Source organism: Komagataeibacter swingsii, from assembly GCF_003207895.1.
GTDB classification, from domain to species: Bacteria; Pseudomonadota; Alphaproteobacteria; order Acetobacterales; family Acetobacteraceae; genus Komagataeibacter; species Komagataeibacter swingsii.
This window is the reverse complement of sequence record NZ_NKUB01000002.1, coordinates 1-386,420: the sequence shown is the minus strand read 5'-3', so window position 1 is coordinate 386,420 and position 386,420 is coordinate 1. Positions and strand designations below refer to the sequence as shown.

The 386,420-nt window shown below is 62.1% G+C and carries 314 protein-coding genes and 4 pseudogenes; 157 read left to right on the top strand and 161 right to left on the bottom strand.

The window, feature by feature from the left end; all coding sequences use genetic code 11:
* A pseudogene (locus tag CFR76_RS03395) lies at window positions 1-210 on the bottom strand (B12-binding domain-containing radical SAM protein); the annotation flags it as partial.
* Between the two features lie 667 nt (window positions 211-877).
* Window positions 878-1,795: a LysR substrate-binding domain-containing protein gene (locus CFR76_RS03390; protein WP_110555804.1), complete on the bottom strand. Its 918-nt coding sequence runs from the start codon at window positions 1,793-1,795 to the stop codon at window positions 878-880.
* Between the two features lie 95 nt (window positions 1,796-1,890).
* Here CFR76_RS03390 and CFR76_RS03385 point away from each other — a divergent pair, with 95 nt between their 5' ends.
* The 3 genes from CFR76_RS03385 to CFR76_RS03375 all read left to right on the top strand — a co-directional run bounded on the left by CFR76_RS03385 (window position 1,891) and on the right by CFR76_RS03375 (window position 4,093).
* The gene (locus CFR76_RS03385; protein ID WP_110555803.1) at window positions 1,891-2,763 is read left to right on the top strand and encodes a pirin family protein; all 873 of its coding nucleotides are present in this window, start codon (window positions 1,891-1,893) and stop codon (window positions 2,761-2,763) included.
* A 69-nt stretch (window positions 2,764-2,832) separates the two neighbouring features.
* A complete protein-coding gene (gene ycaC / locus CFR76_RS03380) occupies window positions 2,833-3,453 on the top strand; it encodes an isochorismate family cysteine hydrolase YcaC (protein ID WP_110555802.1) in 621 nt (206 codons plus the stop codon).
* Window positions 3,454-3,532: 79 nt separating this feature from the next.
* The gene (locus CFR76_RS03375) at window positions 3,533-4,093 is read left to right on the top strand and encodes an NADPH-dependent FMN reductase (protein WP_110555858.1); all 561 of its coding nucleotides are present in this window, start codon (window positions 3,533-3,535) and stop codon (window positions 4,091-4,093) included.
* 113 nt (window positions 4,094-4,206) lie between these two features.
* Here CFR76_RS03375 and CFR76_RS03370 read toward each other — a convergent pair whose 3' ends face one another.
* A complete protein-coding gene (locus CFR76_RS03370) occupies window positions 4,207-4,761 on the bottom strand; it encodes a cytochrome b (protein ID WP_110555801.1) in 555 nt (184 codons plus the stop codon).
* Window positions 4,758-5,480, bottom strand: coding sequence for a catalase (locus CFR76_RS03365; RefSeq protein ID WP_244191764.1), 723 nt, complete (start codon window positions 5,478-5,480; stop codon window positions 4,758-4,760). The genes CFR76_RS03370 and CFR76_RS03365 overlap by 4 nt, the downstream gene beginning before the upstream one ends.
* 934 nt (window positions 5,481-6,414) lie before the next feature.
* Between CFR76_RS03365 and CFR76_RS03360 the strand changes: the two genes are divergently transcribed.
* The 8 genes from CFR76_RS03360 (at window position 6,415) to CFR76_RS03325 (ending at window position 18,257) form a co-directional block, all read left to right on the top strand.
* Entirely contained in the window at window positions 6,415-6,666 is a 252-nt protein-coding gene (locus CFR76_RS03360; RefSeq protein ID WP_110555800.1) for a hypothetical protein, read from the top strand.
* Between the two features lie 794 nt (window positions 6,667-7,460).
* Window positions 7,461-10,004 (top strand): amino acid adenylation domain-containing protein, encoded by a 2,544-nt coding sequence (locus CFR76_RS03355; protein ID WP_110555799.1) that lies wholly within the window; start codon window positions 7,461-7,463, stop codon window positions 10,002-10,004.
* 80 nt (window positions 10,005-10,084) lie between these two features.
* Window positions 10,085-11,146 (top strand): hypothetical protein, encoded by a 1,062-nt coding sequence (locus CFR76_RS03350; protein ID WP_146222631.1) that lies wholly within the window; start codon window positions 10,085-10,087, stop codon window positions 11,144-11,146.
* Between the two features lie 346 nt (window positions 11,147-11,492).
* Window positions 11,493-13,013 (top strand): CYTH and CHAD domain-containing protein, encoded by a 1,521-nt coding sequence (locus tag CFR76_RS03345; RefSeq protein ID WP_110555797.1) that lies wholly within the window; start codon window positions 11,493-11,495, stop codon window positions 13,011-13,013.
* Window positions 13,014-13,246: 233 nt separating this feature from the next.
* Window positions 13,247-14,458, top strand: coding sequence for an MFS transporter (locus CFR76_RS03340; RefSeq protein ID WP_110555796.1), 1,212 nt, complete (start codon window positions 13,247-13,249; stop codon window positions 14,456-14,458).
* Window positions 14,459-14,745: 287 nt separating this feature from the next.
* Window positions 14,746-15,774 (top strand): LacI family DNA-binding transcriptional regulator, encoded by a 1,029-nt coding sequence (locus CFR76_RS03335; RefSeq protein WP_110555857.1) that lies wholly within the window; start codon window positions 14,746-14,748, stop codon window positions 15,772-15,774.
* A gap of 84 nt (window positions 15,775-15,858) precedes the next feature.
* On the top strand, window positions 15,859-16,722 hold the full coding sequence (gene aroE, locus CFR76_RS03330) for a shikimate dehydrogenase (protein WP_110555795.1): 864 nt from the start codon (window positions 15,859-15,861) through the stop codon (window positions 16,720-16,722).
* A 41-nt stretch (window positions 16,723-16,763) separates the two neighbouring features.
* A complete protein-coding gene (locus CFR76_RS03325) occupies window positions 16,764-18,257 on the top strand; it encodes a sugar porter family MFS transporter (RefSeq protein WP_110555794.1) in 1,494 nt (497 codons plus the stop codon).
* Window positions 18,258-18,307: 50 nt separating this feature from the next.
* Here CFR76_RS03325 and CFR76_RS03320 read toward each other — a convergent pair whose 3' ends face one another.
* Window positions 18,308-19,600 carry a DEAD/DEAH box helicase gene (locus CFR76_RS03320; RefSeq protein ID WP_110555856.1) on the bottom strand — a complete coding sequence of 431 codons (1,293 nt, stop codon included), beginning with the start codon at window positions 19,598-19,600 and terminating at the stop codon, window positions 18,308-18,310.
* Window positions 19,601-19,915: 315 nt separating this feature from the next.
* On the opposite strand from CFR76_RS03320, the gene CFR76_RS03315 reads away from it, so the two are divergent.
* Both CFR76_RS03315 and CFR76_RS03310 read left to right on the top strand, forming a co-directional pair.
* Window positions 19,916-20,419, top strand: coding sequence for a flavin reductase family protein (locus CFR76_RS03315; RefSeq protein ID WP_110555793.1), 504 nt, complete (start codon window positions 19,916-19,918; stop codon window positions 20,417-20,419).
* A gap of 196 nt (window positions 20,420-20,615) precedes the next feature.
* On the top strand, window positions 20,616-21,797 hold the full coding sequence (locus CFR76_RS03310; RefSeq protein ID WP_110555792.1) for a lipase family protein: 1,182 nt from the start codon (window positions 20,616-20,618) through the stop codon (window positions 21,795-21,797).
* 44 nt (window positions 21,798-21,841) lie between these two features.
* Here the strand turns inward: CFR76_RS03310 and CFR76_RS03305 are convergent, their stop codons facing one another.
* Both CFR76_RS03305 and CFR76_RS03300 read right to left on the bottom strand, forming a co-directional pair.
* Complete coding sequence (locus tag CFR76_RS03305) at window positions 21,842-22,783, bottom strand: nucleoside hydrolase (protein ID WP_110555791.1); 942 nt, start codon at window positions 22,781-22,783, stop codon at window positions 21,842-21,844.
* Between the two features lie 30 nt (window positions 22,784-22,813).
* On the bottom strand, window positions 22,814-24,049 hold the full coding sequence (locus CFR76_RS03300) for a NupC/NupG family nucleoside CNT transporter (protein ID WP_110555790.1): 1,236 nt from the start codon (window positions 24,047-24,049) through the stop codon (window positions 22,814-22,816).
* Window positions 24,050-24,187: 138 nt separating this feature from the next.
* On the opposite strand from CFR76_RS03300, the gene CFR76_RS03295 reads away from it, so the two are divergent.
* On the top strand, window positions 24,188-25,435 hold the full coding sequence (locus tag CFR76_RS03295) for a cytochrome-c peroxidase (protein WP_244191762.1): 1,248 nt from the start codon (window positions 24,188-24,190) through the stop codon (window positions 25,433-25,435).
* A 45-nt stretch (window positions 25,436-25,480) separates the two neighbouring features.
* On the opposite strand, the gene CFR76_RS03290 is transcribed toward CFR76_RS03295, so the two are convergent.
* On the bottom strand, window positions 25,481-27,064 hold the full coding sequence (locus tag CFR76_RS03290; protein ID WP_110555788.1) for an acid phosphatase: 1,584 nt from the start codon (window positions 27,062-27,064) through the stop codon (window positions 25,481-25,483).
* A gap of 127 nt (window positions 27,065-27,191) precedes the next feature.
* On the bottom strand, window positions 27,192-29,036 hold the full coding sequence (locus CFR76_RS03285) for a PD40 domain-containing protein (RefSeq protein WP_110555855.1): 1,845 nt from the start codon (window positions 29,034-29,036) through the stop codon (window positions 27,192-27,194).
* A gap of 636 nt (window positions 29,037-29,672) precedes the next feature.
* Between CFR76_RS03285 and CFR76_RS03275 the strand changes: the two genes are divergently transcribed.
* Window positions 29,673-30,269 carry a PadR family transcriptional regulator gene (locus CFR76_RS03275; protein WP_208623918.1) on the top strand — a complete coding sequence of 199 codons (597 nt, stop codon included), beginning with the start codon at window positions 29,673-29,675 and terminating at the stop codon, window positions 30,267-30,269.
* Between the two features lie 120 nt (window positions 30,270-30,389).
* Here the strand turns inward: CFR76_RS03275 and CFR76_RS18340 are convergent, their stop codons facing one another.
* Window positions 30,390-30,956 carry a hypothetical protein gene (locus tag CFR76_RS18340; RefSeq protein ID WP_244191761.1) on the bottom strand — a complete coding sequence of 189 codons (567 nt, stop codon included), beginning with the start codon at window positions 30,954-30,956 and terminating at the stop codon, window positions 30,390-30,392.
* Window positions 30,957-31,359: 403 nt separating this feature from the next.
* Here CFR76_RS18340 and cydD point away from each other — a divergent pair, with 403 nt between their 5' ends.
* The 6 genes from cydD to CFR76_RS03240 all read left to right on the top strand — a co-directional run bounded on the left by cydD (window position 31,360) and on the right by CFR76_RS03240 (window position 38,800).
* The gene (gene cydD / locus CFR76_RS03265) at window positions 31,360-33,051 is read left to right on the top strand and encodes a thiol reductant ABC exporter subunit CydD (protein ID WP_208623917.1); all 1,692 of its coding nucleotides are present in this window, start codon (window positions 31,360-31,362) and stop codon (window positions 33,049-33,051) included.
* Window positions 33,048-34,739 carry a thiol reductant ABC exporter subunit CydC gene (gene cydC, locus CFR76_RS03260; protein ID WP_110555853.1) on the top strand — a complete coding sequence of 564 codons (1,692 nt, stop codon included), beginning with the start codon at window positions 33,048-33,050 and terminating at the stop codon, window positions 34,737-34,739. The genes cydD and cydC overlap by 4 nt, the downstream gene beginning before the upstream one ends.
* Window positions 34,740-34,803: 64 nt before the next feature.
* Window positions 34,804-36,414 carry a cytochrome ubiquinol oxidase subunit I gene (locus CFR76_RS03255; protein ID WP_110555785.1) on the top strand — a complete coding sequence of 537 codons (1,611 nt, stop codon included), beginning with the start codon at window positions 34,804-34,806 and terminating at the stop codon, window positions 36,412-36,414.
* A 14-nt stretch (window positions 36,415-36,428) separates the two neighbouring features.
* Window positions 36,429-37,568 carry a cytochrome d ubiquinol oxidase subunit II gene (gene cydB, locus CFR76_RS03250; RefSeq protein WP_110555784.1) on the top strand — a complete coding sequence of 380 codons (1,140 nt, stop codon included), beginning with the start codon at window positions 36,429-36,431 and terminating at the stop codon, window positions 37,566-37,568.
* 13 nt (window positions 37,569-37,581) lie between these two features.
* Window positions 37,582-37,776, top strand: coding sequence for a hypothetical protein (locus CFR76_RS03245; RefSeq protein WP_110555783.1), 195 nt, complete (start codon window positions 37,582-37,584; stop codon window positions 37,774-37,776).
* Window positions 37,777-38,101: 325 nt separating this feature from the next.
* Window positions 38,102-38,800, top strand: a complete 699-nt coding sequence (locus CFR76_RS03240) for a hypothetical protein (protein ID WP_110555852.1) — start codon at window positions 38,102-38,104, stop codon at window positions 38,798-38,800.
* A 23-nt stretch (window positions 38,801-38,823) separates the two neighbouring features.
* On the opposite strand, the gene nhaA is transcribed toward CFR76_RS03240, so the two are convergent.
* Window positions 38,824-40,047: a Na+/H+ antiporter NhaA gene (gene nhaA / locus CFR76_RS03235; RefSeq protein WP_244191760.1), complete on the bottom strand. Its 1,224-nt coding sequence runs from the start codon at window positions 40,045-40,047 to the stop codon at window positions 38,824-38,826.
* A gap of 211 nt (window positions 40,048-40,258) precedes the next feature.
* Here nhaA and CFR76_RS17655 point away from each other — a divergent pair, with 211 nt between their 5' ends.
* Window positions 40,259-40,450, top strand: coding sequence for a hypothetical protein (locus tag CFR76_RS17655; protein WP_146222630.1), 192 nt, complete (start codon window positions 40,259-40,261; stop codon window positions 40,448-40,450).
* On the opposite strand, the gene CFR76_RS03230 is transcribed toward CFR76_RS17655, so the two are convergent.
* Complete coding sequence (locus CFR76_RS03230) at window positions 40,440-40,640, bottom strand: DUF2905 domain-containing protein (protein ID WP_110555781.1); 201 nt, start codon at window positions 40,638-40,640, stop codon at window positions 40,440-40,442. The two genes, CFR76_RS17655 and CFR76_RS03230, sit on opposite strands and share 11 nt — an antisense overlap.
* Before the next feature lie 517 nt (window positions 40,641-41,157).
* On the opposite strand from CFR76_RS03230, the gene CFR76_RS03225 reads away from it, so the two are divergent.
* Window positions 41,158-42,609, top strand: a complete 1,452-nt coding sequence (locus tag CFR76_RS03225) for an amino acid permease (RefSeq protein WP_244191759.1) — start codon at window positions 41,158-41,160, stop codon at window positions 42,607-42,609.
* Between the two features lie 48 nt (window positions 42,610-42,657).
* Window positions 42,658-43,947 (top strand): NAD(P)/FAD-dependent oxidoreductase, encoded by a 1,290-nt coding sequence (locus CFR76_RS03220; protein WP_244191758.1) that lies wholly within the window; start codon window positions 42,658-42,660, stop codon window positions 43,945-43,947.
* Between the two features lie 117 nt (window positions 43,948-44,064).
* Here CFR76_RS03220 and CFR76_RS03215 read toward each other — a convergent pair whose 3' ends face one another.
* From CFR76_RS03215 to CFR76_RS03150, 14 genes and pseudogenes are all read right to left on the bottom strand, one after another.
* Window positions 44,065-44,565, bottom strand: a complete 501-nt coding sequence (locus tag CFR76_RS03215; RefSeq protein WP_110555779.1) for a CBS domain-containing protein — start codon at window positions 44,563-44,565, stop codon at window positions 44,065-44,067.
* 44 nt (window positions 44,566-44,609) lie between these two features.
* Complete coding sequence (locus tag CFR76_RS03210) at window positions 44,610-46,064, bottom strand: NADH-quinone oxidoreductase subunit N (RefSeq protein WP_110555778.1); 1,455 nt, start codon at window positions 46,062-46,064, stop codon at window positions 44,610-44,612.
* Window positions 46,061-47,569: a complex I subunit 4 family protein gene (locus tag CFR76_RS03205; protein WP_110555850.1), complete on the bottom strand. Its 1,509-nt coding sequence runs from the start codon at window positions 47,567-47,569 to the stop codon at window positions 46,061-46,063. Before CFR76_RS03205 ends, CFR76_RS03210 begins: the two co-directional genes overlap by 4 nt.
* Window positions 47,566-49,533 carry an NADH-quinone oxidoreductase subunit L gene (gene nuoL / locus CFR76_RS03200; protein WP_110555777.1) on the bottom strand — a complete coding sequence of 656 codons (1,968 nt, stop codon included), beginning with the start codon at window positions 49,531-49,533 and terminating at the stop codon, window positions 47,566-47,568. The genes CFR76_RS03205 and nuoL overlap by 4 nt, the downstream gene beginning before the upstream one ends.
* Window positions 49,526-49,849, bottom strand: coding sequence for an NADH-quinone oxidoreductase subunit NuoK (gene nuoK, locus CFR76_RS03195; protein ID WP_110555776.1), 324 nt, complete (start codon window positions 49,847-49,849; stop codon window positions 49,526-49,528). The genes nuoL and nuoK overlap by 8 nt, the downstream gene beginning before the upstream one ends.
* A gap of 1 nt (window position 49,850) precedes the next feature.
* Entirely contained in the window at window positions 49,851-50,345 is a 495-nt protein-coding gene (nuoJ, locus tag CFR76_RS03190) for an NADH-quinone oxidoreductase subunit J (protein WP_110555775.1), read from the bottom strand.
* A gap of 5 nt (window positions 50,346-50,350) precedes the next feature.
* Window positions 50,351-50,863: an NADH-quinone oxidoreductase subunit NuoI gene (nuoI, locus tag CFR76_RS03185; protein ID WP_110555849.1), complete on the bottom strand. Its 513-nt coding sequence runs from the start codon at window positions 50,861-50,863 to the stop codon at window positions 50,351-50,353.
* Window positions 50,864-50,892: 29 nt separating this feature from the next.
* A complete protein-coding gene (nuoH, locus tag CFR76_RS03180; protein WP_110555774.1) occupies window positions 50,893-51,846 on the bottom strand; it encodes an NADH-quinone oxidoreductase subunit NuoH in 954 nt (317 codons plus the stop codon).
* Window positions 51,843-54,569: an NADH-quinone oxidoreductase subunit NuoG gene (gene nuoG, locus CFR76_RS03175; protein ID WP_110555848.1), complete on the bottom strand. Its 2,727-nt coding sequence runs from the start codon at window positions 54,567-54,569 to the stop codon at window positions 51,843-51,845. The genes nuoH and nuoG overlap by 4 nt, the downstream gene beginning before the upstream one ends.
* 2 nt (window positions 54,570-54,571) lie before the next feature.
* On the bottom strand, window positions 54,572-55,870 hold the full coding sequence (nuoF, locus tag CFR76_RS03170; protein ID WP_110555773.1) for an NADH-quinone oxidoreductase subunit NuoF: 1,299 nt from the start codon (window positions 55,868-55,870) through the stop codon (window positions 54,572-54,574).
* On the bottom strand, window positions 55,867-56,358 hold the full coding sequence (gene nuoE, locus CFR76_RS03165) for an NADH-quinone oxidoreductase subunit NuoE (protein WP_110555772.1): 492 nt from the start codon (window positions 56,356-56,358) through the stop codon (window positions 55,867-55,869). The genes nuoF and nuoE overlap by 4 nt, the downstream gene beginning before the upstream one ends.
* Window positions 56,345-58,111 (bottom strand): annotated as a pseudogene (gene nuoC, locus CFR76_RS03160) (NADH-quinone oxidoreductase subunit C/D). The gene nuoE and the pseudogene nuoC overlap by 14 nt, the downstream one beginning before the upstream one ends.
* A 4-nt stretch (window positions 58,112-58,115) precedes the next feature.
* Window positions 58,116-58,751 carry a NuoB/complex I 20 kDa subunit family protein gene (locus CFR76_RS03155; protein WP_110555771.1) on the bottom strand — a complete coding sequence of 212 codons (636 nt, stop codon included), beginning with the start codon at window positions 58,749-58,751 and terminating at the stop codon, window positions 58,116-58,118.
* Window positions 58,748-59,173 (bottom strand): NADH-quinone oxidoreductase subunit A, encoded by a 426-nt coding sequence (locus CFR76_RS03150; protein WP_110555770.1) that lies wholly within the window; start codon window positions 59,171-59,173, stop codon window positions 58,748-58,750. The genes CFR76_RS03155 and CFR76_RS03150 overlap by 4 nt, the downstream gene beginning before the upstream one ends.
* Window positions 59,174-59,607: 434 nt before the next feature.
* Between CFR76_RS03150 and CFR76_RS03145 the strand changes: the two genes are divergently transcribed.
* On the top strand, window positions 59,608-60,234 hold the full coding sequence (locus CFR76_RS03145; RefSeq protein WP_110555769.1) for a glutathione S-transferase: 627 nt from the start codon (window positions 59,608-59,610) through the stop codon (window positions 60,232-60,234).
* Window positions 60,235-60,344: 110 nt separating this feature from the next.
* Here the strand turns inward: CFR76_RS03145 and CFR76_RS17650 are convergent, their stop codons facing one another.
* On the bottom strand, window positions 60,345-60,716 hold the full coding sequence (locus CFR76_RS17650; RefSeq protein WP_146222629.1) for a hypothetical protein: 372 nt from the start codon (window positions 60,714-60,716) through the stop codon (window positions 60,345-60,347).
* A 271-nt stretch (window positions 60,717-60,987) separates the two neighbouring features.
* On the opposite strand from CFR76_RS17650, the gene CFR76_RS03140 reads away from it, so the two are divergent.
* Together CFR76_RS03140 and CFR76_RS03135 are read left to right on the top strand one after the other, a co-directional pair.
* Window positions 60,988-62,541, top strand: coding sequence for a carbohydrate porin (locus CFR76_RS03140; RefSeq protein WP_244191757.1), 1,554 nt, complete (start codon window positions 60,988-60,990; stop codon window positions 62,539-62,541).
* Window positions 62,542-62,668: 127 nt separating this feature from the next.
* A complete protein-coding gene (locus CFR76_RS03135) occupies window positions 62,669-63,448 on the top strand; it encodes an acetoin reductase (protein WP_110555768.1) in 780 nt (259 codons plus the stop codon).
* A gap of 471 nt (window positions 63,449-63,919) precedes the next feature.
* Here CFR76_RS03135 and CFR76_RS03130 read toward each other — a convergent pair whose 3' ends face one another.
* Entirely contained in the window at window positions 63,920-65,026 is a 1,107-nt protein-coding gene (locus tag CFR76_RS03130; RefSeq protein ID WP_110555767.1) for a PepSY-associated TM helix domain-containing protein, read from the bottom strand.
* A gap of 624 nt (window positions 65,027-65,650) precedes the next feature.
* Between CFR76_RS03130 and CFR76_RS03120 the strand changes: the two genes are divergently transcribed.
* Window positions 65,651-66,916 carry an MFS transporter gene (locus CFR76_RS03120; RefSeq protein ID WP_110555765.1) on the top strand — a complete coding sequence of 422 codons (1,266 nt, stop codon included), beginning with the start codon at window positions 65,651-65,653 and terminating at the stop codon, window positions 66,914-66,916.
* A gap of 71 nt (window positions 66,917-66,987) precedes the next feature.
* Here CFR76_RS03120 and CFR76_RS03115 read toward each other — a convergent pair whose 3' ends face one another.
* Genes CFR76_RS03115 through CFR76_RS03105 form a run of 3 tightly spaced genes read right to left on the bottom strand, consistent with a single transcriptional unit; the run spans window position 66,988 to window position 72,634 of the window.
* A complete protein-coding gene (locus CFR76_RS03115; RefSeq protein WP_110555764.1) occupies window positions 66,988-68,235 on the bottom strand; it encodes a haloacid dehalogenase-like hydrolase in 1,248 nt (415 codons plus the stop codon).
* A complete protein-coding gene (locus CFR76_RS03110) occupies window positions 68,232-70,256 on the bottom strand; it encodes a phosphocholine-specific phospholipase C (protein ID WP_110555846.1) in 2,025 nt (674 codons plus the stop codon). Before CFR76_RS03110 ends, CFR76_RS03115 begins: the two co-directional genes overlap by 4 nt.
* 50 nt (window positions 70,257-70,306) lie before the next feature.
* A complete protein-coding gene (locus CFR76_RS03105; protein WP_110555763.1) occupies window positions 70,307-72,634 on the bottom strand; it encodes a TonB-dependent receptor in 2,328 nt (775 codons plus the stop codon).
* A gap of 1,478 nt (window positions 72,635-74,112) precedes the next feature.
* Between CFR76_RS03105 and CFR76_RS03100 the strand changes: the two genes are divergently transcribed.
* Window positions 74,113-76,341, top strand: a complete 2,229-nt coding sequence (locus CFR76_RS03100) for a TonB-dependent receptor (protein WP_244191755.1) — start codon at window positions 74,113-74,115, stop codon at window positions 76,339-76,341.
* A gap of 323 nt (window positions 76,342-76,664) precedes the next feature.
* A complete protein-coding gene (locus tag CFR76_RS03095; protein WP_244191767.1) occupies window positions 76,665-78,755 on the top strand; it encodes a PQQ-dependent dehydrogenase, methanol/ethanol family in 2,091 nt (696 codons plus the stop codon).
* Between the two features lie 161 nt (window positions 78,756-78,916).
* Here CFR76_RS03095 and CFR76_RS03090 read toward each other — a convergent pair whose 3' ends face one another.
* Together CFR76_RS03090 and hutI are read right to left on the bottom strand one after the other, a co-directional pair.
* Window positions 78,917-80,425, bottom strand: a complete 1,509-nt coding sequence (locus CFR76_RS03090) for an amino acid permease (protein WP_110555760.1) — start codon at window positions 80,423-80,425, stop codon at window positions 78,917-78,919.
* 152 nt (window positions 80,426-80,577) lie between these two features.
* A complete protein-coding gene (gene hutI / locus CFR76_RS03085; protein ID WP_110555759.1) occupies window positions 80,578-81,813 on the bottom strand; it encodes an imidazolonepropionase in 1,236 nt (411 codons plus the stop codon).
* A gap of 116 nt (window positions 81,814-81,929) precedes the next feature.
* Between hutI and CFR76_RS03080 the strand changes: the two genes are divergently transcribed.
* From CFR76_RS03080 to CFR76_RS03050, 7 genes are all read left to right on the top strand, one after another.
* Window positions 81,930-83,300, top strand: a complete 1,371-nt coding sequence (locus CFR76_RS03080; RefSeq protein WP_110555758.1) for a formimidoylglutamate deiminase — start codon at window positions 81,930-81,932, stop codon at window positions 83,298-83,300.
* 17 nt (window positions 83,301-83,317) lie between these two features.
* Window positions 83,318-84,139 carry an N-formylglutamate deformylase gene (gene hutG / locus CFR76_RS03075; RefSeq protein ID WP_110555757.1) on the top strand — a complete coding sequence of 274 codons (822 nt, stop codon included), beginning with the start codon at window positions 83,318-83,320 and terminating at the stop codon, window positions 84,137-84,139.
* A 34-nt stretch (window positions 84,140-84,173) separates the two neighbouring features.
* The gene (locus CFR76_RS03070; RefSeq protein ID WP_110555756.1) at window positions 84,174-85,196 is read left to right on the top strand and encodes a zinc-dependent alcohol dehydrogenase; all 1,023 of its coding nucleotides are present in this window, start codon (window positions 84,174-84,176) and stop codon (window positions 85,194-85,196) included.
* Window positions 85,193-85,954 (top strand): SDR family NAD(P)-dependent oxidoreductase, encoded by a 762-nt coding sequence (locus CFR76_RS03065; protein ID WP_110555755.1) that lies wholly within the window; start codon window positions 85,193-85,195, stop codon window positions 85,952-85,954. The genes CFR76_RS03070 and CFR76_RS03065 overlap by 4 nt, the downstream gene beginning before the upstream one ends.
* Before the next feature lie 175 nt (window positions 85,955-86,129).
* The gene (gene hisD, locus CFR76_RS03060) at window positions 86,130-87,452 is read left to right on the top strand and encodes a histidinol dehydrogenase (protein WP_110555754.1); all 1,323 of its coding nucleotides are present in this window, start codon (window positions 86,130-86,132) and stop codon (window positions 87,450-87,452) included.
* Between the two features lie 195 nt (window positions 87,453-87,647).
* Entirely contained in the window at window positions 87,648-88,931 is a 1,284-nt protein-coding gene (locus CFR76_RS03055) for a hypothetical protein (protein WP_110555753.1), read from the top strand.
* Window positions 88,932-88,993: 62 nt separating this feature from the next.
* The gene (locus tag CFR76_RS03050) at window positions 88,994-90,394 is read left to right on the top strand and encodes a purine-cytosine permease family protein (protein WP_110555752.1); all 1,401 of its coding nucleotides are present in this window, start codon (window positions 88,994-88,996) and stop codon (window positions 90,392-90,394) included.
* On the opposite strand, the gene CFR76_RS03045 is transcribed toward CFR76_RS03050, so the two are convergent.
* Window positions 90,387-92,006 carry an amidohydrolase gene (locus CFR76_RS03045; RefSeq protein ID WP_110555751.1) on the bottom strand — a complete coding sequence of 540 codons (1,620 nt, stop codon included), beginning with the start codon at window positions 92,004-92,006 and terminating at the stop codon, window positions 90,387-90,389. The genes CFR76_RS03050 and CFR76_RS03045 overlap by 8 nt on opposite strands.
* Before the next feature lie 350 nt (window positions 92,007-92,356).
* On the opposite strand from CFR76_RS03045, the gene argE reads away from it, so the two are divergent.
* A complete protein-coding gene (argE, locus tag CFR76_RS03040) occupies window positions 92,357-93,520 on the top strand; it encodes an acetylornithine deacetylase (RefSeq protein WP_110555750.1) in 1,164 nt (387 codons plus the stop codon).
* A gap of 11 nt (window positions 93,521-93,531) precedes the next feature.
* Here the strand turns inward: argE and CFR76_RS03035 are convergent, their stop codons facing one another.
* Window positions 93,532-94,449 (bottom strand): LysR substrate-binding domain-containing protein, encoded by a 918-nt coding sequence (locus CFR76_RS03035; protein WP_110555749.1) that lies wholly within the window; start codon window positions 94,447-94,449, stop codon window positions 93,532-93,534.
* 104 nt (window positions 94,450-94,553) lie between these two features.
* Here CFR76_RS03035 and CFR76_RS03030 point away from each other — a divergent pair, with 104 nt between their 5' ends.
* The 6 genes from CFR76_RS03030 (at window position 94,554) to CFR76_RS03005 (ending at window position 102,323) form a co-directional block, all read left to right on the top strand.
* Complete coding sequence (locus tag CFR76_RS03030) at window positions 94,554-95,231, top strand: DUF1028 domain-containing protein (protein WP_110555748.1); 678 nt, start codon at window positions 94,554-94,556, stop codon at window positions 95,229-95,231.
* Window positions 95,232-95,368: 137 nt separating this feature from the next.
* A complete protein-coding gene (locus tag CFR76_RS03025; RefSeq protein WP_110555747.1) occupies window positions 95,369-95,905 on the top strand; it encodes a flavin reductase family protein in 537 nt (178 codons plus the stop codon).
* 15 nt (window positions 95,906-95,920) lie between these two features.
* A complete protein-coding gene (locus CFR76_RS03020) occupies window positions 95,921-97,390 on the top strand; it encodes a 4-hydroxyphenylacetate 3-hydroxylase family protein (protein WP_110555746.1) in 1,470 nt (489 codons plus the stop codon).
* A gap of 11 nt (window positions 97,391-97,401) precedes the next feature.
* The gene (locus CFR76_RS03015) at window positions 97,402-97,809 is read left to right on the top strand and encodes a RidA family protein (RefSeq protein WP_208623916.1); all 408 of its coding nucleotides are present in this window, start codon (window positions 97,402-97,404) and stop codon (window positions 97,807-97,809) included.
* 429 nt (window positions 97,810-98,238) lie between these two features.
* The gene (locus tag CFR76_RS03010) at window positions 98,239-100,524 is read left to right on the top strand and encodes a TonB-dependent receptor (protein WP_110555744.1); all 2,286 of its coding nucleotides are present in this window, start codon (window positions 98,239-98,241) and stop codon (window positions 100,522-100,524) included.
* 182 nt (window positions 100,525-100,706) lie between these two features.
* On the top strand, window positions 100,707-102,323 hold the full coding sequence (locus CFR76_RS03005; RefSeq protein WP_110555743.1) for a GMC family oxidoreductase: 1,617 nt from the start codon (window positions 100,707-100,709) through the stop codon (window positions 102,321-102,323).
* A gap of 35 nt (window positions 102,324-102,358) precedes the next feature.
* Here CFR76_RS03005 and CFR76_RS03000 read toward each other — a convergent pair whose 3' ends face one another.
* Entirely contained in the window at window positions 102,359-103,759 is a 1,401-nt protein-coding gene (locus CFR76_RS03000) for a purine-cytosine permease family protein (RefSeq protein WP_110555742.1), read from the bottom strand.
* 286 nt (window positions 103,760-104,045) lie between these two features.
* On the opposite strand from CFR76_RS03000, the gene hutU reads away from it, so the two are divergent.
* The 3 genes from hutU (at window position 104,046) to CFR76_RS02985 (ending at window position 108,534) form a co-directional block, all read left to right on the top strand.
* Window positions 104,046-105,743, top strand: coding sequence for a urocanate hydratase (gene hutU, locus CFR76_RS02995; RefSeq protein ID WP_208623915.1), 1,698 nt, complete (start codon window positions 104,046-104,048; stop codon window positions 105,741-105,743).
* Between the two features lie 4 nt (window positions 105,744-105,747).
* Window positions 105,748-107,295 (top strand): histidine ammonia-lyase, encoded by a 1,548-nt coding sequence (hutH, locus tag CFR76_RS02990; RefSeq protein ID WP_110555844.1) that lies wholly within the window; start codon window positions 105,748-105,750, stop codon window positions 107,293-107,295.
* Between the two features lie 96 nt (window positions 107,296-107,391).
* Complete coding sequence (locus CFR76_RS02985; RefSeq protein WP_110555741.1) at window positions 107,392-108,534, top strand: alpha-hydroxy acid oxidase; 1,143 nt, start codon at window positions 107,392-107,394, stop codon at window positions 108,532-108,534.
* A gap of 7 nt (window positions 108,535-108,541) precedes the next feature.
* Here the strand turns inward: CFR76_RS02985 and hutC are convergent, their stop codons facing one another.
* From hutC to hisC, 4 genes are all read right to left on the bottom strand, one after another.
* Window positions 108,542-109,267 carry a histidine utilization repressor gene (hutC, locus tag CFR76_RS02980; protein WP_110555740.1) on the bottom strand — a complete coding sequence of 242 codons (726 nt, stop codon included), beginning with the start codon at window positions 109,265-109,267 and terminating at the stop codon, window positions 108,542-108,544.
* An 85-nt stretch (window positions 109,268-109,352) separates the two neighbouring features.
* On the bottom strand, window positions 109,353-109,910 hold the full coding sequence (locus CFR76_RS02975) for a HutD/Ves family protein (protein ID WP_110555739.1): 558 nt from the start codon (window positions 109,908-109,910) through the stop codon (window positions 109,353-109,355).
* Window positions 109,907-111,304 carry an FAD-binding oxidoreductase gene (locus CFR76_RS02970; protein WP_110555738.1) on the bottom strand — a complete coding sequence of 466 codons (1,398 nt, stop codon included), beginning with the start codon at window positions 111,302-111,304 and terminating at the stop codon, window positions 109,907-109,909. The genes CFR76_RS02975 and CFR76_RS02970 overlap by 4 nt, the downstream gene beginning before the upstream one ends.
* On the bottom strand, window positions 111,291-112,442 hold the full coding sequence (gene hisC / locus CFR76_RS02965; RefSeq protein ID WP_244191753.1) for a histidinol-phosphate transaminase: 1,152 nt from the start codon (window positions 112,440-112,442) through the stop codon (window positions 111,291-111,293). The genes CFR76_RS02970 and hisC overlap by 14 nt, the downstream gene beginning before the upstream one ends.
* Window positions 112,443-112,776: 334 nt before the next feature.
* On the opposite strand from hisC, the gene CFR76_RS02960 reads away from it, so the two are divergent.
* Window positions 112,777-113,934 (top strand): amine dehydrogenase large subunit, encoded by a 1,158-nt coding sequence (locus CFR76_RS02960; RefSeq protein WP_244191752.1) that lies wholly within the window; start codon window positions 112,777-112,779, stop codon window positions 113,932-113,934.
* Between the two features lie 52 nt (window positions 113,935-113,986).
* Window positions 113,987-114,535, top strand: coding sequence for a methylamine dehydrogenase light chain (locus CFR76_RS02955; protein ID WP_110555735.1), 549 nt, complete (start codon window positions 113,987-113,989; stop codon window positions 114,533-114,535).
* A 138-nt stretch (window positions 114,536-114,673) separates the two neighbouring features.
* On the opposite strand, the gene CFR76_RS17930 is transcribed toward CFR76_RS02955, so the two are convergent.
* Window positions 114,674-114,817 (bottom strand): hypothetical protein, encoded by a 144-nt coding sequence (locus tag CFR76_RS17930; RefSeq protein ID WP_167402041.1) that lies wholly within the window; start codon window positions 114,815-114,817, stop codon window positions 114,674-114,676.
* Window positions 114,818-115,088: 271 nt separating this feature from the next.
* Entirely contained in the window at window positions 115,089-116,981 is a 1,893-nt protein-coding gene (locus tag CFR76_RS02950; RefSeq protein WP_244191751.1) for an NAD(P)-binding protein, read from the bottom strand.
* Between the two features lie 204 nt (window positions 116,982-117,185).
* Here CFR76_RS02950 and CFR76_RS02945 point away from each other — a divergent pair, with 204 nt between their 5' ends.
* Both CFR76_RS02945 and CFR76_RS02940 read left to right on the top strand, forming a co-directional pair.
* On the top strand, window positions 117,186-119,177 hold the full coding sequence (locus CFR76_RS02945; RefSeq protein ID WP_110555733.1) for an NAD(P)/FAD-dependent oxidoreductase: 1,992 nt from the start codon (window positions 117,186-117,188) through the stop codon (window positions 119,175-119,177).
* Between the two features lie 3 nt (window positions 119,178-119,180).
* Window positions 119,181-120,635, top strand: a complete 1,455-nt coding sequence (locus tag CFR76_RS02940) for an aldehyde dehydrogenase family protein (protein WP_244191750.1) — start codon at window positions 119,181-119,183, stop codon at window positions 120,633-120,635.
* A 56-nt stretch (window positions 120,636-120,691) separates the two neighbouring features.
* Here the strand turns inward: CFR76_RS02940 and CFR76_RS17645 are convergent, their stop codons facing one another.
* Together CFR76_RS17645 and CFR76_RS02935 are read right to left on the bottom strand one after the other, a co-directional pair.
* Window positions 120,692-120,943 (bottom strand): hypothetical protein, encoded by a 252-nt coding sequence (locus CFR76_RS17645; RefSeq protein WP_146222628.1) that lies wholly within the window; start codon window positions 120,941-120,943, stop codon window positions 120,692-120,694.
* Window positions 120,940-122,346: an aminotransferase-like domain-containing protein gene (locus tag CFR76_RS02935; protein WP_110555842.1), complete on the bottom strand. Its 1,407-nt coding sequence runs from the start codon at window positions 122,344-122,346 to the stop codon at window positions 120,940-120,942. The genes CFR76_RS17645 and CFR76_RS02935 overlap by 4 nt, the downstream gene beginning before the upstream one ends.
* A gap of 143 nt (window positions 122,347-122,489) precedes the next feature.
* Between CFR76_RS02935 and CFR76_RS02930 the strand changes: the two genes are divergently transcribed.
* The 10 genes from CFR76_RS02930 (at window position 122,490) to CFR76_RS02885 (ending at window position 135,638) form a co-directional block, all read left to right on the top strand.
* Entirely contained in the window at window positions 122,490-123,839 is a 1,350-nt protein-coding gene (locus tag CFR76_RS02930) for an aspartate aminotransferase family protein (protein WP_110555732.1), read from the top strand.
* A 32-nt stretch (window positions 123,840-123,871) separates the two neighbouring features.
* Window positions 123,872-124,285, top strand: a complete 414-nt coding sequence (locus CFR76_RS02925; protein WP_025438131.1) for a tautomerase family protein — start codon at window positions 123,872-123,874, stop codon at window positions 124,283-124,285.
* A gap of 733 nt (window positions 124,286-125,018) precedes the next feature.
* Window positions 125,019-127,457, top strand: coding sequence for a TonB-dependent receptor (locus CFR76_RS02920; RefSeq protein WP_244191749.1), 2,439 nt, complete (start codon window positions 125,019-125,021; stop codon window positions 127,455-127,457).
* A gap of 105 nt (window positions 127,458-127,562) precedes the next feature.
* Window positions 127,563-128,726, top strand: coding sequence for an amine dehydrogenase large subunit (locus CFR76_RS02915; protein ID WP_110555730.1), 1,164 nt, complete (start codon window positions 127,563-127,565; stop codon window positions 128,724-128,726).
* A 65-nt stretch (window positions 128,727-128,791) separates the two neighbouring features.
* Window positions 128,792-129,361 carry a methylamine dehydrogenase (amicyanin) small subunit gene (gene mauA, locus CFR76_RS02910; protein ID WP_025438134.1) on the top strand — a complete coding sequence of 190 codons (570 nt, stop codon included), beginning with the start codon at window positions 128,792-128,794 and terminating at the stop codon, window positions 129,359-129,361.
* A 14-nt stretch (window positions 129,362-129,375) separates the two neighbouring features.
* On the top strand, window positions 129,376-129,948 hold the full coding sequence (locus tag CFR76_RS02905; protein ID WP_110555729.1) for a hypothetical protein: 573 nt from the start codon (window positions 129,376-129,378) through the stop codon (window positions 129,946-129,948).
* A 227-nt stretch (window positions 129,949-130,175) separates the two neighbouring features.
* Window positions 130,176-131,465 (top strand): NAD(P)/FAD-dependent oxidoreductase, encoded by a 1,290-nt coding sequence (locus CFR76_RS02900; RefSeq protein ID WP_244191748.1) that lies wholly within the window; start codon window positions 130,176-130,178, stop codon window positions 131,463-131,465.
* A gap of 287 nt (window positions 131,466-131,752) precedes the next feature.
* Window positions 131,753-132,223, top strand: a complete 471-nt coding sequence (locus CFR76_RS02895; protein ID WP_110555728.1) for a (2Fe-2S)-binding protein — start codon at window positions 131,753-131,755, stop codon at window positions 132,221-132,223.
* Window positions 132,220-134,391 carry a molybdopterin cofactor-binding domain-containing protein gene (locus tag CFR76_RS02890; RefSeq protein WP_110555727.1) on the top strand — a complete coding sequence of 724 codons (2,172 nt, stop codon included), beginning with the start codon at window positions 132,220-132,222 and terminating at the stop codon, window positions 134,389-134,391. The genes CFR76_RS02895 and CFR76_RS02890 overlap by 4 nt, the downstream gene beginning before the upstream one ends.
* Window positions 134,388-135,638, top strand: coding sequence for a c-type cytochrome (locus CFR76_RS02885; protein ID WP_110555726.1), 1,251 nt, complete (start codon window positions 134,388-134,390; stop codon window positions 135,636-135,638). Before CFR76_RS02890 ends, CFR76_RS02885 begins: the two co-directional genes overlap by 4 nt.
* Before the next feature lie 127 nt (window positions 135,639-135,765).
* Here the strand turns inward: CFR76_RS02885 and CFR76_RS02880 are convergent, their stop codons facing one another.
* The 6 genes from CFR76_RS02880 to CFR76_RS02855 are packed head-to-tail and all read right to left on the bottom strand — an operon-like array spanning window position 135,766 to window position 139,611.
* Window positions 135,766-136,257, bottom strand: coding sequence for a c-type cytochrome (locus tag CFR76_RS02880; protein WP_110555725.1), 492 nt, complete (start codon window positions 136,255-136,257; stop codon window positions 135,766-135,768).
* Window positions 136,235-136,705 carry a c-type cytochrome gene (locus CFR76_RS02875; protein ID WP_110555724.1) on the bottom strand — a complete coding sequence of 157 codons (471 nt, stop codon included), beginning with the start codon at window positions 136,703-136,705 and terminating at the stop codon, window positions 136,235-136,237. The genes CFR76_RS02880 and CFR76_RS02875 overlap by 23 nt, the downstream gene beginning before the upstream one ends.
* Window positions 136,702-137,286: a methylamine dehydrogenase (amicyanin) small subunit gene (mauA, locus tag CFR76_RS02870; protein WP_025438142.1), complete on the bottom strand. Its 585-nt coding sequence runs from the start codon at window positions 137,284-137,286 to the stop codon at window positions 136,702-136,704. Before mauA (CFR76_RS02870) ends, CFR76_RS02875 begins: the two co-directional genes overlap by 4 nt.
* The gene (locus CFR76_RS02865; protein ID WP_110555723.1) at window positions 137,273-137,875 is read right to left on the bottom strand and encodes a thioredoxin domain-containing protein; all 603 of its coding nucleotides are present in this window, start codon (window positions 137,873-137,875) and stop codon (window positions 137,273-137,275) included. Before CFR76_RS02865 ends, mauA (CFR76_RS02870) begins: the two co-directional genes overlap by 14 nt.
* Window positions 137,872-138,402 (bottom strand): MauE/DoxX family redox-associated membrane protein, encoded by a 531-nt coding sequence (locus tag CFR76_RS02860; protein ID WP_244191747.1) that lies wholly within the window; start codon window positions 138,400-138,402, stop codon window positions 137,872-137,874. Before CFR76_RS02860 ends, CFR76_RS02865 begins: the two co-directional genes overlap by 4 nt.
* A 3-nt stretch (window positions 138,403-138,405) precedes the next feature.
* Window positions 138,406-139,611 (bottom strand): amine dehydrogenase large subunit, encoded by a 1,206-nt coding sequence (locus tag CFR76_RS02855; protein ID WP_244191746.1) that lies wholly within the window; start codon window positions 139,609-139,611, stop codon window positions 138,406-138,408.
* A gap of 246 nt (window positions 139,612-139,857) precedes the next feature.
* On the opposite strand from CFR76_RS02855, the gene CFR76_RS02850 reads away from it, so the two are divergent.
* From CFR76_RS02850 to CFR76_RS02840, 3 genes are all read left to right on the top strand, one after another.
* Window positions 139,858-140,451: a thioredoxin domain-containing protein gene (locus CFR76_RS02850; protein WP_110555720.1), complete on the top strand. Its 594-nt coding sequence runs from the start codon at window positions 139,858-139,860 to the stop codon at window positions 140,449-140,451.
* A 280-nt stretch (window positions 140,452-140,731) separates the two neighbouring features.
* Window positions 140,732-141,751, top strand: coding sequence for an FAD binding domain-containing protein (locus CFR76_RS02845; RefSeq protein ID WP_110555719.1), 1,020 nt, complete (start codon window positions 140,732-140,734; stop codon window positions 141,749-141,751).
* 477 nt (window positions 141,752-142,228) lie between these two features.
* On the top strand, window positions 142,229-142,606 hold the full coding sequence (locus tag CFR76_RS02840; RefSeq protein WP_208623914.1) for a hypothetical protein: 378 nt from the start codon (window positions 142,229-142,231) through the stop codon (window positions 142,604-142,606).
* A 31-nt stretch (window positions 142,607-142,637) separates the two neighbouring features.
* On the opposite strand, the gene CFR76_RS02835 is transcribed toward CFR76_RS02840, so the two are convergent.
* From CFR76_RS02835 to CFR76_RS02815, 5 genes are all read right to left on the bottom strand, one after another.
* On the bottom strand, window positions 142,638-142,895 hold the full coding sequence (locus CFR76_RS02835; protein ID WP_110555718.1) for a hypothetical protein: 258 nt from the start codon (window positions 142,893-142,895) through the stop codon (window positions 142,638-142,640).
* Window positions 142,892-144,364 carry a PepSY-associated TM helix domain-containing protein gene (locus tag CFR76_RS02830; protein ID WP_110555717.1) on the bottom strand — a complete coding sequence of 491 codons (1,473 nt, stop codon included), beginning with the start codon at window positions 144,362-144,364 and terminating at the stop codon, window positions 142,892-142,894. Before CFR76_RS02830 ends, CFR76_RS02835 begins: the two co-directional genes overlap by 4 nt.
* The gene (locus CFR76_RS02825; protein ID WP_244191744.1) at window positions 144,364-144,639 is read right to left on the bottom strand and encodes a hypothetical protein; all 276 of its coding nucleotides are present in this window, start codon (window positions 144,637-144,639) and stop codon (window positions 144,364-144,366) included. The genes CFR76_RS02830 and CFR76_RS02825 overlap by 1 nt, the downstream gene beginning before the upstream one ends.
* A gap of 349 nt (window positions 144,640-144,988) precedes the next feature.
* Complete coding sequence (locus tag CFR76_RS02820; RefSeq protein WP_110555839.1) at window positions 144,989-145,702, bottom strand: RBBP9/YdeN family alpha/beta hydrolase; 714 nt, start codon at window positions 145,700-145,702, stop codon at window positions 144,989-144,991.
* A 111-nt stretch (window positions 145,703-145,813) separates the two neighbouring features.
* Window positions 145,814-146,329, bottom strand: a complete 516-nt coding sequence (locus CFR76_RS02815; RefSeq protein WP_110555716.1) for a thioredoxin domain-containing protein — start codon at window positions 146,327-146,329, stop codon at window positions 145,814-145,816.
* 610 nt (window positions 146,330-146,939) lie between these two features.
* On the opposite strand from CFR76_RS02815, the pseudogene CFR76_RS02810 reads away from it, so the two are divergent.
* Window positions 146,940-147,146, top strand: a pseudogene (locus CFR76_RS02810) (hypothetical protein); the annotation flags it as partial.
* Window positions 147,147-147,414: 268 nt separating this feature from the next.
* On the opposite strand, the gene CFR76_RS02805 reads toward CFR76_RS02810, so the two are convergent.
* The 4 genes from CFR76_RS02805 to CFR76_RS02790 form a co-directional block, all read right to left on the bottom strand.
* Window positions 147,415-147,753: a hypothetical protein gene (locus CFR76_RS02805; RefSeq protein ID WP_146222627.1), complete on the bottom strand. Its 339-nt coding sequence runs from the start codon at window positions 147,751-147,753 to the stop codon at window positions 147,415-147,417.
* Between the two features lie 87 nt (window positions 147,754-147,840).
* On the bottom strand, window positions 147,841-148,194 hold the full coding sequence (locus CFR76_RS02800) for a hypothetical protein (RefSeq protein WP_244191743.1): 354 nt from the start codon (window positions 148,192-148,194) through the stop codon (window positions 147,841-147,843).
* Window positions 148,195-148,418: 224 nt separating this feature from the next.
* The gene (locus CFR76_RS02795; RefSeq protein WP_110555713.1) at window positions 148,419-148,673 is read right to left on the bottom strand and encodes a hypothetical protein; all 255 of its coding nucleotides are present in this window, start codon (window positions 148,671-148,673) and stop codon (window positions 148,419-148,421) included.
* A 190-nt stretch (window positions 148,674-148,863) separates the two neighbouring features.
* Window positions 148,864-157,449: a GH36-type glycosyl hydrolase domain-containing protein gene (locus CFR76_RS02790; protein WP_244191742.1), complete on the bottom strand. Its 8,586-nt coding sequence runs from the start codon at window positions 157,447-157,449 to the stop codon at window positions 148,864-148,866.
* A 779-nt stretch (window positions 157,450-158,228) separates the two neighbouring features.
* Here CFR76_RS02790 and CFR76_RS02785 point away from each other — a divergent pair.
* Window positions 158,229-159,818, top strand: coding sequence for a cation:proton antiporter (locus CFR76_RS02785; RefSeq protein WP_110555838.1), 1,590 nt, complete (start codon window positions 158,229-158,231; stop codon window positions 159,816-159,818).
* Window positions 159,819-159,820: 2 nt separating this feature from the next.
* On the opposite strand, the gene CFR76_RS02780 is transcribed toward CFR76_RS02785, so the two are convergent.
* On the bottom strand, window positions 159,821-160,720 hold the full coding sequence (locus CFR76_RS02780) for a LysR family transcriptional regulator (RefSeq protein WP_167402039.1): 900 nt from the start codon (window positions 160,718-160,720) through the stop codon (window positions 159,821-159,823).
* Window positions 160,721-160,864: 144 nt separating this feature from the next.
* On the opposite strand from CFR76_RS02780, the gene CFR76_RS02775 reads away from it, so the two are divergent.
* On the top strand, window positions 160,865-161,638 hold the full coding sequence (locus tag CFR76_RS02775) for an SDR family oxidoreductase (RefSeq protein WP_110555711.1): 774 nt from the start codon (window positions 160,865-160,867) through the stop codon (window positions 161,636-161,638).
* A gap of 334 nt (window positions 161,639-161,972) precedes the next feature.
* Here CFR76_RS02775 and CFR76_RS02770 read toward each other — a convergent pair whose 3' ends face one another.
* Window positions 161,973-163,859 (bottom strand): ABC transporter ATP-binding protein, encoded by a 1,887-nt coding sequence (locus tag CFR76_RS02770; RefSeq protein ID WP_110555710.1) that lies wholly within the window; start codon window positions 163,857-163,859, stop codon window positions 161,973-161,975.
* Window positions 163,860-164,047: 188 nt separating this feature from the next.
* Entirely contained in the window at window positions 164,048-165,076 is a 1,029-nt protein-coding gene (gene trhO, locus CFR76_RS02765; protein ID WP_208623913.1) for an oxygen-dependent tRNA uridine(34) hydroxylase TrhO, read from the bottom strand.
* 203 nt (window positions 165,077-165,279) lie between these two features.
* Between trhO and arsC the strand changes: the two genes are divergently transcribed.
* Entirely contained in the window at window positions 165,280-165,645 is a 366-nt protein-coding gene (gene arsC, locus CFR76_RS02760; RefSeq protein ID WP_110555708.1) for an arsenate reductase (glutaredoxin), read from the top strand.
* A 101-nt stretch (window positions 165,646-165,746) separates the two neighbouring features.
* Here the strand turns inward: arsC and CFR76_RS02755 are convergent, their stop codons facing one another.
* Window positions 165,747-167,120, bottom strand: a complete 1,374-nt coding sequence (locus CFR76_RS02755; RefSeq protein WP_110555707.1) for an amino acid permease — start codon at window positions 167,118-167,120, stop codon at window positions 165,747-165,749.
* A 470-nt stretch (window positions 167,121-167,590) separates the two neighbouring features.
* Here CFR76_RS02755 and CFR76_RS02750 point away from each other — a divergent pair, with 470 nt between their 5' ends.
* Window positions 167,591-168,481: a diacylglycerol/lipid kinase family protein gene (locus CFR76_RS02750; protein ID WP_110555836.1), complete on the top strand. Its 891-nt coding sequence runs from the start codon at window positions 167,591-167,593 to the stop codon at window positions 168,479-168,481.
* An 828-nt stretch (window positions 168,482-169,309) separates the two neighbouring features.
* Here CFR76_RS02750 and CFR76_RS02745 read toward each other — a convergent pair.
* The 8 genes from CFR76_RS02745 to CFR76_RS02715 all read right to left on the bottom strand — a co-directional run bounded on the left by CFR76_RS02745 (window position 169,310) and on the right by CFR76_RS02715 (window position 179,860).
* Window positions 169,310-170,173, bottom strand: coding sequence for an acid phosphatase (locus CFR76_RS02745; protein WP_167402038.1), 864 nt, complete (start codon window positions 170,171-170,173; stop codon window positions 169,310-169,312).
* Between the two features lie 79 nt (window positions 170,174-170,252).
* Entirely contained in the window at window positions 170,253-171,824 is a 1,572-nt protein-coding gene (locus CFR76_RS02740; protein WP_167402037.1) for an alkaline phosphatase D family protein, read from the bottom strand.
* Window positions 171,825-171,850: 26 nt separating this feature from the next.
* Entirely contained in the window at window positions 171,851-174,130 is a 2,280-nt protein-coding gene (locus tag CFR76_RS02735; RefSeq protein ID WP_244191740.1) for a TonB-dependent receptor, read from the bottom strand.
* A 719-nt stretch (window positions 174,131-174,849) separates the two neighbouring features.
* On the bottom strand, window positions 174,850-175,971 hold the full coding sequence (locus tag CFR76_RS02730; protein WP_110555703.1) for a P1 family peptidase: 1,122 nt from the start codon (window positions 175,969-175,971) through the stop codon (window positions 174,850-174,852).
* A 32-nt stretch (window positions 175,972-176,003) separates the two neighbouring features.
* Window positions 176,004-177,398, bottom strand: a complete 1,395-nt coding sequence (locus CFR76_RS02725; protein WP_110555702.1) for a sodium:solute symporter family protein — start codon at window positions 177,396-177,398, stop codon at window positions 176,004-176,006.
* A 3-nt stretch (window positions 177,399-177,401) separates the two neighbouring features.
* Complete coding sequence (locus tag CFR76_RS02720) at window positions 177,402-177,638, bottom strand: hypothetical protein (RefSeq protein WP_244191738.1); 237 nt, start codon at window positions 177,636-177,638, stop codon at window positions 177,402-177,404.
* A 74-nt stretch (window positions 177,639-177,712) separates the two neighbouring features.
* Complete coding sequence (locus tag CFR76_RS17640) at window positions 177,713-178,402, bottom strand: hypothetical protein (RefSeq protein ID WP_146222626.1); 690 nt, start codon at window positions 178,400-178,402, stop codon at window positions 177,713-177,715.
* A gap of 69 nt (window positions 178,403-178,471) precedes the next feature.
* The gene (locus CFR76_RS02715; protein WP_110555700.1) at window positions 178,472-179,860 is read right to left on the bottom strand and encodes an amidase; all 1,389 of its coding nucleotides are present in this window, start codon (window positions 179,858-179,860) and stop codon (window positions 178,472-178,474) included.
* 298 nt (window positions 179,861-180,158) lie between these two features.
* Here CFR76_RS02715 and CFR76_RS02710 point away from each other — a divergent pair, with 298 nt between their 5' ends.
* From CFR76_RS02710 to CFR76_RS02685, 6 genes are all read left to right on the top strand, one after another.
* A complete protein-coding gene (locus CFR76_RS02710; RefSeq protein ID WP_110555699.1) occupies window positions 180,159-181,088 on the top strand; it encodes a LysR family transcriptional regulator in 930 nt (309 codons plus the stop codon).
* 191 nt (window positions 181,089-181,279) lie between these two features.
* Complete coding sequence (locus tag CFR76_RS02705) at window positions 181,280-182,170, top strand: NUDIX hydrolase (RefSeq protein WP_110555698.1); 891 nt, start codon at window positions 181,280-181,282, stop codon at window positions 182,168-182,170.
* Between the two features lie 145 nt (window positions 182,171-182,315).
* Window positions 182,316-183,296, top strand: coding sequence for a quinolinate synthase NadA (gene nadA, locus CFR76_RS02700; protein ID WP_110555697.1), 981 nt, complete (start codon window positions 182,316-182,318; stop codon window positions 183,294-183,296).
* Window positions 183,293-184,852, top strand: a complete 1,560-nt coding sequence (locus CFR76_RS02695; protein ID WP_110555696.1) for an L-aspartate oxidase — start codon at window positions 183,293-183,295, stop codon at window positions 184,850-184,852. Before nadA ends, CFR76_RS02695 begins: the two co-directional genes overlap by 4 nt.
* Window positions 184,849-185,703 (top strand): carboxylating nicotinate-nucleotide diphosphorylase, encoded by an 855-nt coding sequence (nadC, locus tag CFR76_RS02690; protein ID WP_110555695.1) that lies wholly within the window; start codon window positions 184,849-184,851, stop codon window positions 185,701-185,703. The genes CFR76_RS02695 and nadC overlap by 4 nt, the downstream gene beginning before the upstream one ends.
* A 41-nt stretch (window positions 185,704-185,744) precedes the next feature.
* Window positions 185,745-186,239: a hypothetical protein gene (locus CFR76_RS02685; RefSeq protein ID WP_110555694.1), complete on the top strand. Its 495-nt coding sequence runs from the start codon at window positions 185,745-185,747 to the stop codon at window positions 186,237-186,239.
* 158 nt (window positions 186,240-186,397) lie between these two features.
* On the opposite strand, the gene CFR76_RS02680 is transcribed toward CFR76_RS02685, so the two are convergent.
* From CFR76_RS02680 to CFR76_RS02660, 5 genes are all read right to left on the bottom strand, one after another.
* Window positions 186,398-189,922, bottom strand: coding sequence for a YhaN family protein (locus tag CFR76_RS02680; protein WP_110555693.1), 3,525 nt, complete (start codon window positions 189,920-189,922; stop codon window positions 186,398-186,400).
* Entirely contained in the window at window positions 189,909-191,168 is a 1,260-nt protein-coding gene (locus tag CFR76_RS02675) for a metallophosphoesterase family protein (protein ID WP_244191737.1), read from the bottom strand. Before CFR76_RS02675 ends, CFR76_RS02680 begins: the two co-directional genes overlap by 14 nt.
* An 82-nt stretch (window positions 191,169-191,250) precedes the next feature.
* Entirely contained in the window at window positions 191,251-192,720 is a 1,470-nt protein-coding gene (locus CFR76_RS02670) for an NAD-dependent succinate-semialdehyde dehydrogenase (RefSeq protein ID WP_110555691.1), read from the bottom strand.
* 40 nt (window positions 192,721-192,760) lie between these two features.
* Entirely contained in the window at window positions 192,761-194,047 is a 1,287-nt protein-coding gene (gabT, locus tag CFR76_RS02665) for a 4-aminobutyrate--2-oxoglutarate transaminase (RefSeq protein ID WP_110555690.1), read from the bottom strand.
* A gap of 109 nt (window positions 194,048-194,156) precedes the next feature.
* The gene (locus CFR76_RS02660; RefSeq protein ID WP_110555689.1) at window positions 194,157-195,110 is read right to left on the bottom strand and encodes a LysR substrate-binding domain-containing protein; all 954 of its coding nucleotides are present in this window, start codon (window positions 195,108-195,110) and stop codon (window positions 194,157-194,159) included.
* A 208-nt stretch (window positions 195,111-195,318) separates the two neighbouring features.
* Between CFR76_RS02660 and CFR76_RS02655 the strand changes: the two genes are divergently transcribed.
* Window positions 195,319-196,221: a LysR family transcriptional regulator gene (locus CFR76_RS02655; protein WP_167402036.1), complete on the top strand. Its 903-nt coding sequence runs from the start codon at window positions 195,319-195,321 to the stop codon at window positions 196,219-196,221.
* A gap of 12 nt (window positions 196,222-196,233) precedes the next feature.
* Here the strand turns inward: CFR76_RS02655 and CFR76_RS02650 are convergent, their stop codons facing one another.
* The 5 genes from CFR76_RS02650 to CFR76_RS02630 all read right to left on the bottom strand — a co-directional run bounded on the left by CFR76_RS02650 (window position 196,234) and on the right by CFR76_RS02630 (window position 202,174).
* Window positions 196,234-196,605, bottom strand: coding sequence for a hypothetical protein (locus tag CFR76_RS02650; RefSeq protein ID WP_244191736.1), 372 nt, complete (start codon window positions 196,603-196,605; stop codon window positions 196,234-196,236).
* A gap of 64 nt (window positions 196,606-196,669) precedes the next feature.
* Window positions 196,670-196,876: a cold-shock protein gene (locus CFR76_RS02645; RefSeq protein WP_007398099.1), complete on the bottom strand. Its 207-nt coding sequence runs from the start codon at window positions 196,874-196,876 to the stop codon at window positions 196,670-196,672.
* Window positions 196,877-197,100: 224 nt separating this feature from the next.
* Window positions 197,101-197,790, bottom strand: coding sequence for a Fe2+-dependent dioxygenase (locus CFR76_RS02640; RefSeq protein WP_110555687.1), 690 nt, complete (start codon window positions 197,788-197,790; stop codon window positions 197,101-197,103).
* 30 nt (window positions 197,791-197,820) lie between these two features.
* Entirely contained in the window at window positions 197,821-200,235 is a 2,415-nt protein-coding gene (locus CFR76_RS02635) for a TonB-dependent receptor (protein WP_110555686.1), read from the bottom strand.
* 211 nt (window positions 200,236-200,446) lie between these two features.
* Window positions 200,447-202,174 (bottom strand): carbohydrate porin, encoded by a 1,728-nt coding sequence (locus tag CFR76_RS02630; protein WP_110555685.1) that lies wholly within the window; start codon window positions 202,172-202,174, stop codon window positions 200,447-200,449.
* Between the two features lie 322 nt (window positions 202,175-202,496).
* Between CFR76_RS02630 and CFR76_RS02625 the strand changes: the two genes are divergently transcribed.
* Both CFR76_RS02625 and CFR76_RS02620 read left to right on the top strand, forming a co-directional pair.
* The gene (locus CFR76_RS02625; RefSeq protein ID WP_110555684.1) at window positions 202,497-203,687 is read left to right on the top strand and encodes a sensor histidine kinase; all 1,191 of its coding nucleotides are present in this window, start codon (window positions 202,497-202,499) and stop codon (window positions 203,685-203,687) included.
* 21 nt (window positions 203,688-203,708) lie between these two features.
* Window positions 203,709-204,178: pseudogene (locus tag CFR76_RS02620) on the top strand (isopenicillin N synthase family oxygenase); the annotation flags it as partial.
* A gap of 163 nt (window positions 204,179-204,341) precedes the next feature.
* On the opposite strand, the gene CFR76_RS02615 reads toward CFR76_RS02620, so the two are convergent.
* Window positions 204,342-205,247 (bottom strand): LysR family transcriptional regulator, encoded by a 906-nt coding sequence (locus CFR76_RS02615; protein ID WP_110555683.1) that lies wholly within the window; start codon window positions 205,245-205,247, stop codon window positions 204,342-204,344.
* A 117-nt stretch (window positions 205,248-205,364) separates the two neighbouring features.
* Between CFR76_RS02615 and CFR76_RS02610 the strand changes: the two genes are divergently transcribed.
* Both CFR76_RS02610 and CFR76_RS02605 read left to right on the top strand, forming a co-directional pair.
* Window positions 205,365-207,086, top strand: a complete 1,722-nt coding sequence (locus CFR76_RS02610) for an NAD-dependent malic enzyme (protein WP_110555834.1) — start codon at window positions 205,365-205,367, stop codon at window positions 207,084-207,086.
* Between the two features lie 85 nt (window positions 207,087-207,171).
* Window positions 207,172-209,241 carry an FUSC family protein gene (locus tag CFR76_RS02605; RefSeq protein WP_110555682.1) on the top strand — a complete coding sequence of 690 codons (2,070 nt, stop codon included), beginning with the start codon at window positions 207,172-207,174 and terminating at the stop codon, window positions 209,239-209,241.
* Window positions 209,242-209,295: 54 nt separating this feature from the next.
* Here CFR76_RS02605 and CFR76_RS02600 read toward each other — a convergent pair whose 3' ends face one another.
* From CFR76_RS02600 to CFR76_RS02590, 3 genes are read right to left on the bottom strand one after another with little or no spacing between them, the layout of a single operon-like run.
* Window positions 209,296-210,855, bottom strand: a complete 1,560-nt coding sequence (locus tag CFR76_RS02600; RefSeq protein ID WP_408884347.1) for an efflux transporter outer membrane subunit — start codon at window positions 210,853-210,855, stop codon at window positions 209,296-209,298.
* Window positions 210,842-211,918 (bottom strand): HlyD family secretion protein, encoded by a 1,077-nt coding sequence (locus CFR76_RS02595; protein WP_110555832.1) that lies wholly within the window; start codon window positions 211,916-211,918, stop codon window positions 210,842-210,844. Before CFR76_RS02595 ends, CFR76_RS02600 begins: the two co-directional genes overlap by 14 nt.
* A gap of 18 nt (window positions 211,919-211,936) precedes the next feature.
* Window positions 211,937-213,523, bottom strand: coding sequence for an MFS transporter (locus CFR76_RS02590; protein ID WP_110555831.1), 1,587 nt, complete (start codon window positions 213,521-213,523; stop codon window positions 211,937-211,939).
* 171 nt (window positions 213,524-213,694) lie between these two features.
* Here CFR76_RS02590 and CFR76_RS02585 point away from each other — a divergent pair, with 171 nt between their 5' ends.
* Window positions 213,695-214,669 (top strand): LysR family transcriptional regulator, encoded by a 975-nt coding sequence (locus CFR76_RS02585; protein WP_110555681.1) that lies wholly within the window; start codon window positions 213,695-213,697, stop codon window positions 214,667-214,669.
* Window positions 214,670-214,784: 115 nt separating this feature from the next.
* Here the strand turns inward: CFR76_RS02585 and CFR76_RS02580 are convergent, their stop codons facing one another.
* Complete coding sequence (locus CFR76_RS02580; protein WP_110555680.1) at window positions 214,785-216,041, bottom strand: D-amino acid dehydrogenase; 1,257 nt, start codon at window positions 216,039-216,041, stop codon at window positions 214,785-214,787.
* Window positions 216,042-216,075: 34 nt separating this feature from the next.
* Window positions 216,076-217,221, bottom strand: coding sequence for an alanine racemase (gene alr, locus CFR76_RS02575; protein WP_110555679.1), 1,146 nt, complete (start codon window positions 217,219-217,221; stop codon window positions 216,076-216,078).
* Between the two features lie 140 nt (window positions 217,222-217,361).
* On the opposite strand from alr, the gene CFR76_RS02570 reads away from it, so the two are divergent.
* Window positions 217,362-217,805, top strand: a complete 444-nt coding sequence (locus tag CFR76_RS02570) for an Lrp/AsnC family transcriptional regulator (protein ID WP_025438195.1) — start codon at window positions 217,362-217,364, stop codon at window positions 217,803-217,805.
* A 181-nt stretch (window positions 217,806-217,986) separates the two neighbouring features.
* Here the strand turns inward: CFR76_RS02570 and CFR76_RS02565 are convergent, their stop codons facing one another.
* Window positions 217,987-218,799, bottom strand: coding sequence for an MIP/aquaporin family protein (locus CFR76_RS02565; RefSeq protein WP_110555678.1), 813 nt, complete (start codon window positions 218,797-218,799; stop codon window positions 217,987-217,989).
* Window positions 218,800-219,244: 445 nt separating this feature from the next.
* Between CFR76_RS02565 and glpD the strand changes: the two genes are divergently transcribed.
* The 5 genes from glpD to CFR76_RS02540 all read left to right on the top strand — a co-directional run bounded on the left by glpD (window position 219,245) and on the right by CFR76_RS02540 (window position 225,348).
* Window positions 219,245-220,807, top strand: a complete 1,563-nt coding sequence (gene glpD, locus CFR76_RS02560; RefSeq protein ID WP_110555677.1) for a glycerol-3-phosphate dehydrogenase — start codon at window positions 219,245-219,247, stop codon at window positions 220,805-220,807.
* 69 nt (window positions 220,808-220,876) lie between these two features.
* Window positions 220,877-222,376, top strand: a complete 1,500-nt coding sequence (gene glpK / locus CFR76_RS02555; protein WP_110555676.1) for a glycerol kinase GlpK — start codon at window positions 220,877-220,879, stop codon at window positions 222,374-222,376.
* Window positions 222,377-222,415: 39 nt separating this feature from the next.
* Window positions 222,416-223,402, top strand: a complete 987-nt coding sequence (glpX, locus tag CFR76_RS02550) for a class II fructose-bisphosphatase (RefSeq protein ID WP_110555675.1) — start codon at window positions 222,416-222,418, stop codon at window positions 223,400-223,402.
* Between the two features lie 48 nt (window positions 223,403-223,450).
* Window positions 223,451-224,557 carry a class II fructose-bisphosphate aldolase gene (gene fbaA, locus CFR76_RS02545; protein ID WP_110555674.1) on the top strand — a complete coding sequence of 369 codons (1,107 nt, stop codon included), beginning with the start codon at window positions 223,451-223,453 and terminating at the stop codon, window positions 224,555-224,557.
* A 32-nt stretch (window positions 224,558-224,589) separates the two neighbouring features.
* Window positions 224,590-225,348 (top strand): DeoR/GlpR family DNA-binding transcription regulator, encoded by a 759-nt coding sequence (locus CFR76_RS02540; protein ID WP_110555673.1) that lies wholly within the window; start codon window positions 224,590-224,592, stop codon window positions 225,346-225,348.
* A gap of 41 nt (window positions 225,349-225,389) precedes the next feature.
* Here CFR76_RS02540 and CFR76_RS02535 read toward each other — a convergent pair whose 3' ends face one another.
* Window positions 225,390-226,151, bottom strand: a complete 762-nt coding sequence (locus CFR76_RS02535; protein ID WP_110555672.1) for an SDR family NAD(P)-dependent oxidoreductase — start codon at window positions 226,149-226,151, stop codon at window positions 225,390-225,392.
* Window positions 226,152-226,554: 403 nt separating this feature from the next.
* Here CFR76_RS02535 and CFR76_RS02525 point away from each other — a divergent pair, with 403 nt between their 5' ends.
* Window positions 226,555-227,841, top strand: a complete 1,287-nt coding sequence (locus tag CFR76_RS02525) for an NAD(P)/FAD-dependent oxidoreductase (protein ID WP_110555830.1) — start codon at window positions 226,555-226,557, stop codon at window positions 227,839-227,841.
* Between the two features lie 111 nt (window positions 227,842-227,952).
* Here the strand turns inward: CFR76_RS02525 and CFR76_RS02520 are convergent, their stop codons facing one another.
* Genes CFR76_RS02520 through CFR76_RS02505 form a run of 4 tightly spaced genes read right to left on the bottom strand, consistent with a single transcriptional unit; the run spans window position 227,953 to window position 230,895 of the window.
* On the bottom strand, window positions 227,953-228,399 hold the full coding sequence (locus CFR76_RS02520; protein ID WP_208623912.1) for an RrF2 family transcriptional regulator: 447 nt from the start codon (window positions 228,397-228,399) through the stop codon (window positions 227,953-227,955).
* Between the two features lie 15 nt (window positions 228,400-228,414).
* Window positions 228,415-229,068, bottom strand: a complete 654-nt coding sequence (locus CFR76_RS02515) for a methionine ABC transporter permease (RefSeq protein ID WP_110555828.1) — start codon at window positions 229,066-229,068, stop codon at window positions 228,415-228,417.
* Window positions 229,049-230,083 (bottom strand): methionine ABC transporter ATP-binding protein, encoded by a 1,035-nt coding sequence (locus CFR76_RS02510; RefSeq protein ID WP_110555669.1) that lies wholly within the window; start codon window positions 230,081-230,083, stop codon window positions 229,049-229,051. The genes CFR76_RS02515 and CFR76_RS02510 overlap by 20 nt, the downstream gene beginning before the upstream one ends.
* Entirely contained in the window at window positions 230,074-230,895 is an 822-nt protein-coding gene (locus CFR76_RS02505) for a MetQ/NlpA family ABC transporter substrate-binding protein (RefSeq protein WP_208623911.1), read from the bottom strand. Before CFR76_RS02505 ends, CFR76_RS02510 begins: the two co-directional genes overlap by 10 nt.
* A gap of 973 nt (window positions 230,896-231,868) precedes the next feature.
* Here CFR76_RS02505 and CFR76_RS02500 point away from each other — a divergent pair.
* From CFR76_RS02500 to CFR76_RS02490, 3 genes are all read left to right on the top strand, one after another.
* Window positions 231,869-233,659 carry an alginate export family protein gene (locus CFR76_RS02500; RefSeq protein ID WP_110555668.1) on the top strand — a complete coding sequence of 597 codons (1,791 nt, stop codon included), beginning with the start codon at window positions 231,869-231,871 and terminating at the stop codon, window positions 233,657-233,659.
* A 980-nt stretch (window positions 233,660-234,639) separates the two neighbouring features.
* Window positions 234,640-236,151 carry an aldehyde dehydrogenase family protein gene (locus tag CFR76_RS02495; protein WP_110555667.1) on the top strand — a complete coding sequence of 504 codons (1,512 nt, stop codon included), beginning with the start codon at window positions 234,640-234,642 and terminating at the stop codon, window positions 236,149-236,151.
* 204 nt (window positions 236,152-236,355) lie between these two features.
* Complete coding sequence (locus CFR76_RS02490) at window positions 236,356-237,636, top strand: NAD(P)/FAD-dependent oxidoreductase (RefSeq protein WP_110555666.1); 1,281 nt, start codon at window positions 236,356-236,358, stop codon at window positions 237,634-237,636.
* Window positions 237,637-237,670: 34 nt separating this feature from the next.
* Here the strand turns inward: CFR76_RS02490 and CFR76_RS02485 are convergent, their stop codons facing one another.
* From CFR76_RS02485 to CFR76_RS02465, 5 genes are all read right to left on the bottom strand, one after another.
* A complete protein-coding gene (locus tag CFR76_RS02485; RefSeq protein ID WP_110555665.1) occupies window positions 237,671-238,318 on the bottom strand; it encodes a TetR/AcrR family transcriptional regulator in 648 nt (215 codons plus the stop codon).
* A gap of 451 nt (window positions 238,319-238,769) precedes the next feature.
* Window positions 238,770-240,206, bottom strand: a complete 1,437-nt coding sequence (locus tag CFR76_RS02480; RefSeq protein ID WP_167402035.1) for a TolC family protein — start codon at window positions 240,204-240,206, stop codon at window positions 238,770-238,772.
* On the bottom strand, window positions 240,206-241,333 hold the full coding sequence (locus CFR76_RS02475) for an ABC transporter permease (protein ID WP_110555664.1): 1,128 nt from the start codon (window positions 241,331-241,333) through the stop codon (window positions 240,206-240,208). Before CFR76_RS02475 ends, CFR76_RS02480 begins: the two co-directional genes overlap by 1 nt.
* A gap of 4 nt (window positions 241,334-241,337) precedes the next feature.
* On the bottom strand, window positions 241,338-244,106 hold the full coding sequence (gene rbbA, locus CFR76_RS02470) for a ribosome-associated ATPase/putative transporter RbbA (RefSeq protein WP_110555663.1): 2,769 nt from the start codon (window positions 244,104-244,106) through the stop codon (window positions 241,338-241,340).
* Window positions 244,103-245,089, bottom strand: coding sequence for an HlyD family secretion protein (locus tag CFR76_RS02465; protein ID WP_110555662.1), 987 nt, complete (start codon window positions 245,087-245,089; stop codon window positions 244,103-244,105). Before CFR76_RS02465 ends, rbbA begins: the two co-directional genes overlap by 4 nt.
* Window positions 245,090-245,490: 401 nt before the next feature.
* Here CFR76_RS02465 and CFR76_RS02460 point away from each other — a divergent pair, with 401 nt between their 5' ends.
* The gene (locus tag CFR76_RS02460; protein WP_244191734.1) at window positions 245,491-246,153 is read left to right on the top strand and encodes a TetR/AcrR family transcriptional regulator; all 663 of its coding nucleotides are present in this window, start codon (window positions 245,491-245,493) and stop codon (window positions 246,151-246,153) included.
* 67 nt (window positions 246,154-246,220) lie between these two features.
* Here CFR76_RS02460 and bfr read toward each other — a convergent pair whose 3' ends face one another.
* A complete protein-coding gene (bfr, locus tag CFR76_RS02455; protein ID WP_110555661.1) occupies window positions 246,221-246,709 on the bottom strand; it encodes a bacterioferritin in 489 nt (162 codons plus the stop codon).
* 281 nt (window positions 246,710-246,990) lie between these two features.
* On the opposite strand from bfr, the gene CFR76_RS02450 reads away from it, so the two are divergent.
* The 3 genes from CFR76_RS02450 (at window position 246,991) to ppk2 (ending at window position 249,443) form a co-directional block, all read left to right on the top strand.
* Window positions 246,991-247,926: an AEC family transporter gene (locus tag CFR76_RS02450; RefSeq protein ID WP_110555660.1), complete on the top strand. Its 936-nt coding sequence runs from the start codon at window positions 246,991-246,993 to the stop codon at window positions 247,924-247,926.
* A gap of 390 nt (window positions 247,927-248,316) precedes the next feature.
* On the top strand, window positions 248,317-248,481 hold the full coding sequence (locus CFR76_RS17925; RefSeq protein ID WP_167402027.1) for a hypothetical protein: 165 nt from the start codon (window positions 248,317-248,319) through the stop codon (window positions 248,479-248,481).
* A 50-nt stretch (window positions 248,482-248,531) separates the two neighbouring features.
* Window positions 248,532-249,443, top strand: coding sequence for a polyphosphate kinase 2 (gene ppk2, locus CFR76_RS02445; RefSeq protein ID WP_110555659.1), 912 nt, complete (start codon window positions 248,532-248,534; stop codon window positions 249,441-249,443).
* A gap of 195 nt (window positions 249,444-249,638) precedes the next feature.
* Here ppk2 and CFR76_RS02440 read toward each other — a convergent pair whose 3' ends face one another.
* Together CFR76_RS02440 and CFR76_RS02435 are read right to left on the bottom strand one after the other, a co-directional pair.
* Window positions 249,639-250,994: an inorganic phosphate transporter gene (locus CFR76_RS02440; RefSeq protein ID WP_110555658.1), complete on the bottom strand. Its 1,356-nt coding sequence runs from the start codon at window positions 250,992-250,994 to the stop codon at window positions 249,639-249,641.
* 148 nt (window positions 250,995-251,142) lie between these two features.
* Window positions 251,143-251,370: a hypothetical protein gene (locus CFR76_RS02435; RefSeq protein WP_110555657.1), complete on the bottom strand. Its 228-nt coding sequence runs from the start codon at window positions 251,368-251,370 to the stop codon at window positions 251,143-251,145.
* Between the two features lie 255 nt (window positions 251,371-251,625).
* Here CFR76_RS02435 and pstC point away from each other — a divergent pair, with 255 nt between their 5' ends.
* The 8 genes from pstC (at window position 251,626) to CFR76_RS02395 (ending at window position 259,167) form a co-directional block, all read left to right on the top strand.
* The gene (gene pstC / locus CFR76_RS02430) at window positions 251,626-252,603 is read left to right on the top strand and encodes a phosphate ABC transporter permease subunit PstC (RefSeq protein ID WP_110555656.1); all 978 of its coding nucleotides are present in this window, start codon (window positions 251,626-251,628) and stop codon (window positions 252,601-252,603) included.
* An 8-nt stretch (window positions 252,604-252,611) separates the two neighbouring features.
* On the top strand, window positions 252,612-253,511 hold the full coding sequence (gene pstA / locus CFR76_RS02425; protein WP_110555825.1) for a phosphate ABC transporter permease PstA: 900 nt from the start codon (window positions 252,612-252,614) through the stop codon (window positions 253,509-253,511).
* The gene (gene pstB, locus CFR76_RS02420; RefSeq protein ID WP_110555655.1) at window positions 253,508-254,305 is read left to right on the top strand and encodes a phosphate ABC transporter ATP-binding protein PstB; all 798 of its coding nucleotides are present in this window, start codon (window positions 253,508-253,510) and stop codon (window positions 254,303-254,305) included. The genes pstA and pstB overlap by 4 nt, the downstream gene beginning before the upstream one ends.
* A gap of 17 nt (window positions 254,306-254,322) precedes the next feature.
* Complete coding sequence (gene phoU, locus CFR76_RS02415) at window positions 254,323-255,018, top strand: phosphate signaling complex protein PhoU (RefSeq protein WP_208623910.1); 696 nt, start codon at window positions 254,323-254,325, stop codon at window positions 255,016-255,018.
* Between the two features lie 305 nt (window positions 255,019-255,323).
* On the top strand, window positions 255,324-256,745 hold the full coding sequence (locus CFR76_RS02410) for an FAD-binding oxidoreductase (RefSeq protein ID WP_110555824.1): 1,422 nt from the start codon (window positions 255,324-255,326) through the stop codon (window positions 256,743-256,745).
* Between the two features lie 189 nt (window positions 256,746-256,934).
* Entirely contained in the window at window positions 256,935-257,768 is an 834-nt protein-coding gene (locus CFR76_RS02405; protein ID WP_110555653.1) for an ABC transporter permease, read from the top strand.
* Window positions 257,765-258,514, top strand: a complete 750-nt coding sequence (locus CFR76_RS02400) for an ABC transporter ATP-binding protein (protein WP_110555652.1) — start codon at window positions 257,765-257,767, stop codon at window positions 258,512-258,514. The genes CFR76_RS02405 and CFR76_RS02400 overlap by 4 nt, the downstream gene beginning before the upstream one ends.
* A gap of 50 nt (window positions 258,515-258,564) precedes the next feature.
* Window positions 258,565-259,167, top strand: a complete 603-nt coding sequence (locus CFR76_RS02395) for a nitroreductase family protein (protein ID WP_110555651.1) — start codon at window positions 258,565-258,567, stop codon at window positions 259,165-259,167.
* A gap of 389 nt (window positions 259,168-259,556) precedes the next feature.
* Here the strand turns inward: CFR76_RS02395 and CFR76_RS02390 are convergent, their stop codons facing one another.
* The 4 genes from CFR76_RS02390 to CFR76_RS02375 all read right to left on the bottom strand — a co-directional run bounded on the left by CFR76_RS02390 (window position 259,557) and on the right by CFR76_RS02375 (window position 264,212).
* Window positions 259,557-261,167: a tetratricopeptide repeat protein gene (locus CFR76_RS02390; protein ID WP_110555650.1), complete on the bottom strand. Its 1,611-nt coding sequence runs from the start codon at window positions 261,165-261,167 to the stop codon at window positions 259,557-259,559.
* A 93-nt stretch (window positions 261,168-261,260) separates the two neighbouring features.
* The gene (locus CFR76_RS02385) at window positions 261,261-261,659 is read right to left on the bottom strand and encodes a DUF4112 domain-containing protein (RefSeq protein ID WP_110555649.1); all 399 of its coding nucleotides are present in this window, start codon (window positions 261,657-261,659) and stop codon (window positions 261,261-261,263) included.
* Window positions 261,660-261,689: 30 nt separating this feature from the next.
* Window positions 261,690-262,019 (bottom strand): SelT/SelW/SelH family protein, encoded by a 330-nt coding sequence (locus CFR76_RS02380; protein ID WP_110555648.1) that lies wholly within the window; start codon window positions 262,017-262,019, stop codon window positions 261,690-261,692.
* A gap of 90 nt (window positions 262,020-262,109) precedes the next feature.
* Window positions 262,110-264,212 carry a catalase gene (locus CFR76_RS02375; protein WP_110555647.1) on the bottom strand — a complete coding sequence of 701 codons (2,103 nt, stop codon included), beginning with the start codon at window positions 264,210-264,212 and terminating at the stop codon, window positions 262,110-262,112.
* 182 nt (window positions 264,213-264,394) lie between these two features.
* Between CFR76_RS02375 and CFR76_RS02370 the strand changes: the two genes are divergently transcribed.
* The 3 genes from CFR76_RS02370 to CFR76_RS02360 all read left to right on the top strand — a co-directional run bounded on the left by CFR76_RS02370 (window position 264,395) and on the right by CFR76_RS02360 (window position 267,174).
* Window positions 264,395-265,216, top strand: coding sequence for a creatininase family protein (locus tag CFR76_RS02370; protein ID WP_110555823.1), 822 nt, complete (start codon window positions 264,395-264,397; stop codon window positions 265,214-265,216).
* A gap of 52 nt (window positions 265,217-265,268) precedes the next feature.
* On the top strand, window positions 265,269-266,423 hold the full coding sequence (locus tag CFR76_RS02365; RefSeq protein ID WP_110555646.1) for a YncE family protein: 1,155 nt from the start codon (window positions 265,269-265,271) through the stop codon (window positions 266,421-266,423).
* A 190-nt stretch (window positions 266,424-266,613) separates the two neighbouring features.
* Window positions 266,614-267,174 (top strand): methylated-DNA--[protein]-cysteine S-methyltransferase, encoded by a 561-nt coding sequence (locus CFR76_RS02360; protein WP_110555645.1) that lies wholly within the window; start codon window positions 266,614-266,616, stop codon window positions 267,172-267,174.
* On the opposite strand, the gene CFR76_RS02355 is transcribed toward CFR76_RS02360, so the two are convergent.
* A complete protein-coding gene (locus tag CFR76_RS02355) occupies window positions 267,162-267,779 on the bottom strand; it encodes an acetate uptake transporter (RefSeq protein WP_110555644.1) in 618 nt (205 codons plus the stop codon). The genes CFR76_RS02360 and CFR76_RS02355 overlap by 13 nt on opposite strands.
* 430 nt (window positions 267,780-268,209) lie before the next feature.
* Here CFR76_RS02355 and CFR76_RS02350 point away from each other — a divergent pair, with 430 nt between their 5' ends.
* The 3 genes from CFR76_RS02350 to CFR76_RS02340 are packed head-to-tail and all read left to right on the top strand — an operon-like array spanning window position 268,210 to window position 270,751.
* On the top strand, window positions 268,210-269,814 hold the full coding sequence (locus CFR76_RS02350; RefSeq protein ID WP_110555643.1) for a flavin monoamine oxidase family protein: 1,605 nt from the start codon (window positions 268,210-268,212) through the stop codon (window positions 269,812-269,814).
* Complete coding sequence (locus CFR76_RS02345) at window positions 269,814-270,239, top strand: c-type cytochrome (protein WP_110555642.1); 426 nt, start codon at window positions 269,814-269,816, stop codon at window positions 270,237-270,239. The genes CFR76_RS02350 and CFR76_RS02345 overlap by 1 nt, the downstream gene beginning before the upstream one ends.
* Complete coding sequence (locus tag CFR76_RS02340) at window positions 270,239-270,751, top strand: RidA family protein (protein WP_110555641.1); 513 nt, start codon at window positions 270,239-270,241, stop codon at window positions 270,749-270,751. Before CFR76_RS02345 ends, CFR76_RS02340 begins: the two co-directional genes overlap by 1 nt.
* Before the next feature lie 245 nt (window positions 270,752-270,996).
* Here CFR76_RS02340 and CFR76_RS02335 read toward each other — a convergent pair whose 3' ends face one another.
* The 5 genes from CFR76_RS02335 to CFR76_RS02315 all read right to left on the bottom strand — a co-directional run bounded on the left by CFR76_RS02335 (window position 270,997) and on the right by CFR76_RS02315 (window position 276,373).
* Window positions 270,997-271,272: a hypothetical protein gene (locus tag CFR76_RS02335; RefSeq protein ID WP_110555640.1), complete on the bottom strand. Its 276-nt coding sequence runs from the start codon at window positions 271,270-271,272 to the stop codon at window positions 270,997-270,999.
* A 131-nt stretch (window positions 271,273-271,403) separates the two neighbouring features.
* Window positions 271,404-271,766, bottom strand: a complete 363-nt coding sequence (locus tag CFR76_RS02330; protein WP_110555639.1) for a hypothetical protein — start codon at window positions 271,764-271,766, stop codon at window positions 271,404-271,406.
* Between the two features lie 74 nt (window positions 271,767-271,840).
* On the bottom strand, window positions 271,841-273,781 hold the full coding sequence (locus CFR76_RS02325; RefSeq protein WP_244191733.1) for an FUSC family protein: 1,941 nt from the start codon (window positions 273,779-273,781) through the stop codon (window positions 271,841-271,843).
* A gap of 299 nt (window positions 273,782-274,080) precedes the next feature.
* Window positions 274,081-275,658, bottom strand: coding sequence for a carbohydrate porin (locus tag CFR76_RS02320; RefSeq protein WP_244191765.1), 1,578 nt, complete (start codon window positions 275,656-275,658; stop codon window positions 274,081-274,083).
* Between the two features lie 196 nt (window positions 275,659-275,854).
* A complete protein-coding gene (locus tag CFR76_RS02315; protein ID WP_110555637.1) occupies window positions 275,855-276,373 on the bottom strand; it encodes a hypothetical protein in 519 nt (172 codons plus the stop codon).
* 165 nt (window positions 276,374-276,538) lie between these two features.
* On the opposite strand from CFR76_RS02315, the gene CFR76_RS02310 reads away from it, so the two are divergent.
* Both CFR76_RS02310 and CFR76_RS02300 read left to right on the top strand, forming a co-directional pair.
* On the top strand, window positions 276,539-277,081 hold the full coding sequence (locus CFR76_RS02310; protein WP_110555636.1) for an iron transporter: 543 nt from the start codon (window positions 276,539-276,541) through the stop codon (window positions 277,079-277,081).
* Window positions 277,082-278,444: 1,363 nt separating this feature from the next.
* Window positions 278,445-278,939, top strand: coding sequence for a MucR family transcriptional regulator (locus CFR76_RS02300; RefSeq protein ID WP_110555634.1), 495 nt, complete (start codon window positions 278,445-278,447; stop codon window positions 278,937-278,939).
* Window positions 278,940-279,632: 693 nt separating this feature from the next.
* On the opposite strand, the gene CFR76_RS02290 is transcribed toward CFR76_RS02300, so the two are convergent.
* Both CFR76_RS02290 and CFR76_RS02285 read right to left on the bottom strand, forming a co-directional pair.
* Complete coding sequence (locus tag CFR76_RS02290) at window positions 279,633-281,633, bottom strand: M1 family metallopeptidase (protein ID WP_110555632.1); 2,001 nt, start codon at window positions 281,631-281,633, stop codon at window positions 279,633-279,635.
* Window positions 281,634-281,724: 91 nt separating this feature from the next.
* The gene (locus CFR76_RS02285) at window positions 281,725-282,510 is read right to left on the bottom strand and encodes a sulfite exporter TauE/SafE family protein (RefSeq protein WP_110555631.1); all 786 of its coding nucleotides are present in this window, start codon (window positions 282,508-282,510) and stop codon (window positions 281,725-281,727) included.
* A 499-nt stretch (window positions 282,511-283,009) separates the two neighbouring features.
* On the opposite strand from CFR76_RS02285, the gene CFR76_RS02280 reads away from it, so the two are divergent.
* Window positions 283,010-283,255, top strand: a complete 246-nt coding sequence (locus tag CFR76_RS02280; RefSeq protein ID WP_110555630.1) for a hypothetical protein — start codon at window positions 283,010-283,012, stop codon at window positions 283,253-283,255.
* Between the two features lie 239 nt (window positions 283,256-283,494).
* Here the strand turns inward: CFR76_RS02280 and CFR76_RS02275 are convergent, their stop codons facing one another.
* Window positions 283,495-283,953 (bottom strand): hypothetical protein, encoded by a 459-nt coding sequence (locus tag CFR76_RS02275; RefSeq protein WP_146222624.1) that lies wholly within the window; start codon window positions 283,951-283,953, stop codon window positions 283,495-283,497.
* Window positions 283,896-284,156 carry a hypothetical protein gene (locus CFR76_RS02270; protein WP_146222623.1) on the bottom strand — a complete coding sequence of 87 codons (261 nt, stop codon included), beginning with the start codon at window positions 284,154-284,156 and terminating at the stop codon, window positions 283,896-283,898. Before CFR76_RS02270 ends, CFR76_RS02275 begins: the two co-directional genes overlap by 58 nt.
* A 94-nt stretch (window positions 284,157-284,250) precedes the next feature.
* Here CFR76_RS02270 and CFR76_RS02265 point away from each other — a divergent pair, with 94 nt between their 5' ends.
* From CFR76_RS02265 to CFR76_RS02240, 6 genes are all read left to right on the top strand, one after another.
* Entirely contained in the window at window positions 284,251-284,481 is a 231-nt protein-coding gene (locus CFR76_RS02265; protein ID WP_110555627.1) for a hypothetical protein, read from the top strand.
* Between the two features lie 68 nt (window positions 284,482-284,549).
* Entirely contained in the window at window positions 284,550-285,836 is a 1,287-nt protein-coding gene (locus CFR76_RS02260; protein WP_110555626.1) for an Hsp70 family protein, read from the top strand.
* A 121-nt stretch (window positions 285,837-285,957) separates the two neighbouring features.
* On the top strand, window positions 285,958-287,946 hold the full coding sequence (locus CFR76_RS02255) for a CocE/NonD family hydrolase (protein WP_110555625.1): 1,989 nt from the start codon (window positions 285,958-285,960) through the stop codon (window positions 287,944-287,946).
* Between the two features lie 11 nt (window positions 287,947-287,957).
* Window positions 287,958-289,445 carry a peptide MFS transporter gene (locus CFR76_RS02250; RefSeq protein ID WP_110555624.1) on the top strand — a complete coding sequence of 496 codons (1,488 nt, stop codon included), beginning with the start codon at window positions 287,958-287,960 and terminating at the stop codon, window positions 289,443-289,445.
* A gap of 18 nt (window positions 289,446-289,463) precedes the next feature.
* Entirely contained in the window at window positions 289,464-290,207 is a 744-nt protein-coding gene (locus tag CFR76_RS02245; protein WP_244191732.1) for a CDP-diacylglycerol diphosphatase, read from the top strand.
* A 168-nt stretch (window positions 290,208-290,375) separates the two neighbouring features.
* Window positions 290,376-291,176 carry an SDR family NAD(P)-dependent oxidoreductase gene (locus CFR76_RS02240; RefSeq protein WP_167402034.1) on the top strand — a complete coding sequence of 267 codons (801 nt, stop codon included), beginning with the start codon at window positions 290,376-290,378 and terminating at the stop codon, window positions 291,174-291,176.
* A gap of 21 nt (window positions 291,177-291,197) precedes the next feature.
* On the opposite strand, the gene CFR76_RS02235 is transcribed toward CFR76_RS02240, so the two are convergent.
* Both CFR76_RS02235 and CFR76_RS02225 read right to left on the bottom strand, forming a co-directional pair.
* Entirely contained in the window at window positions 291,198-291,665 is a 468-nt protein-coding gene (locus tag CFR76_RS02235) for a DUF3574 domain-containing protein (RefSeq protein ID WP_110555622.1), read from the bottom strand.
* A 214-nt stretch (window positions 291,666-291,879) separates the two neighbouring features.
* On the bottom strand, window positions 291,880-292,266 hold the full coding sequence (locus tag CFR76_RS02225; protein ID WP_110555620.1) for a VOC family protein: 387 nt from the start codon (window positions 292,264-292,266) through the stop codon (window positions 291,880-291,882).
* Window positions 292,267-292,440: 174 nt separating this feature from the next.
* On the opposite strand from CFR76_RS02225, the gene CFR76_RS02220 reads away from it, so the two are divergent.
* Window positions 292,441-293,130, top strand: a complete 690-nt coding sequence (locus CFR76_RS02220; RefSeq protein ID WP_110555820.1) for a YfdX family protein — start codon at window positions 292,441-292,443, stop codon at window positions 293,128-293,130.
* Window positions 293,131-293,190: 60 nt separating this feature from the next.
* Here the strand turns inward: CFR76_RS02220 and CFR76_RS02215 are convergent, their stop codons facing one another.
* Entirely contained in the window at window positions 293,191-293,658 is a 468-nt protein-coding gene (locus CFR76_RS02215) for a hypothetical protein (RefSeq protein ID WP_025438261.1), read from the bottom strand.
* Window positions 293,659-294,188: 530 nt separating this feature from the next.
* On the opposite strand from CFR76_RS02215, the gene CFR76_RS17920 reads away from it, so the two are divergent.
* From CFR76_RS17920 to CFR76_RS02150, 13 genes are all read left to right on the top strand, one after another.
* Entirely contained in the window at window positions 294,189-294,356 is a 168-nt protein-coding gene (locus tag CFR76_RS17920; RefSeq protein ID WP_167402033.1) for a hypothetical protein, read from the top strand.
* A 5-nt stretch (window positions 294,357-294,361) separates the two neighbouring features.
* Window positions 294,362-294,895, top strand: a complete 534-nt coding sequence (locus CFR76_RS02205; protein ID WP_110555618.1) for a DUF4142 domain-containing protein — start codon at window positions 294,362-294,364, stop codon at window positions 294,893-294,895.
* 125 nt (window positions 294,896-295,020) lie between these two features.
* Window positions 295,021-295,209, top strand: a complete 189-nt coding sequence (locus tag CFR76_RS18210; RefSeq protein WP_176643747.1) for a hypothetical protein — start codon at window positions 295,021-295,023, stop codon at window positions 295,207-295,209.
* Between the two features lie 243 nt (window positions 295,210-295,452).
* A complete protein-coding gene (gene glgP / locus CFR76_RS02195) occupies window positions 295,453-297,960 on the top strand; it encodes an alpha-glucan family phosphorylase (RefSeq protein ID WP_110555617.1) in 2,508 nt (835 codons plus the stop codon).
* 228 nt (window positions 297,961-298,188) lie between these two features.
* The gene (gene glgA / locus CFR76_RS02190) at window positions 298,189-299,811 is read left to right on the top strand and encodes a glycogen synthase GlgA (RefSeq protein WP_110555616.1); all 1,623 of its coding nucleotides are present in this window, start codon (window positions 298,189-298,191) and stop codon (window positions 299,809-299,811) included.
* A gap of 62 nt (window positions 299,812-299,873) precedes the next feature.
* A complete protein-coding gene (gene glgB, locus CFR76_RS02185; protein ID WP_110555615.1) occupies window positions 299,874-302,093 on the top strand; it encodes a 1,4-alpha-glucan branching protein GlgB in 2,220 nt (739 codons plus the stop codon).
* Entirely contained in the window at window positions 302,090-304,204 is a 2,115-nt protein-coding gene (glgX, locus tag CFR76_RS02180; RefSeq protein ID WP_110555614.1) for a glycogen debranching protein GlgX, read from the top strand. The genes glgB and glgX overlap by 4 nt, the downstream gene beginning before the upstream one ends.
* On the top strand, window positions 304,201-305,982 hold the full coding sequence (treZ, locus tag CFR76_RS02175) for a malto-oligosyltrehalose trehalohydrolase (protein WP_110555613.1): 1,782 nt from the start codon (window positions 304,201-304,203) through the stop codon (window positions 305,980-305,982). Before glgX ends, treZ begins: the two co-directional genes overlap by 4 nt.
* Window positions 305,975-308,059: a 4-alpha-glucanotransferase gene (gene malQ / locus CFR76_RS02170; RefSeq protein WP_110555612.1), complete on the top strand. Its 2,085-nt coding sequence runs from the start codon at window positions 305,975-305,977 to the stop codon at window positions 308,057-308,059. Before treZ ends, malQ begins: the two co-directional genes overlap by 8 nt.
* Window positions 308,056-310,800, top strand: coding sequence for a malto-oligosyltrehalose synthase (treY, locus tag CFR76_RS02165; RefSeq protein WP_110555611.1), 2,745 nt, complete (start codon window positions 308,056-308,058; stop codon window positions 310,798-310,800). Before malQ ends, treY begins: the two co-directional genes overlap by 4 nt.
* Window positions 310,801-310,959: 159 nt before the next feature.
* Window positions 310,960-312,201 (top strand): FAD-dependent oxidoreductase, encoded by a 1,242-nt coding sequence (locus CFR76_RS02160; protein WP_208623920.1) that lies wholly within the window; start codon window positions 310,960-310,962, stop codon window positions 312,199-312,201.
* On the top strand, window positions 312,201-312,653 hold the full coding sequence (locus CFR76_RS02155; protein WP_110555609.1) for a c-type cytochrome: 453 nt from the start codon (window positions 312,201-312,203) through the stop codon (window positions 312,651-312,653). Before CFR76_RS02160 ends, CFR76_RS02155 begins: the two co-directional genes overlap by 1 nt.
* Before the next feature lie 225 nt (window positions 312,654-312,878).
* Complete coding sequence (locus CFR76_RS02150; protein ID WP_244191731.1) at window positions 312,879-313,109, top strand: hypothetical protein; 231 nt, start codon at window positions 312,879-312,881, stop codon at window positions 313,107-313,109.
* 124 nt (window positions 313,110-313,233) lie between these two features.
* Here CFR76_RS02150 and CFR76_RS02145 read toward each other — a convergent pair whose 3' ends face one another.
* Window positions 313,234-313,536 (bottom strand): hypothetical protein, encoded by a 303-nt coding sequence (locus CFR76_RS02145; RefSeq protein ID WP_244191730.1) that lies wholly within the window; start codon window positions 313,534-313,536, stop codon window positions 313,234-313,236.
* Window positions 313,537-313,889: 353 nt separating this feature from the next.
* On the opposite strand from CFR76_RS02145, the gene CFR76_RS02140 reads away from it, so the two are divergent.
* The 4 genes from CFR76_RS02140 (at window position 313,890) to CFR76_RS02125 (ending at window position 318,502) form a co-directional block, all read left to right on the top strand.
* Entirely contained in the window at window positions 313,890-314,744 is an 855-nt protein-coding gene (locus tag CFR76_RS02140) for a hypothetical protein (protein WP_110555606.1), read from the top strand.
* A gap of 93 nt (window positions 314,745-314,837) precedes the next feature.
* Window positions 314,838-315,146, top strand: coding sequence for a hypothetical protein (locus CFR76_RS02135; protein WP_110555605.1), 309 nt, complete (start codon window positions 314,838-314,840; stop codon window positions 315,144-315,146).
* 94 nt (window positions 315,147-315,240) lie between these two features.
* Window positions 315,241-315,708: a hypothetical protein gene (locus tag CFR76_RS02130; RefSeq protein WP_110555604.1), complete on the top strand. Its 468-nt coding sequence runs from the start codon at window positions 315,241-315,243 to the stop codon at window positions 315,706-315,708.
* A gap of 355 nt (window positions 315,709-316,063) precedes the next feature.
* On the top strand, window positions 316,064-318,502 hold the full coding sequence (locus CFR76_RS02125; protein WP_110555603.1) for a mechanosensitive ion channel family protein: 2,439 nt from the start codon (window positions 316,064-316,066) through the stop codon (window positions 318,500-318,502).
* Window positions 318,503-318,595: 93 nt separating this feature from the next.
* On the opposite strand, the gene CFR76_RS02120 is transcribed toward CFR76_RS02125, so the two are convergent.
* Together CFR76_RS02120 and CFR76_RS02115 are read right to left on the bottom strand one after the other, a co-directional pair.
* Window positions 318,596-319,972 (bottom strand): Nramp family divalent metal transporter, encoded by a 1,377-nt coding sequence (locus tag CFR76_RS02120; protein WP_110555602.1) that lies wholly within the window; start codon window positions 319,970-319,972, stop codon window positions 318,596-318,598.
* 376 nt (window positions 319,973-320,348) lie between these two features.
* Window positions 320,349-321,509 (bottom strand): acyl-CoA dehydrogenase family protein, encoded by a 1,161-nt coding sequence (locus CFR76_RS02115; protein WP_110555819.1) that lies wholly within the window; start codon window positions 321,507-321,509, stop codon window positions 320,349-320,351.
* 360 nt (window positions 321,510-321,869) lie between these two features.
* Here CFR76_RS02115 and CFR76_RS02110 point away from each other — a divergent pair, with 360 nt between their 5' ends.
* Window positions 321,870-322,916 carry an aldo/keto reductase gene (locus tag CFR76_RS02110; protein ID WP_110555601.1) on the top strand — a complete coding sequence of 349 codons (1,047 nt, stop codon included), beginning with the start codon at window positions 321,870-321,872 and terminating at the stop codon, window positions 322,914-322,916.
* 172 nt (window positions 322,917-323,088) lie between these two features.
* Complete coding sequence (locus tag CFR76_RS02105) at window positions 323,089-324,441, top strand: hemolysin family protein (RefSeq protein ID WP_110555600.1); 1,353 nt, start codon at window positions 323,089-323,091, stop codon at window positions 324,439-324,441.
* 12 nt (window positions 324,442-324,453) lie between these two features.
* Here the strand turns inward: CFR76_RS02105 and CFR76_RS17915 are convergent, their stop codons facing one another.
* Window positions 324,454-325,116, bottom strand: a complete 663-nt coding sequence (locus tag CFR76_RS17915; protein WP_167402032.1) for a hypothetical protein — start codon at window positions 325,114-325,116, stop codon at window positions 324,454-324,456.
* A gap of 114 nt (window positions 325,117-325,230) precedes the next feature.
* A complete protein-coding gene (locus CFR76_RS02100) occupies window positions 325,231-326,187 on the bottom strand; it encodes a hydrogen peroxide-inducible genes activator (protein WP_110555599.1) in 957 nt (318 codons plus the stop codon).
* A gap of 144 nt (window positions 326,188-326,331) precedes the next feature.
* Here CFR76_RS02100 and ahpC point away from each other — a divergent pair, with 144 nt between their 5' ends.
* The 3 genes from ahpC (at window position 326,332) to CFR76_RS02085 (ending at window position 330,114) form a co-directional block, all read left to right on the top strand.
* A complete protein-coding gene (gene ahpC / locus CFR76_RS02095; RefSeq protein WP_025438288.1) occupies window positions 326,332-326,895 on the top strand; it encodes an alkyl hydroperoxide reductase subunit C in 564 nt (187 codons plus the stop codon).
* Between the two features lie 76 nt (window positions 326,896-326,971).
* Window positions 326,972-328,555, top strand: a complete 1,584-nt coding sequence (ahpF, locus tag CFR76_RS02090; RefSeq protein ID WP_110555598.1) for an alkyl hydroperoxide reductase subunit F — start codon at window positions 326,972-326,974, stop codon at window positions 328,553-328,555.
* Between the two features lie 167 nt (window positions 328,556-328,722).
* Window positions 328,723-330,114, top strand: a complete 1,392-nt coding sequence (locus CFR76_RS02085; protein WP_110555597.1) for an NAD-dependent succinate-semialdehyde dehydrogenase — start codon at window positions 328,723-328,725, stop codon at window positions 330,112-330,114.
* A 140-nt stretch (window positions 330,115-330,254) separates the two neighbouring features.
* On the opposite strand, the gene CFR76_RS02080 is transcribed toward CFR76_RS02085, so the two are convergent.
* The 5 genes from CFR76_RS02080 to CFR76_RS02060 all read right to left on the bottom strand — a co-directional run bounded on the left by CFR76_RS02080 (window position 330,255) and on the right by CFR76_RS02060 (window position 337,077).
* The gene (locus CFR76_RS02080) at window positions 330,255-331,829 is read right to left on the bottom strand and encodes a glucoamylase family protein (protein ID WP_208623909.1); all 1,575 of its coding nucleotides are present in this window, start codon (window positions 331,827-331,829) and stop codon (window positions 330,255-330,257) included.
* Between the two features lie 150 nt (window positions 331,830-331,979).
* Window positions 331,980-332,564, bottom strand: coding sequence for a YceI family protein (locus CFR76_RS02075; protein ID WP_110555817.1), 585 nt, complete (start codon window positions 332,562-332,564; stop codon window positions 331,980-331,982).
* 92 nt (window positions 332,565-332,656) lie between these two features.
* Window positions 332,657-333,481, bottom strand: coding sequence for a DODA-type extradiol aromatic ring-opening family dioxygenase (locus CFR76_RS02070; protein ID WP_110555816.1), 825 nt, complete (start codon window positions 333,479-333,481; stop codon window positions 332,657-332,659).
* Between the two features lie 318 nt (window positions 333,482-333,799).
* Window positions 333,800-334,993, bottom strand: coding sequence for an OprO/OprP family phosphate-selective porin (locus tag CFR76_RS02065; RefSeq protein ID WP_408884346.1), 1,194 nt, complete (start codon window positions 334,991-334,993; stop codon window positions 333,800-333,802).
* A gap of 191 nt (window positions 334,994-335,184) precedes the next feature.
* Window positions 335,185-337,077 carry an N-acyl-D-amino-acid deacylase family protein gene (locus tag CFR76_RS02060; RefSeq protein WP_110555596.1) on the bottom strand — a complete coding sequence of 631 codons (1,893 nt, stop codon included), beginning with the start codon at window positions 337,075-337,077 and terminating at the stop codon, window positions 335,185-335,187.
* 254 nt (window positions 337,078-337,331) lie between these two features.
* Here CFR76_RS02060 and panS point away from each other — a divergent pair, with 254 nt between their 5' ends.
* Window positions 337,332-338,252, top strand: a complete 921-nt coding sequence (gene panS, locus CFR76_RS02055) for a ketopantoate/pantoate/pantothenate transporter PanS (protein ID WP_110555814.1) — start codon at window positions 337,332-337,334, stop codon at window positions 338,250-338,252.
* Window positions 338,253-338,270: 18 nt separating this feature from the next.
* Here the strand turns inward: panS and CFR76_RS02050 are convergent, their stop codons facing one another.
* The 10 genes from CFR76_RS02050 to CFR76_RS02005 form a co-directional block, all read right to left on the bottom strand.
* The gene (locus CFR76_RS02050; RefSeq protein ID WP_110555595.1) at window positions 338,271-338,459 is read right to left on the bottom strand and encodes a hypothetical protein; all 189 of its coding nucleotides are present in this window, start codon (window positions 338,457-338,459) and stop codon (window positions 338,271-338,273) included.
* A 331-nt stretch (window positions 338,460-338,790) separates the two neighbouring features.
* Window positions 338,791-339,720 carry a 2-hydroxyacid dehydrogenase gene (locus tag CFR76_RS02045; RefSeq protein WP_110555594.1) on the bottom strand — a complete coding sequence of 310 codons (930 nt, stop codon included), beginning with the start codon at window positions 339,718-339,720 and terminating at the stop codon, window positions 338,791-338,793.
* A gap of 30 nt (window positions 339,721-339,750) precedes the next feature.
* Entirely contained in the window at window positions 339,751-340,554 is an 804-nt protein-coding gene (locus tag CFR76_RS02040; protein ID WP_110555593.1) for a 2-keto-4-pentenoate hydratase, read from the bottom strand.
* Window positions 340,555-340,725: 171 nt separating this feature from the next.
* Complete coding sequence (locus tag CFR76_RS02035) at window positions 340,726-341,718, bottom strand: ABC transporter ATP-binding protein (protein ID WP_208623908.1); 993 nt, start codon at window positions 341,716-341,718, stop codon at window positions 340,726-340,728.
* Entirely contained in the window at window positions 341,709-342,740 is a 1,032-nt protein-coding gene (locus tag CFR76_RS02030; RefSeq protein WP_110555592.1) for an ABC transporter ATP-binding protein, read from the bottom strand. Before CFR76_RS02030 ends, CFR76_RS02035 begins: the two co-directional genes overlap by 10 nt.
* Window positions 342,730-343,701 (bottom strand): ABC transporter permease, encoded by a 972-nt coding sequence (locus tag CFR76_RS02025; RefSeq protein ID WP_110555591.1) that lies wholly within the window; start codon window positions 343,699-343,701, stop codon window positions 342,730-342,732. Before CFR76_RS02025 ends, CFR76_RS02030 begins: the two co-directional genes overlap by 11 nt.
* A complete protein-coding gene (locus CFR76_RS02020; RefSeq protein WP_110555590.1) occupies window positions 343,698-344,699 on the bottom strand; it encodes an ABC transporter permease in 1,002 nt (333 codons plus the stop codon). The genes CFR76_RS02025 and CFR76_RS02020 overlap by 4 nt, the downstream gene beginning before the upstream one ends.
* Before the next feature lie 322 nt (window positions 344,700-345,021).
* Window positions 345,022-346,317 carry an AGE family epimerase/isomerase gene (locus tag CFR76_RS02015; protein WP_110555589.1) on the bottom strand — a complete coding sequence of 432 codons (1,296 nt, stop codon included), beginning with the start codon at window positions 346,315-346,317 and terminating at the stop codon, window positions 345,022-345,024.
* The gene (locus CFR76_RS02010; RefSeq protein ID WP_110555588.1) at window positions 346,310-347,170 is read right to left on the bottom strand and encodes an SDR family oxidoreductase; all 861 of its coding nucleotides are present in this window, start codon (window positions 347,168-347,170) and stop codon (window positions 346,310-346,312) included. The genes CFR76_RS02015 and CFR76_RS02010 overlap by 8 nt, the downstream gene beginning before the upstream one ends.
* 78 nt (window positions 347,171-347,248) lie before the next feature.
* Window positions 347,249-347,650, bottom strand: coding sequence for a hypothetical protein (locus CFR76_RS02005; RefSeq protein ID WP_110555587.1), 402 nt, complete (start codon window positions 347,648-347,650; stop codon window positions 347,249-347,251).
* A gap of 255 nt (window positions 347,651-347,905) precedes the next feature.
* Here CFR76_RS02005 and CFR76_RS02000 point away from each other — a divergent pair, with 255 nt between their 5' ends.
* On the top strand, window positions 347,906-348,406 hold the full coding sequence (locus CFR76_RS02000) for a GAF domain-containing protein (protein ID WP_110555586.1): 501 nt from the start codon (window positions 347,906-347,908) through the stop codon (window positions 348,404-348,406).
* A 42-nt stretch (window positions 348,407-348,448) separates the two neighbouring features.
* Here the strand turns inward: CFR76_RS02000 and CFR76_RS01995 are convergent, their stop codons facing one another.
* From CFR76_RS01995 to CFR76_RS01970, 8 genes are all read right to left on the bottom strand, one after another.
* Window positions 348,449-348,781, bottom strand: coding sequence for a hypothetical protein (locus CFR76_RS01995; RefSeq protein ID WP_110555585.1), 333 nt, complete (start codon window positions 348,779-348,781; stop codon window positions 348,449-348,451).
* A gap of 173 nt (window positions 348,782-348,954) precedes the next feature.
* Window positions 348,955-349,089, bottom strand: coding sequence for a hypothetical protein (locus CFR76_RS18645; RefSeq protein WP_264986362.1), 135 nt, complete (start codon window positions 349,087-349,089; stop codon window positions 348,955-348,957).
* Window positions 349,090-349,455: 366 nt separating this feature from the next.
* The gene (locus CFR76_RS01990) at window positions 349,456-350,484 is read right to left on the bottom strand and encodes an MYG1 family protein (protein ID WP_110555584.1); all 1,029 of its coding nucleotides are present in this window, start codon (window positions 350,482-350,484) and stop codon (window positions 349,456-349,458) included.
* A 297-nt stretch (window positions 350,485-350,781) separates the two neighbouring features.
* Window positions 350,782-350,931, bottom strand: coding sequence for a hypothetical protein (locus CFR76_RS17910; protein WP_167402030.1), 150 nt, complete (start codon window positions 350,929-350,931; stop codon window positions 350,782-350,784).
* A 111-nt stretch (window positions 350,932-351,042) separates the two neighbouring features.
* The gene (locus CFR76_RS01985) at window positions 351,043-352,500 is read right to left on the bottom strand and encodes a phosphomannomutase (RefSeq protein ID WP_110555812.1); all 1,458 of its coding nucleotides are present in this window, start codon (window positions 352,498-352,500) and stop codon (window positions 351,043-351,045) included.
* A 27-nt stretch (window positions 352,501-352,527) separates the two neighbouring features.
* Window positions 352,528-352,653 carry a hypothetical protein gene (locus CFR76_RS18640; RefSeq protein ID WP_264986361.1) on the bottom strand — a complete coding sequence of 42 codons (126 nt, stop codon included), beginning with the start codon at window positions 352,651-352,653 and terminating at the stop codon, window positions 352,528-352,530.
* Window positions 352,654-352,816: 163 nt separating this feature from the next.
* Complete coding sequence (locus CFR76_RS01975; protein WP_025438309.1) at window positions 352,817-353,182, bottom strand: hypothetical protein; 366 nt, start codon at window positions 353,180-353,182, stop codon at window positions 352,817-352,819.
* A gap of 291 nt (window positions 353,183-353,473) precedes the next feature.
* On the bottom strand, window positions 353,474-354,175 hold the full coding sequence (locus CFR76_RS01970; protein WP_110555582.1) for a pirin family protein: 702 nt from the start codon (window positions 354,173-354,175) through the stop codon (window positions 353,474-353,476).
* 186 nt (window positions 354,176-354,361) lie between these two features.
* Between CFR76_RS01970 and CFR76_RS01965 the strand changes: the two genes are divergently transcribed.
* Complete coding sequence (locus CFR76_RS01965) at window positions 354,362-355,279, top strand: LysR family transcriptional regulator (protein ID WP_110555581.1); 918 nt, start codon at window positions 354,362-354,364, stop codon at window positions 355,277-355,279.
* Between the two features lie 48 nt (window positions 355,280-355,327).
* On the opposite strand, the gene wrbA is transcribed toward CFR76_RS01965, so the two are convergent.
* From wrbA to CFR76_RS01945, 4 genes are all read right to left on the bottom strand, one after another.
* Window positions 355,328-355,927, bottom strand: a complete 600-nt coding sequence (gene wrbA / locus CFR76_RS01960; protein ID WP_110555811.1) for an NAD(P)H:quinone oxidoreductase — start codon at window positions 355,925-355,927, stop codon at window positions 355,328-355,330.
* Window positions 355,928-356,104: 177 nt separating this feature from the next.
* Window positions 356,105-356,791, bottom strand: a complete 687-nt coding sequence (locus CFR76_RS01955) for a phosphoribosyltransferase (protein WP_110555580.1) — start codon at window positions 356,789-356,791, stop codon at window positions 356,105-356,107.
* Window positions 356,792-356,879: 88 nt separating this feature from the next.
* The gene (locus CFR76_RS01950) at window positions 356,880-357,200 is read right to left on the bottom strand and encodes a hypothetical protein (protein WP_110555579.1); all 321 of its coding nucleotides are present in this window, start codon (window positions 357,198-357,200) and stop codon (window positions 356,880-356,882) included.
* A 175-nt stretch (window positions 357,201-357,375) separates the two neighbouring features.
* The gene (locus CFR76_RS01945) at window positions 357,376-357,579 is read right to left on the bottom strand and encodes a TOBE domain-containing protein (RefSeq protein WP_110555810.1); all 204 of its coding nucleotides are present in this window, start codon (window positions 357,577-357,579) and stop codon (window positions 357,376-357,378) included.
* Between the two features lie 364 nt (window positions 357,580-357,943).
* Here CFR76_RS01945 and CFR76_RS01940 point away from each other — a divergent pair, with 364 nt between their 5' ends.
* Window positions 357,944-358,942 carry an SGNH/GDSL hydrolase family protein gene (locus CFR76_RS01940; protein WP_110555578.1) on the top strand — a complete coding sequence of 333 codons (999 nt, stop codon included), beginning with the start codon at window positions 357,944-357,946 and terminating at the stop codon, window positions 358,940-358,942.
* 65 nt (window positions 358,943-359,007) lie between these two features.
* Here the strand turns inward: CFR76_RS01940 and CFR76_RS01935 are convergent, their stop codons facing one another.
* Window positions 359,008-359,814, bottom strand: coding sequence for a family 1 encapsulin nanocompartment shell protein (locus tag CFR76_RS01935; protein ID WP_110555577.1), 807 nt, complete (start codon window positions 359,812-359,814; stop codon window positions 359,008-359,010).
* A gap of 1 nt (window position 359,815) precedes the next feature.
* Window positions 359,816-360,853 (bottom strand): Dyp-type peroxidase, encoded by a 1,038-nt coding sequence (locus CFR76_RS01930; RefSeq protein ID WP_110555576.1) that lies wholly within the window; start codon window positions 360,851-360,853, stop codon window positions 359,816-359,818.
* A 318-nt stretch (window positions 360,854-361,171) separates the two neighbouring features.
* Here CFR76_RS01930 and CFR76_RS01925 point away from each other — a divergent pair, with 318 nt between their 5' ends.
* Both CFR76_RS01925 and CFR76_RS01915 read left to right on the top strand, forming a co-directional pair.
* Window positions 361,172-361,894, top strand: coding sequence for an aspartyl/asparaginyl beta-hydroxylase domain-containing protein (locus tag CFR76_RS01925; protein ID WP_110555575.1), 723 nt, complete (start codon window positions 361,172-361,174; stop codon window positions 361,892-361,894).
* A 348-nt stretch (window positions 361,895-362,242) separates the two neighbouring features.
* Window positions 362,243-363,439 (top strand): MFS transporter, encoded by a 1,197-nt coding sequence (locus CFR76_RS01915; RefSeq protein ID WP_110555809.1) that lies wholly within the window; start codon window positions 362,243-362,245, stop codon window positions 363,437-363,439.
* Between the two features lie 103 nt (window positions 363,440-363,542).
* On the opposite strand, the gene CFR76_RS01910 is transcribed toward CFR76_RS01915, so the two are convergent.
* A complete protein-coding gene (locus tag CFR76_RS01910) occupies window positions 363,543-365,639 on the bottom strand; it encodes an acyltransferase family protein (RefSeq protein ID WP_110555573.1) in 2,097 nt (698 codons plus the stop codon).
* A gap of 286 nt (window positions 365,640-365,925) precedes the next feature.
* Between CFR76_RS01910 and CFR76_RS01905 the strand changes: the two genes are divergently transcribed.
* A complete protein-coding gene (locus CFR76_RS01905; RefSeq protein WP_110555572.1) occupies window positions 365,926-366,711 on the top strand; it encodes an alpha/beta fold hydrolase in 786 nt (261 codons plus the stop codon).
* Window positions 366,712-366,725: 14 nt separating this feature from the next.
* On the opposite strand, the gene CFR76_RS01900 is transcribed toward CFR76_RS01905, so the two are convergent.
* Both CFR76_RS01900 and tmpT read right to left on the bottom strand, forming a co-directional pair.
* Window positions 366,726-366,884: a hypothetical protein gene (locus tag CFR76_RS01900; RefSeq protein WP_244191728.1), complete on the bottom strand. Its 159-nt coding sequence runs from the start codon at window positions 366,882-366,884 to the stop codon at window positions 366,726-366,728.
* A 97-nt stretch (window positions 366,885-366,981) separates the two neighbouring features.
* Complete coding sequence (gene tmpT / locus CFR76_RS01895; protein ID WP_110555571.1) at window positions 366,982-367,620, bottom strand: thiopurine S-methyltransferase; 639 nt, start codon at window positions 367,618-367,620, stop codon at window positions 366,982-366,984.
* 204 nt (window positions 367,621-367,824) lie between these two features.
* Between tmpT and CFR76_RS18335 the strand changes: the two genes are divergently transcribed.
* The 6 genes from CFR76_RS18335 to CFR76_RS01865 all read left to right on the top strand — a co-directional run bounded on the left by CFR76_RS18335 (window position 367,825) and on the right by CFR76_RS01865 (window position 374,379).
* Complete coding sequence (locus CFR76_RS18335; RefSeq protein WP_244191727.1) at window positions 367,825-368,820, top strand: hypothetical protein; 996 nt, start codon at window positions 367,825-367,827, stop codon at window positions 368,818-368,820.
* 189 nt (window positions 368,821-369,009) lie between these two features.
* Window positions 369,010-370,065 carry an NAD(P)-dependent alcohol dehydrogenase gene (locus CFR76_RS01885; RefSeq protein ID WP_110555570.1) on the top strand — a complete coding sequence of 352 codons (1,056 nt, stop codon included), beginning with the start codon at window positions 369,010-369,012 and terminating at the stop codon, window positions 370,063-370,065.
* An 88-nt stretch (window positions 370,066-370,153) separates the two neighbouring features.
* Window positions 370,154-371,524: an MFS transporter gene (locus CFR76_RS01880; protein WP_244191726.1), complete on the top strand. Its 1,371-nt coding sequence runs from the start codon at window positions 370,154-370,156 to the stop codon at window positions 371,522-371,524.
* Window positions 371,524-372,495 (top strand): AraC family transcriptional regulator, encoded by a 972-nt coding sequence (locus tag CFR76_RS01875; protein WP_244191725.1) that lies wholly within the window; start codon window positions 371,524-371,526, stop codon window positions 372,493-372,495. Before CFR76_RS01880 ends, CFR76_RS01875 begins: the two co-directional genes overlap by 1 nt.
* A 204-nt stretch (window positions 372,496-372,699) precedes the next feature.
* A complete protein-coding gene (locus CFR76_RS01870; protein WP_110555807.1) occupies window positions 372,700-373,650 on the top strand; it encodes a DMT family transporter in 951 nt (316 codons plus the stop codon).
* Window positions 373,651-373,758: 108 nt separating this feature from the next.
* Window positions 373,759-374,379 (top strand): glutathione S-transferase family protein, encoded by a 621-nt coding sequence (locus CFR76_RS01865; RefSeq protein WP_244191724.1) that lies wholly within the window; start codon window positions 373,759-373,761, stop codon window positions 374,377-374,379.
* A gap of 51 nt (window positions 374,380-374,430) precedes the next feature.
* Here CFR76_RS01865 and CFR76_RS01860 read toward each other — a convergent pair whose 3' ends face one another.
* From CFR76_RS01860 to CFR76_RS01845, 4 genes are all read right to left on the bottom strand, one after another.
* Window positions 374,431-375,072: a Crp/Fnr family transcriptional regulator gene (locus tag CFR76_RS01860; protein WP_110555566.1), complete on the bottom strand. Its 642-nt coding sequence runs from the start codon at window positions 375,070-375,072 to the stop codon at window positions 374,431-374,433.
* A 230-nt stretch (window positions 375,073-375,302) separates the two neighbouring features.
* Window positions 375,303-375,953, bottom strand: a complete 651-nt coding sequence (locus CFR76_RS01855) for a TetR/AcrR family transcriptional regulator (protein WP_244191723.1) — start codon at window positions 375,951-375,953, stop codon at window positions 375,303-375,305.
* 291 nt (window positions 375,954-376,244) lie between these two features.
* A complete protein-coding gene (locus CFR76_RS01850; protein ID WP_244191722.1) occupies window positions 376,245-377,537 on the bottom strand; it encodes an amino acid permease in 1,293 nt (430 codons plus the stop codon).
* A gap of 395 nt (window positions 377,538-377,932) precedes the next feature.
* Entirely contained in the window at window positions 377,933-378,529 is a 597-nt protein-coding gene (locus tag CFR76_RS01845; RefSeq protein ID WP_264986359.1) for a helix-turn-helix domain-containing protein, read from the bottom strand.
* 385 nt (window positions 378,530-378,914) lie between these two features.
* Between CFR76_RS01845 and CFR76_RS01840 the strand changes: the two genes are divergently transcribed.
* The 3 genes from CFR76_RS01840 to CFR76_RS01830 all read left to right on the top strand — a co-directional run bounded on the left by CFR76_RS01840 (window position 378,915) and on the right by CFR76_RS01830 (window position 384,131).
* Window positions 378,915-380,147: a lipase family protein gene (locus tag CFR76_RS01840; protein WP_110555805.1), complete on the top strand. Its 1,233-nt coding sequence runs from the start codon at window positions 378,915-378,917 to the stop codon at window positions 380,145-380,147.
* 178 nt (window positions 380,148-380,325) lie between these two features.
* Window positions 380,326-382,650 (top strand): TonB-dependent receptor, encoded by a 2,325-nt coding sequence (locus CFR76_RS01835; RefSeq protein ID WP_110555563.1) that lies wholly within the window; start codon window positions 380,326-380,328, stop codon window positions 382,648-382,650.
* Window positions 382,651-383,318: 668 nt separating this feature from the next.
* A complete protein-coding gene (locus CFR76_RS01830; protein WP_110555562.1) occupies window positions 383,319-384,131 on the top strand; it encodes an HpcH/HpaI aldolase family protein in 813 nt (270 codons plus the stop codon).
* Between the two features lie 160 nt (window positions 384,132-384,291).
* On the opposite strand, the gene CFR76_RS01825 is transcribed toward CFR76_RS01830, so the two are convergent.
* Complete coding sequence (locus CFR76_RS01825) at window positions 384,292-385,560, bottom strand: c-type cytochrome (protein ID WP_244191721.1); 1,269 nt, start codon at window positions 385,558-385,560, stop codon at window positions 384,292-384,294.
* Between the two features lie 2 nt (window positions 385,561-385,562).
* On the bottom strand, window positions 385,563-386,336 hold the full coding sequence (locus tag CFR76_RS01820; RefSeq protein WP_244191720.1) for a GMC oxidoreductase: 774 nt from the start codon (window positions 386,334-386,336) through the stop codon (window positions 385,563-385,565).
* Window positions 386,337-386,420 lie beyond the last annotated feature (84 nt).

Here is a 386,420-nt window from a genome sequence, read left to right as displayed (position 1 = left end):
CCAGGCCAGATCCGCGTCCGCCAGCTCTTCGGTATTGCGGTTGACCAGCCGCACGTCCCATTCCGCGGGCAGCAGGGCCGCAACGGTAATCAGGCCAAGTGGCGCCGCCGGATAGCGCGCCCCGGCCAGGTCGCATGCCGCCTGATAGTTCCAGAATGAATTGGCGTTGAAGCGCGGGAAGATCATCAGGACCTTGCAAGATTCAGTCATCACGCAAGGGTCCATTGTGTCAGGGATCGGCTACGATCAGGACAGATGCCTTCCGCTCCATTCCGGGAGATGGCGGCATTACGCATGGTGCAGTTCGACAGGCAGGGCGGCATGGGGTGAACCCCTTTCGTAGTGGGATCAATTTCGTGACCGGGAACGGTTTCCATGGCCGTTGCAGGCCCTTGTGTATTGTTGCCTGCCCATGCCGGATAACAGGTCCGCCACGAATGCCCGGATGCGGCGCGACCCGCCTGGAAGGCCCGCGTCATTAACCTTGCGGCGGGCCGGGTGGCAGCCGTCCTGTCCGTGGCGACCGCGCCGACAGCCTTTATCCCGGTTATCCGGGGAATTGCCGCAAACCGGCGGCCAGCACGGGAAGGCCGCCCCTGTATTGCGGACCTTGGCGAATTTTACTGTTTATGGAGGTTTTCAATCGGGAATAATCCATAATGCTGCGTTTGCGACAAAGTATTTATTTATTTTTTTACAAGGATATGGAGCGGGCGACAAGGCGATGGCCTGAAGATTGGGATTTATTAATCCGCATCACGGATGCAGGAAGGATGGCGGTCCGGAAACCTTGTGGGTCCGGGAAGTTGGGGAATGCAGGCCGACTGTTCGGCGGTCTGGCCGTTCAGGGCGTTGCGGGCGGGTGATGCGCCATAAATTACCGGATTGCCCTGCTGACCCATTGCCGCTGGACGGCGCATTCATGTGCCAGAAAATCAAGCAGTGCCCTGAGGGCCGGGACAATGCCCCGCCTTGATGGAAAAACCGCATGGATGATGCCAGCCTGGGGATGCCAGTTGGGCAGGAGAGGGACCAGGCGCCCTGCCTTGATATCCTTCCACACCATCATGGTGGGTAGCTGCACGATACCGTTGCCGATAAGGGCGGCCTCGCGGAGGACCGCCATGTCATCCGTGACAAACCTGGGTTCGTGAAAGACGGTCGCGGTCTGTCCGTCCCGATTTTCCAGGGTCCAGGAATGGGTGCCGGGTGCTGTGTGGAAATCCATGCTGGCGAACGCGGCAAGGTCGGCGGGCGCGGTCGGCGGCGTGCTGACAAGTTCCGGGGCCGCAACGAGGCATTGGGTGCTTGTATCGAAAACGCGCATGACAAGGTCGGATGTCTCAAGGGGCGGAAATCGCACGCGAATGGCGAGATCAAATCCTTCCTTCAGCACGTCAACGCGTCGATTGGTACTTTCAAGATGCAAGGTTACCGCCGGGTGCCGTTGCATGAAGCGGGCCAGCAGCGCACCGAACTGGAAATTGAGCAGGGCTACGGGACAGCTCAGGCGGATCACGCCACAGGGTTCGCTTTGCAGTTCCGCAATGGAGCGTTCGGCCAGATCGGCTTCTTCAAGCAGGGCTGTGCAATGCTCGTAAAATCTGTTCCCGGTTTCCGTGATCTTGAAATGGCGTGAGGACCGCTGGATCAGCCGCGTGTGAAGGCGGTCTTCCAGCGCCTGGATCCGGCGGCTCAGGAGGGATTTCTGCAACCCCGTCGCCCTGGCGGCGGCGGAAAAGCCGCCGTGACGGACGACCTGCACGAAATAGTAGAAATCATTGAGATCCCGCATTGTTCCATCAGTAGAACGCATCGTTCGATCTGGCAATCTTCATGAGACGATCAGGCGGTCGCATATTCAGGGTCGAGGTAGCAAGGAGCATCACCATGCAGAAGCAAATTCTCGGCCGCTACGGAAACGATCGCGGCCACTGGGTGGGGGACGGTTTCCCCGTCCGGTCCCTGTTTTCGTATAGTGACTTCGGCAGGCATCTCAGCCCGTTTCTGCTTCTGGATTATGCAGGGCCGCATCAGTTCCAGCCGACACAGTCCCGCCGCGGGGTTGGTGAACACCCCCACAAGGGCTTTGAAACGGTCACGATCGTCTATGATGGCGAGGTCGAGCACCGTGACTCTTCGGGCGGTGGCGGCGTGATCGGACCGGGCGATGTGCAGTGGATGACCGCCGGACGCGGCATACAGCATGAGGAATATCATTCTCCCGCATATGCCAGATCGGGCGGCGCGTTCCGCATGGTCCAGCTATGGGTCAACCTTCCGGCAAAGGACAAGGGCGTGCCTGCTGGCTACCAGACCCTGCTTGCGGCGGACATCCCGAACGTGGCCCTGCCGGACGGCGCGGGACACCTGCGTATCATCGCCGGGGATTATGACGGTGCGCATGGCCCGGCCCGGATATTTTCACCGCTGAACGTGTGGGATGCGGTCCTGCATCAGGGGCGGCACATTACGCTTGACCTTCCCGAAGGGCATAACAGCGCCATCGTCTCGCTGGAAGGAAAACTGATCGTGAACGGTGCGGAGGAACTGGGCAGCGCGCAGTTCGTCCTGCTGGGGACGGCGGGAACGCAGGTGAGCGTGCAGGCGGCGGTTGAGTCGAGTTTCCTGGTCCTGACCGGCGCGCCGCTGAACGAACCGATCGCCGGGTACGGGCCGTTTGTCATGAATACGCAGGAAGAAATCCAGCAGGCGATCAATGACATGCGGACCGGCCGTTTCGGTGTCATTGCCAAGAACTGACATGCCGCGATGTGCCCCGTACCGGAACCGGCGGGGCACTTTCCTACGCGCAAGAAAGGAGTATCCGGGATGAACAGACCTTACGTACGCCTCGACAGGGACGATGTTGCCGTCCTGCTGGTCGATCACCAGGCAGGGCTGCTGTCGCTGGTGCGCGACATCGACCCGGACAAATTCCGCAACAACGTTCTGGCCCTGGCGGACATGGCGCGGTATTTCAGGCTGCCGACCATTCTTACGACAAGTTTCGAAAGCGGGCCAAACGGGCCGATTGTACCGGAACTCAGGGAACAGTTCCCTGATGCGCCTTTCATAGCCCGGCCTGGCCAGATCAATGCCTGGGACAACCCCGATTTCGTCGCGGCGGTCAAGGCCACGGGGAAGGGGCAGTTTCTCATCGCTGGCGTGGTGACCGAGGTATGCGTGGCGTTTCCGGTCCTGTCCGCCCTTGCCGAAGGCTATGAGGTTTTTGTCGTGGCAGATGCATCGGGCACCTTCAACGCCATGACGCGCGATGCGGCATGGGCGCGCATGGAGGCCGCCGGCGCACAGTTGATGACATGGTTCGGTGCGGCATGCGAACTGCACCGCGACTGGCGGAACGATGTCGACGGGCTTGGCGCGCTGCTGTCGAACCATATTCCCGATTATCGCAATCTCATCACGTCCCATACGGCCAGCAGGCCGTGACAGGCGTTCCCCGGACATCCGGTTTCCGGGACCATATGGAGGATGCATTGTGGACCAGGATTTGCAGGAACCATTTTTCATGTCGCAGAAACTACATTTCGTTGTCCTCCTTGGCAGCCTTCGCCAGGCATCCCTGAATCGCATGGTGGCTGAAACCCTGCCCCGGATCGCGCCAGAGGGTATCCGTATCTCCCCGCTCGGCTCCGTGGGCGCGTTCCCGCTCTATGATCAGGACCTGCAGGATCGGGGGATGCCGGCCCCCGTTCTTGAAATGGCTGACCAGATCAGATCGGCAGATGGCGTCATTATCGTCACGCCGGAATATAACTATTCGGTGCCCGGCGTCCTGAAAAACGCCCTGGACTGGCTCTCACGCGTGGCGCCGCAGCCACTGGCGCGAAAGCCCCTCGCCATCCAGACGGTTTCACCCGGAATGATTGGCGGCGCGCGGGCGCAATACCACCTGCGGCAGATACTGGTATTTCTGGATGCCTATGTGCTGAATAAGCCGGAAGTCATGATCGGGCAGGCGGCGACCAAATTCGATACCGGACGCCGTGAACTGACGGATCAGGACACGCGCGATTTTCTGGTTCGCCAGATCAATGCGCTCGCGGAACTTGCGCGCGCCATGACATAGGCCTGCCGGTAACGACCATGATAACCGCACAGGGGCGGGGCAACCCCCGCGTCGCCCCCGTCTGGCCTTTCCTGTCCGTGGCGGGGCAGGGCGGGCTGGATATGGAAACAGGGTCAGTCCCTGCCGCACCGCCCCGGTCGCAGGGATGCCATGGCACGAAACACCCCGTCACGCAGAACCAGCGCATGAAGCAGTGCTGCGCCAAGGTGAACCACGATGACGCCGAACAGCGTCAGGCCCAGCCATGTATGCATATGCCGCAACAGGGCGAACAGGGCCGGGCTGTGTGGCAGGATCGGTGGTAGATGTACGCTGCCCCAGAATACAACCGGGTAGGCCCCGGCGGACAGCATGGCCCACCCGGTCAGCGGCATGGCGACCATCAGGGCATAGAGCAGGATATGGGACCCCTTTGCCGCCATACGCTGTATGGCGGGCAGGGTGCCGGGAAGTGGGGGCGGCGCGACAAGGAAGCGATTGCCAAGCCGAATAACGGCCAGCGCCAGGATGGTGATGCCTGTTGGCCGATGTAGCGAAAGCAGGGTGTCATAAGCCGCCCCTTCCGTCGCGGCCATGAACACGCCGACGAACAGCATCGCAAGGATCATGGCGGCCATCAGCCAGTGCAGGAGCCGTGCCAGGGCCGAAAAGCGGATGACGGCGTTCATGACGGGCCTCCCGTGGCAACCATGGCCGGGGTGATGGCGCTGGCGGGTTTCCTTTCGCCCGATCGCAGTGTGAAGGACCGCATGTAGGCGGCGGATCGCGCGGGAAGGATCGGGTCGTCGGATGCGGTTATTCCGGCCGGCAGTACCGTCGGGTCATAGGTGATGCCGGTGCATGGGCCGTTATCCTCGCTCTCGGCCCTGTCCAGCGTCAGTGTCCCGGCATCGATCCTGCGGCGGCTGGCGGGCCAGGCGCGTGTCGGGTCGGATGTGGGATCGGATGGCTCACCCGTCGTGATGACAAGGCGCCACTGTAACGGCGCCTGATGCAGTGCCGCGATCAGGTCTTCGAACAGGTAGTCTGGTCCCGTGCCCGAAGGTGCGGCGCGGGGCGGCGTAACCGGAACCATGGCCCAGCGCACCGGCGCCGATACGCCGTTCATGCCAAGGAGCCGGAATGTATCGAGGCTGAGATAGGTATCGTCAGCAAAGCCGGACGTAATGGTCCTGCCGCTTACAAGGGCCACGGCCCCTGCGACTTCCGGATGCGTTGACATGAACGGGCCAACGCGCGCCGGGTCCGGCCTGCCCGTTGCCGGGTCCGGGCGTGTGGCCAGCAGCAGGTCATGAAATTCCTGCGGTGTGCGCGCGATAAAAACCGGGATGTCGTTGAGGCCCATGCGCCATTCCTGGCCATCGGGCGGCAGGATGCGTAGCGCCATGCTACGGACTTTGGCAGGCGCATCCGCCTGAAATGGCATGCCCCCGCCAGCGCGAAACGACCGACCACGGGAATGTGCCCCGCGTGGAAGACGGAAGCGGTTGAAAGTGCTGCCATCCGGCCATTGCCCTCAAACCAGCCGGTTACGCATATCCCCTTGGCATGGTTGCGGCGAAAGCCCGGATGGCGGCCGTCGACTGCCCCCAGGGCGTCCATCATCGTGGCCTGCGTCAGCCTGTGGGGTGACAGCCACCCGGCACTCCAGGCAAAGGCCCCGCAGAAAAGCGCAAGAATGATGGCTATGAACCCGAGATGCTTTATTGCGGCCTTATCCGTAAGCATAAAACGTTTCATCATTTCGGCTCTGTCGGGCTGGCGTGCCATGGTGACCTCGGGTTTCAGGACCGGTTATCTGCGGGGTAGCCAGATGGGCATGATCAAAAGGCGTGCACTTTATTGGAGAACGCCTGAAGACAACCTGTTGTCCAGAAATAATAAAAATTTACAGGGGCGGGATTTTTAAAAGGACGGCGTTTTATGAAGCGTTTTAAAAAAGATTCACCAAAACTTTTTTATTTTAAGGTGACGCCTGCCCGATGAAACGGCGGATGATCAGGGAACCTGTTTTTTTGGGCGTAGGAATCCGCCGGTCATTACATTTCCATTACCCCACCCGGAGAGGCGTAATGTCTGTCATACCGGGTTTATGAAAATACCGGATTTATCAAAGGTTACACGCGTCAAGAAATATCATGTCGGGATAAGCCTGTTCATCCATTTACGTTTCGTGCCCTGATAAATAAAGGTTGCGTACGGCCCTCATCTGCAAATGGTGGCCTGTTTTCGGGTGTGCCCGGCCTGCTTTACGACCAGCGAAACCGGGTATCAGGGCATTCCATGCGCGAATAAGATATTATGGTACGGGTAGGAACGGCATGAGCGGGCAGGTATTGCCAGTCATCAGCCGTGTTTCCGCCAATAGGGCGCATGATCGCCGGATCAGGATATTCGACCGGCTTGGTCAGGGAGAGACGGGACATGGCGCAGATGAAGCGTTCATCGTCCGGCATCCCCTGACTGCCTTCCGCGCCGGGATGTTTCTGGAAGTGCTGGCGCTCCCCATGGATATGATTGAAAGTAAAGAGAACCCGATAGTGCAGAAAAAGGGTTGGGAATCGTCCGATTAAATAATCGGAATTGTGTCTGAGGTATGACGTGTAACCACTTCGTGTATTACTGTTGATTATGGTTATATTTGTTATTATGTTCAGAAATTTTATAGAATAATGTATATATTTTTATAATAATATAAGGTCAATACATTATAAACTACATGCGATGCACATCATCTGTTTTTATGGACGGAATGATAAACCACGCAAGTTGTGGATGCTTTGCATCAACATCGGCCTTCATGATGATAATAATACTCAATAGCGATTTTAAATTATAAAAAAGCGCTTTTATGGATTTTTTGGAAATATTTTGTATTTCTCCGGAAACCGGGTGAACATGTCGGCGTTTTTTTTGAAGGGCTTTTCATTTTCCATGATTATACAATGAAAACTCTTATTCTCTTTTGAATGGGAAATCGTACCATGCCATTCTTTTTTATAAGATGGGATGCCGCGCATAGGCGAATGCGCCTTCCCTTGGCGCATGATGTAAACGTTTTCTGTACAGGAATGATTTATTCAACACTCCATCCGGTATGTGTTGCATCATTATTTATTTTTTATTTAAAAAAATATGCATTTATATTTTTCATGCGGCATTCCGGAAAACATAATATAAATCCTTCCATTCCGGAAGGCGTGATGTATTTTTATAAAAGGAATGCATACCTGTCCATGGCTCCGTAATACATATCATAATAAAAATAAAATAATGGATAATGGCCTGAAGCCTGTCGCGTGCTTCAGGATCGCAAGATCACAAAGGAAATTCGGGCCGCGAATTCTCCCATGGAGTCTTATGTACCATGCCATCCCAGATCAAAGCATCCCGCCTGGCTTTCAGTGATGAAGATTTCCAGCACCAGGTGCCACAGCGAATTCATCATCTATTTGTCCGTCAGGCCAGTATTCGGCCCGAGAGCATCGCGCTTGTACATAATGGACAGGCATGGTGTTACCGGGACCTGGAAGAACGTTCCAATCAACTGGCCCGACATTTACGGGGTCGCGGCGTACGTGCCGGGACATTGGTGGCGATATGCCTGGATCGCACGCCTGAACTGATCATAACCATTCTGGCCGTTATGAAGGCCGGCGGGGCCTATGTACCCCTTGATCCTGCCTATCCTGCCGAACGCATCGCAATGATGCTTGCCGACTGCCAGCCACCGCTTCTGGTCACGCACTCCAGCCTTTGCATTACGCCAGATTTTTCTGGCTGGCGTCTGGCGCTGGATGTCGAGGCGGGCATGATCAGCGCATGGAGCGCCACGCCCCTTGATGAAGGCGCCAACAATATCGACCTGGCCTGTATTTTCTATACATCAGGGTCAACAGGGCGCCCGAAGGGGGTCGTCCTGCGCCATACCGCAAGCGCGGTTATTGAAGGCCTGGCGGAAACATTCCGGCCTGAAGACCTGGCCTGTAGCGCGGCGACGACCTCGATCTGTTTTGATCCTTCAATACTGGAAATCTTCCTGCCCCTGAGTGTCGGCGGCACCGTGGTGCTGAAACGTGACCTTCTTGAACCTTTCGCACCTACTGAAACGCCCACATGGCTGAATGGCGTGCCTGCGGCGTTTGCTTTACTGGCCCAGGCGCGTCGTATCCCGGATTCCGTTCGGGTCATCAGTGTCGGCGGTGAAAAACTGACGGCGACGCTGGCGCAGGAGATTTATGCAAGATCATCCGTTCAGGCGGTCAGGAATCATTATGGCCCGACCGAGGCAAGCATATGCGCTACCATTGCCCATGTACCGCGCGATGTGCGGGTCGATCCCCCCATTGGCAAGGCCATAGCCGGCGCGCGATTATACGTACTGGATCAGGACGGGAAACCGGCCACGCCCGGCGAAATGGGAGAGCTGTTCATAGGCGGCCCGTTACTTGCCATTGAATACCTGAACCAGCCCGTGCTGACGGCTGAACGTTTCGTGCCTGACCCGTTCATGCCGGAGGGAAGGATGTACCGTACCGGCGATCTTGTGCGGGAAATGGAAGATGGCAACCTGCAGTTCGTGGGCCGATGCGGACGGCTGATCAAATTCCGTGGGTATCGTATCGAACTGGATGAAGTGGAATCCGCCCTGGCGCGCCTTCCGGCTGTCCGTGCGGCGGCGGCCATTGCGGTGGAGGGGGAGGGAAAAACCGAACATCTCGCAGCCTTTGTCGTATCGGACCAGTGCATGACGCTGGCGCAAATACGACGCATGCTGCGCACGATGCTGCCAGATTACATGCTGCCCACACGTCTGACGGTTCTGGATCATCTGCCATTGAGTCCGGTGGGGAAAATTGACCGCGCGGCGCTTGGTGCAATGAAAGTCGATGAAATGCAGGATATCGTAGGTTGTGATACCGCCCTGCGCCCGGTGGAGGAAGTGGTTGTCGGCGTGTTCCGCGATATCCTTCGGCAGCCTCTCCTGACCCAGCATGATGACTTTTTCGATCATGGCGGGGATTCCCTTCTGGCAGAGCAGGCTGCCACACGGCTGGAGGAACTGCTGGGTCATGTCATTCCAGCTTCATTGCTGTATCACGGGCGCAACGCCCAGGCGCTTGCCCCCATCGTGCAGCAACAGGAGAAAATTCCGGGCCACATTACGGTGCTGCAGGCTGATGGGGACAGAACGCCCATATTCTGCCTTCCCGATATTTTCGGCCGTCCCCTCAGCTTTCTTACCTTTGCCCGGCATTTCCGGGATGACCGTCCGGTTTATGGGCTGTCGGCTGTACCGCTGGAGGCCGAACTGATAAAGCGACCTGTTCTGGCGAAACTGACCGCCGCTTATGTAACCGAAATGCGGAAACTGCAGCCGGTTGGCCCCTACGTACTGGCGGCATATTCCGCCGGGGCAATTCCCGCCATAGATATTGCCTGCACGCTGGAACAGGATGGCTGCAAGGTAACATTGATACTGATTGATCCACGGGCGCAGCATATCGCGGTGGATATCCGGGACTGGTTGCGTCGTTACAGGCGGGCGGCCCATACATTCATGACATCAGGGTACCGGCAAGCCCTTGGCTGCATCCGGCAGCGCGACCTGCCGGAATGGATACCTGTGGCCTATCGTGAAATGGCCGTGGCCCTTGTCCGGGCAGAGGTCGACTGGGCGCCACGTATCTATAATGGCCGTACGATCATTGCGATCTGTCGCCCCCGATCACGGTTGACCAATGCGTTATTGCATTTGCGCACGACCATCCTGCGGCGCGCCCCATATGGCTGGGCACGGGTCCTGAAAGGGAAGACCGTTACGGAAGTATTCGATGCCGGTCATTATGACATCATGCGTGACCCGTTCAGCCATAGCCTGCTCCGTTTTGTCAGGTTGCATCTTATATAATGAAGTAAAATGATAATATTTTTATTTCATTACGTAATGGAAAAATAAAGCGTGAAATAATAAAGTAAAGGGCGGAAACCATGAAGCATGAGCATATCTTCCTCCCCATGCCCAAGCATATCCTGCATGGAAACATATGGGTCGAGCGTGAATTTGGTCCTTATCTTGTACAATACGCAGACAGCCTGTACAGATGCCCCGGCGAGGCAGGGATGAACACCTGCCCGCACCATGATGCTGGCATGGCGCGCGGTCCCTACGCGCTGGACCTGAACAATTACAGGGTGCCCGATGCCCAGCGCAAGGCGGACCATGGTATGTTTGACAGGTATTTTGGTATTGCGCGCGTCAACATGGATGTCAGTCCCATTGATGTGCTGGGTGCGTCGTGCATTATTGTAATGTCAGCCTTCATCGGGATCAAGCAGGCTGAATGGTTATACAATACGGACCAGTCACGTGGTATTGTCGATGGAATGTCCACTGTTCTGAAATGGGTGCTGTCATACCATGATCGGGATATGGAACGATCGGGTTCCGACATATTCCAGCGCAGTAATACTGCATTGTCCCGGCCGTCTCCCGGCTCGGACAGGAATAACATGTCTGCGCCCCTTATCCTTAACCGATGGAAGGTCGGGCATCAGATTTTTTTTATCCTCATTCAGGGTATCCTCCTATGTTGCCGGAATATAGCCAATGAACCTGACCAGGAAAAAGTAGATACCCTTGCACGCGATCTGGCGTGCGTTCTGGCGGCATCCCGCTGTGCCATGGAGTTCGCGGGTGACATGCTGCCTGCGGATTATATTTCCGTTGTCCGTCCCCATATGTCGCAAACGTCACCATCCTTTAGCGGGCTTTTCCTTGAAGACCATGCCGTGATGCTGATTGAGTTCAAAAAAATAAACCAGCGCATTGGCGCGGATGGCAGAAGCAGTCTGGTCAGTATCATATCGGAACTGTACGAAGCGCATGCGAGTGTGTGCGAGCATGTAATGGGTAAGAACAAGCAGAGCCTGATGTCGGCCCGGCATAAGGGCGAGACTTTGTCCGCTGCCCATGATTTGCGTAACAAATGGCTGAATCGTGCGACATCAAGATTTGATCCGCCTGGTAAACCTGCCTCCTGTCCCTTTTAACGGAAAATGTGATATCTGGTTTAGGCTGCTATATTAATAAATATACATGGTCGGGAGTCCCGTATCCGGCCCCCGGTTCTGTCCCTGTTTTCCGGTGTCCGGTAATGCCTGCCTGGCGGAAGATGGTTAAGATGCAGCATTTTAAATGACTTAATGGTGGAACACGGGTGGAACTGTCCTGTTTGCCCGAAGGGCCATATGGGCATGGTTGCGGGGAATTCCCCGTGCGTCGCCTTTATTAAAAAATTGCCACCATGATGCGGCCTGACTGTGGGGCAGCCCTTTCATCTTGCGAAAAGAACCTGACCTTGGGGAGCGATCTCGTGATGGATCGTAAGAAAGAAAAATGTCTGGAGAGGATACGATCCCGCCGCGGGAAATCGAACTGAAGCTGCTTTTCGCGCATCAGGCCCGCGCCCTGCTTGACCGGCATCTTGCCGCGACAAGCGGGGACGGGGGGCACAGGACGCATCTTGTCACAACCTATTATGACAGTCCTGATCTGTCACTGTGGCATTCCGGGCTGTCGCTACGCATCAGGCGCGCGGGCAGGCAGCGCATCCAGACCCTGAAAGCCGTCGACGAAGGCAATCAGCTGGCGCTGGATCGCAGGGAGTGGGAATGGGTGGTCAAATCGGACCAGCCCGACCTGTCCGTGCTGGCAGGGACACCTTTCGGGCCACAGGTCACCGCCATGCAGGAAAAACTGGCGCCCGTGTGGGTATCGGATGTGCATCGCACCACGTATATGGTCCACCATGACGGCGCCATGGTGGCGGTCGCCATTGATGAAGGCTGCGTCCGGGCGGGTGATGCATGCGCCATGGTGCGGGAACTGGAACTGGAGATCAGGGATGGCCCGGCAAGAAGTCTTTATGGGCTGGCGCTGGCGTTGCAGGCCGTCGTTCCCCTGCGGCTTGGCGTTCTTGCAAAAGCTGAACGTGGGTATCATCTTCTGACCGGTGCGCCAGCCGCCGCCGTGCGGGGCGGCACGCCCGTGCTGGATGGAAACATGACGCTGGCTGATGGTTTCAGCACCCTGATCCGGTCTGGCCTGGGTACATTGATCCGTAACCAGCCCGCAGCCGGGGCTGGCGATCCGGAAGGCATCCATCAGATGCGGGTGGCCATCCGCCAGTTACGCACCATGCTTCAGATGATCGCGTCCGGGGAGAGCGATCATTCCGTAATCAACCTGTTCCAGTCTGAACTGCGGCGCATCGGGCGCGGACTGGGCGAAGCCCGTGACTGGGACGTCCTGTGCCTGGAGACACTGCCCGCAGCCTTCTCGACGCATGGTGACAATGATCTGATCCGCATGCTGGTGGACGCGGCGCAGGCACAAAGAAGGGTCGCCCACCAGCAGCTTTTCCAGGAACTGGAAACCCCGGCCCTGACAACGCTTGTACTTTCCCTTGCCATCTGGATTGAGGAGGCCGCTTTTCCCCAAGGGGCGGGGCAGGCGGTTTCCCTTTCCCATGCCGCGCCAGAATTGCTTGATCGCCTGGCGCGCAAGGCAGGGAGGAAAGGAAGGCATATTGGCGAACTGTCCCCCGATGAACGGCATGACCTGCGCAAGGCGCTCAAGAAACTGCGATATGGTGTCACTTATTTTTCCGCCCTTTATCCTTCCCGTGTCGTGGAAACCTACGTGCGGCGATGCAGGGCGCTGTTGCGGCATCTGGGGGAGAACAATGACGCGACTGTTGCCGCGACATTGATTCATACACTTGGCGCGGCGCATCTGAAACTGGCCCCGGTTGCGGGCATATTCGCACGCTGGAATGATAAACGTCAGCGTCATGCGCTCCACGCCCTTGTATCAGCGTGGAAAGTCTTTCGCGATACCAGGCCTTTCTGGCGCTGAAAGACGGGGCCGCAGTCCATCCGGTCCGTCTGCAGGCCCCAAGCCGCAACAGGGCAGCGGTAACGCCAGCCGGTTTCCACGGCACTGCGTCAATGACGGGCAGGTTGACGCCACGCGGAAGGGCGCGTATGGGCAATTCCAGACGGGAAGCCATCTGCCGTGTTTCCCGCGTAAGCGTTAACGTCAACCAACGCATTCCTGTCGTGACCTGCCACAACCGGCGGGTACGGCACATGCAGGATGTTAACGTGCAGAACCCGGCTTCATCGACCAGTGTGCCCGCCACGGGCCGTTCGGGACTTTATTTCGGCATTGTCCTTATCGGCGCCAATCTTCGTGCGCCGATTACGGGGCTGGGGCCAGTATTACCCGCCATACAGCATGATCTTGGTTTCAGTGATACAACGGCGGGACTGCTGAATTCCCTGCCGTTGCTGATCTTTGCCCTGCTTTCACTCGTAGCCCCGATCGTGGGGCGGCGGCATGGCCTTGAACGGATCCTTGGCATTTCCCTGCTGGCCATTGTGCTCGGCACGGTCGCCCGGTCCATGGCCATGCCCGGGGCGCTGTGGTTCGGGACCATACTGCTCAGCTCCGGCATCGCCTTTGGCAATGTCCTGCTGCCCGGACTGGTGAAGCGTGATTTCCCAACGCGCGCTGCCGGCCTGATCGGTCTTTATGCCGCTGCCATGGCGGCCATGGCCGGCCTTTCGACCGGGCTGGCCGAACCTGTCGCGCATATGTCCGGCCTGGGCTGGCAGGGGGCGATCGGGCTATGGGCGCTGCCTGCGCTTGCTGCGCTTCTTGTATGGATGCCGCAGTTCCGCGCCCGGCAGCACTACATGTCTTCAGCCACGTCTGGTGGCAGCGCCTTTGTCTCGCCATGGCGTCATCCGGTTGGCTGGCAGGTATCGCTTTTCTTCGCGTTTCATTCACTCGTGTTCTATTCGCTGGTGGACTGGTTTGCATCCTATGCGGCCAGCCGGGGCATATCCCTCTCTTCCGCCGGTTTCATGCTGCTTGTCTTCCAGGTGGTGGCTGTCGCGACAAACCTGGGTAGCGCCCCTGTCATCCGGCGCTTGGGCGACCAGAAATTACTGGGGTTCAGTTGCGGGATTCTGCTGCTGGTCGGTACGGGCGGGCTGGCGTTCATGCCCGGCCTTTCGCTGTTATGGCTGATCTGCGCCGGGTTCGGGGCGGGCATTGCCATGGTTACGAGCCTCTCCCTGTTTGGCCTTCGCACGCGTGACCATCATCAGGCGGCCGCCCTGTCGGGAATGGCGCAGTTCATCGGGTATGCGGGTGCCGCGGCCGGGCCATTGCTGGTCGGCCTGCTTCATGATGCAACAGGTGGCTGGGGCGCGCCGTTCTGGCTGCTGATGGGATCGGGCATGCTGGCTGCGGTTTTTGCCACATTGGCCGGTCGCAACCGTATGATCGGATAGACGCCACCTGCGTCGTGAGGCATGATTGACCATGGGGTTCCGTACCCGCACGGATGGTCGGCGGGGGTACGGGCAAGGCATGGCCTGCTGATGACCGGCTGGCCGGCTTGCGGTCCGGCATGTATGACCGGACCCGGCGGGCGCGGCGCCCATGCGGCGCGATTGCGATGCGCGCCCTGGCCCATCGCACGACGGACATCATACGGTACAGGGCGCTGGCGGGCATGGACCTGCCGCCGGCATGGTGTCAGGGGGCCGTATGGGATAGACCTGTCATGAACCATGATATGCGGGAGCAAGCTACCATTCGTGCCGTTACGTCCATTGATGTCGCCCGGCTGGCTGGCGTGTCCCAATCGGCCGTATCGCGTGCATTTTCCCCCGATGCCAGCATTTCATCGCGTACCAGGCAGAAGGTGCTGGCCGCGGCCGCCAGCCTTGGCTACCGGCCCAACCGCATCCCGGCCATCATGCTGTCGGGCCGGTCATATATGGTGGGCGTGGTCATTGGCGGGCTGGAGAACCCGTTCTATGCCACGGCGCTTGAACGCCTGGCGACCGCCCTGCGTGAAAACGGCCTGCAGGTGCTGCTCATGCATGTGCATGACGCACTGACCCTTGACAGCGCGCTTGACCAGTTGCTGAGCTACCGGATCGACGCCGTCGTCACCTCGCTTGCAATCGGGTCAAAAACGGTGGCGCGGGCATTGTCCCAGCTTCATATCCCGGTTGTCTGCTTCAATTCGTCGCTGGTGGGGCCGTGGATCTCAACGGTCAATTCCAATAATCACGGGGCGGGGGCCGTGGCCGCGCGCCGCATGGCGGCGCATGGCGTGGCGCGTCCGGTCTGGCTGGCCGGTCCCGCCAAGAACGCAGCCTCCCGCGCGCGGGGCGAAGGGTTCCGCCAGGGGCTGCGTGAAGCGGGCCTTCCCGCGACTGCCCTGACCCGCCTGCAGGGTGATGATACATACGATAGCGGGTACGAGGCCATCACCACCCTGCACAGGCAGGGCATCCGGCCGCATGGCATTTTTTCCAGTAACGACATGATGGCCTGCGGCGCGATTGACGCCTTGCGCGAACGCATGGGCCTGCGCTGCCCGCATGATGTCATCATCATGGGATATGATAACATCCCGCAGGCCGCGTGGCGCAGCTATGACCTGACATCCTTCGATCAGCACACGGACCTGATGGTCACGCGCGCCATGGAACTGCTGGATGAAGCCCTTTTGGCGAAAGGCACGCCCCTTTCACGCACCCATGTTGTTGACGCGCAGTTGATCGAACGCGGTAGCACGGCCATCACCGACTGATGGATTAGGGCTTGCGCCCGGGGGGAAAAGCGTCTTGTTTTGCATAGCTATGCAATCCGATCCTTCACCCAACAGGAACGCCGTATGAGCAACCAGAATTTCCGCAGCATCCTTACCGGTTCGTTTTCCACGCCCTGCGCCGATAATCCGACCGTCGCCATGATCGAGGCGGCGTACCGCCATGCCGGCATCGATGCGCGCTATATCAATTGCGACGTCAAGGTCGCGCATCTGGCCGCCGCGGTAAAGGGCGCCGTCGCCATGGAATGGGCAGGCTTCAACTGCTCCCTGCCGCATAAGGTGGCGGTTATCGAATATCTGGATGAACTGGCTGAAGCCGCGCGGATTATTGGTGCCGTGAACTGTGTCACCATCCGTGATGGCAGGCTGGTCGGCGACAATACCGATGGCAAGGGCTTTCTCGCCTCCCTCAGGGATGTGGTTGATCCGGCGGGCAGGACGGTCTTCATGCTTGGGGCTGGTGGCGCGGCGCGGGCCATCGCGGTGGAACTGGGCCTGGCGGGGGCCGCCCACATAACGGTGGTCAACCGTGACGCGGCAAAGGCCGAAACCATCGCGGCCCTGGTGCGCGACAATACCGGCAGTGACGCAACCGGCTGTCCATGGTCGGGAAAGGCCCGCGTGCCCGAAGGGACCGATATTGTCATCAACGCCACGTCGGTCGGCCTTGGTGACGCGCAGGCCATGCCTGAAATCGACCTCGACACGCTGGCGAAGGGCCAGGTCGTGGCGGATGTCATTCCCAATCCCCCCATGACATGCCTCCTGCGCGAAGCCCGCGCACGTGGCTGCACGCCGCTTGATGGCCTGGGCATGCTGGTCAACCAGGGCGTGATCGGCGTGGCGCTGTGGCTTGGAAAAACGCTTGACGCAGGCGTGATGACGCAGGCCCTGCGCGATATTTTTGGCGCGTCCGACGCGGGCTGACCAGCGGTTCTTCTTGGCCACAAGGGAAAGGATATGCCGGGATGCCCACCACCCCGAACATTCAGGACACAGCCCGCTACCATACCCATGCACGCGCCCTGTCCGCCCTGGCGGCCATGGTGCATCGGGGGGACCAGACCCTTTCCGCACGCCGGTATGTGTCCATTGCCGCGGCTGTCGCCGCCGTGGGCGGGCTGCTGTTCGGGTATGATACCGGGATCATCGCCTCCGCCCTGATCTTTGTGACACAGACATTTTCACTGTCCACGGCGGGGCAGGAATGGGTGGCGGCGGCCCTGAATATCGGGGCGATTTTTGGCGCCCTGCTGAGTGGCCCGGTCTCGGATCGATGGGGGCGCCGGCCTGCCATCATGGTGGCGGCTGGCATATTCATCGTGGCATCGCTGGGGTGCGGGCTTGCCCCCGATGTCGGCACCCTGATTTTCGCGCGCCTGTGGCTGGGGGTGGCGATCGGCGCCACCACGCAGATCGTGCCGGTCTATGTGGCCGAACTGGCCCCTGCCTCCCGGCGCGGGGGGCTGGTGTCGCTGTTCCAGCTTGTCTTTTCACTGGGCCTGCTTGTGGCGTTTTTCGTGGGGTATGAACTGTCCGGTGGGGCCGGGGCATGGCGCGCGATGTTCATGCTGGGCGCCATCCCGGCTATTCTGCTTGCCCTTGGCATGTTCTTCCTGCCCGAAAGCCCGCGCTGGCTGCTGCATCACGAACATGAACACCGCGCCGTCTCGATCCTGTACAGACTGCGGGGACACAAGGATATCGTGCGGCAGGAACTGGATGATGTCCTGACGGTCGATACGGGGGCGGCCGCAGGTGTCGGCCGGTCCAGCCTGAAACAGCGCTGGATCCGGCCTGCCCTTGTGGCGGCGCTGGGGGTTGCGGCTTTCTCGCAGCTATCCGGCCCCAATGTCATTGTCTATTATGCGCCCATCATCCTGTCGCAGGCCGGGCTTGGCCATTCGGCAGCATTGCTGACATCGGTTTCGGTTGGCGTTACGTCCACAATCACGACGGCAATGGGTATCGCGCTGATAGACCGCATCGGCCGCCGGCGCATGATGCTGTACATGCTGCCGGTGGCGGCCCTGTCGCTGTTTGTTCTGGGGGCGGTATTCCTCAGTTCCGCGCCGCTGGCCGGGATGCGGCTGGTCCTTATGGTCGCAGCGCTTCTGGGTTATATCTTCTTTAATTTCGGCTCGCTGTCCGTGGCCGTATGGCTGATCGCCGCCGAAGTCTTTCCCCTGTTCGTCCGGAGCAAGGCCATGGGAATGGCCAGTGCGACGGTATGGGTGTCCGACACGATCGTCTCCCTCGTCACGTTGTCGCTGGTCGCGGCGCTGGGCACGACGGGCACCTTCTGGCTGTTCGGTTTCATAAACGTCGCGGCCTTTGTGTTCGTGTGGAAATATGTGCCTGAAACGGCAGGGACCACACTGGAACAGATTGAAGGCGCGCTGCGAGCCGGGACGTTCTACACCAATATCGGCCATCAGGCCGGTACCCGTCGGGATTCCTGACGGGGCAGGCAGGGGGCGGTCCACCCTGCATGACCCATCCGCTGGTGGGATCAGGCGGTCTGCGCAGCGGCCCTGGCGGCCGCCCGGGCCGCGTTCTTTTCTTCCTCGGTCCAGATTTTCCGCTCGCGCTTTTTCTGCGGTTTGACCTGCTTGGCCGGGCCGCCGCCCAGCACGGGGGCGCGCATGGTCGAATTCCGTGCCGCTTCCGAATGCCATGGGTGATCGGCCCGCACGGTCAGGGTACGACCGATTTCGCGCTCCACGTCATGCAGCCAGGCACGCTGTTCGGCATCGCACAGGGTTATGGCGAAACCGTTGCGGCCGGCACGGCCGGTGCGGCCTATGCGGTGGACGTAGCTTTCGGGCAGGCTGGGCAGGTCGTGGTTGAAAACATGCGTCACCGTATCGACGTCAATGCCCCGCGCCGCGATATCCGTCGCCACCAGAACCTGTGCCGCGCCAGAGCGGAAGGCGTCCAGCGCCCGTTCGCGCTGGCCCTGTGACCTGTTGCCGTGCAGGGCTTCCGCCGTAATGCCCGCTTCGGTGATGAAAGCGCAGACTTCGTTGGCAATATTCTTCTGCAGGGTAAAGACCACGGCCTGGCCCATCCCCGGCGTCCGGAGCAGCGCCAGCAGGGCAGCCTTCTTGTCGGCGGCATCGACAAACATGACCGACTGTTCGATCCGTTCAGCAGTGGTCGAGGGCGGGGTAATCTCGACCTTTGCCGGGTCGCGCAGCAGGCGCTCGGCAAGCGTGGTGACGGATTTCGGCATTGTCGCCGAAAACAGCACCGTGTGCCGGTCTTGCGGCAGTGCCGCGACAATACGTTCGATCGGCTTGGCAAAACCCATGTCGAGCATCTGGTCGGCTTCATCCAGCACCAGTGCCTCAAGCCGTGACAGGTCGCACAGGCCCTGGCCGATCAGGTCCAGCAACCGTCCCGGCGTGGCCACGATGATGTCCACGCCGGCCCTGAGCGCATTAATCTGGTGGAACTGGCTGACGCCGCCAAAAATCGTTGTCACGCTTGGCCGCAGGTGGCGACCGAAGCTTTCGAAGCCATCGGCGATCTGGGAGACCAGTTCGCGCGTGGGGGCCAGCACCAGCACGCGGGCGCCCCCTTCGGGCGCCGGGCGTGGTGTCGCGGCAAGGCGATGCAGCAGGGGCAGCGCGAAAGCGGCGGTCTTGCCCGTGCCGGTCTGGGCCATGCCCAGCAGGTCGCGACCTTCCAGCAGCAACGGGATTGACCGGGCCTGGATGGGGGTCGGGGTGGCATACCCTTCCTCGGCCAATGCGCTGAGCAGGGGCGGTGTCAGGGAAAGGTCGGCGAACGTCATGGACATGGTCAGGCGGCGCCTCCGGCGCTCGGTCAAAGGCTACGCCGGTTTGGGCTTCGCGGATTGTGGAACGCGGAGTTTTACGGGCGATGCCCCACCGCGTCAACGCGGGGAAAGGGGGCCAATTCCAGATCCGTGCCGTGCGTGCGGCCATGGGGGTGCGTTGTCTCGTGCGTCAACCACAGACAGGGTCACGGCGGGCATGGCCTGCAGCGGTGGCGGCGCACCACAACGGGGGGCAGCCATTCCCGACCGCCTGCTGGACATGCCCCGTCCCGCCACGCCATTGTGGGACGCCAATACTGCGAAGGAACAGACATCATGGACGAACAGGCCAGGAAAACCGCGCTGCGGATGATCCCTTACGGTCTCTATGTGCTGACGGCTGGGACGAAAGAGACCGGCATCGCGTCGGCCACGATCAACTGGGTCACCCAGACCAGCTTTGTCCCGCCGCTCCTGGCCCTTGGCATCAAGACGGATTCCGCCGTTTATGCCGCCGCGCGGGAAAGCCGTGACCTGGTGCTCAACATTCTGGGCAAGGGGCAGGGTGGCCTGGCCTTTGCGTTCTTCAAGCCTGCCGAATACGCCGATGGCAAGCTGGGTGGGCAGGATATCCGCTGGGCCGCGAATGGCGCCCCCATCCTGACCGGCGTTCCGGCGGCAGTCGAACTGAAGGTGCGCCATGTCGTGGAACTGGGCGACCATCATACCTTCGTCGCCGAAGTCACGAACGCGCACATGAACCACGAAATCGCGGGGCGTCCCGATGAGGCAGTCCTGCATATGAAGGATCTGGGCGAGAAAGTCTTCTACGGCGGCTGACCGTCCTTACCCCCATTGCCCCTGCCTGCCATGCGGGCCGGAACGCGGCGCGGGGACGACCCGCGCCGTAACCCGCCATGGCCAGAATCGCCGGATGCGTGCCAGTCCCGCCCTTTATCGCAGGGCATCCTCAGGGAGGGTTTCAAGCACCAGCTCTGCCCGGTCAGGCAAAGACTGCGCCATATAAGGATACATCATGCTTTTCCATCGTTCCGGCCTTGCGGTTGCGGGCCTGCTTGCGGGTCTGTGTTGCGCCGCCCTGACGACCGGCGCCCATGCCGCCGCCGCCAAGGCCAGACCTGGCACGCTGAGTGCCTCCGCACCACTGCCGCCGGCCTTCAGCCTGCCTGATGCCGGGCAGTCCGCGCGGATCACCTATCTGTCCACCAATGGCGTGACGGATAGCGGCCTTGTCCCCGTAACGGCGGAAGTCATCCTGCCCGCGGGCAGGCCACCGGCAGGGGGCTGGCCGATCGTCGCCTGGGCGCATGGCACGGCGGGCGTGGCCGACCATTGCGCGCCGTCCGGCAATCCGTGGACCGAACGCAACCGTCGCTACCTGTCTGAATGGATGAAACGCGGCTTTGCCGTGGTCGGTACCGACTACCAGGGGCTGGGCACGCCTGGCGCGCATGCCTATCTCGATACCCGTGTGGAGGCTTACAGCCTTCTGGATGGCGTGCGCGCGGCGCTTGCCGGCTTTCCGGAACTGCGGAACCGGGTCATGATCGTCGGGCAGTCGCAAGGTGGCGGCGCAGCCTTTGCCGCGGCCGCCTTCGCGCTCGGGTACGCGCCTGAACTGAACATCCGGGGCACGGTGGCCACGGGCGCGCCTTATATTACGCCGGAGCTGCTGCAGCAGATGACCGCACGCGACCAGGCGAAGGGTGGCTACAATCCTGTCATGGTCTATGCCCTGTATCTTGCGCAGGGCCTTGCAGGCCATGATTCCGCCTTCCGGCCCGAAGACACCTTTACCCCGAAAGCGATGCCCGCCTATCAGGCCGCTGCGGGGCTGTGCGTGCATGAACTGACGGAAAAGGTGCGGCAGGACGGGCTGAATTTCAGCAATTCCCTGAAGCCGGATTTTTTAAGGACGCTGGCCCCGGCACTGGTTGCAATGAAATACCCGACCATGAAGCTGCCCCAGCCGCTGTTCATGGCAACGGGCGAACTGGACCGCGACGTGCCGCCGCCGCTGCAACTGGGTCTTGTCAAGGCGGCCTGCGCTGCGGGGACGGTTGTGCAGGCCCATGTCTACAGGGGTTTGAATCATGACCAGACCGTCAATGCTTCCCTGCCGGATTCAGCCGCCTTCACGGCGGCGGTCATGGCGGGCCAGCCTGTAGCGCCGCAGTGTGATCCGACCCCGCAGTAAATATCCTGCATGCGGGTTTGCATGGTCCTGCGTTTGTTGCCGTGTCAGGGCAGGCGGCCTAACCGTGCCAGCACCACCTCCCATAATGCCGCGCTGTCCACTTCGCGCAGGAAAAGGGCATTGGGCGGGCGGTCAGTCACCCGCCACCAGTCCACGGCGGTGGCCCCCTGCATGAAGGGGCTGTCCACCTCGACCGAAACATTGACCATGCGGCCTGCAAACAGGTCCGGCGCCAGCAGCCAGCCGATCGTGCAGGGATCATGCAGTGGGGCGCCATCCCATCTGTATTTTTCAAGGTCGAACCGTTCGGAAAACCCCAGCATGCTGGCCGCCGCCTGCGCGCAGCGCCCGGGCAGGGCGCGCAGGCGGGCCAGACGCGACGCGCTGACCAGGAACTGATGCGTGATATCCAGCGGCACCAGCGTCAGTGGCAACGGCCTGCGCAGTACAATGTCCGCCGCATCGGGATCGGCGAATATATTGAACTCGGCATTGGGGGTTATGTTGCCGCATTCGGAACAGGCCCCGCCCATGGACACAACCTGCCCGATGCGTGGCGCGATGTCGGGCGCCTTGACCAGGGCCAGGGCAAGGTTGGTCATGGGGCCAAGGGTCACCACGGTTATGCTGCCCGGGGGATTGGCCCGGATCGTATCAATCAGGAAATCCACCGCGTGCCCGGCCTGCGGGCGCAGCGCGGGTTGTGGCAGGTCCGGGCCATCCATGCCGGTCCGGCCATGCACGTGTTCGGCCGTGATGGGCGTGCGGCGTAGCGGGGCGGCGCATCCGGCATGGACCGGGATCTCGGGTCGCCCCGCCAGTTCCAGGATCTTGCAGGCATTCGTGGCGGTCTGGCTGACCGGCACGTTGCCCGCCACGGTGGACAGCCCAAGGATTTCCAGTTCCGGGGATGCCAGCGCCATCATGATGGCAATGGCGTCGTCCTGGCCGGGGTCGGTATCGATTATGATCTTTTGCGCATCCACCTGGGACCATTCCTTATCTGCGGTTGGGCGTTACTGTATGATGATGCCTGCGATCGCGGCACTCAGCAGGTTGGATAGCATGCCTGCCAGTACGGCGCGGGCGCTCCTGCGGGCGACTTCCTCGCGCCGGTCGGGGCACTGGCTGCCGAATGCCGCCACCAGCAGGCCGATGGAACTCAGGTTGGCAAAGCCACACAGCGCGAATGACGCAATCGCGGCTGCGCGTGGCGACAGCGCGCCGCCGCGTATGGCGGGACCGAGATGCAGGTAGGCCACGAATTCGTTGACCACCATCTTCAGCCCCAGCACCGACCCCACGGCGCCACATTCCGCCAGCGGCACGCCAAGCAGCCATGCGACCGGGGCGAACAGCAGCCCCATGAGGTATTCCAGTGACAGGGCCGGCCACCCCAGCGTCCCGCCGATTCCGTGCAATATCCCGTTGACCAGCGCAATAAGCCCGATACAGGCGACCAGCATGGCGGCGACCGATATGGCGGTACGCGTGCCGTTCAGCGCCCCTTCCATGACGGCTTCAAAAAAAGCGCGGTGATAGGCGGTACTGCCGGTGGAAAGTGGTGTGGCGGCCGCGCAGGAAGGGCGCGGTTCAAGCAGCTTGGCGAAAAGCAGGCCGCCGGGTATGGCCATGAAGGATGCCGCGACAAGGTAATGCGCCGGAATGCCCAGTCCGACATAGCCGACCAGCGTGGCGCCTGATACGGATGCCGTGCCGCTGCACAGCACGCTGAACAGTTCCGTCCCGCCCATGGTGGCAAGGTAGGGGCCAAGGGCGACCGGCAGTTCGCTTTGCCCGACAAAGATGGTGATGATGGCGCCAAACGATTCCACGGGGGATGTCCCGGCGAGCCATTGCACCCCGCGCCCGGATATGCGGGCGAAGCGCTGCATGACGCCGCAATGGTACAGGATGGCGATCAGGGCGCTGACATAGACCAGTGATGGCAGCACCTGAAGGGCAAAGACATAGCCTTCACCGGGAAAGACCGTATTCATCCGCTGCCCCACCAGCGCGCCAAACAGGAACCGCCCGCCTTCGTCCCCGTATGCCAGCAGGCGCGTCACCATGTCCGATACCGCGCGCAGCAGCGCCTGCCCGGCGGGTATGCGCAGGACGGTAAAGCCGATGGCGGCCTGAAGCCCGAGGCATGCCAGGATGATACGTGGCCTGATCCGCCTGCGGTCAGCCGAGAAGAGGATGCCCGTGCACACCAGAAGTATGATACCGATACACCCACGGATATGCATGAAGCCGCCTTCAGGAAGCAGGGAGACAGGTTTTGGTAATGGTTTTCCGGGCTATGTTGTTAATTTAACGTAACATTGTATGGGGTCGCGTCAAGCCGTACGCTCGTTTCACATCGACTTGCATGAAAAATGGATAGCATGGTTTCCCTGTCGCCCGGGACTGCCCTGCGTGGCATGTATGTCATTTTCGCCCTGATGATGGTGGCTCCGGCTCTGGCTCATGCGCCGCGGGGGGAGCCGCTGTCACGTGCCCAGGCCCGCAGCCATGCGCAGGCATTGAGCATGCTTGGCCGAGACCTGTTCCATGACGCCCGGTTATCGGCATCGGGACATATGGCCTGTTCTTCCTGCCATGATGATGCCCATGCCTTCGCCCCGGCCAACAACCTGCCGGTGCAGTACGGTGGCCCGGACATGCACCGGCAGGGGCACCGGGCCGTGCCGTCGCTTATGTACCTGCAGGACGTGCCCCAGTTTGCCGAACATTTCTTTGATTCGGAAGATGAAGCCAATGAAAGCCCCGATAATGGCCCCACCGGCGGCCTGACATGGGATGGCAGGGTGGATACGGCGCGGGGGCAGGGGGAAATCCCGCTGCTTTCGCCTTATGAAATGGCGAATGCCAGCCGGGGGGACGTGCTGCGGCGGGTGCTGGCCGCGGGGTATGGCCCGCGTCTGGATGGGCTGGCCCTGACGCCTGCGGATGACCGGTTCGGCCTGATTGTGGAGGCCCTTGCCACCTACCAGCAGGAGCCGGGGCTTTTTTATCCCTATACCAGCAAATATGACGCCGTGCTGGCGGGCCGGGCGCGGCTTTCCCCGCAGGAAGCGCTGGGGCGGGACCTGTTTGAACGGGTGGACAAGGGCAACTGCGCGTCATGCCATGTCAGCCAGCCCGGGCATGACGGCACGCCGCCCCGGTTTACGGATTACGGGCTGATCGCCCTTGGGGTGCCGCGTAATCATGCAATCGGGCTGAACACCAATCCGGCCTATTTCGACCTGGGGCTATGTGGGCCGGACCGGACCGACCTGTCCGACCACCCGGAATATTGCGGACTGTTCCGCACGCCATCATTGCGCAACGTGGCGACGCGGCATGTCTTTTTCCATAACGGCGTGATCCGTTCCCTGCGGCAGGCCGTCGCCTTTTATGTGCTGCGCGATGTGCGGCCATGGATGTGGTACCCGACCGGGCCGGATGGCAGGGTACTGGTCTATGACGACCTGCCCGTGCGTTTTCATGCCAACATCAACATGGATCCACCCTTTGGCCCCCGGCCCGGTAACCGGCCTGCCCTGTCCGATGACGAGATCAATGCCGTTGTCGCCTTTCTCGGGACGCTGACGGATGGTTATTTCCAGCCCATGGGCAAGGCGCGATGATTATGGGGAGGCTGGTTGAAAAAGGGGGGACGACCGGCAGGTAGCCTATCGCGGCCCCCGTGTCAGATTCAGGGCGCTGGTCAGGTCACCCAGTGGCCGGCCCGTGCTGGCCTGCATGGCCCGGTCGCGGGCGGCAAGGCCGTCGAGTGCGCGCAGGCGGAAGCGTTCGGTCAGGAATTTCAGGATGGACGTCGTGTCCTGCACCGTGTGGTCCACATGGCCGCGTCGCGCGTAAGGCGAGATGATAATGGCGGGAATGCGTGATCCCGGCCCCCAGCGGTCACCCCTGGGCGGCGCGACATGGTCCCACAGCCCGCCATTTTCATCATATGTCACGACGACCAGCATATGCGGCCACTGGGGGCTTTTTTCCAGATGGGCGACCAGGTCGGCGATGTGATGATCGCCGGACTGGATATCGGCATAGCCGGAATGTTCGTTCAGGTTGCCCTGCGGTTTGTAGAAACTGACCTGCGGCAGTATCCCGTGGTCGATGTCGGCAATGAACCGTATGCCCGCCAGCCCCCCGTCACGCAGGTGCGCCTGCCGTGCCGACGTGCCGGGGGCGTAATTGCGGAAATAGTTGTATGGCTGGTGGTGATACTGGAAATCGGGCGTGGGATAGTGGTTGCCATGGTCCAGCACATCCTGCCATGCGCCAGCGTACCATGCCCATGTTATCCCTTTTTCGCTCAGGCGGTCGCCAATGGTGGGGATTGTCTGGGGCGGCAGGGTGGTGGGCTGCATGGGGTCGGCAAAACGTGCGTCCTGTCCCGCCGCCGGGGCGTTTTCACTGGGCTGGTAAGGGGGCTGCATCGTGTTGACGGCGTAAAAATCGGGCGTCAGGTTGCCATCGCGCACGAATTTCGGAATGCCATCCAGTGCGGAACGGGGGGAATTGGGGGCGACGGGCAGTGACGTGCCGGAAGGATCGGTTACGGAAATGACCGGATGGGCGGGGCTTGCATCCGCACCGGGATAGAACGGGGCGCAGGCGCAGGCCAGCCACTGGTGATTGAGGAACGAGCCGCCAAACGCCCCCATGAAGAAGTGGTCGGCAAGGGTGTATCGACGCGCGACCTGCCACATCTCCATCTGCGTGCCGTCCCAGTAACTCATGGGCATGGCCCCGGAATTGCCCCATGCCACAAACATGTCGTTACGACCGCCATTGATCTGCATCTGGTTCTGGTAATACCGGTGCCACAGGTCATGTGTACGTGTGCTGAGGGGCCGGTTGAACCCCTGCGGGTCATCCACGCGGAATGGCTGGTTGGGCAGGTGGGCGCTCATTGCCTGCGTGATCGGGTCCGGCACGCCCCGACCCGTCAGGCCGCCCCATACGGGGGGAAGTTCACGCAGGATCGATCCATCCCGGTCGCGCTGGGCAAACCGGGTCAGGGCCTTGCCCGCAAACGTGTCGGCACCCGGAAAACCATTGTATAGGTTATCAAGGGAACGGTTTTCGGCAAAGATCACAACAACTGTCTGGATCGGGTCCAGCGAAGGGCGCGCGGACCTTGCATGGCTGCCGGTGAGACCGCAGGCCATCGCGATGGCCAGGAAAAGCAGCCCGGTCGTGAACCGGGCCACGGTCTGTCGGCCATTGATATGCGTCGGGTCCACCATGCTTTTTTCATTATCCTGAATTCACCGATGGTCAAGCCGGATGTCCCGTTATCCGCGATTTCAGGCGATTGGAAAACCGGGCAGGAAAGACATGGCGGCGCTGGATGGCGTTCGGAGGCATGTCAGGTCATGCCGGGACATAAAGAGGCATGGAATCTTCCCACAGGCTGTCCGTCAGGATCCTCTTGTGGCCGCCATCCGCATTCATGATGAAGATCTGCCCGTAAGGCTGGAACGTATTGTCATACAGGGCGGCTTCATCACGGAAGCCATACAGGCCACTTGACCACATGATCCGTCCGTCGCCCGTCCATACGGCATGGCCGTCATTGGCGCCATTGGTGGTCAGTCGTTTCAGTCCGCTTCCATCGGGGCAGATAGTGAAAATATCATAATTTTCGTCATCCACCCGGCGTGTGAATACGATCCGGCTGCCATCGGGCGACCAGCCGGGCAGGTTGTCGTATGTGGTGGTCAGTACGCGTGTCTGCCGGGTGTGCAGGTCCAGTATGCGTAGGCCCATGTTGTTTTCGCCCCATACCCGATACACGAGCTGCGTGCCATCGGCGGAATAGCTGGGGAAACCGGAATGTATGGTGCCATCGGTCAGCGGTTCGACCGCGCTGCCGTCGCGGCGCATGCGCATGACCGTTGCCTTGCCCGTGCGGCGCGCCTGGAACCACTGGCCTAGCCCGAAGGCGATCCACTGGCCGTCGGGCGACCATGCAGGGGCAAACGCCCCGGCCATGCCATGGCCCACCTGTGTCGGGTTGAGGGCCGTACGGGAGACATCGAATATCCGTTTCCGGTCAGATCCATCCGGGTTCATGGTGGCGATGGAGGAATTGAGCGCCTTTTCCGTCAGCACCAGCCTGCCATCACGTGACAGGCCGGGAAAGACATCCGTGTGCCGGTAATCCCACTGCGGGTCCCAGCTATAGAGCTGCCGGTTCTGGGCAAAGGGGCGGAAACTGACCTTTTCATAGATGACTGTCCGGCCATCAGGAGACCATGCGGGGGAACGCAGCGTCCGGGACACGCTGGCAATGCCGGTGGTATAGGCCAGCCCCTCATCCGGGCCGCCCTTGCGGTGATACCCGATGATTTCCGCCGTCACGAACTGGGGAAAGACCTTCAGCCCCGGGCCTGACGTATGCTGGATCCGTTCCCCGCCGGCGATATCGACGGACACGATCTGGGAGACCACGGATGCGACCCCTTCGGGCCTCCTTGCGCCCCATGTGCTTTCAGTCGGCATTTCATAAAACACCACCCGTCGGCCATCCGGTGACCATCTGGGGGAGCCAAGGCAGTAGTCGGGGCGGGTGGCGATACGGCGGAACCCCCGGCCATCCGCACCGATTATGTAGATGCTGAGTTCCTGCGTATGTTCCCAGCCCCGGCCATTGTCATGGCCGCGCCATTTGGTGTTGCGGTCGGAGGAAAATGCCAGCCACCTGCCATCGGGCGACCATGCGGGGCGGAAGAAACAGTCTGGCCCCTGCGGGTCGCCCTGCACGCGGGCCGCTCCGGTCAGGTTGTGGAGCCTGCCCGTGCGAAGGTCCATGACCCAGATATTCGCACGGTATCCATCGCGCGTGGAAACAAATGCCAGGCGCGTGCCATCGGGTGACAGGGCGGCGGCATCGTCCACTGACGGATGGCGGATCAGGGGCGTAACGTCGGTTCCGTCCAGACGGGCGCGGAATATGTCTGCCTGTCCCAGCCCGTTACGTTCGGATGTGAAAAGGATGGACTGTCCGTCCGGGGCAAAAGACGCATGGTAATCAAGTCCATTTCCCGGCAGGAATGGGCGTTCATCACTCCCGTCCGTGTTGGCAAGGTAAAGCTGTGACGCTGACGGCCCGATGCGGTTCATCAGCATCACGCCCTTCGTGCGGGGAGCCGCAGCAGCCCCAGCGGGCAGGATGAGCGCCGCCCCCAGCATCTTCAATACATTCCGACGGTTCATGAACGTTTCCCCTGTCTTTGGGATATCAAGGATCCGGTACATTCTTCGGGCATCCATCCTGGCTGGGGGGCATTTAATGGATGGCATGGGCGTTCAGGGTGCCTGTGTTGTGCCCCATGCGGGTCGAGGGCAGGGCGATGCGCGCGCAGGCCGGATGGCTGGTTGTGGTGAAAGGTCAGCGCGCCCTGATGACGTTACGGAATGATATCCCATTTGCCCCGCTACCAATCCTGCAATCCGTGCCAATCCATACGGACCTATTTTATTGCAGGAAGTATATCCATTCCCGCCGCATCGCATAGCAAAGAGAACGGGCGACAGGCATTTATGTCAGGATCGACAGGAAACATGCCGATGGGCGGCTGTCATTTTGCCATGGGCCGCCTGTGAACACGCCGCGTTGCATGCCAGGCCACGGTTTTGTGGCATGACGTGCCGCGTATATATGCAGGCCGACAGATATTATGTCAGGCATCATGCATTGAAAAACAGCCTGCAGGGGCCTGTGTGACGATCTGGTTCCGGAATGGCTTTTTCGCCTGCGTCCGGCCGGGGCTGGCCATATGCGGCAGATAACAACAAAATATATTCCGATATATCTTGACGTAAGATATATCGGGACGTATATCAGTCAGCATGAAACACAGAAACAGACACGCAGGCGGTCGTAACCGCCAGACTTTCTCCCCCGAAGGCATGGCAGGTTCCGGGGAACCCCGCCGCCATCACGGTCGCGGTGGACATCACGGCGGTGGCCGCCGGGGCGGGCGTCACCGGCTGTTCGATTATGGTGAGATGCGGCTCCTTGTCCTCTCGCTGATCGCGCAAAAGCCGACCTACGGCTACGAACTGATCCGCATGATCGAGGAAAAGTTCGGCGGCAGCTACGCCCCCAGCCCCGGCGTGATCTACCCCACGCTGACCTGGCTGGATGAAGCGGGCTATGCCCGGATTGTCGAGGCCGATGGCCGCAAGAACTACCACATCACGCCGGAAGGCGAGGCGTTCCTGGCCGCCAGCCGTGCGGCCCTTGATGAAATCCTGGCCCGCGTGGCAGGCAGCGGCGCGGACGGGCGGGGCGGCAGGAATGTCCCGATGCCGGTCATGCGCGGCATGGAAAACCTGCGCTCGGCGCTGCGCCTGCGGTTGCGCAACGGCGGCCTTGATGCCGACGCCGAGGAAAGGATCGCCACCCTGCTGGATGACGCCGCCCGGGCGATCGGGCAGGTCTGAAACAGGCGGTTCCCTGACCGGCATGCCGGCGGGGCGGGGCAGGTCTCCATAATCCTGCCATAATGCCGCCCTGCCGTTTGCAGGAAATAATGGTATGCTTTGTGAACGGCTGGGCGCAGGTCAGGCATTTCCGGGAATATCCATAAAGATATCTGGAATATTTACCGGTAACATTCCGGTCATGGAATAGCCATTATTTCCAACACTGGTGGTTCTGATACCGTTTATTACATCATTTTCCCTTACATTCGTGGCCATGCGGCATAATGTATTAAGGGTTGAATTAAAGGATAAAAGATTATGAAGCGTTCCATTCTTTTTGCACTGGCACTTGGTGCTGCCCTTCCGCTGGCGGCCCATGCCCAGTCCCCTGACCAGAATCAGGGCGGTGAGCAGGGCGAGCACCGGGGTCATGGCGGTCATGGCCATCACGGTGGCGGGCATGGTGGCCATGGCAGCCAACGTGGTGATCAGCAGGGTGGCGACCAGAATGGCGGCCCGGGTGGCGAACATGGGGATCACGGCGGTGAAGGCCGTGGCGGCGACCAGAACGGTGGCCCGGGTGACCGTGGCGGCCGTGGTGGCGACCACCAGAATGGAAACTGGGGTGACCACGGCGGCGGTCGGGGCGGTGACCATAATGGTAACGGCGGGAACCAGAACAACAGCTCCAACTGATCCTGTCATTCCCCCCATTTACAATGGAAGGCCCGGCATGTTGCCGGGCCTTTTTTATTATGGGCCGCCAGTTCATGCACGATCACCACACCGGCGCCGGCATGTCATGCACGGAGCAGGGGATGGAGCTGCATGCCGATTGTACGCCGGTGGTCGCTGGATAGGACCAATCTGTCCGGATCGGGCGGCTGGCATGCTTTATACTTAATTAAAATATGAAACCAATAAAACGCGCCATTATCTGCATGGTGCGTTTTTTTTCGTTTGAATGGCTGGGAATGTTTCTAACAGGACCCGCCAGGTACCTCTTGACACCGTATAATTACATAATTAATTTAATCATACATACATAAAGTATGTAACTATTTATGCTGCCTGCTGCGATCGCTACCTGCGCGCATGGGGCAATGGTGTGGAAGTGGACATGGAATATTCCGGCGACAGGAGCCTTGCGGGGCTTACGCGGCGCATGGGTCTGTGGCTCGGTGTGGCCGTGCTGCTTGGTGGCGGTGCAGCGGTGCTGCTGGTGCTGCAACTGGCCGTGCTGGCGCGCATTGTTGCCGACCTTGCCTTCCGTGGCCATGCCTTTGGTGATGAATGGCATGCGGTGGGGCTGCTGCTGGCGTTGCTGGCCGGACGCGCCGTGTTGCAATGGGCTGCGGACATGGTGGCGACGGAGGGCAGCCTGCGGCTGACGTCCGCCCTGCGTGCTGAACTGCTGCGGCACCTGTTCGCTGTTGGCCCGGTCGGCATTGCCGGGCAGGCGACCGGGCAGATGGTCACGGCACTGGGCGACGGGATCGCGGCGCTGGAACCCTATTTCGCGCAATATGTGCCGCGTGCCGCCATGATGGTGGTGGTGCCGCTGCTGGTGCTGGCCATGGTGCTGCATCTTGATGGCTGGAGCTTTCTCATCCTGGCCTGCACGGGGCCGCTTGTTCCCGTTTTCATGGCGCTGGTGGGCTATCGCGCGCAGGCGATCATGGACCGGCAATGGACGCAGCTCCTGCTGCTGGGATCGGCGTTTCTGGATATATTGCAGGGCATGACCACGTTGCGGCTGTTTGGCCGTGCGCGTGACGCCGTGACGGCCATGGCCGGAATGGCGGATGAATACCGCCGCACCACCATGTCCGTCATGAAGGTGGCGTTCCTGACCTCCGCCGTGCTGGAATTCTTTTCCAGCCTGTCCATCGCCCTTGTGGCGGTCGTGTTCGGCTCCCGCCTGCTGGAAGGGAAGGCGGATTTCCAGTCGGCCTTTCTGGTCCTGCTGCTGGCGCCGGAATATTTCATGCCGCTGCGCGCGTTTTCCGCCAGCTATCATGCCCGGCAGAATGCGCGTGCGGCCATGACGGGTATCAGCAGGCTGTTTGCCCTGCCAGCCGCGTCCGCGCGGCCTGACACGCATGATGCCAGCACGGCGTCGCTGGTATCCGTAACGTGTGAAAACGTGACGGCCGGATACGGAAACGGCATTCCGGTCCTGTCCGATGCAAGCTGCACGTTCACGCGCGATGTCCTGACCGTCGTGACGGGTGCGAGCGGGGCAGGGAAAACCACGTTGATCCGCCTGCTGCTGGGGCTGCTGGCACCGGCACACGGGCGCATCATCGCCACGGATGAGCAGGACGTCATGCCCGCCCACTGGCGCGATCGGATTGGCTGGCTGCCCCAGCAGCCGCGCCTGATCCATGGCACGGTGGCCGAAAACCTGCGCCTGGCGGCGCCAACAGCCGATATGGACACCCTGCGCCGTGTCACGGCGCAGGCGGATGCCCTGTCCTTTATCGAGGCCCTGCCACAGGGATTTGATACGCCGATCGGGGAGCGTGGCGCGCGCCTGTCCGGCGGGCAGGTGCAGCGTCTAGCGCTGGCGCGCGTGCTGCTGCGCAACCCGCAGGTGCTGGTTCTGGATGAACCGACAGCCAATCTCGACCCGCAGGGCGCGCGGCGCGTGGCGGCGGCTATTGCGCGCGCGGCTGCCGGCCGGATCGCCATCGTGATTGCCCATCGCCCCGCCATGATCGCGCAGGCCGGACAGGTGCTGCGCATACGCGACGGACAGGTACGCGCTGTCCCGCACGGGCTGGAGTGCGCGGCATGAACACGCTTTGTCGCATCGCCGTCCTCATGCGGCCCATGTGGCGGGAAATGGCGCTGGGGCTTGCGCTGTCCGTCATGGCGTCGCTGGCCGGTTTCGGCCTGCTGTTCCTGTCGGGCTGGTTGCTGGCCGCGACCGCCGTGGCAGGACTGGGGGGCATTGCCGCGCGCAATGCGTTCAACCTGTTCCTGCCCGCCGTCGGGGTCCGGTTTTTCGCCACCGTGCGTATCCTGGCCCGTTACCTGGAACGGCTGGTCACCCATGATGCGACCCTGCGCCTGATCGGGCGCGTGCGGGCATGGAGCATCAGCCGCCTTGTCCCGCAGGCTCCCGCCGTGCTGGCGCGACAGCGCAGCGGGGACATGCTGTTCCGCTTCGTGGCCGATACGGACCGGCTGGGGCAGTTCTATCTGGAGGTGCTGCTTCCCTTCGCCAGCGCGGCAATCTGCTGCGTGGTGTTCGTGGTGGTGACGGGGGTGTTTTCCCGGCCCGCCGGCATGGTGCTGGCGGCGGGGCTGCTGGTGTGCGGGGGTGTGCTGCCGGTCGTGGCGGAGGGGCTGTCCCGCCGTGCCACGCACCGGGTCAGCCACCAGCAGGACGCCATGCATGCGGACCTGACCGAAGTGCTGCAGGGCATGGGGGAATTCCTGTTCCTCGGCGCGGCTGAAACCGTGCAGGAACGTATTGCCGACCGGCAGGCCGATATCCGTCATGCGCGTCGGCATGTAGCCCTGATTGAAGGGGGCGCGCGCTGCGCCACGACGATCATCGCCATGCTGGGTGCAGTGGGTATCCTGGCGGTGGCAGGTTATGCCTGTCGCGCCGGTTCGCTGCCGCCTGCCTGCCTGCCCATGCTGGCGCTGGGGGGGCTGGCCGCGTTTGACGTGGTCAGTCCGCTGCCCGCCGCATGGCAGTTGATGGGACAGGTGCGGCTTGCGGCGGCGCGGGTATTCGCCATGTGCGATACCCCGCCCTGCGTGGTGTCCCCTGCCGTAACCCGGTGCCCGAATGATCCGTCCGGCCTGTCGCTGTCGGGTATCGGCCTGCGTTATCCCGGGGCTGAACGCTGGGCGCTGCGGCATGCGGACCTGCTGGTGGGACAGGGGGAGCGCGTGGCGCTGGTCGGGCCGTCCGGCGCGGGCAAGAGCACGCTGGTCAACCTGCTGTTCCGTTTCTACGACTATCAGGAAGGTACGGCCCGTTTTGGCGGCGTGGACCTGAAGGATGTCGATGCGGATGTCATGGCGCGCCATATCGGCGTGGTGGCGCAGGACTTCCACCTGTTTCAGGGCAGCATCCGCCGTAATCTCGCCATCGCCTGTCCCACCGCCACGGAGGCGGCGATGTGGCAGGCCCTGCGGGTCGCCCGGCTTGATGCCTTCGTGCAGGAAGAACCCGCCGGTCTGGACACCCTGATCGGGGAAGGGGGCGTACGCCTGTCCGGCGGGCAGGCGCGGCGGCTGGCCGTGGCCCGGGTTGTGCTGCGTGCGCCGTCATGGGTCATCCTTGACGAGCCGACCGAGGGGCTGGACGCCGCGACCGAGCGCGACCTGATGGCCGCGCTGCTGCAGGCCCTGCCATCACGGACAACCATCCTGTGCATTACCCATAATCCTGCCGTGGCGGCGCGGATGGACCGGGTGGTGCGTGTCGAGGGGGGCCGGTTTCATGCGGCCGGGAGGGCGCCATGACCCGACGATGACCTGAAACCCGGAAAATCCCTTCGCGCCCATACCGAAATCAGGAGACCTGACGGTGGAATTCATTAACCCCGATGTCGTCGACCTGTCGCGCTTCCAGTTCGCGCTGACGGCATTGTACCATTTCATGTTTGTGCCATTGACACTCGGCCTGACATTCATGCTGGCGGCCATGGAGACGGTGTACGTCGTCACCGGCCGGCAGATCTACAAGGACATGGCCCAGTTCTGGGGCAAGCTGTTCGGCATCAACTTCGCCATTGGCGTGGCGACCGGCATTACCATGGAGTTCGAGTTCGGCACCAACTGGTCCATGTATTCCCATTTCTTCGGGGACATGTTCGGCACGCCGCTGGCGATTGAAGGGCTGATGGCCTTCTTCATGGAGTCCACCTTCGTTGGCCTCATGTTCTTTGGCTGGGACCGGTTGAGCCGGCAGGCGCACTTGGCCATTACCTATCTGGTGGCCCTTGGCTCCAACCTGTCGGCGCTGTGGATCCTGATCGCCAATGCCGGCATGAACATGCCCGAAGGCGCGCATTTTGATCCCGAGACCATGCGCATGCAGTTCGAAAGCTTTGTCGACCTGGTCTTCAACCCCGACGCGCAGGCGAAATTCGTGCATACGTCGGTGGCGGGCTATGTGTCGGCCGCCATGTTTGTCATGGGCATCAGCGCCTTTTACCTGCTGCGTGGCCAGCACCGGCAGTTTGCCGCGCGGTCGTTCCGCATGGCCGCGCTGTTCGGCATCATATCCACCGTGGCGGTCATCACGCTGGGCGATGTGCTGGGGCGGCTGGATTATGAAAAGCAGCCGACCAAGATCGCCGCGATCGAAGGGCTGTGGCATACCAGCAACCCGCCGTTCGAACCGTGGATCGTCGCCGCCCTGCCCGATGACGCCAGGCAGGAAAACCACTACGAGATCGGCGTGCCGCTGGTCCTGACCCCGCTGATCACCCACACGTTTGACCAGCCCATTACCGGCATGCACGAACTGGAGGACGAAGCAGGCCCCCGCATCCGTTCCGGTATCGACGCGGTTGCGGCGCTGCGCCGCTATGGCGTGACCCACAGCAGCACGGACCTTGCGCAGTTCACCGCGCATGAGCAGGACATGGGCTACGGCCTGCTGGCCACCCGCCATGCCCCCGGTCAGGATGTCACGGCCATCCCAGCTGACCGGATTGATGATGTGGTCAAAGCGACCCAGCCCGATATCCTGCCCAACGTGTTCGTCACGTTCTGGTCGTTCCGGCTTATGGTGTTCCTGTCGCTGTGGTTCTTCGCGCTGTTTGCCATTTCGGCCTATCTCAGCCTGAAGCGCCGGCTTGAGCGCAGCCGCCTGCTGCTGAAGCTGTGCATGTGGTCGATCCCGCTGCCGATCCTGGCGACCGAGTTCGGCTGGATCACGGCGGAGGCAGGCCGCCAGCCCTGGACGGTGTTTGGCTGGCTGCCCACCTTCCTTTCGGCCTCCAGCCACGGGGTGTCCTACATGGTGTTTTCGCTGGTTGGCTTCGTGCTGCTCTACAGCGTGTTCATCGCGGCTGAACTGTATCTCATGTTCAAGTTCGCCCGCCTTGGTCCCGACCATGACAGCATGGAACCGCACGCGCCTGCTACGCCCAGGGCCTCCGCCTTTGACATGCGTCCCATGGCGTCCTGACAGGAAACGGTGAAATGGAACTTTACGCGATACTGAAAATAGTCTGGGCCGCCGTACTGGGTGTGCTGTTCATCGGCCTGGGCACCATGGTCGGCATGGATATGGGGGTGGGCACGCTGCTGCGCTTTGTCGGGCGCAATGATGGGGAACGGCGCACCGCGCTGAACATCATCGGCCCCCACTGGGATGGCAACCAGGTCTGGTTCATCCTTGGGGGCGGCGCGATCTTTGCGGCCTTCCCCACGCTGTACGGCACGTCGTTCTCGGCCTTCTATGTGGTCATGATCACGCTGCTGTTCAGCATGATCCTGCGGCCGGTGGCGTTTGAATACCGCTCCAAGGCGGACAGCACGCTGTGGCGGGCTGGCTGGGACTGGGTGTTCCTGGTGTCGGGCTTCGTGCCGATGTTCATCTACGGGGCCGCGTTCGGCAACGTGCTGGAAGGGGTGGGCTACCACTTTGGCTGGACGGGGCAGTATTATCAGGATGAATCCTTCCTGTCCTACCTGCTCAACCCGTTTGCCATCCTGTGTGGATTGATGTCCGTGGGGCTGAGTGTCTATCAGGGCGGGGCGATGCTCATGCTGCGGGCGGATGACCCGATCTGGTCGCGCGCCCGGCGTTATGCCATGGGCGGCGGCCTGGTTGCGGCCACCCTGTTCGTAATCGGCGGCATATGGGTGCGGTTCATGCCCGGTTTTGTCATGACCGCGCCCGTCAATCCCGCCATGCCCGCCAACCCGCTGCATGGGCAGTCGGTGGCGATGGTCGCCGGGGGCTGGATGCATAACTTCCACGCCCATCCCGCCCTGTGGCTGCTGCCGCTTGCGGGGGTGGGCTGCATGCTGGCGGGTGTGGCCATGCTGGCGGCTGGCCGCGCGGTTGCGGGATGGTGGCTGGGGCTGGGGGCATGGGCTGGCACCATCACCACGGTTGGCTGCGCCATGTTCCCGTTCCTGATGCCGTCCTCCACCGCGCCGGACCAGAGCCTGACGGTATGGAACAGCACCGCCAGTGAATATGGCCTTGGCTGCATGCTGGTGGTGGCGGGGATCTTCGTGCCGATCATCCTGTCCTATACGTCGTGGTGTTATTACGTCATGCGCGGCAAGGTCCATACCGCCGATGTCGTGAACGACACCCATAGTTACTGATTGCGAGGTCGTGATGACAAAGATTCTGCGCCTGGCCGGTCTGGCCGTTGTCCTGGTCGTGTCCCTGCTGTTCGCCGTATTCGTGGGGGATCAGGGGCCGTGGTATTTCGCATGGGTGATCGGCACGGTCATGATCATCCTGATTTCCGGGGCTGGCGCGATCATGCTTGATGCCCAGTCCAGCCTTTCACCCGATGGGGAGATCTGACCATGATGGGAGATCTTGAACGGATCATTTTCTTCATCCCGATGATTTACATGGGGCTTTACCTGATTGCCTACCGCTGCGGACGGCGCTGGTTCCCATGACAGGAATGGCGGTGGGTCTTGCTTCATCTCACGCCCGCCGCTATGTCACGGCATCACCCTGCCGATGATGCGAAGCACGCCACCCGGGCATCCACGGGTGGCGTGTTTTGTTTTGTACGGGTTGTGCCCGCTGGCGGTGGATACATCATGCCAGATCGCCGGCATTATCCGTTATGATGACCGGCCATGCTATGCCCATGCAGCACATGCATAAGGAGCCAGCCGTGCATAATCTTGATTTCAGTTCATGGCACAGCCTTCTGGCCACGGCGATCGGGCTGTCCCTGATTACGTTGATGGGCGTGGGTATCCGGCTGCTTGTCATGGTTGCGGTCCAGCAGCGGCGCGAGCGTATGAACCGCCAGATCAACGAACGCCTGCGCACCCTGATCGCGGCCTATCGCACGCTGGGCGGGTCCTTTACCGGCGATCTGGCCGTGGACCCGCGGCATCGGCGGGAACTGCGGGTTATGGGGGATGCGGACGCGCTGACCCCCGCCCGCGCGGATGAAGGAACGGATACGGTCAATGCGGCCGGGTCCGACCGTGCCCGGCGTATCCGTGACGCCGTGGAAGCCGCCTTGTCGGATATCATTTTGCTGGGAACGGAGGAGCACGTCCGCCTGGCGGACCATGCCGCCCGCGAACTTGTGACAGGGCAACGCGTGCATACGCATGACCTGGTTGTCTCCCTGCGCGATTTCATCCGCAGGGCGCTTGACCTTGAACCCATTCCTGCCGACCTTGCCCTCCCGATGCAGGGGCCGGCCCGTGCGCAGGCATCAGGAAACCGGGGAAAGGAAGAGGGCAGGAAGGACGGTACAGGGGGTAATGCTGGCGGCGCGGGCATGCAGGCGGGTGGCGATACGACCATAGCGGGTGACAGTCACCTGGATGACCCCGGAAACACGTCGCGGCATTGATGATATGGCAAGGTCGCCAGTCATCACTGTCCGTCCCGCGCAGGCGCAAGGCCAGACGGGCGGACGCGATGGTCTGGAACCGGCATGAAACGCAACCACAGCCAGCCGCTGATGGCAGCGATGACCGATCCTGCGAATATTCCCATCTTGGCCAGGATAACAAATTGCGATGCGGGAAAGGCAAGGCCCGAAATAAATATACTTATCGTAAATCCAATGCCACAGAGCAATGAAAGCCCGAATAGCGTTTTCGTGGATGTCCCGGAGGGGAGCGTCGCGATTTTCAATCGTACCGCCAGCATTGTTGTCCCGAAAACCCCGACAGGCTTGCCGATGAGCAGCCCGAGCATGATGCCAAGCGGCAGGGGGGCAAGCAGCATGGCCGCATGCATCCCCGCAAGGGAAAACCCCGCATTCATGAAACCGAACAGTGGTAGAACACCCCATGTCACGACAGGGCCGAGAATTCTGGCTGTTATGTCCAGGGGCGTGGATTGCCGGATTGGCCCGCCAGAGGGTTTTGCGGGCAGGAAAAGCCCGGTAATGACCCCGGCCAGTGTCGGGTGCAGGCCAGAATGCAGCAATGCGACCCACAGGAATACGCCACCGGCAGCATAGGGCCAGACTGTCGCGATACCTGATCTGTTCATGCAGGCCAGTACTGCGGCAATGATGAAAACCGCGATCAGGGCGCCCCAGTACAGGGATGTTCCGTAAAACAGGGCTATGACGATAATCCCCAGGACATCATCAAAAATGGCCAGGGCCATCAGCCATATCCTGGCGGCGGTCGAAACACGCGGGCCAAGCGCCAGGATGATCGGCAGGGTAAAGGCGGCATCCGTCGCCACGGGAATGGCCCAGCCGTCTGAAATATCGGCATGGCCATGGGTGACCAGACTATACGTCAGTGCAGGCGCCATCATCCCGCCGACCGCCCCGATCAGGGGGAGTGCGATCTGGCGGGAAGAGGACAGGTGCCCTGAGATGATTTCCGTCTTGATTTCAAGGATCACCGTCAGGAAAAACAGGGTCATCAGGCCGTCCGAGACCCATCCGGCACTGGTGTCCGGCCCCTGTGGCCCCAGCAGGGAAACCGCCATGGGCCATGTTGTCAATGTCTCGTAATCCGCAGCCCATGACGAGTTCGCCAGGACAAACCCCAGAATCGATGCCAGCAGCAGAATGCCTGCGCCACCGGCAGGGGACGTGAAAAAGCGGCGGATATGATCGGGGAAACTGCGCATTCCCATGTATTGAAGGAATTGGAACCCAAGGACAAGGACAGCGACGGTTGCCAGCCACTGGCATCCCCTGTTTCCCACACGTCACATGGCGTGTATTTGGCGGCCTTGGATTATTGTTTTTTAAATATCATAAAAATCATGTAAAAAATTAACATATATTTATATAAATTTTAAAATTACAATAAAGTATTAGTAAAATTGATTTCTGAACATGCCTTGTAGACTGTTTGAGACGCCATCTCATGATAGCGCTTTAAAATTAAAAGAAGTTTTTGGTGAAGCTTTTTTCCAGAAAGCTTCGGAAAACGCCGCCATGCTTGCCCGGGATGCATGGTACCCTTCGGCAAACCGGGCATTTTTCCTGTTTTTGGGAAAAGGGGCTGCAAGTAACATTATCGCCTGATGAGCCACATGACGAATGATAATATGACACTTGCAAGCACGCAGGTTGTCACGGGAAGATAAACGGTAAAATTCTGCCTCTGTATCAGGATGTCCCCCGGTAGCCGACCAAGCGGCAGGCGCGAAAGCAGTGGCCAGCACAGGCCTGCCAGGAGAAGGAGCAGGCCGATGGCAATCAGAATGCGGGACATGGAAGGGTATCCGTAACGGGTCAGTCAGTCTGTCTATGTGCTACAAGATGGATACATCCCGGTCGCGATACAACCCGCCGGGCTGCCTCTACACGTCAGGTCAGGCCTGTTACGGCCGGAAACCGCCCATAGACCGCCATTTTTATCCTGCGACCCATGCGGGTCGGCAGGTGGCGGATACATCATATGTTCGTCCTGTCGTCCTGTCGGCATATGTACACGATCGGGCATGTGGGGCTAAACTGTCTATATACGATATGGTGCCAGTTCGGAATGATCTGGATTCGCAATATCCGTGTGGCCTGCTCCCGGCCGCCTGAAAGACCCGCCACCTGATTCCAACGCGCATAACCTTACGAATTCGAAATATATCTCTATGATGGGTGCAAACGGCAACCCGATGTCTGGCGATCCCTATCCCGTCGCACGCGGCGCCCCACGACGGTATTTCGGAACGATCAGCGCATGTTTCCAGGTGCCGGACCGGGATCACCTGCTGAGAATGAGGTAAGAACGTATGAACAGCCTTTCACCGCCTGCGCCCAGGGTAAAGACGGTTCCGGAGAATGCGGTGCTCAAGGACCGGCATGTTTCCATGATTTCGATCGGGGGGGTGATCGGGGCCAGCCTGTTCGTGGGGTCGGCCACGGCCCTCTCCACGGCCGGGGCCGGGGCGCTGTTTTCATATTTTCTGTGCGGCCTGCTGGTCATGTGCGTGACGCGGATGCTGGGGGAAATGACCGTCGCGTCCCCCGGCAAGGGTTCGTTTGTCGGGCAGATCCGCCGTGGGCTGGGGCTGCGGGTCGGTTTCATCGCGGGATGGATCTACTGGATCATGTGGGCCACCCTGCTGGGGCTGGAGGCAATCGCCGCCGCCAGCTTCCTCAGTCCCTATCTGCCGCTTCCCTATCTGGTCATCGAATTGCTGGTGATCGGGATCATGACGGGGGTCAACCTGTTTTCCGTAAGGGGATATGGGGAGTTCGAGTACTGGTTCTCGGTCCTCAAGATCACCACGATCGTGGTTTTCATCCTGATTGGCCTCTCCGTCCTGTTCGGCATGAAAGGGGCCGCCAGCCCGGGTGGGGCGCTGTTTTCCGCCGCCGGGCTGATACCGCATGGCCTGTTTACCCTGCTGGCGGTCATTCCCGGTATCATGCTTTCCATGGCGGGGTCGGAAATAACGACCATCGCCGCATGCGACAGCTCCGACCCCGCCGGTAACGTGGCCCGGTCCACCCGGACGGTGGTGCTGCGGATCATGATCTTCTATCTTATCTCCATCGGGCTTATTATCTTCCTGCTGCCACTGTCGCGCGTCGTGCCGGGATATTCGCCTTTTCTGTCGACGCTGGAATATATCGGCGTGCCGTTTGCCTCGGCCATGATGACGGCCGTCATGCTGATCGCGACATTGTCGGCCCTTAATTCGGGCATATACATAACATCACGTATCCTGTGCGAACTGGCGGAAAATGGCGATGCGCCCGTAACCTTCCTTCAGCGCAACGCAAAAGGCACCCCCGTGCGAGCCATCCTGTGCGGCTGTGGGGTCGCGGTTGTCGTGGCGCTGGTGGGCATGGTGGCGCCGGGGCGGGTATTCGGTTTTCTGGTCAGCGCGAGCGGCACCTTCATCCTGTTCGACTATGTGCTGATTGTCGTGGCGCATATCCGCCTGCGTCGCGCCTGCATGGCCAGGGGGGAGACGCCCGCGCTTCCCATGTGGGGGTTTCCGTTCCTGTCATATGCAACGTTGGGTGCGCTGCTGGCCACGCTGGTCACCATGTTCTTCGCGACCGAGCATACGCGTCAGGAAATCGTGCTGAGCACGATCAGCCTTGGCGTCATTATCGTGATCGAAAACATCTCGTTCGGGCGCTGGCGTCGTAACGGATACGCGCAGGCGGCCCGGGCAGGGCGCCAGGCAGCCGTTCCGGTGGGGGCGTCCGATACATCGCGTTTTTCGTGACGGTCTGAACCTGATCCTTTCAGCGATTGTGGTGGAGTACACATGGTCATGGCTTCCATTTCCTATAAATCCCTTCCCCCCAGCCTGTATGCCGCCGTCAGCCCGCCCGGGCCGGTCACGACCGCATTGCAGGGGGAACACATATGTGAAACCGCGCTGATCGGTGCGGGATTTACCGGCCTGTCGGCGGCGCTGCATCTGGCCCGGGCAGGGTCGGGGGTCATGGTGCTGGAAGCCAACGAGATCGGCTGGGGCGCATCGGGCCGTAATGGCGGGCAGGTCAATCCCGGCCTCAAGACCATGCCGTCCGAGGTCGAGCGTGACTTTGGGTCCCATGGGGCGGCACTGGCCGATGCGGCGTGGAACGCTCCTGACCTTGTGTTTGACCTGATCGCGAAATACGGCATCAAATGCGATGCGGCGCGTGGTGGTACGATCCGTGCGTCCACGGCGGAGGGGCATCTTGCGCATGAACGGGAACTGTTCAGTGAATGCCGTGACCGGGGCGGCCCGGTCACCTGGCTGGATCGCGCGGACATCGCCACCCGCACGGGCAGCAGCCGTTACCGTGGCGGCTTTATCGACGCGCGCGGGGGCCAGGTCAATCCACTGGCCTATACGCGCGGGCTTGCGCAGGCCGCGATCGATAACGGTGCGGTTATCCACACCAGGTCGCCCGTCATGTCCCTGCGCCGGGCAAACGGAAAATGGCAGGTCAGGACACCACAGGGCAGCGTAAACGCCACGCATGTCGTCTTCGCCACCAATGGGTATTCAGGGCGGTTGTGGAACCGGCTGCGTCGCACCCTCGTCCCGGCCTACAGCGCCATTATCGCGACGGATCCGCTGCCTGCCCCCTTTGTAAAGCGCATCCTGGCCGATCGTGAAGTCGTGTATGAGATGGGCGAACTGGTGACATATTACCGGATTGATGGCGCAGGGCGCCTGCTTATCGGCGGGCGGTCCGCTTCCCGCGACCTGTCAGGCCCCGCGGCATTTCCGTTCCTGCAGGAATATGCCTGCAAGCTGTGGCCATTTCTGGGGGGGACGGCATGGCGGTATGGATGGAATGGCCAGCTTGCCATGACCCTTGACCATTATCCCCACTGGCATGAACCGATCGAGGGGATCATGGCCTGCGTAGGGTATAATGGCCGCGGGGTGGCGATGGGGACCTTGATGGGACGGGAGATCGCACGCCGGATCAGCGGGGTTCCCACTGGGGAAATCCTGCTGCCGGTTTCACCCCTGCGTCCTATCCCTGCGCATTTTGGCTGGCGCCTGGGTGTTGCGGGGGCGGTACTGCGGGGCAGGATCATGGACGCCCTGGCGAAGTGATGTGTTGGCACGGCGTTGGTGGCAATTGACGGCGGCCATGGCCGGATGACGGTAGGGGGACACGCATGCCCCTGATACCGCTGTCACCACGTTCCCCCAGCCACCCGAGCGGGGGGATCAGTCCTGCTTTCTTCCGCATTGCATGGGCGGCACGTCATTGGGGGGCTGGACTGCGGCATGGTCGCTGCCTGTCACGTAGTCCTGCAGTTCCTGTGCCTCCTGTTCCGCATTTTCGGCACGGAGCTTGACGATATCCCCGATACTGACCAGCCCCGCCAGTTTCCCGTTTTCCAGAACGGGTACATGCCGGTTGCGGGAATACGTCATGCGGCAGGCAATATCATAAATACTGTCATCGGGTGTTGCGGTCGGTATGTCCCTTGCCATGATGTCCCCTGCGGTCAGGGTCGTTATGTCCGCGCCATGCCGGGACAGGGCATGGACAATCATTTTTTCCGATACAAGGCCAACCAGTTGCCCATCCGGGCCAAGAACGGGTGCGCCGCCAATATTATGCCGCGCCAGCGTGGCGGCGACGCTCAGGATGGGATCGTCCGCCCTGACGGTAATGACCGTACGGCCTTTCTGCGCCAGAATATGAAAGACACGAGAGGACATGGGACAATCCTTTCCATGTTTTGGATAACCAAAAACCGGTCCCGTCAATGCGTCATCCCGTCCGGCAGTCCAGGCGGGGCAGGGGGCGCGGGAAGCAGCGGGTGGATGGCGCGGGCGGGAAAAAGCCCCCCGATCACCACGATTATGGTCAGAACGATGACAAGCGCCGCCAGTTCCGGGCGGGCATGCCGCTTCAGGGGATGGGCAGGTAACAATGGCGCCGTCATCATGATACGGATAATGTTCAGGTAATAATACAGCCCGATAATGCTGCCGATTATGAGGGTGCACAGCAGCACGTCACGCTGGTGTTCGACGCCGGTTGCAGCGACCTCGAATTTCGCAAGAAAACCGATGCCCGGTGGGATGCCCGCAAGCGAAAACAGCATGAGCGCCATGGCTGACGCCAGGAACGGGCGGCTGAAAAACAGTCCCCGCCACTGTGCGATGCGTGTGCCATCCGGTCCGTCCGGGCTGGCAAAGGCGGTCATGGTCGCGAATACACCCAGCGTACTGGCGGCATAGGCCGCAAGATAGACGGTTATGGCCCCCGATTGCACATGGCCGGGACAAAGGAACGCGATCAGGAGGTATCCTACATGCGCAATGGATGAACAGGCCATAAGGCGCGTGAGGCTGGTCTGGCGCAGGGCGAGCAGGTTGCCCGCCATAATGGTCAGGATAATGACAACAGATACGATATCATTGAGGAACGGAGGCTGCGCCCCTGTTCCGAAATAGCGGACAAGTGCTGAAAATATCGCGATTTTCGAAACCACGGCCACAAATGCCGCCACCGGAACGGGTGCGCCTTCCATCACGTCCGGCAGCCACATATGGAAGGGGGCAGCGGACAGCTTGAAGAACATGCCGGCAAGAACCATGACCGTGGCGGCAACCGGCAATGCGGCGGGCATCCCGCCTGCCGCGACGGGTGGCGTGAACCGCAGGGACCCCGTAACGCCATAGGCCAGGCCAGTGCCGAACAGAAAAATGGCGGACGATACCCCTGACAGGATCAGGTACTTCATCGCGGCCTCACACCCTGCCATGACAGGACGGTAGCGAAAGGTCGCAAGCCCGGTGATGGAGACGCCAAGTATTTCCAGTCCCAGGAAAAACGGCATGTAATTGGCGCTGAATACCATGGCCAGCGCACCAAGCGTGCCCAGCATGAACAGCAGGGAATATTCATCGACCCGCGTGGTCCCGTCATGCCCCCTGTCCCGCCATGACATGAGCAGGATGCACAGGGTGGAAAATATGATCAGGGCGGCGGTATAGCTCGTCCAGCGATCCTGGATGAACAGGCTGTCGCCATTATCGGGCCGTCCGCCCGTATGGCGCCCCACGACGGCAAGGGCCAGCAGCAGCGTCACCATCGCGCATGCAAGGCTGCGTCCCGCCGACCGGCGCCACACCGTGGCGGCCAGCATGACCATGATCCCCGAAGGGACGGCCAGCAGCGGGGCTGGCAGGAAGACATCATGCCCGATCATGGTGTGGCTGCCGTCTGGCCGGTTACATCCGTAACCGGCAGGGGGGATGGCGTCGAAAACGTCATGAAAGGCTGCGGGTACAGGCCCAGCACGACCAGGAAGGCCATGACGCAGGCGAAAACCGCCATCTGCCGGGCCGGGATGTCCCGTACGGGTCGCAGGTCAGCCCGGGCGGCCGCCAGGAATATGCGGTTGACCATCCGCAGCGCGTAGATCGCGGACAGGACCAGCCCCGCCGTCGTCAATGTCGCGATGGTGGGGCTGACATGCCATGTCGCCAGCAGGACAAGGAATTCGCCCGTGAAATTACCCAGTCCCGGCATGCCCAGCGCGGCCACGGCAAAGAACAGCCCCGTGCTGGACAGGCGTGGCATGGCCGCCCACAGCCCGCCAATGCGGTGCATGTCGCGTGTATGCAGCCGCTCCTGAATGGCGCCCGCGACCAGGAACAGCGCCGCCGTGCCCAGCCCATGGGCCAGCATCTGTATGATCGCCCCCTGCATCCCGATGCGCGAGCCAGTAAAGATGCCAAGCAGTACGAAACCCATGTGGCTTATGCTGCTATAGGCAATCAGGCGCTTGACATCATCCTGCGCGCACGACAGCCACGCCCCGTACAGGATCCCCGCAACGCCAAGCCCCATGGCGATGGGGGCAAAACGGCTGGCCGCATCGGGAAACAGCATGACATTGAACCGGATCATGCCATACCCCCCGGTCTTGAGCAGGATGCCCGCCAGCAGCACGCTGGCCGCCGTCGGCGCCTGTGTATGGGCATCGGGCAGCCAGACATGGACCGGCACGACAGGCAGCTTGACGGCAAAGGCGGTGAAGAACCCCAGCATGAGCAGCATGGACAGGGCAGGGGACAATGGCGTGCGGGCCAGCGTAAAGTAATCAAACGTCAGCACGCCGCTTTCGCGATAATGCGCAATGACCAGGCCAAGGATGGACAGCAGCATGAGCAGGCCGCTGCCCTGCGTGAACATGAAAAACTTCATGGCGGCGCGCTGCCTGTCCTCATGCCCCCATGCGGCAATCAGCACGAACATCGGCACCAGCATCAGTTCCCAGAAAAAGAAGAACAGGAACAGGTCAGTAGCCAGGAACGTACCGATAATGCCCGTAAGGGTCGCAAGGAAAAGGAAATGGAACGCGCCGGCATTGACCGTGACCTGACGGGTGGCCAGAAACAGGCACAGGAAGCACAGGATGAGCGAAAGCCAGATCAGCGACAGCGAAAGGCCATCCATGTCCAGCCTGACCGCGATGCCCATGGCCGGGATCCATGGCGTGGAAAAATGCCCCAGCCACGGTCCCGCATGGTCGGGATGGCGGACCGTGACCAGCACAAGCAGCAGTGTTTCGACAATCAGGATGCCAAGCGCCACCCACCATGATGCATCGCGCGCGGGGCTGGCGGTATGGGGCTGGATGCGCTCGGCCAGCCATGCCAGCCCACCACCCACGATGGGCAGCAGCACAAGGGCGGGCAGGGGGGTCATGACAGCACCGCCATGGCCAGCCCCGCGCACAGCCCGCCTGCAATCCATGCCGCGTACCACCGCACACGGCCATTATCCAACCGGCCCAGCAGGTGTCCCGCCCATCCGCGCGCCCGCGTTCCCCATACGGCCAGCTTGTCCAGAAAACCGGCCCTAGCCCGGAAAACCCGGCCACTGATGGCCCGCGTCATCCGCCCCGTCCCGGTTATGGCCTGGTCTAGGATGTCATGGTGCGCAAGCCACGTCAGCAGGCGGAAGGGCTGGACGAACACAAGGTCATACAGCGCATCCATGCCCCAGCCGGCGCGGGCAAGGCGGGTGATGGCCGCCTGTCCGGGTATTTCACGCATGACAGGCGCTGCACGCCCCCACAGCACCCGGGCGACCCCAAGCCCGGCAAGGGGGGCGAGCGCCCCCGCCAGCACAAGCCAGACCGGTTCATCCGCATGTGATAACGGCGTTTTCGGGTCAAGGAGGGCAGTGAACAGGTGAAGGGGGGGAAGCGTATCGGGCATTTCAATCACTCCGCCACACAGGGAGAGGAAGCACAGGCAACCCAGCGGAATGCCCATCAGGCGTGACGTCCGGCCCGTGGCCACGGTTCCCGGTTTTCCGCAAAAGACAATGAAAACACAGCGGAAAATATACAGTGCGGTGAGGAAGGCCCCCAGCAGCGCCATCCCCCATAACGGATGCCCGCTCAGGGTCCATTCCCGCGTCAGGCCGAAATGGACATGCCATACACCCGACAGGATCATTTCCTTGCTGTAGAACCCCGCCGTCACCAGCGGCAGGCCGGCCAGCGCGGATGCGCCCACAACAAAGGCGGCGGTCAGTCCCGGCATGGCGTGGCGCAGGCCACCAAGGCGGAAAATATCCTGTTCGTGTCCCGCGCGCATGATGACGGCGCCAGCCGTAAGGAAAAGCAGCGCCTTGAAAAAGGCATGGGTCATCAGGTGAAACAGCGCCGCCTGCCACACCCCGCACCCAAGGGCGAGGAACATGTAACCAAGCTGGCTGATCGTGGACCATGCAAGGATGCGCTTGAGGTCGGACTGCACCATCGCCGTGCAGGCCGCCATAAGCAGCGTCAGCGTTCCAAGCACGGCCGTAAGCGCCATGACGGGGGCGGCCATGGCGAACAGGTCATGCAGCCGTGCGATCAGGTAGACGCCCGCGGTCACCATGGTGGCCGCGTGGATAAGGGCGGAAGTCGGCGTCGGCCCGGCCATGGCGTCCGGCAACCATGTCTGGAACGGGACCTGCGCCGATTTGGCCAGTGCGCCCACCAGTATGAAAAGTGCCGCCACATTGACGCCGGACGGGGCGACCTGCCCATCCGCCACCGCGGCCAGCACGGCCCCGATATGCAGGGAACCGGCGGCCGTCGCCAGCAGCAGCAGCCCGCACAGCAATGCCGCATCCCCCATGCGGGTCATGTAGAAGGCCTTGCGGGCCGCAGCGGTATTGGCCGGGTCGTCATACCAGAACCCGATCAGCAGGTAGGAGCACAGGCCCACGCCTTCCCACCCGATGAACAGGCACAGCAGGTCGGACGCCAGCACCAGCACCAGCATGGCCGCCACGAACAGCGTCATGCAGCTGAAAAAGCGCGCGATCCCCGGATCCTCGCGCATGTAGCCCACGGCATAGACATGGATCAGCAGCCCCACCACCGTGACGACGAGGACCATGACCATGGAAACCCGGTCCAGCGTAAGGGCGATATCCGCCGAAAATCCCGCGACATGAATCCAGCGCCACAACACCACCGGCAATACGCCCGCCGCAGGCCCGGACAGGAGCATGACAGACAGGATGATGCCCAGAATGGCGGAAAGCCCTACCCCGACGCAGGCGATCGCCCCGATGGCACATGTCCCCACGCGGCCTGCGGAAACAGATATGATCATGGACGCCACAAGCGGGCAGAGGATAAGAAGGGGAAGCAGGATCTCACCCACGGCCCTGTCCCCCCAGAAGGTTGCCGGTGTCGGCGTCCAGCGTGGGGCGTCCGTGGGCATGCAGGCACATGATGATGCCAAGCCCCACGGCCGTTTCCACGGCGGCGAGGGCCAGGACCAGTACGAACATCACCTGCCCCGTCGCATCATGCCAGCGCGCGCCCGCCGCCACGAACACAAGGGCCGTGGCGTTGAGCATGATGTCCAGCGCCATCAGCATGAACACCATGTTGCGCCGGACCAGAATGCCCGCCAGCCCGACCGAAAACACGATTGTGGCCAGCAGCAGGGTATCGTTGAAGGAAAAGGCCGGCATGTCAGCGTCCTCCCACCCGGTTGCGCCCGATATGAAAGGCCGAGACCAGGCCGGCCAGCAGCAGGAACGACACCAGTTCGACCATAAGCACGTAGCGGCCGAACAGGCTTAGCCCCACGTCATGCGCCGTAATGGGGGCCGGTGCAGGCCCGGATGGCGGGTTGAGGCAATAGAGCAGTTCGGCACACATAATGGTGGCCAGAACGCCCGGCCCGCACCATGCGCGCGGGCGCAGCCATTCCTTTTCACGCGCGCTGTCCGGCTGGCCCAGATTGATCATCATGATGACAAAGACGAACAGCACCATGATCGCACCGGCATAGATGATGATTTCCAGCATCGCGGCAAATGACGCGCCCAGCATGACAAGGACTGTCGCCAGCGCCAGCAGCGTCACCACCAGGTAAAGCACCGCATGCACCGCAACCCGCCGGGTCATGGCCATGACGGCCCCCATAACGGTCACACTGGCAGCAAGGAGGGCCAGGGCATGCATGATGGCTACGGCAGCAGGGAATGAAGGTCGACCGGCGGGCGTTCGCGCTCGGACGCGCCACGCGCCTTGCCGGGAACGGGAATGCCCGCGACATGGTAGAAACTGTAATCGGGATATTTCCCGGTCCCGCTTATCAGCAGGTCCTCCTTTTCATAAACAAGGTTGGGCCGCGTGTATTCGCCCATTTCAAAATCAGGGGTAAGCTGTATGGCGTAGGTGGGGCAGGCTTCCTCGCAGAAACCGCAGAAAATGCAGCGCGAGAAGTTGATGCGGAAATATTCCGGGTACCACCGCCCGTCGGCTTCGGTTTTCTGCAGGCTTATGCAGTCCACCGGGCAGGCGACGGCGCACAGGTTGCACGCAACGCACCGCTCCGCCCCGTCGGGATCGCGCGACAGGATGATCCGCCCGCGATAGCGTGGCGGCAGGTATGGTTTCTGTTCGGGATACTGCACGGTCGCGCGCCGGTGGAAGGCATGCAGCGCCGTCAGGAACAGGGTGCGCAGGGTACCAAGCATGGGGGAATGCCTTTGCAACAGGCGTGTCATCAGGACGCGCGCAGCATGAGGATGGTTCCGGTCGCCATGACATTGAACAGCGAAAGCGGCAGCAGGATCTTCCAGCCCAGCGCCATCAACTGGTCATAACGCGGGCGGGGCAGGCTGGCGCGCAGCAGGATGAAAAATACCACCATGGCCCCGGCCTTGAGCGCGAACCACAGGGCGGGGGGCAGGAACGGCCCGCGCCAGCCACCAAGGTAGAGCGTGGTCACAAGGCTTGAGACCAGAACGATCCCGGCATATTCGGCAATGAAGAACATACCGAGTTTCATGCCCGAATATTCGGTATGGAACCCCGCCCCCAGTTCGTTCTCGCCTTCGGGCAGGTCGAAGGGCAGACGGTGCGTCTGTGCAATGCCGGCCAGCATGAACACGCCAAAGCCGAGGCATTGCGGGATGATGAACCACAGCCCCGCCTGCGCCGCCACGATATCGTGCAGGCTGAATGACCCCGCCATCATGACCACGCCCAGCAGGGAAAGCCCCATGAAGACTTCGTAGCTGATCATCTGTGCCGCCGCCCGCATGCCGCCCAGCAGCGCGTATTTGCTGTTCGACGCCCACCCGGCCAGCACCACCGCATAGACCCCAAGCCCCATCATGCCGAGGATGAACAGCAGCCCGACATTCATGTCACCCGCAATGCCCATGCCCATCGTGACGGGAATGACGGCAAAGGGCAGCAGCCCTGTCATCATGCCGATGACAGGCGCAAGGATGAATACGCCCCGGTCGGCAAAGGGCGGGATCCAGTCCTGCTTGAACAGGATCTTGGTTCCATCCGCCACGGCCTGGAACATGCCGCCCGGCCCCACGCGGTTGGGGCCATGCCGGTCCTGCCACAACCCCAGCAGCCGCCGTTCAACCCATGTCAGCATGGTGGCAAGGCCAAGGATGACCAGTGGCGTGAGAATGATGGTGAAGAACGCTGAATATGTCATGACCTTTCCTCTTCATCTGGTACGGTTTCCAGCCGGGCCATTTGGGGAAAACGGAACGCGCGCGCGACCATGTGCGCCGGGCACAGGGCAATGCCCACAGGCAGCCCAGGCACAGGTTCCACGGGCAGCACATGCGGCCCGTCGTCCAGATGCAGCACCATGCGGCCCGATGTCACCATGCTGGCAGGCAGGCCCAGCGTTGGCGCGGTTGCGCGCGCCATGACGGGTGGGGAGAGCGTGCTCAGTTCATCACTGCCGAACAGGCGCGTATCGGGCAGTACCAGAACGGTATCAGCCTGCACAGCATGGGGGCGGGGAATATCCGTGGCATAAGCCGCTTTCGCATCAGGATGCCCGGCGCGGGATAACAGCCGGATGCCGCAGTCCCCGCCACGCAGGGGGCCACCGATTTCGTGCTGAAAACGGTTGAGCGCCTGAACCGAATTCCATGGCGATGCCTGATAACCCGAAACCAGTGCTGCGGGCATGTCCGGCCCATAGGCGCCTTCCATGGAACTGCTGAACGGGGTATCCGGGCTGCTTGGTGGCGGCTGGTCGCGCACGCTTATATACGAACGGATGACGGTCCGCCCGCTGGCGCGGTAGGTCTGGCTGCGCAGTTTCTGGCCATTCATGCGGTAATCCGCCCCCGGCGCCGCCTGTGTCGCCGGGGCAAGATGGGGAAACACTGGCGCCAGCGCGGCTAGTACGTCATCCAGGTCCTGCCAGCCGGTCAGGCCCGTCATATGCGGCGCGGGTGGGTCAAGGCTGCGGGCCAGCGCCTGAATCCAGCGCCAGCCGGCCTGTATGGGGGCGGGGGGAAAGACCACCTGGAAAAAACGTTGCGCCCGGCCTTCCTGGCTGACCAGCGTGCCGCTGCATTCGCTGAAGGCCGCAACGGGCAGGACAAGGCCGGCCTGCTGGCAAAGCGGTGTCGCCGTATGGTCGATCACGACGATATCGGGAACCGCCGCCACCAGTTCGGCCACATCCGCCTGGGACAGGTGGCGGGTCAGGTCATTTTCCACGATGACCAGAGTGGAAATTTCGCCCGCCCGTGCCTGTTCCATCACCGTTTCCAGCGACAGCCCCCCCATCATGGCCAGCCCCATGCTGTTGCACTCCGGCAGCACCAGCGACAGGCCGGCTTCAGGCGTGGCGCGCGCAAGGGCCGCGGCAATACTGCTGGCTGCCTGTATAAGTGCGGGCGCGCCGTACTGCATGCCCGATACGACCAGCGGCTTTCTGGCTGCCACAAGCGTATGTGCAATACGTGCGGCAAGCTGCATGTCGTCTGGCATCAGGTCAATGACAGGCGGGGCGGCGGGGTCAATTTCGTGGGCGATGGCAAAGCCCAGCCGGGCGATGTCATCAGGGGCGGCGCGCCGGGTTTGTGCCGCCACGCCGTCCAGATCGGTCGGCGCGGGTGTCAGCACATACAGGCCGGATGGGCATTGTGCCCCCAGCGTGCGTACCGCCGCATCCATCCAGCGTGGCACTTTGGCGTCATCCGCCGTATGGAAGGATGCCTGACGCACCGACTGCCGCAGCGACAGGCCAAGCCGGGGGGCGGTTGCGCATACGTCCTCGCCCAGAACCAGCACGGCATCCGCGCTTTCCATTTCATGCAGGGTGGGCAGGGCGCCGGGATGGCGGGCAAGCAGGGCATGGGCCAGTTCCGTGCATTCCTGTTCGTGCCGCGTCTGGCCGGTACAGAAATTCTGCGGCCCCACCAGCGCATGCAGGCTAAAGCAGGTTTCCAGCGCCGCGCGGGTGGAGGCTATGCCCACGATCCGGCCCTGTGCTGCCATGCGGGCGAAGGTTGTCAGGGCGTCGGCCATGGAAATGGGCACCTGCTGCCCGCCAATGCCGCGCAGCGGCGTGCGGATACGCGTTGGTGCGTTGACAAAACCATGCCCGAACCGGCCCCGGTCGCACAACAGGTAGCGGTTGACATCGGCATTGTAGCGGTTGAGGACACGGCGGAGGGTCTCCTCACGCGCATTGGCTATGGTGTTGCAGCCCACCGCGCAGTGTACGCATACCGATGGCGCGCCACGCAGGTCCCATTTACGGGTATAGATGGCGGAAAAGGGTTTGTCGGTAAACACGCCGGTGGGGCAGATTTCCGCCAGGTTGCCGCTGAAGGCATTCTGCAGCGTGCCATCTTCGGCGCGGCCGAAATATACGTTGTCATGTGATGCAAAGACCGCCAGATCGTCCCCGCCCGCGTAATCACGATAGAAGCGCACGCAGCGGTAGCAGGCGATGCAACGGTTCATCTCATGCTTCACGAACGGCCCGAGATCCTGATTGCGGTGCGTCCGTTTGGTGAAGCGGTAGCGGCGGGTATTGTGCCCGGTCATGACTGTCATGTCCCGCAGGTGGCATTCGCCGCCTTCCTCGCACACGGGGCAGTCATGGGGGTGGTTGACCATCATCCATTCAATGATACTGGCGCGGAAATCCCGCGCTTCCGGGTCGTCAATGGATATGATGGTATTTTCACTGACCGGCGTCATGCAGGCCATCACGATGCGGCCCTTTGTGTCATCCGGCCCGCTGAACTGTTTGATGGCGCACTGGCGGCACGCGCCCACGGAACCGAGTTCGGGATGCCAGCAGAAATAAGGCAGGCTGGCTCCCGCTTCCAGACAGGCCTGCAGCAGGTTGATGCCGGCGCGGGTCGGGCAGTCCCGGCCATCGATGCGGATGCTGGTCATGGTCACGCCCCCGATTGCTGCGGGCAGCGGCGCTGCCGGATGTGGGCGGCAAAATCGGCGGCGAACAGTTTCAGACCGCTGGCAAGCGGCGCCATCGCCCCCGGCGCATGGGCGCAGAAGGTGCGGCCGGGCGCCCCCAGCATGCGGGCATGGCGGGCAAGCTGGTCCATGTCCTCATCCTGCCCCGTTCCATCCTCGATCGCGTCCAGCAGGCGTTCCACCCATGGCAGCCCGTCACGACATGGGGTGCACCACCCGCAGGATTCCTGGGCAAAGAAATGTTCGAGGTTGCGGATCATGCCGATGGGGCAGGTCCGGTCATCCAGAATGATGGCCATGCCGGTCCCAAGCCTGCTGCCCGCCTTTTCCACCGATCCGTAGTCCATGGCGACATCGAGCGCTGCGGCGTCGAGAAAGGCGGTGGACGCCCCGCCGGGCAGCAGGGCGCGCAACTGGTAGCCCGGACGCATGCCGCCTGCACGCTCCTCGATGATCTGGCGCAGCGGCGTGCCGATGGGCAGTTCCCATGCGCCCGGTCTTGCCACCCGGCCACTGACCCCATAGATCTTGGTGCCCCCATCCTCCCCCAGCCCAAGGCCCGCGAACCATTCCGGCCCGTTGGTGATGATGTGGGGCAGGTTGCACAGGGTCTCGACATTGTTCACCACGCTGGGCGCGCCCCACAGGCCGCCGGTCTGGGGAAAGGGCGGCTTGCTGCGCGGTGTCGGCCGGCGGCCTTCCAGCGCGGTCAGCAGGGCGGTTTCCTCGCCGCATATGTAGCGCCCGGCGCTGGAATGCACATGGATGTCAAGACCGAAGCCGGAGCCAAGGATGTTTTCGCCCAGCCAGCCCAGTTGCCGGGCCTCCCCGATCGCGCGGTGCAGGCGGGTGCAGGCAAGGTGGTATTCCCCACGCAGGAAAATGATGCCATGTCCCGCCTGCACCGCATAGGCCGCAAGGATCATTCCCTCAATCAACTGGAGGGGATTGCCCTCAAGCAGCCAGCGGTCCTTGAAGGTGCCCGGCTCCATTTCATCGGCATTGGCGATCAGGTATTTTTGGCGCTCGGTTGCGGACTCCTTCGGCACGAAGCTCCATTTCTGCCCGGTCCCGAAACCCGCGCCCCCACGTCCGCGCAGTTTCGAGCGTGTCACCATGTCAATGATCTCGGCCGGGGCCAGGCGGCCCAGTGCCCTGCGCGTGGCCTGCCAGCCGCCATGACGTTCATATGCCGCACAGTCCGGTGGGCCTGCGGCAGGGTCGATCATGGCGGTCAGGGGCCGTTCGGAAGCGGGCGTCATGGCGTGTGCCCCAGCGTGTCGATCAGGTGGTCGAGCGTTGCGGTCGTCACATTCCCATGCAGGGCGTTGTCCACCAGCATGGCCGGGGCGTGGTCACAGTGGCCGATACAGACCGTGGGCAGCAGCGTGATGGCGTTGTCGGCCGTGGTCTCTCCCGGCCTTATGCCCAGTGTCAGCCACAGATGGGCGCATAGTGGCTCGCGCCCCATGATCCAGCACGTAACGCTGTCGCACAGCATGATGACATGCCGCCCGACCGGCCGGCGGAACAGCAGGTTGAAACAGGTGGCGATGCCATCCAGATCATCGGCCGACATGCCCAGCAGGGCGGCCACTTCGCGCAGATGCGCGGTGCTGACCCAGCCAAAATGGGCCTGCACCAGCCGCAGGGCCGCGACACCCGCGCCACGCGGGTGCGGCTCCTGCGCCGCAAGGGCAAGGATTTCCGCCCGCACGGGCGCGGGCAGGGGGGCTTCAGCGGTCAACATCGGCCATGACGAAGTCGATGCTGCCCAGAATCGCGATCAGGTCCGCGATCATGATGCCGCGGCTGAGCAGCGGGATCATCTGCAGGTGGGCAAAGGACGGGGTGCGGATGCGGGTGCGGTAGGATGTGGTCCCGCCATCGCTGATAAGGGTATAGGTATTGACGCCTTTCGTGGCTTCGATGCTGGCTCGTGCCTCCCCCGGTGGAATGACCGGCCCTCAGCTTACGCCCAGGAAATGGTGGATCAGGGTTTCGATGTCATGCATCGTCCGCGCCTTTGGCGGCGGGGTGGTCAGCGGGTGGTCGGCCTTGACCGGGCCTGCGGGCATGTTGTCCACGCACTGGCGGATGATGCGCAGGCTCTGGCGTATTTCCGCCACATGCACGGCAACCCGGTCGTAACAGTCGCCATTGGTGCCGGTGGGAATGTCGAATTCAAGCTGGCCATAACAGGCATAGGGCGCATGCCTGCGGTAATCCCACGCCAGACCCGTGGCGCGCAGCCCCGGCCCGGTGATACCCCATTCAACGGCTTCCGCCGTGGTATAGGCGCCGACTCCCTTCGTCCGCGCGCGGAAGATCGGGTTGCGCATGACCATGGAATCGTATTCGTCCAGCCGCCCCGGCATGTCATCAAGAAAGGCGCGGACCAGTCCTTCCCACCCTGCGGGCAGGTCCATGGCCACGCCGCCAATGCGGAACCATGCCGGGTGCATGCGAAAGCCGCATATCGCCTCGATGATCCCGAACACGCGTTCGCGGTCGGTAAACATGTAAAAGACTGGCGAAAGCTGCCCCACATCCTGCGCCATGGTGCCGTAGAACACGAGGTGGCTGGCGATGCGGAACAGTTCCGCCAGCATGACGCGGATCATCTGCGCGCGTGGCGGCACGGTAATCCCCGCCAGTGTCTCGACCGCCATCACATAGGGGAAATTGTTCATGACCCCGCCAAGATAGTCCACCCGGTCGGTATAGGGGATGTAGCCATGCCAGGACTGGCGTTCGCCCATCTTTTCCGCGCCGCGATGGTGAAAGCCGATATCGGGCACGGCTTCGACAATCCGCTCGCCTTCGAGTTGCAGCATGATGCGGAACATCCCATGCACGCTGGGATGGTTGGGGCCGAGGTTGAGGAACATGAAGTCGCTGTGTTCACTATGCCGCCGCATGCCCCATGCGGACGGGTCAAGGCGCATGGCGTCCTGTTCGCGTGCTTCATCTGCCTCGGTCAGGCTGTAGGGCGGCATTTCGGTGGCGCGGGCATGGTGGTCCTTGCGCAGCGGGTGCCCGGTCCATGTGGGCGGGGTCAGGATGCGGCGCAGGTCGGGATGGTTGTCGAAGTAAATGCCAAACAGGTCCCACACCTCACGTTCATACCAGTTGGCGTTCGGCCACAGGTCACAGATGCTGGGAAGGGTGGGGGCGGTGGCGCCAAGGGGGACCTTGATGCGCACCTCATCCGCGCGGGTGGTCAGCGAGATCAGGTGATAGACCAGCGTGAACGCGGCCTGTGGCTGTCCGTCGCGGTGGGTGCGTTCGCGTTCGTCTATGGCCGTAAGATCCAGCAGCATGAGGGATGTGGCAGCCCAGATTTTCAGTGCAGCAAGGGTGGGGCGCAGGTGATCCGCCGCAATCCAGATGGCGCATACCCCGTCGCGCGCAGGCTGGGTGGCCAGCGCCCCGTTGGGAAGATGGCCTGAAATTCTCTCCGCAAGGCCCGGTTCGCGGGTGGCGGCCAGGGTGGAGGGCATGGCGTCAGATTCCATCGGGCGTGCGCAGGTCGCGCATGCCCTGGCGGTGGGCGCGCTTTTCATCGCGCAGGCTGGGCGGTGTCACGGGCTGGGCGCCCTGCGGCCCCACCAGCCAACTAAGGGGCCTGCGCTGCGTGCCGATGGATTTCTGCAGCAGCAGCAGCCCCTCCAGCAGCGCCTCGGGACGTGGCGGGCAGCCAGGTACATACACATCCACCGGCAGGAAACTGTCCACCCCCTGCACGACGCTGTAGATGTCGTACATGCCACCGGAATTGGCGCATGACCCCATGGAGATGACCCATCGCGGCTCCAGCATCTGGTTGTACAGATGCTGGATGACCGGGGCCATCTTGACGAACACGGTGCCGGAAATGACGATCAGGTCGGCTTCGCGTGGTGTTGCGCGCAGCACTTCGGAGCCGAAGCGGGCAATGTCGAAGCGGCTGGTGAACGCTGTCGCCATTTCCACATAACAGCATGACAGGCCGAAATTCAGCGGCCAGATGGCGTTTTTCTGCCCCCATGCCACGAAATCCTGCAACCGGCCCATGACCAGGTTACGGCGCAGGGTTTCGCTGAAGCCGGGTGAAGGCGGCATATGCCGGGCGGCATCGGGGGAAGACAGCGACCAGTTCATGCCGCCCGGTCCTTTCGTGCATCCGGCCCCTGGCGTGGGCGGACCCGTGGCCCCCAGTCCAGCGCCCCGGCACGCCACAGATAGGCAAGGGACATGGCCAGAAAGACAGTAAAGACAAGGGCCGCGCCATAACCGATCCATCCCGTTTCGGTCACGACTGTCGCCCATGTCACGAGGATGGCTGTTTCAACATCAAAAATGACAAAGAACATGGCCACCAGGTAATATTGTACAGGCAATCGCAGGCGCGCCGAACCCGTGGGGACAATGCCGGATTCAAAAGGCATGGACAGGGAACGGCCCATGGCCCTGCCATCCCGCCGGGTGCCGGTTATGGCGGACAGCCCCAGCATGCAGGCCAGAAGCAGCCCTATGGCGACAGCATAGAGGGGTAATGACCATATATTGGAAATATTTTCCATGACTGGTATTCCCGTTCCTGTTCGTTTTATTTTGCACGGAGGCGATCTGTGTCATTACAGCCCGCATTGACAGGCAATAACCGATCAATGCTTCATGAAGGGCCGCATGCAACCGTAAGGAAGTTTCTGGTGATGTTTTTTCAAAAGGCTTCATGAAACGCCGCCTTTTTTCGCAAAAGGCACTATTCGGAAACTTTTGTTTTTCATCAGCAGGTTGTTATCAGGCAACCGTTTACGTATTCCGGCATGAATGCATCGAATGACGCGCGATACCGCCAGTTGCCTATACGCGGCAGGGAAGGGGAAGTTGCGGCCTGATCATGCAGGTTTTTCCCATGGGGCGCTATCCGTTACGGGATGGATGTATTCTTGCCTGGTTATGGCGTGTTTCCGTATCATGCCGGCATGGACAGAAGGTTGCCAACAGGAACGAGATGATCGAAAGACCCGTGCTGTACAGTTTTCGCCGCTGTCCCTACGCCATGCGGGCGCGTCTGGCCCTGCTTGCCAGCGGTGTGGAATGTGAAATCCGGGAGGTCAGGCTTGCAGCCAAGCCCGCCAGCATGCTGCGTGCCTCGACCAAGGCGACGGTGCCTGTCCTGATCCAGCCAGATCATACGGTTATTGATGAAAGTCTGGATATCATGCGTTGGGCGCTGGGGCGGCATGACCCGCGGCACTGGCTGGCCAACACCCGCCATGACCTGATCGCGCGCAATGATGGTCCCTTCAAATACCATCTGGACCGTTACAAATACGCCAGCCGCTACCAGTCCGATCCCGATTGCCACAGGGCTGAGGCGCTGGGGATTCTGGCAGGCATTGAGGCGGCGCTTAAGGCAGGATGTTTCCTGCATGGGGAGCAGCCCGGCCTGACCGATGCCGCCATCGCGCCGTTTGTACGCCAGTTCGCCGCAACCGATCCGGACTGGTTTGCCAGCGTTCCCCTGCCGCGATTGCAGGAATGGTTGCGGGCTTTCCTGACATTGCCGCTATTTGGCCGCGCCATGTGTCGCCTTGCCCCGTGGCAGGAAGGCGATGCGCCGGTTTTACTGTATTAGACACCCGCAAATATCCCTGCGCAGACAGGCAACCTGAAGCGGGAGATATCCGTTAGCGGGCACGGGCCACGTCGCGCCTTGCAGGAAAGGGAAATGCGCTACACCGGATGTTAGGGTAACAGAAAATGGTCCATGCCATGCGGTTGTGAACGATCCATGTGTTGATCGGGGGCAAATATAGGCTTTTGGGCAGGCTGGAATGAATTTTGTAATCCTTGCTGCCCAATTTGTAACATATGATACGACATGCCTGAAAATAAATAATAAATAAAGGCAACAAAAATGAATAAAAAATAAAAATCATTTATAAACAGAAATAATAAATCCAAACCCCGACAAAACAGGATTGCTGGTGGCTGTTGCCCGGATTGCCGGGTAATGGACCCGGCGGCATGCCGCAACCATCTGTCCTGACTGTTTGCGGGTATGACCTGCTTTTGTGCTGTTTTCCGGAACGGTTGTGTTTCCGGGCGGCATGACATGCATTTCCGTGAGGTCTAGGGCATGCGCGTTCCTCATGAATTTTTATTATCGGTCCTCTGTCGTTGTTTTGATAAGAGACTGTCGGGAAAGTCAGATCCTGGGCAATCAGGCGATCATCAGGACGTTTCCGGCGACGCTTTTTTTGAAAAGATTCAGGATGTACCACTTTCCCGGAAAAATAAGGTATTCCAGAACTTCCATTGTTTTTTATCAGCAATCCGGTTTCAGATAGTATTCAGGATCACGGCGGCCTGTCGCCAGGTCGGGCCGGTGTATCTGGCCCTGATGGTCATATGTCTGGTTCCGGGCCTGTCGCGCCCATCGCCAGCCTGTGCCGCGGATCAGGATGCAGGCACGGCATCCACGGCAGACGATACGCAGCAGGCTGGACAGCCTGCATGGTTGCGCAGGATCCTTGGCGCCAGGTCGGTAACAAAAAAGCTGCCGGAGGTGTCCAACCCCACGCCTTATGGCGAAACGCAGCCGACAACGCCCTTTTATGAAACGATTCCCGGCTTCCTGCAGGCTCCCTATGGGCCGCCTTCATTCGGTCCGCCCTATGGCACCACGCATATGCTGGGCGACTGGGGCGGCGTCCAGCCCTGGCTGCAGAAACGCGGGCTGTATGTCGCGCTGGATGTATATGAAGATCTCGCCGGCAATGTCATGGGCGGGAAAAAGCGCGATTATACTGTCGCAGGGCAGGTGGGAATGACGCTGGATGTTGACTGGGACAGGCTGCTGCATTCACGCGCATGGACGAAGGATCTGTGGCTGCATATGCTCGTGGTCAACGGGCATGGCCGTAACCTGAGCCGCCTGTTTGGTGATAACAGCAACCAAGTACAGCAGATTTACGGCAGCCGTGGCAATGTGCTGGCCCATCTTGTCTGGGCGTATTTTGAAAAGGCATGGTTCGCGCGCAAGGTGGACCTGTCCGTGGGCTGGATACCGACCGGTGTGTTTTTCCAGAACTCGCCATGGGTTTGCAACTTCATGAACGTGTGGCTGTGCGGGGGCGAGGCGCCAACCAAATTCCTGCGTGGTGGCCGTGGCTGGCCTTCGGGTAATATCGGCGGCATCCTGCGTGTCATGCCGATGAAGGAACTCTATGTCATGGGGGGGCTGTTTGCTGTCTCGCCCCATAATTACAATGGGGGGATTTCCGGCTGGTCATGGGCGCAGGATGGACTGGGCAGGCTGTCGACACAGGCGGAAATTGGCTGGCTTCCCGCTTTCGGGCGCAACCATCTGGCCGGGCATTACAAGCTGGGCGCGATGTACGACAATTCGCGTTATGATGACCTGTATGAAGATATCCATGGCAATCCATGGGTGGTGACCGGCCTGCCCGCACGCAGGCAGAGCGGGCAGACATCCGTATGGGTCATAGCCGACCAGATGCTGGTCCGCCGTGGTCCGGGTGAAATGAACGGGCTGATACTTGGTGGATATTACGCCTATGCATCCGGCCAGACTTCGCAGATCAAGCATAGCTTCATGGCTGTCCTCATGGATACGGGCGCATTGTGGCATCGGCCGCTTGACAGCGTGGGCATTGCCTTCCTGTGGGCCAGTTTCAGCCGTTCCGCCATCCTGTCGCAGGAAGCGGCCGCAACCCATGGCCTTGCCCTGCCGGGAGCGAATTTTGGCGTACCGTATGGCATTCAGGGACACGAGACGATTTATGAGGCGTATTACGGTTTCCATATAGTCGACGGACTGTCGATCAAACCGGATTTCCAGTACGTCAACCATGTGGGTGGCACCACGGTATTCAGGGATGCCGTAGTATTCAGCACCGCCATGAATGTCGCGTTCTGAAACGGGTGTGTTCCGTCTGGTTCCGGTAAAGAATATGTTTGCCTAAATCTTTTTGCCGGACCTGACGTTTTTTTTGGTATCCCGCCGTATTCCATGGCGTGGAAATGAAAAAGAAAGATCACTATTCATGTCTCTTGTTGGCAAGGTGGCTGTTGTCACGGGCGCCGCACAGGGCATCGGGCGCGGTATTGCACTGCGTCTGGCGCGTGACGGGGCGGATCTGGCGCTGGTGGATATCAATCAGGACCGGCTGGCTGCCGTGCGTGCGGAAATACTGGCGCTTGACCGCAGGGTCATTACGCTGGCAGCCGATATCAGCGTGCGCGAGCAGGTCTTTTCCATGATTGGCCAGACGGTGGACCAGTTGGGCGGCATTGACATCATGGTCAATAATGCCGGTGTGGCGCAGGTCAGGCCATTACTGGACGTAAGCGTGGAGGATATGGGGCGTATCTTCCAGATCAACGTCAATGGTACGTTATGGGGCATCCAGGCCGCGGCGCAGGCATTCAGGAAGCTGGCCCGCAAGGGAAAGGTCATCAATGCCTGTTCCATCGCCGGGCATGAGGGGTATGCCTATCTCGGGGTCTATTCCGCCACAAAATTCGCGGTCAGGGGCCTGACGCAGGCAGCGGCAAAGGAACTTGCCCCCTTTGGCATTACCGTGAATGCCTATTGCCCGGGTGTGGTCGGGACCGATATGTGGGTGGAGATAGACAGGCACATGGCCGAAGCAACCGGCGCGGAAATAGGGGCAACCTATCGGAAATATGTCAGTGGCATCGCCCTTGGCCGGGCGGAAACGCCAGATGATGTCGCAGCCTTTGTCGCATGGCTTGCCAGTGCGGATTCAGATTACATGACGGGACAGTCAGTGTTGATCGACGGGGGAATGCTCTTTCGCTGAACCCTTCGATGCGCCCTGTCTGCTGCCCCGTTGCCTGCAGGCGCAAGGACTGGCTTGCATGCCGGCCCTCCGGCGCTGTCAGGTATGGTATTATGGCACGTAACATGATTGACAGGGCATTCATCCGGTCGTAGCCGTGGGAATGGCAGCATATCCTGGCCTGTTGGAAGCGGTCGGCCTTCCGGCAAAAGGCCGTATGGTGGCGCGGCATGACAGCGGACGTACCGGGTGCGGGCGATCCATGTCGATCGTTTCTCGGCCCCGTCATCCGGTTGATGCCGTCCTTATCCCTTCCGGTCAGGCCGTACGCCGGGGCGATTGCGGGAAATGCCGCACCATGTCCCTCTTGTGGCGGTGGCGCCCTGGGGTTGTTTCAAGCAGTCTCTTGCGGTCTGTGTGGGTGCCTGTGGCATGGCAGGTAAATGCGACCGTTGGCAGGCGGCATGATCGGTCATGCGTGGGGCACCACCGTTACGACCCGCTTTCGCGCCGTGCCGTGTTGCGTCGGCGTATGGTCCACATGCCCAGGCCCGAAAACGCCAGCACGATGAGCACCAGCCCGCTGGCCGCCACGGCTGTCTTCCATATGAATGCGACGGGGGCCGGAGCGGCCAGCCTTACTTCATGAAGCGTATGCAGCCACTGGAAGCTCCATTCCCCCCGGCGTTGCTGTCCCGGGTCGTGGCTTACGCGCATGCGGCCCGCAGGCGCGTCAAATTGAACGGTAGCCGGGTGGTTGGGGCCATAGGCAGGCAGGATCACTTCAAGCGACTGTTGCGCCGGGCGTTCCCCCAACTGGACAGACAGCAGGGTTGCTTCCGGCATCTGGCTTTTCAGCGCGGCCAGTGCCTTGTCCAGTCCCAGCTCGCCTGCGGCGGGGGCTGGGGGGGCATGGTCATGATGGCTGTGTTCGTGGGGGGCGGGGCGACTGATGCCAAACAGGGGCCGCGTGAAGGGAAACGCCAGCACGGACCCGCTAAGGGCCAGGAAAAGCAGCAGGAACGAAAACCAGAATCCGGAACTGACATGTACCTCCCGCCACAGGCGCAGGCCACGCGCGCGGGGTGCGATCATGACGGTCCTGCGCCATTTTCCCGTTTTCCACAATGCGGGATGGGGCCACCATATGGCCAGGCCAGTAAGGACCATGGCGCCCAGTATGATCCCCATTATGCCTGTGGCCGTCTGGCCGTAGGGTAGCAGGAACAGGTCCGCATGAAGATTGTGCAGGAAACGGATATAGGACGGCACAACGTATGTGCTGATCACCGATGGGTGGTAAGGATTGACGAAGACCTCAAAGGTCGGATGCCGTTCCCCTGCCGGCCCGTATGTGACCATGGCGCTATCGCCGGTCCAGCGTGCGGGATTGAGGCGTAGCGGGATCATGCCGGCCGGGGCATGCGGGCGCGATGCGGCGATGATGGCTTCGGCCCCGGCCTGCTCGCCGGTAGCCGCGACAGGGGGACGTTGTGGCAGCAGCAGCGGAATGACGATCAGCAACGTTCCGGTCAACCCCTGCAGGACCAGGGGAAGCATAAGGGCCAGTCCCATCCAGCGATGGATTTTACGAAACACGCTGCTTGTTTTCCTGCATGCCTATGACGGAGTGCAATTCTATCATGGCGTGGTCATGATGACCAACCGCCCAGCCCCTGAATTGAAGTAAAAAAAGGTATCATTTTCCTGTTTTATGTAATGTCCATTCATTGAACCGCCTTGTGCGATGCATATCATGCGCTTCCGGTCGTGGCATGATGTAAAGGTATGTATATGCATGATATTTGTATAATGCGATCGGAATATCACCGGGCATGCCCAGGTCATTATGCCGGGAATGATGACATGAAGCATCTGGGTGCGGACATGATGAATTATTGTTCGCATTTTATGGAAATATGGTAAAAACAGATTAATTTATTCGTTTTTATATAATTTTATTTCGAAAATAATTTATTTATTAGAAGAAATGAAATTTTTCTGATGCCTCATTATCCTGTGAAGGCGGCGTTTCATGGCGCATTTTGAAAATTTTCGCCAGAATATTTGTTTTATTTCAATGAAATACCACGATCTGCCTGTTTCAGTCAGCCTCTGGAAAGAGGATATGCCGATAAATACGGAAAATATATTCGCCGGAATGAATTGATTTCGTTATGAATGGAGTGCTGTGGATAAGGTTGCAGGTCAACAGGAGGGTTTGTGAACAACGGTCCAGGTCATGCGCGCCGCGCGGCACTTTCGGCTTTTGTCGGCACTTCGCTCGAATTTTATGATTATTATGTCTATGCGCTGGCATCCGCGCTGGTTCTGGGTCATGTATTCTTTCCCGGGGAAAAAACCACTGTTTCCGACATCGCGTCTTTCGGCACGCTGGCGGCGGGGTTCATCGCCCGTCCCCTTGCCGGCACCGTATTCGGCATTCTGGGGGACCGCTGGGGGCGCAAGCGGATACTGACCCTGACGGTGGCGGCAATGGGGCTGGCCACCATGGGGGTGGGGCTGCTGCCGGGTTATGCCTCCATCGGGGTATGGGCGCCCATCCTGCTGGTGGCGCTGCGTATCGTGCAGGGCATATCAGTGGGGGGAGAATGGGGCGGTGCCGTGCTGATGGCCAGTGAACATGCGACGGCGGGCAGCAAGACATTCGCCGCCTCCTTTGCCCAGCTTGGCAGTCCGGCCGGCATGCTGCTGGCATTGCTGACCTTTCGCATGGCCAATGCCTTCGGGCTGGACACGTTTCTGGCCTGGACATGGCGTATCCCGTTCCTGCTAGGCGGTGGTATTGCACTGGGCTGCTACCTGTTGCGGCGGCAACTGCATGAAACCCCTGAATTCCTGGCCCAGGCCGCCAATGTACAGACGCCGCCTTCATCCCTGCGCGCCCTGTCGGGGGAATGGACAAGGATCGTTTATGCTGGTGCCGCGGCCGTTATCGGGACGGCTGGATTTTTCTTCATGAATACGTTCCTGCTCAGCTACGCGACGCGGTATGAACATATAGACCGCGACACCATCCTGAATGCCCTGTTCATTGCCACTTTCCTGCAACTCGTCACCCAGCCGCTGGCGGCATGGACTGGCGAACGGGTAGGGGAGACACGCTTCCTGCTGGCCACGGCAACGGCCTGTGTTTTTCTGCCCTATCCCATGTTCCTGCTGTTGCACACCCATGATATCTGGCTGATTTCTGCGGGTATTTCGGTCACCATTGTGACCCTGTCCGCCTTTTATGCCGTGGTGGCCGGATATATGGCGGCAGCCTTTCGGCCTGCGATCCGTTATACCGCCATTTCCATTGCCTATCAGACCAGTTCGTCGCTGATTTCCGGCTTCACGCCGTTGATTGGCACGCTCATCGCCGCCCACTATGCCGGGCAATGGCTGCCACTGGCTGTTTTTTTCTCCATCCTTGCGGTGATATCCATTGTGGGTGTTCTTGGTCTGGCGCGTGCAGGGAACACTTGATTGCCCGATGCCTGCCAGGCAGATTCTCCGCGTCATGGCTGGCCTGTCCATCCCGTGTCATGGGTATGTTGTCAGGAATGGGCAACCAGTGCGGGCAGTCGGGAACCCATGGGAATACTCTGTTCCGATGGCCGCCATTCGCCGGTGTTTTCATCGCGTCCCTGCAGGACAAAGCGGGGCTGTGGGACAGATAGCTGTGCTGCGGCCCGGCTTGCTATGGCACCAATCGGGCCGGAAGACAGCCGGTTGACTAACAGCCCAAGACGGGTGTCGGGAAATTCGCTCAGCATGGCGTAATCCCCGTCACTATCCCCACACACCAGTAACGGCCCATAGCCGCGTGGTCCTGACAGCGTCTGGCGTATGGCGCGTACCTTGCCCGCGCGATAGGTTACAGGCCAGTGCGGCGCGGCATCCAGTCCCAGCCTGCCACCGGGCCAGTCCATGCGCACGCCCATGATATTCTGGCGTGGCAGGCCATAGCCATAATCAGGATCGGTGGCGAATACGGCCACGACATCTTCCAGTGATGCGGAACAGACATAAACGTCAATACCCGCCTGGCGCAGGGCCGATTGCAGGTCCGCGATTTCCGGGGTCAGGCGCAGCCCGGTCTGGACGGGGCGTGCGACGATGCCCGCCCGACCGGCCCGGGTGGCCGGGGTGATCCATGTTTCCTGCCCCATGCCCCGCGCCAGATGCCACGTGTTGGACGCCCTGGCCAGCGCCGCCAGCCCGCCTGCGTCGTGGCCGGCCAGCAGGCGGATGATCCAGCGGCAGGCAATATCCCCATGGCATGTGGCATTGATGGCATCATAGGCAAAAACAAGCTTGGAGCGCAGGCTCAGCAGGACCGGGTCGGTTGGCGCCGGGGGCATGGACCGGGCGGACAGAAGGGCATAATCCGCGCACAGATCGGCATGAAGGTCCCTGAAGCGGATATTTTGCCCATCTACCGTGCGAAAGGGGCCGGAAAACGTGTGCGCAGGCACGTCGCGCGCCGTTGCCCGGGCAAAGGTTTCGGCTGGCATCGCGAATGCAAAATGGTTGGCCGTGTAATGCAGCAGGCTTTCCTCGCAATCGCCCGCGATACAGGTGTTGTCCCAGTCGAATACGGCATAAGGGCGCCGGGCCGGATCATAGCCGGGAGCCGTGTCGCCATGGGTGGCGATCAGGCGTTCGATCACGCGGCGGGTGCGCGGCGCCCATTTCAGTGGCGCCAGCACCGGGGCGCATCCATCAGCCCGTGCGGGCAGGGACGGGCTGATGCCAGCCGCGATACCGGCAGCCAGCATGATGCGGCGGCTCAGGACTGTCATGCGTCGGCCTGACCCATATGGGGGTCCGTACGGCTTGGCCTGCCATTTTCGATATGCCCGGCCATCTGGATCAGGTGGTGCGCGTGGCGGGGGTCGGAGATGCTCAGGTCATACCAGTGGTCGGATGCGGCGATTGGCCATGTGGTGTCGGTCGTCGCATTGGGGGGCAGTTCGGCTTCGTGGACGGTACGGGTATAGGCATCTTCGATCCGGACCGTGCGGGATGCATGGCCATGGTTATGCAGCGACAGCACGACCGCGTCGCGGGCCGGGTCGTAACGCAGGGTCGCGCCCGGCAGGCCCTCGCCCTGAAACTGGCGGAAAAAACCGTTGGGTCCGTGGATCGTCACGGGCTGGCTGCCACGGGCTGTGACCGGTATGGCCATGTCGGTTCCGGTGCCCAGCGTATAATGGCGTGTTACCTTGCCGTCACGGATACGCAGTACCGCGCCCTGGCTGCCTTCATTCGCGATATGGAGATGACCTGGCGCAATCAGGTCCGCATGCAGCCTGTAGGGCAGGGCGCGGGCCGGGCGCTGGCCGGTTTCCTGCCGCGGCAGGACCTGCCGGGCGGGAATGGCGGGCTTGGGCAGCATGCATGAATGGCGTGTTTCCGCCAGATAGGCATCCGTCCGGGGCAGGTGCGCTTCCCACCGGCGGTCGGTTTGCGCGAAATCGAAAATGGAGGTCATGTCCCCGCATACAGCGCGCCGCCATGGGGTGATGTTGGGGGCTTCCACACCAAAGCGCGCCTCAAGGAAACGCAGGACGGATGTATGGTCGAATACCTGTGAATTGACCCATCCGCCCTTGGTCCATGGCGAGATCACGATTGCGGGCACGCGCGGCCCCAGTCCCACCGGGATGGTATGATAGGCTTCCCCGTCGGTTGCGACCGTGCTGCCGCCATGGTCGGGGTCAAGTGCGGGGACCGGCGGGGCAACGTGGTCAAAGAAGCCATCATTTTCGTCGTAGTTCAGGATAAAGACCGTCTTGGCCCAGACATCGGGATGGCGCACAAAGACATCCATCAACCGGGAAATCAGGTGTTCGCCGTAACCGGGCGGGGCATTGGGATGTTCCGACAGCGCGGCGGGCGGCACGATCCATGAAACCTGTGGCAGCCTGCCATGTGCCACGTCGTCCTCAAGGGCGGCGACAAGGTAGCGGCCTTCGGTGTCATGCATGTCGGTGGCGGTTGATCCCGGCACGACCATGCGGGCGCGCTGGTATTGCCATGAACGGGGATCGAGGTTGCGAAACTGCGCAAAGGATGCCAGCGGGTTATCGCCAAAATTGTCATATTCCTGATAAACGCGCCACGATACGCCGGCTGCCTGCAGTTTTTCAGGGTATGTGGTCCAGTGGAAAGGCGTGAAGTCGGCCCGGTCATGTGCCATGTCCGCGGACCAGTTGCCATCATCGACATTCTGTATGGCCTGCAATCCGTCATTGCCGACTGCCAGCCCGTTCGTACCTGTGAACAGGAACAGGCGATTGGGATTGGTCGGCCCGAAGATGGAGGCATGATAGGCATCGCATACCGTAAAGGCATCGGCCAGCGCATAATAATAGGGAATTTCAGCGCGGGTGAAATGGCCCATGGTCATGGCCGTCTTGTGCGGCACCCATGTATCCCAGTCATTCCATGCGGTCTGCGTGCCTTTCCAGCTATGGTCAAGGCTGGCAAGGCAGGCGCTGGAAGTATGTGCGGTATTGAACACGAAGGGCATGACATGGCCGCCCTTCCCATCCGGTTGGGCAAGGATACTGCCGCCATCGGGCCGTTTTTCGGCGCGGGGGTCGCCATATCCCCGCACGCCCTGCAGGCAGCCGAAGTAATGATCGAATGACCGGTTTTCCTGCATCAGGATGACCACATGCGCCACGTCCCGTATCGTGCCGGTTACCCTGTTGGGGGCGACCGCCAGTGCCCGTTTCAGGTTTTCAGGCAATGCCGCGCCGAAGGCGGTGGCCGCGCTGAATTTCAGGAACTGGCGGCGGTTGGGGATATCGGACATGGTGTGGTCATCCATAGGCTGATGGAGGGGCGAAATCCGGCGTGGCGATGTCAGAAAAAGTGCTTGCGCAGGGTGAAGAACACCATGCGTGGCGCACCGGCCTGTAGTGTCTGCAGGCTGCCCGTGGGGTCGCTGACCGCAAAGCCCGTGCTGCCGACCGTTGCGACGTAGCGCTTGTCGAACAGGTTGGTCACGTTGATCTGCGCATCCAGGCCACGCAATGCCCAGTTATGGCTGTGGAAACGGTAGCCGAGGTTCAGGTTGAAGATGTCGTTCGGCTTGATCCACTGGTCGTTGGTGTAGGTATAGGTCCGGCGGCCCTGGTACTGCATGCCGATATTGCCCCAGATCGTGCCGTCATCATAACTGATCTGGACATTGGCCAGGTTACGCGGCATGCCGACCACGCTCTTGCCGCGGGTGGCATAGGTCATGCCGCCCGTGGTCAGGTTATCGTCATAGACGGACTGGTTGTAGGCGTAGGACACATACAGCGACCAGTTATCGGCAAAGCGGTAGTTGAAAGCGGTATCAATGCCACGTGCGGTCACGCCACCGACATTGGTCAGGATACTGGCGTAGCCCTGAACGTTCGTGCCGCTGGATACAGGTGAAATGGATGCCAGCCGGTCCTCGAACTCGATATAGTAACCGGTGATGGATGCCTGGATGCGGCGGTTATGGAAGCGGTAGCCGATTTCCTCGCTATAGGACATTTCCGGATGCAGCGTTTGCTTGGACGCGGCGTAGGCGGCGGATGTCATGGCAAACGGGCTGGTGGCGCCCGTGGTCGAATTGTCAAAGGCGGCCATGTTGCGGGCGAAGTCGGCAAAGATTTCGTTATGGCGGTTGATGCGGTAGTTGGCGCCAATCTGGGGCAGGAAGCCGTTGGCCGAGGTAATGGAACCCGATGCATATGTATTGGCCATCGGCGTGCCCATGTAGTTGCCTTCCAGCTGGCGGCCCCGGTTGTCAACGACCAGCGACTTGAAACCGTAGTTCAGTTTCAGCGCAGGGGTGATCTGCCATGTATCCTGGATATGGAACTGGTATGTCTTGGTGTTGAAGGCGCTCTGCCACTGGGTTTCGAACGGGTTGTTGCGGAACCAGTGGACGGAACTGCCGGTATATTTGTCCGCGCTGAGTGGATAGAAACGGCGCGCCTGTTCAAAATCGTTGTTTTCAAACCAGAAGCCGCCTTCGATCGTATGGTGTGCGACCTCATAGGACAGGCTGCCGATAAAGCCTTCGCGGTGAATGTCATATTCCGTGGTGCGGACGGAAATGGGGGATCCGCCGAGGGAGGCGGGGGTTGCCGTATACGGGGTGGCGTAAATGCCTTCACCCGTATTGGTATGACCGTAAACGGTGGCGAAACCCTTCAGGTGGTCGGTCAGGTGGAAATCGAACTTGCCATAGCCCAGCACGTCCTGACGCAGGCCGGCCGAGTTGTAATAGGACTGGTCCTGGTTGGCGATGCCCGCCGGGAAGGGCTTGCCGGTCTGGTAAGCCGTGGCGATCTGCTTGGCCAGGCCATAGTTGTTGGTAATGTTATCGACGTTATAGCCCTTGGTCTGGATCATCTGCAGCGAGAGATCCTGATAATCATTTTCAGCACGCTGGCTGTAATCACCAAACAGGGTCAGCTTGACCTTGTCACCCAGCGGCTGGATGAACTTGGCGTTGGCCTGCTGCTGCTGCTGGATGCCGTCGCCTTTCCACTTGTTGGCGTCCTGATAGTCATAGGAGACATAAAGCCGCCCGCCGCCGGGCAGGGTGCCGGAGTTGATGCGCCCGAAAGTACGCCACGTACCGTATGATCCGACCGTACCTGCGACATCGACGCCGAATTTCTTGCTCGGATCGATGGACGTGAATTCCAGCGCGCCACCAAGGTCGTTTGATGCCGCGACCCCGACCGCGCCCGCGCCCTGGGCCAGTGTTGCCGGGCCGTTATTTTCCGTCTGCAACGCGCGGCCGATTGAAAGGCCGTTATCATTGCCGTACGCAAGGTTGCCCAGCGGGATGCCATCCATGGTGAAGCCAAGGCGGCTCTGGTCAAACCCGCGGATGATGATCTGCTGCGACCATTCATATGATCCCAGCGGATCGGAGGAGGTGAACATGACGCCCGGCAGTTTGGACAGGGTCTTGAGCGGGCTGGTGCCGGGGGCGACTTCCTGCAGGGCGAGGTGAGACAGCGACTGTGTTTCACGCGCGGCGCCCGCGCCCATGACGATGATTGATTCCGCCTTGGTGGCGGTTACGGAATCCGCTGCCCTGGCTTTGCCAGCGGGGGCTTTGCCACGCTGGTCCGTCTGCTTGGTTACAGGCGGTTTCTGTGCCGTGCCGGCGGCGTGGGCATTATGGAAAAACAAAGAACTCATGCATGTTGTGAGAAGAAGAATCTTGTTCTTTTTCATGCAGCGTGATCCCTCATGACAAGGCCCCGATAGGTGGTGGGTGGATGACGCGGCACACCCTATGTTTCGGGTTTCATGGTGTCTCGTGATGATTTTATGACACTATAATTACAGTATTATTAAATCTTTAGGTTTCATGTTTCTGTAAATAAATACGACAATTTTTTATTATATGTGCATGATTTTTATTTATTTTTTATGTAATTTTTATAAAAATATCATCGATAATATTTTATTATATTTTTATGTTATATAATAAATGATAAAATTTTTTGTTATTATGCTTGTGATTATATTTAATAAATCATTCGGTATGCGGGAGATTTATTTACTGGAACCCGCCGTCTCGTGAAGCCTATGGATTGCTCATATATACTGAATCCGGCATGTCATATGGTCCGGATACTGGGGTCGTTTTCCATAACTCTGTTAATATAAATAGGAAATATTGGAACGATATGGATATGAATTGAGGAAGGCCATCCCGATCGCAGGCGCTGGCGCATGATGCGGGACTGCATGGTTGCTTTTATGTCACAGGGACGCACGTTATCGCACGGGTGGCCCATACGGACCATGAAACGACGTCGATATCCATCATGTCGCAATGGCCGATACCATGTGCGTATGGCCAGTCGCCTGTGCAGTTATCTGATGTCTGGGCATGGGAACCTTTCCCGGCCATCCATAAGGCTCGGGTTCAGGGAACCTGGACAAATTAACGCATATGAATAGTTTAATTTATGGATAAATTTATATTTAAACTCATTTATTGTGCATTATTTTGTAATATCAAATAAAATCACGAGGTTTATTGCGGAAAATCCAGTTGCAGGGATACAGGGAAAGGCGGGGCAGTATCGTAATCCCGGGAATGTATAATATCAGGCGGTTTATGCCTTATCGTAATAGTCAAGCAAATGATGGATTATATTTGGCATGAATGCCGACAGTCAGGCAATCAGACAGGCCGCATTCCGCCAGGTATGGGCGTGTCGGTTCCAGTCATCGTCCATGACCGGAGAAAGGCGATTGACATGATTTCATTATTTCAATCAAACGTTTAAATATATTATAACATTGAATCCCAAAAGCATGAATAAAGAAATGTTTTGGAATAATTGAATCTGGCATATAATTAAAATGTAACATGCTGTTGCAAATCTGCCATAATTCTTTAGGACCGTAATAAAAAATGTAGACAGCGCAAAAACGTTTCGAATTAATATCGAAAAAATATTAATTCCTATCGGGGCGCATATATGAAAAAAACGTTTTCATTCTGGACGTTATGTCTTGGGGCAACAGCCCTGACATGGGACGCGCATGCCGCCAGTCCTGATATGCAGCAGAATAAAGTGCTGCATGCGCAATCTGATTCCATTCCGGGTAAGGGCAAGGTCACCCGGAGCGCCGTACATCACACGGCACAGATGCCGCAGCCAAGGAATGAACAGATTTCGGTCACTAGGTCACATTCGATCTCTCACGGATCGGAACAGACGGTCGGGCAGAAGGTCATGCAGCAGTTCGTGCCTGGCACGAACCCGCTAAAGGTCCTTGCCGCCCGTACGCCGGGTCTCAGCTTTAGTTCAGGCGACGCCCTGGGGCTGGATGCATGGTCCAGCAGCCTTTATATGCGTGGCTTCTTCTGGAATGAGCTGGGCATGACGCTGGACGGGATCCCGCTGAATGACCAGTCGTATAATACTGTCAGTGGCCTTGGTCTCAGCCAGGCGATCATTACCAACAATATCGGCTTCATGTCTGTCTCCCAGGGCGGTGGCGCCGTAAACGTGGCGTCCAACACCAATCTTGGTGGCGCGATCCAGGTCCATAGCAGTGATCCATCCGACAGGATGGAAGGGCAGGTTTCGCAGATGTTCGGAAGTAATGCTTCCTTCCGCACATACGGGCGTTTTGACAGCGGCAAGCTGAATTCGACGGGAACCAAGTTCTATATTTCATATGCGCGGTCCGATACGCATAAATGGAAAGGCGGCGGTGACCAGTTGCAGCAGCAGGCGGAAGCCAAGCTGGTGCAGCCCGTCGGACAGGACAGCCATATTTCCGCGTTCATGAACTGGTCCAACAATTCGCAGTGGGGTTATGCGGATATGTCGCTGGCCAGTATCCGTAAATATGGCTGGCGGACGGATGACTATTACCCTGATTTCAGCAAGGCATATGCCGCGGCGGCCGCCGGGAATTATGACACCATCTATGATGGTGGCCAGCATCAGGTGTCCTATCTCGGGGGGCTGACACTTGATTTCGCACTGACAAACAACCTGCGCTGGAAAACCATTTTTTATGGGAACAGCGAAGTATTGTATACGACTTATGGCAACCCCTACCAGCCATCGGTCAATACGATGGGGGGCACTTCCGCCGCACCGTTCTCGGAACAGGTATGGCAGTCCCATGAAGTCCGCTATGGCATGACGTCATCCGTCCAGTATAATATTGCGCATAATACGATTGAATCCGGCATCTGGCTGGAAAACAACAATCAGGAACAGTCCAACTATTTTTATAATGAACCGACCCTGGCGTCCGGTGCGCCGCCCCTGCTGACAATCGGGCCATATAATACCTATGGCAAGGCTTTCATGTCGCCCTACGGGTTCAAGTGGACGACAGATACATTCCAGTATTTCCTGTCCGATGTTTATCACCCCGTGCATAATCTTGATATCCATGCGGGCTTACGCTCCATGATTACGACCACATCCGGTGGCGCGCAGTGGCAGGACCCCGCCTTTACCGGCAGCACGGACCCGCTGGCCAACGGGTCACTGACCGCGGCCGCGGCGTTCCTGCCGCATGTCGCCGTGAATTACCGCTTCCTGCCCGGTCACGAAGTCTATTTCGATGTGGCCGAAAATATGCGTGGCTATCAGGTTCAGGCTTATGAAGGTGGCGGCGCCTCGCCATGGTCCGTGCAGAACCAGGCGACATTCAAGGGATTGCAGAAAACGCTGCGCCCGGAACGTGACTGGGTTTACCTGGTGGGGTATCGCTATACGTCCCAGCCCGTCATTGCCTCGATCGATGCCTATCATGCCGATGCCTACCATCGCCTGCAATATGGCGAAGTGCCCGGCAGCCAGGGGCTGGGGAACATTGTCGGCACGGTTGTGGATACGGGGCATGTCTCGATTTACGGGGTGGATGCCGCGCTTACCATTCAGCCGTTCAAGCGCGGCGTGATGAAGGGCCTGTCCGCATTCAGCAGCATCAGCTACAACCACTCGACCTATGGCAGTGATTTTCCCAACGGTTCCGGAGGGTATGCGGATACACGCGGCAAGAAATTCGTGAACTTCCCGCAGATCATGTACAAGGCGAATATTACCTACGGCTACAAGGGCGCCGAAGTCCACCTTGATGCCAACTATTATTCAAAGCGTTATTTCAGCTATACAAACGATACATGGGTTGCGCCTTACTGGCTGGTCAATCTGGGCGCACGTTACCGCTTTGGGGATTATGGTCCGCTGAAAGGGCTGACATTCGATTTCAGTGTCTATAACCTGAACAACACCAAGTATATTTCCATGATGGGTGAAAATGGGAACCCCACCTCAGGCGACGCCTATTCCATGGAGCGCGGCGCGGTGCGGCAGTATTTCGGGACGATCAGTGCGCATTTCTACTGAATAAAACGCATTTATTCCATATCCTGAACAAGGGGGCGGGCACGGACCTGCCCCCTTGTTTTATTTGGAATGCATCCAGGTACGATTATCCGCGCTGTGCGGGTTATTCTATTTCCCTTTCCGGCATGCTGCCCGGTAATGGGCGGGAGCTGGTTGGTGAGGGGGAAACCACGTGTAATTTCTGGCCTTGTTAGATACGATATGGAAATATTCAAGTCGAACGGACTTTAGTGAAAAAGGAAATATGCTCTATGGGAAGGCGTTCCAATCCGATCCGGGGTCATCATCTTTTCAATCTGCGGTTGCGCGATGTCCTGCTGGGTATGGGGATGCTCCTGTGCGCCGGTGTGCCGGTGAACGCGGAGTCAACAGGGGACGCCATTATTCATGCTGATGATCATCCCGGTGACTGGCTGACCCATGGCCGTACCTATTCAGAACAGCGATACAGCCCGTTAAACCAGATCAACGCCCGGACCATCGGTCGCCTGCATCTGGCGTGGCATTACGACCTGGATACCAACCGGGGACAGGAAGCAACGCCCCTGGTCGTCAATGGAGTCATGTACACCACCACCGCATGGAGCAAGGTCAAGGCGCTGGATGCCGCGACCGGACGCCTGCTATGGGCCTATGACCCGCAGGTGGATGGGAAAGTGGGGGTCCGGGGGTGCTGCGATATCGTGAACCGTGGCCTGGGCTACTGGAATGGCAAGCTGTATCTGGCAACGTTTGACAACAGGCTGATCGCCCTGGATTCCCGGGATGGCAAGGTCATCTGGAGTGTCGATACAATCCCGACAGATGCCGATTTGGGGCAGCAGCGGGCCTATACCATTACCGGCGCCCCGCGCATTGCAAGGGGCAGGGTGCTGATTGGCAATGGTGGTGCGGAATTCGGCGCCCGTGGCTTCATTTCCGCCTTTGACGCCGAAACGGGCAAGCTGGACTGGCGGTTCTTTACGGTGCCCAATCCGCATAACAGGCCCGACCATGCGCCATCCGATACGGTGCTCATGACCCGTGCCTATCCGACATGGAGTCCCACTGGCGCATGGGTGCGTCAGGGTGGCGGCGGCACGGTATGGGATTCGATCGTCTATGATCCCGTGACGGATCTGGTCTATTTCGGGGTGGGGAACGGGTCGCCATGGAGTTATGGCATCCGTTCCAACGGCAGGGGGGATAACCTCTTTCTTGACAGCATTGTCGCCGTAAAGCCGGAAACGGGGGAATATGTCTGGCATTTTCAGGAAACGCCTGAAGACCAGTGGGATTATACATCAACCCAGCAGATCATGACGCTGGACCTGCCGCTTGGGGGGCAGATGCGGCATGTGATCGTGCATGCGCCCAAAAACGGCTTTTTCTATGTTCTGGATGCCGCCACGGGGGCGTTCATTTCAGGCAGGAACTTCGTCTTCGTAAACTGGGCAAAGGGACTGGACCCGAAGACCGGGCGGCCGATCTTCAATCCGGATGCGCAGTATTCCGTTACCGGCAAGCCATTCTATGTCTTTCCTGGGGATATGGGGGGCCATGGCATCGCCGCCATGAGCTACAGCCCCCGCACGGGACTGGTGTACCTGCCGACCCAGCAGGTGCCTGACCACCTGAAGGGCGCACGCAAATTCCGGCCCCTGCCGGATGGGTGGAATCTGGGGCTGGATATTCAGCCAGATGACAAAATGCCATCCATCAAGGAACAGAAAGCCGCGGTAAGGGACCTGCGGGGATCGCTGGTGGCGTGGGACCCCGTGGCGCAGAAAGCGCGCTGGGAAGTGGTGCAGAAAGGTCCCGCGAATGGTGGGGCGCTTGCCACCGCGGGTGACCTGGTGTTCCAGGGGCTGACGGATGGCACGTTCCATGCCTATGACGCGCATGACGGGAAGGATCTGTTCAGCTTTGATGCGCAAAGTGGCATCATCGCCTCTCCCGTCAGCTATCGTATCGGCCGGCGGCAGTATGTCGCCATTGAAGTGGGCTGGGGCGGGTCGTATGGCCTGTTCGCCACCGGGCTGGCCCGTCAGGAAACCGGGTCGGTCAATCATTCCCGTATGCTTGTCTTTGCCCTTGATGGCAGGGACCATCTGCCGGCGGTCAGTGACGACCCTGTTCCTTCATCCCCGCCGCCAGCGTCATTCATGCCCCGGCAGGCGCTGGCGGGCAGCCAGCAGTACCTGAATTACTGCCAGTACTGCCACGGCGCCAATGTGGAATGGAATGGCGTCCTGCCGGATTTAAGGAAGTCCCCGGCCATTCAGGACAAAAACAGTTTCTATGCCATTGTTGGCAAGGGCGCCCTGAGCCGCTTCGGCATGGACAGGTTCGAGCAATCCATGAAACCGGATGAAATTGAAAGCATCCGGCAGTTCATCATCGAACGCGCCCACCAGACCCTGCCACAACCATGATGGCGTCAAGGGCAGCCTTGCTTTTGCGGGCTGCCTGAAAAGCCTGCCCGCGCGATGTCCTGCAAGATACGAGGACGTGTCTGGCTGCATTTTTTTACAGAAAGCGTCCGGATGCCGCCTTTTCGGGAAAAGCGGCATCCGGACGCTTTTCTTTTCATTGATCAGTTGGGTTCCAGGCTGTCGGATGTTTCAATCCCACGCCCCACATAACTGCGTGACCGGCCATATCCATAATATATGAGCAGCCCGATCGCCCCCCATACCGGCAGCACCAGGATCGCGATCAGGTCCAGCGACAGGTAAAGATAGATACAGCCAATGATGGCAAGCGGTGCGAACAGCCATATGGCAGGCGCCCGGAACGGGCGCGCGCGCGTGGGATCGGTCCGGCGCAGGATCAGCACGGATACCGCCACCATGGCGAATGCAAACAGTGTGCCGGAATTGGAATAGTCGGCCAGCGTGCCCACCGGCAGGAAGGCGGCCCCAATGGCCGTGCCGATGCCGGTTACAGTCGTCACGATATGTGGCGTGCGATAGCGGGCGTGGACACGGGCAAAGCTGTCGGGCAGCAGGCCATCGCGCGCCATGGTGAAAAATATGCGCGTCTGTCCGAAAATCATCATCAGCACGACAGAGGGCAGGGCGATGGTGGCCGCAAGGCCGATCAGGTTGCCAATCCTGCTCCATCCGATGGATCGCAGCACATGCGCCAGCGCTTCATGGGAACACGGCAGCGGCTCCTGCGCGCCCGTTGCGACAATCGTGTGGCATCTCTGCTCCAGTGCAAGCGTGCCGGGCGCAAGGATGCCGCCATCGGCCCCTGTAACCGGCTGTGCGCCAAGGGGCGAGCCAATGGCCCCAAGCGAGACCAGCAGGTAGAAGATCGTACAGAAGGCAAGGGAGGCGATCAGGGCGACAGGCACATTACGTTGCGGGTTGCGTGTCTCCTCGGCCGCGGTCGAGACGGCGTCAAAGCCGACATAGGCAAAAAAGATCGAGGCGGCCGCCCCCGCCACGCCTGTGATCCCGGTGGGCATGAACGGTTCGAAATGGCTGGCGTTCATGACCGGGATGGCAAGGATGGCGAACAGGGACAGGGCAGCGACCTTGATGCCGACCAGAATGGCATTGGCCCGCGCGCTTTCGGTCGTGCCGAGGATCAGGAGCCAGGTAATCAGCAGCGTAATGACCACCGCCGGCAGGTTGATATAGCCGCCAGCGGATGGGCTGTTGACCCATAAGGGGGAGATTTTGATATGGAACAGGTTCTGGACCAGACCGATCATGTATCCCGACCAGCTTGACGCCACGGCGGAGGCCCCGATGGCATATTCCAGGATCAGCGCCCAGCCCACCATCCACGCCAGCCGCTCCCCCATCACGGCATAGGTATAGGTATAGGCCGATCCCGCGGTGGGAACCATGGACGCCAGTTCCGAATAGCAGATCGCCGCGCACATGCAGATGAAACCGGCAAGGACGAAACTGAGCATCATGCCCGGCCCCGCCTTCTGCGCGGCTTCGGAGGTCAGCACGAAAATCCCGGTGCCGATGATCCCGCCGATCCCCAGCATCGTCAGTTGGAAAGCGCCAAGCGAACGGTTCAGTGATTTCTTTTTGGCTGTCGCCAGGATTGCGTCCAACGACTTTACGCGATCAAACTTCATCCACCCGGTTTCCCCCGTTTGCCCCTGACCCGGCATTATACGCTTTCATGCGAAGCAGAACCTACGGATAAAATCGCCAAGCGCAAGCGCTGGAGGGAAATGCGGCCTTTCCCGCTGCGCGGCCGCCGGGAACTGTCATGCCCCCGGCATTGCTATGTCGCGTCCGGCACGCCGTGGAAAATCCGCGTGACGGGGGCAAGTCCCCCGATCCAGTACGACAGTTCGTGCGGGCCGCTGACGTTCCAGATCGCCATGTCCGCCATCATGCCAGCCGCCAGCCTGCCCCTTGTGTCCTGCAGGTTCAGGCACTGCGCGCCGATGCGGGTGACGGCCGCCAGCGCTTCCGCCGGTGTCATGCGGAACAGGGTACAGGCCATGTTCATCACGGCTGTCAGGCTGGTCATGGGAGATGTGCCAGGATTGCAGTCGGTCGCAAGCCCCATGGCCACCCCATGCTTGCGGAACAGGGCGACGGGGGGCGCATGCTGTTCACGAATGAAATAGAACGCCCCGGGCAGCAGCATGGCGAGCGTCCCGGCCCGCGCCATATCGATGATGCCCGCTTCATTGACATATTCCACATGGTCGGCGGACAGGGCGCAGTACTGCGCGGCCAGGCTGCCGCCGCCGGTATCCGATAGCTGGTCGGCATGGATGCGCACCGGCAGATGCAGCTCCATGGCCCTGTCAAACAGCCTGCGGACCTGCGCGGGGCTGAAGGCGATGCTTTCACAGAAGGCATCGACACTGTCCACCAGCCCTTCGCCTGCCGCGCGTGGCAGCACGACATCAATCAGGAAGGAGACGTAATCGTCATGCCTGTCCGCATATTCGGGGGGAAAGGCATGGGCGCCAAGAAATGTTGTATGTACATCTACGGGTAGGACATTCCCCAACCGCCGGGCAACGCGTAACTGCTTGAGTTCATCTTCAAGCGTCAGGCCGTAACCTGACTTGACCTCAATGGTGGTGGTGCCGGCGCGGATCATGCGCTGCGCGCGTTCCATGGCAAGGGACAGGAGGGTATCCTCACTCGCCGCGCGTGTATGGGTGACCGTGGACAGGATGCCGCCACCCTGCCGGGCGATTACCGCATAGGAAACGCCATTGAGCCGTTTTTCGAACTCGGTGCTGCGATCACCCGCGTAAATGATGTGGGTATGGGCATCAATCAGTCCCGGCGTCATCCAGTGCTCATGGGCATTGATGACGGTGCGGGCCAGCGTATCGGGGGCGGCGGGCAGGTCCGCGCGGGCGCCGACCCAGACGATGCGGCTGCCGCTGGTGGCGATGGCGGCATCACGCACGCACCCGTATGGATCATCCGATGCATCATTGGCGGGCGCCATCGTTGCGATATTCAGGTTGATCCAGAGTCTGTCCCACATCGTGCGTTTTCCTTCGCTCTCCGTCTTTTGTAGATAAGTATATACAAATAAGTCAAATCTGTTATCAATCCATAACAAAATACAGGATCACCTGCCTGTCAGACACGGAAGTGGAAATGATCACGATTTTTGCAAGGCAGGCCATGCTGCCTGCCGGGTGGCGCGGCAACGTGCGTATCGAAGTGGGGGAAGATGGCTGCTTTTCCGCCATCACGCCGGATTCCGATCCCGACCCTCTGGTGCCATGCACGGATATTGTCATTCCCCCGCAATACAGCCTGCATTCCCATGCATTCCAGCGCGCCATGGCCGGCCTTGCGGAAGGGCGCAGCAACCCGTCCGATACATTCTGGACATGGCGCAGGGCCATGTACCGTCTGGCTGACAATATAACGCCGGAACAGATGCAGGATATTGCTACATTCCTGTACATGGAAATGCTGGAACGGGGCTATACGCAGGTGGCCGAATTCCATTACCTGCACCACGGCAGGGGCGGCACGCCGTATGCCGACCGCGCGGAAATGTCGCTGCGTATCGTGCATGCGGCGCGAAACGTGGGCATGGGCCTGACCCTGTTGCCGACATTATATGCCCGGTCGGGTTTCGGGGCGCGGACAACGCTGCCCCAGCAGCAGCGTTTCGCCAATACGTTGCAGGCCCTGGCGGATATCATAAGCCGGCTGCGCCGCGAAGGTGGCCATCCGATGCCCCCCATTGTCGGGGTCGGGCTGCATTCCGTCCGCGCTGTCGATATTCGCGAGGTAGGGGCGGCGGTCGACCAGGTGGCGGCGGGCGCACCGATCCATATTCACGTAGCCGAACAGCAGGCCGAAGTGGAGGCATGCCTGCAGGCGACCGGCGCGCGGCCTGTCGAATACCTGTTTGACCATGCGGCGGTCGATGCGCGCTGGTGCCTTGTGCATGCCACGCACCTGTCACCGGCCGAGACGGCACGGATTGCCGGTAGTGGCGCCGTGGCCGGTCTGTGCCCGATTACGGAAGCCAATCTGGGGGACGGGCTTTTTCCCTTTCAGGATTACGTGGCCCGGGGCGGGCGTTTCGGCATTGGCAGCGACAGCAACATACTGATCAGCCCGGGCGAGGAACTGCGCATGCTGGAATATGGCGCGCGCCTTGACCGCCAGCAGCGCTGCGTCTGCCTGCCGGAAGGGGAGATGGGTGCGGTTGGCGGCTACCTGTACCGCGCGGCCCACGAAGGCGGCCGCCAGGCCTGCGGCCTGCCGCCATCGGGGCTGATGGTGGGGGCGCGGGCCGACCTGTGCGTGCTGGACCCGGAAAAACTGTCCCTGCCGGGGCTGCAGGGCGACAGGATACTCGATTCAGCCATTTTTGCCTGTCCCACGCTGCCTGTGCGTGATGTGATGTGCGCGGGGCAGTGGGTGGTGCGGGATGGCCGTCATCCCGATCATGATGGCATTGTCCGTAATTTCCACCGCGCCCTTGCGGCGCTGGCGGATGAATGAAAGGTTGCGATCGAACAATGACCAATATCCCTTCAGCTTCCCCGGTGTTCGATTTCCAGCCCGGTCATGCGCCCGTACTGCTGACACTTCCCCATTCGGGCACGGACCTGCCCCCCGGCATGGCGGGGCGCATGACCGCGCATGGCGCGCAACTGCCTGATACGGACTGGTATATCGACCAACTCTATACCCCCCATGCGCGCGAACGCGGCATCGGGGTCATCCGCGCGCGGTATTCGCGTTACGTGGTGGACCTTAATCGTGGGGCGGATGATGCCGTCCTTTATCCGGGGCGTCCCAGCACCGGGCTTGTGCCCGCCCTGGCATTTGACGGCACGCCGATTTATCAGGATGGGCAGGAGCCGGACCAGACCGAGGTCCGGGACAGGACCGCCGCATTCTGGCAGCCTTATCACGATGCGGTGGGCCAGGAACTGGAACGGCTGAAACGGCAGCACGGATGGGCGGTGTTATGGGACGGGCATTCCATCCGGACCCACATTCCCCGCCTGTTTGAAGGGCGCCTGCCCGACCTGAACATCGGCACGAATAGTGGCGCATCCTGTGACGGGCGGCTTCTGGCGGGCATCGAGGCCCATGCGGAAAGCCTGCCCGGCTATACCCATGTCGTGAACGGGCGTTTTCGCGGGGGGTACACCACCCGGCATTACGGACAGCCGGACAGGGGTTTTCATGCCGTGCAGATGGAAATTGCCCAGAGCACCTATCTCCAGCACGAAGACGCCCCATGGCCGCTGGACGAAACGGCTTTCCGCAGGCTTTCCGCAGCCATGGCGGGATTCCTTGATACCGTTCTGGACTGGAAGCCACAGGCCTGATGGCCACCCGGACATGACGCGGAAGGGATGACGGATGCAGGCAGCACGTTTATACGGAATGGGGGACATACGCATCGAAACGGTTCCGGCGCCGGTTGCGCCGGGTCCGGATCAGGTGCGGATACGGGTCATGGCGGCCGGAATCTGCGGTTCGGACCTGCACAATTTCCGGACAGGCCAGTGGATTACGCGCGCGCCCGTCACACCGGGGCATGAGTTTTCCGGTGAAGTCATGGCAGTCGGGCCTGGCGTTACCGGATTCCGGACCGGGGACCGCGTGGTGGCGGATTCCCGCGTGGGATGCGGGCAGTGCCCATCGTGCCGGCAGGGGCGGCGTAACCTGTGCGCCACGCTGGGATTTGTGGGCGAGGTCTGCGATGGCGGGTTCGCGGGGGAAGTGACACTTCCGGCCCGCCAGTTGCACCGCGTTCCCCCCGATACGCCGTTCTGGCTGGCCGCACTGGCTGAACCCCTGTCCGTGGCGGTGCATGCCGTAAACCGGCTGGCCCCCGATCCGGGCCAACCTGTCGTGGTCTGTGGCGGCGGGGCGATCGGCGGCCTTGCGGCGCTGGTGTTGTCCGAACGGCATGATGGCGCGGTCTACCTTGTCGAACGCGACCCGCAGCGCCAGCATCTGTTGCAGGAAACCTGCGGGGTTGCGCCCGTGGCGCTGGATGCGCTCGGCACCCTTGTCACTGGCCGGTCGCCCCGTTTCATGCTGGACACCACGGGATCGGTTGCGGTGGCGGGACACCTGCTGGGCTGCGCCGCGCCGGGAACGCGGCTGGTTCTGGCCGGGCTGGGCGCGACAAGGCTCGACCTTGACCTGAATGTTATTGTCGAACGTGAGCTGGAGGTGCGTGGCGTCAGCGCCTTCGCCGATGAAATGCCGCAGGCCATCGCCCTGCTGCCTGCCTTGCGCGAACGGCTGAAAGCCTTCGTATCCATCGTGCAGGGGGTGGGGCGGATACCGGAGGTCTATGGGGAACTGCTGGCACAACGGCGTGCAGGGCTGAAAACACTGGTCCTGCCCCATTGTGTTACGGAGGAAACATGATGCAGAACCCGTTCTGTGTGCGCGGTCGCGCCATTGTCGTGACGGGGGGCGGTCGTGGCATTGGCCGGGCGGTGGCATTGCATCTGGCGGGGCAGGGGGCACGGGTATTTATCGGTGGCCGTTCTGTCGCCCCCTTGCGCGAGACCTGCGACATGGCGCGCGACGATGGTCTCGCCATGGACCATTTTACCGTGGATGTCGCCGATACCGACGATATCGGGCGGGCGTTTCAGGCCCTGCGCGCAAAGGGCATCCAGATCGATGCGCTGGTGAACAATGCTGGCACGGAAGACCTGCGTCCCGCCATGGATGCGGATGAGGCGTTGTGGGACAGGATTGTCGATACAAACCTGCGTGGGGCATTTTTCTGTGCGTTGCATGCGGCGGGCGGCATGCGGGCAGGGGGGGCGATCGTCAACATGTGCTCGCTGGCGTCCGCGGTTGGTATTCCCGGGGCGGTACCGTACGGGGCATCGAAATCCGGCCTGCTGGGTGTTACGCGCGGACTGGCCACGGAATGGGGGCCGAAGGGTATCCGGGTCAATGCGGTGGGGCCGGGATATTTCCGTACGGAAATGACGGAACCCTTTTTCTGTGATGAAAAATGGCGCGAAGCAATGATGCCGCGCATTCCGCTGGGGCGGTTTGGTGACCCTGCGGAACTGGGGGGTATTGTCCAGTTCCTGTGTTCGGATGCGGCGGCATACGTAAACGGGCAGATCCTGTATGTGGATGGTGGTTTCCTGGCTGCCATCTGAAGGTTGTATATATATGTATGATATTATCGTTGCCCATCCGTTTTGAAATTGATATGAATCGTGTGAACAGGGGCCGGACTGGCCTGTAGCGCGTGGCGGGGCCGGATATGGTTTTCTGCCCGGCCATGCCTGCTGCCTGCCGCCCATAATGCGTTGCCTGAGTGGAAGCGACCAGATGAACAAGACTGTCAATTTTGTCGATCTGCGGGATGCAGAGACCATTCCCGCCCACCTTCTGGAGCGTACGGAGGCCGACCTTGGCCCGTATCTGGACCGGGTCAGGCCGATTATCGAGGCCGTCCGCACCGAAGGCGATGCCGCCCTGCGCCGCTTCGCGCAGGCTTATGACGGCGTGAGCGTGCCCGACATGGGCATCCGGGCGACGGAGGAGGAGTTTGAAACCGCCTTTCGTGAAATGGATCCCGAACTGATCCGTTCAATCGAATATGCAATCGGCAATATCCGCAAATTCCATGAGGCCCAGAAGCCCGAGGACAGCTGGATGATCGAGGTCCAGCCCGGCGTATGGGCAGGGGACCGGAATGTCGCCATTGAATCGGTGGCCTGCTACGTGCCGCGTGGCAAGGGCGCGTTTCCCAGTGTTGTGAACATGACCGCCATTCCGGGCATGGTGGCCGGGGTTCCGCGCCTTGTCATCATCACGCCGCCCGCGCCGGATGGGCGCGTGGATGCGGGCACGCTCGTGGCCGCGCGCCTGATTGGCGTGACCGAGGTCTACAAATGTGGTGGCGCGCAGGGCGTGGCCGCCGTGGCCTATGGCACGCAAACCGTCCCGGCCTGCATGAAGGTGGTGGGGCCGGGCAGCCCGTATGTCGTCGCGGCAAAAAAATTGCTTTCGCACATCATCGACCCTGGCGTGCCCGCTGGCCCCAGTGAGGCGATCATCCTGGCCGATGACAGCGTTGATCCCGCCCTGGCGGCGCTGGACCTGATTATCGAATCCGAACATGGGCCGGATTCCTCCGCTTGGCTGGTGACGGACAGCCCGCGCGTGGCGCAGGGCGTGCGGGAGGCGCTGCCCGGGCACTGGCGGCAGATGGATGCAAAACGCGCCGAATTTTCATCCACCGTCCTGTGCGGCGCCTATGGTGGCATCGTGCTGACGCGCGACTTTGATACGGCGGTGGAATTCACCAATGCCTATGCCCCTGAACACCTTGAGATCCTGACACGCGACCCGATGGCTGACCTTGGGCGCATCCGTAACGCGGGCGAGGTGCTGCTGGGCAATCACACGCCCGTCAGCCTTGGCAATTACGTCATTGGCCCCAATGCCGTGCTGCCCACAAACCGGGCCGCGCGCACGCATTCGCCGCTTTCGGTGCATGATTACATGAAACGGATGTCCTTTGCCCGCGTGTCCGCGCGCGGATACAGGGAAATGGCGGCCCACACGCACCGTTTTGCGTCATATGAAGGGTTTTCGGGCCATGCGCGCGCGGTGTCCCCGGCCCGGCCCCTGCCCGAAGGCCAGTAAGGGACGGCTTTACAGGCCGCCCGTGATGCTGCCCGGACATTACAGGGAGATGTCTGATAATGCCATTTCCGGGAAGTTCCGGGAAGACCGCCTTTTCGGGGAAAGGGCGGCTCCGGAAATGTTCAGGGCCGTTTCATCAATGGTTTGTTTTGAAACCATCCCTCAACCGATAGTTGCAAAATAAAGGCTGTATTCATGAATGGCTCAGCATCCGCGCAGGCGCTTCAGGCCTTTCGTGCGAAAGACATGGCGCGGACATGCACGATCCTTTCCGATCTGATACGGGAAGAATTCGGGTTGCAGGCCAGCAATATCACGCTGGGCAATGATGGATACAGCCTGAATTCCGTAAATGGCTTCCTGACCACCCCGACGGGGGAGGAATATTTCTTCAAATTCCATCATGAGGAAAATGAGGAAAGCACCCTGCAGGAATTCTACCGTGACGAGGTCCTGCGCGATGCGGGCTACCCGATCGACATGCCGGTTTATGTGTCGCGGGCTGTCGGCCGGCAGATACTGCTTTATGCAAAACGGTCAACGCCACGACTGGCGGATCTGTGCCGCGCCCATGACGGGACGCAGGCCGATATCGGGCCGGTCGTGGCGGCGCAGCGCGCACTTGATGCGCTGACGGCGCGCATCTACCGTGACACCTTCCACCCGATATCCGGGGCCGCATGCGCTGCTGAACCCTTTCACCAGTTGTTCCACCACCGCCTGACAACCGACGGCACGCAGCCCGGGGCGCGGGCGGCGCGTTTTTTCGCATCGGGCCGCACATTCGCGTTTCCGGGCGTGGCTGTTGCCGATCAGGCGTTGCTTGACATGAAGTGGCGCATCAACGGGACCATGTATGCCGATACGCTGCGTTGCATGCTGGAACGCAGCATGCGGCTGCTTTCCCCGCGCATGCTGGCCCGTTCCGGCGGGGTTACGGCGCATGGGGATGCGCATAACGCCAATGTATGGTGGGAAGGGGCGGGCAGGAGCCTGACCTTCTTTGACCCGGCCTTTGCCGGGCTGCATATCCCGGCCATCATGGCGGAGGTCAAGGCGACCTTCCATAACATCTTCGCCCATGCGGACTGGCTGTATCACCCCCATGACCTGCCCGTGGATACCCCCACCCATGCCAGTGTGACGCCGGACGGGATACTGGATGTCACGCTGGCATGGGAAATGAATGACCTGCGGCGCGCCTTTCTGGATTCCAAGGCGGAACTGCTGTGGCGTCCGCTGCTGGCCCACATGCGCGCCACGGGGCACCTGCCCGCCGACTGGCGCGCGACGATCCGGTGCGGGCTGTTCTGCTGCCCCACGCTGGTGATGGACCTGTGCGCCGGGGGCGCTGGCGGCCATACCCCGCTTTCATCCCTGACCGGGTTGGCGATCGCCGTCATGTGCGGCAGTGAACCCGTGCCGCCGGGACGCGATGTGGTCAGCCGTTTCCTTGATGCGATCGATCCGGGGAATTAGAAATATCATTCCGGAGCCAATCTGATAACAGTGATCCCCTGTTGTTGAAGGAGTTGCCGCATATGGACCTTGACGCACCATTGCGTAATTCGGTTCTGGCCGTTGAGGAAGATACGATTTTCCCCATACCGGCTGACCGGCGCCGGGGGAATACGCGCGGGCTGTGCCTGGTCTGGCTGGGGGCGAACCAGAACATACTCGCGATCCTGACCGGCATGATCTATTGCCAGGTCTGTCACCTGTCGCTGTTCTGGGCGGCGCTTGCCATTCTGGCCGGCAACGGGGTGGGGGGCATGTTCATGGCCCTGCACGCCGCCCAGGGGCCGCATCTGGGCATTCCGCAGATGCAGCAGACACGTGGGCAGTTCGGGGCCTATGGGGCGCTACTGGTCATTGTTGTCGTCATTGTCATGTACGTGGGCTTTACGGCCACGCTGCTGGCCATCGGGCGCGAACAGGTGCAGCAGGCCCTGGGCGGGCCGCCGCTCCAGTTACCTGTCTATGCCCTGGCTGTGGCCATCCTGGCGCTGTGCATTGTCGGGCATGGGTGGATTGAACGGTTCGTGGTCGGGTTTACCTATGTGGCGGCCACGGCTTTCTTCGCCCTTGCGTTCTTCTTCCTGTTTTACCTGCATGCCCTGCCGGTCCAGCCGCTGTTGGCGATCCCCCGCATGCATGACTTCGTAGCCGCCATCTCGATCGGGGTGCTGTGGCAGGTGGCCTATGCACCCTATGTATCGGATTATTCGCGTTACCTGCCTGCCGATACGCCCGAACGCGATGCGTTCTGGTCGTGCATGACGGGCAGCATTGTCGGAACCGCAGTCCCGACCTTCCTTGGGGCCTATCTGGGAAGCACCGCGTGGGCGGATAATTTTTATGCCGCGATCCAGGCGCATTATGCGCCGGCGGCCTGTCTTCTGCTTGGTATTGTCCTGGTTTCGATCACGGTTTCATGCACGATGCAGATCTATTGCGCGGCCCTGTCCTGCATGACCCTGTTCTATACCATGTGGCCGACATGGCGCCCCACGGCGCGCAGTCGCGGGCTGCTGTCGGGCGGGCTGCTGCTGCTGTCCGTGCTGCTGACCATTCTGCTTAGTGGCGACATACTGCATATCCTCAACAGCTTCATTGAATTCCTGCTGGCCGTCCTGTCGCCATGGACGGCGATCAACCTGGTTGACTATTACCTGATCCGGCACGGTGATTATGATATTCAGTCCTTTTTCCGTCATGACGGCGGCATATACGGACGCTTCAACCGGCCGGCCATTTTCTGTTACATCATGGGTATTGTCGTGCAGGTGCCCTTTATTTCCAACGAACTGTATTCCGGCCTGTTGGCCCGGCAGATGGATGGGGTTGACCTGTCATGGGTAGTGGGCATCCTGCTGCCGGGCCTTGTTTACTGGCTGGTATGCCGCAAGCCGGATGCCCCCATGCGCCCTGTCGTCAGGTAAGGTCGTGGACGATACGGCCAGCCGTGACCGTCAGCATGCATTTCAGGTCCGGCAGGCTGTCCGGGTCCATCATGAAGGGATTGCCTGACAGGGCCGCGATATCCGCGCGGTAGCCCAGGGCAATGCGGCCTTCGTGGCGTTCGCGCCCGGCCGCTACCGCGGCTTTTCCGGTATAGCTGTCGAATGCTTCGGGAAAGCTGATCGCCTGGGTCGGTATCCACGCCTCTGATGCCGGTGCCCCGATGGGACGGCGCAGGACGGCCTTGCGCAGCCCGCGCAGGGGATCGAGGGATACGATCGGCCAGTCCGTACCGAACGCCAGCATGCTGCCCGCATCCAGCAGCGCGCGCATTGGAAAGGCCAGTTGCGCGCGGTTATCCCCCACGCGCTTTTTCCATACCCCTTCCATGCCCATCCATTCATCCGCCGGCGCGATCATGACGGGCTGCATGCTGGCGATGGTGGATGTGCTGGCAAAACGCGCGATGTCATCGGGATAGGGCAGTTCGGCATGTTCCACGCGAATGCGCGCGCGGCCCGGGCTGTTGCCCGCGTTTTCCGCTGCGTCAAGCGCCAGGTGGACAGCCCCCGGCCCGATGGCGTGGGTCCATATGTCCAGCCCGTGCGCCACGCCGGTACGGACCGCATCGATATAGGCCGTGCGGTCCCATAACAGGGTGCCGCGCGCATCCGGCTGGTCCGCGTAGCCTTCGGGCATGTAGCCGGTATGGGATTCCAGCACGCCGTCAAGGAAGAACTTGATGCCGTCCAGCCGCACCATGGCATTGTCATAGCGCGCACGCAGTTCCAGTGCCTCGCGCAGGCGTTGTGGCGTCAGGCCGGGATCGGGTTCTATTTCCGTCATCATCCCGATGCGGACCGGCAGCGTGCCCGCCGCGTCTCGTGCCGACAGCAGCGGCAGGTAGGCTTCGTCATACGCTGCGCTCTGCATGCGGGTGATGCCCAGCCGTGACGCCGTATCCAGCACCAGACCCAGCGCATGGTCCATCTCCGGCCCGGTCATGGGGGGGATATGGCTGGTGACAAGGTGGACGGCGTCTTCCTTCAGCCAGCCCGATGGCGTGCCGTCGGCGCGACGGACGATCTCGCCATTTTCCGGGTCGGGCGTGTCGCGGGTGATTCCGGCGATTTCCATGGCGCGGGAATTCGCCCATGCCGCATGCGCCATGCCGGATGTCAGGATGACCGGGCGGTCTGGCAGGATGCTGTCAATCATGCGCGCATCAAATTCACCGTTGGGCAGGTCGGGGTAGCCGTAGCTCCATTCCAGCCCGCGGATCCATGGCGCATCAGGGTGTGCCGCCGCCCATGCCGCGACCCGTTCCAGCAGGGCCTTCATGCTCCGTACATCCCGCAGCCCGATGGCGGAAAGATAGTCGGCCGCCATGGCGATATGCATGTGGACATCAATAAAGCCCGGCATCAGGAACATGCCGCCCAGGTCACGGATGACAGTGTCCGGGTCACATTGCGCCATGATGTCGGATGATGGGCCGATTGCCACGATATGTCCGTCCATGATGCCGACCGCATTGACGGGCGCGGCATGGCCGTGAATGTCAGCGTTGATGATGGCGAGGTCGAGGGGCATGTATTGCGTCCTGCAATGGAATATGGCGCGATTAGAGCATATTGATTCCTGAATGTAAGGGTATGCGACGGACGGTATGGTACGTCGGTTCACGGATGGCCAACCAGGTGACGGCCGGACACACGATCAGGATGGTCCAGTGAATAGTATTTTATTTTCAATTGGTTGCTGTCGATATCTCCATTTATTGCCAGACGGTGGGAACAGGGGACGGGTACCATCGTCTGGTCAGTTGCCCTGCAGGAATGCAGCGCATCGGAAGTTTCTTCCTTTGGTATAGAAACTTCCGAGCAGGCGACACCGCTTGACTGCCTTACGATAGGGCGCGTGGCCCTGATAACGGAGCGAACATGACGTCCCTGCTGCATGACAGTAACCCGAGCGTTGCCGCCCTTGCGCATCTGGTCGCATGGCCGACCCTGAGCAGGGCGGGCAATCTCGGTCTGATCGAATGGTATGCGCAGCAGTTACGCGCGGCGCGTGCCGCCGTGACGGTCGTGCGGCATGGGGAAACGGACCGCTATGGCCTGTTCGGCACGATCGGGCCGGATGCCGGGCAGGGCATTGTCCTGTCCGGCCATAGCGATGTCGTGCCGGTGCAGGGGCAGGCATGGACGTGCGACGCGTTCAGCCTGACGGACCGTGATGGAAAGCTGTTCGCGCGCGGCAGCAGCGACATGAAGGGCTTTCTGGCCTGCATGCTGACGGCGGCGCAGTACGCGGCGGGCAGGGCATTGCGGCGTCCGCTGCATTTCGCCGTTTCCTGTGATGAGGAAATCGGCTGCGTGGGGGTGCGTTCCCTTCTGGCGTTCCTGCGTGAACGTGGCGTCACGGCGCAGGGATGTATCGTGGGGGAGCCAACCGGCTTGCAGGTTGCCGTGGCGCATAAGGGGAAGGTGGCCGTACGCATCGTATGCCATGGCCGGGCGGCGCATTCCGCCAATCCCATGCTGGGATGCAACGCGATCCAGATCGCGGCCCGCATGACACAGGAAGTCGCCCGCATCCAGGCGGAGATGATGGATGCCCCGATGCAGGACCCGTCGTTCGAGGTGCCATTCAATACAGCGCAGGTCGGGCTGATAAACGGCGGGGTTGCGCTGAATATCGTCCCTGACCGGTGCGAAATCCAGTTCGAGATGCGCCTGCTGCCCGGACAGGCGGCTGATGTCTGGCTGGCGCAGTTGCGTGAACGTGCGGCATTGGTGGTGGCCGATTATCCCGGTGGGACAATCGATTTCGAAATCATCAACGGATATCCGGGCCTTGTGCCCGAACCGGATGCCGCCATCCGCAATATCGCCCTGCAGGCCAGCCGGCATAATGCAGTGACCACCATCGGGTTCGGGACGGAAGCCGGGCTGTTCCAGCAGGAACTGGCGCTGCCCACCGTAATATGCGGGCCGGGGTCAATCGATCGTGCCCATAAGGCGGATGAATACATTACCCGCGACGAACTGGCCGCGGGTGACGCCTTCCTTGCCCGTATTGTTGATACGTTGTGCGTGGCGTAAGGCGTCCGCGCCTAGTCGCTGCCCGGCAGGGGTTTTCCCGCAAGCAGTTCCCGGCATACCCGCAGGAAGGCCGTCGCCCGCGCCGTCTGGCGTATGTTCGCGATTGTCGCGGTGCCGTACAGCAGCGGCTGGGGTGTGTCCTTGAGCGCCAGATAGGCCAGCGGCCTGCCATCCAGCGCCGCCTTGTTGCGGGGGCGCGCATTGGCCAGGCTGTAGCCTTCGCCACGCGCGACCAGCGAGCGGATGACATCAATGCTCTGGAACCGCCCCATGACGTTGGGCACGATGCCCGCATGGGAAAACAGGGACAGGAAATAATCCCGTGACAGCGGCAGGTCCAGCAGCAGGAAGGGTTCATGCTCCAGGTCCGACAGGGCGACATGCCGCCTGCGGGCCAGACGGTGCTGCGCTGATACAAAGACAAAGGGGGGCAGGGCGGCCAGGGGGGAGAAATCCAGGTCCTGCGGCATGTTCAGGTCATAGGCCAGTATGGCGCAGATTTCGCCATTGCGCAGCTTTTCAATCAGTTCACTGTGATGACCCGCGATAATGCGCAGTTGGGCATCGGGGTGGCGGATCTCGAATTCCTGCAACAGTTCCGGCACGATCAGGGAATACAGCGTTGTCATGCAGCCCACTTCAATCAGGCCACTGACCTGCCCCGACAGGCCGGACGCCGTCATGTCCAGTTCCGTGGCATGAAGCAGCAGGTTGCGCGCCTCCCGCAGGAAGCTGTGGCCTTCCTGTGTCAGGGACAGGCCAGCCGCATGGTGGCGGATGAACAGGCTGATCCCGAACACGTCCTCAAGCTGGGCGATGGCGGCGGAAATGGAAGGCTGGGAGATATGGACCCGCCGGGACGCCGCGGTGATCGACCCCGTTTCAGCCGCCGCGACAAAATATTCGATCTGTTTCAGTGTAAAGCGCATGGGGTGGCTCCGGCTGCTGTGTCTGTCGCGATGGGGGCAGGGACCGTATGGCCGCAGGGGGCGCCGGATCGAATGAAACAGGACAGGATAGGAAAGGCAGGATCATGACATTTTCCATCGTCGCGCACTGCGCGCGCACCGGGCAGTTCGGGGTGGCTGTCGTATCGTCGTCGCCCGCCGTGGCGGCGCGGTGCGCCTTTGCCCGGGCGGGCGTGGGGGCGGTCACGTCGCAGAATGTGACCGACCCGCGACTGGGGCCAATGGCCCTTGACCTGCTGGAACGCGGGCTGACGCCCGCTGAATGCCAGGTTGTCATGGCCCGTGTCGCCACCCATGCCGAATACCGGCAGATGACCTTTATCGACAGCAGTGGCCGCGGGGCCGCGTGGTCGGGTACCGGCACGCTGGGCACCCATGCCGAAGCCTTTGGCCAACACGTCGTATCCGCCGGTAACCTTCTGGCCAATGCGGATGTGCCGGCCGCGATCGTCGCGGCGTTTGAAAAAAGCGACCCGTCGCTTGAACTGGGCGCGCGGATCCTGCTGGCATTGCAGGCCGGAGCGGATGCAGGGGGGGAGGCTGGGCCGGTCCATTCCGCCGGAATGCTGGTGGTTGACTGTGAAAAATGGCCGCTTGCGGACCTGCGGGTGGATTGGGATGAAAACCCGGTCGCGCGGCTGACGGCACTGTGGGCGGTGTGGAAGCCCCAGATGTATGATTATGTCCAGCGCGCGCTGCATCCCACCCAGGCCCCTTCATATGGTGTGCCGGGGGATGAGTAGAGCATTGCAATAACCTTTGATCAATCATTATTGCTTCGGTTTTTCCGAAGCTGATCTTCGGTATATATTTCTTTGGCGCAATGAAGTTCCGTTCGAATATCCCATGGTCACCAGCACTGATTTTCGGGAGGCGTGGCATGTCCACCCAGGCATCGGTATCACAGCATGGACAGGGATCATCCGAACGCGACATGTTTGTCGCGGCCATGGGGCATGTCGCGGCCCCCGTGGCCGTGATCACCACGGACGGACCCGCCGGGCGGTTCGGCATTACCGTCAGTTCCGTGACATCCGCGTCGGCTGACCCGCCAATGATGATGGCGTGCATCAACCGGCGCAGCCCGGCCTTTGCCGCCATTATCGAAAATGGCGGTTTCGTCATCAACATGCTGTCGCATGGCCATGTGGGGGTGGCGGAAAATTTCGCGGGCCGGGCCGGCATGTTCCCCGCATTCGATTTCGCCTGCGCGGCGTGGAAGCCGGGGCAGGCGGGGGGATGGCTGCTGGACGGGGCGCTGGCCGCCTTTGAATGCAGCCTTGAACGCGCCGTCGATGTCGGGACCCATGGCGTGATCATCGGCAATGTCGGGCACACATGTCTGCAGCCGGCACTGACATTGCTGCATTTCCGCCGGGGGTTTCACCGGCCGGAACCCGTTCTCCATAATTCTTGAGCAGGAATATAATTCATGATCCGTACAGGACAGCAGTATCTGGACTCCATCCGTGATGGCAGGCGGATATGGATGAATGGCGAACGGGTGAAGGATGTCACGACACATCCGATGTTCAGGCCCATCGTTTCCATCCGCGCGCGGATGTACGACATGCAGCACGAAGCCGCCTTCCGCGACCGGCTTGTCTATACCGATGACAGGGGCGATGAATCCCCGCTGGCCCTGCAACTGCCCCATACGCAGGAGGACTGGAAGGCAAAGCGTATCGCCACCGATACCGTGCTGGACGAAGTGGGCGGCATCGTGACGCGCGTCGGTGACGAGACGATTGGCGAAATGTGGTCCCTGTATGACGGGCAGGACATCCTGAACGAGGTCAATCCCCAGTTCGCGGAAAACATCCGCCATCATGTGCACAAGGCGATGTATGCGGACCCGTTCCATGTCTCGGCCAACACGGACCCCAAGGGCGACCGTTCCAAGCGGCCGCAGGACCAGGACCCGGACATGCTGCTGCATGTGGTGCGCGAAACGGATGCGGGCATCATTGTCCGGGGCGCCAAGTACGAAACGGCGGCCGCCTATGCCAACCAGGCATTCACCAAGCCCACCATCGCCAACTGGGGCGATGCCGAACTGTCTGATTACGCGGTCGGGTTCATCTGCGATTTTTCCTCGCCCAACCTGAAATTCATCTGCCGCACCGGCTTTGCGGGGCGCGCCCCGATCGAGGATTACCCGCTGTCCAACCGGTATGACGAGGTCGAGGCCCTTGTCATTTTCGATGACGTGCTGATCCCTTGGGAAAACGTGCTTTTCTACCGGCATACCAAGGCTGCGACCTTCATCCGCGCGACACTGCACCGCTACAGCGCCTTTGCCTTCGTGCAGCGCAACCAGAAACTGGCCGACATGATGATCGGCGCCGCCCTGTTCAACGTGCGGCAGACGGGGCTGGATCGCCAGCAGGCGGTGCAGGAAAAGCTTGCGACCCTTGCGTGCTACCGCGAAGGGATCAATGCGCACCTGACGGCATCCATCGCCATGGCAGAAGAAAGCCCCGGCGGCCTGCTTATGCCCAACCAGTCGCTGCTGATGTCAGGGCGCGTGCTGGCATGTTCCAGGCTGCATGAAATGATGCACCTGACGCGCGAACTGTGCGGCGGGCAGATCTGTGTCACCCCGGATGTGGCGACGTTCCGTGACCCTGAAACCGCGCCGTGGATGGAAAAATTCTATTCCATCAATGAAACATGGCAGGCTGAGGACCGGCGCAAGCTGCTGGCCTATGCCCGTGACATGCTGAATTCCGATTACGCCGGCCATCGCCTGACATTCCAGCTGTTTGCGCAGGCGCCGCCGTTTGCGCATCTGGCCGCGGTCTATCGTAACTTTGACTGGAACGGCGCACTGGAATTCGTGCAGCGTTCAGCCGGGCTGAGCGAAGGCGTTCTGGCGCAGGACAAGAAAGGGACAAAATAATGACAGACCAGGTGACACATAAGCGGATCCGCTGTTTCAATACGCGCGATACCTATCCTGAACAGAATCTGGACAATGACCTGTGCCAGGCTGTTGTCGCGGGCCAGACGGTTTATGTGCGCGGCCAGGTGCCGCAGGACCTTGATACGCGTGAAAATGTTGCCGTAGGCGATCCGACCGGCCAGGCTGAAAAGGTGATGGACAATATCGAACTGCTGCTGAAGGAATCCGGTTCGGACCTGTCCCATATCTGCAAGGTTACGGTTTACCTGACCGATATCCGTTACAGGGAAGCAACATATCGTGTCCTGGGACGGCGCATGAAAGGGGTGTTTCCCGTTTTCACGGGGCTGGTTATCGTGGCGCTGGCCCGCCCGGAATGGCTGATCGAAGTGGATGTGATCGCCGTCATCCCGTGAAATGTTTATATAAAAGCTTTTTTTGTCAGGGCTGCCGCCGTTACTGCGGCGGCAGCCCTGGCCTGTTGTGGCAAGTATTTCAACAACCGGCGATACGGCATCAAAAATAATTGCCAAAATGCAACATGTCCTGACAAATGTATGGACAGCCCCTGTCGGCACCTTGGAAATGCCGGAATTCTGTTGCCTTATCCATTACGGAAACATAATAATGAAACGATGTCATCTCTGCTTGTACATACATGTGGTTATGTGACCTCCCCCAGGCCCCGAAGGGTCAGCGGGCGCAGGCATGGCGTATGTTTCAGGTGCAATCAGATATTCTTCCAGTCATGATTTAAAGGGGGCGGTATGCGCAGACGTTCGACTGGCTTGACTGTATGTATGATACTGTCATCAACATTCCTGACTAATGGACTGCGCCTGCACATGGCCCAGGCAGCCGATAGCGTGCAGAAAAACTCTGTCAATGCAAAGACGACGGCCGCAGTCGGGGGCAAGGCGACGGCTGCCAGGGCAGGGGGCACCACGGTCAATACGGGCATCAACGCCGCCGGGGGGGCGGAACAGCTGCGCGTCACAGGCGCGCGTTCATATGGCGGCCTGATCCGTAATGAAACGGCGGCGAAATCGGTCAGTACCATATCCCATGATTATATCGCCAAGCAGGCGCCGGCCTCCAACGCGCTGGCGCTGGTGGCCATGTCCCCGGGTGCGAACGTGTCCATGGGCGACCCGTTTGGCGTCAGTGACGAATCCGATATCAATGTCCGCGGCCTGAACCAGCAGGAAATTGGCTTCACCTTCGAAGGCGCGCCAATGAACGATCCGGACGACTATACCCCCAATTCGTCCGAATGGGTGGATAGCGAGAACATGGATAACGTCCAGCTACAGCAGGGCGCGCCCAGTATCGAGACCCCCACCACCACTTCATCCGGCGGCACCATGGCCGTCAGGATGCGTGGCCCGAAGCATACCCGTGGTGGCGAATTTGACGTCAGTTACGGCACGCACCAGATGAACCGCCAGTTCATCCGTTATGACAGCGGGGACATCGCCAATACCGGTCTGCGGGCTTTTGCATCCTTCTCCGACCTGACCAGCCGCGCCTGGCGTGGTCCGGGGCGCAACAATCGCTGGCATGTGGATTACAAGCTGGTCAAGGAATGGGGTGACGGGAATTACATCTCCCTGTCCGGTTCCTATAACAACGAGCATACGGCATGGTACAGCACGCCAACCCTGAGCGACTGGAACAAGTACGGGCTGAAGAACAATCCTGACGACATGCAGGGCAAGTACAGCTTTGGTGAGGCGAATTACTACAAATCCTACGCCACCAGCTGGACCGATTATTTCCTGAGCGCGCCATCGCATTTCAAGCTGGCGCGTAACCTGACACTGGATGTAACACCCTATTATTATCATGGCAGCGGGAACTATCCCTTTGGTGTGACAACCATCTCGACCACCGGGCCGTATTATAACGGAACGGCGGCCAACAATTCACCGCTAGCCGGGAACAACTATTCCGAGGACGGCCAGATCGCCGCAATCCAGAACTGGATCGGCGTGGAGGGCTATACAGGCTTCAACAGCACCCTGCATTACAAGGTGGCCAACCACGATCTCGTCTTTGGATACTGGTATGGCTATACCGACATGCATGTTGATGAACCGCTCAGCGGGCTGGATGCATCCGGCAATTCAACGGGCTACCTGCGCCAGCAGGATGGCACCACGCTGAATGAATGGTCCTATCATACCATCACCCAGACAAACGCGCTGTATATTGGTGACACCATGCATTTCCTGAACCGGAAGCTGACGCTTGATGTCGGTTTCAAGGAGGTCATGGCAGCACGAAACGGCACGCTGAACCAGCCGGGACCCCAGTACAACGCCAATTACTATTCGGCGCAGCCACTGCCGCGCATGTCCGTAAGCTACAAATTCACCCCGAACATCATGGTATTCGGCAACGTGACGACCAGTTACCGCCTGCCGCTGGGTTCCGCGTTCTACAACCAGTATGACAGCCCTTGGGATGGCGGCCTGTACCAGACCGCGAACAAGAAACTGCATGATGAATACAGCGTGTCGGAAGAAGTGGGCGCACGCTACCATGACAAATGGATCACGGCGTCACTGACCCTGTTCAATTATAATTTCTCGCACCATCAGATTAACGAATACATCGGTAACGTGCCGTATTATCAGGATGCGGGCAGCATGACGACGCGCGGTTTCGATGGTGAACTGGCGCTGCATCCATGGCACCACATCACGCCGTACGGATCGGTTGAATATTTGTACGCCCGTCAGGATTCCAACATTACAATGGATGGCGTGACGTATCAGACGGCTGGCAAGATGGCGACATCCGCGCCACGCTGGATGGCGGCGGCGGGCCTTCAATATGACGATGGCCGTTTCTTTGGCAGTGTCTCGCTGAAATATGTGGACAAGGAATACGGCACGTTCATGAACGATGAACAGATTTCCGGCCACAAGCAGGTTGACATGATGATCGGTGCCCGCGCGCCGGATATCGGCTTCCTCAAGGCGCCGTCACTGCGCCTGAATGTCATCAACCTGGCGGATCACCATTATCTGTCCGGTGTGTATAACACCGGGCCGGTTGCGGGAACCGCTCAATACTACACGGCGCCGAACTTCGCGTGCCTGGGAACATTCAGCACGGGTTTCTGACCCGGTTGCGGTTCACAAAGGGGTCATGCCTGCGGGCATGGCCCTTTTTTGCATCTGTATAGGTTCTGGCTATCCATCCGGCATGTTTTTTGTTGTTGCCCTGTGCCGGGCGAACATTACGATTTCAGCCCTGTGCAATACATGCATGATATTATCATGATTGTGACAAGGTATGTAAATCGATGCGGCAGGCGTCCTTTCCTCGTGAATTTGACTATATCATTGTCGGGGGCGGCTCCTCGGGCTGCGTGCTGGCCAATCGGTTGAGCGCCGATCCACGTAACCGGGTCTGCCTGATTGAGGAAGGGGGCCGCGATAACACGCCCCGCATCCAGATTCCCGCCGGCACCCTGACGCTGTATAAAAGCCGGAAGCTGGCCTACCAGTTTTTCTCGGTGCCGCAGCCCGGCCTCGACAACCGCCGCATCCATGTGCCGCGCGGGCGGGGCCTTGGGGGGTCCAGCATAATGAACAGCATGATCTACATCCGGGGCGACCGCTCGGATTACGATGGCTGGTCAGCGCAGGGATGTGCCGGGTGGGATTATGCCTCGGTGCTGAAATACTTCATGAAATCGGAACATGACTGCCTTGGCCTTGATCCCCGCTTTCATGGGGTGGCGGGGGAGTTGGATGTCACCGCCCCGCGTGAGGCCAATCCCCTGTCGCGTATGTTTATCAAAGCGGCCGAACAGGCCGGGCAGGCGGAAAACCCCGATTTCAACGGCGGTATCCTTGAAGGTGTCGGCATCTACAATGTCACGCAGCGCGATGGAAAACGGCTGAGTGCCTATCGTGCCTTCGTGCATCCGATACGCCATCGGCCCAACCTGCATATTGTGACGGGTGTCACCGTCAAATCCCTGGTTATCCGGCAGGGCAGGGTAGAGGGGGTCAATGTGGTTCATGGTGGACAACGCTCCGCCCTGTTCGCCCAGCGGGAAACCGTGCTGTCGGCAGGCGCCATCGGCTCTCCCGCCATCCTCATGGCGTCGGGGATCGGACGGGGGGATGACCTGATGCGGGCAGGGATATCGGTTATCCATGACCTGCCGGGGGTGGGGCAGAACCTGCAGGACCATCTGGACGGCCTTGTCACCGTGCGCTCGGACGAGGCCCGCAGCCTTGGCTTTTCATGGAAATCACTGCCTGCGGTCCTGTCTTCCCCGCATCAATACGCCCTGTGGCGCAAGGGGTGGCTGACAACCAATTATGTGGAAGCAGGTGGCTTCGCCCGTACGAAGCTGGCGGATGGCGTGCCGGATGTCCAGTTCCATTTCGTACCCGGTTTCCGCAGCCATCGGGGGCGCCTGTTTGAAATGGGGCATGGCTTTGCCATTCATACCTGTGTGCTGCGTCCGCGTAGCCGGGGGGAGATCCGTCCGGGCCGCAATGGGGCGCGGGATATCCAGATCGATTTTCGTTTCCTGCATGATCCCCGTGATGGAGAGGTCCTGAGGGAAGGCATTCGCCTGGCGCGCCAGATCATCCGTGCCCCGGCTTTCGACGGTATTCGTGGGCGCGAAATGGCGCCCGGCCCGGAGGTTGTAACCGATGACGAGCTGATGGCCTATATCAGGCGCAGTGCGAGTACCGTCTTCCACCCCGCCGGCACATGCCGGATGGGCATGGATGGGGACGCGGTGGTGACGCCTGAGCTGAAGGTGCGGGGCATGACGGGACTGCGGATTGCCGATGCCTCGATCATGCCGACGCTTGTCAGCGGCAATACCAATGCGCCCTGTATCATGATTGCTGAAAAAGCCGCCGATATGATCCTGTCAGACCGGCGGCGATAAACGGGCGGGAAACGCGGGGCCGATCGGGGACGGCCTCAATCCGCCGTGGCGGCAAGGCCGGCCGGTACGGGGCGTGAGTAACGCCCGGCCGCCCACCAGTACAGGGGCGTGGTAACAACCAGTCCCACAATCCATGACAGGTCCACCCCATGCACCAGCCGCGCCATGGGGCCGGTGAACAGGGCATTGGACAGGAAGGGGATCTGGATCAGGATGCCGATGAAATAACAGATGAAGGCCGGTTTGTTGTAACGGCCATAACGGCCGCCCGTAGGGTGGAAAAAGGCCTCCACATCATATTCGCCACGGTGGATCAGGTAGTAATCCGTCAGGTTGATCGCAGTCCACGGGATCATGACGGACATCAGCAGTTCAAGGAATTCGCTATACAGCGCCATGAAACTGCGGGCCATGAACACGGCCATAAGCAGCGCGATCATCAGCAGCACCGACGTAATGGCAAGGCGCAGCGCCTTCTGGTGCCTGCGGGTGGAGACAAAGGTCTGGATGATCGTCAGGGTGGACAGGGCGCCACAATAGACATTCATTGCATTGGCCACCGCAATGCTGAGCGACAGGGCGCACAGCACCGGCACGACCGCGCCATGCAGCATCTGCCCCAGCGTTGCTACAATATTATGCCCGTTGGCCAGCAGGCCGATCATGGCCCCCAGCGCCATGGGCAGCACCGACCCCAGCACCGCGCCCCAGAAACTGGCATGGAACGCCTTGCGCTCCCCTTCCGGGCCGGGGGGCAGGTAGCGTGATGAATCAGATACGTAAGGGGCATAGGCAATCTGCCACAGGGCGGCGGTTGAAATCGTGCCCAGTATGCCATGCGTGCTGACATGGGCGTGGCCTGCGCGCAGCAGGTCGGCGCCATGTTCCCAGCTGACAAGGCACAGGCACAGCATGATGGCGACCCCGCATACCCATGTCATGATCCGTGCGGCCGTATGGATCATGACATAACCGTAAATGGCCGGAATGACGGACAGCGCCTGGATGATCAGGATGCCCCCCATCCGGCTGAGATGCGGCAGGATGAACTGCAGCCCTTCACCCCCCAGCACCAGGTTGGACGCGGCGAAACCCACGTACATGATGACGATAAGGGCCGTGATCGGCACCGCGCCGACCATGCCGAACTGGCCGCGTGTCTGGACCATCTGCGGCACGCCAAGGCGCGGCCCCTGCGCGGCATGAAGCGCCATGAAGATGGCGCCGACCATGTTGCCCGCGACGATGGCGGCAAGCGCGGGCAGGAACGGCAGGCCAAAGACACTTGTCGCCAGCGACCCGGTCACGACTGTCAGCATCATCAGGTTGGAACCGAACCATATCGTAAACAGGTCGCGGGGCCGTCCGTGCCGCTGGTCCAGCGGGATACGGTATATGGTCGCGGATTCGATTTTTGTCGGAACCGTTTCTGCCATCAGGAAATATACTCCGTAACGATATGGCGTCCCCTGTACGGGATGGGGGCTTTGTGCCTATCGTAAGTGATGCATTGCATTTGCCTGCATAACTTATTCTGTCCCAACGCAACAAAAAAATATATGCGATGCTGAAGTTAAGGGCAGTCCGCGCCGTCCAGTACGGTTGCCGCCGTGCCTGTCGCCGCGGGAAAACATCATATCATTCCGGGTATGGATTGACAGGACAAAATCGATATGCGCTAAGTAGTGATATATACAAGTGCATGCAAGGTGATCCGACGCTATGACCGAGACCCCATCCCCCTGTAACGATCGCATGGCAAACGACCGCGTGATCCGTGCCCCCCACGGTTCCCAGTTGACAGCGCGTAGCTGGCAGACCGAAGGGGCCTTGCGCATGTTGATGAACAACCTTGATCCCGACGTGGCCGAAAACCCGTCCGAACTGGTTGTATATGGTGGTATCGGCAGGGCCGCCCGCAACTGGTCGTGTTATGACCGCATCGTTGCGTGCCTGCGCGGCCTGGAAGACGACCAGACGCTGCTGGTGCAGTCCGGCAAGCCCGTGGGCATCTTCCGCACCCACGCCGATGCGCCGCGCGTGCTGATCGCCAATTCCAATATCGTGCCGCATTGGGCGAACTGGGATAAATTCAACGAACTCGACCGGCTTGGCCTCATGATGTACGGCCAGATGACGGCGGGTTCATGGATCTACATCGGCTCGCAGGGGATCGTGCAGGGCACGTATGAAACCTTTGTGGAAATGGGTCGCCAGTACTACGGCGGCAACCTGAAGGGACGCTGGATACTGACCGGCGGCCTTGGCGGCATGAGCGGCGCGCAGCCGCTGGCCGCAGTCATGGCGGGCGCGTCCATGCTGGCGGTGGAATGCCAGCCCGGCCGTATCCAGAAACGGCTGGAAACCGGCTATCTCGACCGCAGGGTGGACAGCCTTGACGAGGCGCTGGAACTGATTGCCGAAGCAACCCGCAGCGGCAGACCCGTTTCGGTCGGCCTGCTGGGCAATGCGGCCGAAGTGTTCCCCGAACTGGTGCGCCGTGGCATCCATCCCGATGCGGTGACGGACCAGACATCGGCGCATGATCCGCTCAATGGCTACCTGCCCGCGGGGTGGACGCTGGAACAGGCGGAAAAGATGCGCATTACCAATCCCGCGGCCGTGGAAAAGGCGGCAAAGGAGTCGATGCGCCTGCATGTCGAGGCGATGGTGGCGTTCCACAAGCTGGGCATCCCGACCTTCGATTACGGCAACAATATCCGCCAGATGGCGTACGAGGCCGGTTGCGCGGACGCCTTTGCCTTCCCCGGTTTCGTGCCCGCCTATATCCGCCCGCTGTTCTGCCGTGGGATCGGCCCGTTCCGCTGGGCCGCCCTGTCCGGTGACCCCGAGGACATCTACCGCACGGACCAGAAGGTAAAGGAATTGCTGCCCGACGACCATCACCTGCATAACTGGCTGGATATGGCGCGTGAGAAAATCCAGTTCCAGGGCCTGCCGTCGCGTATCTGCTGGGTTGGCCTGGGGGACCGGCACCGCCTTGGCCTCGCATTCAATGAAATGGTGGCCAAAGGGGAACTGAAGGGGCCGATCGTGATTGGCCGTGACCATCTGGACAGCGGTTCGGTCGCCAGTCCCAACCGTGAAACCGAAGCCATGCGCGACGGAAGCGATGCCGTGTCGGACTGGCCGCTGCTCAATGCGCTGCTCAATACGGCGTCGGGTGCGACGTGGGTTTCCCTGCACCATGGGGGGGGCGTGGGCATGGGCTTTTCCCAGCATGCCGGGATGGTGATCGTGGCGGACGGGAGCGAGGGCGCGACCCGGCGGCTTGAGCGCGTGCTGTGGAACGACCCGGCTACCGGCGTGATGCGCCATGCGGATGCCGGCTACGACATCGCGGTTTCCTGCGCCAGTGAAAAAGGGCTGGACCTGCCCATGATTACGCGAAAGAGCTGAAATGATGACAACAACAGACAGGCTGGTGCTGGAACCGGGCCAGTTGACACTGGCGCAGATGCGCCAGTTCTACCTTGACGGGCCGGATGTGGTACTGGCGCCGGGCGCTGTGGCGCACCTGCATGAAGCGGCTGCCTCCGTCACCCGGATCGTGGAACGTGGCGAGCCGGTTTACGGTGTCAATACCGGCTTTGGCAAGCTGGCCAAGACGCGTATTCCCGATGACAAGTTGCGCGACCTGCAGCGCAACCTCGTGCTCAGCCATGCCGCAGGGATCGGGGAGCCGATGCCCGCGCGTATCGTGCGCCTGATCATGCTGCTGAAGGCGAACGGGCTGGCCCGTGGCTTTTCGGGTGTGCGGGCGGAAGTGGTCGAATTGCTGATCACCATGCTCGAACGGGGTGTCGTGCCGGTTATCCCGTACAAGGGATCGGTCGGCGCATCCGGCGACCTGGCGCCGCTTGCGCATATGAGCGCGGTGATGATCGGCGAGGGCGAGGCCTTTTTCAATGGCGAAAGGCGCACCGGGGCCGAGGCGATGCGCCTGGCCGGACTGGCGCCGCTGGAACTGGGGCCGAAGGAAGGGCTGGCGCTGCTGAATGGCACGCAGGTTTCCACCGCGCTGGCGCTGGCAGCCCTGTTTGACGCCGAACGCCTGCTGCAATGCGCCCTTGCGACCGGCGGCCTGACGCTGGACGCCGCGCGCGGCACGGATGCGCCCTTCGACCCACGCCTGCATGAACTGCGTGGCCAGCGCGGCCAGATCGAATGCGCCAGCGTCTATCGGGCGCTGATGCAGGGATCGGCCATTCGCGCCTCCCATGTCGAGGAAGACGAGCGCGTGCAGGACCCGTACTGCCTGCGCTGCCAGCCACAGGTCATGGGGGCCTGCCTGGACAGCCTGCGCCATGCGGCGGGTATCCTGCTGCTGGAAGCGAATGCGGTATCCGACAACCCCATTCATTTCGCCGATACGGATGAAATGATTTCCGGCGGTAATTTCCATGCCGAACCCGTGGCGATCGCATCCGACCTTATGGCGATTGCGGTATCGGAAATCGGGGCGATTGCCGAACGGCGCCTTGCCCTGCTGGTCGATGCGCAGATGAGCGGCCTGCCGCCATTCCTGGTCAATGACAGTGGCCTGAATTCCGGCTTCATGATCGCGCAGGTCACGGCTGCGGCCCTTGCATCGGAAAACAAGACGCTGGCCCATCCTGCTTCCGTGGACAGCCTGCCGACTTCCGCAAATCAGGAAGACCACGTCAGCATGGCAACCTTCGCCGCCCGCCGGGTGACGGATATTGTCGATAATGTCCGCGTCATCCTTGCGGTGGAATACCTTGCGGCGGTGCAGGGGCTGGATTTCCTCGCACCCCTGTCGTCATCGCGGCCGCTGGTTGCGGCGGCGCAGGTGCTGCGCGCGCATGTTCCGTTCTTTGACCACGATCGCCTGTTTACCCCTGATATCGAAAAGGCGGCGGAACTGCTGGCGGATGGCAGCCTGGTGGCGAGCCTTGGCCAGCACGTGGCCCTGCCGCGGGTCGGATAGGGCGGATAGGACGTTTTTCCTGACTTTATTATTTCAAAGTAATGGGTTAGGGATGTTTCTGGTAATGATGCAACGCGACCGTGGGGAAAACAGGCGATGGAATTTTCGGGCGTTGATGACCTGTGTCGGACGGCCAGCCATCGCCTGCCGCGCCTGTTTCGGGATTATGTGAATGGCGGCGCGCATGGCGAAGTTACCATGCGGGCGAACCGGCAAGCGTTTCTTGACTGGAAAATTGTCCCGCGCTGCCTGCGGGATGTGTCGCAGGTGGATATCGGGTCCACATGGCTGGGCAAGCCCCGTGGGGCGCCGTTCATGCTGGGACCGGTCGGTTTCGCGGGCATGATGCATGCCGGCGGGGACATCATGGCGGCGCAGGCAGCCGCAAGGGCGGGTATCCCGTTTGCCGTTTCCACCTTTTCCATCGCTTCCATGGAAAAACTGGCCCGTGTGCCGGGGGTGGACCTTCTGGCGCAGATCTATGTCTTCAGGGATCGCGCGCTTACGCGTGACATGCTGCGCCGCGCGCATGCATGCGGGATTGATGGCATTATCCTGACAGTGGATACCGCCATTACGCCCATGCGGGCGCGTGATGTGCGCAACGGGTTCCGGCGCATGACGCGCCCGTCAGTCGCCCAGTTGCTGTCGATGGCCAGCAGGCCGGGATGGAGCCTGCGCATGCTGATGGCGGGAAAGGCCCGCATCGGCAATCTTGCCCCCTACAGCATGGGCCGGAACCTGCTGGAGGAGGCACGGAATGCCGCCGCTGGCATTGACCCCTCCCTGACATGGCGGGATCTGGCATGGCTGCGCAAGGAATGGGGGGGCAGGCTGATCGTCAAGGGTGTGATGGATGCCGATGATGCCCGGCAATGCGTGGAAAACGGGGTGGATGCGCTGGTAGTCTCCAACCACGGCGGGCGACAGATGGACCCGTCGCCCGCAACGCTGTCCGTGCTGCCGGAAATTGTGGAAAGTGTTGGGGAACACTGCGAGATCGTGCTGGATAGCGGCGTGCGGCAGGGGGGCGATATCGTGACCGCGCTGGCGCTGGGCGCATGCGGGGTGGCATTGGGTCGCCCGTGGGCATGGGCGCTGGCGGCGGCGGGGCGCAAGGGCATGGACGCCCTGACAACCGGCCTGTCGGGGGAGGTGCGTGACGTCATGGGGCTGGCCGGGCTGCGTACCATGGCCGAACTGGCGGCCCGGCGCACGCAGGTGCTGCGCCGGGCCTGAGCATCCCTTACATATGCTGGCGGCCACCCAGGCTGTATCGGCTGCCGGGATAGGTAAAGATGCCCTTCATCACGATCCTGTCCTGTACCCATGTGCGGCGCACCAGTTGCAGGCAGGCTTCCGGCGTTTCCAGTTCCAGCAGGTGCTGGAGTTCCTGTGACGGGGTGATGGCGAAAATGACGTGTTCGATCTCGTCGGGTTCGGCAATATGGTACAGGTGCCGGTGTGGATGCGCGATGGAAAAATCCTGGTTCAGGTAGTCCGGCGCAAAATGCGGCGAAACATACCGTTCTTCCACCTGCAGGGGGGTGTCGTCCTCGTAATGCACGATCACGGAATGGAACAGCTTGCTGCCCGGGCGCTGGTCAAACGACATGGCCAGGTCAACATCGGCCCGCGCCGTGTCCAGCGTGATGACACGGGAATGGTGGGTATGGCCGCTGGCGATAATGTCATCGGCAATATCATGTAACTGAAGCAGTTCGGCGCGCGGCGCAGGGCGGGCGACAAAGGTGCCAACGCCTTGTGCGCGCGTGACCATGCCTTCCGTCATCAGTTCGCGCAGGGCGCGATGTACCGTCATGCGCGATACGCCGGTGATTTCCACCAGTTCACTTTCCGATGGCAGGCGCTGGCCGACTTTCCATTCTCCCCGCTTTATGCGTGCCGTGATATACTGCTTGACCTGTTCATAGCGTGTGATTGCCTGGGTTTCAGCAATACCTGTAGCCATATTGCGGCACTCAATTCATGGTTTATGGCAACCTGTGCGGCGCCGGATGGAAAAGGAATGACCTGCGCATTATCATGACACAGTCTTACATACATGATGAAGCAATATAACACAATGCGGATTGCTGGCCGGGGGCAGGTAATGGCGCAATATGCAATACCGCGCCGCGCAGGATTTCACCTGTTGTCACATGATGGACCGTATTATTGGCACAGGTTGTCCGCCACGAACCGCTTGCGGGCACAATAATGGTATCGGCTCCCGCATTGGGGAAGAACGTTGTCGTGACTGACCGGATTGCGGCATCGGGAAACCTGCCGGGTGCGAACATGATGTTCAGGACGGTGACCGCACCCCCGACCAGATGGCAGGCAAGGGGAACCGCGCCGGAAAACGACAGCACCGGACCCGCGCTGGCCAGTCGCATGCGTTCGCGCGTGGGCAGGACCAGTTCCAGCCCGGCGCCGGACAGCAATGCCTGCTGGCGTTGCAGGCCGGGATAGGCGGAAAAGGCGCATGACCGGCCAATGGTTGCGATACTGACGCGCCAGCCGGGTGCCTCGGCCACGGGCCGCGTCATGCCCTGCCCGTTTTTCCAGGCGCTCAGGGGCAGCGACTGGATGGAAAACACACGCGGCGTCACGGGTTGGCCGGCGCAGGCAGCAACATGCCGGGATTGAGGATATTGCGCGGGTCCAGCGCCTGCTTGATCGCGCGCATGACCGTAATCGCGTCATTGCCGTGCTGGGCGTGCATGAACGCCTGCTTGGCTATGCCAATGCCGTGTTCCCCGCTTATGGCCCCCCCGAGGTCAAGGGCGCGCTGGATGATCTTGTGGTCCAGCGCCTGCGCGCGCGCCCACCCATCGGGTTCGGGCGGGACCAGGATGACGGTATGGAAATTGCCATCCCCCACATGGCCGACGATGGGGGCCGCCAGGCCGGAGTCCTCGATGTCCTGCCTGGCCAGTGTAATCATGTCCGTCATGGCGGAAATCGGCACGACGGCATCGGTGGTCATGCCCTTGTATCCCGGCCGGTAGGCCATGCAGGCCCAGAAGGCGTCATGGCGGGCTTTCCACAGCCGGGTGCGTTCCTCGGGGCTGGCGGATGCCCGGAAGGACAGGCCGTTATGGCATTCGGTGATTTCGCGCAGCAGGTCCGCCTGTTCCGTTACCGAGGCGGGGGATGCATGCAGTTCAAAGAACAGGGTCGGCAGGGGGCGGTAGCCCTCCAGCGACGAATACTTGATACAGGCATCCATCTGCACGTCATCCAGCAGTTCCAGCCGCCCGATGGGCAGGCCAGCCTGAATGATGGACGTGGCGGTATCCACCGCGTCCGCCAGCGTGGCGAACTGGCAGGTCGCCCCCAGGATGGTTTCGGGCAGCGGATGCAGACGGGCCTGGATTTCCGTAATGATGCCCAGCGTGCCTTCCGATCCGATCAGCAGGCCGGTCAGGTCATACCCGGTCGCGGATTTGCGGACATTGCCCCCCGTCTGGATGACCTTGCCATCCGCCATGACCGCGGTCAGGCCCAGTACGTTCTCGCGCATCGTGCCATAGCGCACGGCCCCCGTGCCGGATGCCCGGGTGGCGCACATGCCGCCCAGCGTCGCTTCCCCTCCGGGGTCCACGGCAAAAAACAGCCCGTCGCCGCGCAGCAGGCTGTTCAGCTGCTGGCGCGTCACTCCCGCCTGCACCCGGCAGCTCAGGTCCTGCGGGCGGATGTCGATAACGGCGTCCATCTGTGACAGGTCCAGGCTTATGCCGCCTTTTGTCGCGGTCAGCTGCCCCTCCAGCGACGTGCCGCCCCCGAAGGGTATGACCGGCAGGTGCAGGTCATGACAGGCGCGGACGATGGCTGCGACCTCCTCCGTCGTCCGGGCGAATACGACCACATCCGGCTGCGTGGCCGGGTCGGGGGACTGCCAGCCCTCGCCATGGGCGTGATGCCGCCGGACCGTCGCATTGGTGGAAATCTTGTCCCCGAGCACGGGGCGGAGACGCGCGATGAAGGACTCAATGGCTGTCATCGGTCTGTCCCGTTTCAATGGCGAGGGCGTGGAGGAAGCGGTCATTGTCCACAGGCAGGCCGACGCTGACGCGCAGGCAGGTCTCGAACCCTTTTTCACGCCAGGGCTTGATGATGACGCCATGCCGCAGCAGGCGTTCCGCCACAATGGCGGCATCATGCCCGACATCAAGGAATATGAAATTGGCATGCGATGGCACGGGGGCATAGCCCTGCCGTGCCAGCGCAAGCATGAAGCGTTCGCGTTCAGCCACGGTCGCCGCGACGCTGTCGCGCATATGCGCCCTGTCCCGCAGCGACGCCAGCGCCATGCCCTGCGCCGCCATGTTGGTGTTGAACGGGTCACGCACCTTGTTCAGGGTGGTGATGACACCGGTATCGGATGCAAGCGCGTAGCCAATCCGCAGCCCGGCAAGGGCGTACGCCTTTGAAAACGTGCGCAGCACCAGCCATGGCCGTTCCTGCCGGGGCAGGATTTTCGTGGCGTCGGGGTAGTCCGGGCTGCCCTGGGCGTATTCGTAATAGGCTTCGTCAATCACGATCAGCGTGTCTGGCGGGCAGCACGCCACCAGTTCCAGCATGTCGGGCGCGTTCATCATGCAGCCAACCGGATTGGAGGGATTGGAAAACATGAGGATTTTCAGTGGCGCGGCCTGAACCGCCTGCTTCATCGCCGGCAGGTCGAACCGGCCTTCGGCGGTAATGGAAACCGCATCGACCCGTGCCCCCATCATTTCGGGCCAGATCATGTGCAGCCCGAAGGATGGCAGCACGGTCACCACCCGGTCGCCGGGGGAAAGATAGGCCTCGCAGATCAGGCGTATGATCTGTTCAGAGCCATTGCCCAGCATGATGTGGTCTGCTGGCATGTCCGTGATCTGCGCCAGCGCGTGGCGCAATGCCGATGCCGTCGCATCGGGGTAGCGGAACATCTGGCGCGTCAGGTTTTCCCACTGTTTCAGGGCAGTGGGCGAGGGACCGTAGGGGTTTTCGTTGCTGCCCAGTTTTGAAATATGCGGCGCGTTGTACTTCTGGCGTACCTCATCTTCCGACAGGCCGGCATTATAGACGGGCAGGGCGGCAACCTCGGGGCGGGAAGGCACGCGTGCTGACCGGGTAGGCATGGAAGAAGCAGCCATGGAAATAGCCTTTTCAATAAATTTGCGTCTACTTGTATATACATAAAGGCTGCGTCCGTTGTTGTAAATATGCAACGAGCGCCCGGCATCCCGACCGCCGGGCAAAAACAGGCACGACGCGGCGCCCCATGCAATACCGGCCCGTACCGGACAGGCAGCCATGGCGAATCATGTTTATCTGCCGGAATCCGCGATGCAGGCATCCATGGCATACGGGCTGCGTGGCGGCCCGGGCGCATGCCGCACCGTAATTTGTAATATCGGGTATGCTGGCTTACATATTGTGACTTCGCAATAATATTTGTATCGTAAGAAATCTTGATGGAGGAAATGCATGACAGGTTGGTTTCGGCATGTATCGGCCATGGTCGCATCTGTCGTGGTTTCCGCTCCCGCCGTGGCGCAGGCTGCCGAACCGTCGCCTGCCCTGCAGGCGGAACAGAGCGATGTAGCGCAGCTTCCGGCAATGGGGGCGCACTGGGTCTTTCCCTATACCAGGACAACGGCGATCACCATTTATGATGGGGATAACGGTCATGTCCTGGGCACGATTCCCGCAACGCCGCTGGCCAACAATGTCATCACGCCTGACCGGCGGACCATTTATGTAACCGAGACGTCATGGTCGCTTGTCGACCATGGCGACCGGCATGACATGTTGCAGCAGTTCGATGCCCGCACGCTGGAACGCGTGCGCGAACTGGCGTTGCCGCCGCGCGCGCTGGTGGGGCGCAAGCAGCAGAATTTCGATGTCGATGCCAACGGGAAGCTCGGGTTCATATTCGACCTCAGCCCCGCATCCGCGGTGACTGTTGTCGACCTGTCCGCGTTCAGGGTAGTCCGCACGGTGGATATTCCCGGTTGTGCGCTGGTCTTTCCATGGCAGAGCGGTGGATTTTCCAGCCTGTGTGGCGATGGGTCATTGACCAATGTGGCGGTGGGCACGGACGGCAAGGCCAGCGTTACCCATTCCAAACCGTTTTTCAGCGCGGATGGCGACCCGGTTTATGAACAGAGCCTGGCGGAACGCGCGAAGGGCGATGCCTATTTCATTACCTATAGCGGCAAGGTCATGAAGGCGCATCTGGGGCCGCAGCCGGTTATCGAACCGGCATGGTCAATCCAGCAGGCGGCGGGCCAGCCCGCTGCCGGGACCGGGGTGCAGGAACTGGCATGGCGTCCGGGCGGCACGCAGCCGTTTGCCATGTCCTATTACAACCACCACCTGTTCGCCCTGATGCATACAGGCACGTACTGGACCCACAAGACGGCAGGCACCGAGGTGTGGGAACTCGATACGCAGGCCCATCGCCTGGTACGCCGCATCGACCTGCCGGCGCCTGCCAAGGTGGTGGCGGTCAGTCAGGACGAGAAACCATTGCTGTATGCCAACGGGGAAAACGGAAACCTGATGGTCATCGACCTGCAGAGCGGGAAGACCCTGCGCAATACCCATATTGACGCAGGCGCCATGACCGTCACGCCGCCGTAAGGCAATTCCCGTTTAATTCATACTGTCCCCCTTGGTTTGGAAAATACTGGTCATGACTGAATCCTTTTTTGACAGGCTGGGCGAAAAGCTGACGCGGAAAATGGCACAGGGCATTTCCCGTCGCAGCATGATCGCCAAGGCGGGAAGCGCTGCCGTGGTGACGTCTTCCCTGCCGCTCCTGCCCGTTCAGCGCGCGCAGGCGGCGCAGGCGCAACCGGCTGCGGTTTCGGATTTTGACCGCCGCGCCCAGTCCACCGACCCGACAAAATGCGATTACTGGCGGCATTGCGCCATTGACGGAGTGCTGTGCGGGTGCTGTGGCGGTGGTGTGCATACCTGCCCGCCCGGCACGCAGCCTTCGCCCGTGTCGTGGATAGGCACCTGCCGTAACCCTGTCGATAACCGGTCTTACGTCATTGCCTATCGGGATTGCTGCGGGCGGACATTGTGTAATTCGTCGCCGGATTGCCATTGCAATACGGAAGACAGGGAACTGCCGGTTTACCGCCCCCAAGCCAATAATGACATCATCTGGTGTTTCGGGGGATCCTCCGCAGTGTACCACTGTTCAACAGCGGCACTGGTCGGGCAGGCGGAATAAGTACCCGCCCCATGTGCGGGGCATGGGAACGGCCAACGGATTATCTCCCGCCGTACGATGTCATCCATTCGGTTGCGGCCGCGTGCGCGGCCGTGCCTGCCTTGGGCCGCCAACCGTTGCAGGGACCGGTGCTGTTTTTCACTGAACTTGCCGGGTCTGGATCATGGACTCGATCATAATCCAGTCTGCTGCCATGCAGATCACATGGATCAAGGACAGGTTTTCTGGCAAGGCGGCGGCTGAAAACCATAAAAGCCTGACATAGTAATGTGATCCGGTCATGACGATGGGGAACCAGACAGGACGTGTTCTGTCAGCCCTGTTTGAAAAGCCTGCTTTCGCAGCATCCCGTAAATTATGAAGCAGTTTTCTGGCGGAATGATTCTGAAAACAGGGAGGATGCCGCCTTTTGCTTAAAAAGGCGGCGTTCTTTCGAAGCTTTTGCAAAAAGCTTCACCAAAAACTTCCTTTAATTTTAAAGCACTATCATGAACTGACTTTTCAAACAGTCTCTTATATTTTAAAATAATTATTCAGTCCTCTTTATCCTGTATCAGGTATATCCACGACTGATAAGGCATTCCTGCACCGCGCGTTCGGCTGCATCTATTGCGGTATTGGTAAAGGCCGCGGCAGTGGAATCCGCATTGGCAATGGCGATCCGTCCGTAAGGCTGCCGTCCGATAACATGGGGGCGCAGGGCTGCGGGCATGTATGGATCCCCCAGCGTGTCGTAAGTATAGGCATAGCCGTGGGGCCAGCGGTTTACGGTCAGTCCGACAATATCCTGTTCATGGTTGAAACCAAGGGGACCGAACATGCGCTGGAGCTGGTCGCGGGTCTTTGCCTCGATTTCGGGGAAAGTCATGGCCAGCATTTCCTGTCGCCCCAGCCTGTTCTGTTCCTTGCGCGGGTGGCCAGGGGCATTTGCATTGCGCAGCAGGTGGATCATGGTCGGGCGATCAGGGGAGGGATTGGTCGTGTATCCGCCAATATCCACCGGTTCGTCTACCAGAAGGCGGGTATGGTAGGAACAGGGCGCATAGATGGACTGGGTGCCGCAACGGCGCAATGCCTGTCCATTACGCAGCAGGACACTGCTGTATTGCATTGGAACCTTGGACGGGTATTTCAATGCATCCTTTTGTGATTCGGGCAGGGAGGGCACAATAAACGGAATGATATTGTTGAAGCATGCCATGATGACATTGTCAGCCATGACCGCATGGCGCGTGTCGGATGTGCCATCCGGTTTCTGGTACACCACCCTTACAGGTTTGTTATCATTCGGCCTGATCGGGTCGCCGGTATGTTCCACGCGCACGACCATGCTGTTCAGGCGGATCCGTACCGCACCGGGCTGGTCCAGCCGGGAATAATTTCCCTGCGCCATGACAATGCTTGCCGCCGTTTGCGGGGCGCCAAAAAATGATGGCACCAACCGCCCGACCAGCAGGCGGGCAATCGTGGCATTTCCGTCGGGGAAGTGGAAGACGGCCGATTCATGCGGTGTGTCATGCGTGACCTCCATCCCGTTGAAGCCGGGTGCCTCCGCCTTCATCGCATCATAGGCGGGGCAGGTATCCACGCGCATATTGTTGCGAAAGGCCTTGCCGGCAAAGAAACGGATGGCCCCGTCCGACATGTGGGCGTAACGTCGCAGGAATGTTTCGTAACTGATCGTGCGCAGCAGGGCCTGGCGGGCATCCGGTGTCAGGTCAGGCAGATAATTGATGGCCTGCGTATGCAGCCGCAAGAGATCGGTCCGGGTTTCATCATCCAGCGGTGAATCGCGAAAAAACCTGTCCCAGTTTTTTTCATGATAGCCGGGCACCAACTGGTCCTTGCCGAAATTTTCCCGATCATAAAAAACAGCCGGTTCCAGTCCCTTCAGGCGGCTGGTCTTCAGGTAGCTGGAATAGGTGTCCGGGCGGATGCCAAGGTCCATCAGCAGGGTTGTTGCGGTAAAGCTGTAAGGGAAGGGGGTTTCGATGCTCATCGTCCCGCCATAGCCCAGGTAGGTCTGGCCCTTGTACTGCAATGCGTTCCGTTTGGCATGGCCGCCAAAATCGTCGTGGTTGTCCACGATCAGAATGCGTGCATCCGGTCCCATCGCGCGCTGGTAGAACAATGCCGCCGACAGGCCGGATATGCCTGCCCCCACGACAACCAGGTCATAATGTTCACCCGTGTCGGTTGCGGTGACCGGGCCGGCAAACAGTCCGTCGCGCGCCGCGTGGGCCACTTCGAAAGAGCCGGGATACTGCCCGCGCAGGCCGGTGCGCAGCGGTGGGTAGGATGCGGCTGTCTCGTTCAGGGAAACCGCAGCGGGTGATGCTGCCTGGGCCGGGGATGGCATGGCGTTCGCCATGATTGGCAGGATTACGCCCTGTATCACGTTGCGACGCGTTATCCTTGGGGTATCGGCTGGAGATTTGTCGCTCATTCCGGGTCCATGCGTGTGGTTTGCGTCCCATGCGCATAACATGTTTCGTTGACGGAACAAACAGGAATTGCACCGCCTGTATTTGCGGATTGCGTACCCGATACAGAACGTTTTTTTTCCAGAACGAAAAGGCATGGTCATGATTGTGGATTAAGATTATTTTGCGGGACTGTTTCGTTCTGGCTTCAAAGGGTCCTGTTCCAGATGTCAAGGAAAACAACGGTTTCCACGCCTGCGGTGACGCGTCGTGATTTTATCAATGGTGTGCTGGTCAGTGCCGCGGTCGGCACGATGGAAGGGCGGGCGCAGGCGGCGGGCGTCGTGGACCCGCCCGCGCGGACCGGCATGCGCGGCAGCCACCCCGGGGCGTTCGAGGCAGCGCACGCCCTGCGTGACGGGACCGTTCCGGCCCACAGGATTCACAGGACTGGCGAGGTCTATGACCTGGTCATCGTGGGCGGGGGGCTGAGCGGCCTTTCGGCGGCCCATTTCTTTCGCAAATATGCGGGAGCGGACAAAAAGATCCTCATCATCGACAACCATGATGATTTTGGCGGGCATGCCAAGCGGAATGAATTCAGTGTCGATGGCGCCCGGATGGTGCTCAACGGCGGTACGCTGGAGGTCGAATCCCCCGAACGCTACAACCAGTGGGCACGGATGGTCCTGGACGACATCGGTGTCGACCTTGATCGCTACCTGAAGGAAAATGCCGCCAACGAGTCCCTTTATTCCAGCCATGGCATGGGACCGGGCCTGTTTTTCGATCAGGAAACATGGCATGCCGATACCCTGGTGCGCAGCGCCGCCGGCACGGAAAACTGCCTCAATGCCCATGCCCTGCAACATGCCCCGCTCAGCAACAGGGCGCGCGCGGATCTCATGCGCCTGCTTTCAGCGCGGCAGCCGGATTACCTGCATGGTCGCTCGGTTGCGGAAAAGAAGAAATTTCTCGCCGGTATTTCCTACCCGGAGTACCTTGGCAAATGGGCAAAGGTGGACCCGTCCATCCTGTGGTTTTTTCGCAAGGCGGGCAGCGGCGTCTTCTGCGTCGGGTCCGATACGCTGCCCGCGCTGTTCGCATGGACAATGGGGCTGCCGGGATTTTCGGGTCTGGGGCTGGGGGACGTGCCGGAAGGACTTCTGGCCGACCTGCCCGGTGGCCAGCATGGGCGGCAGAAGGAAAGCGGGCATAGCGTCCATTTCCCCGATGGCAATGCGACCCTTGCCCGGCTGCTGGTTGCCTCCCTCATCCCCGCGGCAACAAAGGGGCGCACGCAGGAAGACATGGCGACGGCCACGTTCGATTACGGCGCGCTGGACCGCGCAGGCTCCGCCGTCCGCTTGCGGCTGGGCAGCATGGTGATGAATGTCGCCCATGACGGCGCCCCGGATCAGGCGCAGCACGTATCGGTCCTGTATGCCCCGGCGGGGGAAGCCTCTCCCACGCAGTATCATCAGGTGCAGGCCAGGCAGGTGGTCATGGCGTGCTGGAACATGTTCATTCCCTATCTGGTGCCGACGCTGCCTGATACGCAGAAGAAGGCGCTGGCCTACGGGGTCAAGGGACCGATTGTTTACGTGAATGTGGCATTGCGTAACTGGCGGGCATTTGAAAAACTGGGCGTAAGTGAAATCCGCTGTCCGGGAATGTATTTTGATGAGGTCTCGCTCGCTGAACCCATGGCCCTTGGCGGGCTTGCCCTGCCATCCGATCCGGACCGCCCCATCGTCATCCGCATGATCAAGACATTCAGCGTGCCGGGCCTGTCAAAGCGGGAGCAGTACCGGGCCGCGCGCGGCATGCTTTTGGGCATTTCATTCGAGACGTTTGAACACGAAATCCGCAACCAGTTGCAGCGCGTGCTGGGCGCGGGCGGATTTGACGCCACCCGTGATATCGCCGCCATAACCGTCAACCGCTGGCCGCATGGGTATGCCTATACCTATAACAGCCTGTACGACCCCGCCGAATGGGTGTTTACCGAGACGGATACCCGTCCCTGCGTGGTGGGCAGGCAACTGTTCGGGCGCATTGCCATCGCCAATTCGGATGCATCGGCCAGTCCCCACACTGATGCCGCCTTCCTTGAGGCGCATCGTGCCGTGACCGAACTGCTGGATGCGGGCCAGTATCCGTTCGTCCCGACCGTTCCGGGCCATTCCGCCGATACACATAAAGAGGGAAAAATATAAGCCATGACAAGCGACAGCGCGATTTCGCCGTACGCCCACCAGATGTATTGCAACGGGCAGTGGATCACGCCGGATGGACGGGAGCAGATGGATGTCATCAATCCCGCGACCGAGCAGCCCTGCGCCCGGATCACGCTGGGCAATGCACGGGATACGGAACGTGCGATCAGGGCGGCCCGCGCGGCTTTCCCCGCATGGTCCATGACCGATCGCGCCACGCGCCTGGCGGCGCTGGAACGGATTGTGGAGATTTACAAAAGGCGCATGAAGGACATGGCCCGCGCCATTTCGCTGGAAATGGGCAGTCCCCTGACCCGTGCCTATGACAGCCAGGCCTGGGCGGGGATGGCGCATCTGGAAGAAATGGTGACGGTGCTGCGTGACTTCCCGTTCGAGGAACGGCGCGACGATATGCTGATCGTCCATGAAGCGGTCGGCGTTACCGGCCTGATTACCCCGTGGAACTGGCCGATGAACCAGATCGCCTGCAAGGTCGCGCCGGCCCTTGCGGCGGGCTGCACCATTATCCTCAAACCCAGCGAAGTCGCCCCCCTCAGCGCCCTGCTGTTTACCGAAATCCTTGATGAGGCCGGCCTGCCGCCGGGTGTGTACAACATGCTGAACGGCACCGGCCCCGAAGTGGGGGAGGCCATGGCCCGTTCCCCGCTGGTCGATATGGTGTCCATCACCGGGTCTACCCGTGCAGGTGCTGCGGTGGCGCGTCTGGCGGCGGATACGGTCAAGCGCGTCCATCAGGAACTGGGGGGGAAATCCCCCAACATCATCCTGCCTGATGCCGATCTGGAACAGGCCGTGGCGCAGGGTGTGCGTAAGTGTTTCAGCAACTCGGGCCAGTCCTGCGATGCGCCAACCCGCATGCTTGTACCCGCCGCCCGGATGGAGGAAGCACTGGACATCGCCCGTCGGACGGCCGCCACCATTCGCGTGGGGGACCCGATGGACCCGGAGGTCGATCTCGGGCCGGTTGTAAGCCATCTCCAGTTCGATCGTATCCAGACGCTGATCCATAAGGGCATGGATGAAGGCGCCACGCTGGTCTGTGGCGGCCCGGGCCGTCCCGATGGCCTGACATGCGGGTATTACGTGCGCCCGACCATATTCGGGCATGTAACGTCCGGCATGGCCATCGCGCAGGAGGAAGTCTTTGGCCCGGTTCTGGTCATAATGGCTTATGATAATGAAGAACACGCCATCCAGATCGCCAATGACACGCCTTATGGCCTTGCGGCATACATCCAGTCAGGCGACCTGTCCCATGCGCGGCATGTCGCCCGCTACCTGCGGGCCGGTAATGTGAATATCAATGGCGCCCCCTGGACCGTCGCCGCGCCATTTGGTGGATATGGGCAATCCGGCAACGGGCGGGAATGCAGCGTGTACGGACTGCGTGATTTCATGGAGATCAAGGCGATCCTTGGATACTGGACGGCATCCTGACCAAAGCATTCATACATGCGGGCAGGGCCTGTCCCGCATGTATGAATGCAATGCGATCAATGTTTGAAATATCGGAATATTTTGAATGTGTCTGGCATTTTACCCGGCCTGCTGGCTTTTGCCTGCATCAGGAAGTCGCCCATTGGCAGGGACGCAAGATCCATGTCCGTTTTATTATTGATTGACTTGCGGAATTTATCCACGAGTTCCTCATTGCCAGCACCGCTGGCTCTGGCCTGCTCCGCAGGGATATCCCGCTTTAGCTCAGGGAACGCGCCAGGGCATGCATGCCACCCCGCTACGGTCATGGCCCACCTCTCGTGTGGCTGTCTTCGAGGAAATTGAAAAGACGCGGATTATCCGCATGGGCCACATTGAACCGGAACCATTGAGATGGCTGTTCATCCGGGCGGAACAGGTGGCCGGGGGCAAGCATGATGTCATATGAACACGCACGTTCCGCCAGGGCGCGCACGTCCATGTCCTGCCGAAACCGCGCCCATGCGAACATGCCGCCTGCAGGATTGAAATAAAGGTGCATGCCCACCTGTTCCAGGCGGGTGCAGACCCGCGCCTGCGCCCGTGTCAGGCTTTCACGCAGATGCGCCAGATGGGGATGGTACAGTCCGCTGCTTACGATATTATGGACAATTTCCTCGTTCAGGGGGGCTGTGGTCAGGTTGCTGGCCATTTTCTGGCGCAGGATGCGCTGTGCCGTATCCGGGTCGCAGGCCACATAGCCCACGCGCAGTCCCGGCCCGATGGTCTTGGAAAAACTGCCGATATGGATAACCGTTTTCAGGCCACCCAGTTGTGACAGCGTCTGCTGCCCGTTCGGGGCAAGGTCAAGGAATATGTCATCCTCGATCACCGTTACATCATTCTGCCGGACAATGCGCAGGACATCGCGCATGTTCTGTGTTGTGCTGCATGTGCCGGTGGGATTATGCAGGATGGATGTGGTGATGAACAGGCGCGGCTGGTACCGGCGCACGACGCGTTCAAGCTGTTCGGGGCAGGGGCCGTCACGCAGGCGGGGGATGCTGGCGATCTGCAAGCCCAGCGCCTGTAGCGCCGGGTAGAGGTTGCAGTAACCCGGATCTTCCACCAGGATTGTATCGCCCCGTGTCGAAAGGCAGCGTACAGCCAGTTCCAGCGCCTGGCTTGCCCCATGTGTCAGGATGATGCTGCTTTCCCCACACCCGATGTCCCGACGCGCCAGCATCTGGCGGATGTTGTGCCGCAGCCCGGCATGGCCGTAGGGATTGCCGTATTCCAGCATGCTTGCCAGCTTTTGGGTGGACAGTCCCGCCAGCGCACGCTGGGCGGCCGATGTGAACAGCATGTCGGACGGAAGCCAGCCGCATCCGGCCTTGATGACCGGGGCCTCGTCCTCATACGCATGCTGGAGCAGCCACATCGAATCAATCGACCGCTGCAACAGCGGTGTCTCCGGTGTCGGTCCCGTGACGAAATACCCCCGTGTGCCCCGGCTTTCCAGCAGTCCCGCGGCCGCCAGGCGCAGGTAGGTATTGGCGACCGTAATGGTGCTGACCCCGCATTGCCGCGCCATGCGCCGGATGGAGGGCAGGCGTTCCCCCCGACGCAGCACGCCGTTGCGGATGCGCTCTTCAATGTCCTGCCCGATCTGGCCGACCAGGGGCATGCGGCTGCGTCGGTCCGGATTGGGAAAGGGGGCGGGGGATGTCATGGAGGATGTGTTTCCAATCAGTACAGTATCACGACGTGCGCGCTGATTGTACATATACAGGATGTCGGCTGGGTTTTACATTTACGGAATGAATCGTCTCCGCACCAGGGATTGGGGACGTATTTCGGTAACAGGATTGTAACATGGCTCAGGATTCAGAAAAAGCGGACCTTCTCCGAAATGAGCGTGAAGGGGTTTACTGGCAGCCTTTTACCGCCAACCGTCTGTTGCGCGCCAATATGGAACCCCGTACGCTGGTCAGCGCCAAGGGGGCATATTACACCACCAGCGAAGGCAACAAGGTATTTGATACCCTGTCCGGCCTGTGGTGCACCCCGCTGGGACATGCCCATCCGCGTATTGTGGAAGCCGTGCGCAAGCAGGCCGAGACACTGGATTTCGCGCCCTGCTTCCAGTTGACCCATCCCGGCGCCATTTCGCTGGCCGAACGGATTGCCGATCTTGCGCCGCAGGGCATGAACCATGTCTTTTTCGCCAATTCCGGATCGGAGGCCGTGGATACGGCGCTGAAGGTCGCGCTGGGCTATCACCGGATCAAGGGGGCGGGCAACCGCTTCCGCATGATCGGCCGTGAACGTGGGTACCATGGCGTGGGCTTTGGCGGCATGTCGGTCGGCGGCATCGTGTCCAATCGCAAGATGTTCGCCGCGGGCATGATGCCGGGCGTCGATCACCTGCGCCATACCTATGAACCCAGGCACATGGCCTTTACCCGCGGGCAGCCGACATGGGGCACGCACCGGGCGGAAGATCTGGTCCGGCTGGTGGCCCTGCATGATGCGTCCACCATCGCGGCGGTCATTGTCGAGCCGGTACAGGGATCAACAGGGGTGATCGTGCCGCCGGTGGGCTATCTGCAACGCCTGCGTGAAATCTGCACGGCCAATGGCATCCTGCTGATTTTTGATGAAGTCATTACCGGATTTGGCCGCATGGGCGAAAATTTCGGCGCCCAGCGTTTTGGCGTGACGCCGGATATCATCACCTTCGCCAAGGCCGTGACCAACGGCATCGTGCCGATGGGTGGCGTGATCGTTACCGACGAAATCTACAATACGTTCATGACCGGCCCGGAAAATGCCATCGAGTTCTGTCATGGCTACACCTATTCCGGTCACCCCATGGCGGCAGCCGTCGGGCATGTGGTGCTGGATGTCATGCGCGAGGAAGGTCTGGTTGCCCGCGTGCGTGAACTTGAACCCGTGCTGGAGGATGCCGTTCACAGCCTGAAGGATCTGGATGTCATCGCTGATATCCGAAATATCGGGCTGACGGCGGGCATCGACTTCAAGCCGGTGGAAGGCAAGCCCGGTGCGCGTGGACTGGCGCTGTTTGAAGCGGGCCTGCGTAACGGGCTGCTGCTGCGCTGCACTGGTGATACGGTGTCGTTCGGACCGCCGTTCATCTCTACCGCGCAGGAACTGCGTGACATGGTTTCGACACTACGCAAGCTCATTACCCAGGTGGGTTGAGTAACAGGTCTCAGATAAAAAAAGGAAATACCATGCCTTTATTGCATTTTCACGTTGTGAAGGGCCAGCGGAACCCCGCCGAACTGCGTGGCCTGCTGGATGCGGCGCATGACGCCATGCTGGAAGCCTTCAAGGTGCCGGTGCGTGATCGCTACCAGCTGGTATCCGAACATGAGCCGACCCATATGGTGATCGAGGATACCGGGCTGGATATTCCCCGCACCCCCAAAGTCGTGCTGTTGCAGGTTGTCTCCCGCCCGCGCGGCAAGGAACAGATTGCCGCATTCTACAAGCTGCTGGCGGAAACACTGCAGGCCCGTTGTGGCCTGGCGCCATCCGACCTGATGGTTTCCATTATTGAAAATCAGGATGAACACTGGAGCTTCGGCCTGGGCCGGGCACAGTTCCTAACGGGTGAACTGCCGCTGCCAGGCGCGCCAGCGTAACATGATGCAGCCGGGCCTGACAAAGGCCCGGCTTTTTCCTTGTTTTTTTCATGATTTCAAAAACCATTCGCATGCATGTTTTGAAATAATATTACATTCTATTTTTATTTACATCTGTGAACGTAGTCAGGCGTCTTTTGGGATCACATGCAAAAAACCAATGCGCCTATACGATTTTTTAATTTCCAGATATGGCGCCTGTTGGTCTGTGTATATGTAAATACATTTCTTCATGACATGGTTCATGCAATAAAGAAATGTATTGTGATGAATGTGGTATAATATAACACATTCGCTGCGATGGGCAGATTGATATCGGGAAGTCAATTGTCCGCTGCCATCAATGATTTTTTTTGACGGGGATATGTTGCTTATTTGGCACTAAATGCAATCGGCAGCGTCCATCGCGCGGCGTGAGGCAAGGGACTATGATTAAAGGCATTCAGGGTGCGCCCGGATTGTTGTTACCTGTTTGAATTTCCATATTATAGTATTGATTTTAAATAATTTTTTGTTCCATTTTCGTTTTTTGTCCGAACTGACATGCGCGGTATGGCCATGATGGTCGCAAGACCACGGCAGGTGTGTCGTCGCGGCCACATGTATCGCTGCGCTTTCGAAATTGTAATGGACAAGAAAGATTACTCCTATGCAGCGTAGCGCGTTCCGAATAGGAATTGGTCATTAGATCAAGACCTGAGTTTTGGACGCGTGGGAGAGCGAGCGGATGTGGATGTTGAGACCTAAGTACATATCTTTACTCCTGACATCATCGGCGCTGATTTTTGGCGGGGATCACTATGCGCGGGCGCAGTCCGTGCATTCCACGTCCGATACGGATTCCACCGCGGTCACGCCTGCCCACCATCCGATCCGGGGGTCCATGGGCGGGGCCAAGCAGGTTGCGCGCACATCCACCAACAATACGCGCGTGACCGCAGGCCGTCCGGAAGTCCTGACCGTCAGCCATACCCGCCGCGCCATTTCGCACAACAGTGAAAACGTGATTGGCAGAAAGGAACTGGCGCAGCAGGTTCCGGGGCAGAACGTGCTGAAGGCCGTCGGCCAGTTGCCCGGCGTCAGCTACAGCTCCACCGACCCGCTGGGTATCGATACCTGGGGTGCCAGCGTCTACATGCGCGGTTTCTTCATGAACCAGCTGGGTGTGACGCTTGATGGCGTTCCGCTTAACGACCAGACCTATACCTCGACCAACGGCCTGAATATCGCGAATGCGTGGATATCCGATGATATCAGCCGTGTCAGCGTCTCGCAGGGGGCCGGGGCTGTTGACCTGCCGTCCAACACCAATCTTGGTGGGACGATGCAGTTCTTCACGTCCGACCCGAAGGAAAAGGCCGGGGCGACCGTATCCCAGGGCTTTGGCAGCTATGCGATGAAACGCACCTATGTCCGTGTGGACAGTGGCAAGCTGAACAAGACCGGGACCCGTTTCTACGTGGCCTATTCGCGTGATTTCGAAAAGAAGTATGACGCGGACAGCCCCGATTTCATGCAGCAGGTGAACGCCAAGCTTGTCCAGCCGATTGGCGAGGACAGCAAGATGACGGCGTTCTTCAACTGGAACAACGCCGAAGTTTACGGCTATCTGGATAAGTCACTGGGATCGCTGGCAAAATACGGCTGGCGGCAGGAGCTGATGTACCCCAACTACGCGCAGGCCTACAGCTATGCGGAGGGGAATTATCCTGCGGGCTGGAATTCGCTGGTTAGCGGTAACTATACCCAGTTGTATGATGCGGGCCAGTCCACGCAGGACTACATCGGCGGCATCAATTTCGACCTGAAGCTTGCGAATAACCTGCGTTGGAAAACAACGCTTTATGCGCATCGCGATCTGTCCAACGCCACCTACAGCGCGCCGGGTACCGAATCTCCGGGAACGGGTGCCCCCCTGTCCGAACAGGTCTGGATGAACCGCGAAATGCGCGAGGGGTTCAATACCTACTTCGAATACAAGATCGCCAACCATACCATCAACACGGGTGCGTGGTTTGAAAACAACTCCAGCTCGGCGTTGACCGATTACTTCAACGAGCCGTTGCTGGGCCATGGCGCGCCGCTGAGCACGACAGGGCCTTACACGACCTATGGCCAGGCCTTCGCGACCGGTTGGGCGTACAGGTGGAGCACCAATACATTCCAGTACCACGTCATGGATACATGGCGCATCCTGCCCAACTTTACGGCCACATATGGCTTCAAGTCCGTGCTGCAGACCACGGCGGGCGGTGATTATGCATATGACCCGACGGGGAATTATTCCGGCCTGAACAATCCCGGCCCCACGGGGTCAATGACGTCTGCCGCGGCCTTCCTGCCAGCGGTGAACCTGGACTGGCGTTTCCTGCCGGGGCATGAACTGTACTTCGACTTTGCCGAAAACATGCGGCCCTACAGCGCGTCCCCCTATGCCAGCGCCAACGAGCCGGGGCCGTGGATGGTCCAGACGCAGTCGCAGTTCAACCAGTTGAAGAAAACGCTGACCCCGGAACGCGATTTCACCTATGTGCTGGGTTATCGTTATTCGTCCCGCCTGCTGACGGCCGGGATCGACGGATACCACTCCGACAATTATAACCGCCTGATTTCCGCCGCGAGTGGCATCGGTGGTGGCGACCAGTCTGCTTCCTTCATCAATTCGAAGCATGCCAGCCAGTGGGGCATGGATGCGATCCTGACCATTACCCCGGTCAAGGGGCTGGCGATCACCAACTCCGTCAGCTACAACCATTTCGCCTATGCGGCCAATGTGCCGATCTGCCTGACGTCTGCCACAACGGGTTGCGAGAACCTGCGTGGCAAGAAGATGGATGGCTATCCGTCAGTCATGTATAAGGCGAACCTGTCCTATACCTGGCGCAAGGCTTCCGCCTACCTGGACGTCAACTACTATTCCAAACGGCAGTATTCGCTGCTGAACGATACCCATGTGCCCGCATACTGGCTGGCCAATCTGGGGGCGAGCTACCATTTCGGCAAGGTTGGCTTCCTGCATAATGTCACGGCCAGCTTTACTGTCTATAACCTGTTCAACGCCAAGTATATTGCCATGATGGGTGAAAACGGCTTCCCGGCAAGTGGGGACATGCAGTCCGTCGAACGTGGCGCGGTGCGTGAATACTTTGGCACGATCAAGGCGGAATACTGATATTTGACCTAACGAAGGTACAGCACGGGCGGGTAATGGAAGAGTGTGGAATGTGTCTGTCTTTCCCGGCTGCCTGTTCGTTGTCGTGGAAGGATAGGTAAGATCATGACATGTTTTTCCAGATCGCGGTACCTGCTGCTGGCCAGCGTGATCGGGGCGGGGATAGCGATGGGGGGCATGGCGAAAGCCATCCCGCCCGTCCTCCAGCCCGAACAGAGCGATGTGCTGAGCCTCCCCCCCATGGGCGACCACTCGGTGCTGGTCGCCACGGGCGAACAGTCCTTTACCCTGTATGACGGGGACAAGGGACGGATACTGGGCACGCTCCCGGCTTCCATGGTGGACAATATCGCCATTGCCCCGGACCGTAAGGATATTTACGTCGCCGTAACCATGTGGAGCCGGGGGGACCATGGTACGCGGGAAGATTTCCTGCGCGACTATGACGCGCACACCCTTGACCTGGCACATGAAATCGAACTGCCGCCCCGTGGCCTCGCGGTCTTCAAGCAGCAGAACCTGGAACTCAGCCAGGATGGCCACTGGGCCTTCATCTTCGACATGAGTCCCGCAACCGCCGTCACCGTGGTGGACCTGCATGAACACAAGGCCGCCCGTACGGTCGACATCCCCGGCTGCGCGCTGGTTTTCCCGTGGGCGCATGACGGGTTTTCAACTCTCTGCGGTGATGGATCGCTGACCAATGTGGCGCTGGCGGCCAGCGCCGTGAACGTCACCCACAGCAAACCGTTTTTCGATGCCAACCGTGATCCCGTATTCGAACAGAGTCCCGCTGACCGCAGGGCCGGCAAGGCCCTGTTCATAAGCTATACCGGGCAGGTTTACCCCGTAACGCTCGGGGCCACGCCGGCCATGGGCAAAAGCTGGTCGCTACAGGCCGCCGCAGGCCAGCCGGCCGCCGGGACGGGGCAGCAGGAACAGGCCTGGCGCCCCGGCGGCGAGCAGCCCTTCGCATGGCACGAGGCGGATAACAGGCTGTATGTCCTGATGCATGTGGGGGGATACTGGACCCACAAGCAGGAAGGGACCGAAGTCTGGGTCTATGATGTCACGGCCCAGCGCCTGCTACAGCGGATCGACCTGCCTTCGCCCGCCAAGGGCATTACCGTCAGCCCCGATACGGCCAGCCCGCAGGTCTACGCCATGCTGGCATCGGGGAAGATGGCCATCCTGTCCGCCACGACCGGTCAGGTTGAAAAAACGGTCGAGGCAAAGGCCGGTGGCATTTCCATTGTGCCGCAGCCGTGACAGGTGGCCTGCCTTCCTTGTTTGAATGTTCCAAAAGCGACTAGAAAGTTCAGGGGATCTATCGGATGAAACCATCATTTCTGGAGCAGATAGGGGAGCACCTGACCCGCAGGCTGGCTTCTTCATCCTCGCGCCGTGGCGTGCTGGGACGGGTGGGAACGGCCATGGTCGCCGGTGGTGTCTTCCCGCTCCTGCCGGTGCAGCGCGCCCGGGCCGCGGCCGGGAGTGCCGCCCCCAGGCCCGCCGACGTCACGACATTGTCCGATTTTGAACGGCGCGCCCAGTCATCCGACCCCACGAAATGCAATTACTGGCGGCACTGCGCCATTGATGGCGTGCTGTGCGGGTGCTGTGGCGGGGGGATACACAGTTGCCCGCCGGGCACGCAGCCTTCGCCGGTCTCATGGATCGGAACCTGCCGTAACCCCGATGACGGGCGTTCGTATGTCATCGCCTATCGTGACTGCTGCGGGCGTACCACGTGCACCACGTCATCGGATTGCGAATGCAATACGGCGGATCGTGAAATGCCGATCTATCGACCGCAGGCCAGCAACGACATCATCTGGTGTTTTGGCACGACCTCCGCCGCCTATCACTGCTCTACCGCCGCCATTGTCGGGCAGGCGGGATAAGATAGAAAACGGTCATGCAGATGCGTGAGGAACGGCCCGGCCCGTGGCCTTTGTCCATCGTGCGGCTTGCTGTCACCCTTTGCGTGTTCGCTGTCGCGCCTGCGCCGGGCGCGCGTGCCGATGCGGACGGGGGGCATGCGGCAGCGGGTAACGGGCCAGTCCTGTCACAGGTCAGGGCGCATTACCTGGTCGGCTGTGGCGGCTGCCATGGCATAACGGGGGTCTCGGCATCCGATGTGGTGCCCGACCTGAAGGAACAGGCCGGGTATTTCCTGTGTTCGCCCAAGGGGCGCGAATACATGATCCACCTGCCCAATGTCGCGTTTTCCCCGCTTTCCTCGGCTGACCTTGCCGACCTCATGAACTATGTGGCGTTCGGCCTGGGGGGAAAGAGCGTGCCGGCGGGCGCGCGCCCCTATACGGCAGCCGAGGTGGCGGGGTTGCGGCAGGCGCCATTCCGGAATTACAGCCTGCAATCCTACCGGCTGGATGTGGTGCGTGACGTCATTCATGCCTGCCCGCAGGCCGCAACGGTTATCCATGCCTATGACCTTGCGCTGGATAAGCGTGAAATAGACAATAAATAAACCCTGGCCGCGGATGGGGATGCATCCCGGATCAGCGCCGCCGAAGCGTCATCACGGATTGTGTAGTTCATGCACTGGTATATGTGTCAGGGATGTCCATAGGTGATGTGATCGGGGCCGGCCCGTTTGTCAGATCATCAACCACCATTGCAACGGCGGACGCGGGCACGCTCTTTATCCCATGTCCCGTCTGGCCTGCCCGGATTATGCTGGAGTACCTGTTTCCCATGGTTTCGTCTTCCATCAAATCCCTTCCTTCCAGCCTGTATGCGGCCATTACGCCACCCGGCCCGGATGCGTCTGCCCTGACAGCGGCGCAGGTGACCGATACCGTGATTATCGGTGGCGGCATTACAGGCCTGTCGGCCGCCCTGCACCTTGCCCAGGGGGGGCACAAGGCCATGGTGCTGGAGGCAAATGCCATTGGCTGGGGGGCATCGGGACGGAATGGGGGGCAGGTCAATCCCGGTCTCAAATATACGCCAGCCGAGGTGGAGCGCGACCTGGGCGCGCATGGCCGTACCCTGGTTGAAGCCGCATGGAATGCCCCCGACCTGGTTTTCGATCTGATCGAACGGCATGGCATCGTGTGTGATGCGGCGCGTGGCGGCACGATCCGCGCGGCGACGGCATCGGGCCAGCTGGATCATGAACGGACCCTGTTCAACGAATGCCGTGAACGTGGCGGCCCGGTCACGTGGCTGGATCAGGCCGATATTGCCGGGCGCACCGGAACGGAGCGTTATTGTGGCGGGTTCATTGATGCGCGCGGGGGCCAGCTCAACCCCCTGGCCTATACACGGGGCCTGGCCAGGGCCGCGATGGATGCCGGTGCGGTCGTGCATGCGAACAGTCCGGTTCTCTCGCTGCGGCGGGATGCGGGGAACTGGCATGTCAGGACACCCGCGGGCAGTGTGCATGCGCGGCAGGTCGTATTCGCCACCAATGGATATACGGGTCGGTTATGGGACCGGCTGCGCCGCACGCTGGTCCCCGCCTATAGCGCGATTGTCGCGACCGACCCGCTGCCTGAATCCGTACGTACGCGTATCCTGGCACAGCGTGAAGTGGTGTATGAACTGGGTGAACTGGTAACCTATTACCGCATTGATGGGGCGGGGCGGTTGCTGATTGGCGGACGTTCCGCCTCGCTGGATCTGTCCGGCCCGGAAACCTTCCCGTTCCTGCAACAGCATGCGAAACGGCTATGGCCATTTCTGGGTGATGTGGCATGGCGTTACGGGTGGAACGGACAGATCGCCATTACGCTGGACCATTACCCCCACTGGCATGAACCGATGGAAGGGATCATGGCATGCGTCGGCTATAATGGCCGGGGCGTTGCCATGGCGACCCTGATGGGGCGTGAGATCGCACGGCGGATAGAAGGGGCCAGTCCGGCGGACCTGCTGCTGCCCGCATCGCCCGTGCGTCCCATTCCCGCCCATTTTGGCTGGCGCATCGGGGTTGCCGCCGCCGTGATACGCGGCCGGATCATGGACAGGCTGTCGCGATAATATGATGGCGTTTCCCGATGGCCGGCCGGTCATCGGGGAAAGGCCCGTGTACATCCGCGAAAACCATCATGGGTGGCGTTTTTCGGGCATGCAGTCGAATGCGCGGGCTGTGCGACAGTAATGGTTTTGATGCAATACTTCCTGCTGACGATAGAAATAGGGCATACCCACTGTATTCCGTCGGGAATATACCTGCCGATTGAACTCGTTATGGAACCGCGATACAATTAAATGCGAAATGAATAGGCTGCAGCAGGCAGGCCATATCCAGTCAGAACAGGAACATCATGCTGACATTGCAGATTAATGGCAAAAGCGTTGAGGTGGATGTCGATCCCGATACTCCTTTGCTATGGGTGCTGCGTGACGTGCTGGGCATGACCGGGACCAAATACGGCTGTGGGATCGCGGAATGCGGCGTATGCACCGTGCATGTTGATGGCAGGCCCGTGCGGTCATGTTCCCTGCCGGTCGGGCTGATCGGGCCGCACAAGGCCATAACCACGATCGAGGGGCTGCAGGCGGACCCCGTCGCCGCCGCCGTGCGCAAGGCCTGGCTGGATATTGACGTGGTGCAGTGCGGCTACTGCCAGCCCGGGCAGATCATGGCCGCGATTGCCCTGCTCAAGAAAATTCCCAACCCCACTGATGAACAGATCGAGGCCGGCATGTCGGGCAACCTGTGCCGGTGCGGAACCTATATGCGTATCCGTGCCGCCATCCGTAACGTCGCCGCAGCCCAGGGGGTGACCCCATGACGTCGAAACACCCATCTTCCCCCGCGATCCGGCGCAGGCAGGTTCTGGGCGGGGCCGGGGCCTTCGTGCTGGCGGCCATCCTGCCGGCCGGGCGCAGCCGGGGTGCCGGAATGCTGGTGGAAGACGCAACCGCCCCTTTCGCCCCCAATGCCTATATCCGTATCGGCAGTGATAACGTCATTACGATGATCCTGCCCAATATCGAGATGGGGCAGGGGATCTATACATCCTCCGTCATGCTGATGGCAGAGGAACTGGGCGTCGATCCCCAGTCGGTCCGGATCGAGGCGGCGCCACCCGGTGGCGGGGCCGAGATCACCGGCGGGTCCACATCATCCATGACCGAATGGATGCCGCTGCGGCAGGCGGGCGCTGCGGCGCGCGCCATGCTGCAGCAGGCCGCCGCCGCACGCTGGTCCTGTGCCCCGGACGCATGCGTGGCGCAGGATGGCTATATGACCGGCCCCGCCGGGCAGCGCCTGCCCTATGGTGAACTGGCGGCGGAAGCCGCGAAGCTGCCGGTGCCAAAGGACGTTGCCCTGAAAACCCCGGCACAGTTCCGCCTGATCGGTCGCCCGATGCACCGGCTGGACAGTCAGGTGAAGGTGGACGGGCAGGCCACGTTCGGGATTGATGCGCAGGTGCCCGGCCAGAAGGTCGGCGCGGTTGCGGCCTGTCCCGTGATCGGTGGCCATGTCGGCCATGTCGATACCCAGGCCGCGCTGAAGATACGTGGTGTGGTGACCGTATTGCAGATCGAGGATGCGGTGTGTGTCGTGGCCGACCATTACTGGGCGGCGCGCAAGGGGCTGGCGGCGCTGGATGTACAGTGGGTCGAAGGGCCAAACGCCGCAGTCGATACGCAGGCGATCTATCGCCAGCTGGAAGGTGGCCTGTCCGGCCCCGCCATCCTGGCGGACCACCATGGTGACACCCAGCAGGCCATGACCCGCGCGCATGGACGGTACAGCGCGACCTATCGCCAGCCCCTGCTGGCCCATGCCACGATGGAGCCGATCAACTGCACCATCCATGTCCGCCCCGATGGCTGCGATATCTGGACCGGCACGCAGGTAGCCGAGCGCGCGCGGGATACCACGGCGGAAGTCACCGGCCTGCCCAAGGACAGGATCAAGCTGCACAGCCAGTATATCGGTGGTGGCTTCGGGCGCAGGCTGGAACATGAATATGTGACGCAGGCAGCGCGCTTCGGGCGTCAGGTTTCCTATCCGCTCAAGATCATCTGGAGCCGGGAGGAGGACATTACCCGCGACCGTTTCCGCCCCGCCTATCTGGACCATCTGGAAGCAGGGCTGGACGAACGTGGCTATATTACCGGCCTGACGCATCGCATCGTCGGTCCCGCCGTGGTGGCGCGGTGGGAGCCTTCGGGCCTGGGTGCGAACGGGTATGATGATGACCTGTCGGTCGGCACCGTCATCACGCCCTATACCTATCCTGCCTATCGCCTGGAATTCGCCCGTCGTGAACCGCCTGGCGTGATTACCGCATGGTGGCGCGGGGTGGGTGGCACGCGTGGGCTGTTCGTGGTCGAAGGGTTCATTGATGAACTGGCGCAGCGCGCGGGCATCGATCCCGTGGCCTATCGTCGTGAAATGGTGCGCAATAACCCGCGCGCCCTTGCCGTGCTGGAGCGTGTGGCGCGTGAATCCGGCTGGGGCGCGCCGCTGCCCCCGAATTGCGGGCGCGGGGTTGCTTTGCAGTTTGCCTTCGGGTCGTACCTGGCCACGGTTGTCGAGGTGGAAATGCCCGCCCCGCACGATATCCGTATCCGGCGTGTGACCTGTGCCGTGGATTGCGGGCAGGTCATCAATCCCGACCAGATTGCCGCACAGATCGAAGGTGGCCTGATCTTTGGCTTCAGCGCCGCATTGTATAACGAGATTACCTTGGAAAAAGGGCGTGTGCAGCAGGACAATTTCCACACATGGCGTGTCATGCGCATGAACGAGGCCCCGAAGCGGATTGATGTCCACCTGATCGAAAGCGGGGAATCCCCCGGTGGGATAGGGGAGACTGGCACAGCCGCCGCCGCCCCCGCGCTGGCCAACGCCATGGCGGCGGTCCAGAAGCGGCGCTACCGCTACCTGCCGCTGCTTTCCCCCCTTAACCAGCCTTCCGGCCATGAGAAGGAGCAGCAGGGATGACCATGACAGGACGTGGCCTTGGCCGTATCACCGGCATGCTGTTCACGCTGCTGGCCAGCACGGGTATCCATCCCGCGCATGCGGCCGGTGCGCCGGATGGGCAGTACCTGACCCGCGCGGCCGATTGCGAGGTCTGCCATACCCGCCCCGGCGGCACGCCATTCGCGGGGGGGCGCGCGTTTGCCATTCCCGGCATGGGGGTAATCTATTCCCCCAATATCACGGCGGACCGGCAGGCCGGCATTGGCGCATGGACGGATGACCAGTTTGTAAAAGCGGTCCGTGACGGGGTCTCACCGGGGTGGAAGCACCTGTATCCCGCCATGCCGTACCGTGATTACGCCTATATGACACCCGATGAGGTCAAGGCGATCCGCGCCTATCTGGCGACCCTGCCGACCAGTGCCGCGCGCCCACCCGAAAACACCCTGAAATTCCCGTTTTCGATCCGTTCGGCCATGATTTTCTGGAACCTGGTCAATGGGCCGGCATCCTCCCATCCTGATGATCCCGCCCATACTCCGTCATGGAACCGGGGCCGGTACCTGGTGGAAGGGCCGGGACACTGCGCGGAATGCCACTCGCCGCGCACGATCACCATGGGGGTCTCCACAGCCAATGCCTATGCCGGGGCCGATGTGGGGGGATGGCGGGCCTATAACATCACGTCATCGAAAACCGATGGGATTGGCGCATGGAGCGCGGATGACCTAGCCACCTACCTGTCTACCGGGCACGCGGATGGCCATGGCAGCGCATCGGGGGACATGGGGGATGTTGTCAGCCACAGCCTGCGTTACCTGACCCGTCAGGATATCGATGCAATGGTTGAATACCTGCGCGATATCCCGGCGCGGTCCTCGGCCGATGGCGCGCCGCCGGTCATCGCCCAACCGACCGCCACCCATGATCCGGCAGACAGCCACGGCGCCATGCTGTACGCGGGCGCATGCGCCGGGTGTCACCTGCCCGATGGTAGCGGGCGGCAGAACCCGGTGGCCTCCATTGCCGGGGCACGTACGACACTGGGGGGTACGAACGGGCAGAACCTGCTGCAGGTCCTGACCCACGGCAGCGCGTTGCAGACGGCGACCGGTACCGCCACGATGCCCGCGTTCCATGGGGGGTATTCCGATCAGGACGTGGCGGATATCGCCAATTTCGTCATGCACCATTTTGGTCAGTCTTCCACCAAGGTGACCGCGGTGGATGTGGCGAAGGCAAAGGCCACATCCGCACCGGAATAAGGCGGCCTGTTCCCATGATGCCCCGGCCTGCATGCCGGGGCACTGGCTGAAACAAAAAAGGATACGGCCACCCGGATGGGCCGTATCCTTTTTTTATGTCAGGGCCTGCCTTGCGTGACGGGAAAGATCACGTCGGTTTGTGGGCCTGACAGGCTGCGACCGCGTTTTGCAGGATATGGGCGCGTCGTTCCATGAAATCCGTGACGGACAGGGGCGATTGCCGCCATTCATGAATTTCGGCGGCGGTATAGGGTTTCGTCATGGGGGGCGTGCTTTTGCCACCCAGCCGGAACAGGACGAAGTTCATGACATCGGCCAGTTCCTGGTCATCGCGTATCAGCGACATGGAAACACCGGGCACCTGTACCAGGTATTTGCGTCCTTCCTCGCTGCACGCAAAGGTGCCAACGGCATCACGCAGCATGGGTACGAAGGTCGGGCCGGAAATGCCCTCGATACCGTGGCATCCCCCGCAATGGGTCAGGTAGGCGGTCTGGGTCCGGTCAAGTGTGGGGGAAGGCGCGGGATTGGCCCGCGCCGCGACACCCCCTGACAGAAACAGTGACGCGACCACGAAGGCCGCGCCAACGCCTTTCTCAAGGCAGTTTTTTCTTGTCATTAAGCGCATTGCGTTCCTGAAGCACGGCGGTCGGCGGCATGGTGGCGTCACGGGCCGCATGGATTTCATCAGCACTGAAGGACGGCGCCGAAGCATTGCCCCCAAGGTGGGAGACATAGGTCAGGATGGCAGCCAGCTGTTCATCCGTCATGGCGCGGAAGGATGGCATGTACCCCATATAGGTAGCCCCCCCCGCCTGGATGCTGCCGGTCATGCCATTCAGCACGAGGTGCGAAAGGTAGCTCTTGCCTTCGGGCGAGGCCGCGATCACGTCCAGCCGTCCCTTCAGCGGCGGGAACTGCCCCGGCACGCCGGTGGCGCCCGCCTGGTGGCACAGGCCACAATTGGCCCCGTAAAGCTGCTGTCCGTCTTCCGCCGCATGCGCGCCATGGATGCCCGCGACGAGACCGCCGGCAACAGCAAGGAGGGAGAGGGTTTTCTTGATCATGTCGTGCTTCCGATAATTGCGGCGGTTGAGCAGTTGTACATTTCCGACGTTCCCGTGCCGAAACACCAGATAATGTCATTGTTGGCCATGGGCCGGTAGGATGGCTGGTCACCATCCGTGTTCAGGCAGTTGACCTCATCGCAGGCATCCTGGCCACAGCAGTCGCGATAGGCGATCAGGTAGGAACGTCCATCCTGCGGGTTGAAGCAGCTGCCGATCCATGATGTCGGCGAAGGCGCCGTGCCGGGCGGGCAACTGTGAATGCCCCCGCCGCAGGACGTGCACAGATAGCCGTCAATGGCGCAGTAGCGCCAGTAGTCACATGCCATGTCATCCTTGGCCTGTGCATGGGCGGCGAACGGGCTGGGGGCCTTGGCCGTCTTGCCCGCGGGCGCCGTGGCGGCGGATGCGCGGGTAACCGGCAGCAGCGGAAATGCCGGGACAGCCGCCATGGCAGCACCCAGGCGGGCCAGCACGCCACGGCGCGAGGCGTGTCCGGCCAGCCTGCGCACCAGGTTTTCCGTCAGGCGGTCCATCATGGACCCGTTGCGTTCATTATCAGCCCTGTCAGACGGCAGCATGGGCAATTTCCTTTGTGACGTTACCGGCATTCTTGCCTCCGGCTTCAGAAGACTGGACGGCAGCTTCGATCTGCCGGCGCGTATTGACAATATCCTTGGCCAGTATGGTCGCATGGTCATCGATTATGACCAGTGTGGGCAACCGGTTGACCTGCAGCACCAGCGACAGTTCCACACCCGTAACCAGCGTCAGCCCCGCCATGTCGGGACGGGTGGCCATTTCCTTCAGCTCGGGTTCCGCGCCATCGCCCACCAGCACCAGATCCAGACCCTGCTCACCCGCAATCGCGCGCGCCAGCGGCACGACGCGTTTGCATACGGGGCAGTCGGGCGCCACGAATATGACCATCATCCGCTGGCCCGCATCCAGCGGGCCGCCAATGACAAACGGTTCACCCGCCAGCGTGCGCATGACCAGACGCGGGACGCTCTGCCCGACATCCAGCCCCTGATGGGCGGCCTGCGGGCCGATGGGGGCCAGGCGTTCATGCAGGATGCCGATCTGGCGGGCCAGCGCGAACAGGCCGGCCGCCAGACCGAGCGCCACAATCGCCAGGGCCACCTGCCAGATCACCAGAAGTGTCATCATGATGACAGTCCTTCCGTATTCACGGGGGCCAGCAAGCGGGTCGCGCGCCACATCATGAACAGGCAGACGCCACCCACGATGCTTTCCACCCGCAGGACCGTGGCCTGCGGCAGGGCGATCCATACGGGCACCAGCGCCGGCAGCGCGCACAGCGCCGTGCGGGCGACCAGCTTCCATGAAAGGTGTTCGCCATCACTGCCGGGCATGCACCCGCATGACAGGGCGGTGCGGCCACGGGCGACGTTTATGCCCATCGCCAGCGTGAACATGGCGATCAGCGCCACAGACAGCAGGCCACCCGGACGCGGCGCCATGCCCGACAGCAGGGCCGCCGCCGCCAGCGTTTCAGCCAGCGCGATGCCCCATGCCGCAACGGCGACAAGTGATGACGGCACAAGCCGGTAGGACGCGATTACCCCGAGGAAACTGTCGTGATCCGCAAGCTTGGGCAGGCCCGCAAGCAGGAACATGCCCCCGACCAGTCCGCAACAGAGGCCACATGCCCCCTGCAAAACCAGCATATCCATCCCTTATTCCCCCGGAGCGACCGTAAAGATCAGATCCGTGCCTAGATGTTTCATGGTGCGCTGCAGCTTGCCGCTACGGGCATCGAAGATATGGAGGTCGCCCGCTTCATCCGACGTGAACATCAGGGGATGTTCATCCTGTGTCACGCCCACGATCGGGCTTGCGGCAGGCAGGGGAATGCGGCGCACGCGCTTGTGCGTATTCGTATCGAATACCCAGACTTCCGTGCCATCTTCCTTGTGGGTCCAGAATGTGCCCCGGTGCATGAGCACATAAAGCTCCCCACTGCTGGCGTGCAGGGCGGAAAGCTGCCACCCACCGGGCCGCCACGCCACGTCGAAGGGCGCGCGCGCGTCCGGCGCGACCGGCATGCCCGCGCCCTGCTGCAGGGACCATGCCGTGCCGATTTCATCCGTGGCGCCCAGCTTGACGGGATAGACCATGCCGCTGTTGGTGATGAACCACATATGCCCGTCATGCGTGCCGGGGCTGTGTTCCAGCACGCCATCGCGGTCCGGCACGAAGAAGGGGGCTGAATGGGTCAGTGACGCCTTGCCATCCGTGCCGATGGACACGTTGGCCAGCGTGCCATCCGCGCACAGCGAGGAGAACCCGCTGTTGCCCCATGGGTACACCAGGGCGCAGCCGGGCACTTCAACCGTCTGTTCGACCGTATGGGCGTGCGTGTCGATCACTTCCACGCCGTTGGTCGGACTCATGACATACACATAGGCCCTGCTGCCATCGGCATTGATGGCCAGGTCGTTTTTCTTTGGTGTGACCAGCGCGCGCGCGGGCAGCTTTTCATCCGACAGGACAGCCAGCGTATGGGGATCGTACTGGACCAGCAGGTCGTCGCGCTGCCCACGGTTGCCATGCGCCCATGTCGTTTCGGCAACATAGAAATGCTGTGCGTCCGGGGATTGCGCGACATTGGCGTTGTAGGCGGCCTGCACCATGCCCAGCCGCCGGCCGTGGTCCGCATCCACGACATAGACGCGCCCGTCCTTGTTGTGGTCATACACGGCGTCCTCGACCAGGATCGTGTGGGGACCGGGGGAGGGAAGGCTAATGGTATCGCTCTGTTCCGTCTGCAGGACGGGTTCGGCTCCGGCCGCCCCGGTCGGGGAAAGGGCGGTTGACGCAACAAGTCCACACAGGAAAAGGCCAAGCAGGTTACGGCATGCGCCGCTGTAACTTAGAGTCATGAAATCGTTATCCCATCCAGGAATCATTCAAGGATTATACCAGCGTTATAGAACGATCAAGAAACGTTATGGCTTAGATGCACATATGTAACGGATATGTCACGTTTATTCTGAAAAGGCGCAAAATGCCGGATTGCCGTCTGGATCACGCCGGGCGGATGGCGGTAAGGTTGGATCATCCCACCCCCGCGCATGGATGCGTGGGGACATCGTCTTCATTTTCCGTACAGCGTGGCAGGCCGATCAATGGAAATACTTGTGGTTTCATCTTCCATATGCACGCTGGTCCTGCTGATGGCGGGGTGGACGCTGGGGCAGCTGCTGCGGCAGGTCCGGCAGATGTTCCGTGAGATCCCGCCGGTCGGCGCGCTGATCGGCGCCGCCGGTCCCCGCCCGGGCGACCGCTGCCCGGATCAGGCATTCCATACCCTGACCGGCCACGATGTCGTGCTGACACAGGGCGCGCCCACGGGCCGCCTGCTCATGTTCGTGGCGTCGACCTGTCCCATTTCGCGCAAGATGATCCCGATTGCCCGCATGTTCTGCCAGCGCGAGAAACTGGACCTGGTCTTTGCAGGCGATGATACACCGCAGATGCAGCAGGCTTTTGCCAGCAGCCAGCATATCGACCCGGCAAGATTCATAAACGACCCTGACCTTGGCCGTATCCTGGAAGTGGACAAGCTGCCCTCCGCCTTCCTGCTGGATGGGCAGGGGCATATCCTTGCCCGTGGCCTGGTCAATAACCGCGAGCATCTGGAAAGCCTGCTCAACGCACAGGAAACCGGTTTCCGCACGGCCCAGGATTATCTGGCGGCCCGCAAGGCGCAGCCTGCGTAAACCACGGTGCCCGGCCCCGATGCATGGCCGTTTTGCCGTATGACGCCATATTACCGCGCGACGTGCGGGGAAACCGCTGGCATGCGGATGCGCGATGCCCTGTGCCGGCTGCCCGGCGCGAACGGGACCCCGCAGGCGCATGCGCGATGACAGGACATGAAATTGGCAAATTTCACGGATAGGTGAATGACCTTGACGGGAGTGGGTCGGAAACCCTGTCGCGTCCCCGTGGTTGGGGATGAGCATTGGAATGGTTCCGGCCTTTTTCCAAGGGGGTGGCATGAGGGCATTTTTCTACAGCAGGCCCGATACGCTGGCAGCCGTCGTACGGGCGCCGCCCCACAGTCGTTACCTTGCCGGTGGAACCAGCCTGATCGACCTGATGAAAGTGGATGTCGAACGGCCCGAGCACGTCATCAACATCAAGGCCCTGTCGCTCGATGCCATCGAACCGTTGCCCGATGGGGGGCTGCGGCTTGGGGCGCTGGCCACCAATGCCCGGACAGCCGCCCATCCGCTGGTGCGCAGGCGCTATCCCGTACTGGCTTCGGCCCTCCTTGCCGGAGCCAGCGCGCGTATCCGGCACGTCGCCACCAATGGGGGCAACATCAACCAGCGTACGCGATGCCGCTATTTTTATGACACCAATGCCGCGTGCAACAAGCGCGCCCCCGGGACGGGCTGCGCCGCGCGGGGCGCGCGCAACCGGGTCCATGCCATACTGGGCACCAGCGCCGAGTGTATCGCCGCTTTCCCATCCGATATGTGCGTGGTGCTGGCCATGCTGGATGCCGTGATCAACCTGTATGGGCCGCAGGGCGCGCGGCGGGTCCATGCGCGTGACTATCATCGCCTGCCGGGCGGTACGCCGTGGCTGGAAACTGTCCTTCGTCCCAGCGAACTGGTCCTGTCGATTGACCTGCCGCCGGTTTCATTCGGTCCCCATTATACCTATCTCAAGATACGTGACCTGAATTTCCTGGCGCTGGCCGTCGTCTCGGTTGCGGTGGGGCTGGAAATGGACGGGGATATCATCCGGCACGGGCGGGTGGCGCTGGGTGGCGTGGCCAGCAGGCCATGGTACGTGCCGGAAGTCGAGGACATGTTGCGCGGCAGGCGCCCCTCACGCGGCCTGTTCCGTGACGTGGCGGAACGGCTGGTGCAGGGGGCTGTGGTTGACCGTGACAGTACGGCCAAGAGAACCCTTGCCCCAAGGGTGATCCAGCATGCCCTGTGGCAGGCGGCAACTGCGTTGCCCCAACCGGATGGTAGCCTGCCTGTCTGGTCAGGTTCCGATTGAGTGGATGGGGGAAATCCACGTCCAGGCGCACGGCTTGATTCCGGGATGTGCGCCAATGCCCATCGGGGCATGAAACCCTGATCCCATATGGGTGTCCCGGACCCTTGGCCATGGTGGAAGGACAGGGGACCGTTATTCCCGTACCGTCACGGGAAAAAGGGAGTGCCTGCGGGCCATGGAGCAGGGGCGCGGAACGACCGCGCATTTTGCTTTCTTGCGGTGCGTGTGCCTGCGTTCTTGTGAATTATATTTACGTAGCGTGATATTTATTTTTAGTAATGTTCCGGTTTTACGGATATGGGCGGCGTATATATCGATTTCATCCTGTCATCATTACTGAAGTCCGCATTTTTCTCTGGTCATGCCGGACTTTCATACCAGCTTCCCGGAATAAAGAAGATGTTGATACAGTAGTGTGACAATCCGCCATTGTTTTGTCGTGACGTGATATCAGGTTAAGGGAAAAGGAGTAGGGTAATGAGGCATATGAAATCCCTGACGATGGCCCTGACGGTCGTGGCGCTGGCCGCAACGCCGGTGCTGCCATTATCCCCCGCGCATGCGCAGCATGGTCCCGGTGGCGGCCATGGTGGCCCGGGCGGCGGCGGTGGCCATGGCGGGCCGGGATTCGGCGGCCGTGGCGGCGGCTGGGATCGCGGCCCGCGTGGCGGTGGGTGGGATCGCGGCCATGGCGGCGGTGGCTGGGACCGTGGCGGCTGGGGCGGCCCGGGATGGTATGGTGGCCCGCCGCCCTATATGTATGATGGCTATGGCTATCCCGTTTATGGGTATCCCGGTTATTATGGGTATCCCTATGGCGGGTTTGTGGGCGGATGGGGCTGGGGTGGCTGGTAAAGCCGCCTTCACCCACCAGCCTTGTCCTGTTTCAGTGATGGCGTGACGCCAGCCACAGCGCCATGCATAACCCTGCGATGGACAGGCTGGCAAACCATATGAGCACGCCCGTCACCCCATCCAGCCGGGCAGCCAGCGCCAGCGCGACAACGGGGGCCGCAATCCGGCCAGTGATCGCCATGTGTCGTGCGTGGAAGGCGAGGGGAGCGAACCCGTAACGGTGCGGATGCAGCCTTGCATGGCATGAAAATGCCATGAGCCAGAGCAGGAAAGTGGCAGGAAAGGTCATGTCCTGTCGCTTCCCAGCCTGTGGCGGACATACAGGGCAGTGGCCGCCGCAAGCAGTCCCATGCCGTCCAGCGCGGTATGGAGGGCGGGCAGGGCGTACACCGCCCGGGGGCAGGTCAGGACATCAAGCACGGGCAGCCCGCCCCCCAGCAGCCCGATCAGGCGCAACTGTGGTCGCCATGCCGCATTCATGTGCAGGCGCGATGATTGCAGGCCAGCATGTCCGGTACACAGGATCCATATGCCCAGGAAGCAGCCAGTTTCCAGTCGCTCCCGTCCCGCCATGCTGGCGGGTAGCAGGTGATTGCACCACAGGAATGCCAGTATGCTGATGGGCAGGCCAGTCAGGGTGGCGATGGTCAGGCTTTCCCCCACACGAAAGCCGATACGGTGTCCGGACCGGCTGCGACGTTTCATCAGGAACAGGACCAGTCCGCTGGCGATCGTGGCCGTGGCGCACAGACCCGATACGAAATACAGCCAGCGCAGGCCCAGTGGCGCGAAACGGGCATAATGCAGGCCATGCATGACCTGCATGGCATGGGCAACAGGACCCGGCGTGGTCGTGGCGCCCAGCAGGCGGCCATCCGGCAGGCTGAAATCGGCATGGTCACGGGTCAGGAAGGGACCGGATGCATCGCTGGCGTATATGCTCAGGTGATCGGGGGAAAACAGGATAAAGCCTGCGTCACGTCCCTGCAGGCTGCACCGTGCTATGGCAAGAAGCGGGGCGAGCGGGGGTAAGGGACGGCGCGCGGCCGTCGCGGCCTTCGTGCCGGATGTTGCGGGCGTTCCCGGCTTTTCTGGGGCAAGCAGGTGCGCCAGCGATGTGGCGGGCAGGATCAGGCCCGCATTGACCAGCACGCCGGTATAGACGATCATGACCGTGAAGGGCAGGACCAGCACACCAGCCAGCAGGTGGGCATCCAGCCACCCACGCAGGCGCGCGGCGGACAGGCGCAGCCTTACGATATCCGGAACAAGCGCGCGGATATGAATGACGGTCCCGGATATGATGGCGACAAGGAGGGCGACGCCGATAATATTGACGATCCGGGTGCCTGTTACCCCTTCCAGCAGGGTATAGTGGAAGCTGAAAAAGAAAGTGCCCCCCATCGTGGCGCGGACCGGGATGGGCATGCCGGTGCGGGGGTCGAACCGGGTGCCGACAAATTGCCGCCCATCATAATGCAGCACATCAAGGGTCGGCGACCGGACGGAGGGCAGGGCCAGGAAAACCGGGACCCCATGAAGCTGCTGTTCATGGATCAGGCTGGATGCGGCATCCAGGGCGGTATCGGTCAGGGCGGTCTTGGCGGGTACCCGATTTTCAGGCTGCATCCACCGCGTGATTTCCGTATCGAACACCGACAGCGTGCCCGTCATGAAAATGCACGCGGCAAGCAGGCCCGCCACAAACCCGGCCCAGCCATGTAACCATCCCAGGCGGGTGCGCAGGGTTTCACGCATCAGGAAACCAGCACTCCGGCAAGGGCTGCGATACATCCGGCCGCGCACACGCCCAGCAGGCCCGCATATGCGCTGAAACACAGCACGACCAGCACCGGCAGGCAGGCAAGTGCCACAATCTGGCCAAGCTGGAGGGTGGCGGCGCCCCCCGCTACGTGCGCAATATCCATCATGACGCACCAGGCGACAGGGTAAGAAACCAGGCAGGCAAGCACGATACCCGCCACCCGGTTACGTGCCTGGCGCGTACGGTCTTCTGTCCTGTCTGTGGTCACGACGCCCCTCCTTGATGGCTCATTTCATAAATGCGACGCATTTGCATTGTGTCTATGACACGAAATGCCCGGCCATGCGAGGGGACCTGCACCATTTTATTTTGCAGCCATCCCCGCAGGGCCATGCACGGGAACGGGTTGGGCGAGGGGCGGTCTTGTACCCATGCGTCGCATATGGGCCTGATCGCGCGGAAGGCCCTTTCCGGTCAGCAACCGGTTCGAAAGCTTTTTGAAGAAAGCTTCACCCCAAAAACGTCTTTGATGATTCAGCAATTGAAACAGTCTGTCGGAGCGGCATGGCTGCTTCTGTCCGGCATGTTTGCGTTCCATGCCCCGTGCAGGCAGGAATTCATGACAGGGATGGCACTGCATCCGCCATGGCGCGCAGGCGCACGGAACGCGCCAGCTCATCCAGCGCCTGCATGCCGGCAGGCCACAGGCCGACATGCGCATGATTGCCGATATGGCCCACCATACCCGCGTCGACCAGCGTCGCCCGCCATTGCGTGGCAAGGACATGGGCGCGGGACATTGACAGCCATTCATCATCCTGGCTGGCCATGAGCACGGCGGGAAAAGGCAGGGGTGTGGCGGGCAGGGGCGCAAAATCGGCCACCCGGCCTGAATCGGGGCCGTGATGGTGGTCAATATCCGCCGGCGCGACCAGCAATGCCGCGACGACGCCATCAGCCCCCCGCTCGCTCGCCATGCGCACGCTCAATATGGCACCCAGGCTATGGGCCACCAGAATGACAGGCTGGTGGCAGGCCCGAACGGTACGTTGCAGTTGCGCCTTCCAGTCATGGTAGGTCGGGCGTGCCCAGTTCTCCTGCTGGACGCGCTGCACGGTAATGCCATGCAGGCGTAAAAACAGTTCCCAGCGTGATTGCCAGTGATGGGGGCCAGACCCGTCCAGACCCGGCACGATGACAACGGCAAACCCGGCCAGAGCCTGTAGCAGCGCATGCCCCACGGCTGCGCCCTGCTCCGGGGCAGGCGGGGCGCAGGGCGGAATGGTTGCCGCATGCATCGGGTCCGGATGGGTATGAAGGGACAGGGACATCAGGGTGCTTTCGGTAAGGCGTGTCGGTGGAAGGAGGGATGGCGGACGGGCGCTCGCGTTGCGCCCGGATGGGGTATTCCGACAGCCCGGTGCGGTCATGCCCCGGCGTTTCTATGCCGCGCGCGGGACATGCCTGAGGGGCGCGCAGCCGATACCAAATCCGCGCGCCACCCGTATGATCGCGCCAAAATCCTGCCCGGTGACAGGGGGATGGAGAAGGGTGCTGCGAATGATATTGCCGGGATCAATGAGAAACGCTGCATGTTCCTCCAGCGCCGGGTCCCTTGGCCCGACATCCACCGCAATGCCCCGCCACAGGCCGGCAATGCGGCCCGTGTCGTCATCAATGACCGGCAAATGCGGCATGTCAGGCCGCGCGATGGCAACCGGACGGGGCGGTACATCCGCAAGGCGCGAGGCGCGCACCGGCGAGAGGCCCAGCAAAAATACGGGTTGCGGGCATGTGCCTGCCCACCGTATCCCGGCCCGCAGGCTGTGCGTGCTGTAATCCGCCGGATGGGTCAGGACAATGCGCCAGCACCCATGGCCCCACGCAGGGAAACGGATCAGGCCCATGTTTGTCGCGGCCATGAAGTCCGGGGCTGTCCGGCCGGGGGAAAGTGCCATTGGCTGTCTCCGTGGGGGGGAAGAAGCGGGTAGACGGTGATGCGGCTATGTAATGCCGGGCCTGTCAGGGCGGCCGGGCTTTTTGCCAGACCTGCGTTCACGAAAGCCGTTACCCGGTTTGTAATGTGGATTATATAAACACATCAATTAAAATGTGCATATAAAAATTGTCATATAAAAATATAACAAAAAATTATGTTGTTACGGGCGTACCGTACCCCATAAGGACAGGATGGGATAGCGCCCTATGCGCACATTGGCGACGGATCGGGATCGGATAAAAATGCACATAATATGCTGGTTTAAAATGGAAATGTGCCTTCATGATGAATAAATATCATAAGATATGATATATAAATTATTCCACTATAAATTAGTTATTATGTGTTGACGCATATGGCCCGGCGTGTATGATCCACGCTGAAACGCCAATAATCATGCAGGATGATCACCCATGATCCAGCCAGCCATGCGAATGCGTAGCACTGGTCGATGTCGCACCATCCCTGGCGCCCCCTTTACGCGGGCAGCCGTTCCATAAAACAGCCGGTGGGAATTCTGCCGGAAACCGCCCGTATTCCATCGCGGGCATGCAAGGGCAGTTTTTTCAATGTTTGAATCACGGATTATCGAAATCGACGGTACTTTCCTTGGTACCGTTATCCTTGAGGCCGATCGCCAGACGCGCCGCTTCTACGCCACGCATGACAGCGTGCGGGCGTTCCATAACCATACCCTGCAGGGGCCTGATGACGTGGCGTTGCAGGTCGCGCGCCTTTATCGCCGGGTACATGCGAACGCAGGCAGGGCGGCATCGGCCAGGCAGCTACGGCATCAGGCGGCCCGCGATGCTTCGGAAGCTGGGGACCGGGCGGCCGGGCGCGACAGTACAAAGGCTGTTTTAAAGACTGTTTGAAAACAACACCAGAAGTGTCTTCATGGTCCCCAGCATCTCGCGGAAGCAGAACTGCCCGACAGCGCCCTGTTCATAAAAACAGGGCGGGACGTATTCATTTCTGAAAATACGTCCCGCCCCGGCTATAGGGGCAAATATGGCAGATGAATTCATGGACCGGGCAAGGGCCTTATTTGTTTGGCCCCGTCGTGCGCCCCTGTGAGGGGGGATCACTTGCGGGGAAACTTTCCTCCAGCGCTTCGTCACGGCCCTCGTCTGCCTGCCTTTCGGCAGGTGTCTGCGGCTTTTCCTTGTCGGGGTCAGGTCTGTCCTGCATGGCCATGGTTCCTTGGGGGCGCCCATCCGTCAGCCGGCGGCGGGCATGGTTGCGAAGCGGGGGCGGCGTCGGGGCTGGTGTATCGAATGGAAACGGGTCCTGTGGCCCCGGCGGGGGATAATCGCGTGGGTGGAACGGACCGGGTGGCGGCAGTGGCGGCTGGCCGGAGGCATGGGGGAAAGATGTAAACATGGCTGTTCTCATCTGGTTTGCGTAGGGGAAACACGACGTGTCCCGCCTGTTTCCCTGCCGGTCTGACCGGGAATACTTCAGTACTGCTTACTGTTCGCCACTATCCGCGGGCGAAGGGGTCTTGTCGCCGCCATGGCTGCTGCGGCCCTGGCTGTCACGCATGCGTTTGTGGCGGGTCGTTTCATTGTTCGCCGGCGGCTGCGTGCCGGGCTGTTCCTGCACGGTGCGCGGGTTGTTCCACAACTTGTCCGACGGTTCCACCCGCTGGCCGCTGCGCGAGGTTGCGGAAGGCGGGTTCCGGCCCACTTGGGACGCAGCGGAATTGGCCGTGGGCGCGGGGGCGGTCTGCATATCGGCCTGCGCCATTGCCATGACGGGGACCATTGCCGGCATGCTGGCCACGACTGATGCCAGCAGGACAGAACGTATTGTTTTCGCCATGGTATCGTCTTCTTTCATGAATGAAGATGGACTGACCACAAAAGCATTCATGGATCGAAAGGTTGCATCCTGTCTGCATGGGCGGGGCGAATACCTGCCGACAGGACAGGGCTTATAAGGAAATCACCCATGCGACCATATGTGAATACATGGACCGCTCCGATGGATTTCCCGATTTTCCTCAAACCTGAACGGTACGGGCTTGTGCCGTGCCCGCCGCGTGTTCATGGCCGTTCGGGTTTATGGTCTTTTGCCGCGTCCGGTTCAGTGGCGTGTTCGTCACATCCTGCCTGGTCCTTGCCCTTGTGGCTGGTGGCCGCGATCCGCTCGTCATTGTCGCGGGTGGATTCCGGCTCGTCCTCGCCCGCGCGGGGCTGGCCGGTGCCGGTGGCCTTGCCATCCGGGGTGCGGCTGGCATGGCCTTCGGGCGCGTGAAGGGGATCAGGGCCAGGTGCGTGAACATGCGGTTGGCGGGGCATGGTCTTTCTCCGTCAGGGGAATTCGGGTGGGTCGCGCGTGCCTGCGCCGCCAACGGTCACGGGGCGATGCAGGCGCCAGCCCTGCTGGGGTTAACGGATTGCCGGATGAATGGTTTTTCCGGTTTTTCCCCGATCCTGTCACGAATGAACATTTAATGGACGTGGACATGCCGCAGGTGGCGGCATGCCATCATGCCACGGGCTGCGGCCCCAGCGTGACCGCCACCTCATGGGCCTGACCGTCATCCGCCATCTCGATCCTGCCGGTCGGGGGCAGGGGGGCACCGTCGCATGTGACATGGCTTATGCCGCGGCAGACATGTTCAGGATTGTTTACGGTAATGTGGTAGGTTGCGGTGCGCCAGCGCACCGTTGCCATGAACCGTGACCAGTCAGGGGGAATACAGGGGGCGACCAGCAACTGCGTGGCATGGATACGCAGGCCGAGGATGGTCTCGGTTCCCACGCGCTGCATCCACCCCGCCGACCCGGTGTACCACGACCACCCGCCCCGGCCCACATGGGGCGGGCGCGAATAGATGTCGGCCGCGACCACATAGGGTTCCAGCCTGTAACGCGCCACATCCTCGGGCCTGCCCGTGTGGTTGATGGGGTTCAGCATATGGAACAGGCCGTGGGCACGCTCACCGTCGCCCAGTACCGCCATGGCCATGGTGGTCCACAGGGCGGCGTGGGTGTACTGGCCGCCATTTTCGCGTATGCCGGGCGGGTAGCTGCGGATATAGCCCGGGTCGGGACCAATGGCGTCAAATGGTGGCGTCAGGACAAGGACCAGTCCCTCGTCAGGCCGGACAAGGCGGGCCATGGCCGATCGCATGGCATGTTCCGCCCGTTCGGGCAGCGCGACGCCCGACAGCACGGCCCATGACTGTGAAATCGCGTCGATCTGGCATTCCGCGCTGGCGTGGGAGCCAAGGGGCGTGCCGTCATCGAAATAGGCGCGCAGGTACCAGTCCCCATCCCATGTGGCCTCCAGTGCGACGGCAAGGGCTGCGGCATGGTCCAGCCAAGCCTGCGCGCGGGCGTCATCGCCGCGTGCGCGCGCCAGCGGGATGAAGCTGGCCAGCGCGTCATGCAGGAACCAGCCCAGCCATACACTCTCGCCCCGTCCCTGCTCGCCCACGCGGTTCATGCCGTCATTCCAGTCGCCCGTGCCCATAAGCGGCAGGCCATGGCTGCCGACCGCAAGGCTGTGGTCCAGCGCGCGGGCGCAGTGTTCGAACAGCGTGCCGTCCTGCTCGGCAATCGCGGGGATCATGAAACGGTCATGCTCGGTAATGGGCAGTCCGGGGGCCTGCAGGAAGGGGATACGTTCATCCAGCACGCCCGTGTCACCCGTCGTGGCGACGTAATGCGCAACCGTGTGCGCCAGCCATGCGCAGTCATCGGAGATATGGGTCCGCACGCCAGCGCCCGTACCGGGCAGCCACCAGTGCTGCACATCCCCTTCGACAAACTGCCGTGACGCCGCGCGCAGCAGGTGCGCGCGCACACGGTCGGGGCAGGACAGCGTGAGCGCCATGCCGTCCTGCAACTGGTCACGGAAGCCATAGGCCCCGCTGGCCTGGTAAAATCCGGCCCGCGCCTGCACCCGGCTGGCCAGTGACTGGTACAGCAGCCAGCCATTGAGCATGATGTCCATCGCGCGGTCGGGGGTCTGGACCTGTATGGCGCCTGTTACGGTGTCCCAGTGCCGGGTGACCTCTGCCAGCACATGGTCCGGATCGGTGGTGCGGTACCGGCCTATCAGGCTGCGGGCATGGTCGGCGTCCATGCCTTCACCCAGCAGGAACACGATCTCCGCCCGCCCGCCTGGCGGCAGGGTGACCATGGTCTGCACCACGCCGCACGGGTCCAGCCCGGCCCCGGTCGCCCCCCGCACGCCACCTGCATGGGTGAAGGCGAGGGGAAGCGCCATGGTGCCGTTGGGGCCGATGAAGGCCGCGCGGTCGCCGGAACGGGCGGTCAGGTACCCGCCGATATCGGCAAAGGCGACACGGTCGGCATATTCGGCGTTCCAGCGGTTGCGGGCGAACAGCGCGCCGGTTTCCCCATCATGTTCGGTCATGACAAAGGGGGCCGCCGTGCTGCGCGCCGGTCCCAGCACCCATTCCACATAGGCCGTAACGGACAGCGTGCGCGGCTGGTCCGACTGGTTATGCACCTGTATGCGCGTGATCTTGACCGGGTCCGATACCGGCACGTACTGCAGCAGGCTGCTGGCGATCCCATGCGCCACGCGGTCCAGGCGCGTATAGCCGCGCCCATGGCGGGTAACATAGGTGGCCGTGGCGTCACGCCGGGTGGCGGCGGTGGGGCACCACAGGGTTCCGGTGTCCTCGTCACGGAAATAGAAGGTTTCGCCTGCGTGGTCACTGACCGGATCATTCGACCACGGCGTGATCTGGTGCTCGCGGCTGTTGCCGGACCATGTGTAGCCGCTGCCTTCCGCCGAGACCTGGAAGCCGAATGCGTCATTGGCGATCACGTTGATCCATGGCGCGGGCGTGGTCTGGCCGGGGCCAAGCACGACCACGTATTCGCGCCCGTTTCTGGCAAAGCCGCCATGGCCGTTGAAAAGCTCCAGCTCCGGCACCATCGGCATGCCGAATGCCGAAGGCGGCGGCGGGACGGGTGGCAGGGCGGGCGCGAACTGTCGCGTCCGTGGCCTTTCCCCCTGGTCAAGCTGCGCGGAAAGCGTGTGGTCCGCATCCAGCACCACGCGGGCTATGGATATGATCAGGTGGCGCACGGCGGGTGTCACCAGGTCGGCGCGCAGCACGCGCACGGAACCGGCGGCGCCCGGCGTGCGTGGGGCCGCGCGGACAAGCTGGTCAAGCGACACCTGCAGGTCCTGCAGATAGGATGACGGGTGTTCATTGAGGATGACAAGATCCACCGCCAGTTGCTTGAGCCGGAAATATTCATGCGCCAGCAGCAGGGCACGCACGATATCCGTCCCGGAATTTTCCCGCACCCGCAGCACGACAATCGGCAGGTCGCCCGAAATGCCCTGTTCCCACAACAGCGGCTGCGCGCCGGCCCCGCGCGCGATCTGTGCGGAGGGCGCGCGCAGGCTGGGGGTGGCGAACAGGATGTGGCCTGCCAGCCGCTGGAACAGGTCGGCCATGGAGGGGGAGACATCCAGATGGCGCAGTTGCACCTGCGCCTGTGTCCATGCCAGCGTGCGGGCGCGTTCGAACGCGGCCTGGTCCTGGTGCGTGTCGATCAGGTCCAGCAGGGCCGCGCGGGTGGGGGCGACCATGGTCCAGAACGTGACGCGCGCCATGGCGCCGGGACGCACGGACACCCGCGCGCGGATGGCAAGCAGCGCATCCAGCACCGTCCCGGTCGTGCCCGACAGGGGCGCATGCGTAGCCATGGCGGCGGGATGGCGCGCATCACGCCTGCGGCCGATGAAGCGGGCGCGGTCCGTCTCGACCTCGATGGGGCTGTCACACAGCGCCATGTGGGCAACCCATATTTCCGGCTCGTCGCCGGTGCGCCTGCGGCGCGTGGCGACCAGGGCGCGGGACTGGGGAAGATATTCGGTCTGCACGAACAGCTTGGTAAAGGCGGGATGGGCAAGGTCGGCATTCTGCGCCAGCAGCGCAAGCTCGGCACAGGATGTGATGTCGATATCCAGTGTCTCGCCGCCTGCGTTAAAGACCGAGACCTGTCGTACTTCCGCATCGTCCTCGGCTGACACCAGCACGTCCAGCGTGGTGGTGACCGTCCCGTCGCGGCGGGCGAATTCGGCGCGGTCTTCATGAAAGACCACGGCGTATTCATCCGGTACGGTGTCGGTGGGCTGCAGGCCCGCCGACCACAGGCGGCCTGTCCTGCGGTTGCGGATGTAAAGGTACTGGCCGTATTCATCCCGCGTCGCATCCTCGCGCCAGCGCGTGACCGCCAGTCCCTGCCACCGGCTGTAACCCGATCCCGCCGCCGTCAGCATGACCGTGTACCGCCCGTTGGACAGCAGGTGCGTGACCGGGCCGCCCATGTCGGCGCGGTCCACATACCGCCCCGCAGGGGTTGCCACGGTGCGGACGGGGGGCTGTGTATCATCTTCGGATGGCAGGGGACGGGCGACGGCGCCGGTACGGGGCGCGCGTTCCTGCAGCAGCAGTTCGGCCGAGGCAATGACCGGGTCTTCATGGAAACGCGCGCGTATGATGCCATTCATGACCGCGTCGGCCACCGCCAGGATGGACATGCCCTGATGGTGGGCCATGTAGGCGCGGATGATCGCGACGCGGCTGTTGTCGGGCACGCGGTCGGGCGTGTAATCCAGTGCTTCATACAGGCCGTACCGGCCCAGCGCCCCGGTCTTTTCCAGCGCATGCAGGTTGGCCACCGCCTTCTGCGGGTCAACCATGGCGGCCAGCATGGTGGCGTAGGGGGCGACCACCGTGTCCAGCCCCAGTCCCCGTTTCAGCCCCAGTCCGGGAATGCCGAAATTGGAATACTGGTAGGTATAGTCAAGGTCGCGCGCGTTATAGGCGGATTCCGATATGCCCCACGGAATGTCACGGTCCTGCCCATAGGCGATCTGGCGCTGCACGATCAGCTTGTTGGTCTGTTCCATAAGGCTGCCCATGGGCGCGCGCATGACCAGCGAGGGCATGAGGTACTCGAACATCGACCCCGACCACGAAACCAGCGCCGCCCCATTGCCCACCGGCGTTATGGACCGGCCAAGGCGGAACCAGTCATGGGCGGGCATGTCGCCCTTGGCTATGGCGAAGAACACCGCCAGCCGCGCTTCGGACGCCAGCAGGTCGTAGCAGTTGGCGTCCTGTGTGTCCTCCGCCACCAGGTAGCCGATGGACAGCAGCTTGCGCGACGGATTGCACAGGAAGGCGAAATCCATGTCGTGCGCCATGCGCCGCGCCTTCTGCGCCACGATGTCCAGCCGCGCGCCCAGCGTTGCGTACAGCTCCGCGTCAAGGTCACGCAGGTGGCTTTCCAGCGTGCGCAGCGGGGCGGTGGCCCAGAATGTCAGGTCCGCCGTGTCCTTTTCATCCTGGCCCGGCAGGAGGGCGGGCATTGTCGCCATGTGATCCAGGACCGCGCCGGCCTGGCGGCGCAGGGCCGACAGTTCCCCTTCCGACCGGGTGGCGGCCGCGGACAGGACGGCGTTCTTCAGTCCCGTCAGCAGCCGCAGCAACTGCCGCTGCGTCCGTGTATGGGTCATGCGCCTGCGCCTGCCGTCTTGGAAGGTCAGGTCGGCGATGGCGATATTCAGCGCATCCGTGACGCCATCGCGCCATGCGTCGATTTCCGGCCCGTTTTCCAGCCATCGCTGGCAGGCGCTGGAAAGGGCGATGAGGTGCCCGGCCAGGTTGCCGCTATCGACGCTGGAAATATAGACCGGGTCAAGCGGGCGCAGGTCGTCGGTGGCATACCAGTTGTAGAAATGACCACGGTAGCGTGGCATGGTTTCCAGCGTGGCGAAGGTCGCTTCCAGCCGGGTCAGGGTGTCGGCCAGGCCGATCCAGCCGAAATCGCGCGCACTGGCGCAGCACAGCAGGTACAGGCCGATATTGGTGGGCGAGGTGCGCCGGGCCAGCACGGGGGCCGGATCTTCCTGGAAATTGTCCGGCGGCAGCATGTGGTCCGCGGGCGTGGTAAAGGTTTCAAAGAAACGCCACGTCCGGCGCGCGGTCATGCGCAGGATGCGGATATCGGTGCGCGAAGGGCGCGAACGCGCCGCAATGACCGGCGTGCGGCTGGCCCACATCGCCACCGCGGGCGAAAGGCCCCACAATGTTGCGACGGGCACGGACATGAACAGGCTCCACGGCGCCCAGATGACCGTGGCGGCAACGCAGCCCCCGCCCAGCAGGGGGGCGGGGATCATCCGCCCGTAATATCCCGCAAGGCCCGAACGCATAAGCCCCGCGATCTGGGCCGCGGGCACCCATTGCAGCATGTGGCGGCGCGTGATGAGCACGCGCGCCAGCGTGCGGGCGATTGCATCCGTCATGATGACGGCCTGATGGGCCAGGAAGGTGATGGTCAGGAAGGTCATCACCGCCGCCTCGGCGCTTTTTCCCCCAATCACGCTAAGGTAGCTGCGCAGCGTGATCCATTCCCGCCGGGGCACGATGTCAGGCAGCACCGGCAGGAATGCGGGCAGCGCCAGCGCCAGCAGGATGAAGGCCGTCCAGATCAGCGCCGCATGGAACGGCAGGAACCACCCCGCCACAAGTGTCGCCAGCGCCAGCGGCATGCACAGCGTGCGGCGCAGGTTGTCCAGCATCTTCCACCGCGCGATGCCCGAAAGCCGGGCGCGGGCGGGCACGCTGCGGGGCGGCAGGCTGGATGCGATCCATGGCAGCAGTTGCCAGTCGCCCCGTGCCCAGCGGTGCAGCCGCTGGGCCGCGACCAGGTAGTCGGTGGGGAATTCCTCCACCACCTCGATATCCGTCACCAGTCCGGCACGGGCGAAAATGCCCTCGAACAGGTCATGGCTGAGCATGGCGGATTCCGGCACGCGCCGGGCCAGGGCGGCCTCGAATGCGTCGATATCGTATATCCCCTTGCCCGCGTAGGACCCTTCGCCAAACATGTCCTGATACAGGTCGGACACGGCGGCGGAATAGGCGTCGATGCCGCTGGCGCTGGCGAAAATACGCTGGAACAGCGTGCTCTGGTGACCCACGGGCAGGGATGGCGTTACCCGTGGCTGCAGGATCGCGTAGCCTTCATGCACCCGTCCCGATACGGGATCGAACAGCGGCGCGTTGAGCGGATGGGCCATCTTGCCGATCAGGCGGCATACGGTTTCCAGCGGCAGGCGCGTATCGGCATCAAGGGTGATGACATAGCGTATGTCGGCGGGCAGGGCATGGCCGGGGGGCAGGAAGGTCGTGTCCCCCGCCCCGCGCAGCAGGTGGTTGAGTTCATGCAGCTTGCCGCGCTTGCGTTCCCACCCCATCCATACACCCTCGCTTTCGCACCATACGCGCCTGCGGTGCAGCAGGTAGAAGCGCATGCCCTGCGGGCCGTGGCCGTATTTCCGGTTAAGGCGTTCCATCCCCGCGCGCGCCAGCCCCAGCAGGCGCTGGTCATCGGGCGCATCGGCGCCGTCATGGTCGGTCCAGTCGGTCAGCAGCGCGAAGTGGACCGCGTCATCGCGCACGGTCAGGTAATGGACCTCCAGCCGCGCCACCAGTTCGCTTACGGTCTTTTCCGTCGTCAGCAGCGCGGGCACGACCACCATGGTGCGCAGGTGGGCCGGGATGCCGTGCAGGAATTCCAGGCCCGGCAGGGTGGTGGCGTGAACCACCTCCAGCGCCAGGCGGTTGACGCAGGCGACCGCCGCCTCCGACACCGGTATGAAGGCCAGCACGGGCAGCAGCCACGCGGGGTTCATGCCGACCCGCCAGGTCAGCCATAGCGGAATGGCGATGAACAGCATGGTCAGCAGCGTGACCACAACGCTGTAGGCCGTGATCCCGTATGCGCAGAACCCCCTTGCCAGCCGGCGCCGCATGGTGGGCCGGAAACGGATGGCGGCCTCCAGCGCGGGCCGCCCGGCCATGAGCAGGTAATAACCCGGGTCGGCGTGGCGTGGGCCAGCCGCGCCCGTGGCCTGTGCCGCGCGCGCCATGGCCACGGCCTGCCCGGCTATGGCCATTTCGGTCATGTGGCTGCCACGGGCCAGTTCCTCTATGGCCTTGCGATACAGGTCCCGGCTGGCGAAATCGGCCTGTGTAAAGCTGTCGTAGTCGGCAAAGAGCCGGTCGATGAGGCAGACGCGCTCAAACGCCTCGGTCCAGTCAAAACCCGCGATCAGCCGCAGGCTGGTGATGATGTTGCGTATGGTGGCGTTGAACGCTCCCTGTTCGTGCAGGTCGTCGCGCACCGCGTTGTCAATGGTGGTGCCCCGGTCCGCCAGGCGCTGTTCCAGCCAGACAAGGGCAGGGTCCTTTTCAGGGTCCAGCCCGCGGGAGCGGTGGGCAAGCTGGGCGGTAAACGCGCAGTTGAGGATGCGCGGGTCAACGGCGGCCAGGAAGCCGGACATGGCGGCCTGCGTGTCCTTGCGGTAGGCGTCAAGCTGGTCGGCCAGCTGGTCGGCGGCCCGCCTGCTGGCGTTATTGTCCATGATCGCGCCGACAACACGGCGCAGGTTTTCAATCAGCACGATCCGCAGTGTGATCGAAACCGCCCAGAGTTCCCCGATCGTAAGGGGCGTCACGCTCTGGTACGCCAGCAGGTAGTTATACAGGATTTCAGGCTGCAGGTTGCTGTCGGTATGGGCGACCAGCGCCCATGTCACGCCAAAGACCCGCGGCAGCCCGGCGAACGGGCCACCGGCCAGCTTGGGCAGGCGGGCGTAATAGCTGGCGGGCAGGTCCAGGTCCGTCTCGCGTATCTGCATGTCCACCAGGGCGTAATTGTCCGCCAGCCACTGGGCCGCGGGGGTCAGCTGTTTCCCGTTCTGGATATCCTGTGCGATCTGTATGTCGGCGGCGCGCAGGAACGCCCCGTTTTCCGCCAGCCGGCGTGACAGGGGCCTGCGGCGTTCATGGCCACGCCCAAGGGGGGCGATGGTCTGGGCCGCGGCAAGGCTGCGGGCGTGGGCTTCCAGCCGCTCCATGCCAAAAATCTCGCTTTTCAGCGGGGCGAAGTCATCCGCCCAGCCGGGTGGGGGCACCCGCCCCAGCAGGCGCGCAAGCCATGGGCGCCGTGTTGACCGGAATGCAGGGTCGGGCTGTCGGAAGGCGGTGGTGGTCCCGTCCATGTTCTGCTCCAGTTTCCTGCGCATCCGGGCCTGCGCGAAGGCTGCAGCCCGGATTGGCGTTCATTTTCGGAAAAGGCTTTTTCTTGGTGGTGGTGTAGGTGGCATGGTGCCGCGCAGTATGGTCGGTGGCGTCCCGTCGGGCGGGTGGAACGGCGCGGGACCAGGGGCCGGGGATATGGTGGTCGCGTCCCGGGGGTACGGCCCCGGCGGGCCGGACGCGGCTGTCGGCTGCGCCCTGTCAGGCGGCGTGGGCTGGCCCGGCTGTGCGGGTTTTTGGGATGCACCCATCCTCTGTCCTCCTCTGTTCGGGGAATACGGGGGCGGTGTAGGGTCATGTCGGCTTGCATGGGCATGGCGGCGGTCCCGGATGGGCGGGACGGTCGCCAGCCTGCCATGAACGTGCCTGCCCGGGCTGCGTTGCATATATATATCCACGTTATTTATTGTATTTTAAAAATACCCGTCCGGATTCAATAATAAATCATTCAGGAATACATGGAACATTTTGGAAACTGTTTCAGGCAATACTGTATATGACAAGGCAGGCCGTGCCGTTTGCCCTGCCCCGCCAGGGGTGCCGACCCATGGCCATGCATGGCCATAGGCGGGGCGCATGACCGCCTTCACCGCGCCATGCCGGGGTACAGGCCCCATGCAGGCCATATTTTATTACAGTGTACGGGCTGGCAGCTTCACTGGCGCAGGGCACTGACCCCGTCGTGGCGCGTTACCGGAAGGGGCCATGGTGGATACCCGGCAACCTGACAGGTATGGCGCGCATGTCCAATGTTGGGCGGTTTGAATTCATCCTGCTGCTGATCGTCCTGATCGTGGGGCTGGAACTGGTGGCGCGCAAGCTGCGCCTGCCGCCCGCGGCCGCACTGGTGCTGGGAGGGATCGCGATTGCGCTGGTGCCCGGCGTACCGGTGATCGGGATCGATCCCGACCTGGTGCTGATCGTGTTCCTGCCGCCGCTTCTGCTGGCGGGGGCGTATTTTTCCGTCTGGCAGGCATTCCGCACGCATCTTCTGGGCATATTGCAACTGGCGGTGGGCGGGGTTGCGTTCACCACGCTGGCCGTGGCCGTGGCCACGCGCTGGCTCATCCCGTCCATGCCATGGGCGGCGTGCGCGGCCCTGGGCGCGATCGTGGCGCCCCCTGATGCGGTAGCGGCGAAGGCGGTGCTCAAGCACGTGTCCCTGCCTGAACGGATGACGACGCTGCTGGAAGGCGAAAGCCTGCTGGATGACGCGGCCAGCCTTGTGATTTACCGTTTCGCGACCCTTGCGGTGCTGACCGGCAGTTTCCGGGCGATGCACGCCACGGTCACGTTTTTCTTCCTGGCGCTGGGCGGGCTGGTGCTGGGCTGCGCGCTGGCATGGGTCTGGATCAGGCTGCTGGCGCGGGTGCGTGACCGTATCCTCAGCATCACCATGACGTTGCTGCTGCCATGGGTGGCCTATATCGGGGGGGAACAGTTGGGGGCCTCAGGGGTCATCACCACCGTAGTGGCGGGACTGGTGCTGGGCTGGCGGCAGCATGACGTGTTCAGCGCCGATGAACGCCTGCGCTGGGCGGCGGTATGGGAAGTGTTGGTGTTCGTGCTGGAATCCCTCGTATTCGTGCTGATCGGCATTTCGCTGCATGCCATCGTGCTGCGCCATATGGGCACGCCATGGGTGGTGCAGGACGTGTTTCGCCCGGTGGCGGGCATCGTGGCCGTGGTGCTGGTGTCGCGGTTTGTCTGGATGCTGATGACGGAGGGCATGCGGGTCGCGTTCGGGCCGCGCGGCCGGCGGCCGGGATGGCGACCGTTCTTCAGCTTCGTCGCCATCATGGGCTGGTGCGGCATGCGCGGCGTGGTCAGCCTTGCCATCGTGCTGGCGTTGCCTGCGAAAATGCCGAACCGTGACATCATGCAGATCGCGACCTTCGTGGTCATCCTGGTGACCGTGCTGGGACAGGGGACGACCATTGGCTGGGTCATCCGCATGACCGGGGGGGAACGGGGACAGCAACGCGGGCAGCGCCACCACCTGTCGGTATCGCAGGCGCGCGCGCTGATCGCCCGGTCACAGGAACATGCCATGCGGCAACTGGCCTTTGCGCCCGACGGGCAGATCGTGCATTCCCGCCTGCTGGAACAGTACGCCTATCGTGCGGAACTGGCTGAACGCTTCAGCCATGAACAGCAGGCGTTGCAGGGGCGCAAGGACGCGCATTACCGCGCGCTTCTGGCGACCATTGACGCAGGCCGTGCCGAACTGCTGCGCCTGCACCGCAGCGGTGAAATCCATGATGCCGTCCTGCACCAGCTGGAACATGAGCTGGACCTGCAGCAGATGACGGCGGAAGGCGGCCTGATCTGACCCTATCCGGTCGCCTGCGCCATCACGCCTGCCAGCCAGTCGGCAAAGACCTGCAGGCGGCGCGACAGGTGCTTGCGATGGGGATAGAGCAGCGCCATGGGCATGGGTTCCGCCCGGTAGCGGGGCATGACCTCCACCAGTTCGCCCGCCCTGATGTGGTGGCGCACGTCATAGGCCGGGACCTGTATCAGCCCGAGGCCGGCAAGGCAGCAGGCCACAAGGGCCTCGGCGCTGTTGACGCTGACCCGGCCGGGCAGGTCCATGGTCCGGGTCCTGTCGCCTTCCATCCATTCCCATGCCTCCACCCGGTCGGTGGAAGGCGAGGCGTAGCGCACCGCCTCATGCCCCGGCAGGTCGGCCGGGGCGCGGGGCACGCCATGGCGGGCAAGGTAGGCGGGACTGGCCACGTTGATGATGGCCAGTTCCCCCATCCGGCGCGCGATCAGCCCGGAATCGGACAGGGGGCCGACACGCAGCACGCAGTCGATCCCGTCCTCGATCAGGTTGATGGCGCGGTCGGTCACCCCCAGTTCGATCCCGATCTCGGGGTAGCGGTCCAGGAATGCGGGCAGCGCCGGGGCAACCAGCAGGCGGCCGATCCGCCCGGGCATGTCCACGCGCAGCACCCCGCGCGGGTTGCCGCGGTCATGGCGGAACAGGGCCTCGGCTTCCTCCACATCCGCCACCAGCCGCTTGCAGTGGTCATAAAACGCCATCCCGTCCGGCGTGGGGGTAACGGAGCGCGTGGTGCGGGCCAGCAGCCGTGTGCCCAGCCGGGCTTCAAGGTCCTGCACGGCGGTGGAAACCGTGGAACGGGGCATCTTGAGTGTATCGGCCGCCCTGGTGAAGCTGGCGGTTTCCACCACGCGGGTAAAAATGCGGAAAAGGTCGATACGGTCCAAGATTCTCACCGTCAGGCTGCTGGTTTGTTCGTGTTTCCTGACATGTGTTGTCGGGAAAGGGAACTTTATATCCCGATCTTAACTGATAACTTATGGACATGAACGGCGCGGCACAGGTTCGCGCAGTATGAACGGAGGCTGGACATGGCTGATCATAGCATCAAGGGTAAAACGGTCCTGATCGCGGGTGGGGCGAAGAACCTCGGCGGGCTGGTCGCGCGCGACCTTGCGGCACATGGCGCGAAGGCCATTGCCATCCATTACAACAGCGACGCGACCCGGCCCGAGGCGGAAAAGACCCTTGCCGACCTGAAGGCTGCGGGCGTCAACGCCGTTGCATTCCAGGCGGACCTGACGCGCGATGGCGCGGTGGCCGGGCTGTTTGCCGATACGGTCGCGGCCATTGGCCGGCCTGATATTGCAATCAATACGGTGGGCAAGGTGCTGAAAAAGCCGATTGCCGACACCAGTGAAGCCGAATTCGATTCCATGTTCGCGGTCAATACGCGCGTTGCGTATTTCTTCATCAAGGAAGCGGGCATTCACCTGAATGACCACGGCAAGCTGCTGACCATCGTCACCTCGCTGCTTGGGGCCTATACGCCGTTCTATTCCACCTATGCCGGGTCGAAGGCGGCGGTGGAACACTTTACCCGTGCCGCGTCCAAGGAATATGGCGCGCGTGGCATCTCGGTCAACGCCATCGGGCCGGGGCCGATGGACACGCCCTTCTTCTACGGGCAGGAAGCGCCGGAAGCCGTGGCCTACCACAAGTCGGCGGCCGCCCTGTCGCCGTTCAGCAAAACGGGCCTGACCGACATCAGGGACATCGTCCCCCATGTCCGCTTTCTGGTTTCCGACGGGTGGTGGATGACCGGGCAGACCACCCTGATCAATGGTGGCTACACCACGAAGTAATTTAGCAGGTGCCCCCCGCCGTTGACCCACGCATGCTGTCCTGTCCCGATCCTGTCTACCCTTTCAGGGCGACGGGCAGGGAAAGGGTCAGTGCGCGTGGGTCGCGGGCAGCGAGAATGTCTGTTCGGGGGCTTCCGGATCGTTATGCCCGGTCTGCTGGCTGCACGGTTATCACGGTAACTATTGGAAAAGTCGGATCATGATAGTGCTTTAAAATGAAAGGAAGTTTTTGGTGAAGCTTCTTGCAAAAGCTTCGAAAGAACGCCGCCTTTTTGGAAAAAAGGCGGCACCCAAAAACTTTTATTTATTAAATAATTACTTTTAAAACAATAATTTATTGGTATCCGGCGGCCTGCAGTGCAAACAGTTCCGCATATCGTCCGCCCTGGGCCAGCAACTGTTCATGCGTGCCGGCCTGCAGGATGCGGCCATGTTCCAGCACCACAATCCGGTCCGCCGTGCGCACGGTGGAAAAGCGGTGGGAAATCACCAGCGCCGCCTTGCCATGCCGCAGGGCGCGCAGGCGTTCAAACACGTCCGATTCCGCACGCGCATCCAGTGCGGCGGTCGGTTCATCCAGTATCAGCAGGTCCGCATCGCGCATATAGGCACGGGATATGGCGATTTTCTGCCATTCCCCACCCGACAGTTCCCGCCCGTTCGCCACGCGCTTGCCCAATGGCTGGTCATACCCCATGGGCAGCCTGGCCACCACATCGTCAGCCAGCCCTTCATGCGCCGCAGCCTTGATGCGCTGCGTGTCGGCAAGGGCCGTGATCCGGCCCACGGCGATGTTTTCCGACGCGGTCAGGCTGTAGCGGACAAAATCCTGGAAGATTACGCCGATATGCGCGCGCAGGTCATTCAGGTCCATATCGCGCAGCGGCACGCCATCCACCGTAATCCGCCCTTCATCGGGGTCATACAGGCGCGTCAGCAGCTTGACGATGGTGGTCTTGCCCGCCCCGTTTTCCCCCACCAGCGCCACGGTTTCCCTAGCCCCAATAGTCAGGTCCAGATGCCGGATGGCCCAGCGGTCCGTGCCGGGATAGCGGAAGCCCACGTTTTCAAACCGGATGCCCTGTCTGATCGGCGACGGGAAGGGCAGGGCGATCGCAGGCGCGGTGATGGATGGCCGGAGGTCAAGGAACGCGAAGAAATCATTGAGGTACTGCGCCTGGCCTGCGGTCTGCGTAATGCCCAGCAGCAGGCTGGACAGGAGCGAATGCAGGCGCAGGAACGATCCTGACAGGAACGTCAGGTCCCCCACCGTAAACCGTCCGCGCACCGTATCCCACACGATGACCAGATAGACCCCGTAATAGGCGACCGACCCGATCGCCGCGAAGGCCCCGCTCCAGACAAAGCGGCGCAGGGCCAGCCTGCGGTTCTGTTCCAGCACGGTTGCGGCGGCGGCGCGGAAGCGGCCCACCAGGAAATCCCCCAGCCCGAACAGCTTGAGTTCCTTGGCATGTTCGGCACTGGCGCCGACATGGCGCAGATATTCCATTTCGCGGCGTTCGGCCGTCTTGGCGCGGATCAGGCGGTAGCCTTCGGCATTGAAATGCGCCTCTCCCGCCGCCGAGGGCAGGAGGGCGATAACCAGCACCAGCACCATCCACGGCGCGAACGCCACCACGCCAATCGCAAGCGTCAGCGCGGTCACGGCGGTCTGGGCAATGTTGAACAGTTGCACCAGCAGGTTGTTGCGCCCCGACGCCTGCCGGCGTGCGCGTTCCAGAAGGTCCTGCAGGGTGCTGGATTCAAACTGCTGCAGGTCCAGCGTTGCGGAATGGCCCATCAGGGCGAGGCTGACGGAATTGATATAGCGTTCATTCAGCAGCCCATCGACCAGCACGATTGCGCGTGATGTCAGGTCCGACAGGATGATCAGGGCGAATTCCAGCGCAATCCAGCCCTCCAGCCGGGTGGCAGGCCCATGCAGCAGCCAGTCCGGCAGGGAACCCGACGGGGCGGCGTGGGTGCTGGTGCGGATGACTTCATCGACGATCAGCTTGCCAACATACAGCGCCAGTGGGGGCTGGATGGCCTGCACCAGCCGCAGCGCGATACTGGTCAGTGTCAGGGCGGGGCTGCATGTCCATATCTGGCGGAACATGCGTGGTACATGTCCGTACACCCCGAAGCGCGCGGCCAGTCGCGCGCGCCATGACGGGGCAGGGGGGTTATGATGGTCCGGGCTGTCAGGGTCTGCGCTCAATCAGGAACGGCTCCAGCAAGGACGGGGGATGTGCCGGACGGCGACCTCCCCCATATCACGGCCGGGTCGGCATTGCCGACATGGGGCGCGGGTAATGTGGGGAGCTTCCATTACCGCGCAGGCATGTATGGGATGGATGGCTGGTCCGGATCGCGCATCCTGTCCGGCCAAGCAGGTAGCCCGGATGGTCATGCATCAGGGTCGTCGCCGGCTGTGGCGGCGGGTTGCGCGCATGGCGTGGGCAGGCCCAGATGGTGCGTGCCCTTGCGCGCCGCAAGCTGGATCTGGCGTTCACGTTCCGCGTAACGCCTGCGCTGGGCTTCGGTGCGCTGGTCGGCGCAGTGGGGGCAGCTTACGCCTTCCACATAATCCGGGCTGGCGCGGTCCGCCTCACTCAGGGGATTGCGGCAGGCATGGCAGATGTCGAATGTGCCGGGTTTCAGCCCGTGGCCCACGCTGACGCGCTGGTCAAACACGAAACATTCGCCATCCCATAGGCTTTCATCCTCCGGCACGGTTTCCAGGTATTTCAGGATGCCGCCGTGCAGGTGGAACACATCCTCCACCCCTTCGGCACGGACGAAGGCGGTTGCCTTTTCACATCGTATGCCGCCGGTGCAGAACATGGCGATCTTTGGCGTGCGCCCCTGTTCCAGCAGGTCACGCCGCCGGTCGCGGAACCATTGCGGGAATTCCCGGAACGTGCGGGTGCCGGGGTCAATGGCGCCGCGAAAGGTGCCGATTGCGACCTCGTAATCATTGCGCGTGTCGATCACGATGGTGTCCGGATCGGAAATAAGGGCGTTCCATTCATCGGGCGCGACGTAGTGGCCGACATCGCGGCGCGGGTCCAGTCCTTCGATCCCCATGGTCACGATTTCACGCTTTATGCGCACCTTCATGCGGTGGAAGGGCAGGGCAGGCGCGCGGGAAAACTTGACGTCCAGACCGGCACAGCCGGGCAGGGCGCGGATGACGCCAAGGATACGGTCAATCGCGTCATCCGTCCCGGCAATGGTGCCGTTTATGCCTTCATGCGCCACCAGCACGATACCCCGGATGCCCAGTTCGTGGCAGGCATCCAGCAGTTGGGCACGCACGGCGGCGCAATCCGCGAAGGGCGTGAAATGATAGAGTGCGGCCACGCGGACGGGCAGCGTGGCTGCTGTCGCGGCGGGGGCGGTGGAAGGCGGGAAATCTGTCACAATGGCAACCATGCGCTTCAAGGGGGATCGCTGACGCAAGCCCGTCAGTCAAAACAGGACATGCCCGGTCGCCCGCACATGACACCCGCGCAGTCATAGCGGAAATTCCATGCGAATGCACGGGGCCGGGCTGCGCGTTTGCAGGACAGGCTGCAATCGGGGGCGGAGCGTGCTTATATATGCCCGTACCACCTGAATATATGGGAAAATCGTGGATGACCGTTACCCTGTACCATAACCCGGCCTGTGGCACGTCGCGCAACGTGCTGGCCATGATCCGGGCTGCCGGGATCGAGCCGGTCGTGGTGGAATACCTGAAAACACCACCGACCCGCGCCGATCTGGACGTGCTGGCCAGCCGCCTTGTGGTGCCGGTGCGCGACCTGCTGCGCCAGCGTGGCACGCCTTATGCAGAACTGGGGCTGGATGACCCGGCGCTTGCGGATGGGGACATACTGGACGCCATCGCCGCCCATCCGGTGCTGCTCAATCGCCCTGTGGTCATGACCGATCAGGCGGCGCGGCCCTGCCGCCCCAAGGAAACGCTGCTTGAAATCCTGCCGCAGGCGCGTGTCGCCTGATGATTGTAAGAAGTTTTTGGTGAAGCTTTTTCCAAAAAGCTTCAGGAACGTCGCCTTGTTGAAAAAAGGCGACACCCAAGAACGTTTACCAGTAGTTATTTTCAAACAGTTTTTTCATGCTTCCTGCCACGCACGGCATGGATTACGATAAAGAACAGGGTCGTGCCAAGGCTGGCCATGGCGGTCATGCGCTGCGTGTCGTTGACCAGCATGGCCACGAAAATGACAGTCACGCCGCCTAGCGTCGCCATGTTGATGGCCGGAAAAAACGGCAGCCGGAAAAATGACTGCCGCACCGCCGCGGACGCCTGCCGGCGCAATACCATGTAGGACGTGACAATCAGCGAATAGACCAGCAGGATCACGCCACCGCTGCAACTGAGCAGGAAGGCGAATACCGTCCCCGGCGCAAGGATGGATGAAAACGCCACCACCCCCCCGGCCAGCGAATTGGCCATGATGGCGTTGACCGGCGTATGCTGCCGCCCATAGCGTTGCAGCAGGGCGGGCGCATCACCGTGGCGCGCCAGTTCGGCCAGGATGCGCGATGTGATGTACAGGCTGGAATTCATGCAGGACAGCACCGCCGTCAGCACCACGACCTGCATGCATGTAGCCGCCCCCGGTATGCCCATGGCCTGCATGGCGGCGACAAAGGGCGAATGGCCGGACACGATATCCGTCCATGGCACGATCATCAGGATAAGGGCTATGGACAGGCTGTAGAACAGCGTGATGCGCGTGCCAAGGCTGCGGGTGACGTGGGCCACATTGCGCGCGGGTTCTGCTGATTCGCCTGCCGCCACCGTTGCGATTTCAGATCCGATCATGGTGAACAGGACGGTGGGAATGATGGAAATCATCGCTGTCGCGCCATGGGGAAACAGGCCCCCGTGCCCCAGCACGTTCCGCGTGACCGGAACGCCGGGGCCAAATACATGCGCGACGTACAGCGTGCCCGCCCCGATGAACAGCACGATGCTGACGACCTTGACCAGTGAAAGCCAGAATTCGCATTCCCCGAATATGTGGACCGCAGCAAGGTTGATCAGGTTCAGCGCCACGATCAGCGCCGTCGCCAGCAGCCAGACCGGCAGGTTGATCCAGTCATGAAGCAGGATGGCCCCGGCTATGGCCTCGCTGCCCAGGGCGACAAGCCAGAAGAACCAGTACAGCCACCCTGTCGTGAAGGCCGCCCCGTTGCCGTGGGCCATGCGGATGTATTCCACGAACGATCCCTTGCCGGGGCTGGCGGTCACCATTTCACCCAGCATGCGCATGACCAGCATGACCAGCAGGCCCACCGCGACAAACGCCAGCAATGCCGCCGGTCCCGCCGCGGCAATGGCGGCACTGCTGCCAACGAACAGCCCGGCCCCGATGGCGCCGCCCAGCGCGATCATGATGATATGGCGTTGCTTTAGGGTGGAAGCAGGCCGGGAAGGCGGCTGGTGGGTGCCCGTCGTGTCAGACATGCCGTATGTTATTTCCTGAATGGCAAGGGAAGTGATGTAAGCCGTATCGTATGCAGTCGTGCCCGCAGGCGCCGCTATGCCAGGACGATCCGCCCGCGTCCTGTTGCATGGCAGGCCCGAGCGGGCATGCGCCTGTGCCGGTGGCCCGGCGCATGGGGGCGTTCAGCATGCTGATATCGTTTCAGTTTCATCCCTAACATAGGACAGGAACGCGCCGGGTATGTAAAGGGGTACGGTATCCGGGCAGCATGTGACGGATCGTTTATTGTGCGGGGGAAGGAGAGGGAGCTGCCATGTTCATGAAATAATATTTCCATATGGCGGGTTGGATATAAATATAATAAGTGCCATGGCGTGATTTTGTTCGGTAAAACATGTCCAGTATGGCTATCGGCGGGAATGGATTGCAAGCGCCCGGTTCCTGTTATTGCCTTTTGACAGTTTTCCGTAATTTCCAGAAGATACACGCCATGCCCGACCAGAACGTAAAAGTGACCATTATCATGAACCCCACCGCCGGGCGCCGTCGCATGGGACGGATTGCGCGCTTTGCCCGGCAATTGCGCCAGGCGGGGCTACAGGCGCAGGTCGTGCCCACCCGTTACCGGGGCCACGCCACAACCCTCGCGCGCATGGCGGTGCGGGAAGGGACCTGCACCCATATCGTCGCCGCGGGCGGGGATGGCACGGTGGCCGAGGTGGCCGAGGGCATGGCGGGATCCGACATCATTCTGGGCATCCTGCCTGTCGGCACGGCAAATGTGCTGGCCCGGGAACTGCATGTGCCGTTTGATGACGCACGCAATGCCCGTAATATCGCAGCCGGGGCATGTAGCGTTGTCTGGCCCGGGCGCCTGCGGTCCAGTGAAGGGGAATGCCTGTTCGTGCAGATGGTCGGCATAGGCTTTGACGCACATGTGGTGCATGTCGTGTCAACCCGGCTGAAAAAGGCGGTCGGCCGGGCGGCCTATGTGCTGGCGACGCTGGCTTCGCTATGGAAATACACATTCCCGACCATGACCGTATCCGTTGATGGCGTTTCCCATGCGGCGGCGTCGGTCATCGTATCGAAAGGGGCGTTGTATGCCGGGAAATATGTCCTCACCCCCCAGTCCATGCAGCAACACAGGCAGTTTTCGGTTGTCCTGTTTGGCACGGCGGGCATTGGCAGCAGTATCCGCTACGCCATCGCGCTGCTGCGCGGGAACCTGTCACGGCAGAAGGATGTCACGATCCTGACGGCAAGAACAGTTGAAGTTACCAGCCCGCGCAACATGCCCGTACAAAGTGATGGGGACGCACGCGGCCATACGCCTATACGGATCGACATGCCTGATCACGCTCTGCGTATCGCCATATAGCAGGGCGATCAGACCCGGAATGGTCGGCTGCTCCGTACCTGTTTCTGATGCGCCGGGACGCGGAACAGCGGCGACATATCCCAGGTAAACTGTTCAGCAGGTTGCATTATGCCATCCGCCACGGGTTTGTGCCGGCGTGCCATGTCGGAGGGTTTTTGGACCGGCGCCGTGGTCTGTCAGCGGGTCCGCTGCCGGCTGAAGGCAGGCTGTTTCGAAGTATTGGTGTCCGACCTGCGTGCCATGTCGCGTAATATGATGGTGCCAGGCGCAAATGGATGTAAACACGTCGCGTAACCTGCTGGTCCCGTATGCCATGCCAGCCTGTTGAAACGATCAAAGGACACGGTCGGGCATCTTGCCGCTGCTATTCATGATGCGATGGATACGGGTATTGAACCGGCCCGTGTCGATCAGGGATATACAGGTAAAAAGCCTGCGGGGCAGCGCGACCATACAAGATCGTCCCTGATGTTATCAGGCTGCCCGGGACCAGGCACGGCTTCGGGCCGCTGTCACGCTGCGGATTGTCGAACGGTCTTGTGCATCGGCTGCACAGAACCACCGCGCGTGACGCATTATCTTGCATGCCGGCACTGATGAAATGAGGCCGCCGGTCTTGGGGGGACGCCGCCGTGTACAGTCAGAAATGCAGCAAGCCATACTTGCAGACCCGATCCGCTTTTGTTGTTTATCGTTATCTTGCAGTGTAGTTGACGTTTCATAAACTACCGGATGTACCTATCGGGAATCCTGGTCCGGGTTTTCTGTCAACGTGGTGTTGGGGGATGTTCGCTGCCCTGGATAGAGGTGCATTTATTTATACGATATTTATTGATGGCTGATATCGGATCGTTCGTAATTTAGAATTTCAATATCTTTTTTGCAATATTCGGGAGAAGGTGATTTATTTCGTAAAGTATTTATTTCCTGTTTTGATTTTTCATATTCTTTCTGAAACGGCTTTGTGGCATGCCACAGGCTGACTACCGCAGACCCAAGCAATCGTCCCGCCTGCACATCAGTCGGGTAATGAAAGCCACATATAACGCGGCTATTGCCGTAATCTATTCCACGTTGAAGGATAGTTTCCGCGCGATCGGGTACCATCTCCGCCAATACGAGCGCCCATGCCCACCCGATTGCAGCATGTCCGGAAGGATAGGAACTTGTCTTGGCCAGGGCGCTTCCATCCACGCAGGGCTGAAAGTTCATGGCCACATAAGGGCGCGCACGGAATCTGCCTTCCACCTTGATACTTTTCTGGACCGTTTCGACATCTGGTAACGCACGCGCAAGCAGACGTGTCAGATGGGGCGCCTTTTCGGGGTCAAAGGAAATACCCATGGCGCATTCAAATGCGGCGGGCGCCGCAGGCGGCCCCAGAACAGCATCATGTGCCGCGATGTTTCTTCGCGCAGGGGACGCTGTTGCCTGCACCTTGCGCATTGTTTCCTTATCAATATTGTCCTGCGGCGATCCGGGCGAAGGGGCGGGGGAAAGCAATGCGGATGCCCGCGCAAACGGTACCTGGTCGGCATGAATATATCCATGTGGATAATGAGCGGCATCATGCCACAAGACCGTCTTGTTACTGCATCCCGCTTGACAGATCATGGCGCTGGAAGCGGCTACCATGATCATGGTTCTGAAAGACAGTGACTTTTTTTTATACGTAACGATGTCATGCTTCATGGCGAATACACAATATGACCTACATGAACGGATGGAAACCACCATTCGTATTTCGATATATGAACAGGGAACCGCTGTTTTACGCGTTGATCAACCCGGCATTTCCGCGTTCGATTACATAAGTTTTTTCAACCGAAACACTGGATGCAGGGTCGCGGATGTCCGTAATACCCATAAGTCGCGCCGTCATGTTGCGGGGAGAAAAATCAGCAATCACGTATCCCCTTTTACGGCTATCGAAAAATTTTATATCAGGGTTGAGCGGCAGGATCTTCTGTATGTTTTCGTACGCGGGACCCAGGGATGTAATGGATGTTCCCAGAATTTCAGAGGCAACAATCGGTTTTTTCTCGTCATGCGGGCGGGTTCTTATGTTGCTTGCAAAAAACGAATGATAATCGCCACTAAAAATGATGGGATTGGGGGGACGGTAATCTGCCAGGGCCTGCGTAAGCCGGTTACGAGCCGCGTGAAATCCATCCCACGTATCGGTCCAGTAGCGGTAGCCTGTTCCCTTCTGGTCGGGAATACGCAGGGAAGCCACCATCAGGTCCTGCGCGATGATGGTCCAGACCTTGGAATGATCACGGAAACCATCAAACAGCCACTGTTCCTGCTCGGCACCAAGGAATGTACGGCGTGGGTCTTCAAGATCGGAACAGCTTTCAGAGATAACACGCCCGTCTCCATATTTGGGTGGTACGGGACAAGGCTGACGGGATCGATACTGGCGACCATCCAGAAGATCGATAACAGCCAGGTCGCCATATTTGGCGCGGCGATAAATTTTCATTCCGCCATTGGGAAGGCGTAACGTCCTGCGTACAGGCATGTTTTCATACCATGCCTGCCACGCGACACGCTGCCGACGTGAAAAGGCTTCTATGCTTTCTTCCGGCGCAGGTGCCCATATGCCCGAATAATCATCCTTCACTTCATGATCGTCCCATATGGGCAACCATGGCGCGACAGCGTGTGCCGCCTGCAGGTCAGGATCGGTCTTCTGCAGGGCATAGCGCCATCGGTACCCTTCCAGATCGGTGGCTTCGGGCGCACCATAGGAACGAACGGTCAGCGCGGCGCGGGAGGGAGGGGCATTGTGCTCATAAATATAATCCCCCAGGAACAGCACCACATCCGGATTTTCGGCAGCCAGGTGACGGTAGGCAGAATACCAGCCCATTTCCCAGTGGGCGCATGAAGCAACGGCTACACGCAGGGAACTGGTGGGCTGCCCATCACGGGGGAAGGTGAGCGTCCGGCCAATCTGGCTCTGGCTGCCTTCCGCCGTAAAGCGGTACCAGTATGCGCGGCCTGGCTGCAATCCTTCTGCCTCGACATGCACGCTGTAGCCGTTTTCAGCCGTGGCGGGTGTGGAACCCTTGCGCACGATATGGCGCATGTTCTCATCTTCCGCTATTTCCCAGTCAACATTCACGCTGGGTGGAAGGCGGGGCGCAACACCAGGGAGCAGGGGTAGCGTGCCCAGGCGGGTCCATAATACAAAGCCATCTGCCGTCGGGTCTCCGCTGGCCACGCCGAATGGGAAGACAGTGTCCCCCCTATCCGACAGATTGGCCGCATGGACAAGGGATGGCAGGGCCAGCGCCCCTGCGGCACCCAGGAAAGTACGACGCGAAAGAGTGGACATATGCGCTCTCCGTGTAACCATCGTGGTCAGAAATCGCCGCGCACGCGCACGTACCAGGTGGCGGGCCTGCCAGCCAGGCCAATATAGTCGCCGCTGACAAAATAGCCGCGCGTGACGTCATATTGCTTGTTGAAGATGTTCTCGCCAATAGCCTCGAATTTCCAGTGTCCCTGACGTGGCGCAATGGACATGTAGGCACCCCACAAAGTATAGCCAGCTATCGTATCAACAGGGTTGGGACTCCAGTTGGTTGTTCTGACACTGTAATTCATTCCAGTATTCAGGTTATATTTCCCTATCGGCCATGTATAATCAACTGAACCGTTTGCCATGAAATGCGGGACCGAAATGCCTTTTCCTGCCATGTTTTCCACACGCGCGGTATACAGGCCGTCACTGCCCTTGATGGCGCCGGTAACTTCGGTAAATTGGTCATACGCCCCTGTAACATAAGCGCCAGACTGGGAAATGTTCAGTCCTGGAATCGGCGACCATTCGAATTCGTATTCTCCGCCATATTCATGGGACCGGGGTGCATTGACGTATATACCGATGCCCCCCGTATTGGGGTTGACGGTTTCTGCCTGAACCTGACGGTCAAAGTAATCGTAGTAGAAAAAATCTGCATTAAACCGGATATTGTACTTTGGGATAATGATCTTGTTGCCGATTTCATAAGAAAAAAGATTTTCCGGCTTGAATGGCTCTGTCATCGCCGCGACATTGTTGGAATTGTATAGGGTAAATCCGCCGGATTTTACACCTTTTGAAAATGTAAAATAGGCCATATCGTTATGGATCGGATTGTACTCGATGCTGAATTTGGCCGAGGGAAGAGTATAGGACTGGGTACGCTGGCCGACATAGTTGTTCGGGTTTGTTATTACGTTATTAACGATGTAGTGGGCATATACATTGTCCAGATGCCGTGATTCATGCTCCATACGGAAACCACCAACAATATGCAGCTTGGGGGTTATGTCATATGTCAATTGGCCAAAACCGCTGATGGTATTGACTACCTGTGAATACCGTACGTCACCATCGGTCTTATATAGATTGGTAAATCCTGACTGATATCGGTCATTCAGCCATTGATGGCCGTAATAAACCCCGGCGATCCAGTGCAGGCGGCCACCCGTATTGGATGAAAATCGTAGTTCATTCGAAAAAACAGATGCACGTGTCTTGAATGAGACATCGGCAAGGGAAAGGGAAGAATCATCAAAATTATCATATTCGTTGCGTTGCATGTAATCATAGCTAGCCAGGTCGGTAATAGTGAAACCCGGGAGCTTCTTTTCCATGCGAAGATTTGTTCCGCCGGTATCAATATGGCTGAACGGCGTGGTATTGGGTGAAATGCCAATTTCCTTGGCAAATGCCGGGGACGTACCCCATGTGGTGGCATACCGGTCAGGGGATACCTGTATCGGATCTGTCTTGCTCAGTGAAGTGATGGGTGTCCAGGCATGCACGCCATTGGCATCCGATCGGTCGATGCTGCCATGCAGGTTATACTCAAACTTCAGGGTATCGCTAGGCATGTAATCCAGAAGCAGACGCGCGGCGCCCCGGCTGACATTGCCCAGGGATTCGCGGGCTTCAGGATTGTACTGCCATGCGCCGCCCTGCTGGGTTTCGGTTGCAAAGCGAAAGCGCAGTTTATCCGTGATCGGGCCGGATATGTAACCATCAATCTTGGTGTCATTAAAGCGACCATATTGGGCGGCTATGCCACCTTTCAGCGTATCGGTCGGCTTGTTGGTTATGTAATTGATCGCGCCGCCCGTGCTGTTGCGTCCGTACAGCGTGCCTTGCGGGCCGCGCAGTACTTCAACGCGTTGCATGTCAAACATCATGCCATTGATGCCGAACGGGACCGGATTGGCAACTTCGTCGATATAAATACCGACGGTGGGGGAATTGTTACTGGAATATCCTGAAAATCCTACGCCACGGATCGTATAGGTATACTGCCCGCTGCCATAGGAAGGCTGAACCTGCAGTGAAGGTGTCGCGTATTGCAGGTCGAATACGTTGTTGATATTCCTGTTTTCCAGAACCTTGCTGGAAATGACGCTGATTGAAGACGGAATGTTCTGCGCACTCTGCGCACGCCTTTCTGATGTTACAATAACATTTTCAATGCGTGGCTTGGGCGTCGCGGTCCGGGGCGTGGAGGGCGCGTGGGTGGTATGGGGCAGGTTTTTTTTGTGGACTACAGGGCCTGAGGCAGCGGGGAGCGTCTGGCTGTAGGCCACATTGGGAAACGGCAGGATCGCGCCACCAAGGGCAAGTGCCATTCTACGGTTTTTTAGCATATGACTTTTTTTGTACATTGATATGACTTTCCATATATTACTGATGCCTTGGTTGAACCATTTACGGTTACTTTCGTACTTTCCTGCGCGCTATGTATGTTGCTGTTCCATTAATTCATGCCATCGCGTGGCGCCATCCTGTTTCCGTAGCTGGCGCATGGGTTGATCTGGCTTCGGTCCACGCGAACAAAGCACCGGATGCCTTAATTTAAGCGAGAGAAGGGAAGTACTATCAAACTTTCCACATCATGAGAAAAAATATGACCCAGGGATAAGAGAGTTGCAAGAAAAATATTTCTTTAAAGAAACAATTTATGCTGTAACAAAATAAAAGTGATGTATTTGTCCCTGGGCAAGGTGCTTGGATGTTCCCGATGGTTATTTGGTTTTATGTAACATTTACTCAATGACAGCTGATTACAGGCTCACCTTTCTCCTAAACGATGCAGGCTCATCGTGGGGCGGGCAGGAATGCAGGAAAGCCAGCACACCATTGACAACATGGCCTGAAAAATTGCCATCCAACAAAAATGAAGCGACGTGGCCTTTGTTGGCAGGCAGGGTTTGCATACAGGGCAGAAGAACAAGGCCGCCTGGCACCTTTGGTTCAGTAATCCTCATGTTTGGTATCTTGTCCGCAAATATAGATGAAACAGATAAGTCCGATTTTCTTCATAAACGTCTTTGCCATATATCCGGCATCAGGCCGGCAGATCATGCCATGTCCTGCCCTGGCGATGGGGGGGCAGGGTTGCGGCATGGACGCCACGTGCCACAGCGCGGGCAAGCGTATCGGCGGCGACGGAACCCAACCGGGCAATGACCAGTTCGCGGTTCTGCCCCGGTACTTCTTTCTGCGCGGTAGACAGGGCAAAGACCACATCCCCGTCAAACGGCGAATGGATGGGGCGGATTGCGCGGGCAAGCCCGTCCTGCGCCATCATTGCCACGCGCTTGAGTTCATCCGCATCCAGCCGTACGTCCACGGCAATGCAGGCAATGGTGGTATTTGCGCGTGCGCCGGGGTTCAGTTTGGCTTCGCCCCAGTCCTCGCCATAAACCGAACGGGATGATGCGCCCAGACCACCGAATTCACTGTCGATTTCCAGTGGCCCGGCCCAGAAATTGCGTGTGCCCGGCACCACGACCGAACCAAGGCTGTTGACGCAGACCAGCGCGCCAACGGTCATGCCATCGCCGGTCTGGAACGAAGCCGAACCCAGGCCGCCCTTCAGGCTGCCCGCGCCCGCGCCATATCCGCCGCCTGCCGTGCCCAGCGTAAACGCTCCGGCCTTGGCGTGGCGTACCGCCTGTTCCCCCAGCCGGTGATAGGGGGGATTGGTGCCCCACTGCTTGTTCCCGCCATTGGCAAGGTCATACAGCACGGCGGTCGGCACGATGGGGGAAGGCGGCACGCCCTTTTTGGGAATAAGCGAGAAGCCACGCCCCTGTGCCCCCAGCCAGTTCACCACGCCATCCGCCGTTGCCAGGCCGTAGACTGAACCACCGGACAGGACGATGGCGTCAACGCTGCGGACCAGGTTGCCAGCACTCAGCGCATCTGTCTCCCGCGTGCCGGGGCCACCGCCACGCACATCCACCGCACAGGCCGCGCGCTGGTCGGGCAGGATGACCGTAACACCCGTATAGGCGCCGGGATCATCAGCCAGCCCGATTTTCAGGCCGGCGACATCCGTCATAAGGTTCAGTCTGCCCGGTCCGCCCATGCGTGCGGGCATGGCGGCTGAAACAGCATGGGGTACAACCGCCATGCCACCCGTGGCCAGCATGGCCTTGATCAGTTGGCGTCTATGCAATTTCATCACCTTTCAGTCACAGATATCTGTTTGTGGCGTCATAAGGGGGTTAAGGGAGCTGAGGACGTTCTGGACGCATGCGATATGCCGCCCCAAACGACCAAGGCATTGATTATCAGCCCGATCATGCCGGGATTCAGTCCGGCTGGCATGACATGAAAGAAAAACAGGCCCATTCCGGTCAGGTCGCCACATAACAGGCCGGCAATGATGGGAATGGCGGATACCCTACGGTTAAGTAAGGAAACAATAATGCCCGGCGCCAACTGGGTAATGCCGATATAATACAGGTTGTTCAGGATGACCATCAGCCCCGACAGCGATGCCCCGCCCAGTACGGAGACCACAAGATAGATGGCGATTGTAATCTGTGCCCCGATTTTCTGCGCACGGTCGGAATGGCCGGGCATGAGGTTGCGCGAAACCAGCGGTCCCAACGCCAGGCAGACCCCCGCAAGGATCACCAGCGCCGATAATGCGCACCCCCCTGCCACCAGCCCGCGTGCCCAGTGGGGCAGGGTGGCGCAGACCGCGACCATGAAGACATCATTGGGTGATGCAGGTGTCGCGCCCGATGCCCGGACATACAGCGCCATCAAGAACAGGAACGGGAACATGAGCATATAAAATGGCATGAATATCTGGTTTTTCTGCAATGTTCGGGGAGATTTTGCAGTAAACAGGAAGGCGACCGTCTGCGGCGCGACACATAGTCCGATCGATTGCAGTATGATGGTTGAAACGATAAAGGCGTTCCCGCCCGGCAGGACCGGCCCGGCGTTACTGGCGCTGGCGAATTCCGGCATGCCGGCAGGCCAGTGCATGGCATGCATGGCCGCATAACCACCAAGCACGATGGCCGCCACCATCAGAACATCCTTCAGTATGGACACATAGGCGGGCGCCCGAATGCCCGACAGTAATATCCACGCCAGTGTCAGTGACGCGCACAGGCCCGTCATCATCATGCCCGGGATATGCCAGCCCAGGTTACGTACCACCACCATAAGGCCCGCAAACTGCATTTCGCCAAATGGAAGAAGAAATAATGCCGTATTCAGCACAACAAGGATTTCAAGCGCGCGACTGGCATAATGGTTACGGAAAATATCGGCGACGGTTATGCACGCGTAACGCTGCCCCAGTATCCATATGCGCGGGTTCAGGAAATACCCCACAGGATAGGACAGCAGGATATATCCCAGGAACCAGAACCCGAACCCGCTGCCCTGGGTGTATATGCCGGCGGGAAAACCCAGCACGCTGCCAATACTGTATGTTTCACCAATGGTCAGGAAAAAAATGAGGATTGCGCCAAACTGACCCGATGCCACAAAGAAATCGCGCGCGTTCCGGGCAGCATGGCGATACCGGGAGTAAACGGCGATCAGAACGGAAGTCATGATGACAGCCATGAATACGGAAATTTCCATCCCTTATTCCACCGGCTTTCTATCTGCATTGAATCGCGCAGATGAGGAGAGGCGCCAGCAGATATACAGGCATGCCGGAACCAGTATAAAACAGGCGAATATCCAGATTATTTCCAGCGGCGCCCCGAACAGCGTCATCTCCTGCGCGCGCAGGGCAAGACCGCCCCCGATAACCAGACAGTAAGGCAGGCCAAGGCCGACGACCAGCGCTGGCAGGGAAAGGGCGGGGACTGCTTGCATGGTGTCATTGCGTCCGTCCTGATCGTGCATTCCTGTCTGGCCCTGTGCTGTTGTCATGGTGTTACGATGTCATTTCAATGTGCATCACTGCTATGGATAATAGGGAGACGTGGCGATCCGAAAATGCCAGAATTGAACGTTGTACAAAAAACATGCGTCGGGTCATGGATACGGTTGAATCCATTCCGCACATAGTCTTTTACACTCCGCTTTCCTTTTTCGGATTGGTACACCTGCCTGCCATTCAGCCGGGGGCATGATTTTACATTATACGGCAAGCCGGAAGTGACAGAATATTTTTCGTTGCAGTAAGGCATGTTGGCTTTTGGTATATGGCCATGGGTTGCTTCGGGTAAGGGGAGGCCATTACTGTCCAAACCACCAAACTGTATTTTTGTAAGGCCCACTGTCTTTCCCGGCCTGTTTCTGTTCGCCAGGGTGGCCCGGGATGTCGTGACGTTCAGTGCCTTGTTGTGTTCATACGTGTCCTGTTCATATCCACAATTCTGCGTCTCGCGGCCAAGATGGGCAATGGAGCCGCCGGCACGCCGCAGATGGCCCGCATGAACTGTTGCATCGCTGATATCGATGGTTTCAGGCTGTGGCGCAGCCTGAATGCCGGCCCGCTGCCTGTCGGGGGCGGATTGGGGTTTGTGTTCGTTCGTCATCACCGATGCCGCAAAGACATCGGTACAGGTTGGCAGGGCGCTGGCCAACAGGACCGTGACCCGGTCTGTCGTCGTTATCTTTCCATATTCTTTCATTGCATATACGCTCCGTTCAGAAATTATGGGAAGCTTGGCAGCCGAACAATGCGAACCTGTTTCCCCCATTCATGACGGGGGCAGCGGCCAGCATGGCACGGGACCACGCGCCGTTTCATACAGGGCCGCCAGCCGGATGGCCTGCAGGTCGGCAAAGCGCGGTGTTACGATCTGCGCCCCGATGGGCATCCCGCCGTGTGAAAAACCGCAGTGGATGGATATGGCGGGCTGTTCGGACATGTTCCACGGGACGGTAAAGGCAATGTGGTCAAAGGAGCGTTCGGGGTCGTTGGTCGGTCCGGGATATTCAGCGGGGAAACTGACATTGGGCGTGGTAGGCGACAGGACAATGTCAACATGTTCAAATAGTTGAGCACATTTTTGCCGCATGGCAAATGTCTGTCCCAGCCCGTCCACGGCAGCGACGCCGCTGACCTTCTCGCCACGTTGCGCCCATGTGCGGATGAAGGGCAGCACCTTTTCCAGCCGGTCGGGGGGAAGCTGGCTCAGTTCCGCCCAACTGCGCGCGGACCAGTACTGGTCCAGCCCCGACAGCATCGCCGGCGTCATGACCGGGTCCACCGGGATGATTTCGGCCCCCATGTCGGCAAACACACCGGCCACGTTTTCAATCGCGACCCGGATTTCATCATCCAGCGTCAGCCCGCAGCCCGCATCCAGCATCAGCCCGACCTTCAGGCCGCGTACATCCATGCCCTTGTAATAGCTGTCCCAGTCGATATCGGCATAAGGCAGGCTGGTCGCATCACGCGCGTCGGGCAGGGACAGCACGTTCATCATCAGGGCCGCATCGCCCACCGTGCGTGTCATGGGGCCTGCGCAGCGGCCGATATAATACGGATCGATGGGAATGCGCCCGAGCGAGGGCTTGAACCCGACCAGCCCGCACCACGCCGCCGGCAGCCGGACGGAACCACCAATATCCGTGCCGACATGCAGCGGCCCGTAACCCGCCGCCGCAGCAGCAGCAGCGCCCGCGCTGGAACCGCCGGGGTTACAGGCCAGGTTCCATGGGTTGCGCGCCAGCGGGTGGAATGTCGAAAGCCCCGACGACAGCATGGCGAAATCGGGCACCGTGGTTTTTGCGAAAATCAGCGCGCCCGCTTCCTTCAGCCGGGCGGCGGGCGGGGCGTCCTGCGTTGCGGGCACCAGCGTGCTGGCGATGCTGCCCTGCGGGATGGGCAGGCCCTTGGTCGCGATCAGTTCCTTCAGCGTCGCGGGCACGCCGTCCAGGATGCCGCAGGGGCGGCCGTTCATCCACCGCCGTTCCGACTGGCGCGCTTCACTGACAAGCCTGTCGGGTTCGTAGGCGTACAGCGCCCCAAGCGTGCTTTCCCAACGTGCGATATGCGCGATCAGCGCATTGGCGTATTCAACCGGGGAAAGGGTTCTTTTCCGATAGGAAGAAAGGAGTTCTCGTGCCGTCAGGTCCATCATGGGCGTAGGTTTCTTTCATTTCCCTTCACACCCTGTAATTACAGGGAGGATATTGGGGGAAGGGATAACTTATTTCGATAACATGATGGTATGGGCGGCCCGCAGATCCTGAATATCCCAAATTTGTGCGCAGGGTGGGATATAAAACGATCTACAATCGAAACGATATTGTAAAGTCATGCCTTTTTGGGCCAGTCGGGGCAGGATTTTTCTGGTTTCCTACTTTTTCCTTAAACTATTACGGCCTGACGTATATGTTCGAGGCCATTGGCCCGCTGCGTATCAATGGGGAATGTGTATGTCGCTTAAAGCCCTGCAACTGTTCCTGATCGTGGCGCAGGCGGCATCGCTGCGGCAGGCCGCCCAGCGACTGAACATGACCCCCACCGCCCTGCGCCGCCAGATCGACAGCCTTGAATATTATTTCGGATCGGAACTGATTGACCGCAATGCAGGCGGCATCCGCCTGACCGAGGCAGGCCAGCTGCTGCTGGGGCAGGCGGCGCGCATCCTGAATGATATCGCGGTGACCCGCACGCAGATCGACGACCTGAAGCAGCTGAAACGCGGCACGGTCAGGATACAGGCTGGTGGCGCGATCGTGGCCGAATTGCTGGTGCCCACTATCTGCACGGTGCATGAACGCTATCCCAACCTGCGCTTCCATGTGTTTGAAAGCAGGGCGTCCGGCCTGGTCGAGGCCCTGACCGATGGCGGCATCGACCTGGTGGTCAGCCTGTTTACCCCCGAGACGGCCCAGTCCTTCGTCAGCCATAGCATACAGCTCAGGCACAGCGTGATCGTCAGTACGGATCACGCGCTGGCCTGCAGGCCGCACGTGACCATCAGGGAACTGGCATGCCATGCGCTGGCCATTCCCGATGAATCCTTTGGCGTGCGCCGCGAACTCAACCGCGCGGCGCGGGCCTGCGGCATTACCCTTGACCCCGCATTCGTGACGGGTTCGCTGGTCATGCAGAAGGAAGTCGCGATGCGTGGCATGGCCGCCCTGGTCCTGCCCCCGGAATGTTGCCGGCGTGAAATACAGGACGGGCTGCTATGCGCCATACCCATCCAGCCCGCCAATGCCATCAGCGCGCGGCTGGACCTGTGCAGCCTGCCCCAGCGGCGCAAGTCCTTTGCCGGCCAGGCGCTGTTTGACGCGCTGGCGCAACAGATGCACATCGGGTTCACGACGGGCGCCCTGGAACGCGTGAACGAAAGATAATGCGTGAATGAAGGGGCGCGGGCATGATCCCGGCCAGCGCGGCGGCCGTTGCCGGGAATGGTCGCCCCATATGATATCAAGTGGGGACACGGGCCATGCGCGCCGCGCGGCCTCCATTTCCTGGCCCTGGGAAATTCACTCCCCAGACCAGTGGGTCACATGATATATTTGTCCCCGACATGACAACCCAGATGATGATCGAACTGATTGCCGTCCTGACGGCCGTGCGTGACGATGTGCCGCAGGTCATGACGATCGACCATGGTCGCCTGCTGCCCTCCGGTCCGCTGGAAAGTACCCACCGCTCCCTGCAGGCCGGGGTCCGGGCATGGGTGGAGCGCCAGACCGGCCACCCCATCGGGCATGTGGAGCAGTTATATACCTTTGCCGACCATGACCGGCTGCTGGCCACGGGGCAGGGCAGGCTGATCGCCATTTCCTACCTGGCCCTGACCCGCAGCCACGCGGGGGAGACGGGCTGGCGGGACTGGTACGACTACTTCCCGTGGGAAAACAGCAAGTCGGATGCGGGTCGCGACTGCCTGGCTATTATCGAACGCCTGCTGTGCCGGTGGGTGGCGGACATGGACAACGCCGCCATGCGCGTGCGGCAGTGGCAGCGATGCGTCAGCCTGTTCGCCATTGGCGACATGGTGGCGTGGAATGACGAACTGGTGCTGCAACGCTATGAACTGCTGTATGAGGCGGGGCTGGTGGCCGAAGCGGGGTGCACGCCGGAAGATGCCGTGCCGGGGCAGGCAATGCATCATGACCACCGGCGCATACTGGCCACCGGCATGGCGCGGTTGCGTGCAAAGATACGTTACCGGCCTGTTGTGTTTGAACTGATGCCGGAGGAATTTACGCTGCTGCAATTACAGCGCGTGATGGAAAGCCTGTCGGGTATCCATATCCATAAACAGAATTTCCGTCGCCTGATCATGCAGCAGCAACTGGTTGAGGAAACAGGCGGAATTGAGGAAAATACCGGCGGCCGCCCCGCCCGGCTGTACCGTTTCTGCGGGGAAGTCAGGCAGGCGCGGCAGTTTGTCGGCACCAAGATTCCGTTATTCCAGCCCTGATGGAAAAAAAGCACCTCACGAAAAACCGGATTGACAAGAGGCAGGTTTGCCTTTGCAACTATCGCACCGGCCCCTGCCGCTTGGCTTATACTCAATATGAGCATAAATGGTACGCACGGCGGGAATGGCCGAAGGGAGAACAGGTATGAACCAGATTACGCCGCGTGGCGGAACAGACGGGCTGTATGACCGGGTGCGGCATCTGGTCCCGGAAATGGAATGGGAGACCTTTGTCGAGGATATCCGCGCGATTGAAACGCTCAAGCGTGAACGCAACGCCGTCATCCTCGCGCATAACTACCAGACGCCCGAAATCTTCCATTGCGTGGCCGATATCCGTGGCGACAGCCTGGCCCTGGCGCGGGAGGCGCAGGATACGGACGCGGATGTAATCGTCATGGCCGGTGTCCATTTCATGGCGGAAACGGCCAAGATGCTGAACCCGCACAGCACGGTCCTGATCCCCGACCTGCATGCGGGCTGTTCGCTGGCAGATTCCATTACCGGGCGCGACGTGCGCCTGCTGCGCGAACGCTATCCCGGCGTGCCGGTCGTGACCTATGTCAACACCTCGGCCGAGGTGAAGGCCGAAAGCGATATCTGCTGCACGTCGGGCAATGCGAAGCGGGTGGTGGAAAGCCTTGGCGTTGACCGCGTCATCATGATCCCCGATGAATTTCTTGCCCGCAATATCGAAGCCGAGACCGGGATCAGGATGATCACATGGGCTGGCCATTGCGAGGTGCATGAACGCTTCACCCCGCAGGAAATCGAGCGCATGCGCGCGGACCATCCCGGCCTTGTGGTCCTGGCGCACCCCGAATGCCCGCCCGAAGTGGTGGCGGTATCCGATTTCAGCGGCTCCACCGCCATGATGGGCGATTATGTGCGCGACCATGCGGGCAGCCGCATCCTGCTGGTGACCGAATGTTCCATGAGCGACAATCTGGCGGTGCAGTATCCCCAGACCGAATTCGTGCGCCCGTGCAACATGTGCCCGCACATGAAGCGCATTACCCTGTCCAATATCCGGCAGTCGCTGGAAAACATGACGCATGAAGTCACGCTGGACCCGGAACTGGCCAGCCGTGGCCGCCGCGCCGTCGAACGCATGCTGGCGATATGACCACCCTGCCGCCGCTGGGCCAGCTTGCCGGCCAGCCGCTGATTATCGGTGGCGGACTGGCGGGCGTCATGACCGCGCTGTCCACCGGGCGTCCGTGCGTGCTGGTCTGTCCGGGGCGGCTGGATGAAATCCGTCCCCCCCTTGCCGCCAGCATGCTGGCGCAGGGCGGCATGGCGGCGGCCATGGGCGTGGATGATACGCCCGCGCTGCATGCGGCGGATACGCTGGCGGCGGGGGCGGGACTGTGTGACGCCACGGTGGTTGATCGCGTGACACAGGCAGGCCCGGCAGCGGTTGAACGCCTGGCCGGCCTGGGCGTGCGGTGGGACAGGCAGGCCGATGGCAGCCTGCAACTGGGACTGGAAGCAGCCCATGGGCGGCGGCGCATCGTGCATGCGGGGGAGGACGCGACCGGGGCCACCATCATGCGCGCGCTGGTCGCCCGCGTGCGGCAGGCCCCGCACATAACGGTGGTGGAACAGGCCCATGCGCGTGACCTGCTGATCCATGATGGCGGGGTGGTGGGGTGCGTGCTAGTCGTTGGCGGGCGGACCGTCACGCTGTCCACACCGGCCGTCGTGCTGGCTACGGGCGGGGTGGGCGGCCTGTTTGCCGATACCACCAATCCCGCCGGGGCCACGGGCGGTGGCCTTGCCATGGCCGCGCGCGCCGGTGCTGTGCTGGGCAATATGGAATTCGTGCAGTTCCATCCGACCGCGCTTTCCGCCGGGCCGGAAGGGCAGCGCCTGTGCCTGGTCAGCGAGGCCGTGCGGGGCGAGGGCGCCATCCTGATTGATGAGACCGGCAGGCGCTTTACCGATGAACTCGCCACCCGCGACAGCGTCTCCCGCGCCGTCTGGCGTCACATGATGGACGGCCACAGCGTGTATCTGGACGCCCGCACGGCGTTGGGGGCGGCTTTCCCGCAGCATTTTCCCGCCATATCCGCGCTGTGCGCGGCCCATGGCATTGATGCCGCAACACAGCCGATCCCCGTGCGTCCAGCAGCCCATTACCATATGGGCGGCATCATGGTGGACCCCATGGGGCGCACCGGGGTCACGGGCCTGTGGGCGGCAGGGGAAGTCGCATGCACCGGCCTGCATGGCGCCAACCGGCTGGCCAGCAATTCCCTGCTGGAAGCCGTGGTGTTCGGCACATGGATCGGGCGGCAACTGGATGACAGCCCCCCGCTGGCTGCAACCCTGCCCGATGTTTCACTCTTTCCGTCTGATCCGGCCCCCACGCCACCCTCACTGCACCTGCGGCGGGTCATGAGCCGCCATGCCGGGGTCATCCGGTCGGGCGACGGGCTGCGCGACGGGCTGAAACAGGTCATGCCCATCGTGAATACCGATGCCGGGCTGGTCTGTGCGGCGATCCTGCTTGCCGCCCTGCTGCGGCGTGAAAGCCGGGGGGGCCATTTCCGCAGTGATTATCCCCATGCCGGGGCCATGGCCACGCCGTCGCGCTTCAGCCTGGCGGAGCTTGATGCCCGGCTGGCGGAAATGCGTGATACGTTTGCACCGGCCCTGAATGAAGGAATGCCCTCATGATCCATCCCCTGCCAGACATCATGCTGGAACCGCTTGTACGCGCGGGCCTGCTGGAGGATCTGGGCCGCGCGGGCGACCTTACGACCGATGCCGTGATCGTGGATGGGGATGCCGTCGTCTCCGCCGTGCTGGCCGCGCGGCAGGACGGGGTGATTGCCGGGCTGGACATGGCGCGGCTGTCCTTTGCGCTCATGGACCCACGCATCGTGTTCGAGCCGCATGTGCGTGACGGTCAGGCGGTAACACGCGGCGCGCGCCTTGCCACGGTGCGTGGACCCGCGCGCGGCATCCTGTCGGGGGAGCGGGTGGGGCTTAATTTCCTCTCGCATCTCAGCGGTATCGCGACCGCCACGGCGCAACTGGTGGAACTGGTGCGGCCCTATCGCGCCAGCATTACCTGCACGCGCAAGACGATGCCCGGCCTGCGGGCGATCCAGAAATACGCGGTCCGGGCTGGTGGCGGCAGCAACCATCGTTTCGGGCTGGATGACGCCATCCTGATCAAGGACAACCACATCGCCTTTGCCGGCGGGATCACGCCGGCGGTGGAACGCGCGCGTCGCGCCGCGGGGCATCTGGTGCGGATCGAACTGGAAGTCGATACACTGGCCCAGTTGCGCGAGGGGCTGGAGACCGGCGGCGTTGATGTCTTCCTGCTGGATAACATGCCGCCCGACGTACTGCGCGAGGCCGTGCGCCTTGTCGATGGCCGCGCCGTGACCGAGGCTTCGGGCGGGATAACGCCGCAGACGGTCACCGCCGTGGCGCAGGCGGGGGTGGACCTGATTTCCCTTGGCTGGCTGACGCATACCGTGCGCGTCATGGATATCGGGCTGGATTACCAGCCGTGATCCTGTAGGAAGGAAACCTGTTCATACAGGGGAGAACCACAATGGCGTCCACCATCACCACCCGCGCGGGCTGCCTGTGCGCATTGCTGCTGGGAACCACCACCATGGCGGTCGGCGCACAGGCCCAGCCCGACATGCAGCAGCGCGCCCAGCAGATGGAGCAGATGCGCATGCAACACGACCAGCAGATGCAGCAGATGCAACAGCAGTTCGGGCAGCAGCAGATGCAGATGCGCCAGCAGGAACAGCAGATGCGCATGCAGCGTGACCAGCAGAGGCAGCAGATGCAGCAGCAGTTCCGCCAGCAGCAGATGCAACTGGACCAGCAGGAACGCCAGATGGGCAACCAGCCCGGCGGCCGTGAACAGATTGCCCGCCAGCGCGAACAGTTCCGCATGCAGCAGCAGCAGCAGGAACAGCAGATGCGCCAGCAGTTCCAGCAGCAGGACGATCAGCTACGCCAGCAGCGTTCCCAGATGGAACAGCAGCAGGACCAGCAGCGCAGGCAGATGATGCAGGGGCCGCAGAAGTGGTAAAAAGCCTGCAAGGCATAAAAAGAAGTATCTGGTGACGCTTTTTTTAAAGCCTCGGGAGACGCCGCCTTCGTGGAAAAAAGGCGGCAGCCAGAAATCTTTATCATTCGATCCGGGGATTGTCTTTTTCGACTGCTGTCCGCCTGGTTCCGGTTCCCGTATCATTCCCCCGTCATTATGGCAGGTTCCGCAACGGGCGCACGCGGCAGCTCCAGCAGGTTGACGGGCGCCGCGCCATCGCGCATTTCCGCGCGCAGGGCGCGGGTCATGTCGCGTATGCTGTCATGATGGGTAAACAGCAGTACCTGCGTGGTGCGGGCAAAATCAGCCAGTATCCGCAGGGTGCTCAGGCTGCGGGCATCGTCGAACTGCACCAGCAGGTCATCAGCGATAAAGGGCAGGGATTCGGCTGACTTGCAGTAGGTTTCCACGCTGGCCAGCCGGAAGGCCAGGAAAAGCTGGTCGCGTGTGCCCGCGCTCATCGCCGTGACCGGCACGGTGCTGCCATCATGGCGCATGCCATGGACGACCGGGTTACCATGTGGATCGAGTTCCGTCCTGATGCCGGTAAAGGCCCCCAGCGTTGCAAGCGACAGGAACTGCCCCGCACGGGTCACCAGCGGGTCCTGCTGTGCTGCCCGCACGCGGTCGATCGCATCGGCAACCAGCTTGCGCGTCAGGGTCAGGCGGGCATATTCCTCCACAATCTGGTGCAGGCTGGCGGTGGCGGCCTCACGCCGTGCGGCCGCCTGCTGGGCATCCGTATTATGTTCGAATGCGCGCAATGCCATATCCTGCTGCTGTTCAGCGCGCACGGCGTTGTCACGCAGGCGTTGCAGGTCGGCCAGACGGTCATGGATCCGTGCGGTTTCCGCCTTCAGTTCCGGCAGGTCACGGCCATCCAGGGCGCGTTCCAGTTCGGCGGGGGACTGGCCATCCGTCATGCGTGACAGGGTGTCGCGTGCCCGCGCCTGGTCATGACCCAGCCGGTCGCGGTGATCCAGCCGGGCGGCTAGCTGGCGCAGGGCATCCATGCTGTCGGCCTGCGTGCGGGCCATCAGGGTTTCAATGGCCGTGCGGGCGTGCGACAGGCCCGCTTCGCTATCGGTCACATCCTGACTGGCCGCGGCCAGTGCGGGCTGCAGGACTTCGCGCTGATACCGGGCCTTTTCCGCCGCCTGCCACTGGCGGTCCAGTTCCTCGGCCGCCGCCACCCCGTCATGGGGCAGGGCCAGTGGCAGGTTCTGGCGCATGGCGTCCATGGCCTGCGCCAGTTCAAGTTCGGCCGCACGGGCCTGCGCACGGGTGTCATGCAGTTCGGCCAGCCGTTCGATATGCGCGGGGGCCGCCGCCCATTCGGTTGCAAGGTCACGCGCGACATCGGGCAGGGCATCTGCGGGAAGGCCGATGGCCTGCATGGCGCCGGCCCATTGCCGCCGCCATGCCTGCCGTGCGGCGATCAGGTCCGCGCCCTGCTGGCGCAACTGTTCCCGCAGCGGCAGCAGGTCATCCAGTTCACGCTGGAGCCTGCCGTATTCCTCATGCCCGCTGGCATGCGCGCGCGCGGCGGCGGTGACGGCCTCGACACAGGCGGGCAGGTCCAGCGCCGGGTCAATCCCCAGCCGCCGGGCCAGCCGCCGCAGCCTGTCCTGCGCCGCGTCGGGACGGATGCGTTCTTCCGCCAGTGTCGCCCGTCCGGCCGTGATCTGTTCGGCGTCCGCCAGCAACTGGGTGCGTTGCTGCACGAAGGCCAGCAGGGCTTCGGGTGTCGCGGCATGGTCATGCAGGGCAGGGAAGGGGGCAATGAACGCCTGCCACTGGCGGGCGATCCGTTTTTCCATTTCCGCCCGGTTGTGGTCATGGAAGGCGATTTTTTCCATGCAGTGGCTGATGTCGTGGCGCAGGCCCTCGATCCGGGCAATATGGTCCGCCTGCGTCATCAACTGCGCCGAAAGGCTGTCGGCCCGCTCCATGGCGGCATCCAGCGCTGTGGCCCGGACCTGGCGGGTGGGCACGGGCGTGTCATGGTCGGGATGGAGGTAGGTGGCGCGGATTTCCTGCCACAGTGCATCGCGCTGCCCGCGTGCTGCTGCCAGCATGTCCGGTGTTATGGAACTGCCTGCCTGTTCCAGCCGCGCAAGCCGGGGGCGCAACGTGGCCAGGCGTTCGTGTTCCGCCGCCAGCGTGCTGGCCAGGCGGTCGTGTTCAATGCGCAGTTTATGCTGGCTTTCCGCGATATTGCGTACGCCATCGGTGGTCGGGCAGGGCAGGTAGCGCAACTGCTCCACCGTGTCCACCCCCAGTGCCCGCGCCTGCACGGCAAGGCTGGCCTGATGCTGGTCAAGGGTTGCCGCGCGCAGGTCCAGCCGCGTCATTTCCGTGGGCAGGGCGGCAAAGGGGGCAGTATCCTCATGCAGGGGCTGGTCGTGGCCCGCCATGCGCAGGCTGTCGATGCGGCGCTGTTTCTGCGCGATGGAAAGGTCCGTCCTGCGGGTTTCCTGTTCCAGATTGTCGTGCTGGTTGTGCCACAGGGCCTGTGCATCCGCCAGCACGCGGATATTGTCCAGTATCGTGCGATCCGGCATGGAGTGGCGTAAATCGGCCTCCGCTCCCTTGCCCAGCCGCTGGCGCAGGGTGGCCAGGCTTTCATCTATGCTGCGCCATTTTTCGTCCTGAGCCGTCTTCAGCGCACGGTGGTGGCGGACGCCCTGCCCTAGGCGGATGGCCTGCATGACGGGATCACGCAGGGTCGCAAGGGCCGCGTGCGGCGGGAGCACGGCCGTCTGCTGTCGCAGTTGCGCCGCCTGCGCCATGGCGGCGTCATTGCGGGCCGTCGCGCTGTCGAATGCATCCAGCGTGGTCGTGATGGTGGCGCCCATGCCCACGGGCAGGGCGGCCAGGACCGTCTGTGCGGACAGTTCCGCCTGCAGCCGGGTGATTTCGCGTAGCAGGGGCACGGCTTTTTCCAGCCGTTCATGGTGGGCCTGCAGGCGGCGCAGTTCGTCCTGTTCGCGGCTTATGTCGGCCTTCTGCTGGCGGGCTTCGTCGCGCAGGCGGCAATGCTCGGTATAGGCGTCATGGCCGAGCGAGGCTTCCCTCAGGCTGTCCCTTGCCGCGTTGAAGGCGTCCAGCGCCCTGTAGAACGCACGTTCACCCGACCGGCGGGGGGCGAACAGGACATTGCGGCGGGCGTCGATTTCCTCCAGCCGTTCCACAAGCGCGCGCAGGCCGCCGCCAGCTTCCACGATCAGGCGGCCGATATCCCCGTTCGCCTTCAGCAGTTCCGCACCGCCCGAACGCAGGGTTTCGTCATTCAGCCCGAACAGGGCGGCGAAGCGTTCGCGTGTCATCGCCCCCAGCGGGTGTGACAGCACGCTGTCGGATACGGCCTTGCCATCCGGGGCGGACAGGGTATTTTTGCGGCCCTTGCGGCGGTTCAGGGCGAATGCCTGCCCGTCATCCAGTCGTATGCGCGCGTCCAGCCGGATCTGGTCATTGCCAAACACCGCCCCCGCGCCCGACTGGTTGGGTATGCCAAACAGGAAATCCGACAGCGCGGCCAGGCAGGTGCTCTTGCCGGCCTCATTGGGGCCATGGATCACGTGCAGTCCGCGCCCATCACCAAAATTCAGGTCCAGTTCCGCGATGGCGCCGTATCTGACAATGCGGAATTCACTGATGCGCATCGTCGCCGCCCTCCGGGTTTTCCACCAGCGACAGGGCAAGGTCGACCGCGCGTGCCGGCACGTCATTGAGGATGCTTTCACGCATTTCCTCCGTCCGGGCCTGGGCGGGTACGCGCTCCAGTATGGCCTTGAGGATATCGGACAGGTCCGCGTGCAGTGCCTCGGGTGTCGCCGCCTGCCGTATGTCGGCCGCGATCCGCCCGCCGGTGGAGCGGTCGAGAACTGCAGGGCGCGCGGGTGGACGGGTATGGACCTTCAGGCGTTCAAGCCATATCTCATCGGAGAGGCTGGCGAAAATGACCTCGATTTCCTGCTGTACGGTTTCCGTATCGCGTATCAGGTGGGCATGCAGCGGGCTTGTGCCGACCAGTTCCAGCCGCAGGGCGATCGGCCGGCCCTGCGCCTGCGTAAGCAGCTCCCGCCCTGTGCCGCGGATGCATCCCGCCATGTCGGCGGATGTCGCGGCATGGGTCAGGTCCACGACCGCGCTGGCCCAGCGCACGGCGTCAAGCACCTGGTGTTCCACGGATGCGACATCCCCGTCGCGCACCGTGACCAGTGACGCGCCCTTCGGCCCGGCCTCACGCGCGTGGCGTCCCTGCAGGTTGCCCGCGTAAACCACATATGGGTTTTCATGCAGGATCTCGCGGGTATGGACATGGCCCAGCGCCCAGTACTGGTAGCCGTGGTTGACCAGTTGTTCCACCGTGCAGGGGGCATAGGGTTCATGCCCCTCCCGCCCCTGGCAGGCGGTGTGCAGGATGCCGATGTTGAACAGGCCGGGCACGGCGGCCGGGTATTTTCGCGCGATATTGTCGGTTACGTCACGGCGGCCAAAGCTGCGGCCATGCACGGCCACCCCAAGGTCTTCCATGACGCAGGTTTCAGCCTTGCTGGTGGCGAAAAGGTGAACATTGTCGGTTACATGCAGGTGCCTGGCAAAACGGTTTTCCGCATCATGATTGCCAAGGATCATGAAAACGCGGATGCCCGCCTGCTGGAGGCGCGCCATGCCGTTGATGAAGAACAGGCCGCACTGCGTATCGCGCAAATCGCCGTCAAACACGTCGCCCGCCAGCACGACAAAGCGGCATTCGGCCCGGATGGCCAGCTCGACCATGTCATTGAAGGCGCGACGCGAGGCATCGGCGATAAGGCGGGCATATTCGCCCGATTTTTCCGTCAGCCCCAGCAGCGGGCTGTCCAGATGCAGGTCGGCGGCATGAAGGAAACGGAATTCGTCCATGCCGCCATCGTAATCCATTGAAAGCGGAAGTAAATGCGCGCCATGCCCTTCATGCCTGAAAGGGGAGGGCGTTTGCGGCCAGTCAGGCCGAATGGTCGGTGATATCGGTGCAGATATATTTCATTTCCATGTATTCATCCATGCCATAGCGCGATCCCTCACGCCCCATGCCGGACTGCTTGATGCCGCCAAAGGGGGCGACTTCGTTGGAAATCAGGCCGGTATTGTGGCCCACCATGCCGTATTCCAGCGCCTCGGCCACGCGATGGGCGCGGGCATGGTCGCGGGTGAAGAAATACGCGGCCAGCCCGTATTCCGTGTCATTGGCCATGGCGATGGCCTCGGCTTCCGTATGGAAGCGGAACAGCGGGGCCACGGGGCCGAAGGTTTCCTCGTGGGCGATGCGCATGGCGGGGGTCGCGTCGCGCAGCACGGTGGGGCGATAGAACAGTTCGCCCGCATTGTCGCGCGCGCCGCCGCACATGACGGTCGCACCGTGGGCGACCGCGTCATCGACGTGTTCCTCCACCTTGTCGCGCGCCTTGGCGCTGATCAGCGGCCCGATGACGGAATCAGGATCGCTGCCTGGCCCCACCCGCAGCTTTTCCACCACGCGGGCGAAGCGGGTGGCGAATTCGTCATAGATGCCGTCCTGCACCAGGATGCGGTTGGCGCAGACGCAGGTCTGCCCGGCATTGCGGTACTTGGCGGCGATGGCGCTTTTGATCGCCTGTTCGATATGCGCATCGTCAAATACGATGAAGGGGGCGTTGCCGCCGAGTTCCAGCGACAGGCGCTTGAGCGTCGGGGCCGACTGCGCCATGAGGATGCGCCCGACCTGCGTGGACCCCGTAAAGGACAGCTTGCGGATATCGGGGCTGGCGCACAGCGCCTCGCCCAGTGCCGCGCCGTCACCGGGCAGGATCTGCAGCAGCCCGGCGGGCACGCCCGCCTGCTGCGCCAGTTCCGCCAGCGCGAGGGCTGTCAGCGGCGTGTCTTCCGACGGCTTCACGATCATCGCGCAGCCTGCCGCCAGCGCCGGTCCAGCCTTGCGGGTAATCATGGCGGCGGGAAAGTTCCACGGCGTGATCGCGGCGCATACGCCCACGGGCTGGCGGATGACGCTCAGCCGCGTGGCCGGGTTGGTCGGCGGGATGACATCGCCATAGGCGCGCATGGCTTCGGCCGCGAACCACAGCAGGAAGCTTGCGGCATAACGGATCTCGCCCGCCGCTTCCGCGCGCGGCTTGCCCTGTTCGGTCACGATCAGGGTGGCGAGGTCATCGACATTGTCCATCACCAGGTCATGCCAGCGCGTCAGGATCACCTGCCGCTGCGCCCCGGTGCGGTTGCGCCATTCCGCCTGCGCGGCAACGGCGGCGGCAATGGCGTGGGTGACATCCTGCGCGCCGCATTCGGCCACTTCCGCCACGACGGCGCCGGTGGCGGGATTATGCACGGGACGCCGCCCGCCGCCCGCCGCGGGGCACCATGTGCCGTTAATGAACGCATCCTTGCGGAACAGGGATGGATTGGAAAGGTGCACGGTCATTTCGGTCTCCGGTACGGACGGGCGGGCGGTTGGAACGGGTTCAGGCTGCGGATTCTGCCAGGACCTGTTCGATGATGTTCATCCCTTCATCAATGATCGCATCCGATGCCGTCAATGGTACAAGGATGCGGATGGTTGCCCCCTGCGTGCCACATGACAGCAGGATCAGCCCCTTTTCACATGCCCGTGCGCAGATGGCCGCCGCCGCACCCGCGCGAACGCCCGGCTTGTCGTGTTCCTCAAGGATGTCAAACGCGATCATCGCCCCCAGGCCACGCGCGCGGCTGACGGGCAGCAGTTTCCTGTCGGCGTGCAGGCGGTCGATGTGGCGACGCAGGTTTTCACCAATCGTGCTGGCGCGTTCCACCAGCTTTTCATCGCGGATGATGTCCAGCACGGCCAGGCCCGCGGCACAGGCCAGCGGCGCGCCGCCATAGGTGCCGCCAAGGCCGCCGGGGCCAACCGCGTCCATGAGTTCCGCGCGCCCGATCACGCCCGAAAGCGGCAGGCCGCCGCCCATGGACTTCGCGACCGAGACCAGGTCGGGCTGCACGCCGGAATGCTCGATGCCGAACAGCCGGCCCGTGCGGGCGAAGCCGCTCTGCACTTCGTCGGCCACCAGCTTGATGCCGTGTTCGTCACAGATGCGGCGCAGGGCCACCAGCAGTTCGGTGGGCGCCACGCGGAAGCCGCCTTCGCCCTGCACGGGTTCGATGATGATGGCGGCGACGCTGGATGCCGGCAGGTCGGCGGCGAACAGGAAGTCCAGCATGCGCAGCGTGTCGGCCACCTGCACCTCTTCCCCATCCGGGAAGGGCAGGTGGTAGACTTCGCCCGGCAGGGTGCCGAACGGGGCCTTGTACGGCTTGACCTTGCCCGTCATGGCCGATGCCAGCAGCGTGCGGCCATGGAACCCGCCGGTAAAGGCGATGATGCCGTTGCGCCCGGTGGCCGCGCGCGCGATCTTGACCGCGTTTTCGGTCGCCTCCCCCCCGGTGGAGAAGAAAATGGTCTTGGCCGGGCCTTCGAACGGGGCCAGCGCGTTCAGCTTTTCCGCCAGAGCGATATACGGCTCGTACGCCGAGACCTGGAACGCGGTATGCGTGAAGCGGTCAAGCTGCGCGCGTACGGCCTCAAGCACCTTCGGGTGGCGGTGGCCCACGTTCAGCACGGCGATGCCACCGGCGAAATCAACGTAGCGGCGGCCTTCCACATCCCACAGTTCGGCGTTTTCCGCCCGGTCGGCGAAAACGGGTGTGGATGTCGCCACCCCGCGCGGCACGGCGTGGTTGCGGCGGGCAAGAAGGTCCTTGTTGGTCAGTGTCATGGCCTGTTTTCATCCCTGTGGGGTGCATGGTGGGGCTGTGGGTGCAGCCGCTTCGGTTATGTCCCACGTAACGGGTTCGCAACAGGGTGGGGAGGGGCTTTTTAGGCGATCAATGGTGATCGGATGTCACCACCACCACTGTGCCTGCGTGAAGCTGCGCTTCCAGCCATGTGCGCAGCATCACCATCGGCCGGGCCTGCCATGCCTGTTCCGTCGCGCGCAGGACATAGGCCCCCAGCGATACATCGCGCAGCGGGATGTCCGTGGTGGTGACACGGACCAGGCGGCCGGTCTGCAGGTCATCTTCCAGCAGGTAGGCATTGGCCAGCGCGATCCCTTCGCCCGCGCGCGCCGCCGCCAGCGCCAGGTGCGCCTGCCATAGCCGGCTGCACCCGGCCACATGCGCGACCGCGACCGACTGGCCCGCGAACCACAGCCGCCATTCCGTATCGTTGTCTTCAATCAGCAGCGGCGCGTGCAGCAGGTCGGCCGCGCGGCGCAGCGGATGGGCAAGGCGGCGCAGGCAGGCGGGACTGGCGACGGGGAATACCGGCGGCCGCGCAACCGGCAGGGCGCGCACGCGCGGCGGGATGGGGGCGGGATTATGGTCGTTGATGTAGCGGATGTCGGCATGCAGTACGGTGTCGATCCGGTCGGGATCGAACCGGCAGTCGGAATCAACCGGGCGCAGCATCAGGTCCACGCCGGGATATAGCTGCCGGAAGCTGGCTAGCCGTGGCAGCAGCCAGTGATAGGCGATGCCGTGCGAACATGTCAGGGTCACCTGCGGCATCTGCCCGCGTATGTCCGCCGTGGCGCGGGCAAGCCCGTCCAGCAGGGGGGCGATGCGGGCGTGGTAATCATGCCCCTCGGGTGTCAGGCCGCCTTCGCTGCGGTTGCGCAGGGCGACGCCAAGGGTATTTTCAAGGTCGCGCAGGTGGCGGCTGACAACGGCATGATCCACCCCCAGCGCGACTGCGGCACGCCGGATGCCGCCCGTGCGCGCATAGGCCACGAAGGCGTTGAGGGCCGCAAGCGGCGGGATGTGGTAGCGCCATTCCATACGGTGCCGATGCTAGCATGAACGGGCCGGATCAAAAACAGCATGATCGCGCCGCAGGCCCGCGGCCGGGAGCGCTTGCGGATCATGGGAAAATCCCTGGCAGGGCGGCCCCGTACCCCTTCCCATGGCAGGGATGCCCGGTCGGTCACTGGTTAATGTCGCCGTTGTCCGATATGGGTATGACGTTTCTTGTCAGGACGGATGTGGCGTGTTTCTGCGGCAGTTGACCTACCTGATAGCCCTTGACCGCTATCAGCATTTCTCGCGCGCGGCGGAAAGCTGCGGCGTGTCGCAACCCGCGCTGTCGGCGGCGATACGCCAGCTTGAAGCCGAACTGGGCATTACCATCATCCGCCGGACCCGGCGTTTCAACGGCCTGACGGATGAAGGGCGGCGGGTGCTGGCATGGGCGCGCCAGACGCTGGCGGCACTGGACGGGTTGCGGCAGGAAGCGGCCTTCGCGCAGGAAGTGGCGGGGGGCACGCTGTCCATCGGGGCCATGCCGCCGGGGATGCAGGCCATCCCCCTGCTGCTGGAAAGTTTCCGTACCGCCATTCCCGGCCTGCACCTGCAGGTGCGGATCGGGTCATGCGCGGATACGATTCACCGCCTGCGCCAGCAGCAGCTTGACCTCGGGCTGGTCTACCTGGACCAGATCCCGCCCGACGCGCCCTTCGATACCCTGCCGCTTTTTACCGAGCAGCATGTGCTTGTGGCAGCCGAACCCCTTGTCCTGCCTGCGGGGCGACGCGACTGGGGCACGCTGGCCGATCTGCCATTATGCCTGCTCGGCCCCGAGATGCGCACGCGCCAGATCGTGGATGCCGCGTTCAGGGGGGCGGGGGTAACGCCTGCCGTGGTGCTGGAAACGAACTCGCTGGAAGTGCTGTACGCCGAACTGCTGGCGGGACGGCTGGCCAGCATATTGCCGGTCGCGGCCCTGCCAACCCATACCGGGCATTGCCGCCTGCAGGTTCGCCCTCTCGGCCCGTGCAGCGCGCCGGAGGTCGGCCTGGTGCGCCTGACACAGTCCCTGCCAACCGCATTGATGGTGCGGGTATGGGAAATTGCCAGCCATATGGACATGCGCGACATTTTCGCGGTTGGCTGACGCCGCGCGCCGTCAGGGCGCGGGCGTGCGGTGCATGTCCCGCAATACCTGCTGTTCAGCCCGCCGGAAGGCATTCCAGTCCTGCCGGGCGTCTTCGTCGATCATGGGGGAGGAAGGGGGCATGTCCCGATCGTCGGCCTGCCCATGTCCCAGCCCCGCTGGCAGGGACATGCCGCCAGACAGGCCGGACCCCGAACCGGAGCCGGGCAGGGGGGCGAAATGCGCCAGTGGGGGCGCGGATGGCATGGATAGGCCCGGTGCGGCCGCCGATGCATGGGGCAATGCCACGCTGCCATTCCAGCCACCGGGAACCGCGCCGGGCATCTGCGCCATGGCGTGATGGATGGGCAGGCAGGCGAGCGCCAGTATCAGAAGCCTGAACATGCTGTCTGACTGTAAAGGGGGATGGAAATAAAAACGGCAGGAACCGAAGTCCCTGCCGAAATTATCAGCCAATCTTCAGATTGACTGCGGAAGACTTGCCATTACGGCCCCGTTCGAGGTCGTAGGTCACGGCCTGTCCTTCGTTCAGGGTCTGCTGGCCAGCCTGCTCCACTGCGGAGATGTGAACGAAAGCGTCAGCGCTTCCATCATCAGGCTGGATAAATCCAAAGCCCTTCTGGGCGTTGAACCATTTAACTGTTCCTGCGGCCATGTCTTGGCCTCCTTGCGTAACCGGCACCCACGCGAACATGCGCGGAATCGAGACTTTTCGTTATATCGGGGATGCCAGAAGGCCGCGTAGCGAGGCTGCAATTGAAATCTTGTCCGTAGCTGAAAAGTCCAGCCGTGAAACATCTTGTATAGGGGTTGCACGCAAATAGCACGGAAAATATTCGAAAAAGCGGAAATATTTCCTCTCAGGCATCGGATAACGGGTTAAAGCGCACACCATTGGCGCATCATGTTGTGGTAAATATTGGTCAGCGACAGCACGGCGGAATCGGCATCCCCCAGCCGTTCGCGCAGCGATGTCACCTGCATGTCCAGGTCAAACATGATCTGCCGCCGGCTTTCCTCGGCGATCATCGACTGGGACCAGAAAAAGGCCGCAAGCCTGCTGCCCGCTGTTACCGGGGTCACGCTGTGCAGCACGGTGGTGGGATACAGGATCATGTCGCCCGCCGGCAGTTTGATCGCCTGTTCATTGCCATTGGCGTGGATGGTCAGTTCGCCGCCGTCATATTCGTCCGGGTCGGAAAAAAACAGTGTGGAGGAGACATCCGTGCGGATGCGCGTATGGATGCCCCCCGACAGGATGCCGCGTATGGCGTTGTCCACATGCGCGCCAAAGCGCATGCCGTTTTCATAGCGGTTGAACAGCGGCGGGCTGACCCGGTAGTGCAGCACCGCGCTGTTGAACAGCGCATTATGCCCCAGCGCGCGCAGCACAAGCTGCCCCAGTTCAAGACAGGCCTGCGAATCCCGGGGCAGTTGCAGGTTGTCCTTGGCCATGGCCGACTGCGCGCCCGCCGTCTCGCGCCCGTCGGTCCACTGTGCGTTTTTCAGTATTTCGCGGCAATGGGCCAGTTCATCGGCCGTCAGCAGGGCGGGAATGTGCAGCAGCATGGCGCAACCTTGGGCGTGTGGCGTGGTGGGTCAGTACTGGGCCGAGATGTTGAACAGGAACGACCGCCCGATGGAGGGCGTTACCCGGTTTGAAAACAGGCTGCCGTAATTCAGCCGGTTATCAAGGTTATAGGCGTTCATCGCCACTTTCCAGTGGTCGGCGAAACGGTGCGACACCATGGCGTCGAATTCCACCGTGGCGGGCACGCGCGCCGTATTGGCCTGGTCCAGCCATACGCCCTGCCGCCACGTGATGCCGCCGCCGATGGTCATGTTCCATGGCTTGCGCGGGGCAATTTCATAGCTGGTCCATGCCGTGGCCTGGTTATGGGGCACGTACTGGATCTGGCCGCCCTGCTTGGATGTCGTGGACCCGGCCTTGGTGATGGTGGGATCATACAGGGCATAGGTGCCATAGAACATCCAGTTGCGCAGCAGCGTGCCCGACGCGCTGAGTTCCAGCCCCTGGTTGCGTTCCTGGTCACTGGTGGCGGTAATGTCGCCAGTGGAGGGATCGGTCTGCACCGAATTGTTCTTTTCCAGCCGGAACAGGGCCGCCGTAAAGCCTATGCGGTCATGGAAGGCGCTGTATTTCGCGCCCACCTCATACAGCCTGCTGCGTTCGGGTGCGGCGGTTGCGTTCCTGGCGTTCATGGGTTCGGAACTGTTGGTGACGTACATGCTCAGCGGCGTGGTGGATTCCGACCAGTTGAAATACACCATGAGGTTGCCGCGCGGGGTGTACATGATGCTGACCGAGGGGTTTATGGTGGTTTCGTTCTGCCCGTAATGCACATCCGGCGTCGCGGTGCTGCCGCCAGTGGCGCTGTAGTGGCTGTTCCAGTTATCCCAGCGGAAACCCGCCTTGACCGACAGGTAGTCCGTCAGCCAGATCTGGTCCGACAGGAAGAAGCCCACATCCAGCGCGTCACTATCCTTGTAGCACTTGCGGCCCACGCCATTGCCGATATTGACCAGCCGGTTCGGATACTGGTTGCAGTCCCCCAATGTCAGGCCGGGCACGTAGGGCGAGGGGTCAAGCAGGCTGGTGCCGGGGCGGTTGGCGCCATAGGCGTAGTTCTGGCGGTGGTCGGTCACGTATTCAATGTCGAAGCCGCCAATGATCTCGTGCCGGATACGCCCGGTCTTGAGGTGCGCGATACCGGAAAACACATCCTGTATGGACCAGTCGCTCTGCCGGTAGGGTTCGGGGCCGCCTACCCCGCCATTACGCGCCACCTGTGCCGCCGCCGGGCTGGAGGAAAAGAAATCGGACTGGCAGGTGGACGACGGCGAGACACCGTTGAACGTGTTGTTCGCCAGCACGGCGCCGCTGCTGAAATTCGAGCACGCTTCCTGCGATGCGGAAAAATAGCGGTGGAAGATGCCGCCGCGCATGTCGTTATATAAGGTCAGGATCGGGTTGACCCTGGCCGTAAGCCGGCCGGTGATCATGTCCGTGCTGGAATCATCCTGGTCATAGGTGGTGCCATACCAGTTGGTGCGCCTGACGCCGTATTCGGTCACCGGGCGGCCAATGGCGCTGGCTGAGGAATAGACGACCGGCACGCCGTAATCAGGGATGCGGTTATCGTTCTGGTGGAAATATTCCAGCACGAACGAGACCTTCCTGCCCAGCCCGAACGCGATGGACGGCGCGATGCCCCAGCGGTGGGAATAGATATCATCACGGCCAACGACATTGTTCTCGTTGCCCATGCCGGTCAGGCGGAAGGCGGTGGTGCCGTTCAACTGGTAGTTCACATCCAGCGTGCCCCGGTAATAGGACCCGCTGCCGCCCGAAAAACTGGCCTGGTAGCTGTTGCCCAGATGCGGCGTCTTGGTCACGATATTGATGGCGCCACCCGTGGTGCCATTGCCAAACACCTCGGATGAAGGGCCTTTGATGACCGAAACATGGTCATAATAGAAGCTGTCGCGCGTATAGACGCCAAAGTCACGCAGGCCGTTTTCATAAATGTCGTTCTGTGCGGCAAAGCCGCGGATCAGGAACTGGTCCCCCGCCATGCCGCCTTCGCCTTCGCCCACCGATGCGGTGATGCCGGGCACGTTCTTCAGTGCTTCATCAAGGGATTTGACATTTTGCTGCTGCATCAGCACCTGCGGCACCACGTTCACGTTCTGCGGCGTGTGCATGGCGTCCTGCGGCATCCGGCTCAGCCCGATGGATTCATGCAGCACATTCATGGGCGATGCGGTGACATGGGTTAGGTCATGGGATGTATCGGACGAATGGGTGTACAGGTCCGTCGCATCGGTATCCGGTTTCGTGGTCGTCCGGGCCTGCCTGGTGCTGTCGGCGGGGGACGGGGAGGGCGCATCCTGTGTCGCGGCCTGCGCGCCGGTGGCCGCGCAGGCCAGCGCCACGGAGGCGGTGAACAGGGAGAAAGGCCTGAGTTTCTGGCGAATGGTCTGGTTTGTCATATTGCAACAGCCTCTTAATTGCATAATGGCTGCATATCTATTATGATAATTATTCGCAATAACGCCGAAACAGTTCGTTGCCGCGCTGTCACTTAAATGCAACAAATTCTCATTATCAATTAAGGCCCCGACGCGAAAAAGCCCCGCACCACAGGGGATACGGGGCTTTTTCGCATCAATACGCGGCAGGGATGTTACAGGTTCAGGGATGTTACAGGTTGGCGATGACTTTCAGCCCGACCAGGGCGGCATTGGGAATGTGCCTAGTCTCGCCCGGGCGGATCATGTACTCGAATTCAGGCTGGACCAGTATGCCCGGCATCGCGTCAATAGCGTAATAGGCTTCTATGATATGGGAATCCGTCTGGGGCGCGCGCACGGCGGTACCCAGCGAATAACCGGCTTCATAGCGCAGGATCTGCCCTTCCTCCTTGCGGTGGCTGACGTGGTACCACGAATACATGATGCCCAGCCGGTCCGTGACCCGCGACGGGATGACACCGGCAAAGGACAGGCCGCCATAGGCTTCATCCGAAATCGAGGTCACATGCGGGGTGTTGTGGATATACCCCGCCATCAGGTAGCCGCCCGCCATCTGGTTACGCCCGCCCCGGCGATAGACCATCTGGTCGCCTTCGAACCAGAACATGTCCATCGGCGCCGAACGCTGGTGCCCCGCCGCCGTGCGCAGCGCAGGGGGCAGGCCAATGCCGATCTGGTCGGGATAGCGCGTGGTGTCATGCGCGTAGCCCAGCACGTAATGCCCCGGCAGGCGGTTGCGGGTCAGGAAGGGCTGCCACGTGAACTCGACCGGCAGCATCAGGCCCGTTGCCGTCTCGCTGCCCCATGACCAGCCGCTGGGGTTGTCGGCCAGGGCGCTGACCGAATACGCGCCAAGCTGGATGGCGGTGTCACGCGTGGGCCGCATGCGGATGCGCGATCCCCATGTCGCCTTCGGGTACACGCTGAAACCGGGGTCCAGCTTCAGCGCCACGGGCGCGGAACAGGTGACCATGAACGAACACAGCAGCGGCGACGTGGCGAACACATGGGTCAGCGCCATGCGACCGAACGTGATGTCCAGATGGTTGTCCAGCAGCTTCTTTTCCGCATAGAAATCCACCAGGTGGGCCACCACGTTGCCCGACAGGCCGTAGACTTCCTGCAGGTTGACGTAATATTCCCCCACGCGGTCATGGCTTACGGCATGGCCCGCGCGCTCCATCACCAGCGTGTGGACCGACCAGCCGGTGATCCCGGCCATCTTTTCCAGGTCGAAGTTTACCTGCGCGGTCAGTTCATGCACGTAGCTCATGCCACGCTCCACGCCGCCATTGATCACGCCCATCGCCTCGCCCTTGTAGGTGAAGGCGAAGCTGACGCCATGGTCCAGCAGCTTCCTGCGCAGCGGGTTGAGCTGCGGGACCAGATGGCCGCTGCCTGCGGTAGGGACGTAGTACGGGTCCTCCAGGTCGGTGTCATGCTGCGCGTCGATCCATTCGGGCAGCAGGCCGGACGGCCCTTCATGGTGGGTCAGGATGGCGTCCAGTTCGATCTTGTGGAACGCCTTGCTGTCACCGGGGCTGCTGACGGGGGCGACACTCATGGTTGCCAGCCCGGCGGAGGGATAGGTCGGCACGCCACTGGGCGGAATGGGGGTGTTGGGGGGCCTGCGGATCGCGTCGGGCGTCGGGCCGAGGCGTTCGGCATCCAGATTGAGGCTGATCTGCTGTTCCGGTGTCATGCCCGTTGAAGGCATGGCGGAAACCGAGCCGGACGTGACGAGGGAGGGAACGGTGTGTTCGACAGGCGGCGCGGCCTGGGCAAGGGCGCGATGGGCGGGCACCGCCATGGTGCCCACCGCCAGCAGCCACCGGCATGCATGGGGGAACGGATGGTGGCCATGCTGGTCACGGGCATGGTGTATGTGTCTTGTCATCTGTCGATTTTCTCGTGGCCGGGCCGGATGGCGAGGCGTGAAAACGCGGCAAGGGGGCCTGGGGTGCGTGCCGCCGTATCAGGGCGTGGGCACGTACGCGACGTATTCGGAAAAGCAGACAGATGCGGGAGGGCGCAGGACCGGGTTGATCATGATTTTTGCAACCATTGTTTTTATTTTTATGATGATCGATCCATATTTTAAAATTATCAAAATGTCAAGAGGTGTGGAATTATATTAATTTTGCACCGCACAAATCGTAATTTTATTACAAAAATCATTCTGCTTTCCGCTATCCCGGCATCATGGTATCGCCCATGTCGTGCCCTGCGCAGGCCGGGAATGGGAGAATGGGGTGACAGCGCTTGTTCTGATGGTCGTGGGGCTGGTGATCGGTGCGGTCGTGGGGGGGTATGGCGTGCATCTGGCTGCGTCCTCCACGGGTGGGCTGCGCCGGTTGCCCTATTACCCCGCCCGCGCGCTGGCGGACCCGGTCGCGACCGGGGATGCTGACACGATTATGGTTGATGAACTGCCCGTTGCACTTGTCGTGCTGTCGCGCGGGGGGCGGCTTCTGCATGCCGCGACCCGCGCGCAGGCCGAATTTGCCGAAGGGCTGGGCACCCTGATCCGCCATCCCGCTCTGCAGCGCGCCGTGGCCGACCTGCAGCCCGGCGGGGTGAGCGAGGTCCGGATCGAGGCCGATGTGCCCGTTCGCCGGGTGGTGCAGGCGTTCGTGAAGGCAGGGTCGTGGCATGGCCACCCGGCCTGCGTGGCGGTGCTGCTGGATGCCACGGCGCATGATGCGCTGGATCGCGCGCGCAGTGACTTTGTCGCCCATGCCAGCCATGAACTGCGCACCCCGCTTGCCGCCTTGGTCGGCTTTATCGAGACATTGCAGGGGCCTGCCGCGAACGATGCCGTGGCAAGGCAGAAATTCCTTGCCATCATGGCCCGGCAGGCCGCCCGCATGCAGCGCCTGATTGACCGGCTGCTCTACCTGTCGCGCGTGCAGATGCTGGAACACCAGCGCCCGCAGGGGCAGGTCGTGCTGCCCGACCTGTTCGCGCGCCTGAATGATGAATTGCAGGGCAAACCGGCGGAAGACCGCGCCGCCGTCATCATCCACGCCCCGCCTGCCGGCGCCGTGCGGGGGGATGCGGACCAGATTTTGCAGGTGCTGGTCAACCTGTGCGAAAACGCGCTGCGTTATGGCCGCCCCGCGCCACCGGCGGTGGCGCGGATTGATGTGACGGCGCAACGGCTGGAAACCGGCGGGCTGGTGATTTCGGTGCGTGATAACGGGCCGGGCATCGCCGCCCAGCACCTGCCGCGCCTGACCGAGCGGTTCTACCGTGTGTCCCCACCGGCCGGGCGTAACGGGGGGGACCAGGGCACGGGGCTGGGGCTTGCCATTGTCCGGCACATCGTGGACCGTCACGGTGGCCGCCTGGACATAACCAGCACGCCGGGGCTGGGCACATGCTGTAGCGTCTGGCTGCCGCAGGGATAATGCCCGCCCACGCGGCCTGCCCAGATCACCCTGCCGCAGATGGGGAAGGGCATATGGCCTGCCGAAAGCACATTGCCCGGATTTCAGGCCCGGATGCGGCGTTTCGAACACCAGAACTGGGAACTGGGGATGAAAATCCTGTCGTGTTTCGCGATCCGTATGGGGTTTGACGCGGATTTTTTCACCCGGAATCACGACCCTGCATCCATGCAGTACCAGAGTACCCTGCGCCTGATCCATTACATGAGCATGGAAAATGCCCGTGACGCGGATTTCGAATTCTGGCGCGCGGGCGCTCATTCCGATTTTGACTGCCTGACCCTGCTGCACCAGCGACCGGGGCAGGGTGGCCTGCAGGTCTGTCCCTGCCGTTTTTCTGTCAGGCCAATCGTGATGCGGTCATTCAGGGGCCACGGAAGAAATACGCGCCCATTACCGCCCGGGATTACCTGGATGAACGCATCCGGGCGAATTACGGTGGGCGGATATGAATATCCTAAAGGTTGTCTGAAACAACTCATTGATAAAAAATAAAAGTTTTTGGGCGCCCCCTTTTTAAAAAGGCGGCGTTCCTTGAAGCTTTTTGAAAAAAGCTTCACCAAAAACGTTCATATGATTACAGGATATTTCCTGGGCCGTTTTTTCACACGGCCGTTAAGCCCCGAAATAGTTCTGGCGCAGTTCACGCCTTACAAAATCAAGGAAAAACCGTGTGCGCGAGGGCAGGTGCGCGCGGGAGGGATAGACAGCATACAGCGTCACATCCTCCCACGCATAGGTGCTGAGACATTCGATCAGCCGACCGCATTTCAGGTCATCGGCAATATCCCACAGCACCTTCAGCGCAATGCCCCGCCCGTTTACCGCCCAGTCATGCACGACCTCGCTGCTGGATGTGGCAAGGCGGGGGGTGACATGGATTTCCTTGCGCGCCTTACCGTCCAGATAGGCCCATTCATTGAATATGCGGTGGCGGCGGATCAGGCAGATGCAGTCATGCTTCAGCAGGTCATGCGGCGTGGCGGGCAACCCCCTGCGCGCGACGTAATCGGGGGATGCGCACACCACGCGGCGGCTGTTGATCAGGCTGGTGGTCATGACCTCCTGATCCGACGGCATGCCGGGGCGGATGGCAATGTCCAGCCCGTCATCAATCACGTCCAGCCCCGCATCCGACAGCGTCAGGTGCACGGTGACATCGGGATACTGCCCGACAAAGGCCGCCACGACACCGGCCAGCAGCTTGCGCCCGATTTCCGACGGCACGCCCACGCGCAGCAGCCCGTGCGGGATACCGGCGCGCGCGGTCAGTTCGGCCTCGGCTTCCTCCACCTCCTGCATGATCCTGACCGCGTGTTCATGCAGGCGCTGGCCTTCCGCCGTCAGGGCGAAATGGCGTGACGTGCGCGTGACCAGACGCGTGCCAAGGCGGGTTTCCATGGCGCTGAGGCGGCGGCTCATGGCGGCGGGCGACATGCCCATGGCGCGTGCACAGCCGGCAATGCTGCCCGATGCGGTCAGGATGCAGAAAAACTTCAGGTCACTGATTTCATCCGGCATGTGTCATCCCATGATTGCGTCTGGCGTACGGTTGGCGTGCAGTCGCATGGCCTACACGAAGATGTGCAGATCCGTATCCTGCGCATCCTTCCACTGTTATCGCAATATCGGGTTCTTATGTCGGATACAGTCCAGTCCAACTGCCATACTTCCCTCAAAACCGCGCTGTCCGGCAGGGAACTTCTGGACTGTCCAGTGCTGAACAAGGGAAATGCATTCGACCGCCGTGAACGTGACCTGTTCGGACTGCATGGCCTCCTGCCCACGCGCATTGCGACACTGGAAGAACAGGCCGACCTTGCCCGCGCGCGGCTGGCGGCGCTGCCGGACAACTTTTCGCGACATATTGCGCTGCGCGAAATCCAGGACAGGAATGAAACGCTTTTCTACGCCATTATCGATCAGGCGCTGGAAGCATGGCTGCCCATCATTTACACGCCCGCGATCGGTCGGGCCTGCCGGGAGTTCAGCCATATCTGGACCCGCCCGCGTGGCCTGTTCCTGAATTACACGGACCGGGGCCGCATTGCCGAAATCCTGTCCGACCCGCAATGGGACGGGGTGCGCGTGATCGTGGCCAGTGACGGCGGCAGCATCCTTGGCATTGGCGACCAGGGGGCCAACGGCATGGGCATCCCCATTGGCAAGCTGTCGCTCTATACCGCCTGCGGTGGGCTGGACCCCGCCCGCGCGCTGCCCGTCCTGCTGGATGTCGGCACCGACAATGCGGCGCTGCTGGCGGACCCGGAATATATCGGCTGGCGGCACGAACGCGTGCGCGGGGCGGATTATGACGCTTTCATTGCGGAATTCGTGGACGCCGTTAACGCGCGCTGGCCCAATATCGCCCTGCATTGGGAAGACCTGTCGGGTGCTGATGCGCTGCGTATCCTGCGTCGTTATCGCGACGGGATGTGCACGTATAACGATGATATACAGGGCACGGCCGGGGTGACGGCGGGCGCGCTGCTGGCCGCGATCCGTGCCGGTGCGGCCCCGCTGGCGCGGCAGCGGATCGTCATTTTTGGCGCGGGTGGCGCGGGTTGCGGCATTGCCGACCTGCTGGCGCAGATGATGGTGGCGGAAGGCATGACGCCCGCTGAGGCCAATCGCCGTTTCTTCATGGTCGATATCAACGGCCTTGTGCGCGCGGGCATGGATGGCGTGACCGAAGGCCAGCGCCCTTTCGCGCAGCCCGCCGATATCGCGGCGACGTGGAACGTGGCCAATGCCGCCCATGTCACGCTGGCCGAGGTGATGGACAATGTGCGCCCCACCATGCTGGTCGGCACATCGGGGCAGGGCGGCGCCTTTACCCGTGATATCGTGGCTCCCATGGCGCGGCAGTCCGTCCGCCCGGTCATTTTCGCCCTGTCCAACCCTACAGCCAATATCGAGGCAACACCTGCGGACCTGCTGGAATGGACGGGCGGGCGCGCGATCATCGGCACGGGTGGCCCGTTCGCGCCCGTGACCTGTGACGGGTGCGTGCGCCCGGTGGACCAGATCAACAATTCCTATGTCTTCCCCGGCGTGGGCCTTGCGGTTGTGGCGGGTGGCATCACGCGCATGACCGATGGCATGTTCCTTGCCGCCGCCCATGCGCTGGCCGGGCTTTCGCCCGCGGGCGGGACGGATGACCGCGCAACCGCGCCCCTGCTGCCCCCTGTGTCCGAACTGCGCACCGTGGCCATGGCGGTGGCGCGGGCCGTAATCCGCCAGGGACAGGCGGAAGGTGTCGCCCCGCAGGCATCGCCCGAGGCGGTCGAGGTCGCGCTGAAGGCCGCGGTATGGACCGCGCGGTACCGCCCGTACGAGAAGGCAGCCCCCGGCCGCTAGGGCTGCCTGAGACGATTTTCATGGGCAAACAGCTCCCGTAAGGGGAAGCAGGACGTGTCCGCCATGCCATGACGGGCAGGATCAGATGAATATTTCCCGCTTCATGCCCGGGCCGGCCGTGCGCTGGCCTGTGGGTGTGGACATGCTGCGCTGGCTGTTCTGTCCCACGCCACAGGCGGTGGCGTTCGCGCTGCGCAATACCGTTGCCTCGGTCGTGGCGCTGGCCATTGCGCTGTGGATGGAACTGGACAGCCCGCAATGGGCGGTCGCCACCGTATGGTCGGTGGCGCAGGTGCGCCGGGGCGAAAGCATGTCCAAGGCGCGGTGGCGTATCGTGGGCACGCTGGTTGGCGCTGTCGCGGCGGTGGTGTTCATTGCCGCCTTTCCGCAGCAGTCGTGGCTGTTCTTTCCCGCCGTGGCGGCATGGATCGGGCTGTGCAGTTTCCTTGCCACGTTCTGCCTGAACTTCCGTTCCTATGCCTTCGTGCTGTCGGGCTATACCTGTTCGATCATTGCGGTTGCGGCGGCATCCGCGCCGGATAACGTGTTTTTCATAGGCATCTCGCGCGCCACCTACATCATCCTTGGCGTGGTGTGCGAGGCGGGGATGGCCATGCTGTTCACCGTCAGCCTGTCCACGCGCGCGCAGGCGACCATGGTGGCGCAGGTGGAAGACGTGCTGCATCGCCTTGGCGCGCTGCTGCGCGAAATCGTGCTGCATGACCGTGACACGCTGGTCCATGCCGGTGAGTTTTCGGACATGGTGGTATCGGTCCATCAGGGGCTGGAATTCCCGGCCATCGAAATGGGGCGACAGGTGCATGCGGGCGATCATGCCCGCGCCGTGCTGGCGGCGGTCTCGATCCTTGTCACCCGCCTTGTCGGCCTGTCCGGCGGGGCGGAACGCGCGATGCTGGCCGATGACGGGGTGCTGGCGGATACGCGGGGACAACTGCTGCACCTGTGTGACCGGCTGGCGACCTGCCGGTTGAAGTCCGGTGCGCTGGACGACGTGCAGGCGCAGGTGGCGCACCTGCGCACCCTGTTTGAACGGCGCGCGGCGCATGGCGTGCAGGAAACGGCCCGCATTACCCATGGCGTGCTGGCGGCCACGATGGATGACCTGGAAACGGCGCTGGATCACTGCCATGCCATTTTCAGCCCGCCACCGCATGACCACTTCCGCTTCCATCTGGGCGGCCACCGCGATATCCGGCTGGCATTCCATAACGGGTTGCGCGGGGCCGTGGCCATCATGCTGGCGGCTTTCGTCTACGAATGCACCGCATGGCCCGGTGGCATGGGGTTCATTGCCATTACCACGCTGGTCTGCGGGCTGTTCGCCACGCGCGAAAACCCGGTCGTGGGCACGACGCGGTTCCTGTCGGGGGCGGTGTGGTCGGCCATTGCCGCAGGCACACTTGACCTGTGGCTTCTGCCCTATCTTACGGATTATGAGGAATTTGCCTTCGTGCTGGGTATGTTCCTGTTCGTGGGCGGGCTTGCCAAATGCAACCGGGGCACGGCGGGGGCGGCTGCGGCCTACGGGCTGCTCATGCCCAACCTGCTCATGCCCGGCAACCAGAGCCGGGTGGATGAAATCACGTTCCTCAACGGCGCCTTCCATACGGTGCTGGCGGTGGGGCTGAGCGTGCTGGTGTTCCGGCTGGTGCTGCCATTCCGCGCGCGCGATGAACGGCTGCGCTTTGGCATGCATATACGCGGTGAACTGCGGCGGCTGTGCCTTGTGCCCCTGCCGCCATCGCCCCAGTGGTGGATTGGCACCAGCGTGGATCGGATCGGGCGCATGGTGCGCCATGCAACGCAAGAAGGGGATCGCACGGCCGCCGCCGGTATCCGGCTCATGCTCATGTTTTCTTCCGTCGGGCTGAATATCCTGCTGCTGCGCCAGCTCAAGCGGCAGCGGCGCGATACGGTGTCGGATGTCATTACCGAACTGTTGCGCGTGCTGGTGCGCTATCGCCCCGTCAGCCCGCGTGGCATCGCCATGGTCCGGGCCACGCGCAGGCGGCTGGCCCGTATGGAAAAGGCTGATCCCGGCAATGGCAGGCTGCTGGAGGTGCTGGCCTGCCTTGACGGGATCAGCCGCACGGCTGCGGCCTGCCTCACCGCCATGGCGGCGGGGGTGGAATGATCCCTGTCATATCCGGGGAATAATAAAAGCTTCACCAAAGACTTCTTTTGTTTTTCAGCCTTTTTTCCGGTGTGGCCGGGGCAGGGGATAACGGCTTTCCCACCCACCGCCCAGCGCGCGGTACAGATGGGTGACAGCGGTCGAGACCGCCACATCCGCCTCGATCAGGCGCGACTGGGTATCCAGCAGCCGGTCCTGCATGTCCAGCACGTTCAGGAACGCGGCCGACCCTTCGGCATACTGGCGCTGCGCGGTGCGCACGGCAATCTGGTTCTGCGCCACGGCGGCGGCCAGCCGGTCGCGCTGGTTCTGGGCCGATGACAGGTCAGCCATCGCATCGTCGATTTCCTGCCATGCCTTGAGCATCGTGCGTTGCAGCATGATGGCGGCTTCCTTCTGCTGCGCCTTGCGCAGGCGCAACTGTCCCGTCAGCCGCCCGCCCTCGAATATGGGAAAGGTCGCGGTCGGGCCAAAACCGTACTGGCGCGATGCCCAGCTTCCCAGCCCGCTGAACTGCAACGCCTGCACATCAAGGCTGCCCGACAGGGTCACGCGCGGGAAGAAATCGGCAATGGCGACGCCGATGCTGGCGGTGGCGGCATGCAGCCGTTCTTCCGCCATGCGGATGTCGGGCCTGCGTTCCGCCAGTTGCGATGGCAGCCCCACGGGAATTTCACGCGGCACCGGCGGCACGCCGCCGCCGGGTCCAAGGTTGCGGGTCAGCGCGCCGGGTTCGCGGGCGACCAGAAAGCTCAGGGCGTTGAGCAGGTGCGCTTCCTGGTCCTGCAACACCGGCAGGCGCGAGCGGAATTCCTCGTACTGGCCCGATGCATCGGCCACGTCCATGCGGGTCGCGGCCCCTTCGTCCAGGCGGCGCGTGGTCAGGCGCAGCGTATGGCTGGCCAGGTCGATATCCTGCCGGACAATGGCCATGCGCGCCTGCACGCCGCGCAGATCAAGGTAGTCCTGCGCCGTTTCCGCCATGAGCGAGACCATAAGCCCGCGCCGCATGTCCTCGGTTGCGTGCATGGCGGCGGTGGCGGCTTCGACCTGGCGGCGCACATGGCCCCACAAATCTACCTCCCACGCCGCGTTCATGCCGTACTGCGGCAGGTTGAAGGACGGGTTGCCGATCGATCCGGGCATGGCCGTGGGGCCAAAGCCCTGCGTGCCGCTGGCGATCGTGCCAGCGCCCTGCTGTTCCATGGTGCCCAGCAGCCCCAGTATGCCATTGGTGCTGGCGCGTTCGCGGGCATAGGACGCATTGGCTTCGGCATGGGGAAACTGGGCCGCACTTGCGATACGGCGTTCGGCCATGCTCTGGGCAAAGCGCCATGACGCGGCTTTCAGGTCAAGGTTGTCCTGCGCCACCTGCGCTTCCAGCGCGGTCAGGGTGGCGTCATTGAAAATGGTCCACCACTGCGCGTCCGCCTTTGCGTCGGTCACATGGCTTTCGGCGGGCGGCAGGCTGTCATGCCATGTCGCAGGCGCGGGCTGTGCCTTGCGGTGGTAGTCGGGGCCAACCGTGCAGCCGGTGGCGACCAGCGCGATCACGCCCAGGGCCAGCACGGCGCGGGGGTGGCGTATGGCCTGCATGACGTTACTGCCAAGCATAGCGGGCCTCCGTCGCGTGGGGGCCGTCGGGCGCGGTGACGGTGTCGATACGGGCTTCGACCGACATGCCGACGCGCACCAGTCCCGCCAGCGTCTGCCCGGGGTCGAATACCAGCTTGACGGGAATGCGCTGCACCACCTTGGTGAAGTTGCCGGTGGCGTTGTCGGGCTGGATCGGGGCGAAGGCGACGCCGGTGGCGGGGGCAAGGCTGTCCACATGGGCATGCAGCGGGTGGCCGGGGAAGGTATCGACCCAGATGGTCGCGCGCTGCCCGGTGCGTACGTGGGTCAACTGCGTTTCCTGAAAATTGGCCAGCACGTAGGCCGCCTGCGTCGGCACCACCGCCAGCAGGGCCGTGCCCGCATGGACATAGGCCCCCACGCGTACCCCACGTGCCCCCACCACGCCTTCGACCGGGGCGGGGATGGTGCAGTAGGACAGGTTGAGTGCGGCCGTATGTTCGCGCCCGCGCGCCTGTTCCAGCGCGCCCTGCGCATGCAGCAGGCGCGCGCGCAGGACCGCGACCTGATCGGTTTCGGCGTCAACCGCCGCATTGTCATGGTCAAGGCGGGCCTGTGCTTCCAGCAGGCGGGCGGCGCTGTCCTGGTTCTGCTCCTGCGTGCCGGAACCGTCCGCCGACAGGTTGTGGTACCGCCGTGCATTCTGCCGGGCAAAGGCAAGCTGCGCCTGATCCGCGCTGACACTGGCGCGCGCCTGCGCGATCAGGGCCGACTGGCGCACCAGTTCGGCCTCAAGGTTCGCCACGTCACCCTGTGCGGCTTCGCGTTCGCCCTGTGCCGTCTCCAGCGCCGCGCGGTAATCCTCGTCCTCGATATGGGCCAGTTCCTCGCCGGGGTGGACGGCTTCGTTATCCTGCGCGATCACGCGGTCGATGCGGCCGGGCACCTTGGGCGCCACGGTGGTGAAATCCGCCGTGACATAGGCGTCGTTGGTATATTCGCTGGCGCCATCGCCCGATACCAGCCGGTCGGCGGTCCATGCGGCCGCAACCAGGGCAATGACCGTGGCGCCAGCCAGGATGATGGGTTTCTTGTGGGGCATTGCTTCGGACCCGATCATTCAGTGCGCGGCGGGTGCGGGGACCGGCGCACGCGGGGGGTAGATACGTCCGGGCAGGATTGCCGTCAGGACAAGGAAAAAGGCGCAGATCCACATGACCAGCAGGTAGATGTCCGCCAGCGCCAGCACGGTGGCCTGTTCATGCACGTAGGTATGGAAGATCTGCAGCGCGTTGCGCGCCACATGCCCGGCATCGGGCGACGTGCCCGCGATCTGCCCGGCAATGGGGTCGCCCATGCCCGCCAGCGCCGTGCCATGCGTGCCGTGCAGGTCCAGCAGCATGGTGGAGTGGTACTGCTCGCGCCGGCGCAGCATGACTTCGAACAGGGCGGTGGCAATCGCGTTGGCCATGCCCTTGAGCATGTTCACCATGCCCGAGATCATCGGCCCGTCCGCGGGTCCCAGCCCAAGGGCGGCCAGCATGAGGGTGGGGATGACCACCATCGGTTGCCCGAAGACCTGCAGGATCTGGATGACCATGAAGTTGTCGCGCACCCAGTCCGGCGTCAGCCACGTGCCCAGCCACGCCGCAACCCCAAGGCAGATGAGGCCGATGGCCAGCACGTACCGGCAGTCCACCGCGCGGATATTGCACAGCGCCGCCGTCAGCGGCAGCAGGACCAGTTGCGGCAGCGCGACCACCAGCGCCACGGGTGCGGCCTGAACGGGCCGGTAGCCGCGTATGTCGGCAAGGTAGGTGAACGGGATTTCCGTCATGAGGCCACAGATCATGAGCGACGCCACCAGCGTCAGCAGCGATGCGGCGATATTGCGGTTACCCCAGAACTGGATGCGGAAGAACGGGCTGTGGTGGAACCATTCGTGCGCCAGGAAGGCGATGAACAGCGCGCCGCCCCAGAACGTCAGGTGCGTGATGACGGGGGATCGGAACCAGTCCAGCCGGTCGCCCTGGTACAGCACCGTCACCACGCACATGATGGCCGGGACCCCTAGCGCGAACCCGCGCCAGTTGAAGTTGCGGAACCGTTCCCAGTGCGACGGGTCGCGTGGCAGCCCCCAGCCGATCATCAGCGCCGCCACCGCGCAAAGCGGCAGCGTTTCCCAGTACAGCCACCGCCAGCCGACATGTTCGAACCACATCGCCTCCAGCGGGCCGCCAAGGTTGGGGCCGAAGGTCGCACTCATGGCATACCCGCCAATGCCGAATACCCGCAGCGGGGCAGGCAGGTATTTGAGCATGACGGTCATGAGGATGGGCGGCAGACACCCCGCCGAAAGACCCTGCGCCGCGCGCAGGATGCACAGCGTGGTCATGTCGGGCATGTAGGGCGCGGGAATGGCCAGCAGCCCCAGCAGCGCCGTCATGAACAGGGTAAAGCGGTAGATGGAAAACGTGACGTAGAACCATGGCGTGAACGCCATCGCCGCGATGTTGAAACATTCATAGATGGAGATGAACCACGTACCCTCGTCATGGCCGATATGCATCGCCCCACGGATATCAGGCAGGCCGATTTCCGTGACGTGTTCATTGAAACCGGCGACATGCACGGCCAGCAGCACCCCAAGGCACCCCACGACCGTGCGGATGCCAAAGGGCGGGATGTAGGAAGGGGCGGCGTTCACATTTATCTGTCCCGATGGGAAAACGGGCACATGATCGGCGCGGGGGGCGTGCGCGAATACCCATGTTCGCGTAAGGTGACACTTTCATTTTACGGATTGGTCAAATCCGTTTTTTCAGGATAATCGGGACGGTTTCATTCCGGTTTCACGGTGGGGACGCAACGCAGAGCCATGAGGAAACGCTACGATCTCGACCTGCTGCGCAGCCTCCAGGCCCTGATCGAGGAAGAAGGCGTCTCCCACGCCGCGCGCAGGCTGCAGATGAGCGAAGCCGCCATGAGCCGTACCCTCGCCAAGCTGCGTGTGGTCTTTGGCGATCCCATCCTGGTGGCGTCGGGGCGCAGGCTGGTCGCCACCACCTTTGCGCTGGGCATCCGTGAACGAGTGCAGGCGCTGGTTGAAGGCGCTGATGCCCTGCTGGAGGAGCAGGACGCCCCCGACCTCGCCGGCCTGTCCCCGCATTTTACCCTGCGGGCGAACGACCTGATCGTGGGGGCTTTTGGTGCCGCTATCCTTGCGGCGCTGCGGGCCGAATGCCCCGGCTGCACCCTAACCTTCGCCCCGGAAACGGATGAGGAACCGAGCAACGACCTGCGGGAAGGACGGATCGACCTCTATCTTGGCGCATCCGACGACATGCGTTCGGAAATACGCCGCCAGAGCATCTTTCCCACGTCCTTCCGTGCGCTGGTGCGCGCGGGCCATCCCATCCTGACCGAAGGGATCACGCCCGTCTCGGTCGCGCGGTATGAACATATAAGCGTGTCGCGCCGGGGGCGGCCGCATGGGCCGATCGATACGGTGCTGAAGGAACGGTTCGGGCTGAAGCGGCGGGTGGTGATGGTCGTGCCGACCTATTACGCCATGGTCGAGACCCTGCGCATGACCGACATGATCCTGCCATTGCCGGGTATCGCCATCGATTACCTGCCCATTCGGTCCATGCATCTTGAGGCGTTCGAATTCCCCTTCGAACTGCCCGTGGTGCATTCATTCCAGGCATGGCATCCAAGGCGCGATAGCGACCCGGTGCATCGCTGGCTGCGCAACACCGTCTATCAGGTCGTGCGCCAGCGCGGGGATGGGCCGCCTGACGGGTTTTCCCCCGCCACGGCGGCGGAGCACGGTATTAAAGACCGTCCTTGAGACACAAGGCAGAAGATAAAGAAGTTTTTGGTGAAGCTTTTTTCAAAAAGCTTCAGGGAACGCCACCTTTCTGAAAAAAGGCGGCACCCAAAAACTTTTGTTTTTCAAACAGTTTTTACTGCCCGTAGCGTACCACGCCCAGATCCTCGTACGGGATGTCGGGCATGCGGTTCGACATGATATCAGCCAGCACCCGGCCCGAACCACACGCCATGGTCCAGCCCAGCGTGCCATGCCCTGTGTTGAGGAACAGGTTGTCGTACTTCGTGCGGCCGATGATGGGGGTACCATCGGGGGTCATCGGGCGCAGGCCGGTCCAGAATTTGGCTGCTGCGATATTGCCGCCACCGGGGAACAGGTCGGTCACCGAATGTTCCAGCGTCTCGCGCCGCGGCGCGCGCAGCTTCGTGCTGAAGCCCGCCAGTTCCGCCGTGCCCCCCACGCGGATGCGTTCGCCAAGGCGGGTGATCCCGATCTTGAATGTCTCGTCCATGATGGTGGAGACCGGGGCCTGCTTTTCATTCACGATGTCAGCGGTCAGCGAATACCCCTTGACCGGATAGATCGGCAGGTCCAGCCCGAGGCGGCGCACCATGGCGGGCGAATAGCTGCCCAGTGACAGGACATAGGAATCCGCCACCATCCGGCCCCGGCTGGTCTCGATCCCGGTAATATGGCCGCCTTCATTCGTCATGGCGCGGATGCGGGTGTCGTAGTGGAAGGTAACGCCAGCCTTTGCCGCCATGGCCGCAAGGCGCTGGGTGAACATGAACGCATCCCCCGTCTCGTCCCCCGGCAGGCGCAGGCCCCCCACGATCTTGTCCGCCGATGACGCCAGTCCCGGCTCGGCCTTCACGCAGCCTTCACGCGTCAGGACTTCGTACGGGACATTGTACTGTTCCAGCACGCGGATATCACCCGCGATGGCGTCCATCTGCTTTTGCGTGCGGAAAACCTGCAACGTGCCCTGCTGGCGGTCATCATAGGTGATGCCGGTGCTGGCGCGCAGGTCGCGCATCACGTCACGGCTGTATTCTGCGATGCGCACCATGCGGCCCTTGTTGCGGTCATAGGCGGCGGTGGTGCAGTTTTCCAGCATCTGCACCAGCCACTTCCACAGATGCGGGTCCGGCATGGGCCAGAACACGAAGGGGCGGTACTTCATCAGCAGCCACTTGACCGATTTCAGCGGCACGCCCGGCCCGGCCCAGGGCGATGAATATCCCGGCGAGACCTGGCCCGCATTGGCGAAGCTGGTTTCAAGGCCGGCTTCGGGCTGGCGGTCCACCACGGTGACCTCATGCCCTGCCTGCGCAAGGTACCATGCCGATGTCACGCCGACGACACCGCTACCCAGAACGATGATTTTCATTACACAGATGCCTTCTCTGGCGGGTGGAAACGCATCACGCCGCCTGTGTCAGGTACGCGCGATGGAAACGGGAACCCAGCGCCGTCAGCACTTCATAGCCGATGGTGCCGGCGGACCGGGCGACATCATCCACGCTGCGCCGCGGGCCGATCATGTCCACATGCGTGGCCTGCGCCAGCACGCTTTCGGGCACGTCGCTTACGTCGATGGTGGTGGAATCCATGGAAATGCGGCCAAGGATCGGCAGCCGGTACTCCCCCAGCCACGCACATCCGCCGCCATCCGCGCCGTGGCGCAGGAACCCGTCGGCATAGCCAATGCCCAGGGTCGCGATCCGCCGTGGCCCGGTCGCGCGCCATGTCAGGCCATAGCCCACGCCGTCGCCCGCGCTGATGGCGCGGCGCTGGACAATGCGCGCGGCCAGCCGCACGGTGGGATGCAGGGGGTTGGGCGCATCGTTATTGGGGGCCAGCCCGTACAGGGCCGCACCGGGGCGGACAAGGTCGAAATGGTAATCCGGCCCGAGGAAGATCCCCGATGAGGCCGAAAGCGCCAGCGGGGCCGCGGGCAGGCGGGCGGCCATGGCGCGCAGGCGGTCGCGCTGCATGGCGTTGGCCGGGTTGGCCGGGGTATCGGCACAGGCGAGGTGGCTCATCACCAGTTGCGTATCGATTCCATCCAGTAGGTCCGGGCTGTCCGCCAGCATGGCGACATCCGCATCGGACAGGCCAAAGCGGGACATGCCGGTATCAACCTGCAGGGCGGCGGGCAGGGGATTGCCCATCTGGCCCGCATGCGCGCGCCACCGGGCCACCTGTTCCATGCTGTTCAGCACAGGCAGCAGGTCATGGCGCGTGAATTCGGCCTGTGTTCCCGGCATCGGGCCATGCAGGACGAAAATGCGTACGGTGGGGGCGACATGCGGCCGCAGGCGGATGCCTTCTTCCAGATGGGCGACGAAAAAGGTGTTCGCCCCGGCCTGTTCCAGCATGGGGGCAACCCGGTGGGCGCCCAGCCCGTAGGCGTCGGCCTTGACCACCGCCGCGCAGGTGGCATTGCCCGTGCGGGCATTGAGCAGGCGGTAATTCGCGGCGATCGCGCCCAGGTCGATTTCCAGCATCGCACCCGCACCCGGCGCGGCCCAGCCGGTAGCGTGCGGGAAGGAAGGCAGGTCAGGCATGGGGCATGTACTCCATCGGGCTGGCGGGACAGGACGATCGTACCCTGATGGAAACAAAATGTCCTGTCGTTTGATGCAATTTCATGCCATTAAGGAGCGATCGTACGCAATTATATACGAAAATAAGCGGAAAATTCACCATGGCATTCGATCGCCTGACAGACGCCATATTGCGCAACCTCCGCCATGACGGACGCATGAGCAATGCCGAACTGGCGCAGAAGGTCGGCCTGTCCCCGTCCGCCTGCCTGCGGCGGGTGCGGATGCTGGAAAAGGACGGGGTGATCCGGGGTTATCGCGCGCTGGTGGATGAACGTTCGGTCCATGGCATGACCACCGTGATCGTGCAGATCACGCTGGAACGCCAGACGGAGGAATGCCTGCGCCGCTTCGAGGCCCGCGTGCGCGACTGCGCCGATGTGCGCGAATGTTACCTGATGACGGGGGACGCCGATTATCTGGTCCGCGTCGAGGCGCGGGATGCCGCCGATTATGAACGCATCCACAAGGAAGAACTGTCGCGTATGCCCGGTGTCGCCCGGATACAGAGCAACTTTGCCATCCGCACCGTGGTACAGCGTTAGGTACTAAAAGTTTTGGGGTGCCGCCTTTTTTTAAAAGGCGGCGTTCTTTAAAGATTTTTGAAAAAATCTTTACCAAAAACTTTTTATTTTTAAAAAATTATATTGGATTCAGTCCAGCCAGGACTTGCCCTGTGATAAGGCGTGACACCGCCGGGATGATCCGGCGGTGCAAAAAGGGCGGTTACGGGACCGGCGGCAGCACCGCGCTGGCATGGCGCGGAATGAACGGACGAATCAGGAACTGGTAACAGCCCGCGCCGATCACGCCACCCAGCAGGGGTCCCGCAATCGGCACCCACCAGAAATTGTCCGCCGAAGGCAGGGCGGAACTGCCCCATCCGGCCAGGAAACAGAACAGGCGCGGCCCGAAGTCACGGGCGGGATTGATGGCCCATGCCTCCAGGTAGCCCGAGCACGCGCCAATGCTGGCCACCAGCAGGCCGATGATCAGCGCGCTGGAATTGGCCTGTGGCGCCACGGTATTGTACTCGCAGGTAATCGCGAAGATGCCGCCCACAAGCAGCGCCGTCAGGATGGTTTCATCCATGAAGGCATGGAGCGGCGTGATGAATTCGCCCGGATGGGTAAAGAAGACCCCCGCCGCCCCGCCATCGGCGCGGCTTATGCCATGCAACTGGTTGTAGTGGTCTATCACTGGCTGGTACAGCGTGTAGACAAGGGCCGCGCCCAGCACGCCCCCCAGTACCTGCGCCGCACAGTAAGCGGGCACCTTGCGCCACGAAAACCCACGGTATAGCGCCAGCGCCACTGATACGGCGGGGTTGGCATGGGTGCCCGATACGCTGCCGGTCACGTAAATCGCAATGGTCACGCCCAGCCCCCATACAATGGACACCCCCCAGTAGGAGAGCTTGTACGGGCTGGGATCATACAGCGTGTACATGGCGGCCACCGAATCGCCGATCAGGACGATGATCATGACCGCAATGCATTCTGATATCAGTTCGCCCAGAAACTGTCGGTTCTTTAGCATTTTAACCCACTTTATTCTTTTATTATCATTCGATGGGAATGGGCCGTCCGCCTTGTGGCGGGTTTCCTGCCCTGACATGTTCTTAAACGAACATACCCGTGCCGGGAAGAGGGACACGTGGTTGCCGGGGGGAAAGTTTCTTCTTTTCCCGATTGTTTCGTTATATTTCATGAAACCTCTCCAGCCTGGCAGATTCGGGGGCATGCCGTGCTGGCGTGTGTCAGACAGCAGCAGGGGCGGGATGGCAGCACATGCTGTGCGTTTTCGCACATGCACAAAAAACCGCCTGCACAGATAAATACCTGCAGATGGCGAATTTATGTCTAAAACCGGCAATATTTATGCATGAAATATTTCATGGAATGCGATGGCTGATGTGCGCTTTCCCTATTGAAACGCTCACGATGTTCGTTTACGAACATTTGTATCAGGAGGAACATCTACCATGGCGTCCAAGGACGAAACATTCCGCACCCCCGCGGCACAGGGCGGCCCGCTCGACCTGCTGGTCGTGGGCGGTGGGATCAACGGCACGGGCATCGCGCGCGACGCCGCGGGGCGGGGCGCGTCCGTCCTGCTGGTCGAGCAGGACGACCTTGCCAGCTACACTTCATCAGCCAGCACCAAGCTGATCCATGGTGGCCTGCGCTACCTTGAATATTATGAATTCCGCCTGGTGCGCGAGGCGCTGATGGAACGCGAGCGCCTGCTGCGCATAGCGCCCCACATCATCTGGCCGATGCGCTTCGTGCTGCCCTACACCCCGCAGGCACGGCCCGCGTGGATGCTGCGCCTTGGCCTGTTCCTGTATGACCACCTTGCGCCCAACATGACGCTGCCCAAGTGCAAGTCGCTTGACTTCCGCACGAATTCGGCGGGCAAGCCGCTCAACGGCACGCTGGCGCGCGGCTTCGCCTATTCCGACGGGTGGGTGCAGGACAGCCGCCTTGTCGTGCTCAACGCCATGGACGCCAAGGCGCATGGCGCCGACATCCGCACCCGCACCCGCCTTGTGCAGGCCCGGCGCGTGAACGGCCTGTGGGAAGCGGTGATCGAGAACACCCGCGATGGCAGCCAGGCGACCGTGCAGGCGAAGGTGCTGGTCAACGCCGGTGGCCCGTGGGTGAGCGAAGTGCTGCGCGAGCGCGCGCAGGTCGATAGCGACAAGAACGTGCGTCTGGTCAAGGGCAGCCATATCGTGGTGCCGCGCCTGTTTGACGGGCCGCAGGCCTATATCCTGCAGAACCCGGACAAGCGTATCGTTTTCGCGATCCCCTACGAGCAGAAATTCACCCTGATCGGCACCACCGACGTGCCGTGGGCGCAGGCCCCTGGCCGGGTCGAGATATCGCCCGAGGAAATCAGCTACCTGTGCGAAAGCGTCAGCCGCTATTTCACCAAGCCGGTAACACCGGATGACGTGGTGTGGAGCTATGCCGGCGTGCGCCCGCTATATGACGACGCGGCCAAGAACGCGTCCGCCGTGACGCGCGATTACGTGCTGGATGTGGATACGCAGGGCAACCAGGCGCCGATGCTGTCCATCTTCGGTGGCAAGATCACCACGTACCGCAAGCTGGCCGAACATGCGCTTGAAAAGCTGCAGCCCTTCCTGCCGGTGCTGTCCGCGCCGGGCTGGACCGCCGATCAGGTGCTGCCCGGTGGCGACCTGGGCGCGGGCGGGTTCGATGGCGCGGTCAGCCGGCTTGCGGCAAAGGCCCCGTTCCTGGATGCGCAGCTATGCTGGCGCCTGGTGCGCAATTACGGTTCGCGCGCGGGTGAAATCGTGGGCGATGCACGCAGCATGGCCGACATGGGCGAGCAGTTTGGCGGCGGCCTGAGTGCGCGTGAGGTGGAATACCTGATCGCGCATGAATGGGCGCAGACGACCGAGGACATCCTGTGGCGTCGGTCCCGCATGGGCCTGCACGTGACCGATGAGGACGCAGGCCGCCTTGACACCTACCTGCGTGGCCGCCAGCCGGTCGCCGCAAAGTCAGCTTCGTGACAGACGGGCCGTGGACGTGACATCGTCCACGGCCAGAACCGCATCCGCCCGTCAGGGCAGGAGAATATAATGAACAAGAAGAACAGAATTCTCGCCATCGATCAGGGAACGACCTCGACCCGCAGCATCGTCTTCGATCGTGACATCAACGCGCTTTCGGTCGCCCGTACCGAATTCGCCCAGCATTACCCCAATCCGGGCTGGGTCGAGCATGACCCGGAGGAAATCTGGGCCAACGTCCTGTCCACCGCGCGTGAAGCCATTGAAAAGGCCGGCGGCCCGGACACGATCGCGGGGATCGGCATTACCAACCAGCGCGAAACCATTGTCGTGTGGGACCGGGAAACGGGAAAGCCCGTTCACCGCGCCATCGTCTGGCAGGACCGGCGCACGACGCCCGTCTGCGCGCGCATGCATGAACAGGGGCATGAGCCGCTTGTGCGCGAACGCACCGGCCTGCTGCTGGACCCCTATTTCTCGGCCACGAAAATCGCGTGGATCCTTGATAACGTCGAAGGCGCGCGCGCGCGGGCCGAGCAGGGCAAGCTGGCCTGTGGCACGATCGACAGCTTCCTGCTGTGGCGGCTGACGGGCGGGCGCGTGCATGCCACCGACACGACCAATGCATCACGCACGCTTCTGTTCAATATCCATACCTGTGCGTGGGATGATGACCTGCTGGCGCTGTTTAACGTGCCGCGCGCCATCCTGCCCGAAGTGCGCACCAACAGCGAAATCTTTGGCGAGACGGAAGCCCGCCTGTTTGGCGAACCCCTGAAGGTCGCGGGCATGGCGGGCGACCAGAACGCGGCCATGGTGGGACAGGCCTGTTTTAAACCCGGCACGGCCAAGGCGACCTATGGCACGGGCTGCTTTGCGCTGCTCAATACCGGGACCACGCCCGTCCAGTCCGAAAACCGCATGCTGACCACCATTGCCTACCGCATCGGGGCCGAGACGACATATGCGCTGGAAGGCTCGATTTTCGTGGCTGGCGCCGCCATCCGCTGGCTGCGCGACGGGCTGAACCTGATTACCCATGCCTCCCAGACCGATGACATGGCGACCCGCGTGCCGCACAGCCATGGCGTCTATATGGTGCCCGGTTTTGTCGGCCTTGGCGCGCCGCACTGGGACCCCGACGCCCGTGGCCTGATCTGCGGGCTGACGCTGGATGCCACGGCGGCCCATATCGCCCGCGCGGCGCTGGAATCGGTGGCGTACCAGACGCTCGACCTCATGGACGCCATGCATGAGGACGGCGGCGAGGAACTGAGCGCACTGCGTGTTGATGGCGGGATGTCGGTCAATGACTGGTTCTGCCAGTTCCTTGCCGATATGCTGCGCACGCCCGTGGAACGGCCCAAGCAGGTCGAGACGACCGCCCTTGGCGCCGCCTTCCTGGCCGGGCTGGCGACAGGGGTATGGAGCAGCATTGCGGAAGTCGAAGGCACCTGGAGCCGTGGGCAGCTGTTCCGCCCCACAATGGACAAGGCCCAGCGCGACAGGATGGTGGCGGGGTGGCATGTGGCGGTGCGCCGTACGCTCAGTTCCACCGTTGCCGCGTAACCGACGAATTATAGCAAGAAGACAGGAAAAGAGTGTTTCATGACCTCCACCCGGCATAATCCCTATCAGGTTACGGACCGCAACCTTGCCCTCGAACTCGTCCGCGTGACGGAAGCGGCCGCCGTGGCCGCGTCGGCATGGACCGGCCGTGGCCTGAAGAACGAAGCCGACGGCGCGGCGGTGGAGGCCATGCGCCGCGCGTTCGACACGGTTGCCATCAACGGCACCGTGGTGATTGGCGAAGGCGAGATGGATGAGGCCCCGATGCTGTTCATCGGGGAAAACGTGGGCGCGGGCGGCCCCGGCATGGACATTGCCGTGGACCCGCTGGAAGGCACCAACCTGTGCGCCAAGAACCTGCCCAACGCGCTGACGGTCGTGGCCCTGGCGGAAAGCGGCAATTTCCTGCACGCGCCTGACATCTACATGGACAAGATCGTGGTCGGCCCCAACCTGCCCGAAGGCGTGGTGGACCTCGACAACAGCATCGAGGCCAACCTGAAGTCGCTGGCCGCCGCCAAGAAGCGCGATGTGTCCGAACTCATGCTGTGCACGCTGGACCGTGAACGCCATGAGGAACTGATCGCGCGCGCCCGCGCCATTGGCGCGCGCGTGACGCTGCTCAGTGACGGTGACGTGGCGGCTGCCATCGCCGCATGCCTTGATGACAGCGAAATCGACATTTACGTGGGGTCGGGGGGCGCGCCCGAAGGCGTGCTGGCCGCCGCCGCCGTGCGCTGCGTGCATGGGCAGATGCAGGGGCGCCTTCTGTTCGAGGATGACGGGCAGATCGCGCGCGCGCGCAAGATGAACCCCGGCGCCGACCCGTCGCGCAAGCTGGCGCTGGAAGACATGGCGCGGGGCGACGTACTGTTCTCGGCCACTGGTGTTACGGGTGGGGCGCTGCTGCGCGGTATCCGCCGCAGCGGCATCCGCACGGTCACGCATTCGCTGGTCATGCGTTCCAAGTCCGGCACCATCCGTTTCGTGGAAGGCCATCACGACTACCAGACCAAGACCTGGTGAACTTTTCATCCATTGCATAACAACAATAACAGGCAATAGAGGAACGACATGACCGATACAGCGAACGCGGTTTCCCACCGTCTGGGGCTGAAACCCGGTGTGGTGACAGGTGCGGATTACCGCCGCCTGGTTGAAACCTGCCGGGACGAAGGCTACGCCCTGCCAGCCGTGAACGTGGTGGGTACGGACAGCATCAACGCCGTGCTGGAAGCCGCCGCCCGCAATCGCGCGGATGTCATCATCCAGCTATCGAACGGTGGCGCCCGCTTTTACGCGGGTGAAGGCATGAAGGACGCGGAGCAGGCCCGCGTGCTGGGCGCCGTGGCCGCCGCCCGCCATGTGCATACGGTGGCCGCCGCCTATGGCGTGTGCGTGATCCTGCATACCGATCATGCCGACCGCAAGCTGCTGCCATGGATTTCCGGCCTGATCGACGCGAGTGAGGAGGCGGTGAAGGAAACCGGCCGCCCGCTGTTCTCGTCGCACATGATCGACCTTTCGGCGGAACCGCTGGAGGACAATATCGCCGAATGCGCCGCCTTCCTGCGCCGCATGGCCCCGCTGGGCATCGGCCTTGAAATCGAGCTTGGCGTGACAGGCGGCGAGGAAGACGGCGTGGGCCATGACGTTGATGACGGCGCGGACAATGCCCATCTCTATACCCAGCCCGAGGACGTGCTGAAGGCGTATGAGGCGCTGTCCCCGCTTGGCTTCGTGACCATCGCGGCATCCTTTGGCAACGTCCATGGCGTCTACGCGCCGGGCAATGTCAAGCTGCGGCCTGAAATCCTGCGCAATTCGCAGGCGGCGGTGGCAAAGGCCACGGGCCGGGGGGAAAAGCCGCTGGCGCTGGTGTTCCATGGCGGGTCGGGGTCCGAACAGGCCAGGATTACCGAAGCCGTGTCCTATGGCGTGTTCAAGATGAATATCGACACCGATATCCAGTTTGCATTCGCCAGCAGCGTCGGCCGCTACGTGCATGAACATGCCGAGGCCTTCAGCCACCAGATCGCGCCCGGCACGGGAAAGCCCACCAAGCAGCTGTATGACCCACGCAAGTGGCTGCGGGTTGGCGAACAGGGGATCGTGGCCCGCCTGGAACAGTCCTTTGCCGACCTGGGGGCCACCGGGCGCACGGTTGCGCGCGCGGTCTAGGGTCTGGATGACGCTGTGGAGTAACAGGCAACGTGTCAGCTGAAGAACGCCACCATGAAATTATCACACTGGTGCGCACCCAGGGGTACGTCTCGAACGAGGAACTGGCCCAGAGGCTGAATGTTGCGGTCCAGACCATCCGCCGTGATGTCAACCTGCTGGCCCGGCGCGGGCTGGTGGCGCGGCATCATGGCGGGGCGGGGCTGGCCTCGTCGGTCGAGAATATCGCCTATTCCGAACGCCAGGTGCTCAACCGCCGCGCCAAGGAGGCCATTGGCCATCTTGCCGCACGCCAGATACCTGACAATTCATCCCTGTTTGTCAGTATCGGCACCACGACGGAAGCCTTCGCCAAGGCATTGCGGCGGCACAAGGCGCTGCGTGTCATCACCAACAACCTGCATGTCGCGACCCCGCTATCCGCGCAGACGGATTTCCAGGTGATCGTGACCGGCGGGCTGGTGCGGTTTTATGACGGTGGGATTACCGGTTCCACCGCCAGCACCTTTATCGAGCAGTACCGTACCGACTTCGCCGTGATCGGCATAAGCGGGATCGAGGAAGACGGCACGCTGCTGGATTTCGATGCGGATGAGATCAGCGTGGCGCAGGCCATGATGCGCAATGCCCGGCGCGTCTACCTGCTGGCGGACCAGACCAAGTTCGGCCGCAGGCCCATGGGGCGGCTGGGGCACCTGTCACATGTCCACGGGTTCTTTACCGACCGCCAGCCATCCGAACGCATATGCGCGCTGCTGCGCGAGCATGACGTGGAGCTGTACATCGCCTGATGGGCATGGCCGGGCGCGCCACACCGGCCATGCCTGCGGTCCTACTGCGCCAGATACCCGCCATCAACCGGCAGCACCGCGCCGGTGATGAAGGAGGCGTCATCGGATGCAAGGAACAGGATGGCGCTGGCGATTTCCGCGGGCTTGCCCATGCGGCCCATCGGGTGCATCGCGACGACCTTGCGGATGGCGTCCGCATCCATTTTCGCGACCGCCGGGGTGTCGATCGTGCCGGGTGCGACGGCATTGATGCGCACGCCCTTGTCCGCAAGGTCGATGGCAAGGTGCTTGGTGATGCCCGACGCCACGAACTTGGCCGGCCCATAGACCGCCTGCCCCTTCTGCCCCGCGAAGGCGGAAATGGAGGACAGGCAGACAATCGCCCCCTGTCCGGCATGTACCATTTCGGCCGCGGCGTATTTGCAGCTCAGGAACATGCCGCGCGCGTCCACCGCCATGGTGTGGTCCCACAGGTCCGCCGTGGCGGTGGCAAGGTTGGCTTCCGGGATTACGCCCGCATTAGCCACGAGGATGTCGATCCGGCCGAAATGCTTCATGGTTTCATGGACGACGCGCTGGATATCCGCCTCGCTCGTGATATCGGCCGGGACCGAGATCACGGGCACCCCGCTTTTTTCAAACTGGCTGACCAGTTCGTCCAGCGCGTCGGTATTGAGATCGGTCAGCGCCAGCCGCGCGCCCTCGGCCGCGAAGCGTTCGGCCGTCGCCCGGCCGATCCCGCTGGCCGCACCGGTAATAAGGGCGACCTTGTCCTGAATGCGTCCGTTTGGGGTGACGGTCATGGTTGCTCCTGCTGTCCTGTCATTCATTTCAGTATGTTGGCACACCTGTTCCGCCTGCCGTTATGCGGGCTAACGCCGGGATTGGATAGATGTTGCCCGGCATGCCTGCCGCCCGGGCCTGCCGCGCGGGGCGGATTCAGGGGGATATGCGCCTGGCTGCGACGGATCGGGTTCTTTTGATCGGCCATGTCGATATCCCGGTTTTTCGCGTCCCGCTGCGGCAAATGGACGGTGCGGGGCACATGTTGTTGTGCTTTCATGCCCGAATTCGCTCCCGCGCATGTTTCGGGTATGGGGTGGATTGCCTATAATCCCGCCAACATGGTTTGTATGGATGTGGCGTATCGGGGTTTTCCATGTGGGGGCCGCAGCGCCGTGCGAGCGGGTTTGGAGCATTATCGAGATGGCACAGAAGTTTCGGATCGTTATTGTAGGCGGTGGCGTGGCCGGGCTTGCGCTGGCGACACGGCTGGGCAATTCGGTCGGACGATCGGGGCGGGCCGAGATCACACTGGTGGACAAGAGCTTCGCCCATGTGTGGAAGCCGATGCTGCACTGCTTTGCCGCCGGCACGGCCGCGAATGAAAATGACCGCATAAGCTTCATGTCGCAGGCCAGCCGCCACCATTTCGAATTCTGGCCCGGTGAGATCACGGCCCTTGACCGCAAGGCCAAGACCATTTCGCTGGCCCCCATCAAGGACCCGCAGACGGGCGAACTGGTGGTGGATGCCCGTACGCTGGGGTACGACGCGGTGGTCCTGTCGATCGGCAGCCGGGCGAATGACTTTGGCACGCCGGGTGTGGCCGAACATTGCATGTTCATCGACAACCTGGTGGATGCGAACGGCTTCAATGACCGTTTCCGCATGGAACTGCTGCGGGCTTTCGCCAATCATCAGGAACTGGATATCGCCATTGTCGGCGGCGGCGCCACCGGCACGCAGCTTGCGGCTGAACTGCACAAGGCACTGGATCTTGCCTCGCTCTACAGCTTTGGCGAAAAGCCGCCCAAGCTGCGCATCACCCTGCTGGAAGCCGGGCCGCGCATCCTGCCGGCTTTCCCTGAATCCGTCTCGGATGCCGCGGTCACGCAGCTTGAGGCCATTGGCGTCGAGGTGCGCGCGGGCGCCATGGTCAGTGGCGCGGATGAAAACGGCTTTATCCTCAAGGACGGCAGCCGTGTTCCGGCAACCCTGCGGGTATGGGCCGCAGGCGTGAAGGCGCCGGATGTGACGAAGCAGTTTGGCGGGCTGAAGCTGTCGCGTTCCGGCCAGCTTGAGGTCAGGCCGACGCTGCAGGTCATGGAGGATGACAACATCTTCGCCATGGGGGACTGTGCCTTCATTGCCGAAAAACCCGTCGCCCCTACCGCACAGGCCGCCCGCCAGCAGGCGCACCATCTGGCCCGGGCATTGCCTGCGTGGATGATGAGCGGCCAGAAGCTGCCTGCCTTCACCTTCCATAACAAGGGGGCCGTGGTGGCGCTGGGTGACTATAACGGCTGGGGCACGTTCCCCGGTGGCACGGTGTTCGGCGGTGGCTGGCTGCACGGGCTGTCGGCGCGCATGGTGCATCTCATGCTGTATCGCCAGCACCAGTTTGAACTGTATGGGCCGGTGCGCGGCACGATTTCGTGCCTTGTGGACTGGCTGGATGTATTCGTGCGCCCTTCCGTCCGGCTGGACTGATTGAAAATCATGAGAAGTCTTTGGTGAAGCTTTTTTCAGAAAGCTTCGGAAGACGCCGGCTTCCTGGAAAAAGGCGGCGCCCGAAAACTTTTGTCCTTTAAAGATGGCAGTTTATATCGAAAAGCTGACCGGACTGGCGGGTGGGCGTTGCAGGCCGCGTGTTTCGGCCTGCCGCACGAAGTCATGCAGTGTGACCTTGCTGTATTCGTGGGTCAGGATGCTTTCCACCTGATCCAGAAAGGGTCGGACCACCGTATTGAACAGCGTGCCCCTGCGCCATTCCGCAGGGGCGTCATCATGCATCGTGGCCCTGTAGATATCCGCAAGCAGGATCTCGCCTGCCGGATGGCCCAGCCGGTAGCCCCCATGCGGGCCGCGCACGCCCTGCAACAGGCCGGACCGGGCAAGGGACTGCACGATGGGTTCGATCCCGCGCCGGGCCAGGCCGGAGCGGTCCGCGATATCAATCGTGCTGACCGGCCGGCCGGCAATGCTGTGAAACGCCACGTCCAGCATGATGATCAGGGCAGTGGCGGTCCGGTCACGTATGCTGTGCATGGGCATGGCCCCCTGTCAGGTATGGCGCAGGTGGTGGGAAATCGCGTTCCCGATGCTCTGGATCAACGCGACGAAAACAATCAGGACCAGTACCACCAGCGTCATGATTTCCGTATTGAAACGCTGGTAGCCGTAACGGATGGCGACATCGCCCAGCCCGCCCGCGCCCACAGCCCCGGCCATGGCCGATGCCCCGGTCAGGGTAATCAGGGTGACGGTCAGGCCCGCGACAAGTCCGGGCAGGGCTTCGGGGATCAGGACATGGCGCACGATCATCCACCGCGTGCCGCCCATGGTCCGCACGGCATCAACCAGTGCGGGGTCCACCTCGCGTAGCGAGACTTCGGCAATGCGGGCGAAATACGGGATGGCCGCAAGCGATAGCGGGACGATGGCCGCCGTGGTTCCCAGCGACGTGCCCACGATCATGCGGGTGACGGGAATAAGGATCACCAGCAGGATGATGAAGGGAATGGCGCGCAGCATGTCAATGACCAGCCCCAGCAGGCGCGCGACCGGCGGGCAGGGCAGCAGGCCGTCCCGGCGGGTGGCCACCACGACCAGCGCCAGCGGCAGGCCGCCGATCACGGCCACAAGGCCCGATGCCAGCACCATCTGCGCCGTTTCCCATGTTGCGCGCAGGATCAGGTCAAAGATCAGCCGGGACATAGCCAAGAACCTTCAGTGATGGGGCGAGACCGTGGAGGAAATCCTGAATTTCTGCTGAATAATCGCTCAGGCATACAATCATGTCGGCAAAGGGCTGGCCCGCGATTTCGCTTGTGCCGCCCGCAAGCATGATGGCGTCTACCCCGAAACGCCGCCCCAGCGTGGACAGTACCGGCTGGTCCGCCGCCATGCCGCCCATGCGCAGGCGGATGACGGCATGCGCGCCGGGGACGGGTGTTTCCACCAGTTTCGCACGGATGGCGGGGGGAAGTCGCGGCTGTGTTTCCGACAGCAGCGCCTGCGTTACGGGGGAGTGTGTATCCGCGCCCAGAATATCCAGCGTCCGGCCGTTTTCGATCATGCGCCCGTGGTCCAGAATGACCAGATGGGTGGCAATGCGGCGGATGACATCCATTTCATGGGTGATCATGATGATGGTCAGGCCCAGTTCGCGGTTGATGCGGGCCAGAAGGTCAAGGATGGATGTCGTCGTTTCGGGATCAAGGGCGGATGTGGCCTCGTCGCACAGCAGCAGGGCGGGTGCGTTGGCCAGCGCCCGGGCGATGCCCACGCGCTGTTTCTGCCCGCCCGACAGTTGCGCCGGCCATTTGTGGCCGTGGTCCGATAACCCGACAAGGGAGAGCAGTTCCGCAATCCGCTCCCTGCGCTGCGCCCGTGGCATGCCCGCTATTTCAAGCGGCAGGCTGATATTGCCCGCCACCGTGCGGGAACCCAGCAGGTTGAAATGCTGGAAAACAAACCCGATCCGGCGTCGCAGGCCGACCAGCCGCGACTGGGGCAGGGTGGTCAGGTCATGCCCCTCGATCACGATATGGCCGGTATCAGGCCGGTCCAGCGCGCCAAGGCAGCGCAGCAGGGAACTCTTGCCAGCCCCCGATCGGCCAATAACGCCCAGTATCTCGCCCCGTGCCACGGTAAAGCTTATGTCATCCAGCGCAAGCTGCCCGCCAAAGCCGCGGCTGACATTGCGGACCTGGACCAGGCTTACGTCCATGCTGGCAGCACCGAACCGTGGAAGATCGTCTCGATCGCGGCGCTGGTGGATGGCTGGTGAACCGCATTGACCAGTGGCGTCACCCACGGGGCCTGCGCATCGGCGGCGTTGACGGCAATGAAGTTGACGTAAGGGTTGTCGTGAAGGGATTCCTGCCCGATTTTCTGTTTCACCAGGTCAATTCCCGCCTTCAGCGCCCAGTTGGTATTGACGATGGCGGCATCCAGGTCGGGCAGGGAACGCCCGACAATCCCGGCATCCAGTTCACGGAATGTCAGGCTGCGCGGATTGTCGGTGATATCCAGCGGCGTCGGCAGCAGCCCTGCGGAAGGGGGCAGCCTGATCAGCCCCAGCGCTTCGAGCAGGTGCAGCGCGCGGCCTTCATTGCTGGGATCGTTCGGTACCCCGATCACGGCGTTCTGTGGCAGGTCGGCCACCGACTTCCACCGCGCCGAATACAGCCCGATGGGGGAGAACCAGGTATTCCCGACCGCGACGATATTGTAACCGCGCGCCGCGACCTGCGCCTGCAGGAAGGGGCCGTGCTGGAAGGCATTGGCATCAATTTCATGCTCGGCCAAGGCTTCGTCGGGTGTGTTGTAGTCGGAAAATGGCACGATGGAGAGGGCCAGCCCCTCTTTCGCGGCATTGGCGGCGATCACGCGCCACAGATCCTCGTCCTCGCCCGCCATGATCCCGATACGCAGCCGCCTGGCATCCGCCGCCCGGGCGGTATGGATCGCAGGCAGGCAGGCAGCGGCCCCCAGCAGGGAAAGGGCGCGTCTTCGTGTGATGGGGCGGTTCGGTTTCATTTTATTCCTGACCCGGACGACTGTTTTTGCGACATAAAAACCGGCATTGCGTTGCATATGGTGGCGCAGGGATACGGTCATGGCGTGATCCGGCTGGCGGCAGATTGATGGGCGCATAAAAATACAACAACATACGTAAGTCAACATTAAACACGAAATTATAAGTTAATTTATCGGGAAGAAATCGCCTGTCGACTACCCATGGGTACCCGGATGGGGTCGCAGCGGTCGTGACAATCATGGCTTGCCCATTGAAAATAAAAAAATATCATCATGGCATGGCCGAATGTAAGGAAAACACTGTAAAATAGTGAATAATCTGTGGCGGGTATGAAAACGCCATGCAGGCCATGTCCGGTTCGCTATAGCCGGGCGTCCCGGATGGCAGGATATGGGTTCATGCCTGCGGGAAAGGAAGCCGCGTCTGATATCGTGGAATAATTCACGCCTATGACTGTATGATAAGCCTGTGGCGGCATTGCCATCTTTCCGGAGCATAGGGGAACAGTCTGGTTGTTCCCGCCGTGACTGAAACGTGGGGCAGGCCGGGTCTGGTTATGTCCTGCATGTCATATATCAAAATTACTCCTGTTATTTTAAGGAAATATAGGAAATTCGGAGATGATGGCGCAACCTGCATGACGGTCGCGTTTATGGGCGTTCCATGCTTTTTGGGACAGCGGGGACATATGATTTCCTGCCACTTCGTAGAATGATATATAGTACGATCTCTATCGTTTTATATATGCAGCGGAACTGTCTCCCGTCATTTTTACGATTTATTTTACAAACAGAATATAATGTTAAATAACAGTATGTTAATTGATATTCAGGCGGCGTTTCATGCATTTGCAATGCGCGTGGACGGAAAATATTAAAATACGATATTGACGTGTTTTTAATGACATAATACGTAAACATACAGTGCTTAATAAACCGTGATGCCCTGCATATAGCGAAGTGGTATGTGACAATGTTGCCATTCCCGAATTCCGCCACGACCGTTCGTACCCATTGCATCCGCAGGGGCGGCGCAGGCGCGTATGCCATGCCGGGGGGCAGGAAATCCACCGATTTCCATGTCCTGGCCATGCTGCTCAGCCTACCTGCGGGCTTCATCGCCATGGGGCAGGGCGCGCATGCCGCTGGCCCCGTTTCCGCCGGTGCGCCAGCGGCGGACCTACCGGCAGGGCAGGTATCACAATCACAGCCTGAAAACGTGGTTGTGCGTATCGGGCGACGCCCCCCGATACAGGTTTACCCGCACGCCAACCCGGTGGGGCAGCCCCTGCGCATGAGTGGCGCGGAAAACCGCAGGAATGGCCACCAGTATGACTGGGGCGTGTTCAACCGGGGAAACGGGGAATCAGCAGGCTTCGGCCCGGTCGGGACATATGGCGTGGTACCGTGGGCCGAGGACTGGAGCAACCTGCGCGGCGGGAAAAACCATAATGACCCCTTTGACGTGCTGAAATACATCCCGTTGACCCGCAGCGGCAATGTATGGATCAGTTTTTCAGGTGAAACCCGCCTGCGTAACTGGTTTGAAACCCGCCCCATGCTGGGTACGCAAAAGCCCAATGATTCCGGGCGTTTCGCCGTGCGCAACCTGTATGGCGCGGACCTGCATATCGGTTCGCACCTGCGCTTTTTCGGTCAGTTGGTGAATGCGGATGCCGCCGGCTGGGGTGGTTACGGTTATGGGTCGACCTATCGCAAGCGTCTGGACGCGCAGCAGGCCTTTGTGGAAGTGCGGTGGAACATGCTTGGCGCCAAAAGCGGCTTCATGTTCGGGCGGCAGCAGTTCCTCGATGCGCCGTCCTACATGCTGTACGCCCGTGAGACGCCGAACGTGCCGCTGTCATGGGACGGGTTCCGGGGTTACATGGTGTGGAAGCGCGTGCGTATCGATGGCTGGGATTTCGTGCAGACATATGACAGCGAAAACAAGATGTTTCACGATACGGAAAACTATGCCTCGCGCCTGTATGGTTTCAACACGACATGGGCGCCGCCCGACTTCACCTTCATGGGGCAGAAGGGGTATTCCTTTGTTGACGCCTTTTATATTGGCTACAAGCTGAATGGCGCGGCCGGCGCGATTGCGGGACCGGGCGGCAGTTCGGTCAAGGGATCCAATACGCGCAACAATTTCGGCATGCGCTGGCATGGCGTGGCGGGGCCGATTGAATTTTCGATGGGCGGGATCTGGCAGGGCGGGGTGTTCCGTCCATCCGGGACCACGCTGGCGCGCAATGTCAGTGCCTATGCCATCAATTCATCAGTAGGGTACCGTTTTTCGGAAAAGGCGTTGAATACATTCGCCGGTATCCAGACGGATGTGTATTCGGGCGGCAATTCATCGGACCGGACCGGCACGATTGGCACCTATATTACCCCCTTCAGCCCGCAGACCAACTACCTCGACACGACAACCTACATGACGGCGTCCAACCTGATCAGTTTCGCGCCGCTGGTCCGGATTACGCCATTCAAGTCGGTCAGCATCCAGTTCAAGTATCCATTGTTCTGGCGCGACAGTGTGAATGACCCCATTTACAAATCATCGGGGAATTACAAATTCGCGGGTAATTTTCGTGGCAGGTTCATCGGCATGGCGCCACAGGTATCGGTTGCCTGGCAGATCAATACGCATGTGTCATGGACGCAATACGCATCCCGTTTCATGACCTCGCATGCCCTTGATGCGGCGGGGGGGAGCAGTGGTACGTATTACCAGTCGAATTTTGTATTCCGGTTCTGACGGCATCCGGTGAAATACAGGAACGGAATGGCAGCCCCAGGGGCAGCCTGCCTATTGCTGCGATAAAATGAACATGCGGGATGCATGCTCCCCAATGATGTAGAATGGAGGTATGATGATGGACCGCAGGATATTCATGCAGTACAGCCTGTCGCGCATTATTATGATGGGCATGCCGGCATGCACGGTTTTCTATGTGTCCTACGCGGTTTTGCATGGATGGATGACAATGGGGGACCTGTCAGCCGCAACGGCCAGCCTGTTCCGGTATTGATGCAGGGCCACATTCCCGACCCCATGTGCGAAGCTGCCTTTGGCGGGGCTTTTTTCGAAATGCTGAATGCCGATATCCGGAAACATGTATTTCCGGGTAGTCTCTGGGCGTACCCTGAATAAAAGCCATCCAGTAATTGAGTGCATGGGCACGCCGTTACCTTGCGGATGTATTACCCCTGTCGCAGTAATCGCGGCGGATATCGAACCGGCCGGGCAGGGGGAATGCTTTCCCCGACCGTGCGGGCGTGATGGTGGGTCCGTGTCACCCGGTGCCTTGATCGGGGCAGGCACCACCTGTTTCGATTCAGGTATCGGGCGCGGAAATTAAATATTTTCCAACCATAAATTAACATAACATATTGATATATAATAACTTACACTGTGGGCCTTATGGCACTAGATGCATAACTCACGTTTACGTTACCTAGTTTCAGCTTGCAGTCAGGGCTTTGTCTATATACCTATGAATATAGATGGCGCCCCGGAAACGACCGGGGTGTGGCCAGAAGGCAGTCCGGTTTGAAAGGGGATCATGTTCACACAAAATGATTGCCGTGCGAACTGGACAGTCATCCAGACCAGATCCATGCCTGTGTTTTGGGTTTAGTGTAAAAATCAGGAATATCCGCAGGGATTTAATAAATAACCATACGCATCCCCTTTAGCGTTTCCTGATTTCAAAATAATTTCTGGAGTAGTATTTCATGCCGTCAGACAGCATATCAGCAGCCCCCCCGTTCAAGGCCCGCTATGGCAACTATATCGGTGGCAAGTGGGTCGCCCCGGTCGATGGTCATTACCTGACCAATACATCCCCCGTCGATGGCCGCGTACTGTGTGAAGTGCCCGCTTCCACCGCGGCCGATGTGGAACTGGCGCTTGATGCCGCGCACAAGGTCCGGGCCGCATGGGGCGAGATGGCGCCGGCCGACCGCGCGCTGATCCTGCTCAAGGCAGCCGATGTCATGGAAAAGAACCTCGACCTGCTCGCCCGGGCCGAGACATGGGACAACGGCAAGCCCATCCGTGAAACCATGACCGCCGACATCCCGCTGGCAATCGACCATTTCCGTTACTTCGCCGGCTGCATACGCGCCCAGGAAGGCACGCTGAGCGAGATCGACGCCACCACCATCGCCTACCATTTCCATGAGCCGCTGGGCGTCGTGGCCCAGATCATTCCGTGGAACTTCCCGCTGCTCATGGGTTCGTGGAAGCTGGCCCCCGCGCTGGTCGCCGGTAACTGCGTGGTCATGAAGCCCGCCGAAAGCACGCCCGCTTCCATGCTGGTGCTGATGGAACTGATCGGCGACCTGTTCCCGCCTGGCACGCTGAACATCGTCAACGGCCTGGGCAAGGACGTGGGTGCGGCCCTGTCCAACAGCGACCGCATTGCAAAGATCGCCTTCACCGGTTCCACGCCCACTGGCAAGATGATCGCGCACGCCGCCGCCGAACACCTGATCCCGGCAACGCTGGAACTGGGTGGCAAGTCGCCGAACATCTTCTTCGCCGACATCATGGACAAGGACGACGATTACCTGGACAAGGCGATCGAAGGCTTCACCATGTTCGCGCTCAACCAGGGCCAGATCTGCTCCTGCCCCAGCCGTGCGCTGGTGCATGAATCGATCTATGAGAAGTTCATGGAACGCGCCCTGCCGCGCATCAAGGCGATCCGCCAGGGCAACCCGCTGGACCCCAACACCATGATGGGCGCGCAGAACTCGCACGGGCATCAGGAAAAAATCCTGTCCTACATCGACATTGGCAAGGGCGAAGGCGCCGAACTGCTGACCGGTGGCGGCCGTCCGGACCTTGCTGGCGACCTGAACAACGGGTGCTACGTGCAGCCGACCGTGTTCAAGGGCAACAACAAGATGCGCATCTTCCAGGAAGAGATCTTTGGCCCCGTCCTGGCCGTGACGACCTTCAAGACGGAAGAAGAAGCGCTGGCCATCGCCAACGACACCCCCTTCGGCCTCGGCTCGGGTGTGTGGAGCCGTGACGCCAACACCTGCTACCGCATGGGTCGCGGGCTGGAAGCAGGTCGCGTGTGGATCAACTGCTATCACGTCTATCCCGCGCATGCGGCGTTTGGCGGGTACAAGAAGTCCGGCATCGGTCGTGAAACCCACAAGATGGTGCTTGAGCACTACCAGCAGACCAAGAACATGCTGGTCAGCTACAGCGACAAGAAGCGCGGCTTCTTCTGATCCGCTGATGGGGTGAAAGCCCCGTAGCCCACAAGGTGTGGCGCGGCGGTCGGGCCGGTTTGGCGGGCCGGCTGCCGCGCCATGTTGCCGGGGCCATGCGCGTAGGGTCCGGCACAAGGCAGTTTTCGGTATTTCAGGATATGCGACAGGGTTTTTCCCACGGGACCGGGACACTGTGCGGCAGAAGTAAAAAAGAGGCATAGGATGGCACAAAAGTTTCGGGTCGTGATTGTAGGCGGTGGTGTGGCCGGTCTGGCGCTGGCTACCCGGCTGGGGGATTCGATCGGCAGGTCGGGCCGTGCGGAAATCACGCTGGTTGACAAGAGCTTCGCCCATGTGTGGAAACCGATGCTCCACTGTTTTGCAGCGGGCACGGCCGCCAACGAAAATGACCGCATCAGCTTCCTGTCGCAGGCCAGCCGCCATCATTTTGAATTCTGGCCCGGCGAAATCGCGGGCATGGACCGCAAGGCCAAGACCATTACCCTAGCCCCGGTTGTCGAGCCGACGGGCGAGGTGATCCTGGACGAGCGCAAGCTGGAATATGACGCGCTGGTGCTGTCGATCGGCAGCCGCGCCAATGATTTCGGCACCCCCGGCGTGGCCCAGCACTGCCTGTTCATTGACAACCTTGTGGATGCCAACGGCTTCAATGACCGTTTCCGCATGGAACTGCTCAAGGCGTTCGGCAATAACGAACAGCTTGACATCGCCATCGTGGGTGGCGGCGCCACCGGCACGCAGCTTGCGGCCGAACTGCACAAGGCGCTTGACCTTGCCTCGCTCTACAGCTTCGGCAAGAAGCCGCCCAAGCTGAACATCACCCTGCTTGAGGCAGGCCCCCGCATCCTGCCGGCTTTCCCCGAGGCGGTCTCGACTGCTGCACAGAAGGAACTTGAGAAGATCGGCGTGAGCGTGAAAACCTCCGCCATGGTCAGCGGCGCGGATGAAAAGGGCTTCATGCTCAAGGACGGCACGCGCATTCCCGCAACGCTGCGTGTCTGGGCGGCAGGGGTGAAGGCACCCGATGTCACGCGCAAATTCGGTGACCTCAAACTGTCACGCTCCGGCCAGCTTGAGGTCCGCCCGACTTTGCAGCTTGTGGAAGATGACAGCATCTTCGCCATGGGCGACTGCGCCTTCATCGCGGACAAGCCCGTCGCCCCCACCGCGCAGGCCGCCCGCCAGCAGGCCCATCACCTGGCCCGCCACATGCCCGCGTGGATCAATGGCCGCCCGATGCCCGCCTTTGCATTCCATAACAAGGGCGCGGTCGTCGCACTTGGTGACTACAATGGCTGGGGCACGTTCCCCGGTGGCAAGGTATTCGGTGGTGGCTGGCTGCGCGGGATCAGCGCGCGCATGGTGCACCTGATGCTGTATCGCCAGCACCAGTTCGAAATCTATGGCACGTTCCGTGGCCTGATGTCCTGCCTTGTGGACTGGCTGGATGTGTTTGTCCGCCCGTCCGTGCGTCTGGACTGACGCGGCGCGGGCCTATTTACCGCTGCCTGCTGTCTCAGGCAGCGTCTTCTGGCCCGGCGCCTTCATGGCCGGGCCACAGTGACGCCTGCAATTCGTAGGTTTTCTGCAAAAGCGGTACCAGCGCGGGCCGCCCCTTCAGCCGGATCCATTCATCCAGCGCCGTACGGAAAATGGCGATCCCGCCCCGTGCCATGAGGCGCGCGGCCATCCGGCGGTTCCTGCGTTCGGTTATCCGCTTTGCCAGCCCTTCCGCCAGGCAGTCCTCCCACTTGCCGTATTTCTGCAAGCTGACTGTCTGAAGCGAGGGCGTCTTTTCAATCAGATAGACAAAAGCATAGGTATCCTGCCGGTTCGCCGCGATGCGTGGCACCAGCGAGGTAAAGGCATGCATCATGGCATCCGCCGGGTGCATGTCGGCGGGGCAGGTAGCCAGGGCGTCATTCAGCGTCTGTGTCATGCCCCGCGTCCATGCCAGTACGATATCGCCCTTCGTCTCGAACATGCGGAACAGGGTCCGGCGCGAGACTTCGGCCGCATCGGCAATTTCGTCCACCGTGGTCTGGTCATAGCCCTGGGCGGAAAACAGCCGCATTGCCTCGGCAATCAGGGTGGTGCGCGCACGTGCCTGCTTGCGCTCACGTAAACCCGGCTTGGGGGAAAGGGTCGGGGCAGCGGGCTTCATTCAATCTCCTCTTGTCCGGGTCATCATGCAGCAGCGCATCGTGAACATTCAAGACGCGAGAAAATGGTGGATCATGGCCAGCGCGGGCCTTTGTCGCCAGCACAGCGGCAACATTGACAGGTAATGCGTTCTGCCACGAGTATCAGGCCATGTCGAGCCACGGGCCGGAAACGGCCTGGCCACTGGCTGATGGGCGGCGGTTCCACCCCTGTCCATGCCCGTCCGTGCCACGGCGGGGCGTCACGGGCGCATCCGTGTTTTTTGCCCGTATGGACGGGGCGTTGCACGGGCGCAGTCCATGCGCGGGTCTGGAATGCGGGGCCGAGCCTGCCCGCGATACGCGCCCTGGCCGCGTTTGATGCATGGGATCGCCGTTACCGCCATGGGTGTGGGGCCGGGTGCGTATCCATAACGGCGTTCCATGACCCTGTGGGGCATGAAACGCGCCCGGTCATTTATGCGCTGCAACGCTTTCAGGCTGCCAGCCACCGCCCAGCGCGCGGGCAAGCTGTATGGTGGCGGATGTGCGGGCGTCCTGATTGTCCAGCACGCTGGCCTGTGCATCAAGTGCCGCCATGCGTGCGCTCAGCACATCGCCGAAGGTACGCTGCCCGCCTGTGTAAAGCCCCATCATGTCACCGGCGACCTGTTCGGCCTGATGCTGCGCGCGGGTCAGGTCGGTATCGCGCCCGTCAAGGCTCAGGCGGTTTTCGTACCCATCCTCGACTTCCGCCAGTGCGTGCAGGATGCTGCTGTCATATCCCGCGACCGCGGCATCAAGCCGTGCACTGGCCGCATGTATGCGCGCCTGTATGCGATTGGCGGTGAAGATCGGCAAATAGGTGGTCAGCGCGATCAGGCCGCCCGTGCCCGACAGGCCGGGAATGCCGTCAAAGCGCAACCGTCCGTCCCCACCAAAGAATTCCAGCCCGAAGCGGGGCAGCAGGTCGGTCTTGGCGCTTTTCAGCCGGTTCAGCGCCGCATCCACCTGGTCGCGCCGCGCGCGGATGTCGGGGCGGCGCTCCAGCACCGTATCGGGCATCTGCCCCACGGGTGGCGCGGGCACGTAATAGGCGGGCGGCGGCGCAAGGGCCGGCAGCCCTTCGGGCGCCTGTCCCGACAGCACGGCCAGACGCCTGCGCACAAGGTCAAGGCGTGCGACCAGCACCGGCCTGCGCGCCCTCAGGTCAGACAGTTTCTGGTCAACGCCCGTCACATCCGCCGCCGTCGCCTGTCCTGCGGTGAAACGGGCCTGGCCATACCGGCGCAACTGTTCAAGAATGCCGATGCTGCGGTCTGTCAGCGCGATCTGGCGCTGCAGTCCCTGCGCCTGCAGGTAGTCATTGGCGGCGTCGGCGGCGATGACCATCTGTATGCCATGGAAATATTCTTCCTCCGCCTTCATGCCCGCCTTTGCGGCCTTCACATCCGCATGGCGACCGCCGAACAGGTCGGGTTCCCATGATGCGCCAATGCCTGCCAGATGCCCGTCAGTGCCGGGGTCATTGCTGGTTGGCAGGGTGCCGGGGTTGCGCCAGTACATGCCGCCACCCATCATGTCACCTGTTGCCCCCACGGTGGGGTACAGCGCGGATTTCGCGACCGTGTGCATTGCGCGGGCCTCCAGCACCCGGTCACGCGCGATGCGGATGTCGGGACTGGCGGCAAGGGCCGTATCCACCGCCCGCGCCAGGGCCGGGTCATGCCATGCTTCCCACCAGCGCGTCAGGTCGGTGGCGGGTACCGTGTTCGCGGGCATTTGCGAAAACTGTCCGGGCACCGTGACATGCGACGCCGGGACGCGCGTACGGAATGGCGAGCACCCCGCCAGCCCCACGGCCATTGCAACGCCCCCCATGCAGGCGACCCGTGCCAATCTGTTCTTCATCATTCCTGCCTTGCCAACATGGACCTGAAGCGCGCGAGCGCAAATACAAGAAATACAATCCCCGTCACGGTTACGGTCAGCAAAGGCTGGATGATCGCGCCCAGCCCCGCGCCACGGTACAGGATGGCCTGTGACAGGTTGACGAACTGCGTGGTGGGCAGGAAGCGCACCACCACCTGCATGGCGGCGGGCATGCTTTCCACCGGCGTCGCGGCCCCCGACAGCAGGTACGCCACCGCATAGACCGGCACCACCAGCAGCCCGAACTGCGGCATGGTGGGGGCGACCGTCGCCAGCATGATGCCCAGCGCCGTGGCTGAAAACAGGTACAGCAGCGAACACGCGGCAAACAGCGTGACCGATCCCGCCAGCGGCACCCCCAGCCAGACATGTACCACCAGCCACAGCGACACGATGGCCGCGACAAAGATGACCAGCCCGTTGGTGACGATCTTGGCCACCGCGATCTCGCTGGCCGTGACGGGCATGACCAGCAGGTGTTCCAGCGTGCCATGTTCGCGTTCGCGTATGACCGCCGCCCCCACCAGCACGATGGACAGGATGGTGATGTTGGTCACGATCTGCATGACCGAGGTGAACCACTTCGATTCACTGTTGGGGTTGAAGCGGATGCGGCTCGGCGCGGTAAAGGGGATCTGGTCCACCAGTGCCGGCAAATGCAGCATGTCATTGACTTCCCCCAGCATGATTTCATTCAGGTAGGCCGTGCCCAGACCCGCCTGCGTCATGGCGGTGGCGTCCACCCGCAACTGCACGGCGGGGGTGCGCCCGGCCTTCACGTCCGCCTCGAACCGGGGCGGGATGTCGACGATGAAAATGTAGTCGCCTTCATCCATGCCCTGCAGGGCCTGCGCGCGGTCCACCAGCACCGGCGGCTTGAAATAGGGCGGCAGCACCGCATCGCGCATCCGGCGCGACAGGGCGGAATTGTCCTCGTCGATGAAGGCGATGGTGGCGTTGGACACTTCCACCTTCACCCCATTGGCCACCAGCAGCACACCGGCGGTAAAGGCGAACACGATCAGCCCCAGCAGCACGCGGTCGTGCACCAGGCTGCGCAGTTCCTTGCCGCACAGAAGACCGACATTGACCAGCCAGCGCATCATGCCGTCACGCTTCCTGTTTTTTCAGCAGCAGGCGCGCCGCCAGCATGTACACCGCCCCGAAGGCGGCCAGTGCGATATACATGGGCCAGAAGCTGCTGGTCCCCAGCCCCTTGGTAAAGCAGCCAAGGCTGATGAGCTGGTACCATGAGGCCGGAAAGCCCAGCCCCACGATGCGGCTGATCCCCGTCAGGGTGGAGGCGGGATAAAGCAGCCCGGAAAAATTGACCGCCGGGATCAGGCAGATGATGGACGTGCCGAAAATGGCCGCGACCTGTGAACTGACAAAGGTCGAGATCAGCAGCCCCAGCCCCGTGGCCGACAGCACGAACAGGACGCCGCCCACCGTCAGCGCCAGCAGCGATCCCTTCAGCGGCACGCCCATGACGATCACGGACACCGCCACAAGCATGAAGTAGCTGATCGTCGCCAGCGCCACATAGGGCGCCTGCTTGCCCATCAGGTACTGCCCCACCGATGCGGGGGAGGCATAGAGATTGACGATCGACCCCACCTCCTTTTCCCGCACCACGCCCAGGGCGGTCAGCATGGTCGGGATCAGGATCAGCGCCAGCATGATGACGCCGGGGGTCATGGCGTAAATGCTGCGGAATTCCTGGTTGTAGGAAAAACGCGGTTCGATCGTGATGGGGGTTACGGGTCCACGGGGCAGTTCACGGCCCAGGGTCGCGGCATATCCCCCCAGCACGCCGGTGACATAGGCACGCACATTGGCGGCAAGGAACGGGACCGCGCCATCAATGATGATCCCCACTTCCGGCCTGCGTCCCGCTTCCATGTCACGGGCGAAGCCCGCGGGAATATCCAGCGCCATCTGGACATGGCCATTGCGGATGGCGCGGTCCAGCGTATCGGCGTCGGCCACGGGGCTGCGTTCATGGAAATAGGCCGAGCCACGGAAACTGTCGATCAGGTTGCGGCTGATGGTGGTGCGGTCATGGTCGCTGACGGTAAAGCCGATCCCCTCCACATCGAACGAAATGCTCGACGCCGCCACCACCAGCAGGATTAGCGGCCCGATCAGCGCGAAGGTCAGGCGCAGCCGGTCGCGCAGCAGTTCGACCGCCTCGCGCCGGGCGAAGGCCCATGCCCGTGGCAGCCAGCTGCCGCCCAGCCCGCCAAAGCGGGTGGCCAGCCCCTTGCTGACCCCGTGCCACCATGCGCGCGCGGGTGTCGCGGGTTTCGGGGGCGGGGCCTGCGCATCGGTTGCCGCCTCGGCATCTTCCAGATAGGCGATGAAGGCGGCTTCCAGATTGGGCGCCCTGCGTTTTTCAACCAGTTCGGCCGGCGTGCCGACCGCCAGCACATGGCCCCGGTGCATGAGCGAGATCCGGTCGCACCGCGCCGCTTCGTTCATGAAATGGGTGGACACGAAAATCGTCACATGCCCGTTACGCGACAGGCGGATCAGGTGCCGCCAGAACATGTCGCGCGCGGCCGGGTCCACGCCCGATGTCGGTTCGTCAAGGATCAGGATTTCGGGGTTGTTGATGCAGGCCGCCGCCAGTTGCAGGCGCTGGCGGATGCCCAGTGGCAGGGAGGCCGGGCTGACATCGGCGTAGGGACGCAGCTCGAACGAATCAAGCGACTGTTCGACAGCCTGCGTCGCCCTGTCGGCGGACATGCGGTACAGCCGCGCCTGCAGCATGAGGTTCTGGCGCACGGTCAGTTCCTCGTACAGCGAGAACGCCTGCGACATGTACCCGATACGCATGCGGGTTTTCATGTCGCCCGCCGTGATCTGTTCGCCAAACAGCTTTGCCGTGCCGCTGGTTACGTCCAGCAGGCCGGTCAGCATCTTCATGGTGGTGGACTTGCCGCAGCCGTTGGAGCCGAGAAAGCCGAAGATCTCGCCCCGGCTGATGGTGAAACTGACATCGCTTACCGCCGTGAAACTGCCAAAGCGGCGGGTCAGGTGTTCGGCCTCGATGGCGGGGGGGCCACCGGGATTGGCATAGGGCGGGATGACGAAACCGCTGGCCTGCTGGCGCCTGGCGTCGGGCAGCAGCGATATGTAGGCGTCTTCCAGCGACGTGGTATGGGTGCGTTCCAGCACGTTATGGGTCCGGTCACTGATCATGACCTTGCCGCCATCCATGGCCACCAGCCACGCAAACCGTTCTGCTTCGTCCATATACGCGGTGGAGACGATAACCGACATGGACGGCCGTTCCCGGCGTAACTGGTCCACCAGCGTCCAGAACTGCTGGCGCGATAGCGGATCGACGCCCGTGGTGGGTTCATCCAGGATCAGCAGGTCGGGATCATGCACCAGCGCGCAGCACAGGCTGACCTTCTGCTTCATGCCGCCAGACAGGTGGCCCGCCGCCCGGTCGGGAAAGGGGGCCAGGCCCGTGGCGTCCAGCAGGCGCTGGATGCGCGCGTCGCGCGCCCGCGCATCCATGCCGAACAGGCGGGCGAAGAAATCGATGTTTTCCCATACCGACAGCGTGGGATACAGGTTGCGGCCCAGACCCTGCGGCATGAAGGCGACGCGCGGCAGGAACGCCTCACGCGCGCGGCGGTCGCCCATGTCCGATCCCAGCACGGACACCGTGCCCGATTGCAGCCTGCGTACGCCGGCAATCAGGCCCAGCAGGGTGGACTTGCCCACCCCGTCCGGCCCGACAAGGCCGATTGTGGTCCCGGCGGGCAGGTCCAGCGTCACGTTGTCCAGCGCCGTGACCGCGCCATAGCGGTGGGTCACCCCCGTAACGGTTATGCCTGCCGGGCTATGCGGCGTACCGGCGCTCATTGCGGGGCATCGGCTACATCAAGTGTCGCGGGCCAGCGGGCGGACGGGTCGATGCGCACGTAGCCATCGCCCGTCATGCCCGATTTCAGCACGTCGCCATAATGCCGGGCCGTTTCGGGGGAGACGCGCAGCTTCACGCGATAGACCAGCTTGTCACGCTCGGTGGTGGTTTCGACATATTTCGGGGTGAACTGCGCTTCGGGCGAAATGAAGGAAATCGTGGCCGGGATCACCTGCTGGTGCAGGGCGTCCAGCGCAATGCGCGCCTGATCACCCACGCGCAGCCGCCCGGCCTGCTGCGAGGGGAAGAAGATGGTCAGGTACATGTCCGTAGGGTCGAGCAGGGACGCCACGCGCCCGCCGCCGGGCAGCACGGCGCCCTTTTCCACGATGCGATATTCGATCCGGCCCGCCACGGGCGCGCGGATGGTCATGTCATCATCCGCGGCGGCCGCTTCCGTGACCTGCGCCTGCGCCGCATCGGCTACCGCCTGCGCCGCGTCCACGGCCCGGCCCGCCGCATCGGCGGCGGATGTCGCGGTATCGAGGCTGGTCTGGTGCTGCGACAGTTCCATGTCGGACACCAGGTGCTGGTGGAACATGGTGCGGGCATGGTCAAGGTCAAGCTGTGAAAGATGCAGGGCCGACAGGCGGGCATCGCGCTCGGCGCCCGCGCGGGCGACATCCGCCTGTGCCGCGCGCAGACGGGCGCGCGCCGCGTCCAGTTGCGCCCGTGCGGTGGTGTCATCCTCACGGGCCAGGACCTGGCCGCTGGCGACCACGTCGCCTTCATGGAAATCCAGTTCCGTGATGCGGCCGGGATACTTGACCGCCACGTCAATGCGCGCCAGTTCCAGACGCCCGTTGGCGCGCGCAAGCCCGGCAGGCAGGTCGCCACGGTGCTGGACCATATACCAGCCGGCCCCGCCCGCCGCCACGATCACGGCAACACCCGCGCCAATCGCCGCGTCACGCCACTTCATGCCTCCGGGCCTTCGTGCTGTCCCGCGCAGGTCGTGTGAAAAGGGAATGACGCGATCATGAAACTTTCCTCAAGGTCGACGCAGGCTGTCCTGCCGTTGGGGTGTATGCTCGACGGAAATGCAAGGCCATGCATTGATCCAGAGGCGGATACCCGAACTTTCCCGATAAAAAAATCACGTCCGGCCACCGGACGGGGAAGGCCGGGCGTGGACGTTCCTTATAATATGTATACGCATAAGTGTATTTTAATTTTAAAAAAGAAAGCAACCCGTAAAATATCCCGTTCGGTGCGGTTTATGTTTCGGCACAGGTCATGTGTGCGTTATGTGCGGGCAGTCCATGGAAACGGGCTGCCCGCATGCGGGACCGGCCGCAGGGTCATAAGGAAAGCAGCAACAGGATGCCAGACAAGGAACGCCCCCGGCCTGCCCGCATGGGCCGCCCCTCCATCGCGGAGGCCGCGACGCTGTCCGAAAGGATTCTGGAGGAAGCCGTCCGGCTGTTCTTCGACCTTGGGTTCCGGGGCACGAGCATGGATATGGTGGCGGAGGCGGCGGGCGTTACGAAACGCACCCTGTATGCGCGTTATCGCAGCAAGCCCCTTTTGTTTGAAGCCGTGGTCAGCACGACCATCGATATCCGGCCGGATGCGCTGGCATTGCTGGTGCCGGCGGATGGGGATATCCGCTCGCGGCTGGTTTCGGTCTGCACGCTGCTGCTGGACTGGCTGCTGACGGATCGCAGCGTGGGGATGTACCGCGTGGTTTCGGCGGAAAGCCGGCAGTTTCCGGCACTTGCCCGCAATATCCATTCCCATGGCGCCCGCAGGGCGGCGCAGTTGATCGGCCACGCCCTGAATGAAGGCGTGAAGGGTGGGGAAATCGAGATTGATGATATCGCCTTCGCGGCGGATTACCTGACGGCCGCCGTGATCCAGTATCCGTTCCAGCAGGCCGTTCTGGGCCTGATCGCGGTCAGGCTGGATGACGCCATGCGTCGCCATATCGATCAGGCGGTGGAACTGTTCCTGAACGGCACGCGCGCGCGCCCCCGGCAAGATTAGGGGCCGGTGAGCGGGGCAAAACACCGGCCCACGTAACCGCGGGGGCGGAGCGTGGCGCGATACCCGCTTATTCCTGATCGGGGGCCGGGGCGGAATTGAGCTGGATGTATTTCTCGATCCCCACCTGGCGGATCAGGTCGAACTGGCGGTCGAGGAAGTCCTCGTGCTCCTCCTCGTTGACCAGGATCTTCAGGAACAGGTCGCGGGAGACGAAGTCACGCACGCTTTCGCAATAGGCGATGCCCGCGCGCAGGTCGCCAATGGCCTTTTCCTCAAGCTTCAGGTCGCATCTGAGGATTTCCTCCACGTCCTGCCCCACCAGGATCTGGTTGTAGCGCTGCACGTTGGGCAGGCCGCCCAGGTACAGGATGCGCTCGATCAGCCAGTCGGCGTGTTTCATCTCCTCGATCGATTCCGCGTATTCCTTCCTGCCCAGCAGCGTCACGCCCCAGTGGCGCAGCGTGCGGGCGTGCAGGTAATACTGGTTGATGGCCGTCAGTTCGTTCGTCAGTTGCGTGTTCAGGTGTTCGATCACCTTCGGATCTTTGATCGGCATGACGTGACTCGCTATGATAAATTGTGGCAGGATCGACCATATTGGGTTCAACAGGGATTTGTAAATCAAAAATTACTATTTATCAGGGCGTTAATAGAGATAGTTCTTGTTGTAAAATATAAGATATGCATTTTTTCGCACCTGTCGCCGCGCCTTTCCCGCATGGGGCAGCGACCTGCGCCACGGTCAGGGCCATGCGCGCCGCATCATGGGCATCCCCATCATTCCTGCCAGTTCCTTCCTGCCGTACCCATCCGTAAGCCACGGGATAACCACGCTGTATGCTCTCGACCATCATTGCCGCCATGTTGCCCCTCATCGTGGTTTTCGTGCTGGGCTACCGTGCCGGATGGCACCATGATTTCAATGGGGAGCAGGTTTCCGTCCTGAACCGGATGGTCATGCTGTACGCCTTTCCCCTCAACCTGTTCGTGGGCATCGCGGGCATGCCGCGCACCATCCTGGCAGGGCAACTGCCGCTGGCGGCGTCGGTTTTCGGGATCATGTGCGGCAGTTTCGGCGTGGCCTATGCCCTGTCGCGTTATGTGTTCCGGCGCGATGCGACGTCGTCCGCCCTGCAGGGACTGGCCATGGGGGCGCCATCGGTGCCCTTCATCGGGTCAGCCATGCTGCCGGTACTGGTGGGGCATGCAAGTACGTCGGTAGCCATTTCGGCCGCCGTATTCGCCATGGTGCTGGTCCAGACGCCGGTGTGCATGGTCATGCTGTCCAGAAGCACCCATGCCGGACCGCCCGAACAGGCCCGGCTTGTGCCGCAGATCATCGCGTCATGCAGGGAACCGATTGTATGGGCGCCGATTGCCGCGACGCTTCTGGTCGTATCGGGTGTCCACCTGCCGCGGTCTGTGCTCAGGTCAGGGGAACTGCTGGGCAATGCGGCGGCCGGGGTGGGCCTGTTCGCATCGGGGATCGTGCTGTTCCTGCAACGGGTTTCGGTAACGCTGCCTGTGGTGGTTACTGTCGCCGTACGTAATATTGTCATTCCCGCCCTGTCGTGGCTGCTGCTGGCCATGCTGGGTATGCCGCATGAGGTGATCCGTACCGCGGTGCTCGCCCTGTCCATTCCGGTGGGGACGGTGGTCGTTATTCTTGCGGTGCGTTTCGGAACGGATGAGCAGGAAGCGGCATCGACCCTGTTCCTCAGCGCCGTGGTGTCGGTCCTGACGATGGCGCTGTTCATTGCCTGTACGGGATAGGGCGCGAATTATCCGGGTCCAGCCTGTCTCTGGAATGCAATGCCCCTGCAGGAGGGGCAGGCGGCATGGGCAGGTTATCTGGTAAGGATGGGTGGTCAGGCGCGCCTGTTTCAGACCTGCTTGCGACGCTGGGAGCGCAGGTCGATGCGCACTTCATCCCTGAAGCAATAAAGGTAAGGTTTCACCGGGGAAACCAGCATGACTTGCCGTATGCACCGTGGATGATTTTTTATTTCGGGTTGCAATGTAAATAATGTAATGATTATATGTTTCGTATTCGTGATTGTGTAAAATACGATTTCACCAAATATTCATATTTTATGTCGCGTGCTGTCCTATACCTCTTCATGCCTATGACCTGATATAGGCGTCTGGACAGGAATGGACATCATGAAACAGGATACCGAACCGAAGTCGCCGCATATCCATGAGGAATGGCAGCCAGCCCTTGTCCTGGTGTGGAAAGACACAAGGGGACAGGCAAAGCGGGCATTACCTGCCACCCCACCCGACATGATGGAAGAAGACGAAGAATATATTCATGATGAATTCTGATGTTCCGCCTTCCTTGCATGATCAGGAAACCAGATGGAGATGACCCCGACATGACCGAACATCCCGGCCGTGACAATGCAGCATGGGAACGCAGTCGCCTGCGTGCGGAAGTTCTGGACGATATTGATGAAGAAATCGAACTGGAACTGGATGATGCCCGCCTTGGTTCGGACAAGGACAACGGCACGCCTGATTTCAGGCGGGCGTATTTCCGTGAACTGCTGTCCCTGCAGGGTGAACTGGTCAAGTTGCAGGACTGGGTCAAGGAAACCGGGCACAGGCTGGTGGTGATCTGTGAAGGGCGGGACGCGGCAGGCAAGGGGGGCGTCATAAAACGCATTACCCAGCGCCTGAACCCGCGCATATGCCGTGTCGCGGCATTGCCCGCCCCCAATGACCGGGAGCGCACGCAGTGGTATTTCCAGCGCTACGTCAGTCACCTGCCGGCAGCAGGCGAAATCGTTCTGTTTGACCGTAGCTGGTATAACCGCGCGGGCGTCGAGCGGGTCATGAACTTCTGCACTGATGATGAATATGAGGAATTCTTTCGCTCCGTTCCCGAATTTGAACGCATGCTGGTGCGTAGCGGGATACAGATTGTCAAATACTGGTTTTCCATTTCCGATGATGAGCAGGAACTGCGTTTCCGTGCCCGCATGGAAGACCCGCTGAAGCAGTGGAAACTCAGCCCCATGGACCTGGAAAGCAGGCGGCGTTGGGAATCCTATACGCTGGCCAAGGAAATCATGCTGGAACGTTCAAATATTGACGAAGCCCCATGGTGGATCGTTCCGGCTGATGACAAGAAGAGAGCCAGGCTTAACTGCATAAGCCACCTTCTGTCACAGGTGCCCTATCATGATGTCAGCAAACCCGAAGTGCGGTTGCCCGAACGTGTTTACAGCCCCGATTACATTCGCCAACCTGTGCCCGATACCATGATCGTGCCGCAAAAATACTGAAAGAATAAATAATAAAAGTTTTTGTGTGCCACCTTTTTTCAAAAAGGTGGCTTTTTTTGAAGCTTTTTACAATTTGCATGATTTTTTTCAGGTATCTTTTATGAAACTGTCCGAAATTCTATACTGTTATTTATATAAAAACCGAGGCGAATATATCATGCGCCCCGGTTCCTTTTTCATCTGTGTCAGACAGGATCAGGCATTGAGGATATAGAACAGCCCGGCCGCGATCGTGATGGTCACCGGCAGGGTGCAGACCCACGCCAGCGCAATCTTGACCAGCATGCCACGGTTGATGCCCGAACCGGACCCCAGCATGGTGCCCGCGATACCGGCGGTGATGATATGCGTCGTGCTGACCGGCAGGCCGGTATAGCCCGCGGTTGCGATCAGGCCCGCGCCCACCAGTTCGGCCGATGCCCCCTGTGCCGGGGTCAGGTGCGTATTACCGATCTTTTCACCCAGCGTATGCACGATCCGCCTGTAGCCGATCATGGTGCCGATCCCCAGGCATAGCGCGCTGAGCAGGCGCACCCACCATGGCGCGTATTCCACCACGGGGCGCATCTGGTTGCCCAGCACCTTCGCCAGCGCCCGTTCGTGGGTCGATGCGGCGGGGTTGGCTGACACGGCCTTCAGGCCCGCGACAACTTCATACATGTCCGCGCGCAGGACGGAGGGGACAACATGTTCCGCATCGGCCCGGGACAGGCGGCCCACGGCGGCCATGGCTTCGTCGCGCAGGCCGTCATGGTCATACTGTTCGATCAGCGGTGCCGCGCTGGTGGCGTATTCCGCGATATGGGGAATACGCGGCGCGCTGTCGGGGGCCAGGGCAAAGGTCGCGGGCAGGATGCCGATAATGGTCAGCATGATCAGGCCAATGCTCTTCTGCCCGTCATTGCTGCCATGGGAAAAGCTGACGCCGGTGCACGTCAGGATCAGCAGGCCACGGACCCAGCCACGTGTCGGCCTGTCACCCTGCGGTGGCTGGTACAGTTCGGGATCGTGGACAAGGTGCTTGATAATGAAATACAGGCCACCCGCGCCAACCAGCCCCAGCAGGGGAGAAATGGCCAGGGCGCGCAGGATTTTCCATATCTGCGACCAGTCAACGCTATTGCCCAGGTCGCGCGTATGCAAAAGCGCATCCCCGATGGCGATCCCGATCAGCGCGCCGATGACGCAGTGGGAACTGGAATTCGGGATACCGAACCACCACGTAAACAGATTCCACGCCAGCGCCGTGCCAAACAGCGAAATCAGCATCGGCACGGCCGGGTCGCCGTTGGGCGGCGAAAGGACATCCGCCGGCAGCAGTTCAACCAGCCCGTAGGCCACGCTGATGCCCCCCAGCAGCACGCCGACAAAATTCATGCACCCCGACCAGATGACGGCGGTACGGGGCTTGAGTGATCTGGTATAGATAACGGTCGCGACGGCATTGGCCGTATCATGGAATCCGTTTACGAATTCAAAGATGCAGACAAGCGCGAAGCATATGACCAGTGCAATGATGGAAAAAGCTGAATATGGCGCGAAGTGGAGCATGAAACAATACACCAGTAGTTATTGTCATGCGCACCATAAGTAAAATAAATTCAAATATAAGGTGTTCTGTTGTGTTTTAATATAATATTCATATTCTGGTCCTGAATTCAGGCATGCCGCCTGCGCCCCGTGGCCGGGCGGTGGGGGGTCAGGCCCGCAGGCGCGTGGCGTCCATGGCGCGCGGGGCCTTGGCGCGACCAAGCCGGAACCGGGTGCGGGCCTGCGCCACGGCGGCCTCGAACGTGGGCAGGATGTCTCCGTCCATCTGCGTTACGCGTTCATGCATGGCCCGGAATTCATAGGGTTCATCGGGGCCGTTGTGAAAAACGATGCCAACGAAGATGCCGTCTATCTCGATAACGCTGGATTCAAACATAAGGCTGCTTCCTGCCTGTTTTTCTTTAGGGTATGGTGTATCAACGCCATTCCCGATGCGGGTGCTATGCAATAGTTCGCCTGCGCGGGCAACCGGAAATAGATGAACTTTCTATGACAGGCGCAAATATACATGCGGGAATGCATGTAATGTCGGGTGTCATAAAAACTTCATACAAAACAGATCAGGTTATTATTGCAATAGTGCGCCATGACGGCCTAGTGCTGCTGTTGTGTCATACACATCTGGAATTACATGATGGAACTTCCATCCACCATTACGGCCCGCGATGGTGTCGCAATGGATACGAATGCGCGCGGGCGGTTTGGTGATCTGGTCTTTGGCATGCTCGCCCGGCTGGCCGGGTGGTTCATCCTGCTGGTCATGGTCGGCATCGTCATCGTGCTGGTCCGCGGGGGCTGGCAGGCATTTTCCGCCTTTGGTCCCGGTTTCATCACCAGCACGGCATGGAACCCGATTTCAAACCATTTTGGCGCCGCGACCTCGATTTTCGGCACTCTGGTCACAACCCTGATCGCCCTTGTCTTTGCCGTGCCCCTTGCCTTTGGCGTGGCGTTCTGGCTGGTGGAAATGGCGTCCCCCGCGCTGGCGCGGTTTATCGAAACCGCCGTGCAGCTTCTGGCGGCCGTGCCTTCCATCATATTCGGCATGTGGGGCTTTTTCATCGTCGTGCCGTTCATGGCCCATTACATCGAACCCGTGGTCACGCATTACCTGGGCCACGTGCCCGGCATCGGCCAGCTGTTCCGTGGCGCGCCCTACGGCACCGGGCTGCTGAGTGGCGGGCTGATCCTGGCCATCATGATCACGCCCTTCATCTGTTCGGTCATGACGGATGTATTCGTCTCCATTCCCGCCGTGTTGAAGGAAAGCGCCTTCGGCCTTGGCGCCACGCGGTGGGAAGTGATGCGCCAGGTGGTCCTGCCATGGTCGCGGCAGGCGGTCATGGGCGGCATCATGCTGGGCACCGGGCGTGCATTGGGCGAGACGATGGCCGTGACCTTCGTCATCGGCAACAGCAACCGCATGGGCTGGTCGCTGTTCGCGCCGGGCAACACCATTGCCTCGCTGATCGCGCTGGAATTTCCCGAAAGTTCGGCCGGCAGCCTGAAACTGTCCGCCCTGCTGGCCCTTGGGGCGATCCTTATGATCATTTCATTCATTACCCTGGCCTGTTCGCGCATCTTCCTGCAGCGCGGCACGTCAAGTTGAGGATGTCCATGATGTCGGCTTCCCAATCGCAACCCACCGATGCCGGTGGATGGCAGCGCGGTGGCGCGCAGGCCGTGCGGCGCAGGCTGGTTGAACGGTCTGTCAGCCTTCTGTGCGCCATGGCGACGGCTGTCGTGCTGTTCCTGCTGTTCTCGATTTTATGGACACTGGTGACACGTGGGGCAGGGGGGCTGTCGCTTCCCACCTTCCTGCACAGTACGGCCGCCCCCGGTACCGGCGGTGGGCTGGCGAACGCCATCATCGGCAGTTGCGAACAGACCGGCCTTGCCGCCCTGATCGGCACGCCGGTCGGCATGATGGCGGGGATCTACCTGTCGGAATTCAGCCAGGACGGGCGGATTGTCTCGCTGGTCCGGTTCGTGTCGGACATGCTGCTGTCGGTGCCGTCCATCCTGGTGGGGCTGTTCATCTACCTGATCATCGTGGAGCCGGCGGGGCATTTTTCGGGCATGGCGGGCACGCTGGCGCTGGCGGTGCTGTTCATCCCCATCGTCGTCCGCACGACAGAGGACATGCTGCGCCTTGTCCCCCGCGCCATGCGGGAAGCGGCCTATGCGCTGGGCGCGCCGGGCTGGCGGGTGATTCTGAATGTCTGCCTGCGTTCGGCGCGTGGCGGCATCATGACCGGCATCCTGCTGGCGCTGGCGCGGATATCGGGCGAGACGGCGCCCCTGCTTTTTACCTCCCTTGGCAACCTGAACTGGTCCACCAACCTCAACGCGCCGATGGCCAGCCTGCCGGTCACGATCTACCAGTACGCCGGTTCGGCCTATGATGACTGGGTGCAGATGGCATGGACCGGGGCATTGCTGATTACCGTCGCGGTGCTTGCGACAAACATCCTCGCCCGCTGGTGGCTGACGCGTAATGGATCTGCACAACAATGAACAAAATCATCATGGATGACCCGATGGGCCGCGATACGGTCCTGCCGGCGCTGGCGATCCGCAACCTGAATTTCTGGTACGGCGGCAACCATGCGCTGAAGGACATCTCGCTGGATTTCCCGGTGCACCAGGTCACGGGCATGATCGGGCCATCTGGCTGCGGCAAGTCCACGCTGCTGCGCGTGCTCAACCGCATGTATGACCTCTATCCCGGCCAGCGCGCGACGGGGGAGGTGCTGTTTGACGGGCGCAACATCCTCTCGCCCGGGCTGGATGTGAACGTGCTGCGTTCGCGCATTGGCATGGTGTTCCAGAAACCCACGCCGTTTCCCATGTCCATATACGACAATATCGCCTTTGGCGTGCGGCTGCATGAACGCCTGTCGCGCGCGGACATGGACCAGCGCGTGGAAGGCGTGCTGCGGCGCGTGGCGCTGTGGAACGAGGTCAAGGACCGGCTCAATGCCTCCGCCGCCGCCCTGTCGGGCGGGCAGCAGCAGCGCCTGTGCATTGCCCGCACCATCGCGACACGCCCCGAGGTCATCCTGCTGGATGAACCGACCAGCGCGCTCGACCCGATTTCCACCGCCCGGATCGAGGAACTGCTGGATGAACTGAAGCAGGAATTCTCCATCGCCATCGTGACGCACAACCTGCAGCAGGCGGCGCGATGCGCGGACCGTGTCGCGTTTTGCTACATGGGCGAACTGGTGGAGGTGGACACCGCGGACAAGATGTTCACCGCGCCCCATGCCAAGCGCACCCAGGATTATATTACCGGCCGCTTCGGCTGACAGCGAAAGCAGTAATGATGCCACATGAATCCGTACATACGGTCCAGAGCTATGAACAGGAACTTGAACAGCTCCGTTCGCTGGTGAACAAGATGGGCGGCCTGGTGGAACGGCAGGTGGCGCAGGCCATTACCGCCGTGGTCGAACATGATGAGGACGCCGCCCTGGACGCGCCCGAAATGGACCCGCAGGTTGATGAACTGGAACGCGAGACCGAGGCGCTGGTCATTCGCCTGCTGGCGCTGCGCGCCCCCATGGCGGGCGATTTGCGCGAGGTGGTGGTCGCGCTGAAAATCTCGGGCGACCTTGAACGTATCGGGGATTGCGCGGCCTCGATCGCGCGCCGCGCCATGCGCAACGAACTGTTGTCATGCCCCATTTCGCTGACGGGACTGCACAGCATGGGGCGGCTGGTACAGGAAAACCTGCGGCGCACCCTTGATGCAATGGACCAGCGCGACCCGGAACTGGCGCGTATTGTCTGGCATTCGGATACGGCGGTGGATGAACTCTATGTCTCCCTGTTCCGTGAACTGGTGACATACATGATGGAAGACCCGCGCAATATCGGTCCCTGTGCCCATCTGCTGTTCATTGCCAAGAACCTTGAGCGTATTGGCGACCATGCCACCAATATTTCAGAACGCGTGTATTATGCCGTAACCGGCAATATCCTGCCGATCATACGGCCGCGTGGGAAAACGTTTGACTGAAAAAATCATAAAAAAACAATAAAAGTTTTTGGGCGCCGCCTTTGTTTTAAAAGGCGGCGTTCTTTATGGCTTCGTGAAAAAAGCGTCCCCAAGAACGTTCCTGATCCGACTTTTCAGGCAGTTTCCGGTTCCACCCATGCATCATGGCAGCGGGATAATGCAGGCGCGGCAGGGAAACAGCCCTGCCATTGCGCCCGCTTGTGTCATGTGGGGCATGTGCCGCGATGGCGGCAGGGGGCATGGTCATTATCGCATGTGTTGTTACAATGGCGCTTTGCTGTGTTCTGACCGGATGGTTCCCCTGCATGACTGATTGCCTTTCTCCCCCCGCCGAGCGTCTTGACGGTGTGCTGGCTGCCTTGCGTGAAAATGGCATGGCGGCGCGGGTCAGTACGTCCGCCTCCGTGCTGGAAGCCCACAGCCATGGCGAGGCCATGGACGCCGCGCGCCTGCCTGCCGCCGTGGTGTTTGCGGAATCGACGGATGATGTCGCAACCGTATTGCGGGCCTGCCATGCCCACCGGGTGCCGGTCGTGGCCTTTGGCGCCGGGACATCGGTGGAGGGGCACGTAACCCCGGCGGAACATGCCATAAGCCTTGACCTGTCGGGCATGACGGCCATCGTGGAACTGAACGCCGAGGACCTAGACTGCCGCGTGGAGGCCGGCCTGACCCGTCAGGCCCTGAATGCGCGGATCCGCGATACGGGCCTGTTCTTTCCGGTCGATCCGGGCGGCGAGGCCACGCTGGGCGGCATGTGCGCCACCCGGGCGTCGGGCACGGCGGCGGTGCGCTATGGCACGATGAAGGAAAATGTGCTTGGGCTGACGGTCGTGCTGGCGACGGGAGAGGTGATCCGCACGGGCGGTCGTGTGCGCAAGTCCTCCACAGGGTATGACCTGACATCCCTGTTCATCGGGTCGGAAGGCACGCTGGGCATCGTAACCGAGGTGCAGCTTCGCCTGCATGGACGGCCCGAAACCCTTTCGGCCGCCGTCTGCCAGTTTGCCGACCTGGACGACGCCGTGCGGACGGCCATCGAAATCATCCAATGCGGCATTCCCATAAGCCGCGTTGAACTGCTGGATGACGTGCAGATGGCGGCCTCCATCCGCTATTCCGGCCTGAGCGGGTACGAACCGCTGACCACGCTGTTCTTTGAATTCGCAGGCGCCCCGGCGGCGGTGGCCGAACAGGTGACCCAGACCGAGGCGATCGCCCTGTCCAATAACGGCCTGTCCTTCGCCTGGGCTGACACGGCGGAGGACCGCACGCGGCTGTGGAAAGCCCGGCATGACGCGTTCTGGGCGGCAAAGGCGATCGAACCGACCGCGCGCGTCATTTCCACCGACTGCATCGTGCCCATTTCGCGCCTGGCGGAACTGATCGCGGGCGTGCGGGAAGATATTGCCCAGTCCGGCCTGCGCGTGCCGCTGCTGGGCCATGTGGGGGATGGTAATTTCCATGCCCTGATCATTACCGACCATACGCCGCAGGGATATGCCCGCGCACTGGATCTAGACCGCAGGATCGTGTTCCGCGCGCTGGCGCTGGGTGGGTCATGCAGCGGGGAACACGGCGTGGGCATGGGCAAGCTGGAATTCCTGGAAACCGAACATGGTGATGGCACGCTCAGCGTCATGCGCGCGCTGAAGAACACCATGGACCCCCGGCATATCCTCAATCCCGGCAAGCTGCTGCCACCGGGGCGTGTGTATCAGGGGTGAGACCGGACGCCTCCCATCGAGGAGGGAGGCAATGGGAATTAAACAATATCATATGTGGAATTATAAAGCACGCAACGATCTCATATGTTAAAATAAACACAAAAATAGTTGTATTAATCTTATTTTCCTTCATAGTGCGGGGATTGGGCGAGGCCGTTTCGCACGCCCCTGCATGAAGGATCGGCGCGCATGCCCGCCAATGTCATTCCCTCCGCGTCCGTCAGGTGGCATGGGCGCACCGTGTTTCAATGCGTGGATGCGCGCGCTCTGCTGCGTTATGCCGCGCCGGTCATTGCGGTGCTGCTGTGGCAGGGGGCGTGTTCGGCGGGGATTGTGTCCACCCGTCTGGTGGCGTCCCCTGTCCAGGTCATCATGACGGGGTGGGGCCTGCTGCGCGATGGTACGCTGGGTGCGAACCTTGGCGTCTCCCTTGCCCGCGCGGCCGCTGGCCTTGCCATTGCCGTGGTGCTGGGGGTGGGGCTTGCGCTGGTGTCGGGCCTGTCGCGGCTGGGCGAGGATATTGTCGATGCCCCGCTGCAGATCCTGCGCACGCTGCCCGCCCTTGCCATGGTGCCGCTCTTCATCCTGTGGTTTGGCATCGGGGAGACGCCCAAGATCGCCCTTGTCGCGCTGGGGGCGACCTTTCCCGTCTATCTCAACCTGCACAAGGGCATCCGTTCGATTGATCCCCGCCTGCTGGAAATGACCCGCACGCTGGGGCTTTCGCGCATGCAGACCATCCGCGACGTCATCCTGCCCGGTGCGCTGCCCGACCTGCTGGTGGGGCTGCGTTTCGCGGTGGGCATGTCGTGGCTCATGCTGGTGGTGGCGGAACAGGTCAATGCCGAAAGCGGGATTGGCCACATGATGATGGAGGCGCAGGACTTCATGCGCACGGACATCATCATGGTGGGATTGGTGATCTACGGCCTGCTGGGCCTTGTATCGGACCAGGTCGTGCGGCTGATGGAGCGGGCGTTCCTGTCATGGCGGCCGGTTCACGGGCGAGGGCAGGCGGCATGAACGCGGTGGCCATGGCGGATGGGATGCATGATGTGACGCCATCGCGGGATGGCGGCGTGGCCGTGCATGGCCTGACGCGGCGCTTCGGGCACGGGCCTGCGGTGCTGGACGGGCTGGACCTGACCATCGCGCCGGGGGAATTCGTGGCCCTGCTGGGCCATAGCGGTTCGGGCAAGTCCACCCTGCTGCGTACGCTGGCGGGACTTGACCCGGTGCATGAAGGTACGCTTGCCCGCCCCGACGCGGTTTCGGTCGTGTTTCAGGACAGCCGCCTGCTGCCGTGGAAACGGGTGTGGGACAATGTCGTGCTGGGGCAGGCGGGGGCTGACCGCCGCGAGCGTGCTGTTGCGGTGCTGGGGGAAGTCGGGCTGGGCCACCGCGTCGATGCATGGCCGCTGACCCTGTCGGGCGGGGAGGCACAGCGCGCCGCGCTGGCGCGTGCGCTGGTGCGTGAACCCGCCTTCCTTATGCTGGATGAACCGTTTGCCGCCCTTGATGCGCTGGCGCGGCTGAAAATGCAGCGGCTGGTGGCGCGGTTATGGGCGCGCCATGGCTGCGCGGTGCTGCTGGTCACGCATGATGTGGATGAAGCGCTGATGCTGGCGGACCGCGCCATTGTGCTGGACCATGGCCGTATCCGCACCGACCTTGCCATTCCCCTTGACCGGCCGCGCCATCATGCCGATCCGGGCTTCATCCATCTGCGTGGCGCCCTGCTGGATGCGCTGGGCGTGCATGATGACTAGGCGCGCCCGCATGTTTCCATCCTTTCCCTTTCCAACCCTGCAGGCCTGACATGACCAAAGCCCCTGACCGTGTATCCGATACCCCCGTGGACCGCCTGATCCTTGACCGCTGGTCCCCGCGCGCCTTCACGCCCGCCCCGATTGATGAGGCGACGCTGCTGTCCTTCCTTGATGCCGGCCGGTGGGCGCCATCCGCCTATAACGCGCAGCCATGGCGTTTCATTTACGCCCGCAGGGATACCCCGGACTGGGAGCGTTTCCTGTCGTGGCTGATCCCGTTCAACCATGCCTGGGCGCAGAATGCGTCGGCGCTGGTCTATGTCGCGTCCCATACCGTGACAGGCGGTGGGGCTGCCGAACCCGTGCCCGCGCCCACCCATTCATTTGATGCGGGCGCGGCGTCGGTGCTGGTGCAGCTCCAGTTGAGCAGGGCCGGGTGGGCGGCCCATCCCATCAGCGGGTTCGACCACAGGCAGGCGCGTTCCGGCCTGGAACTGCCTGATGATTACGCCCTGAATGCCGCCATCGTCATCGGGCGGCAGGGGGAGGCGGCGAGCCTGCCTGAATCCCTGCGCGGGCGGGAAGCGCCTTCCACCCGCAGGCCCCTGGCGGAAATCGCCTTTGCCGGGCGCTTTCCTGAACCGGAATCCTGAAGGGACGGGCACTGGCTGTGCTGGCCATAGTCCGGTGCAGCCCGGGTTCCTGAGTTTTTCATTTTCCGGACTGCGCGCAGGCGCCCCCCGCAGGCTGTAGGCGGATGCTTTCGTCGGAAAGGTGAGGTCGCCATTGCCTGACTGGCCCATGGGCGTCCCGGTCAGATCGTTCATTGCCACTGGTAAATAGAGATCGCTGTCAGCCGTATTGCCGGATGACTGGGCGTCGTGCCTGAGATGGCGATTACAATTGATGATTACCCCATTCCGGTCGAAAACACCACTTTGGGGTGGCGGTGCGTCTGAAACGCATCTGGACAGGATATGGATGGCCTGAAGCTGTTGCGGGCAGGGAAGTCCGAACCGGCGGCATGGGACAGATGGCATGGCTATCCAATGCCGTCATCCGGCAACCGGGTGGCTGTTCGCGCACGCGCGGGCGGTAAGTCGCGCCTGGCCAGCATGCTGCATAAACGGTGCACCACGTCATCCCACTTTCCGGCATGGATCTGGCGTATGATGCGCAGGGTGGGATACCACGGGCTGTCCGTCCGGCCCGAAAGCCAGCGCCAGCAGTTGTCGAACCGGTCCAGCAGGATAACGGGACATCCCATGGCGCCCGCCAGGTGGGCCACCGATGTATCAACCGAGACCACCACATCCAGTCCCGCGATCAGGGCTGCCGTGTCGTCCATGTCGCGCACGCTTTCCATCGGGTCATACAGGCGCATGCCCGCGGGCATGTCGTGCATCTGCCGGGCGTAGACGCCTTTTTGCAGGCTGACCAGGTTTATGCCCGGCATACCGGCCAGCGGTGCGAATTTGCGCAGCGGGATCGAGCGCCTGCGGTCCATGGCATGGGCTGCGGGAACGTCCGGCCGGCTGGCCCCACCCCAGACCAGCCCCATGCGCAGATCGGCGCCCGTGGGCAGGAACGGTGCCCATTGCCGCACCAATTCGGGGTCGGGGCGCAGGTAGGGCACGTCCGCCCCCGCATGGCCGGGTGTGTCGCGTAGCACATGCGGCAGGCTGAGGAAGGGACAGTGCCAGTCATGGGGCGGCAGGGACACCTGTTCACTGAACACCCGCCGTACGCCCCCCATGCGCCGGATCAGCCCATGCAGCGTCTCGGGCGCCTGGATGCTGACCTGCGCGCCCATGCCCGCCAGCACGGGCACGAAGCGCAGCATCATCAGCATGTCCCCCAGCCCCCCTTCGCGGGTAATCAGGATGGACCGCCCGCGCAGGTCGGCATCCGGCGGCAGGACAGGCAGCATGGTCTGTTCGGGCAGGCGCTGGCGGCCGGGCATCCTGCGCCGCCATTCATATTCCGCCCAGCCTTCGGCCATGCTGCCGCTTTTCAGCAGCGTCAGGGCATGGTTCATGCGCAGCCGGGCATCATCGGGGCGCAGCGCCAGCGCGCGGGAATGCGCCTGCAGGGCTTCGTCCAGCCTGTTCCACGCCCCCAGCAGGTGGGCAAGGTTGGCCTGCGTCATGGCGCTGTCGGGGTGGTGTTTGAGGATGTAATGCAACAGGTCGCGCGCGGCCGCGAATTCCCCCTGTTCCATCAGGGTGACGGCCATGAGGTTGCCGGTGCTCAACTGGGCGGGGGACAGGCCCAGACCTTCGGCCAGCACCGCCTGTGCTTCCGCCGCGCGGCCGCGCTGCAACAGCAGTTCCCCCAGCATGTCATGCGTGCGGATGTCCTGCCGCGCGCGCTGGCGGATAGCGCGCAATACGGCTTCGGCTTCGTCCACCCGGTCGTGGGGCAGCAGCAGGGCCAGCATGTCGTAGGCCGGGTGGCGCGCGCCGGGATTGGCCACGGCCTGACGGCACAGCAGGCGAGCGGCTTCCTGCACGCGGTTGCATCCCGCAAGGGCATGCGCCAGCAGGATTTCGGCGCGCGGGGAGGCGGGGCAGTCCTCCAGAATGGCGCGGGCATGGGCGAACTGCCCCCGTCGCAGCAGGTCGAGTGCAAGCGTCAGCGTATGGTCAGCCATGGCAGGCGGGACACCGGAACGGGGAAAAACGGATCATGCCATGTTGTGTCTTATATCAGGCCCGGCATGCAAGGGGCCGCACCCCCGCCATGGTCATGGCGTGCGGGGCGTGGACAGGCCGAAATGCTGTTCCAGCAGGGCGACATTACGCAGGTCGGCCTTGAAGGCGGTGTCAAATATGTCCCCCAGCACCGGGACGAGGTCCGCTGCCGCTTCCACCAGGACATTGGCCAGCATGCGGGCAAGGACGGGCCGCCCCACGCCCAGATGCCAGCTTTTCCACACGATGTAGAGCGAGGGCACGAGCATGATCGCGGTCCCGCCCACCGGCAGCAGCCCGATCAGCGTATCCAGCCCCCAGCGCGCCTTCGTGCCGGGAATGCGGAAGGCGGCGTCCAGCAATGTTGCAAGCCTGCGCAGCCGCGCCACTTCCTGACGGATATCGTGGGCGCTGGCGCCATGTGTGGCGGAGGGGGCGTATGATGTGATCATACCCGTTATTATGGTGTGGGCAGGGGGGCGTTACAATGTGCCCGGCGGGTCGTCCGGTCCGGTTTTTTTACGGTCGATATGGCCCATGTCGCGGTCGGGGGCGATGATGTCGCGCACGCGCTGCTTGAGTTCCTTAGGCCCCGGAAAACCACCGTCGCGCTTGCGTTCCCACACGCTGTGGCCATCAACCGTGATTTCAAAATGCCCGCCGCCGCCCGGGATCAGGGTCACGCTGCCCAGGTCCTGCCCGAAGGTGGACAGCAGTTCCTGCGCCATCCATCCCGCCCGCAGCAGCCAGTTGCACTGCGTGCAGTAGGTGATGGAGACATGGGGCCGGGGGGCCGCCGGGGCATCGGTCATGGGCGTGGTTCCTGCCTGTCGCAACGCCGGGCTGGGTCCGTCCGGCAACGCCCTTATTGTGGGCGCGCGGGACAGTCGGGCGCAAGGGGGTCAGACAGCGTGGACGTGGCCTTCACGCTCCCACAGGCGCAGTGCCGCGCAGGTCTGGATGAAACCGGCCGCGTCCTGCGCGCCATGGATGGCGACCACGCCTTTGTCGCGCGCCTTGGGGTGCAGGCCCGCCGCCGCCAGTACGATCTCGGCGGCGTCGTTATGCGCGATGAACTTGGCATGGGCGAAGGCGTCGGAAATGAAGTCGCGCATGGTAGCCTCGTGCCGCAGGAGATTGGCGCCCTCGACCGTGGGCAGCAGGGCCACGGCGTCATACAGCACGGACGGGCCGCCATTGATCTTCTGCTGCACGGTCAGGTCGTGGCCCGCGCTGTCCTTCAGGCCGCCCACGGTGGGCGCGATCAGCTCGACCGTGGCGCCCACGTCCCCGGCGGCGTCGCGCAGGGCGGCCAGCAGGGCGGCATCCACTCCGTTTGTCACGACAATGCCCAGCTTGCGGCCGGCAAAGCTGTCCGGTCCGTTTTTCAGGATGCTCAGGGCGCGCGATGGTTCCAGCCCCGCGACCACGGGGCGGGCGGCCTGTGCCGGTGCGGGCAGGGGCGACAGGCCCAGCCCCTTCGCCACCCCCTTGGCCAGGTCCTGATCGACATGCAGCAGGTGGCTGACCATGCGGGCGCGGATGGCGGGGGTTTCGACCTTGCTCAGTTCAAAGACGAACGCATCGCGGATATGCGTCTGTTCCACCGGGGTCTGGCTGATGAAGAATTGGCGCGCCTGGCTGTAATGGTCGGCAAAGGATTCCGAACGCTGGCGGACCTTCTGGCCCGACACCATGTCGGGGTACGACCTATAGCCATTCACGCTTTCACGCGGGCCGCCAGTGGGCTGGGGCCACGAATTGGGTTCGTAATTGGCCCGGCCCTTCGGGTTGTGCATGGCCATGTGCCCGTCCTGCTGGAAATTATGGAACGGGCATCTGGGCGCGTTGATGGGGATATGCGTGAAGTTGGGGCCGCCAAGGCGCTTGGTCTGGGTGTCAAGGTAGGAGAAGTTGCGCCCCTGCAGCAGCGGGTCGTTGGTGAAGTCGATGCCGGGCACGACGTTCTGGGTGCAGAAGGCGACCTGCTCGGTCTCGGCAAAGAAGTTGTCCGGCATGCGGTCCAGCACCAGGCGTCCCACGCGGCGGACCGGCACCAGTTCCTCGGGGACCAGCTTGGTGGGGTCGAGGATGTCAAAGTCAAAACTGTCGGCAAATGCGTCATCAAACAGTTGCACGCCCAGTTCCCATTCCGGGAAACGGCCGCTGTTTATGGCCTGCCACAGGTCGCGGCGGTGGAAATCGGGGTCGGCGCCATTGATCTTCAGCGCCTCGTTCCACACCACCGACTGCAGGCCCAGCTTCGGCTTCCAGTGAAACTTGACGTAAGTGGACTGGCCTTCGTCATTGATCAGGCGGAAGGTATGCACCCCGAACCCTTCCATGAAGCGGAAGGAACGCGGGATGGCGCGGTCGGACATGGCCCAGCAGACCATGTGCGTGGCCTCGGGCGAGAGCGATACGAAATCCCAGAAATTGTCATGCGCCGTCTGGGCCTGTGGAAAGTCGCGGTCCGGCTCCTGCTTGGCCGCATGGACGAAATCGGGGAACTTGATGGCGTCCTGTATGAAAAAGACGGGAATGTTGTTGCCCACAAGGTCCCAGTTGCCCTGCTGTGTATAAAGCTTGACGGCAAAGCCGCGCACGTCGCGCACCATATCCGCCGATCCCTTGTTGCCCGCGACGGTGGAAAACCGGACGAAGGCGGGGGTGCGCGCGCCCACATTGCCGAAAATATCGGCCTTGCAGACATCGCTCAGGCTGTCGGTCAGCTCGAAATAGCCATGCGCGCCGTAGCCACGGGCATGGACCACGCGTTCGGGGATGCGTTCGTGGTCGAAGTGGAAGATTTTTTCCCGGAAATGGAAATCTTCCATCAACGCCGGTCCACCAGCGCCCGCGCGCAGGGTGTTCTGGTCATCCGATACCGCGACACCCTGCTGGGTGGTCATGGCGGGGGTATCGCCCCCTGCCGTCTGGTGGGTTTCGCCACCCGCGCCGGTATGCGTGGTGGGGGACATGGGGGGATGGGATGTCTTGGCCATGGCGTGGGTACATATCCGTGCAGGGGGCGGAAAAAACAGGGATGGGGAGAAGGTCCGGCTTTTCCAACGGGCTGGCGTGGGCAGGGTTTCATTTCCCCGCGCGATGACGGTTGCCAACCGCCTGCGTACCGGGCAACAGGGGCGACATGTGTCACGCATCGTTGTGGGGATGGCTGCCGTTCATGCGTATGGTCTCTGGTTTCCTGTCCGGGCTTTCGCTGGTGCTGGCGCTGTACGCGCCCGCGCGGGCCACGCCCCCCGACACGGTTGATTTCGCGGCACTGACATGGACCGAAATCCGTGACGCCATCCATGGCGGCGACACCACCATCATCATTCCCGTCGGCGGCACGGAACAGAGCGGCCCCTATATCGCGGTCGGCAAGCACGACGCGCGCGCCATGATCCTTGCGCGCCGCATTGCCCGCGATGCCGGGCATGCCCTTGTCGCGCCCGTGGTGGCGTACGTGCCCGAAGGCGGTACGTCGCCGCGCACGTCGCACATGCGCTTTGCCGGCACGATCAGCATTACGCCCGCGACTTTCCGCGCCCTGCTGTCGGACGCGGCGGAAAGCTTCCGGGTGCAGGGGTTCAGGCGCGTGGTGCTGATTGGCGACCACGGCGGCTACCAGAAGGACCTGCGCGCGGTGGCGGATACGCTCAACCATCGCTGGCAGGGACAGGGCGCGCACGTGCTGTACGTCGCGGAATATTACGACGTGGTGCCCGGCGCCTATTCCACCTGGCTGCGCCAGCACGGCCATGCGGCGGAGGTGGGCATGCATGCCGACCTGTCCGACACGTCGCTCATGCTGGCGCTGGACCCTGCCCTTGTGCGCACGCAGGCCCTGCGCGCCGCCCCCCTGCCAACCCCGGCGCAGGGGGTGTATGGCGGCGACCCGCGACAGGCCAGTGCTGCGCTGGGGCAGGCAGGGGCCAACATGCAGGTAGCGGCGGCCGTGACGGCCATGCAACACGACCCAACAGGACAGAATTCGCACTGATTGCACCAGCCACACGGCGTGCTATAGGGGCCGCAAGGAACAGGATCACACTATGATACAAAAGAAAAAGCTGCCGGTTCTGGGACTGGGCATGCTCCTGCTGTCGGGTGGCAGCGTGCTTGCGCAGGCCGTGGATACCATTCCCGGAATGCCACCCGTGGTGGACCCGACCAACATCTATACCGAAACCCGGGCCGGGAAGCTCAACCCCGAGGTGGCGCAGGACCCGCCGCGCATTTACGTACCCAACCTGCGGTCGAACAACGTCTATGTGATCGACCCGCAGACATACAAGGTCGTGGCGCGTTTCAAGGTGGGCAAAAGCCCGCAGCATGTCGTCCCGTCATGGGACCTGCGCACGTTATGGGTCACCAACAATGCCGAAGGCACGACCGATGGCAGCCTGACGCCCATCGACCCGCGCACCACGCAGCCGTTGCCCAGCGTGGCGGTGGATGACCCGTACAACATGTATTTCACCCCCGACGGAAAATCCGCCATTACGGTGGCCGAAGCCCGTCAGCGGCTGGATTTCCGTGACCCGCACACGATGGAAATGCAGGGTTCGGTGTCGGTCCCGCAGTGCAAGGGCGTCAACCACGCCGATTTCTCCATCGACGGGCGCTATGCCATCTTCACCTGTGAATTCGGCGGTTACCTGGCCAAGGTCGATACCGTGAACCGCACGCTGATCGGGTACCTGAAGCTGTCGCGTGGCGGCATGCCGCAGGATATCCTGACCGCGCCGGACGGGCACAAATTCTATGTGGCGGACATGCATGCCGACGGGGTGTTCGTGATCGACGGCGACACCTTCCGTGAAACGGGCTTCATTCCCACCGGCATCGGCACGCATGGCCTGTATCCCAGCCGTGATGGCACGAAGATGTACGTGGCCAACCGGGGATCGCACAAGATCCATGGCGCGCCGCACAGCAAGGCCGGCGGGGTCAGCGTGATCGATTTCGCAATGGACAGGGTCGTGGCCAACTGGCCCATTCCCGGTGGCGGCAGCCCCGACATGGGCAATGTCAGCAACGACGGCAGGACGCTGTGGCTGTCCGGCCGGTTTGACGATGTTGTCTACGCCATCGACACCACCACGGGTGCGACCCGCAGCATTCCCGTGGGGCTGGAACCGCATGGCCTGACGGTGTGGCCGCAGCCGGGACGGTATTCCGTCGGGCATACAGGCATCCTGCGCTAAAAGGCGATCTGGAAACAGACCATTGATAAATGGCAGTTTTTGGTGAAGCTTTTTTAAAAGGCAGTATTTGAAAACGCCTTGGTGGTTTGCGCAGCAACCCGGGGATGGCGCGCTTCAGGCATGTCATCCCTGTTGTATCCCCGGGGCTGCATGCGATAGGATCATGCCTCCACAGGGAGGCATCCCGATCATGAAGCCAGCATCACCTGCCGCTACGGCTACCCGGTTTGTCACCGGCCGGTCCGCCCTTGGGACGGTGCTGGTGGCGATGGGGCAGGGGGGCATTGCCGCCATCATGCTGGGGGATGATCCTGAATCCCTCCACAATGCGGCGCGGGCCGACTTTCCGGGTGCCCGCCCGGTCCATGACGCAATGGCGGATCGTGTCCTTGCGAAGGTGCGGGCGTGCATTGATACGCCATGGGCGCCGCCCGGCCTGAAGCTGGACATGCAGGGCACACCCTTCCAGCTACAGGTGTGGCAGGCCCTGCGTGCCATCCCGTGCGGCACCACCGTGACCTATACGGAACTGGCGGCACGGATCGGCAGGCCGGGGGCCGTGCGTGCCGTGGCCGGGGCCTGTGCGGCAAACAGGCTGGCGGTGGTCATACCCTGCCATCGTGTCATACGCAGTGATGGCAGCCTGTCCGGATATCGCTGGGGTGTCGGGCGCAAGCAGTGGCTGCTGGCGCGTGAGCGGGCAGGCATGGCGCAGGCCGGTAAGCATCCGGTTGCCGTTCAGGAGATATGAACCACAAGATCGTCCTTGTGCAGGATTTCGCCAGCGGCGCGTGGCAACCCGACCGGCAGGACGGCGTGGCCGAACTGGGCTTCAAAAATCTCGCTGGCCGCCAGGTATATCGCGCTCAGGCCACAGACCAGCCCTTCATATCCCGCGATGACGCCCAGCACGGCGCGGCCGGAGATTTCCGCGCAGCCAAGCAGGACAAACAGCAGCGTCAGGCTGAAGAACACGACCTGATGCATGCGTGACGCCGCCAGTGATCCCACCGCCATGATGGCCGTAAACAGCGCCCATACCCACATGTAACCGCCCAGCAGCGCAGGCGGGGATTCAGGCGCCAGCCCCCAGTGCGGCAGGAACAGCAGCACAGCCAGCGAAATCCAGAATGCGCCATACGCCATGAACGCCGTCATGCCGAATGTATTGCGGTTGCCATATTCCAGCACCCCCGCGATGAACTGCGTGACCCCGCCAAAGACCAGCCCCATGGCCAGGATGGCCGAACCCATTGGCACGATCTGGGCGTTGTGCAGGTTGAGCAGGACGGTGGTCATGCCAAACCCCATAAGCCCCAGCGGGGCGGGATTGGCGTTTGCGTGGTCGTGCGCCATGCCGGTTTTTCCGTTTCATGATGGATGAATTATGACAAACCATGTCACCGTTGCTGCGGCGAGGATATTAAAATATGGCTTACCCTTTGCCGTTTGTGACCGGCTGCCAATGCGCGGACGCGGGCAGAGTTCCCGTGCGCTGCAAACAGGGGCATGAAATTACAAACGTTACTTTAGTGATTTGATATTTCATATCGGGGGCAGGCGAATAAAATGGAATGTTCCGGATATGCAAAATATTAATTGTATAGAAAATAAAGAAATATAATATAAAATATCAACATAAATTATATTTTTAAAAAATATCCTGTATTGTATGAAAGAAACCCATTGCCGTTTCTGGACGGGATCATTCCGCGCAGGATATGGTGCAGCCGGGAAGGGCTGTTAAGACAGGCTATCGTTTTCGTTGACTGCTCGGGATTGATTGATGACAGACCCCCATCCGCACAAGGCCCCTACGCGCCGGCAGATCCTGACCCGGATCGGCACGCTTGCCGGTAGTGCGGCATTGTACCAGGCCATGACCACCATGGGCCATGCGCAGGGGACGGACTTTACGGCCCCCCCGGTCCTGTCGGGCGCGAAACGCGGGACGCGCGTGCTGGTGCTGGGCGCGGGACTGGCGGGCATGCTGTCCGCCTATGAGCTGCGCAAGGCGGGATACGCGGTGCAGGTGCTGGAATTCCAGGGGCGCAGCGGGGGGCGCAATATCAGCCTGCGTGGCGGCGACACGGTAACCGAACTGGGCGGCGCGGTGCAGAAGGTCGGATTCGCATCGGGCAATTACATCAATCCCGGCCCATGGCGCATTCCCTATCACCATCAGGGCCTGCTGCATTACTGCCGCGAATTCGGGGTGGAACTGGAACCATTTGTGGAACTGAACCACAATTCATGGCTTCATTCGTCCACCGCGTTTGATGGCAAGCCGGTCCGCTACCGTGAATTCTCAAGCGACTTCACCGGCTTTACGGCCGAGCTGCTGGGCAAGGCGATCGACCAGCACAGGCTGGATGACGTGATGGGCGCGGATGAGCGCGCGCACCTGCGCACCGCCATGGAACAGTGGGGCGGCCTTGACCCCGATCTGGCATACCGCAAGGGCGATACCAGTTCCCTGCGCCGTGGCTATACCCGGCCGCAGGGTGGCGGGATCGAGGGCGCGCCAATCCCGTCGGACCCGTTTGCCCGCAAGGATGTGCTGCGGTCGGGGCTGTGGACATGGATGGCCTTCCATGAACGCCTGGAAATGCAGACCACCATGTTCCAGCCCGTGGGCGGCATGGACATGATCGGCAGGGGGTTCAACCGGCAGGTGCATGACCTGATCACCCTGAACTGCAAGGTCACATCCATCCGGCAGGATGACCATGGCGTGCGGGTCATGTACAATGACATGAACCATGGCGGCGTGGTGCGGCAGGCGCAGGCCGATTACTGCGTATGCACCATCCCGCTGTCCATCCTGTCGCAACTGGATGTGCAGGTCAGCGCGCCGCTCAAGGCCGCGATCATGGCGGTGCCCTATGCGTCCTCGGTCAAGATGGGGATGGAGTTCAGGCGCCGCTTCTGGGAGGAAGATGACCAGATTTACGGCGGCATAAGCTATACCGACCAGCCGATCAGCCAGATCGCCTATCCCAGCCACGGCTATTTTTCCCGTGGCCCGGCGGTGCTGCTGGGGGGATACATGTTTGGCCCCGCCGCCTTTGACTTTGCGGGCATGACGCCACAGGCGCGGCTGGAGCAGGCGCTGGCGCAGGGCGAGGTCCTGCATCCCGGCACGTACCGCAAGGAATTTTCAAACGGCGTCAGCCTGGCATGGAGCCGCGTGCCATGGGCGCTGGGCTGCTGTTCCATGTGGAGCGAACAGGCCCGCAAGACCCATTACAAAACGCTGTGCACGATGGATAACCGCATCGTGCTGGCGGGCGAGCATGCATCCTATGTCGGATGCTGGCAGGAAGGGGCCATCCTGTCCGCGCTGGATGCGGTGACCCAGTTGCATAAACGGGCACAGGGAGCCAGCTGATGCGCAGGATCGTACTCCTTTCCACACTGCTTGCCCTGCCGCTGCTGGCTCCGCCCGGGACGGCGCATGCCGACAGCGCCAGCGCGTTTGAGGGCGCCGTCCAGCCCATGACGACAGGGGAGGACGTGTACCACCACGTCTGCCAGAGCTGCCACATGCCCGATGGCAAGGGGGCCATGGGCGCGGGCGCGCAGTTCCCGGCGCTGGCCGGCAATGCCAAGCTACAGGCCAGCGCCTATCCGATCTATGTCATCATGAACGGGTATGGCGGCATGCCATGGTTTTCGGAAATGCTGACGGACCAGCAGATTGCCAATGTCGTGGCCTACATCCGCACGCATTTTGGCAATAACTATACCGATCCCGTGACCCCGACCGAGGTAACGCCCCAGCGGCCGGCCATCCCGCCCAAGGAGATATATTGATGCCCGATATGAAAACGACGGCCCTTGCCGCACTCATGCTCATGACCGGCATGGGAACCGCGCTGACCGCGCACGCGGCCGATGGCATCGTACGCCACCCGGAAAAGGATTTCCCCATTTCCACCGTGATCGAGGTGCCGGCTGGGGCCGCGACAATCTATCTGAGCGGTGAGGGCGCGCCGGTACAGGACAGGAAGGCCGACCCGCACACCATCGCGGCCTATGGCGATACACAGGCCCAGACCCGCGCCGCGCTGGAATCCATCCAGGGCGAACTGAAAAAGCTGGGTCTGGGTCTGGGCGATGTGGTCCAGATGCATGTGTACATGGTTGAGGACCCGAAGTTGGGCAGGCTGGATTTTGACGGGATGATGAAGGCCTATACCCAGTTCTTCGGCACGGCGAAGCAGCCGAACCTGCCGGTACGGTCCGCTTTTGGCGTGGCCCATCTGGGCAATCCCGGCTGGCTGGTTGAAATCGAGGTCACGGCCGTACGCGCACCCGTCCGGTAATGCCGTATCCGGCGCCATCATGCTCCCGGCAGGTCGTGGAACGGGGGCAGGCCATGGTCAGCCTTGGCGGATAAAAAAAAGGACGTCCCGCCGAAGCGGGACGCCGAGTTTAGGGATTGGGAGACGTTGTGGTGTCACGAGATCCACACCGCATTAACTTCACTTGCGGATAATAGTTTTCCTGAAACCAGATTAATGAAGAAAATATTTTGTTTATGATATGTTCATGAATGTGGCCGTCGCGTTCATGCCCCGTGCAGCATGACAAACTGCCGGGCGAAGGGCAGCATGACCGCGATGCTCAGCAACCCGAGCACGACGGTCATCCCGGCGAAAGTCGCCATGTGATGGGGATAATCCTCGGTATATAAAAGCCCGCAGACCCAGAACAGCACAGCTTCCACCGCCAGGCCAACGCCCAGTACCGGGACATGGAAAAACGCGCCGGCCAGCCACCATGCAATAGCCCCCACCACAACGACAGCCATCGTTGAACGGAACAGGAATAGGATTGCACGCATGTCTGCCCCTGGGCCTTGTGATCGGGAAGGAAACATCACGTAACCGTGACCATGGGCGCAGGATGCCCGTTTCCATGCCGATGGGCAACCGCAGGCAGCCGACATGCCGGCTGCCTGCGGGACAGGTGGGGTTACTGCGCGGCGGGGGTAGCGGCCGAGGCCGTGCCTGCTGCCGGGGTATCGGTCGTCATCTTGCCCGGCGTGGTCGAATGTTCGACATCATAAGCCGTTGCCTTGGCTTCATAATTGCCCTTGGCGCCGGGGTGTTCCTGGTCATACAGGGCGGCCTTCGCCTTGGCTTCCTTGCGGTATTCGTGGCGCTTGTACATGCCCGTTACGCAACCGGCGGCGGCACCCAGCACGGTGTGGTGGTTGGCCACATGCCCGCCAACCGCGCCGACGGCGCCGTATTTCAGGCAGCCACCGGGTTCGGCATGGGCGGCTGTGGCGCAGGTGATGGCCGCGACGGCGCCAAGAAGAGCGATTTTACGCATCGATGTTATCCTTTTTTACGTACAGTTCAGTCTGATATTCATGGCATATCCGATACGACATATTTTGTCACCTTTTACGCCATGATATCCGGATTTTCGTGCAGCCCGGCGGTAATGACATGCAGGCAGGCCAGCACGTCGGCCATCCGCGCCCGGGCCTGCGGGGTTGTGGCGCGCGCCTGTTCATGCCGGGTCCAGACCATTACGTAAGGGGTCATGGCTGCGGCCTGCTCCCTGTCCCAGCGCGCCAGGAACATGGTCACGATCCGTTCGGCGCGTGCGGGTAGCTGGCCTTCGCGGACCAGTTCACGCAGGCGGATGATATGGATGCCCACCGTCATGGACATGATCTGCCGCGCGACACAGGCCCCCAGCACGGAGGGGGGCAGGGCGTTGGCCTGAAACAGGATGCGCACAAGGCTGGAGGCACAACTGGCCAGCCAGGCTGTCGCATCCGTGTGGGTATCCAGCCGCGCCAGGTGACGCAGCCGCTGGCTGACCCATGCCTCTGTCCGGCGGACATGCACATCCATGCGGAAAGGCACGACCAGCCGGTAGGTCAGGAGCACGAACATGATACTGGCCAGAAACGCCATGGTATTGTTCAGGAACGAGATTTCATCAAACCGCCCCTGGTTGATCGGCCCGATCAGCACCGGCAGGAACATGTTGAACGAAAACGCGTAACCCGCAAGCTGCGGCCTGCGGGCCGCAAGTCCCCCCACCGTCATGGGCACCAGCAGGGCCATCAGCAGGATTTCCGGCGCGGTAATGGCGGGGATGACCCACAGCGCCAGGACCGCCGCCGTGGCCGCGCACCACAATCCCCCTTTCAGGAATGGCGTGGTGGCGACCAGCGGGTTTTCGCGCGTTGCCATCAGGCCGTAGATCAGGGCGACGAAGGAAATGAACGCAGGCCCGTGATGCCATGCGGTCATTTCCCATATAACGCACGCCCCCATGATTGCGGCCGCCGCGCGCAGGCCGTTATTGACGGCCTCACGCATGTGGCGGCGGGATGTCAGGCTGAAACGGAACCGGTCCCCACGCGGCGCGGTGGCGCAGGCGGTTATTTCGCGCCCGACCCGCGTGGCTTCGGACAGCAGCGCTGTGGTTACCGGCTGCCATTCCGGGCTGGCTGGCGTATCGGGGGCGGGGGCATTGTCGCGCAGCCAGGCAGCCAGTGCCTGTTCGGGTCGCGCAGCGTCCGTGCGTGGCGGCATGGTCATGCCGGGATGCAGGATCTGCAACGCGCGCGCCTGCGCCAGCATGACCAGCATGCCCGCCAGCGCACGCCGGGCATGGTCGCCCACATGGTTGCGTGGCCCCAGTTCCAGCGCGCTGAATTCGATCTGTCCGCTGAATGTCACGATCCGTTTCAGCAGGGTGCCCGTCATGGCCTGCTGTTCCGGCCCGGCCGGTGTGCCGGGGGAATGGGTAATGGCGGCGCAGGTGGCGCGGAACGTATCGGCCAGCCGGTCCAGAAGCTGCTGGCGGGCGCGTTCCACCATGCGGGGCATGAACATGACCGCTAGAACCGCTTCGCACAGCACGCCCAGTATGATGTAGCTGCTGCGCGCGACACTTATGGCGAAGACATCATCGGGTTGCGCAATCGCCCCCGTGGCGATGATGGCCGATGTAAATCCCGTCAGCACCAGCCCGTACGCCCGGTACTGGTCCAGCAGCGTCGCCAGTGCGCAGCACAGTCCGATCCACAGCGACAGGCAGGTGAAAAACAGCCCCGGCGCCTGTGGAAAGGCCGCCATCAGGGTAATGGCCGCAACACCGCCCACCAGGGTTCCGAAAATCCGCCACCGTGCCTTGGACAGGCTTTCCCCGCGTGAGGACTGCGCCACGACCCATACGGTCAGCGGTGCCCATTGCGGGCTGTCCAGTTCCATCCACATCGCGATCAATAGCGAGATGATGGCGGCAAACGCGGTCCGTACCGCAAACGCCAGGTCTGGCAGGGCTGGCGCATAAATCCATGAAACGCGCCTTACCTGATGCATCAGTACGCCGGTAAGGCGTTCAGGCAGGGGTAAAGTTGCGGTCCATGCCCCCATTTCATTCAGCCTTTTACATCATGTTCACGACGCGCCTTGCCCAATGCGGGCTTGCCGTGGCGGAACATGGCGGGGGCGGGGCCGGCCGGTCCAATCGTTTGTCATGATGTTTTGATAAGTAATATTTATGAAAAGCCCCTGTCGGGGTCAAGGGCGTGACGCCACAGGCGGTTCCGGGCTGCATCCGGCTATGGCGCGGGCATGCGTGGCGCGGCGCCTGCCCGGCGGTGAAAACGCCCCGGCGTTCAGAATGTAATGCTGCCGTGCAGGCCAAAGATGGCTTCGTTGCCGACGCGCCGGTTGCCGCTCCAGTCAGCCACGCCACCGGATGGGTTCCAGACGTACTGGAAATCGGGCTGCATCACCATCCATGGCGTAACCTGTGCCTGATAGGTCAGTTCGAGATGGTTCTCGTTGCCCTGCACGAAGGAATTGCTGTCGCGATCGAACTGGCGCTGCCCCGAACTGGCGCGGCCAATACCCCAGCCCAGCCCGATCGTGTCGTTGTCACGGCCCCTGAACGGGGCCTTCAGGTTCAGGCCCGCGTCGATGGCGAAGCTGATCATGTTGCGGTCGCCCCCGTTGCCCGTGGCGCGCACGAATACCCCGACCGAACGCGCGGACCTGAGCGATGGCCGCCAGATCATCTGGTCGATGATGCCATAAACCATCCAGTTGCCCCGGTCCCATCGCGGGGTCAGGTCGGACTGTGTGCTGCTGGCGTTCAGCGTGGCCGCGCCCAGCGAGGTGCCCCGCTGGTTGTAACGGTAATCGGCAAACTTTGCCGTATCGTAATAGCCACCCAGCTTGTACACGCCCGGCAGGCCGGGGTTTTTGGTCGTGCTGGACATGTCGGCCGGCTGTGGGTTGAGCGCGTATTGCAGTTCGGTCATCAGCAGCGCGCCGGTGCCCATGTTGAAGGTCGTGCCATTGGCGCCATTGGTGGTCTGGCTGGTGGGATCGGAATTGTAGCCGCTGATGGAACCGGTAGCCTGCTGGATGGGCAGGGAGTTGTAGCGGTTGCCGGGTGGGTTGTCGTCGGCCGCGGCGAACATGAAGGTGAACTTCTCGCTGGGGCGGTAGCGGATGCGGATGGCGGGGGACGACAGTGGCCATGACGGCCCGCCGCCATACAGGTTGACCGAAGGCGCCATGGGCCAGCCGAAATTGGCGTTGAGGTAAAGCGAGGCGTAATCGCTTATCAGGAATTCGGTATCAAGGTCCTGCTGGCCGATCTTCACGTCCAGTTTTCCCTTGAGGAAGGACTGCTGGTACCACAGTTCGAACAGGCGGGTGGAGCGGTCGGCCTCGAACCCGCTGATGGGGTTGAAGTTGGCCAGGTGGTCCTGCGAGATCGAGCGCCCGCGCGTCTGCAGCGCGCTGACGTTGAACAGGCCCCCCTTCAGCCCGAACAGCTTTTCGGTATCGATGGTCAGCGTGGGCATGGTGACGCCGTCATAGGCGGGGCCGGTGCCCGAACCGCCCGCGCCATCATTGCCCGAAGCCGACCCGCCGGTGCCGTTGCCCCATACCTCGTCGACTTCCTGAATGTCGAATGTAATGCCGTGCCTGTACAGCCACGGCCGCGCGCCCCACAGGTTGCCCAGCAGGTTGCCGCTGGTGTCGAGCTTGTCATCACCGGCTGCCTTTTCTTCCGCATCGGCCTGCGCGCGTTCCGAATCACGCACCGTGGCCGGGTCGATCTGCTGGATCAGCGGGGTGGAATTGCCAAGGCGGGCGCGGTCTTCCTCGATCTGTGTCTGGACCTGGGCAAAGCCTGCCGCGGGCAGGGCCAGGCCGAACCATACGACACATGACCCCATGAGCAGATGCCGCCGGACGGCGCTGGGGGAAGGGGCGGAAACGGAAAAGCTCGATCCCCGTGACATATGCCGTGAGTGGGAAGGGGTCATGACATCCATCGCAAATGATAATTAATATCAATAAGAATAACTCTCAATTACATCTTGGCGCCAAACCGTCAATCATATGTGTTATGCGTATTTTGCAATTCTGATATCAGCGCAGGAAAACCTTTGGTACGCCTTCACTATTCAGGCATGACATGATCATCACACCCGTCCACAGGCACAGCGAAATACCTGCCCCGACCCGGCCACGGAGCGAAACAGCCGGATTGCCGCGCAGCACGGACAGATAGACGGAGCGGTGGCACCACATGGCATTCAGCATCGCCAGCGTGATCAGCAGCAGCTTGGGTGTCAGGTACGCCCGGCTGCCGATATGCACCGGGTCGTAGAAGAACAATACGACACCCGTAACCATGGCGGTAGCGAAGGCAATGTGCAGCGGGCGCACCATCAACTGCGCCGTGGGGGCCAGGCGGGGCGCCAGGCGGGGATTGAGGATGCCAAGGTCAAACAGCATGTCCATCCCGAAGAACATGGCCATGCTGACGATATGCGCGATGCGGATCAGGTAATGGACCGGCTGTAGCCAGAAGTGCAGCATCCGGCTGTCCATGGCGATCAGGACCGCATAGGGCAGGCGCATAAACGCGAGGGGATGGCTGATCATGGCAGGTGGTCTCCGTGTGTATCGCACAGCACATACCATCCGTTGACAGTGATAACAATTATCATTATCAGAATTGTGAAATCAGCCGGAAGGGGATCTGCGTTCTGGTCGCGGGATTACTGGAAACCAAAAATAAAACAGGCCCGTGACCCAATGCTCAGATACATGGAAACAATCATCATGAAGAAAAAGTGTTCTATACTGGCGCTGTCCATCGCGGCCCTGCCTGTGGGTGTCACGGCGGCGCAGGCGCGTGAATATCCCATTGGCGGTCCCGTTCAGGCGCATGACATGGAAATCGCCTCCAGCTACCTGACGGGTATCATGGTCGATCCCATGCCAGCCGGCATGACCGACAATACCAGGCCGGATACCATCCACCTTGAAACCGATGTCCACGCCACCGCGGACAACGTGTGGGGCTACCCCGACGGGGCATGGGTGCCGTATCTTACGATCGGCTATTCGCTGACAAAGGACGGCACGCCGTGGAAGGCGGAAGGCACGATGCACTTCATGACCGCCAAGGACGGTCCGCATTATGCCGATAACGTGCAGATGGACGGCCCGGGCCGCTACACGGTCGTACTGACCTATTCCTCACCTGAACAGAGCGGCTTCCTGCATCATGTGGACAAGGAAACCGGCACGCCGGGGTTCTGGAAACCGTTTACCGAGACGTTCAATTTTGCCTATCCCCAGAAATGATTGTCCCGGGGGCATGACCGCGCAGGCTGGTGCCCATCGCATCATCATGGCGCAGGGACATCCGGCTTGCGCCCTTGCCCTGCCGGTAAAACAGTACCTGGCCTGACCGGAATACATGCTGCCCTGCTGCGTGTGGCAGGGCAGGCGAGGATTTCCCGCCTGCACGCCGTCCCTGTACCTGCCGGGTCATATGCCCGGCAGGTACAGGATTCCTGCCGCATGCCGCAGCGTTGCGGGTCCACACATAGCCACACCTGCATGATGCCTCCGCCGGGCAGGCTGTCTGGCGGGCAGATCCGCCAACCTTATGCGCCCATGACCATGGACGTGGGGGGGCACCCGGACAGATCGGGCGGACAGGCGGCCACGATGGCCATGGAACGGGAATGGAAAGACGGAATGGGATGTCGCCAATCCGCTTTTCCCGTTCATTTCCATAATATCATCAAATATAATATATGCCGCGTGGTCTGGCTGATACAGTCCGTTACTTATGAATGGGGTCGGTCAGCCTATCGCACGGAATCTGGACGGGGCGTGCAGCTATGCAGGCTGTCATGGATGCAACCTTGGCGCGTGCTGCCTGAATGGATGTAATGACAGCGGAACGATGGTTCAGTTCTGCAATAACGGAATGACAGCATGTATTGTGGTGCGGGTACGGGTGGAATGCGGCCCATTATGATTCATGCCACGCAGGTCAGGGCCATGCAGGCGGATGCGCGATATATGTCATGCCGGAATATGAATATATGTATTTGTCGTAATATGTAATGACTACAAAATTCAGATTTTGTTTCCATGTCGTTTTTTGGTCATGTGCATGTAATTGAATAATTTGTTAAATGATATTGCATGACGCCATAAAAATTATTGGTATATGATTTATATTTAAATAAAAACAAAAATTAAATAACTTGGCATAATGTGTTCAGGTTGGTTTGTTTATTATTTTTTTATAAAATTTAATTTTGTCCAATGTCTATTTTTATAACAGATATGATCGATGAACAGGTCGTGTATTTTATATGATGTGTTTATAAAATGGTGAAAATTCATTAACTAAACTCAGTAAATTAAGAATTTGAGACAGTTTTTTTCAATTTTTCAAACAAGAAATTGCATATGCTCCCTGGATGCGATAATGGACATGATTATTATTGCGTCGTCGCGTCCGTATGGAGCACACAAGGCATGCTGATATGCAACCTATGCAGGCATTGCCGCGTATGTCTCTGTAATGGGGGTGATATAAAAAATACGCGCCAAAAGGCTTTATTGTGGTTGCATAATAGACGCATGATTATTACTGATAGGGCAGATATGTCCCCGGACGGCAATCTACAGAGGAAAGATTCAGACATTGGATAATAAAGATCTCCCGCATACCGAACTGGTATCCATGACGACAGAGATCGTGGCTGCGCATACCAATCATAATACCGTTGGCATCGAGCAGATCCCCACCCTGATCGAGACGGTTTATACTGCGCTGAAGGGCCTTGGCGCTGAAAAGGTGGTTGAACCCGCACCGCTGCAGCCGGCCGTGCCGATCAAGAAATCAGTATTTCCTGATTACGTGATCTGCCTGGAAGACGGCAAGAAGCTGAAGATGCTCAAGCGTCACCTGCAGACGGCATATGGCATGACCCCGGAACAGTATCGTGAAAAATGGGGCCTGCCTGCCAATTATCCGATGACGGCCCCCAATTACGCCGCGCATCGTTCATCCCTTGCACAGAAGATTGGCCTGGGTCGCAAGGTTGTGGTTGAGCCGGAACCCGAAGTCGCGGCGGAGGCCCCGGCCAAGCCCGCGCGCAAGACCCGTGCGCGTCGCAAGAAGGGCGTCGATGCATAAGCATCACGGATACGCTGTATAGTTGCAAGCACCCAGCCTGTTCGCAGGCTGGGTGTCTGTATTTGCGGGGAAGGGAAAGATCTTTCCCTATATGTAATGACAGACGCAATATTGCATTCTGCCGGTCATGAACATGTGGGGGCTTTCTTATCCGCACGCTCGGCCCGTGTTGCCTTTTGCTGCATGTCGTCATGCAGGGCGGGAAGGGGATGGCTGCTGTCTTGGCAATATATATCCGTAACAACATGGCGCGCCCTATCCATCTGTTGGGCGGTATAGTGTTCCTGACGCAGGCCATGGAGGCTGTCGGGACAGACATATCAAGAAACGGCTTGAACCGATTTTCTTTGGAATCTCTCCAAATCATAAAGAATTTTCTGTTAAGAGACTGTTTGAAAAGTCAGATCATGATAGCGCTTTAAAATTAAAGAAAGTTTTTGGTGAAGCTTTTTGCAAAAGCTTCGAAAGAACGCCGCCTTTTTGAGAAAAAGGCGGCGCCTAAGAACTTTTATTGTTTTTTATCAATGATTTGTTTTCAAACAGCCTCTAAAATCCTTATCGGGAAGCATATGCAAATACTGCCTTCCTGAAAAAGCGGCGTTCAGGCCCCTGTATTCCGGTGATCGGCCATTCGGTCCGGAACGGCCTTCCGGGCAGCAGGATAGCCGTTGTGGTGCTTGTGCCGTATGTACATCACCTTGACGTCATGTGACGTATGTTATCGCTGCGGTCCGGGTCGGGCAGGACATGGTCGGGGTCAAGGATGGCCCTTTCGACTGCCGGGCCGCCGGGAAAGGCAACGGTAATATTATCCGCCATGTGCCAGCTTTCCGTCGGGATGACCTGATCCGCGTGCGTGCCGTTGCTGTACTCCAGCCGCAGTGTCACGGGCAGCATGAGCCTGCCCTTGGTCCTTATGCCGACCTGCGTGCCCTGACGGGCGTCATGATTGACATAGGACAGGCGGGTCAGGGCATAATCCGGCCAGTCATTTTCAAAATACCAGCCGCGCCAGAACCATCCCAGGTCTTCGCCAGATTCGCTTTCCATCAACCGGAAAAAATCCGACGGGGTGGGATGGCGGTACGCCCATGCCTGGATATAGCGGCGGAAGGCGGCGTCGAACCGCTCAGGCCCCAGTATCTGTTCACGCAGCAGCATCAGTCCATATGCACTTTTGAAATACGTGACCGGATGCCGGTATTTTTCCGGCACCAGTTCCGCTGGTGTCATAAGGGTGGGGGCCTGCGGGTCTTTCAGCACCGGGATGATGTCATCGGCGGGCCTGCCGGTCAGTGGGGCGAATTCCGCGTCATGCTTGGGTGCGTATTCCCCATGGTTGAAATGCCGTGATGCATAGGCGTCGATAAAGGTATTGAACCCTTCATCCATGAACGCATCACGCCGTTCGTTACTGCCCACGATCATGGGAAACCAGCCATGGCCCAGCTCATGCGTGGTGATCCAGAACAGCGTATCGTTCCGGTCCTCCCAGCCGTCAAAGACAATGCCGGGATATTCCATGCCCGCGCCATATCCCCCGACATTGATGGCGTTGGGCCAGGGGTAGGCAAACCATTGCCGGGAAAAGTATTCGATGGCATGCCTGACATATTGGGTGGACCGGTCCCATGCCTGCGGGCCGATCCCTTCCCGCGGGTAGACCGACATCGCCAGGCGCGGCGCGGGCTTCATGCCGGGGGCGGGACGGACCGGCGGCAGGTCGATGCGCGCCGCATCCCATAAAAAGGCGGCGGATGCGGCAAAGGAGACATCACGCGTGTTTCCCATGTAAAAACGCCATGTCTTTTCCCCCGTGCGGGCCACGTGGCTTGTGGGGTCCGCTACGTCGTGTGCTGTGCGGATCATCACGGTCTGGTCGCTGCGGCCCGCCTGCGCCAGGCGGGCGCGTTCGGTCCGGGTCAGGACGTCCGCCGGATTGAGCAGCGCGCCGGAACCGACAACCGTGAAATTCCACGGCACCGTGATGCTGTAATCAAAATTGCCGTATTCAAGGTAGAACTCCTGTCCCAGATAGGGCAGCGTGTCCCAGCCGCGATGACTGTCATAGACGCACATGCGGGGATACCACTGCGCGATTTCGTACATCTCGCCATCCCCGGCGGGGGTGACCGCCGTACGGCCGCCCCACCGACCGGGAATGGTGTAATGCCAGCGTATGTGGATCCGGACCTTCTGCCCGTGGGACAGCGGCGCACCGGGCAGGGCAAGCTGCATACGGGTATCGGATATGCGTGGCGGAAGCGGGATTTCATGCCCATGGCGCATGATGGCGACTGAATCGATCACCATGCCGTCGGTCGTATGGGGGTGGCGTTCAGGGTTGGCGAAGCCCGCGCGGGCATGAGGCCGGTAGATGTTCTGGTCCAGTTGCAGCCACAGCGTATCAAGGCTGTCGGGGCTGTTGTTGGTATAGGTCAGGGTTTCCTCGCCCGACAGGGCATGGGTGGGCGTGTCGATCCGGGCATGGATGACGTAGTCCGCCCGGTTCTGCCAGTAATCCGGCCCCGGCAGGCCAGAACCCGAATTGTAGCGGTCGGGCGCATCGGGCAGGGACAGGGGGGCAAAGACCCGGCGCATGTCCATTGCGGTTGCGGCGGGTGCCGCCCGTGCCCCGGTTACCGCGCAGCAGCCCGCACAGGTCAGGATAACCACCAGCTTTCCGTATGCCATCGCCCTGCCTTCCGCCTGTCATGGTTGCGGTAAGGTAACGGATGGCGCCTGAAGTGCAAGATGCGGACGGGTGCCGTGCGGGCGCAGGCCCTCAGATGACCTTCAGGCCAACGGTAACAAGGATCGCGGCCAGTATGATGCGCTGCACCCGGTCGGGCACAAGCCCGATGCACAGGCTGCCCAGTATGATGCCAGGGATGGACCCGCACAGCAGCGAGGTCAGCAGCGGGATATCAATATCCCCGATCCACCAGTGCCCCATGCCCGCGATGGCCGTCAGCGGCACGGCATGCGCGATGTCGGAACCGACCAGCCGGCGGATTTCCAGCGTGGGATAGAGGAAGATCAGCGCCGCCATGCCGATGGCCCCCGCGCCCACGGAAGACAGCGTGACCATGACCCCCAGCACCGCGCCCAGCAGCGTGGTCAGCCGGCCGGTCATGGCGGGGGAAACGCTGCCGGCCTTCTGCCGCGACAGCATCTGCAGCCGGTGGCGAAACAGTACGCTGGGGGCGGTAATCAGCAATGCGATGCCCAGCGCCACGGAAATCACATGCGTCACCTGCGGCGAGGGGCTGCCCGCCCAGTGAAGGGCCGCGATCGTAAGCCCCGTGGCCGGTATGCTGCCCAGCGCCAGCCGTCCCACCACGCGCCATTCCACCGACCGGCTGCGGCCGTGCACCAGCGTGCCTACCGTCTTGGTCAGGGCCGCATACAAAAGGTCCGTGCCCACGGCGGACTGTGGATGCACCTTGAACAGCAATATGAGCAGCGGGGTCATGAGCGACCCGCCCCCCACGCCGGTCATGCCGACAAGAAAGCCGACCCCAAGGCCAGACAGCACGTAAAGCAGGTTGATCGATTCAGGCAGGTGCATGATGGGGCTTCATGGTTCGATGGTTGCGGGGCAGGGAGCGTATGCCCACCGGCATGGGGTAAGGGCGGCTGTCTATCCGTTCCTGCGCGTTTTGCATCCGAATTACACAAAAAAATAAGTGGTTTAAGCCGGGTGGATACGACTGTTTATGTGTAATTTTCATGAAGCACAAGCATATTTGGTGATATGAAGGCGCCATATTTTGGCATATAACCCGTAAAAATACGGAAAATCCCCGTTTTCCGACAGGCCGGGATGATTTGCGGCGGGCGCGTCCGGTAACCCGATGCGGCGCCGTGCCTCCCTTATCCATACTCATGTCGCGGAAGCGGCCTGTCCGCCCCGCCGCCACGACATGCGCTTGCGAACAGGCAGGCGGCCTGGCCCGGGTCATGCGCGGGTTCCGTGGTCTTTCCCGTAGTCTGAAAATAACCCCGAAGGCGCGGCAACCTGTTTTCATTGCACCCGTTGCAGGGGGAACCATTTACGGAGAGGCGCCATGTTCAGCAGACAGGTAGCGGGTAAGGCATGGAATGCCATTGCGGTCCGCCCGGTCCCCTCACCGCCGGACCATGGACCCGGACAGGATCCCGGTCACGGCGAACCCGATGAGAAGGAGCCACTGGACCCGCCGGGAAAACGTTGCCCGGACCATGATGAGGACGAACCGATCGATCCCGACAAGGACGGGCTGGTTGAACCGCTGGAACCCGATGAGGAGGACGAGGGGCCTGTTACGGACTGAATGCGCCTCATCATTCGCATGCCCGTAACAGGAACGGAATGGATGATTGCCGGCATTTATATTTAAGTAATATTTCAGACAGAAATAACCTGCATGGCAGAATATGCGCCCGGCGTGCCTGCGAACGTATCGTTACCTATCTGTAACATAAAGCGGCGTTTCGTGGTTCCTGAATATTTTTGGAAAATACTTCACCGGGAACATGTCCTGCTTGCATCATCCTGTTCGGGATGACTGTTTTAAACAGCATCCTCCATGAACGTGGAAGTGCCTGCGGGGTCAGGCATCATGGCGGCAACGGTGCCATCAGCCTGCAATGCCGCCATGGTGGTCGCAAGTTTTTCGCCGTTGGCTGCGTTCTGGCGGATATAGACCGCAAAATGGCGGTCTTCCGGATAATCCGGCGTCAGGATGATGTTGACTTTGCCGTGCAGCCGCTTCTGCCGGTAATAAAACCCCACATCCTGACTGGCGAAAGCAAAGACGCGCCCGATCGGGAACAACTGCACCACCTTGTCTTCCCGTCGGGTACTGCTGGATAATGATCGGCGCACGCCCGGCAACCCGATGATGTCGCTTATGGCCATGCCGCAGCACTGCGCCGCCATGCCGGGAAACAGGCCGATAAAATCCGTTGGTGTCACGACCAGGCGGGCATGCCAGTAACGGGCCAGCATCCACGCCCGGTCAATATCCACCCCGTCATGGTCGACGCATCCGCGCCGGCAACGGATGCCATGGGTGGCAGGGCGGGATTGACGCATATCGTCAGTGTATCGTCATGCACGCAGCCCGGCTGGAGGATCAGCAGGCCCGGCACGACTGGCAGGCAGCGCGGGATGGGCGCATGCAGGCGGGAAAGCGTCATGGTCGTGTGGCTACGGCCGGGGCAGGCGGGCATGGGCGGCTTCCCTCACGCGCGGTCGTGGGGTACAGCAGGTGGGCATTTCCTGTGCGCGGGACATGGTTCATGGGTGGTGAAAGGATAAGGTTGCATGATGGAACAGAAACTCCGGCAGATTAACGGGGACCGGACACTGCTGATGAACGCGGGCGCCTTCGCATGTGTCGTCGCGATGCTGGGGATCGCAAACCTGGTCTGCCGTTTCGTGCTGCATACGGATGTGGTGTTCCTCATGCCATGGCTGGTGGCGGCCACGGGGCTGTATTTTTTCCTGCCGGCCCTCATGCTCTGGCTCATTACCGGCCGCCCGTCCGGCTCCTGAACGGGCGGGACCCGCAAAACGTGCGCCGGTGGATGGACATGCGCCAGGCACATGCCTATTGAGGCGGTATGTCTTCCATCGGTTCCAACCGGAGCGTGCGGCTCGGTATAGATTTCGGCACGACCAATACTGTCGTGGTCGTGCTGGATGCGCAGGGGCGGCCCACGCCCGCGCGTTTTTCCTTTCCCCATCATCCCCCGGCCGAAACATGCCGGTCGCTGCTGTGCCTGTGGCGTGAGGACAGTGTGCCCGGGCGGTCGTCCCTGCGGGAGGCGATCGGGGCGGCGGCGATCGACGCCTATCTGGAAGACCCGGCGGACAGTCGGCTGATCATGTCCATGAAGTCCTATCTGGCGCAGGCGTCTTTCCGCCAGACCCGGCTCATGGGGCAGGTCATGACGCTGGAAATGCTGGTCGCCAGCTTCCTGTCATGCCTCATGCGCACGATCGGCATTGACCCTGCCGATGTCACCGCGACGGTTGGCCGTCCCGTGCATTTCGCGGGTGAACGGCCCGATGATGCGCTGGGTGAACAGCGCCTGCGTGACAGTTTCCGCGCGGCGGGATTCCACCATGTGGACGTGGCGCTGGAACCCGAAGCGGCGGGCTGGCATTTCGCCCGGCGGCTGGGCGCGCCCGCGACCGTGCTGGTGGGCGATTTTGGCGGCGGCACGAGTGACTTTTCCATCCTGCGCTTTGACCCGGCCAATCTGCGCAACGCCACCGCGCTGGGCTATGCCGGTGTCGGCATTGCGGGGGACCAGTTCGATTACCGCATCATTGACAATGTCATCGCACCCGAACTGGGCCGCCACGCCACCTATCGCGTCATGGGCGGGCAGCCGCTGCCGGTTCCGGCCGAATGGTATGCAAGCCTTGGGCGCTGGCACCGCCTGGCGCTGATGCGCACCCCCCAGACCCTGCGGGCCATTGCCGACGTTGCCCGCACGGCGTCCGAACCCGACAGGCTCCATGCTCTGATGAACATCATTGATGAACAGCAGGGGCAGGCGCTGTACCGCGCGGTGGGGGCGGCAAAGCGCGCGCTGTCCATCGCCGGGCGCACGGTGCTGCGCTATGACCACCGCGACGTGCATATAGACCGCGCGATCACGCGCGCTGAATTCGAAGGCTGGATCGCGCCCGACCTCCAGCAGTTCGATGACGCGGTGGGGCTGGCGCTGGACCGCGCGGGGCTGCCGACCACGGCCATCGACCGGGTGTTCCTGACGGGGGGCACGTCGTTCGTGCCTGCCGTGCGCGACCTGTTCAACCGGCGTTTCGGCGCGGAGCGCGTGGATACGGGCAATGAATTCGTCTCGGTCGCGGAGGGGCTGGCCCTGATGAATGCCTGATGGCGGCCGCCTGCCGCGCATTCCCTTCATCGTGTGTGTTTACAACTGCTTCAGCCCGCATTTATTGTTATCAACCAGCAACAAACCGGGCCGCGCGCGGCGGTAGTGGAGTGGAATCAACGTGAAACGACTTTCCTGGCGGCATGTACCTTCGCTTGCGATCATGCTCGCCACCATGGCGTCGGGCACGCTGGCGGGGCAGGCCCATGCGGCAGGGGACGCGGGCGCCCCCGCCCCGCAGGCAGCCGGCCCGTCCGCGCCGAGCGTGCAGACCGGCAGCGATATCCCCGCCCATGTGGCCTTTCCCACCAGCGCGCGCAATTACATCAAGCGCGACGTCATGATCCCGATGCGCGATGGCGTCAGGCTGCATACGGTCATCGTCATTCCGCGAGACGCAACGAACGCGCCCCTGCTGCTGACGCGCACGCCCTACCATGCATCCGAACGGCTGAACCGCATTACGGATGCGCCCGATATCCGTTCCATCCTGCCGCAGGGCGACGATGCGTTTGTCGAGGCAGGGTATATCCGCGTATTCCAGGACATACGCGGCAAATACGGATCGGAAGGGGACTATGTCATGACCCGTCCCCCCCGTGGCGCGCTGAACCCGACCCGCACGGACGAGACGACGGATGCGTGGGACACCATCGAATGGCTGGTCCATAACGTGCCGCAGGGCAACGGGCGGGTGGGGATGCTCGGCTCCTCCTATGAAGGGTTCACTGTGGTCATGGCCCTGCTTGACCCGCATCCGGCGCTGAAGGTCACGGCCCCCGAAAGCCCCATGATCGATGGTTGGATGGGGGATGACTGGTACCATTACGGCGCGTTCCGCCAGGGCGGCCTTGACTACTTTACCGAACAGATGACCGAACGGGGCGATGGGCATACCATCCCGCGCGTCGGCCAGGATGATTACAGCAACTACCTCTCCGCCGGGTCGGCGGAACAGTTCGCCCATGATGCGGGGCTGGACCAGTTCCCGTGGTGGCGGCGCATGCTGGCCCACCCGGACTATGACGCATTCTGGCAGCAGCAGGCCCTTGACCAGCTTCTGGCGCGCCACGGGCTGACCATCCCGACATTATGGGTGGAAGGGCTGTGGGACCAGGAAGACATGTGGGGGGCGATCCACGCATGGCAGGCGGTACAGGCCACCCATCCCACGGTCCCCAATGTCATGGCCATGGGGCCGTGGCGGCATAGCCAGGTCAATTACGATGGGTCATCGCTGGGGCCATTGCAGTGGAATGGGGATACGGCGTCCCAGTTCCGCCATGACGTGCTGCGCCCGTTCTTTGATCAGTACCTGCGCGCCAACGCGCCCGCGGTCCACCTGCCGCAGGCCATCCTGTACAATACCGGGCAGAACCGATGGGACTACATCGACCACTGGCCGCAGGCCTGTGACGGGCAGTGCCCGCACCCGCTCCAGCCGATGTTCATGCAGGCGGGCCATGGCCTGTCCACCCAAAAGCCTGGACAGGATGCTTCGGCATCCGACCGTTATGTATCCGACCCGCAGCACCCGGTGCCGTTCCTGGCCCGGCCCTTTTCCTTTGCAACCGATGCGGACCGATGGAAGACATGGCTGGTGCAGGACCAGCGATCGGCTGAAAGCCGCCCCGATGTCCTGACCTACGAAACCCCGGTCCTGACCACGCCCGTCCGGGTCAGTGGCGTGCCGGTGGCGGAGCTGTACGCCGCCACCACCGGGTCGGATGCGGACTGGGTGGTGAAGGTGATCGACGTCAACCCGCCCACCACCGCCGACCGCCCCGAAATGGGGGGATATGAACTGCCGGTGTCCATGGACATTTTCCGTGGGCGGTACCGCCACGACTTCGTGCATCCCACCGCCATTACCCCCGGCCAGGTGGAGCGTTACCGCTTCACCCTGCCGGTCATCAACCACGTCTTCCAGCCGGGGCACCGGATCATGGTCCAGATCCAGTCCAGCCTGTTCCCGCTCTATGACCGCAACCCGCAGAAATTCGTGCCCAGCATCCTGCAGGCGCGTCCGCAGGATTACGTCGCGGCGACCCAGGACATCTATCATGATCCCGCCCATCCTTCCGCCGTCTGGCTGCCCGTGCTGCCCTGAGGGCAGGCTGGATGCATGATCCCGACGCCACACTGTCCCGCATGGAGCGTTCCGCGGCGTTTGGCGTCGTGCTGGCCATGGAAACATGGGAACGGTTCGGTTTTTACGGCATGCAGGCGATCCTGCTGCTGTACATGGTCCAGAAACTGGGCCTGCATGATACGCAGGCCAACATGCTGTGGGGCAGTTTTTCCGCCCTGACCTATGCAGCGCCCGTGGTGGGTGGATGGCTGGGGGACCGGGTTACGGGATCGCGGCGCACGATGGTGGCCGGTGGCGTTGTCCTGGCCGTTGGGTACCTGCTGCTGGGGGGAATGGGGGGCAGCGCGCGTGCCCTGTATCTCGCCATGGGGATGATTGTTGTCGGCAACGGCCTGTTCAAGCCCAATTCGTGCAACATGGTCACCATCATATACCGTGGGCAGGACCAGAAGCTGGATGTGGCCTTTACGCTCTATTACATGGCCATCAATGTCGGTTCGACATTCTCCCTGTTCCTGACCCCATGGTTGCAGCAGGCCTATGGCTGGGGGGCGGCGTTCGTGGCCTGCGCCGTGGGGCTTGGGCTGGGCACGGGCTGTTATTTCCTGCGCCGCACCCGTCTGGCGCGCATTGGCACGGATCCGGATTTCCGCCCCGTGCCGGTGTGGCGCGTGCTGGCGGTTGTCGCGGGAATGGGGGCTGGTGTTGAACTGTCGGCGCGTGTTTTTGCCTCCACCTCCATTCAGGGGGGGCTTGTCGTGATTTCCGGCATCCTGATCGTGCTTGCGTGGGGCGTGGTGTACAGGCGCGCGGGGCCGGGAGAGCGTCCGGGGCTGAGGATCATGTACCTGCTGACATTCGAGGTGGCGCTGTATTTCATTTTCTACCAGCAGATGGTGACCTCGCTCACCCTGTTCGCCCTGCGCAATGTCGGCAAGGATTTCATGCTGGGGGGCCTGCGCCTGTTTTCCCTTTCGGCGGGGCAGTTCCAGGGGTTCAACCCGTTATGGATCATGGCGGGCACGCCAGTGCTGGTCGCGCTGTATGCCGCGTTGGGGCGGCGGCGTATCGACATGGGCATCGCGGTCAAATTCATCATCGGTTTCGGGTGTGTGACCCTGTCGTTCCTGATATGGTGGGGCAGTGCGGCCCTGTCGACATCGCCCCTTGTCTCGCCATGGGTGATGCTGGTGGGGTATGGCCCGCTTTCACTGGGGGAACTGATGATCAGCGGCCTTGGCCTTGCGGCAATCGCCCGATACGTGCCCGCGCGTATCAGCGCCTTCATGGTGGGGTGTTATTATGTGCTGATCGGGTTTGCCATGTATGTCGGCAGCCTTGTCGCCAACATGGCGGCGGTCGATCCATCCGTCCCGGCTGGCATGGATGCCGCGCGGACACTGGCGATTTACGGCGACCTGTTCCGGTCCCTGACCGGCCTTGCGGCACTGGCCACCCTTGTCTTTGCCCTGCTGCTGCCGCTGGTCAGGCGGTGGGAACGCCAGCAGGCGGGTTGAGGGGGCAGGTCGTCCGATATGAAAAAGGTGCTATGGGCCGTGGGCCTGCTGGTGGCGGGGCTGGCCTGTGCCCGCATGGGGGCGGGCGCGCATTCCCCGGACGCGTTGTGGCATATCGTGCATGAACAGTGCGTGGCGCACGCGGCCGCCGGCCCGTGTGAGGAAACCGACACCCATGCCGGTTACGCCGTGCTGAAGGACCGTGTCGGGATCGGGCAGTACCTGCTGATCCCGACGCAGCGTATTACGGGCATGGAAGACCCCGCCATAACGCGCGGGGATGCGCCGGATTATTTTGCCTATGCATGGCGGCAGACGGTGCGCGTCAATTACAGGCTGTCCCGTTCCCTGCCAGCCGAAGACATGTCCCTGGCCATAAACTCGGTCTATGGGCGGAGCCAGAACCAGTTGCACATTCATGTCGATTGCATCCGTCCCGAAGTCAGGGCGGCCTTGCGCCAGGCGGCGGCGCGCCTAGGCCCCGACTGGGCCGCCCTGCCGCTGCATGGCCATGCCTACCGTGCCCGGCTGGTCAGTACGCCCGACCTGTCGGGGGTGCGGCCTTTCGCGCTGCTGGCGCGGGACATGGCCGATCCCGCGCGGGAAATGGGGCGGCATACGCTGGTGATCGCGGGTATCAGGCAGGCTGATGGCAGGCCGGGTTTCGTCATCCTTGATGACCAGGTCGACCTTGTGCATGGCGACCGCGCATCGGGGGAGGAACTGCAGGACCATACCTGCCAGGTCCGCTCCCGGCCCTGAGCGCGTGGGGCCATGCCGGCGACATGGCTGGTCGCGTTCACATTTTCCTGTAGCCGGGACACATCGAACCCGCAGGCGTATAAAGCCGTTGCACCATCCGGCCCCGGTGGGGCAGGACGGGTATGGTGTTTTTTTCAATCCGGACCCTTTGTCATCAAGGAAACATATATGTCTGGTGTTCCCCTTCCATTTTCAGGAAAAGTGGCCGTTGTGACGGGTGCCGCCGGTAATATCGGCCTTGCGACGGCAACCCGCCTGGCCCGCCAGGGCGCCGATCTGGCGCTGCTGGATGTTGACGCGGCCAAGCTGGAACAGGCACGCGCCACGCTGCTTGAACACGAAGTCCGTATCAACATCCATGCCTGCGACGTGACGGATAACGAGCAGGTCCGCCAGACGGTCGAAACCGTGGTGGCGGAACTGGGCCAGATTGACTTCCTGTTCAACAACGCAGGCTATCAGGGGGCCTTTGCCCCGGTGCAGGATTACCCGGAGGCGGATTTCGCCCGGGTCATGCAGATCAACGTGGTAGGCGCGTTCCATGTGCTCAGGCATGTGTCAGCGCATATGGTCGCGCGCAAATTCGGCCGGATCGTCAATACGGCCAGCATGGCGGGCGTGCAGGGACCACCCAACATGGCGGCCTATGGCGCCTCCAAATTCGCCATTATCGGCCTGACCGAGGTTGCGGCAAAAGACCTTGCCCCCTACAACATCCGCGTCAATGCCATAAGCCCTGCCTTCATGGGGCCGGGTTTCATGTGGGACCGGCAGGTGGAACTGCAGGCAAAGGCGGGCAGCCAGTATTTTTCCACCGATCCCAAGGAAGTGGTGCGGCAGATGATCGGCAGCATTCCCATGCGCCGTTATGGCGACATCAACGAAATTCCCGGTGTGGTGGCGTTCCTGTTCGGTGATGATTCCAGCTACATGACCGGGGTCAACCTGCCGATTTCGGGCGGTATCTGACCCTTTTTACCCGGCAGGCTGTCAGAACGCGTCGCAGCCTGCCGTAATGGCCACGCCCACGGCCTGTTGCTGGAAACGGGTGCGGTAGGTCTGGCGGATGGCGTCAATGCGGTCGGCCAGGTCGGGGGCGGGTGGGGTTACGATCCATACGATCCGGCCCGGTTCACGCCCGATCCGCCCGCTTTCGGGGTCCTGCCATTGCCCTTCCACTTGCAATACGGACAGCCCGGCGGGAAAGCGTGGTGTCACCGTATCGCGCAGGAAGGCGTTCCATTCCCATTTCGTAACGCGGCCGCCATGGGGGCGGCGCAGGCCGAACAGCAGCGATACCCGCACATCCGGCCGTGCATGCAACGCCGCGCAGGCTGGCCCTGCCACGTCGGTCGTGAGGGATGGGGCGGCCAGGCTGCGCGCCATGGCGGGATGAACCCATGCCGTAGCCTCAGACAAGGCCAGCAGGGCGGGCAGGATATGTCGATACGCCGCCATTATTCATTCTCCGCACAGGCATACAGGCCGGAAGACAGGGTAACGGATCCAGCGCCATCCAGCCAGGGCAGGGATGGCGCGCGGCATGGCCCTGGTTCCCGCAGGCTGCCAGCGGATACCAGGGCCATGTACACGCGCGGCAAAAGGGTATCAGGGCAATGCGCCGCGTGGTGGTGCGCGTTCCCCTGAAGGCGCACCACTGCGTAGGGTAACCTTATGCCGGCGGAACGCTATACATGGCGCACAGCTTGTTGCCGGTCGGGTCACGCAGGTAGGCAAGGAACAGGTCGCCGGAGTCATAATGGCGGATGCCCGGCGGGTCTTCGCATGTCGTGCCGCCATTGGCCACGCCCGCCGCGTGCCATTTGCGCACGGCATCCTCCGAACGGGCATGCAGGCCGATTGTCCCGCCATTGGCAGCAGTCGCGGGCTTGCCATTGATGGGCCTGGTCACGATCAGGCGGCCGGTGCGGTCGGCATAAACCAGACGGCCCCTGGCATTGATTTCGGACGGCGGCACATCAAGGGCTTCAAAAGTGCTGTCATAGAATTTTTTCGAGGCTTCAATATCGTTCGAACCGATTACGATATGGGTAAACATGAAAGCTTCCTCTGTTCTGTCCGGATGCGATCATGGCACAGGCCGCGACGGGGCGGCAACCGCGCCGGGATGCGGAATAAGCGTGGACCATTGAGCAATTTTTTGTAACAATACCCGCTGAAATCAGCGATAGGGCTGATGAGTGACCTGATATGTCTGCTGAAAAGGAAAACCATGCGTCTTATTGCTTCCCTGGCCCTCGTGACCGGACTGGTTGCGGCACCGCTTGGCGCGCATGCGGCATCGCTGCATACGGAGTGGGAAAAATACAAGGTGACCCGTGCGTTCAATCATCTGTCCGCTGATGGCCAGCGCGCGATGGCTGATATCCTGAATGCAAAGCAGGTCCTTGATGGCGGCCAGACCGATGCCGCCATTCCCGCGCTGTATGACGCGACCAAGCGCCTGACCGCCGCCGGCAAGGCGAACAGCAAGTTCATCGCCGCTGAAAACAGCCTTCAGCCCGCCCCCCGGCATCCTGCCCCCAGCGGGCATGTCGCGGGCACGACGCCGGTTGCGTGGGTGCCGGTTGGTGGTGAAGTCATTGGCAGCGAAACGCTGGCGCCGGAAAAGAAGGCGGCCATCGCCACCGCCAATACCCAGCTGAAGGCCGGCAAGACCCAGCAGGCGGCGCAGACGTTGCAGGTCGTGGCGGAAGATGCCGACTTCATCATGGCGATCACGCCGCTGGACCAGACGCTGGGTGCGGTGAACCGCGCCACCGTCTTTACCGAAGCCCGCCACCCGAAGGAGGCATCGGCGGCGCTGCAGCAGATCATTGACAATCTGGTCTTCGTTTCCGAGGATTTTGCTGAAACCGCCATTCCCGACCAGGGCGGCAAACAGGCCCCGGCCAGGAAATAACCGGCCGGGCGCCGGGCGCCGGGCGCCGCGCAATGCGCGGGGCATCCGGCGCGGCGGGGGTCATTCATCCCCGCCAACCTTTTTCTTTTCGCGTTCGGCGTCCACGCTCATGCGCTGGAATACGCCAAGGGACACGACAATCAGTGTCGCCACCACCAGCAGGCTGGCCGGATACAGTATATCGGCAGGTTCGGTGGTATTGGTTTCAAATATGCCGACCAGCCCCTCTATAAAGACCGCAATGATGATTGTGGTGATGAATTTGGTCAGGCTGGCGCGGGCTTCGCCCAGGCTTTTCTTGCCACTTGTCTGGATTACTTCCTCCTCCATAAAATACTTGGCTACGTCAAAGACCGCGACGGCAATGACGACATAGCTTATGGCCTGTAATATGGCGTTCCGGCCCGCATGCCACGAATGGCCCAGCGCGGACAGAAGGTCGATCATCCCGAATGTCAGCAGCAGCAGCGCAAGCAGCATCAGCATGACACTGGCGCAGGCAAAGGCGAAGCGTGACAGATGTTGCATGGACAGGTCCCGTCGTTCCTGTAAGGGGCAGTTCACGGTCCGGCAGTTGTCGTATGGAAATGGGGTGGCCCGCATCCCGCGCGCAGGCATGGCTTTTCCTTCACATGCGGCTGGCGTGCAATGGTTTCAAGACGGGGTCATGTCATTGCCTGTGAATTTTTATATTATGAATTCGATACATAATCCATGAATACGCAAGGAAGTATTTATTTTATATTTCACATGGTAAAGCCGGAACCGCCTGTATCCTGCGCCGTTTGTCTGTCCACAGCGCGTATTTTCAGGATTGCTTTCCCATCATGGCCCCAAAATGGGGCAAGGGAAAAAACAAGGGTCCCGCATCCCGCTGCAATCTCGAAAACCGGGAAAGGTGAACGATCATGGTTTATCGCATCAACCTGTATGAATGCCCCAGTAGCATCATAATGATGCCTGCTGGCGGTCGCGACAAAAGCCGGGCGGAAGGGCGCCAGGATGACGCCATTCACGAACATGCAAGAACCTGAACATGACAGCGGGTTTTTGGGCAGATGGTCCGGCTGGCCGGGACCGCTGATACGCGGTGGGCAGGCCGCCCGCGCGCCCGGCATGATGATCTGGCCCGGGCCGTGGATGAACAGGGCAGGGGTCATGTGCCCGTCCGGCGCGATGACGATCTGGCGGCGTGGAACAGGCCCGCCCCCGAATATCTGGAGTAATCCCGATGAAGAAAAGCATGATGGCGATGCTGGGTCTGGCTGTATGCATGTCCGTTCCCGCCATGGCGCAGTCGATACCGGAAAAAACGGGGATCAATTCCCTTATGGGCGTCGCCCCGCGCACGGAAGATTTCGTCAAGATCGCGACGATCAGTGACATGTTTGAAATCCAGTCCAGTGAACTGGCATTGCATAGCCATGATACCGCCTTGACCGATTTCGCGACAAGGATGATCGCCGACCACAAGCAGACATCCGCCGCCCTGCAGGATATTCTTCGTAGTGGCAGCGTGCAGATCCAGCAGCCGACCGCGCTGGATGAAACCCATCAGGACGAACTGGACAAGCTCAGGACCCTGCACGGACGCGATTTCGCATTGCAGTACAGAAGCGACCAGGTATCAGCGCACGAGGATGCCGTGTCCCTGTTCCGCCGCTATGCTGAAAATGGCGAAAACGCCACCCTGAAGACATGGGCCGCCAATACCCTGCCAACACTTGAAAACCACCTGAAGGCGGCCAGGTCGCTGCCGCAATAGGTGATGGGGCGTCGTAATCCCGTCATGCTGTTTTTTTGCACGTTAATTATGCCCGTTACCCCGACGGATGCAACTTTCCACAATACATGCTGTTGAAGCTGGATATCCGGTAAAGGATGGTTCAAATGAAGTATTCATCAGACGGAAACGCGCGGGACGGGCGTGCCCCTGTTGACCCCACGCACGCCCCGCCATTTACAACGCCCGAGCAGAAACGCCATGGTTTCATTGTCGGCTGCATGGTCGTATTCTTCGTCACGCTGATCGCAGTGGTCTGCTGGTTCTTCCCGCAGATCCCGCTGCCCAGATTCTGACATGCCATAATGAACACGACACCCATGCCCCGGATGCCGCTCCGACAGGGGCCGGCATCCGTTTCAGGGACGTTCTGAAAGAACGCGCTGCCCCTTTTGTCCGGGCGCGCGGCTGTGCGTCAGGCCGGGGTCGCCGGATGGCGCGCAGCGTGCGACTGCTCTGTCCGGGGCGCATTGGCGGCAGGCCACGCCATGGCGGGTGCCTGCCACGCATGGCCATGATCCCGGCAGGAATGGAACGCCATGGGCGATATGACGCCATCATGCAACACCGGCGATGAACAGGCCGTGACCGACCTGGCGCTGGACCTGCACTGGACATGGAATCACGCCACCGACCGGCTGTGGCGCCAGCTTGCGCCCGATATATGGGACCATACGCATAATGCGTGGACCGTGCTGCTCAACACGCCGCGCAGCCACCTGCGCAGCCTGCTGGCGCGGGCGGATTTTCGCGACATGCTGGCGCAACTGGTGCAGGCCCATGCCGACAGCCAGAAAAAACCGGCATGGTTCACGCAGGTCTGCACCCAGTCCCCGCCACCCACTATCGCCTATTTCAGCATGGAATACATGCTGGATGAGGCCCTGCCCATCTATTCCGGGGGGCTGGGCAATGTGGCGGGGGACCAGTTGAAGGCCGCAAGCGACCTTGGCGTGCCGGTGGTCGCGGTGGGGCTGCTTTATGCGCAGGGCTATTTCCGGCAGGGTTTTTCCCCCACCGGGCAGCAGGAAGCCCTGTATCCCATTAATGATCCCGCCCAGTTACCGCTTGCGCCGGTATGCGATGGCAATGGCGACCGGCTGCGCATACCCTTCCGCATTGCCACGGGCCAGGTCTGGCTGCGGGCGTGGCGGGCGCGGGTGGGACGCACGGCGCTTTACCTGCTGGACACCAATGACCCCGACAATCCCCCCGATATCCGCTGTATTACAACACAGCTTTATGGCGGGGATGATACGCTGCGCCTGCGCCAGGAACTGGTGCTGGGCATCGGGGGCTGGCGCCTGCTGCGTGTGTTGGGGCTGCGGCCCGATGTCTGCCACCTGAACGAAGGCCACGCCGCCTTCGCGGCCCTTGAACGCGCATGCGGCCTGATGGAAGACCTTGGCATCCCATTCGCCCATGCCCTGGCCATCGCCCGCGCGGGCACGGTCTTTACCACCCATACGGCAGTGCCCGCGGGATTTGACCGCTTCGCCCCGGAACTGGTGCGGCGGCACCTGGATTTTTACGCCCGCCATGGCCTCCGCACCGATATCGTCGAGATACTGGCGCTGGGACAGGGCGCGGGCGCATCCCCCGATACCACTTTCAACATGGCCTGGCTGGCGCTGCGTGTCAGTTGCGCGGTCAATGCCGTCAGCCGCCTGCATGAACAGGTCAGCCGCAGCCTGTTCAACCCGCTGTTCCCCCGCTGGCCGCAGGTCGAGGTGCCGGTATCCCATGTCACCAACGGGGTGCATGTGCCCACATGGGACAGCGCCGCCGCCGATGCGCTGTGGACCAGTGCGGCGGGCAAGGATCGCTGGCTTGGCACGCTGGAGGGGATGGAGCAAGGCATCCGCGCCATCCCCGCCCATGACCTGTGGCATACCCGCGCGCAGGCCCGCGCGGCGCTGGTCGGGTTCATTGCGGGACAGCACAGCGCGCGTTCCTGCTTTGCGGGCGGGCAGCATGATTGCGGCATGCCGCCGCCGGGGTTCGATGCGGATGTCCTGACCATCGGTTTCGCGCGCCGTTTTGCCGCCTACAAGCGCCCCGACCTGCTTTTGCATGATCCCGACAGGCTGGCCCGCATCCTGACCAGTACGGCCCGTCCCGTACAACTGGTGGTCGCGGGCAAGGCGCACCCCCGGGACATGGCGGGGCAGGCCCTGATTGCGCGGTGGATGGAATTCATCCGGCGGCCCGACCTGTGCGGCCGTGTAACTTTCCTGGTCGATTATGACATGTCCATCGCCCGGCGGCTGGTGGAAGGGGTGGACCTGTGGGTCAACACGCCCCTGCGCCCGTGGGAAGCGTGTGGCACCAGCGGCATGAAGGTGCTGGTCAATGGCGGCCTGAATGTGTCCGAACCCGATGGATGGTGGGCCGAAGCGGGCGCGCCGGATGTGGGCTGGGTCATTGGCGATGGCATGGATCATGGCGAAGGCCCCCGGCGGGACGCGCATGATGCGGATTGCCTGTACACCCTGCTGGAAAACGAAATCATCCCCCTGTTCTACCAGCGTGACGGGGCGGGCATTCCGCAGGGATGGGTCGCGGTCATGCGTGAAAGCATGGCCCGGCTGACCCCGCGCTTTTCGGCCAACAGGGCGGTGCGTGACTATACGCGGCAGTTCTACCTGCCCGCCGTCGCCGCCTATCGCGCGCGCCTGGCCGACGGCGGGGCGAAAGCGGCGGCACTCGGGCGCTGGCAGCAGGCGCTGGCGGCGGGGTGGCGCGACATACGCTTTGGCGCGCTGCGGGTCACCCGCGTGGCGGAGCGCTGGCACATCAGTGTCGGGGTGCATCTGGGGTCGATTACGCCGGACATGGTGCAGGTACAGCTTTATGCCGATGTACCCGCCGGGATGCCGCTTGTCGTGCCGATGGCGCCCGTGCCGGGCGGGGTGGACGGGCTGCCGGCCTATGGCGCGGAAGTGGACGCCGCGCGTGCCGCCACGGATTATACGCCACGGGTCGTGGGCTTTCACCCCGATGCGTCCATTCCGCTGGAAGCCGCTTTCATCACATGGCAGAAATAGGCGCGGCCCCTGCGCAAGGAAATAATAATGACGGGACTATATTCATAATTTCCGTCATATAATTGCCATTTTCCTTATATTCCGCGATTCCGGATAATATTCGGAAGTAATGGCATAAAGGCGCATGATCACATAACCGTGTTGGTGAGACCATGCAGCCCATGCCCCGTTAACTGCCGTAGAACCAGAAAACATGACCGGTTTTTCCCCCTGCAAGGAAACAGGCCGATGGTCCGTGCGGTTACCACCTTCTTTTCCCCGATCCGGCTGCTGTCCGTCACGGCCGAGATGTTTCCCTTCGTCAAGACCGGCGGCCTGGGTGACGTGGCGGGTTCGCTGCCCGCGGCCCTTGCCCCCTATGGCGTCATGGTCACGACGCTGCTGCCGGGATATCCCGCCGTCATGGCGGCGGCGCGCGAACGGCGGGTGGTGGCCCACATGGACAGCCTGCTGGGACATGCGGCCACGTTATGGTCCGCAACCGTCGCCGGGCTGGACCTGCTGATCCTTGACGCGCCCGACCTGTTCGACCGTCCGGGCAATCCCTATATGTGCCCCGACGGGCAGGACTGGCCTGATAACGGCATCCGTTTCGCGGTCCTGTCGCGCATGGCCGCCAATATTGCGCAGGGCCGCATAGACTGGTACCGCCCCGATATCGTGCAGGCGCATGACTGGCAGGCGGGGCTTGTGGCGGCCTATCTGCACCATGACGGGATCGCGATGGGGATGCCCCGCGTGCCGGTGGTCCAGACCATCCATAACCTTGCGTTCCAGGGGCGGTTTCCCGCCAGTTGCCTGGCGCGGTTCGGCCTGCCGCCCGAGGCGTTCTCGGTCGAGGGGTGCGAATGCTATGGCGCGATCAGCTTTCTCAAGGCCGGGCTGTATCATGCCGACCGCATCACCACCGTTTCCCCCAGCTACGCGCAGGAAATCCAGACACCCGAAGGCGGCATGGGGCTGGATGGCCTGCTGCGCCATCGCAGCGACAGGCTGGAAGGCATCCTGAACGGGATCAATACCGACATCTGGAACCCCGCCAGCGATCCGGCCGTCCATTTTCCCTACGTGGTGGGGGACATGACCGGGCGCGCGCCCAACAAGCGTGACCTGCAGGCGCAGTTCGGCCTGTGGGCGGACCCCAATGCCTTTGTGGTCGGCATTGTCAGCCGCCTGACCGCGCAGAAGGGTATCGACCTGCTGGCCGATGTCACGGATCGCCTGCTGGCGGGCAATACCCAGGTTGTCGTGGTGGGGGAAGGGGACCGGGACATCGAACGCGGCCTTGTCGCCCTGCACCGGCGGTACCCCGGACGGTTCGCATGCCATATCGGGTATAGCGAAGTACTGGGCCACCGTGTGCCCGCCGCCGTGGACGCGCTGCTTGTCCCCTCGCGCTTCGAACCCTGTGGGCTGACCCAGCTTGGCGCGCTGCGTTACGGGGCCGTGCCGATTGCATCGCGGGTGGGCGGCCTTGCCGATACCATAGTGGACGCCAACCCCGCAGCCCTGGCGCGCGGGGGGGCGACGGGGTTCCTGTTTGCGCCCGTGGATGGGGAGACGCTGGTCGCGGGCGTCAGCCGCGCGCGCGCGCTGTATCGCCGCAACCGTCCGGCCTGGCGCCAACTCCAGCACAATGGCGCGGGGTATGACGTGTCATGGAATGACAAGGCCGCGCATTACGTCATGCTGTTTGCCGAAGTGCTGGGCGTGGACCTGTCGGCGCCCGCAACGTCCAACGTGATCTGCCTGCCCGGCGGGGCGGATATGGGCACGCGCCTGCGTGAAGGCCGCAGACGCACGATCGCCCGGCGGCCGCCGCGCCTGTCCCGCCCGCTGGCCGCGCCGTAGCCCGCGCGGCCATATCTGTTCGACGGCGTTACTGCACCAAAGACAATAATGAAGGCCACGGCATGAGGATCAGGCACGATGCAGCCCACTATTCCCTTCCCGAAGGCGTTGATGACCTGGTGCATGGACGCAGCCCCGACCCGTTTTCCATCCTTGGCCGGCATAACATGGGCAAGGTCGATGTCATCCGTGTTTTATACCACGATGCGGCCCGTGTGCGGCTGGTGGTCGAACGCCCGCGCGCGGGCGCGATCGAACGGCCCATGCGGCGCATGGGGGAGGGCGGGCTGCACATCGGCACGATCCCCGCGGGCGCGCGCTATCACCTGAAAATCCAGTGGGCCGACGCGGTCGAGGAAACGGATGATCCCTACGCCTTCGGCCTGCTGGTGGCGGATGCGGACCTGCGCCTGTTTTCCGAGGGGCGGCATCCGCGCCTCGACCGTGTCATGGGTGCGCAGCCCATGGTGGTGGATACGACGGCGGGCGTACGCTTTGCCGTATGGGCGCCCAATGCGCGGCGGGTTTCGGTCATCGGGGATTTCAATTTCTGGGACGGCAGGCGCCACCCCATGCGGCTGCGCCACGGGGCGGGGGTATGGGAACTGTTCATCCCCGGCCTTGGCCCCGGTGAACGGTACAAATTCGAGATCATGACGCGCGAGGGCCATATCCTGCCGCAGAAGGCCGACCCCTTCGCCCGCTTTGCCGAACGCCCCCCCGCCACCGCCTCCGTCATCGCATCCCCCGCGCCCTTTGCGTGGCAGGACCACGACTGGATGGAACAGCGCGCGGGCAGGCAGCGCGAGGATGCGCCCCTTGCCATATACGAACTGCACGTGCCCTCATGGCGCAGGCCGCAGGGCGATCCCGACCGCATCATGACATGGCACGAACTGGCGGCGGAACTGATCCCTTATGTAATGGATGCGGGCTTTACGCATATTGAACTCATGCCCGTGATGGAATACCCGTTTGGCGGGTCGTGGGGGTACCAGCCGCTGGGGCTGTTCGCGCCATCCGCGCGCCACGGGACACCAGCGGATTTCGCGGCCTTTGTCGATGCCTGCCACATCGCGGGCATTGGCGTGATACTGGACTGGGTGCCCGCCCATTTTCCCAATGATGTCCATGGGCTGGTCAATTTTGACGGCTGCGCGCTGTATGAACACCAGGACCCGCGCGAGGGGGTGCACCGGGACTGGAACACCCATATCTACAACCTTGGCCGGCATGAGGTGCGCGGCTTCCTGATCGCCAGCGCGCTGATGTGGCTGGAACGCTTCCATATCGACGGCCTGCGCGTCGATGCGGTGGCGTCCATGCTGTACCGCGATTACAGCCGCCGGGATGGGGAATGGATACCCAACATCCATGGCGGGCGTGAAAACCTGGAGGCCGTGGCCTTCCTGCGGCAACTGAACCAGGCCGTGCGCGACGCCATGCCCGACGCCATTACGGTGGCCGAGGAATCAACCGCGTGGCCCGGCGTCACCCGGTCGGTGGAACAGGGCGGGCTGGGGTTTTCATATAAATGGAACATGGGCTGGATGCATGACAGCCTGCGCTTCTTTGCCCGTGACCCGTTATGGCGGGGCTATCACCTGCCGGAAATCCTGTTCGGGCTGCACTATGCCTTCAGCGAGCGGTTCATCCTGTGCCTGTCGCATGACGAGGTCACGCACGGCAAGGGATCGCTGCTGTCGCGCATGCCCGGCGACAACTGGCGGCGTCACGCCAACATGCGGCTGTTCCTGGCCTTCATGTGGGCGCATCCGGGCAAGAAGCTGGTTTTCATGGGCATGGAATTCGCCCAGGAGGGCGAATGGTCGCATGATGGCCAGCCGGAATGGCATATCCTGTCCGACCCGTTCAAGTCCGGCATGCTGCGGATCGTGACCGACCTCAACCATATGTACCGCGCGTTGCCAGCACTCCATGCGCGCGACTGCGACCCCACGGGCTTTGCGTGGGTCATTGGCGATGACACGGCCAATACGGTCCTTGCATGGCTGCGCCTTGCCCCCGGCCATGCGCCGGTGCTTGTCGTACTCAACATGACGCCGGTTGTGCGCCATGACTACCGCGTGGGCGTGCCGGTGGGCGGGCCGTGGCGTGAATGCCTCAATTCCGACGCCACCGAATATGGCGGCAGCGGGGTAGGCAACGGCGGCTACGCCATGGCGACGGATCACGCGGCCCACGGGCACCCGTGTTCGTGCGTCCTGACGCTGCCGCCATTGGCCGCCCTTTACCTTCATCCGGCGGGGGAGGGGCCATGATGCGCTTTCCGTCCGCGCTCCTGCCCGGAACGCCCACGCGCCTTGGCGCGCACTGGGATGGCATGGGGGTCAATTTCGCGGTGTTTTCCGCCAATGCGCAGCAGGTTGACCTGTGCCTGTTCGACCCGCGCGACCGGCGCGAGATCGCGCGCTTCCGCCTGCCCGAATATACCGACGAGGTCTGGCACGGCTACCTGCCGGATGCGGAACCGGGGCTGCTGTACGGCTTTCGCGCCTTCGGGCCGTATGACCCGGTCAACGGGCACCGCTTCAACCCGCACAAGCTGCTGATCGACCCGTACGCCCGTCGCCTGACCGGCCCGATTTCGTGGTCGGACATGCAGTTTGGCTACCGCCTGCATTCACCGCGCGCCGACCTGTCGTTCGACCGGCGCGACAGCGCGCCCTACATGCCGCGCTGCGTCGTGGTGAACGACGCTTATGAATGGGAAGACGATGTCCTGCCCCGCGTGCCATGGGACCGCACCGTCATCATGGAAGCCCACGTAAAGGGGCTGACCATGTGCCGGGAAATGGACCGCAATCCCCAGCCCGGCACGTTCCAGGCGCTTGGCGCGCCGGAAATGATCGCCCACCTGCACCGGCTGGGTGTGACCACCCTCGAACTGCTGCCCATCCAGTGTTTCGCCCCCGAACGCTACCTGCTGGAACGCGGGCTGACCAATTACTGGGGGTACAACACGCTGGCCTTTTTCGTGCCGCATGCGGGCTACCTTGCCAACGGTTCGCCGCATGAACTGCGCGCGGCGGTCCGCAGGCTGCACAAGGCGGGGATCGAGGTGGTGATGGACGTGGTCTACAACCACACCTGCGAAGGCAGCGAACTGGGGCCGACCCTGTGTTACCGGGGACTGGACAACGCCACCTATTACCGCCTTGTGCCGGGGAATGAACGCCACATGATAAACGATACCGGGTGTGGCAATACGCTCAACCTGTCACATCCGCGCGTGTTGCAGATGGTGCTGGATTCCCTGCGGTACTGGGCGAGTGAATTCCATATCGACGGCTTCCGCTTCGACCTGGCCCCGGTGCTGGGGCGCGAGCCATACGGCTTTGACCCCGGTTCGGGGTTTTTCGATGCGATCATACAGGATCCCGTCCTGTCGGGACGCAAGCTGATTGCCGAACCATGGGACCCGGGGCCGGGCGGGTACCAGTTTGGCAATTTCCCGCCCGGCTTTGCCGAATGGAATGACCGGTTCCGCGACACCACGCGCCGGTTCTGGCGGGGGGATGCGATGCAGCAGGGCGAAATGGCGGCGCGCATCGCAGGCTCGGGCGACCTGCTGGACAAGCGCGGGCGCAGGCCGTGGAGTTCGATCAACATCCTGACCACGCATGACGGTTTCACGCTGGAAGATGTGGTCAGCTACGCCGGGCGGCACAATGACGCCAACAGGGAAAACGGGCAGGACGGCCACGCCGAGAACTACAGCGCCAACTGGGGCGTGGAAGGGCCAAGCGATGATCCCGCCATCGTGGAACTGCGCGGGCGCGTGCAGCGCGCGATGATGGCGACGCTCATGCTGTCCCATGGCACGCCCATGCTGCTGGCGGGTGACGAGTTCAACCAGACGCAGGAAGGCAACAACAATGCCTACTGCCAGGACAACGACATAAGCTGGCTGGACTGGGACCGGGCGGAAACGCCGGCGGGGCAGGTCATGACCGGGTTCGTGGCCCGGCTTGCGGCGCTGCGCCGGGCGCATGCCTCGCTCCGGGCCGCGCGTTACATGCACGGCCGGCACCACCCGTTGCCCGACCTGCCCGATATCGGCTGGTTCCGCCGCGACGGCTCCCCCATGGGGCAGGAACAGTGGGGCGAGGAAGCCTTCCACCTGCTGGGCGTGCGGCGCGCCAGCATGGAAGGGGACAGCGTGGACATAACCTACATGCTGCTCAACCCCGGTGGCGACGACATCCGCGCCGTGCTGCCGGGGCCTGCGGGGCAGTGGGTGCTGCTGCTGGACACCACCCGGCCCGAACAGCCGGAAACGGCGCTGGATGACGCGGCGCACGATGTTGTCGTGCCCGCCCACGGCCTGGTGCTGCTGTCCGTCGTGCCGGATGCGGAGGACGCGGCATGAACCGGTATTTCCAGCACCCCCGGCATGCCGGGGCCACGGTGGTGGATGGCGGGCATACGCGTTTCCGCCTGTGGGCGCCGTCATGCGATACGGTCGCCGTGGAGGTGGAAGGCCATGCCCCGGCACCGATGTCGCGACGCAAGGGCGGATGGTACGAATGCGTCTTTCCCTGCGGTCCCGGCGCGCGCTACCGCTACCGTGTCGCCCCCGACCTTGCGGTGCCCGACCCGGCATCGTGCTACCAGCCCGATGACGTGCACGGGCCGAGCATGGTGGTCGATCCCGGCGCCTATGACTGGCAGTACCCGCGCTGGTCCGGGCGGCCGTGGCATGATGTGGTGATATATGAACTCCATGTCGGGCTTATGGGCGGATACGCAGGCGTGGTGCGTGACCTGCCCCGCATCGCGGCCCTTGGGGTGACCGCCATCGAACTCATGCCGCTGTCGGAAATACCGGGCGGACGGAACTGGGGGTACGACGGCGTGTTTCCCTATGCGCCGGAATCCGCCTATGGCCATCCCGATGGCCTCAAGGCGCTGGTTGATGCGGCGCACGGGCTTGGGCTTATGGTGTTCCTTGACGTGGTGTACAACCATTTCGGGCCGGACGGGAATTACCTGGCGTCCTATGCCGCGCCCTTTTTCCGCGCCGACCTGCCGACGCCATGGGGGGCGGCCATTGACTTCCGGCAGTCGGCCGTGCGCACGTTTTTTGAAGACAACGCGCTGTACTGGCTGATGGAATTCCGTTTTGACGGATTGCGGCTGGACGCGGTGCAGGCCATTGCCGAACGCGACTGGTTGCGCGACCTGCCCGCGCGCGTCCGCACGCGCACCGAACCGGGGCGGCATGTCCACCTGATCGTGGAAAACGAGAATAATGACGCGGGCCTGCTGCGCGCGGGCTATCGCGCCCAGTGGAATGATGACGCCCATAACGCCCTGCACGTGATGCTGACGGGGGAGGGCGAGGGCTATTACGCCAATTTCACCCCCGACCCCACAGCCGCCCTGGCGCGCGTGCTGGCGGAAGGCTTCGCCTTCCAGGGGGAAATCTCGCCCGTTACCGACAGGCCGCGTGGCAGCCCCAGTGGCGACCTGCCATCCGAGCGCTTCATCATCTTCCTGCAGAACCATGACCAGATCGGCAACCGGGCGCTGGGCGAACGGCTGAATGTCCTTGCCCCCGAACCGGCGCTGCGCGCGGCCTACGGGCTTGTGCTGCTGTGCCCGCAGATCCCGATGCTGTTCATGGGGGAGGAATGGGGATCGCGCCAGCCCTTCCTGTTCTTCACCAGCCATACGCCCGGTCTGGGCCGGATCGTGCGCGACGGGCGGCGCAGGGAATTCGCGGCGTTTTCACATTTTGCATCAGAAAAGACGCGCGACACCATTCCCGACCCCAACGCGCCGGAAACCTTCGCCGCCTCCCGCCTGCATGACGCGGAACGCATGGCGCCGGACCATGCGGCGTGGACGGCCTTCATCCATCACCTGCTGGCGCTGCGCCATCGCTGGATCATGCCCCGCCTGTCCGGCGCCCATGCCATAGGGGCGGAGGTGATCGGGCCAAGGGCGGTGGTGGCGCGGTGGCGCATGGGGGACGGGGCGGTGCTGGGCATCGCGCTCAATCTGGGGGATGCGCCGCTCGCCATGCCCGATGCGCCGCGGGGCCGGCCCCTGTATATCCTGCCCATGGCGGAAACCGACGGGATTTCAGGCGTTCTGCCTGCCTGTTCCGTCATGGTCCGCCTTGCCGAGGTGCCCGATGAATAACCGCGACCTTGTCGATCGCGCCCGCCATGCCGGGCTGAGCATGCGCTGGCGCGACGCGGCGGGGCAGATCCACCGCGTTTCCAACGAAAGCGTGCGCCGCCTGCTGGCCGTGCTGGAGGGGCATGGCGCGCCCGCCGGCGCGGGCCTGCCGCCCATGGTGGTGACGGTGGTGGGGCAGGTCACCCCGCTGGCCCTGCCCGAAAATACGCAGGCGGCCGGTTTCCGTCTCGAGATGGAAACCGGCGCGGTGGTGGAGGGGCCATTGCGCCGCATACGCGGGCGGCCCGCGCTGCCACCGCTGCGGCAGTGCGGGTACCATCGCCTGTCCATCGGCCCGTATGCCACGACCCTTGCGGTGGCCCCGCCGTCCTGCCCCACCATTGGCACGCGGATGGAGGGGGCGGGGCCAGACCGGCCATGGGGGCTGGGCGCGCAGGTCTACGGCCTGCGCACGCCCGGCGATGGCGGCATGGGACACCTTGGCGCGGTGGCGACGCTTGCACGCCTTGCGGCGGCACGGGGGGCGGACGCGCTGGCCATAAGCCCGGTCCATGCCATGTTTGCCGCGCGCGTGGGGCAGTACAGCCCGTATTCGCCATCCACGCGCCTGTTCCTCAATGTCCTGCTGGCGGACCCGCTGGCGGTATTCGATACCGCGACGGTGCAGGCGGCGGGATTGCGGAATGGCAGGGCCTATGTCGATGCCGTCAGGACGCTGGAGGATGCGCCCCTGGTCGACTGGCCGCAGGCCGCCACCCGGCGCTATGAGCTGCTGCGACGGCTTTATGACGAACGGATCGCGCCAAATCCGCCTGCCGACCTTGCGCAATTCCACCAGGCGCGTGGCCCGGCATTGCAGCAGCACGCCGTTTTTGAAACCCTGCATGCCTATTTCACCACCCGTGGCGGGCGCGGTGGGGACTGGCGGCAGTGGCCGATTGCGATGCGTCACCCCGACAGCCCGGAGGTCGCGCGTTTCGCCTATGAATTCGCCCATGACGTCGGCTTCCATGTGTTCATGCAATGGCTGGCCGCCAGAAGCCTGGAACAGGCATGCGGGGCCGCGCGCGCGGCAGGCATGCGCATTGGCCTGGTGGCCGACATGGCGGTGGGCGTTGACCCGACCGGCAGCGAATGCTGGGCGCGGCAGCAGGAGTTCCTGGTGGGCGCGTCCATCGGCGCGCCGCCCGATGCGCTCAGCCCGGTGGGGCAGGACTGGGGGCTGACCACCTTTTCCCCCGCCGGGCTGCTGGCGGGGGGCTACCGCGCCTTTATCGAAACGGTGCGCGCGGGGCTGGCCCACGGGGGGGGCTTGCGCATCGACCACGTCATGGGGCTGGAGCGGCTGTGGGTCATACCGCAGGGGGGCACATCGGCCGAGGGGGCGTACCTGTCCTTTCCCGTGCGTGACCTCATGCGGCTTGTGGCGCTGGAGGCGACGCGCGCCAATGCCATCGTGATTGGCGAGGACCTGGGCACGGTCACCACCGCCTTTCGCACGATGGCGCAGAAACACGGGATCATGGGCATGAACGTGCTGTTTTTCGAACGCACGCCACAGGGGGCGTTCCGGCCGCCGGGCGCGTGGTCGGCCAGCGCGGCCGCCATGACCACCACGCACGACCTGCCCACCGTTGCGGGCTGGTGGCAGGGGACCGACATCGACTGGCGCGTGAAACTGGGCCAGGTGGCCCCGGGCGTGGATGGCGTCACCCTGAATGACGAGCGCGAGAACGACCGCGCCGCGCTATGGGCGGCGATGATGGCGCACCGTGGCGCGCCGCCACCAGGCCCGGCCGCGCGCAGGACGCCGCCCGTGGAAAAACCCCCCGCCACCGCCGCCGGCGCCGTAAAGGTGGTGGACGAAGCCATAGGGTTCGTCGCCCGCGCGGCATGCCCGCTGGCGATCATCGCGATGGAGGACCTGCTGGGCCTGAATGAGCAGCCCAACCTGCCCGGCACCACCACCGGGCACCCCAACTGGCGCCGGCGCTATCCGGGCATGACCGCGACCCTGCTGTCGGGCGTGGATGCGCGCCGCCGTTTCGGGCGGCTGCGGGCGGGACGGTCGTCATGAACAGCAGCCACGGCGCGCCGTCGGTGCGGGCGACGTACCGCCTGCAGTTCCGGGGCGGCATGACGCTGGATGGGGCGACGGCGCTGGTGCCGCAGCTTGCGCGGCTGGGCGTGAGCCATCTTTATGCCTCGCCGCTGCTGGCCGCATGTCCCGGCTCCACGCATGGCTATGACACGGTCAGCCATGACCGGATTGATCCCGTACTGGGGGACGAGACGGCGCTGGCGCGGCTGGCCGCGCGGCTGCATGCCCATGGCATGGGGCTGATTGTCGATATCGTGCCCAACCACATGGCGGCGGACGCACACAACCCATGGTGGATGGATGTGCTGACATGGGGGCGGGCATCGCCGCATGCCAACTGGTTCGACATCGACTGGGACGCGCCGGACCCTGACATACGCGGGCGTGTCATGCTGCCCTTCCTTGACCGGCCGTTTGATGACGCGCTGGCGGCAGGCATGCTGGCGTTGCGCCATGATGGTGACAGCGGGCTGTTTTTCATCCGTCACCATGACCACCGCTTTCCGTTGCGCCCCACCGGGTATGCATCCCTTCTGGCGGATGTCGATGCGCCGGGGGACCTGCTGGCCGCCTTTACCACCGTGGCCATGCGCGCAGGCCCGGGGCGGGAGTCCGAGGCGGCGCTGCACAGGCTGCGGCAATGGGGGGCAACCGACGCGGGCAGGGTGGGCATGGCCCGTATCGCCATGCTGCATGACGGCGCCAGCCTGTCGGGCCGCGCGCGCCTGGCGGACGTGCTAGCGGGACAGGCATGGCGGCTGGCCGGGTGGCGCGATGGGGCGTCGCGCCTGAACTGGCGACGGTTTTTTGATATTACCGGCCTTGTCAGCCTGTGTGTCGAACGTGAGGAGGTATTCGACGCCGTGCATGGCTATGTTCTTTCCCTGTACCGGCGCGGGCTGGTGGATGGCCTGCGCGTGGACCACATTGATGGCCTGTCCGTCCCCGCGATCTATTGCCAGCGCCTGCGCGCCCGGCTGGATCGCCTGACGCCCGACCGGCCGGAGGACGCATTGCCCGGCGGGGCGGTCTATGTTGAAAAGATCCTGGTCGCGGGGGAATGCCTTCCCGCCGCATGGCCGGTTGATGGCACCACCGGCTATGACTTCATGGACCAGGTATCAGCCGTGCTGCATGACGCCCATGGGGCCGGGGTGCTGGACCGGCTATGGGCCGGGTGCGGTCCCGACGCCAGCCCCCTTGGCCCGATCGTGCGGGCGGCGCGCGCCTATCTGCTTGAACATGTCTTTTGCGCGGAATCCAGCCATCTGGCCACCCTGTTGCGCCACTGCCTGCCAGACGGGGACGGGTCATGGGCGGCACAGGACCTGCGGCCCGTTCTGGAATGCCTTTTGCTGCAATTTCGTCCCTACCGCACCTATTTTGGTGATGAGGCCGTGCAGGACCATGCGGCTGACCACCTGGTGCTGGATGCGGCAGGGAGGGCGGCATGTCAGGTTACAACCGGGGCGCAGGCGATGGTGATGGAGGACATCACGGCCCTGCTGTCGGCCTGTCCCGAACAGGCGCCGCCCCCTGTCGTGCGCCGGGCGCAACAGGCGTTTGAGCACCTGACCGCGCCACTGGCCGCCAAGTCGCTGGAGGATACGGCATTCTACCGTTACGGCCGCCTGCTGTCGCGCAACGAGGTGGGATCGGACCCTGCCCTATTGGGCCTGCCGGTTGCGGCCTTCCATGCCTGCTGCCTGTCGCGTCGGGAACGGTTTCCCCATGCATTGCTGGCGACCGCGACCCATGACCACAAGCGCGGCGAGGATGCCCGCGCCCGCCTTGCGGTGCTGAGCGCCATGCCCGTGGAATGGGAACGGCAGGTACAGGACTGGTTCGCCCATAACCACGCGGCAGGCCGGGGAGGGCCTGACCGCGTTGACGAGGTCATGCTGTACCAGACACTGGTGGGGGCATGGCCGCTGGAACCGTTTGCGAATGATGCCGAACGGCTGCATTTCCGCAGGCGCATCCGGCAATGGCAGGTCAAGGCCCTGCGGGAAGCCAAGCGCCACACCGGCTGGACCCGTCCCGATACGGCGTATGAGGACGCCTGCGCCGGTTTTGTGGACCGCCTGCTTGATCCTGTGGTCTCCGCAGCCTTCCTGCGGCAGATGGCGGGGTTTGTGGACCACATTGCCCCGGCGGGCGCGGTGAACGGCCTTGCGCAGACGTTGCTGCGCCTGACCGCGCCGGGGGTGCCGGACCTGTACCAGGGGTGTGAGTTGTGGGATTTCAGCCTTGTCGATCCCGATAACCGCGCGCCGGTCAATTTCGATTACCGTGCCGGGCTGCTGGAACACGACACCAGCTTTGCCGCGGCCGCAGCCGACTGGCGCACGGGGCGGGTCAAGCAGGACATGATCCGCCGCATCCTGGCGTTCCGCCAGAATTATCCCGACCTGTTCACTTTCGGCACCTATGAGCCGGTGGAAACCACGGGGCGGGACCGCGCCCACGGCATTGCCTTCCTGCGGCGGCATGGGGGGACCAGCCTGCTGGTCGTCGCCCCCCGCCTGCCGCACGCATTGGGGGTGGGGGCGGCGAACCTGGCGGCCGGGCGCGATATCGACCTCGGGCTTGAACTGCCGCGCCTGCGCGGGCCATGGCACAGCCTGCTGGGGGACATGCCATGGCAGGTGACGCATCCGTTCACGCGCGGGCAGGTGCCGCTGGCCTGCCTTGTTCACCATGCGGTGGGGGAATAGGGCGGGGGCCTGTTCCGTTCCGGGTGGATCTTGCGTCCAGTCAGGAATTTTGTATCCTGCTTCGTTTCATATGCCTGTGTGATGGCATGGGCGCGGACAGATACAAAAGGCTGGAACTTGACCGGTTTTGACGACAACCAGAAAATCAGGCGTCCCGGCCTGAAACGCAGGGACCTGTTTGCCGGTTCCCTGGCTTTTGGCACCCTTGGCGCGCGCGGCATGTGGCATTCCGTGCCGGCCGCCGCCGCCGCCCTGCAGCGCACCGCCGCCAGCGGCACCGTGCCCCGTCTGGTACCCATGCGCGCCCATGCCGACCAGATTACCGATATCAAGGTCTGCCTGCGCCCGTTCCGCCCCGCCGGTCCCCGGCTGGATGTCGAGCGCGTGGGCGACAAGGTGGTCATCCATAACTATGGCCATGGCGGTAGCGGGTGGTCCCTGTCATGGGGATCGGCCGATATCGCGGTGGGCAAGGCGGCGTCGCTGTCGCCCCGGCGGATTGCGGTGGTGGGCTGTGGCGTGATCGGCCTGACATCGGCCCTGAGCGCGCAGCGCGCGGGCTTTGATGTCACCATCTATACCCGCGACATGCTGCCCCATACCCGGTCGGTCCGGGCCAATGGCAGCTGGACGCCGGATTCACGCATCGCGCTGACCGCCCCCGCCGGGCCGCAGTTTGCCGAGGTGTGGGAACAGATGGCCCGCTATTCATGGAAAACCTATCGCGACTACCTTGGGCTGCCGGGCAACCCGATTGATTTCCGTGACGACTACACGCTGTCGGATACGCCATTTGACCAGGTCCCCGAACCCGCGGGCCGGACCGGGCCGGGGGATTACGCATCGACCGGGATGCCGCGCGCGACCAGCGAATTCGCGACCTATGGCGACCGGATCAGGGATATCATTCCAGCACCCGAACTGCTGGCCAGCCAGGATAATCCCTTTCCCGTGGCCTACGCGCAGCGCGCGCCGATGATGATGTTCAATTTCGGGGCGTACGGGCACCTGCTGCTGTCGGAATTCCATCAGGCGGGCGGCAAGATCGTGATCCGTGAATTCCATACCCCCGCTGACATGAAATCCATCGCGGAACCCGTCATCATCAACTGTCCCGGCTATGCCGCGCGGGACCTGTGGGGGGACAGGACCCTTATTCCCGTGCGTGGGCAGACGGCGTGGCTGCCGCCGCAGCCGGATGTGACATATGGGGTGGAGTACAGGGGGGCGTCCGCCCTGTCCAAAAGCGACGGGCTGATGATCCAGGCCGTTGACCTGAACGATGTGGGCGAAATGGAAGGGGTCGGCAACAGCTTCGAACATGTCGACCGCGCCGAAGCTGAAAAGGCGATTGCGGTGTTTGAAAACCTGTTTGCACGCTTTCCCGCGGGGCGCGGCTGATGCGCGGGCGGGGCCATGCCGGTCGCGCGGGCCTTGGGGCGGGGCTTCTGCTGGCGCTGGCGCATATGGGCGCGCCCACGGCCAGTGCGGCGCAGGCGCGGAGTGTATCCTATTACACTACCGAACAGGCCCAGCGAGGGGCGACGGCATACCAGCAGTTCTGCGCCGTCTGCCATGGCGCCAGTCTTGCAGGGGCATTTGACGTGCCGCCGCTGAAGGGGCGGTTTGTCACCAACTGGTCCGGCACGACGCTGGACCACCTGTTTGACTATATTTCCAAAGCCATGCCGCTGTTTTCCCCCGGTGCGCTGACACCGGCGCAGAATGCCGACCTGGTGGCCTTCATACTGCGTGAAAACGGCGTCCCTGCGGGCCGGGTGGAACTGCCCGCCACGGATGCCGCGCTGAAAACCATGGCCTTTCCCTCCATTTCCGCTGACAGGATAAAATGATGCGCGCATCCCGCCCCACCGGCAGGATGCGCGTTGCGGGATGACGGAGGGCCATCCTTCTTTCCCGGCTGCCGCCTGCCACGGATCACAGTGTGGGGAGAAGGAACAATATTTCTGAACTTATGCTAATATCTGGCGTTGGGTGCATGTGGCGGGCTGCCGCAAGCATCCCCGCATACCTCGTGACAGTTCCAGTACCCACCATGCAGATGCAGGGAGATGGACATGACGAAGTCAGATATGACCGTGAGTAACCAGGAACTTGAGATGCGGGCGATCAGCCTGTGGAACAAGCAGCATCCCGACCGGCCATGGCGGCGGCTGAGCAACCTGCACCGCTATCGCCGGACCACGCATGCGCTGCAGGGTATTCCGGCCTTTCCGGAGGAACAGGCGCAGTTCCGGTTTCTCGCATCCCACGGCATGGGCCTTTCACAGGGCCGGAACTGCATGTAACCGGATGGCGGGCGGTGGCGCCCGCATGCGCCCGGCCCGCCGTTCCGGGTTGACGGGAGGGGTGGGTGCGCTTGCGCGCCCGCCCTGTCGCCGCGTGGCCAGAAGGGATGATCAGCAGGACGGGTCAGTGCAGGGCGGATGGGCTGCGCAGGGTCTGGTGGCTGGTGGACATGCCGGGCTGGTCCGGGCTTGTGTTGCCAGCGGGCTGTTTTGTCAGGGGCCTGTCGGGCTGCTGCTGCCGGGCCGGGTCGGCCTTTTCCGGTAGGGGAGCCGCCGCGCGGGAATAAGGCCGGGCACGCGCGATGGAGGAGGGGGAATTGCCCCCCGGCTGGCTTACGTTCCGGTCCTGTGGGTGCTGCTGCGCCATGGCGCACGGGGCGGTGGCCAGCGGCAGGCACAGCATGAGTATCGCAGGAAAATATCGCATCGCGTCATATCCCTGAAGATATCGGGATGGGAAGGCGCAAAATCGCCACCGGCATCCGCTTTCCTGTCCATAGCGTGCGGGCATGGGAACAGTTCCGGAGCGGCGGGGCGTTTTATTGTCATTCCGTTTTATTGTAATTCGGGCAGGTTTACTTTCATGGATATTGTGCCATTCCATCCTGTATTGAAATATTTTGAAACCTTCATGGAGGCGGAATGTTATGCCCGGGGCGCCGCATGGTTCATGCGCGCCGTCATGCCGACCGGGTAAATGCCGGGATAAGGATAAGCTGCGCATGACGGGGGAGTGCATGTTTGTACGGTCATGACGCATGGAATGACAGGATTACGCACATGCCAGACAGAGTCCCTTCCCAGGCGGATTTTTTTGATTCCGATTTCTGCCAGCATAAGAATTTCTGGCAGAAACGTAAGGTTTCCATCCTGACTGACATGCTGTTCGATATTCACAATACGAAATTCGCCCGGCAGGTCAGGCGTATCGCGACACGTCACCCGGTCCGGAAAGTACTTGTCACGTCCGTACAGGTTCCAAGACGGGACATGAAGCTTGAAAGAATATTCAGCCGGTTCATGAACACACGGCATAGCGTTGATTTCGCCCCGGTGCGCATGATGCGGGGCAAGGGCAAGTTCAGTAATATCAATACAGCCCTGGCACGGGTCAACCTGTCTGATTACGACTGGGTTGTGGTAACGGATGATGATGTGAACCTGCCATACCGGTTTCTGGACAAGTTCATACCGTTATGTGAAATCATGGACCTGAAAATATCACAGCCCGCGCATCGTTACCATTCCCATGCCTCCTTTACGTTCAATTACAGGAAATGGAACAGTATTGCCCGTGTGACGCGATATGTGGAAGATGGCCCCGTTACGGCGTTCCACAGGGATGCCATGGCCTACCTGTTCCCCTTTCCCGAACTGCGCTGGGCATGGGCGACCGATATCGCATTCTGTGACCAGGCCCACAGGCACAACCATAACGTCGGCATTGTCGATTATACCGCCATCGAGCACCTCAAGCCCGCCGGGCAGGATTATCCCGTAGGGGAAGCCCGGGCCGAGGCACGGGCTTTTCTGGCGCGCCGGTCATTGCGGCCCGACCGGCTTGACCTGTTCCGCAATACGGAAATACTGCGCCATATCGGCAATGAATGCCTGACATACGATGTCATGGTGTAAGGGCGGCCTGTGCCCTCGGCATCGCCCGGATGCTGGCTGTTTTCGTGAATTCCCTTTATGGCAGTCCGCAGGAGCTTTCGCGAAGGATTGACCATGCCCCCATCGCATGATGCGGCCCTGTCCCCCGCCGAACAGGCGCAACTGGGCGTCCATATCTGGCATAATGCCTTCTGCGCGGCCCTGCTGGACATGGACGCCGTGCAGCGCAAGGCCCTGCTGGCCCGCCTGGAACGGCTGGGGCGCACCATAGAACAGGGCAAGGATACGCCCAGCCGCGTCAATACCCGTGCCGCGCGCAATCATGCCCTGCACCTGATCCGGCAGGCCGTGACAGAGGCGGAAAACAGGACGCCCCCGCTGCGCGTACCATCATGGTGCCGGGATATCCCTGATTGTGACTGATCGTGCATAAGCGTCTTTTCCCTGTTGCTGATTGCCTGCGGGGCGCAACTGGCCCAGTCTGGCGCTGTAATCATGATGGAAAAGAGGATTTGACGTGATTGACCATGACCTGCAGGGGACGATGCTCCGCCGCATGGCCGATAATGGGGGGGCGGCCAACCTGGCGCCCGAACACGATGCGGATGCCGCGCGTTATGCCCGGAACCTGCTCGACCTGGAATTGCAGGGACTGAGCAAGGGCGGCGTCAGCATTACCGCAAACGGGTTGCGGATCACGGGCGACAGCACTCTGACCAATGCGGGACGGGCCTATCTGGATCGGCCGGATGACATGCATGTGGCGCTGGATGGTTCCAAAACCGTAGAGGCGCTGCACCAGCGTATCGCGGATGACCCCGCCCTGTCGGATACGGAACGCCATGACCTTGCCCGTTCGCTTGATGACATGCACCCGCTATCGCTGAAAGCCTTCGGTCAGGAATTGCTGGAACGTGCGGTCACACATGGGGCGGATACGGTATCGCTGCTGAAAAAACACACGGCCCCGAAGGATGCGCCCTGAGGTCCATCACTTTGCGTGGCGGTGATGGGTGCAGGGCCGTCGCGTTGAATGGCGCCGTAACGGCCGGTCCGCACCGGGCAATTTATGCTGAACCAAGATATGAGAAAAAATGTATATAAAATTAATACATAATTCTTATTTAAATAAAAAATTACCATAATAAATAAAAACGGGCTGCCGCAAGTAAATTGCGAAAAGGTAGCCGGTTTCTTGCATATCAGGTCGGCTTCCGCGTCTCTGCGCTTTTAGGGCCATCTCTGCAATAACACGGGATGGCTGCCTGAAATGGTCGATGGTCATGCCGTGTCTACATGGCGGGCATTCCTTATCAGGCCGTCGGGACGGAAGGGGAACAATGCGGCACTTAACCGATACTTGCCCGCGGGGCGGCAAAGGCCATTCCCTGCTGGCGCTCTGGCGGGTGGCCGTTATGGGGTTTGTCGCAGCATGCCTGCTGGTCCTGCCGGGGCGCGTCCATGCCGCCGATGCGGATGCGGCGCAGGGCATGAGCCGTGAACAGGCGCAACAGGTGCTGGCGGTCATGAACGACCCGGCGAAACGCGCCGAATTCACCAATACGCTGTCGGCCATCGCATCCCGGCTGCCCTCCGCCCCCGCGACCCCTGCCGCAGCCCCCGGGGCCGTTACGGATACCCTGCAGGTCGAACCCGATACGCTGGGTAGCGACCTGGTGCTGGACATGGAAACCCTGCGTGGCCGCCTGATCGTGCAGGCCCAGCATTTTGTCGCCCTGTTTGGCGACCTGGTGTTTGTGGCGCACTGGACCCACACCATTTTCGCCGATCCGCAATCACGGATGATCCTGTTTGACGCCACGGGGCGGGCGACCCTGATCCTGCTGCTGGCGCTGGCAGCGGAACATGGTTTTTCGCTGCTGCTGCGCAAGCCGCTGCTGAAGGTTACCGAACGCGCGGTCGCGACCGAACGCCGCCTGAACCTGCCTGACGCCACCGCCGCCCCGGCGGCGGCCCCACCGGCAGGGGCGAGCGCACAGGACACGGATGACGCGCAGACCCAGCAGGGCGACATGCAGGCCCAGCACGCGACGCTGCGCCTGCTGGCCCGCGTGCCGTATTCGCTTATGCACCTGCTGATCAAGCTGCTGCCGGTGGGACTTTTTTTCGCGCTTGGCACCTGTTTTGCCTACCTGCTGACCACCACGCACCAGGCCATGCTGGTTACGCTTACGCTGACGAATGCCTATGTGGTCGCCCGCGTGGTCTACCTGCTGCTGGAAACGCTGTTCGTGCCGCATTCGCCCGCCATCCGGCTGTGCAGCGCCAGCGACCAGACGGCCTTCATGGTCACGCACTGGCTCAACTTCCTTGTCGCGGCGCCATCGGTGGTGGTCTGCCTGTCCACGCTGGGGGGCGTGTTTGACATGCCCGCGCGCGGGACGGAGGCGATCATCCGTTCCGTCGTGCTGATCGAGCATGTGCTGGTCGCCATTTTCACATGGCGGGTGCGCATGCATGTCGCCGTTGCCCTGCAACCCCCCGCGCGCCTGCGCACGCAGCCATTCTGGATGTTCCTGGGGCGGCTGGTCTACCTGTGGTGGGTGCCGGCCATGTTCTTCAACTTTGCGTTGTGGCTGATCTGGGCCACCCATATCCAGGGCGGTTATGCGTGGATCATCCGCACCGTCATCCTGACAACGGCTGTCGTGATCCTGTCGCGGGTGCTGTCGGTGCTGATCTTCAACCTGCAGAACCGGCTGTTCCACGTCTCCCCCCTGATGGAGGCGCGTTATCCCGGCCTGCAGGCGCGGGTGAACTATTATTATCCGGTTTCGCGCAAGATCCTGTCGTTCCTCATGTTCTTTGCGTCCGCCACGCTGTTCCTGCAGGCGCTGGGGCTGCCTGCCATCCATTTCCTGCTCCATGGCAGGCTGGGGCCTAAGATCATTGGCGCGATGCTGTCGGTGCTGGTTGCCTACACGGTCGCCATCATCATATGGGAAGCCGCCAACGCCGCCCTGCAGGGACAGATCGCCCGTTTCGAGAATTCATCCCAGACCGGGCGGGCCAGCCGCCTGCGCACGGTCCTGCCCATTATCAAGACCGTGCTGCTGGCGCTGATCATCATCATCGTGGCGGTCACCACCCTGTCGCAGATCGGGATCAATGTGGCGCCCCTGCTGACCGGCGCGGGGATCATGGGTGCCGCCATCGCCTTTGGCGCGCAGAGCCTGGTCAAGGATTTCATCACCGGCTTCTTCATGCTGGTGGAAAACGCCATTCAGGTCGGTGACTGGGTGACCGCAGGCGGCGTGTCCGGCACGGTCGAACACCTGTCGATCCGGACCCTGCGCCTGCGCTCGGTCAATGGCGACCTGCATATCATTCCGTTTTCGGAAGTGTCGTCCATCGCCAACACATCGCGTGACTACAACCTTGTCGTGGTCGATTTCATGATCGACCTCAGCCAGGACACCAAGCAGCTTTGCGCGATCTTGCATGAAGAACTGGAGATCATGCGCAAGACGCCCCGTTACGGGCATCTCATCATGTCCGAATTCGCCTTTCTTGGCATCGAGCAGGCGGATGGCAATGGCGCGCGCTTCCTTGGTTCGGTCCGTACCACGCCGGGGTCCAAATGGACGGTCTACCGTGAATACTATGCCCGCCTGGCCGTCCGGATGAACCATGAAGGCATCAAGTTCCCGGTTCCCAGCTTCCTCAATTTTCTGGACAATGGCCCCGGGCAGGATGGCCTGAAGGTGACGGCGACCGCGCCCCCCACCACAGGGCCGCGTGCTGATTCCCCGGCCTGAAGACATTTTTGGTGAAGCTTTTTTCAAAAAGCTTCGGAGACGGTCGCCTTTGTGGAAAAAAGGCGCCACCCAGGGACTTCTTTTACCAATGGTTTATTGTGCCACGAAAACCGTATCGTAAAGCAGCTTGAAATTCAGCACCAGAATGATGGCCGCCACCAGCCATGACAGCAGGGCGAGCGGGCGGGCAATGACGAATTCCCCCATTTTTCCCCGGTCGGATACGAACATCACCAGCGGGATCACGGCAAAGGGCAATTGCAGCGACAGGATCACCTGACTGGCCAGCAGCAGTTGTCCCACGCCCCTGTCCCCGTACAGGGCCGTGACAATGACAACCGGGACAATGGCCAGCCCGCGTGTCAGCAGCCGTCGCGCCCAGTGGGGGATGCGCAGCCGCAGGAACCCTTCCATGATGATCTGGCCGGCCAGCGTGCCGGTAATGGTTGAATTGGTGCCCGCCGCCAGCAGGGCCACCGCGAACAGGGTGGAGGCAATGCCCAGCCCCAGTATGGGGGACAGCAGGCGGTACGCGTCCTCCAGTTCCGCAACGTCCCGGTGCCCGGTGGTGTGGAAGGCGGCGGCTGCCACAATCAGGATGGCCGCATTGATGAACAGCGCCAGCATAAGCGCAAGCGTGCTGTCCCATGTGGCCCAGCGTATGGCGTCCCGTCGTCCCGGCACGGTGCGGGGAAAGGCGCGCGTCTGCACGATGGAGGAATGCAGATACAGGTTGTGCGGCATGACCGTCGCCCCGATGATGCCAATGGCGACATATAGCATCTGGCTGTTGGTCACGATTTGGGGGGAGGGCACAAAGCCCTTCAGCAAGGCCATGATGGGGGGCTGCGCCGCCACGACCTGCACGGCAAAGCACAGGGCAATGATGCTGAGCAGCCCGATAATGAAGGCTTCAAGGTAACGGAAGCCCCGGTTCATCAGGAACAGCACGAGAAAGGCGTCCAGCACGGAAATCAGGGCGCCCGCCAGCAGGGGCATGCCGAACAGCAGTTGCAGCGCGACCGCCGTGCCGATGACTTCCGCCAGGTCGCAGGCGATGATGGCCAGTTCGCAGGCCAGCCACAGGATAATGTTCACAACCGGCGGGAAGTGATCCCGGCAGGCCTGCGCCAGGTCACGCCCGGTGGCGATGCCAAGCCGCGCCGACAGCGATTGCAGTATGATCGCCATGAAGTTTGACAGTCCGATCACAGCCAGCAGCGTATAACCGAACTGCGCCCCGCCCTGCAGGTCGGTGGCCCAGTTGCCGGGGTCCATATACCCGACCGAAACCATATAACCCGGCCCCACGAACGCCATGAACCGGCGCAGCCATGACGCCCCGGCATCCGGCACCCTTACGCTGGCGAAGGCTTCAGGCAGGCTATTGGCTTCAGGTTCCCCCGGCCGGGCGAAGCGCCATGCGGCGGTGGGTGGGGAAGCGGGCGGTGGGGCTGGCGTCATGGTCATACTCAATCGTATCTCCCATGAATATGCAATATGCTATATTCCATTGCTCAGGGAAATTTTATCAGTCGATGCCATGATATGACAGAGGCAATGCATGGAATAAAAAAATCGCACATATATGCCCGTGGGCAGGCCGCGTCTGTATTGGCGATAAAGCTATATCGAAGGGTGAAAGCGGGCAGGACCATAACGGTTGCCAATGCGCCATGCATGGATCGGATGCACGCGCCGTCCCCGCCAGGGGATTGCATTGAAAACCCGCCAGTAAAACAGCCCGTCAATCATAGGGCCGGCTGCCCCGCAACTATGGGCGCAATACGGATTGCGCCCCGAGGCGGCCGTGCGTCCTTCTGGCCAGAACGGGAACAGGGCGCTTTTATTCCGTCGCGGCCAGCGCCACCCTGCCTGCCGCGGCCAGCGCCACGTCGCCCTGGGGGGAGTGGATGCGCGCGCAAAGCACGTTGCGAAAATGGCGTTCCAGCGGGTTGTCCTCGCTCAGGGCCGGATTGCCGATCGCGGCAACGCCCAGCTCCACGGCCCTGATGGCGTTTTCCGTCATGACATATTTGGCCAGATTGGCCTCGGTGCCGGGATAGTCCCCGCTTTCCGCCCGGCCGAGGGCAACATCCAGTATGCTCCGGTTGCTCATCAGCAGCGCGTCAATCTGCCCCAGCAGCGTATGGAACCGGGGCAGGGTGGCAAGCGGCCTGCCCAGCGCCGTCGGCACGCGGGCATGCAGGAAGGAAACCAGCCAGTCCCGTGCCGCATGGGCCACGCCATCATACAGGGCTGCGATGGCCAGCGCATGGCCGGTAACAAGCGCCCCGTCGTTGCTCTGCCACTGTTCGGGCAACCGCAGGTCAACCAGAGCCGATTCAGGCAGTTCGACATTTTCGAATACGAAGGTATGGCTGCCTGTCGCGCGCATGCCCATCTGGCGCCAACTGCGTTCAATGCGTATGCCCGGGGCATGCAGGTCAACCAGAACCTGCCCCACCCGTGGCTGGACCTCGTCCGTTGCGGCCCATACCGTGCCCCAGCGCAGGGCGGTTGACCCGGTGGAATAGATTTTCCGCCCGTTCAGCATGATCCGGCCCGCATCGCGTGTAATGCGTGTCGCGGGCAGGCCGCCGCGTGCGGGGGTACCCAGTTCAGGCTCGACCCGCAGCGCGTTGATCAGCGCGCCATCCCGCAGGGCGGTTTCGATCACCTGCCGTCGCGCGGTGTCAGGCCAGCGGGAATCCCGTGCAACCAGCATATGCTGCAGGAAATGCATGGCCATGATCAGTGCGGTAGTGGGGTCGCCGGTGGCCAGTCGGCCGACCACATCCACCACCTGCCGCAGGCCGCTACCCTGTCCGCCATCCATGCGCGCGATGGTCAGGCCCAGCAGGCCCGCCGCGCGGCATTCATCAAGGTTTTCGGTGGCGATTTCGCCAGATTGGTCATGGGCGGCCGCACGGCTGGCAAAGCGTGCCGCCAGTCCGTCCAGTGTCTGTCGGGGGGGCGGAATGGCGGGGGCGGGGGGTGAACCCATGGCTTGGATATCCTTGCTGCGGTCATCCATGGCGGACCGGACCCCACCAACTTCATCATCATGTGCCGATGCGCGCAAGCCATGGTCGCTCCGGCCCTGCGTGCGTCGGGTAGCGGCCTGAATAATAACAAAAAATATCGTATATTTGTAAAAATATCATACCGTCTGGTTGAAATGATCAGCCATCATGCTACCGTCCCGCCATGTTTTTCCTGTTCGCCCGGCTCCTGTCATGGATGCGGGGCGCGCGCGGAAGGCGTGCGATCGTGCCGCATGGGCGCGATGGCCACCATGGCTGCCCATATCCCGGTTACACGGGTGCGGGCATGCCGGTCTTTTTTCCAACCAGCAGGGTTTCAGATGAAGCAACGTGAACTCGGGCGTACCGGTATCAGGGTCAGCGAGATCTGTCTTGGCACGATGACATTCGGCCAGCAGAATACGGAAGCCGAAGGGCATGCGCAGCTGGACATGGCCGTGGCGAACGGCATCAATTTCATTGATACGGCCGAACTGTACGCCATCCCCCCGCGCGCCGAAACCCATGGTGCGACCGAGCGGATTATCGGTAGCTGGCTCAAGGCCCGGGGCGGGCGTGAACGTCTGGTCATCGCCAGCAAGGTGGTCGGGCGTGGCACGTCGCCATGGTTCCGTCCGGGGGGCGAGGACACGCGCCTGACCCCGGAACAGATCCGTTACGCGCTGGATGGGTCGCTGCGCCGCCTGGGCACGGATTACATCGACCTGTACCAGTTGCACTGGCCGGACCGGAAACTGGGCCTGTTCGGGGCGGGGGGCAATACGTTCGCCACCGTGCCTGATGCCGATGAGGTGCCGATTGCCGAAACGCTGGGCGTGCTGGGGGACCTTGTGAAGGAAGGCAAGATCCGCCATGTCGGCCTGTCGAACGAGACCGCATGGGGCCTGTCGCAATACCTGGCCGAAGCCCGCAACGGCGCGCCGCGCGTGGTGTCGATCCAGAACGCCTATAACCTGATCAACCGCACGTTTGAAATCGGGCTGGCGGAAATGTCGCTGCGCGAAGGGGTGGGGCTGCTGGCCTATTCCCCGCTGGCGCAGGGATACCTGACGGGCAAGTACCTTGACGGCGCGCGGCCCGCCGGTGCGCGCACGACCCTGTTCAAACGTGGGCAGCGTTATGAGAAGCCGGGGGTAGACGACGCCATTCGCGCCTATATCCAGCTTGCGCATGAATACGCGATTGATCCGGTGCAACTGGCCATCGCCTTTGTCACGTCGCGTCCGTTCGTGACCTCCAACATCATCGGGGCCACCAGCACGGCGCAACTGGAGACCATCGTGGGGGCGGAAAACGTGACCATTACCCCGGAACTGGAAGAACGGATCAACGCCATCCACCAGGTCCATTCCAACCCGGCGCCCTGACGGGGCGGGCCATGGCGCGTATCGCCATGGCTGTCCCTTGCGCCGGGACAGTCGGCCAGTATTCCATTATCAACAATCCATGATGTAGTACAAGTAAAAAACGATTTCACCTGATTGAACATATCCGTGCGGATTTGTGAAATTACGTGCTATATTGAATGGCCGTTGTCTTATGGGTGTCCCGGTGATTCTGTTTTTCTCTGGCCTGATCGCGCTTGTCCTTCTGGTCGCACTGAATATCTTCATTTCACTGTCTGAAATATCCTTTGCCGCCGCGCGTGACGTACGCCTGCGTTCGCGCGCGGAAGCGGGTGATGAACGGGCCACAGCGTTCCTGAAACTGCGGCGCAACAGCGGGCAGGTCATGACCGTCCTGCAGATATGCCTCAATGGCGTGGGCGTGCTGGGCGGCATGATCAGTTCGGAAATGATCGCGCCGTCCGTCACCCATGGGCTGATGGGGTGGGGCCTGCCGGCCCCGACCGCGGAAACGCTGGCCTCGGTCTTCGGGTTCGTGCTGGTGACGGGGCTGTTCGTGCTGTTTGCCGACCTGCTGCCCAAACGTGTCGCCATGAACGCGCCGGACAAGATCGCGCTGGCCGTGGGCTGGTTCCCGGCCCTGGCGCTCAAACTGCTCTATCCCATCGTCTGGGTGTTTTCCAAGCTGTCGGACACCATCCTGCGCGCCCTGAAGATCCCGGCGGCATCGGCGGTCGAACCTGTTACGCCAGAGGACCTGCGCGCCATCCTGGCCGCCGGCACGGCGTCGGGCGTGCTGCTGGAACAGGAACACCAGATGATCCAGAACGTGCTGGGGCTGCAGGACCGTTCGATCACATCCGCCATGACCCCGCGTGATGAAATCGTGTTCCTCGACCTGCAGGAAACCATCGAGGAACAGAAGACCAAGGTCCGCGCCAAGCCCTATTCACGCTACCCGCTGTGCAATGGCGGGCTGGATAACGTCGTGGGGTCCATCCGCGCGGAAGACGTGCTGGCGGCCGTGGTGGACCGTGACCCGACCCAGCAGCCCGCCAAGGGGCCACAGGGCGGCCTGTCCAGTGGCAACGCGATCTTTCAGGTGCGGCGCGATGTGCTGTCCGTGCCCGAGACGATCAACCTGTGGGATACGCTGGCGCAGTTCGACACGCATGGCGTGGGTTTCGCGCTGGTGGTGAACGAATACGGGCTGGTCGTGGGGCTGATTACCTTCAAGGACATCATGGGCGCCCTGATGGGCGGGCTTGCCAACCCGTTCGAGGAACAGCTGATCGTGCGCCGCGACGCCAATTCATGGCTGATTGATGGCGCAGCGTCGATAGGCGACGTACGCCGTGAACTGGAAGCCGCCGACCTGGATGAAGCCGGGCCATTCGACACCATTGGCGGTTTTGTCATGCACCGCCTGCGCCGCATGGCCCGCAAGGCCGACCGCGTGGATACGCAGCGTTTCCGTTTTGAGGTCGTGGATGTCGAGGGCTTTCGCATCAACCAGTTGCTGGTCACCCGGCTGGCCGGGCCGTAACCGCCCCGGGGGTCATGGCCTGCCCATGCCCCCGCCGCCCATATAGGGACCACCGTATCCGCGTCCCGGTCCGCCATATCCGTTTCCATAGCCGCCACGGTGATAGCCGTCATACCCACGGTGGTGATGATGGTAGCGACCGTCGTGGCATCCTGCCACGGACAGGCCGATGGCTAGGGCGATGAATAACCTGATGGGACGTATCATGGGCGCCTCCTGATAATATCGTGACAACGCCATGGCGGCGCAAAGGTTTGGTAATTGCCGCCTGAATGCATGCTGGCGGCGGCGTTTGCGTACAATCAGGCCACGCGCGGCGCGGGCAGGCCATGCATGGCGCGGGCTTTTTTCACGACGGGCTGGAAGGTCGCACGATCCGGGCCAGCGGGCGCCTGCCGCCCGCCAGCGCTGGCGCGCAGGCCGCAAGGTCGAGCGAATGGCTGACGGGGGGCCGTAGCGTCCGGCCCGGATTGTTTTCAGGACTGTATCGCGGGTCCGGGAGTCAGAGACTGTTTGAAAAGTCAGCTCATGATAGCACTTTAAAATTAAAGGAAGTTTTTGGTGAAGCTTTTTGCAAAAGCTTCGAAAGAACGCCGCCTTTTTGAAAAAAGGCAGCACCCAAAAACTTTTATTGTTTTTTATCAATTGGTTGTTTTCAAACAGTCTCTCAGCCATGCGGTGGCCGCGGTTCATGACCTGACCATGCCCATGGATGGAAAGCGCGACAAAGGTGTTTGTCCGTCATTATCACCACATGGTCCGGAAAAAGACCCGCCGGGCATGACATGGTCATGCGGGCGGGATGCGGGGTGCGTGTGGCGGGGCATCGGCGGGTGCGCAGCCTTCGGGCGGGTTTTCGCGCAGGAAGCGGGCAAATTCCTCAAATGCCGGGCCACGCGGGTCGGATGCGCGCCAGACAAGCCCGATCGTGCGGCTGGCGGATGGCAGGGCCACTACGCTTATCAGCCCGTCCCATTCGCCCCGGTGGCGCAGCGCAAGCCGGGGGATCAGGGAATATCCCTCGCCCGCGCCAATCATGTGCCACAGCATTTCAAGGCTGGTGGCCAGGCGTGGCGGGTCGCGCTGTGGCGGCGGGCCACATAGCGCCAGCGCCTGGTCACGCAGGCAGTGCCCGTCTTCCAGCAGCAGAAGGTCCGGCCCCTTCAGGTCCGGCATCGCCAGCGCCCTGCGCCGCGCCAGCGGGTGGCTGGCGGGAAAGGCGGCAAGAAACGGTTCGCGGAACAGGGGCGCGCAGTGGAATCCCTCCCCGCTTGCCGGCAGGGCGGCGAATACCACGTCCAGTTCATCATGGCGCAGCATCCGCAGCATTGTATCCGTCAGGCTGTCGGTCAGTTGCAGCTTCAGTTGCGGATAGGCCCGCCGCAGCAGGGGCAGCAGGTCAGGCACGTAATAGGGGCCAAGGGTTGCTATGATCCCCACGCGCAGCACGCCTTCCAGCGGGCCGGTGCGCATGCGCGCGGCCTCGATCATGGCGCGGGCGGCGGCCAGCACGTCGCGGCCCATCGCGATCAGGCGCGCCCCATCGGGCGTGACCGCCACATGGCGGCGCGTGCGCTCGAACAGCACGACGCCCAGCAGGGATTCAAGCTTGCGCACCTGTTCCGACAGGCCGCCCTGGCTGACCCCACAGCGTTCCGCCGCGCGGGAGAAGTTGCGCAGGTCATCCACCGCCACCACATATTCGATGTCGCGCAGCGACAGGCCGGAAAGGGGAATATAGCTCATATCTATAGATAGGACCGATTTTGGGCTGTTTGTAAAAAGGTTTTTCCGATCACACCCATTGACAGAAACGGTTTCTCCCCATTTCGTGTTTGTGGGACAGATACCCGGTCAATAACTGACAAGCCAAAGCAAGGAGCATTCCGCATGGCACGCATCAATTCGTCTTTGAAGCCGTTCGAGACAGACGCCTTCCACAACGGAAAGTTCATCAAGGTGAGCGATGCCGACGTGAAGGGCAAATGGTCCGTCTTCTTCTTCTACCCGGCGGACTTCACCTTCGTCTGCCCGACGGAGCTGGAAGACCTGGCTGAAAATTACGGGACATTCCAGAAGCTGGGCGTGGAAATCTATTCGGTTTCGACCGACAAGCATTTCACCCACAAGGCATGGCACGACACCTCGCCGGCCATCAGCAAGATCAAGTATGTCATGCTGGGCGACCCGACCGGGCACATCGCACGTAATTTTGATGTGTATATCGAGGAAGCGGGCGTGGCCGACCGCGGCACCTTCCTGATCGATCCCGAAGGCCGGATCCAGTACATCGAAATCACCGCTGGCAGCGTCGGCCGCAGTGCAGCCGAACTGATCGCCAAGATCGAGGCCGCGCAGTACGTCGCCTCCCACCCCGGCGAAGTCTGCCCGGCGAAGTGGAAGGAAGGCGGCGCCACGCTGACCCCGTCGCTGGACCTCGTCGGCAAGATCTGACGCCAGTGGTCATGGTCCGGTCCCGTGGGGCCGGGCCACCCACGCCACCTTTCCCCAAAGAGCGGAGTCCATTCCCATGTTGCAAGATCCCATCAAGACGCAGCTCAAGGGTTATCTGACCGACCTTGCGCACCCGATCGTGCTGGAGGCCAGCCTGGATGACACCCCCAAATCGCGTGAGATGCATGAACTCCTGCACGAGGTCGCCGCCCTTTCGGACAAGGTGCAGGTGTCCGAGACAGGGCAGGCCACCCGGCGGCCCAGCTTCGTCATCCGCCGTGATGGGGCGAAAACGGGGGTGACGTTCGCCGCCATCCCGCTGGGGCATGAGTTCACCTCCTTCGTGCTGGCGATGCTGCAGGTGGGCGGCCACGCGCCAAAGATCCCCGATGACGTGGCGGCCCGGATACGCGCCCTGCCGGGACCGTACAATTTCGAGACCTACGTCGCCCTGTCGTGCCAGAACTGCCCCGACGTGGTGCAGGCGCTCAATGCGATGTGCGTGCTGAACCCCAACATTCATAACGTCACGATCGACGGGGCGCTGTTCCCCGATGAGGTCGCGGCCCGCAACATCATGTCCGTGCCGCAGGTTTACCTCAATGGTAAACTGTTCGAGACGGGACGCATGGAAATCGAGCAGATCCTGGCGAAGCTGGATACCGACGCCCCCCGTCAGGCCGCTGAAAAGCTGAAGGATATCGCGCCGTTCGATGTCCTGATCATCGGGGAAGGCCCGGCCGGCGCGTCGGCTGCGATCTACGCCGCGCGCAAGGGGCTGCGCACGGGCCTGCTGGGCGACCGTTTTGGCGGGCAGGTCATGGATACCGCGGGCATCGAGAACTTCATCTCCATTCCCGAAACCGATGGCCCGAAACTGGCGGCGGCGCTGGAGGCGCATGTCCGGCAGTATGACGTGGAGATCATTCCCGGCCAGCGCGCCAAGGAACTGTTTCCCGCGACGCAACCCGGTGGCCTGCATGGCGTGGTGCTGGAAAATGGCGCGGTCCTGCATTCCCGCACGGTCATACTGGCCACCGGCGCGCACTGGCGCCACCTTGGCGTGCCGGGCGAGGAGGAATACCGCACCAGGGGCGTTGCCTACTGCCCGCATTGCGATGGTCCCTTCTACAAGGGCAAGCGCGTGGCCGTGGCGGGCGGTGGCAATAGCGGGGTGGAAGCGGCCATCGACCTGGCCGGCATCGTGGCCCACGTGACGCTGCTGCAGCGCGGGTCGCACCTGAAGGCGGACAAGGTATTGCAGGACAAGCTGCATACGCTGTCCAATGTCACGGTCTTGACCGAGGCCCTGACCACGCGGATCGAGGGCAATGGCCGTAACGTGACGGGGCTGACCTATCGCGGCGGGGATGGCGCGGACCATCATATCGATCTGGAAGGGGTGTTCGTGCAGATCGGCCTGCTGCCCAACACCGGCTGGCTGAAGGACACGCTGAAGCTGAATGACTTTGGTGAAATCATCGTCAACGACCATGGCGCGACCTCGATCCCCGGCGTGTTCGCGGCAGGCGATGCGACGACCACGCCCTACAAGCAGATTGTCATTGCCATAGGCGAGGGGGCAAAGGCCGCGCTGTCCGCCTTTGACTACCTGATCCGCGTGCCCGCGCCTGCGCCGCAAAAGCTGGTTACGGCCTGATGGCTGGCCGGCCGCCGGATGCCAAGCCGTGCAAACGCCACGCAACCCGGTCGCCTTCATGCCGTTGTGCCCGCACAGGCGGCATGAAGGTGGCGTTGGCCGGTTGAGACGCAACGCCGCCGCATGGACCACGCCTGTTGCCCCAAGAACTGGATGGAGACAGGCCAATGGCGTACAAGACAGTCAACCCGTACACCAATGAGACCATTGCAACATTCCCCGACCTGACGGATGCGGAACTGGCGCGGAAGCTGGACCGTGCGCAGGCGACATACAGGGAATGGTCGAAGCTGCCCTTTGCCAGGCGCGCGGTAATCGTGGGCAGGGCCGCCGACCTGCTGCGCACGCAAAAGGATAAATATGCCCGCCTGCTGACACTGGAAATGGGCAAGCTGTATCGTGAAAGCCTGGCGGAAGTCGAACTGTCCGCCGATATCCTGCAATATTACGCCGATAATGCCGAAACTTTCCTCGCCCCGCAGAAGCTGAAGGAAAAAAGCGGGCGGGGGGACCAGGCCATGGTGGTCAGCCAGCCGCTGGGCATCGTCTTTGCGATCGAGCCATGGAATTTTCCCTACTACCAGCTTGCCCGCGTGGTGGGGCCACAGTTCATGGCGGGCAATGTGGTGGTGGTGAAACATGCCTCCAACGTGCCGCAGGCGGCCGCCGCGTTTGAACAGTTGTTCCGCGATGCCGGCGCGCCGGAAGGGCTTTATACCAACCTGTACGCCACCCGTGACCAGGTGGGCAGGATCATTGCCGATGATCGCGTGATTGGCGTCGCCCTGACCGGTAGCGAGGGGGCAGGGGCCATCGTGGCGTCACAGGCGGGCAAGGCGCTGAAAAAGACCACCATGGAACTGGGGGGCAGCGACGCCTTTATCGTGCTGGAAGATGCCGACCTTGAAAAATCCGTGAAATGGGCGGTCTGGGGCCGCATGAACAACGGTGGCCAGTGCTGTGTCGCGGCCAAGCGCATCATTGTGGCCGAACCGATAGCCGATGCCTTTCTGGACCGCTTCGCGACCGAACTGGGCAAGCTGGTCCCCGGTGACCCGATGGATGAAAAAAGCGGCGTGCCGCCCCTGTCATCACAGGGTGCCGCCGACCAGTTGAACGAACAGGTGGAACTGGCGGTCAGGAACGGCGCAAAGGTCATGCGGGTCGGCCCCACGCCCCCCAACCGGGGCGCGTTCGTGCAGACCAGCATCCTGACCGATATCGCGCCCGACAACCCGGTTTTCCATCAGGAACTGTTTGGTCCGGTCGCCATGTTCTTCCGTGTGCGCGATGAAGACGAGGCCATAGCCCTGGCCAATGACAACCCGTACGGGCTGGGTGGCTCGGTCTTTACGTCCGATACGGCGCGCGGCATCCGGGTGGCCGAACAGATCGAGACGGGCATGGTCTATGTCAACCACCCCACATGGACAACATCCGACCTGCCCTTTGGCGGGGTCAAGCGGTCGGGGTTCGGGCGCGAGCTGTCCTCCATGGGCATACAGGAATTCGTCAACAAGAAGCTGATTGATGTCGTGCCGATTGATGCAGGTCCGTAAATCTGTCGCAGGACGTTTCTGGTGAAGCATTTTTCAGGAAGCTTCAGGGAAGGCCGCCTTTTTGAAAAAAGGCGGCACCCAAAAACGTTTATTTATTAAAGATTTATTTTCAAACGATCGTTCAGGCAGTCAAAAACACGTTACGACGGGTTGGCCGGGGGGGCCGCCGCCGGTCCCCGCGCGGCATCGCTGGCCGTTGCCGCCGTGGCGGACGGCAGGGCAAGCTGCAACGTCCTGGTATCCCGCCCGGTTGCGGTGGCGGTCGGGGCAGGCAGCCATCCCCCTTCAAATCCCGCGCGTTCCAGCCCCGCGCGGATATAGGGGTTGCGCTTCATCACGTTCCATACCAGCCCGCTGCGCCAGTTTTCGATCATGAGCAGGATCGGCCCCTGGTCAATGCCCAGGTATTCCCGGTCGGTCCAGAAGGTCTGCCCGTTGCGGAAACTGGGGTTGAACGCATCCACAAACCCGTACCGGCCATAAATGCCCTGACCGTAGCGGTTTTTCATGTTCCGCAACGTCGGCAGCACGATTTCCGGTGCGAACGCAATGGACCCGGCGGCGGCGGTGGGGGCCACGGTGCCGTCATCCTGCGTATAGTCGCGGCCCGCGCCACGGGCGGAATAGGACAGGAAGTGCCGTGACTGCCCATCAATCTGCCGGGTTACGTCACCGGGGCCGTCACAGGCGGTCAGGCCCCACATCGTGGCACTGTAATCCTGCCACTTGCCGGGGTTGGCGATGGCATAGGCCCGCTGGGCATAGACGGCGCGACGGCTGTTTTCAAAATAATCGATCTGTTTTTCACGCGCCCATGCATCCTGCACGCCACGGAAATCGATCCACGCATGGCTGTACTGGTGGCCGAACAGGGGCGCGAAATTCAGGAAGGTCTGGCCATAATAATCGCCCCAGCGCTGGTTGTTGGTGGCCAGCCACGCCTGCCACGATACGGGCGCCAGCGCATGGGTGGGCGAACCGAGGCCGAGGATATAGGCCATCATCCCCTCGCTGTAGCCTTCCCAGTAGCTGGGGATGAAGGCGTGTTCGGGACTCCATCCCATGCTCAGCCGGTTGTCGGGGCGGGTCATCCATTGCCAGTTGACGCGTTTGTACAACTGGTCGGCCAGGTTGCGGATCTCTGCCTCGCGTGGCGTCTGGCGGTCATAATAGGACTGGGCGAACAGCACGCCCTGCATCAGCAGCGCGGTGTCGATGCTGGACAGTTCGATATCATGGCTGAAGCGCAGCCCCGTCCCCCTGTTGAGGAAGTGATAGTAAAACCCCTGGTACCCCATGGCGTTATCGGCGCTGTCATTCTGCGGGCCGTCCATAAGGTAATGCAGGGTGGCCAGCGTCCGTGTCGCGGCCTGCGCGCGGGTGACGTAACCCCGGCTGGCCCCGATGCCATAGGCTGTCAGGCCAAACCCGATGGAGGCCACGCTGCTCAATGTCTGCGGTGATGGGTAGCGATCAGGTACCAGCCCCGTTTTCGGGTCGCCCGCGTCCCAGAACCAGCGGAAGGTCCGGCGTTCCAGATCGTCTGTCAGGGCGTTATCCGCCGCACTGGCGGATAGATGGGGAACGGACGGGGCTGCGACCGCGTTGCCTACGACACCATCCGCGGCCCGCGCGCATAGCCCCGGCGCGCAGGCGGCAAGGACAAGGGCTGACAGGAAGGCACGCGCGTGTCTCCCCCTTGGTCGAGAATGCAAGACTCAGTCTCCCGCCCGTGGCCGTCCGACCCTTATGAATTCAGATCAGGGCCAAGGCAATATCCGGGCAGGCGTACGGATGCGGAAGTTTTATTTCGAAATGTAACCGATATGGCATGGCGGGACGCATCCAACGCCCCGCCATCAGGCTCAGTCCTGCCTTTCAAACGCACCGGCAATATTCAGGGTCACGTCATCACCCACCATCGGTACATAGGCTTTGATCCCGAAATCGCTGCGCCGGATGGTTGCCGTGGCCGCGAACCCGACCGTATAGGCCTTGTCCATCGGGTTGACGCCCGCGCCGACATAATGCGCATGCAGCACGACCGGCCTTGTCACGCCATGCAGCGTCAGGTTGCCCGTAATCGTGGCATTGTCAGCCCCGTCGGCCACGACCGAGGTCGAGGCAAAGGTGGCGTCCGGGTAGCGGGCGGCGTCAAACCAGTCCGCCGCCTTCAGTTCCCCGGTCAGCCTGTCGCTGGGGGTGTAGAGGCTGCTGACCGGCACGCTGACATCCAGCCGGGATGCGGACGGGTGGGCGGGATCAAGCTGCAACGTGCCGCTGATGCCTGAAAACATGCCGGAATAGGGCGTAAAGCCCATATGCATCAGGGAAAAGGTAATCTGGGTATGTCCGGGTTCGACCCGGTAACGCCCGGCCCGCACGTCATGAGCGGGCGTTGCGGCCAGCGCCGGGGCCATGAGCAGCACCCACATGCAGGCGGCCGCCATGTCGCCCGGAATACCTTTTTTCGTAATGCCTTTTTTCATCGTGTCATGCCTTTAATCTGTCGGGACTGGAAAGAACGGCCGGAATGCCGCCATCAGCCAAACCGGAAGCCCGATAGCGCCTTGCCCATGACCGTATCGCTGTAATCGCGCACGCCCCGGTCCGTCCCGGCGGCCCCTGCGGCGAACATGAGCGGCAGCAGGTGTTCGGGGCGGGGATGGCAGATCCGTGCGCCCGGCGCGTGGGTCCACTGCGTCAGGGCCTCGGTCCGTATGTCCGGCGGGGATTCCACCGCATGGGCCAGCCATGTGTCGAATTCCCGCGATACGGCATCGGATTGCGGGTTCTGCCCCATGAAGTGATGCAGGTTGTGGTACGTCATGCCCGTGCCCACGATCAGCACGTTCTGCGCGCGCAGCGGCTGCAGCGCCGCCCCGGTCCGGATTTCCATCGCGGCGTTCAGCTCGCGTTGCAGCGACAGTTCCACAACCGGGATATCCGCCTGCGGAAAGGCCAGCATGAACGGTATGAATACGCCATGGTCAAAGCCCCGCCCGGGGTCCTGCGCGCTGGTGATGCCCGCCCTGTCCAGCAGGGCGCAGACCTGCGCGGCAAGGCGGGGGGAACCCGGTGCGGGATAGCGGAGCTGGTACGTATGGGGCGGAAAGCCGGAATAGTCGTATATCAGCGGCGGGTGGGCGCCCGATGTCACCGTGGGCATGCCCGTTTCCCAATGGCTGGACATAACCACGATCCCGTCGGGGCGCCGGGGCAGGGTGGCGGCGACCCCACGCAGGTAGGCCGCCATATGGTCCCATGTATCCGGCCAGTCCATGAAAAAGCACGGTCCCCCGCCATGCGGCAGGAACAGGACCGGCTGGCGTGCCGTATCATTCCCGGGGCCGGGTTGCTGTTCCATGCCGGTCATCTTCCTGTCGTGGTCGTCATGATCTGTTCATCCATCCGTGTCGGAATCAACGCCCGGCATGCGGATACGTTACGGCGGATCGGTGTGGGTGCGCCAGTTATTGCGTGACCGGCGGCATCATGAAAAAGGGCTATCGGGGAATTGTTGCGCAAGACTGTCTGAAAAGACAGCCCATGATAGTGCTTTAAAATTAAATGAAGTTTTTGGTGAGGCGTTTTGCAAAAGCTTCGAAAGAATGCCGCCTTTTTGAAAAAAGGCGGCACCCAAAAACTTTTGTTTTTTATCAATGGGTTGTTTTCAAACAGTTTCTTAGAATTTTATCTGGAACATCGACATGACCGCATGGAAGTGTTCGGCCGATGGCGTGCGCGTCACCTGCCCGTATTCGTACTGCACGGTCGTGCGGATGATGCCCGTGGGCCACCAGTTCACGGCCAGCGACCCGGTCTGCTGGTCGCCGCCATGTATGGGACCGGATTCAAGGTCGGCCTGTGAATAACGGGCCGCGATTTCCAGCACGCCATAACCGTTGCACAGCACGCTCTGCTTCCTGTCACATGACGGCGCGGAAAACGCCGCCGTGCGGCCCTTCCACTCCCGCTGCTTTCCATTGATGGTGTAGCCAAGCTGCCCGTACCATCCGTGAAAGCGGAGTTGTGCCGCCACGTTATTGATGCGGCTGTTCAGCAGGATGTCATAGGCCTCGCCCTGGAACAGCAGTCGTTTCCATGATACGGCGGCCTCCACCCCGAAGGCCCCCGCGCTGTCGGCCCGGATACTGCCTGTATCGAGGTATTTTGAAACCGTGCCCGGATTGATTTCCGGATTGTCGGACAGCGACAGCGCCGGGGCGGCGTTGCGGGCGGATGCGGGGCGGAACACCCACTCCCCCGAAAATCCCAGATGGAACAGCACGGAGCGTGTGCGGACCGGCAGGCCGACAAGGCGGAAGGCCATGGCGCGCTGGTTGCCGTTTTCGCCCGGCCCCGCCGTGCCCGCGGTGGCGGATAGTGCGAAATGATAACGTTTGCCGTATGTTTCCGCCTGCACCGCCTGCCGTTCGATACCCGTGGCCAGGTTGCGCGTCAGGGTGGAAATGCTGGAACGTTCGATAAAGACGGTATCACCCTGCGCCTGCATGGATTCAAGGCCGAAGCTGGGTTTGAAAATCCCCGCCGTGAATACGAAATGCCGCAGCCCGACATAGGAAACCTGCCCCTCAAACAGGCGCATCGGCCCACCGGGCGCCGGCCCGAAATCCCATATGGCCCCGATTTCGACCTGTTTGTGGATATTCAGCCGCACGCCATTGCGCATGCGCGCCCCCCGCGCCCCCGTGCCCGGACGGGCGGGGGATGCATTGGCGAACCCGCCCACGTCAAGCTGGTCCGTGGCATAGGGTTTTATGGTTATGCCATGCAGGTCAATGGTGGGCACGTTCTGGGCGCGGGCCGTGCCCGCGTGCAGCAGCACGAAGGCGTAGAACGCGGACCCGGCTTGCAATCGGCATGACAAGGGATGGTACTCTCCACGCAATGCACTGGGGCTGACCCGCAGCCCATAGCATGGACGGGCAGGGGGACAGGCCATCAAATCTGCGCGGGAGCGTGTTGCCCGTTTGGAAACACCGGCGCGTGGACAGGCGGGCCGGCCATGGTCCCCGGCCCCGTTTCCCGGTTCGCGCCATCCGGGGTTCAGGCATGCAGGGTGCGTTCATCCGGGTGGTCCTTCGCGCGCATGACCCGGCCAAAGGCCGTGTGGCCAAAGTCACGGGTGTAATCGCCATCAGTCCACGCGGTCAGGCCCGCGACCATGACATGGCGTACGACGCCGGGTGGCCGGTTGATGACCTGGCGGCAGCCAAATGCGCTGCGATAGACGAATTCATAGGTTTTTTCCGGGTCCCACCGCCGCAGGGCATCAGGGTCGATCACGCACAGATCGGCCTGCGCGCCCACCTTCAGCACGCCCGCGTTGAGGTTGAAAAAGCCCGCGGGCAGGCCGGTCAGGCGGTGAACGGCGACAGCCACCCGCCATGGCCCGTCGGGCTGGGCGATCTTCAGGGTTCGCAGGTTTCCGTCATAAAAGGCGATATTGGCCAGGTGCGCGCCACTGTCATTGAACCCCGGCAGCGTGTGGGGATTGAACAGCAGTTTTTTCAGCGTGACCGGATTGCGGTTGGCAAACGCCGTCTCCCACCGCAGGTCCGTATCCCACCGCCGCAGCAGGTGGATGAAGAAAGCGGCGTCATCCCCGATGGGGTTGGGAAAGGTTGCGAAAAACACGGCTTCTTCCGGATTGACCGCCCCATGCCGCCCCCTGGTCGCCTGCCATTGCCGCAGACGGTGATAGGGGTACTGCAGCGTCTCGCCCCGCCACAGGGACAGGGGGCATTCAGCCACCTTCATATCCGCCAGGCGGCGGGTCAGCACGGTGCCCTCCAGCCGCAGCAGCCGGCGCAGCCGGGCAATGGACCATCCCGTCCGGCCTTTCAGCCACATGGCGCGGAAGGCCGCGATCCATTGCGGGTCATCAAGGATGCGCAGGCGCCCCGCCCGGTCATCGGGTTCCAGTTCGTTCAGGGCGCGCAGTTCGGGTATTTCGTCGGCTATGGGGTTGATGGCCCCGTCGCTCCATATACGGAACGTGCCTGACAGCACCTGGAAACGGAACATCCCGTCCAGCAGCCGGGAATTGAGGATGGCGGACAGCATGAGGCACATCGTGACCGCCGCGCGGTTGGTCCACAGGTCGATCGCCGCCAGGACCGTGGTGCGCAGCGGACGGCCGAACAGCCGCCCGCTGGTCAGCAGGAAGGTGCGCACCGCCTCGATGATATCGTCCTTGGGCGGGGTCGCCTGCCATACGCGCCCGTAGCGGCGCACGACATTGGTCAGTTGCGCCAGTTCACGGTAGCTGGCGTACTGGGTCGGGATCTTGCGTTTCTTGTGCGGATTGTTCGCCAGGAAGTGGAAGGGCAGGGCATCGGTGGAAAAACCCGCGTAACCCTGCGCCATGCCTGCATCCAACAGGCGTTCCATCTGCGCGCGCTCGCGCTTGGTGGGCGGGCGGGTAATGGACTGCCGCAGCCCCATGACCGCGATGCGCAGCATGGAATGGGGGATGAGCGGAACAACGTTGGCGCCAAGCGGCAGGCTGCCCAGGTGATCCAGATACCCCTGTGAATCCGTCCATGTGCAGCGGTCCGCCACGCGGGCCAGCACGGGTTTTGGCATGTTTTCAACACGGGCGAAGCAGTCCACGACGGGGTCTTCCCCCGGGCTGCGCTGGTGGCCATAGGTGACACCGATGGAACAGTTGCCAATCACCACCGTGGTGATGCCGTGGCGCACCACTTCGGGCAGTTCGGGGGCCAGTTCCAGTTCAAGGTCCAGATGGGTGTGAATGTCCAGCAGCCCCGGCATCAGCCACAGGCCGGTGCAGTCCACCTGTACCGCGTTTTCATCCCAGTCCAGCGATGGGCCAATGGCCGCGACCCGGCCACCGGATATGGCGATGTCTGCAATCACAGGGTGGCAGCCCGTGCCGTCAAAAAAAAGCGCGTTGCGGTAAACGGTGTCGGGCACGCGGGCCTCCCCAGGACAGCAGGTGGGTACGGTAGCAGGCATGGCGCGGCGCGGCCATGGAGATGATGCCTCCCGTATTCATGACAACAGCCGGGCGCGGGCGGGGTTGCGCCGGACAATGTTGATGACTTCACAAAATGATCCATCGCCCGCCCCGCGCTCTGGCCATGTCACGCATCCATGCGTATGCAGGCATCCCGCACGGACAGGCAGGACAGCATGGGGGAACATATGCCACGGATACGGAACATGACATGCCGGCCCTGACACGGCTGTTCCCGCTATGGGCGGTCCTTGTCTCGGCCGGGGCGATCGCGTCTCCCGCGCCGTTCCTGGCATTGACGCCAGCCATAACACCGCTGCTCGCCTTCATCATGTTCACCATGGGGGTAACGCTGGCGGCGGGTGATTTCATGCGTATCGCGCGCAGGCCACTGCCGGTCGTGGCGGGTGTCGTGCTGCATTACCTGGTCATGCCGCTGGCGGCGTGGGCGATTGCGCATGTGCTGCGCATGCCGCCCATGATCGCCACCGGCATGGTCCTGGTGGGCTGTGTTTCCAGCGGCACGGCGTCCAATGTCATGATCTACCTGTCACGTGGTGACGTGGCGCTGTCGGTCAGCATCAGCACGCTGTCCACGCTGGTGGGTATCATTGTCACCCCGGTGCTGACACGGCTCTATGTCTCGGCGGGTGTCAGTGTCGATAGCTGGGGACTGTTCCGCAGCATTGTCGAAATCGTGGCCCTGCCGGTGATGGGGGGCGTGGTGGTCAATACCACGTTTCCGCAGATGGTCCGGCGGGTCGGACCGGCCCTGCCGCTGGTGGCCATGGTGTCGATCATGGCCATCATCGGCAGTATCGTGGTGGGCGTGCGCCCGTCGCTTGCGGCGGTGGGGCCGCTGGTGCTGGCGGGCGTGGTGCTGCACAACGCGATCGGGCTGCTGGGCGGGTACTGGGGTGGTCGCCTGCTGGGCCTTGACGAGGGCGTGTGCCGCACGCTGGCGCTGGAGGTCGGCATGCAGAATTCCGGCCTGGCCGCAACATTGGGGCGGCTGTATTTCACCCCGCTGGCGGCCCTGCCGGGGGCGGTGTTTTCAGTATGGCACAACATATCGGGGTCGGTCCTTGCCGCCCTGTGGGCGGGGCATCCCCCGCGCGATGGCCGCCCGTAGCCCCACGCATGTTCACCGTCATGGCGGCGGCGCGCTACCAGGCGTGTGCAGCAACAAAAAAAGCGCGATGACCAGCAGGATGATTGGCAGCAGCCCAAGGCCGTTGAATCCGGTTCCCCTTGGCCCGCCGTACCAGCCGGAGCGGTAACCGTAACCACCCCCGCCAATGGCGAAGATGATGAGGGCAATGACAAGAAGGGTCAGCATGGGATGTACTCCGCAAAATGCCTGCTGGTCCAACGGGCCATGACAGGGATGGTTCCTGTATTCAGGCCCGTGTGGGACATGCGGGGTAAAGGATCATTGAATAAAGCCGGGCCGGGCCGCCCATAGGCCATTGAACCGCCGGATATGACGGGTGGCCCGTCCCGACAGCCAGGTGCCTGGTTCCGTGTTTTCCTTGGATTGCCGCAGAATTTCCTTGCCAGCACCGGATTGCCCAAAGGTCCTGGTGAAGCTTCTTTTGAAAGGATTCCGCAAACGCCACCCTTTCTGGAAAAAGGTGGCGTCTGGAAACCTGTCTTTTCAGGTGACCTGTTCAGGCCACCGGCGACAGCAGCGGCCTGCCGGCAAAATGGGCGGCAAGGTTGCCTATGACCAGCCTGCCCATCGCCAGCCGGGTTTCCACCGTGGCGCTGGCGCGATGGGGTTGCAGGACCGTGCGGGGCGAGGTGCGCAGGCCCTCGGGCACGTCGGGTTCATGCTCGAACACATCCAGCCCCGCCCCACCCAGCGTCCCCTGTGCCAGGGCGGCGACAAGGGCGGCTTCGTCCACCACCGACCCGCGCGCCACGTTGATCAGCACACCATCCGGCCCCAGCGCATCAAGAACCTGCCGGTTGACCAGATGCCGTGACCCCGCGCCGCCGGACGCCGCCACCACCAGCACGTCGCTGTCCCGTGCAAGGGCCAGCAGTTCCGGCACGAAAGTATAGCCGGGCAGGGCCTTGTCACAGCGATCGGTATAGGAAACCGGCATAGCGAACGCACTGGCGCGTGTCGCCACGGCCTGTCCCACATGGCCCATGCCCAGTATGCCCAGCCTGCGCCCCGACACCCTGTGGCCCAGCGGGGGCGCGGGCGTGTGGCCCCATGCGCCGTCGCGCACGTAACGGTCCGCCGCCGGCAGGCCGCGCAGCAGCGCCAGCAGCAGGCCCATCGCCATGTCCGCCACGTCATCGGTCAGCACGCCCGGCGTGGTGGTGACATGGATGCCGCGCCGCCTTGCTTCATTCAGGTCAACGGCGTCCGTGCCGATGCCGTTGATGGCGATGATCTCAAGGTGGGGCAGGCTGTCCATGATGGCGCGGGGCACGCCGGTGCCGCCGCCGGTCGCGATGCCGCGTATCGATCCGGCGATTTTGTCTAGCGGTTCACCCGCTGTCGGGCGATGGACGTTATAGGCCGCATCAAGCTGTTTCTCGATTTCAGGCATCATGGGTTCAAGCAGCAGGATATCGGGCTTCATGTCAGACCTTTCGTACGGGCAGCGCGGGGTTCAGGCCAGATGGGCGCATACCGAACCCAGCGCGGGAAAGCTGGCTTCGACATCCGTGCCGTGGGGCACGAAAATGGTGCCGGTGGTGGACCCGGTCGTCACCACGCAGCCTGCATCGATGCCCATGCCGCGCCGGGCTGCATGGTTGGCCAGCCAGACCAGCATGCGCAACGGGTCGCCCGCCGAATTGCCGCCAGTATGGTCGGCCGCGACCTTGCCATCAATCCGCAGCACCACGCGTTCGTGTACCGGATCAAGCGTGCGCCACGTGGTGGTGCCGGGGCCTACGATCAGTGCGCCATGGCTCTGCTGGTCGGCGGCATGCAGCAGTTTATGCAGGGACCCGGGCCGGGCGAAGCGGGTATCAAGGATTTCGATCACCGGATGGGCCGTGCCGATGGCGTCCAGCACCTCATCACGTGTCCATGGCGCGGCCCGTGGGGGCAGGGCGCGGGCGAAACGGTAGCCGATCTCGGCCTCGACCCCCAGATGGCGGCAGGTATCCGCCGGGACGGTCGCGCCATCACTGAAAATGGTCGCGGTATGGATGGGCGCGCAGGCGGGTTCGGCATCCGGGGCGGGCGCGCCCACCTTCCACCCGCCAACCGGGCCAAGGGACCGCCCCACCATATCCTGCACCGCGTAGGCATCGGCCTGCGTGGCCGGTACCAAGGCCCCGTCCACGTGGGCTGGCGGCGGCAACCAGCCGCGCCGGACGGCAAGGAGCAGTTCTGGCAGGCTGGTGATGGCAGGCATGGAAAGTGTGTTCCCTGATACGGTCATGACCCCGGCACGATGGCACATTACACCCCCGCACGCCATGCCACGACCGGAGAGGTGCCCCGTGGGGCCGACAGGACGCCCCCGGCACCGTCAAAAGTTTTTGGTGAAGCCTTGTTCAAAAAGCTTCGAAAGACGCCGCCATTTTGAAAAAAGGCGACACCCAAAAACTTTTGTTATTCATCAACGGGTCTGTCACGATGGCGCAAGGGGAAAATGACACGCTACTTCATGGCCGGGGCCGATGGGCCGCAGGGCGGGCGTCTCCACCCCGCAGCGGTCCTGCACATATGGGCAGCGTGTATGGAAGCGGCACCCGGCGGGGCGGTTGACGGGGCTGGGTATGTCGCCCCCCAGCGGCGGCGGGGGAGGGGCGCCCACCACGGGACGGGGCACGGCGGCGGTCAGGGCGGCGGTGTAGGGATGGGCGGGATGGTGCAGCACATCATCCGTCGCCCCGATTTCGACAATCGCGCCCAGATACATGACGGCCACGCGGGTGGAGACCTGCCGCACCACCGCAAGGTCATGCGCCACGAACACATAGGTCAGCCCGAGGCGTGCGCGCAGGTCGGCAAACAGGTTGACGATCTGCGCCTGCACCGAGACATCCAGCGCCGAGACAGGCTCATCGGCCACCACCAGCCGGGGGGACAATGCAAGCGCGCGGGCGATGTTGATGCGCTGGCGCTGCCCGCCGGAAAATTCGTGCGGATACCGCGCCAGCGCGCCAGCAGGCAGGCTGACCAGGTCCATGAGGTCGCGCACGCGCCGTTCGATGTCCGCCGCCCGCCGCCTGCGCCCGTCCGGCCCGCGATGGACACGCAGGGGTTCGGCCAGCAGGTCCCCGATGCGGCGGCGCGGGTTCAGGCAGGCGCTGGAATCCTGGAACACCATCTGCATGCGGGGGCGCAGCGGGCGCAGGCGGCGTTCGGGCAGGGTGGTGATGTCGCGGCCTTCAAACATCACCTGTCCCGCTGATATGTCCGTCAGCCGCAGCATGCACCGCCCCAGCGTTGACTTGCCGCAGCCGGACTCCCCCACCAGCCCCAGCATCTCGCCCGGCATGACCGACAGGGATATGCCGTCCACCGCCACCAGGTGCTGCCCATGGCCCACATGGTATGTCTTGGACAGGTTGCGCACCGCCATCAGCGGGGCGTGGGGTGGTGTATCGGTCATGGGCATGTATTCCCCCATGCGGGCGTGCGCGGCGGCAGGGGCGTGCCCTCGGCTGGCAGCACGCAGGCCGCCGCATGGCCGGGGCCAAGCGGCGCCAGCGCGGGCGGGGCCGTCGTGCAGGCGGCGTGGACATGGGCGCAGCGGGGGCCGAACGCGCAGCCGGGCGGGCGCTCCACCGGCTGGGGCGGCGCACCGGCAATGGCGGGCAGGCGGTCGGGCCGCGGGCCATAAAGCGGCGGGATGGAATCCAGCAGGGCGGCGGTATAGGGATGGCCAGGATGGCCGAATACCCGGCCCGATGGCCCCGTTTCCGCCACCCGGCCCGAATACAGCACCAGCGTGGCGTCACAGGTCTGGGCCACGACGCCCATGTCATGCGTAATCAGCAGCACTGACGACCCGTACGTGCCGCGCAGGGACCGGATCAGGTCAAGGATCTGCGCCTGCACCGTTACATCCAGCGCGGTTGTCGGTTCATCGGCAATCAGCAGCGTGGGGTTGCAGGACAGCGCCATGGCGATCATCGCGCGTTGCCGCAGGCCGCCCGATAGCTGGTGCGGATAACGGCCCGCCACGCGTTCGGGGTCGGGCACGCCCATGTCACCCAGTATCCGCACCGTGCGTGCGCGCGCCTGCGTGCGGGAGAGGCGTTCATGGGCGCGGATCTGTTCATCAATCTGCCAGCCGATGGTATAGACGGGGGTGAAGGCCGTCATCGGGTCCTGGAAGATCATGGCGATGTCGCGCCCGCGCAGGCGGCGCATCTGGCGTGGCGGCAGCCCGACCAGTTCCCGCCCGCGAAAACGCACCGACCCGCTGACCTGCGCCCCCGGCGTGTCGATCAGCCCCATGATCGCCATGGCGGTGACGGACTTGCCGGACCCGGATTCCCCCACCAGCCCCAGTATCCCCGCTTCCGGCACGCTGAAGGAGACATGTTCGACAATCGGCACCATGCGTCCGCGCGCGGGGAAGCTGACACACAGGTCACGGACATCCAGCAGCGGGATCGCGGGATCAGCCTGCATCACGCACCCTCGGGTCAAGGAACAGGTAGACCACGTCCACCGCCGCGTTGGCCAGCACCACGAACACGGCGGAATACATGACGGTGGCCATGATGACCGGCAGGTCCAGCGTGGTCAGCGCGCGATAGGTCAGGCGGCCGACACCGGGCAGGCCGAACACCACTTCGGTCAGCAGCGCGCCGCCGCCCACCAGTTGCGCGAAATCCATCCCGAACAGGGAGACGAACGTGACCATGGACGTGCGCAGCCCGTGCCACAGCAGCACGCGCGCGGGCGACAGCCCCTTGGCGCGCGCGGTGCGCATGAAATCCTCGCCCGCCAGGGTGACAAGGTCGGTGCGCAGCACGCGGCTGTATATGCCGATGAACATGACCGCCAGCACGGTCCATGGAATGACCAGGGCGCGGAGCCACCCCAGCGGGCTTTGGCTGAACGGCACGTAACCCAGTCCCGGCACCCATGAAAACAGCCATGTGTCATGATAGCGGTTCTGGGTGACCAGGTTGGCGACTTCCCCCAGCCAGAATACGGGAATGGAAATGCCCACCAGCCCCAGCATCATAAGCCCCCGGTCAACCCATGTATCCTTCATGGCGGCGGCGACCGTGCCCATGGCGATGGAAACCGTAACCCAGATGAACGCCGCCCCGCACACAAGGCAGGCCGTGACGGGGGCGGCCTGCATGATTTCGGGCACTACCCGTTCGCCACGGTTGGCGTAGGATGCAAGGTCGCGGGTGATGAACAGCTTCTTCATCATGATCGCGTACTGTACCGGCAGCGGGCGGTCGAAGCCGTATTCGTGGCGCACTTTTTCCATGGTCTGTGGCGATGCGTTCCGCCCGGCGATGCGCGCGGTGGGGTCCGCGCCCGGCGTTGCGAAAAAGACGCCGAACACCAGTACCGACACGCCAAGCAGCACCAGCAGCGTCTGGCCCGCGCGGCGCAGCAGGGCGGTCATGGACGCCGCCCCCCGTCGCGCACGTCCAGCGCGTCACGCAGCCCGTCGCCAAGGATGTTCAGCGCCAGCACCACGACCACGATTGCAAGCCCGGGTGCGACGGCCACCATGGGGCGGGTATAGATCAGGCCCTCGCCATCCTGGATGATGGTCCCCCACGACGGCTGTGGCGCCTGCACCCCCAGCGAGAGGAAGGACAGCGCGCTTTCCGCCAGCAGCGCCAGCGCCATCAGCAGCGGGCCGAGTGTGACCAGCGTGGTCATGACATTGGGCACGATGTCGCGCAGCATGATCCGCCATCCCGGCACGCCCAGGCAGCGCGCGGCGGTTACGAATTCCGCCTGCCGCAACGCCATCACCCGCCCGCGTATGGGGCGCGCGGCATAGGGCACGTAAACCAGCGCGATGATCATGACGGGGATGGACAGGCTGTCCGCCCGCAGCACGAACGGGCCAAGGCGCACCTGCTGGCTGGTCATGACAATGGAAAGCGATATGGCGAACAGGTAGACCGGCACCGCCCACATGATATCCATGATCCGCGACAGGACGGTATCGACAATCCCGCCGAAAAATCCCGCGACAATCCCCACGCCCGCCGCCAGCAGCAGGCACGTGATGGCCGCCCCGGCCGAAATCAGCAGCGAATTGCGACCGCCATACAGCAGGCGGGCCATCACGTCGCGCCCCTGGCTGTCGGCGCCCAGCATGTAGGTTGTGCGCCATGTCGGCCCGATGGGGCTGAGGCCAAGGTGCAGCGGGTTGTCATTGGGCTGCATGATGTCCATCTCGTGCCCGTCCAGCACGATGGTGCCCGCCACGGTGGACTGGAACGGGTCGGTCCGGGCAATGGTATGGGCATAGAACGGGGCCAGCAGGCACGCCACTGTTACGACCCCAAGCACGCCCAGCGCCATGATGGCCGAAGGGGTGCGTGCAAGCACGCGCGCGGCCTGCCGCCATGGGCCGGGGGATGCGGGCTGGGTCTGGGCGGACATGATGGTATGGCACTCAGAAACATGGGTTCAGGACACGGATGCAGGGTGGCACCATATCCCGCGCTTGCGAAGGGGCTGTCATGACCGGGGCCATGTTTTATCCGGTTTTGCCGGCTGGCCGGGCATGGCTTGCGGGCGAAGCATGTTCCATGACGGGTAAAGGTGCCATGCGCGCGGCTCTGGCCCCTTCGGGCGTAAGCAGGCCCAGACCGCTGATTATAAGACGTTTTTGGTGAAGATTTTTTCAAAACGTTTCGGAAAACGCCGTCTTTTCCAAAAACGGCGCCACCCGGCAATTTTGGTTTTCTTGTCAATCGGCCGGTCAGTCCCGGGCATCAGCCGCATCGTCATGGTTTTCCATCCGGGCGACAGCCGTGGCGAAGCTGGGGGCAAGCGGCAGGAGCGGGGCCATGGTCGCCTGCCATGCATGGTACAGGTCGGCCTTGCCTTCATACACCACGGCGGACGGGCGGTTGTCGCGGTCCAGTTCCTGTATCCACCCGCCATGCCTGCGGTCGATCATGAAGGTGTCGATATAATCCCACAGCGTGCGGTACCAGTGTTCATACTGCCGGTGGTCCGTGCGTTTGAGCAGGGCGGCGGCGGCCGTCATGGCTTCCGCCTGGCACCAGTGGGGGCGGTTATGGACCACGGGTTCATGGTTCCAGTCGATCGTGTAAACCAGCCCCGGCGCGCCATCGCGCGCCCATCCCGCCGTCATGCCGTTATGGAACAGTTCGGTGGCGTCTTCCAGCAGCCACGCGGGCGCGCGGCCATCGGCGCGCAGCAATGCGGCCTCCAGCTTCAGCAGCAGGTGCGCCCATTCCGTGAAATGGCCCGGCGTCATGCCATAGGGCCGTAGCGGATCAGCGGGCCGGTCCCGGTTGTAATCGTCCTGCCGCCGCCAGTCGCGGTCGTAATGTTCGGGCAGGCTGTAACCCGCATCGCGCGCCAGGGTATGGATGAAGCGCTCGGCCACGCGCAGGCCGCGGTTGCGCCAGATGGGGTCGCCGGTGACATCGGCTGCCGCCATGCAGGCTTCAAGCGAATGCATGTTGGCGTTCGCACCCCGGTAATCTTCCTCATCCGACCAGTCGGCGGCGAAGCTTTCACGGAAAACGCCTTCGTCCTCGCTCCAGAAATGCCGCTCCCAGACGGCAAGCGCCTTGTCCAGCAGCCTGCGCGCGCCCGCGATCCCCGCAACCGTGGCCGAGGATGCCGCCAGCACGACAAAGGCATGCAGGTACGCCTGCTTGCGCCCGGCATCCGGTTCTTGCCCATCGGTGGGCGGGGCAGGGAACCAGCCGCCGTTTTCATGGTCCGCCAGTGGCCCCAGCAGGCAGTTGACCCCATGGGCCGCCAGCGGCCCGCATCCGGGCAGGCCACGCCCCGTTGCTACGGCATAGACATGGGTCATGCGCGCGCCCAGCGTGGTGTCGGGCATGGCACCGGGTGGCAGGTTGCCCCGGTCGTCCAGCGCCGCGAAGCCGCAGGCCACGCGGGCGGTCCTGGAAAAATCCAGCAGGCGCTGTCCCTGCATGTCCAGCCAGCGCCGGTGGGGCAGGCGGCGCAACCATGACGATGCCGGCACCATGAGCGAGGGCAGCGCTTCACCCATTGATGATCATGCCCCCGTTCACGTGCAGCGTCTGCCCGGTCACGTATGATGAATCCTGTGCGGCAAGGTAGACATAGGCCGGGCCAAGCTCGCAGGGCTGGCCGATGCGGCCCATGGGTGTATCCTTGCCAAGGGCTGCGACCGCCAGCGGGTCCACCGGCCCCCAGCTTGCCGGCTGCAGGGGCGTCCAGACCGGGCCGGGCGCGACCGCGTTGACCCGTATGCCCCTTGGGGCAAGCTGCAGCGCAAGCGCACGGGTAAAGCCCATTTCCGCCGCCTTGGTCGTGGTATAGGCGACCAGCGCCGCATTGCCCGCAAACGCATTGACCGAGGATGTGTTGATGATCGCGCTGTCGCGGCCCAGATGCGGCAGGGCCGCGCGGGTCAGGTAGAAATAGCCGTTGATGTTCACGTCCATGTGGCGCTGCCAGGTTTCGTCCGTGATATCGGCCAGGTCGCTGCTGACGTACTGGACGGCGGCGTTGTTGACCACCACATCAAGCCCGCCAAGGACCTGTACCGTACGCGCCACCGCGTCATCGCACACCGTGCTGCATGATACGTCGCCACGTATGGCCAGCGCGCGGCCCCCTTCGGCCTTGATCAGGCGCACCGTTTCGTTGGCGTCCTCGTCCTCTTCCAGGTACATGATGGCGACATCGGCCCCTTCGCGCGCGAAATGCAAGGCGGCGGCGCGGCCTATGCCGCTGTCGCCGCCGCTGACCAGCGCGCGCCGTCCCGCCAGCTTGCCGCTGCCTTGGTAATCAGCGCGGATATGCTCCGCCGGCGGGTCAAGCAGGCGTTCAATGCCGGGTTGGTGGGGCTGGCTCTGTGCGGGAATGCTGTGGGACATGCGCGGCCTCCGTCATGTGGTTTGCAGGATGTGCCCATAAGGGGATGCCCGTAAGGGAAAGGTTGGGAAAACCGCCCGTCACGCCCCCATGCCCGCCTTTTTAACGGCATGCGCGCACGCATCGCGTCGCGCCGGGATATCAAGGTCGGTCATGCGCGGCATGGCGCCGGCACCGGGCTGCAGGACGCCCGCCGTGCCATAGGCGTAATCCATGTTGCCGTGTTCGTCTGGCGGGACCGCGCCGGTGTTGCGGATCAGCGTATCCATGAGCGGCGTGACACCGGCATGCTCCGCCAGGCCATTTTCGATGCAGAAATTCAGGTATCCCGCCAGCCGCGCGCCCGGCGCCGCGTCGATCATGGCCTGCGGCGTTCCGGCCGGTGGCATGACCATGTCACGCGCCATGGCGGGCAGCGTGCCGCACCCGAACAGGACGCCGATTGTCATGGCAGGCAGGGTCATCATTGGACGGTACGACATTCGTGGCATCCTTCTGGCGGGACGTGAAATGACGTGGCTGGGTGGGATGGCGCGTTCGGGCTGGCTCTTTTGACCCTTTGCGGCCATCATGTGTCGCGTGTTAAACCCGCCTGACGGCGACAGGTTGCATCAGGCGGGGCACAGGAAGCGGCATGGGCGCGCGGCCTGTCCGGCCGGGCGGATATGGGCTATGCTCCAGGGCAGGGGCGGGCATCATGATCCCTCGCCCCATGTCGTGCAGGAAGGAAAGAACCGATGTCGGCACCCGCGCAGCACCTATGTGTGGACGGACTGGTTCCCGCCGTGGCATCGGTCGTGGCGGGCGAGGCGGACATGATCGCGGACATGGCCAATATCGCGGCCATGGTTTTCGAGGCGCTGCCCGACCTGAACTGGGCGGGATTCTATATCTGGAAAGAAGGCCAGCTTGTGCTGGGGCCGTTTCAGGGGCGCGTGGCCTGCACCCGCATCGCCTGTGGCAGGGGGGTATGCGGGACGGCGGCGCAGGAACGGCGGACGCTGGTTGTGCCCGACGTGCATGCCTTTCCCGGCCATATCGCCTGTGACGCCGCCTCGGCTTCCGAAATCGTGGTGCCGGTCATCGCGGGGGACCGGCTGCTGGGCGTGCTGGATATCGACAGCCCGGTGCCAGACCGTTTTTCCGATGCCGACCGGATCATGCTGGAAAAGATCGTTGACCTGCTGGTGCATGCCGTCACGGCCGGGGCGGCGGGGGACAGCCATATCCCCATGTAAGGGCGGGCTGCCCGGCCCATGGCCGGGCAGCCCGCAAGGGGATCAGGAATTCCCATACCTGATATAGTTGGTCAGTTCACCCAGCAGGCTGTCAAGGAACGTGCGCGGCTGGGGATTGCCCGGTGTCGCGGCAGGATCGACGGGCGGGGGCGGGGTCTTGCCGGATGCGAGCTGCCAGAGATATTCCGCCCACAGCCGTTCGGCCTGCATGGAAACAGCCGCCTTGCGCAGGTTGTCCAGCGCGCTTGCCGCATCCGCATCGCCGCGTTTGACAAGGGGGATCAGGGCTTCAGCCGCATCACTGATGCGGGCCTGGCTTTCCTCGATATGGGTGCCCAGCGTGAAGTAGGCTTCGGCAATGGTCCTGGTGTCCATGATGTGATCTTCCTCTCCCGGCTACAGGGCGTGCGAGCTTAACGCACCCGTGGCACAGGCGCCAATCAGGGGAGGTATGCCCTGCGCACGCCCCGCAGCGACAGGGCAGGGGCATGGGCATGAAAAAAGCCCGGCACCACCATGCCGGGCTTTCGTAGTGTGGGTGTGGCGTTTCAGAACAGGAAGATCAGCGCCGTCGAGATGGCGAACGCGGCGGCGATCAGCGCCGGCCCCGCGATATCCCATCCTTCAAGGCGTCCGGTCCGTGGTGTGCCAGCAAGGCGCTGGCGGCGCAGGTGTATCCACATTGTAGCCTCCGGCAGAAGCGTTCAGGCCAGCGGCGTCCCGATCAGGGCACGGGCTGGACCATCATATGAAGATAAACGACAGCCATAGTGCGAGCGTAAGCAGGACCATGCCGATGCCGATCATGTCGATGACATCGGGATTGGAGCGGTAGCGGGTTCCCCTATCCATGGTAACCTCCAGTCCGGGTGAAAAAATCACCCGATGGAGGCGATGTAGGCACGCAGGGACCGGGCGGAAAGGGGCAGGCATGCCCCACAAGTGCTAAGGCGGCCCCGTTGGTTCATCACGTTTATGGCATCATGCCCGCCAGGCCGCGCCGCATCCGGTGCGGGCTGGCGGGGCGGGGGTGGATAAGCGGGGGCCGCTCAGTCCCCGGCCTGTTCCAGTTCATCATTGATCTTCAGCGCAAGGCGCGCCATTTGCAGCGCCCCTTCTTTGCTGCCCGCGCCGCATATGAAGCGCGCGGGATGGGCGAATACCGCATCGGGCACGCCCGATACCCTGGCCAGTGTTTCCCCGTCCAGCCCGCGCCATGCCTCGGGCAGGGAGACGCGCTGCCCGAAATCACCGCGAGTGGGGGGCACCGCCTTGACGTTCCAGCGGCCGGGGGCGGCGGGGGAGACGACGTAGACGACGGGCAGGTCGTTTTCAAAAATGACCTTCTCGGTCGGCATGCCCGTATCCATCAGCAGGATGCGCTTGTCCTCGGCCGCCTCATAGGCGGCCATGACCCGGGCCGCCGCCTTCAGGCTGGCGCGCACGCGGTCCACCACGTTGACCAGGTGGGAGGCCACGGTCGTCGCGGCATTGGCGAAGCCCAGCGTCTCGCGCCGCTTCGCTTCCTCGGGGCCATACAGCTCGGTGGTGTCCCATGCCGGGCGGCAGGACGATACGATATCGGCCAGCGACAGCCTGCCCATTTTCACAACGCCATTGTCGTCCTCGTCAATCGGCTGGACCAGTGACCTGTCGATGGCCTGCCATATGGCGGCAATATCCGCTTCATCCACCTGCGCTTGCACGATGTTGCGGATGGCGGCGACCCCGTAATCCTTCCACAGCAGGCCCGCCGCGCTGTAGGGCGTTCCGTCATCACGCAGGGGCTTGTCCTTCATGTGATGGTCGTAACGGCCATTTTCCGGGGCATACTGCCCCCCCACGTCAAACACGATATCGGACGCCGCGATCCGTTCGGGCGCGCGCGAACGGGTAAATTCCAGCCGGTCAGCGGACCTGTCGCCCAGAATGCGTGCGCGCAGGTCACCTTCCGGCGCAAGGGCGTAGTGAAGGATGACATATCCCAGCGTCTCATCAACGTGGAAATTCCCCGAATGGGTCAGCGCGCGGACGGGGGCGGCTGCATTATCAAGACCAATGGGGGTATGTTCGGACATGGGGAACCTGCTGACAGACTGGAATGGAATTCTGGTATGCCCCCTCATGCCGCAAAGGCCAGCCCAAGACAACAGGCATCCTTACCGCGCCGCCAGCGCCGGGCGCAGGGTGAAAATCCCGTACTTCATGCCCTTGATGGCGACATGTCGCGTGAGGGACCGATGATGCCGCAGTCGGTGTCCGTATTAAATAAGGCAATGATAAACAAAGTAAAAGTTTTTGGGTGCCGCCTTTATCCAAAAAGGCGGCGTTTCCCGAAGCTTTAAACTTTTCCATGATCGCCAGGCAGAGCAGGATCAACAGGCACCACGGGCATCACGCGGGTGGTGTTTTCCACGCTGCTGGTCTTCATGCCAGTACAGCGGGTGGTCCCGGCGCGGGTCATGGCACCCGGCAAGGCAGATGGTCATGGCACAGGCCATGACGATCCGGGAAATATGGCGCATGACCTTCTCCCTGTCGCTGCGCCTGTGCAACGCAGGCGCGGGGGGAAGGTTTGAAGGAGATGCAAGGCACGCTGTTCCCCCGGGGGCAGGGTGGATGCGCTCTGTCGCCGGTTATGGCGTGCCGCGCCATGCACTGACGGCATCCATGCCGGTTTTCAGCAGGTCCGCCGTGCGTCCGGGGCTGTCACCTTCCACATAGACCCGCAGTTCCGGCGCGTTGCCCGAGGGGCGCAGGTGCACGATTTCCCCATTTGCAAAGGTCATGCGCAGGCCGTCGGTTTCATCGACATGCGCAAGCCCGCCACAGGCGTCCACCAGCCCCAGTGCCGCGGCCCCCCTGGCCGGGTCCGCGCGCAGCGCGGCAATCCGCGCCTGGCTCTGCGCCGTCGGCATGTCCACCAGCCGGTCGCTGAGCGTGAAGCGCGGGGGAAGGGCGGCCACAAGCCCCGCCAGGTCCACGCCCTGCCGCCGTGCGGCGACCAGCGCGCAGATCATGGGCAGGATGGAATCCCGCGTGGGCAGTGCGCCAAGGGTACGGGCACCCTGCGTCACGTCACTGGCCAGCAGGAAACCGCCATTGGCTTCATACCCGACGGAGGGCAGCAGTCCGGCCCCGGCCGCTTCGGTCATGGCCGCGACGACAAAGGGGGAGCCGATGCGGGTGCGCCGTATGTCACGGGCAAAACCGGCCTGTTCCAGCGCAGTGTTGCTGCTGACCGGCGTGGTTACGGCGGCAGCGCCCAGGAAGCGGGCGGCAATGATCCCCAGCACGTCCCCCCGCAGCCAGTCGCCATGCCGGTCGGCCAGTAGCGGGCGGTCGGAATCGCCATCGGTGGTCAGGATGGCGTCCAGCGTGCCATCGCTGGCCCATTCGCGCGCCAGGGCGGCGTCTTCGGGGCGCACGGCCTCGGTATCGACGGGAATGAACGTGTCCATGCGGCCCAGCGGCACGGCGGTGCCGCCCAGCGCCTCGACAATCTCCACCATCACGTCACGCCCCACGGCGGAATGCTGGTAGATGCCCAGCCGCAGCCCCGACAGGGCATCGGGGCCGAAGAAGTCACGGTAACGGGCGACAAAGCCCGGCACGACATCGGTGATGACGGGCAGGGTGATGCCACGCGCCAGCGCGCCGGCCGCGTCAAACCAGCCATCGGGCAGGGTCACGTCCTGTTCGCGCATGGCGGCCTCGTCGGCCTTGAGGAATTCGCCGCGCGCGCGGTTGAACTTGATGCCGTTGCGATCGGCCGGGATATGGCTGCCCGTTACCATGAGTGACGGAATACCCAGCGTGAACGCATGCAGGCACAGCGCCGGTGTCGGCACGTACCCGCAGAAAACCGGCACGCCCCCCATATAGGTAATGGCCGCGATACAGGCGCGCAGGATGCGCGGCGTGCTGGGGCGCAGGTCGCCTGCCACCGCGACCTGCGTACCGGGTGCGAATTCACCCACGCCGGCCAGATGCCGGAGATAGCCCACCGTATAGGCAAAGCAGACGGAATCCGTCATGGCGGTCACAAGGCCACGTGCGCCGCTGGTACCGAAGGCGACACCGGACTGCTTCATCCACTGGGCTATTTTCATGTATTTTTCTCACAACTGTGACGGGGCAGGGCGCATGTTGACCCGACTGGACACATGCGGGACGGCGGGGATGGCGGACAGGGCCGGGCAGGCCCGCAGCCGGGGGCGGGCGGGCTTCGGCCCATCATGTCGCACCGTCTTTTTTCCATCAGGATCATGCCGTCCAGTGGATCATGAAAATGCGGCTGGAAAAAGCCTCCTGTTTCCATCTGGCGCGCAATGGGGCGGGGACCTGCCATGGGGCGCATGACAGGCCTGTCGGATCATGCCCCCCGCGCGATGGAAAAGGGGGCAGGGATCAATCCAGCGTCGCCGGCACGTTCGCCACACCCGCGCCAGGGCACGACTTCGCGACCTGCATGCGCTGGATGGCTTCCATCTTGCCTTTTTCACGTGCGAGAACCCCCGCCACGTCCGATCCGGTCATTTCAGACAGCGGCACGCCCAGCGCCAGCACGCCCCATGTATCGGTCTTGTGCGCCCGGCGCTGCTTGTTGGTCAGGCCCTCCAGCACGTCGCCTTCCTTCAGTTCTTCCTGACCAAGCTGCTGGCAGTCCATGCTGGCATAGGCGGTATCAGGCACATAGCTGGGCTTGACGTCCTTCGGGCTGGACGCGCACCCGGCCAGCAAGGCGAGGCCCGACAGGGCCAGAATTCTTTTCATTACATTCCCTCCATGAACACGAAGGGGGTGTTACATACCGTCACATTGTCAGGTAGCCGCAAACTGCATGGCAGCGACGCATCCGCCGGGTCCCGGCGCGTGGGGCAAGGCGCCATGGCCGGGTGGATGGACCATGCCATCCCCTGATGAATCGCTGTTTACGGCCCCTGTGCCGCCCTGCCACAACCATGGGCAGGGCGGCATGGGGCGGTATGGCATGATGGCGCACCGTCTGTATCAAAATCTGTCAGCCGCGTTGCGCCGGCTGGCGCGTATCCCGTCCACGTCCGCTTACGCGGCGGTATCGACCAGTATGATTTCACTGTCCTCCAGCGCATGGACACGAAGCGTCGGGGTATCGGAAATGGCGGCGCCGTCACGTTCATGCACGGGCGTGCCCTCGATTTCCACGCTGCCGCGCGCGGGCACCAGATAACCAAGCCGGTCCGCGCCCAGCGGGTAATCGACAACCTGCCCCGCCTTCAGCGTCGCGCCCAGCACGCGGGCATCGGCATGGATCGGCAGGGCGTCGCCATCTCCCGCATGGCCCGAGGCGAGGACCACGAAACGTCCCGCCCGGTCCCCCCTGGGAAAGGATCGCGTGCCCCATGACGGCGCATGGCCCGCACGGTCGGGCATGATCCAGATCTGGAACAGGCGGGTGGCCACGTCCTCGCGGTTGTGTTCGGCATGGCGGATGCCGGTGCCCGCCGACATGACCTGCACATCGCCCGCATCCGTCCGCCCGGTGTTGCCAAGGCTGTCGGTGTGGGTGATCGCGCCTTCGCGGATATAGGTGATGATTTCCATGTCCCGGTGCGGGTGGGTGCCAAAGCCGGTGCCGGGGGCGATCATGTCATCATTCCATACCCGCAGCGCGCCCCAGTGCATGCGGGCGGGGTCATGGTAATGCGCGAACGAGAAATGGTGGCGCGCATCCAGCCAGCCATGGTCGGCGTGGCCCAGCTGGCCAAAGGGGCGGACTTCAATCATCGGTTTTCTCCTGTTGGCTGTGTTGGCCATGAGGACACGTTAGCGCCCGGTCTCCATTGCGTATATGGAAATGAAAGAAAGGCATCATTTCCATTTATTGCCCATTGGGCGTTCCGGGAAGGGAGACATGCCCGAGGCGATAAGTTATGGAAACGGGCAGTGGGAATCATTGCGTGGGATTGTGCAATGCGGCTGCCGGATTTCGAGGCATGGGCCATTTTCGCAAAGGTGGCGGAACGCGGCTCCTTCGCGCGCGCGGCGGAGGATATCCAGCTATCCAAGCCCACCGTGTCCAAGGCCATAGGCCGGCTGGAGCAGTCGCTGGGCGTTGCCCTGTTCAACCGCAATTCACGCCAGATGTCGCTGACCGAGACGGGGCGCATGCTGCTGGGGCATGCCAACCGGATACTGGCGGAAGCCGAGGCCGCGGAAATGGAAGCCCGTGGCGGCACGCTGACGCCATCTGGCCTGATCCGGGTCGCGGCCCCCATGGTGTTCGGGGTCCGGCATCTCGCGCCCCTGTTGCCGGATTTCCTTGTGCGCCACCCCGAGATCGACATCACCATCGATTACAGCGATGCCATCGTGGACCTGGTGGCGGGGGGCTACGACATGGCGCTGCGCATTGCGTCGCTGGCGGATTCAGCCCTGCTGGCGCGGCGGCTGTGCACGGTGCGGCTGCTGCTTGTGGCGACGCCGGGTTATGTGGAGCGGATCGGCCATCCCGATGATCCCCGCGCGCTGGAAGGGCACAGGAGCTTCGTCTACACCAACACCGCCGCCCCCGGCATGATCCGCCTGCGGCATGAGGGGAACGGGCGGGAATTCGTCCTGTGCCAGACCGCGCGGCTGCGCGCGGACAATGCCGAAACCTTCCTGCCCGCGCTCGCCGCCGGCCTGGGGTTCGGGCTGTTCCCGGAATTCATGGTGTGGGACGGGCTGAAAGCGGGCAGGTTCATCCGGCTCCTGCCCCAATGGGCGGCGGCGCCGGTGGCCCTGTACCTGGTCACCCCCGCCAGCACCCTGCGCCCCATGCGGGTCACGGCCTTCATTGATTACCTGACGGGTGCGTTCGGGCACCCGCCATGGGCGAAGGAAGGCTGACAGACCGGGCAGGACACGCCCGGCGGTAGGCCGGGCGCGCCGGATGGGTCAGGAAGCCAGTTTTCTGGCCAGTCCCGCCACATGCCCGCCCAGGAAGCGCGCGCCATCCAGTTCGGTGGCGCTGGGCTGGCGCGACCCGTCACCGGCCGCGATCGTGGTGGCGCCATAGGGCGCGCCGCCGGTCACTTCATCCACCTTTAGCTGCCCCTGGAAGGTGTAGGGCAGGCCGGTAATCACCATGCCGTGGTGCAGCAGGTTGGACATGAGCGAATACAGGGTCGTTTCCTGCCCGCCATGCTGCGACGCGGTGGAGGTAAAGACCGCGCCCACCTTGCCCACCAGCGCGCCCTTCAGCCACAGGCCGCCCGTCTGGTCCCAGAAATTGGCCATCTGTGAGGGCAGCCGCCCGAAACGCGTCGGCGCGCCGACAATGATCGCATCATATTCGGGCAGTTCCGCCGTAGTGGCGATGGGGGCGGCCTGCCCGGTCTTGAAATGATGGGCTTTCGCCACGTCTTCGGGCACCAGTTCGGGCACGCGTTTCACGTCCGCCTCCAGCCCCGCCGCACGGACCCCTTCCGCCACGGCATGGGCCATGGTCTCGACATGGCCGTAGGTGGAATAATACAGTACGAGAACCTTGGACAATTTCGTAATCCCTTGCTGCGTCATGGACGGCTTTCCGCCCGGCTGCGTGAAAGCACGCCGTTGATGGATGGAAGTTTATGGCGGCCTTCCTGACAATACGCCGCGCAGCAGGGCTGCATACGCCAAAATCGGAAACGCTTCGTTTCCCGTCCTTGTGTTGCGTGCGCGCAGCCGGGATCAGGTGCCGGCAAGCGGCCGCCAGCCCCCGTCGGCGCGGCCGAACATGGGAATATGGCCAAGGGCATGCACACGTCCCGGCACGCCGGGGCCTGTTTGCTCCAGTTCGGCCCGCCAGGCCCAGCCCTCGGTCAGGACTGCCGTGATGCCGACGACCTGCGCCTGTACCGCGTGCATGAGCCGGATGGCCGCCGCCGCCGTCCGGCCGGTGTTCAGCACGTCATCCATGACCACGACGCGCCTGCCGCGCACGCGTTCGACAAGGGCGGGATCAAGATACAGGTGCTTGGCCTGATCGGGGCTGGTGGAGGATGTCAGGCATTGCGACAGCGCATCGTCGTACCAGAATTTGCGCGAGTGCCCCAGCGCGACGTAGTCACTGAACCCCAGCTTTTCCGCCACCGGCCGGGCATAGGCCAGCCCCATTGTCGGCACGCCCACGATGACCTCCGGCCCCAGTTCCCGCGCCATGCCGGTCAGCAGGCGCACCAGCGCGCCCTCGACGGCAAATCCCGTCTGGTTGGACATGAGCAGCGCAATCGCCTTTTCCCCGCCCGGCAGGGGACGCAGCGGCAGGACCAGCGTTGATCCATCCACCAGTTGCACGGGATAGGTGGTGTCGTGGCATGTCCGCTCTGCTGTCATGGCGTGCGGGTGCCATTGGGCGTGATAGGGTGGTGTCTGCACGAATGTCTTCCGGTTGGGGCTGTCAGGGCAACAGCCTGTCTGCCCGTTACGATATCCGGCCGGATTCCGGTGCGCCAGTCCCCGCGTGCTATCGCCACACGCCGCTTTCGATCATGCATTGCGTATAGAAATTACGACGTGATGACCTGTTGATGCCAACCGTCGCGCTTTGCGTGGTGACGCTGTTCAGCCCGCGTCCGGCGCATTTGGCGTCCATGTTGCGATACGCGCTGCTGTCGGTTGGCATGACGGCGGCATGGCCGCGTATATAGCCCATTTCCGTGTTGATTTCCTGCACGTGGCGGCTGGTTGCGGGAATGTGGATATGGTACGACCTAGCCTGTGCCGGGACACAGGCGGCGATCGCCAGCAGGGCGAATATGCCGGGGAATACGATTTTCAGGGTCACAGGGGGGCATTACCTCAAAGGTTGAATGATCGCAGCCTACGCGCCCAATGTGGCTGGCCTGTGTTTTGATCCTGTCTTTATTGTAATGGTATCTTGCCGGTCAGGGACCGTGCGTGTCGGTAAAAAGGCGGTCGCCATCCGCCCTTGCGGATGGGCGGCGACCGCCAGCGTGGCCTTACACGCCCACCATGACATCGGACGCCTTGATGATGGCGGTCGCATGCTCGCCAACCTTCAGCTTCAGGTCGGCGACCGCTTCATTGGTAATCGAGGCGGTGATGACGGAACCGCCAATATCGATGCTGACATGGGATGTGGTCGCGCCCTTGGTGATGGACGTGATCCGGCCTGCGATCTGGTTACGTGCGCTGATCTTCATGGTCTGTCTTTCCTTTACGGTGTCGCCATACTGGCTGTAATCACGAAACGGGCGGAAAATCAAACCATGTCCTGTAGCGGGGCCTGCCGGGGCACCATCGTGCCGCCGCCCGTCACGCCGCATGCCTGATCCGGTGCAGGCCATGCCCGTCAATGCTGGCGGTGGCATTCAGGCCCGTGGCAGGGACAGGGTCAGGGGCGGATGACAGGTGACCGGCCATGGAAACATGGTGCCGTTCAGGGCGCGGGCGGTTGCAGGGCAGTCACATAATGCCGCATGGCAGGGGAACGGGGTTGTCTTGTTCCGGCCAGGGAACGTACAATGACCCTGTGGTGACAGGGGCGCGGCCCGGGCTGGATAGGACATGAAGATACCCAAGACCGTAAAAATGGCTGCCATGGTGGCCTTTGCCGCGTTTATGGCGGCAGGCTGCATGCCCCATATGGGATGGGCGCGATCCACCGGGTACAGCCATCTGTACGTTTTTGGCGACAGCTACAGTGATGATGGTGCGGCTGAAGCCATATCGGGTGACGCCATACGCGCGCGGATTACGGGTGCGGTTCCCCTGCCTGCCGCCCCGGCCAGCATGGAGTACTGGCATGGCCGGTGGAGCAACGGCCCGACGGCGGTGGAATACCTGGCCCGGAAGCTTGGGGTCGGGCTGACCAACCTTGCCGTGGGTGGTGCGCGGTGTGGCAGCGGCAATTACTTTGCATGGCTGGACGGATGGCGCGACACGGGATTGCGCGCGCAGGTCCTGTCCTTCATTGCGACAAACCGTAGGGTGGACCCGGATGCCCTTTATGTCCTTGGGGCGTCCGCGAACGATTTCCTGCAGAAAATGGATTATTCAACGCCGGTTTCCCTGCCGGACATGGCATTTGCCTGTGCAACCGACGTGGCTGATGCCACCATGCTCCTGATCCGGCACGGGGCGCGCCATTTCATGGTTTTTGGAAGTTATGGGCTGGATACGATCCCGGCGGTATCGGCCAGCGCGGCAGCCGTGGCGCAGGCCCGGCAGTTTGAAACGGATTTCGACCAGCAGTTGCGTACGGCCCTGCTGCCTGCGGTACAGGCGGGCAATGCCACGATCGGCTGGTTTTCATGGAAGGCGGCAACGGACGCGATCATCCATGACGCCGCCCGTTATCATATCCGTGACGTGACAACGCCGTGCCAGGTCACGCTACCCCAGCCACGCAAGGCCTGCGCCCGGCCCGACACCCATCTGTGGTGGGATGAAATCCACCCCACCGGCAGGGCGCATGGTCTTGTCGCCGCCGCCATGATGAAGGCGCTACGCTGCGGCCCGCATGGCTGCACGCCACCCGACGGGCCGCTGGCCATGCCCAGGTAGCCGGGGCGCGTTACCCGGCATCCGCGAATGGCGCCTGCCCATGGGTGCTGGGGCCTGGGCGCAGGTTACGCGCCAGCATGCCTTATCACGACCGAGGCTTCGGTCGTCAGCACGCGGAAGGTGAAGCTTTCCTGCAGGTACAGCTCCACCGATGTGGCGGAATGGCTGCTGTAGCCGATGGAGACGTCCTGCCCGATATCCAGTTCAAAATCACCGCCACGGGTGGACAGGATATAGGCCCCTTCGATGGCCGGGGCGCAGATGATCCTGCCCTCGATCATCCGTTCAAGGTGGCGCAGGACCGGGTAGCCGTCCTCGCTCCCGCCGCTTACGGCGGCAAAAGCGCGCGCGCCCAGCACGACCGAATAGGGGCCGTTTACGCCCGCGATCCGCAGTTCATTCAGGCCATTGGCAATGATGGCGGGATAGTCGCGGGGGGATGCGGGCAGCGAGAACTGGCCGTTGGATGTATCCTGCCCGATCCCCCGGATTCCGGCTGCGGCATAGCCGTCGAATATCGCGCGGTCCTCGGCATAGGCGATTTTCCTTGCCGCGTCCTTCAGCGGCTGCCAGTCGGAATCCAGCGCCCCGCGTTCCACATCGTCAATCGCATCGCGGCTGAGTGAGAAGGGGACGCGCAGTTCCACCAGCGCCAGGACCTTGCGCTGCAGCGCCCGCACGCCGTCCGCCGGGCTGTCGATACGGGCGGTATGGCCGGTATCCACGGCGGCAAGGCCGACGCCACGGGCTTCGGGCACGTCCACGACACGGCGGCCGGCAAGGTAGCGCCGCAGCGTGCGGGATGCCTCCTGTTCGATATCCGCCCATGCGGCGTCGGAAATTGGGGCAAGGTTGCGGTGCAGGTTGTCCATGTCAGGCTTCTTCCTTCAGTGACCCGATGCCAAGCGAATCATTGGGCGTGGCGGGCGGGCGGGCTGGTGCGTTTTCAGGGCTGTCCGCAGGTGCGGCCGCATCGCCATATGTGGGGGCGGCGTCAAGGAAATCGGCAGTGGGAATGAAAAACAGCACGCCCGTCACCGCGCGGCTGACATCCAGCAGGCGGTCGTAATTGCCCGGCGGGTTGCCAATGAACATGTTGTCCAGCATCCGTTCCACACGGGTGGGGGTCTTTGCGTAGCCTATGAAGTAGGTTCCGAATTCACCCTTGCCCACTTCGCCAAAGGGCATGTTGTCGCGCACGATCTGCAACTGCTCGCCATTTTCCTCGATATTGGTCAGGACGTTATGGGCGTAGCTGGGCTTGGCCGCCTCGGGCAGTTCAATGTCCGACAGCTTCTTGCGGCCGATGATCCTTTCCTGCTGCTCGACGGGAATGGCGTCCCATTTTTTCAGGTCATGCAGGTATTTCTGGATGATGACGTAACTGCCGCCCGCAAAATCGGGGTCTTCCCCACCAATCACGGTGGCGTCGGTCGCGGCCTGGTTGACCGGGTTTTCCGTGCCATCGACAAAGCCCAGCAGGTCACGGGCATCGAAATACCTGAACCCGTGGACTTCATCCACCACCCGCGCAACGCCGTCCAGCCGGGCGGTGATGGCGGCCGCCAGTTCAAAACACAGGTCCATGCGCGTCGCACGGATGTGGAACATCAGGTCACCGGGGGTGGCAGGGGCTTCATGCACCCCATGGATGGCGCGGAAGGGGTGCAGTTCCTTTGGTTTCGGTCCCTTGAAAACACGTTCCCACGCATCCGACCCGATCCCCGCGACACAGGACAGCCGCCCGTCGGGAATGCGGAAACCCACCCCGCGCGCCAGCGCGGACAGGTCGCCATACAGGCCACGCAAGGTGGCCCCATCATCCCCGCCATCGGGGGCCAGCGTGAAGATCAGGAAAATCGCGGCGCTGGTCAATGTGGTGTCAACGGGCTGTGGTGTAGCTGAAGGCACGCCTTACTCCCTGCATGGCGCCATGAGGAACACGCGGCAGGCCCGGCGCGGCGTAGGTCTGCTGTCGGAACAGGATGCTATACACTTCGCGCCGCCAGCAAAAGGGCCGCCGTGATGATTTCGCCCCATGTTCGGCCGTGGCATGATCCGGGCGCATTCCTGAACGCTGTCCGGGCGTTGGCATGTGGTTTCGCGCAATCGTGCGGGCATGTTGCGCCCCACGGCCCGAAAGGCTGCCATGCGGGCGAAGGGGGCGGAAGGGATTTTCATGCATTATCGGCTGAAATATATTCCCGCGCCTCAGTCCAGTTCAGGGAAATGCATGTGGTGAAAAGGAAGACCATCTATCATCTGACCAGGAACCTGCGTGACAGGGTGGATGCCTTCATCATGCGGTTTTCCCTCCTGCCGGACCAGGCCCTTTTCGATCCCCACATCATGCAGTGGGCGCGCGACCTGGAACGGAACTGGGAAAGAATACGAGACGAGGCGCTGCAGATAACGGCGACCGACATCCCGTCCCTTGGGGACATATCGCCCGATCACGGGCGCATTGCCGCCGACCGCCGCTGGCATTCCTTCTTTCTGGAAGGGTACGGTTACAGGCGGCAGGAAAACCGGGCGCGCATGCCGACCACCGCGGCGCTGATCGACCGGATACCCAATTTATGCACCGCCAGCCTTTCCGTGCTGGAGGCAGGCTGCCATATCCCCCGCCACCGGGGCATGACCAAGGGCATGCTGACCTATCACCTGGCGCTGCATGTTCCCGCTGACCGCGAAAACTGCTGGATCCAGTTCGAGGAAGGCGAAAGGCTGTATGTCTGTCCATGGACGGAAGGCCGGTCGATACTGTTTGACGATACCTACAACCACGAAGTGTGGAACAACACGGCCGACACCCGTTATGTCCTGCTGGTCCAGGTCAGGCGTCCCTGTCGCTGGCCCGCGCGCCTGCTGATGGATGTTTTCTTTCTGGGCGTGCGCTATTCGCGCTTTGTCCAGGATATCCGCAAAAACCTGGACAAACGCCAGCCATAACTGCCGCAGCCCCCATTGCCGCCCCGTGGTCCATTCGCGGGGCTGGGACATGCCATGCCGCGCGCAGGATACGCCTGTCGCCGCGAAGGTGACGGCCGGCATGGGGTCGCCGCACACCGGGCGCCATGGGTTGCGGGAGCGGGTCAACCGGGAAAACAGCATTTTCCACCGGGTATCCGGCGGGTTTTCGGGCCGGTTTTTCCCGCAGTGATGTCCCCGTGAAAATTTTGTTCCGCCAAAAGGCCAAAACGGAAAATACGCCTATTCCACAGGGGTGCGGAAAGTGCCAAAAGGCAGCGGAAAATCGCTGTCGTGACATATGGCGCACGCAACCCAGAGCAGGTCATCATGCTGTTCAAGACCCTTCCAACAGGCGCCGTGATCGGGCTGTGCGCCCTGTTCGCCTGTACGTTCACCGCCCTGACCAGTGAGGTCGCCCCCGTGGGCATCCTGATTGAAATGGCGCGGGCCTTCCATATTCCCGAAGGGCAGGCAGGGTTGTCCGTCAGCGCCTTTGCGCTGATGGTCATGCTGGGGGCCGTGCCGCTTACGATCATGACGGCGCATATCGACCGCAAGCGGCTCGTGCTTGTGTCCCTGCTGGGTTATGTCGTGTCCAACCTTGCGGTGACGGTGGCGCCGACCTTCCTGGTCCTGTGCGCGGGGCGCCTGATCGGGGGGATGGCGCATGCGCTGCTCATGTCCATCGCCGCCGCCTATGCCGCCCGCCTCGTGCCGCAGAACATGACGGGACGGGCCATTTCATTCGTCTATGGCGGGACATCGCTGGGCATGATCCTGGGTATGCCGGGGGCGGCGGCGATCGGGCATCTGGCGGGGTGGCGCGTGGCCATGGGCGTCATGACCGTGCTGGCGGTGGTGCTGACGGTCTGTATCGCGTTTTTCCTGCCGCCGGTCACGTCGTCGGTGCAGGTCCGCGAAGGGCTGCCCACGATCGGCGGCCGCCGGGCCATGCGGATATTCCTTGTCGTGGTACTGGTTGATGCGGTGTTCTTCCTTTCCCATCACCTGCTGTACACATACATCACGCCCTTATTACTGGCGCATGGCCTGTCGGTGGGTGCGCTCAGCATCGCGCTGCTGCTGACGGGGGGCTTCAGCATCCTTGGCCTGTGGGGGGCGGGGCTGGTGGTTGACAGCCGGCCCGCCGCCGGATTGCTGGGCAGTGGGCTGGCCATGCTGGTGGGCATGGGGCTTATGTACGGGCATGTCCTGTCGGGCTGGATGGCGGTTGCGGCTGTTGGCCTGTGGTGTATCGGCTATGCTGCCATCGTGCCCTTTGTCATGTCGGGTGCGATCCGTGCGCGCGCGACACGCCCCGATGTCGCGGGGGCTGCGATCAATGCCGCGTGTAACGCGGGCATCCTGCTGGGGTCGGCCATGGGGGGGCAGGTCCTGTCGCATGGCGGGTTTGCCATCCTGGTCCCGTTGTCCTGCGGCATGGTGCTGCTGGGCATCATGCTGGCCTTTTTCAATCCCGCCGCTTTTCCCCGTGCGCTGATCCCCGCCGATGAGGAAGGATAGCCCCGCCCCGCGAAAACGCAGGCGACTGTCTGGAAACAGCCCGGTCAAAAACGTCCCCTTGATTACGGGGCGCTCTGCCCGGGCTGGCTTTTCCGGCGCTTGCCTAGTGGATGGCAACCTGCGTCGCCGCGGACAGGGGCAGCGATGTCGTGGGAATGGGGGGCTGTGCCGCAATCCGCGCCATGCGCTCGTCCGTGACGGGCAGCAGCCCGTCAAGCCGCGCCAGCAGGAAGTCCGCCCCCGCGCGCGACAGGTGCTGCGGATCGACATAGAACGGGTTGTCCCCATCGCGGAATTTGCATCCCGCGGATGAACACAGCCCATCAGCCAGTGAGAAATAGGTAACGTCCTGCCTGCCGGCCACCGCGTGGCGCACCAGCTCCGCGACGGGTTGCGTGGGCAGGACAAGCAGGCCCGCGGGCGCGATTTCCCCTATGGCCTCGAATGACGGGTCCAGCGCGTGCTCGGCTTCCCGGCGCATGGGCATGAACGCGGTCACGGCTTCCTTGGCGGGATCGAAGCGGAACTGGGGCACGTCTCCCAGCACGACGACCTGCTTGTGCGCATTGACCAGTACCTGCGTTGTATTGCGTAATGCGATGTCCAGCCGGGCAAGGCTGGCGGGCACGCCATGGTCCGTCATGTCATGCGGGTCGGTATAGGTGTCGCGCCCGGCGTCAGCGGCAAAGGGCGCGGCCCAGTAACCGGCCAGCACGACCGTCCGGACACGGGGATCGTGCATGACGGCGGCGAAGGCCAGTTCGTTATAATGCGCGCACTGCATGGCGTGGCCGGGATGGGCGGGCATGAGCCGCGTGGTCCCCAGCAGGGGCGGGCAGGAGGATTTCGTGAACTGCACGAAATCAAATCCCGCCTGGTCCGCCATGTGGGAAAGGGATGTGGCAAGCGCGGATGCATGGCTGTCCCCCAGCAGGGCGACGCGCGGGCGTCCCGTATCGCGCACGCAGCGTGGCGACAGGTTCAGGCTGGAAACCCCGTAATTGGCCAGGCACGGTTCGCCGCGTCCCTGCGCCAGCACCTGTTCCGCAATGACCAGGGCCGGGTCAAAACGCCGGGGCAGCCCATTGGACAGGAACACCGCCGCCAGCATGCTGACACCCAGCGCAAGGCTGCCCGCGTACCGGATTACGACGACAGGGTTGCTGCCCCCGCCCCGACGGAAGGGCTGTTCGACATAGCGCCATGACAGCGCGGCCGGCACCAGTGACACGATGCCAGCACCCGCAAGCAGCAGTGGCGAGGGCGCGCGTGCCGAACACAACCAGATGAACGCCATAAGCGGCCAGTGCCACAGATACCATGAATAGGAAATGCGCCCGATCCATATGAATGGCCGCGTGGACAGGATGGCGCGGTTGACGAAACTGCCATCCGACAGCAGCAGCGCCAGCGTGCCCCCGACCGGCAGGAGGGCCGCCAGCCCGGGAAAGGGCGTATGTTCATTAAAAATGAATATGGACAGCCCTACAAGAAAAAGCCCCGTCCAACCAGTTAAATGATTGACGGGGCGGGGAAGGGACAAGGCATAGTTCGATTTTGCCACGGCAAGGAACGTGCCGGCCCCCATCTCCCACGCCCGCGTGGGCAGCAGGTAGAATACGGCGGCAGGCCACCTGCCCAGCCCGAACTGCGCCATGCACAGCGACCCGAGGCACAGCGCCCCGATCACGCATAGAACGGCGACATGCCGCAACCGGCCGATTACAAGTAAAAGCAGCGGGAAAAACAGGTAAAACTGCTCCTCGACCCCCAGCGACCATGTCATGAGGAACGGGTTGAGGTGCGCATCGGGTGAAAAATAACTGATCTGTTTCCAGAACAGTATGTTGGACCATCCAAGTAACGCGCTGATGGCCCCCAGGCTGGTCTGGCGCAGTTCCGCCGGGCTGGAAAGCAGCAGTCCCGCCAGCATGACGGCGGCGATGACGGCCATGAGTGCTGGCAGGATACGCCGGGCGCGCCGGGCGTAGAACCCGGCAAAGCTGAAGGTGCCCAGCCCGATATCCCTGTAAACGATACCGCCAATCAGGAATCCGGAAATAACAAAGAAAATATCCACGCCAACAAACCCTGACTGTACAGGATAGACGCTGGCATGGAAAAGAACGACGGCCGTTACCGCGATTGCGCGCAGGCCATCAATATCGCGCCGGTAATTGGCGTGCAGATTCAGGCTCATGGGGATCACCCTACAGGAAGCTGCGTGAAAGAAGGTTGGGGTGATCTTGCGATCCCACACGATTTGTTAACGTTAATGAAATGTAAAGGTTGAGGTCGGTTTCACGCGGTCTATAAATTAATTTATAAATGGAAACCGTTATGGCCACCCGGCATCAGGGCGGCGCGTGATACGGCAGGCTGTTGCATGCACGCTTCCGCCCCACAGAATTATGACAGGCGGGAATGGCCCGATCCCCCTAATATGCCCCGGATATTTCGTGGAAAGAACCGGAGCCTGTGCTGCCATGTTGCTCAATACCATCGAACTTGGCCCCGAAAACGGCGACCTGTCCCAACCGCCCGTTGTCTTCCTGCACGGGTTGTTCGGACGGGCGCGCAATTTCGGTTTTTTCCAGCGCCGGATCGCAGCAGGCCGCCGCACGCTGGCGCTGGACCTGCGCAATCATGGCGCAAGCCCGCATGGCCCGATGGACTACCCGACCCTTGCGGCGGATGTGCATGAAACACTGGTTACCCATAACGCGCTGCCCGCCACGGTGGTGGGGCATTCGATGGGGGGAAAGACCGCGATGATGCTGGCGCTCAGCTTTCCTGCCGATGTGCATTCACTGATGGTGGTGGATATCGCACCCGGCGAGGGCGGTTTTTCCCAATCCCATGAACTGGCCCGCAGGCTGGCTGGCCTCCCGTTGCCCGGCTTCCTTGACCGCGCGGGGGCGGATGCCTGGCTGGGTCAGGTCATTGCCGAAAAACCCGTACGTGACCTCATGCTGATGAACCTCGACCTGGGGGAAAAGCCGCGCTGGAATATCGGGCTGGGGGAAATAGCAGCGTCCATGCCTGCCATCATCGGGTGGCCCGACCTTCCGGCCGGTCTCCATTATGACGGGCCAACCCTGTTTGTGGCGGGGGGGCGCTCGCGCTACATCCAGCCCGACAACTACCCCGCCATGCGCAGGCTGTTCCCGCATTACCGGCTGGAAACCATACCGGACGCCGGGCACTGGGTGCATGCGCAGGCGCCGCAGGCGTTCCTGGCCACGCTGGAACATTTCCTGCGCGCCGCCTGAACCCGCAAGCCGGTTCAGTGATCGGTATGGGGGCCACGGCTCCAGTGCTGCTGAGGATTGCGGTAATCCGCTGCCGTATCTTCATCACGGTAGGGGTGGTGGCGTTCGGGGCCGTAGCAGCCTGTGGCGGACAGGGTGACGAGGACGGCGAAAATCCTGATGGCGTGGCGCATCGCAACCTCCTGCGGATGCGGCCAGAACGTGTGGGCCGCAGGGAAGTTTGCCCGGCATGGCGCCGCGTGGCGGGAGCCGGGGCGTGTTCCTGCCCGATCAGCGCGGTTTCATGATCCATACGCTTTCGGTTGCGGGGCAGGCCCCCTTCAGGCCGCCCGGTATGGCCCTGTGCGCCACGCGGTCCAGGGTGAATGTATCGCCATAATACTGTCGCAGCGCGCCTTCATCGACTGAAAATGGCGGCCCCGCCTTGCGTGACTGGTCATAGTCCATGCTGACCACCAGTTCAGGCGCCGCGTCGGTAAGGGCAATGAGATGCCGGGCATAGGCCACGCGGGCGGGGGCGGGCAGGGCAATAAGCGCCGCGCGGTCATAGACGGCGTCAACATGACCCAGTTCCGCCTGCGTCAGGCTGAAGATGTTGCCTGCGAAAACGCACAGATGTCCCGCCTCGTACCGCACCAGGGGGCCAGCGGGGGAAATGCGTGGCGCAAGCCCCAGTTCGGAAAAAAGCTGGGTTATGGCGATCTGGCTCAATTCGCTGCCCACGACCCGATATCCGCGTTCAAGCAGCCAGTGGATATCGCGGCTTTTGCCGCATAATGGTACAAAGACCCGCGCGCCGGCAGGCAGATGCAGGGCCGCGAAGTGATCGGTCAGCAGGGCATTGGGCCGTGGTTCGTGAAAACCGATTTCGTTGCGCTGCCATTTGCCATGCCAGAAGGTCTCATCCATCGCCTCGTGTGCCCCCGATCCGCTTCATACACAATACGGCGTTCATGATACTGCCATCCCCACCGCCGCGAAAGCCGGGTTCCTGGCCCGTGCCGGGTTGCGCCGGCAGGGGAATTATGGTTTCCACACCGTGTCCTCCCCGCGTTCGGAACTGAAGGATCGGTGCAGATACACAACAGGCCTGTCTGGCATCAATTCTGCCTGGTGTTTCTGGCCACGGTCGGGGTTGCCGGCGGGTGCCTCTATCTGTTCGTGGTGCTGGTCGACCCGTGGGGCGGGCTGCCCCTGTCCTTGCCGCTGCACCGCGTGCCGGTGACAAGCAACGCGCGTTTTACCATGCCCATGCTGGCGCAAAAGGCAGGGTTTGATTCCGTCATGCTGGGCACATCCACGGGCCGGTTGATGCAGCCTGCGGTCATGGATGGCCCGTTCGGGGCGCATTTCCTGAATATGGCGATGAACAACGCCCAGCCCCATGAGCAGTACCGCCTGCTGCGGGAGTTCACGCGCCACCATCCCGACCCGAAAGTGCTGATGGTTGATATCGACCGCTCATGGTGCCTGTATGGTCCCAAGCAGGTACCGCTGAACCCGGAACCGTGGCCTGACTGGATCTATCAGGACGCCCCGTGGACGGGTTACCTGCACATGGCCAACCTGTATGCGCTGCAGGAAGCCGCCAATGAATTCATGCTACAGGCCGGCCTGCGACACGAACATTACGGGGAAGACGGCTACACCAATTTCGTCGGGCCGGACGTCAGCTATACCCGTGCGCGCGTTGACAGGGTGTTTGCCCAGTGGGGGCCGGACCATATGCCACCGCCGCCCGCCCCCGTGGCGGCCGCCCCGGCCATGCAGATGTATCTGCCCCTGATCCTGCATGCCGTGCCGGATACGACATTACGTATCATCTGGTTTCCGCCGGTGCAGGCCATCCGGCATAACCCGCAGGGGTCGATGTATGACGCCATGTTCAGCGCCTGCCACCGCCATGTGGCGTCGGTTGCGGCAGGCATGCCCAATACGCTGGTGATCGATTTTGATATTCCCGGCCCGATCGTCAGCAACCGCGACATGTTCTGGGACCCGATCCATTACCGGCTGATGACGGCGGCGCGTATCATGAATGATATCATTGCGGCGTTCCATGACCCGGCGCATCTTTCCGCCGACTATACTGTCATATCGGGACCATAGGGACCGGACAGGCAGGATGCCGGGTGTCACGAATGCGTGACGTTTCGCCGTTTTGTGGCGGAAATTCACGGATGTCAAAAAAGTATCATTTTCCGGCAAAAGACGGGCTAGACGTGATGCCTGCCGATCTTTTCATATGATTTCGCCAAAAACAAAAAGAAGGGGCGCCCGAAGGGCGTCAGGCAATAAATGGCGGAAGCTCTGGTCCTTGAACGCCAAGGCGTTCTTTCCATCCGTAATATCGACCTGCCACAGGAACTGGGGCCTGATGACGTGCGCATCAGGATCCATACGGTCGGCATCTGTGGCAGTGATGTCCATTACTATACACACGGGCGCATCGGCCCCTTTGTCGTCAATGACCCGATGGTGCCGGGGCATGAAGCCGCAGGCACGGTCATTGAAACCGGATCGCGCGTCAGAAACCTGAAAGTGGGTGATCGCGTGTGCATGGAGCCGGGCATTCCCGACCCCCTGTCGCGGGCGTCGCGCATGGGGATCTACAATGTCGACCCCGCCGTGACCTTCTGGGCCACGCCGCCCGTCCATGGCTGCCTGATGCCGGAAGTGGTCCATCCGGCCGCCTTTACCTATCGCCTGCCCGACAACGTTTCCTTTGGCGAAGGGGCGATGGTCGAGCCGTTCGCCATTGGCGTGCAGGCGGCCGTCAAGGCGGCGATCAAACCGGGTGATACCTGCCTTGTGACCGGGTGCGGGCCGATCGGGCTGATGACCGCGCTGGCCGCGCTGGCGTCCGGGGCGGGGGTGGTGTTCATAACCGACATCGCCGCGCCGAAACTGGAAATCGCCGGTCGCTATGACGGGATCGAGCCGGTCAACGTGCGTGATGAAAACCCGCGTGACGTCATATCCCGCCATGTCGGGGCCGACTGGGGCGCGGATGTGGTGTTCGAAGCCAGTGGCTTTGCCGGTGCGTATGACGATGTCCTGTCCTGCGTGCGACCGGGTGGTACGGTGGTGTTCGTGGGCATGCCGGTGGAAAAGGTGCCCTTTGACATCGTGGCCGCGCAGGCCAGGGAAATCCGCATGGAAACGGTTTTCCGCTACGCCAACGTATATGAACGCGCCATAGCCCTGATCGCATCGGGCAAGGTGGACCTCAAGCCCCTCATTTCGGGAACATTTGCATTCACGCAGGGGGTTGCGGCGTTTGAACGCGCGGCGTCGGCGGACCCCACGGATGTAAAGCTGCAGATCACGATGCCGGGGGCAACCGCCACCTGACCGCCCGCGTGGCGTAACATCACCCAAGGCAGGCGACCTTCGGGTTGCCTGCCCAATAAAAACAAAAAGGCATGAAAAAATGAATGCCATGAACGGTTCCGCCGGTAACGGCGGCGCATCCATGAAGCCTTCGGCATCCCCGATCATATGGGGCATGCCGGTCGTGCTGTTCTGGGGTTATGTCGCGGTTGCGCTGTATATGACCGGCGACGGGATCGAGGTCGCGTTCCTGTCCAAATACGTGACGGGCATCGGGTTTTCCGCCCGGCAGGCTGGCCTGCTGTTTACCGTGTACGGGGCGACGGCGGCGGTGGCAAGCTGGCTGTCCGGCGTGCTGGCGGAAGTATATGGCCCCCGGCGCATCATGGCCATCGGGACGCTGTGGTGGGTGGCGTGCCATGTCGCGTTCCTGTCCGGTGGGGTCATGCGGCATGACTTCGTGCTGATGCTGGTGTTCTACGGGCTGCGCGGGTTTGCCTATCCACTGTTTTTCTATGCATTCTTCTTCTGGATCGTGCAGCGCACGCCTGACCACCGGCTGGCTTCGGCCATTGGCTGGGTGTGGTCCATGTTCACGATCGGCTATGGCATCATTGCATCCTTCCTGCCCAGCTTCACCATCCCCGCCATTGGCTTCCTGCCAACGTTGTGGATGTCGCTGGCATGGGTCGTGTGTGGTGGCCTGCTGGCGTTTTTCGCCATACGTGATGACGCGCCCGCCGCGATCGACAGGAACAAGGGGCGCAGCCTGCGCCACCAGTTGACCGAAATCAGCCGGGGCCTGACGCTGATCGCCCATAACCGTGATATCGCGCTGGCGCTGCTCATACGGATCATATGCAACCTGTCGCTGTTCGGTTTCCCGGTGGTGATGCCGCTGTTCTATACCTCGGCCGAAGGCGGGTTCACCATGCCGCAATGGCTGCGCATATACGGCATATTCTTTGTGGTGCAGCCCTTTACCAATGTCATGTGGGGGATCGTGGGTGACCGGATCGGCTGGCTGCGGCAGATGCGCTGGGTCGGCTTCGTGGGGTGCGGCATCGCCACGCTGGCGTTCTACTACCTGCCGCGCGCGGCACCGGGCAACATGGCGGTGGCGATTGTCGCGGCCCTGCTGTTTGCGCTGACGATCACGTCCTTCGTGCCGATGGGGGCGATCTTTCCCATGCTGGCGCCCGAACACAAGGGGGCGGCGGTATCGGTGCAGAACCTTGGGGGCGGCCTGGCCAATTTTGCCGGGCCGGCGCTGGCGACGATGCTGGTGTCGGGGTATGGCACGCAGGGCGTGGTGATTGCGTTCGCGGCGCTGTATTTCCTTGGCGCGGTGCTGACAGGCTTCATCCGGCTGGTCCAGCCCCGTGGCGCCCATGCCGTGGATGTCGCCTCCAGCGCCAAGGCGCAGGCGGTGCGCGAGGGGATGGAGACCACGCTTGCATCGCACACGCCGGCGCGGTGATGCCAGCCCGCATGGGGGAAAGCCGTACGGTACGCCCCCCGGTCTTCGAGGTCATCCAGCCCGGCCCCCGGCAGAGCTTTGTCTGGCACCGCCATGACTACCCTGCCGCCTGTGCGCGATGGAACTACCACCCCGAATATGAACTGCACCTGATCACGGCCGGGACGGGGCATTTCATGGTGGGGGATTTCCTGGGCACGTTCGCCCCCGGCCACCTGGTGCTGGTGGGGCCGGACCTGCCGCACGGGTGGTTCAGTGACCTGTCGATGGGCGAGCGGATCGCGGGACGTGATATCGTGCTGCAGGCCCATGATGACTGGCTGCAACAACTGGTGGCCCTGTGCCCGGAACTGGAAACGGTGTCCGCCCTACTGGCGGATGCACGCTACGGGGTCGTGTTTACGGGGCCGATGGCGCCGGTGCTGGGCGCACGCCTGGCGGCGATGGGGGACATGCATGACGCGGCGCGCCTTGCGGCCCTGATCGGGCTGCTGTCGGGGCTGGCGGCCTGCCCGCGCCAGATTCTGACGGGGATCGCCCCGTTTGGCGGGGAAGGGCAGGCGCGGGTCGCGGACCGGGACCTGGAGCGCATGGACCGGGTGATCCGCCACCTGCTGTCAGGCGGCCCGCACGATATCCGGCAGGCGGACATGGCCCGGCAGGTCGGGTTGAGCGGGCCTGCGTTTTCACGCCTGTTCCGCCGGGCGACGGGTTCGACATTCGTATCCTTCATGCGCAGGCTGCGGGTAAGCCGCGCCTGCCGCATGCTGGCGGAAACCGATGCGTCCATCGCCGAAATCAGCAGCGCCGCGGGCTTTGCCAACCTGTCCAACTTCAACCGGCAGTTCATGGAGATTTGCCGCACGACGCCACGGCGCTACCGCCATGATGTCCGCACCCTCAGCCGCGTGGATGACCCGGTCGCAGGCACCGGCATGAAAGGGCATGTGCCGGACCGGACGGCTGATTAAAACCGGATCGTCATACGCTGGCGTGCCGCTCCGTGACCGGGGACAGGGGCGGGCGCATCGCCGTTTCCGTGCGACAGGATATTCCGCGGCGCTGCCATGGCGGGCATGGGTGGGACGCTGGCATATCAGGTCGTCTCATCCAATGTTGGCCCTGACCCCCTTTTGCATCCATACTGCCCGCTCCTCCGGCTACGGGCAACGCAGATGAACATGTCTTTCTTTACCTCGGGGATGATGCTGGCCTTTGCGGCGTATTCCTCCTTTTCGATCAGTGATGCGTATTCAAAGCTGCTGGCCGGCCAGCTTGATCCCTTCGAGGTCGCGTTTTCCGGTGGCGTGTTCGGTTTCCTGATCATCCCGTTCATCCGCAGGCCCGATGAATCCCTGCGCGACATCTTTTCCCCCCAGCGGCCGGGCATGTGGGTGGTGCGCGCGATCGCCATCTTTGCCTCCACCGCGGCCAGTGTCGAAGCCTTCATGCTGCTGCCCATGCCCGAGGCGCTTTCGCTCATGTTCCTCATGCCGTTTTTCGTGACGGTCCTGTCGGTCACGCTGCTGCGTGAAAAGGTTTCGGGCTGGGCGTGGCTGTCGGTCATCCTGGGGTTCGTGGGCGTGCTGATCGTGCTGCGGCCCGGCGTGCGGGCGCTGCATCTGGGGCATCTGTGCGCCGTGATCGCGGCGGTGGCCAATGCCGTGGGCGTCATTGCCTACCGGCTGGCGGGCAACAATACGCCACGGCTGTCGCTATTCGGGTCTAGCCTGTTCGGCCCGCTGGTGGGTGACGGGCTGCTCATGCTGGGGCATGCGCACTGGCCGCATGGGCTTAAGACGTGGCTGTTCCTGTTCGGCTACGGGTTCCTGGCCGCGCTGGGCCAGTTGTTGATGATGATGGCGACGGCCCGCGCGCCCGCCAACCGTGTGGCGCTGCCGCAATACAGCCAGATGTTGTGGGCCGTGGCGTTCAGCTACTTCCTGTTTCACCAGCCGCTGGACCACTGGACGATTGTCGGCATCATCGTCGTGACCTTTTCTGGCATGCTGAACTGGATCCGCCAGCGCATCCACTTCGAACGCCTCGCGGTGGAGGAGCGGCGGGCACGGCGGCACATGCATGACCCCGCCCGCGCCGCCGCCATTCCGGCCGCCATGGAATAGCCTGCCCCCGTCGGGCACCGGCGGACAGGGCGCGCGGCCCGCCAGCAACGCCATTCCCGCGGCGTGGGGCCATGTGGCGGGGCTATCCGTGGCTACGGCTGCAATGCCATGGTCGGGAAAACACGATGGGAACGCTTCCTCATGATAACACTCTACGGCACGCCGCTATCGGGTCATGCGCATCGCGTCAGGCTACTTCTGTCGATGCTTGGCCTTGATTACCATTTCGAGGTCGTGGATGCGTCCTCGCCGGAACTGCGGCACATCAACCCGCTGGGGCAGGTCCCGGTGCTGCGTGACGGGGATCTGGTTCTGGCGGACAGCAATGCGATCCTTGTCTATGTGGCGAAGGCCTATGGCGCGGGCACGCAATGGCTGCCCGATGATCCCGTGGGGGCGGCGCATGTGCAGCGATGGCTGTCGATCGCGGCTGGCGAACTGCGGCAGGGACCGGCGGCGGCCCGCATGGTGGCGTTGTTCCACAAGGCAGGGGAGCCGGCCGATGCGCGGGCGCGGGCGGCGAAGCTGCTGGGTTTCATGGATGCGTTCCTGCGCGGGCGCAGCTACCTTGCGGCGGACTGCCCGACGCTGGCTGACCTGGCGTGCTACGGCTATACCGCCCATGCGCCTGAAGGTGGCATTTCCCTTGATCCCTATCCCGCCGTCAGGGCATGGCTGGAACGGATCGAGGCGTTGCCGGGCTTCGTGCCCCTGCCATGGCGGGAATAAGGACGCGGTTTTCCCGGTCGGGGCAGCACGGTTAGGGAAAAGGGGGGGAAGTCAGATGATCGCCCCGATCCTGTCGCGGTCTATCCTTATGCGCTGGGCGGACAGGCGCTGTATCAGGCCCATATCCTCCAGTTCCTTGAGGGTGCGGCTGGTGGTCTCGATGGCGAAGCCCAGGTAGTCGGCGATATCCTTGCGGTCCATGGCCAGCGTCAGGATGCCGGATGTCCGGTCGAAGAAATCCGCCTGCCTGCTGCATTCCAGCAGGAAACCGGCCAGCCTCTTGACCACAAGGGGATAGGTCGCAAGCAACAGGTGGCGTTCCGTCGTTTTTGCGTAATCCAGCGCCTGCCGCAGGAACAGCGTCTGTATGCGGGGATGGACCTCCACCAGGCTTTTGAGCGCGGGATAGGAAATCTGGAACAGGTATGTATCCACCAGGGTAATGGCGGAGGTATGGTACAGCCCGCCGTCCAGCGTGCCGAACATGTCATCGGGCCACAGGAAAGCGAAAATCTGGTTGCGCCCGTCCTTTAGCTGGTGTTCCAGGCGCACGGCGCCCGAGCGGATACGATAGATGTAATGCCCCTGATCCCCCTGCGCGTAGATACGGCGTTTTGCAGGCCGGTGTATTCGGGTCGAGATCGCGTTCAGCGCCTCCCGTTCCGCACCGGTCAGTCTGAAGCTACTGAACATTATGACCGTCTGTTTCTCTATCGTAATAAGTCATGGCGTGCCTGCGATGGATCACCCTGTCTGCCCGACCATATGTGGGGCAAGGGGGGACCGGCTGTTCCGAATTATATATACGATACCGTTTCGTATCTCAATATGGCATGTCAATGCGCGCTAAAAAACGGCCTGCGTGGCCGGGCCTTGATCCGTTAAAAACCGCCAGGCTACAGGGGCGGTCATGCGCGGTGGCGTCAGGGCGCGCGCCTGATGCCTGACAGGAAAACCTGCCACGCCCGGTCAAAAAAACGCTGGCGCGCCTGCGGGTCCAGCATCTTGTTCTGGCCCAGCAGGGTATTCTGCAATGGCCAGCCAAGGACAAGGCCCATCAGGACACGGGTGGTTTCCTCATGATCGGTTGATTCAATGTGTCCCGCATCGGCGGCGGCTTTCAGCAGGCGGCTGATTGTTGCGACAAAGGGTTCCACGCTGGTCGCCATCATGTCGTCAACCACGGACGGGATGCGGTGCCCGTCGGCGATGACGATCCGGTAGGCTTCCGTCGTTTCGGGGCGCAGCATGAAGTCCAGGAAGAACAGGGCGATTTCCCTGGTGGCCAGCAGCGGGTCCCTTGAACAGGCTTCGACCGCGCGGGCTTCCTCCAGCAGGTGCGCGCCGCGTGCGGCCACCACCGCCTTGAACAGGGCCGCCTTGCAGGAATAGCGCCGGTACAGGCTGGCCTTGCTGCATTCCGCGACACGGGCGATCTGTTCCAGGGATGTCGCGGCATAGCCCTGCCTTACAAACAGTGTGGTCGCGACATCAAGCACATGCCGGTCAAGCTGCGCCGAGCCTTCCGGCGTCGGGCGTCCCCCTGTATGCGGCGGTCTTGATGGTACAGGCATGCTTCCGTCCTTAACTACGCTCGATCGGTCAGGATATGCCCGTGCCCCACGTCATTCACAGGCCCGGAACACGGCACATCCGCATCGGGATGCCAGAACCGCCGGTTTCGTTCAAACGGTCATTGCGAATGGGTGGTCTCCGGCAGGTGGAAGGAAAGGCGGCCAACCTGGCCTGGCGCCAGCGCGCCACGTATCCGCGCACCCGGCCTGCGCGCGGGCCATGCCATGACCGGCAAGGAAGCCCAGATGCCCGAAGCCGTTCCCATCGGGCTGCGGCAGGCTTCCCTGTCATCAAAATTTTCGTGGATATCCGTGTTCTTCAGCGTGTTTCCGTCCGGGTCGGGAGAAATTGCCATATGCCCGCCGCGCCATGGCAATGATGACGACAACACCCATCATGCCCGCACCGGTTTCCAGTTCATGCCTTGTATGTTCGACCTGGGCCATGGCGACAAGCGCGCATAGCAGGAGAACAATGGTCAAGAGGGGAAGCAGGGTGAAACCACATACCCGGATGCGGCACAGGACAATAAAAAAATACTCGAAAATGACGAAAGCACCAGTCGCATTCAAAAGGAAGGCAAAGACAACATCGGGTGAAAAGACCGCTGTAATCGCAATAAGCAGCGCTGCGGACGCACTGAACAGGACCGTAACCCACGGTGCCTGCGTAACGGGATGAAGGCGCATGAAGGAGGATGGCGCATCCCGGACGGCAGCCAGTTCAAACATGACACGCGACGTTGCGTACAGACCGGAATTTACGGTTGAAAGCATTGCGCAGACAATAACGATTTCCATCGCCACGCCAGCAAAGGGCACATGTATTGCATTGAGGGTGTAAAGAAACGGCGACTGCCCCGCGACAAGGGAAGTCCACGGAACAAGGCACAGGATAAGTGCGACGGAGGCAAGGTAGAAGACAATAATACGGAATGCGACGGTACGCGCGGTATTGGCGACATTGCGTGCCGGGTCGTCGGATTCTCCGGCGGCGATTGTTACGACTTCCGTACCGGCCATTGAAAAAATGATGGACGGCACGGCCGCCAGGATCGCCATTGCGCCATGGGGCGCCAGGCCCTGACTGGCGACATTGCGCCAGACCGGTACGTGTCCCTGTACCAGTAATGAAACGCCGATCATGATGAAAACCAGGATGGCGATGATTTTCAGCATCGAAAACCAGTATTCAAACTCACCATAAACATGAACGGCCATAAGGTTGGCGGCTGTCATGATGGCGAGGATCAGGAATTCAATCAGCCCATAAGGAATATGCATAATGGGCGCGAGTAACGAGGCAAGCGCCATGCTTTCCATACCCAGCGTCGTGACCCATACCAGCCAGTAGATCCATCCGGTCATGAAACCGATCGGCGCGCCAAGGGTGTGGCGGATATGATTGACGAAAGATCCCCTGTCTGGCGCATGCAGGGCAACATCACGCAACATGCAGTTTATCAGGAATGTCAGTAAGCCCGCTATGGCATATGACAGCAGGCTGGCGGGGCCGGCTATGGAAATGGGGGTCGAGGCGCCAATAAAAAAACCCGCGCCGATTATGCCGCCAATAGAGATCATGGCAACGTGGCGGGATCTCAGGCTTCTGGCGAGCGGTGCTGGATTCATGTATTGACCTATAAATTTACTGTCATGATTATTTCATAACGATACCAGTATGACCAATCATTTATTTATTTATGTATTCAGTATATAATTAATCTAATATTTCTCTATCAATATGAATTGCCCTGTGTCGGACACGCCTTATGCAACAGGGCAATGCGCGCCGGGCCGTGACGGCCTGCATGTCGGCTGGCCGCCATATGCCACGGGTTGCGTGGTTTCCAGGTCAGACGGCAACCACGCCCGGCATGTGGCATTCATTGGTGACCAGCGGACAGGTGGGGCCGGCGGCATTCCCTTGGTGGCCTTGTGACCGGGCAGATCATGTCTGTCAGGACTAAAACGGGGTGTCAGGTTGCATCCGGCATCCAGGGCGCGCATCCGACCCACAGGAAGCGGGTCACGCCGTCAAAGGCATTGACAAAGCGGTGGGGCCGCGTGCTGGAAAAGCGGAAACTGTCTCCCTCGCTCAGCAGGAATTCCTGATCGTCTATGCAGACGATGAGCCGCCCCTGTTGCACCAGCCCCGTTTCCAGTCCGGTATAGGCATATGATGTGGCCCCCGTATGGCCGCCGGGTTCCAATGTCAGGATGAACATCTGCAGCGGACAGTCACCCAGTGGGGTCAGGCGCTGCTTGGTCACGCCATCTGCCAGCATTGTCAGGCCGCGGCGGGAATTCCGTACAATAAAGGAATCATGCTGCGCATTGCAGTGATCTTCCAGGAATTCGGTGGCTGGCGTATGCAGGGCGGTGGCGATGACCACAAGTTCAGCTATGGATGGCGAAGAAAGTTCGCGTTCAATCTGGCTGAGATACCCGACAGACAGGTCAACGCGGTCTGCTACGGCCTGTAATGACAATCCCATCTGTTTACGGCGTTCACGTATGCGACTTCCGACTGTTGCCCGATCGTCCTGTAAGATCACCGCCTTGTCCTTTCCCATCAAATGGCACCACCTATTTTCATATATATGAAAAACCTGTTGCACCGGAAACGTTCCGGATGCTATACAAAAAATCATGCAAAACGTTCTGGTTTCTATACAATCATCAGAGCCTTTTGAAAATAGGGATTATATATGATGGACTGAAGCGATACAGGTTTTTGATGCCGGCCCCTTCGGTTCCACACATGGGACGAAAGGGGAATGCACCGCCTTGCTGTCTGCGCGGTCATGGCATGATTTCATGGTTATGAACAATCTTTTTGTTGGCCCCCGCGATGCGCCAGCCGGTAAACCCTATGTCCGGTCACGGGGACGGGATATGGCCCCATATAAACAGTACAAGTCATTCAGAAATAATGGAACAAATGTAAGGTAGATGGGTATGGACAAGAACCTGTTGCTTGCGTGCGCGGCCATCGCGTCACTATCAACCGCCGCCTGCGGTCTGGCATCCGACGCCCGTGCGGATGACCAGTTGCCAGAAACCGTTCCCAAGGCAGCAGCCCTTGAAGCCGCTGACCTTCTGCCCATCACGCCATTCTATACAACGCCGGGCAAAGGGGAAGTTTACCCGGGTGCATTGATCCGTTTTGAAAAAGCGACGGATTATACGCTGCCACCCCATGTTTCCGCGTACCGGATACTGTATCATTCACTCAGCGCAACACGGCAGGATGTGGTCAGTTCCGCGTTTATCCTGGTCCCTGATGGCCCCAGGCCCGCATCCGGCTGGCCCGTGGTCGCCTGGGCGCATGGCACCAGCGGCGTGGCCCAGGCCTGCGCGCCTTCGCGCATGAAGGATCTGTATTATGGCAGTGAGGGCCTGTTCAAATTTCCCCAGGCGGGGCTTGCGGTTGTCGGCACCGATTATCATGGCCTGGGAACGGCTGGCCCCCACCAGTACATGAACAAGGATGCGCAGGCCTATGACGTCATCTATTCGGTCATGGCGGCAAGGGCGGCGCTTCCCCAACTGGGTGCGGACTGGGTTGTCGATGGCCATTCCCAGGGCGGCATGGCCAGTTGGAGCGTCGCGGAAATGGAGCACCAGATCGACGACCCGCACTTCCTGGGCACGGTATCCGTTTCGGGCACGATCAACATGCTTGACTTCATTCATCCCCGTCGTGAAGAGGGCGGTGCGCCGTTCTATCTTCCCATGGTCGCGGTTGGTCTGGCGGCCCGTTATCCCGATTACAAGCCGCAGGACATGCTGACACCCGTGGGGATGTCGCATTACGACGTTGTCGCCAGCAAGGGATGCTGGTTTGTCGATTATGCGTCCTATTTCGGCAAGAGCGGTGACCAGATTACCAAAGACGGATGGACCCGTAACCCTGATGTTCAGGCCATGCTGAAGGAGGACGAGATCGGGAAGCAGGAAATAAAAGGGCCGTTATTTGTCATTACCGGAGGTGGCGACGTATCCGTCCCGCCGGGTGGCGTAAGGGACGTGGCGCGCGCAGCCTGCCATAATGGCATCAGTCTGGCGTTCCGGCTGTATCCTGGCCTGGATCATGACCCGACCATGGCCAATTCAACAGATGATCAGATCGCATGGATCAAGGATCGTTTTAATGGAAAAACGTTTTCGTCTGACTGCGGCAAGTTCTGAATAGCAACGACCGCCATGGGATCGCGGATTCCGGGCGCTTGCCGTCCGGGCCGTGGTTCCAGGGCCACATGACTGGCCGACCGTGACGGGCGCGTTACCCGCGCATTTCCATTACTTTTAAGAAATAAGATACGTGTTGGAATGTAATTGATGAATATCAATTGCAATTGGGGGGCGTATGTCTGGATACATAAGAAAATTCACGTTTTTCATTCTGTCATCGACCATCATATGTGATGGTTTTCCGGCACTGGCCGCCAATGCGCAGGATATTGCGCATAAATCCCCCAACAAGGCTGATACTGTTCATAAAACGGCTGAAACGGGCATTACCGCGCGTGGGGCGGGGGAAACGTTGCACGTTACCGGCGCGCGGTCTTATGGTGGCGGGCTGATCCGTAATGAAACGGCGGCGAAATCGGTCAGTACCGTATCCCATGAATATATTGCAAAGCAAGCCCCTGCATCCAACGCGCTTGCGCTTGTCAGCATGTCACCGGGTGCGAATGTGTCGATGGGGGATCCGTTTGGGGTCTCCAATGAATCGACCATCAATGTCCGTGGCCTGAACCAGCAGGAAATCGGCTTTACCTTTGAAGGGGCGCCGATGAATGATTCGGACGATTATACGCCCGAAACCGCCAACTGGGTCGATAGCGAGAACATGGACAATGTTCAGCTACAGCAGGGCGCGCCCAGTATCGACACGCCCACGACGGCGTCATCGGGTGGGACGCTGGCGGTCCGGATGCGCGATCCCAAGCATACCCGTGGTGGAGAATTCGATGTAAGCTATGGCACGCATCAGATGAACCGCCAGTTCATCCGCTATGACAGTGGCGATATCGCCAATACCGGGTTGCGCGCCTTTGCATCCTTTTCCGATCTGAGCAGCCGTGCATGGCGTGGTCCGGGCCGCAATGACCGCAAGCATGTGGACTACAAGCTGGTCAAGGAATGGGGTGACGGGAATTACATTTCCCTGTCCGGTTCCTACAATAACGAACATACCGCGTGGTACAGCACGCCCACCCTGCAGCAGTGGAACATGTACGGCCTGAAGAACAATCCGTATGATCTGCAGGGAAGCTATAAATTTGGCGAGGGGAATTATTACAAGGCATGGACGGTAAGCTGGGCCGACTACATCCTTAGCGCGCCCTCGCATTTCAAGCTGGCGCGTAACCTGACGCTGGATGTCACGCCATATTTCTATCATGGCAGTGGTGATTACCCGTTCGGGGTCACGACCATTGGCACGACGGGGCCGTATTTCAACGGGACACAGCAGGTCAATTCACCGCTGGCCGGAAACCACTATTCAGAGGACGGGCAGACCGCCGTTACCGAAAACTGGCTGGGTGTAGAAAGTTTTACCGGATTCAATTCGGCCCTGCATTACAAGGTCGCCAATCATGACCTCGTATTCGGCTACTGGTACGGTTATACCGACATGCATGTCGAGGAACCCCTGTCCGGGCTTGACGCGGCCGGCAATTCAACAGGTTACCTGCACCTGACGGACGGTACGCCACTAAGTGAATGGGCCTATCACACCATTACACAGATCAATGCCCTGTATGTTGGCGACACCATGCATTTCCTGAACCGGAAGCTGACACTGGACCTGGGTTTCAAGGAGGTCATGGCTGCCCGCAATGGCACGCTGAACCAGCCGGGACCACAGTATAACGCCAACTATTACTCGGCCAAGCCACTGCCGCGCATGTCTGTCAGCTACCGTGTCAATCCGCATATCATGGTTTTCGGTAACGTGACGACCAGCTATCGCCTGCCATTGGGGACCGCGTTCTATAACCAGTATGACAGCCCGTGGGATGGTGGCACATACCAGACCGCCAATACCCATCTGCATGATGAATACAGTGTGTCCGAGGAAGTCGGCGCACGCTACCATGACAAATGGGTTACGGCGTCACTGACCCTGTTCAATTACAATTTCTCGCATCATCAGATTAATGAATATATCGCCAACATCCCCTACTACCAGGATGCGGGCAGCATGACGACACGGGGGTTTGATGGTGAACTGGCGATCCATCCCTGGCACCATATTTCGCCATACGGATCGGTGGAATATCTTTATGCGCGACAGGATACGGACATCACGATGAATGGCGTCACCTATCACACCGCAGGCAAGGTTGCGACATCGGCCCCGCGCTGGATGGCGGCGGCGGGCCTGCAATATGATGACGGCCGTTTCTTTGGCAGTGTTTCGCTGAAATATGTGGACAAGGAATACGGAACATTCATGAACGATGAACGGATTGCGGGCCACAAGCAGGTTGACATGATGATCGGCGCCCGCGCGCCGGATATCGGGTTTCTCAAGGCGCCGTCACTGCGCCTGAATGTCATCAACCTGGCGGATCACCATTATCTCTCCGGGGTCTATAATACCGGGGCCGTGGCAGGGCAGGCATCGTATTACACGGCGCCCAATTTTGCCTGCCTGGGCACATTCAGCACGGGATTCTGAAGGGAAGGGCAGCGCGGGCAATCCGGGCTGTGGGAAGGGCAGGCCCGGCGGGCGCCCGCGCCCGGTGCCGTATCCCCGTATCCGGATACAACATAATTTGAAAATATAATAAATGCACAATATCGGGCGCATGTATAAAAAAGGAAACGGGGCGTTTCCTGGCCCGGCCCGGTGATTGCCGGGCGTCATGCAACCTTGACCGGACCAATGATTTGCAGGCGGCGAATGTCGCGATGTCCGCCCGGTTCGCTCCATCATCCGGTCATGGTCATTGCGCCATGACGGTGATGGAATGCCGGGGCCATTTTCACGGATTCATGGAAAAAAAGATGTCTGTCGTCGATATGATGGACAGACCCGCGCCCGAAAAAGGCGGCCGGAAACTGCACGGTTTTACTGTAACGGGGAACGCGGAACGCCCGCCTGCTTTTACAGTCATGGCGACCCGCCCGGTCGCCACATGTCGTGTCATAAAAATAACAGGAACCGAATAATGTACACGAATTCCGAATTGTTTCGTAAAGGTGGATACCGCCCGGCGGCCAGGGGACGGGCAGAACCGGCTGGTGTTGCCGCGGCCGGGATGGCCTGTGGGGGCACCTGCCTGTCCGGCCGGGATGGTGTTGCGGGTTGTCCGGTCGCGACACTGGCACAGGCGGCATCCTGACATGATCCCCAATCGACTCAAGCAGCTCTGGGCCGAAGGGAAACCCACGCTCAATGGCTGGTGTTCCATCGGCAATCCCTTCACGGCCGAAATCATGGCCGCGCAGGGCTATGATTCCGTCACCATAGATGTGCAGCATGGCGCGCTGGATTATTCCAGTGCGCTACCCATGATGCAGGCCATGCGGGCATCCGGCGTGGTGCCCATGGTCCGCGTGCCGTGGATGGAACCCGGCGTCATCATGAAAATGCTTGATGCCGGTGCGTATGGTGTCATCTGCCCCATGGTGAACACGGCCGCACAGGCGGCCGAATTCGTAAGCTACATGCGGTACCCCCCCTATGGGCAGCGCAGCTTTGGTCCCACGCGGGTCTCGTTCGCGGCGGGCGGCAATTATGCCGGCGGGGCGAATGACGAAATCCTGGCCTTCGCCATGATCGAGACACGGCAGGGCATGGACAACCTGGCGGAAATCGCCGCGACACCGGGCCTGGATGGCATTTACGTCGGCCCTGCGGACCTGACGCTCAGCCTGGCTGGCGGCCGCCTGGCGCCGGGATTTGACCGCGAGGAACCCGAGATGATCGAAAGCCTGCATGCAATCCTTGCCGCCTGTCGTGGCAGCGGCATTCGTGCGGCGCTGCATTGCGGTACGCCGGAATATGCCGCCCGCGCCATAGGCTGGGGGTTCAACATGACCACCGTATCGGGTGATTCCCGCCTGCTGGCGGCGGCCGCCGGGGCCAGCGTCGCGCAGTTTCGCAAGCTGGTCAGCCGTGACAGCGTGACGGTGGTGCAGGGCGGGGCGTACTGAACGCTCAGGTCAGGAAACTTCCTGCAATCATAAAGAAGTTTTGAGAAAACTGCCTTTTTTCAAGAAAGGCGGCACCGGGAAGCCCCTGTCAGCGCATTGTTTTCAAGCAGTGTTCAGGATGAGCCACCCCCCTTTCAGGTGACTGAAAGGGGGGCGGTTGTCAGTGCCAGACCACCTGCTGGGCATCGATGGCCTTGCGTGCGCGTGCGACATCGCTGGCCAGAACCGCGGGGGCCGCGTTGCCCATGCTGTTGCGGATGTAGGTCAGGATGTTGGCAATCTGGTCATCATGCAGTTTCCAGCCAAAGGACGGCATGGCCGCCCCGGTCGGGTTCGCGGTCGTGACAGGGCCATCGGTCCCGCGCAGCACGATGTTTATCAGGCTGTCCGGGTTGGGCGCGTTGACTGCCGGGTTGTTCCGTAGCGTGGGGATCATGTTCGCGATACCCGCGCCATTACTGACATGGCAGGCGCTGCACTGCACGATGAACTCCCGCGCGCCCGCCACCATCTGCCGGTTGCTGGCGGGCAGGGGGGCGGGCACGGCCACCGTGCGTTGCGGCAGGGACTTGAAATAGGCGGCGATGGCCTGCAGGTCCGCCTCCGTCAGGTGCTGGGTGGAATTTTCGATCGTCTCCATCATTGGCCCGGATGCCGCCGTATGGCGGTTGGTGCCGGCGCGCAGGTAGGTCACGATGTCATCGGCATTCCACCCACCCAGTCCCGTATGGGTGTTGTTGCTCAGGTCCGGGGCGTACCATCCCTGTAGCGACGTGCCCTGGTAGGTGGCGCGTGTATCGCCGCCAAAGGCGTTCTTGGTGGTATGGCAGGTGCCGCAATGCTCCAGCCCCTCGACCAGATAGGCGCCACGGTTGACCTGCGCGCTTCGGGATGCGTCGGGGGTAAACGGGGTGCGGTCGAAGAACAGCATGTTCCACCCGATCATGAGCATGCGGATATTGTACGGGAACGGCAGCCTGTTCGTGACAACCCTGTTGCTGACCGCCGGGATGGTCCGGATATAGGCCCACAGGTCCGCGATGTCCGCATCCGTGACCTTGGCGTAGGCGGTATAGGGCATGGCGGGATAGAGATAGCGGTCCGGGCTTCTGCCATGGCGCACCGCGCGCTCGAACTGCTGCTGCGTCCATGACCCGATGCCGGTTTCCCGGTCCGATGTGATGTTGCTGGCGGTAATGATGCCAAAGGGGGTTTTCAGGTCCAGCCCACCCGCGAACGGCTTGCCGCCGGGCGCGGTATGACAGGCCAGGCAGTCACCCGCGATCGCCAGGTAACGGCCGCGTTCGACCTGTGCATCCGCGCCCCCGTCCTGTGCTTTCGCGCCGTGGGCCAGGAAGGTGACAGCAGACAGGAGCAGTCCACCGCGCATGCAGGTGCGCAGTGCAGTGCGAAGCAGGTTTCTTGCCATGATCATAGCCTTACCAGCGGGCCGGGGTTCTTGAGGTACAGGTCCGTGATCGCCTTCGCGGTCCACAGGGTCGTGGCCCCCACGGCGACGGTCGGGTTGTAGCCGGCATTGTTGGGAAAGGAGGATGCGCCGATCACGAACAGGTTGGGGACATCCCAGTTCTGCTGGAAGCGGTTCTGCACGCTGGTGCGCGGGTCCTCGCCCATCACCACACCACCCTGCACATGCGATGAATCCCACGGCGTGTAACCGGAATAGGGACGCTCGGCGAAGGAATCCCCCCCCACCTGCGCAGCCCCCATCTCACGCGCGATTTCAACGCATTTGTCACGGATGAACCGGCCCGAACGCCGGTCGTTTTCGTTATAGTCAAACGTAATGCGCAGCAGCGGCTGGCCGAAGCGGTCCCTGTAGGTCGGGTCAAGGTCAAGGAACTGCTCGCGATGGGCGAAGCTCGTGCCCTGTCCCTGGATCTGGGCGTAATTCTGGTAGCCTTTCTGGAAGGCCTGTTTCCAGCCCTTGCCCCATTGCGGGCTGCCCTGCGGCAGCAGCCCCGCCATGCCGATCGGCAGGCCCTGGTTGCTCAGCGACTGGATACCCGCCCCGCCAATGAAGCCCAGGCCGGTATGGTCGAAGTTGTCGCCATTGAAATCGTCGATCTGGGTCGCAAGGGCGCCAGTGTTCATGAACGGGTTGAGGTACTCGTTTTCAAAGAACATGAAGCCCCATGACAGGGTCTGGAATGTAAACGCCCGGCCAACCTTGCAGTTACCCATAAATTTTTTCTTCTGTAATTTGATAGGAGAGAGCACCTGTAACGATATCTGCCAGGCGAGACATTCCTCTCCAGATAACAGTTG

Excerpts from the sequence above, each read along its gene's own strand:
- CFR76_RS03390 (WP_110555804.1), bottom strand. The coding sequence starts at position 1,795 with ATGCGGGATCTCAATGATTTCTACTATTTCGTGCAGGTCGTCCGTCAC.
- CFR76_RS03385 (WP_110555803.1), top strand. The coding sequence starts at position 1,891 with ATGCAGAAGCAAATTCTCGGCCGCTACGGAAACGATCGCGGCCACTGG.
- ycaC (WP_110555802.1), top strand. The coding sequence starts at position 2,833 with ATGAACAGACCTTACGTACGCCTCGACAGGGACGATGTTGCCGTCCTG.
- CFR76_RS03375 (WP_110555858.1), top strand. The coding sequence starts at position 3,533 with ATGTCGCAGAAACTACATTTCGTTGTCCTCCTTGGCAGCCTTCGCCAG.
- CFR76_RS03370 (WP_110555801.1), bottom strand. The coding sequence starts at position 4,761 with ATGAACGCCGTCATCCGCTTTTCGGCCCTGGCACGGCTCCTGCACTGG.
- CFR76_RS03365 (WP_244191764.1), bottom strand. The coding sequence starts at position 5,480 with ATGGCGCTACGCATCCTGCCGCCCGATGGCCAGGAATGGCGCATGGGC.
- CFR76_RS03360 (WP_110555800.1), top strand. The coding sequence starts at position 6,415 with ATGAGCGGGCAGGTATTGCCAGTCATCAGCCGTGTTTCCGCCAATAGG.
- CFR76_RS03355 (WP_110555799.1), top strand. The coding sequence starts at position 7,461 with ATGCCATCCCAGATCAAAGCATCCCGCCTGGCTTTCAGTGATGAAGAT.
- CFR76_RS03350 (WP_146222631.1), top strand. The coding sequence starts at position 10,085 with ATGAAGCATGAGCATATCTTCCTCCCCATGCCCAAGCATATCCTGCAT.
- CFR76_RS03345 (WP_110555797.1), top strand. The coding sequence starts at position 11,493 with ATGTCTGGAGAGGATACGATCCCGCCGCGGGAAATCGAACTGAAGCTG.
- CFR76_RS03340 (WP_110555796.1), top strand. The coding sequence starts at position 13,247 with ATGCAGGATGTTAACGTGCAGAACCCGGCTTCATCGACCAGTGTGCCC.
- CFR76_RS03335 (WP_110555857.1), top strand. The coding sequence starts at position 14,746 with ATGCGGGAGCAAGCTACCATTCGTGCCGTTACGTCCATTGATGTCGCC.
- aroE (WP_110555795.1), top strand. The coding sequence starts at position 15,859 with ATGAGCAACCAGAATTTCCGCAGCATCCTTACCGGTTCGTTTTCCACG.
- CFR76_RS03325 (WP_110555794.1), top strand. The coding sequence starts at position 16,764 with ATGCCCACCACCCCGAACATTCAGGACACAGCCCGCTACCATACCCAT.
- CFR76_RS03320 (WP_110555856.1), bottom strand. The coding sequence starts at position 19,600 with ATGTCCATGACGTTCGCCGACCTTTCCCTGACACCGCCCCTGCTCAGC.
- CFR76_RS03315 (WP_110555793.1), top strand. The coding sequence starts at position 19,916 with ATGGACGAACAGGCCAGGAAAACCGCGCTGCGGATGATCCCTTACGGT.
- CFR76_RS03310 (WP_110555792.1), top strand. The coding sequence starts at position 20,616 with ATGCTTTTCCATCGTTCCGGCCTTGCGGTTGCGGGCCTGCTTGCGGGT.
- CFR76_RS03300 (WP_110555790.1), bottom strand. The coding sequence starts at position 24,049 with ATGCATATCCGTGGGTGTATCGGTATCATACTTCTGGTGTGCACGGGC.
- CFR76_RS03295 (WP_244191762.1), top strand. The coding sequence starts at position 24,188 with ATGGTTTCCCTGTCGCCCGGGACTGCCCTGCGTGGCATGTATGTCATT.
- CFR76_RS03290 (WP_110555788.1), bottom strand. The coding sequence starts at position 27,064 with ATGGTGGACCCGACGCATATCAATGGCCGACAGACCGTGGCCCGGTTC.
- CFR76_RS03285 (WP_110555855.1), bottom strand. The coding sequence starts at position 29,036 with ATGAACCGTCGGAATGTATTGAAGATGCTGGGGGCGGCGCTCATCCTG.
- CFR76_RS03275 (WP_208623918.1), top strand. The coding sequence starts at position 29,673 with ATGAAACACAGAAACAGACACGCAGGCGGTCGTAACCGCCAGACTTTC.
- CFR76_RS18340 (WP_244191761.1), bottom strand. The coding sequence starts at position 30,956 with ATGACAGGATCAGTTGGAGCTGTTGTTCTGGTTCCCGCCGTTACCATT.
- cydC (WP_110555853.1), top strand. The coding sequence starts at position 33,048 with ATGAACACGCTTTGTCGCATCGCCGTCCTCATGCGGCCCATGTGGCGG.
- cydB (WP_110555784.1), top strand. The coding sequence starts at position 36,429 with ATGGAACTTTACGCGATACTGAAAATAGTCTGGGCCGCCGTACTGGGT.
- CFR76_RS03245 (WP_110555783.1), top strand. The coding sequence starts at position 37,582 with ATGACAAAGATTCTGCGCCTGGCCGGTCTGGCCGTTGTCCTGGTCGTG.
- nhaA (WP_244191760.1), bottom strand. The coding sequence starts at position 40,047 with ATGCGCAGTTTCCCCGATCATATCCGCCGCTTTTTCACGTCCCCTGCC.
- CFR76_RS17655 (WP_146222630.1), top strand. The coding sequence starts at position 40,259 with ATGCCTTGTAGACTGTTTGAGACGCCATCTCATGATAGCGCTTTAAAA.
- CFR76_RS03230 (WP_110555781.1), bottom strand. The coding sequence starts at position 40,640 with ATGTCCCGCATTCTGATTGCCATCGGCCTGCTCCTTCTCCTGGCAGGC.
- CFR76_RS03225 (WP_244191759.1), top strand. The coding sequence starts at position 41,158 with ATGAACAGCCTTTCACCGCCTGCGCCCAGGGTAAAGACGGTTCCGGAG.
- CFR76_RS03220 (WP_244191758.1), top strand. The coding sequence starts at position 42,658 with ATGGCTTCCATTTCCTATAAATCCCTTCCCCCCAGCCTGTATGCCGCC.
- CFR76_RS03215 (WP_110555779.1), bottom strand. The coding sequence starts at position 44,565 with ATGTCCTCTCGTGTCTTTCATATTCTGGCGCAGAAAGGCCGTACGGTC.
- CFR76_RS03210 (WP_110555778.1), bottom strand. The coding sequence starts at position 46,064 with ATGATCGGGCATGATGTCTTCCTGCCAGCCCCGCTGCTGGCCGTCCCT.
- CFR76_RS03205 (WP_110555850.1), bottom strand. The coding sequence starts at position 47,569 with ATGACCCCCCTGCCCGCCCTTGTGCTGCTGCCCATCGTGGGTGGTGGG.
- nuoK (WP_110555776.1), bottom strand. The coding sequence starts at position 49,849 with ATGCCGGCCTTTTCCTTCAACGATACCCTGCTGCTGGCCACAATCGTG.
- nuoJ (WP_110555775.1), bottom strand. The coding sequence starts at position 50,345 with ATGCATGCCCTGGCCCTCCTTGCTGCCAGTGTGACCGTTATGGGGGCC.
- nuoI (WP_110555849.1), bottom strand. The coding sequence starts at position 50,863 with ATGCTTGGTACCCTGCGCACCCTGTTCCTGACGGCGCTGCATGCCTTC.
- nuoH (WP_110555774.1), bottom strand. The coding sequence starts at position 51,846 with ATGACATATTCAGCGTTCTTCACCATCATTCTCACGCCACTGGTCATC.
- nuoG (WP_110555848.1), bottom strand. The coding sequence starts at position 54,569 with ATGACCAGCATCCGCATCGATGGCCGGGACTGCCCGACCCGCGCCGGC.
- nuoF (WP_110555773.1), bottom strand. The coding sequence starts at position 55,870 with ATGACGCCCGCTTCCGAACGGCCCCTGACCGCCATGATCGACCCTGCC.
- nuoE (WP_110555772.1), bottom strand. The coding sequence starts at position 56,358 with ATGTTGACCGCTGAAGCCCCCCTGCCCGCGCCCGTGCGGGCGGAAATC.
- CFR76_RS03155 (WP_110555771.1), bottom strand. The coding sequence starts at position 58,751 with ATGAACTGGTCGCTGTCTTCCCCCGATGCCGCCCGGCATATGCCGCCT.
- CFR76_RS03150 (WP_110555770.1), bottom strand. The coding sequence starts at position 59,173 with ATGGAAAATATTTCCAATATATGGTCATTACCCCTCTATGCTGTCGCC.
- CFR76_RS03145 (WP_110555769.1), top strand. The coding sequence starts at position 59,608 with ATGATCGAAAGACCCGTGCTGTACAGTTTTCGCCGCTGTCCCTACGCC.
- CFR76_RS17650 (WP_146222629.1), bottom strand. The coding sequence starts at position 60,716 with ATGTCATGCCGCCCGGAAACACAACCGTTCCGGAAAACAGCACAAAAG.
- CFR76_RS03135 (WP_110555768.1), top strand. The coding sequence starts at position 62,669 with ATGTCTCTTGTTGGCAAGGTGGCTGTTGTCACGGGCGCCGCACAGGGC.
- CFR76_RS03115 (WP_110555764.1), bottom strand. The coding sequence starts at position 68,235 with ATGACAGTCCTGAGCCGCCGCATCATGCTGGCTGCCGGTATCGCGGCT.
- CFR76_RS03110 (WP_110555846.1), bottom strand. The coding sequence starts at position 70,256 with ATGTCCGATATCCCCAACCGCCGCCAGTTCCTGAAATTCAGCGCGGCC.
- CFR76_RS03100 (WP_244191755.1), top strand. The coding sequence starts at position 74,113 with ATGCCGCAGCCAAGGAATGAACAGATTTCGGTCACTAGGTCACATTCG.
- CFR76_RS03095 (WP_244191767.1), top strand. The coding sequence starts at position 76,665 with ATGGGGATGCTCCTGTGCGCCGGTGTGCCGGTGAACGCGGAGTCAACA.
- CFR76_RS03090 (WP_110555760.1), bottom strand. The coding sequence starts at position 80,425 with ATGAAGTTTGATCGCGTAAAGTCGTTGGACGCAATCCTGGCGACAGCC.
- hutI (WP_110555759.1), bottom strand. The coding sequence starts at position 81,813 with ATGTGGGACAGACTCTGGATCAACCTGAATATCGCAACGATGGCGCCC.
- CFR76_RS03080 (WP_110555758.1), top strand. The coding sequence starts at position 81,930 with ATGATCACGATTTTTGCAAGGCAGGCCATGCTGCCTGCCGGGTGGCGC.
- hutG (WP_110555757.1), top strand. The coding sequence starts at position 83,318 with ATGACCAATATCCCTTCAGCTTCCCCGGTGTTCGATTTCCAGCCCGGT.
- CFR76_RS03070 (WP_110555756.1), top strand. The coding sequence starts at position 84,174 with ATGCAGGCAGCACGTTTATACGGAATGGGGGACATACGCATCGAAACG.
- CFR76_RS03065 (WP_110555755.1), top strand. The coding sequence starts at position 85,193 with ATGATGCAGAACCCGTTCTGTGTGCGCGGTCGCGCCATTGTCGTGACG.
- hisD (WP_110555754.1), top strand. The coding sequence starts at position 86,130 with ATGAACAAGACTGTCAATTTTGTCGATCTGCGGGATGCAGAGACCATT.
- CFR76_RS03055 (WP_110555753.1), top strand. The coding sequence starts at position 87,648 with ATGAATGGCTCAGCATCCGCGCAGGCGCTTCAGGCCTTTCGTGCGAAA.
- CFR76_RS03050 (WP_110555752.1), top strand. The coding sequence starts at position 88,994 with ATGGACCTTGACGCACCATTGCGTAATTCGGTTCTGGCCGTTGAGGAA.
- CFR76_RS03045 (WP_110555751.1), bottom strand. The coding sequence starts at position 92,006 with ATGCCCCTCGACCTCGCCATCATCAACGCTGACATTCACGGCCATGCC.
- argE (WP_110555750.1), top strand. The coding sequence starts at position 92,357 with ATGACGTCCCTGCTGCATGACAGTAACCCGAGCGTTGCCGCCCTTGCG.
- CFR76_RS03035 (WP_110555749.1), bottom strand. The coding sequence starts at position 94,449 with ATGCGCTTTACACTGAAACAGATCGAATATTTTGTCGCGGCGGCTGAA.
- CFR76_RS03030 (WP_110555748.1), top strand. The coding sequence starts at position 94,554 with ATGACATTTTCCATCGTCGCGCACTGCGCGCGCACCGGGCAGTTCGGG.
- CFR76_RS03025 (WP_110555747.1), top strand. The coding sequence starts at position 95,369 with ATGTCCACCCAGGCATCGGTATCACAGCATGGACAGGGATCATCCGAA.
- CFR76_RS03020 (WP_110555746.1), top strand. The coding sequence starts at position 95,921 with ATGATCCGTACAGGACAGCAGTATCTGGACTCCATCCGTGATGGCAGG.
- CFR76_RS03010 (WP_110555744.1), top strand. The coding sequence starts at position 98,239 with ATGGCCCAGGCAGCCGATAGCGTGCAGAAAAACTCTGTCAATGCAAAG.
- CFR76_RS03005 (WP_110555743.1), top strand. The coding sequence starts at position 100,707 with ATGCGGCAGGCGTCCTTTCCTCGTGAATTTGACTATATCATTGTCGGG.
- CFR76_RS03000 (WP_110555742.1), bottom strand. The coding sequence starts at position 103,759 with ATGGCAGAAACGGTTCCGACAAAAATCGAATCCGCGACCATATACCGT.
- hutU (WP_208623915.1), top strand. The coding sequence starts at position 104,046 with ATGACCGAGACCCCATCCCCCTGTAACGATCGCATGGCAAACGACCGC.
- hutH (WP_110555844.1), top strand. The coding sequence starts at position 105,748 with ATGACAACAACAGACAGGCTGGTGCTGGAACCGGGCCAGTTGACACTG.
- CFR76_RS02985 (WP_110555741.1), top strand. The coding sequence starts at position 107,392 with ATGGAATTTTCGGGCGTTGATGACCTGTGTCGGACGGCCAGCCATCGC.
- hutC (WP_110555740.1), bottom strand. The coding sequence starts at position 109,267 with ATGGCTACAGGTATTGCTGAAACCCAGGCAATCACACGCTATGAACAG.
- CFR76_RS02970 (WP_110555738.1), bottom strand. The coding sequence starts at position 111,304 with ATGACAGCCATTGAGTCCTTCATCGCGCGTCTCCGCCCCGTGCTCGGG.
- hisC (WP_244191753.1), bottom strand. The coding sequence starts at position 112,442 with ATGGCTGCTTCTTCCATGCCTACCCGGTCAGCACGCGTGCCTTCCCGC.
- CFR76_RS02960 (WP_244191752.1), top strand. The coding sequence starts at position 112,777 with ATGACAGGTTGGTTTCGGCATGTATCGGCCATGGTCGCATCTGTCGTG.
- CFR76_RS02955 (WP_110555735.1), top strand. The coding sequence starts at position 113,987 with ATGACTGAATCCTTTTTTGACAGGCTGGGCGAAAAGCTGACGCGGAAA.
- CFR76_RS17930 (WP_167402041.1), bottom strand. The coding sequence starts at position 114,817 with ATGACCGGATCACATTACTATGTCAGGCTTTTATGGTTTTCAGCCGCC.
- CFR76_RS02950 (WP_244191751.1), bottom strand. The coding sequence starts at position 116,981 with ATGAGCGACAAATCTCCAGCCGATACCCCAAGGATAACGCGTCGCAAC.
- CFR76_RS02945 (WP_110555733.1), top strand. The coding sequence starts at position 117,186 with ATGTCAAGGAAAACAACGGTTTCCACGCCTGCGGTGACGCGTCGTGAT.
- CFR76_RS02940 (WP_244191750.1), top strand. The coding sequence starts at position 119,181 with ATGACAAGCGACAGCGCGATTTCGCCGTACGCCCACCAGATGTATTGC.
- CFR76_RS17645 (WP_146222628.1), bottom strand. The coding sequence starts at position 120,943 with ATGACCGTAGCGGGGTGGCATGCATGCCCTGGCGCGTTCCCTGAGCTA.
- CFR76_RS02935 (WP_110555842.1), bottom strand. The coding sequence starts at position 122,346 with ATGACATCCCCCGCCCCCTTTCCCAATCCGGACCGACGCAGCCGCATG.
- CFR76_RS02930 (WP_110555732.1), top strand. The coding sequence starts at position 122,490 with ATGGCTCAGGATTCAGAAAAAGCGGACCTTCTCCGAAATGAGCGTGAA.
- CFR76_RS02925 (WP_025438131.1), top strand. The coding sequence starts at position 123,872 with ATGCCTTTATTGCATTTTCACGTTGTGAAGGGCCAGCGGAACCCCGCC.
- CFR76_RS02920 (WP_244191749.1), top strand. The coding sequence starts at position 125,019 with ATGTTGAGACCTAAGTACATATCTTTACTCCTGACATCATCGGCGCTG.
- CFR76_RS02915 (WP_110555730.1), top strand. The coding sequence starts at position 127,563 with ATGACATGTTTTTCCAGATCGCGGTACCTGCTGCTGGCCAGCGTGATC.
- mauA (WP_025438134.1), top strand. The coding sequence starts at position 128,792 with ATGAAACCATCATTTCTGGAGCAGATAGGGGAGCACCTGACCCGCAGG.
- CFR76_RS02905 (WP_110555729.1), top strand. The coding sequence starts at position 129,376 with ATGCAGATGCGTGAGGAACGGCCCGGCCCGTGGCCTTTGTCCATCGTG.
- CFR76_RS02900 (WP_244191748.1), top strand. The coding sequence starts at position 130,176 with ATGGTTTCGTCTTCCATCAAATCCCTTCCTTCCAGCCTGTATGCGGCC.
- CFR76_RS02895 (WP_110555728.1), top strand. The coding sequence starts at position 131,753 with ATGCTGACATTGCAGATTAATGGCAAAAGCGTTGAGGTGGATGTCGAT.
- CFR76_RS02890 (WP_110555727.1), top strand. The coding sequence starts at position 132,220 with ATGACGTCGAAACACCCATCTTCCCCCGCGATCCGGCGCAGGCAGGTT.
- CFR76_RS02885 (WP_110555726.1), top strand. The coding sequence starts at position 134,388 with ATGACCATGACAGGACGTGGCCTTGGCCGTATCACCGGCATGCTGTTC.
- CFR76_RS02880 (WP_110555725.1), bottom strand. The coding sequence starts at position 136,257 with ATGACAAGAAAAAACTGCCTTGAGAAAGGCGTTGGCGCGGCCTTCGTG.
- CFR76_RS02875 (WP_110555724.1), bottom strand. The coding sequence starts at position 136,705 with ATGATCAAGAAAACCCTCTCCCTCCTTGCTGTTGCCGGCGGTCTCGTC.
- mauA (WP_025438142.1), bottom strand. The coding sequence starts at position 137,286 with ATGCTGCCGTCTGACAGGGCTGATAATGAACGCAACGGGTCCATGATG.
- CFR76_RS02865 (WP_110555723.1), bottom strand. The coding sequence starts at position 137,875 with ATGATGACACTTCTGGTGATCTGGCAGGTGGCCCTGGCGATTGTGGCG.
- CFR76_RS02860 (WP_244191747.1), bottom strand. The coding sequence starts at position 138,402 with ATGGATATGCTGGTTTTGCAGGGGGCATGTGGCCTCTGTTGCGGACTG.
- CFR76_RS02855 (WP_244191746.1), bottom strand. The coding sequence starts at position 139,611 with ATGACTCTAAGTTACAGCGGCGCATGCCGTAACCTGCTTGGCCTTTTC.
- CFR76_RS02850 (WP_110555720.1), top strand. The coding sequence starts at position 139,858 with ATGGAAATACTTGTGGTTTCATCTTCCATATGCACGCTGGTCCTGCTG.
- CFR76_RS02845 (WP_110555719.1), top strand. The coding sequence starts at position 140,732 with ATGAGGGCATTTTTCTACAGCAGGCCCGATACGCTGGCAGCCGTCGTA.
- CFR76_RS02840 (WP_208623914.1), top strand. The coding sequence starts at position 142,229 with ATGAGGCATATGAAATCCCTGACGATGGCCCTGACGGTCGTGGCGCTG.
- CFR76_RS02835 (WP_110555718.1), bottom strand. The coding sequence starts at position 142,895 with ATGACCTTTCCTGCCACTTTCCTGCTCTGGCTCATGGCATTTTCATGC.
- CFR76_RS02830 (WP_110555717.1), bottom strand. The coding sequence starts at position 144,364 with ATGCGTGAAACCCTGCGCACCCGCCTGGGATGGTTACATGGCTGGGCC.
- CFR76_RS02820 (WP_110555839.1), bottom strand. The coding sequence starts at position 145,702 with ATGTCCCTGTCCCTTCATACCCATCCGGACCCGATGCATGCGGCAACC.
- CFR76_RS02815 (WP_110555716.1), bottom strand. The coding sequence starts at position 146,329 with ATGGCACTTTCCCCCGGCCGGACAGCCCCGGACTTCATGGCCGCGACA.
- CFR76_RS02805 (WP_146222627.1), bottom strand. The coding sequence starts at position 147,753 with ATGTTTACATCTTTCCCCCATGCCTCCGGCCAGCCGCCACTGCCGCCA.
- CFR76_RS02800 (WP_244191743.1), bottom strand. The coding sequence starts at position 148,194 with ATGGCGAAAACAATACGTTCTGTCCTGCTGGCATCAGTCGTGGCCAGC.
- CFR76_RS02795 (WP_110555713.1), bottom strand. The coding sequence starts at position 148,673 with ATGCCCCGCCAACCGCATGTTCACGCACCTGGCCCTGATCCCCTTCAC.
- CFR76_RS02790 (WP_244191742.1), bottom strand. The coding sequence starts at position 157,449 with ATGGACGGGACCACCACCGCCTTCCGACAGCCCGACCCTGCATTCCGG.
- CFR76_RS02785 (WP_110555838.1), top strand. The coding sequence starts at position 158,229 with ATGTCCAATGTTGGGCGGTTTGAATTCATCCTGCTGCTGATCGTCCTG.
- CFR76_RS02775 (WP_110555711.1), top strand. The coding sequence starts at position 160,865 with ATGGCTGATCATAGCATCAAGGGTAAAACGGTCCTGATCGCGGGTGGG.
- trhO (WP_208623913.1), bottom strand. The coding sequence starts at position 165,076 with ATGGTTGCCATTGTGACAGATTTCCCGCCTTCCACCGCCCCCGCCGCG.
- arsC (WP_110555708.1), top strand. The coding sequence starts at position 165,280 with ATGACCGTTACCCTGTACCATAACCCGGCCTGTGGCACGTCGCGCAAC.
- CFR76_RS02755 (WP_110555707.1), bottom strand. The coding sequence starts at position 167,120 with ATGTCTGACACGACGGGCACCCACCAGCCGCCTTCCCGGCCTGCTTCC.
- CFR76_RS02750 (WP_110555836.1), top strand. The coding sequence starts at position 167,591 with ATGCCCGACCAGAACGTAAAAGTGACCATTATCATGAACCCCACCGCC.
- CFR76_RS02745 (WP_167402038.1), bottom strand. The coding sequence starts at position 170,173 with ATGAAGCATGACATCGTTACGTATAAAAAAAAGTCACTGTCTTTCAGA.
- CFR76_RS02740 (WP_167402037.1), bottom strand. The coding sequence starts at position 171,824 with ATGTCCACTCTTTCGCGTCGTACTTTCCTGGGTGCCGCAGGGGCGCTG.
- CFR76_RS02735 (WP_244191740.1), bottom strand. The coding sequence starts at position 174,130 with ATGGCACTTGCCCTTGGTGGCGCGATCCTGCCGTTTCCCAATGTGGCC.
- CFR76_RS02730 (WP_110555703.1), bottom strand. The coding sequence starts at position 175,971 with ATGAAATTGCATAGACGCCAACTGATCAAGGCCATGCTGGCCACGGGT.
- CFR76_RS02725 (WP_110555702.1), bottom strand. The coding sequence starts at position 177,398 with ATGGAAATTTCCGTATTCATGGCTGTCATCATGACTTCCGTTCTGATC.
- CFR76_RS02720 (WP_244191738.1), bottom strand. The coding sequence starts at position 177,638 with ATGCAAGCAGTCCCCGCCCTTTCCCTGCCAGCGCTGGTCGTCGGCCTT.
- CFR76_RS17640 (WP_146222626.1), bottom strand. The coding sequence starts at position 178,402 with ATGAAAGAATATGGAAAGATAACGACGACAGACCGGGTCACGGTCCTG.
- CFR76_RS02715 (WP_110555700.1), bottom strand. The coding sequence starts at position 179,860 with ATGATGGACCTGACGGCACGAGAACTCCTTTCTTCCTATCGGAAAAGA.
- CFR76_RS02710 (WP_110555699.1), top strand. The coding sequence starts at position 180,159 with ATGTCGCTTAAAGCCCTGCAACTGTTCCTGATCGTGGCGCAGGCGGCA.
- CFR76_RS02705 (WP_110555698.1), top strand. The coding sequence starts at position 181,280 with ATGATGATCGAACTGATTGCCGTCCTGACGGCCGTGCGTGACGATGTG.
- nadA (WP_110555697.1), top strand. The coding sequence starts at position 182,316 with ATGAACCAGATTACGCCGCGTGGCGGAACAGACGGGCTGTATGACCGG.
- CFR76_RS02695 (WP_110555696.1), top strand. The coding sequence starts at position 183,293 with ATGACCACCCTGCCGCCGCTGGGCCAGCTTGCCGGCCAGCCGCTGATT.
- nadC (WP_110555695.1), top strand. The coding sequence starts at position 184,849 with ATGATCCATCCCCTGCCAGACATCATGCTGGAACCGCTTGTACGCGCG.
- CFR76_RS02685 (WP_110555694.1), top strand. The coding sequence starts at position 185,745 with ATGGCGTCCACCATCACCACCCGCGCGGGCTGCCTGTGCGCATTGCTG.
- CFR76_RS02680 (WP_110555693.1), bottom strand. The coding sequence starts at position 189,922 with ATGCGCATCAGTGAATTCCGCATTGTCAGATACGGCGCCATCGCGGAA.
- CFR76_RS02675 (WP_244191737.1), bottom strand. The coding sequence starts at position 191,168 with ATGGACGAATTCCGTTTCCTTCATGCCGCCGACCTGCATCTGGACAGC.
- CFR76_RS02670 (WP_110555691.1), bottom strand. The coding sequence starts at position 192,720 with ATGACCGTGCACCTTTCCAATCCATCCCTGTTCCGCAAGGATGCGTTC.
- gabT (WP_110555690.1), bottom strand. The coding sequence starts at position 194,047 with ATGACACTGACCAACAAGGACCTTCTTGCCCGCCGCAACCACGCCGTG.
- CFR76_RS02660 (WP_110555689.1), bottom strand. The coding sequence starts at position 195,110 with ATGGAATGGCGCTACCACATCCCGCCGCTTGCGGCCCTCAACGCCTTC.
- CFR76_RS02650 (WP_244191736.1), bottom strand. The coding sequence starts at position 196,605 with ATGTTCAGGCTTCTGATACTGGCGCTCGCCTGCCTGCCCATCCATCAC.
- CFR76_RS02645 (WP_007398099.1), bottom strand. The coding sequence starts at position 196,876 with ATGGCCGCAGGAACAGTTAAATGGTTCAACGCCCAGAAGGGCTTTGGA.
- CFR76_RS02640 (WP_110555687.1), bottom strand. The coding sequence starts at position 197,790 with ATGCTGCTGCACATTCCCGCCCTGCTGACGGCCGATGAACTGGCCCAT.
- CFR76_RS02635 (WP_110555686.1), bottom strand. The coding sequence starts at position 200,235 with ATGACAAACCAGACCATTCGCCAGAAACTCAGGCCTTTCTCCCTGTTC.
- CFR76_RS02630 (WP_110555685.1), bottom strand. The coding sequence starts at position 202,174 with ATGACAAGACACATACACCATGCCCGTGACCAGCATGGCCACCATCCG.
- CFR76_RS02615 (WP_110555683.1), bottom strand. The coding sequence starts at position 205,247 with ATGCCGGATGAAATCAGTGACCTGAAGTTTTTCTGCATCCTGACCGCA.
- CFR76_RS02610 (WP_110555834.1), top strand. The coding sequence starts at position 205,365 with ATGTCGGATACAGTCCAGTCCAACTGCCATACTTCCCTCAAAACCGCG.
- CFR76_RS02605 (WP_110555682.1), top strand. The coding sequence starts at position 207,172 with ATGAATATTTCCCGCTTCATGCCCGGGCCGGCCGTGCGCTGGCCTGTG.
- CFR76_RS02600 (WP_408884347.1), bottom strand. The coding sequence starts at position 210,855 with ATGCTTGGCAGTAACGTCATGCAGGCCATACGCCACCCCCGCGCCGTG.
- CFR76_RS02595 (WP_110555832.1), bottom strand. The coding sequence starts at position 211,918 with ATGCCCCACAAGAAACCCATCATCCTGGCTGGCGCCACGGTCATTGCC.
- CFR76_RS02585 (WP_110555681.1), top strand. The coding sequence starts at position 213,695 with ATGAGGAAACGCTACGATCTCGACCTGCTGCGCAGCCTCCAGGCCCTG.
- CFR76_RS02580 (WP_110555680.1), bottom strand. The coding sequence starts at position 216,041 with ATGAAAATCATCGTTCTGGGTAGCGGTGTCGTCGGCGTGACATCGGCA.
- alr (WP_110555679.1), bottom strand. The coding sequence starts at position 217,221 with ATGCCTGACCTGCCTTCCTTCCCGCACGCTACCGGCTGGGCCGCGCCG.
- CFR76_RS02570 (WP_025438195.1), top strand. The coding sequence starts at position 217,362 with ATGGCATTCGATCGCCTGACAGACGCCATATTGCGCAACCTCCGCCAT.
- CFR76_RS02565 (WP_110555678.1), bottom strand. The coding sequence starts at position 218,799 with ATGCTAAAGAACCGACAGTTTCTGGGCGAACTGATATCAGAATGCATT.
- glpD (WP_110555677.1), top strand. The coding sequence starts at position 219,245 with ATGGCGTCCAAGGACGAAACATTCCGCACCCCCGCGGCACAGGGCGGC.
- glpK (WP_110555676.1), top strand. The coding sequence starts at position 220,877 with ATGAACAAGAAGAACAGAATTCTCGCCATCGATCAGGGAACGACCTCG.
- glpX (WP_110555675.1), top strand. The coding sequence starts at position 222,416 with ATGACCTCCACCCGGCATAATCCCTATCAGGTTACGGACCGCAACCTT.
- fbaA (WP_110555674.1), top strand. The coding sequence starts at position 223,451 with ATGACCGATACAGCGAACGCGGTTTCCCACCGTCTGGGGCTGAAACCC.
- CFR76_RS02535 (WP_110555672.1), bottom strand. The coding sequence starts at position 226,151 with ATGACCGTCACCCCAAACGGACGCATTCAGGACAAGGTCGCCCTTATT.
- CFR76_RS02525 (WP_110555830.1), top strand. The coding sequence starts at position 226,555 with ATGGCACAGAAGTTTCGGATCGTTATTGTAGGCGGTGGCGTGGCCGGG.
- CFR76_RS02520 (WP_208623912.1), bottom strand. The coding sequence starts at position 228,399 with ATGCACAGCATACGTGACCGGACCGCCACTGCCCTGATCATCATGCTG.
- CFR76_RS02515 (WP_110555828.1), bottom strand. The coding sequence starts at position 229,068 with ATGTCCCGGCTGATCTTTGACCTGATCCTGCGCGCAACATGGGAAACG.
- CFR76_RS02510 (WP_110555669.1), bottom strand. The coding sequence starts at position 230,083 with ATGGACGTAAGCCTGGTCCAGGTCCGCAATGTCAGCCGCGGCTTTGGC.
- CFR76_RS02505 (WP_208623911.1), bottom strand. The coding sequence starts at position 230,895 with ATGAAACCGAACCGCCCCATCACACGAAGACGCGCCCTTTCCCTGCTG.
- CFR76_RS02500 (WP_110555668.1), top strand. The coding sequence starts at position 231,869 with ATGTTGCCATTCCCGAATTCCGCCACGACCGTTCGTACCCATTGCATC.
- CFR76_RS02495 (WP_110555667.1), top strand. The coding sequence starts at position 234,640 with ATGCCGTCAGACAGCATATCAGCAGCCCCCCCGTTCAAGGCCCGCTAT.
- CFR76_RS02490 (WP_110555666.1), top strand. The coding sequence starts at position 236,356 with ATGGCACAAAAGTTTCGGGTCGTGATTGTAGGCGGTGGTGTGGCCGGT.
- CFR76_RS02485 (WP_110555665.1), bottom strand. The coding sequence starts at position 238,318 with ATGAAGCCCGCTGCCCCGACCCTTTCCCCCAAGCCGGGTTTACGTGAG.
- CFR76_RS02480 (WP_167402035.1), bottom strand. The coding sequence starts at position 240,206 with ATGAAGAACAGATTGGCACGGGTCGCCTGCATGGGGGGCGTTGCAATG.
- CFR76_RS02475 (WP_110555664.1), bottom strand. The coding sequence starts at position 241,333 with ATGATGCGCTGGCTGGTCAATGTCGGTCTTCTGTGCGGCAAGGAACTG.
- rbbA (WP_110555663.1), bottom strand. The coding sequence starts at position 244,106 with ATGAGCGCCGGTACGCCGCATAGCCCGGCAGGCATAACCGTTACGGGG.
- CFR76_RS02465 (WP_110555662.1), bottom strand. The coding sequence starts at position 245,089 with ATGAAGTGGCGTGACGCGGCGATTGGCGCGGGTGTTGCCGTGATCGTG.
- CFR76_RS02460 (WP_244191734.1), top strand. The coding sequence starts at position 245,491 with ATGCCAGACAAGGAACGCCCCCGGCCTGCCCGCATGGGCCGCCCCTCC.
- bfr (WP_110555661.1), bottom strand. The coding sequence starts at position 246,709 with ATGCCGATCAAAGATCCGAAGGTGATCGAACACCTGAACACGCAACTG.
- CFR76_RS02450 (WP_110555660.1), top strand. The coding sequence starts at position 246,991 with ATGCTCTCGACCATCATTGCCGCCATGTTGCCCCTCATCGTGGTTTTC.
- CFR76_RS17925 (WP_167402027.1), top strand. The coding sequence starts at position 248,317 with ATGAAACAGGATACCGAACCGAAGTCGCCGCATATCCATGAGGAATGG.
- ppk2 (WP_110555659.1), top strand. The coding sequence starts at position 248,532 with ATGACCGAACATCCCGGCCGTGACAATGCAGCATGGGAACGCAGTCGC.
- CFR76_RS02440 (WP_110555658.1), bottom strand. The coding sequence starts at position 250,994 with ATGCTCCACTTCGCGCCATATTCAGCTTTTTCCATCATTGCACTGGTC.
- CFR76_RS02435 (WP_110555657.1), bottom strand. The coding sequence starts at position 251,370 with ATGTTTGAATCCAGCGTTATCGAGATAGACGGCATCTTCGTTGGCATC.
- pstC (WP_110555656.1), top strand. The coding sequence starts at position 251,626 with ATGATGGAACTTCCATCCACCATTACGGCCCGCGATGGTGTCGCAATG.
- pstA (WP_110555825.1), top strand. The coding sequence starts at position 252,612 with ATGATGTCGGCTTCCCAATCGCAACCCACCGATGCCGGTGGATGGCAG.
- pstB (WP_110555655.1), top strand. The coding sequence starts at position 253,508 with ATGAACAAAATCATCATGGATGACCCGATGGGCCGCGATACGGTCCTG.
- phoU (WP_208623910.1), top strand. The coding sequence starts at position 254,323 with ATGCCACATGAATCCGTACATACGGTCCAGAGCTATGAACAGGAACTT.
- CFR76_RS02410 (WP_110555824.1), top strand. The coding sequence starts at position 255,324 with ATGACTGATTGCCTTTCTCCCCCCGCCGAGCGTCTTGACGGTGTGCTG.
- CFR76_RS02405 (WP_110555653.1), top strand. The coding sequence starts at position 256,935 with ATGCCCGCCAATGTCATTCCCTCCGCGTCCGTCAGGTGGCATGGGCGC.
- CFR76_RS02400 (WP_110555652.1), top strand. The coding sequence starts at position 257,765 with ATGAACGCGGTGGCCATGGCGGATGGGATGCATGATGTGACGCCATCG.
- CFR76_RS02395 (WP_110555651.1), top strand. The coding sequence starts at position 258,565 with ATGACCAAAGCCCCTGACCGTGTATCCGATACCCCCGTGGACCGCCTG.
- CFR76_RS02390 (WP_110555650.1), bottom strand. The coding sequence starts at position 261,167 with ATGGCTGACCATACGCTGACGCTTGCACTCGACCTGCTGCGACGGGGG.
- CFR76_RS02385 (WP_110555649.1), bottom strand. The coding sequence starts at position 261,659 with ATGATCACATCATACGCCCCCTCCGCCACACATGGCGCCAGCGCCCAC.
- CFR76_RS02380 (WP_110555648.1), bottom strand. The coding sequence starts at position 262,019 with ATGACCGATGCCCCGGCGGCCCCCCGGCCCCATGTCTCCATCACCTAC.
- CFR76_RS02375 (WP_110555647.1), bottom strand. The coding sequence starts at position 264,212 with ATGGCCAAGACATCCCATCCCCCCATGTCCCCCACCACGCATACCGGC.
- CFR76_RS02370 (WP_110555823.1), top strand. The coding sequence starts at position 264,395 with ATGCGTATGGTCTCTGGTTTCCTGTCCGGGCTTTCGCTGGTGCTGGCG.
- CFR76_RS02365 (WP_110555646.1), top strand. The coding sequence starts at position 265,269 with ATGATACAAAAGAAAAAGCTGCCGGTTCTGGGACTGGGCATGCTCCTG.
- CFR76_RS02360 (WP_110555645.1), top strand. The coding sequence starts at position 266,614 with ATGAAGCCAGCATCACCTGCCGCTACGGCTACCCGGTTTGTCACCGGC.
- CFR76_RS02355 (WP_110555644.1), bottom strand. The coding sequence starts at position 267,779 with ATGGCGCACGACCACGCAAACGCCAATCCCGCCCCGCTGGGGCTTATG.
- CFR76_RS02350 (WP_110555643.1), top strand. The coding sequence starts at position 268,210 with ATGACAGACCCCCATCCGCACAAGGCCCCTACGCGCCGGCAGATCCTG.
- CFR76_RS02345 (WP_110555642.1), top strand. The coding sequence starts at position 269,814 with ATGCGCAGGATCGTACTCCTTTCCACACTGCTTGCCCTGCCGCTGCTG.
- CFR76_RS02340 (WP_110555641.1), top strand. The coding sequence starts at position 270,239 with ATGCCCGATATGAAAACGACGGCCCTTGCCGCACTCATGCTCATGACC.
- CFR76_RS02335 (WP_110555640.1), bottom strand. The coding sequence starts at position 271,272 with ATGCGTGCAATCCTATTCCTGTTCCGTTCAACGATGGCTGTCGTTGTG.
- CFR76_RS02330 (WP_110555639.1), bottom strand. The coding sequence starts at position 271,766 with ATGCGTAAAATCGCTCTTCTTGGCGCCGTCGCGGCCATCACCTGCGCC.
- CFR76_RS02325 (WP_244191733.1), bottom strand. The coding sequence starts at position 273,781 with ATGCATCAGGTAAGGCGCGTTTCATGGATTTATGCGCCAGCCCTGCCA.
- CFR76_RS02320 (WP_244191765.1), bottom strand. The coding sequence starts at position 275,658 with ATGGGGTCATGTGTCGTATGGTTCGGCCTGGCCCTGCCCGCGGCAGGC.
- CFR76_RS02315 (WP_110555637.1), bottom strand. The coding sequence starts at position 276,373 with ATGATCAGCCATCCCCTCGCGTTTATGCGCCTGCCCTATGCGGTCCTG.
- CFR76_RS02310 (WP_110555636.1), top strand. The coding sequence starts at position 276,539 with ATGGAAACAATCATCATGAAGAAAAAGTGTTCTATACTGGCGCTGTCC.
- CFR76_RS02290 (WP_110555632.1), bottom strand. The coding sequence starts at position 281,633 with ATGGCATACGGAAAGCTGGTGGTTATCCTGACCTGTGCGGGCTGCTGC.
- CFR76_RS02285 (WP_110555631.1), bottom strand. The coding sequence starts at position 282,510 with ATGCACCTGCCTGAATCGATCAACCTGCTTTACGTGCTGTCTGGCCTT.
- CFR76_RS02280 (WP_110555630.1), top strand. The coding sequence starts at position 283,010 with ATGTTCAGCAGACAGGTAGCGGGTAAGGCATGGAATGCCATTGCGGTC.
- CFR76_RS02270 (WP_146222623.1), bottom strand. The coding sequence starts at position 284,156 with ATGCCCGCCTGCCCCGGCCGTAGCCACACGACCATGACGCTTTCCCGC.
- CFR76_RS02265 (WP_110555627.1), top strand. The coding sequence starts at position 284,251 with ATGATGGAACAGAAACTCCGGCAGATTAACGGGGACCGGACACTGCTG.
- CFR76_RS02260 (WP_110555626.1), top strand. The coding sequence starts at position 284,550 with ATGTCTTCCATCGGTTCCAACCGGAGCGTGCGGCTCGGTATAGATTTC.
- CFR76_RS02250 (WP_110555624.1), top strand. The coding sequence starts at position 287,958 with ATGCATGATCCCGACGCCACACTGTCCCGCATGGAGCGTTCCGCGGCG.
- CFR76_RS02245 (WP_244191732.1), top strand. The coding sequence starts at position 289,464 with ATGAAAAAGGTGCTATGGGCCGTGGGCCTGCTGGTGGCGGGGCTGGCC.
- CFR76_RS02240 (WP_167402034.1), top strand. The coding sequence starts at position 290,376 with ATGTCTGGTGTTCCCCTTCCATTTTCAGGAAAAGTGGCCGTTGTGACG.
- CFR76_RS02235 (WP_110555622.1), bottom strand. The coding sequence starts at position 291,665 with ATGGCGGCGTATCGACATATCCTGCCCGCCCTGCTGGCCTTGTCTGAG.
- CFR76_RS02225 (WP_110555620.1), bottom strand. The coding sequence starts at position 292,266 with ATGTTTACCCATATCGTAATCGGTTCGAACGATATTGAAGCCTCGAAA.
- CFR76_RS02220 (WP_110555820.1), top strand. The coding sequence starts at position 292,441 with ATGCGTCTTATTGCTTCCCTGGCCCTCGTGACCGGACTGGTTGCGGCA.
- CFR76_RS02215 (WP_025438261.1), bottom strand. The coding sequence starts at position 293,658 with ATGCAACATCTGTCACGCTTCGCCTTTGCCTGCGCCAGTGTCATGCTG.
- CFR76_RS17920 (WP_167402033.1), top strand. The coding sequence starts at position 294,189 with ATGGTCCGGCTGGCCGGGACCGCTGATACGCGGTGGGCAGGCCGCCCG.
- CFR76_RS02205 (WP_110555618.1), top strand. The coding sequence starts at position 294,362 with ATGAAGAAAAGCATGATGGCGATGCTGGGTCTGGCTGTATGCATGTCC.
- CFR76_RS18210 (WP_176643747.1), top strand. The coding sequence starts at position 295,021 with ATGAAGTATTCATCAGACGGAAACGCGCGGGACGGGCGTGCCCCTGTT.
- glgP (WP_110555617.1), top strand. The coding sequence starts at position 295,453 with ATGGGCGATATGACGCCATCATGCAACACCGGCGATGAACAGGCCGTG.
- glgA (WP_110555616.1), top strand. The coding sequence starts at position 298,189 with ATGGTCCGTGCGGTTACCACCTTCTTTTCCCCGATCCGGCTGCTGTCC.
- glgB (WP_110555615.1), top strand. The coding sequence starts at position 299,874 with ATGAGGATCAGGCACGATGCAGCCCACTATTCCCTTCCCGAAGGCGTT.
- glgX (WP_110555614.1), top strand. The coding sequence starts at position 302,090 with ATGATGCGCTTTCCGTCCGCGCTCCTGCCCGGAACGCCCACGCGCCTT.
- treZ (WP_110555613.1), top strand. The coding sequence starts at position 304,201 with ATGAACCGGTATTTCCAGCACCCCCGGCATGCCGGGGCCACGGTGGTG.
- malQ (WP_110555612.1), top strand. The coding sequence starts at position 305,975 with ATGAATAACCGCGACCTTGTCGATCGCGCCCGCCATGCCGGGCTGAGC.
- treY (WP_110555611.1), top strand. The coding sequence starts at position 308,056 with ATGAACAGCAGCCACGGCGCGCCGTCGGTGCGGGCGACGTACCGCCTG.
- CFR76_RS02155 (WP_110555609.1), top strand. The coding sequence starts at position 312,201 with ATGCGCGGGCGGGGCCATGCCGGTCGCGCGGGCCTTGGGGCGGGGCTT.
- CFR76_RS02150 (WP_244191731.1), top strand. The coding sequence starts at position 312,879 with ATGACGAAGTCAGATATGACCGTGAGTAACCAGGAACTTGAGATGCGG.
- CFR76_RS02145 (WP_244191730.1), bottom strand. The coding sequence starts at position 313,536 with ATGCGATATTTTCCTGCGATACTCATGCTGTGCCTGCCGCTGGCCACC.
- CFR76_RS02140 (WP_110555606.1), top strand. The coding sequence starts at position 313,890 with ATGCCAGACAGAGTCCCTTCCCAGGCGGATTTTTTTGATTCCGATTTC.
- CFR76_RS02135 (WP_110555605.1), top strand. The coding sequence starts at position 314,838 with ATGCCCCCATCGCATGATGCGGCCCTGTCCCCCGCCGAACAGGCGCAA.
- CFR76_RS02125 (WP_110555603.1), top strand. The coding sequence starts at position 316,064 with ATGCGGCACTTAACCGATACTTGCCCGCGGGGCGGCAAAGGCCATTCC.
- CFR76_RS02120 (WP_110555602.1), bottom strand. The coding sequence starts at position 319,972 with ATGACCATGACGCCAGCCCCACCGCCCGCTTCCCCACCCACCGCCGCA.
- CFR76_RS02115 (WP_110555819.1), bottom strand. The coding sequence starts at position 321,509 with ATGGGTTCACCCCCCGCCCCCGCCATTCCGCCCCCCCGACAGACACTG.
- CFR76_RS02110 (WP_110555601.1), top strand. The coding sequence starts at position 321,870 with ATGAAGCAACGTGAACTCGGGCGTACCGGTATCAGGGTCAGCGAGATC.
- CFR76_RS02105 (WP_110555600.1), top strand. The coding sequence starts at position 323,089 with ATGGGTGTCCCGGTGATTCTGTTTTTCTCTGGCCTGATCGCGCTTGTC.
- CFR76_RS17915 (WP_167402032.1), bottom strand. The coding sequence starts at position 325,116 with ATGGCTGAGAGACTGTTTGAAAACAACCAATTGATAAAAAACAATAAA.
- CFR76_RS02100 (WP_110555599.1), bottom strand. The coding sequence starts at position 326,187 with ATGAGCTATATTCCCCTTTCCGGCCTGTCGCTGCGCGACATCGAATAT.
- ahpC (WP_025438288.1), top strand. The coding sequence starts at position 326,332 with ATGGCACGCATCAATTCGTCTTTGAAGCCGTTCGAGACAGACGCCTTC.
- ahpF (WP_110555598.1), top strand. The coding sequence starts at position 326,972 with ATGTTGCAAGATCCCATCAAGACGCAGCTCAAGGGTTATCTGACCGAC.
- CFR76_RS02085 (WP_110555597.1), top strand. The coding sequence starts at position 328,723 with ATGGCGTACAAGACAGTCAACCCGTACACCAATGAGACCATTGCAACA.
- CFR76_RS02075 (WP_110555817.1), bottom strand. The coding sequence starts at position 332,564 with ATGGCGGCCGCCTGCATGTGGGTGCTGCTCATGGCCCCGGCGCTGGCC.
- CFR76_RS02070 (WP_110555816.1), bottom strand. The coding sequence starts at position 333,481 with ATGGAACAGCAACCCGGCCCCGGGAATGATACGGCACGCCAGCCGGTC.
- panS (WP_110555814.1), top strand. The coding sequence starts at position 337,332 with ATGCCGGCCCTGACACGGCTGTTCCCGCTATGGGCGGTCCTTGTCTCG.
- CFR76_RS02050 (WP_110555595.1), bottom strand. The coding sequence starts at position 338,459 with ATGCTGACCCTTCTTGTCATTGCCCTCATCATCTTCGCCATTGGCGGG.
- CFR76_RS02045 (WP_110555594.1), bottom strand. The coding sequence starts at position 339,720 with ATGAAGCCCGATATCCTGCTGCTTGAACCCATGATGCCTGAAATCGAG.
- CFR76_RS02040 (WP_110555593.1), bottom strand. The coding sequence starts at position 340,554 with ATGTGCCATCGTGCCGGGGTCATGACCGTATCAGGGAACACACTTTCC.
- CFR76_RS02035 (WP_208623908.1), bottom strand. The coding sequence starts at position 341,718 with ATGCCCATGACCGATACACCACCCCACGCCCCGCTGATGGCGGTGCGC.
- CFR76_RS02030 (WP_110555592.1), bottom strand. The coding sequence starts at position 342,740 with ATGCAGGCTGATCCCGCGATCCCGCTGCTGGATGTCCGTGACCTGTGT.
- CFR76_RS02025 (WP_110555591.1), bottom strand. The coding sequence starts at position 343,701 with ATGACCGCCCTGCTGCGCCGCGCGGGCCAGACGCTGCTGGTGCTGCTT.
- CFR76_RS02020 (WP_110555590.1), bottom strand. The coding sequence starts at position 344,699 with ATGTCCGCCCAGACCCAGCCCGCATCCCCCGGCCCATGGCGGCAGGCC.
- CFR76_RS02015 (WP_110555589.1), bottom strand. The coding sequence starts at position 346,317 with ATGGGTGAAGCGCTGCCCTCGCTCATGGTGCCGGCATCGTCATGGTTG.
- CFR76_RS02010 (WP_110555588.1), bottom strand. The coding sequence starts at position 347,170 with ATGTCCCACAGCATTCCCGCACAGAGCCAGCCCCACCAACCCGGCATT.
- CFR76_RS02005 (WP_110555587.1), bottom strand. The coding sequence starts at position 347,650 with ATGTCGTACCGTCCAATGATGACCCTGCCTGCCATGACAATCGGCGTC.
- CFR76_RS02000 (WP_110555586.1), top strand. The coding sequence starts at position 347,906 with ATGTCGGCACCCGCGCAGCACCTATGTGTGGACGGACTGGTTCCCGCC.
- CFR76_RS01995 (WP_110555585.1), bottom strand. The coding sequence starts at position 348,781 with ATGGACACCAGGACCATTGCCGAAGCCTACTTCACGCTGGGCACCCAT.
- CFR76_RS18645 (WP_264986362.1), bottom strand. The coding sequence starts at position 349,089 with ATGTGGATACACCTGCGCCGCCAGCGCCTTGCTGGCACACCACGGACC.
- CFR76_RS01990 (WP_110555584.1), bottom strand. The coding sequence starts at position 350,484 with ATGTCCGAACATACCCCCATTGGTCTTGATAATGCAGCCGCCCCCGTC.
- CFR76_RS17910 (WP_167402030.1), bottom strand. The coding sequence starts at position 350,931 with ATGCGCCATATTTCCCGGATCGTCATGGCCTGTGCCATGACCATCTGC.
- CFR76_RS01985 (WP_110555812.1), bottom strand. The coding sequence starts at position 352,500 with ATGAAGCAGTCCGGTGTCGCCTTCGGTACCAGCGGCGCACGTGGCCTT.
- CFR76_RS01975 (WP_025438309.1), bottom strand. The coding sequence starts at position 353,182 with ATGAAAAGAATTCTGGCCCTGTCGGGCCTCGCCTTGCTGGCCGGGTGC.
- CFR76_RS01970 (WP_110555582.1), bottom strand. The coding sequence starts at position 354,175 with ATGATTGAAGTCCGCCCCTTTGGCCAGCTGGGCCACGCCGACCATGGC.
- CFR76_RS01965 (WP_110555581.1), top strand. The coding sequence starts at position 354,362 with ATGCGGCTGCCGGATTTCGAGGCATGGGCCATTTTCGCAAAGGTGGCG.
- CFR76_RS01945 (WP_110555810.1), bottom strand. The coding sequence starts at position 357,579 with ATGAAGATCAGCGCACGTAACCAGATCGCAGGCCGGATCACGTCCATC.
- CFR76_RS01940 (WP_110555578.1), top strand. The coding sequence starts at position 357,944 with ATGAAGATACCCAAGACCGTAAAAATGGCTGCCATGGTGGCCTTTGCC.
- CFR76_RS01935 (WP_110555577.1), bottom strand. The coding sequence starts at position 359,814 with ATGGACAACCTGCACCGCAACCTTGCCCCAATTTCCGACGCCGCATGG.
- CFR76_RS01925 (WP_110555575.1), top strand. The coding sequence starts at position 361,172 with ATGCATGTGGTGAAAAGGAAGACCATCTATCATCTGACCAGGAACCTG.
- CFR76_RS01915 (WP_110555809.1), top strand. The coding sequence starts at position 362,243 with ATGCTGTTCAAGACCCTTCCAACAGGCGCCGTGATCGGGCTGTGCGCC.
- CFR76_RS01910 (WP_110555573.1), bottom strand. The coding sequence starts at position 365,639 with ATGAGCCTGAATCTGCACGCCAATTACCGGCGCGATATTGATGGCCTG.
- CFR76_RS01905 (WP_110555572.1), top strand. The coding sequence starts at position 365,926 with ATGTTGCTCAATACCATCGAACTTGGCCCCGAAAACGGCGACCTGTCC.
- CFR76_RS01900 (WP_244191728.1), bottom strand. The coding sequence starts at position 366,884 with ATGCGCCACGCCATCAGGATTTTCGCCGTCCTCGTCACCCTGTCCGCC.
- tmpT (WP_110555571.1), bottom strand. The coding sequence starts at position 367,620 with ATGGATGAGACCTTCTGGCATGGCAAATGGCAGCGCAACGAAATCGGT.
- CFR76_RS01885 (WP_110555570.1), top strand. The coding sequence starts at position 369,010 with ATGGCGGAAGCTCTGGTCCTTGAACGCCAAGGCGTTCTTTCCATCCGT.
- CFR76_RS01880 (WP_244191726.1), top strand. The coding sequence starts at position 370,154 with ATGAACGGTTCCGCCGGTAACGGCGGCGCATCCATGAAGCCTTCGGCA.
- CFR76_RS01875 (WP_244191725.1), top strand. The coding sequence starts at position 371,524 with ATGCCAGCCCGCATGGGGGAAAGCCGTACGGTACGCCCCCCGGTCTTC.
- CFR76_RS01870 (WP_110555807.1), top strand. The coding sequence starts at position 372,700 with ATGAACATGTCTTTCTTTACCTCGGGGATGATGCTGGCCTTTGCGGCG.
- CFR76_RS01865 (WP_244191724.1), top strand. The coding sequence starts at position 373,759 with ATGGTCGGGAAAACACGATGGGAACGCTTCCTCATGATAACACTCTAC.
- CFR76_RS01860 (WP_110555566.1), bottom strand. The coding sequence starts at position 375,072 with ATGTTCAGTAGCTTCAGACTGACCGGTGCGGAACGGGAGGCGCTGAAC.
- CFR76_RS01855 (WP_244191723.1), bottom strand. The coding sequence starts at position 375,953 with ATGCCTGTACCATCAAGACCGCCGCATACAGGGGGACGCCCGACGCCG.
- CFR76_RS01850 (WP_244191722.1), bottom strand. The coding sequence starts at position 377,537 with ATGATCTCTATTGGCGGCATAATCGGCGCGGGTTTTTTTATTGGCGCC.
- CFR76_RS01845 (WP_264986359.1), bottom strand. The coding sequence starts at position 378,529 with ATGGGAAAGGACAAGGCGGTGATCTTACAGGACGATCGGGCAACAGTC.
- CFR76_RS01840 (WP_110555805.1), top strand. The coding sequence starts at position 378,915 with ATGGACAAGAACCTGTTGCTTGCGTGCGCGGCCATCGCGTCACTATCA.
- CFR76_RS01835 (WP_110555563.1), top strand. The coding sequence starts at position 380,326 with ATGTCTGGATACATAAGAAAATTCACGTTTTTCATTCTGTCATCGACC.
- CFR76_RS01830 (WP_110555562.1), top strand. The coding sequence starts at position 383,319 with ATGATCCCCAATCGACTCAAGCAGCTCTGGGCCGAAGGGAAACCCACG.
- CFR76_RS01825 (WP_244191721.1), bottom strand. The coding sequence starts at position 385,560 with ATGGCAAGAAACCTGCTTCGCACTGCACTGCGCACCTGCATGCGCGGT.
- CFR76_RS01820 (WP_244191720.1), bottom strand. The coding sequence starts at position 386,336 with ATGGGTAACTGCAAGGTTGGCCGGGCGTTTACATTCCAGACCCTGTCA.